444 protein-coding genes, 2 tRNA genes, 1 other RNA gene, 3 pseudogenes and 1 riboswitch (1 of these 451 only partly in view) are annotated in these 449,757 nt (G+C 69.2%); of the genes and pseudogenes, 196 read left to right on the forward strand and 254 right to left on the reverse strand.

Features of this window, described 5'->3' with window-relative positions:
- Positions 1-73: 73 nt before the first annotated feature.
- From AWB89_RS11965 to ctaD, 8 genes and pseudogenes are all read right to left on the reverse strand, one after another.
- Complete coding sequence (locus AWB89_RS11965) at positions 74-769, reverse strand: esterase (protein WP_085093778.1); 696 nt, start codon at positions 767-769, stop codon at positions 74-76.
- Between the two features lie 69 nt (positions 770-838).
- Entirely contained in the window at positions 839-2,020 is a 1,182-nt protein-coding gene (locus AWB89_RS11970) for a THUMP-like domain-containing protein (RefSeq protein WP_085174489.1), read from the reverse strand.
- A gap of 8 nt (positions 2,021-2,028) precedes the next feature.
- Positions 2,029-3,003 carry a class I SAM-dependent methyltransferase gene (locus AWB89_RS11975; RefSeq protein WP_085093776.1) on the reverse strand — a complete coding sequence of 325 codons (975 nt, stop codon included), beginning with the start codon at positions 3,001-3,003 and terminating at the stop codon, positions 2,029-2,031.
- 22 nt (positions 3,004-3,025) lie between these two features.
- Positions 3,026-3,697, reverse strand: a pseudogene (locus tag AWB89_RS11980) (enoyl-CoA hydratase); the annotation flags it as partial.
- Positions 3,694-4,527, reverse strand: coding sequence for an NUDIX hydrolase (locus AWB89_RS11985; RefSeq protein ID WP_085173820.1), 834 nt, complete (start codon positions 4,525-4,527; stop codon positions 3,694-3,696). The pseudogene AWB89_RS11980 and the gene AWB89_RS11985, both read right to left, overlap by 4 nt.
- Positions 4,524-5,390 (reverse strand): ABC transporter ATP-binding protein, encoded by an 867-nt coding sequence (locus AWB89_RS11990; RefSeq protein WP_172405552.1) that lies wholly within the window; start codon positions 5,388-5,390, stop codon positions 4,524-4,526. The genes AWB89_RS11985 and AWB89_RS11990 overlap by 4 nt, the downstream gene beginning before the upstream one ends.
- A 5-nt stretch (positions 5,391-5,395) precedes the next feature.
- On the reverse strand, positions 5,396-6,631 hold the full coding sequence (gene serB / locus AWB89_RS11995; RefSeq protein WP_085173822.1) for a phosphoserine phosphatase SerB: 1,236 nt from the start codon (positions 6,629-6,631) through the stop codon (positions 5,396-5,398).
- A 15-nt stretch (positions 6,632-6,646) separates the two neighbouring features.
- Positions 6,647-8,407, reverse strand: coding sequence for an aa3-type cytochrome oxidase subunit I (gene ctaD / locus AWB89_RS12000; RefSeq protein WP_085173824.1), 1,761 nt, complete (start codon positions 8,405-8,407; stop codon positions 6,647-6,649).
- 104 nt (positions 8,408-8,511) lie between these two features.
- Here ctaD and AWB89_RS12010 point away from each other — a divergent pair, with 104 nt between their 5' ends.
- Together AWB89_RS12010 and AWB89_RS12015 are read left to right on the forward strand one after the other, a co-directional pair.
- Positions 8,512-9,633: an iron-siderophore ABC transporter substrate-binding protein gene (locus AWB89_RS12010; RefSeq protein ID WP_142280268.1), complete on the forward strand. Its 1,122-nt coding sequence runs from the start codon at positions 8,512-8,514 to the stop codon at positions 9,631-9,633.
- Positions 9,634-9,726: 93 nt separating this feature from the next.
- Complete coding sequence (locus AWB89_RS12015; RefSeq protein WP_085093764.1) at positions 9,727-10,767, forward strand: NAD(P)-dependent alcohol dehydrogenase; 1,041 nt, start codon at positions 9,727-9,729, stop codon at positions 10,765-10,767.
- Between the two features lie 7 nt (positions 10,768-10,774).
- Here AWB89_RS12015 and AWB89_RS12020 read toward each other — a convergent pair whose 3' ends face one another.
- From AWB89_RS12020 to AWB89_RS12040, 5 genes are all read right to left on the reverse strand, one after another.
- Positions 10,775-11,170, reverse strand: coding sequence for a DUF3349 domain-containing protein (locus AWB89_RS12020; protein ID WP_170929047.1), 396 nt, complete (start codon positions 11,168-11,170; stop codon positions 10,775-10,777).
- A 99-nt stretch (positions 11,171-11,269) separates the two neighbouring features.
- Entirely contained in the window at positions 11,270-11,821 is a 552-nt protein-coding gene (locus tag AWB89_RS12025) for a PE family protein (protein WP_085093760.1), read from the reverse strand.
- Positions 11,822-12,031: 210 nt separating this feature from the next.
- Entirely contained in the window at positions 12,032-13,144 is a 1,113-nt protein-coding gene (locus AWB89_RS12030; RefSeq protein ID WP_158089821.1) for a GGDEF domain-containing protein, read from the reverse strand.
- A gap of 211 nt (positions 13,145-13,355) precedes the next feature.
- Positions 13,356-14,330, reverse strand: a complete 975-nt coding sequence (gene nrdF / locus AWB89_RS12035; protein WP_170929045.1) for a class 1b ribonucleoside-diphosphate reductase subunit beta — start codon at positions 14,328-14,330, stop codon at positions 13,356-13,358.
- 112 nt (positions 14,331-14,442) lie between these two features.
- Positions 14,443-15,045, reverse strand: a complete 603-nt coding sequence (locus AWB89_RS12040) for a TetR/AcrR family transcriptional regulator (RefSeq protein ID WP_139830476.1) — start codon at positions 15,043-15,045, stop codon at positions 14,443-14,445.
- Between the two features lie 93 nt (positions 15,046-15,138).
- Between AWB89_RS12040 and AWB89_RS12045 the strand changes: the two genes are divergently transcribed.
- The 3 genes from AWB89_RS12045 to AWB89_RS12055 are packed head-to-tail and all read left to right on the forward strand — an operon-like array spanning position 15,139 to position 17,733.
- Complete coding sequence (locus tag AWB89_RS12045) at positions 15,139-16,713, forward strand: phytoene desaturase family protein (RefSeq protein ID WP_158089822.1); 1,575 nt, start codon at positions 15,139-15,141, stop codon at positions 16,711-16,713.
- A 41-nt stretch (positions 16,714-16,754) separates the two neighbouring features.
- The gene (locus AWB89_RS12050; RefSeq protein WP_085173832.1) at positions 16,755-17,201 is read left to right on the forward strand and encodes an SRPBCC family protein; all 447 of its coding nucleotides are present in this window, start codon (positions 16,755-16,757) and stop codon (positions 17,199-17,201) included.
- On the forward strand, positions 17,185-17,733 hold the full coding sequence (locus tag AWB89_RS12055; protein ID WP_085173834.1) for a TetR/AcrR family transcriptional regulator: 549 nt from the start codon (positions 17,185-17,187) through the stop codon (positions 17,731-17,733). Before AWB89_RS12050 ends, AWB89_RS12055 begins: the two co-directional genes overlap by 17 nt.
- Positions 17,734-17,746: 13 nt before the next feature.
- On the opposite strand, the gene AWB89_RS12060 is transcribed toward AWB89_RS12055, so the two are convergent.
- The 8 genes from AWB89_RS12060 to AWB89_RS12100 form a co-directional block, all read right to left on the reverse strand.
- Positions 17,747-18,205: a universal stress protein gene (locus AWB89_RS12060; RefSeq protein WP_085093748.1), complete on the reverse strand. Its 459-nt coding sequence runs from the start codon at positions 18,203-18,205 to the stop codon at positions 17,747-17,749.
- A 58-nt stretch (positions 18,206-18,263) separates the two neighbouring features.
- The gene (locus AWB89_RS12065; RefSeq protein WP_085174493.1) at positions 18,264-19,805 is read right to left on the reverse strand and encodes a flavin-containing monooxygenase; all 1,542 of its coding nucleotides are present in this window, start codon (positions 19,803-19,805) and stop codon (positions 18,264-18,266) included.
- 126 nt (positions 19,806-19,931) lie between these two features.
- A complete protein-coding gene (locus tag AWB89_RS12070; protein ID WP_139830475.1) occupies positions 19,932-20,663 on the reverse strand; it encodes a TetR/AcrR family transcriptional regulator in 732 nt (243 codons plus the stop codon).
- 49 nt (positions 20,664-20,712) lie between these two features.
- Complete coding sequence (locus AWB89_RS12075) at positions 20,713-21,234, reverse strand: hypothetical protein (RefSeq protein ID WP_085093742.1); 522 nt, start codon at positions 21,232-21,234, stop codon at positions 20,713-20,715.
- Positions 21,235-21,256: 22 nt separating this feature from the next.
- Entirely contained in the window at positions 21,257-23,422 is a 2,166-nt protein-coding gene (nrdE, locus tag AWB89_RS12080) for a class 1b ribonucleoside-diphosphate reductase subunit alpha (protein WP_085173836.1), read from the reverse strand.
- A complete protein-coding gene (gene nrdI / locus AWB89_RS12085) occupies positions 23,392-23,838 on the reverse strand; it encodes a class Ib ribonucleoside-diphosphate reductase assembly flavoprotein NrdI (RefSeq protein ID WP_085093738.1) in 447 nt (148 codons plus the stop codon). The genes nrdE and nrdI overlap by 31 nt, the downstream gene beginning before the upstream one ends.
- Positions 23,839-23,865: 27 nt before the next feature.
- Complete coding sequence (locus tag AWB89_RS12090; RefSeq protein WP_085093736.1) at positions 23,866-24,105, reverse strand: redoxin NrdH; 240 nt, start codon at positions 24,103-24,105, stop codon at positions 23,866-23,868.
- A 519-nt stretch (positions 24,106-24,624) separates the two neighbouring features.
- Complete coding sequence (locus AWB89_RS12100; protein ID WP_193791362.1) at positions 24,625-25,182, reverse strand: NAD(P)H-dependent oxidoreductase; 558 nt, start codon at positions 25,180-25,182, stop codon at positions 24,625-24,627.
- 88 nt (positions 25,183-25,270) lie between these two features.
- Between AWB89_RS12100 and AWB89_RS12105 the strand changes: the two genes are divergently transcribed.
- The gene (locus AWB89_RS12105) at positions 25,271-25,873 is read left to right on the forward strand and encodes a TetR/AcrR family transcriptional regulator (protein WP_085093732.1); all 603 of its coding nucleotides are present in this window, start codon (positions 25,271-25,273) and stop codon (positions 25,871-25,873) included.
- Entirely contained in the window at positions 25,861-26,901 is a 1,041-nt protein-coding gene (locus AWB89_RS12110) for a DNA polymerase IV (protein WP_174627828.1), read from the forward strand. The genes AWB89_RS12105 and AWB89_RS12110 overlap by 13 nt, the downstream gene beginning before the upstream one ends.
- On the opposite strand, the gene AWB89_RS12115 is transcribed toward AWB89_RS12110, so the two are convergent.
- Positions 26,863-27,777: an SDR family oxidoreductase gene (locus AWB89_RS12115; protein ID WP_085173840.1), complete on the reverse strand. Its 915-nt coding sequence runs from the start codon at positions 27,775-27,777 to the stop codon at positions 26,863-26,865. The two genes, AWB89_RS12110 and AWB89_RS12115, sit on opposite strands and share 39 nt — an antisense overlap.
- Before the next feature lie 18 nt (positions 27,778-27,795).
- Positions 27,796-28,365, reverse strand: a complete 570-nt coding sequence (locus AWB89_RS12120; RefSeq protein ID WP_085093875.1) for a TetR/AcrR family transcriptional regulator — start codon at positions 28,363-28,365, stop codon at positions 27,796-27,798.
- A gap of 200 nt (positions 28,366-28,565) precedes the next feature.
- On the opposite strand from AWB89_RS12120, the gene AWB89_RS12125 reads away from it, so the two are divergent.
- Positions 28,566-30,047 carry a cytochrome P450 gene (locus AWB89_RS12125; protein ID WP_085093728.1) on the forward strand — a complete coding sequence of 494 codons (1,482 nt, stop codon included), beginning with the start codon at positions 28,566-28,568 and terminating at the stop codon, positions 30,045-30,047.
- A gap of 6 nt (positions 30,048-30,053) precedes the next feature.
- Here the strand turns inward: AWB89_RS12125 and AWB89_RS12130 are convergent, their stop codons facing one another.
- A complete protein-coding gene (locus AWB89_RS12130; protein WP_085173842.1) occupies positions 30,054-30,557 on the reverse strand; it encodes a 2-isopropylmalate synthase in 504 nt (167 codons plus the stop codon).
- 346 nt (positions 30,558-30,903) lie between these two features.
- On the opposite strand from AWB89_RS12130, the gene AWB89_RS27520 reads away from it, so the two are divergent.
- The gene (locus AWB89_RS27520) at positions 30,904-31,059 is read left to right on the forward strand and encodes a hypothetical protein (protein ID WP_169716594.1); all 156 of its coding nucleotides are present in this window, start codon (positions 30,904-30,906) and stop codon (positions 31,057-31,059) included.
- Between the two features lie 105 nt (positions 31,060-31,164).
- Positions 31,165-31,308: a hypothetical protein gene (locus AWB89_RS27275; protein WP_158089823.1), complete on the forward strand. Its 144-nt coding sequence runs from the start codon at positions 31,165-31,167 to the stop codon at positions 31,306-31,308.
- Between the two features lie 5 nt (positions 31,309-31,313).
- Here the strand turns inward: AWB89_RS27275 and AWB89_RS12135 are convergent, their stop codons facing one another.
- The 3 genes from AWB89_RS12135 to AWB89_RS12145 all read right to left on the reverse strand — a co-directional run bounded on the left by AWB89_RS12135 (position 31,314) and on the right by AWB89_RS12145 (position 35,070).
- Complete coding sequence (locus tag AWB89_RS12135; RefSeq protein WP_085173844.1) at positions 31,314-32,318, reverse strand: anti-sigma factor RsbA family regulatory protein; 1,005 nt, start codon at positions 32,316-32,318, stop codon at positions 31,314-31,316.
- Positions 32,319-32,425: 107 nt separating this feature from the next.
- Entirely contained in the window at positions 32,426-33,871 is a 1,446-nt protein-coding gene (locus tag AWB89_RS12140) for a FadR/GntR family transcriptional regulator (protein ID WP_085173846.1), read from the reverse strand.
- A 5-nt stretch (positions 33,872-33,876) separates the two neighbouring features.
- A complete protein-coding gene (locus AWB89_RS12145; protein ID WP_085093720.1) occupies positions 33,877-35,070 on the reverse strand; it encodes a thiolase family protein in 1,194 nt (397 codons plus the stop codon).
- 57 nt (positions 35,071-35,127) lie between these two features.
- Here AWB89_RS12145 and AWB89_RS12150 point away from each other — a divergent pair, with 57 nt between their 5' ends.
- On the forward strand, positions 35,128-35,460 hold the full coding sequence (locus AWB89_RS12150) for a Zn-ribbon domain-containing OB-fold protein (RefSeq protein WP_139830472.1): 333 nt from the start codon (positions 35,128-35,130) through the stop codon (positions 35,458-35,460).
- An 8-nt stretch (positions 35,461-35,468) separates the two neighbouring features.
- On the opposite strand, the gene AWB89_RS12155 is transcribed toward AWB89_RS12150, so the two are convergent.
- The gene (locus tag AWB89_RS12155) at positions 35,469-37,646 is read right to left on the reverse strand and encodes an acyl-CoA dehydrogenase family protein (protein ID WP_085173848.1); all 2,178 of its coding nucleotides are present in this window, start codon (positions 37,644-37,646) and stop codon (positions 35,469-35,471) included.
- 112 nt (positions 37,647-37,758) lie between these two features.
- Complete coding sequence (locus AWB89_RS12160) at positions 37,759-38,517, reverse strand: SDR family NAD(P)-dependent oxidoreductase (RefSeq protein WP_085093714.1); 759 nt, start codon at positions 38,515-38,517, stop codon at positions 37,759-37,761.
- A 122-nt stretch (positions 38,518-38,639) separates the two neighbouring features.
- On the opposite strand from AWB89_RS12160, the gene AWB89_RS12165 reads away from it, so the two are divergent.
- From AWB89_RS12165 to AWB89_RS12185, 5 genes are all read left to right on the forward strand, one after another.
- Positions 38,640-40,172 (forward strand): ATP-dependent DNA ligase, encoded by a 1,533-nt coding sequence (locus tag AWB89_RS12165; RefSeq protein ID WP_085174497.1) that lies wholly within the window; start codon positions 38,640-38,642, stop codon positions 40,170-40,172.
- 49 nt (positions 40,173-40,221) lie between these two features.
- Positions 40,222-42,465: a carbon starvation CstA family protein gene (locus AWB89_RS12170; RefSeq protein WP_085173850.1), complete on the forward strand. Its 2,244-nt coding sequence runs from the start codon at positions 40,222-40,224 to the stop codon at positions 42,463-42,465.
- 123 nt (positions 42,466-42,588) lie between these two features.
- On the forward strand, positions 42,589-42,819 hold the full coding sequence (locus AWB89_RS12175) for a hypothetical protein (RefSeq protein WP_085093710.1): 231 nt from the start codon (positions 42,589-42,591) through the stop codon (positions 42,817-42,819).
- Between the two features lie 189 nt (positions 42,820-43,008).
- Complete coding sequence (locus tag AWB89_RS12180) at positions 43,009-44,526, forward strand: Hsp70 family protein (RefSeq protein WP_085173852.1); 1,518 nt, start codon at positions 43,009-43,011, stop codon at positions 44,524-44,526.
- A gap of 24 nt (positions 44,527-44,550) precedes the next feature.
- Positions 44,551-45,378 carry an oxidoreductase gene (locus AWB89_RS12185; protein WP_085173854.1) on the forward strand — a complete coding sequence of 276 codons (828 nt, stop codon included), beginning with the start codon at positions 44,551-44,553 and terminating at the stop codon, positions 45,376-45,378.
- Positions 45,379-45,381: 3 nt separating this feature from the next.
- Here AWB89_RS12185 and AWB89_RS12190 read toward each other — a convergent pair whose 3' ends face one another.
- Complete coding sequence (locus AWB89_RS12190; protein WP_085093704.1) at positions 45,382-46,338, reverse strand: LLM class F420-dependent oxidoreductase; 957 nt, start codon at positions 46,336-46,338, stop codon at positions 45,382-45,384.
- Positions 46,339-46,597: 259 nt separating this feature from the next.
- Between AWB89_RS12190 and AWB89_RS12195 the strand changes: the two genes are divergently transcribed.
- Genes AWB89_RS12195 through AWB89_RS12205 form a run of 3 tightly spaced genes read left to right on the forward strand, consistent with a single transcriptional unit; the run spans position 46,598 to position 49,812 of the window.
- Positions 46,598-47,374, forward strand: coding sequence for an enoyl-CoA hydratase/isomerase family protein (locus tag AWB89_RS12195; RefSeq protein WP_085173856.1), 777 nt, complete (start codon positions 46,598-46,600; stop codon positions 47,372-47,374).
- The gene (locus AWB89_RS12200) at positions 47,371-48,516 is read left to right on the forward strand and encodes a CaiB/BaiF CoA transferase family protein (protein WP_085174499.1); all 1,146 of its coding nucleotides are present in this window, start codon (positions 47,371-47,373) and stop codon (positions 48,514-48,516) included. Before AWB89_RS12195 ends, AWB89_RS12200 begins: the two co-directional genes overlap by 4 nt.
- Positions 48,517-49,812, forward strand: coding sequence for an acyl-CoA dehydrogenase family protein (locus AWB89_RS12205; RefSeq protein WP_085173858.1), 1,296 nt, complete (start codon positions 48,517-48,519; stop codon positions 49,810-49,812). It begins immediately after the preceding gene.
- A 9-nt stretch (positions 49,813-49,821) separates the two neighbouring features.
- Here AWB89_RS12205 and AWB89_RS12210 read toward each other — a convergent pair whose 3' ends face one another.
- Entirely contained in the window at positions 49,822-50,508 is a 687-nt protein-coding gene (locus tag AWB89_RS12210) for an MspA family porin (protein ID WP_241520493.1), read from the reverse strand.
- A gap of 147 nt (positions 50,509-50,655) precedes the next feature.
- Here AWB89_RS12210 and AWB89_RS12215 point away from each other — a divergent pair, with 147 nt between their 5' ends.
- Positions 50,656-50,892, forward strand: a complete 237-nt coding sequence (locus AWB89_RS12215; protein ID WP_085173862.1) for a hypothetical protein — start codon at positions 50,656-50,658, stop codon at positions 50,890-50,892.
- A 7-nt stretch (positions 50,893-50,899) separates the two neighbouring features.
- Here AWB89_RS12215 and AWB89_RS12220 read toward each other — a convergent pair whose 3' ends face one another.
- On the reverse strand, positions 50,900-51,859 hold the full coding sequence (locus AWB89_RS12220; RefSeq protein WP_085173864.1) for a phosphotransferase family protein: 960 nt from the start codon (positions 51,857-51,859) through the stop codon (positions 50,900-50,902).
- On the reverse strand, positions 51,860-52,651 hold the full coding sequence (locus AWB89_RS12225; protein WP_085173866.1) for an SDR family NAD(P)-dependent oxidoreductase: 792 nt from the start codon (positions 52,649-52,651) through the stop codon (positions 51,860-51,862). It lies immediately after the preceding gene.
- Positions 52,652-52,774: 123 nt separating this feature from the next.
- On the opposite strand from AWB89_RS12225, the gene AWB89_RS12230 reads away from it, so the two are divergent.
- Positions 52,775-53,020, forward strand: coding sequence for a hypothetical protein (locus AWB89_RS12230; protein ID WP_085093690.1), 246 nt, complete (start codon positions 52,775-52,777; stop codon positions 53,018-53,020).
- A 2-nt stretch (positions 53,021-53,022) separates the two neighbouring features.
- Here AWB89_RS12230 and AWB89_RS12235 read toward each other — a convergent pair whose 3' ends face one another.
- Positions 53,023-53,451, reverse strand: coding sequence for a DoxX family protein (locus AWB89_RS12235; RefSeq protein ID WP_085173868.1), 429 nt, complete (start codon positions 53,449-53,451; stop codon positions 53,023-53,025).
- A complete protein-coding gene (locus tag AWB89_RS12240; protein WP_085173870.1) occupies positions 53,448-54,365 on the reverse strand; it encodes an alpha/beta hydrolase in 918 nt (305 codons plus the stop codon). Before AWB89_RS12240 ends, AWB89_RS12235 begins: the two co-directional genes overlap by 4 nt.
- Positions 54,366-54,434: 69 nt before the next feature.
- Here AWB89_RS12240 and AWB89_RS12245 point away from each other — a divergent pair, with 69 nt between their 5' ends.
- The 3 genes from AWB89_RS12245 to AWB89_RS12255 are packed head-to-tail and all read left to right on the forward strand — an operon-like array spanning position 54,435 to position 55,889.
- Positions 54,435-54,830, forward strand: coding sequence for a hypothetical protein (locus AWB89_RS12245; protein WP_085173872.1), 396 nt, complete (start codon positions 54,435-54,437; stop codon positions 54,828-54,830).
- A 4-nt stretch (positions 54,831-54,834) separates the two neighbouring features.
- Entirely contained in the window at positions 54,835-55,158 is a 324-nt protein-coding gene (locus AWB89_RS12250) for a DMT family transporter (RefSeq protein ID WP_085173874.1), read from the forward strand.
- Positions 55,159-55,193: 35 nt separating this feature from the next.
- Entirely contained in the window at positions 55,194-55,889 is a 696-nt protein-coding gene (locus AWB89_RS12255; RefSeq protein ID WP_085173875.1) for a cysteine peptidase family C39 domain-containing protein, read from the forward strand.
- Position 55,890: 1 nt separating this feature from the next.
- Here AWB89_RS12255 and AWB89_RS12260 read toward each other — a convergent pair whose 3' ends face one another.
- Entirely contained in the window at positions 55,891-57,366 is a 1,476-nt protein-coding gene (locus AWB89_RS12260; RefSeq protein ID WP_085173876.1) for an MFS transporter, read from the reverse strand.
- A 30-nt stretch (positions 57,367-57,396) separates the two neighbouring features.
- Here AWB89_RS12260 and AWB89_RS12265 point away from each other — a divergent pair, with 30 nt between their 5' ends.
- A complete protein-coding gene (locus tag AWB89_RS12265) occupies positions 57,397-58,002 on the forward strand; it encodes a hypothetical protein (RefSeq protein WP_142282520.1) in 606 nt (201 codons plus the stop codon).
- Positions 58,003-58,176: 174 nt separating this feature from the next.
- The gene (locus AWB89_RS12270) at positions 58,177-60,675 is read left to right on the forward strand and encodes a glycogen/starch/alpha-glucan phosphorylase (RefSeq protein ID WP_085173878.1); all 2,499 of its coding nucleotides are present in this window, start codon (positions 58,177-58,179) and stop codon (positions 60,673-60,675) included.
- Here the strand turns inward: AWB89_RS12270 and AWB89_RS12275 are convergent.
- Together AWB89_RS12275 and AWB89_RS12280 are read right to left on the reverse strand one after the other, a co-directional pair.
- Positions 60,672-61,478, reverse strand: a complete 807-nt coding sequence (locus tag AWB89_RS12275) for an SDR family oxidoreductase (protein WP_085174501.1) — start codon at positions 61,476-61,478, stop codon at positions 60,672-60,674. The genes AWB89_RS12270 and AWB89_RS12275 overlap by 4 nt on opposite strands.
- Positions 61,478-62,974, reverse strand: a complete 1,497-nt coding sequence (locus tag AWB89_RS12280) for a PE family protein (RefSeq protein ID WP_085174503.1) — start codon at positions 62,972-62,974, stop codon at positions 61,478-61,480. Before AWB89_RS12280 ends, AWB89_RS12275 begins: the two co-directional genes overlap by 1 nt.
- A gap of 122 nt (positions 62,975-63,096) precedes the next feature.
- Between AWB89_RS12280 and AWB89_RS12285 the strand changes: the two genes are divergently transcribed.
- The 4 genes from AWB89_RS12285 (at position 63,097) to AWB89_RS12300 (ending at position 67,252) form a co-directional block, all read left to right on the forward strand.
- The gene (locus AWB89_RS12285; protein ID WP_085093674.1) at positions 63,097-63,381 is read left to right on the forward strand and encodes a hypothetical protein; all 285 of its coding nucleotides are present in this window, start codon (positions 63,097-63,099) and stop codon (positions 63,379-63,381) included.
- 12 nt (positions 63,382-63,393) lie between these two features.
- Complete coding sequence (locus tag AWB89_RS12290; protein ID WP_085173879.1) at positions 63,394-63,819, forward strand: hypothetical protein; 426 nt, start codon at positions 63,394-63,396, stop codon at positions 63,817-63,819.
- A gap of 167 nt (positions 63,820-63,986) precedes the next feature.
- Complete coding sequence (locus AWB89_RS12295) at positions 63,987-64,430, forward strand: MmpS family transport accessory protein (RefSeq protein WP_085093670.1); 444 nt, start codon at positions 63,987-63,989, stop codon at positions 64,428-64,430.
- Complete coding sequence (locus AWB89_RS12300) at positions 64,427-67,252, forward strand: MMPL/RND family transporter (RefSeq protein WP_085173881.1); 2,826 nt, start codon at positions 64,427-64,429, stop codon at positions 67,250-67,252. Before AWB89_RS12295 ends, AWB89_RS12300 begins: the two co-directional genes overlap by 4 nt.
- On the opposite strand, the gene AWB89_RS12305 is transcribed toward AWB89_RS12300, so the two are convergent.
- Complete coding sequence (locus AWB89_RS12305; RefSeq protein ID WP_139830485.1) at positions 67,249-67,401, reverse strand: long chain fatty acid-CoA synthetase Faa4p; 153 nt, start codon at positions 67,399-67,401, stop codon at positions 67,249-67,251. The genes AWB89_RS12300 and AWB89_RS12305 overlap by 4 nt on opposite strands.
- Before the next feature lie 274 nt (positions 67,402-67,675).
- Between AWB89_RS12305 and AWB89_RS12310 the strand changes: the two genes are divergently transcribed.
- Positions 67,676-68,425 carry an alpha/beta fold hydrolase gene (locus tag AWB89_RS12310; protein WP_085173883.1) on the forward strand — a complete coding sequence of 250 codons (750 nt, stop codon included), beginning with the start codon at positions 67,676-67,678 and terminating at the stop codon, positions 68,423-68,425.
- 6 nt (positions 68,426-68,431) lie between these two features.
- Here the strand turns inward: AWB89_RS12310 and AWB89_RS12315 are convergent, their stop codons facing one another.
- The gene (locus tag AWB89_RS12315) at positions 68,432-69,172 is read right to left on the reverse strand and encodes an SDR family NAD(P)-dependent oxidoreductase (RefSeq protein WP_085173885.1); all 741 of its coding nucleotides are present in this window, start codon (positions 69,170-69,172) and stop codon (positions 68,432-68,434) included.
- A gap of 41 nt (positions 69,173-69,213) precedes the next feature.
- On the opposite strand from AWB89_RS12315, the gene AWB89_RS27525 reads away from it, so the two are divergent.
- Positions 69,214-69,372 carry a hypothetical protein gene (locus AWB89_RS27525; protein ID WP_169716595.1) on the forward strand — a complete coding sequence of 53 codons (159 nt, stop codon included), beginning with the start codon at positions 69,214-69,216 and terminating at the stop codon, positions 69,370-69,372.
- A 1-nt stretch (position 69,373) separates the two neighbouring features.
- On the opposite strand, the gene AWB89_RS12320 is transcribed toward AWB89_RS27525, so the two are convergent.
- From AWB89_RS12320 to AWB89_RS12340, 5 genes are all read right to left on the reverse strand, one after another.
- Positions 69,374-70,660 carry an MFS transporter gene (locus tag AWB89_RS12320; protein WP_085093660.1) on the reverse strand — a complete coding sequence of 429 codons (1,287 nt, stop codon included), beginning with the start codon at positions 70,658-70,660 and terminating at the stop codon, positions 69,374-69,376.
- A gap of 77 nt (positions 70,661-70,737) precedes the next feature.
- Positions 70,738-72,006: an amidohydrolase family protein gene (locus AWB89_RS12325; RefSeq protein ID WP_085173887.1), complete on the reverse strand. Its 1,269-nt coding sequence runs from the start codon at positions 72,004-72,006 to the stop codon at positions 70,738-70,740.
- 14 nt (positions 72,007-72,020) lie between these two features.
- Positions 72,021-73,235, reverse strand: coding sequence for an amidohydrolase family protein (locus tag AWB89_RS12330; RefSeq protein WP_085173889.1), 1,215 nt, complete (start codon positions 73,233-73,235; stop codon positions 72,021-72,023).
- Between the two features lie 4 nt (positions 73,236-73,239).
- On the reverse strand, positions 73,240-74,043 hold the full coding sequence (locus tag AWB89_RS12335; RefSeq protein ID WP_085173891.1) for an acetoacetate decarboxylase family protein: 804 nt from the start codon (positions 74,041-74,043) through the stop codon (positions 73,240-73,242).
- Positions 74,040-74,969, reverse strand: coding sequence for an SDR family oxidoreductase (locus AWB89_RS12340; RefSeq protein ID WP_085174506.1), 930 nt, complete (start codon positions 74,967-74,969; stop codon positions 74,040-74,042). Before AWB89_RS12340 ends, AWB89_RS12335 begins: the two co-directional genes overlap by 4 nt.
- 65 nt (positions 74,970-75,034) lie before the next feature.
- Here AWB89_RS12340 and AWB89_RS12345 point away from each other — a divergent pair, with 65 nt between their 5' ends.
- Positions 75,035-75,919 carry an IclR family transcriptional regulator gene (locus tag AWB89_RS12345; RefSeq protein ID WP_085173893.1) on the forward strand — a complete coding sequence of 295 codons (885 nt, stop codon included), beginning with the start codon at positions 75,035-75,037 and terminating at the stop codon, positions 75,917-75,919.
- On the opposite strand, the gene AWB89_RS12350 is transcribed toward AWB89_RS12345, so the two are convergent.
- Positions 75,916-77,190: an amidohydrolase family protein gene (locus tag AWB89_RS12350; protein ID WP_085173895.1), complete on the reverse strand. Its 1,275-nt coding sequence runs from the start codon at positions 77,188-77,190 to the stop codon at positions 75,916-75,918. The two genes, AWB89_RS12345 and AWB89_RS12350, sit on opposite strands and share 4 nt — an antisense overlap.
- A gap of 139 nt (positions 77,191-77,329) precedes the next feature.
- Between AWB89_RS12350 and AWB89_RS12355 the strand changes: the two genes are divergently transcribed.
- Positions 77,330-78,220, forward strand: a complete 891-nt coding sequence (locus AWB89_RS12355; protein WP_085173897.1) for a TauD/TfdA dioxygenase family protein — start codon at positions 77,330-77,332, stop codon at positions 78,218-78,220.
- 75 nt (positions 78,221-78,295) lie between these two features.
- Positions 78,296-79,123, forward strand: coding sequence for a DUF1906 domain-containing protein (locus AWB89_RS12360; protein WP_085093646.1), 828 nt, complete (start codon positions 78,296-78,298; stop codon positions 79,121-79,123).
- 21 nt (positions 79,124-79,144) lie between these two features.
- Here AWB89_RS12360 and AWB89_RS27005 read toward each other — a convergent pair whose 3' ends face one another.
- Positions 79,145-79,651, reverse strand: a complete 507-nt coding sequence (locus tag AWB89_RS27005; protein WP_142282521.1) for a hypothetical protein — start codon at positions 79,649-79,651, stop codon at positions 79,145-79,147.
- 118 nt (positions 79,652-79,769) lie between these two features.
- Between AWB89_RS27005 and AWB89_RS12365 the strand changes: the two genes are divergently transcribed.
- Positions 79,770-81,311 carry a GMC family oxidoreductase gene (locus AWB89_RS12365; RefSeq protein ID WP_085173899.1) on the forward strand — a complete coding sequence of 514 codons (1,542 nt, stop codon included), beginning with the start codon at positions 79,770-79,772 and terminating at the stop codon, positions 81,309-81,311.
- Positions 81,312-81,438: 127 nt separating this feature from the next.
- Here the strand turns inward: AWB89_RS12365 and AWB89_RS12370 are convergent.
- Positions 81,439-81,511, reverse strand: a tRNA-Ala gene (locus tag AWB89_RS12370).
- Between the two features lie 61 nt (positions 81,512-81,572).
- A complete protein-coding gene (gene pgm, locus AWB89_RS12375; RefSeq protein ID WP_085173901.1) occupies positions 81,573-83,201 on the reverse strand; it encodes a phosphoglucomutase (alpha-D-glucose-1,6-bisphosphate-dependent) in 1,629 nt (542 codons plus the stop codon).
- A gap of 105 nt (positions 83,202-83,306) precedes the next feature.
- On the opposite strand from pgm, the gene crcB (AWB89_RS12380) reads away from it, so the two are divergent.
- Positions 83,307-83,702 carry a fluoride efflux transporter CrcB gene (gene crcB / locus AWB89_RS12380; protein ID WP_085173903.1) on the forward strand — a complete coding sequence of 132 codons (396 nt, stop codon included), beginning with the start codon at positions 83,307-83,309 and terminating at the stop codon, positions 83,700-83,702.
- Positions 83,699-84,064: a fluoride efflux transporter CrcB gene (gene crcB / locus AWB89_RS12385; protein ID WP_085173905.1), complete on the forward strand. Its 366-nt coding sequence runs from the start codon at positions 83,699-83,701 to the stop codon at positions 84,062-84,064. The genes crcB (AWB89_RS12380) and crcB (AWB89_RS12385) overlap by 4 nt, the downstream gene beginning before the upstream one ends.
- Here the strand turns inward: crcB (AWB89_RS12385) and AWB89_RS12390 are convergent, their stop codons facing one another.
- Genes AWB89_RS12390 through AWB89_RS12405 form a run of 4 tightly spaced genes read right to left on the reverse strand, consistent with a single transcriptional unit; the run spans position 84,065 to position 87,242 of the window.
- Entirely contained in the window at positions 84,065-84,694 is a 630-nt protein-coding gene (locus tag AWB89_RS12390) for a GNAT family N-acetyltransferase (RefSeq protein ID WP_085093500.1), read from the reverse strand.
- 14 nt (positions 84,695-84,708) lie between these two features.
- Positions 84,709-85,581 carry an LLM class F420-dependent oxidoreductase gene (locus AWB89_RS12395; protein WP_085173907.1) on the reverse strand — a complete coding sequence of 291 codons (873 nt, stop codon included), beginning with the start codon at positions 85,579-85,581 and terminating at the stop codon, positions 84,709-84,711.
- A gap of 21 nt (positions 85,582-85,602) precedes the next feature.
- Positions 85,603-85,956: a DUF488 domain-containing protein gene (locus AWB89_RS12400; RefSeq protein ID WP_085174508.1), complete on the reverse strand. Its 354-nt coding sequence runs from the start codon at positions 85,954-85,956 to the stop codon at positions 85,603-85,605.
- A 32-nt stretch (positions 85,957-85,988) separates the two neighbouring features.
- On the reverse strand, positions 85,989-87,242 hold the full coding sequence (locus tag AWB89_RS12405) for a DDE-type integrase/transposase/recombinase (RefSeq protein WP_085173909.1): 1,254 nt from the start codon (positions 87,240-87,242) through the stop codon (positions 85,989-85,991).
- 82 nt (positions 87,243-87,324) lie between these two features.
- Between AWB89_RS12405 and AWB89_RS12410 the strand changes: the two genes are divergently transcribed.
- A complete protein-coding gene (locus AWB89_RS12410) occupies positions 87,325-88,575 on the forward strand; it encodes an HNH endonuclease signature motif containing protein (RefSeq protein WP_085173911.1) in 1,251 nt (416 codons plus the stop codon).
- Here the strand turns inward: AWB89_RS12410 and AWB89_RS12415 are convergent.
- From AWB89_RS12415 to AWB89_RS12425, 3 genes are read right to left on the reverse strand one after another with little or no spacing between them, the layout of a single operon-like run.
- Positions 88,537-89,253, reverse strand: a complete 717-nt coding sequence (locus AWB89_RS12415) for a mycothiol-dependent nitroreductase Rv2466c family protein (RefSeq protein WP_085173913.1) — start codon at positions 89,251-89,253, stop codon at positions 88,537-88,539. The genes AWB89_RS12410 and AWB89_RS12415 overlap by 39 nt on opposite strands.
- A 16-nt stretch (positions 89,254-89,269) precedes the next feature.
- Positions 89,270-90,205: an HpcH/HpaI aldolase/citrate lyase family protein gene (locus AWB89_RS12420; protein ID WP_085173915.1), complete on the reverse strand. Its 936-nt coding sequence runs from the start codon at positions 90,203-90,205 to the stop codon at positions 89,270-89,272.
- Between the two features lie 33 nt (positions 90,206-90,238).
- On the reverse strand, positions 90,239-91,030 hold the full coding sequence (locus AWB89_RS12425) for a hypothetical protein (protein ID WP_085173917.1): 792 nt from the start codon (positions 91,028-91,030) through the stop codon (positions 90,239-90,241).
- A gap of 209 nt (positions 91,031-91,239) precedes the next feature.
- On the opposite strand from AWB89_RS12425, the gene AWB89_RS12430 reads away from it, so the two are divergent.
- From AWB89_RS12430 to AWB89_RS12440, 3 genes are all read left to right on the forward strand, one after another.
- Positions 91,240-91,524 carry a WGxxGxxG family protein gene (locus AWB89_RS12430; protein WP_085103465.1) on the forward strand — a complete coding sequence of 95 codons (285 nt, stop codon included), beginning with the start codon at positions 91,240-91,242 and terminating at the stop codon, positions 91,522-91,524.
- Between the two features lie 111 nt (positions 91,525-91,635).
- A complete protein-coding gene (locus tag AWB89_RS12435; RefSeq protein ID WP_085103467.1) occupies positions 91,636-92,202 on the forward strand; it encodes a hemerythrin domain-containing protein in 567 nt (188 codons plus the stop codon).
- Positions 92,203-92,229: 27 nt separating this feature from the next.
- A complete protein-coding gene (locus tag AWB89_RS12440) occupies positions 92,230-93,693 on the forward strand; it encodes a protein adenylyltransferase SelO (protein ID WP_085173919.1) in 1,464 nt (487 codons plus the stop codon).
- A gap of 7 nt (positions 93,694-93,700) precedes the next feature.
- Here AWB89_RS12440 and AWB89_RS12445 read toward each other — a convergent pair whose 3' ends face one another.
- Positions 93,701-94,300, reverse strand: a complete 600-nt coding sequence (locus AWB89_RS12445; RefSeq protein WP_085173921.1) for a TetR/AcrR family transcriptional regulator — start codon at positions 94,298-94,300, stop codon at positions 93,701-93,703.
- 73 nt (positions 94,301-94,373) lie between these two features.
- On the opposite strand from AWB89_RS12445, the gene AWB89_RS12450 reads away from it, so the two are divergent.
- Positions 94,374-95,207: a mycofactocin-coupled SDR family oxidoreductase gene (locus AWB89_RS12450; RefSeq protein WP_085173923.1), complete on the forward strand. Its 834-nt coding sequence runs from the start codon at positions 94,374-94,376 to the stop codon at positions 95,205-95,207.
- Between the two features lie 46 nt (positions 95,208-95,253).
- Here the strand turns inward: AWB89_RS12450 and AWB89_RS12455 are convergent, their stop codons facing one another.
- The gene (locus tag AWB89_RS12455) at positions 95,254-96,438 is read right to left on the reverse strand and encodes an RNA-guided endonuclease InsQ/TnpB family protein (RefSeq protein ID WP_085173925.1); all 1,185 of its coding nucleotides are present in this window, start codon (positions 96,436-96,438) and stop codon (positions 95,254-95,256) included.
- A gap of 98 nt (positions 96,439-96,536) precedes the next feature.
- Between AWB89_RS12455 and AWB89_RS12460 the strand changes: the two genes are divergently transcribed.
- From AWB89_RS12460 to AWB89_RS12475, 4 genes are read left to right on the forward strand one after another with little or no spacing between them, the layout of a single operon-like run.
- Positions 96,537-97,349 (forward strand): mycofactocin-coupled SDR family oxidoreductase, encoded by an 813-nt coding sequence (locus AWB89_RS12460; protein ID WP_085173927.1) that lies wholly within the window; start codon positions 96,537-96,539, stop codon positions 97,347-97,349.
- 32 nt (positions 97,350-97,381) lie between these two features.
- A complete protein-coding gene (locus tag AWB89_RS12465) occupies positions 97,382-98,182 on the forward strand; it encodes a carboxymuconolactone decarboxylase family protein (RefSeq protein ID WP_085173929.1) in 801 nt (266 codons plus the stop codon).
- Positions 98,179-99,621: an aldehyde dehydrogenase family protein gene (locus tag AWB89_RS12470; protein ID WP_085174510.1), complete on the forward strand. Its 1,443-nt coding sequence runs from the start codon at positions 98,179-98,181 to the stop codon at positions 99,619-99,621. Before AWB89_RS12465 ends, AWB89_RS12470 begins: the two co-directional genes overlap by 4 nt.
- Positions 99,622-99,638: 17 nt before the next feature.
- Complete coding sequence (locus AWB89_RS12475) at positions 99,639-101,126, forward strand: flavin-containing monooxygenase (protein ID WP_085173930.1); 1,488 nt, start codon at positions 99,639-99,641, stop codon at positions 101,124-101,126.
- Positions 101,127-101,136: 10 nt separating this feature from the next.
- On the opposite strand, the gene AWB89_RS12480 is transcribed toward AWB89_RS12475, so the two are convergent.
- Together AWB89_RS12480 and AWB89_RS12485 are read right to left on the reverse strand one after the other, a co-directional pair.
- The gene (locus tag AWB89_RS12480; protein ID WP_085103483.1) at positions 101,137-101,964 is read right to left on the reverse strand and encodes an LLM class F420-dependent oxidoreductase; all 828 of its coding nucleotides are present in this window, start codon (positions 101,962-101,964) and stop codon (positions 101,137-101,139) included.
- 14 nt (positions 101,965-101,978) lie between these two features.
- Complete coding sequence (locus AWB89_RS12485) at positions 101,979-102,368, reverse strand: DUF4267 domain-containing protein (RefSeq protein ID WP_085103485.1); 390 nt, start codon at positions 102,366-102,368, stop codon at positions 101,979-101,981.
- Between the two features lie 365 nt (positions 102,369-102,733).
- Here AWB89_RS12485 and AWB89_RS12490 point away from each other — a divergent pair, with 365 nt between their 5' ends.
- Both AWB89_RS12490 and AWB89_RS12495 read left to right on the forward strand, forming a co-directional pair.
- Entirely contained in the window at positions 102,734-103,438 is a 705-nt protein-coding gene (locus AWB89_RS12490) for a TetR/AcrR family transcriptional regulator (protein ID WP_139830864.1), read from the forward strand.
- A 131-nt stretch (positions 103,439-103,569) separates the two neighbouring features.
- Positions 103,570-104,232, forward strand: a complete 663-nt coding sequence (locus AWB89_RS12495; RefSeq protein ID WP_085103487.1) for a TetR/AcrR family transcriptional regulator — start codon at positions 103,570-103,572, stop codon at positions 104,230-104,232.
- A 3-nt stretch (positions 104,233-104,235) separates the two neighbouring features.
- Here the strand turns inward: AWB89_RS12495 and AWB89_RS12500 are convergent, their stop codons facing one another.
- Positions 104,236-104,487, reverse strand: coding sequence for a hypothetical protein (locus AWB89_RS12500; protein ID WP_085173932.1), 252 nt, complete (start codon positions 104,485-104,487; stop codon positions 104,236-104,238).
- Between the two features lie 50 nt (positions 104,488-104,537).
- Between AWB89_RS12500 and AWB89_RS12505 the strand changes: the two genes are divergently transcribed.
- Both AWB89_RS12505 and AWB89_RS12510 read left to right on the forward strand, forming a co-directional pair.
- A complete protein-coding gene (locus tag AWB89_RS12505) occupies positions 104,538-105,131 on the forward strand; it encodes a DUF732 domain-containing protein (protein WP_085173934.1) in 594 nt (197 codons plus the stop codon).
- A gap of 202 nt (positions 105,132-105,333) precedes the next feature.
- Positions 105,334-105,852 carry a DUF732 domain-containing protein gene (locus AWB89_RS12510; RefSeq protein WP_085103493.1) on the forward strand — a complete coding sequence of 173 codons (519 nt, stop codon included), beginning with the start codon at positions 105,334-105,336 and terminating at the stop codon, positions 105,850-105,852.
- 13 nt (positions 105,853-105,865) lie between these two features.
- On the opposite strand, the gene AWB89_RS12515 is transcribed toward AWB89_RS12510, so the two are convergent.
- A complete protein-coding gene (locus tag AWB89_RS12515) occupies positions 105,866-107,392 on the reverse strand; it encodes a serine hydrolase domain-containing protein (RefSeq protein WP_085173936.1) in 1,527 nt (508 codons plus the stop codon).
- Between the two features lie 105 nt (positions 107,393-107,497).
- Here AWB89_RS12515 and AWB89_RS12520 point away from each other — a divergent pair, with 105 nt between their 5' ends.
- Complete coding sequence (locus AWB89_RS12520; protein ID WP_085173938.1) at positions 107,498-108,169, forward strand: M15 family metallopeptidase; 672 nt, start codon at positions 107,498-107,500, stop codon at positions 108,167-108,169.
- Positions 108,170-108,178: 9 nt separating this feature from the next.
- On the opposite strand, the gene glnA is transcribed toward AWB89_RS12520, so the two are convergent.
- Positions 108,179-109,615 carry a type I glutamate--ammonia ligase gene (glnA, locus tag AWB89_RS12525; RefSeq protein WP_085103499.1) on the reverse strand — a complete coding sequence of 479 codons (1,437 nt, stop codon included), beginning with the start codon at positions 109,613-109,615 and terminating at the stop codon, positions 108,179-108,181.
- A gap of 229 nt (positions 109,616-109,844) precedes the next feature.
- Between glnA and AWB89_RS12530 the strand changes: the two genes are divergently transcribed.
- Positions 109,845-111,623: an NAD-binding protein gene (locus AWB89_RS12530; RefSeq protein WP_085173940.1), complete on the forward strand. Its 1,779-nt coding sequence runs from the start codon at positions 109,845-109,847 to the stop codon at positions 111,621-111,623.
- 60 nt (positions 111,624-111,683) lie between these two features.
- On the forward strand, positions 111,684-112,061 hold the full coding sequence (locus AWB89_RS12535) for a hypothetical protein (protein ID WP_085103503.1): 378 nt from the start codon (positions 111,684-111,686) through the stop codon (positions 112,059-112,061).
- On the opposite strand, the gene AWB89_RS12540 is transcribed toward AWB89_RS12535, so the two are convergent.
- The 11 genes from AWB89_RS12540 to AWB89_RS12590 all read right to left on the reverse strand — a co-directional run bounded on the left by AWB89_RS12540 (position 112,062) and on the right by AWB89_RS12590 (position 123,399).
- Positions 112,062-112,802 carry a hypothetical protein gene (locus AWB89_RS12540; RefSeq protein ID WP_276074537.1) on the reverse strand — a complete coding sequence of 247 codons (741 nt, stop codon included), beginning with the start codon at positions 112,800-112,802 and terminating at the stop codon, positions 112,062-112,064.
- A 43-nt stretch (positions 112,803-112,845) separates the two neighbouring features.
- Positions 112,846-113,583, reverse strand: a complete 738-nt coding sequence (locus tag AWB89_RS12545) for a hypothetical protein (protein WP_085173944.1) — start codon at positions 113,581-113,583, stop codon at positions 112,846-112,848.
- 35 nt (positions 113,584-113,618) lie between these two features.
- A complete protein-coding gene (locus tag AWB89_RS12550) occupies positions 113,619-114,584 on the reverse strand; it encodes an MlaD family protein (RefSeq protein WP_085173946.1) in 966 nt (321 codons plus the stop codon).
- A complete protein-coding gene (locus AWB89_RS12555) occupies positions 114,581-115,624 on the reverse strand; it encodes an MlaD family protein (protein WP_085173948.1) in 1,044 nt (347 codons plus the stop codon). Before AWB89_RS12555 ends, AWB89_RS12550 begins: the two co-directional genes overlap by 4 nt.
- The gene (locus AWB89_RS12560; protein WP_085173950.1) at positions 115,621-116,778 is read right to left on the reverse strand and encodes an MlaD family protein; all 1,158 of its coding nucleotides are present in this window, start codon (positions 116,776-116,778) and stop codon (positions 115,621-115,623) included. The genes AWB89_RS12555 and AWB89_RS12560 overlap by 4 nt, the downstream gene beginning before the upstream one ends.
- Position 116,779: 1 nt before the next feature.
- Positions 116,780-117,802 (reverse strand): MlaD family protein, encoded by a 1,023-nt coding sequence (locus tag AWB89_RS12565; RefSeq protein WP_085173952.1) that lies wholly within the window; start codon positions 117,800-117,802, stop codon positions 116,780-116,782.
- A complete protein-coding gene (locus tag AWB89_RS12570) occupies positions 117,802-118,812 on the reverse strand; it encodes an MlaD family protein (RefSeq protein ID WP_085173954.1) in 1,011 nt (336 codons plus the stop codon). Before AWB89_RS12570 ends, AWB89_RS12565 begins: the two co-directional genes overlap by 1 nt.
- Entirely contained in the window at positions 118,809-119,873 is a 1,065-nt protein-coding gene (locus AWB89_RS12575) for an MlaD family protein (RefSeq protein WP_241520481.1), read from the reverse strand. The genes AWB89_RS12570 and AWB89_RS12575 overlap by 4 nt, the downstream gene beginning before the upstream one ends.
- A gap of 2 nt (positions 119,874-119,875) precedes the next feature.
- On the reverse strand, positions 119,876-120,736 hold the full coding sequence (locus AWB89_RS12580) for an MlaE family ABC transporter permease (protein ID WP_085173956.1): 861 nt from the start codon (positions 120,734-120,736) through the stop codon (positions 119,876-119,878).
- Positions 120,736-121,734, reverse strand: a complete 999-nt coding sequence (locus AWB89_RS12585; RefSeq protein WP_372515297.1) for an MlaE family ABC transporter permease — start codon at positions 121,732-121,734, stop codon at positions 120,736-120,738. The genes AWB89_RS12580 and AWB89_RS12585 overlap by 1 nt, the downstream gene beginning before the upstream one ends.
- A 141-nt stretch (positions 121,735-121,875) precedes the next feature.
- Positions 121,876-123,399: an adenylate/guanylate cyclase domain-containing protein gene (locus tag AWB89_RS12590; RefSeq protein ID WP_085173958.1), complete on the reverse strand. Its 1,524-nt coding sequence runs from the start codon at positions 123,397-123,399 to the stop codon at positions 121,876-121,878.
- Between the two features lie 95 nt (positions 123,400-123,494).
- Between AWB89_RS12590 and AWB89_RS12595 the strand changes: the two genes are divergently transcribed.
- Positions 123,495-124,211: an N-acetylmuramoyl-L-alanine amidase gene (locus tag AWB89_RS12595; protein WP_241520482.1), complete on the forward strand. Its 717-nt coding sequence runs from the start codon at positions 123,495-123,497 to the stop codon at positions 124,209-124,211.
- Between the two features lie 50 nt (positions 124,212-124,261).
- On the opposite strand, the gene AWB89_RS12600 is transcribed toward AWB89_RS12595, so the two are convergent.
- The 16 genes from AWB89_RS12600 to prfB all read right to left on the reverse strand — a co-directional run bounded on the left by AWB89_RS12600 (position 124,262) and on the right by prfB (position 138,148).
- Positions 124,262-124,558, reverse strand: a complete 297-nt coding sequence (locus tag AWB89_RS12600; RefSeq protein WP_085103878.1) for an Imm63 family immunity protein — start codon at positions 124,556-124,558, stop codon at positions 124,262-124,264.
- Positions 124,559-124,723: 165 nt separating this feature from the next.
- Positions 124,724-125,482: a hypothetical protein gene (locus AWB89_RS27960; protein WP_241519480.1), complete on the reverse strand. Its 759-nt coding sequence runs from the start codon at positions 125,480-125,482 to the stop codon at positions 124,724-124,726.
- A 17-nt stretch (positions 125,483-125,499) separates the two neighbouring features.
- Positions 125,500-125,910 (reverse strand): hypothetical protein, encoded by a 411-nt coding sequence (locus AWB89_RS27010; RefSeq protein ID WP_139830866.1) that lies wholly within the window; start codon positions 125,908-125,910, stop codon positions 125,500-125,502.
- Positions 125,907-127,778, reverse strand: coding sequence for a WXG100 family type VII secretion target (locus AWB89_RS27280; RefSeq protein WP_158089824.1), 1,872 nt, complete (start codon positions 127,776-127,778; stop codon positions 125,907-125,909). Before AWB89_RS27280 ends, AWB89_RS27010 begins: the two co-directional genes overlap by 4 nt.
- Before the next feature lie 9 nt (positions 127,779-127,787).
- Positions 127,788-128,090, reverse strand: coding sequence for an RNA 2'-phosphotransferase (locus AWB89_RS12620; protein ID WP_241519481.1), 303 nt, complete (start codon positions 128,088-128,090; stop codon positions 127,788-127,790).
- An 86-nt stretch (positions 128,091-128,176) separates the two neighbouring features.
- Positions 128,177-129,367, reverse strand: a complete 1,191-nt coding sequence (lipY, locus tag AWB89_RS12625) for a triacylglycerol lipase LipY (RefSeq protein ID WP_085173960.1) — start codon at positions 129,365-129,367, stop codon at positions 128,177-128,179.
- 736 nt (positions 129,368-130,103) lie between these two features.
- Positions 130,104-130,471, reverse strand: a transfer-messenger RNA (tmRNA) gene (ssrA, locus tag AWB89_RS12635).
- Between the two features lie 154 nt (positions 130,472-130,625).
- On the reverse strand, positions 130,626-131,588 hold the full coding sequence (locus AWB89_RS12640) for a hypothetical protein (RefSeq protein ID WP_085173964.1): 963 nt from the start codon (positions 131,586-131,588) through the stop codon (positions 130,626-130,628).
- A 133-nt stretch (positions 131,589-131,721) separates the two neighbouring features.
- On the reverse strand, positions 131,722-132,567 hold the full coding sequence (locus AWB89_RS12645; protein ID WP_085173966.1) for a maleylpyruvate isomerase family mycothiol-dependent enzyme: 846 nt from the start codon (positions 132,565-132,567) through the stop codon (positions 131,722-131,724).
- Positions 132,568-132,599: 32 nt separating this feature from the next.
- Positions 132,600-133,349, reverse strand: a complete 750-nt coding sequence (locus AWB89_RS12650) for an EamA family transporter (RefSeq protein WP_170929223.1) — start codon at positions 133,347-133,349, stop codon at positions 132,600-132,602.
- A gap of 92 nt (positions 133,350-133,441) precedes the next feature.
- Entirely contained in the window at positions 133,442-133,951 is a 510-nt protein-coding gene (gene smpB / locus AWB89_RS12655; RefSeq protein ID WP_085173968.1) for an SsrA-binding protein SmpB, read from the reverse strand.
- Between the two features lie 2 nt (positions 133,952-133,953).
- The gene (gene ftsX / locus AWB89_RS12660; RefSeq protein ID WP_085103533.1) at positions 133,954-134,847 is read right to left on the reverse strand and encodes a permease-like cell division protein FtsX; all 894 of its coding nucleotides are present in this window, start codon (positions 134,845-134,847) and stop codon (positions 133,954-133,956) included.
- Complete coding sequence (gene ftsE, locus AWB89_RS12665) at positions 134,848-135,537, reverse strand: cell division ATP-binding protein FtsE (RefSeq protein WP_085103887.1); 690 nt, start codon at positions 135,535-135,537, stop codon at positions 134,848-134,850. It lies immediately after the preceding gene.
- Between the two features lie 43 nt (positions 135,538-135,580).
- Positions 135,581-136,069 carry an Rv3103c family proline-rich protein gene (locus tag AWB89_RS12670; protein WP_085173970.1) on the reverse strand — a complete coding sequence of 163 codons (489 nt, stop codon included), beginning with the start codon at positions 136,067-136,069 and terminating at the stop codon, positions 135,581-135,583.
- The gene (locus AWB89_RS12675) at positions 136,066-137,049 is read right to left on the reverse strand and encodes a mechanosensitive ion channel family protein (protein WP_085173972.1); all 984 of its coding nucleotides are present in this window, start codon (positions 137,047-137,049) and stop codon (positions 136,066-136,068) included. Before AWB89_RS12675 ends, AWB89_RS12670 begins: the two co-directional genes overlap by 4 nt.
- Positions 137,039-138,148 (reverse strand): peptide chain release factor 2, encoded by a 1,110-nt coding sequence (gene prfB / locus AWB89_RS12680; RefSeq protein WP_085103539.1) that lies wholly within the window; start codon positions 138,146-138,148, stop codon positions 137,039-137,041. Before prfB ends, AWB89_RS12675 begins: the two co-directional genes overlap by 11 nt.
- A gap of 90 nt (positions 138,149-138,238) precedes the next feature.
- Between prfB and AWB89_RS12685 the strand changes: the two genes are divergently transcribed.
- On the forward strand, positions 138,239-139,600 hold the full coding sequence (locus tag AWB89_RS12685; protein ID WP_085173974.1) for an FAD-dependent oxidoreductase: 1,362 nt from the start codon (positions 138,239-138,241) through the stop codon (positions 139,598-139,600).
- Positions 139,601-139,610: 10 nt separating this feature from the next.
- Here AWB89_RS12685 and AWB89_RS12690 read toward each other — a convergent pair whose 3' ends face one another.
- Both AWB89_RS12690 and AWB89_RS12695 read right to left on the reverse strand, forming a co-directional pair.
- Entirely contained in the window at positions 139,611-140,228 is a 618-nt protein-coding gene (locus AWB89_RS12690; RefSeq protein ID WP_085103889.1) for a response regulator transcription factor, read from the reverse strand.
- Positions 140,229-140,256: 28 nt separating this feature from the next.
- Positions 140,257-141,054, reverse strand: a complete 798-nt coding sequence (locus tag AWB89_RS12695; RefSeq protein WP_085173976.1) for a universal stress protein — start codon at positions 141,052-141,054, stop codon at positions 140,257-140,259.
- Positions 141,055-141,539: 485 nt separating this feature from the next.
- On the opposite strand from AWB89_RS12695, the gene AWB89_RS12700 reads away from it, so the two are divergent.
- Complete coding sequence (locus tag AWB89_RS12700) at positions 141,540-142,718, forward strand: PPE family protein (protein WP_085173978.1); 1,179 nt, start codon at positions 141,540-141,542, stop codon at positions 142,716-142,718.
- Between the two features lie 76 nt (positions 142,719-142,794).
- Here the strand turns inward: AWB89_RS12700 and AWB89_RS12705 are convergent, their stop codons facing one another.
- Positions 142,795-143,124 (reverse strand): hypothetical protein, encoded by a 330-nt coding sequence (locus tag AWB89_RS12705; protein ID WP_085173980.1) that lies wholly within the window; start codon positions 143,122-143,124, stop codon positions 142,795-142,797.
- Between the two features lie 23 nt (positions 143,125-143,147).
- Between AWB89_RS12705 and hisN the strand changes: the two genes are divergently transcribed.
- The 3 genes from hisN to AWB89_RS12720 all read left to right on the forward strand — a co-directional run bounded on the left by hisN (position 143,148) and on the right by AWB89_RS12720 (position 146,664).
- Complete coding sequence (hisN, locus tag AWB89_RS12710) at positions 143,148-143,927, forward strand: histidinol-phosphatase (RefSeq protein ID WP_085173982.1); 780 nt, start codon at positions 143,148-143,150, stop codon at positions 143,925-143,927.
- A 92-nt stretch (positions 143,928-144,019) separates the two neighbouring features.
- On the forward strand, positions 144,020-145,426 hold the full coding sequence (locus AWB89_RS12715) for an acyl-CoA dehydrogenase family protein (RefSeq protein ID WP_085173984.1): 1,407 nt from the start codon (positions 144,020-144,022) through the stop codon (positions 145,424-145,426).
- 32 nt (positions 145,427-145,458) lie between these two features.
- A complete protein-coding gene (locus AWB89_RS12720) occupies positions 145,459-146,664 on the forward strand; it encodes an acyl-CoA dehydrogenase family protein (RefSeq protein WP_085103553.1) in 1,206 nt (401 codons plus the stop codon).
- 1 nt (position 146,665) lies between these two features.
- Here AWB89_RS12720 and AWB89_RS12725 read toward each other — a convergent pair whose 3' ends face one another.
- Positions 146,666-147,523, reverse strand: a complete 858-nt coding sequence (locus tag AWB89_RS12725; RefSeq protein ID WP_085173986.1) for an oxidoreductase — start codon at positions 147,521-147,523, stop codon at positions 146,666-146,668.
- Between the two features lie 22 nt (positions 147,524-147,545).
- Here AWB89_RS12725 and AWB89_RS12730 point away from each other — a divergent pair, with 22 nt between their 5' ends.
- The 27 genes from AWB89_RS12730 to nuoN all read left to right on the forward strand — a co-directional run bounded on the left by AWB89_RS12730 (position 147,546) and on the right by nuoN (position 174,450).
- Complete coding sequence (locus AWB89_RS12730; RefSeq protein WP_085173988.1) at positions 147,546-148,544, forward strand: acrylyl-CoA reductase family protein; 999 nt, start codon at positions 147,546-147,548, stop codon at positions 148,542-148,544.
- A 22-nt stretch (positions 148,545-148,566) separates the two neighbouring features.
- On the forward strand, positions 148,567-149,538 hold the full coding sequence (locus AWB89_RS12735; RefSeq protein WP_085173990.1) for an NADPH:quinone oxidoreductase family protein: 972 nt from the start codon (positions 148,567-148,569) through the stop codon (positions 149,536-149,538).
- A 176-nt stretch (positions 149,539-149,714) separates the two neighbouring features.
- The gene (locus AWB89_RS12740; RefSeq protein ID WP_085173992.1) at positions 149,715-150,821 is read left to right on the forward strand and encodes a homogentisate 1,2-dioxygenase; all 1,107 of its coding nucleotides are present in this window, start codon (positions 149,715-149,717) and stop codon (positions 150,819-150,821) included.
- Positions 150,818-152,002 (forward strand): alpha/beta hydrolase, encoded by a 1,185-nt coding sequence (locus AWB89_RS12745; protein WP_085173994.1) that lies wholly within the window; start codon positions 150,818-150,820, stop codon positions 152,000-152,002. The genes AWB89_RS12740 and AWB89_RS12745 overlap by 4 nt, the downstream gene beginning before the upstream one ends.
- On the forward strand, positions 151,999-153,204 hold the full coding sequence (locus AWB89_RS12750) for a CaiB/BaiF CoA transferase family protein (protein ID WP_085173996.1): 1,206 nt from the start codon (positions 151,999-152,001) through the stop codon (positions 153,202-153,204). The genes AWB89_RS12745 and AWB89_RS12750 overlap by 4 nt, the downstream gene beginning before the upstream one ends.
- The gene (locus AWB89_RS12755; RefSeq protein WP_085173998.1) at positions 153,201-154,112 is read left to right on the forward strand and encodes a hydroxymethylglutaryl-CoA lyase; all 912 of its coding nucleotides are present in this window, start codon (positions 153,201-153,203) and stop codon (positions 154,110-154,112) included. Before AWB89_RS12750 ends, AWB89_RS12755 begins: the two co-directional genes overlap by 4 nt.
- Positions 154,112-154,723, forward strand: a complete 612-nt coding sequence (locus AWB89_RS12760; protein ID WP_085174001.1) for a TetR/AcrR family transcriptional regulator — start codon at positions 154,112-154,114, stop codon at positions 154,721-154,723. The genes AWB89_RS12755 and AWB89_RS12760 overlap by 1 nt, the downstream gene beginning before the upstream one ends.
- Positions 154,724-154,732: 9 nt before the next feature.
- Positions 154,733-155,971, forward strand: coding sequence for an acyl-CoA dehydrogenase family protein (locus AWB89_RS12765; RefSeq protein ID WP_085174003.1), 1,239 nt, complete (start codon positions 154,733-154,735; stop codon positions 155,969-155,971).
- Entirely contained in the window at positions 155,968-156,966 is a 999-nt protein-coding gene (locus AWB89_RS12770; RefSeq protein WP_085174005.1) for a phosphotransferase family protein, read from the forward strand. The genes AWB89_RS12765 and AWB89_RS12770 overlap by 4 nt, the downstream gene beginning before the upstream one ends.
- Positions 156,963-157,304 (forward strand): DUF6285 domain-containing protein, encoded by a 342-nt coding sequence (locus tag AWB89_RS12775; protein ID WP_085174007.1) that lies wholly within the window; start codon positions 156,963-156,965, stop codon positions 157,302-157,304. The genes AWB89_RS12770 and AWB89_RS12775 overlap by 4 nt, the downstream gene beginning before the upstream one ends.
- Before the next feature lie 8 nt (positions 157,305-157,312).
- A complete protein-coding gene (locus tag AWB89_RS12780) occupies positions 157,313-157,711 on the forward strand; it encodes a nuclear transport factor 2 family protein (protein WP_085174009.1) in 399 nt (132 codons plus the stop codon).
- 35 nt (positions 157,712-157,746) lie between these two features.
- Positions 157,747-158,295, forward strand: coding sequence for a YceI family protein (locus AWB89_RS12785; protein WP_174627829.1), 549 nt, complete (start codon positions 157,747-157,749; stop codon positions 158,293-158,295).
- 29 nt (positions 158,296-158,324) lie between these two features.
- Entirely contained in the window at positions 158,325-158,723 is a 399-nt protein-coding gene (locus AWB89_RS12790) for an Rv3143 family two-component system response regulator (protein WP_085174013.1), read from the forward strand.
- Positions 158,724-158,988: 265 nt separating this feature from the next.
- The gene (locus AWB89_RS12795) at positions 158,989-159,366 is read left to right on the forward strand and encodes an NADH-quinone oxidoreductase subunit A (RefSeq protein WP_085103583.1); all 378 of its coding nucleotides are present in this window, start codon (positions 158,989-158,991) and stop codon (positions 159,364-159,366) included.
- 7 nt (positions 159,367-159,373) lie between these two features.
- Positions 159,374-159,928: a NuoB/complex I 20 kDa subunit family protein gene (locus tag AWB89_RS12800; protein ID WP_068229049.1), complete on the forward strand. Its 555-nt coding sequence runs from the start codon at positions 159,374-159,376 to the stop codon at positions 159,926-159,928.
- Complete coding sequence (locus AWB89_RS12805) at positions 159,925-160,653, forward strand: NADH-quinone oxidoreductase subunit C (RefSeq protein WP_085174015.1); 729 nt, start codon at positions 159,925-159,927, stop codon at positions 160,651-160,653. The genes AWB89_RS12800 and AWB89_RS12805 overlap by 4 nt, the downstream gene beginning before the upstream one ends.
- Positions 160,653-161,957, forward strand: coding sequence for an NADH dehydrogenase (quinone) subunit D (gene nuoD, locus AWB89_RS12810; protein WP_085174017.1), 1,305 nt, complete (start codon positions 160,653-160,655; stop codon positions 161,955-161,957). The genes AWB89_RS12805 and nuoD overlap by 1 nt, the downstream gene beginning before the upstream one ends.
- Positions 161,954-162,718: an NADH-quinone oxidoreductase subunit NuoE gene (nuoE, locus tag AWB89_RS12815; protein WP_085103589.1), complete on the forward strand. Its 765-nt coding sequence runs from the start codon at positions 161,954-161,956 to the stop codon at positions 162,716-162,718. The genes nuoD and nuoE overlap by 4 nt, the downstream gene beginning before the upstream one ends.
- A complete protein-coding gene (gene nuoF / locus AWB89_RS12820) occupies positions 162,718-164,049 on the forward strand; it encodes an NADH-quinone oxidoreductase subunit NuoF (protein WP_085174019.1) in 1,332 nt (443 codons plus the stop codon). The genes nuoE and nuoF overlap by 1 nt, the downstream gene beginning before the upstream one ends.
- A complete protein-coding gene (locus AWB89_RS12825) occupies positions 164,046-166,457 on the forward strand; it encodes an NADH-quinone oxidoreductase subunit G (protein ID WP_085174021.1) in 2,412 nt (803 codons plus the stop codon). The genes nuoF and AWB89_RS12825 overlap by 4 nt, the downstream gene beginning before the upstream one ends.
- Positions 166,458-166,462: 5 nt before the next feature.
- Positions 166,463-167,719, forward strand: coding sequence for an NADH-quinone oxidoreductase subunit NuoH (gene nuoH / locus AWB89_RS12830; protein ID WP_142282538.1), 1,257 nt, complete (start codon positions 166,463-166,465; stop codon positions 167,717-167,719).
- Positions 167,712-168,257, forward strand: a complete 546-nt coding sequence (nuoI, locus tag AWB89_RS12835) for an NADH-quinone oxidoreductase subunit NuoI (protein ID WP_085174025.1) — start codon at positions 167,712-167,714, stop codon at positions 168,255-168,257. The genes nuoH and nuoI overlap by 8 nt, the downstream gene beginning before the upstream one ends.
- Complete coding sequence (locus AWB89_RS12840; protein ID WP_085174026.1) at positions 168,254-169,036, forward strand: NADH-quinone oxidoreductase subunit J; 783 nt, start codon at positions 168,254-168,256, stop codon at positions 169,034-169,036. Before nuoI ends, AWB89_RS12840 begins: the two co-directional genes overlap by 4 nt.
- Positions 169,033-169,332: an NADH-quinone oxidoreductase subunit NuoK gene (gene nuoK / locus AWB89_RS12845; RefSeq protein WP_047313174.1), complete on the forward strand. Its 300-nt coding sequence runs from the start codon at positions 169,033-169,035 to the stop codon at positions 169,330-169,332. Before AWB89_RS12840 ends, nuoK begins: the two co-directional genes overlap by 4 nt.
- An 11-nt stretch (positions 169,333-169,343) precedes the next feature.
- Positions 169,344-171,230 (forward strand): NADH-quinone oxidoreductase subunit L, encoded by a 1,887-nt coding sequence (gene nuoL / locus AWB89_RS12850; protein ID WP_085103601.1) that lies wholly within the window; start codon positions 169,344-169,346, stop codon positions 171,228-171,230.
- On the forward strand, positions 171,224-172,870 hold the full coding sequence (locus AWB89_RS12855; protein ID WP_085174028.1) for an NADH-quinone oxidoreductase subunit M: 1,647 nt from the start codon (positions 171,224-171,226) through the stop codon (positions 172,868-172,870). The genes nuoL and AWB89_RS12855 overlap by 7 nt, the downstream gene beginning before the upstream one ends.
- Positions 172,867-174,450, forward strand: coding sequence for an NADH-quinone oxidoreductase subunit NuoN (gene nuoN / locus AWB89_RS12860; protein WP_085174030.1), 1,584 nt, complete (start codon positions 172,867-172,869; stop codon positions 174,448-174,450). Before AWB89_RS12855 ends, nuoN begins: the two co-directional genes overlap by 4 nt.
- Before the next feature lie 21 nt (positions 174,451-174,471).
- On the opposite strand, the gene AWB89_RS12865 is transcribed toward nuoN, so the two are convergent.
- The 6 genes from AWB89_RS12865 to AWB89_RS12890 all read right to left on the reverse strand — a co-directional run bounded on the left by AWB89_RS12865 (position 174,472) and on the right by AWB89_RS12890 (position 180,745).
- Positions 174,472-176,364, reverse strand: a complete 1,893-nt coding sequence (locus AWB89_RS12865) for a PPE family protein (protein ID WP_085174032.1) — start codon at positions 176,362-176,364, stop codon at positions 174,472-174,474.
- A gap of 247 nt (positions 176,365-176,611) precedes the next feature.
- A complete protein-coding gene (locus AWB89_RS12870) occupies positions 176,612-177,058 on the reverse strand; it encodes a hypothetical protein (protein WP_085174034.1) in 447 nt (148 codons plus the stop codon).
- 7 nt (positions 177,059-177,065) lie between these two features.
- The gene (locus AWB89_RS12875) at positions 177,066-178,334 is read right to left on the reverse strand and encodes a DUF58 domain-containing protein (RefSeq protein ID WP_085174036.1); all 1,269 of its coding nucleotides are present in this window, start codon (positions 178,332-178,334) and stop codon (positions 177,066-177,068) included.
- Between the two features lie 7 nt (positions 178,335-178,341).
- Positions 178,342-179,319: an AAA family ATPase gene (locus tag AWB89_RS12880; protein WP_085174038.1), complete on the reverse strand. Its 978-nt coding sequence runs from the start codon at positions 179,317-179,319 to the stop codon at positions 178,342-178,344.
- The gene (locus AWB89_RS12885) at positions 179,316-179,798 is read right to left on the reverse strand and encodes a hypothetical protein (protein ID WP_085174040.1); all 483 of its coding nucleotides are present in this window, start codon (positions 179,796-179,798) and stop codon (positions 179,316-179,318) included. The genes AWB89_RS12880 and AWB89_RS12885 overlap by 4 nt, the downstream gene beginning before the upstream one ends.
- Positions 179,795-180,745: a DUF4129 domain-containing protein gene (locus AWB89_RS12890; protein ID WP_169716596.1), complete on the reverse strand. Its 951-nt coding sequence runs from the start codon at positions 180,743-180,745 to the stop codon at positions 179,795-179,797. The genes AWB89_RS12885 and AWB89_RS12890 overlap by 4 nt, the downstream gene beginning before the upstream one ends.
- 166 nt (positions 180,746-180,911) lie before the next feature.
- On the opposite strand from AWB89_RS12890, the gene AWB89_RS12895 reads away from it, so the two are divergent.
- Positions 180,912-182,300, forward strand: a complete 1,389-nt coding sequence (locus tag AWB89_RS12895; RefSeq protein WP_085174042.1) for a 13E12 repeat family protein — start codon at positions 180,912-180,914, stop codon at positions 182,298-182,300.
- Between the two features lie 31 nt (positions 182,301-182,331).
- On the forward strand, positions 182,332-182,937 hold the full coding sequence (locus AWB89_RS12900) for a class I SAM-dependent methyltransferase (protein WP_085174044.1): 606 nt from the start codon (positions 182,332-182,334) through the stop codon (positions 182,935-182,937).
- Here AWB89_RS12900 and AWB89_RS12905 read toward each other — a convergent pair.
- The gene (locus AWB89_RS12905) at positions 182,934-183,803 is read right to left on the reverse strand and encodes an SDR family NAD(P)-dependent oxidoreductase (protein WP_085174046.1); all 870 of its coding nucleotides are present in this window, start codon (positions 183,801-183,803) and stop codon (positions 182,934-182,936) included. The two genes, AWB89_RS12900 and AWB89_RS12905, sit on opposite strands and share 4 nt — an antisense overlap.
- The gene (locus tag AWB89_RS12910; protein WP_085174048.1) at positions 183,800-184,402 is read right to left on the reverse strand and encodes a TetR/AcrR family transcriptional regulator; all 603 of its coding nucleotides are present in this window, start codon (positions 184,400-184,402) and stop codon (positions 183,800-183,802) included. The genes AWB89_RS12905 and AWB89_RS12910 overlap by 4 nt, the downstream gene beginning before the upstream one ends.
- 57 nt (positions 184,403-184,459) lie before the next feature.
- On the opposite strand from AWB89_RS12910, the gene AWB89_RS12915 reads away from it, so the two are divergent.
- Positions 184,460-185,602 carry a phosphotransferase family protein gene (locus AWB89_RS12915; protein ID WP_085174050.1) on the forward strand — a complete coding sequence of 381 codons (1,143 nt, stop codon included), beginning with the start codon at positions 184,460-184,462 and terminating at the stop codon, positions 185,600-185,602.
- Positions 185,602-186,717, forward strand: a complete 1,116-nt coding sequence (locus AWB89_RS12920) for an Rv3169 family protein (protein WP_085174052.1) — start codon at positions 185,602-185,604, stop codon at positions 186,715-186,717. Before AWB89_RS12915 ends, AWB89_RS12920 begins: the two co-directional genes overlap by 1 nt.
- A 12-nt stretch (positions 186,718-186,729) precedes the next feature.
- Here the strand turns inward: AWB89_RS12920 and AWB89_RS12925 are convergent, their stop codons facing one another.
- Complete coding sequence (locus AWB89_RS12925) at positions 186,730-187,719, reverse strand: TIGR03617 family F420-dependent LLM class oxidoreductase (protein WP_085174054.1); 990 nt, start codon at positions 187,717-187,719, stop codon at positions 186,730-186,732.
- 79 nt (positions 187,720-187,798) lie between these two features.
- Here AWB89_RS12925 and AWB89_RS12930 point away from each other — a divergent pair, with 79 nt between their 5' ends.
- Positions 187,799-189,145 carry a flavin monoamine oxidase family protein gene (locus tag AWB89_RS12930; protein ID WP_085174056.1) on the forward strand — a complete coding sequence of 449 codons (1,347 nt, stop codon included), beginning with the start codon at positions 187,799-187,801 and terminating at the stop codon, positions 189,143-189,145.
- Here AWB89_RS12930 and AWB89_RS12935 read toward each other — a convergent pair.
- Positions 189,140-190,105 (reverse strand): alpha/beta fold hydrolase, encoded by a 966-nt coding sequence (locus tag AWB89_RS12935; protein WP_085174059.1) that lies wholly within the window; start codon positions 190,103-190,105, stop codon positions 189,140-189,142. The two genes, AWB89_RS12930 and AWB89_RS12935, sit on opposite strands and share 6 nt — an antisense overlap.
- Positions 190,106-190,264: 159 nt before the next feature.
- Here AWB89_RS12935 and AWB89_RS12940 point away from each other — a divergent pair, with 159 nt between their 5' ends.
- On the forward strand, positions 190,265-191,623 hold the full coding sequence (locus AWB89_RS12940) for a flavin monoamine oxidase family protein (RefSeq protein ID WP_085174522.1): 1,359 nt from the start codon (positions 190,265-190,267) through the stop codon (positions 191,621-191,623).
- 10 nt (positions 191,624-191,633) lie between these two features.
- Here AWB89_RS12940 and AWB89_RS12945 read toward each other — a convergent pair whose 3' ends face one another.
- Positions 191,634-192,071: an SRPBCC family protein gene (locus AWB89_RS12945; RefSeq protein ID WP_085174061.1), complete on the reverse strand. Its 438-nt coding sequence runs from the start codon at positions 192,069-192,071 to the stop codon at positions 191,634-191,636.
- Between the two features lie 61 nt (positions 192,072-192,132).
- Here AWB89_RS12945 and AWB89_RS12950 point away from each other — a divergent pair, with 61 nt between their 5' ends.
- Positions 192,133-193,083 (forward strand): helix-turn-helix transcriptional regulator, encoded by a 951-nt coding sequence (locus tag AWB89_RS12950; protein ID WP_158089825.1) that lies wholly within the window; start codon positions 192,133-192,135, stop codon positions 193,081-193,083.
- 15 nt (positions 193,084-193,098) lie between these two features.
- On the opposite strand, the gene AWB89_RS12955 is transcribed toward AWB89_RS12950, so the two are convergent.
- Together AWB89_RS12955 and AWB89_RS12960 are read right to left on the reverse strand one after the other, a co-directional pair.
- Positions 193,099-194,181: a helix-turn-helix transcriptional regulator gene (locus tag AWB89_RS12955; RefSeq protein WP_241520485.1), complete on the reverse strand. Its 1,083-nt coding sequence runs from the start codon at positions 194,179-194,181 to the stop codon at positions 193,099-193,101.
- Between the two features lie 28 nt (positions 194,182-194,209).
- Positions 194,210-195,358, reverse strand: coding sequence for a glycosyltransferase (locus AWB89_RS12960; protein WP_085174068.1), 1,149 nt, complete (start codon positions 195,356-195,358; stop codon positions 194,210-194,212).
- 162 nt (positions 195,359-195,520) lie between these two features.
- On the opposite strand from AWB89_RS12960, the gene AWB89_RS12965 reads away from it, so the two are divergent.
- Positions 195,521-196,390: a chemotaxis protein CheB gene (locus AWB89_RS12965; RefSeq protein ID WP_085174070.1), complete on the forward strand. Its 870-nt coding sequence runs from the start codon at positions 195,521-195,523 to the stop codon at positions 196,388-196,390.
- 54 nt (positions 196,391-196,444) lie between these two features.
- On the opposite strand, the gene AWB89_RS12970 is transcribed toward AWB89_RS12965, so the two are convergent.
- From AWB89_RS12970 to AWB89_RS12980, 3 genes are read right to left on the reverse strand one after another with little or no spacing between them, the layout of a single operon-like run.
- Positions 196,445-198,286, reverse strand: coding sequence for a CheR family methyltransferase (locus AWB89_RS12970; protein ID WP_085174524.1), 1,842 nt, complete (start codon positions 198,284-198,286; stop codon positions 196,445-196,447).
- A 53-nt stretch (positions 198,287-198,339) separates the two neighbouring features.
- Positions 198,340-199,101 carry an STAS domain-containing protein gene (locus AWB89_RS12975; RefSeq protein WP_085174072.1) on the reverse strand — a complete coding sequence of 254 codons (762 nt, stop codon included), beginning with the start codon at positions 199,099-199,101 and terminating at the stop codon, positions 198,340-198,342.
- Positions 199,094-200,113: a chemotaxis protein CheB gene (locus tag AWB89_RS12980; protein WP_085103648.1), complete on the reverse strand. Its 1,020-nt coding sequence runs from the start codon at positions 200,111-200,113 to the stop codon at positions 199,094-199,096. The genes AWB89_RS12975 and AWB89_RS12980 overlap by 8 nt, the downstream gene beginning before the upstream one ends.
- A 98-nt stretch (positions 200,114-200,211) precedes the next feature.
- On the opposite strand from AWB89_RS12980, the pseudogene AWB89_RS12985 reads away from it, so the two are divergent.
- Positions 200,212-202,331 (forward strand): annotated as a pseudogene (locus AWB89_RS12985) (catalase).
- A 29-nt stretch (positions 202,332-202,360) separates the two neighbouring features.
- A complete protein-coding gene (locus tag AWB89_RS12990) occupies positions 202,361-202,618 on the forward strand; it encodes a DUF7218 family protein (protein WP_085174074.1) in 258 nt (85 codons plus the stop codon).
- A gap of 7 nt (positions 202,619-202,625) precedes the next feature.
- Here the strand turns inward: AWB89_RS12990 and AWB89_RS12995 are convergent, their stop codons facing one another.
- A complete protein-coding gene (locus tag AWB89_RS12995) occupies positions 202,626-203,201 on the reverse strand; it encodes a nucleotidyltransferase (RefSeq protein WP_085174076.1) in 576 nt (191 codons plus the stop codon).
- A gap of 179 nt (positions 203,202-203,380) precedes the next feature.
- Between AWB89_RS12995 and AWB89_RS13000 the strand changes: the two genes are divergently transcribed.
- The 3 genes from AWB89_RS13000 to AWB89_RS13010 are packed head-to-tail and all read left to right on the forward strand — an operon-like array spanning position 203,381 to position 205,884.
- Positions 203,381-204,325: an acyl-CoA dehydrogenase family protein gene (locus AWB89_RS13000; protein ID WP_085174078.1), complete on the forward strand. Its 945-nt coding sequence runs from the start codon at positions 203,381-203,383 to the stop codon at positions 204,323-204,325.
- Positions 204,322-205,116, forward strand: coding sequence for a PIG-L deacetylase family protein (locus tag AWB89_RS13005; RefSeq protein ID WP_085174080.1), 795 nt, complete (start codon positions 204,322-204,324; stop codon positions 205,114-205,116). Before AWB89_RS13000 ends, AWB89_RS13005 begins: the two co-directional genes overlap by 4 nt.
- A gap of 3 nt (positions 205,117-205,119) precedes the next feature.
- Positions 205,120-205,884, forward strand: a complete 765-nt coding sequence (locus AWB89_RS13010) for an endonuclease/exonuclease/phosphatase family protein (RefSeq protein ID WP_085174082.1) — start codon at positions 205,120-205,122, stop codon at positions 205,882-205,884.
- Between the two features lie 9 nt (positions 205,885-205,893).
- Here AWB89_RS13010 and AWB89_RS13015 read toward each other — a convergent pair whose 3' ends face one another.
- Positions 205,894-206,181, reverse strand: coding sequence for a DUF3349 domain-containing protein (locus AWB89_RS13015; RefSeq protein WP_085174085.1), 288 nt, complete (start codon positions 206,179-206,181; stop codon positions 205,894-205,896).
- Positions 206,182-206,297: 116 nt separating this feature from the next.
- Positions 206,298-206,534 (reverse strand): microaggregate-binding protein 1, encoded by a 237-nt coding sequence (gene mbp1 / locus AWB89_RS13020; RefSeq protein WP_085103666.1) that lies wholly within the window; start codon positions 206,532-206,534, stop codon positions 206,298-206,300.
- Between the two features lie 180 nt (positions 206,535-206,714).
- Between mbp1 and AWB89_RS13025 the strand changes: the two genes are divergently transcribed.
- The 6 genes from AWB89_RS13025 to AWB89_RS13050 all read left to right on the forward strand — a co-directional run bounded on the left by AWB89_RS13025 (position 206,715) and on the right by AWB89_RS13050 (position 212,548).
- Positions 206,715-207,536, forward strand: a complete 822-nt coding sequence (locus AWB89_RS13025) for an SDR family oxidoreductase (RefSeq protein WP_085174087.1) — start codon at positions 206,715-206,717, stop codon at positions 207,534-207,536.
- 191 nt (positions 207,537-207,727) lie between these two features.
- On the forward strand, positions 207,728-208,201 hold the full coding sequence (locus AWB89_RS13030; RefSeq protein ID WP_085174090.1) for an STAS domain-containing protein: 474 nt from the start codon (positions 207,728-207,730) through the stop codon (positions 208,199-208,201).
- 280 nt (positions 208,202-208,481) lie between these two features.
- On the forward strand, positions 208,482-208,880 hold the full coding sequence (locus AWB89_RS13035; protein WP_085103672.1) for a heme-binding protein: 399 nt from the start codon (positions 208,482-208,484) through the stop codon (positions 208,878-208,880).
- 108 nt (positions 208,881-208,988) lie between these two features.
- Positions 208,989-210,044 (forward strand): DNA topoisomerase IB, encoded by a 1,056-nt coding sequence (locus AWB89_RS13040; RefSeq protein ID WP_085174092.1) that lies wholly within the window; start codon positions 208,989-208,991, stop codon positions 210,042-210,044.
- A gap of 298 nt (positions 210,045-210,342) precedes the next feature.
- Positions 210,343-211,311 (forward strand): glycosyltransferase, encoded by a 969-nt coding sequence (locus AWB89_RS13045; protein WP_174627830.1) that lies wholly within the window; start codon positions 210,343-210,345, stop codon positions 211,309-211,311.
- A 16-nt stretch (positions 211,312-211,327) separates the two neighbouring features.
- Positions 211,328-212,548: a glycosyltransferase gene (locus AWB89_RS13050; RefSeq protein WP_085174095.1), complete on the forward strand. Its 1,221-nt coding sequence runs from the start codon at positions 211,328-211,330 to the stop codon at positions 212,546-212,548.
- Positions 212,549-212,557: 9 nt separating this feature from the next.
- Here AWB89_RS13050 and AWB89_RS13055 read toward each other — a convergent pair whose 3' ends face one another.
- The gene (locus tag AWB89_RS13055; RefSeq protein WP_085174097.1) at positions 212,558-213,448 is read right to left on the reverse strand and encodes a glycosyltransferase family 2 protein; all 891 of its coding nucleotides are present in this window, start codon (positions 213,446-213,448) and stop codon (positions 212,558-212,560) included.
- Between AWB89_RS13055 and AWB89_RS13060 the strand changes: the two genes are divergently transcribed.
- The 11 genes from AWB89_RS13060 to AWB89_RS13110 all read left to right on the forward strand — a co-directional run bounded on the left by AWB89_RS13060 (position 213,405) and on the right by AWB89_RS13110 (position 228,585).
- Positions 213,405-214,520, forward strand: coding sequence for a UDP-glucuronic acid decarboxylase family protein (locus tag AWB89_RS13060; protein ID WP_085174528.1), 1,116 nt, complete (start codon positions 213,405-213,407; stop codon positions 214,518-214,520). The two genes, AWB89_RS13055 and AWB89_RS13060, sit on opposite strands and share 44 nt — an antisense overlap.
- A gap of 8 nt (positions 214,521-214,528) precedes the next feature.
- Complete coding sequence (locus AWB89_RS13065) at positions 214,529-216,169, forward strand: carbamoyltransferase family protein (protein WP_085174100.1); 1,641 nt, start codon at positions 214,529-214,531, stop codon at positions 216,167-216,169.
- Complete coding sequence (locus AWB89_RS13070; protein ID WP_085174102.1) at positions 216,166-217,656, forward strand: HAD-IIIA family hydrolase; 1,491 nt, start codon at positions 216,166-216,168, stop codon at positions 217,654-217,656. The genes AWB89_RS13065 and AWB89_RS13070 overlap by 4 nt, the downstream gene beginning before the upstream one ends.
- Entirely contained in the window at positions 217,647-218,696 is a 1,050-nt protein-coding gene (locus tag AWB89_RS13075) for a glycosyltransferase family 9 protein (RefSeq protein WP_241520486.1), read from the forward strand. Before AWB89_RS13070 ends, AWB89_RS13075 begins: the two co-directional genes overlap by 10 nt.
- A gap of 4 nt (positions 218,697-218,700) precedes the next feature.
- Positions 218,701-219,270: a D-sedoheptulose-7-phosphate isomerase gene (locus AWB89_RS13080; RefSeq protein WP_085174107.1), complete on the forward strand. Its 570-nt coding sequence runs from the start codon at positions 218,701-218,703 to the stop codon at positions 219,268-219,270.
- Positions 219,267-220,682, forward strand: a complete 1,416-nt coding sequence (locus AWB89_RS13085; protein WP_085174109.1) for a PfkB family carbohydrate kinase — start codon at positions 219,267-219,269, stop codon at positions 220,680-220,682. Before AWB89_RS13080 ends, AWB89_RS13085 begins: the two co-directional genes overlap by 4 nt.
- A gap of 1 nt (position 220,683) precedes the next feature.
- Positions 220,684-221,379 carry an SDR family oxidoreductase gene (locus tag AWB89_RS13090; RefSeq protein ID WP_085174110.1) on the forward strand — a complete coding sequence of 232 codons (696 nt, stop codon included), beginning with the start codon at positions 220,684-220,686 and terminating at the stop codon, positions 221,377-221,379.
- Complete coding sequence (locus tag AWB89_RS13095) at positions 221,370-222,329, forward strand: glycosyltransferase family 9 protein (protein ID WP_241520487.1); 960 nt, start codon at positions 221,370-221,372, stop codon at positions 222,327-222,329. Before AWB89_RS13090 ends, AWB89_RS13095 begins: the two co-directional genes overlap by 10 nt.
- Positions 222,326-223,630 (forward strand): UDP-glucose dehydrogenase family protein, encoded by a 1,305-nt coding sequence (locus AWB89_RS13100; RefSeq protein ID WP_085174112.1) that lies wholly within the window; start codon positions 222,326-222,328, stop codon positions 223,628-223,630. The genes AWB89_RS13095 and AWB89_RS13100 overlap by 4 nt, the downstream gene beginning before the upstream one ends.
- 204 nt (positions 223,631-223,834) lie before the next feature.
- Positions 223,835-225,628, forward strand: a complete 1,794-nt coding sequence (locus AWB89_RS13105) for a thiamine pyrophosphate-requiring protein (RefSeq protein WP_085174114.1) — start codon at positions 223,835-223,837, stop codon at positions 225,626-225,628.
- Positions 225,629-225,645: 17 nt separating this feature from the next.
- The gene (locus AWB89_RS13110) at positions 225,646-228,585 is read left to right on the forward strand and encodes an FAD-binding and (Fe-S)-binding domain-containing protein (RefSeq protein ID WP_085174116.1); all 2,940 of its coding nucleotides are present in this window, start codon (positions 225,646-225,648) and stop codon (positions 228,583-228,585) included.
- On the opposite strand, the gene AWB89_RS13115 is transcribed toward AWB89_RS13110, so the two are convergent.
- Positions 228,538-229,194: a UdgX family uracil-DNA binding protein gene (locus AWB89_RS13115; RefSeq protein WP_085174118.1), complete on the reverse strand. Its 657-nt coding sequence runs from the start codon at positions 229,192-229,194 to the stop codon at positions 228,538-228,540. The genes AWB89_RS13110 and AWB89_RS13115 overlap by 48 nt on opposite strands.
- A gap of 80 nt (positions 229,195-229,274) precedes the next feature.
- Complete coding sequence (locus AWB89_RS13120) at positions 229,275-229,835, reverse strand: hemerythrin domain-containing protein (protein ID WP_085174120.1); 561 nt, start codon at positions 229,833-229,835, stop codon at positions 229,275-229,277.
- A gap of 181 nt (positions 229,836-230,016) precedes the next feature.
- Between AWB89_RS13120 and AWB89_RS13125 the strand changes: the two genes are divergently transcribed.
- A complete protein-coding gene (locus AWB89_RS13125; RefSeq protein WP_085174122.1) occupies positions 230,017-231,051 on the forward strand; it encodes a hypothetical protein in 1,035 nt (344 codons plus the stop codon).
- A gap of 26 nt (positions 231,052-231,077) precedes the next feature.
- Positions 231,078-231,437, forward strand: coding sequence for a hypothetical protein (locus AWB89_RS13130; protein WP_085174124.1), 360 nt, complete (start codon positions 231,078-231,080; stop codon positions 231,435-231,437).
- Here the strand turns inward: AWB89_RS13130 and AWB89_RS13135 are convergent.
- From AWB89_RS13135 to AWB89_RS13145, 3 genes are read right to left on the reverse strand one after another with little or no spacing between them, the layout of a single operon-like run.
- Positions 231,388-231,699, reverse strand: a complete 312-nt coding sequence (locus AWB89_RS13135) for a hypothetical protein (protein WP_085174126.1) — start codon at positions 231,697-231,699, stop codon at positions 231,388-231,390. The genes AWB89_RS13130 and AWB89_RS13135 overlap by 50 nt on opposite strands.
- Position 231,700: 1 nt before the next feature.
- Positions 231,701-233,197 (reverse strand): molybdopterin-dependent oxidoreductase, encoded by a 1,497-nt coding sequence (locus AWB89_RS13140; RefSeq protein WP_085174128.1) that lies wholly within the window; start codon positions 233,195-233,197, stop codon positions 231,701-231,703.
- 15 nt (positions 233,198-233,212) lie between these two features.
- Positions 233,213-233,671 (reverse strand): oxidoreductase, encoded by a 459-nt coding sequence (locus AWB89_RS13145; protein WP_085103898.1) that lies wholly within the window; start codon positions 233,669-233,671, stop codon positions 233,213-233,215.
- Between the two features lie 163 nt (positions 233,672-233,834).
- On the opposite strand from AWB89_RS13145, the gene AWB89_RS13150 reads away from it, so the two are divergent.
- Complete coding sequence (locus AWB89_RS13150) at positions 233,835-234,839, forward strand: sensor domain-containing protein (protein WP_085174130.1); 1,005 nt, start codon at positions 233,835-233,837, stop codon at positions 234,837-234,839.
- A 23-nt stretch (positions 234,840-234,862) separates the two neighbouring features.
- A complete protein-coding gene (locus AWB89_RS13155; RefSeq protein WP_085174132.1) occupies positions 234,863-235,834 on the forward strand; it encodes an aldo/keto reductase in 972 nt (323 codons plus the stop codon).
- A gap of 46 nt (positions 235,835-235,880) precedes the next feature.
- On the opposite strand, the gene AWB89_RS13160 is transcribed toward AWB89_RS13155, so the two are convergent.
- The 4 genes from AWB89_RS13160 to AWB89_RS13175 form a co-directional block, all read right to left on the reverse strand.
- Positions 235,881-236,648, reverse strand: a complete 768-nt coding sequence (locus AWB89_RS13160) for an SDR family oxidoreductase (RefSeq protein ID WP_085174134.1) — start codon at positions 236,646-236,648, stop codon at positions 235,881-235,883.
- A gap of 104 nt (positions 236,649-236,752) precedes the next feature.
- Positions 236,753-238,903 carry a glycogen debranching protein GlgX gene (gene glgX, locus AWB89_RS13165; RefSeq protein ID WP_085174136.1) on the reverse strand — a complete coding sequence of 717 codons (2,151 nt, stop codon included), beginning with the start codon at positions 238,901-238,903 and terminating at the stop codon, positions 236,753-236,755.
- A 70-nt stretch (positions 238,904-238,973) separates the two neighbouring features.
- On the reverse strand, positions 238,974-240,155 hold the full coding sequence (locus tag AWB89_RS13170; RefSeq protein WP_085174138.1) for a zinc-dependent alcohol dehydrogenase: 1,182 nt from the start codon (positions 240,153-240,155) through the stop codon (positions 238,974-238,976).
- A 62-nt stretch (positions 240,156-240,217) separates the two neighbouring features.
- On the reverse strand, positions 240,218-240,940 hold the full coding sequence (locus AWB89_RS13175; protein ID WP_142282525.1) for a GAF and ANTAR domain-containing protein: 723 nt from the start codon (positions 240,938-240,940) through the stop codon (positions 240,218-240,220).
- Between the two features lie 330 nt (positions 240,941-241,270).
- On the opposite strand from AWB89_RS13175, the gene AWB89_RS13180 reads away from it, so the two are divergent.
- Complete coding sequence (locus AWB89_RS13180; protein WP_085174532.1) at positions 241,271-242,587, forward strand: NAD(P)/FAD-dependent oxidoreductase; 1,317 nt, start codon at positions 241,271-241,273, stop codon at positions 242,585-242,587.
- On the opposite strand, the gene AWB89_RS13185 is transcribed toward AWB89_RS13180, so the two are convergent.
- Entirely contained in the window at positions 242,584-242,946 is a 363-nt protein-coding gene (locus tag AWB89_RS13185; RefSeq protein ID WP_085103703.1) for a MerR family transcriptional regulator, read from the reverse strand. The two genes, AWB89_RS13180 and AWB89_RS13185, sit on opposite strands and share 4 nt — an antisense overlap.
- A gap of 144 nt (positions 242,947-243,090) precedes the next feature.
- Here AWB89_RS13185 and AWB89_RS13190 point away from each other — a divergent pair, with 144 nt between their 5' ends.
- Complete coding sequence (locus AWB89_RS13190; protein WP_085103705.1) at positions 243,091-243,540, forward strand: Hsp20/alpha crystallin family protein; 450 nt, start codon at positions 243,091-243,093, stop codon at positions 243,538-243,540.
- Between the two features lie 64 nt (positions 243,541-243,604).
- Positions 243,605-244,297: a PAS and ANTAR domain-containing protein gene (locus tag AWB89_RS13195; protein ID WP_085174143.1), complete on the forward strand. Its 693-nt coding sequence runs from the start codon at positions 243,605-243,607 to the stop codon at positions 244,295-244,297.
- Here AWB89_RS13195 and AWB89_RS13200 read toward each other — a convergent pair.
- A complete protein-coding gene (locus AWB89_RS13200; protein WP_085174145.1) occupies positions 244,287-245,696 on the reverse strand; it encodes a WS/DGAT/MGAT family O-acyltransferase in 1,410 nt (469 codons plus the stop codon). The two genes, AWB89_RS13195 and AWB89_RS13200, sit on opposite strands and share 11 nt — an antisense overlap.
- A gap of 109 nt (positions 245,697-245,805) precedes the next feature.
- On the opposite strand from AWB89_RS13200, the gene ppsA reads away from it, so the two are divergent.
- Positions 245,806-248,214 carry a phosphoenolpyruvate synthase gene (gene ppsA, locus AWB89_RS13205; RefSeq protein WP_085174147.1) on the forward strand — a complete coding sequence of 803 codons (2,409 nt, stop codon included), beginning with the start codon at positions 245,806-245,808 and terminating at the stop codon, positions 248,212-248,214.
- 157 nt (positions 248,215-248,371) lie between these two features.
- On the opposite strand, the gene AWB89_RS13210 is transcribed toward ppsA, so the two are convergent.
- From AWB89_RS13210 to AWB89_RS13230, 5 genes are all read right to left on the reverse strand, one after another.
- Entirely contained in the window at positions 248,372-249,241 is an 870-nt protein-coding gene (locus AWB89_RS13210; RefSeq protein WP_085103713.1) for a 3-oxoacyl-[acyl-carrier-protein] synthase III C-terminal domain-containing protein, read from the reverse strand.
- A complete protein-coding gene (locus AWB89_RS13215; RefSeq protein ID WP_085174149.1) occupies positions 249,225-250,328 on the reverse strand; it encodes a 3-oxoacyl-ACP synthase III family protein in 1,104 nt (367 codons plus the stop codon). Before AWB89_RS13215 ends, AWB89_RS13210 begins: the two co-directional genes overlap by 17 nt.
- 34 nt (positions 250,329-250,362) lie before the next feature.
- A complete protein-coding gene (locus tag AWB89_RS13220; RefSeq protein WP_085174534.1) occupies positions 250,363-251,352 on the reverse strand; it encodes an Acg family FMN-binding oxidoreductase in 990 nt (329 codons plus the stop codon).
- Positions 251,353-251,468: 116 nt separating this feature from the next.
- Positions 251,469-252,881: a bifunctional aminoglycoside phosphotransferase/ATP-binding protein gene (locus tag AWB89_RS13225; protein WP_085174151.1), complete on the reverse strand. Its 1,413-nt coding sequence runs from the start codon at positions 252,879-252,881 to the stop codon at positions 251,469-251,471.
- Between the two features lie 90 nt (positions 252,882-252,971).
- Complete coding sequence (locus AWB89_RS13230; RefSeq protein WP_085103719.1) at positions 252,972-253,859, reverse strand: universal stress protein; 888 nt, start codon at positions 253,857-253,859, stop codon at positions 252,972-252,974.
- Positions 253,860-254,034: 175 nt separating this feature from the next.
- Between AWB89_RS13230 and otsB the strand changes: the two genes are divergently transcribed.
- Entirely contained in the window at positions 254,035-257,643 is a 3,609-nt protein-coding gene (gene otsB / locus AWB89_RS13235; protein WP_372515361.1) for a trehalose-phosphatase, read from the forward strand.
- A 101-nt stretch (positions 257,644-257,744) separates the two neighbouring features.
- Positions 257,745-258,554, forward strand: a complete 810-nt coding sequence (locus AWB89_RS13240) for a universal stress protein (RefSeq protein WP_085174155.1) — start codon at positions 257,745-257,747, stop codon at positions 258,552-258,554.
- 17 nt (positions 258,555-258,571) lie between these two features.
- Here the strand turns inward: AWB89_RS13240 and AWB89_RS13245 are convergent, their stop codons facing one another.
- The 10 genes from AWB89_RS13245 to AWB89_RS13290 all read right to left on the reverse strand — a co-directional run bounded on the left by AWB89_RS13245 (position 258,572) and on the right by AWB89_RS13290 (position 267,262).
- On the reverse strand, positions 258,572-258,940 hold the full coding sequence (locus AWB89_RS13245; protein WP_085174157.1) for a SpoIIAA family protein: 369 nt from the start codon (positions 258,938-258,940) through the stop codon (positions 258,572-258,574).
- A complete protein-coding gene (locus AWB89_RS13250; protein WP_085174159.1) occupies positions 258,937-259,827 on the reverse strand; it encodes a universal stress protein in 891 nt (296 codons plus the stop codon). Before AWB89_RS13250 ends, AWB89_RS13245 begins: the two co-directional genes overlap by 4 nt.
- A complete protein-coding gene (locus AWB89_RS13255; protein WP_085174161.1) occupies positions 259,815-260,363 on the reverse strand; it encodes a GNAT family N-acetyltransferase in 549 nt (182 codons plus the stop codon). The genes AWB89_RS13250 and AWB89_RS13255 overlap by 13 nt, the downstream gene beginning before the upstream one ends.
- An 84-nt stretch (positions 260,364-260,447) precedes the next feature.
- Complete coding sequence (locus tag AWB89_RS13260; protein WP_085174536.1) at positions 260,448-262,100, reverse strand: sensor histidine kinase; 1,653 nt, start codon at positions 262,098-262,100, stop codon at positions 260,448-260,450.
- A 248-nt stretch (positions 262,101-262,348) separates the two neighbouring features.
- A complete protein-coding gene (dosR, locus tag AWB89_RS13265; RefSeq protein WP_085174538.1) occupies positions 262,349-263,011 on the reverse strand; it encodes a hypoxia response regulator transcription factor DosR/DevR in 663 nt (220 codons plus the stop codon).
- Positions 263,012-263,095: 84 nt separating this feature from the next.
- Complete coding sequence (locus tag AWB89_RS13270) at positions 263,096-263,935, reverse strand: universal stress protein (protein WP_085174163.1); 840 nt, start codon at positions 263,933-263,935, stop codon at positions 263,096-263,098.
- 19 nt (positions 263,936-263,954) lie between these two features.
- On the reverse strand, positions 263,955-264,725 hold the full coding sequence (locus AWB89_RS13275; protein ID WP_085174164.1) for a universal stress protein: 771 nt from the start codon (positions 264,723-264,725) through the stop codon (positions 263,955-263,957).
- Positions 264,726-264,797: 72 nt separating this feature from the next.
- A complete protein-coding gene (locus AWB89_RS13280; RefSeq protein ID WP_085174540.1) occupies positions 264,798-265,787 on the reverse strand; it encodes a 1-phosphofructokinase family hexose kinase in 990 nt (329 codons plus the stop codon).
- 219 nt (positions 265,788-266,006) lie between these two features.
- Positions 266,007-266,276 (reverse strand): DUF1918 domain-containing protein, encoded by a 270-nt coding sequence (locus AWB89_RS13285; protein WP_085103737.1) that lies wholly within the window; start codon positions 266,274-266,276, stop codon positions 266,007-266,009.
- Entirely contained in the window at positions 266,273-267,262 is a 990-nt protein-coding gene (locus tag AWB89_RS13290) for an Acg family FMN-binding oxidoreductase (RefSeq protein ID WP_085174166.1), read from the reverse strand. The genes AWB89_RS13285 and AWB89_RS13290 overlap by 4 nt, the downstream gene beginning before the upstream one ends.
- 225 nt (positions 267,263-267,487) lie before the next feature.
- Here AWB89_RS13290 and AWB89_RS13295 point away from each other — a divergent pair, with 225 nt between their 5' ends.
- The gene (locus AWB89_RS13295; RefSeq protein WP_085174168.1) at positions 267,488-268,465 is read left to right on the forward strand and encodes an Acg family FMN-binding oxidoreductase; all 978 of its coding nucleotides are present in this window, start codon (positions 267,488-267,490) and stop codon (positions 268,463-268,465) included.
- 61 nt (positions 268,466-268,526) lie between these two features.
- Positions 268,527-268,961 (forward strand): pyridoxamine 5'-phosphate oxidase family protein, encoded by a 435-nt coding sequence (locus tag AWB89_RS13300; RefSeq protein ID WP_085103756.1) that lies wholly within the window; start codon positions 268,527-268,529, stop codon positions 268,959-268,961.
- Position 268,962: 1 nt separating this feature from the next.
- Here AWB89_RS13300 and AWB89_RS13305 read toward each other — a convergent pair whose 3' ends face one another.
- The 10 genes and pseudogenes from AWB89_RS13305 to phoU all read right to left on the reverse strand — a co-directional run.
- A complete protein-coding gene (locus AWB89_RS13305) occupies positions 268,963-270,372 on the reverse strand; it encodes a bifunctional lysylphosphatidylglycerol flippase/synthetase MprF (protein ID WP_085174170.1) in 1,410 nt (469 codons plus the stop codon).
- A gap of 3 nt (positions 270,373-270,375) precedes the next feature.
- Entirely contained in the window at positions 270,376-270,864 is a 489-nt protein-coding gene (locus tag AWB89_RS13310; RefSeq protein WP_085174172.1) for a hydrogenase maturation protease, read from the reverse strand.
- A complete protein-coding gene (locus AWB89_RS13315) occupies positions 270,861-272,153 on the reverse strand; it encodes a Ni/Fe hydrogenase subunit alpha (protein ID WP_085174174.1) in 1,293 nt (430 codons plus the stop codon). The genes AWB89_RS13310 and AWB89_RS13315 overlap by 4 nt, the downstream gene beginning before the upstream one ends.
- Positions 272,150-272,908 carry an NADH-quinone oxidoreductase subunit B family protein gene (locus AWB89_RS13320; protein WP_085103763.1) on the reverse strand — a complete coding sequence of 253 codons (759 nt, stop codon included), beginning with the start codon at positions 272,906-272,908 and terminating at the stop codon, positions 272,150-272,152. Before AWB89_RS13320 ends, AWB89_RS13315 begins: the two co-directional genes overlap by 4 nt.
- Entirely contained in the window at positions 272,909-273,745 is an 837-nt protein-coding gene (locus tag AWB89_RS13325) for an FAD/NAD(P)-binding protein (protein WP_085174176.1), read from the reverse strand.
- Positions 273,738-274,862: a 4Fe-4S dicluster domain-containing protein gene (locus AWB89_RS13330; protein ID WP_142282526.1), complete on the reverse strand. Its 1,125-nt coding sequence runs from the start codon at positions 274,860-274,862 to the stop codon at positions 273,738-273,740. The genes AWB89_RS13325 and AWB89_RS13330 overlap by 8 nt, the downstream gene beginning before the upstream one ends.
- A 42-nt stretch (positions 274,863-274,904) precedes the next feature.
- Complete coding sequence (locus AWB89_RS13335) at positions 274,905-275,882, reverse strand: Acg family FMN-binding oxidoreductase (protein ID WP_085174180.1); 978 nt, start codon at positions 275,880-275,882, stop codon at positions 274,905-274,907.
- Positions 275,883-275,988: 106 nt separating this feature from the next.
- A complete protein-coding gene (locus tag AWB89_RS13340; protein WP_085174182.1) occupies positions 275,989-277,140 on the reverse strand; it encodes a cation:proton antiporter in 1,152 nt (383 codons plus the stop codon).
- A 105-nt stretch (positions 277,141-277,245) separates the two neighbouring features.
- Positions 277,246-277,548, reverse strand: a complete 303-nt coding sequence (locus AWB89_RS27965) for a DUF3349 domain-containing protein (protein ID WP_169716600.1) — start codon at positions 277,546-277,548, stop codon at positions 277,246-277,248.
- Between the two features lie 3 nt (positions 277,549-277,551).
- Positions 277,552-278,184, reverse strand: a pseudogene (gene phoU, locus AWB89_RS13345) (phosphate signaling complex protein PhoU); the annotation flags it as partial.
- 249 nt (positions 278,185-278,433) lie between these two features.
- On the opposite strand from phoU, the gene AWB89_RS13350 reads away from it, so the two are divergent.
- Positions 278,434-278,814 (forward strand): heme-binding protein, encoded by a 381-nt coding sequence (locus tag AWB89_RS13350; RefSeq protein WP_085174542.1) that lies wholly within the window; start codon positions 278,434-278,436, stop codon positions 278,812-278,814.
- A 39-nt stretch (positions 278,815-278,853) separates the two neighbouring features.
- Positions 278,854-279,141: a hypothetical protein gene (locus AWB89_RS13355; protein WP_372515363.1), complete on the forward strand. Its 288-nt coding sequence runs from the start codon at positions 278,854-278,856 to the stop codon at positions 279,139-279,141.
- A gap of 15 nt (positions 279,142-279,156) precedes the next feature.
- On the opposite strand, the gene AWB89_RS13360 is transcribed toward AWB89_RS13355, so the two are convergent.
- The 8 genes from AWB89_RS13360 to AWB89_RS13395 form a co-directional block, all read right to left on the reverse strand.
- On the reverse strand, positions 279,157-279,471 hold the full coding sequence (locus tag AWB89_RS13360) for a hypothetical protein (RefSeq protein ID WP_085174188.1): 315 nt from the start codon (positions 279,469-279,471) through the stop codon (positions 279,157-279,159).
- 106 nt (positions 279,472-279,577) lie between these two features.
- Positions 279,578-280,072, reverse strand: coding sequence for a MarR family winged helix-turn-helix transcriptional regulator (locus AWB89_RS13365; protein ID WP_085103778.1), 495 nt, complete (start codon positions 280,070-280,072; stop codon positions 279,578-279,580).
- A 32-nt stretch (positions 280,073-280,104) separates the two neighbouring features.
- Complete coding sequence (locus AWB89_RS13370) at positions 280,105-280,878, reverse strand: SDR family NAD(P)-dependent oxidoreductase (RefSeq protein WP_085174190.1); 774 nt, start codon at positions 280,876-280,878, stop codon at positions 280,105-280,107.
- Positions 280,879-280,951: 73 nt separating this feature from the next.
- Positions 280,952-281,896: an NADP-dependent oxidoreductase gene (locus AWB89_RS13375; RefSeq protein WP_085174192.1), complete on the reverse strand. Its 945-nt coding sequence runs from the start codon at positions 281,894-281,896 to the stop codon at positions 280,952-280,954.
- A gap of 85 nt (positions 281,897-281,981) precedes the next feature.
- Entirely contained in the window at positions 281,982-283,322 is a 1,341-nt protein-coding gene (locus tag AWB89_RS13380) for an FAD-binding oxidoreductase (protein ID WP_085174194.1), read from the reverse strand.
- Positions 283,319-283,705: a DUF4267 domain-containing protein gene (locus AWB89_RS13385; RefSeq protein WP_085103786.1), complete on the reverse strand. Its 387-nt coding sequence runs from the start codon at positions 283,703-283,705 to the stop codon at positions 283,319-283,321. The genes AWB89_RS13380 and AWB89_RS13385 overlap by 4 nt, the downstream gene beginning before the upstream one ends.
- A gap of 22 nt (positions 283,706-283,727) precedes the next feature.
- Positions 283,728-284,045 (reverse strand): NIPSNAP family protein, encoded by a 318-nt coding sequence (locus AWB89_RS13390; RefSeq protein ID WP_085174196.1) that lies wholly within the window; start codon positions 284,043-284,045, stop codon positions 283,728-283,730.
- A 48-nt stretch (positions 284,046-284,093) separates the two neighbouring features.
- Positions 284,094-284,570: a DUF1772 domain-containing protein gene (locus AWB89_RS13395; protein ID WP_085174197.1), complete on the reverse strand. Its 477-nt coding sequence runs from the start codon at positions 284,568-284,570 to the stop codon at positions 284,094-284,096.
- A 99-nt stretch (positions 284,571-284,669) separates the two neighbouring features.
- On the opposite strand from AWB89_RS13395, the gene AWB89_RS13400 reads away from it, so the two are divergent.
- Positions 284,670-285,260 (forward strand): TetR/AcrR family transcriptional regulator, encoded by a 591-nt coding sequence (locus AWB89_RS13400; protein WP_085174199.1) that lies wholly within the window; start codon positions 284,670-284,672, stop codon positions 285,258-285,260.
- Positions 285,261-285,320: 60 nt separating this feature from the next.
- Here the strand turns inward: AWB89_RS13400 and AWB89_RS13405 are convergent.
- The 5 genes from AWB89_RS13405 to AWB89_RS13425 all read right to left on the reverse strand — a co-directional run bounded on the left by AWB89_RS13405 (position 285,321) and on the right by AWB89_RS13425 (position 290,266).
- Positions 285,321-285,397: transfer RNA gene (locus tag AWB89_RS13405), tRNA-Met, on the reverse strand.
- 66 nt (positions 285,398-285,463) lie between these two features.
- Positions 285,464-286,075, reverse strand: a complete 612-nt coding sequence (locus AWB89_RS13410; RefSeq protein WP_085174200.1) for a DsbA family oxidoreductase — start codon at positions 286,073-286,075, stop codon at positions 285,464-285,466.
- Entirely contained in the window at positions 286,068-287,213 is a 1,146-nt protein-coding gene (locus AWB89_RS13415; RefSeq protein ID WP_085174201.1) for a glycerate kinase, read from the reverse strand. Before AWB89_RS13415 ends, AWB89_RS13410 begins: the two co-directional genes overlap by 8 nt.
- Positions 287,213-288,901 (reverse strand): L-lactate permease, encoded by a 1,689-nt coding sequence (locus AWB89_RS13420; RefSeq protein WP_085174203.1) that lies wholly within the window; start codon positions 288,899-288,901, stop codon positions 287,213-287,215. The genes AWB89_RS13415 and AWB89_RS13420 overlap by 1 nt, the downstream gene beginning before the upstream one ends.
- Complete coding sequence (locus AWB89_RS13425; protein WP_085174205.1) at positions 288,902-290,266, reverse strand: FAD-binding oxidoreductase; 1,365 nt, start codon at positions 290,264-290,266, stop codon at positions 288,902-288,904.
- Positions 290,267-290,501: 235 nt separating this feature from the next.
- Between AWB89_RS13425 and AWB89_RS13430 the strand changes: the two genes are divergently transcribed.
- The 4 genes from AWB89_RS13430 to AWB89_RS13445 all read left to right on the forward strand — a co-directional run bounded on the left by AWB89_RS13430 (position 290,502) and on the right by AWB89_RS13445 (position 294,883).
- Positions 290,502-291,362, forward strand: coding sequence for a hydroxypyruvate isomerase family protein (locus tag AWB89_RS13430; protein ID WP_142282528.1), 861 nt, complete (start codon positions 290,502-290,504; stop codon positions 291,360-291,362).
- Positions 291,359-292,243 carry a 2-hydroxy-3-oxopropionate reductase gene (locus AWB89_RS13435; RefSeq protein WP_085174207.1) on the forward strand — a complete coding sequence of 295 codons (885 nt, stop codon included), beginning with the start codon at positions 291,359-291,361 and terminating at the stop codon, positions 292,241-292,243. Before AWB89_RS13430 ends, AWB89_RS13435 begins: the two co-directional genes overlap by 4 nt.
- 4 nt (positions 292,244-292,247) lie before the next feature.
- Positions 292,248-294,014, forward strand: coding sequence for a glyoxylate carboligase (gene gcl / locus AWB89_RS13440; RefSeq protein ID WP_085174209.1), 1,767 nt, complete (start codon positions 292,248-292,250; stop codon positions 294,012-294,014).
- 89 nt (positions 294,015-294,103) lie between these two features.
- Complete coding sequence (locus AWB89_RS13445; protein ID WP_085174211.1) at positions 294,104-294,883, forward strand: IclR family transcriptional regulator; 780 nt, start codon at positions 294,104-294,106, stop codon at positions 294,881-294,883.
- On the opposite strand, the gene AWB89_RS13450 is transcribed toward AWB89_RS13445, so the two are convergent.
- On the reverse strand, positions 294,880-295,194 hold the full coding sequence (locus tag AWB89_RS13450) for a winged helix-turn-helix transcriptional regulator (RefSeq protein ID WP_241520489.1): 315 nt from the start codon (positions 295,192-295,194) through the stop codon (positions 294,880-294,882). The two genes, AWB89_RS13445 and AWB89_RS13450, sit on opposite strands and share 4 nt — an antisense overlap.
- Positions 295,195-295,283: 89 nt before the next feature.
- Here AWB89_RS13450 and AWB89_RS13455 point away from each other — a divergent pair, with 89 nt between their 5' ends.
- Positions 295,284-295,868 (forward strand): carboxymuconolactone decarboxylase family protein, encoded by a 585-nt coding sequence (locus tag AWB89_RS13455; protein WP_085174213.1) that lies wholly within the window; start codon positions 295,284-295,286, stop codon positions 295,866-295,868.
- A 240-nt stretch (positions 295,869-296,108) separates the two neighbouring features.
- On the opposite strand, the gene AWB89_RS13460 is transcribed toward AWB89_RS13455, so the two are convergent.
- From AWB89_RS13460 to AWB89_RS13510, 11 genes are all read right to left on the reverse strand, one after another.
- The gene (locus AWB89_RS13460; protein WP_085174215.1) at positions 296,109-296,774 is read right to left on the reverse strand and encodes a class I SAM-dependent methyltransferase; all 666 of its coding nucleotides are present in this window, start codon (positions 296,772-296,774) and stop codon (positions 296,109-296,111) included.
- 226 nt (positions 296,775-297,000) lie between these two features.
- Positions 297,001-297,828, reverse strand: coding sequence for a helix-turn-helix transcriptional regulator (locus tag AWB89_RS13465; RefSeq protein ID WP_085174217.1), 828 nt, complete (start codon positions 297,826-297,828; stop codon positions 297,001-297,003).
- Between the two features lie 92 nt (positions 297,829-297,920).
- Positions 297,921-299,465 carry a flavin-containing monooxygenase gene (locus AWB89_RS13470; RefSeq protein WP_241520490.1) on the reverse strand — a complete coding sequence of 515 codons (1,545 nt, stop codon included), beginning with the start codon at positions 299,463-299,465 and terminating at the stop codon, positions 297,921-297,923.
- 36 nt (positions 299,466-299,501) lie between these two features.
- Complete coding sequence (locus tag AWB89_RS13475; protein WP_142282529.1) at positions 299,502-300,263, reverse strand: SDR family NAD(P)-dependent oxidoreductase; 762 nt, start codon at positions 300,261-300,263, stop codon at positions 299,502-299,504.
- A 395-nt stretch (positions 300,264-300,658) separates the two neighbouring features.
- The gene (locus AWB89_RS13480) at positions 300,659-301,663 is read right to left on the reverse strand and encodes an LLM class flavin-dependent oxidoreductase (RefSeq protein ID WP_085174221.1); all 1,005 of its coding nucleotides are present in this window, start codon (positions 301,661-301,663) and stop codon (positions 300,659-300,661) included.
- Positions 301,660-302,295 (reverse strand): DsbA family oxidoreductase, encoded by a 636-nt coding sequence (locus tag AWB89_RS13485; protein WP_085174223.1) that lies wholly within the window; start codon positions 302,293-302,295, stop codon positions 301,660-301,662. Before AWB89_RS13485 ends, AWB89_RS13480 begins: the two co-directional genes overlap by 4 nt.
- Complete coding sequence (locus AWB89_RS13490; protein WP_085174225.1) at positions 302,292-303,260, reverse strand: alpha/beta hydrolase; 969 nt, start codon at positions 303,258-303,260, stop codon at positions 302,292-302,294. The genes AWB89_RS13485 and AWB89_RS13490 overlap by 4 nt, the downstream gene beginning before the upstream one ends.
- A gap of 27 nt (positions 303,261-303,287) precedes the next feature.
- On the reverse strand, positions 303,288-304,886 hold the full coding sequence (locus AWB89_RS13495) for a UbiD family decarboxylase (RefSeq protein ID WP_085174227.1): 1,599 nt from the start codon (positions 304,884-304,886) through the stop codon (positions 303,288-303,290).
- A 36-nt stretch (positions 304,887-304,922) separates the two neighbouring features.
- The gene (locus AWB89_RS13500) at positions 304,923-305,546 is read right to left on the reverse strand and encodes a UbiX family flavin prenyltransferase (RefSeq protein ID WP_085174229.1); all 624 of its coding nucleotides are present in this window, start codon (positions 305,544-305,546) and stop codon (positions 304,923-304,925) included.
- 128 nt (positions 305,547-305,674) lie between these two features.
- A complete protein-coding gene (locus AWB89_RS13505) occupies positions 305,675-306,517 on the reverse strand; it encodes an SDR family NAD(P)-dependent oxidoreductase (protein ID WP_158089826.1) in 843 nt (280 codons plus the stop codon).
- Between the two features lie 129 nt (positions 306,518-306,646).
- Positions 306,647-307,363, reverse strand: a complete 717-nt coding sequence (locus AWB89_RS13510; RefSeq protein ID WP_085174233.1) for a nitroreductase family protein — start codon at positions 307,361-307,363, stop codon at positions 306,647-306,649.
- 712 nt (positions 307,364-308,075) lie between these two features.
- Between AWB89_RS13510 and AWB89_RS13515 the strand changes: the two genes are divergently transcribed.
- Complete coding sequence (locus AWB89_RS13515; protein ID WP_142282530.1) at positions 308,076-308,762, forward strand: helix-turn-helix domain-containing protein; 687 nt, start codon at positions 308,076-308,078, stop codon at positions 308,760-308,762.
- 30 nt (positions 308,763-308,792) lie between these two features.
- Here AWB89_RS13515 and AWB89_RS13520 read toward each other — a convergent pair whose 3' ends face one another.
- Both AWB89_RS13520 and AWB89_RS13525 read right to left on the reverse strand, forming a co-directional pair.
- A complete protein-coding gene (locus AWB89_RS13520) occupies positions 308,793-310,415 on the reverse strand; it encodes a GMC family oxidoreductase (RefSeq protein ID WP_085174237.1) in 1,623 nt (540 codons plus the stop codon).
- Complete coding sequence (locus AWB89_RS13525) at positions 310,415-311,170, reverse strand: alpha/beta fold hydrolase (RefSeq protein WP_085174239.1); 756 nt, start codon at positions 311,168-311,170, stop codon at positions 310,415-310,417. The genes AWB89_RS13520 and AWB89_RS13525 overlap by 1 nt, the downstream gene beginning before the upstream one ends.
- A gap of 429 nt (positions 311,171-311,599) precedes the next feature.
- On the opposite strand from AWB89_RS13525, the gene AWB89_RS13530 reads away from it, so the two are divergent.
- The gene (locus tag AWB89_RS13530; RefSeq protein ID WP_085174550.1) at positions 311,600-312,544 is read left to right on the forward strand and encodes a GlxA family transcriptional regulator; all 945 of its coding nucleotides are present in this window, start codon (positions 311,600-311,602) and stop codon (positions 312,542-312,544) included.
- On the opposite strand, the gene AWB89_RS13535 is transcribed toward AWB89_RS13530, so the two are convergent.
- From AWB89_RS13535 to AWB89_RS13545, 3 genes are read right to left on the reverse strand one after another with little or no spacing between them, the layout of a single operon-like run.
- Positions 312,511-313,077, reverse strand: coding sequence for a sigma-70 family RNA polymerase sigma factor (locus AWB89_RS13535; protein ID WP_085174241.1), 567 nt, complete (start codon positions 313,075-313,077; stop codon positions 312,511-312,513). The two genes, AWB89_RS13530 and AWB89_RS13535, sit on opposite strands and share 34 nt — an antisense overlap.
- Positions 313,078-313,079: 2 nt before the next feature.
- Positions 313,080-314,018 (reverse strand): SDR family NAD(P)-dependent oxidoreductase, encoded by a 939-nt coding sequence (locus AWB89_RS13540; RefSeq protein WP_308206663.1) that lies wholly within the window; start codon positions 314,016-314,018, stop codon positions 313,080-313,082.
- A gap of 14 nt (positions 314,019-314,032) precedes the next feature.
- Positions 314,033-316,777, reverse strand: coding sequence for a helix-turn-helix transcriptional regulator (locus AWB89_RS13545; RefSeq protein WP_241520491.1), 2,745 nt, complete (start codon positions 316,775-316,777; stop codon positions 314,033-314,035).
- 83 nt (positions 316,778-316,860) lie between these two features.
- Between AWB89_RS13545 and AWB89_RS13550 the strand changes: the two genes are divergently transcribed.
- Complete coding sequence (locus AWB89_RS13550) at positions 316,861-317,508, forward strand: TetR/AcrR family transcriptional regulator (RefSeq protein WP_085174245.1); 648 nt, start codon at positions 316,861-316,863, stop codon at positions 317,506-317,508.
- 180 nt (positions 317,509-317,688) lie between these two features.
- Here AWB89_RS13550 and AWB89_RS13555 read toward each other — a convergent pair whose 3' ends face one another.
- From AWB89_RS13555 to AWB89_RS13575, 5 genes are all read right to left on the reverse strand, one after another.
- Positions 317,689-318,339 (reverse strand): HD domain-containing protein, encoded by a 651-nt coding sequence (locus AWB89_RS13555; RefSeq protein WP_085174554.1) that lies wholly within the window; start codon positions 318,337-318,339, stop codon positions 317,689-317,691.
- A gap of 14 nt (positions 318,340-318,353) precedes the next feature.
- Positions 318,354-319,058, reverse strand: a complete 705-nt coding sequence (locus AWB89_RS13560) for a nitroreductase family protein (protein ID WP_085174247.1) — start codon at positions 319,056-319,058, stop codon at positions 318,354-318,356.
- 17 nt (positions 319,059-319,075) lie between these two features.
- Positions 319,076-319,711: an HD domain-containing protein gene (locus tag AWB89_RS13565; protein WP_174627835.1), complete on the reverse strand. Its 636-nt coding sequence runs from the start codon at positions 319,709-319,711 to the stop codon at positions 319,076-319,078.
- Between the two features lie 132 nt (positions 319,712-319,843).
- Positions 319,844-320,749 carry an SAM-dependent methyltransferase gene (locus tag AWB89_RS13570; protein ID WP_085174251.1) on the reverse strand — a complete coding sequence of 302 codons (906 nt, stop codon included), beginning with the start codon at positions 320,747-320,749 and terminating at the stop codon, positions 319,844-319,846.
- On the reverse strand, positions 320,736-322,121 hold the full coding sequence (locus tag AWB89_RS13575) for an FAD-dependent oxidoreductase (protein WP_085174253.1): 1,386 nt from the start codon (positions 322,119-322,121) through the stop codon (positions 320,736-320,738). The genes AWB89_RS13570 and AWB89_RS13575 overlap by 14 nt, the downstream gene beginning before the upstream one ends.
- Positions 322,122-322,443: 322 nt before the next feature.
- Between AWB89_RS13575 and AWB89_RS13580 the strand changes: the two genes are divergently transcribed.
- On the forward strand, positions 322,444-323,388 hold the full coding sequence (locus AWB89_RS13580) for a GlxA family transcriptional regulator (RefSeq protein WP_085174255.1): 945 nt from the start codon (positions 322,444-322,446) through the stop codon (positions 323,386-323,388).
- 24 nt (positions 323,389-323,412) lie between these two features.
- Positions 323,413-324,426 (forward strand): TIGR03617 family F420-dependent LLM class oxidoreductase, encoded by a 1,014-nt coding sequence (locus tag AWB89_RS13585; RefSeq protein WP_085174257.1) that lies wholly within the window; start codon positions 323,413-323,415, stop codon positions 324,424-324,426.
- A gap of 26 nt (positions 324,427-324,452) precedes the next feature.
- On the opposite strand, the gene AWB89_RS13590 is transcribed toward AWB89_RS13585, so the two are convergent.
- Both AWB89_RS13590 and AWB89_RS13595 read right to left on the reverse strand, forming a co-directional pair.
- A complete protein-coding gene (locus AWB89_RS13590; protein WP_085174259.1) occupies positions 324,453-327,449 on the reverse strand; it encodes a UPF0182 family protein in 2,997 nt (998 codons plus the stop codon).
- A 92-nt stretch (positions 327,450-327,541) separates the two neighbouring features.
- Positions 327,542-328,573, reverse strand: a complete 1,032-nt coding sequence (locus tag AWB89_RS13595) for a YlbL family protein (protein WP_085174261.1) — start codon at positions 328,571-328,573, stop codon at positions 327,542-327,544.
- Positions 328,574-328,651: 78 nt separating this feature from the next.
- On the opposite strand from AWB89_RS13595, the gene AWB89_RS13600 reads away from it, so the two are divergent.
- The 6 genes from AWB89_RS13600 to AWB89_RS13625 all read left to right on the forward strand — a co-directional run bounded on the left by AWB89_RS13600 (position 328,652) and on the right by AWB89_RS13625 (position 334,575).
- Entirely contained in the window at positions 328,652-330,031 is a 1,380-nt protein-coding gene (locus tag AWB89_RS13600; protein WP_142280291.1) for a zinc-dependent metalloprotease, read from the forward strand.
- A gap of 76 nt (positions 330,032-330,107) precedes the next feature.
- Positions 330,108-330,833, forward strand: coding sequence for a C39 family peptidase (locus tag AWB89_RS13605; RefSeq protein WP_085174263.1), 726 nt, complete (start codon positions 330,108-330,110; stop codon positions 330,831-330,833).
- Positions 330,834-331,088: 255 nt separating this feature from the next.
- Positions 331,089-331,940 (forward strand): hypothetical protein, encoded by an 852-nt coding sequence (locus tag AWB89_RS13610; protein ID WP_174627831.1) that lies wholly within the window; start codon positions 331,089-331,091, stop codon positions 331,938-331,940.
- A 56-nt stretch (positions 331,941-331,996) separates the two neighbouring features.
- Positions 331,997-332,218, forward strand: a complete 222-nt coding sequence (locus tag AWB89_RS13615) for a hypothetical protein (protein ID WP_085174265.1) — start codon at positions 331,997-331,999, stop codon at positions 332,216-332,218.
- Between the two features lie 89 nt (positions 332,219-332,307).
- Positions 332,308-333,147, forward strand: a complete 840-nt coding sequence (locus tag AWB89_RS13620) for a cyclodehydratase (RefSeq protein ID WP_085103830.1) — start codon at positions 332,308-332,310, stop codon at positions 333,145-333,147.
- A gap of 84 nt (positions 333,148-333,231) precedes the next feature.
- Entirely contained in the window at positions 333,232-334,575 is a 1,344-nt protein-coding gene (locus AWB89_RS13625; RefSeq protein ID WP_085103832.1) for a macrolide-binding ATPase MABP-1, read from the forward strand.
- 82 nt (positions 334,576-334,657) lie between these two features.
- On the opposite strand, the gene AWB89_RS13630 is transcribed toward AWB89_RS13625, so the two are convergent.
- The 3 genes from AWB89_RS13630 to AWB89_RS13635 all read right to left on the reverse strand — a co-directional run bounded on the left by AWB89_RS13630 (position 334,658) and on the right by AWB89_RS13635 (position 337,416).
- Positions 334,658-334,927, reverse strand: coding sequence for a WhiB family transcriptional regulator (locus tag AWB89_RS13630; RefSeq protein WP_085103834.1), 270 nt, complete (start codon positions 334,925-334,927; stop codon positions 334,658-334,660).
- A 128-nt stretch (positions 334,928-335,055) separates the two neighbouring features.
- Entirely contained in the window at positions 335,056-335,217 is a 162-nt protein-coding gene (locus tag AWB89_RS27535; RefSeq protein ID WP_169716598.1) for a hypothetical protein, read from the reverse strand.
- 99 nt (positions 335,218-335,316) lie between these two features.
- On the reverse strand, positions 335,317-337,416 hold the full coding sequence (locus AWB89_RS13635) for an ATP-dependent DNA helicase UvrD2 (protein WP_142282542.1): 2,100 nt from the start codon (positions 337,414-337,416) through the stop codon (positions 335,317-335,319).
- A 119-nt stretch (positions 337,417-337,535) separates the two neighbouring features.
- Here AWB89_RS13635 and mrx1 point away from each other — a divergent pair, with 119 nt between their 5' ends.
- Positions 337,536-337,787, forward strand: coding sequence for a mycoredoxin Mrx1 (gene mrx1, locus AWB89_RS13640; protein WP_085103836.1), 252 nt, complete (start codon positions 337,536-337,538; stop codon positions 337,785-337,787).
- 5 nt (positions 337,788-337,792) lie between these two features.
- On the opposite strand, the gene nudC is transcribed toward mrx1, so the two are convergent.
- The 4 genes from nudC to AWB89_RS13660 form a co-directional block, all read right to left on the reverse strand.
- Complete coding sequence (nudC, locus tag AWB89_RS13645) at positions 337,793-338,716, reverse strand: NAD(+) diphosphatase (protein ID WP_085174267.1); 924 nt, start codon at positions 338,714-338,716, stop codon at positions 337,793-337,795.
- A 3-nt stretch (positions 338,717-338,719) separates the two neighbouring features.
- Positions 338,720-339,790, reverse strand: a complete 1,071-nt coding sequence (locus tag AWB89_RS13650) for a potassium channel family protein (RefSeq protein WP_085103840.1) — start codon at positions 339,788-339,790, stop codon at positions 338,720-338,722.
- A gap of 94 nt (positions 339,791-339,884) precedes the next feature.
- A complete protein-coding gene (locus AWB89_RS13655; protein ID WP_276074593.1) occupies positions 339,885-343,172 on the reverse strand; it encodes an ATP-dependent helicase in 3,288 nt (1,095 codons plus the stop codon).
- Positions 343,139-346,273, reverse strand: coding sequence for an ATP-dependent helicase (locus AWB89_RS13660; RefSeq protein WP_085174271.1), 3,135 nt, complete (start codon positions 346,271-346,273; stop codon positions 343,139-343,141). Before AWB89_RS13660 ends, AWB89_RS13655 begins: the two co-directional genes overlap by 34 nt.
- 87 nt (positions 346,274-346,360) lie before the next feature.
- Between AWB89_RS13660 and AWB89_RS13665 the strand changes: the two genes are divergently transcribed.
- The 3 genes from AWB89_RS13665 to AWB89_RS13675 are packed head-to-tail and all read left to right on the forward strand — an operon-like array spanning position 346,361 to position 347,663.
- On the forward strand, positions 346,361-346,570 hold the full coding sequence (locus AWB89_RS13665; RefSeq protein WP_085174273.1) for a hypothetical protein: 210 nt from the start codon (positions 346,361-346,363) through the stop codon (positions 346,568-346,570).
- Positions 346,567-347,352 (forward strand): alpha/beta fold hydrolase, encoded by a 786-nt coding sequence (locus AWB89_RS13670; RefSeq protein ID WP_085174275.1) that lies wholly within the window; start codon positions 346,567-346,569, stop codon positions 347,350-347,352. Before AWB89_RS13665 ends, AWB89_RS13670 begins: the two co-directional genes overlap by 4 nt.
- A 2-nt stretch (positions 347,353-347,354) precedes the next feature.
- Positions 347,355-347,663: an MGMT family protein gene (locus AWB89_RS13675; RefSeq protein ID WP_085103850.1), complete on the forward strand. Its 309-nt coding sequence runs from the start codon at positions 347,355-347,357 to the stop codon at positions 347,661-347,663.
- On the opposite strand, the gene AWB89_RS13680 is transcribed toward AWB89_RS13675, so the two are convergent.
- The 3 genes from AWB89_RS13680 to AWB89_RS13690 all read right to left on the reverse strand — a co-directional run bounded on the left by AWB89_RS13680 (position 347,660) and on the right by AWB89_RS13690 (position 350,984).
- Positions 347,660-348,514 carry a TIGR02569 family protein gene (locus AWB89_RS13680; RefSeq protein ID WP_085174278.1) on the reverse strand — a complete coding sequence of 285 codons (855 nt, stop codon included), beginning with the start codon at positions 348,512-348,514 and terminating at the stop codon, positions 347,660-347,662. The two genes, AWB89_RS13675 and AWB89_RS13680, sit on opposite strands and share 4 nt — an antisense overlap.
- A 92-nt stretch (positions 348,515-348,606) precedes the next feature.
- On the reverse strand, positions 348,607-349,794 hold the full coding sequence (gene moeZ / locus AWB89_RS13685; RefSeq protein ID WP_372515303.1) for an adenylyltransferase/sulfurtransferase MoeZ: 1,188 nt from the start codon (positions 349,792-349,794) through the stop codon (positions 348,607-348,609).
- A 164-nt stretch (positions 349,795-349,958) separates the two neighbouring features.
- Positions 349,959-350,984 carry a DUF3152 domain-containing protein gene (locus tag AWB89_RS13690; RefSeq protein WP_085174280.1) on the reverse strand — a complete coding sequence of 342 codons (1,026 nt, stop codon included), beginning with the start codon at positions 350,982-350,984 and terminating at the stop codon, positions 349,959-349,961.
- Positions 350,985-351,181: 197 nt separating this feature from the next.
- Here AWB89_RS13690 and AWB89_RS13695 point away from each other — a divergent pair, with 197 nt between their 5' ends.
- Complete coding sequence (locus AWB89_RS13695; protein ID WP_085174282.1) at positions 351,182-351,862, forward strand: HTH-type transcriptional activator FasR; 681 nt, start codon at positions 351,182-351,184, stop codon at positions 351,860-351,862.
- Here AWB89_RS13695 and AWB89_RS13700 read toward each other — a convergent pair.
- The gene (locus AWB89_RS13700; protein WP_085174284.1) at positions 351,849-352,121 is read right to left on the reverse strand and encodes a DUF3107 domain-containing protein; all 273 of its coding nucleotides are present in this window, start codon (positions 352,119-352,121) and stop codon (positions 351,849-351,851) included. The genes AWB89_RS13695 and AWB89_RS13700 overlap by 14 nt on opposite strands.
- Positions 352,122-352,330: 209 nt before the next feature.
- Between AWB89_RS13700 and AWB89_RS13705 the strand changes: the two genes are divergently transcribed.
- A complete protein-coding gene (locus AWB89_RS13705; RefSeq protein ID WP_085174286.1) occupies positions 352,331-353,038 on the forward strand; it encodes an MmpS family transport accessory protein in 708 nt (235 codons plus the stop codon).
- Between the two features lie 3 nt (positions 353,039-353,041).
- On the opposite strand, the gene AWB89_RS13710 is transcribed toward AWB89_RS13705, so the two are convergent.
- Positions 353,042-353,749 carry a ferritin-like fold-containing protein gene (locus tag AWB89_RS13710; RefSeq protein WP_085174288.1) on the reverse strand — a complete coding sequence of 236 codons (708 nt, stop codon included), beginning with the start codon at positions 353,747-353,749 and terminating at the stop codon, positions 353,042-353,044.
- A 253-nt stretch (positions 353,750-354,002) separates the two neighbouring features.
- Here AWB89_RS13710 and AWB89_RS13715 point away from each other — a divergent pair, with 253 nt between their 5' ends.
- Positions 354,003-355,529: a DEAD/DEAH box helicase gene (locus tag AWB89_RS13715; protein WP_085174290.1), complete on the forward strand. Its 1,527-nt coding sequence runs from the start codon at positions 354,003-354,005 to the stop codon at positions 355,527-355,529.
- 15 nt (positions 355,530-355,544) lie between these two features.
- Positions 355,545-356,759: an Rv3212 family protein gene (locus AWB89_RS13720; RefSeq protein WP_085174292.1), complete on the forward strand. Its 1,215-nt coding sequence runs from the start codon at positions 355,545-355,547 to the stop codon at positions 356,757-356,759.
- A gap of 134 nt (positions 356,760-356,893) precedes the next feature.
- On the opposite strand, the gene AWB89_RS13725 is transcribed toward AWB89_RS13720, so the two are convergent.
- A complete protein-coding gene (locus AWB89_RS13725) occupies positions 356,894-357,694 on the reverse strand; it encodes a ParA family protein (protein ID WP_085095936.1) in 801 nt (266 codons plus the stop codon).
- 99 nt (positions 357,695-357,793) lie between these two features.
- Here AWB89_RS13725 and AWB89_RS13730 point away from each other — a divergent pair, with 99 nt between their 5' ends.
- Genes AWB89_RS13730 through AWB89_RS13740 form a run of 3 tightly spaced genes read left to right on the forward strand, consistent with a single transcriptional unit; the run spans position 357,794 to position 359,981 of the window.
- A complete protein-coding gene (locus AWB89_RS13730; RefSeq protein ID WP_085174294.1) occupies positions 357,794-358,405 on the forward strand; it encodes an acid phosphatase in 612 nt (203 codons plus the stop codon).
- Positions 358,402-359,502, forward strand: a complete 1,101-nt coding sequence (locus AWB89_RS13735) for an isochorismate synthase (RefSeq protein ID WP_085174296.1) — start codon at positions 358,402-358,404, stop codon at positions 359,500-359,502. The genes AWB89_RS13730 and AWB89_RS13735 overlap by 4 nt, the downstream gene beginning before the upstream one ends.
- Positions 359,499-359,981: a GNAT family N-acetyltransferase gene (locus AWB89_RS13740; protein ID WP_085174298.1), complete on the forward strand. Its 483-nt coding sequence runs from the start codon at positions 359,499-359,501 to the stop codon at positions 359,979-359,981. The genes AWB89_RS13735 and AWB89_RS13740 overlap by 4 nt, the downstream gene beginning before the upstream one ends.
- On the opposite strand, the gene AWB89_RS13745 is transcribed toward AWB89_RS13740, so the two are convergent.
- Positions 359,933-360,367 (reverse strand): hypothetical protein, encoded by a 435-nt coding sequence (locus tag AWB89_RS13745; RefSeq protein WP_085174300.1) that lies wholly within the window; start codon positions 360,365-360,367, stop codon positions 359,933-359,935. The two genes, AWB89_RS13740 and AWB89_RS13745, sit on opposite strands and share 49 nt — an antisense overlap.
- Positions 360,368-360,436: 69 nt before the next feature.
- On the opposite strand from AWB89_RS13745, the gene AWB89_RS13750 reads away from it, so the two are divergent.
- Together AWB89_RS13750 and whiB1 are read left to right on the forward strand one after the other, a co-directional pair.
- Positions 360,437-361,402, forward strand: a complete 966-nt coding sequence (locus tag AWB89_RS13750; RefSeq protein ID WP_085174302.1) for a diacylglycerol/lipid kinase family protein — start codon at positions 360,437-360,439, stop codon at positions 361,400-361,402.
- Between the two features lie 269 nt (positions 361,403-361,671).
- Positions 361,672-361,926 carry a transcriptional regulator WhiB1 gene (whiB1, locus tag AWB89_RS13755; protein WP_066962223.1) on the forward strand — a complete coding sequence of 85 codons (255 nt, stop codon included), beginning with the start codon at positions 361,672-361,674 and terminating at the stop codon, positions 361,924-361,926.
- Between the two features lie 105 nt (positions 361,927-362,031).
- Here whiB1 and AWB89_RS13760 read toward each other — a convergent pair whose 3' ends face one another.
- Positions 362,032-363,534: a sensor histidine kinase gene (locus tag AWB89_RS13760; protein WP_085095946.1), complete on the reverse strand. Its 1,503-nt coding sequence runs from the start codon at positions 363,532-363,534 to the stop codon at positions 362,032-362,034.
- A 7-nt stretch (positions 363,535-363,541) separates the two neighbouring features.
- Positions 363,542-363,757 carry a biotin/lipoyl-binding carrier protein gene (locus AWB89_RS13765; RefSeq protein ID WP_068233869.1) on the reverse strand — a complete coding sequence of 72 codons (216 nt, stop codon included), beginning with the start codon at positions 363,755-363,757 and terminating at the stop codon, positions 363,542-363,544.
- A gap of 198 nt (positions 363,758-363,955) precedes the next feature.
- Here AWB89_RS13765 and AWB89_RS28445 point away from each other — a divergent pair, with 198 nt between their 5' ends.
- A complete protein-coding gene (locus tag AWB89_RS28445) occupies positions 363,956-364,030 on the forward strand; it encodes a 50S ribosomal protein bL37 (RefSeq protein WP_003416889.1) in 75 nt (24 codons plus the stop codon).
- A 19-nt stretch (positions 364,031-364,049) separates the two neighbouring features.
- On the opposite strand, the gene rsrA is transcribed toward AWB89_RS28445, so the two are convergent.
- Together rsrA and AWB89_RS13775 are read right to left on the reverse strand one after the other, a co-directional pair.
- The gene (rsrA, locus tag AWB89_RS13770; RefSeq protein ID WP_085095948.1) at positions 364,050-364,352 is read right to left on the reverse strand and encodes a mycothiol system anti-sigma-R factor; all 303 of its coding nucleotides are present in this window, start codon (positions 364,350-364,352) and stop codon (positions 364,050-364,052) included.
- A complete protein-coding gene (locus tag AWB89_RS13775; RefSeq protein ID WP_162293312.1) occupies positions 364,349-364,999 on the reverse strand; it encodes a sigma-70 family RNA polymerase sigma factor in 651 nt (216 codons plus the stop codon). The genes rsrA and AWB89_RS13775 overlap by 4 nt, the downstream gene beginning before the upstream one ends.
- A 242-nt stretch (positions 365,000-365,241) precedes the next feature.
- Between AWB89_RS13775 and AWB89_RS13780 the strand changes: the two genes are divergently transcribed.
- Together AWB89_RS13780 and AWB89_RS13785 are read left to right on the forward strand one after the other, a co-directional pair.
- On the forward strand, positions 365,242-366,090 hold the full coding sequence (locus AWB89_RS13780; protein ID WP_085095952.1) for an SDR family oxidoreductase: 849 nt from the start codon (positions 365,242-365,244) through the stop codon (positions 366,088-366,090).
- Position 366,091: 1 nt separating this feature from the next.
- Positions 366,092-366,571 carry an aminoacyl-tRNA deacylase gene (locus tag AWB89_RS13785; RefSeq protein ID WP_085174304.1) on the forward strand — a complete coding sequence of 160 codons (480 nt, stop codon included), beginning with the start codon at positions 366,092-366,094 and terminating at the stop codon, positions 366,569-366,571.
- A gap of 46 nt (positions 366,572-366,617) precedes the next feature.
- Here the strand turns inward: AWB89_RS13785 and AWB89_RS13790 are convergent, their stop codons facing one another.
- From AWB89_RS13790 to AWB89_RS13800, 3 genes are all read right to left on the reverse strand, one after another.
- On the reverse strand, positions 366,618-367,109 hold the full coding sequence (locus tag AWB89_RS13790; protein WP_142282531.1) for a DUF6632 domain-containing protein: 492 nt from the start codon (positions 367,107-367,109) through the stop codon (positions 366,618-366,620).
- Between the two features lie 140 nt (positions 367,110-367,249).
- Entirely contained in the window at positions 367,250-367,561 is a 312-nt protein-coding gene (locus tag AWB89_RS28395) for an NmrA family NAD(P)-binding protein (protein ID WP_308206664.1), read from the reverse strand.
- 192 nt (positions 367,562-367,753) lie between these two features.
- Positions 367,754-368,368, reverse strand: coding sequence for an HdeD family acid-resistance protein (locus tag AWB89_RS13800; protein ID WP_085095958.1), 615 nt, complete (start codon positions 368,366-368,368; stop codon positions 367,754-367,756).
- 113 nt (positions 368,369-368,481) lie between these two features.
- Here AWB89_RS13800 and AWB89_RS13805 point away from each other — a divergent pair, with 113 nt between their 5' ends.
- Both AWB89_RS13805 and AWB89_RS13810 read left to right on the forward strand, forming a co-directional pair.
- Complete coding sequence (locus tag AWB89_RS13805) at positions 368,482-369,903, forward strand: phytoene desaturase family protein (RefSeq protein ID WP_174627832.1); 1,422 nt, start codon at positions 368,482-368,484, stop codon at positions 369,901-369,903.
- Between the two features lie 85 nt (positions 369,904-369,988).
- Entirely contained in the window at positions 369,989-370,219 is a 231-nt protein-coding gene (locus AWB89_RS13810; protein WP_085095962.1) for a hypothetical protein, read from the forward strand.
- An 8-nt stretch (positions 370,220-370,227) separates the two neighbouring features.
- Here the strand turns inward: AWB89_RS13810 and AWB89_RS13815 are convergent, their stop codons facing one another.
- Positions 370,228-371,094, reverse strand: coding sequence for a 3-hydroxyacyl-CoA dehydrogenase family protein (locus AWB89_RS13815; protein WP_085174313.1), 867 nt, complete (start codon positions 371,092-371,094; stop codon positions 370,228-370,230).
- Between the two features lie 177 nt (positions 371,095-371,271).
- Here AWB89_RS13815 and AWB89_RS13820 point away from each other — a divergent pair, with 177 nt between their 5' ends.
- Entirely contained in the window at positions 371,272-372,660 is a 1,389-nt protein-coding gene (locus tag AWB89_RS13820; RefSeq protein ID WP_085174315.1) for an HNH endonuclease signature motif containing protein, read from the forward strand.
- Positions 372,661-373,259: 599 nt separating this feature from the next.
- A complete protein-coding gene (locus tag AWB89_RS27970) occupies positions 373,260-373,487 on the forward strand; it encodes a hypothetical protein (protein WP_241520492.1) in 228 nt (75 codons plus the stop codon).
- 20 nt (positions 373,488-373,507) lie between these two features.
- Here the strand turns inward: AWB89_RS27970 and AWB89_RS13830 are convergent, their stop codons facing one another.
- Positions 373,508-374,275, reverse strand: a complete 768-nt coding sequence (locus tag AWB89_RS13830; protein ID WP_085174317.1) for an SOS response-associated peptidase — start codon at positions 374,273-374,275, stop codon at positions 373,508-373,510.
- A gap of 43 nt (positions 374,276-374,318) precedes the next feature.
- Here AWB89_RS13830 and aroA point away from each other — a divergent pair, with 43 nt between their 5' ends.
- Together aroA and rsgA are read left to right on the forward strand one after the other, a co-directional pair.
- Positions 374,319-375,611 (forward strand): 3-phosphoshikimate 1-carboxyvinyltransferase, encoded by a 1,293-nt coding sequence (aroA, locus tag AWB89_RS13835; protein WP_085174319.1) that lies wholly within the window; start codon positions 374,319-374,321, stop codon positions 375,609-375,611.
- Positions 375,608-376,588 carry a ribosome small subunit-dependent GTPase A gene (rsgA, locus tag AWB89_RS13840; protein ID WP_085174321.1) on the forward strand — a complete coding sequence of 327 codons (981 nt, stop codon included), beginning with the start codon at positions 375,608-375,610 and terminating at the stop codon, positions 376,586-376,588. Before aroA ends, rsgA begins: the two co-directional genes overlap by 4 nt.
- Before the next feature lies 1 nt (position 376,589).
- Here the strand turns inward: rsgA and AWB89_RS13845 are convergent, their stop codons facing one another.
- Positions 376,590-377,063: a winged helix-turn-helix transcriptional regulator gene (locus tag AWB89_RS13845; RefSeq protein WP_085096448.1), complete on the reverse strand. Its 474-nt coding sequence runs from the start codon at positions 377,061-377,063 to the stop codon at positions 376,590-376,592.
- A gap of 94 nt (positions 377,064-377,157) precedes the next feature.
- Here AWB89_RS13845 and AWB89_RS13850 point away from each other — a divergent pair, with 94 nt between their 5' ends.
- Complete coding sequence (locus AWB89_RS13850; RefSeq protein ID WP_085174323.1) at positions 377,158-378,339, forward strand: thiolase family protein; 1,182 nt, start codon at positions 377,158-377,160, stop codon at positions 378,337-378,339.
- Positions 378,340-378,345: 6 nt separating this feature from the next.
- On the opposite strand, the gene AWB89_RS13855 is transcribed toward AWB89_RS13850, so the two are convergent.
- The 7 genes from AWB89_RS13855 to AWB89_RS27715 all read right to left on the reverse strand — a co-directional run bounded on the left by AWB89_RS13855 (position 378,346) and on the right by AWB89_RS27715 (position 384,801).
- Positions 378,346-378,732, reverse strand: coding sequence for a hypothetical protein (locus AWB89_RS13855; protein ID WP_085095975.1), 387 nt, complete (start codon positions 378,730-378,732; stop codon positions 378,346-378,348).
- Positions 378,733-378,768: 36 nt separating this feature from the next.
- The gene (locus AWB89_RS13860) at positions 378,769-379,101 is read right to left on the reverse strand and encodes a DUF732 domain-containing protein (protein ID WP_085174325.1); all 333 of its coding nucleotides are present in this window, start codon (positions 379,099-379,101) and stop codon (positions 378,769-378,771) included.
- A 208-nt stretch (positions 379,102-379,309) separates the two neighbouring features.
- A complete protein-coding gene (locus AWB89_RS13865) occupies positions 379,310-380,599 on the reverse strand; it encodes a fatty acid desaturase family protein (protein WP_085095979.1) in 1,290 nt (429 codons plus the stop codon).
- 85 nt (positions 380,600-380,684) lie between these two features.
- Positions 380,685-381,830, reverse strand: coding sequence for a ferredoxin reductase (locus AWB89_RS13870; RefSeq protein WP_085174327.1), 1,146 nt, complete (start codon positions 381,828-381,830; stop codon positions 380,685-380,687).
- 102 nt (positions 381,831-381,932) lie between these two features.
- On the reverse strand, positions 381,933-382,472 hold the full coding sequence (locus tag AWB89_RS13875; protein ID WP_085174329.1) for a DUF6912 family protein: 540 nt from the start codon (positions 382,470-382,472) through the stop codon (positions 381,933-381,935).
- A complete protein-coding gene (ppk2, locus tag AWB89_RS13880) occupies positions 382,472-383,338 on the reverse strand; it encodes a polyphosphate kinase 2 (protein WP_085174331.1) in 867 nt (288 codons plus the stop codon). The genes AWB89_RS13875 and ppk2 overlap by 1 nt, the downstream gene beginning before the upstream one ends.
- A gap of 44 nt (positions 383,339-383,382) precedes the next feature.
- Positions 383,383-384,801 (reverse strand): WS/DGAT/MGAT family O-acyltransferase, encoded by a 1,419-nt coding sequence (locus AWB89_RS27715; protein WP_085095990.1) that lies wholly within the window; start codon positions 384,799-384,801, stop codon positions 383,383-383,385.
- A 150-nt stretch (positions 384,802-384,951) separates the two neighbouring features.
- On the opposite strand from AWB89_RS27715, the gene AWB89_RS13890 reads away from it, so the two are divergent.
- Positions 384,952-385,518, forward strand: a complete 567-nt coding sequence (locus tag AWB89_RS13890) for an Rv3235 family protein (RefSeq protein ID WP_372515304.1) — start codon at positions 384,952-384,954, stop codon at positions 385,516-385,518.
- A 22-nt stretch (positions 385,519-385,540) separates the two neighbouring features.
- On the opposite strand, the gene AWB89_RS13895 is transcribed toward AWB89_RS13890, so the two are convergent.
- The 18 genes from AWB89_RS13895 to AWB89_RS13980 form a co-directional block, all read right to left on the reverse strand.
- Complete coding sequence (locus AWB89_RS13895) at positions 385,541-386,680, reverse strand: cation:proton antiporter (RefSeq protein WP_085174333.1); 1,140 nt, start codon at positions 386,678-386,680, stop codon at positions 385,541-385,543.
- A gap of 4 nt (positions 386,681-386,684) precedes the next feature.
- Entirely contained in the window at positions 386,685-387,167 is a 483-nt protein-coding gene (locus AWB89_RS13900) for a cation:proton antiporter regulatory subunit (protein WP_085096450.1), read from the reverse strand.
- An 89-nt stretch (positions 387,168-387,256) separates the two neighbouring features.
- A complete protein-coding gene (gene mddA / locus AWB89_RS13905) occupies positions 387,257-388,021 on the reverse strand; it encodes a methanethiol S-methyltransferase (RefSeq protein WP_085174335.1) in 765 nt (254 codons plus the stop codon).
- 68 nt (positions 388,022-388,089) lie between these two features.
- Positions 388,090-389,640 (reverse strand): HD domain-containing phosphohydrolase, encoded by a 1,551-nt coding sequence (locus AWB89_RS13910; protein ID WP_085174338.1) that lies wholly within the window; start codon positions 389,638-389,640, stop codon positions 388,090-388,092.
- Positions 389,641-389,673: 33 nt separating this feature from the next.
- Entirely contained in the window at positions 389,674-390,414 is a 741-nt protein-coding gene (locus AWB89_RS13915; protein ID WP_085174560.1) for a hypothetical protein, read from the reverse strand.
- Positions 390,415-390,483: 69 nt separating this feature from the next.
- Positions 390,484-393,324, reverse strand: a complete 2,841-nt coding sequence (secA, locus tag AWB89_RS13920; protein ID WP_085095999.1) for a preprotein translocase subunit SecA — start codon at positions 393,322-393,324, stop codon at positions 390,484-390,486.
- Between the two features lie 197 nt (positions 393,325-393,521).
- Complete coding sequence (gene hpf, locus AWB89_RS13925) at positions 393,522-394,214, reverse strand: ribosome hibernation-promoting factor, HPF/YfiA family (protein WP_085174340.1); 693 nt, start codon at positions 394,212-394,214, stop codon at positions 393,522-393,524.
- A gap of 313 nt (positions 394,215-394,527) precedes the next feature.
- Positions 394,528-395,160 carry a ComF family protein gene (locus tag AWB89_RS13930; protein ID WP_085174342.1) on the reverse strand — a complete coding sequence of 211 codons (633 nt, stop codon included), beginning with the start codon at positions 395,158-395,160 and terminating at the stop codon, positions 394,528-394,530.
- Positions 395,161-395,198: 38 nt separating this feature from the next.
- Positions 395,199-396,965 carry an MtrAB system accessory lipoprotein LpqB gene (gene lpqB / locus AWB89_RS13935; RefSeq protein WP_085174344.1) on the reverse strand — a complete coding sequence of 589 codons (1,767 nt, stop codon included), beginning with the start codon at positions 396,963-396,965 and terminating at the stop codon, positions 395,199-395,201.
- Positions 396,965-398,638, reverse strand: coding sequence for an MtrAB system histidine kinase MtrB (gene mtrB / locus AWB89_RS13940; RefSeq protein ID WP_085096023.1), 1,674 nt, complete (start codon positions 398,636-398,638; stop codon positions 396,965-396,967). Before mtrB ends, lpqB begins: the two co-directional genes overlap by 1 nt.
- Positions 398,635-399,321 (reverse strand): two-component system response regulator MtrA, encoded by a 687-nt coding sequence (mtrA, locus tag AWB89_RS13945; protein WP_055576516.1) that lies wholly within the window; start codon positions 399,319-399,321, stop codon positions 398,635-398,637. Before mtrA ends, mtrB begins: the two co-directional genes overlap by 4 nt.
- Positions 399,322-399,401: 80 nt before the next feature.
- The gene (locus tag AWB89_RS13950; protein ID WP_085174346.1) at positions 399,402-400,034 is read right to left on the reverse strand and encodes a dTMP kinase; all 633 of its coding nucleotides are present in this window, start codon (positions 400,032-400,034) and stop codon (positions 399,402-399,404) included.
- Between the two features lie 92 nt (positions 400,035-400,126).
- The gene (gene ahcY, locus AWB89_RS13955; RefSeq protein ID WP_085174348.1) at positions 400,127-401,599 is read right to left on the reverse strand and encodes an adenosylhomocysteinase; all 1,473 of its coding nucleotides are present in this window, start codon (positions 401,597-401,599) and stop codon (positions 400,127-400,129) included.
- 86 nt (positions 401,600-401,685) lie between these two features.
- Positions 401,686-402,282 carry a TetR family transcriptional regulator AlkX gene (alkX, locus tag AWB89_RS13960; protein ID WP_085174350.1) on the reverse strand — a complete coding sequence of 199 codons (597 nt, stop codon included), beginning with the start codon at positions 402,280-402,282 and terminating at the stop codon, positions 401,686-401,688.
- A 26-nt stretch (positions 402,283-402,308) separates the two neighbouring features.
- Entirely contained in the window at positions 402,309-402,491 is a 183-nt protein-coding gene (locus AWB89_RS13965) for a rubredoxin (protein WP_066908204.1), read from the reverse strand.
- Positions 402,488-402,661, reverse strand: coding sequence for a rubredoxin (locus AWB89_RS13970; protein WP_085096031.1), 174 nt, complete (start codon positions 402,659-402,661; stop codon positions 402,488-402,490). The genes AWB89_RS13965 and AWB89_RS13970 overlap by 4 nt, the downstream gene beginning before the upstream one ends.
- On the reverse strand, positions 402,658-403,896 hold the full coding sequence (locus AWB89_RS13975; protein WP_085174352.1) for an alkane 1-monooxygenase: 1,239 nt from the start codon (positions 403,894-403,896) through the stop codon (positions 402,658-402,660). The genes AWB89_RS13970 and AWB89_RS13975 overlap by 4 nt, the downstream gene beginning before the upstream one ends.
- 159 nt (positions 403,897-404,055) lie before the next feature.
- On the reverse strand, positions 404,056-405,555 hold the full coding sequence (locus AWB89_RS13980; RefSeq protein WP_085096035.1) for an amino acid permease: 1,500 nt from the start codon (positions 405,553-405,555) through the stop codon (positions 404,056-404,058).
- A 59-nt stretch (positions 405,556-405,614) separates the two neighbouring features.
- Here AWB89_RS13980 and AWB89_RS13985 point away from each other — a divergent pair, with 59 nt between their 5' ends.
- Positions 405,615-407,024: an FAD-dependent oxidoreductase gene (locus AWB89_RS13985; protein ID WP_085174354.1), complete on the forward strand. Its 1,410-nt coding sequence runs from the start codon at positions 405,615-405,617 to the stop codon at positions 407,022-407,024.
- On the opposite strand, the gene manA is transcribed toward AWB89_RS13985, so the two are convergent.
- The 4 genes from manA to AWB89_RS14005 all read right to left on the reverse strand — a co-directional run bounded on the left by manA (position 407,002) and on the right by AWB89_RS14005 (position 411,279).
- Entirely contained in the window at positions 407,002-408,228 is a 1,227-nt protein-coding gene (gene manA / locus AWB89_RS13990; RefSeq protein WP_085096038.1) for a mannose-6-phosphate isomerase, class I, read from the reverse strand. The two genes, AWB89_RS13985 and manA, sit on opposite strands and share 23 nt — an antisense overlap.
- Before the next feature lie 8 nt (positions 408,229-408,236).
- Positions 408,237-409,337, reverse strand: a complete 1,101-nt coding sequence (locus tag AWB89_RS13995) for a TobH protein (RefSeq protein WP_085096040.1) — start codon at positions 409,335-409,337, stop codon at positions 408,237-408,239.
- Complete coding sequence (locus AWB89_RS14000) at positions 409,334-410,713, reverse strand: phosphomannomutase/phosphoglucomutase (RefSeq protein ID WP_085174356.1); 1,380 nt, start codon at positions 410,711-410,713, stop codon at positions 409,334-409,336. Before AWB89_RS14000 ends, AWB89_RS13995 begins: the two co-directional genes overlap by 4 nt.
- 113 nt (positions 410,714-410,826) lie before the next feature.
- Complete coding sequence (locus AWB89_RS14005; RefSeq protein WP_085174358.1) at positions 410,827-411,279, reverse strand: DUF3499 domain-containing protein; 453 nt, start codon at positions 411,277-411,279, stop codon at positions 410,827-410,829.
- Positions 411,280-411,451: 172 nt separating this feature from the next.
- On the opposite strand from AWB89_RS14005, the gene AWB89_RS14010 reads away from it, so the two are divergent.
- Positions 411,452-411,874, forward strand: a complete 423-nt coding sequence (locus tag AWB89_RS14010) for a metallopeptidase family protein (protein WP_085096047.1) — start codon at positions 411,452-411,454, stop codon at positions 411,872-411,874.
- Between the two features lie 9 nt (positions 411,875-411,883).
- Here the strand turns inward: AWB89_RS14010 and AWB89_RS14015 are convergent, their stop codons facing one another.
- Positions 411,884-412,222 (reverse strand): WhiB family transcriptional regulator, encoded by a 339-nt coding sequence (locus tag AWB89_RS14015; RefSeq protein ID WP_085096049.1) that lies wholly within the window; start codon positions 412,220-412,222, stop codon positions 411,884-411,886.
- Between the two features lie 319 nt (positions 412,223-412,541).
- On the opposite strand from AWB89_RS14015, the gene cofD reads away from it, so the two are divergent.
- From cofD to AWB89_RS14040, 4 genes are read left to right on the forward strand one after another with little or no spacing between them, the layout of a single operon-like run.
- The gene (gene cofD / locus AWB89_RS14025) at positions 412,542-413,537 is read left to right on the forward strand and encodes a 2-phospho-L-lactate transferase (RefSeq protein ID WP_085174360.1); all 996 of its coding nucleotides are present in this window, start codon (positions 412,542-412,544) and stop codon (positions 413,535-413,537) included.
- Positions 413,534-414,886, forward strand: coding sequence for a coenzyme F420-0:L-glutamate ligase (locus AWB89_RS14030; protein WP_085174362.1), 1,353 nt, complete (start codon positions 413,534-413,536; stop codon positions 414,884-414,886). The genes cofD and AWB89_RS14030 overlap by 4 nt, the downstream gene beginning before the upstream one ends.
- A 10-nt stretch (positions 414,887-414,896) precedes the next feature.
- Positions 414,897-416,480: an Eco57I restriction-modification methylase domain-containing protein gene (locus AWB89_RS14035; RefSeq protein ID WP_085174364.1), complete on the forward strand. Its 1,584-nt coding sequence runs from the start codon at positions 414,897-414,899 to the stop codon at positions 416,478-416,480.
- Positions 416,477-417,037 (forward strand): NUDIX hydrolase, encoded by a 561-nt coding sequence (locus AWB89_RS14040; RefSeq protein ID WP_085174562.1) that lies wholly within the window; start codon positions 416,477-416,479, stop codon positions 417,035-417,037. The genes AWB89_RS14035 and AWB89_RS14040 overlap by 4 nt, the downstream gene beginning before the upstream one ends.
- An 8-nt stretch (positions 417,038-417,045) precedes the next feature.
- Here AWB89_RS14040 and AWB89_RS14045 read toward each other — a convergent pair whose 3' ends face one another.
- The 4 genes from AWB89_RS14045 to rfbD all read right to left on the reverse strand — a co-directional run bounded on the left by AWB89_RS14045 (position 417,046) and on the right by rfbD (position 420,869).
- Positions 417,046-417,900, reverse strand: coding sequence for a hypothetical protein (locus tag AWB89_RS14045; protein WP_085174366.1), 855 nt, complete (start codon positions 417,898-417,900; stop codon positions 417,046-417,048).
- 111 nt (positions 417,901-418,011) lie between these two features.
- Positions 418,012-419,091 (reverse strand): mannose-1-phosphate guanylyltransferase, encoded by a 1,080-nt coding sequence (manB, locus tag AWB89_RS14050; protein WP_085174368.1) that lies wholly within the window; start codon positions 419,089-419,091, stop codon positions 418,012-418,014.
- A gap of 1 nt (position 419,092) precedes the next feature.
- Positions 419,093-419,974, reverse strand: a complete 882-nt coding sequence (locus tag AWB89_RS14055; protein ID WP_085096063.1) for a glycosyltransferase family 2 protein — start codon at positions 419,972-419,974, stop codon at positions 419,093-419,095.
- Positions 419,967-420,869, reverse strand: coding sequence for a dTDP-4-dehydrorhamnose reductase (rfbD, locus tag AWB89_RS14060; RefSeq protein WP_085174370.1), 903 nt, complete (start codon positions 420,867-420,869; stop codon positions 419,967-419,969). The genes AWB89_RS14055 and rfbD overlap by 8 nt, the downstream gene beginning before the upstream one ends.
- Before the next feature lie 75 nt (positions 420,870-420,944).
- Between rfbD and AWB89_RS14065 the strand changes: the two genes are divergently transcribed.
- The 8 genes from AWB89_RS14065 to AWB89_RS14100 all read left to right on the forward strand — a co-directional run bounded on the left by AWB89_RS14065 (position 420,945) and on the right by AWB89_RS14100 (position 432,072).
- Entirely contained in the window at positions 420,945-422,417 is a 1,473-nt protein-coding gene (locus tag AWB89_RS14065; RefSeq protein WP_372515306.1) for an LCP family protein, read from the forward strand.
- Entirely contained in the window at positions 422,405-423,142 is a 738-nt protein-coding gene (locus tag AWB89_RS14070; protein ID WP_206601248.1) for a TIGR03089 family protein, read from the forward strand. The genes AWB89_RS14065 and AWB89_RS14070 overlap by 13 nt, the downstream gene beginning before the upstream one ends.
- A 145-nt stretch (positions 423,143-423,287) precedes the next feature.
- Entirely contained in the window at positions 423,288-424,913 is a 1,626-nt protein-coding gene (locus AWB89_RS14075) for a PPE family protein (RefSeq protein ID WP_085174372.1), read from the forward strand.
- Between the two features lie 70 nt (positions 424,914-424,983).
- Positions 424,984-425,265: a DUF1490 family protein gene (locus tag AWB89_RS14080; RefSeq protein ID WP_085096072.1), complete on the forward strand. Its 282-nt coding sequence runs from the start codon at positions 424,984-424,986 to the stop codon at positions 425,263-425,265.
- A 44-nt stretch (positions 425,266-425,309) separates the two neighbouring features.
- A complete protein-coding gene (gene ctpC, locus AWB89_RS14085; protein ID WP_142282543.1) occupies positions 425,310-427,406 on the forward strand; it encodes a manganese-exporting P-type ATPase CtpC in 2,097 nt (698 codons plus the stop codon).
- Positions 427,392-427,591, forward strand: a riboswitch (cobalamin riboswitch). Its footprint overlaps the gene before it by 15 nt.
- Before the next feature lie 107 nt (positions 427,592-427,698).
- Positions 427,699-429,351: a PPE family protein gene (locus tag AWB89_RS14090; protein WP_085174376.1), complete on the forward strand. Its 1,653-nt coding sequence runs from the start codon at positions 427,699-427,701 to the stop codon at positions 429,349-429,351.
- Between the two features lie 138 nt (positions 429,352-429,489).
- Positions 429,490-430,197 (forward strand): hypothetical protein, encoded by a 708-nt coding sequence (locus AWB89_RS14095; RefSeq protein ID WP_142282533.1) that lies wholly within the window; start codon positions 429,490-429,492, stop codon positions 430,195-430,197.
- Positions 430,198-430,209: 12 nt separating this feature from the next.
- Positions 430,210-432,072, forward strand: coding sequence for an ABC transporter ATP-binding protein (locus tag AWB89_RS14100; protein WP_085174380.1), 1,863 nt, complete (start codon positions 430,210-430,212; stop codon positions 432,070-432,072).
- Between the two features lies 1 nt (position 432,073).
- Here the strand turns inward: AWB89_RS14100 and AWB89_RS14105 are convergent, their stop codons facing one another.
- Complete coding sequence (locus AWB89_RS14105) at positions 432,074-432,730, reverse strand: cation efflux transmembrane domain-containing protein (protein WP_085174382.1); 657 nt, start codon at positions 432,728-432,730, stop codon at positions 432,074-432,076.
- Positions 432,731-432,882: 152 nt separating this feature from the next.
- On the opposite strand from AWB89_RS14105, the gene AWB89_RS14110 reads away from it, so the two are divergent.
- Together AWB89_RS14110 and AWB89_RS14115 are read left to right on the forward strand one after the other, a co-directional pair.
- A complete protein-coding gene (locus tag AWB89_RS14110; RefSeq protein WP_085174384.1) occupies positions 432,883-433,797 on the forward strand; it encodes a class I SAM-dependent methyltransferase in 915 nt (304 codons plus the stop codon).
- A 12-nt stretch (positions 433,798-433,809) separates the two neighbouring features.
- Positions 433,810-435,021 (forward strand): CoA transferase, encoded by a 1,212-nt coding sequence (locus tag AWB89_RS14115; RefSeq protein ID WP_085174386.1) that lies wholly within the window; start codon positions 433,810-433,812, stop codon positions 435,019-435,021.
- Between the two features lie 7 nt (positions 435,022-435,028).
- Here AWB89_RS14115 and AWB89_RS14120 read toward each other — a convergent pair whose 3' ends face one another.
- The 6 genes from AWB89_RS14120 to AWB89_RS14145 form a co-directional block, all read right to left on the reverse strand.
- A complete protein-coding gene (locus AWB89_RS14120) occupies positions 435,029-435,469 on the reverse strand; it encodes a response regulator (RefSeq protein ID WP_085174388.1) in 441 nt (146 codons plus the stop codon).
- Positions 435,453-437,000 carry a sensor histidine kinase gene (locus AWB89_RS14125; protein WP_085174566.1) on the reverse strand — a complete coding sequence of 516 codons (1,548 nt, stop codon included), beginning with the start codon at positions 436,998-437,000 and terminating at the stop codon, positions 435,453-435,455. Before AWB89_RS14125 ends, AWB89_RS14120 begins: the two co-directional genes overlap by 17 nt.
- Before the next feature lie 71 nt (positions 437,001-437,071).
- Positions 437,072-438,217 carry a PP2C family protein-serine/threonine phosphatase gene (locus AWB89_RS14130; RefSeq protein WP_085096091.1) on the reverse strand — a complete coding sequence of 382 codons (1,146 nt, stop codon included), beginning with the start codon at positions 438,215-438,217 and terminating at the stop codon, positions 437,072-437,074.
- A gap of 293 nt (positions 438,218-438,510) precedes the next feature.
- The gene (locus AWB89_RS14135; protein ID WP_085174391.1) at positions 438,511-439,677 is read right to left on the reverse strand and encodes an acyl-CoA dehydrogenase; all 1,167 of its coding nucleotides are present in this window, start codon (positions 439,675-439,677) and stop codon (positions 438,511-438,513) included.
- Between the two features lie 14 nt (positions 439,678-439,691).
- Positions 439,692-440,204 carry a 5-(carboxyamino)imidazole ribonucleotide mutase gene (gene purE, locus AWB89_RS14140; RefSeq protein ID WP_085174394.1) on the reverse strand — a complete coding sequence of 171 codons (513 nt, stop codon included), beginning with the start codon at positions 440,202-440,204 and terminating at the stop codon, positions 439,692-439,694.
- A complete protein-coding gene (locus tag AWB89_RS14145; protein ID WP_085174568.1) occupies positions 440,197-441,414 on the reverse strand; it encodes a 5-(carboxyamino)imidazole ribonucleotide synthase in 1,218 nt (405 codons plus the stop codon). Before AWB89_RS14145 ends, purE begins: the two co-directional genes overlap by 8 nt.
- A 98-nt stretch (positions 441,415-441,512) precedes the next feature.
- Between AWB89_RS14145 and AWB89_RS14150 the strand changes: the two genes are divergently transcribed.
- Positions 441,513-442,181, forward strand: coding sequence for a GtrA family protein (locus AWB89_RS14150; protein ID WP_085096097.1), 669 nt, complete (start codon positions 441,513-441,515; stop codon positions 442,179-442,181).
- Here the strand turns inward: AWB89_RS14150 and AWB89_RS14155 are convergent.
- Both AWB89_RS14155 and AWB89_RS14160 read right to left on the reverse strand, forming a co-directional pair.
- Positions 442,127-442,654 (reverse strand): PH domain-containing protein, encoded by a 528-nt coding sequence (locus tag AWB89_RS14155; protein ID WP_085096099.1) that lies wholly within the window; start codon positions 442,652-442,654, stop codon positions 442,127-442,129. The two genes, AWB89_RS14150 and AWB89_RS14155, sit on opposite strands and share 55 nt — an antisense overlap.
- A gap of 9 nt (positions 442,655-442,663) precedes the next feature.
- Positions 442,664-443,488, reverse strand: coding sequence for a biotin--[acetyl-CoA-carboxylase] ligase (locus tag AWB89_RS14160; protein ID WP_085174396.1), 825 nt, complete (start codon positions 443,486-443,488; stop codon positions 442,664-442,666).
- A gap of 51 nt (positions 443,489-443,539) precedes the next feature.
- Here AWB89_RS14160 and AWB89_RS14165 point away from each other — a divergent pair, with 51 nt between their 5' ends.
- The 7 genes from AWB89_RS14165 to AWB89_RS14195 form a co-directional block, all read left to right on the forward strand.
- On the forward strand, positions 443,540-445,180 hold the full coding sequence (locus AWB89_RS14165) for an acyl-CoA carboxylase subunit beta (RefSeq protein ID WP_085096103.1): 1,641 nt from the start codon (positions 443,540-443,542) through the stop codon (positions 445,178-445,180).
- A complete protein-coding gene (locus AWB89_RS14170) occupies positions 445,177-445,416 on the forward strand; it encodes an acyl-CoA carboxylase subunit epsilon (RefSeq protein WP_085096105.1) in 240 nt (79 codons plus the stop codon). The genes AWB89_RS14165 and AWB89_RS14170 overlap by 4 nt, the downstream gene beginning before the upstream one ends.
- A complete protein-coding gene (locus AWB89_RS14175) occupies positions 445,413-446,045 on the forward strand; it encodes a Maf family protein (protein WP_085174398.1) in 633 nt (210 codons plus the stop codon). Before AWB89_RS14170 ends, AWB89_RS14175 begins: the two co-directional genes overlap by 4 nt.
- A 92-nt stretch (positions 446,046-446,137) precedes the next feature.
- On the forward strand, positions 446,138-447,031 hold the full coding sequence (locus AWB89_RS14180; protein WP_085174400.1) for a sulfurtransferase: 894 nt from the start codon (positions 446,138-446,140) through the stop codon (positions 447,029-447,031).
- Entirely contained in the window at positions 447,028-447,447 is a 420-nt protein-coding gene (locus AWB89_RS14185) for a SufE family protein (protein ID WP_085096111.1), read from the forward strand. The genes AWB89_RS14180 and AWB89_RS14185 overlap by 4 nt, the downstream gene beginning before the upstream one ends.
- 116 nt (positions 447,448-447,563) lie before the next feature.
- The gene (locus AWB89_RS14190) at positions 447,564-449,357 is read left to right on the forward strand and encodes an acetyl/propionyl/methylcrotonyl-CoA carboxylase subunit alpha (protein ID WP_085174402.1); all 1,794 of its coding nucleotides are present in this window, start codon (positions 447,564-447,566) and stop codon (positions 449,355-449,357) included.
- A 177-nt stretch (positions 449,358-449,534) separates the two neighbouring features.
- Positions 449,535-449,757: the 5' portion of an STAS domain-containing protein gene (locus AWB89_RS14195; protein WP_085096459.1), read on the forward strand. The gene runs 197 nt beyond the window's last position; only the first 223 of its 420 coding nucleotides appear in the window; its start codon is at positions 449,535-449,537; its stop codon lies off the right edge, out of view.

A 449,757-nucleotide genomic window follows, 5' to 3' on the forward strand; every position in this document is an offset into this window, starting at 1 on the left:
CGACGACGCCACAGCGCACTCGCAGGACGACCCCCGATCAGCCGACTGCGACCAACCTGATGACCGAGTACAGCTAGATCGCCAGCGGCGGAATGGCGTTGCGCGGCACCTGGGCCTGGGCCGGGCCGGCGAACGCCGGGAGCATCTCGCCCGGGGCGAAGTAGAAGATCAGCTGGTCGTCGGTGATGGCGAAGTTCTGATAGTGCGACGGGTCAAGCCCGTTGGACGGCAGGATGGCCGCCCCGAACGGGTTCTGCCGGTTCAGGTCGCGCTGCACGATCGGGAAGATGGCGTCCAGCGGCGGCGCGCCCGGCGCGAACAGGTTGTCGAAGGTGATGGGCTGCTTGCTGCCCAGGTTGTAGTTGAACGCCTTGTACCAGGTGGACGTGCGCGACCCGCCGACGTCCTGGAAGAACTTCAGCACGACGCTGCGGGTGTTGTGCGGCGGCTGGCCCGCGGTGTGCTGCTCGGTGGTGGCTTCCATCTGGTAGGGCTGATCGCGCGCCCCGGAGCCCTGGGCGACGTTGATGAACCCGTCGCGGTTCTGCGTGACGTAGTCGATCAGCGCCTGCTCGTCGGGATAGTCGGCCGGGAACGTCATGTTGAGCATGTAGGTGGGCCCGGCGGCGTGGACGCGACACATCTGCCCGGCCTCGACGGTGCCACCCACGCCGGCGCACGACGGCGGCTCGGCGGCCGCGCGGGGGGCCTGCGGCCAGGCCAGCATGACCGCGGCCAACAGCGCCGCGGCCGCTATCGGGTAACGCATCGTCGAATTGTCCTCGCAGATTTAGGGCGGGGCGCCTACCAAAGTGACCGCAGCCAGCCTACCCGCGGGCTATCGCGAGGCCCGGCAGACGAAGGCCGTCGCGTGACCGTCCGCGCCGGAGCCGATGCGGGTGATGACCACCGACAGCGGGCGGTCGCCGCGCGGCCGCAGCCGTCGGCGCAGCGCGTCGGGGTCGACACGAACCCCGCGGACCAGGATCTCCAGCGCCCCGCAGTCCAGCGCCGCCAGCGACCGTCGCAGCCTGCGCTCGTCGAACGCCACCTGCTCGAGCACCTCGAAGCCGCGCACACCAGGCGGCAGCCGGTCCCCGGACAGGTAGGCGATGTCGGGGTCGAGTTGCCACAGCCCGTGGCGGGCGCCGTAGTGGCGCACCAGCCCGGCCCGGACCACCGCGCCGTCGGGGTCGACGATCCATTGCCCGGCCGGCCGCACACCGCACTCGTCCGGTTCGGTGTCGGTGATCTGCTCGCCGCGATCCAGCACGCTCGCCCGCCGGCGCACACCGGGCCCCGACAGCCCGGCCGACCACAGGCAAGCCTCCCGGACCGACCCGCGATACGACGTCACCTCGATCTCGCCGCCGAAACCGAGGCGGCGCACCCGATCGAAATCGATTCCGGGGGAACACTTTACGGCGAAGTCACGGTCCCGGTAGGTGTCGAGCAACGCACCGAGGCCCGGCTGGTAGTCCTCGACATGAAAGCGCCGTCGCCCGCCGTGACGGCGCCCCGGGTCGGCGACGACGACCGCGTCACGGGTGATCGGCCGCAGCGCGTCGGCGCGGCAGAGGTGGGCGGCCGGCCCCAGGTTGTGGCGGGCCATCGCGAGGCGCACCGCGTCGATGTCGCTGCCCACGGCCCGGATCCCCGCGCCGCGCAGTGCGGCCATCTCGGTGCCGATCGAACAGGTCGCGTCGTGCACCGGCGCGCCCGCCCGCGCGAGCCGGCCGGCCCGGTGCAGGGCCACCGGCGCGGCGGTGGCCTGCTGCAGCGCCTCGTCGGTGAACAGCCAGTTCGATACGTCGCCGAGCTCCCCGAGCTTGTCCGGGGCGCGACGGCGCAGCAGCGCCGTCTCCACCAGCACCGGCGCCCGCTCACCGAACCGGGCGCGCGCCGCCGCGACGTCGGCGATCCGGGTGGCTTCCGTCAGCTCGAGTTCGCCGACGACGGCCAGCGCCGCGGTCCCCGATTCCGACCGCAGGTAGCTGACGTCGTCGCTGCGCCATCGCAGCCCGGCACTCAGGAGGGTTTGACCCCGGTGACCATCACGTTGTAGAACCAGCCCTTCGGCACCAGGTGCCGGGACACGTTGGCATCCAGCCAGCTCAGCGCCTTCCAGCTGTTGAACGCGAAGTGCGCCCAGCCCCAGCCCAGGCGCCCGGGCGGGACCGCGCATTCGAACGTGCGCAGCGGCCAGCCCAGCATCGCGGCGGTGAACTCCACGGTGGCGGTCCGCACCTCGACCGCGCCGGCGTTGCCGGCCATCCGCTCCAGGTCCTGCGGCGCGAAGGTGTGCAGGTCCACCAGCGCCTCCAGCGCCGCGGCGCGCGAGGATTCGTCCAGCTCGGCCTGCGGGCGCCGCCAGCCGCCCAGGCCCGGCAGCTTGGTCGCATTCGTGACGACCCGCCAGGTCAGCGTCGACAGGGCGCGCGCGTAGACCTCGCCGGCGTTGCTCGGCTCGCCGGCGAACACGAACCGGCCGCCGGGGCGCAGCACCCGGACCACCTCGCGCAGCGACAGCTCGACGTCGGGGATGTGGTGCAGCACCGCGTGGCCGACCACCAGATCGAAGGTGTTGTCGTCGTACGGGATGCCCTCGGCGTCGGCCACGCGGCCGTCGATGTCCAGCCCCAACGACTGCCCGTTGCGGGTGGCGACCTTGACCATGCCCGGCGACAGGTCGGTGACCGACCCGCGCCGCGCCACCCCGGACTGGATCAGGTTGAGCAGGAAAAACCCGGTCCCGCAACCCAATTCGAGCGCGCGGTCATACGGCAGCTCCCTGTGCACCTCGTCGGGAACGACGCCGTCGAAGCAGTCCCGCGCGTAGTCGACGCAGCGCTGGTCATACGAGATCGACCACTTCTCGTCGTAGGTCTCGGCCTCCCAGTCGTGGTAGAGCACCTGGGCGAGCTTGCTGTCGTGCCGCGCGGCCTCCACCTGCTCGGCGGTGGCGTGCGGGTTGGGAACGGCGTCGGTCGAACTCGTCGTCATGCAGGGCAGCCTAATCGGCGCGGGGCGGCGGACCGAAAACGGCATTGATTCCGGCCTTGGCTTCGGCCAGCGCGTGCCGCGGCCCCTCCAGGAAGCGGCGCGCCCACCCCGCCGCGGCGTCGTAGACGTCGTCGGGGGCCACCATCTCGTCGATGAGGCCCAGCGCCAGGGCCTCCTCGGCGTCGAAGAACCGCCCGCTGAACACCAGCTCCTTGGCCCTGCTCGCCCCGGCGGCGCGGGCCAGGCGCGCCATTCCCCCGCCGCCCGGGACCCGGCACGCCAGGATCTCGGTGGCGCCGAACTTGACGTTGTCGCCGCTGACCCGCCAGTCGGCGGCCAGCGCCAGCGTCAGGCCGGCGCCCAGCGCGTAGCCGGTGATCGCGGCGACCGTCGGCTTGGGGATCGCGGCCACGGCGTCGACGGCCTGCCGGCGCACCCGGTCCGCGGCGGCGGCCTCCGGGGCGGTCAGCGTCTCCAGCTCGGGCAGGTCGTCGCCCGCCGAGAAGATCTCGTGGCCGCCGAACAGGATCACGGCGGCGACGTCGTCGCGGCGGCCCAGCTCGTCGGCCGCGGAGACGATCTCGCGGTAGACCTGCCGGGTCATCGCGTTCGTGGGCGGTCGCGACACGAGCAGCATGGCCAGGCCGGCGTCCCGCGTCCCGTCGCTGACCACGACGCTGACGAACTCCCTCAATGCCGCCACCCCATGCCGCCCGCCTCGCGGGCCTGGTGATAGCGGTCGGAGTCGAAGAACTCGAAAACCCAGTTCTCGCCCTGGATTTCGAGGTGCGGCTGCACCGTGACGATCTGGCGCTCGACGGCCAGCACGTCGGCGACGGTGCGCCCGGCCAGGGAGTCCAGCTGCGTCCAGGTCGGCGGCAGCAGAAAGCAGCGGCCGGCCGCGAAGTCGTCGATGGCGGCTTGCGGCGTGGTCCAGCCGGCGCGGTCGGACTCGGTGTTCTGCCCGTCGGCCCGCTGCCCCTGCGGCAGGGCCCCCACAAAGAAATAGGTGTCGTAGCGGCGGGTGCGCTCGGCCTCCGGGGTGACCCAGTTGGCCCAGGGCCGCAGCAGGTCGGAGCGCAGCTCCAGGTTCTCGCGGCGCAGGAAGTCCGCGAACGACAGCGTCCCGTCGGCCAGCGCTCGGCGGGCGTCGGCGTACACCGAGGCGTCCCCGACGATACTGTCCGGTGCCGTCAGGCCCTGGCCCGCCGGCCCCGCGAACAGCACCCCCGATTCCTCGAACGTCTCCCGGGCGGCCGCACAGACCAGGGCCTCGGCCAGGTCGGGTTCGATGCCGAACCGCTGCGCCCACCACGCCGGCGGCGGCCCGGCCCACGCGATGTCGGCGTTGCGGTCCCGGTCGTCGACGCCGCCGCCGGGAAACACCATCGTCCCCGCCGCGAACTCCATCCGGGCGTGCCGGCGCATCAGGAACACCGCGATGCCGTCCGGGTCCTCGCGGATCAGCATCACGGTCGCGGCGGGCCGGGGCACCAGCGGCGGCGGGTCCTGCGGTGAACTCATAGTTGCCTCCGGTGGGCTGCGCGGGTGCGGACGCGGCGGGCGAAATAACGCCCGTCGGCGACGTCGAGGGCGATGGACTGGCCGAACGCGGCCGACAGGTTCTCGGCGGTCAGCACGTCGGGCAGCAGGCCGGCGGCGACCACCTTGGCCTCCGACAGCAGCATGCAGTGGCTGAAGCCGGGCGGAACCTCCTCCACGTGATGAGTGACCAGCACCAGCGCGGGCGCATCGGGGTCGGCCGCCAGATCGGCCAGCCGGGCCACCAGCTCCTCCCGGCCGCCCAGGTCCAGGCCGGCCGCGGGCTCGTCGAGCAGCAGCAGTTCGGGATCGGTCATCAACGCGCGCGCGATCAGCACCCGCTTGCGCTCCCCCTCCGACAGGGTGCCGTAGGTGCGGTCCGCGAGGTGTTCGGCGCCAAGGCTTTCCAGCATGTCGATCGCCCGCTGGTAGTCGACGTCCTCGTAGCGCTCCCGCCAACGGCCCAGCACCGAGTAGCCCGCCGACACGACGAGGTCGCGCACCAGCTCGTCGGTGGGGATCCGCTGCGCCAGGGCCGAGGAACTCAGCCCGATCCGCGAACGCAACTCGGAAACGTCGACCCGGCCCAGCCGCTCGCCGAGGACGAACGCCACGCCCGACGAGGGGTGCTCGCTGGCCGCGGCGATGCGCAGCAACGACGTCTTGCCGGCGCCGTTGGGCCCGATGATCACCCAGCGCTCGTCGAGTTCCACCGCCCAATCCAGCGGCCCGACCAGGACGCGGCCGCCGCGCTTCAGCGACACGTTCCTGAAGTCGATCAGCAGATCGGGGTCGGCTGCCTCACTTCCGCTTTCGGGCACCCGACCATCGTGCCGTACCGCGATCGCCACTAATCCGGCGGGATCTCGACCCGGCGCAGCTGGCCGTCCACCGCGTCGGCGGCCTCGATCTCCCCGCGCGTCACGCCCAGCAGGAACAGCACGGTGTCCAGGTAGGGATGGCTCAGCGACGCGTCGGCGACCTCCCGCAACGCCGGCTTGGCGTTGAACGCCACGCCCAGGCCGGCCGCGGCCAGCATGTCGATGTCGTTGGCGCCGTCGCCGACCGCCACGGTCTGCGCCATCGGCACCCCGGCCTGCTGCGCGAAGTCCCGCAGCGCCGCCGCCTTGCCGGCCCGATCGATGATCGGCCCGACGACCCGGCCGGTCAGCGTCCCGTCGACGATCTCCAGCTCGTTGGCGGCGACATAGTCGAGCGCCAGCTCCTTCGCCAGCGGCTCGATGATCCGGCGAAAGCCGCCGGACACCACGCCGCAGTGAAAACCCAAGCGCCGCAACGTCCGTATCGTCGTCCGGGCGCCGGGCATCAGCTCCAGCTGCTCGGCGACCTCGTCGATCACGGTGGCCGGCAGGCCCTTGAGCGTCGCCACCCGCTGCAGCAGCGACTGCGCGAAATCCAGCTCGCCGCGCATCGCGGCCTCGGTGATCGCGGCGACGGCTCCCTGCGCGCCGGCCCGGGCCGCCAGCATCTCGATGACCTCGCCCTGCACCAGCGTGGAATCGACGTCGAACACCACGAGCCGTTTGGCGCGCCGCTCCAGGCTGTACTCCTCGACCGCGACGTCCACCCCCTCGTCGGCGGCCACCCGGGTCAGCGCGTTGCGCAGCGCGCCGTCGGCCAGCGGCGGCGCCGACACCCGCAGCTCGAGGCCGGTGACCGGGTAGTCGGAGACGCCGCGGATGAGGTCGATGTTGACGCCCAGCGCCGCCAGTTCCCGGGCCACCGCGCCGAACGCCCGCGCCGTGATCGGGCGCCCGAGCACGAACACGGTGTGGGTCGACGGGTCCCGGATGACCGGCACGTCGTCGCTGCGCTCGATGCTGACGTCCAGGCCCATCCCGCGGACGGCGGACTCGACGTCACCGCGCAACACGCCGCCGTCGGCGACCTCCGGCGGGCAACACAGCAGCACGCCCAGCGTCAGGCGCCCGCGGATCACCACCTGTTCGACGTTGAGCAGCTCGACCCCGTGCCGCGACAGCACCTCGAAGAGCGCCGACGTGACGCCCGGCTGATCCACGCCGGTGACGGTGATCAGCACCGACACCTTGGCTGGAGAGTTCACTCCCGGCTGCCGCCGCTACTGCTCAGCAGTGGAGCGGTCCGCTTCGGTTCGCGGCCCGAATCCCTTCGGCGACTCGAGCGCCGTGGCGTGCCGCCCGACGTGCGCCTCCGCGCGCAGCCGTTCCACCATGTGCGGGTAGTGCAATTCGAAAGCCGGTCGCTCCGAACGGATCCGGGGCAGCTCGGTGAAGTTGTGCCGCGGCGGCGGGCAGCTGGTCGCCCACTCGAGCGAGTTGCCGTAGCCCCAGGGGTCGTCGACGGTCACCACCTCGCCGTAGCGCCAGCTCTTGAAGACGTTCCACACGAACGGGAACATCGACGCGCCGAGGATGAAGGCGCCGATCGTCGAGACGATGTTCAGCCCCTGGAACCCGTCGGTGGGCAGGTAGTCCGCGTAGCGCCGCGGCATCCCCATATCGCCCAGCCAGTGCTGCACCAAGAATGTGGTGTGGAAGCCGATGAAGGTCAGCCAGAAGTGCAGCTTGCCCAGTCGCTCGTCCAGCAGCCGCCCGGTCATCTTCGGGAACCAGAAGTAGATGCCCGCGAACGTGGAGAACACGATGGTGCCGAACAGCACGTAGTGGAAGTGCGCGACGACGAAGTAGGTGTCGGTCACGTGGAAGTCCAGCGGCGGGCTGGCCAGCAGCACACCGGTCAGGCCGCCGAGCAGGAAGGTGACCGCGAAGCCCACCGAGAACAGCATGGGCGTCTCAAACGTCAACTGGCCCTTCCACATCGTGCCGATCCAGTTGAAGAACTTGATCCCGGTGGGCACCGCGATCAGATACGTCATGAACGAAAAGAACGGCAGCAGAACGGCTCCGGTGGCGAACATGTGGTGCGCCCACACCGCGACCGACAGCGCCGCGATCGACAGCGTCGCGTACACCAGCGTGGTGTAGCCGAAGATCGGCTTGCGCGCGAACACCGGGAAGATCTCGGTGACGATGCCGAAGAATGGCAGCGCGATGATGTAGACCTCGGGGTGGCCGAAGAACCAGAACAGGTGCTGCCACAACAGGACTCCGCCGTTGGCGGCGTCGTAGACGTGCGCCCCCAGGTGCCGGTCGGCGGCCAGGCCGAACAGCGCCGCCGTGAGCAACGGGAACGCGATCAGCACCAGGATGGACGTCACCAGGATGTTCCAGGTGAAGATGGGCATCCGGAACATCGTCATGCCGGGCGCGCGCATGCAGACCACCGTGGTGATCATGTTGACCGCGCCCAGAATGGTGCCCAGACCGGCGACGATCAGGCCCATGATCCACAGGTCCCCGCCGGGGCCGGGCGAGTGGATGGCGTCGGTCAGCGGCGTGTAGGCGGTCCAGCCGAAGTCGGCGGCGCCCCCCGGGGTGATGAAGCCGGCCGCGCCCATCGTCGCGCCGAACAAGAACAGCCAGAACGAGAAGGCGTTCAGCCGCGGGAAGGCGACGTCGGGCGCGCCGATCTGCAGCGGCAGCACCAGGTTGGCGAAGCCGAACACGATCGGGGTGGCATAGAACAGCAGCATGATCGTGCCGTGCATGGTGAACAGCTGGTTGAACTGTTCGTTCGACAGGAACTGCAGTCCCGGCGCCGCCAGCTCGGTGCGCATCAGCAGCGCCAGCAGCCCACCCAGGAAGAAGAAGATGAAGCAGGCGACGCAGTACATGATGCCGATCAGCTTGTGATCGGTCGTGGTGATCAGCTTGTAGACAAGGTTCCCTTTGGGACCGGTCCGGGCCGGGTACGGACGGACGGCCTCGAGTTCTCCCAGCGGGGGGGCTTCGGCTGTCAACAGCTCCTCCAAACATCGTCGGACAGGGCCCGAACCCAGTATTGACTCCGAATCTTAGCCCCCGACGAACTCGGCGTCAGGGGCAGTCCTACAAACTGTCGTAAATGGCCCCGAAGTCGCCGAATGTTAGCGTGAAACGCGTGCTGGGGAGGCGATCGATCATGGCGGCGGCCGCTCTGGCGGCCGTCGTCGCGGCGTGCGCCGGATGCGGTTCGGAAGGCTCCAAGCCGTCGTCCCGGTCGCTGATCACGCCGACCACCCAGATCGCGGGCGCCGGCGTGCTGGGCAACGATCGCCGGCCCGACGAGTCGTGCGCGCGCGACGCCGCGCCGGACGATCCGGGGCCGCCGACGCGCCAGGCCCGCAACGCGGCCGGCATCACCCCCGACACCGTCGCGGTGCCCGCCGAACCGCGCCGCATCGTGGTGCTGTCCGGGGACCAGCTCGACACCCTGTGCGCCCTGGGACTGCAATCGCGGGTGGTCGCCGCCGCGTTGCCGGACGGCGCCTCGAGCCAGCCCGCCTACCTGGGCAGCGCGGTGCACGGCCTGCCCGGCGTCGGCACCCGCAGCAACCCCGACCTCGGCGGCATCGCCGCGGCCCACCCCGACCTGATCCTGGGGTCGGAGGGGCTGACCCCCAAGCTCTACCCGCAGCTCGCGGCGATCGCGCCCACGGTGTTCACGGCGGCGCCGGGCGCGGCCTGGCAGGACAACGTGCGCGGCGTGGGCGCGGCCACGGCGCGCACCGCCGCGACGGACGCGCTGATCAACGGCTTCACCCAGCGGGCCACCCAGATCGGTGGCAGCCACGACGCTTCCCACTTCCAGGCGTCGATCGTGCAGCTGACCACCAGCGCCATCCGGGTCTACGGGGCCAGGAACTTCCCGGCGAGCGTGCTCGGCGCGGTCGGGGTGGACCGCCCGGCCGCCCAGCGGTTCACCGACAAGCCGTACCTCGAGATTCCCGCCACCGACGCCGATCTCGCCAAGAACCCGGATCTCTCGGCCGCCGACGCCGACGTGGTCTACATGTCCTGCGCCACCCCGGCCGCCGCCGACCGCGCGGCCACCGTGCTGGACAGCAACCCGTGGCGCAAGCTGTCCGCCAATCGCGACAATCGGGTGTACATCGTCAACGACGAGGTGTGGCAAACCGGCGAGGGCGTGATCGCGGCCCGCGGCATCGTCGACGACCTGCGCCTGGTCAACGCCCCGATAAACTAGCCGCCGGGGCGGGCCGCCACCCCGCCGAGTGGCCCGAGAACATTACCTTAGCTAAACTTCTTGAGGACGCATCGACATCAAAGAGGGATATTCATGAGCACAGTTTCGGCGTACGCCGCCACTTCGCCGACGGCACCGCTGACCAAGACCACCATCGACCGTCGCGACCCCGGCCCGCGCGACGTCGCGATCGACATCAAGTTCGCCGGGATCTGCCACTCGGACATCCACACCGCCAAGGGCGAATGGGGCACGCCGAACTACCCCGTGGTCGTCGGCCACGAGATCGCCGGCGTGGTGTCCGCCGTCGGCTCCGAGGTCACCAAGTACAAGGTGGGCGACCACGTCGGCGTGGGCTGCATGGTCAACTCCTGCGGCGAGTGCAGCAGCTGCAAGGCCGGGCTCGAGCAGTACTGCAAGCCGGGCGCGACCTTCACCTACAACTCCATCGACAAGGACGGCACGCCGACGCAGGGCGGTTACAGCCAGGCGATCGTCGTCGACGAGAACTTCGTCCTGCGCATCCCCGACTCCCTGCCGCTGGACAAGGCGGCGCCGCTGCTGTGCGCCGGCATCACGCTGTTCTCCCCGCTGCGGCACTGGAAGGCGGGGCCCGACACGCGGCTGGCGATCATCGGCCTGGGCGGCCTGGGGCACATGGGCGTGAAGCTGGGCGCGGCGATGGGCGCGCCGGTGACGGTGCTGTCGCAGTCGCTGAAGAAGATGGAGGACGGGCTGCGCCTGGGCGCCAGCAACTACTACGCGACGGCGGACCCGGACACCTTCAAGAAGTTGCGGGGCAGCTTCGACCTGATCCTCAACACCGTTTCGGCGAACCTGCCGCTCGACGACTACATGGGCCTGCTCGACGTCGACGGCACGCTCGTCGAGCTCGGCATCCCCGAGCACCCCATGCAGCTGCACGCGTTCCCGCTGGCCCTGGCCCGGCGCAGCCTGTCCGGGTCGAACATCGGCGGGATCGCCGAGACGCAGGAGATGCTGGACTTCTGCGCCGAGCACGACGTGACGCCGGAGATCGAGCTCATCGAGCCCGACTACATCAACGAGGCCTACGAGCGGGTGCTCGCCAGCGACGTGCGCTACCGCTTCGTGATCGACATCTCGAAGCTGTAGCGGCCTTTCAGGCGCGCTCCGAGGCCGGTTCCGGTTCGCCGTTCGCCGCGCCCTGCTCGGCGACCGTTTCCGGTCCCTTGGAGATGCCGACCAGAGGCCAGCCGGCGGCGGCCAGCTTGGCGGCCACCCGCGCGATGTTCTCGGGACCGGCGTCGTGGTGGGTCACACCGGCGATGAAATCGGCGATCACGTCGCGGTCGATCGCGTCGCCCGCCTCGACCTCCTCGTCGATCTCGTCGACGACGTCCTTGATCTCATCCTCGGTCAAGGGCGTGCTGCGCAGCAGTTCGAGCAGCGGAACGCGGTCGGGTCCGGGAACGCCGTCGGGGTAGCCGCACTGCAGCCACCGGATCACTGAACGGAAAAAAGCGGCCGTAGAAGATGGGGTTATCGCCACGCCCATAAGTGTCACGGGTGCGCGGTCAGCGGCGCCACCGTAGGGCCTGACCGCCCCGACAATTCATGCGCCGTTCACGATCCGATCAGCAGTCCCGCGCGTCGGTTACGCGGTCAGGCCATTGATGACGGCGTCCAGTACGGCCTCGATGGCGAACACGCTGATGGCGGTCAGCGGATATGTGATCGGAAAGAAGAGGATGAGCACCACATCGTCGGCGACGCGGCCCAACTGATCCCACGCGAGGTTCGGAAAGGCACCGAACGAGTGCACGAAATTGCCCGCGGAGGCGGCTAAATCGCTCGTGACGGCCTGGAAGAATTGGGGCAGCGTGAGGAATGTCGGCGTGAGCGTCGCGGCGATCCCGGACTCGGCGCCGGAATAGGACGCCGAGGCGGCGGTGAGGTTGTGTGCGAATTGCTGATGGAAGCTCGACGCGCTCTGCGCGATCGCCTGAAAGGCGGCGGCGTGGGTCGACATGACGCTGGCGATGCCCGCCGATACCTCGTCGGCGGCGGCCGGCAGCAGGGAAACGGTCGGCTCGGCGGCCGTCAGGCGGGCGATGTCGAGTGTCGAACCCAGGTGAGTCAATTCATTTGCGGCCGTTGAAATCACATCCGGAACGGCGATAACACCAGGCATCTTCGGTCCTTTCATCGCACCGCCCCCTGGCCGGAATAAACATAGTTCTTCGCCAATTCTTCGTCAATTGCTCACCTGACCGGCGCCGCGGCGCCTGGAATTGCCGCAGCCGACCGAACAACAGGACCAAAGTGGATGGTTTCGCCTTGGTTTGTATTCCAAATGCGCGGCGGTAAGGCGGATTTCGTCACATTTGCCGATAAACACCCGGATGGTGCCGAGCTGTTAAATAGTGGCCGTTCTCGTCGGACGGTCCATAATCGGCCCGGCCACCTGGCTCGCGTGGCGAGCCCGATTTCCGCCGCTGCGCTTGGCGGCGTACATCGCGTCGTCAGCGATCGCGATCAGCTGCTCGATGCGGGCGGTAATATCGCGACCGCTCACGAAATTCACCTCGGCGCTGGCGGTGCCGATACTCGCCGTCATCTTGGGGGAAAGGCTCGTCACGGCGGCGCAAATCCGCGCGGCCAGCGGCTCTATCTCGGAAGTCGCACAGGTTAGCGCGATGAGAAACTCCTCGCCGCCGGCGCGGCAGATGATGGCGTCGGGGGGCGTGTGCTCGATCAGCAACCTACTGACCGCCCGAAGCGCATCATCGCCCACGCAATGACCATGGGTGTCGTTGATGCGTTTGAAGTTGTCCAGGTCGATCATCACCACCGCCAGACGGCTATGCGCATGGGACGGATTCGCAAGGCGATGGCCGACCACCTCCACGAACGCGCGCCGGTTCAACAGGCCGGTGAGCGCATCCTCTTCGGAGCGCTGCGCGTACCCCCGCATGGCCTGCGACATACCCCAAGCACCAAGCAGCACAGACACATTGACGAAATTGATCAACCAGAACGCCCCTATCGCCGCGGCGATGCTGACGTCGCCGGCCAGGCGCGCCACCGCCGCGAGCGCGATCGCGACAGCCACTGCGGAGTGGAACAGCACGAGTTTTCGTCGGTGGAATACCGCGGTGTAGGCACCCGTAACCGTCGTGGCGGTACAGACCAGGGCGGAGAGAGCCGCGGTGGGCTGGACCACGCTCCACCCACCGACACACAGCAAGCCGATCATGGCGGTGGCCTCTGACTGCCGTCGCGTGGGCCAGCGCGTCAGCCAGAAGGCGGTCATGCCGATGCTGAACGCGATGATGAGCCCGCCCACGACCACCGCGCCCACGCTCGGGTGGTGTTGGCTGAACAACGCGCTCAACGGCGCCATCGCCGCCGACGCGCAGACGACAGCCATGATCCGCTGTGCGGCACGCAACCGTCCGCGCTGGCAGAGAAACGCCTTGATCCACTCGTACTTGTCGGGCCTATTGCGCCAAGGAATCGGCCGGGACATCCGTCGGCAACCTCCGAAAGAAGCATCGCGCGCGCAGCAGCGCGAGAAGGTCGTAGAAAGGAACAGTAGGCCCGACATCATGAGTAGACCAGAGAAACGAGGGTGAAAGTTTGGTTTTACCGCGATTTACTGAACTTTAACCCTGTGGACGGCTGAGGCGGCTCTGGCCGCGCAGTTGGATTGCTCGGTCGCCGATTCGCCGACGACCGCTTTAGAAGTCCCAGTCCTCGTCCTCGGTGACCACGGCCTTGCCGATGACGTAGCTCGACCCCGACCCGGAGAAGAAGTCGTGGTTCTCGTCGGCGTTGGGCGACAGCGCCGACAGGATCGCCGGGTTGACGTCGGTCTCGTCGCGCGGGAACAGCGCCTCGTAGCCGAGGTTCATCAGCGCCTTGTTGGCGTTGTAGCGCAGGAACTTCTTGACGTCCTCGGTCAGCCCGACCTCGTCGTAGAGGTCCTGGGTGTACTCCACCTCGTTGTCGTAGAGCTCGAAGAGCAGCTCGTAGGTGTAGTCCTTCAGCTCGGCGCGCTTGGCCTCGTCGACCAGCGCCAGGCCGCGCTGGAACTTGTAGCCGATGTAGTAGCCGTGCACGGCCTCGTCGCGGATGATCAGCCGGATCATGTCGGCGGTGTTGGTCAGCTTGGCCCGGCTCGACCAGTACATCGGCAGGTAGAACCCGGAGTAGAACAGGAAGCTCTCCAGCAGCGTGGAGGCCACCTTGCGCTTCAGCGGCTCGTCGCCGCGGTAGTACTGCATGACGATCTCGGCCTTGCGCTGCAGGTTGGGGTTCTCCTCCGACCAGCGGAAGGCGTCGTCGATCTCGGCCGTCGAGCACAGCGTGGAGAAGATCGAGCTGTAGCTCTTGGCGTGCACCGACTCCATGAACGCGATGTTGGTGTAGACGGCCTGCTCGTGCGGGGTCAGCGCGTCGGGGATCAGGCTGACCGCCCCGACCGTGCCCTGGATGGTGTCCAGCAGCGTCAGACCGGTGAACACCCGCATCGTCAGCTGCTTCTCGCCGGCGGTCAGCGTTCCCCAGGACGGGAGGTCGTTGGACACCGGGACCTTTTCGGGCAGCCAGAAATTTCCCGTCAGCCGGTCCCAGACCTCGGCGTCCTTGTCGTCTTGCAGCCGGTTCCAGTTGATCGCCGAGGTCCGGTCGATCAGCTTCATGTTTTCGGTCACCAGAACCCCACTTCACCAGGCTGTTTTGCTCGGATGTCTAGGCCACAAACACTACCCCTGGGGTACGACAACCCGCGGCAACACAACACGTTGTGTTTGCCGTGTCGCAGCGTCAATCCAGCCCGGCCCTGCGCAACGTGTCGGTGAGGCCGTCCTCCAGGGCGCTCAGCGCGATGTCGGTCAGGCGACCCAGGTCGTCGATGTCGTGCTCGCCTTTGGCCATCCACGCTTCCAATGCCACGAACACCGCGGTCGCCAGGCTGTGGGCCGCGACGTCGGCGATCATCGCGCCTTCGGCGGTGGGCGCGGAACGTTCATGGATGAAGCGGGCGATCTCGTCGGCGACCTGATCGCGCATGCGCCGGACGTGGCTGGCGATGATCTCCTGGTCGAGATCGCGCGACCGGATGGTGGCCGCTTCGCGGACCATCGCGAAGTCAAAGGGGAAGGCGTCCATGGCTTTTCGCACCGACGCCGTGATGGGCTCCCCGTGCGGGCGCAGCGCCAACGCGCGGGCGAACCATTCGAAGCCGATGTCGTAGTCGGCGAAGATCACCGCGTGCTTCGAGGGGAAGTGCCGATAGAACGTTCGCTCGGTCACCCCGACGTCGGCGGCGATATCGGAAACGCTGGTTTGGTGCACGCCGTCGGCGACGAAGCGCTTCATCGCCGCCTGCAGTAGCGCCTGACGCGTGCGCTGTCTACGAGATTCCACCGTGCCAGCATGCCACGAAATGTCAGCATTGACGTAGATATGTCAGATGTGACATTGTGCCTTCTGTCCGGGACCCACACCGAAGGAGTCGCCATGGCGGACTACGACGCGATCATCATCGGCGCGGGCCACAACGGCCTGGTCGCCGCGAACGTCCTGGCCAAGGGCGGCGCGAAAGTCCTTGTCCTGGAACGGGCTAACTTCCTCGGCGGAATGGCCGCCACCCGCGAGCTCTTCGACGGGTACAAGCACAGCGTCGGCGCCTGGGCGGTACTGATCTGGCGCCAGGAGATGACCGAACGCCTCGAGCTCACCAAGTGGGGCTTCGAGCTGATGGATCAGTGGACGTCCACCTGCACGTTCGGCGACGCCGCCGACACGCCGTTCGTGATGTACAACGACCTGGAACGCATGGCTCGCCACCTGCTCGACGACCACGGCGCCGACACCGCGGCGGCCCTCGGCGGCCTCTTCGCCCACATCGGGCGATTCGCACCGTATTTCGTCGAGTCGGCCTTTGGCCCGCCGCTGGACATCATCGAGGTGATCGCCGCCCAGCCCACCCCGGGGGACCGCCACGATTTCGCCCAGATGTGGTACGGCAGCACGATGGACACGGTCCGGCGCTTCCTGGCGCCCGACCAGGCCCGCTGCATCCAGGGCTCGCTGGCGGCGATGTCGATCGACGCCTTCGACGGCGGGCCCTGGACCCCGGGCTCGAATGCCTCGACGCTGTACCACTACCTGATCGGCGGCGGCAACGTCGAATACATCATGCCGCGCGGCGGCATCGGCGCCCTGAGCGCCGCGCTGTGCCGGCGCGCCCAGGCGTTGGGCGCCGAGGTGCAGCTGAAGCAGCACGTGAAGCAGGTCCTGGTCGCCGACGGGCGAGCCACCGGCGTCCAACTGCGCGACGGCACCACGATTTCGGCCGACGCGGTGCTCTCGTCGCTCGACCCCTACACCACGTTCGTGAATCTGGCCGGCGCGCAGAACTTTCCGCCCGACTACATCCGCAAGGTCAAGGAAATCAACTTCAACCTCGGCTACATCCAGGCCCACCTGACGATTGACCAAGCGCCGCAATGGATCGAGCGGCTGCAGCCCTTCATGCACGACAACGGCCAATGGTGTCCCACCGTCGCCTACGCGCCGTCGCCGGAGTACATCAGCGACGCCTGGGAGCAATACCGCAAGGGCCAGCTGCCCGATGCGCCGCCCACGTATCTGTACATCCCCAGCATGGTCGATTCGTCGCTGGCGCCCGAGGGCAAGCACAGCGCAACGATTTTCACGCCCTACTTCCCCACCGGCCTGGACGCCGACGAAAACCGAAGCTGGAAGGAGCAATACGCGGACACCTGCGTGAACATCTTCGACACGTTCGCGCCCGGGTTCGCCGACTCCGTCACCAACCGCGTGGTGTTCTCCAACCGCTACTTCGGCAGCACCTTCAGCGCGCACGCCGGCGACTACTCGCACGGCCTGCTGCAGCCCAACCAGCTGTGGACGGGCCGCGTCGTCGAGGGCGCCGACAAGTTCGCCACGCCGGTCGACGGGCTCTTCCTGTGCGGGCAGTGCACCCACCCGGGCCCCGGGGTCACCGGCATCCCCGGGTGGAACGGGGCCGAGGCGGCCCTCAAGCACCTCAACGCCCGCGTCGCCTAGACCCCTAGGCAGCGCCCGGCGTTCTATGTACCATTTGGTACATGTTTAACGAGGACAGTATCGAGATCGACGCGCCGCCCCAGCTCGTGTGGGACGTCTTCAGCGACGTCGAACGCTGGCCCGAGTGGACGGCGTCGGTGACGTCGCTGACCGGGCAGGACGGATCCACCCTGGCCGCCGGCAAGCGGTTCGCGATCAAGCAACCCGGCCTGCAGAAGCTGGTGTGGCGGGTCTCCGAGATCGAACCCGGCACCTCCTGGACGTGGGTGCACCGCTCCCCCGGCGTGCGGGTGACCGCCCGCCACTACGTCACCGCCCTGCCGGGCGGCCGGACCCTGGTGCGCCAGGAACTCGATCAACGGGGCGTCCTCGGCGCGCTCGTCGCGCAGCTGATGGTCAAGCGGACCAAGCGCTTCCTCGCCATGGAGGCCCAAGGCCTCAAGGCCCGGTCGGAGCAGCTCAGCCGCGCCAATGGCCCGCACGCCTGACACCGAACGCCGCCGCCAACTACTGGATGCGCTGTTCGATGAGTTCGCCGCGAACGGCATCGGCAACCGTTCGCTGCGCGACGTCGCCGAAGCCGTCGGCACCAGCCACCGGATGCTGTTGCACCACTTCGGTTCTCGCGAAGACCTGCTGATCGCGATCGTCGAGGAGGCCGAGCGCCGCCAGATGGCCCTCGTTCCCGGCCTGCCGGCGGATCCGGCCGACGGCTTCGCCGCGATGTGGGCCGACTTGCGTCGCCCCGAACTGCGCCGGCTGGAACGGCTGTTCTTCGAGTGCTATTCGCGCGCGGCCCAGGGCGAAAAGCCGTTCACGCGGATGGTTCCCGGCGCCGTCGACGGCTGGCTGCGCGAGGTGGAGTCGGCCGCCGCCGGCGTCCCCTACGACGGCGCGATGGCCAGGCTCGGGCTCGCCGTCACCCGCGGCCTGCTGCTGGACCTGGTGGCCACCGAGGACGAGGCCGGCGTGGACGCGGCCGCGGCCGCCTTCGTGGAGCTGCTCCGCGGGCACGTCTGACTTCGTCGGGGCCTCAGCCGGTGGTGTAGACGATCAGCACGTCGGTCTTGGCCCGGCGGGAGACTTCGGAGGGGACCGATCCCAGCAGCCGCCCGGCGACGCTGCTGAGCCCGACGTTGCCGACGACGAGCAGGTCGGCACGGATCTCCTCGGCGAGCTGCACCAGCGCATTGATGGGTGGGCCGACGATCGGCTTCTCCTCCACGTCCCTGGCCCCGGCCTGGTGCGCCCGCTCCCTGGCGTTCTGCAGGATCGCGTAGAACGGGGCCTCGCCCACCGTCCGGTAGTCCTGACCGTGATCGCTCCCCGGCGGGATGGCGTAGCGGCCCTTTTCCACCGGGACGGGGAGATGCGCGGTCGCCACGATCAATTTCGCGCCGTGCTCCGCGGCGATCGCGGCTGCGCGCTCCACCGCGCGCAGCGACGAATCCGAGCCATCGGTGCCGACCACCACGGTCTGATAGGCGCTCATTGCCCTCCCAGTGTAAAACCCGACGCGACGGCTTAGGGAGCCCGAACTCGGGAAATGCCTACCCGGCGGGGCTCAGCTCCTTCTGACCGCGTCGACCGCGTACCCCGAAGAACTGGTACTCCTCGGGCTTGACCGCGCGGGTCGCCCGCCAGTACTGCCAGGTGTAGCCGCCCCACAGCACGGTGTTCTTGCCGTGCTCGTCGAGGTACCAGCTGGCGCAGCCGCCGGTGTTCCACACCGACTGCGAAAGCCTTTGTTGCAGTTGGTCATTGAACCGGTCCTGCGCCTCCCGGGTGGGCGCCAGCGCCTGCGCGCCCATCTTGTCGCACGTCTTGATCGCGTCGGCGACGTAGCGGATCTGCGATTCGATCATGAACACCACGGAGTTGTGCCCGAGCCCGGTGTTGGGACCCAGCAGGAAGAACAGGTTGGGCACGTCGGCGATGGTGATGCCGCGATGCGCGCCGATGCCCTCGCGGTTCCAGCGGTCGACCAGGTCCTCCCCGTGCCGCCCCTTGATCTGGACGTAGGTGTAGGAGTCGGTGACGTGGAAGCCGGTGGCGTAGACGATCACATCGGCCTTGTGTTCCCGGCCGTCGGCGGTGACGATCCCGTCGGACGTGATGCGGCTGATGCCCTCGGTGATCAGCTGGGTCTTGGGGTCCGCGACCGCGCCGTAATAGGTGGAGGAGTTCAGGATTCGCTTGCACCCGATGCGGTAGTGCGGCGTCAGCTTGCGGCGCAGCTCGCGGTCCTTCACCGAGCGGCGGATGTTGTATTTGCAGTAGGCCTCGATGAACTTCAGCGCGTTCGGCCGCTTGGTCATGCCGAAGGCCAGCGCCTCCTGGGCCCAGTAGATCCCCAGCCGCGTCAGCGCGCGCAGCCCCGGCACGTTCTCCATGGCCCGGCGCAGCGCCAGCGGAAGGTCCGGGTTGGAGCGCGGCACCACCCACGGCGGGGTGCGCTGGTAGAGCTGCAGCTCGGCGACCTGCCCGACGATCTCGGGCACGATCTGGATCGCGCTGGCGCCGGTGCCGATGATCGCCACGCGCTTGCCGGTCAGGTCGACGCTGTGGTCCCACTCCGCGGAATGGAAAGCGGGGCCGGCGAATTCGTCGCGGCCCTCGATGTCGGGGAACGACGGGATGTGCAGCGCGCCCGCGCCGGAGATGAGGAACTGGGCGACGTATTCGCGGCCGTCGGCGGTGAACACGTGCCAGCGGTTCTCGTCGTCGTCCCAGTGGCCGCGATCGACCAGGGAGTTGAACACGATGTAGCGGCGCAGCCCGTATTTGTCGGTGACGCCCTTGAGGTAGTCCCAGATCTCGGGCTGATACGAGAACGGGTTCTTCCAGTCCGGCTTGGGTTCGAACGAAAACGAGTACAGGTGCGACGGGATGTCGCAGGCGCAGCCGGGGTAGCTGTTGTCTCGCCAGGTGCCCCCGATGTCGTCGGCCTTCTCCAGGATGACGAAGTCTTGCCCACTGAAGCCCTGCTTTTGCAGCGCGATCGCCATGCCGAGACCGGAAAAGCCGGTCCCGATGATCAGGGCGCGGGTGTGCACCGGTTCGCGCGACTGGGTGGCTTCGGCGTACGTCATGGCATCGGTCACGGTGGATCGGTCTTCCTGTTAGCTCCGCAAATACCCAGTACCCAGGGTATCGGATGGCACGAGTGTTGACGATCGCCGCGGCGATGTCAACGTGGCAGAGGTCTCCAGCGGGCCTTAGCTCGCGGCGGGGTTGCTGGGCACCACGCTGTGAATCGGCTGATCCGGGTCCAACGAGATGCCGAGCGCCTCGGCCGTGCCGACCAGGACGCCCATCATGATCGTCGTCAGGTGGGCGACGAATTGCTCGCGCGGCATGCGCCGCGGGCTGTCGGCGTCGGGGCCCAGCCACCATTCGGTGGCCGAGGCGGCCGAGCCGAAGGCCGCGTGCCCGGCCAGCTCGATCGCCGCGTGGTCCAGCTCCATCTCGCGCAGTTCGTTGTCGAACATGTCGGCCACGGCCAGGGTGATGCCGCGGCCCTCCTCGAGGATCTGCGGGCTCGCCGCCGACCGGCCCTGAATGAAGACCCGCAGCACGTTCGGGTGCTTGTCGACCAGCACGACGTACTCCTCGACCGCGCGGTGGATCACCTCGCGCGCCGAGTCGGTCTTCAGGTCGATCGACGGAAAGATCGCGCCCCACAGCATGTCGCGCAGGCGCTCCCCGATCGCCTGGAACAGGTCGGACTTGTCGTGGAAGTGCCGGTAGATCTTCGGCTTGGCGGTGCCGGCCTCCTCGGCGATCTCCCGCACGCTCAAATCGGGCCCCAGGCGGTCGATGGCGCGGAACGCCGCCTCGACGATTTCGCCGCGCACCTTCTTGCGGTGTTCGCGCCACCGTTCGCTGCGCGCGTCGACCTTGACCCCGGGCTTCACGCTGGGGTGCGGCGGTCGGGGAATTCTCACCACATCAAGCACCATACCGCGTAGGAGCCGCTGACCTGGGCAGACTTGGCCCTCACCAGCGCAGCATCGGAAACGGCCGGCGCGGGTGGGTGGCCGCGTAGCCAAGCAGGCCCCGCGCCAGGAACGCGTGAAATCCCAGGTACGGCAGCTCGGCCACCACCGCCTGGACGACGGAGCGCCGCAGGGGCCCGCTGAGCAGGCCGCGGCTGACGTCGATCCGGTCCGCGATGCGGAACGCCTCGACCATCGGGTCGCCGACGGCGCGCAGCCTGTGATGTTCGGCGATCATCGTTCGCGCGTCACCGATTTCGGCGATGCCGAACTCGCCGGCCAGGCTGGACGCGAGGTCGGCCGAGGGCTCCAGGTAGTCGAAGGTGCCCGCGGTCCAGATGCCCAGGTCGTGCACCGCCCACGCGAGCGCGGCCCAGTCGGGCAGGGGGGCACCGAACAGCGCCTGGTGATAGCTCAGTCCCCGATAGACGTGATTGCGGTAGACGGGAAGGTCCGGCCCCAGCGCGTCCTCGTAGCGCGCCAGCACGGCATCGACGATCGGATGGGCGGTAACCGCGGTCACCGGACGCTCCCGTCGTGGGCGCCTACAGCATGCAGGAGACGCAGCCCTCGACCTCGGTGCCCTCCAGCGCCATCTGCCGCAAGCGGATGTAGTACAGCGTCTTGATTCCCTTGCGCCAGGCGTAGATCTGCGCCTTGTTCACGTCGCGGGTGGTGGCGGTGTCCTTGAAGAACAGCGTCAGGCTCAGCCCCTGGTCCACGTGCTGGGTGGCCGCGGCGTAGGTGTCGATGATCTTCTCGTAACCGATCTCGTAGGCGTCCTGGTAGTACTCCAGGTTGTCGTTGGTCATGTAGGGCGCCGGGTAGTAGACCCGCCCGATCTTGCCCTCCTTGCGGATCTCGACCTTCGACACGATGGGGTGGATCGAGCTCGTCGAGTGGTTGATGTAGGAGATCGACCCCGTCGGCGGCACCGCCTGCAGGTTCTGGTTGTAGATGCCGTTCGCCTGGACCGACTCCTTGAGCCGCTTCCAATCGTCCTGCGTGGGGATGCGAATGTCCGCGTCGGCGAACAGCTGACGCACCTTGTCGGTCGCCGGCTCCCAGACCTGCTCGGTGTACTTGTCGAAGAACTCCCCCGAGGCGTACTTGGAGCGCTCGAAACCCTTGAAGTGGGTCCCGCGTTCGATCGCGATGCGGTTCGAGGCCCGCAGCGCGTGATAGAGCACCGTGTAGAAGTAGATGTTGGTGAAGTCGACGCCTTCCTCGGACCCGTAGAAGATGCCCTCCCGCGCCAGATAGCCGTGCAGGTTCATCTGTCCCAGCCCGATCGCGTGGGAATCGTTGTTGCCCTGCTCGATTGACGGCACCGACGTGATGTGGGTCTGGTCGCTCACCGCGGTCAGCGCGCGGATGGCCACCTCGATCGTCTGGGCGAAGTCCGGCGAGTCCATCGTCTTGGCGATGTTCAGCGAACCGAGGTTGCACGAAATGTCCTTGCCCACCTTGGCATACGACAGGTCCTCGTTGAACAGCGACGGCGTGGACACCTGCAGGATCTCCGAGCACAGGTTCGAGTGCGTGATCTTGCCGTCGATGGGGTTGGCCCGGTTCACCGTGTCCTCGAACATGATGTACGGGTAGCCGGACTCGAACTGCAGCTCGGCCAGCGTCTGGAAGAACTCGCGCGCCTTGATCTTCGTCTTGCGGATGCGCGCGTCGTCGACCATCTCGTAGTACTTCTCGGTGACCGAGATGTCGGCGAACGGCAGTCCGTAGACCCGCTCGACGTCGTACGGCGAGAACAGGTACATGTCCTCGTTCTTCTTGGCCAGCTCGAAGGTGATGTCCGGGATCACCACGCCCAGGCTCAGCGTCTTGATCCGGATCTTCTCGTCGGCGTTCTCCCGCTTGGTGTCCAGGAAGCGGTAGATGTCGGGGTGGTGGGCGTGCAGGTAGACCGCGCCGGCACCCTGGCGCGCGCCCAGCTGATTGGCGTAGGAGAAGGAATCCTCGAGCAGCTTCATGATCGGGATGACGCCAGAGGACTGGTTCTCGATGTTCTTGATCGGCGCCCCGTGCTCGCGAATGTTGGAGAGCAGCAACGCAACTCCCCCGCCGCGCTTGGACAGCTGCAGCGCGGAGTTGATCGATCGCCCGATCGATTCCATGTTGTCCTCGATGCGCAGCAGAAAGCAGCTCACCGGCTCGCCGCGCTGCTTCTTGCCCGAGTTCAAGAACGTCGGGGTGGCAGGCTGGAACCGCCCGTCGATGATCTCGTCGACCAGCTTCTCGGCCAGGCCGGTGTCGCCGGACGCCAGCGTCAGGGCGACCATGACGACCCGGTCCTCGAAGCGCTCCAGGTAGCGCTTCCCGTCGAACGTCTTCAGCGTGTAGGAGGTGTAGTACTTGAACGCGCCGAGAAACGTCGGGAACCGGAACTTCTTGGCGTATGCGCGGTCCAGCAGCTCCTTGACGAAGTTGCGCGAATACTGGTCGAGAACCTCACGCTCGTAATAGTTCTCGCGAATCAGGTAGTCGAGCTTCTCGTCCTGATTGTGGAAGAAGACGGTGTTCTGGTTGACGTGCTCCAGGAAGTACTGCCGCGCCGCGAGAACGTCCTTGTCGAACTGAATCCTGCCGTCCGCGTCGTACAGGTTCAGCATCGCGTTCAGCGCGTGGTAGTCCGTCTCCTCGGGCGACGCATGCGTGCCGGCGGCTACAGGCTCTGCAGTGACGGTTGGTGGCACGTCTGTTCCTTCCAGAATTCGGCGAGACCGGCGCGGACGGCATCCACGTCGTCCGGGGTCCCCATCAGTTCGAAGCGGTACAGGTAGGGAACGTCGCACTTGCGGGAAATGACGTTGCCCGCGTAGGCGAATTCGGCCCCGAAGTTGTTGTTGCCCGCGGCGATGACGCCGCGGATCAACGACCGGTTGTGCTCGTTGTTCAAAAACGCGATGACCTGCTTGGGGACGTAGCCCCCGGCGTTGACATCCGGGGTGGCCCGGCCGCCGCCGTAGGTCGGCAGGATCAGGACGTACGGCTCATCGACCTCGATGTGCCCGTGCAGCGGTATCCGCGTGGCGGGAACACCCAGCTTCTGCACGAAGCGGTGGGTGTTCTCCGACACGGAGGAGAAATAGACCAGGTTGCGCGACTGCACCGCAACCTCCTTACCTGAACGCCTTGCCTACGCGCTGAGCGCCGACTCCGCGAGCGCCTTGATCCGGTCGGGCCGGAAGCCCGACCAGTGGTCGTTGCCCGCCACCACGACGGGGGCCTGCAGGTAACCCAGCGCCATCACGTAGTCCCGCGACTCCGCGTCCAGCGTGATGTCAACCTTCTGGTAGGCGATGCCCTGCTTGTCGAGGGCCTTGAAGGTGGCGCTGCACTGCACGCATGCCGGCTTGGTGTAGACGGTGATGGTCATGGATGCCGCTCCTTTGCGGAAGGTGGGGACGTGTTACGGACTGGCAACTACCGGGGTGTTACGTCTTCGCTGTGTTCAGCGGCCCGTCAGGGCCCCGAATTCCCGTCCTGCGGCCGTCTGAGTCGGAGCAGCGTGCTTCGACGTCTTCGAGCCGATTCGGGGAGGTCCCCCAAGCCCGGCCAGCCTGGGGATCCTGGGATCTGCCGGTGCTCGAAACACTACACCTAGTGGCCGACAAGTTGTCCAGATACAAGATGTTCTGAATAACAATTTTGAAATTCGCTGGTCGTAAGCCCTCCGCCCGACACACGCCCGGCGTGTCGCAGGTCACATCGCGGTCGAGGAGCTCCACGCGAACCGGTATAGCACCGGCCACCGACAACGCCGGCCCGGTCGGCTTTCCGCGGCCGCCCCCACCGGCCCGCCAGCAAAGCCGTCGGCGTCAGCTGGCGGCTTCGGCCATCCGGTGATCGAAACGGCGCTGGTGGCCGGCGGGCGGCTTGTGCGTTATCGCTAAATTCAGCCCACTTCGGCGGCGAGCTTGCCGACGGCGTCGCGCACGCTGGCGGTCAGCTCGGCGTCTTCGGCCGGCGCCCTGCCCTCCAGCTTGGTGAACTGCAGCGAGAGTTTGATCGAGTCGACCACCCGGGCGCCGGCGATCCCGAACGACTTGCGGGTCTCGTCGTGCGCCCACACCCCGCCGTAGCGTCCGAAGCCGCCTCCGATGACGGCCAGCGGCTTGCCCTTCAGGGCGCCGTCGCCGAACGGGCGGGACAGCCAGTCGATCGCGTTCTTGATGACCGCCGGGATGCTGCCGTTGTACTCCGGCGTGACCACCAGGGCGGCGTCGGCGTCGGACGCGGCGGCGCGCAGCGCGGCCACCGGGGCCAGCGGCGGGGCGTCGGCGTTCATCGCCTCATCGATCTCCTCGTTGTAGAACGGCAGCTCGTGCAGCCCTTCGAAGATCGTGACGGTGACGTCGTCCGGGGCGACGGATCCGGCGAGCTCCGCGATCTGACGGTTGATCGACGCCGCACGCAGGCTGCCCACTAACGCCAAGACTTTGATCCCTGCCACTGTTTCGTTCCCTTCGGTCGTTGGTCCATCCTCGCATGCCCAAACCGGACTCTAGTCCGGTTTATTCCGGCGGCGTTAAAGTGCAGGGGTGAGCGCCGTCGAGCCGCTGGGCGAGTTGGGAGTGTCCGTGCCCCAGGAGCGGGGCGACGCGGCGCGCAACCGCGCGTTGTTACTGCGGGCCGCCCGGGAGCTGGTCGCCGAGCGCGGCGCCGACGCCGTCACCATGGACGACGTCGCCGCGGCCGCGGGCGTGGGCAAAGGGACCCTGTTCCGCCGGTTCGGCAGCCGCGCCGGCCTGATGATGGTGCTGCTCGACGAGGACGAACGCGCCAGCCAGCAGGCCTTCCTGTTCGGCCCCCCGCCGCTGGGGCCCGATGCCCCGCCGCTGGACCGCCTGGTGGCGTTCGGCCGCGAGCGGATCCGCTTCGTGCACACCCACCACGCGCTGCTGTCGGAGGCCAACCGCGATCCGCAGAACCGCTACAACGCCCCCGCCACGGTGCTGCGCACCCACGTGCGGCTGCTGCTGGCCGCGGCGCACACCACCGGCAACCTGGGCGTCCAGACCGACGCGCTGCTGGCCCTGCTCGATCCGGATTACGTCGAGCATCGCCTCAACGAAGGCGGCCACACCCTGGACACTTTGGGGGACGCGTGGGAAAGCCTGGCGCGCAAGCTGTGCGGACGGTGACGACCTGGGTCCTGCACGTCGACCTCGACCAGTTTCTGGCGTCGGTCGAGCTGCGCCGCCACCCGGAACTGGCCGGGCTGCCCGTCATCGTCGGCGGCAGCGGCGATCCGGCCGAACCCCGCAAGGTGGTCACCTGCGCCTCCTATGAGGCCCGCGAATTCGGGGTGCACGCGGGCATGCCGTTGCGCACGGCCGCCCGCCGCTGCCCGGACGCCACCTTCCTGCCGTCGGATCCGCCCGCCTACGACGCCGCGTCCGACGAGGTGATGGGGCTGCTGCGCGACCTGGGGCACCCGGTCGAGGTATGGGGCTGGGACGAGGCGTATGTCGGCGTGACAGGCGCCGACCCCGTCGAGGTCGCCGAGCAGATCCGCACGGTCATCTCGTCGGAAACCGGGCTGTCCTGCTCGGTCGGCATCAGCGACAACAAGCAGCGGGCCAAGGTCGCCACCGGCTTCGGCAAACCGGCCGGCGTCTTCGCGCTCACCGACGCCAACTGGATGACGGTGATGGCCGAGCGCCCGGTCGACGCGCTGTGGGGCGTCGGCCCGAAGACGGCGAAAAAGCTTGCGGCCCTGGGCATCACCACGGTGCGGGAGCTCGCCCACAGCGACGCGGAGCTGCTGACCTCGACGTTCGGCCCGCGCACCGGCCTGTGGCTGCTGCTGCTGGCCAAGGGCGGCGGCGACACCGAGGTCAGCGCCGAGCCGTGGGTCCCGCGCTCCCGCAGCCACGTCGTTACCTTTCCGCGCGACCTGACCGATCGCGCCGAAATGGACACGGCGGTAACGGCTTTGGCGCGCCAGGCGCTGGACGACGTGCTGGCCGGCGGGCGCATCGTCACCCGCGTCGCCGTCACGGTGCGGACCGCCACCTTCTACACGCGCACGAAAATCCGCAAGCTGGCCGCGCCCACCACCGACGCGCAGACCATCACCGACGCCGCCCTGCGCGTCCTGGACCTCTTCGAGCTGGACCGCCCGGTTCGGCTACTCGGGGTGCGACTCGAGCTGGCGATGCCCGGCTAGCGGAGCCGGGGCGGGCTTCAGCGCGCGCGTGAAGATCACGTTGACCTGGCGCATCGCCACGCTGTAGGGCCACCACGCCAGCCGCTTGAACGCGTACAACGCGCGGATGTCCGGCGACGTGTAGATGAGGTACCGGTTCTTGGCGAGGCCGGCCAGGATCTTCTCGGCCGCCCGCTCGGGCGACACGGCATGACCGCTGAAGCGGTCCACCCAGCGGGCGACGCCGGGGTCCTCGCGGTCGACGCCGGCGATCTCGACCGTGTCCACCAACGGCGTCTTCACCGCGCCCGGCACCACGACCGACACCCCGATGCGCTGGCGCGCCAGGTCGAAACGCAGCACCTCCGACAGCCCACGCAGCCCGAACTTGCTCGCGCTGTAGGCGGCGTGCCACGGCAACGCGACCAGCCCGGCCGCCGACGACACGTTGACCAGATGGCCGCCGCGCCCGGCCGCCACCATCGGCGGGACGAACGTCTCGATGACGTGGATCGGACCCATCAGGTTGATCGCGATCATCTTGCTCCACTGCTCGTGGGTGAGGCGGTCGACGGTGCCCCACGCCGACACGCCGGCGATGTTCAGCACCACGTCCATGCTCGGGTGGTCCGCGTGGATGTCGGCGGCGAACGCCGCCACCTGGCCGTAGTCGGAGATGTCGAGGGCGCGGTGGACGGGCACCCGCGCGCCGAGCGCCTGGGCGTCGGCCACCGTCGACTCGAGGCCCGCGGCGTTGCGGTCGGTCAGATACAGTTCGGCGCCACCGGCCGCCAGCCGCAGGGCGGTCGCGCGCCCGATGCCGCTGGCCGCGCCCGTGACCAGACACCGCTTGCCGCTGAAATATCCCCCGGAAGGCCTCGAAAACCCCAGTGCCATGGCCGTGACCCTACCGGGTCAGTTCTGGGCGCCGCCCCACAGCGAATGCAGCCACAGCTGCTCGAGCACGCGCACCCGGCGCTCCACGTCGTCCTCGGGCCCGACCAGGATCGAGTCGCCCGTCAGCACCAGTGAGGTGGTGCCCGCGAGGGTGCGCACCAGGGTGGGGATGTCGTCGCTGATCGGGTTGGCGGTGCCGGCCTTCATCTCGGCGTCGACGACGTCCGCGATCTGGCGGAGCACCACCTCGAACTGCCGCTCGAGGATGTCGCGAATCTCGATGTCGGTGTAGCGGGCCACGTTGCAGGCCGTCATCACCGGGTCGTTGTGCGCGTACACCGCGGCGGCGCTGCGGACCATCCGCTTGGCGAACTGCTCGGGCGACTCGCCGGGCTGGCGGGGGGCGAAATACTGGGTGAGCTCCTCGAGTTCCTCGGTCGCGTCGGCCACGATCTGGGCCAGCACCGAGTACTTGGAATCGAAGTAGAAGTAGAAGCCGGACCGGGCCACGCCGGCCCGCTCGCTGATGGTGCTGACCGACAGCTCCGCGAACGGCTTTTCCTCGAGCAGGTCGCGCACCGCCTGCATGATCGCCTGCCGGTGCTTGTCCCCCCGCCGGCGCGCGCCCGGTTCGCCCGGCTGCGAATTGGCGGCACTGCTCACCCCCCGACCTTGCACCACGCCGTCGGAAAAGCAAACTTGACAGCCGTCAAGTTTTTCCCGAAGGTATGAATCAGTGACCGCTGTCACCCGTCCCCGGGCCTGCACAGGAGCGCAAAGGAGCCTCAATGGCCGCCACCATCAGCACCCCGCACTACCTGCTCGATCAGGCGCGGCGCCGATTCACTCCGTCGATCAACAACTTTCCCGGCATGGGGCTGGTCGAGCGCAGGCTGCTGAACACGCAATTCCCGGAGCGGAAACTCGCCGAGCCGCCGCCGGGCAGCGGGCTCAAGGCCGCCGTCGGCGACGCCGGCCTGCCGGTCATCGGCCACATCATCGAGATGCTGCGCGGCGGGCCGGACTACTTGCTGCACATGTACCAGACCAAGGGGCCCGTGATCTTCGGCGACTCGCCGGTCCTTCCGGGCATCGCCGCCCTGGGCCCCGACGCCGCCCAGGTCATCTACTCCAACCGCAACAAGGACTATTCGCAGCAGGGCTGGGTGCCGGTGATCGGACCGTTCTTCCACCGCGGCCTGATGCTGCTGGACTTCGAGGAGCACCTGTTTCACCGGCGGATCATGCAGGAGGCGTTCGTCCGCTCGCGGCTGGCCAGCTACGTCGAGCAGATGGACACCGTGGTCTCCCAGACGATCTCGAACGACTGGGTGGCCAATGACGCCCGGTTTCTGCTCTACCCGGCGATGAAGGAGCTGACGCTCGACATCGCGTCCATGGTGTTCATGGGCCACGAGCCGGGCACCGACCACGAGCTGGTGACCAAGGTCAACAAGGCGTTCGCGATCACCACGCGGGCGGGCAACGCGATCATCCGCACTTCCGTGCCGCCGTTCACCTGGTGGCGCGGCCTCAAGGCGCGCGAGCTGCTGGAGAACTACTTCCGCGAGCGGGTCAAGGAACAGCGCGCGAACCCGGGCACCGACCTGTTGTCCGTGTTGTGCGAGACCGAGGACGAGGACGGCAACAAGTTCTCCGACGAGGACATCGTCAACCACATGATCTTCCTGATGATGGCCGCGCACGACACGTCGACGTCGACGGTCACCACGATGGCCTACCAGCTGGCCGCGCACCCGGAGTGGCAGCAGCGCTGCCGCGAGGAATCGGACCGGCTCGGCGACGGGCCGCTCGACATCGATTCGCTGGAGAAGCTGGAGTCGCTCGACCTGGTGATGAACGAGTCGATCCGGCTGGTCACGCCGGTGCAGTGGGCCATGCGCCAGACCGTGCGCGACACCGACCTGCTGGGCTACTACATCCCGAAGGGCACCAACGTCATCGCCTACCCCGGCATGAATCACCGGCTGCCCGAATTGTGGACGGAACCAATGAAATTCGACCCGGAGCGGTTCACCGAGCCGCGCAACGAGCACAAGCGGCACCGCTACGCGTTCACACCCTTCGGCGGCGGCGCCCACAAGTGCATCGGAATGGTGTTCGGCCAGTTGGAGATCAAGACGATCCTGCACCGCCTGCTGCGCAAGTATCGGCTCGAGTTGCCGCGCCCGGGATACCAGGCCGAGTGGGACTACGGCGGCATGCCGGTGCCGAAGGACGGCATGCCGATCATGCTGCGCCCGCTCTGACGGCCCTCAGGTCACCAGCCGGTTGGAGCAGGCGATCACCGCGCGCAGCGCGGCCTGGGTCGGATCCTGTGACCAGCCCATCGCCCACTGCGCGCGAATCCCGTTGCTGCCGTGGATGAATGTCGTGGTGGCGCCGTCGGAGCGCAGCTGGTGAAACCTCAACGTCTCCACCGTGATCGCGAGGTCGTGCAGCATCGCGGTGAGCGCGGCGATCGGACCGCTGGCGGCGGCCGTACAGGTGCTGAGCTGATCGCCGACGGCGATGGTGGCCCGATAGTTGCGGGCCTGCGGGCCGAGCCGCCCGGCCGGCCGCTCGGTGTCGGTGCAGGCGAAGTGCCCCAGCCGCACCGGGCCGGCGCCTTGGCCGTAGGTGGCGACGAAGGCCTCCCAGGACAGCGCGTCGGCCTCCTCCCGAAGACCGCGCGGCAAGTCGGCGCCGAAGTGGTGGGCGAACCACGCGGCCGCCGGACGCTCGGGCGCCGGGGAGAAACGGGATTGGGATAAGGCCATGGTTTCGGTCTTCTCTGATCGAGAGGGGCGACCGACGGTAGTAGCTTCCGACCCACAGCGGGGGGTCGGTCTGGGATCAGACCCCGCTGCGGGTGCTGGCTACTACGGCACGCTGAAGAAGACGCACGAGCGCGACGATAGACGCCCGGGCGCCGGCAACGCAAATTCATTTCGCGCGACCGAGTGCGCCCTTGCCGGACAAGCGCTTTCGCGGACCATCACGACGGTGCCCGCACCGTCGTTCCACGAATAACGCGAAACGTATCGATACTGCGGTGACAGCGATAACATCTGGAGGCAGTGGTGTCCCCGAATACGGGCTTCCAGCAAACGAAAGGCGCCACGGATGAACATCAAGAAAACTGGCAGACGAATTCACCCGGCCCGGCTGCTCGCCGCGGCACTGGCCGCGCTATTCGCCGTGTTGGCCGCGGGCTGCGCGACCCACAACCCCGGCACGTTCCTGACGCCACCGGCGACCCTGCCGGCCCCCGGTCGATAAACCGCGGCAGCGAACACCAATTACACGATTATTGGACCGCCACAATTTCGTCCGAACACGCGAATCGGTGCGGCGGCATACGGCGTCTCAATGAAAGGCACGGTCGTGAGCGAGAAAAGCAAAAACAGGGCGCGGATAGCGGTGGCGGGCGCGCTGATCGCCACGTTCGCCATCACGGCGACGGGCTGCGCGGCGTCACTGCACCCGGTGCAACTCCCCCGCGGCGGCGGGACGGTCACCACTCAATAGCTCGGTCAGCCGTTGGGTCCCGCCGACTGGTCGAACCGAAGGTAGGCCTGGATCGTCGTCCCGGCCGACGTGGTGTGCGTGCGCACCAGATCGGATAGGGCGTTGACCAGGTACAGGCCGCGACTGGCGGGGGCGGTGGGGCCCGGGTCCAGGCGTCCCACCAGCGGGTCGTCGAACCGTCCGGTGTCGCGGGCCTCGCACACCATATGCTCGTCTTGGCGCCAGAAGGCCAGCCGACAGGCCCCGTCGGTATACATCAGGCTGTTGCTGGCCAGCTCCGTCGCGATCAGCTGCAGATCGTCGATGCCGTCCTGCGACATGCCCACCCAGCCGGCGTAGTTGACGGCGAACGACCGGGCCGGGCTCAAATCTGCGGACTTTCTGACCGTGTACGTGACGGCCCCCGGGTTCGCCTGCAGCGGCCGGTTGCAGCGCGCCAGGGCGTCGCCGGGCGCGTACTCGGCGCTGCGCTGCAGCGCGCCGCGGTTCCACAGAAAGGGGTGGGTGGCGCGGGCCTCGGCCAGCAGCTCGTCGTCGAGCCGGCTCGCGTCGTACAGGCACAACTTCGCCACCGGGTAGCCGTCGAGCGCCTCGTTGACCAGCGCCTCGTGCTCCACGCACGCGACGAACTCGGCGTCGCGACGGCCCGGCCAGGCGAGCTGGCTCAAGATCCGCACCCGCCGGTCGGGGTGCTCGTCGACGAAGGAACCCTCCATGGCCATGAACCGGCTCGGGTTGCGGCCGACCTCGGCGATGTCGGCCATGCGCAATTCGGCCGTGAATCCGCCCACCGACCCGGACAGGGCGTCGTGCAAGGGCCCCAGCTGATCGCCGGGCATCGCCACCAGAACCGCCTCATCGGCCGCCAGGCCGTCGAGCACGAAGCGCACCGCCGAGTCCAAATAGTCCCGCTGCGAACGGTAAAGAAGCGCGGAATGGACGAAACCCGCGTGGCCGGCTTGCGTCCCCCTCAGGCCTTCCCGCATTCCAGCGCTGTCGCTGTCGATCACTACTGCCAACCCCCTGCTGGACCGGCCCCCAAAACGTTCCCCCTCCCCATACCCGATAAGGACCTTCGATATGCAAACGAACGGATCGCAACCGCGCGCGTCGGGTCCTACAACCACCAGGAGGCGGCGGCGTCCAGATGACGACGGATGCGGTAACGGGCGAGGCTGTCGTCACCGGCCTTGATCGCCTGCAGGATTCGCACATGGGCGTGCTCGACGGCCGCCACGTCCTCCCACGTGGGCTGGGCCTGCCCGGTGCTGGACCAGTGCCGGCGAAACAGCTCGATGATGATCCGCAGGAACAGGTCGAGCAGCGCGTTGCCGGCCAGCCGCGCCAGGCCGAGGTGGAACCGGACCTCGTCGCCCATGGCCTCGGTCGCCTCGCGCGCGCTGCCCTCGGGAACGCCCCGGTGCGCGTCCAGGAAGGCGGCCACCCCGGATTCGGTGCGCCGCTTGACGACCCTGGCGACGTTGTCGATCTCGATCGCATCGCGGACGCTGCGCAGGTCCTCGCCGGTGGGCTTGCGGTACTGCAGGTACAGCGCGATGGTTTCGATGCTCGCCTCGGCCCGGGGGCGGGTGACGATCAGCCCGCCGCCGGGTCCGCGGCGCATCTGGGCGACGGAGTGATATTCGAGTAGCCGCACCGCTTCCCGGAACACCGCGCGGCTCACCCGGTAGCGCTCCACCAGGGCGGTCTCGGTTCCGAAAACCGAACCGGGCTGCCAGCCGCCGTCGACGATCTCGTCGCCGATGGTGGCCGCCAGCATCTCGGCGAGCTTGCCCCGCGGCGCATCGCCGTCGAGCCGCCGGCGCCGCGCGCGCGGGCGGCCCTTGCCGCCGGGGTGATGCCGCTGCAGCCAGGCGGTCACCGCTTCGACGTGCCGCTCGGACAGCGACCTGGCCCGCGCCGCGTCGCCGGCGGTGACGGCGGCGACGATCTCTGCGTGGTGCTTGTGCATGTGGTCGACCGCCTCGATGGCCTCGGTTTCCGAGTCGGTCCGCGACGCAAGGGCGTAGCGGGTGGTGAGCCTGATCAGGATGTCGATGAACAGTTGCAGCACCGGGCTCTTGGACTGCTCCGCCAGCGCGATGTGGAACTCATCGCGCGGCGCCGGCTGTCCCGGGCGCCAGTGCTGCTCCGCGCGCAACACCGCGCGCAGGCGGTCGATGCCCACTTCGTCGATGCGCTCCGCGGCCAGCGAGGCCGCCAACGGCTCGAGCACCAGGCGCGCGTTGAGCAGGTCGACGAGCGTGGTGCCCACGTACTCGAGATAGATGACGACGGCGCGGGTCGCGGGGCCGGCGTCCGGCTCGCAGATCAGCAGCCCGCCGCCCGGGCCGCGGCGCATCCGGGCCACCTGATGGTGTTCGACGAGGCGAACGGCCTCCCGCAGCACCGATCGGCTGACGCCATAGCGCCGTTGCAGGGCCTGCTCGGAGCCCAGCGATTCACCGACGGGCCAGCCGCGACGAACGACGTCCGCCTCGATGTGGCGGGCGATCTGAGCGGCGAGCTTGTCCGTCGAACCGGAATCGCGCTGTGCCACAATCTATCTCAGCAAGTCAGCAACATGCAGCCGGCGACGGGCCCGCCGCCCACCGACACCACGCCGACCTCGGGGCGTTTCGACACCTGGCGCTCGCCCGCCTCGCCCCGCAGCTGCAGGCATCCTTCGTGCAGGGCCCAGTAGCCGTGCATGCGCCCGGCCGACAGCTGGCCGCCGTAGGTGTTGAGCGGCAGCCGGCCGTCGCGGGCGATCCGCGTGCCGCCCTCGACGAACGGCCCACCCTCCCCGTCGCCGCACACCCCGAGGGCTTCCAGCCAGGCCAGGGTGAGATACGTGAAGCCGTCGTACAACTCGGCGACCTCGAGGTCGGCCGGCGTCAACTGCGTCCGCGACCACATCTGGGCGGTCGCGTCCGACATCGCCATCTTGGGGTAGTCGGCGCGATGAAACCAGCCGCCGGCACCGTCGGATCCGCCGATCGCCTCCACCGCCACCGCGCGGTGCGGGCAGTCGCGGGCGTATTGGGCGTGTGATACCACCACCGCGATCGAGCCGTCGATCGGGACATCGCAATCCAAGAGGCCGAACGGCGTGGACACCAGGCGCGCGCCCAGGTAGTCGGCCATGGTCATCGGTTCGCGGTAGACGGCGAGCGGATTCAGCGCGGCGTTGCGCCTGCCGTTGAGCGCCAGCCAGCCCAGCTGTTCCTTGGTGGTCCCGTACAGCTCCATGTGCCGGCGGCAGTTCAGCGCCAGCCAGTTCGCCGCCGAATAGGCATGCGCCGCAACCAGATCGTTGACGTCATCCATGGCGCCGACGGCCGGGCGCGGCGCGCCCTCGGGTGTTTCGAACATCCGCGCCAGCGGCTGGGCGGGCGCGTTCTCCTCCCGCTTGACCGGCACCGTGCCGCCGAGCATCTGGATCGTCCGGTACACGACCACATGGCGGGCCCGCCGCTCGGCGACCGCGCGGCACGCCGACATCACCGGGCTCAGCAGCCCGCCGGTGCCGAAGCCGGAACCGCAGTCGGCGGCCTCGATGCGCAGTTCGGTGTTGACGTCCGCGGCCGGCGTGTCACCGAGGGTGGCGATCCCGTCGACGTCCGCGGGCGCCAGGCCGGCGTCCTCGATGGCCGCCCGCACCGCCTCCATAGTCAGCTCCAGGCCGGGAATGCCGGTGCGACGGCCTATTCGCGAGATGCCGATGCCGGACAAGATCGCGTCCTTTTCGAAATACGTCATACGCACCGCCCGTCAACCGCCACCCGCACCGAATCAATAGAGTGTACTGTATTGGGCGTGTCAGGCCAGCTGCTCATCGAACACTGCGACACGTGCGCGCGCTGGGTCCACCCGGCGGCCGGCGAATGCCGCGACTGCGGCGCCCCGCTGGTGTCGCGACCGGTATCGGGCCGCGGCACGGTGTTCACCTACACGGTCAATCACCACCCGTACAACCCCGACATCCCAACCCCGTATGTGATCGCGATCGTGGAGCTCGCCGAACAGAGCGGGCTGCGGGTGGCGGCCAATATCGTTGGCTGTGACCCCGATTCGGTGACCTGCGGGATGCCCGTCGAGATCCAGCCCGAGAAGGGCGGCGCCGGCGCGCCCCAATTCGCGCCGGCCTGACAACCGGCCTAGTTGATCAGCGGGTCGCGCGGCATGCCGAGGATCCGCTCGGCGATCTGATTGCGGGTGACCTCCGAGGTGCCGCCGGCGATCGACATGCCGCGCGCCCCCATGATCATCCGACTGGCCAGCGCGCCCTGCCCGTCGCCGAGCGCGACCTCGGGCCCCAGCAGCGCCGCCGAGATCGCGGCGCCGTCCACCATGTGTTCGGCCAGCTTCAGTTTGGTGACGTTGCCTTCCGGTCCCGGGCCCGCCCCTTCGACGCTGCGGGCGACGCGGCGCAGGTTCAGCAGCCGCAGCGCGTGGTCGTCGGCCAGGTAGTTACCCACGCGAATCTTGGCCCCCGCCAATTGATCCGGGCGCTGGCCGACCAGTTCGATCAGCATGTCCGCCAGGCCCTCGTAGAACGAGCCGCTGCCGCCGATGCTGACGCGCTCGTTGCCGAGCGTGGCGCGAGCGACCGTCCACCCGGTGTTCGGCTCGCCGACGACGTCCTCGTCGGGAACGAACAGGTCGTTGAAGAACACCTCGTTGAAATCCGAGCCGCCGGTGATCTGCCGCAGCGGCCGCACCTCGACCTCGGGCGCCTTCATGTCGACGATCACCGTGGTGATGCCGGCGTGCTTCGGCGCCTCCGGGTCGGTGCGCACGGTGGCCAGCCCCCGCGCGCAGTAGTGCGCCCCACTGGTCCACACCTTCTGCCCGTTGATCTTCCAGCCGCCGTCGACGCGGGTGGCGCGGGTCTTGATGGACGCCGCGTCGGATCCCGCGTCCGGCTCGGAGAACAGCTGGCACCAGATCTCGTCCTTGCGCAGCGCCTTCTCCACGAATCTTTCGATCTGCCAAGGCGTTCCGTGCTGGATCAGGGTCAGGATCACCCATCCGGTGATGCCGTAGTCGGGCCGCTTGATGCCCGCGGCGCGGAACTCCTCCTCGATCACCAGCTGCTCCACCGCGTCGGCGCCGCGGCCCCAGGGCTTGGGCCAGTGCGGCATCACGTAGCCGGTTTCGATGAGCTTGTCGCGCTGCGCCTGCTTGTCCAGGGCGGCGATTTCGGCGGCGTCGGCGTGGATCTGGGTGCGCAGCTCTTCGGCCTCGGGCGGCAGGTCCAGGCTGTTCTCGCGCACGGCGCCGGCCGCGGTGCGTTCGAAGACGTCGGCGGCCGGGCCGTCGCCGCCGAACAGTGCCGTGGTCACCAGCGCCCGGCGCAGGTGCAGATGGGCGTCGTGCTCCCAGGTGAAGCCGATGCCGCCGTGCACCTGAATGTTCATCTCGGCGTTGCGCGCATACGCCGGGAAGGCCAGCGCCGCGGCCACGGCGGCGATGAGGCGAAACTGGGCTTCGTCCTCTGAGGAGTCCTCCGCCGCCGCGCGCGAGGCGTCCCACACCGCGGCGGTCGCCGACTCCGACGCCACCAGCATGTTGGCGCAATGATGCTTGACGGCTTGGAAAGTCGCGATGGTGCGGCCGAACTGCTGGCGCACCTTGGCGTAGTCGACGGCGGCCTCCACACAGTCGGAGGCCCCGCCCACCGCCTCGGCGGCCAGCAGCGTGCGGGCGCGGGCCAGCGCCGACTCCCGCGCCCCCGGCACGATGTCGCCGGAACCGATGCCGACGTCGTCCAGGCGGACGCGTCCCGACCGCCGGGTCGGGTCGAGGTTGTCGGGCACGTCCACCGAGACACCGGACCGGCCGCGTTCCACCAGCAGCAGGTCGTCACCGGCGGCGATCACCAGCAGGTCGGCCAGCCCGGCGCCCAGCACGATGCCGGCGCTGCCGTTCGCCACGCCGTCGGAGACCCGGACATCGCCTGCCAGGCCGATCCCCGCGGTGACGGTGCCGTCGATCAGCCCGGGCAGCAGCCGCGACTTCTGCTCGGGCGTGCCGTCTTTCGCGACCACGGCCGAGGCGATCACGGTCGGCACGAACGGCCCCGGCGCCACCGCGCGGCCGAGTTCCTCGACGACCACGACGAGTTCGGGCAGCCCGTAGCCCGAGCCGCCGTGTTCCTCGTCGATGTGCAACCCCAGCCAGCCCAGCTCCACCAGGTTGTGCCAGAACGGGGGCCGGGGTTCGTCGGTCGCGTCGAGCAGCGACCGGGCGGCCCAGCGCGCCTTCTGCGCGGTCAGGAACGCGCGGGCTACCTCGGCGAGTTCGCGATGGTCGTCGGTCAGTGCGATACCCATGAGGGCCTCCTCGCGCCGCTGCCGGGGGTGACTGCCTGCCCCGCTCCGAGGGGGAGCGGGGCGGCTGCCTAAAGAGTGTACTTATTCCCCGCGCGGGCCTCGGCGGGGGTGCCTACTTCGGCGCGAAGCGCTGCCCGGCGTCCAGCCGCAGGCACTGGCCGTTGAGCATCGGGTTGTCCACGATGGCCGCCACCAGCTTCGCGTACTCCTCGGGCCGGCCCAGGCGTTTCGGGAAGGCCGCGTCCTTGGTCAGCGCCGCCGCGAATTCATCCGGAATGCCCTGGGTCAATCCCGTGGCGAACAGGCTCGGCGCGATCGCCAGCACGCGGATGCCCAGCGAACCCAGGTCACGCGCCATGGTCAGGCACATCCCGGCGATGCCCGCCTTGGCGGCGGTGTAGGCGACCTGGCCGATCTGGCCCTCGAACGCCGCGATCGACGCGGTGTTGATGATGACGCCGCGCTCTTCGTCCTCGGGCTCGTTCTGGGCCATGTGGGCGGCCGCCAGCCGGCTGATGTTGAAGGTGGCGATGAGGTTGAGGTCGATGACGGACTGGAAGGACTCCAGGTCGTGCGGACCGGACTTGGTCATGGTCCGCTTGGCGATCCCGCCGCCGGCCGTGGTGATGACGACGTGCAGGCCGCCGAGCTTGTCGACCGCGGTCTGCAGCGTCTCCTCGGTTCCCGTGAAGTCGGTGACGTCGACCGGGTAGAACGAGCCGCTGACGGCCTCGGCGACGGTCTTGCCGTCGGAGCCCTCGCGGTCGAGTATGGCGACGTCCGCGCCGCGTTCGTGCAACAGTTCGGCGCTGGCGCGACCCATCCCCGACGCGCCGCCGATGACGACGACCTTCTTGCCGTTGATCTCCATCCGGACCTCCTCGTTAGGCTTGTCAGAATCCCTGAAATTTGTAACGTTTCCTAGGCACGCTAGCGTGTCCGCCCAACGGGGTTGACCCCGCCTTGTTCAAGGGCCATGCCAAGCTGAGTTGCGTGCTCCTCCTCGACGTCGCAAGCACGTCGCTTAATGTCGGCGGGACGTCGTCGCGGCTGACGAAGATCGGCCACATCGCCGAGCTACTGCGCCGCGCCGCCCCCGACCCCGAGACCGTCGCGATCATCGTCTCGTGGCTCTCGGGCGAGCTGCGCCAACGCCAGATCGGCGTCGGCTGGGCGTCGTTGCGCTCCCGGCCGCCGCCGGCGCCCGAGCCCGCGACGCTGACCGTGGCGGGAGTCGACGCCGCGTTCGCCGAGATCGGGGCGGTGTCGGGCAAGGGGTCGCAGGCGCGGCGGGCCGAGCTCCTCGACGCCTTGTTCGCCGCGGCGACCGAAACCGAGCAGGCCTTTTTGGTGCGCCTGCTCGGCGGCGAGCTGCGCCAGGGGGCGCTGGCCGGGATCATGGCCGACGCCGTCGCCAAGGCCGCCGGAATACCCCTCGCGGCGGTGCAGCGTGCCGCGATGCTGGGCGGGGATCTGCCGGCGGTGGCGGCGGCCGCCCTGTCCGGCTCGGCCGCGGCGCTCGACGCGTTCACCCTGCGGGTGGGCCGGCCGGTCAGCCCGATGCTGGCCCAGACCGCGACCGGCGTGGCCGACGCGATCGAACGCCACGACGGCACAACGATTTTCGAGGCGAAGCTGGACGGCGCGCGCGTGCAGATCCACCGGGCCGGCGAGGACGTCACCGTCTACACCCGCAGCCTCGACGACGTCACGGCGCGGCTGCCCGAGGTGGTCGAGGCGACGCTGGCGCTGCCGGTCACCGACCTGATCGCCGACGCCGAGGCGATCGCGCTGCGGCCCGACAACCGGCCACACCGCTTCCAGGTCACCGCCTCGCGATTCGGCCGGTCCGTCGACGTGGCTCAGGCCGTTGCGGCCCAACGGCTTTCGGTGTTCTTCTTCGACGTCCTGCACCGCGACGGCGCCGACCTGCTGGACGCGCCGACCACCGACCGGCTGGCCGCCCTGGACGCGCTGGTGCCGCCCGCGCAGCGGGTCGACCGGCTGACGACGTCGGACCCCGCGGAGGCCGCCCGCTTCCTGGACGCGACGCTGGCCGCCGGCCACGAGGGGGTGATGGCCAAGGCGCCCGACGCGCCGTATCTCGCGGGCCGGCGCGGGGCGGGCTGGCTCAAGGTCAAGCCGGTGCACACCCTGGACCTGGTGGTGCTCGCCGTGGAGTGGGGCTCGGGGCGCCGTCGCGGCAAGCTCTCCAACATCCACCTCGGCGCGAGGGATCCCGCCACCGGCGAATTCGTCATGGTGGGAAAGACTTTCAAGGGAATGACCGACGCCATGCTGGACTGGCAGACCGCCCGATTCGGCGAGCTCGCGGTCGGCGGCACGGACGAGTACGTGGTCCGGGTCCGTCCCGAGCAGGTGGTCGAGATCGCCCTGGACGGCGTGCAGAAGTCGTCGCGGTATCCGGGCGGGCTGGCGCTGCGGTTCGCCCGCGTGGTGCGCTACCGCGACGACAAGGGCCCGGCCGACGCCGACACCATCGACGCCGTCCGCGCGCTGTACTAAAACACGCTGCAACACGCATTGTCATGGTTGCGCGCGTAGGGTTTCCGCCGTGACAGTCGAAGAGCGTGACAAAGACGTCAGCTTCATCCGCACCCTCGAACACCTGCCGCCGGTCGCCATCATCGACCGCTCCCCCATCACCACCCGGCACAAGATCGCCTTCGCCGTGATCGCGGTCGTCGGCGCGGTCGCCTGGGCGATCATCGCGCTCGTTCGCGGCGAGACGGTCAACGCGGTCTGGTTCGTGGTCGCGGCGATCTGCACGTACATCATCGGCTACCGGTTCTACGCCCGGTTGGTCGAGATGAAGATCGTGCGGCCGCGCGACGAGCACGCCACGCCCGCCGAGGTTCTCGACGACGGCAGCGACTACGTGCCGACCGACCGGCGCGTGCTGTTCGGCCATCATTTCGCCGCCATCGCCGGGGCCGGGCCGCTGGTGGGCCCCGTGCTGGCGACCCAGATGGGCTACCTGCCGGGCGCGATCTGGATCGTCATCGGCGCGGTGTTCGGCGGCTGCGTCCAGGACTACCTGGTGCTGTGGATCTCCACCCGGCGCCGGGGCCGTTCCCTGGGCCAGATGGCCCGCGACGAGCTGGGCCTGGTGGGCGGGGCCGCCGCCCTGCTCGGCGTGCTCGTCATCATGGTGATCCTGATCGCGGTGCTGGCAATGATCGTGGTGCAGGCGCTGGCCAAGAGCCCGTGGGGGGTGTTCTCGATCGCCATGACCATCCCCATCGCCCTGTTCATGGGCGCTTACCTGCGGTTCCTGCGGCCCGGGCGGGTATCGGAAGTGTCCGTCATCGGCTTCGCGCTGCTGCTGCTCGCCGTGGTGTCGGGCAACTGGGTCGCCGAAACGTCCTGGGGCGCATCCTGGTTCACGCTGTCGCCGGTGGCGCTGTGCTGGTGCCTGATCGTCTACGGCCTCGCCGCGTCGGTGCTGCCGGTGTGGCTGCTGCTCGCGCCGCGCGACTACCTGTCGACGTTCATGAAGGTCGGCGCCATCGGGCTGATCGCGCTGGGCATCGTCATCGCGCGGCCGGAAATGCAGGCACCCGCGATCTCGCACTTCGCCACCCGGGGCAACGGCCCGGTGTTCGCCGGCTCGCTGTTCCCGTTCCTGTTCATCACCATCGCGTGCGGCGCGCTGTCGGGATTTCACTCGCTGATCTCGTCGGGAACGACGCCGAAGATGCTGGAGAAGGAAGGCCAGATGCGGGTGATCGGCTACGGCGGCATGATCACCGAGTCGTTCGTCGCCGTCATGGCGCTGATCACCGCGTCGATCATCAACCAGCACCTGTACTTCACCCTCAACGCGCCGGCGGCGCAGACCGGCGGCACCGCGGCCAGCGCCGCGGACTACGTCAACTCACTCGGCCTGTCCGGCGCGCCGGCCACCGCCGACCAGATCAGCCGGGCCGCCGCTGACGTCGGCGAGAAGTCGATCGTGTCGCGCACCGGCGGGGCGCCGACGCTGGCGCTCGGCATGGCCGAGGTGCTGCAGCGGGTGTTCGGCGGCGCCGGGTTCAAGGCGTTCTGGTATCACTTCGCGATCATGTTCGAGGCGCTGTTCATCCTGACCACCGTCGACGCCGGGACCCGGGTCAACCGCTTCATGCTCTCCGACACGCTGGGCAACTTCGGTGGCCCGCTGGCCAAGCTGCGAAACCCGAGCTGGCGCCCCGGCGTATGGATCTGCAGCCTGGCCGTGGTCGCCGCGTGGGGCAGCACACTGCTGATGGGTGTGACCGACCCGCTGGGCGGCATCAACACGCTGTTCCCGCTGTTCGGTATCGCCAACCAGCTGCTGGCGGCCATCGCGCTGACCGTCGTCACCGTGGTCGTCATCAAGAAGGGCCTGCTGAGGTGGGCGTGGATCCCGGGAGCGCCGCTGCTGTGGGACCTGGCCGTCACGCTGACCGCGTCGTGGCAGAAGATCTTCTCCGGGGATCCCGCGGTCGGCTACTGGACCCAGCACGCGCGCTACCTGGCGGCACGAAACGCGGGCAAGACGGCATACGGTGCGGCCAAGAACGCCCACCAGCTCGACGAGGTCATCCGCAACACCTTCATCCAGGGCACCCTGTCGATCCTCTTCGCGTTGGTCGTCGTGATCGTGTTCGCGGCCGGGGTTGTGGTCGCCGTCAAGGCAATTCGCGGCGGCGGCCGGCCGCTGACCGAAGACGAGCCGGTGCCCTCGAAACGGTTCGCGCCGTCCGGCCTGATCCCCACGCCGGCCGAGCGGGAGTTGCAAAAGCAATGGGACGCGGTCCCGGCCCCGGGCGGTTAATCGCGCGCCCCGCGCAACACAGGTAGTCAACTACGCATCCCACGGGGCGTTCGTCGACCTTACGGTTGGTGCGCCAACCACCGCTTGCCCGGTCAAGGCGCCACAGCGGAGAAGAGGTAGACGATGTTGGGATCACCCACGGGCCTCGACGAGCCCATCAACCGGCAGCCGCCGGCCGCGCCGCCGGTGGAGGCGACATCCACCGAGGTACTGATCAGCACGCAGCAGGTGTTGTTCGGCACCGCCGCCGCCCTGGGGGCGCACCGCAAGACGGACCCGCAGCGGCGGCACTACCCGAAGCGTTACGGATTCCTCGAGAACGCCCTCATGGCACGCGAAATGGAAAGATTATGAACGTTGTCGTCGCACTTGCGTCCGCGATGTTGATGGTGATGATCGCGAAGGGGATCTACAGCCTGCAGTGGTGGCTGGAGCGCAGCGACTACATCCGTCATTTCGAGGACTGACCGCCCCCGCCCGGGCGGCGCGCCCGAGGAAAAAGTTCGTGCCGAAATCCCGTGCAGCCTCCTAGAATTGTGCGGAATGAGGGTCGGCATCGACTTTGGCACCACCCACACCGTCGTTGCGGCCGTCGATCGGGGTAATTATCCGGTCATCTCGTTCGACGGACTGGACGCCTGGCCCTCGCTCATCGCCGCGAACGCCGACGGGGAGCTGCGATACGGGGTGGAGGCGGCCGCCGTGCGCCACGAGCCGGGCTGGTCGGTGCTGCGGTCGTTCAAACGCCTCCTCAACGAGGCCGGACCGCAGACCGAGCTGAACCTCGCCGGCCGCGACCATCGGCTGGCCGACCTCCTCACCGGCTTTCTGGCCCAGCTGAGACGCGACCTGCAGCATCGCTCCAATGCCACCCTGGCGCCGGGCGAGACCATCGAGGCGGCCATCAGCGTGCCCGCCAACGCCTCCAGCGCCCAGCGGCTGCTGACGCTCGACGCGTTCGTCGCGGCGGGTTTTCACGTCGTCGCGCTGCTGAACGAGCCGTCGGCCGCCAGCCTGGAGTACGCCCACCGGTACCGCTCCACCATCACCGCCAAACGCGAGTACGTCCTCGTCTACGACCTCGGCGGCGGCACGTTCGACGCGTCGCTGCTGCGGATGACCGGGCACGAGAACGAGGTCGTGATCAGCGAAGGCATTCAACGCCTCGGCGGCGACGACTTCGACGAGGCGATCGCGGACCTCGTCCTGGCCCGGCTGAACCTGCGGACGGTCGATCCGGCCACCCGCGAGCTGCTGCGGGAGGAGTGCGCCGCCCGCAAGGAGGCCGTGGGGCCGCAGACGCGCCGATTCCTGGTGGACCTCACCGGCGTCGACGCGGTCGACCGGCCCCCGTTCTCCTGCGGCATCGACGACGTCTACTCCGTCTGCGCGCCGCTCGTCGACCACACGACCGAGCTGCTGCACCGCGTCCTGCGCGCCCCCGCTCCCGGCAGGGGCGTGGCGTGGTCGGAGGTGGCGGGCATCTACGTGGTGGGCGGGGCCGGCGGCTTCCCGCTGGTTTCGCGGATGCTGCGCACCGCATTCGGCGAGAAGCGGGTGAAGCGCTCGCCGCACCCGTTCGCCGCGACGGCCATCGGCCTGGCGGTCTTCCTGGACAAGGAGGCGGGTTTCGCGTTGTCCGAACGCTTTTCGCGGCACTTCGGGGTGTTCCGGGAGGCGCAGGCCGGCTCCGACGTGGTGTTCGACCCGATCGTGCCGAAGGACGCCTCGCTGCCCGGGGACTCCCCGCTGGTCGTGCGGCGGACCTACCGGGCGGCGCACAACATCGGGCACTTCCGCTTCGTCGAGTGCAGCCGCCTGGTCGACGGGCGCCCCGACGGCGACGTGACGCCCTACGACCCGGTCCTGTTTCCCTTCGACCCGGCCCTCTACGACCGGGACGACCTGGGCCGGCAACCGGTCGGCCGCTGGAGCGACGGCCCCGACGTCGAGGAACGCTACGTGGTCGCCCCCAGCGGCGCCGTCGAGGTGACGCTGACGACGCACCCCGCCGGTTTCAAGCGCACCTTCCGGCTGGAGCGCTGCGCGGCGGCGTCGTAGGCCGAACCACGAACGGAGACAACGATGTCCACCTGGCTGATCACCGGCTGCTCGACGGGCCTGGGCCGCGCGCTCGCCGAGGCCGTCATCGCCGCCGGCCACAACGCCGTCGTCACCGCGCGCGACGTCGCGAAGGTCACCGACCTGGCCGAGGCCACTCCCGATCGGGTGCTGGCGGTCGCCCTCGACGTCACCAAGCCCGCGCAGGTCACCTCCGCCGTGCGGCGGGGCCACGAGCGGTTCGGCGGCCTCGACGTCCTGGTCAACAACGCCGGCTACGGCTACCGCGCCGCCGTCGAAGAGGGCGACGACGCCGAGGTCCGCGAGTTGTTCGAGACGCACTTCTTCGGCACGGTCGCGATGATCAAGGCGGTGCTGCCCGGCATGCGGGCGCGCCGCAGCGGCGCGATCGTCAACATCTCCTCGATCGGCGCGACGGTGACGCCGGTGGGATCCGGGTACTACGCGGCGGCCAAGGCGGCGATCGAGGGCATCAGCGGCGCCCTGCGCGGCGAGCTCGCGCCGCTGGGCATCTCGGTGACGGTCGTCGAGCCCGGCGCCTTTCGCACCGACTTCGCCGGTCGCTCGCTTGCGCAGTCGGCCGAGGTCATCGACGACTACGCCGCCACCGCCGGGCAGCGGCGCAAGGAAAACGACACCATGCACGGCAACCAGGCCGGCGACCCCGCCAAGGCCGCCGCGGCGATCATCGCGGCCGTCGAGTCAAGCGAGCCGCCCGGGTTCCTGTTGCTGGGCCCCGACGCCCTGGCCCTGTACCGCCATGTCGCTGACGCGCGCGCCGGCGAGATCGCGAAATGGGAAGCGGTGACCAGCGGCACCAATTTCGACTAGGGCTCAGCCGCGCACCGCGGGCAGCACGTCGCGTTCCCACGCCGCGAAGAACCCGTCCATGTCCGGGCCGATCTGCTGCACGTAGACCTCGTCGATGTCGGCGTCGAGGTACTGGCGCACCTGCGCGATGTGCTTGTCCGGGTCCGGCCCGCACGCGACGCTCTCGGCGACCTTCTCCGGTGGCACCAGCGACATGAGCGCGGCAAAGTCCTTGGGCCGCGGCAAGATCTGCGAGGTCTGCCCGGGCAGCCCCTCGTTGCCCCACAACCGGTGCGCCACCTTCAGCGCGGCGTCGGCGTCGGCGTCCCAACTCACCTTGGTGCCGGCCTGCACCGGCTTGTCGCCCCCGCCGGATTCCCGGAACGCCTTGACCAGGTCCGCCTCGGGCATCGCCAGCACGTAGCCGTCGCCGATGCGCCCGGCCAGCTCCGCGCCCTGCGGTCCGAACCCGGAAACGTAGATCGGCACCGGCCGTTCGGGCCGCGTGTAGATGCGCGCTTCTTGGACCTCGTAGTGCTTGCCGTGGTGGCTCACCTCGTCGCCGCGGTGCAGCAACCGGATGACGTCGACCGCCTCCTCCAGCATTTCCTGGCGCACCGCCACCGACGGCCAGCTGTCGCCGAGGATGTGCTCGTTGAGCGCCTCGCCGCTGCCCACCCCGAGGACGAAGCGGCCGTCGAGCTGCACGGCGGCGGTGGCCGACGCGTGCGCGATGATCGCCGGATGCGTGCGCACGGTCGGGCAGGTGACGGCCGTGCTCACCGGCAGCGAGGTGGCCTCCGACAGCGCGCCGATCACGCCCCACACGAACGGGCTCTGGCCCTGCTCGTCGTTCCACGGGTGAAAGTGATCGGAGATCCACAGCGCGTCGAATCCGGCCGCCTCCGCCCGTTTGGCCTGGTCCACCAGTTCCTTGGGGCCGAACTGCTCGCAGGAAAGGAAGTATCCGAACTTGGTCATGGCGACGGGCTACCCGGTACGCGGTGGCTTATGCGCCGCGACACTCCTGCCACACCAGTCACGAAATCGCAGGGACCATCCGTTGTGCCCGCCTCAGAGCGACAACGAGCCGCGTTTGTCGCTGTGAGGCGGGCACAAAGCCCATATCTTCCCGCGGCGGGGCCAATGTGGCGCATGTGAAAGCCAGCATCGCGAGAACCCCTTCGCCATTTAGGAGAAGATTATTCTTCGGAACCGAGAGACGCTTTACGATCGGTGGGTGCCCCACACGCTGGAACTCGAGCGCCCCCGCGACGGCGTCGTCGTCGTGCGGCTGAGCCGCCCGGAGCGGCTCAACGCCATCAACGAGGCCATGCAAGCCGAATTGGCCGGAGCCCTCGGCGATTTGGCGGACGACTCGTCGGTGCGCGCCGTCGTGCTCACCGGCGCCGGCCGCGGCTTTTGCGCCGGGATCGACGTGCGCGACTTCGGGCCCAGCGTCCCCGAGGCGACCGCCCCGGCCCTGGATCGGATGCGCTTCCAGGAGGGCATGGCCGCGCTCGCCGCACGCATCCGGGAAGTGCCGCAGCCCGTCATCGCCGCGGTCAACGGCCCGTGCGTCGGTGCCGGGTTCGCGCTGTGCCTGGCCGCCGACATCCGAATCTGTTCGGCGGGCGCCTCGTTCGGCAACGGGGCCATCCTGCTGGGGCTGTCGGGCGCCGAGATGGGCATGAGCTACCACCTCCCCCGCATCGTCGGCACCAGCGTCGCGGCCGACTGGATGCTCACCGGACGCACGGTGTCGGCCGGCGAAGCCGATCGGCGAGGGCTGGTCAGTGAGGTCGTCGAACCCGATCGGTTGGTCGACCGGGCCCTCGAGTTGGCGTCGCTGATCGCCGGCCTCGCCCCGCTCGGCGTGCAACTCACCAAGCGCGCGCTGCAGGTTAACACCGACGCGGCGAGCCTGCCCGCGGCGCTCGAGCTGGAGAACCGCAACCAGGTGATCGCGCACGCGACCAAGGAAGCGGCCGAGCGCCGCGAGAAGTGGTCACGGTGACCGGCCCGCTGAACGGCGTGCGCATCGTGATGATGGGCGGCCTGGGTCCGGCACCCTTTTGCGGAATGTTGTTGGGGGACTTGGGCGCCGACGTGGTTCGCGTCGATGCCCTCGCGGGGGTGGACGGTGCGCTGCCGATCGACTACACGGTTCGGCGCAGCCAGCGGTCGCTGGCCGCCGACGTCAAAGACCCCCGGGGCACCGAGCTGGTGCACCGGTTGGTCGCCGACGCCGACGCCTTCGTCGACGTGTTTCGCCCCGGCGTCGCCGAACGGCTGGGTATCGGGCCGAATGCCTTGCGGGAGCGCAATCCTCGCCTGGTCTACGCCCGGATGACGGGCTACGGGCAGGACGGACCCCTGGCGGGGAACGCCGGCCACGACATCAACTACATCGCCCTGGCCGGAGCCCTGCACGGCATCGGCACCGCCGAATCACCCGTTCCCCCATTGAATCTGGTCGGGGATTACGGCGGCGGCGGGATGCTCCTGGCGGTGGGGCTGCTCAGCGCGATCCTCGAAGCCCGCCAGTCCGGCGTGGGCCAGGTCCTCGACGTGGCGATGGTCGACGGCGCGGCGACGCTGATGGCGCCGTACTTCGGGATGGTCGCCGCGGGCACCTGGCGCGACCATCGGCAGGACAATCTGCTCGACGGCGCGGCCCACTTCTACGGCGTCTACGCCACGGCCGACGGCGGCCACGTGGCCGTCGGCGCGATGGAACGAAAGTTCTACGCCGAGCTGTGCGACCGCCTGGGCGTCGACGTGCCCCAGGATGACGACCGGCCGGCGACCTGGGCCGCCCACCGCGCCGAGCTGGCCGCCCGCTTCGCCGAGCGGACCCGCGACGAGTGGGAGCGGATCCTCGATTCGCCGGGATGCTGTGCGACGCCGGTGCTTTCGCTGAACGAGGCGCCCCGGCATCCCCACGCCGCCGCGCGCCGGGCCTTCATCGAGGTCGACGGCGTCACGCAGCCCGCACCCGCCCCACGCTTCTCGCGCAGCCGGCCCGCCGCGCCGTCGGGTCCCGCGCTGCCGGGCGACCACACGCGCGCGTTGCTGCGCGAGCTGGGACTGGACACCGAGGCCATCACCGAACTCGTCGACTCCGGCGTGGTGGCACAGAGCAAGAGGGGACGTTAAATGGCCTGGGACTTCTCCACCGACCCGCAGTGGGCGCAGCAACTGGACTGGGTCGAGGATTTCGTCCGCAACGAGTGCGAACCGATCGACCTGATCGTCAAGGAATCTCACGACCTGGGCGACCCGGTGCGCCAGGCCCTCATCCCACCGCTACAGGAGATCGTCAAGGAGCGCGGCCTGTGGGCCACCCACCTCGGGCCGCACCTCGGCGGGCCGGGCTATGGGCAGGTGAAGCTGGCCCTGCTCAACGAGATCCTGGGCCGCTCGGAGTGCGCGCCGATCGTGTTCGGCTCGCAGGCCCCCGATTCGGGCAACAGCGAAATCCTCGCGCACTACGGCACGCCCGAACTCAAGGCCCGCTACCTCGAGCCGCTGCTGGACAACCGCATCGTCTCCTGCTTCTCGATGACCGAGCCGCAGGGCGGCGCGGACCCCAAGGTGTTCCGCACCACCGCCGTGCCCGATGGCGATCACTGGATCATCAACGGGGAGAAGTGGTTTTCCTCGTTCGCGTCGATGGCGTCGTTCATCATCGTGATGGCGATGACCGACCCCGAAGCGCCGCCGTACCAGCGATACTCGATGTTCGTCGTGCCGGGCGACACCCCCGGCATCAACGTGCTGCGCGACGTCGGGCTGGGGTATCAGCCGGCGGGCGGCGGCCGGGAAGGGTACGTCCGTTACGAGAACGTCCGGGTGCCCGCGGACCACATGCTGGGCCCGCGCGGCGGGGCCTTCGTCGTGGCCCAAACCCGACTGGGCGGTGGGCGGATTCACCACGCCATGCGCACGGTCGGGTTGGTGCGGCGCATCTTCGACATGATCTGCGAGCGGGCGGTGTCGCGCTACACCCAGGGCGAGGTGCTGGCCAACAAGCAACTGGTCCAGGAGATGGTCGCCGACTCGTGGATGGAGATCGAGGCCTTCCGGCTGCTGACCCTGCAAACCGCTTGGAAGATCGACCAATTCAACGACTACAAGGCGGTGCGCGCCGACATCTCGGCGGTGAAGGCGATGATGCAGAAGGTGTTGCACGACGTGTCGTCGCGGGCGCTGCAGCTGCACGGGTCGCTGGGCACGACCCATGAGATGCCGTTCGTGCAGTACCTGGTGGAGTCGTTCGTGCTCGGCCTTGCCGACGGTCCCACCGAGGTGCACAAGGTGACGCTGGCCCGGCTATTGCTGAAGTACCGCCCGCCGGCGCCGGACCTGTTCCCCTCCGAGCACCTGCTGCGGTTGCGCGCGGCAGCCGAGGCGAAGTTCGCCGACCGGCTGGCGGGCATCCCCCGCGGGTAGTACCCGTGGCTAGACGGCCTTGGTGACGCCGACGTAGGACAGCACCACGTCGGATTGGTCGGTCACCCGCGTCAACGTGGCATAGGAGCGGATGAACGACTGGCCCACACAGCCGTCGATCTTGACGTGGAAGTTGCTGATCATCACCCACGGGCTCGAGCCCTTGAACTCCTTCTTGACCACCGGCACCACGATCACCAGGCCGGGCTTGAGCCCCACGCTCATCACGCCGTTGACCGGCGTGGAAACGATCGGCAACAGGCCCGTCACCGTCCCCGGCAACAGCGCCGTCGTCCCGATGCCCGGGGTGATGCCCGCGCTGCCCGCCATCGTGACGCCGTTGGACGTGCTCATGTCGATGCCGCAGCCGATCTCGTATCCGACCTCGAGCTCGCCTCTGGGCTGTTCCGGTCCGATCAGCGAGCCGACGAAGATCCCGCTGGACAGGTATTCGCGGGACGAGAGCGCGGTGGTCAACGGCGCCACGGGAACTTGCGACTCGTCCTTCGCGCCCAGGCCCAGCGTCCAGCCATCGGGGGTGTTGAGGGTTGCTGGCGGGTTCGAGGGGATGCGTCCGTCGGGCGCGGCTGCCGTGGCCGCGGCGGGGTCGACTTCGGGGTCGGCGCTGGTCGACGGCGCCGTGGCCAGCTGCATGGCAAGGCAAGCCGCGACGACCGCGGCGCGGCGGACGACCACGGCTATGGGCCTCACGGACGACACCGTAAGCGGCGCCGGATTCACCGTGCGACATTTGCTGGGCGCACCGCCACAGTCGTTGTGCGTTCGTAACGCGAACGCAACTTCGGCGACCGTTTCGGCCGCCGAAGGCTAGAATCGCCTGCTATGAAGCGTCGCATCCTCGCGCTCGGCCTGTTGGCCGGTGGCGTCACGCTGGCGAGCGGCGCAGGCATCGCGCACGCCGACCCGGATCCGTTTACCCCGCCGGCGCCCGGCTTGATCGATCAGATGCTCACCGAGACACCCGACCTCTTCGTCGACCCACGCGACGAGGGCGGGCCGTCAACGAATTCGGGCCGGATCGGAATGTATTGCGAAAACTTGTTCGTGCGATGCCGGTGACCCACCGCTAGTCCAGCATTGACCGCGCTCGCTCGAGCAACCTAGGCAGCGTCGGGGCCATGGCCTCCCATTCGGCGCGCGGGTTGGGCCTTCGGCGGTTGTGCTTGACGATCAGCGACCACGTCGCCGCCGACTTGAAGCACGCCAGCGCGCCGAACCAACCCAAATCGGCTACCCCACAACCCAACTCGCGTTGGTAGAGCTCGGCGAGCTCAACAGTCGGAGGCGCCACACCCGCCGAGGCCGGAACCCGCCGATACGTCTCCGGGTCGCAGTTGATCAAAAACCAGCCGACGTCGATGCGCGGATCGCCGATCGACCAGATTTCCCAATCGATCACGGCGGTGATCCGCGCGCCGACGGCCATCAGGTTGCCCAGCCGGAAGTCGCCGTGCACGACGGCGGGCCCCATAGCCGTTGGCGCGCAAGCCAGTAGCGCGTCACGCACGCCGGGCCAGCCCGGCACCAGCGCCGGGTCGACGGTCCGCAGCGTGTCGCACCAGCGCTGGACCTCGGCGACCGGGTCACACACGGGTTCGCCGGCCAGGCCCAGGGCGCGCGGCGACAGGCCGTGCAGGGCGGCCATGGCCCGGCACGCGCCGCGGTAGCGCTCGGCCAGGTCCGCACCGGGCGGGCAGCCGTCGAAAAGCGGCTCCACGCAGTCGCCTTCGGCACGCGACATCACGAACAGCGGCGGGACATCGGGCGGGCTGCCGGGGTCCTCCCACACCACCTCGGGCACCGGAACCCGCGTCGCGGCAAGCGCTTTCATGATCCGGGCCTGACGGAGCACGTCGCGGTGCGCCACCGGCGCGACGCCGGGCGGGGCCACCTTGATCACCACCGCCCGGCCGTCGCGCTGACCGCAGAACGTGAGGCTGGAGGCGCCCCCGGCCAGCGGCGCCAGGCCGACGACGTCCGCGGCCGCGAGCCGCCTGCGCAGCTCCTCGAGATCGAGCTCGGGCATTCAGCCGGCCCAGCCGGCCTCGGCGAGGAAGGGCTGCGTGTGCGCGATGCGCCCGGTCATGGACTTCGGATCGCAGGTGCACAGCCGCAGGGCGGTCTCCGTGATCAGTTCGATGTCCTCGGTGTCGGTCTTGGCCAGGTCCAGGGCGCCGGCCCCCGGTGTCGCGACGGGGTTGGACGGAGCGGCGGCGTTGACCGCGATGCCGTCGTCGTAGAGTTCGGCGGCCAGGCTTTTGGTGAGCCGGTTGAGCGCGGCCTTGGCCGTTCCGTAGACGCCGAAGCCCGCCGTCCGGTCGAATTCGGAGAACGGCGGCCCGGGCGGCAGGTCGCCGCCCACCGACGTCAGGTTGAGGATCCACCCCCGCCCGCGGTCGCGCATCGCGGGAATCGCCAACTGGCACAGGTGCAACGGCCCCAGCACGTGCATCTCCAACATCAGCCGGGCCCGCCGCTGCGGGAACCCGTCGAGCGGCCGCAGGAAGGTGACCGCCGCGTTGTTGACCAGAATGTCGGGGGCCCCGACGGCGCTCACCACCTCCGCGAAAAGCCGTTCGCGTTCCTCGGAGTGGGCGAGGTCCGCGGCAATCGCGACGGCGCGCCCGCCGGCGGCGACGATCTCGTCGCGGGTCTGGTTCAGCGATCCCTGGTATTTGGGGTCGGGTTCCATGGTGCGCGCGGTCAGCGCCACCGTCGCGCCGCGCGCGGCGAGCCGAGCCGCGATCGCCTTGCCCAGCCCCCGGCTGCTGCCGGTCACGAGGGCAACCATCCCGTCGCACCGTGGGTCTGCGCCCATCGTCTACCTCCTCGGGACCCGCGGAACGGAAACAGCTTCTCGAAAACAGAGAATGCCATTATCGTCGCCCGAGCGGAAGGGCGGCCAGGATTCCCTCGTCAACCGAACGGGAATCCCCCGCTCATGAGCACACCGCGCGAGGTCGTCGAGCTGATCGACGCGCTCGCCTTCGACATCTACGACGCCTACGACCGCCCGCGCCTCTACCCGGCGCCGGAGAAGGCGAAGGCGATCACGGCGGCGCGCTACCTGGCACGGCAACTGCTCAGGAAGGGCTGGCGCAACGACGGCCGGATCGACCTGCCCTGCTGCCCGTACGGGACCGTGACGTGCTTCGACCCGGCGCCGCACGCCCACTGCGAAATGTAGTGTCAGCCCCCGCCTTCGGCCCGCAGGGCGTCGAGGGCATATCTCCCGCCGCCCGTGAAGACCAGCAGCAGGAAAGCGAAGCAAAACAGGATCGCCAAAGCGCCGCCGTTGCCCGCGGGCGGGTCGCCGATGGGCCAGAGCGCTCGCGGCTGATGCATCCAGAAATAGGCGACCGCCATTTCCCCCGAGGCGATGAAAGCGGCAGCGCGGGTGAACAATCCGGTCGCGATCAGCAGCCCCGCGACCAGCTCGAGCAGGCCGGCGTACCACCCGGGCCAGACCCCGAACTCGACGCGCCATCCGAGACGCACGGGCCAGTGAAAGGCGCTCGTCGAGCCGTACGCCGCGAAGAGCAGCCCGTAGACCAACCGGAACAGACTCAGCACGGCCGGCGCAAACCGCTCGAGGCGGCGGTCGAGAGCTTTCGTCACCCCTCAGAGGTTACGGTCGCGACCCAGTCGAGCAAGCGACGCCACAGCCGGTGCCGGCTCGACGCCATGTTGTGGCAGTGCGCGCTGCCGGCCAGCACGACGGTGGTGATGTCGGGGCTGCTGCGAAACAGGGCGGCTTCCGCGCGTGGATCCGGCGAGACGTCGACGGCGCCGTAGCCGAGGAGCACCGGAACGCCGATCCGCGCGGCGTGGTCGGCGACGACGCCGGGCACCATCGCGGTGCCGAACACGCGCGGCACCACCGACTTTGCCGTGACGCAGTCGGCCGCGACCACATCGGCGGGGACGTCGTCGAGGTGAAACCAGCTCTGCAGATACTCGCGCGGGGCATCGGCATAGGGCTCGGGCAGGGCGGCGAGGATCTGCCCGGCCAGCTCCTCGCGGCCCTGCGGCGTCGCCGCCCGGGCGATGAATCCCGGATCGAGGTTCAGCGGCGCCACGTGCTGGTTGGTGCAGCCGAGCGCCGCCAGGCCCGCGTAGCTGGAAAACACCGATTGCTGGACGATCGCGAGATAGGCACCCAGCGAATGCGCCACCGCCACCACGGGTACGCGGCCGCCGGTGACGTCGGGCAGCGCGGAGACGGCCCGCGCGAGCGCGGCGGCGATGTCGGTGAAGCCGAAATCGCGCGCCGGCTTGGAACTCTCACCGGTGCCCAGCGGGTCGATCGTGACGACGCTGTAGCCCTTCTCGGTGGCGAACTCGGCGAAGCTGTAGCCGCTGCGGCCGGCGATGTTGAGGTCCCAGTATTCGCGGCTGTAGGTGCCGCCCGGGAGGCAGAGGAGTACGGCGCCCGGGGCGCCGGGCGGCGGGTAATACGTCGCCGCCAACGACGCCCGCTCCCCGACCACGTCGCCGACGTCGAAGCGCACCGGTCGTGGGGAAACGGTCATGGCGCGCCTTCCGTCGTAGCGTCATAGTTGAGTTCAGATTGAACCGCGCGATGAAGTGGGGAGTGGCAAATGGCCGAAGAGCCCGTGGCCGGGCACCCGAGCCCGGCGGAACGCGCCGCCCGGGTCGAGCAGCGGGTGAAGGAGCTTCGCAACCGAAGGGCCGAGTTGGCCGCCGGCGAGCGGCCCTCCAAGGAGTCGGTCAGCTTCGCGCGCCACCGGGCCGAGGAATCCCTGCACTTCGCCACCGCGGCCCACCACGCCGCCGCCCAGCGGCACGAGGAGTTGGCGCACGTGCACGAGCGCACGGCGAACACCTACCAACGCGCCGCCATGGACGGACGGGGCTCCTCGGCCCGGCTGCAGCAGGCCGCCGACCAGCACTGGCAGGCCGCGCACGACAGCCACCTGGACGCCGCAGCGGACGAGGCGCAGGCCGAAAACCCCCAGAAGTCCACGTCGGGCTGACGCGTTGACCTACCTGCTCCTGCTCGGCGCGATCTTCGCCGAGGTCGTCGCGACCAGCCTGCTCAAGAGCACCGAGGGATTCACCCGGCTGTGGCCGACGGTCACCTGTCTGGTCGGCTACGCCGCGTCCTTCGCGCTGCTTTCGTTGTCGATCTCGCGCGGCATGCGCACCGATGTCGCCTACGCGCTGTGGTCGGCGATCGGGACGGCCGCCATCGTGCTGATCGCCGTGCTGTTCCTCGGCTCCCCGGTGTCGGCGGCGAAGGTCGTCGGCGTCGGGTTGATCATCGCCGGCGTGGTCACGCTGAACCTGGCCGGCGCGCATTAGGTAACGAACGGGGCCGCCGCGCAGACATTCACTGCATGAGTGTCAGCCGCCCCGCCGGCGTCGCCGCGCTGGCCGGCGCCGCCGCGCTGGTCCTCGCGGTGGGCACCGCGCACGCCGCGCCGGACCCGCCGCGCGGCGAGGGCACGCTGTACGGCAATCCCGCGGCGGCCGCGGCGTTCTGGCGCTACCAGGGATACGACGACGACTGCGTGGAAATGGCGGTCGCCGACGTGGTGGGCGAGCTGACCGGGCGGCAGCCCTCCGAGCAGGCCATCGTCAGGCTGGCCCAATCGACCCCCAGCACCGTCCACGCCGGGCCGGTCTACACCAAGCCGAAGAAACGCAAGCCCGGCAGCGGCACCTCGTTCGACGACGAGCCGGCGCTGCTCGCGCACTACGGCATCCGCGCCGCGTCCACCGACAAGGCGAGCGCCGCGAAGGCGGGCGCGCCCGAGGGACTGACCGCACTGGAGCAGGACCTGGCCAAGGGCCGCAAGGTGATCGTCGGCGTCAACTCCGAGCTCATCTGGCGCGAGCCCGTCGAGGACAAGACCCCCGACGGCCGGCCGGAGGCCAACCACGCCGTCGTCGTGACCGGCATCGACACCGCGGCCGGCGTCGTGCACCTCAACGACAGCGGAAGCGAGCAGGGCCGCGACGAACAGGTGCCGATCGACGTCTTCGCGCAGTCGTGGGCCACCAGCGACGACCAGATGACGGTCACCGCGTAGCCTAATTGCGTTGCGGCCGTTGCGAGGTCAGCCGGGTGCACGGGTCCTGGCAGGCGTGGTTGATTCCGGGCAGCATCTGGTGGGCGAAGTCGCCGCCGGTGCGAATGGTCGCGAACGCGATGACTCCGCCGACCACGCACAGCGCCGCGGTGATGAGCATCGCGATCGGAAAGCCGTGACCGAGCGGCTGATCCGGGCCGGCATGGATGCCCGCGGCAACCGGCAGCACCGCGACGGCCAGTAACCCGGCGACACGCGCCACGGCGTTGTTGACGCCGGAGGCGGTGCCGGCGTAGGCGTCGGGGACGGCGGAAAGGACCGCCGCGGTCAGCGGCGCCACGGTGACCGCCAGGCCGACGCCGAACACCACCACGGCGGGCAGCACCGCGCCGAGATAGGTCGCCCCGGGCACGATGCGCGCCATCAGCGCCAGGCCCGCCGCGGCGATCAGCGGGCCGACCGTCATGGGCAGCCGCGGCCCGCGCCGCTGCCCGAGGGCGCCCGCCCACGGCGAGCCGATCAGCATGATGATCGTCGTGGGCAGCATCGCCAGCCCCGCCGCCAGGGCGGAGTAGCGCAGGCTTTGCTGCAGCTGCAGGGCCAACAGGAAGAACGCGCCGCCAAGGGCGGTGTACACGGCCAGGGTCGCGAGGTTGGCGCCGGTGAATTGCCGCGACCGCAACAGGGTCAGCGGCAACAGCGGTGATTCCGCACGGCGTTCGATCGCGGGGAACGCGACCAGCGCGGCCGCGCCGACGACGGCCGCGGACACCGTGATCCATGTCCAACCACGGGACGGCGCCTCGATCAGCGCGTAGATCGCCCCGGACAGCCCGACCGTGACGGCGACCGTCCCCAGCACGTCCGGACGGCCCTCCGCGGTGGGACCGTGTGATTCGGGGATGTGCCGAGCCGCGATCCACACCACCGCCACCGCAAGCGGAAGGTTCAAGAAGAACACCCAGCGCCACGACGCCGCGTCGACGAGCCAGCCGCCGATGAACGGCCCCAGCGCCGTCGTCACGCCGGACATGCCGGCCCAGATTCCCACCGCCCGGCCCCGGTCGTCGTCCGTGATGCCGGCATCGACCAACGCGAGGCTGCCCGGAACCAGCGCCGCCGCGCCGATGCCCTGCACCAGCCGCGCCCCGACCAGCCAGCCAATGCTCGGCGCCAACCAGCACACCATCGAGGCCCCGGTGAAAACGACCAGGCCGGCGAGGAAGACGCGGCGGCGGCCGTAGCGGTCACCCGCGGCGCCCCCGGAGAGCAGCAACGCACTCAGCGTCAACAGGTAGCCGTCCAGCACCCATTGCTGCCCGGTCAAACCGCCGCCCAGCTCGCGCCCGATGGTCGGCAGCGCGACATTGACGACGGTGCCGTCCAGCAGCGCCATGCCCGAACCGAGGACGGCCGCCGCGATCAGCCAGCGGGCGCCGGGCGACCCCAACGGCAGCGGGGTTGCGGAGGGTCCCATGGTTGAGCATTCTGCGCCTAGGATTTCGCCATGCCGATTCTTGGAGAGCAAACCTTCGTCGCCGCGCGAGTGACGAGGGCGACGTCCAACGCGTTGCGGATCGGGCTCACCGGCCCCGACGGGACCGAATTGGCGCGCGCTCAACAAAAGGGCGGCGTCGGCGTCCTGCTCGGATTCAAGAACGGCGGGAAAAGCGACTACACGCTGTCCGGGGCGGCGGGCGACGAACTCCGGCTGGCGGTGGCGGGGACGACGACTGTGACGAACCGGGACGGCACCGTCGGAAAGATCGTCCCCGCCGACGGCGCGGCGCGGCTGGAGGACGGTGGCGGCACCGTCCTGGCGGTGCTGCGGCCGCACACCGGATCCAAGGCCGACGGCGCGTGGCATCACCCGATCCTGTCCCCCGCGGGCGACGAACTGGGCGTCCTCACGCTGATGACGGTCCACACCGGGTGGCGCGACATCGAAACCGAGGCAATCCAATTGCTGTCCAACCAGAACATCGCCACGCTGAAGGCGCCGTCCGCCGGTGCGATGCTCAAGCTCCGCGCCCCGGCCTTCCCCCAGCTGGGCGACATGCTCGCCGCGGCGTGCGTCGACTTCTCCGTGCTGCCCCGCGGCTACCTCGCCTGACCGGCTCGCCGTTTCGTCGCCGGCGCGTGGGCTCTCGTTCACGTGGCGGACGCCAATTGCGCGCCTGGCGTGCAAACACCGCTGCCACACTGATTCGCCTGCGCGCCGCCGGGCATCGCTCTCAGGGAGTAGGACTCACCAATGACCGACCTAGATCAGACGCCCTCCGATGGAATGTCCCCCAGCCCCACGCGGGCCGACCTGGTCGAGCACTCCCGCACCGGGATGAGCGCGGCCGCGCTGCAGCGGGCGATCAACGATCACCTGCGCTACTCGATCGGCCGCCCGGCCGCGGCCCGGCGGCCCGAGCACTACTACCGCGCGCTCGCGCTGGCCGTGCGGGACCGCATGCAGGACCGCCGGGTGGCGTCGACGCAGACCTCGCTGGACCTCGGCCGCAAGGTGACCTGCTACCTGTCGGCCGAATTCCTGATGGGCCCGCAACTGGGCAACAACCTGCTGAACCTCAACATGGAACGCGCGGCGCGGGAAGCGTTGGCGGCCATGGGCCAGAATCTCGACACGGTCCTGGCGTGTGAGGAGGAACCGGGCCTGGGCAACGGCGGGCTCGGCCGGCTCGCCGCGTGCTACCTGGACTCGCTGGCCACCCTGGAGCGGCCGGCGATCGGCTACGGAATCCGCTACGAATTCGGCATCTTCGACCAGGAGATCCGCGACGGCTGGCAGGTCGAGCAGACCGACAACTGGCTGGACCACGGAAACCCTTGGGAGATCCCCAAACCCGACGTCACCTACCTGGTCAAGTGGGGCGGCTACGTCGCGCACAACACCGACGACTCCGGCCGCGACCGCGTCCGCTGGGTGCCCGGGCGGCTGCTCAAGGGCGTCGCCTACGACACGCCCATCCAGGGTTACGGGGTCAACACCTGCAACGTGCTGACGCTGTGGAGCGCGCGGGCCGTCAAGTCGTTCGCGTTGGAGGCCTTCAACACCGGCGACTACTACGGGGCCGTCGAGGACGAGGTCATGTCCGAGACGGTCACCAAGGTGCTCTACCCCAACGACGAGCCGGAGGCGGGCAAACAGCTGCGACTGCTGCAGCAGTACTTCTTCGTGTCGTGCTCGCTGCAGCACGTGCTGCACATCATGGACGACCTCGCCGACGCCGGCGTGCGCGAACTGCCCCAGCGATTCGCCTTGCAGCTCAACGATACTCATCCCTCGATCGGCGTGGCCGAACTGATGCGGTTGCTGGTCGACGAGCGTGAGCTGGCGTGGGAGGAGGCCTGGGACATCACGGTCGCGACGTTCGGCTACACCAACCACACCCTGCTGCCCGAGGCGCTGGAGACCTGGCCGCTGGAACTGTTCGCCGAGTCGCTGCCCCGCCACCTCGAGATCATCTACGAGATCAACCGTCGCTTCCTCGACGAGGTGCGCGCCCGCTTCCCCGGCGACGAGGATCGGGTCCGCCGGATGTCGCTGATCGGCGAGGACAACGGCAAGAACGTCCGGATGGCGCACCTCGCCACCGTGGGCAGCCACGCCGTCAACGGGGTCGCCGCGCTGCACTCGGAGCTGCTGAAGACCAGTGTGCTCAAAGACTTTTACGAAATGTGGCCGGAGCGGTTCAGCAACAAGACCAACGGCGTGACGCCGCGGCGCTTCCTCGCGCTGGCCAACCCGGGGCTGCGGGAACTGCTGGACCGCACCGTCGGGGACGGCTGGCTGACCGACCTGGGACGGCTGCGCGGCCTGGAGCCGTTCGTCGACGACGCGTCCTTCCGCCAGGAATGGCGCGACATCAAGCGCACCAACAAGGCGCGCCTCGCCAAGTACATCCGCTCGGTGGCGGACGTCGAGCTCAACCCCGACTGGATGTTCGACATCCAGGTCAAGCGCATCCACGAATACAAGCGCCAGCACCTCAACGTCCTGCACATGGTCGCGCTGTACCACCGGCTCAAGCAGGACCCGGGACTGTCGATACCGCCGCGCGCCTTCATCTTCGGCGGCAAGGCCGCGCCGGGCTACTTCATGGCGAAGCGGATCATCAAGCTGATCAACGCCGTCGGCGAGACCGTCAACGCCGACCCGGACGTCAACCGCTTCATGAAAGTGGCGTTCGTGCCGAACTTCAACGTGCAAAACGCGCACATGATCTACCCCGCCGCCGACCTGTCCGAGCAGATCTCCACCGCGGGCAAGGAGGCCTCGGGAACCGGCAACATGAAGTTCATGATCAACGGCGCTCTGACCATCGGCACGCTCGACGGGGCCAACGTCGAGATGCGCGAGGAGGTCGGCGCCGAGAACTTCTTTTTGTTCGGCCTCACCGAACAACAGGTCGAGGACCTCAAGGCGGGCGGCTACCGCCCGGCCGATTACATCGATGGCCCCCACGCTGGAAATGACGAGCTGCGCGCCGTGCTGGATCTCATTGCGGGCGGGACGTTCTCGCGCGGCGACACCGAGGTGTTCCGGCCGCTGGTGGACAACCTCCGCTACGACGACCCCTTCCTGGTCTGCGCCGACTACGCGTCGTACGTCGAGTGCCAGGAGCGGGTGAGCGCGGCGTGGCAGGACCGGGACTCGTGGACGAAGATGTCCATCCTGAACACCGCGCGCAGCGGCAAGTTCTCGTCGGATCGCGCCATCGCCGAGTACTGCGACGACATCTGGAATGTCTGGCCGCTGGCCGTCAAGATCTAGCGGTAGCCCGGCAGATCCGGCACGCCGCTGGCCGTCAGCCAGCCGCCGCCGTCGACGACCAGCGTCGCGCCCGTGACGTAGGAGGCCGCGTCGCTGGCCAGAAACAGCACGGCTTCGGCGACCTCGGTGGTCGAGCCGGGGCGCCGCAGCGGGTTCTGGGTGGTGCGGTGCTGGTTGTCGCCGGTGACCCGGCGCACGCCCTCCGTGCCCGAAATCGCGCCGGGCGCAACGATGTTCACGCGCACCCCGTCGGGCCCCCATTCGATGGCGCAGCTGCGGGTCAGCGCGTCGATGCCGGCCTTGGCGGACACCACGTGCGCCTGCAGCGCCATGCCGCGGTACTGGGTCGCCGCGCTGATGTTCACCACGGCGCCGCCGTGCTCACGCAGCCAGCATTCGTAGGCCGCCTTCGACACGTTGAAGGTGCCCAGCAGGTCGATGTCGACCACGGCCTTGAATCCGTTGGGGCTCAAGTCGCTGATCGGCACGGGGAAGTTTCCGGCGGCGTTGTTGACGACGACGTCGAGCCGGCCGAAGGCGCGCACCACCTCCTCGACGACGGCGGTGACCTCGTCGTAGCGGCGCACGTCGCACACGCCGTAGATCGCCTCGATCCCCCCGCCCCGCAACTGCGTAACCGCCGCCTGCAGGTTGACCTCCTTGCGGCTGCAGATCGCGACGCGGGCGCCGTGACCGCCCAGCACCCGGGCGACCTCCAGGCCCAGCCCGGTGGCACCGCCGGTCACCAACGCCACCCGCCCGTCCAGCAGGTCGGCCCGAAACGGGCTGCGGCCGTCGGCCATCAGCCGTCCCAACTCGGGACCAGGCCGAGCGCGCGCATCAACTGGCCCTCGAACCCGGTCAGCAGCGAGACCCCGGTGACCGACGACTGCGGCAGCGGGAAATTCAGGCCGGGGTCGAGCGCCGGGTTGAACGGATAGCCGGTCGGCATCATCGACGGCGGCAGCAGCCCGAGGTCCACCAGCGCCGCCTGCGGCCCCTGCACCGCGCCGTGCACCAGGTCGGGCACGATGGTGAACGGGTTCGGCAGCTCGAACAGGCTGGCCGGGGTGGGGATGTCGGCGTACTCCCCCGACCCGTAGCCCGTGTCGACGATCACCCGCAGATCCGGCTGCAGCAGGTCGGCCAGGGCGTTGCCGTAGGGCGCCGGCACGTACAGGCGCAGCGGCGAGACGAGCGGCAGGTTCTGTGTCAGCAGCTCGTAATAGCGGGTGGAACCGGTGTAGCCGGGCGACGTCGGCAGCTGGATCGCGGCCCCGATCTGTCCCGGGGTCAGGTCGACGTAGTCGTGCGTCCCGTGGTAGAGCGCGAACCCCATGAACGCGTTGAGGTCGCTGACCGGGTTGAGCACGTACTGCGGCAGGTTGGTCACCATGTCGTACTGGTTGGTGAAGATCACCGTGGGGTACGGCGAGTTGGGGGGCGTCGCGCCGTTCATCAGGACGTCGAACAGCGGGATGTACAGGCCGGGGAAGCGTTCGAAGAACCCGCCGTTGGGGTTGCCGGGGTCACCGGTCAAAAAGAACGAAAGCTTGCTCGGGTCGGGCGGATTGGCCATCGCCATCAGGTTGCGGATCTCGTCGGTGGCCACAAGCGCACCTTGTGAGGTGCCGTAGACGATCACCTTGTTGCCCGCCGCGAGTTCGGTGTTGATGGCGCCGTTGAGCAGCTGCACGCCCTGGGCCACCGACTGACCCAGCGTCAGGTTTCCCAGTTGCGGGGTGAACGGCCAGAACTGCTCGGGGGTGTAGAGCGCCTGCCCCAGCGCCCCGGTGAGCGGCGACAGCGTCGGGTTGTTCAGGAAGTTGGCCATGATGTTGCCGACGTACTTGGCGTCCGGCAGCGGGAACGTGGTGCCGCCGACGACCAGCGCCACCGAGCTGTTCGACGGCACGATCAGCGGCGGGATGCTCGCCGGAGCGGGGTTCTCGGCCTGTGTGGCGAACGAGACCAGCGGCGCTTGCAACTCCCCGACCGCGTTCCGCAAGGTCTGCTCGGCGGCCTGCTCGGTCGCGACGTAGACGGCGTCCGCCTCGCCCAGCAGTTGCATGAACCGCTGCTCGAACGCCTGACCCTGTTCGGCCAGTTCCCGGTAGACCCTCGACTGATTGATGAACAGCGGGGTGATCGCCGCGCTGACCTCGTCGCCCCCGGCGGGCAGGACGCTGCCGGTCCGCAGCGCGGCGAGGGCGTTGGCCTCTTCGAGCGCGGCACCGATCCTGCCGACGTCCTGCGCGGCCGACGCCAGCTGCCCAGGAATGACCTGCATGACCGCCATCTGGACCATTCTCGACAATGACGGGCGGGGCCGCGACCGGTTTGACGAAGCCGGCATCGCCGCGCGGCCGGCGCCGAGCTTTACACTGGGCCGGCAAGGCGTGCGAGTGAAGGTGAACACCAGTGAGGATCACAAAAATCGCCGCGGGCGGGCTGGTTGCACTGGCCTCGCTGTTCGGCTCGGGCATCGGCCTGGGCACAGCGCGAGCCGACAGCGGCCAGGAGAAGGAGGCCTGCCAGCTGATGGACGATCCGGCCGGGCCCGAATCGGGTTACCTGCCAGCCGAATACGCCTTCATGCGGCTGCGCGCCACGATGTCGGCCGAGGCCGCGCGCACTGTCATGTCCGAGGCCGCCCAGGACTTCTGCCCCAACCACATCACCGACCTGCCCGCGGGCTGGCGGTAAGGAGGACGGGAAATGGATACCGCCTTGTTTGGTTTCCTGACCGTGGTCGCCCTCGCGGCGGCGCTGGTGTTCGCCGCGATCGCCGGCGTCTACGTCAGACGGCTGGGAGATCGAACGACCCTGCCGATCAGCGAGGAAATCGGGGCCGCCAAGAAGGTGGTCACCAAAGTCCGCAAACGCCAACCAATGTCGGCCGAAGAGTTGGCTTACGCCAGGGAGATCGTCGCCATTCGCAGCTCCGTGATGGCGCTCTGCATTCCCGGCGCCTTGTTCTCGGTGGGCTGCTTTTACGTGTTCGGCAGTCTTTACCATCTGCACGGGGCCACGCCCTCCGAGCGAACATTCCTCGGCGTCTTCCCCATGCTGGCCTCCATCAACTTCACGACCCAGATTCTTCGCAGCGCACGGTTGAAGCGGCGACTGCGGAAGATGCCTTGACGCAATCGCGGCATCCCCACACAGCCCCCGGGTCGCGCTCCCGGACCAGTACCGATACTCTTTGCACGATGTCCATTGGGCACATGAGCGTCTACTATTTGCATGCGCCTGCGGGCGGCAGCTGGGGGGAGAAGACGATGTCCGGACCGAGCTTCGAGAGGTGACGAATGAGCCCTCGTTCGGTCGGCAGGACCGTCCTGGCGCGAATCTGGATGCCGTTGGTGGCCGTCGTCGCGCTCGCCGTGGGGGCGGTGGGCATGTGGAAGGTGCACCAGTTCTCCGCCCCGCCGCCCGTCGTCACGGTCAACGGCCCGGCCGCGCCCCCGGAGTTCAACCTCAAGCGGCTCACGTTTGAGGTGTCCGGCTCCGTCGGGCAGGGCGGGATGCTGGTCTACGTCGACGTCGACGGCCATCCGCATCAGGTCGACCTCACCACCCTGCCGTGGTCGCACACGGAAACGACCACGCTCACCGTGGTGTCGGGCAGCATCTCGGCGCAGGTTCACGGTGGTCAGGTCGGCTGCCGGATGCTGGTGAACGGCGTCGTTCGCGATGAACACTCCGATAACCATCAGGACGCGCACGTCTTCTGCCTGGTGAAATCCGCATGAGCGAGCACCCGGCGGAGCAGCGGCCGCGACGACCCTTCGTCCCCCGAATGGTTCGCATCTTCGCGATCCCGATCATCGCCTTCTGGGCCCTGCTCGCCGTGTCGACGAACACCTTCATGCCGCAGGTGGAGAGGGTCGCCGAAGAACTCGCCGGGCCGGTCGTCCCGCACTATGCGCCGTCACAGCGGGCCCTGCTGTCCATCGGTGCGAAGTTCCACGAGTCCAACTCGACGAGCCTGGCCATGCTCGTGTTCGAGGGCGACCGGCCGCTGGACGACGCCGACCACCACTACTACGACGACTTGGTGCGCCGCCTCAAGCAAGACCCCAAGCACGTGCAGTACGTCATGGATCTGTGGGGGAAGCCGATCACCGCGGCCGGGGCGCAGAGCCTCGACGGCAAGGCCTCGTACGTGCTGCTGCGGCTCGCGGGCGACATCGGCCAGATGCAGGCGAACGAGTCCGTCGCCGCCGTCCGGGACGTCGTCGCGAAGGACACGCCGCCGCCCGGGCTCAAGGTCTACGTCAGCGGGGCGGCCCCGCTCGCGTCGGACACGGTCTCCATCGCGAACTCGAGCCTGAACGACATCACGATCGTGACGATCTTCCTGATCATCGGCATGTTGCTGCTGGTGTACCGCTCGATCGTCACGCTGTTCGTGCCCCTGGCCGGGGTGCTGTTCGAGATGCTGGTCGCGAAGGGTGTCATCTCATTCCTCGGGCATTTCGGCTACATCGAGCTGTCGTCGTTCGCGGTGAACATCGTCGTCGCGCTGACCCTGGGGGCGGGGACGGACTACGGCATCTTCTTGATGGGCCGCTATCACGAGGCGCGACAGGCCGGCGAGAGCAGGGAAGACGCGTTCTACACCGCGTACAAGAGTGTCACGCCGGTCATCCTCGGCTCGGGGCTGACGATCGCGGGCGCGTGCTACTGCCTGACGTTCGCGCGACTCAACTACTTCCACACCATGGGGCCGGCGGTCGCCATCTCCATGCTGTTCACCATCGCGGCGGCGCTGACGCTCGGCCCGGCTTTCTTGACCGTGGGCAGCCTGTTCGGGCTTTTCGACCCGAGGCGGGCGGCCAAGGCGCACCTGTATCGCCGGATCGGCACGAGCGTGGTCCGGTGGCCGGTGCCGATCCTGGTGGCCAGCGCCGCCGCCGTCCTGTTCGGCGCCGTCTTCGTGCCGACGTACCGGCAGAACTACGACGACCGCCAATATCAGCCGCACAACTCCCCCGCCAACCTGGGTTTCGCGGCGGCCGATCGGCACTTCCCGAAGAGCAAGCTGTTCTCCGAGATGCTGATGATCGAGACCGATCACGACATGCGGAACTCCGGCGACTTCATCTCGCTGGACCGGGCGGCCAAGGCCCTCATTCGCCTTCCCGGCGTCGCGATGGTGCAAAGCATCACCCGGCCGCTGGGCCGGCCCCTGGAACATGCCACCCTGCCGTACCTGTTCACGACGCAGGGCAGCGGTAGCGGTCAACAGCTGCCGTTCACCAAGCAGCAGAACGCCAACACCAGCCAGCAGGCGCAGATCACGCAGCATTCCGTCGACGTGCTGCGGCAGGAGATCGTCTATTTCCAGAACATGTCGGACGAGCTGCACAAGACGGTTCTCACCGTCGAGGATCTGCAACGGCTCACCGCCGAAATGAACCAGGAGATCTCCAACGTCGACGATTTCTTCCGCCCCATCAAGAGCTACTTCTATTGGGAGCGGCACTGTTTCGACATCCCGATCTGCTGGACGTTCAGATCGCTGTTCGACGCGCTCGACAACATCGACAAGCTGGCCGACGACATCACCGACGCCAAAACCTCCCTCGAGACCCTGGACAAAATCCTGCCGCAGGTGATCACCCAGCTGAAACTCACGGCCGACGACTCGGAGGCGCTGGCCGGGCTGCTGGTCAGCAGCTACGGGCAGTCGTCGCTGCAGTCCACCCAGACCGCCCAGACGTTCGACGACCAGGTCAACGTGGGACTGGACTTCGACCAGTCCCGCAGCGACGACTTCTTCTACATCCCGCACGAAGGGTTCGACAACGACGACGTCAAGACGGGCATGCAGTTGCTGATGTCGCCGGACGGCAAGGCCGCCCGCATCATCGTCACGCACGAGGGCGACGCCAACGGCCCAGAAGGCGTGCAGCACGTCGAACAGTTCCCGTCGGCGATCACCATCGCGCTCAAGGAAACCTCGCTGGCCGGCGCCCGCGTCTACATCGGTGGCTCGGGATCGACGAACAAGGACATCAAGCAGTACGCCGCGTCCGACCTGCTGATCGTGGCGATCGCCGCCTTCGTGCTGATCTTCTTGATCATGTTGGTCCTGACGCGAAGTCTGATGGCCGCGTTGGTCATTCCCGGCACCGTGGCGTTCTCATACGCGGGGGCGTTCGGGCTCTCCATACTCGTCTGGCAGCATCTGATCGGCCTGCCGCTGCACTGGCTGATCCTGCCGCTGACGTTCATCATCCTGGTGGCGGTGGGTTCGGACTACAACCTGCTGCTGATCATCCGCGTCAAGGAGGAGCTGCACGCCGGCATCCACACCGGGCTGATCCGCGCGCTGGGCAGCACCGGTGGCGTGGTGACGTCCGCGGGTCTGGTGTTCGCCTTCACCATGCTGGCGATGCTCACCAGCGACCTGCGGACCATCGGTCAGGTGGGTTCGACGGTGTGCATCGGCCTGCTGCTCGACACCCTGATCGTGCGTTCGTTCGTGGTGCCGTGCATCCTGCGGATCCTCGGGCCGTGGTTCTGGTGGCCCACGCTGGTGCGTTCGCGCCCGCTACCGCAGCGTTAAGTGGCGCTGGCGGTCTCGCGCGCGACGAAGACCGAGACGTAGCCGATCGGGATGCCGGTGCGGGTGGCGATGCACTGTCGCGCGGCCACGTCCACCTCGGCCCGGCGGCTGACGCGGACCAGGCCACCGATTTCGGGAATCCGGACCATCCACCCGGCGGCGTCTCGGGCGACTTCGATGTCGAAGCACTGACCGACCGTTGGGCAGTTCACACGAGGAGCCGCACGTCGCGTGCGGCTGCGGCGCAATGCGTTTGGGTGCCGCAGACTGGGCTGAATGGGCATGTCTGCTTTCCTGGGTCAGAAACGGGCCGCGCGCAAGAGTAGTCCGATTCGCGCCCAGAACCTAATCCGCCTGTGCATCTGCCCCCGGTTGCTGGCAGAGTCGAGCTGCGCCGACGTGACCCACTGAAGGGAGGGCGCCGTGACTGTCGTTTTGGTGCATGGCAATCCGGAGGCCGACGCGATCTGGGGGCCGCTGGTCGACGCGCTCGGGCGAACCGACGTGGTGCGGCTGTCTCCCCCGGGTTTCGGGGCGCCGTTGCCCGACGATTTCCCGGCCACCTACCTCGCCTACCGCGACTGGCTCGAGGGCGAGCTGGAAAGCGCCGGCGAGCCCGTCGACCTGGTGGGCCACGACTGGGGCGGCGGCCACGTGATGAACGTGGTGATGCATCGACCCGAGCTGGTGCGCAGCTGGGTCAGCGACATCCTCGGTTGTTTCGACGCCGACTACGTCTGGCACGACATGGCGCAGGTATGGCAGACCCCGGACGAGGGCGAGCAGCTGGTGGACGCGCTGGTGGGTGGGACGCTCGAGGAGCGCACCGCCCGGATGATCGAAATCGGGGGGATGCCCGCCGATATCGCGGCCTCGGTCGCGGCGGCGCAGGGCCCGGAGATGGGCCGGGCGATCCTGCTGCTCTACCGTTCGGCCCGCCAGCCGGCGATGGCCGAGGCCGGTCGCGAACTCGACCGGGCCGCGGCGCGACCCGGCCTGTCCATCCTGGCCACCGAGGACGGCTACGTCGGCTCGGAAGCCATGCGGCGCCGGGCGGCGCAGCGAGCCGGGGCGCACACCGAGGTGTTCGACGGGCTCGGGCATTGGTGGATGCTGCAGGATCCGGCCCGAGCCGCCGCGGCCCTCACCGGGTTCTGGGCAACCCTCGACTGAGCGCCGCTAGCCGGCGCCCTTGCCGTTGTCCACGCGATAGACGGCGCCGTGCACGGCGGCCGCGGCATCGCTGGCGAGGAAGGCGATCACGTTGGCAACGTCCAGGGGCTGCATCATGCCGCGTGGCGAGGCCGTCCGCATGATCAGGTCGTAGTTCGGATTGTCCGGCGCACTGAACTGTTCGATCTGCGGGGTCAGCATGCCGCCCGGGCACACCGCGTTGACCCGCAGGCGATCCGCGGTGTACTCCACGGCCAGCGCGCGAGTGAGACCGATCAGCCCGTGCTTGGCCGCGCAGTAGCCCGCCGAGTAGGCCTGGCCCTCCACCCCGGCGATGGAGCTGACGTTGACGATGTTGCCGCCGCGTTCCAGCAGATGGGGCAGCGCGGCCCTGCACAGGTAGAACGGCCCGTTCAGGTTGACCGCGAGGTCTTGGGCCCAGTCGTCGTCGGTCATGGACTCGGTGCGGCGCATCTGGTGCCGCCCGGCGATGTTGATCAGGACGTCCAGCCCGCCGAACTCGCCGACGCACCGCTCCACCGCGTCCCGGCAGGCCTGCGCCGAACCGACGTCCACCGACGCGTAGGAGCCCCGCTCCACGTCGGCGAACACCTCGCCCAGGCGCCCGGTATCCCGGCCGATGCCGAAAACCGTTGCGCCCTGCCGGGAAAGCAGCCGGGCCGTCTCGGCGCCGAGGCCCGACGACGCTCCGGTCACGAACGCGACCTTGCCCTGAAGTGGTGACATGTCGCGCAACGCTACCGGGCGGCGTGCGAGACAATGACCGGATGTCCGACGAACCCGCACCGCCACCGCGCCCGGCGCCGAAACCGCCGCGGGCGCCGCTCACCCCCGAGGACTTGGAGAGGTTCGGCGACGAGGAGCAGGCACGCGCGGCGTCGGACGAGCGCCGGCTCCGCGACGAGCAACCCCCGCACCACGGCTAGCCTATTTGCTCACCAGGTCCTCGGTGAGGGCCTCGTCGGCCAGGTCTTCGAGCTCTTTGCCTTTCGTTTCCGGTCCCAGCAGGTAGCCGGCCACGGTCAACACCCACAGGCCGGCGAGTGCCAGGTAGGGCGTCTGCAGCCCGTAATGCGTTATGCCCCAGCCGACCACGGCCGGGGCCGCGATGGAGACGACGCGGCCGCCGCCGACCGCGATTCCGAAACCCGTGCCGCGCAACACCGTTGGGAACAACTCCGAGACGTAGGTGTCGCCGACGCCCCAAAGCCAGCCGAGGGTGGCGATGGCGATCGCCCCGAACACCAGGTAGCGGTCCAGCGAGTGCGAGGTGGCGGCCAGGATCGTCGAGAAGAACTCGATGACCGCGGCGAGGATCGCCGAGGGCCGTCGGCCCACCCAATCGGCGAGCGCGGTCCCCAGGTAGACGAAGACGACCTGCAGCAGGAAGAACACCAGGGCGTAGCGGATCGCGTCGATCGGGGATGCGTGAAACCTCTTCACGATGTAGGTCGTCAAAAACACTGTCAGGCCCCAATAGCCGACCGCGTTGGCGGTGTAGATGAGCCAGCCCGCGACGAGCCGCCGCCGCACGCCGGGAAGCTTCCACAGCCGGGGCTTCGCGACCCCGCGCTCGACCTTGGTCTGCACGTCGGTGTAGCGGTGGGATTCCTTGATGCCGCGGCGGGCGAGGAACAGGATGATGGCCGGGACGATCGAAACGATGAACGCCGACTGCCAGCCGAAGTGCGGCACCAGGGCCAGCGCGACGGCCGCGGCAAGGACGTAGCCGAGTGAGAAGAAGGAGAAGATCACGCCGCCGACGCCGAGGGCGCGGGTCTTGGCGGGCCACACCTCGGCGGTGTACGGCGCGCCGACCGCGAGTTCCCCGGCGCCGCCCACACCGGTGAGGAAACGCAGTCCCGTGAAGGCGGCGACGTTCGCCGTGAGTCCGGCCACCGACGTGGTGATGCCGTAGAGCAGGATTGACGCCCCGAGCGTGGTCTTACGCCCCCACCGGTCCGCCGCGTAGCCGAACCCGATGGTGCCGATCGTGTAGCCCAGCAAGAAGATCGAACCGATGTAGCCGGCCTCGGCGTCGGTGATGTGCAACGTCCTCTTGATGTCCGGCAGCACCAGGCCGTAGATGTTGACCGCGTAGGAATCGAAGCCGTAGCCCAGCCCCGCCGTCACCGCGACGAAGAGGGCCTGCTTGAAAGTTGCGGGGGTGGCCCGGGCCAGCTGGGCCGGGATGCTGCCGACGCTCGAGGTCATCCCGGAAAGGTATGCGGCCCCGCTCCTGACGCGGAAGGATCACAATCCGCCTGATCGGAACGGAATTTTTCTCGTACTCAGTTCTCCACGAGGTCGGGGATGGGCTCCGCGTCCGTCAGCCAGTGGCGTCCGGTCCGCCGGGCGGCCTCCCACTTGGGGACGCTCACGGCGTCGTCCTGGCCCAGGTCCTCGGGAGTCGGGCCGATGCGCTCGGCCAGCCCGGCCAGGGCATCCAGGTCGAAGTTGTACACCTCGGCCGCGGCCAGCCCCAGCATCTGCCGCGTCTCCTCGACGGGGATGTCCCAGAAGGACCGCTGCAGCCAGTCGCGGGTGTGCGGCCACGTCCCCTCCGGGTGGGGAAAGTCGTTGCCCCACAGCATGTTCGACACGCCGATTTCGTAGCGCCGCGCCAGCTCCCTGCGCTCGGTGGTGGTCGCCCCGATGAAGCAGTTCCGGTCGAAGTAGGCCGACGGCGGCATGGTCAGGTCGCCCTCCATCTGATGGCTCATTTTCTTGGCCGAGTGCTCACGCAGGTACCGGGTGTCCATCAGCCAGAGCAGGTCGTTGGCCCAGAACGCGCCGCACTCCGTGACCCCCCAGCGCAGCCGGGGGAAGCGCTCGAACACGCCCGACCACAACGCGAACCACAGGGGTCGGGCCCCCCACCAGCGCACCTCGGTCACGTAGATGCCCAGGTGCCCGCCGTACTCCTCCTGCGGCGCCGGGCCGGAGTGGGTGTGCACCGGCATCTGCAGGTCCTGGCAGGCCGCCCACACCTTGTCGTAGCGACGGTCGTGATACGGCGGATAGCCGACCCAACGCGCCGGGATCAGGATCCCGCCCCGCAGTCCGGACTCCGCCGCCCGGGTGATCTCGGCCACCGCCGCGTCGACGTCCGCCAGTATCGGCACGACCGCGACCCCCGCCCGCCGCTCCGGGCTGTGCGTGCACAGTTCGGCCAGCCAGCGGTTGTGGGCTCGCGCGCCGGCCATGGCGCGCCCCGGGTCGAGGTCGCCCGACTGGCCCAGGCCGGCCCCGAACGGGGCCCCGGCCACCCCGGTCACGGCGTCGGCGTCGGGGAAGATGACCTCGCCCACGACGCCGTCACCGTCTAATTCCTTGTCGCGCAGGCCCACATCCCAGCCGCCGGCGATGCCGTCGCCGTGCTCGGAGAACCACTGCTCGGCGAATTCCTCGTCGATGAACCCCCCGGCCTGGGCCGCCGCGGTCTTCTCGGCGAGGTACACCTCGAAGTCCTCCCGGTATTCCGGGTCGACGTATTCGCGGTACCGCTCGGTCGGCAGCTCGGCGTGGCAGTCCGCCGAGATGATGACGTAGGGCTTCATCAAGAGTCCTTTCGCTACCAGGTACGGATGGGGTCGGGCTCGAAGACGGTGCTGCTGGCATCGGCCGGCACGACGGCCAGCGGCTCGGCAATCTCGGCGACGGTCGGGCCGATCCGGCTCACCAGCGGCGCCAGGGCGTCGACGTCGAAGCCGTAGACGCCCGCCGCGTTGAGGCCGATCATGTCCGCCACCTCTTCGGCCGGCACGCGGGAGAAGGTGTGGCGCAACGCCTCTCGGGTGTAGGGGGCGGTGCCCTCCAGGTGCGGGTAGTCGCTGCCCCACATGATCTTCTCGACGCCGATCCGGTGGCGCTCGGCGCATTCGACCGGTCGCATGAAGCTGGCGCCGACGTAACACTGGCGCGTCCAGTACTCGCTGGGCTTGAGGCTCAGCGAGCCGGCGGTGGGCCCGGCGAAGCGGGCGATCGCGGAGTTCGCCCGCCCGTAGCGGGCCGCCGCCACGTCGAGCGAGTCGAGCGTCGCCGGTATCCACCCGGCGCCCTGCTCGGTGAAGACGACGGTGAGGTCGGGGTGGCGATCCAGCGCGCCGCTGAAGATCAGGTGCCACAGCGCGCGGTGCGCAAACCAGTGGGTCTCGTACACCCACACCGCGAAGGAGCTGCCCCACCCGTCCGTGGGGTTGGGTCCGGCGTTGCCGCCGTGGTGGTTGACCACCACGCCCGCGTCGTCGCACGCCGCCCACAGCGGCTCCCAGTGCTCGGCGTAGAGCTGGGGAAGGCCGGCGCCCGGAGGAATCCCGGGCAGCAGGACACCGCCGCGCAGGCCCAGCTTGGCGATCTGCGCGACCTCGGCGACGGCCTCGTCGACGTCGCCGAGCAGGATCTGGCCGACCCCGGCGCGCCGCTCGGGCGACAACGAACAGAAGTCGGCCAGCCAGCGATTGTGCGCACGCAGCCCGGCCCAGCGCAGCTCGAGCTCGCGGCCGCCCTCCGGCTGCGGGGCGGCCAGACTCGCCTGCGGGAAGAACGGCGGCACGGTATTGGGATAGATGACCTCCCCCGCGATGCCTTCGGCATCGAGCTCGGCGTTGCGCCGAGCGCTGTTCCAGTTGCGCTCGGCGTCGGCCTCGGTGAGGTCACCGAACGGGTTGACGTATGTCTTTGCCCAGCCGTCGAATTCGTCCCGGTACTGCGGATCGAGGTACTCGCGGTAGTCGAGCAGATCGGCGCCGGCGTGGCAGTCGGCCGAGATGACCGGGTACCGGTCCATGGCGCTAGGCCCGTGCCGGCTCGGGCCTGGGCGCGGCGAGAAGGGCCACGTCGTCGTAGCGCTGGTGCACGTACGGCAGCAGCCACTCCTGCGGCACCCGCTCCGCGATCCGCCCCACCTGGATGGTGCGCCGGCGGCACCAGGTGATCGAGTGGATCTCGCGAATCACGATGTCGGCCACCGGGTCCAGCGGCGACTCGCCCAATTCGACGGTGCCGTCGATGTTTTCCAGCAGCTCGTAGTGCCGGTGGTATTCGCCGTAGACCAGGTGCGGGTCGGTGATGCCGCCGCCGTCGGGAGCGCGCAGGAACTTGAAGTAGAACTCGGTGTTCGCCTGGTCCGGCGGCAACTCGGCCGGGCCGATGATCCGCCCGTCGACCCGGATGAGCTGATAGCCCAGCCGGTCGATGGCGGCGGTGACGCGATCGCCGTCGCGTTCCACCTCGATGTGGGCCAGTTTCTTTGGCTCGCCGAATGTTTCGCGCCCGCCCGTGACCGACTGTTCGGTGGACTGGGGCATGAATAGCGGGTAGTCGCCGTCGAGCCGACCGTGCCGGGCGGTCACCGAGAACACCGCCGACCCGAACGGCGGCCGGCCCTCGATCCGAACGCGCTGCAGCTGAATTCGCACCAGCGGTTCGGCCGCGGGCTGCAGTGGCTTGGGCAGCACGGCCGCGACGATCTCCGGATCGGTGCGGTACGTGATGGTGATCGCCTCGGTGGCGATGGGCGCCTTGGTGGCGTCGATCTCGTGGTCGACCTGCGCCTCGGGTGGACGGGGGCCGTAGCGAACTCCGTTGGTGCTCAAGGCTTTCCTCCTTCGGTTTTCTCGGCATGCCGGCCGAGGACGTCGACCAGGTAGTCCGGCTCGCCGCGGGCGAGGATCGATGCCGCCTTGCTGCTGACGACCTGATCGGTCGGGGTGGGCGGCCCCATCATCCAAAACCGGTCCGCCCGAATGCCGTCCACCACCAGGTCGGCGACAGTCTCGAGCGGGGTGAACTCGACACGCGCGCCGGCGGACTCGAAGCGGGCCACCACCCTTGCCAGGGTTTGGTCGGGTGTGCGGCGTTCCTGCGTCGCGGCGTAGCGCTCCGGGCGGTGCCGCCACGACTCCCAGATCCCGGTGTTCAGAAAGCCGCCGGGGAAAAGCACGTGCGCGCGCACCCGCGTCCCGGTCATCTGCAGGTGGGTGTAGAGGCTTTCGGTCAGGCAGAGCACCGCGGCCTTGGTCATCGGGTAGACCGCCGTGGCCGGTCCGCCCATGGCCCCGCGGGCGATCGGTGCGAACCCGCCGTTGCCCGAACAGGTGTTGACGACGTGTCCCTCGCCCTGCTCGAGCAGGAGGGGCACGAAAGCCTTGATGCCGTGGATGACGCCGAGCACGTTGACGTCGATGCCCCAGCGCCAGTCGGCCAGGTCGTGTTCCCACATGAATCCCTCGGAGACCCCGCCGGTGCCGGCGTTGTTGCACACCAGGTGCACCGCGCCGAACCGGTCGAGCGTTTCCTTGGCGAGCGACTCGACCGAGGAATAGTCGGTGACGTCGGTGACCACCCCGACGGCGTCGATGCCCTCGTCCGCGAGCGTGCGGGTCGCCTCGTCGAGGGGTTCGGCGAGGACGTCGGCCAGCACCACCTTCATGCCTTCGCGGCCGAAGCGCCGGCCCATGGCTTGGCCGATGCCGCCGGCTCCCCCGGTCACGACCGCCACCTTGCCCTGAAGGTCCGTCATCGTGGCCATCGTCACATGGTCGCGCATGGCACCGCAAGCGGTCGCATTATGCGACCATTAGCACCGTGCCGCCGCGTCCCTCCCCGCAGACCGAACGGGTCGTGCAGCTGTTCGAGCAGCTGGCGGGCGATGGGAGCCAAGGCCTGACATTGGCCGAGGTGTCGCGCCGGTTGAGCGTGCACAAGGCCAGCTGCCACTCGATGCTGTCCGAACTGCTCCGGGCCGGCTGGGTGCTGCGCGACCCGGTTCGCAAGACCTATCACCTCGGTCCCGCCCTGGTCCGGCTCGGCCGGGAGGCGGCGGGCCGCTATCCGGCGCTGGTGTTGGCGCGCTCGGCGATGGCCGAGCTGTCGGCCGCGACCGGCGCGCACTGCGTCGCCTTCTCGGTGAGCGACGACTTCTCGACCGTCGTCGATCAGGTCCGGAGCCGGCGCGGGGGCGGTCACCCGATGCCCGTCGGCACCCAGTTCCCCCACCGCCCGCCGTACGGGGCGTCGATCGTCGCCTGGGCCGGGACGGCGGCCCGGGAGCGCTGGCTGGCCGCCCTGCCCGAGGACGTGCGCGATCGCTATCGCGAGGCGCTGGCCGCCGCCAAGCGGCGTGGCTATGCGGTCGGCCTGCACATCCTGCCCGATCTGCGCCTGCGGGAACTGGCGCAGATCGTCCGGAGCGCCGAGGTGCGGTCGACCCGGCTCAGTCAGCTGGCGCAGGAATTGACCGACGAGCTCATCCACCAGGAGGAGTGGTTCCCGATCAGCCTGGACCCGGACCGCACCTACGAGGTGAGCCACATCGACTCCCCCATCCTGGAGGGCGGTTCACGCATCGCCTTGATGCTCAGCATGGTTCCCAGCGCCGAGCCGATGAGCGGCGCGGCGGTCACCGCGCTGGGAAGGCAGCTCGCCGCCGCGACCCGCCGGCTGAGCGCCGCCTTGGCCGAAGAGCCCTAGCTTCGTTCGGGAGCCAGGCGCTTGAGGGCCAGGCCCCCTTCGAACGGCCGGAAGCCGAACGCGGCCGGGGCCCGATAGCCGGTGTCCTCCAAGGGAGTACGCACCTCGTCGACGGTGGGGCCGATCTTGGCGGCGACGGGCGCCAGCGCCTCGAGGTCGAAACGATACAGGCGACCGGCGTTGCCGCCCAAGATCTTTCGACACACGTCCTCCGGCCGGTCGTGCAGCGCCCAGCGAATCGCCAACTTCGAGTGGGGCGCAAAGCCCTCCTCGTGGGGATAATCGCTGCCCCACATGATGTGCTCCGGGCCCATGAAATCGATCATCCCCGAGTCGATCGGGCTGAGCTCGGTGGCCAGGTAGCAGTTCCGCTTGACGTATTCGCTCGGCGCCATGGTCAGCTCGTCGACCGACGAGCCGCCGAACATCCCGTAGGTGCGGTTGTGCGCCTCGGACTTCATGGTGGGCACCATGGCGTCGAGCATGCCGATCTGGCCGGGCACCCAATACGTGCCCTGTTCGGTCGGCGCGAATCGCAGCGTCGGGTACCGCTCGAAGACCCCGGCCAGGATCAGGTGGCCCAGGGTGCGCTGGGCCCACAGCGCCATCTCGGTGATCAGCACCGCGTTCGACGCCGGCTGGTCCATCGGCATCTCCGGGCTGCCGGCGCCCGCGTGCTGCACCACCGTCAGGTCCAGCTCGGCGCAGAGCGCCCAGATGGGTTCGTAGCGGGTGTGAAATAGCGGGGCCACCAGCGGGTCACCGGGCGAGACCGCGGGAATGAGGACGCCACCGAAGCAGTCCTGCTCGGCTCCCCAGCGGATTTCGTCCAGCGCCAGGTCGATGTCGTTGGGGAAGATCTGAATCAGCCCCCGGCGCCGGGCCGGGGCCAACGAGCAGAAGTCGATCTGCCACCGGTTGTGGGCCTGCACGCCGGCCCAACGCTTCTCGAATTCGTCGCGGGTGCGGGGCAGGCTGATGGTGATGTTCGGGGTGGTCGGGAAGAACGGCGGAATGGTGTTGGGCAGCAGCACCTCCGCGGCCACCCCGTCGGCGTCCATCTCGGCGATCCGAAGCTCGTGGTCCCAGTTCCGGTTGGCGGTGGCGATGACCAGGTCGTCGAACGGGCTGGCGTAGGCCTTGGCCCACTCGTCGAACTCGTCGTGCAGCCGCGCCGGCAGATACGGTTTGTAATCGAGCAGATCCGCCCCGGCGTGGGTGTCCGTCGAAATGACGACGTAGCGATCCAGTGTGTCCCAGGTTGTAGCCATCGCACCTCCAAGCGGTATGTGGAGTATAGGAGAAACGGATCGGCCGCCGTAGGGGCAAACCCATTGAGCGGGACGGCTTGTCACCGGCCCGCTTTGGGTGAAAAGTCGTGCTCACACGCGTGATGTATGGAGTGCGTCGATGGAAATCCTGCCGTTGGGTCCGGGCTTTGCCGCCGAACTGCGCGGCGTGAGCATCCAGGACGTCGCGGCCGGCGAGTCCGCCTACGCGGCGGTGCGCGCCGCGTTCGAGGAGCACTCGGTCATTGTCCTGCGCGACCAGGACGTCACCGATGACGCGCAGCTCGCTTTCTCCCGCCGCTTCGGCCCGCTCGAGGCCACCAAGGTGGGTTCGGCGGGCTACGGCAGCAACCTGGTGATCCTCAAGACCCTCGACGAGGACGGCAAGGTGGTGCCGGGCGATCACCGGATCGCCTTGGAAAACAAGGCGAACCAGCTCTGGCATACCGACAGCCCGTTCAAGAAAGTGCCGGCGCTCGCCTCGGTGCTGTCGTCGCGCGTCATTCCGGGGCGGGGCGGCGAGACCGAGTATGTCTCTACGCGGCTCGCGTTCGAACGCCTCGATCCGGCGCTGCAGTCGCGGCTGGAGAACGCCTTCGCCTGGCACGAATACGCCTATTCGCGCGGCAAGATCGCGCCCGACCTCGCCAGCCCGGCGGAGCGCGCGGCGCTGCCACCGCAATGCTGGCGCCTGGTGTGGAAGAACCCCGTCAACGGCCGCAAGGCGCTCTATATCGCCTCGCACGCCTACGCGATCGAAGGCATGGACCAAAAGGCGGCGCAGGAGCTGCTCGCCCAGCTGATCGAGGCGGCGACGGCCCCCGGTGGCAGCTACACGCACTCGTGGCACGAGGGCGACGTGCTGATGTGGGACAACCGGGCGACCATGCATCGAGGCCGGCCCTGGCCGGCGTCGGAGCCGCGCTACATGGTGCGCACCACGATTTCGGCGACGGAAGCCGACGGGCTGGAGGCGATGCGTCCGCTGAATGCCATTGACTCAGGCCGGTGAACCGCAAAGACCGATTTGATATCGACTGCCGCCCGCTACTTCTGTTGACAAAAGTCAAATATTTACCATCACGCGATGCAGGACTTGTCGGTAGACGTGTGCCTCGGGCGATCACGCGCCATTCCCCGGCGCGACATTTTGCGCTGCGCCGTCGCCGTATCGGCGCTGCCGGGGCTCGTTGCGGGATTGGCAAGTGTCGCCCTCCCCACGGCCGCCGCCGTCCCGACGGTGGCGACCACCGCTCCCAAACTGATCGATTTCGCCATGCGCCAAGTTCCGGCGGAGGCCATTCGGGCGGCCGGCTACGCCGGGGTCATCAACTACGTGTCGCTGTCGCGTCCCGGCTCCTCCATGGGGGCCAAGCCGATCACCCGGCCGTACGCCGAGCAGCTGACCGCCGCCGGGCTCATGATCGTCAGCAATTACCAGTACGGCAAGCCGGGCGGGACGGCGCCATCGGATTTCCGGCGCGGGTTCGAGGGCGGCGTCGCCGATGCCCGCACCGCCTGGCAGCTGCACACCGCGGCGGGTGGCGGTCAGAGTGCCCCGATCTTCTTCAGCGTCGACGAGGACATCAACCACGACACGTGGAACAATCTGGCGCTCAAGTGGTTTCGCGGGATCAACTCGGTGCTGGGTGTGCAGCGCACCGGCGTCTACGGCGGCATCGATGTGTGCCGATGGGCCGCCGCCGACGGCGTCATCGGAAGTTCGCGCACCCCCGGCCGCCGGTGGGCCTGGCAGACCCGGTCCTGGTCCCACGGCCAGATCGAGCCCGCCGCGGTCCTCTACCAACGGGTGGTGAGTACGGCGTCGAGTCCCGGCCCGGTGGTCGGGGGTCTGGAAGTCGACGTCAACGACGTCCTCGCCGAGGATTGCGGACAGTGGAACCTGCACCCCTGAGCCGGTGCCAGAATTAGGGTTTCAATGCGCGGTCGTTGGCCTGTTTGGTAGGCCGCCTGTCCACCTACGCATCGGGCCTGACTTGTCGGGAGTTTGATACCAGGTCACCGTCATCTGCACATTCCACGCGGGATTTACGTTGACCGAGAAGCCATGTTCGCTGTTCGCCTCAATCGCTTCAATCGGTTCCGGGACGTGAGCCTCGCCTCCCTCGATCGTCACGTGAAACGCAGTGTTGGCGCTTGTGTTCCGCAACCTGAAGTCAGTGAGCGATGCCCCTGGCCGTATTTCCCATGTCACGAGTTCAGCAGCGGCCTCGGCCCTGTCCGCCTGCTCCTGTGCTTTGATCCGCTCCGCTTTGGATTTACGCGAGGAGAACCACGCTAAGCCGCCGAAAACGGCCGACACGGCTGCCGATATCGCCGATACCCAGGACGCCGCATCGCCCGTCATGAACGGAGGGTACGCCCACGCACGCCCGGCCACGGCATCATCCGATTGCAATGCCAGGCGGATGACCTCCGCCATCCCGACGGTCACACGTTGGGCCGGGTCACACGCTCGCCCAGTAGGACGGTGCTGTCTAACTTGACACGTGTCAAGTTAGACAGCACAATCTGTGTCCATCGTGGGCAGGAGGCGTCCGGTGGCTGCATATGACTTCATCGTGGTCGGAGCCGGTTCAGCCGGATGTGCGGTGGCGGGACGATTGGCCGCTGAATCCTCATCGACGGTGCTGTTAATCGAAGCCGGTGGTTCGGATCGACGATTGGCAGTACGAGCGCCGCTGGCTAGCATCCGACAGTTCGGGACGAAGCTGGACTGGGGTTATGAAACCGATCCAGAGCCCGGCTGCGCCGATCGCAGGATTCCATTGCACGCCGGTCGCGTGCTCGGCGGTACCAGCGCGATGAACATGATGGTGTGGGTCAAGGGCAGCGATCTCGACTACGACGGCTGGCAGCTGCCCGGCTGGTCGTGGCAGGACGTGGCGCCGGTGTTCGACCGGATCGAAAAAGGTCCGATGCGAGTTGGTCGAACGCCCTACCCCGACGACCTGTCTGTGCGATTCGTCGCCGCTGCGCGTGCGGCAGGTGTCCGCGCCGACAACGACGTCAGCGGGCCGGACCTCGAGGGCGCGACGATCGCACCCCTCACGATTCACAACGGTCAGCGCTGGAGCACACCGCGCGGCTATCTCCGGCCCCGCAGCAATTTGACGATCCTCACCAAGGCCGAGGTCCGCCGGGTGATCGTCCGCAGCGGCCGTGCTGTCGGCATCGAGTACCTTCGCCGTGGGCGTATCGAGCATGCTTCCGCCGACCAACAGGTCATCGTCAGCGCGGGTGCGTACCGCACGCCGCATCTGTTGCAGCTGTCGGGCATCGGGCCGGCCGACCACCTGCGCAGCGTCGGGATCACCCCGATCGTCGACAGCCCGCGCGTCGGCCAAGGCCTGACCGACCACCCGCATGCGTATGCGGTCTGGTCTCTCGCGCCAGGCTATGTCGGGCTGTCGGACGTCACGAACCCGAAGTGGTTGCTGCAGTGGCTATTTGGCCGACGAGGCAAGTTCGCCAACAGCGTGGTCGAGGCGGTAGCCCATGTCCGGTCGACGGCCGACCTGCCAGCGTGCGATTTTCAGCTGGTCTTTGCGCTCGCGGATGCCACGGCCGATCCAAGCGCTGGGAAGCTCGCGCCTGCGTTGTCGATTGGGCACTCGTACTGGACACCCAAGAGCCGTGGCAGTGTCCTCATCCGCTCATCGGATCCCGCGACTCCGCCGGCCATCCGAATGAACCTGCTCGCCGATCACGAGGATGTCGAAGCACTCACTTGGGCGGTGCGGCGGAGCCGCGAAATCATGGCCACCGAACCGATCGCCTCCGCCATCGAGCGCGAACTTCTGCCGGGCCCGGGTGCGGACATCGAGACGTCGATCAGACAGACCGCAATGACGACATGGCATCCCTCCTGCACGGTCGCCATGGGCAATCAATCTGACAGTCCCCTCGACGAGAACCTGCGGGTCCGCGGCGTGGACAATCTCCGCGTCGCCGACGCCTCGGCGCTGCCTCGCATTCCCCGTGCCAACACCAACGCTGCCTCGATCATGATCGGTGAACGCTGCGCAGACTTCCTGCTCGCACAAGCTCCCGCCGGCAAATCATCAGTGGCACACAACTAACCGTCGCGAGCGGTAGATACCCCCACCCCGAACTACGCTTGTCGCGAATGCTGACCCAGACTGATACGACGACAAACCCGCGTCGAGCGTCGCAGATTTGAAAGTGACACTCTAGGTGTCCGAAAAGTGGAGCTAAGGGGACTCGAACCCCTGACCCCCACACTGCCAGTGTGGTGCGCTACCAGCTGCGCCATAGCCCCAAGTCGTGCCAATCGAAGCTACACCACTGGCAACAGGCGTTCAAAGCCGCTGGTCAGCCGGTTACCCGATGACCGAATTCACCACCTCGCGCGCGGCCTTCTGCACCTCGGCCAGGTGCTCGGGGCCGTTGAACGACTCCGCGTAGATCTTGTACACGTCCTCGGTGCCCGAGGGCCGGGCGGCGAACCACGCGTTGGCCGTCGTCACCTTCAGCCCGCCCAGCGGTGCGCCGTTGCCGGGCGCGGCGGTCAGTTTCGCGGTGATTGGCTCCCCGGCCACCTCGGTGGCGGTCACCTGCTCGGCCGACAGCTTGGCCAGCCGCGCCTTCTGCTCGCGGTCGGCCGGCGCGTCGACCCGCGCGTAGAACGGCGTGCCGTACCGGGAGGTCAGCTCCTGATAGCGCTGCGACGGGCTCAGACCGGTGACGGCCAGGATCTCGGAAGCCAGCAGCGCCAGGATGATGCCGTCCTTGTCGGTGGTCCACACCGACCCGTCGCGCCGCAGGAACGACGCCCCGGCTGACTCCTCGCCGCCGAAGCCGATCGTGCCGCCGATCAGGCCGTCGACGAACCACTTGAACCCGACCGGCACCTCGACCAGCTTGCGCCCGATGCCGGCGACCACGCGGTCGATGATCGACGAGCTGACCGCCGTCTTGCCCACGGCGATCCCGTCCGGCCAGGACGGGCGGTGGGTGTAGAGGTAGTCGATGGCCACCGCCAGATAGTGGTTCGGATTCAGCAGCCCCGCATCGGGGGTGACGATGCCGTGCCGGTCGGAGTCGGCGTCGTTGCCGGTGGCGATCTGGTAGCGGTCGCGGTTGGCAATGAGCCCAGCCATCGCGTCCGGTGAGCTGCAGTCCATCCGGATCTTGCCGTCGTGGTCGAGCGTCATGAACCGCCACGTCGCGTCGACCAGCGGGTTGACCACGGTCAGGTCCAACCCGTGCCGCTGCGCGATCTCGCCCCAGTAGTCCACGCTGGCGCCCCCGAGCGGGTCGGCGCCGATGCGCACCCCCGCCGCGCGGATCGCGTCGACGTCGACCACGTTGGGCAGATCGTCGACGTAGGTGCCGAGGTAGTCGTAGCGCTGGACGGCGTCCAGCGCGCGGGCCAGCGGCACCCGCTTAACGCCCGACCCACCGCCCAGAATCTCGTTGGCGCGCTTGGCGATTGCGTTGGTCGCGTCGGTGTCCGCGGGGCCGCCGTTGGGCGGGTTGTACTTGAAGCCGCCGTCGGACGGCGGGTTGTGCGACGGCGTGACGACGATCCCATCGGCCAGCGCCTCGGTGCGGCCGCGGTTGTAGGTCAGGATGGCGTGGCTGACCGCCGGCGTCGGGGTGTAGCGGTCGCGCGAGTCGATCATCGTCACAACGTCGTTGGCGGCCAGCACCTCCAGCGCCGACACCCACGCCGGCTCGGAAAGGCCATGGGTGTCCCGGCCGATGAACAGCGGCCCGGTGGTGCCGTGGGCGGCGCGGTACTCGACGATCGCCTGGGTGATCGCCAGGATGTGCGCCTCGTTGAACGCTCCGTTCAGCGCCGACCCGCGGTGACCCGACGTGCCGAACGCGACCTGCTGGGCGACGTCCTCCGGATCGGGCTCGATCGAGTAATACGCGGTGACCAGGTGGGGCAGATCGACCAGGTCTTCGGGCTGGGCCGGCTGACCGGCGCGCGGGTGGGCCATGGTTATCAATTCTGCCCGTGCCCCAGCTCGCTGACTTGTCAGGTACTTTTCTGACGTCCCGGGTTCACCCAGCTGTAAGTCCCGGCGAAGGGGAAGGGAACAGGCGTGGCACACGACTATCGCGAGCTGGCCGCGGTTTTCGTCGGCGGGGCGCTCGGCACCCTGGCCCGCGCGGCATTGAGCAGCGTCGTCATGCGCGAACCGGCGGGCTGGCCGTGGGCGACGTTCATCGTCAACATCGTCGGCGCGTTTTTGGTCGGCTACTTCACCACGCGTCTGCTGGAGCGGCTGCCGCTGTCGAGCTACCGGCGCCCGCTGCTCGGCACCGGGCTCTGCGGCGGGTTGACCACCTTCTCCACGATGCAGGTCGAAACCGTGACCATGATCCGGCACGGCCAGTGGGCCACGGCCGTGGGCTACACCACCAGCAGCATCGTGCTGGGCTTGCTGGCCGTGCACCTGGCCACCGCCCTGGTTCGCCGAGTGCGAGTGCGCCGATGACGGCGATCCTGCTGTGGGCCGGCGTGGCCGTGATCGGCGGCTTCGGGTCGGTGATGCGCTTCGTGATCGACGGTGCGGTGGCCCGCCGGGCGGCGCGGGCCTTCCCGTTCGGAACGCTCGCGGTGAACATCAGCGGCGCCGTGCTGCTGGGTTTCCTCGGCGGCCTGGTGTTGAGCAGGGACGCGGCGCTGCTGGCGGGGACGGCGTTCGTCGGCGCCTACACCACCTTCTCCACCTGGATGCTGGAAACCCAGCGCCTCGGCGAGGAGCGCCAGACGTGGACGGCGCTGGCCAACATCGTCGTCAGCGTCGCGCTCGGCATAGCCGCCGCGACGCTCGGACAATGGCTCGCGCAGCGGTGATCAGGCCTCGCGGAGCTTCGGCACGTCGCCGGGCGTACGCGGCAGCGCGTACAACGCCATCCGCCGGTTCGACATGTCGTGCTCGCCGAGAAACGCGCAGCCGGCGCGCTCGCAGAATCGCCGCGCCGTCTTGTTGCGGTAGTCGGGATCGAACATGATCCGGCGGCAGTGCGGTTCCTGACCCAGCACGCTTGCCACGAAGTGTGGCAACACGTAGCCGGCGATTCCCTGGTTGACTAAACCTTCGTTGGCGATGGCGGCGTGGATGCCCAAGTCGTACGGGTCAGCCTCGTATCGGGTGGCGATGGAATCCTTTGCGGCCCTGTACAATTCGATGTAGGCGTGGTCTTCGCCGTTCAGGCTGGCGAAGAACGGTCGCGAATAGTCGCCGTCGAGTTGCGCGCGCAGGTGCCGACGCCAGCGCTCGGCCGGCCAGACCGACTCCCACGCCTCGGCGAGGGCGGGCCGGCTCATCCACTCGGCGACCATTTCCGCGTCCGCGTCCGGGTCTGCGAGCCGGAAGGCGTACGGGGCGGGGACCTCGGCGACGCCGGGCGGCGGCGGCACACTGCGCACCTCGTCACTGATGTCGGTCAGTTCCCGCGGCAGGATCACTTCGGCTTCGCTCATATCAAACCGGCAGCCTACCGAGCCGCCCCCATCCACTTGTCGGCCAGCGCGGACACCCAGTCTTCGGCGGCCCGGGGGCGGTCCGGTGGGGCCGCCACCAGGACCAGTTCATCGACACCGCACTCGGCCAGGGCTCTGATATCGGCGATACCGGGATTGCGCAGCGCCACGGACACCCGCAGCCCAGCCCGGTCACGCCCGGACTCGGCACACAGCTGGTCGAGCCTGCCTAACCTGTCGCGCACGGCGGCCGGCCCGTTCAGGTTGAACCCGTACCAGCCGTCGCCCCATGCCACCACCCGCCGCAGCGCGGCGTCGCTGTTGCCCCCGAGCACGATGGGGATGCGACGATCGCGCAGCGGCTTGGGGTTGACGCGGATCGCATCGAAGGCGACGAAATGCCCGTCGAAGGAGGCAACGTCGTCGCGCCACAACGCGCGTATCGCCGCCACGTATTCGGCGGTGCGTGCCCCCCGTCGCTCGAACGGCACCCCGAGCGCGGCGAATTCCTCCCTAGACCACCCGACGCCCACGCCGAGCGTCAGGCGCCCGCCGCTCAACCGATCCAGGCTCGCAGCCTGCTTGGCCACCACCACCGGGTTGTGCTCGGGGAGCAGAAGCACGCCCGTCGCGACGCCGATCCGGGACGACGCGGCGGCGGCGAAGCTGAGCGCGATCATCGGGTCGAGCCAATCCGCTTGCGCCGGAACGGCTATGACGCCGTCGTCCGAATACGGGTAGCGCGACGCGGGTCGATCCACCATGACCACGTGCTCACCCGCCCAGAGGGTGGCGAAGCCGCAGGCATCTGCGCTCGATGCGACGGCGTCGATCACGGCCCGGTCAGCACCGGCCCCAATTCCCAACGCGTGCAATCCGAGGCGCACGGCAGAATAGTCTCACGGCGATCAGCGGTTTTTAAGAAGCTTCGCCAGCACGGCCGCGTGACTCCCGTCTACTTCGCGGGTGGCCGTCACCAGGGTGACGACACCGCGCCGGGCCAGCTTGCGCAGCTCCGCGAGCGCCGGGCTGTCGTGCAGCTCCTCGGCGTAGCGCGCCGCGAACTGATCGAACTTTTCCGGGTCGTGTTGATACCACTCGCGGAGCTCCTTCGACGGCGCGACGTCCTTGCACCACGTGCCCACCCGCGGGTCGTCCTTGCGGAATCCCCGCGGCCAGATGCGGTCCACCAGCACGCGCTGACCGTCGTCGGGGCCGACGTCGTCGTACACGCGCGCCACCCGGATGCTCACATTGGCCAGCGTAACCACGGCTGTCGGCCTGTTGCCTCACGTCAAGATGCGCGCGAAGGGTGGCTTGTTGCCTCACGTGCGCGTGCGCGCTTGGTGATGGGAGCCGGGGTGCCGGCTGGGGCTTTGCTGGTGGCCAGGGCGAAGAGCTGGGCGGTCAACGCCTGGATCTGGCGTTGGGTGGCGGCCGGGTTGATCAGCGAGTGGGTCCGCTTGAGCGCAACGATGCGTTCCACGGCCATGCTCGGGTGATTGATCGCGCGGTGAAACGGGGTCCTGGCCTGGTCGTGTTTGCGGGACACCTTGGCTCCTGTGCGGAGTTTGGAGATCAGTTTCTGCTGGGGGTGGAAGTAGTTGGTCAGCTTCGACTGCAGGTGCCAGATTTCGTTGAGTAGCAACAGCTCTGATGCGGTGTCGTAGCGGTGGTAGCCGACCACTGTGCGTACCACGGCCCAGTTTTTCTGCTCGACGTGGCAGCCGTCATTCTTGTTGCCCGGCCGTGACCGGGTGAAAGTGATGCGGCGGTTTTGACACCATGCCAGCAGGTCATCGTTGATGAATTCCGAGCCGTTGTCGCAGTCCACGCCGACGATCGGGAACGGTATCGCGGCGGCGATGTGATTGAGGTTGGCCAGTACGTGTTTGGCCGCCCTGTCGGGCAGTGAGCGGCTCTCGGTCCAGCCGGTGGCGATGTCGGTGACCGTCAGGGTGAAGGCATGGCCTCCACCGCGGATGCCGCTGTCGTGAAAGACCGTGTCGATCTCGACGAAGCCGGGCACAGCGTCGTCCCATTCGGCCCAGGTACGCACCGGGATCTGGCTTTTGAGCAGCGAGCCCGGCTTTGTCCCGACACGTCCCCGAAGCTGGTATTTGGCGCGCTCACCGGCCAGGCGGCGATCAATGGTGGCTGCCGACATCGACACCAACAGCGCCGCGGTGCCCTCATCGATGGCCAGTTCTCCGAAACGACGCAGCACGGCCACCAGCTCACCCAGCATCGGCGCGAGCCGTTTGCCGGCAGGCATGCCCAGCACGGTCCAGCAGATCGTCAGTGCCGCGATGACCTCAGGCCCGTACGTCACGGGCCGGGCACTGCGCGGGGTGACGATCCTGGGCTGCAGCGCCGCTTTGAGCGCCTTACGAGCATGGTTTCGGTGCCAGCCGGTGTTGGCGCACAACTCATCGAGGATCCGACTCTTTCCGCGCTTACTCGCCAGCTGGTAGCGGGTCGCGGCCGTCTCGGTGATTGCCCTGCGCTCTGCCAACGTCAACCCCATCCACTGGGCGTACGCGCGCATTTTCAATGAGGCAACGAATCACCCTTTCGCGCGCATTTCTGACGAGTCAACGCGGTCGGAGGGACCGGCTATACTCGAACACATGTTCGATGATGAGCAATCAGCGCTGGTAGAGCGCATTGCCGAGCTGGAAAGGGTCAAGTCGGCGGCGGCGGCGGACCAGGCCCGGCTGGCGGTCGCGCTGGACGAGGCGCGGCGCACCGCCGAGGCTGCCGCCGGCGTCCCGGCGGCGCAACGCGGACGGGGCGTGGCGAGCGAGGTCGCGCTGGCGCGGCGGGATTCGCCGGCCCGGGGTGGGCGGCACCTGGGCTTCGCCAAGGCGCTGGTGTACGAGATGCCGCACACGCTGGCCGCGCTGGACTGTGGGGCGCTCTCGGAGTGGCGCGCCACGTTGATCGTGCGCGAGAGCGCATGCCTGGACGTCGAGGACCGCCGGAAACTGGACGCTGAGATGTGCGCCGACCCCGCCGGCCTGGACGGGATGGGCGACAGGCGGGTGGCCGCGGCGGCCAAGGCGATCGCCTACCGGCTGGACCCGCAGGCCGTGGTCGACCGGGCGGCCAAGGCCGAAAACGAGCGCACGGTCACCATCCGGCCCGCGCCCGACACGATGACGTATGTGACCGCGTTGTTGCCTGTCGCCCAAGGGGTTTCGGTGTATGCGGCGCTACGCCGCGAGGCCGACACCCGTGGTGACGGTCGCTCCCGCGGGCAGGTCATGGCCGACACCCTCGTCGAACGGGTCACCGGCCGAGACGCGGCCGTGCCGACACCCATCGCGGTCAACCTGGTGCTCACCGACGAAACGCTGCTGGGCGGTGCCGACGCGCCGGCCGACATCGCCGGCTATGGGCCGATTCCGGCGGCCGTCGCGCGCGGGCTGGTGGCCGGCGCGGTCGGCGACCGGCGGTCCCGGGCGACGCTGCGCAGGCTCTACGCCCACCCGGCGGCCGGGGCGCTGGTGGCCATGGAGTCGCGGGCGCGGCTGTTCCCGCGCGGGCTGGCCCGCTTCATCGAGCTGCGCGATCAACGGTGCCGAACCCCCTACTGCGACGCGCCGATCCGGCACAACGACCACGCGCAGCCGTGGGCCGGCGGCGGGCCCACCACGGCGGACAACGGCCTGGGCTGCTGCGAGCTCTGCAACTACGCGAAGGAAGCCGCGGGCTGGCGGGTCCGCACGCAGAACGACGAAAACCACACGCACACAGCGGAATTCACCACGCCGACCGGACACACGTACCGGTCGGCGGCCCCGCCCCGCGCGCCCGCCATCACGGTCAGCGAGGTCGCATTACGAATCGGCGTCACGCTGGCTCGACACGCCGCTTAGCCGCTCGACGTCGACGACCTCACCGCGGTTGATGCTGACCCAGTCGCGCCCGTCGAGGTAGGGGCGCAGGCTTCGGCCGATGAGCTCCAGATCGGCCTGCGCCTTGGGTCGCTGCAATTCGTAGACGTGCGGCAACTCGGCCATGCCGGTCACGACGCTCCACAGCGTCAGGGCGGGCTGGCCGGTCGGCGGGTCCACCAACACCGGACCGAACAGGCACTGGCCCGACAGGAACAGCGTCGGCACACCGAATCCCCCGGCGTCGGTGACGCGCTGATGCTCCTCGCGAATTTCGTCGTGGGTGCTGGGGTCGGCGAGCGCCGCGTCGAGCAGCTCCGCGCCGACGCCGATGTCGCCCAGCAGCTTTCGCGCAACGGCGGGGTCGTGCGGCTTCCCGCCCAGGGTGTGCAGCTCGCGCCCGATCGCGGCGTACCACCGGTCCAGCAACGCCATGTCCGTGCGGCGCAGCAGCGCCCCGATCCTCATGAGCGACCAGCCGTAGGACCACTCCCGTTCCCAGGGGTGCTTCCGGCCCTCCGACCGGTTGACCTCCTCGAGGCTGAAGAACCGCCAGTTGACGGTGATGCCGAGCTGGTCACGCACGTCGCGGATCCACAGCGAGGTCTGATAGGCGAACGGGCACATCGGGTCGAAGTGGAAGTCCACCGCGTCGCTCATCGGACCTGCTCCCGGCCTAGTAGTGATAGGTGTCCGACGGCGCCGGCGAGTGAACCCGTTCTTCGTCGTCGAACTCGGACACCTCGATGCCGTACGCGCGGGCCAGCTCGAGTATCTTCGTCGCCCGCGCGATGCGCGGCAGGTCGGAGCCGTTGCGGATCTCTCCGCCGTCCCGCTCGAATTCGGCGAAAAACTCCTTGGCCCAAGAGATCTCGTCCTGCGACGGCGACAGCCCCTCGTTGACCACCGCGCACTGGTCCGGGGTCAGGCAGATCTTGCCCGTCATGCCGAACTCGACGGAAACCGCCGTGGCCTCGATGAGCTTCAACGCGTTGGAGCCGATCGTCGGCCCATCGATGGCGCTCGGCAGGTTGGCCGCCTTCGCGGCGATCGTGAACCGGGACCGGGCGTACGCCAAAGTCGAGGGGTCTTCTCCGAAACCGGTGTCGCGGCGGAAATCGCCGATGCCGAAGGCGAGCCGGAAGGTGCCCTTGGCGGCGGCGATCTCGGTGATGCGCTCGAGCCCGCGGGCGGTTTCGACCAGCGCCACGATCGGCACGTTGGGCAGCCGCTGGGCGGTCTCGGTGACGTGGTCCACCGACTCGACCATCGCCAGCATTACCCCGCCGACCGGGGTGCCGGCCAGCGCCGCCAGGTCGTCGGCCCACCACGGGGTGCCGAACCCGTTGATCCGGACCCAGTCGGTGTTGTCGGCGCTGAGCCACCGCACGACGTTCTCGCGGGCCGCCTGCTTGTCCTTGGGCGCGACGGCGTCCTCGATGTCGAGGACGACGATGTCGGCTCGGGAATGCGCCGCGGACTGGAACCGGTCGGCGTGCGCGCCGTTGACCAGCAGCCAGCTCCGGGCGAGAACGGGATCGATGCGCCAGCCGATGTCGGAGGGATCGGGCGTCTGCTCGCCGACCTGTTCATACGTCTGATCTGTCGCCATCTGTTAAACCGTAGCCGCATGTCAAACGGCCGGTCAGGCGGGCTTGTGCGACCGGCGCCATAGCACGCGACCGACGGCCAGGGCGACGAAGAGCACGACCGCGAAGAGCAGGGACTGCAGCACAAACACCGCGAAGTCGTTGACGTCGTAGTAGTCGCCGTCGCCAACGCATTGGAAGCTCACGCTGGTGCCCGACTGGCCCGGCTTGTAGCTGTAGTGCGACGTGTTGTACGCCATCTGGTACCCGCCGCGGCACACGATCGGGCTCATCCACAGCGCGGTCGACGGGATGACCGCGGTCACCGCCGCCGCGCCGCCGACGCAGAGGCCGATCACGCCGCCCAGCATCGCAATGACCGGCCCGATCCAACCCGCCCGACCGCGCTTGCGGGCCGGCGCCGCGGACGCCGTGCGCACGCCGGGCTCCAGGAAAACGGGATCGGACGGGTCGCACCGCGAAAAGACGACTTGGCTCCCGACCTTGATGGTGCCGCCGGCCCGCAGACCGGCGCGGGCCAGCACGTCCCGGTACTGCTGCTGCGACAAGCCGGCGTCGACGACCGCGCGGGAGAGCGCCTCGCGAACCGGCGTCAGGCCCGGCGCGAAAGGGTTGCCCCGCTCCGCCTGCAGGGCCTGCGCCAACCGGCGGGCGTGCTCGTCGATGGCCTCCAGCTGCGCGGCGGAGACCGGCGCCGGCTGCTCGACGGCCTGTTGTGGCCCCGCCGCCGCCTTCGCCTCGGCCAGCTGCCGCTCCAGCTCGGCGATGCGCTTTTGCTGTGCCAGCTGCTGCTCCAGCTCGGCGATGCGCTGCTGGGGGTCGTCCATCAGCAAATGATCGCATTTCGCAAACGGCGTCGCAGGCATTGCGCCAGGCAGCCCCGCGCGAGGTTTTATCGCCGCTGCGCGGGGTAGCCCATGGCTTGCGACGTTAGGGACCTTCGTCTCTCGTCGCGTGTCGCAAGGGCTAGAGGCGACTGGTCCCGACTTCCTTCTCGGTCACCCCTCGGTCGAGAGAAATCAATCAAGGAGCAAACATGCGTAAGACCATTGCAGTCATTTCGGCCACCGGCGCCCTGCTGTTCGGAGGTGCGGGCGTCGCCAACGCCACCGTCGACAGCGCCCCGGCGCAGTCGTCGACCACAACGACGTTGGCGGACAACAACAACACCACATCCACTGACCAACACAGCGACAACAACGGCTTGTGGGGGCTGCTTGGCCTGCTCGGCCTCGGCGGGCTCCTTGGGCTGAAGCGCCGCAAGGACACCGACGCCGTCACCGGCATCGGCACCACCACGAACCCCGGGCGCGGCGTCTAGTCGCCTGAGCCCAAGCCCCCGTCAGGCGCCGCCGCGTCTGGCGGGGGCTCGCGTTTATGCGTTCTCCCACCGGGTATTTCTTCAATTCCCCTATCACTGGAGGTATCGGCGATGGCCGAGATGCTTGTTCAATCACCCGAGGAAGTCGTCGCGTTCCTCAAAGCGCAGCACAACCTCATCGAGGACATGTTCGAGGAAGTGCTGCACGCTTCGGATCCCAAAGCGCGCGAAAAGCCTTTCATCGAGTTGCGTCAGCTGCTGGCCGTGCACGAGACGGCCGAGGAGATGGTGGTGCACCCGCGCGTGCGGCGCGAGACCGATTCGGGCGACCGCATCGTCGACGCCCGGCTGAAGGAAGAGCACGAGGCCAAGGAACTGCTCTCGCAGATCGAGAAACTCGACATCACCTCGCAGCAGTTCATCGACGAAGTCACCAAGCTGCGCGACGCCGTCCTCGACCACGCCCGCCACGAGGAAGACGAGGAATTCCCTGTGCTGCAGCGGGAAGTCGACGACAACGACCTGAAGCGGATGGGGTCGGCGGTGCGAGCGGCCGAGGCCATCGCGCCGACGCGCCCGCACCCGGGCGTGGAGTCGGCGAAGCTGAACTTCGCGGTCGGGCCGTTTGCCTCGATGCTCGACCGCGCCCGCGACCTGATCCAGCAAGCTATCGGCTAGCGCCGAGCTTTCCGTAGTGTCGGTGGAGTGAGCGTCACACCCCAGACGACCGTCGCCCTGGCCGACCGGTTCTTCCGCGAGTTGCCCGAACTGGCCATCCGCTGGCAGGCCGACGCGGCCCCCGAGGTGCGGCCGCTCGTGGTCAACGACGCGCTGGCCGCCGAGCTCGGCCTCGACGGTGCCTGGCTGCGCAGCCCCGACGGGCTGCGCTTCCTGGTGGGCAACCAGGTCCCCGACGGGGCCGTTCCGGTGGCGCAGGCCTACGCCGGACACCAATTCGGCGGGTACGTGCCGCGCCTGGGCGACGGGCGCGCCTTGCTGCTGGGCGAACTCGTCGACGACCAGGGGCGCCTGCGCGACATCCACCTGAAGGGCTCGGGCCCTACGCCTTTCGCACGCGGCGGTGACGGGCTGGCCGCGGTGGGGCCGATGCTGCGTGAGTACATCATCAGCGAGGCCATGCATGCCCTGGGGGTGCGGACCACGCGGTCCCTGGCCGTGGTGGCCACCGGGCGGCAGGTGCAGCGCGACACGCTGCTGCCGGGCGCCGTGCTCACCCGCGTCGCCAGCAGCCACCTGCGCGTCGGGAGCTTCCAATATGCGGCGTCCACCGCCGATCTTGACCTGCTGCGGCGCCTGGCCGACCATGCGATCGCGCGCCACCATCCCGACGCGGCGACGGCCGCGCGGCCCTACCTGGCGCTGTTCGAAGCCGTGGTGGCCGCCCAGGCGGCGCTGATCGCCCGATGGATGCTGATCGGGTTCGTGCACGGCGTGATGAACACCGACAACATGACGATCTCCGGGGAGACCATCGACTACGGCCCGTGCGCGTTCATGGAGGCCTACGACCCGGACACGGTCTTCAGCTCGATCGATTTCTGGGGCCGCTACGCCTATGGCAACCAGCCCGTCGTCGCCGGGTGGAACCTCGCCCGGTTCGCGGAGGCGCTGCTGCCGTTGCTCTCCGAGGACGCCGAGCAGGCCGTGACGCTGGCGGAGCAGGCGTTCGGCGTGTTCCGGCCGACGTACGACGCCGTGTGGTCGTCCGGCATGCGCGCCAAGCTCGGTCTGCCCGAAGACGTTGCGGCGCAACACCTCACGCCCTTGGCCGATGAGCTGCTCACCCTGCTCAAGGAGAGCCGCGTCGACTTCACCTCCTTCTTCCGCCACCTCGCCCACGCTGCCCGCGGGGACGCCGAGCCCGCGCGCGGCCTCTTCCTCGATCTGGCCGGCTTCGACGACTGGCTGTCGCGCTGGCGCGCCCTGGGCCCGGACGCCGACGCGATGGACCGCGCCAACCCGATCTACATCCCGCGCAACCACCTCGTCGAGGAGGCCCTGGCCGCGGCGACGGCCGGCGACCTCGATCCGCTGATGCGGCTCCTGGACGCCGTCACCGCGCCGTATGACGAACGACCGGGCCTGCAGCGCTACGCCGGCCCCGCGCCGGAGGATTTCGGCGCGTACCAAACGTTCTGCGGCACTTAGTTTTCCGTTATTGCGCGACTGCGCGGCTCTCGTAGGCGGCGGTCAGCCAGAACACGGCGCGCTCGAGGCCCGGCACGATCTCGGTGACCTCGATCTCGCCCTGGGTAAAGCGCGCCAGGAAGCCGAAGATCACGCCCGTCAAGATCAGCTCCAGGTCTTGGGCGTATCCCGAATCAACCTGGGCCAGAATCGATTTGGCGACCGGGACGACGGCATCGACACCGCGCTGGATCAACCTGTCGCCGCCGGGTCCCGAGCGGGCGCGAAAGTACGAGCGCAGCATCATGGGATGCCGCTCCCAGGGTTCGAAAATCGTGCGCAGCACCTGCATCAGGCCTTCGTACAGCGATTCCCCGGACACCCCGTGGGCCGGCGACGGCAGGTTCGCGTAGCGATTGGCGTCCATCCACCAGTCGAGGGCCGCGACGATCAGCTCGTCGCGAGTGGCGTACCGCTTGTAGATGGTCGCGAGCGACACCCGCGCGCGCCTGGCCACTTCGCGAAGCTGCACGGCCTCGTAGCCCTGCGTGTCCAACAGCTCGACCACGATCGCGATGATCGGGTCCGGTGCGTCGCCGGAACCCCCTTCTGCAACCACGGTAACCATGTTACTGTATCGCTCAGTAACGACGTTACCGCCGCTCTGGCTGCGGCGATACCCCAAAAGCGAGGATGACGAAATGGTCGGCCAACTCGACGGCAAGGTCGCCTTCATCACCGGCGTCGCGCGCGGTCAGGGGCGCAGTCACGCGATCCGCCTGGCACGCGACGGAGCGAACATCGTCGGCATCGACATCTGCGCCGACATCCCCGCGAACGGCTATCCGATGGCGAGCCGCGACGAGTTGGACGAGACCGTGGCCCTGGTCGAGGCCGAGGGCGCGAAGATGCTCGGCGTGGTCGCCGACGTCCGCGACTTCCATCAGGTCAAGTCGGCCGTGGACGGCGGCGTCGAGCAGTTCGGCCGGCTCGACATCGTGCTGGCCAACGCGGGCATCGCCCCGGTGGCGTTTCGCGCGCTGACCATCGAGGAGGAACTCGAGCAGTGGAGGGCGGCGACCGCCGTCAACCTCGACGGCGCGTATCACACCGCCTGGGCGGCGATCCCGCATCTGCTCGCGGGTAACCGCGGCGGGGCGATCGTCTTCACCAGCTCGACGGCGGGGCTGCGCGGTTTCGGCGGCCTGCAGGGCGGCGGCCTCGGCTACGCGGCGTCCAAGCACGGCATCGTCGGGCTGATGCGCACGCTCGCCAATGCCCTTGCGCCGATGAACATCCGGGTCAACACCGTGCACCCGACGGCGGTCAACACCATGATGGCGGTCAATCCCGCCATGACCGAATTCCTGGAGAACTACCCCGAGGGCGGCCCGCACCTGCAGAACCCCATGCCCGTCGGCCTGCTCGAGCCCGAAGACATCAGCGCCGCGATCGCCTACCTAGTCTCGGACGCGGCCAAGTACGTCACCGGGGTGACGTTTCCGGTCGACGCCGGCTTCTGTAACAAGCTTTGACGTCCTCCTCTGGCCGAGCCAGAGGATTCCAACCCCATCCCACTACCTATGCGGCAGGAGAGCAGAGTTGAGGTTCACGGTTCGTAGACCGGCTAATGCCGAGGTCTCCCCGTGCTGTCACCGCCCGTCCGGCGGCGATATTGCGTGCGGCATTGATGTCGGCGTTGCACGGACCGGCAGTGCAGGCTTCGCACTCGAAAACCGCTTGGCTCTTACGGTTTCCGCGAGCGACATACCCGCACGCCGAGCATCGTTGCGACGTGTACGCGGCCGGAACCTGCTCGACTCGACCGACGGCTTTGGCCTGCAAGCGCGCAGCGAGCAGGCCCCAACCGCTGCGGAGGATCCCCCAGTTCAGAGCTCGTTTGGCACCGATACCCATACCGGGCTGCTCCACGGTTCCCCGCGCCGAGCGGGTCATCGCGCGCACATCGAGGGCTTCGATGCGGATCGTTTCGAACCGGCGCGCGACATCCGTGGTGGCCTTTTCGACCCAGTCCTTGCGTCGGTCGGTATCGCGGGCCTTGAGTTTCGCGATCGCGCGTTTCGTGCGAGCGCGCCGGTGAGAGCCACGCTTGGCGCGCGCAAGGCGCTTCTGCAGCACCCTCAGGCGCTTGGCCTCACCGTGGCTCAGGCCAGGGGCATGCAGCAGCTCACCGGTCGACAGGGCTGCCGCCACCGTCACGCCGCGGTCGATACCCACCACCGAGCCATCAGCAGGCCCGGGAATGGGTTCCGGGACGTGGGCGAACGCGATGTGCCAGCGCCCGGCCCGATCGCAGGTGACGCGGTAGGACTTGACACCTGCGGGGACCGGCCGCGACAGGCGCAACCGGATCCAGCCGACCTTGGGTACCCACACCCGAGCGAACCGGCCGTTCAGACGCTCGACATGGTGGGCTTTCAACCCGACCTGCCGAAAGCCCTCATGCACACCGGCTTTGCGCCATGTCGGGCGACGATGGGTGCCATTGAAAAAGTTGCGCATCGCCTGGGCGAAATCCCGCAACGCTTGCTGCTGCACCGTCTGCGAGCCGGCTGCCAGCCACTCGTATTCGGCACGGGCCACGGTCAACTGTGCGCACTGCTCGTTGTAGCGGGGCGCGCGCCGACCCCGTTGCCAGTACTGCTGCTGCTCGACCGCCAGGTTCCACACATACCGGGCGTGGCGACAGTGCTCGACCAACATCGCCGCCTGCTCGACAGTCGGAAGCAACCGATAACGCGACACCCCCGCAACCTAACCGCCACCACCGACAACGCACGGAAAGGAGACGCGGCGCTGCCTCCCCCCACTAAAGCCATCGGTTTCCACGCCGCAAGGACCCTATGAGCGCAACCAGTGGCCGCGTCGCCGGCAAGCGGGTGCTCGTGACCGGCGCCGCGCGGGGCATGGGCCGCAGCCACGCCGTGCGCCTGGCGGAAGAGGGCGCCGACCTCATCCTGGTCGACATCTGCGCCTCGTTGCCGGAGATCGAGTATCCCCTCTCGTCGCGCGCGGATCTCGACGAGACGGCGCGACTGGTCGAAAAGCATCACCGCCGTGCGATCACGCATGTCGTCGACGTCCGCGACGCCGCGGCGCTGGCATCGGCCGTCGCCGAGGGCGTTGCCGAACTGGGCGGCCTCGACGCGGCCGTGGCCAACGCCGGCGTGCTGACCGTCGGGACCTGGGACACCACCACAGCGGAGCAGTGGCGCACCGTGGTGGACGTCAACCTGATCGGCACGTGGAACACCTGCGCCGCCGCGCTCCCCCATCTGGTGGACGAGGGCGGCAGCCTGGTCCTCATCAGCTCCTCCGCGGGCCTGAAGGGCACCCCGCTGCACCTTCCTTACACGGCATCCAAACACGGCGTCGTCGGGCTCAGCCGGGCGCTGGCGAATGAGCTTGCGGCGCAGAACGTTCGGGTCAACACCGTGCACCCCACGGGCGTGGAGACGGGAATGCGCCCGGAGTCGCTGCAGGGCCTGCTGGCCGAGGGGCGGCCCGACCTGATCCCGATATTTCTCAACGCCCTGCCGACACTCATGGCCGAAGCGATCGACATCAGCAACGCGGTGTTGTTCCTGGTGTCCGACGAGTCCCGATTCGTCACCGGCCTGGAGTTCAAGGTGGACGCCGGCGTCACCCTGCGCTAGGCATCCAAGGTTCAACGCAGAGAGCGGATTTGATGACAGAACGCACCGAACGCGGCAGGCGCCTGTTCACCGAGGTGATGACGGCGCCGCCGCCCGATGATCCCAGTCCCACGACGGCCACCGGCCTGATCGAGTTCGTCTTCGCCGAAATCTGGTCGCGGCCGGTCCTGCGCCGGCGGGACCGGCGCTTCGTCACGCTGCCCTGCGTCGCGGCCGCCGACGCCGAGGGGCCGCTGCAGGATCACGTGTACGCGGCGCTGAACAGCGGCGACCTGACCATCACCGAGATGCGGGAAACCGTGCTGCATTTCGCGGTGTACGCCGGGTGGCCCAAGGCCTCTCGCTTCAACATGGCGGTCGACGCGCAGTGGGAGCGCATCCACCGCGAGCGCGGCCACGACGTGCCGCCGCCCGAGCCGCTGTTGCCCCTGGCCACGCCGAGCGATCCCGAGAGCAGGCTGGCCACCGGCGAGGAGTGCTTCAAGGCGGTCAACTGCATCCCGTTCGCGCCGATCCGGGACAACCCGTACTCGGGCGCGGGGATCTTGAACTTCGTGTTCGGCGAGATGTGGCTGCGGCCCGGGCTGGGGATGAAGGAGCGGCGGCTGGTGACGGTGGCGTGCGTGGCCATCCAGGACGCACCCATCCCGATCCTGAGCCACGTCTACGCCGCACTCAAGAGCCGCGACGTCTCCTTCGACGAGATGGACGAGGTGGCATTGCATTTCGCCGCGTACTACGGCTGGCCGAAGGCGACCCACCTCAGCCAGGTGATCGGCGAACAGAAGCAGCGGGTCTCGGCGGAATGGCGCACGGAGGCCACCACCGCATGAACCTGTCCGGAGGGCTGCTGATCGCCGGCGACCGCATCACCCGGTCGTCCGGGGGGACCCACGAACACATCTATCCCGCCACCGGCCAACCGAATGCGAGCGTGCCGCTGGCCGGCGCCGCCGAGATCAACGAGGCGGTCGCCGCCGCGTGGGGCGCCCACCGGGAATGGATGTCGCTCACCGCCGATCGCCGCCGCGACCTGTTGATCGATCTCGCCGACGCGGTCCATGACAACCTCGACGAGCTGGCGCGGCTCAACGTGCACGACTACGCCGTCCCGATCTCGTTCGCCCACAACGGGATTCTCCTCGAGCGATTTCTGCGTCACTTCGCCGGCTACGTCGACAAGCCGCACGGCATCAGCACGCCGGTGGCCGAATCGTTCGATGTCAACCTCGTGGAGCGCGAGCCCTACGGCGTCGTCGGCGTCATCACGCCGTGGAACGGCGCGCTGGTGGTGATCGGATCCTGCGTCGCCCCGGCGCTGGCCGCCGGCAACGCCGTCGTGCTCAAACCCTCGGAGGTGGCGCCGTTCGCCGCCCTGCGCTTCGGCGAGCTGTGCGTCGCGGCCGGGCTGCCGGCCGGCCTGGTCAACGTGGTGCCGGCGGGCCCGGAGGGCGGCAACGCCCTCGTCCGCCACCCGGATGTCCGCAAGATCCACTTCACCGGCGGCGGGGCGACGGCCCGCAACGTCCTCAAGGCCGCGGCGACGAACCTGACGCCGGTGGTCACCGAGCTCGGCGGCAAGTCGGCCTGCGTCGTCTTCGACGACGCCGACCTCGACGCCGCGGCGGTGCTGGCGGCCCATCAGGGCCCCCTGATCCAATCGGGGCAAAGCTGCGCCTGCGCGAGCCGGATCCTGGTGCAGGAATCCGTCTACGACGCGTTCGCGGAGCGGTTCGTCGCGGTGGTCAAGGCCGCAACGGTCGGTGACCCACTCGACCCCGGCGTCGTGTTCGGGCCGGTGATCAGCCAGGCCGCCGCGGACCGCATCGTCGCCGAAATCGAGGAGGCGGCCGGCAGCAAGGTGGGCGAATTACTCACGGGCGGAACCAGATTGGGCGGCGCGCTGGCCGCGGGTTACTACATCGAGCCGACGGTGTTCGGCGGGGTGGACAACAATTCCACGCTGGCCCAGACGGAGACCTTCGGGCCGGTCGTGTCCCTGATGAAGTTCGGCAGCGAAGACGAGGCGGCGCGCATCGCCAACGACACGCCCTACGGCCTGAACGCCTTCGTCCAGACCCGCGACCTCGCCCGGGCCCACCGGATGGCGCGCCGGCTCGAGGCGGGATCGGTGTGGATCAACACGTTCAGCGACATCTCGCCGCAGGGCCCGTACGGCGGCTTCAAGCAGAGCGGCTTCGGGCGCACCGGCGGTGTCGAGGGCCTCTACGAATTCCTGCAAGTCAAGAACATTCGTATCGGCATGGGCTGAGCGTTTACAGTTCCAAGGTGACGACAAGCGTCGCCGTGATCGGGGCGGGCCCCGGCGGACTGGCCGCGGCGCGCTGGCTCCTGGCGCAGGGCTTCGAACCGACCATCTTCGATAAGGCGCCGATGCTGGGCGGGCAGTGGACGGGCCTGCCCGGCCTGAGCGGCGTATGGCCGGCCATGCATACCAACAGCAGTCGCACCCTCACGGCCTTCGGCGACCTCGAGCACGACACCGAACTCGTCTACCCGCCCAACCGCGAGATCCTCGCCTACCTGCATCGCTACGCCGAGAAGTTCGGCCTTACCCCGCGCCTTCTGCTCGGCACGCGCGTCGACCTGATCGGACGTCACAGCCACGGGTGGCTCGTCCGCCACGACGGCGTCGACGACGTCTTCGCGCGAGTGGTGGTGGCAACCGGCAGGTTCCACACCCCCGCCATCCCCGCGGTGCCGGGGCTCGAGACGTTCGCCGGGGCGGCCGGGGCTATCCCGAGCTACCAATACCGGGACCCCGCGCCGTATCGCGACAAGCGCGTTCTGGTCGCCGGCTGCGCGATCAGCGCCCTCGAGATCGCCGCCGACCTGGCCCACCTGGGCGCGGCGCGGGTGGTGGTGACCCAACGGCGGCAAAGGTACGTCCTGCCGAAGTTCGCCGCCGGAGTGCCCTCCGATAGCCGGATCTACACGCGGTACGGCGCCCTGGCGAGCGAGAGCCTCCCGGCGGCCGAGATCGACCGGCAACTGAAGGAGATCGTCGTCGAAGCGGCGGGAAGCCCCGAGCAATACGGCGCGCCCGCGCCCGACCCGTCCCTCTTCGCGGCCGGGGTGACGCTCAATCAGCATTACCTGCCACTCGTCGCCGAGGGCCGGATCACGGTGCGGCCCTGGATAAAGGCCGTCGCGGGCACCCGCGTGACCTTCGCCGACGGGAATGCCGAGGACTTCGACGGGATCGTGTTCGGCACCGGCTTCACGTTGTCCCTACCGTTCCTGAGCGAGGACATCCGCGCCACCCTCGACCTCGACGCGGTGCATATGGACGCCGACCGCTACACGTTCCACCCGGACCTGCCGGGCATGGCCTTCGTCGGCATGTGGGACCAGTCGGGCGGATACTTTGTGCCGCTTGAGCTTCAGGCCAGGTGGATCGCGCACGCGTGGGGCGGCGCGGTGCCAGCCCCGGCCGAGGACGAGCAACGCAAGTCGATCGATGCATACCGGTCGCGGCGCGGGTCACCGCAGAAGACCCAAATGCACCTGGCGGCAATGACATTCGCCCGAGCCGCCGGGGTGGAGCCACATCTGGAGAACTGGCCACAGCTGCGCCGCGCCCTGCTGTTCGGCCCGCTGGCACCGAGTTGTTTTCGCCTCGAAGGGCCCGATGCCCTCGACCGGGCACCGGCGCAGTTGGTGCGCGACGCCGCAGCCTTCGGCGCGATCACGTCGAACGAGCTGACCGAGCGCGAAGCGAAGTACTGGTCGCTGGTCGAGAATGCGGTGAACTAGCCGCGCGGCCCTACGCCAGTTTCGCGAACTCGGCCTGCAGCTCATCGAGGCGGCGAAGCGTCTCGTCGCGAGGTTCGGTGGGCAGTTCCACCAACACCTGTTCCAGCCCGAGGGCACGGTAGCCCTCGAGTTCCTTCGCGGAGTGATTCCCCATATGGGTTGCGATCACGGGCACGTCGTGGCCGGCGGTGGCGCGCAGTTCCTCGAGCTGACCCGCAAGGGCACCCGACGACGGGCTCATGGCAAGCCAGCCGGCCTTGAGCCGGGCGATGCGCTCAAAGCTCGCCGGCCCGCCGCCCAGGTACAGCGGCGGATACGGCCGGGTGATCGGCTTCGGCCAGCTGTAGATCGGGTCGAAATCGACGAAGTCGCCATGGAATTCGGCCTCCTCCCGCGTCCAGATCTCGATCATCGCCCGCAGCCGTTCCTCGACCACCCGCCCCCGCACCTTGGGGTCGACGCCGTGGTTCGCGATCTCTTCGCGCAGCCAGCCCACCCCGACGCCGAAGCGAAACCGCCCCTGGGAGACCAGATCAAGCGACACGACCTCCTTGGCCGTCATGATCGGATCGCGCTGCGGGACCAGCGCGATGCCCGTTCCCAGCAGAAGGTTCTCGGTCGCGACCGCCGCCGCCGTCAACGCGATGAACGGATCGAACGTGCGGTAGTACTTCCGCGGGATGGGGCCGCCCATGGGATACGGGGTCTTGGCGTTGACCGGGATGTGCGAATGCTCCGCCAGGAACAGCGAGGCGAACCCGCGCTCCTCGAGCGCCCGGCCCAGCTCGACCGGCCCGATCCCTTCGTCGGTAATGAAAGTCAGGACACCGAACGGCATGTTCGCTCCCGTCGTCATTGCGTCTCCTCCCCTCGCGGCGTCCGGCGGGTCGCGCCCCAGAGGCCGACCCCGATGCCGACCGCGGCGCCGCCCAGACCGATCAGCCGTTGCGAGGGCTTCAATTCATCGTGCACGCTCACACCGCCGAGCAGGTCGGCCGCGTCGGCGCCGCCGGAGGCCAAAAACCAGCCGCGGGTGCCCTTGCCGCGCAGCGCCGCCGCCGCGAGCAATCCGCCGATCAACGCGTCGCGATAACCCATCGAACGCAGCAGCAGTCGCGCCGTCGGCGTCGGCTCGTCAGGATCGCCCCACCACCGGTTCGCCCGGAGCGGATCGACGAGGAAAGAGATGCCCGAGGCGAGACGGATGCCGCCGGCCAAGAGCGCTGCGCGATCAATCGACATGGCCGCAGCCTAGAGCCAATCGCCCCGGTGAACTACGGTTCACTGAAATTACTGTTTTCAGTTACCAACAATTTGCCCGTGCGAGCGGAAAAAGTTTGCGACGCCTTCAGAGAGCTCGGCAAACACGTTCCCGCGCCAGACATTTGCCGCACGGCACCCGATGACCTGAACGCGCCCCCGCCGAAACCTCCAAGACCAGCACCGAACGCTCGCCGACGACTCGGAGCGAAACAATTGTGCATCAGTCCAATAGCGTGTCCGCGAACATCGCGATGGCTCAGGGGCGTTGCGGCGCCGAGGCCGACCCGACACGGGCTTTACGAAAGCGGTGTGGACAAACGATCAGCGGATTATTTTGGTTAACTATGACGGGACAGGGGGATCCGGCAGCACGTCCGCAGCAGTACGTCGGCCACACGGTCACGCCTCGACGCAAGAAGCTCGCACCCGATCCGGACGTGCGCCGCGCCATCGTGGACGCCGCCTCGAAATCGGTTCGCGAGCAGGGGGTTCGGGGGCTCAGCGTTGCCACGGTGCTGGAACGCGCACGGCTGAGTACCCGTGCGTTCTATCGGCACTTTGATTCCAAGGACCAGTTGGTGGCCGCGGTCTTTCTCGAGATGACCCGCAGCGAGGTGCAGCGGCTGAAGACGCGGATGTCGGAAGCCACCGACCCCGTCGAGGCGGTGGCCGCCTGGATCGACGGCAGGCTCGACCTCGCCTTCGACGAGGAGATCAAAGCGGAACTGCGCCAGGTGTCCCTGGAGGCGCAGTCGAAATCGTTCTCGGTTCCGGACACGGTGGCGCCCGCCTACGGTGCGATTCTCGAACCGCTCGTCGAGCAGCTGCAACGCGGCCTGGAGCTCGGCGTGTTCAAGGACATCATTCCGGCGACCGCCGCGAAATCGATCCACGGCGTGGTGTGGGCCGGCACGCAGCGGCAGTGGGCCACCAATCACTGGGACCGCAACGAAGTCCGCGAACGAGCGGTGCGGTTCTGTCTGCGCGGCCTTGGGGTGGCGCCCCACACCATCGAAGAACTCATCGCGGGGGATGAAGCGGCGAGCTAGTGCAACGCCGGTTTCCGCTTGCCGTACACGCCGCCCGTTTTTGTCTGAAATTGATGTTTCCGTTAACCGGCACACGGGGTACCTACGCGTTATGACACGTCTGTACAACCGGGCTTCCCTCGGCTGACGCCATGACCGGCACGCTCACCCGACGACGGAACAAGCTCGATCCCGACCCCAACGTGCGCTGCGCCATCGTCGCCGCCGCATCGAGATCCATGCACGAGCACGGAGTCCGCGGACTCAGCGTCGCGACCGTGTTGGAACACGCGCAGCTGAGCACCCGCGCGTTCTACCGGCACTTCGACTCCAAGGACCAGTTGGTCGCGGCGGTCTTTCTGGAATTGGCCCGGCACGAAACGCAGCGGCTGAGAGGAAAGATGGCGAACGCGGCCGACCCGGTCGAGGCCGTCGTCGCGTGGGTCGACGGGCGACTCGAACTCGCATTCGGCGAAGCCGGCGAGAACGGTGTGCGGCGTCTGACCCTGGACGCCCACTCCAAGGGGGTCTCCTCTCCCGAGATGGTCGCGCCCGCCTACAGCGCGATACTCGAGCCGCTCGTCGAACAGCTCGAGCGCGGTTTGGAACTCGGCGTGTTCGAGGACATCATCCCGACAACCGCCGCGAAATCGATCCACGGCGTGGTGTGGGCCGGCACGCAACGGCAGTGGGCCACCCATCAATGGGACCGCTCGGTGGTTCGCGAGCGGGCGCTGCGGTTCTGCCTGCGGGGGCTGGGCGTTTCTTCGCACCGGATCGAGCAGGTCACCGGGCGGCGCAGCGCCGCGGGCTGAGTCTTACTTGGCCGGGCACGCGGCGGCGATTTGCGGCGACGCCGGCCACAGCGCCACCGTCAGCCCGAAGGCCGCGACGTCGGATCCCGCGGGCACGACGCTTTCCAGCCGCGCCTGCATTCGCTGCGTTTCCTCGGTGTGCAAGACGGCCCAGACGAAGCCGATGGACAGGTAGGGAATCGCCAGCCACAGCGCCACCTCGATCAGCGCCCCGACGCTGACCTCGTATTGCAGCACGCGCCGCAGCAGGTCCATCGAGATGTGAGGGTCTCACAGCGGGCCGCCAATTCGCTACCATTGCCGTCATGGCCGAGCCGTCCCCGGCTGGCGACGAAACGTTCGCGCTCAACCGAGCCGAGACGGTTGCCGTACCCAATAACGCAGCAGCGGATGCCGCAGATCGGACGTCCGCGCGCGACTACGACGACGACGCCGGGGCCGAACCCGCGAGCGACCGCCAATCCTGGAGCGCGACCTGGCGCAAGGCCGGCGCGCTGCTCGTCGGTGGTCTCGCGCTTGCGGGAGCGATCATCCTCGCCTTTTGGCTCATGAGCCCGGATTCCAAGGGTCCTCAGGCGGCCGCGCCCAAGGGCGGCACGACTCCCGCGCCCGCGAGCCCGTCGGCCTCGGCCGCGCCGTCGTCCATCGTCTCCACGCCGGACCAGGACAACAAGTACGTACAGAACCTGAACGACCACGGCATCTCGTTCGCCAATCCCGATGCCGCCATCTCCAACGGGAAGATGGTGTGCAACGACATCGGCCGTGGGGTGTCGGTGCCGCAGATCGTCAGCGCGTTTCGCGCGAGCAACCCGGGGCTCGACGCCGACACGTACGTCAGCATCTCCGTTCACGCCTACTGCCCGCAAAACTCCAACCTCGTCGGCGGAGGGCCGTAGCGCGGCGCCGATACCCTGTACGGACCGCCGCAGAAGTGACAAACTTCGACATCGACTACCGAGTGTCGATGAAACCGAGGAATGCAAACGGTGCGATATTGATTGGACGTGGCGTTACCCGGGGAAGCCCGGCAGGGGGTAGACGTGGTCCGCGAAGTGGCAGCACCCTTGCCGCGCATCCGGGAGTCGTAGGAGGCGGCGCATGACTGTCGAGGGCCGCGATGTCCCGACCGGATCGGCGCCTCATCACGTGCCACGGCCGGTGCGCCGGAGGCAGACGCCCGCCGGAGTCCTCGTTGCGGCCGCCGCCTTCGCCGCTGCCGCCCTCGCCGGTCTCATCTCCGTGGGCGTGTACCTGTCGCGCGACAAGACGGCGACATCGCCCGGCCCGCAGACGGTGACGATCAGCGCCTCGTCGGCGGCGATATCCCCGGCCGACGGGGCGGACGCCCAGTTCCTGTCCATGCTGGACGGCTACGGCATCAAGGACAACGGCAAGGCCGCGATCCGGCAGCGGTTCATGGAGCTGGGCCACCACACCTGTTTCCTGCTGCTGCCGCCGCGGCCCCAGTCACTCGAGTTGACGGTGAACAACATCTTGTCCGCACAGGACCAGGACACCGCCGCAGGCAATCGGTGGCCGCAGCGCCTCACGCGTGACGACGCGGAGCATTTGGCGCAGTCCGCTATCACCGCATACTGCCCGAGCGCGCAGAAGTAGCGCCGCGGTTCTCCTACTTCCGCGGCCGCGGGGCACTGCCGTACAGGCGCAAGGCCTGAGCGGCGGCGGTGGCCACTTCACCACGCAGGTCCGAGATCGGTGGACTGCCGCGCAGGTGGATCGAGTTGGAGAGCAGGACGACATAGGTGTCCGAGCCGGGGTCCATCCACAGCGTGGTTCCGGTGAAGCCGGTGTTGCCGAAGCTGCCGACGGGAAAGACGGTGCCACGAGGCCTGGAGAAACCAGTGTCGATGTCCCAGCCGAAGCCGAACAGGTTCTGCCCCCAGATCGCCGGGTAGTTGGTGGTCCGGGCGGCTTGGTTGGCCGCTTCGAGTTGGTGCGCCGTATGCCCGGGCTGCTGGGGAGTCGTCATCAGCCCCAGAGTCGCCGGCTGCAGCGGAAACGCGCTCGGCCGGCCCGCGAGCCGATCGAGCAGGGCCTGCGCAAAGCCGCCGACATCGTGCGCCGTCGCGAACACGCCCGCATTGCCGGCGACTCCTCCCATCCGGCGCGCCGTCGGGTCGTGCACGGTGCCACGCAACAGGTGGCCGTAATCCGGGTTCTTGCTCGGGTCGGCCCGGCTTTCCTCGTCAATCGCGGTCGGCGCGATGCGCGGTAAGAGGCCGGCGTTCCACGCGTCGGCGGCACAAGTTTCGGGCTCGCGCCCCGGCGGCACGGGGGCCCAGGCGATCGCGGACCCCCGAATCCCATGCGGCCCACAGGCTTTGGTCGCGGGAAGATAGCGGGTCTCGTTCATGCCAAGCGGCGCAAAGACGTTGCGCTGAACGTACGCGTCCTCTGCCTCGCCGGTGACTTTTTCGAGGAGCGCGCCAAGCAGGATGTAGTTGATGTCGGAGTAGCGGAAGACCGCGCCGGGGCCCGACTGCAGCGGCGTGCTGAGCGCGCGATGGATGCCCTCTGGTTTATCGGCGCCGGCCAGTCCCCACGGGTCGCCCAGGCTCACGTCGATGCCCTCGCCCGAGGTGTTCGTGAGCAGCATCCGGACCGTCACTTCGGCGCGCTGCGGATCGTTCGCCGGGTTGAAGTCCGGGAGGTACTTCTGCACGGGATCGTCGAACGCAACCTTGCCTTGTTCGTACAGCTGCATGACGGCGGTCGCCGTCGCGAGACACTTTGTCAGCGAAGCCAAATCGAAGATGGTGTCCTCGGTCATCGGCTCCGCGGGCGCGGGCGACCCGTCCAGCCCCTGCTCGCCGTCAAGCTTGCGCTCACCGTAAGCCTGGTGAAAGACGACCTTGCCGCCGTGCCCGACGACCACCACCGCACCCGGCAGCCGCCGCGCCGCGATCGCGTCGTTCATCAGCTTGGAGACGGTGGCGAATTCGGGTGCCGAGGGTTCGGGCGGCGCCTGCGCCACCGGCGGCGCCGGGGCTGCCTGCGGCGCCTGCACCACCTGCGGTTCCTGCGGCGCCTCGCCTACCCCCGTGCGCGCCGCATCGCCCGCCGAGGAAGCCGCGGCGAGGACAATCAGAATGGCGCCGACGGCAACGACCCTTCGCACCGATTGCTTACCGGGCATGCCGCAAGCGTAAGTCGACGGCCGGGCCGGGCGCAGTCCTATAGTTGATGCCCCGTGGAATCCCCAGTCACGTCCCGGTGCCGGAGGCTTTTCGGGCCGGCCCTCATGGCGGTGGCCACCGTCGTGCTGGTGCAGTGCGCCGCCACGCCGCCGCCGCGGGTGGCCACACCGCCACCGCCGGCCGCCCCGCCGTCGGCGCCCGGCGCCACGTCCGCGGCCGCCGCCGCAACCGTTGCGCCGGTGAGCCCCGCGGAACTCGGCGCGAGCTGGCGCCCGGGCTGCCCGGTCGAACCCGCCCAGCTCCGGCGCGTCGACGTCGACCACATCGGGTTCGACGGCCAGACCCACCGCGGCGAATTGATCGTGCACCAAGACCTGGTGCCGGAGGTCATCGCGATCTTCGAGCAGCTGTACCGGCTGGGCTTTCCCATCGAGAAGATCCGTACCGTCGACCACTACCCGGGCGCCGATGACGAGCTGTCCATGGCGGACAACAACACTTCGGCATTCAATTGCCGGGGCATCCCGGGATCCGATCAATGGTCTCCCCACGCGTACGGCCGGGCGATCGACCTGAACCCGCTTCTCAACCCGTGCGTCTACTCGGGCGGTGCCTTCGCGCCGCAGAACGCCGCGGCCTACCTCGACCGCGGCCGCACCGACCCGGGACTCCTCCACGACGGCGACCCTGCCGTTCGCGTCTTCACCGACCGCGGCTGGCGATGGGGTGGCGCGTGGACGACCCCCCTCGACTACCAGCATTTCGAGCGGCCGTGAGGCGGCGCCCTAGACGTCGTAGTACAGGGCGAACTCGTACGGGGTCGGCCGCAGGTTGACGGGCGCGATCTCGTAATCGCGCTTGTAGCTGATCCACGTCTCGATCAGGTCGGGGGTGAAAACGCCTCCCTCGGTGAGGTAGTCGCTGTCTTCCTCCAGCCGGTCGATCACCGCGGACAGCTGGGTGGGCGCCTGCGGGATTTCCGCGGCCTCTTCCGGCGGCAGCTCGTAGAGGTCCTTGTCGACCGGCGGCGGCGGTTCGATCTTGTTCTTGATGCCGTCCAGCCCGGCCATCAGCTGGGCCGCGAAGGATAGGTAGGGGTTGCCCGACGCGTCGGGACAACGGAACTCCAGCCGCTTGGTCTTCGGGTTGTTGCCGGTGATCGGGATCCGCACGCACGCCGAGCGGTTGCGCTGGCTGTACACCAGGTTGATGGGAGCCTCGTACCCGGGAACCAGGCGCTTGTAGGAATTGACCGTCGGGTTGGTGAAGGCCAACAAGGACGGCGCGTGGTAGAGCAGCCCGCCGATGTAGTGGCGCGCGGTGTCGGACAGGCCGGCGTAGCCGGTGTCGTCGTACATCAGCGGCACCCCGTCCTTCCACAGCGACTGGTGGCAGTGCATGCCGGAGCCGTTGTCGCCGAACAGCGGCTTGGGCATGAACGTCACGGTCTTGCCGGCCTGCCACGCGGTCTGCTTGACGACGTACTTGTACATCTGGTGGTCGTCGGCCGCGTGCAGCAGCGTGTTGAACTGGTAGTTAATCTCGGCCTGGCCCCCACTGCCCACCTCGTGGTGGCCCTTCTCCAGGGAGAAGCCGGCGTTGGTCAGGTGGGTGAGCATCTCGTCGCGCAGGTCGACGTAGTGGTCGGTGGGGGCCACCGGGAAGTACCCGCCCTTGGGACGGACCTTGTAGCCGCGGTTGGGGCCGCCGTCGGACTCGGCCTGCGCGCCGGTGTTCCACCATCCCGACGTCGCGTCCACCTTGTAGAACGAGGTGTCCGTGCGCGAGTCGAAGCTGACCGAGTCGAAGATGTAGAACTCGGCTTCCGGGCCGAAGTACGCGGTGTCCGCGACACCGGAGGCGATCAGGTAGTTCTCCGCCTTGCGGGCCACGTTGCGCGGATCGCGCGAGTACACCTCGAGGGTGAACGGGTCGTGCACAAAGAAGTTCAGGTTCAGCGTCTTGGCGGCGCGGAACGGGTCGATCGTCGCGGTTTCCGGATCGGGAAGCAGCAGCATGTCCGACTCGTGGATCGATTGGAACCCGCGAATCGACGAGCCGTCGAAGGCCAGGCCGTCCTCGAACACGTTCTCGTCGAAGGCGTAGATCGGAATCGTGAAGTGCTGCATGGTGCCCGGCAGGTCACAGAATCGGACGTCGACGTACTCGATGTTCTCGTCGCTGGCCAGTTTGAAGATGTCGTCGGGCGTCTTTTCGGACACAGAAAGCTCCTTTGCGCAAGACTTTTCACGTGCGACGGCAGTGGTGCGATGGCTCTCTCTACGCCACAACTATTTCGTCCGCGTGACGGGCCCAAGTCGAACCTGTTGCGTCACAGTAAGACCCGGCTTTCTCCGGTGGCACATTCGGGCCCGGTGGCCGATAGTCGTAGGAATGAAGACCGTTGCCGCGAGCGCCCCCGGCGACACACGAGTGAAACCATCCCGCGACATGGGAGAGGTTTTCCAATTTCATCGCGAAATCATCGTCTTCGGAGACGACCCGCTGTCGAAGACGATCGCCGAGGAGCTCCGGGGCGCCGGCGCGCGGATCATCAAGATCAACACCGCCGCCGATCTCCTCGGCGCCGGGGTCCATCGCGCGCGCGCCGTCGTGTGCGCCGGGCCCAACGATGCGGTCAACCTCGAAATCGCATTACTGGCAAGGGAATACAGCCCGAACGTCCGGGTGGTGGCGCGCCTGGCCAACGACGTGCTGCGCGAGGCGGTGACCGCCGTCAGCGGACCCGGCGCGATCTTGGACGTCGCCGACCTGGCGACGCCCTCCCTCGTCGAGGCCGTGCTGTCGCGCAACGCGCACCAGTTCGAGACGGCCGGCATCGAGTTCGTCGTCTGGGGAGCCGAGGCGCCGTACGACGCGACGCTGCGCGAGATCTACGCCGACCTGGCCCCGGTCGCGGTGGTCCACGGCAGGAACTCACCCAACCCGGGCGAGGTGGTGCCGTGCCCGGGGCGGGATCTGCGGGTCTATGCCGGGGACTGGACGTCGATGATCGGCGTCCGAGACGAGTTGGAGGCCCGGGGCATCACCGTGCCTCCCCCGCCCGCGGCGCGCTCCCGCCACTCCCGGGTGCGACGCGCGATCGATGCCGCGCGCGCCATGCGCGACGACGTGAACCCCATGCTGGTGCCGTCGTTGGCGTTCGCGCTGTTCCTCACGCTCGGCTCGACGGCCGTGGTGCACTTCACCTACCGGAACCCGCGCATGTCGTGGATCGACGCCCTCTACTTCGCGTCCGAGACGATCACGACCGTGGGCTACGGCGATTTCAGCTTCGCCCAGCAATCCACCGCCCTGCGACTGTTCGGGGTCGCGCTGATGTTCGGCGGCGCGATCGTGACCGCCATCCTGGTCGCGTTCCTCGCCGACCTGCTGCTGTCGCGCCGCTTTGTGCAGACGGCCGGGCTCCGCCGCGCACGCCACATGCGCGACCACGTCGTCGTGGTGGGGCTGGGTTCCATCGGCGTCCGGGTGGTCAGCGATCTGAGCGCCGCCGGATACGACGTCCTCGTCATCGAGCCGGACGAGAACAACCGCTTCCTGCCAACGGTGGCCGAACTCGATGTGCCGGTGATCTTCGGGGATTCGACGATGCGCCAGACGCTGGAATCGGCGCGCGTCGATCGCGCCCGCGGCGTCGCGGTGGTGACCCAGGACGACATGGAGAACATCGAAACCGGCATCGTCCTGCTGGAGATCCTGGGTTCGGACACCAAGGTGCCGATCGTGATGCGCGTCCAGGGCCGCGCGTTGGGCGCGGCGGTGAATCGGCGGTTCGGCTTCGAAAACGTGCGGTCGATCGTCGACCTCGCGGCCCCCTGGTTCATCGGCGCGGCGATGGGTTTGCAAGTGCTCGGGACGTTTTGGGTCGGGCAGCGCTCCTTCATGGTCGGCGGAATGCTGGTGGCGCCGGGCAGCGAGCTGGACGGCCTGCGGATGGTGGAGCTGTCCACCCAGACCCGCGTCATCGCGATCACCCGACCGGAAGGACCGGTCAGGTTGCGTCCCCGCCGCGACGCCCGGCTGAAAGCCGGCGACACCGTCTACATCATCGGCCCCTACCGGGAGCTGATCACCACGCTGCGCAAGGGCCAGCCGCCACCGCAGACCGCGGTCAACGGGGAGCGCGCGGCGACACTGGCGGCGGCGCGTGCGGCGCACCGGCCCGACGCGCGGCCGCCGCGGTGGGCACCCGAGCCCGAGTCCTGACGGCCACCGGATCGGGCGAAGTTCGCCACAGAACGGCCCGGCGGTGCGAGAGTAGGGCCAATGCATCGACGAATTCTCTGCGTGCCGCTCTCGGTCGCCGCGGTCATCATGTGCCCGACCGCCGGGCCGGCGGCGGCCGCCGGTGATGCGGAGTGCAGCGTCATCCTCCCGGCGGCCGACCGCCTGGAGAACGCGTTCGACCTCGTTTCCCCCTCCGGCACACCGGCTTACGTGGCAGGCCAGGTTCGGAACGCGCTGGCTCCGCTGCACGGCTTGAAGAGCGCCGCCGCGGTCGACCTTCGCATTCGCTCGGACATGCTGGCGTCGCAGATCGACGCGAGCGACCCCTATCGACCGGCAAGCCCGGAACAAATCGGCAGCGATCTCGCCAAGGCGAGGCAACAGCTGGCGACGGCTCGCGCCTACTGCGCGGCCTAGTTATTGCTGCCCTCGGCGCCACTGCCGAATCTGGATGCGCTCGGCGTCGGGCCAGATGGCTTTGGCGGCCGGTGACGCGCAGAACGTTTCCTCGGCCTGGCGAAGGCTCATGTCCACCGCGTGCAGGCCGTCTTCCTGGTGGGCGCGGCACACGACGGTCAGTACCCGGTGCGTGTTGGGGTCCACCTCTTCGGCCTCGATGGTCAACACCACGACGAGCGTGTAGCCGGCGCCGGTCGGCAGATAGAAGGTGAGGTCCCGGCTGTCCAGCGCGCCGCCGTTGGTTACCAGGTAGCCGTCGCCGCTGGGATAAACGGCCTGCCCGACCATCTGGGTGCGTTCGTAATGGTTGCGGTCACCCGGCGCGCGCCACACCGCGAACCGGGTATTCGGGCTGCCGTTGAACGGATGTCGCGCGATCGGCACGATCAGCTCGTCGCGGCCGTCGCCGTCGACATCCTGTAGGACGACGCCCCCGGGGCTCGAGGGCTCCAGCAGCTCGTCGATCGTTTGCACCACCTCACCCGACGGATCGGTGACCACAACCTTCACCGCGCCGGGTCCGGACAACTCGGGCGCGGACCAGTACGTGACGGCGAAATCGAGGGCGCCGGAATGCATTCGGCAGTCCGTATGCGCCGACGTGGCCTGGGGGCTGATCGGTGCGGCGCTCTGCGGGCACGGCGGCAGCGCGGTGTCGGCGGCCCCGGTGGGGCACACCGTGTTCGCGGTGACCGTCATCAGGACCGCGACCAGCAACGGCAGCCGCTTCACAGCCGCGCACCTACCGTTTCGGCGCCGGCTGGGTCGGAGCGGGAGCGGGCGGGGCCTCGGCCGGCGGGAGCTGCTGCTCGACCGGCGGGTGGGACCCGGTCTTGGGGCCGATATCGGAAACCTGCCAGGTATTGCCGACCTTGTTGACGGTCACCTGCAACAGGATGATCGAGACCTTCGGCGTCGGGTTTTGCAGATTGCGGGTGGTTTGGTGGGCCGACACCACTACCTGGTAGACCCCGCCGGGCTGGGCGACCGGGTCGATGGCCAGCACCTCACCGGTGGAGGTGACCTGGGCCTGCAGCATCACGCTTCTGAGCAAATCGCTGGCGTTCACGTATTTGTCTTTAAGCTGCTGCGACACACCGTCTTCGACGGAGCGGAAGAAGGCGTCGGGGTCTTCGAAGGTGTAGGTCAGCGACTTCAGCGCGTAGTCCTTGGCCAGCTGCGCCACGGTGTCGCGATCGGCTTGCTGTCGGCGGAGCTCCGCGAGCTGGCCGGTCACCTGGCGATACTTCATGAAGCCGAACACGCCGCCGGCGAGCAGCGCCGCCAGGAGTAGGGCCGCGGCCCAGCGCTTCGGGCTGTTGGGCCGCAGCAGCAACTTCGGCGACCGCGTGGGCCGCGCGTCGTCGGCGACCGGCTTGGTGTCGGCCTCGTCGGCGGTCACCGCCGTGACGTCGGCGCCGTCCGGCTCGCGCTGGCTGTCGGCTGTCTTTTCGTCTTCGCTGATAGCTGAGTTTGTCATGCCCGTTCTTTCTTTGCCGTAACTTCGCTCGCCGATCACCGGTGCCATTCGGGCACGTTGAGTTGCACCCGCATGCCGCCGGTGTCGTTGAACGTCGATTCCCAGAAGTCGAGCCAGTGCCCGGCGTCCACCTTGATGTCGTGGAGCGGTGCGACCGCGGGTTCCAGGACGGTGGTGAAGGTGCTGAGCGGTCCGGCCAGGGCGTCGAGCCATTGGCTCAGCTTGGCTACCAGGACCCCCGCCGGATCGTCGGGGCCGACCACGCCCACGCCGGTGTGCGAAAGGGTTTCGATTTCGTGGATCATCCGCAAGAACGCGGGCACCGAGCGCGGCAGCAGCTTGCCGGTCTCGCTGATCACTTCGCCGGCGTTGATGTCGCCCAGGTTGGTGGTCATCGTGGCGAAGTTGCTGAACAGCGTGGCCAGCAATTGCTTGTCGTCGTGGATCACCTTGGCGGTCAGCCCGGCGGTGGTGGCCAGCGAATCGACGGTGTCGTCGTTGCCGGCGAGCGCCGCGGAGACGTTGTCGATGATGGTGTGTACCTGGTCGAGGTTCAGCGCCGACATCAAGGCATTGGCCTTGGTGAGCAGGTCGGCGCCGGTTACCAGCGGCGCCACCCGATCCGCGGGGATCACCGTCCCGTCGCTGAAGTACGGCGGCGCAATCAGTCTCGGCTTGAAGTCGATGTATTGCTCGCCGGCGGCGGAGAGGTTTTCCACGCTGATCGCGCTGTCCGCGGGCACCGGGTGCGCGCGGTCCAGGTCGATCGAGACCGCCAGCCCACTCGTCGTGGTCTCGATACCCGTCACGCGGCCGACCTTGATGCCGCGCATCGTCACCTCCGACGTGGGCATCAGGCCGCCGGAAGCGTTGAGCATCAACGTGAGTCGGGTGACCTGTTTGGTCGGGCTGATGTCGAGCACGCCGATCGACATGTAAGCCGCGCCGGCCAGCGTCATGACCGCGAGGATGGCCAGCGTGGCGCGGGCACCGAACTTCATGGCAACATCCCCATGCTCTGCATCGCCTTCACCGCCGCGTCGGCCTTGTCGGCGGGATCGACGCCCTCGTGCCCGGTCGGTGGGTGAAGTTCCGAGACAATGTATTTCGGGCCCCCGTTGCGGAAGAACCCGAGGAGCTTGTAGTGCAGGAATGCGATCAGCTTGTCGGCGAGCACCGGAATGGTGGTGTCGAGGGTCGCCACCGTTCCGACCATCGGCGTGAGGTAGGACAACATCTGCATGATGTCGCCGGTGATGGGGTTGGTGAGTTCTCCGCCGAGCTTGCTGACGTCTCGGGAGTCGCCGACGACGGTGAGGATCGCCATGGTGATCGCCGACAGCCCTTGAAGTTTCGGCGGGCCCTCGGTCACCAGCCGGTTGAACACCGCGGTATTGGCCGCCATGTTGGTGGTGATGTTCTCCATGCTGGACAGGATCCCGTCGATCGTGTCCTGATTGGCCGCCAGGTCATTGAGGACGCCTGCGAGGGTCTGCTGCATCCGGGTCAATTCGGCGGGGTTTTGCGGGAACGCCTTGTTGGCGTTGACGACGGTGCTTTGCAGCGTGCCGATCGCGCCGCCGGCCACCAGGTTCGACACCGACCGCAAGAGGTCTTCGACGTTGTCGGCCGGGGCGGTGTTGCGCAGCGGGATGGTGCCGCCGTCGCGCAGCACCGGCACGTCCCCGGCCCGATCCGCCGGCGGCACCAGCGCGATGTAGATATCGCCGAGGGGCGTGGCCTGGCGCAGTTCGGCGCGAGTGTTGCCGGGAAGCCTTGTGTCGCCGGCGATATCGACGTAGGCGACCGCCGTGGTGCCGTCGAGCTGGACGTGGTCGAGCACGCCGACCTGCACTCCGCCGGAGTCCACCTTGGCCCGGGCGGGCAGGTTGAGCACGCTGGAGAACTGGATCTTGATCCGGTATGCCTGGTCGGGGCTGTAGGCGCCCGGAACCGGCAGCCGGGTCGGATCCAGCGAGCACGCGGCCGTCAGGCAGATCGCCAGTGTCGCCAGCAGCACGCGCGTCGGTCGTCGGGTCATGACAGCGCGGCCCCCAGGATGAGGTCGGTGAGCCCGAGGGTGACCGGATCCGACGCGGTGCCCGACGCGCACGCCGACGCGGCGCCGGGGACATTGCGCTGCCGCAGGCCCTCGCAGATGGCGCCGGCCTGTGACGGCGAAATCGCCACCTGCGGCGGGATATAGGTGACGTTGTGGGTGCCCCACGCCGGTTCGTAGATGTCACTCAGCCAGTGGCTGAACTGCGGCCATGAGTTGATCATGGCCATGATGGCCGGGGTGTGTCTGTTCAGCATGTCCCGCAGCCAGGTGGTCCAGTGGTCGAGTCTCTGATAGACCCGCGGCCCCCACCGGTTGATCGCCTCGACCAAGATCGGCAGCAGGTGCGACAGCCGGCTCATGGCCGCTCCGAAATTGTCCGACAGACCCTCGACCAATTGGGTCGTGGCCGGAAGCGTTTGGACAAACCCCGCGAAGCTGTCCCAGTTCTTGAGGAAGTCCGAGGTGAGGATTTCGCTGTTTTCGAACAGTTGCCGGTAGTCGGCGTCGGCCTTGTAGGGGTCGGCCAGCATGGTGACCAGATTGCGCAGGGTCTGGTTGAGGCCGGCGCCGGTTCCGTCCAGCGAGCGGCTGGCCGCGTGCAAGCTGTCGTTGATGGCTTGCACGCCCGGCGACCGGGACGGGTCCTGACCGTGTTGTGGTTCCAAGATCGTGTCGGCGAGCTTGCCTATGGCGGTGAAGGTTTCGCTGATGCTGATCGGGGTCTTGGTGGACTTCAGCCCGATGCACCCCGGCCCGGTGAATTTCGGGCCCGAGGTGTAGGGCTTGGTCAGTTCGATGTGGCGGTCGGTGACAATCGATTGGGAGTAGGTGACCGCCCCGATGTCGGCCGGCAGGTCGAGGTCGGTGGGCACGGTGAAGTCGACCTCGACGTGGTCGGGCTTGTTGACGATCGCGGTCGTCGTGCCGACCTCGATACCCAGCAGCGCCACCTTGTTGCCCGGATACAGCCCCACCGCGTCGGTGAATTCGGCGCACATCGCTCGGGTGTGGTTGGGCATCACCATCCTGGCGCCGAAGACCACCGCCGCCGCGACCGCCGCAACGACGACCACCACGGCGGCGATGCCCCACGGGGAACGCAGCCGCGAGCCGACAGCCGAAAACCTGCTCATCTCAACAGTTCCTCATGATGTTGGGCAGGCACAGGTCCTGTCCGGGCACCAGCCGGCTGTGTTTGTCGAAGACGACCCCATTGCCACTGAGCATCGGCAGCACGATGTTGAGGGTCTGCCCCAGACCCTCGAGCGCCTCGCCCCACCGCTCGGGATGGGCGTTCAGCGTGTCGGTGATGTCTTCGAGTCCGTTGACGACCGGCCCGACCTCCCGGCCGTAAAACACCACGATGCGGTCGAGGATGCGGGCCAATTCGCTGAACAGGCCGAAGAACTCGACGATGTCGACCGACTTGGAGGTGTACGACTGGCCGATGATGTCGAGCTGCTCGAACAGCGTGATGAGCTGCTTACGCGCGGCGACGGTGGCGCGCAGGCCGTTGTTGGTGAAGTCCAGGCTGCGATGGAAGTCCCCGGTGGACTTGCTCATCGACGCCGTCAGGGCATTGGCCGACCGGAGCAGGTCGCGCACCGCGTCGGGGAACTTGTTGGCGGCGTTGGCGACCTCGGTGAACGTGTCGTGGATGACTTGGCCGTTGACTTCCTTGATCAGCGGGGTTGCCGCCTGGATGATGTCGTTGACCTCGAACGGCAGGCTGACCCGTTGCGGCGGAATCACGTTGCGGCCCAGCGGCAGAGCACCCTTCGGGTCGAGCGCTACGTAATGGCCGCCCAGCGGGGTGAGCAGCTTGATGTCCAGGGTGGATTCCGAACCGACCGCCACCGATCGGTCGACGTCGAACTTCATCTCGACGACGGCGCCGTCGAGCCGGACGCCGGTGACCTTGCCGACCGGGATGCCGGCGATACGAACCTGGTCGCCGGCGCGCACACCGCCCGAGTTGGACAGGCGGGCGACATAACCGGTCTGGCCGGTGGGATTCAGGTAGGCCATCGCGGTGGCGGCCAACGCCGCGACGATGACGACGACGCCGACGATGCCGTGCCGGCGACTGCGGACGGCGGCGGCGCGCTCGTCGAGCACCGGCCGCCGCCGTCGTACGCCCTTGTCCCCGAACAGCATTACCGGCACACCACCAGGTTCTGCTGCGCGAACGACACCTGCCCGATCCCGGGCAAAGTGACTTCGCCGTGCGAGCACGAAAACGACGGCCGGGCGGGTTGGTCGTCGGCCAGCCAGTCCCGCATTCCCTGGATCAGCGACGGCGCGAGCGACAGGCCCGCGATGATCGTCGGAGTCTGCGGCCACATGCGGCTGGTCAGGTCGTAGAGCGGAACGGTCGTCCCGTCGAACGTGTGCTCGGTGTATTGCAAGATGTGGGTGGTGTTCCGCAGGACGGGCAGCCCTTCGTCCATCGCCGTGCGGAACTCCTCGGCCTTGGAGCCGAACTTCGTCACCACGTCGTTGAGCGTGGCGATCAGGTGAAACAGTTGCTGCGACTTGCCGCCCAGATCCTGGGAGATCGCGCTCAGGTTGCGGAGCACGGCGGTGATGACCGCCTGGCGGTTGACGGCCAACTTGGAAATGACGTCGAGGTCGTGCAGGAACGGGCCGATGCCGTTTTCGTCACCTTGGATCAACCGCAGCAGGTTCTCCCCCAGCAGGTTGAACTGGGCCGGGTCCAGCGTTTGAAATATCGGCCGAAACCCGTTGAACAGCTTGGCCACATCGAAGGAGGGAATCGTCTGCCCCAGGCCGAGCGTTCCCCCGGCCGGCAGCCGTCGGTCCGGCTTGACCGGCTGGACGAGTTCCACGTAGCGCTGGCCGACCAGGGTTTGATAACGCACCGCGGCAACGGTGTTGGCGAACACCGGGTGATCGTCTTGCGCGGTGAAATCCACCTTGGCGATCCGGCCGTCGAGCCGGATGGTTTGCACCTTGCCCACCTGTACGCCGGAGATGCGGACGTCGTCGCCGGCGTAGAGGCCCGACACGTCGGAGAACGCCGCGGTGTAGTGGGAGACCGCGCCGGTGACGGGGCTGCGCAAGGCGGTCAGCACGATGAGCGTGCAGACCACCGATATCGCGGTGAAGATGGTCAGCCAAATCACCGATTTGGTAACGCTTCTCATCGGCCACCCGCCGGCGGTGCGGGCGCGGGTGCCGCTGTTTGTGGCGGCGCCGGAGGCAGCGCCGCCGCCAGCCCCGGCATCGTGTCCAGGGTGACTTCGATTTGCATGCGGACTTTGCCGTTGATGATCGGAAACGCGGCGCTGGTGCGGTCCAGCAGGCCCGAGAGGCGGTCATAAACCGGCGCCTGGCTGCCCTGCAGATATGAGAGTGGCAGCAGCACGTCCATCATCGATTTCATGAACGGCGCGAGCCACGCGATGTTCTTCGCGAAGATCCGGTCGGTATTGAAGAGCAGCTTCGCGGTCTGGTCCAGGATCACGTTCATGCGCTCGACCCCGTCGGGATGGGCCAGGAATTCCATCCCGTTGAGTAGGTCGTACGCCAAACCGATGAGCGGGATGGCGTCGCTGGCGCCGTTGACCACCGAAGCGAACACCGAGAGTGAGTGCGAGAACGGCACCTTCTGGGCGTCGACGAGCATCTTGATCAGGTCGAAGTACGACCGGGTGACCGGCTCGGTGAGTTCGGCGTGCCGTCGCACGATGTCGATGATGTGGTCGACGTCGGGCGAGTCCACCATCTTGCCGATTTTTTGGCCCTGCCGCAGCAGCCCGGTGATGGAAGTCGACCGGGCGCTGGCGCCGATCAGCAGCGTCTGGTTCGGCCTCAGCCGGGCGCCGGTTCCGCTGCTGACCAGTTCGACCGCCGCGAGGCCAAAAGTGTTCGACGACATGAAGTTTGCCGTCGTGTCGGCGGCCAGGGCCCTCGCCTGGCGCGGCTCGAGTTCCACAGTGATCTTCTGACGGTTGTATCCGGCCGACTGCAGGGTTTTCACCGATCCGATCGTCAGCCCGCGGAACTTCACCTCCGCGCCCGGCGTCAGACCCTCACCGATCGAATCGGCCACCACGGTCAGCTTGAACGTGTCGTCGTAGCTGCCGTTGCCCAGCTGATACAGCGCGATGCCGGCGACAGTCAGCACCAGCACGGCGATCAGTCCGCGGATCCGCAACGAGCGCGAACTGGGCGCCCGCACTCCTTGGTCGGGAAACGTCGGCACGCTTACCCCGATATCCGGATGCCGGGGTTGTTGCCCCAGAACAACAGCGTCAGCACCATGTCGGCGGCGACGACGGTGACGATGCTGGCGCGGATCGCGCGACCCGAGGCCCGCCCCACTCCCTCGGGACCGCCGCTGGCGAAGTAACCCTGGTAGCAGTGGATGGCAATGATCAGCGTGACGAATATCGCCGCCTTGAGCACCGAGAACAGCACGTCGGACGGGTGGATGAACGAGTCGAAGTAGTGGTAGTAGGTGCCCGACGACTGCCCGTGCAGCACGTTGACCACCAACGCGCACGACACATAGCTCAACGCGAGCGTGACCACGTACAGCGGAACGATGGTGATCAGCCCGGCGATGACACGCGTCGTGACCACGAACGGAATCGACTGAATGCCAAGGGCTTCCAGCGCGTCGATCTCCTCCGAGATGCGCATCGCGCCGATCTCGGCGGTCATGCGGCACCCCGCCTGCGCCGCGAAGCCGATCCCCGCGATCATCGGCGCCATCTCCCGGGTGTTCGCGTACGCCGAGACGAAACCGGTCAACGGGCCCATGCCGACCATGTCGAGGGCGCCGTACCCTTCGATCCCCACCGAACCGCCGACCGCCGCGCCCATGAAGATGAGCACGCCGATGGTGCCGCCACCGACGATGAGCGACCCGTTCCCCCAGATCATGTCGACCAGCAGAACGCCGGTCTGGTGCCGGTATCGCTTCAGCGTGTGCGGGATCGCGCCGAGCACCTGGAACAGGAAGGTGACCTGGTGGCCGAGCCGCTGGATCACCGAGTCACCCCGTCCGGCGACCCAGGACGGGGCCCGCAGGGGTAGCGGCAGGTACCGTGCCGGCGTTGCCATCAGCCCACTCTCAGCGGCATGGACATCGAGAGTCCCTGGGTGATCAGCAGATTGAGAAGGAACACCGCCACGATGCCGATGACCACGGAGGCGTTGACCGCGTCGGCCACGCCGCGCGCGCCGCCCTTGGCCTCCAGCCCACGCTGGCAGGCCACGAGGATCACGACCACACCGAACAGCCACGTCTTGAGGACGGCGACGATGACGTCGTTGACGCTGGCGAAGGACGCGAACGACGCGATATAGCTACCCGGGGTGCCGGACTGGAAGCCCACGTTGATGGCGTAGCCCGCCGCCAACCCCATAAAGATGATGAAGGAGCACAGCACCGGCGCCACGATCACGATCGCCGCCAGCCGCGGGGTGACCAGCCGCTGCACCGGGTCGATGCCCATGACGCGCAGCGCGTCGACCTCTTCGCGAATGGTGCGCGCGCCGAGGTCGGTGGCGACCGCCGAACCGGCCGCACCGCCCAGCAACAGCGCGGCGACGACCGGTGCGCCCTGCCGGATCACCCCGAGGCCGCCGGCCGCTCCGGAGACCGAGGAGGCGCCGACCTGCTGGATGAAGTTACCCACCTGCACCGCGACGATGACCCCGAACGGGATGGACACCAGCAACGCCGGTATCGCCGTCACGCTGATGATGAACCAGGCCTGGTTGAGGGTGTCGCGCCAGGGGTGCCGCAACCTGATCAAGTCCCGGAGCAGGTAGGCGAAGGACTGAGCGGTCAGCTCGAAGAAGCGGCCCAACGTCTGCAGCGAAGAATCGAACTGGTTGAGGCCATACCGCAGCGGTTTGCCCAGCAGCGTCAGAAAGTGCTGGCCGGCCGGTGGCTCCGCGGGGGCCGGGCGATCTTCCGGTTCGCCGGCCTCCAGCAGGTGGGAGAGGTATTCGCCGTTGGTGGTGGTGCTCGCATCGACATCGACAGAGACTTTCTCGTCTACTGCCTCAGTGGTTGGTTCGGCCGCTGTCGCGTCGTGGACACCTGCGGTCAACGGCAAATTCCTTCCTGATCGCTGTCAGGACTTCGCCCCCAGCAAAGATTACGCGTGTTTGACGTGTGTTTATCAGCGGTACGTGCGTTCTACCAGCGGCAGCGAGCGTCTGTTAGTGGAAGCAGATGAGTGTGACGTACGTCACATTTCGGGCGCAGCCGACCGGAGCGCGAAGACCTGCACCGGGGCCGACTTGCCCTTCACGGCGTGCGAACCGCGATCGATAAGCCCGGGCGGTCTGGACCGCAGCGCGTCGACGCACGAACCGGTGAGAAGGAGCGTGTCACCCGTGGTCTTGGTGAGCTGCTCGACGCGCGACGCGACGTTGACGGTGTCGCCGATCAGAGTGAACTCCAGCTTGCCTCCGCCGCCGATGGTGCCGGCGATGACGACACCGGTGTTGATGCCGATTCCGATCCGAAGCGCGCCCCCGAATCGCTCTCCGACGAGCCGCTGAATCGAGGCGGCGACACCCATCGCCGCGTCGGCGTGATGCGCAAGATCGTTCGGTGCGCCGAAGACGGCCAACGCTCCGTCGCCGAGGAACTTGTTGACGTGGCCCCCGGCGGCGACGACGGCAGGCACGACGATCTCGAACAGGGCATTGAGCCGGGCGACGGTGTCCTCGGCGGTGTTCGCCTCGGCGAACGGGGTGAAGTCGCGGATGTCGACGAACATGACGGTCACCTCGCGGCGCTCGCCGGTGAACACGTCATCGCCCTGCTGGAGCAGCCGCGCGGCCAGCGCAGGGTCGACGTAGGTCCCGAACGCGCCCTGCAGCCGCTGCCGCTCGGCCAAACCCGCCTGCATGCGGTTGAACGACGCGGCCAGTGCGCCCAGGTCGTCGTCCTGGACGACCGGCAGGCGTTGGCCGTAGTCGCCCGCCGCGACGCGTTCGGCGCCTTCGGCGAGGTCGCGAATGGGTCGCAGCGAATGTGAAAACCCGATTCCGACCGTGATCGGCACCGCGAACACGACCGCCAACGCGCATCCGACGGCGAGGGACAGGATCGGGGCATGACGGACCGGATCCAGCACCGTTGCCAGCCAAGCGCCGGCGACGGCGTACGTAAACGCTGCCGCAATCACGGATACGTTCGACCGCGCGGCAAAAGTCGGGCGGGAGCGCGGCAGCGAATCGCCGATGCCCGTGTCACCGGCAAGGGCGATTCGCACCGGCCGCAATGTTGCCTCCACGATGCTGTGGAAAGCGACCAACTGGATCGCGATGCCGACCGCGGCGCCGAGGACCGCGTATTGGATCAGCCGCGTCCACGTCGCTCCGGCGATTGCACCGACAACGACCGACAACACAGCGGCCCAGACCCCGGTGGCCCACACCATCTGGGATGACGACATACGGGTGTAGCGGTAGGTCGCCTCGAGGGCGGTCGCTCGATCGATGTCGTGGCCCGCGGCCCCCCGCTCCCAAAGGCGTGCCCATCGGCGATACGGAAGCGACATGATGCAGACGAGCCCCAGCACCGCGACAACGGTGATGACCGTTGCATCGAGGTAACGACCGGACTGTTCAAAAGCGACGATCGGCATGGACAAAAGTGCGAAGTAGATCGGAAACGAGACGATGTACGCGGCCACGCAAAGCGCCCACCAGTAATACCTTGCCCCGCAGCAATCCCATATCCACTGCCAGATGCGGTCCATGGCAGGAGATTAAAGGCCCATAGGGGGCGATGGGCGGGGAAGCGTCCGTTCTCGGGTCTTGACGCGATCAGGCGCCCGGGGAAGGTTCAACTGGTATGCCTGCGCCCGAACCACCCGGTCTCCTGGACCGCCGCCAGCTCCTCACGTTAGGCGGCGGTGTCGGCTTGGCGTCGATGCTCGGTGCGTGCTCGACGTCAACGACCGGTTTGCGGCTGACCGCTGCGACTTCGGCGCAATTGCTGTGCCGAGACGCCTGGGGCGCGCGGGCCGCCCGACCCGGCGGCAAGCCCCACACCATCACCCGCATGACGCTGCACCACGAGGCCGTCGTCCTGGGCGACAACCGCAACGCCCCCGAGCGCCTGCGTCAGGATCAGCGGTACCACCAGGACCAGAAGGGCTGGATCGACATCGCGTATCACGTCGGCGTCGACCGCAACGGCAACATCTATGAACTGCGGAGCACCGAGATCGCCGGCGACACCGCGACGGACTACAACACGACGGGTCATTTCCTGGTCCTCTGCGAAGGAGACTTCGATCAGGAGGCCGTGTCGGAGGCGCAGCTGCACGGGGCGGCTCTCGCGTTCGCGTGGGCCGTGCAGAATTTCCGCATCGCGACCGACACGCTGGCCGGCCATCGCGACCTGGCCCAGACATCGTGCCCCGGCGCGAATTTGTACGCCCACCTCACCTCAGGTGACCTGAAGCGGCGCATCAACGATTTGGTGTCCGCCGGCCCGGTGGATCTTCAGCGCTTCTGCGGACCCGACGCTGCTGCGAGAGTCGCAGCTATCGAGGCGGGGAGCTGACTAGCGACTGCGGCGCCATGACACGGCGGCAGACACCGCGCGAGCCGCCGTCATAGTGCTTCGCCGATGTCGGGAAGTAGGGCAATGTCCTCGGGCTGATGATTACGGAAAACGGCGGCAAGTTCGCGGACGTTTCTCTTGGCCCACTCGCCATTCAGATGAGTTAGCACCTGGTACTCGTACTTGAAGCGTTCCGCTCGGTCTCCCACCCGTTTGGCCGCTCTACTGCTAACCACACCCTGGCTGTACCAATAGAGAACATCATCGAGACTGCCAACCCGATCGAAGCCCAGCTTTCCTCGCTCGTAGAAAGTGAAATGATACGAGCCGTCGTCGGCAACGTAGATATTGAGACCATCTTTTGTTCGGAATCCGACAGGCGTAGGACGAACGCCGAGCTTTTGCGAGAGCCGATCGAGCGCGGCTTGTAGTTCGGCAGATCTTTCATCTAAGAAGTGATCGGTGTTCGTCAACGATATCCTCGTCTACCTGTTTCTATCGCGCGAGTCGACTTAACGCATCTGAAAAGTGTAATAGTTGCCGATGGCTTCGAGGGCCTGTGGCGAGAGGCCCGGATGCCGTTCCCGCATCACCGTTTGGACATAATCTCCTGCCTCGTTGAGGGTCATGTCATCCCAATCCGGCTCTACCCGCATTGCTTCGTCGAGGATTACACGCACTCGTTCCGTCACAGCCGCGGCCGCTGGTCCAAAGCGCGACTCGAACTCCGCGCGATTGCTCGCGGGGTACCCGCGCAGGTATAACACAAGCGCTTCGCTCAGGTCGACATCATCATTCGTCGTCTTGACAATGCCCTCGTGCGCGACGGGAAAGTGCTTCTCGATCCGACGGCGCACTGATTCAAGGAACTGAGTAGTCGTCGGAAACCTTGGCAAACCATCGTCGATTATCTCTTCAAGAGGGACACCCTGCCGAATGGCGAACATGGGAAGGTACTGCCACTTGCCCGACTTATCGTATAGACCAAAGACATTCGCGGCATCCAGTGGCGCGATCATGCAATTGATTTCCCCTTCTCGCGGTGCGTCGTAGACCTGGATCTTGCAATCCTTCGCACGGAAGAAGACGACGTAGGCCTTCCGATCGTAGTAGACCGCATCGCCGAACTCATCTAGTTGGAATCCAAGCTGGATCAGTAGCGGCTCGACGATTGAACGGACTCCGGCGAGGAACTCCTGTGCCGTCGCCGCCCACGCCGAATCGATGGCGGGTTGCTTACTTTTCCTTCGAAAGATCTTTCTCTCCCGCATATCGGCACCGGGGCCACTTATTGCCTTGTGGAGAGGACGCCGGCGTGTGCCGCCTCATAGTGCTTAGCAATGCGATCTCGCACCCATTCCAGCGGATTGGCGTAAGACTTTGCCTCAGCTATTGCAAGCCTCAGGCGTTCGTCAGGTGGAATATCCGATCGTCTCGAGAACTTGCTAATGTAATGCCACTGCTTGCTTGTCAAACCAAACTCGTTCGGCGCGTCCAGCGTAGCAATCATACAATTCACCTCGCCCTCACGAGATGATTCGTAGATTTGTATCTTGCAGTCGTTTGACCGGTAGTAGACGATGTGTCGTTCGATGCCACCCTGATCAGGACTGTCGTCTACCTCATCCAAAGCGAAACCGAGCTCCGCCAGCAGCGGCCCAACGGTCGCTTGAACTTGTGCCGAAAAGTCCGACGTCATTTTGAACCGCCCCCCACATAGACCCAAGAGTCTCCAACGCGTTCATATCCATATGCGGCTGCGTTCTGGTTAAGGAAGTTTACCTCCATCGCGGAGAATGATGTCGCGCGATCCTCTGCCATGTCCTCGAGGGAAGAGTATTCATCGTGGTCGAGGAGGTAATCGATACGACCGACATGGCTTTCCATCTGGCCGCGGAGGAACTGTTCATTGACTGGCCACGCGAGGTCGTCGACTACAGGCTTGGGAAGCCCAAACGTCATCGCGTCCCAGACGGGTTTGCCTGTATCGAAGTAGATCCCGCCGTTGGCTCGAGCTTCCCCGATATATCCACCGTCCAGGCCGTCCCACTTACCGAGCACGACTCGGTCCGGGTTGTCACCAACGTAGTGGGTCGACATGTCAGCGAGTTGCTGGCTGAGTCCTGTGGTGGGTTCGCCGTGTACGAACGCGGAATAGAGATCTAGCGCCGCGTCGCCTGCAAAGGGCTGGTAACTGACGGGGTGATCCAACCCGACCGGTATATGCGGCAAATGCGTTGGGCCGTAATCGACGGCGGCGGCGGCATCGATATCAGCCAAGCGGCCTATGCCCGCCCCTTCACCGCCGAAGAGCAGGCCGGGCAGGGCGAAGGCGCCGTCGGAGGCTTTGCCGCCCAGGTAGTAGGCCGGGCTGGGTGAATCGACCGCGTTTTTGATCTCGCCGAACGCCGCACCTATCGGGTTTTGGACTGTCTCCATGGTGCCCTTGAGCATCTGCTGCCATGACTCGAGCACGCCGGGCGCTCCGGGACCCCCGACCCCGAGGAGGTTGTGGATGCCTTGTTCGGTGGCGAACCAGCGGTCGGCGAATCCCTCGCCGAATCCCGGCGGTGGCGGGGCCTTCGGCTCGGGGGGCACGTAGTTCGGCATCCCGTTGTCGATCCACTGCTGGGTGCGGCCGACGATGTCGTTGAGGCGGGCCTCGATCTGCTCCGGCGGCACGCCATCGCGGATCATGGATGGGCGGACCATCGCCTTGAAACTCTCGATGTCTGCGGGCTTGAGCTGCGGCGGCGGGCCGGGAACCACGGGTTGATGCAGCCGGTTCAGGAGGTCCGGGAGGCTGCCGGGCTGCGGCTGGTCGCCCTGGCCGGCGGCCGGCTGCTTGTCGCTGGGCAGCAGCATGTCCTGCAGCGACGGGTGCTTGCCGGTAGTGCCGGCGGGCGCATTGGGAGCGTCGGACGGCGGCCCGTTAGCGGCCGCCGGGTCCGCGGGACCGTCCGGCAACAGCATGTCTTCCAGCGATCGCGGGTGGCGTACCCCTGGGGGCTTGGGCCGAGCTTGCTGCGGCGGCGGGCCGCCTGCGGGGGGACGTCCGCCGGCATCCAACGGGACCTCACTGACGGCGGCGCGGATGGCGGCGGCAAGCTCGTGGTCGGCGCTCTCGGCGTGCGCCTTCAACAGAATCAGCCGGTCCTGCAACACCTGCTGCTGCGCGGCGAACTCCAAGGTGTCGCGCCCAATCCAGGTGTCGCCCACGTCTATTCGCCAGTCCGGCGTGATCTTCCAGCCCTTGGCATCAGCGGCCCGCTCGATGTCGGCCAGCTCGTTCTTGCACGCGCGCACGTCCGCCTCGGCGCGGGACACCGCGGCCGCTACCTGCCTGGACTCCTGGCCGTCCGCCTCGATGTCGTGGCGGGCCTTGCCCAGGTCGGCGCGAAACGCCTCGCCGGCTTCCCCATCCCAGCCGCCGAGAACGTTGTGCACCTGCTGCAGGTTGTCCCCCAACCGCTGCAAGGTGCTGGCGCGCCCGTTGGCCGTCTCGAACACCTGCTGGATTGCGCCGAGATCCCACCGCTTGACGTCATTTGGGGTCAACGGCCCCACGCGCTACCCCTAGTCCCGCAACGACCTGAAAGCTCGCGCCGAGTCGTCCTCGTTGGTGGCATAGCTGAACATCGCCTCGGCGACGTGCGACCCCAACCCGTCCACCCGCAGCTGGTGTTGGTCGTGGCGGATCTCCCACCGCGCCGCCAGCTCAGCCAGCGCCAGCTGCGAGGATCCGACCCAACCCGGGGCGGCCCCGGCGAGCCCTTCCTCATGGCTGACGAATTCCACCGCGGCCTGACCGATCGCGTTGAACATGTCGTTGCTGCCGACGTGCAATGCGACGGGATCGACCTTGAACCCATCGGTCACGATGACCTCCCCCTTTGTTCGCCGGCATGGCGCTCCGAATTTTAGACCGCTCCAGGAGGCCGCGCCCTTCACCTTGCAGCGATCGGCTAGGCGATGCCGAGTTCCTGATCGATCTGCGCCCAGAACCGAGGACCGGTCGGGGTGAGCAGAATCCAGTCGTGAACTTGGCCGTTGGCCAGGATGAAGCCCATCGGGGCGTGTTGGGCGATCGCTTCTTGCTGCAGAGCCAGCGCCTCGGGAAAGAGCGAATCGAACGAGCCCGAATAGACGTACGTCGGCGGAAGGCCGCTGAGCGATCCATGCAGCGGACTCACCTCGGGGTTGGTCAGGGAAAGACCGCCCGCCCACACGGGGCCGATCGGCCCCCCGGATCGGGCCAAGTCCAGCCAGGGGGACAGCAGAACCATTGCGCCCGGTACGCCTGAAGGGTTATTCGCCGCCAGGTATTCGGCGGCCGCCAGGGCGAGGTTGCCGCCCGCGGAGTCACCGATCACGCTGACGTGGGCGGGCCCGTACAGGCCGACTTCGTGGGAAATGAACCCGGACATCAGGGGCACCACCGTGCCGGCGGTGCCGCCCTGCTGCAGCAACGGGTAGATCGGCACCTCGATGGTGGCGCCGGTCTGATACGCCATCACCGCGTAATTGAGCCAGTGGAAGATCGACGGGGCGAAGATGAACGCGCCGCCGTGAATGGCGACGACGTAGTCGCCGGATGGATGAGCCGGCGTGATCTGCACGACGGGCATCCCGTTATACGTGGTGTGCTGCACCGTCTCCCCGAACAGCAACGGCAACAACCGCGGCGGCGTGTTGCCCGTGAACACCCCCAGCAGCGGATTGTCGCCGTTCAGCGCCGTTAAGAGCGGCGAACTCGGGTTCGCGAAGAGGAAATCGAATTCCTGGCTGAGTCCGGTCGCCAGTGTCGTGGGGATCTGCTGGACCTGATGTTGGACACCGAGCAGCGCCTGCTCGATGGCGGCCAACGGCGAGGCATTGGCCGCCTCGGCGGCGACGTACGCACCGGCCGCGCCGGTCAGTGCCCGCGCAAACGCCGCATGGAAAGCGGCCGCCTGCGAGAACAGGGCTTGATGGCCTTGGCCATAGGCGGAGAACACTGCGGCGATCGCGACGGACACCTCGTCCTCGGCGGCTGCCAATACCCCTGTGGTTGCGCCCGCAACGCCCTGGTTTGCCGTCGCCACGACCGAACCGATCGAGGCCACGTCCGTGGCCGCGGCGGACATCATCTCTGGCAACGCAAGAACATACGACATCGCGCCACTCCCGGTACCGATCGCCGAATATGCAGAGCCTATGCGCGCCCCGCGCAGTCACGTGGCGGTTTGCAAGAGCCAGGGCCCCGAAGGGCCATTGCAGAACGTCGCTACTGTGCGTTGCCCGGAGCCGCCGGGCTCGCGGAACTCGTTGGGATCGCAGAACTGGTTGGAGCCGCCGGGGTCGTGGGACTCGTTGGAGTCGCAGAACTCGTGGGACTCACGGAGCTCGTGGGTCGCACAGGGCTCGTTGGAGTCGTCGGGCTCGTTGGACTCGTCGGGCTGACAGGAGTCGTGGTCGTGGGAGTCGCAAGGCCGGGGCCTACGCCACACCAGTCCGCCACATCTTTCGGATACTGCTCGAGCGGCGGAGGACAACGCTGCCCCGGCGGGAAATTAGCGCCGGCGTTGAGCAGATCGCAGGGCACATACACCTGCTTGCCCGTTTGGGTGTTGGTCAGACACTTCGTCGGCGGCTGGGCATGCGCCTCGACGGGAATGATGACCGCCGCCACCATCGCCGCGAAAGCACAAGCAAGACGGCCATAGGCCATGAGAGCTCCTCGTTCCAGCTGCGAAAGTTCACACACGTTCTCGTGATGTGGTGTCGGGCGTGCACAACGTGACATCGCCGTCTTATGACGATTAAAGCCGCTTACCCCGGGCGCAATCCAACCCGCAGGTCGATCGACGGAGTCGCGCGCGTCCCTGCATATCGCTTCTACCAGCACATTCTTGGTGGAGCTGCCGGGAATCGAACCCGGGTCCTACGGCATTCCCTCAAGGCTTCTCCGTGCGCAGTTCGCTATGCCTCTACTCGGATCTCCTGGTCACACGAACCAGCCAGGATGACGATCCCAGTCGCTGTGCATGTCCCGATGAGTCCCGCGACCGGACTCACCGGTGGATCCCTCTAGCTGACGCCAGGCTCCGGGTCGAGGGCGTTCCCGGTCTGACGGACTAGCTGTCGCTTAGGCAGCGAGAGCGTAGTCGCGCTGATGTGAATCGGCGCTTATATGGTTGCAACGACGCTTACGGTGGTCTCTTGCCTGCACCGGCACGCTTCCCTTGATTCGATGCGCGAAGTCGAAGCCGTTCAGCCCCTCGCATCCCCGCCGACTTTCGGCAGGACTATCAATGGTACGCGGTAAGCAACACCCGGCGACGGAATTAACTTCCCCAGCGGGCCGCCAAAGCCGAGTACCCCCCGGTCTCACGACTCCAGGGGGTACTCGGTGCCTCGGCGGCCGGCGGGCCGTTACTTGATGCCCACCACGTCCTGAGCGATGGCTGCGACGCGGGTCTGCGCTGCCGAGACGATGCCCTGCCGGTTCTTGTGCGCCTCCTCGTAGGCGAGGATCGCGCGAACGTCGCTGGGTGACGTCAGGTCCTTGATCGCGGCCACGGCGTCGCTGACGTTCAGCTCGTCGTACTTGCGGATCGGCAGCTCCTTGGCGTCCAGGACGCCGGCCGCCGCGCGGCCCGAGTGCAGCGCATCGGCGGCGTCGTCGGCCCCCTCGGAACGGGTGACCCGCTCCGCGGCCTTCAACGCTGCGCTCTGCGACGCGGACAGCGCCCTCGCGGCGATCTCGCCCGCGTTGCCGCCTCGCTTGACCAGGTCGTTGAAAGCCGGACCCGCAGAGCGCAGCGCATCGACGGTCCGATCGACTCCACGCGCCGACCACTCAACCGGCAGGTTGACCAGCTTCACCGCGGTGCCGGCGGCGGCCTGTAGGGGCGTGCGGCGAAGCGCGGCGGGCCCGCCGAGCGCGTCTTCGGCCAGCACGGTGGTCAGCCAGTCCACCGTGGCCGAGTGCGCGGTGATCAGGCGCTCGGCCAGGTTCTCGATGTCCTGGCGCTTGGCCGCGACGGCCAGCGCCTTGAGGTAGCGGGCGCGGTCCAGCAGCTGGTCCTCCAGCGCAAGGTCGCCCAGCAGCGCCTCGTCGAACGGTTGCGCTTGCTCGGTCAGCGCCTTGACGGCCGCCGCGGCGCGGCCCAGGAACGGGCCGATGACGTCGGGGTAGCCCCCCAGCTTGCGGATCGCGGACTCGAGGGATCCGGCCCGCTTGCGGCCGTTCGCGGCGTTCTGCGACAGTTCGCGGCGCACCGCCTCGGTGCGCGCCTGGGCGACGCGGGTTTCCGCGATCTGGATCTCGGTGTTGGTCAAGTCGAGCAGCGTGCGGAGCTGCGCGAGCAAACGGGTGGTGTCGGGTGCAGTCATTACTATCGGCCCTCCTGGCGTAGACGATTCGGTGTCGGCGCGAGGCGCGCCTGTACGCTTTCGGCTACCCAATGAGGCGGCATGGCTACACATGCGCCGCGCGGTGTGATTTATCTCGCGGCGAAAACGGCTGTCAGATCACGAAATTGAGATTTTCGGCGACCTGGCCGGCGACATCTTTGTCGCCGCCGAGTTCGACGTCCTGGGGGCGCGCCGGGCTCATCGGGCGCCCCCCGGAAAGCCGGGTGAACTGCAGCCCGTCCAGCCGGATCGTCGCCGTCGGCTCTTGGCCGCCGAAGTCGTCGACCAGCTGAGCGCGCCCCTCCACGTTGACGCGGATCTCGCGGGCCACCGGCCCGGTCAGCTCGAAGAGGATGCGCGAACCGTCCGGCGCCTTGGCGCGCTTGCCCACCACGTAGCCCATCGTCGCGGCGACCTCATCGAGGGAAAGTTCCGAAGCAGGCCCGCGCAGCGCGTCGTCGGACGACGGCCGCGACAGCGCCTCCCGGATGTCCTGCTCGTGCATCCAGCAGTCGAACACCCGGACCCGCATGAACCGGCCGTAACTTTCCATGCCCACCGGCGTCGGCGCCACCGCATCCCAGTCCTCGGCGGACATGTTCGTCAGGGCCTTGCGCCGGTCGCCGGTGATGTCCCTGAACCGTGCCAGCACGTCGGCGCCGGCTTCCGAGCTGAGGTGGCGGACCCAGCACTCGTTCATGACGCCGATGTCGTTGCGGACATGCTCGAGCGCCGAGACGTCGATGTCGGGCTGGGGAGCCGGGACACCGGCGAGGAAGGACTCGGTGCCGATCATGTGCGCCACCAGGGCCTTGACGTCCCATCCCGGCAGCGGACTGGGCGCCTGCCATTCCGCCTCGGAGAGCCCGTCCAGCAGGGCGTCGATGTCGTCCCACACCGCGAAGAGGCCAGCGAGCACCTCGGATTTGTCGAGCTTGGTCACCGGTCGATCGGCCATGGTCGGATAGTAGGCCGATCACCGGCCAATCGTTAGCTTGCGGCGATCATCGCCACGGAGCCCATGGCCATCACCATGCCGACCCCCTGCAGGCGGCTGACCCGCTCGCGCAGCACCACCATCGCCAGCACGACGGTCGCGGCCGGATACAGCGAGATCAAGATGCTGGCCAGCGAGAGCAGCCAGGTGTGCAGCGCCAGCAGCATCGTCACGTTGGCGCAGATGTCCAGCAGGGCGACCGTCAGCGCCATCTTCATCGGCTTGCCGCGCGGCAGCCGCAAGTTGTTGCTCATCGCGGACATGCCGACCACCACCGCAGTCGCGGCCAGGCGGGCGAACACCAGCGGCCAGAGCTTCGTCGCATGTGGGGCCTGATGCAGGAACACCATGTTGAGCCCCATCGCCGACCCGGCCAGCACTGTGAGCCAGGCCACCTTCGGGGTGAATCGGTAGGGCGTCACGCCGTCGGCGGTGGCCTCGCGGCTGACCAGCATCACCGCGATCAGCGCCAGCACGACGCCCACCGAGGCCGCCTGTCCCGGCCGCTCCCCCAGCGCCACCCCGACCGCGACGGGCACGGCCGCATTCAAGACGGCGGCCAGCGGTGAGACCACCGAGATCGGTCCGGAGCCCAGCGCCGCGAAGAACGCCCACATCCCGAACGCCATGCCAATGCCGTACAGGCTGCCCCAGATGATCGCGCCGGATTGGATCGGGCCGCCCACGCCAATGGCCAGCACACCGAGAATCAGCGCCTCGAGCGGGTAGGCCACCAGCATCACCCGCAATGCGGCCACCCGTCGAGCAGCTACACCGCCCACGAAATCGCTGACCCCGTACGTGACGGCAGACAGCTGGGCGTAAGCCGCCCCGATCAGTTCATGCCCTTGGCTCGCCGGCCCAACTCTCGATGCAGTTCGCGATTGGCGTCGCGACGGGCCATGTCCTGGCGCTTGTCGTAGGCTCGCTTGCCGCGCGCGAGCGCGAGCTCGACCTTGACCTTTCCTTCGGAGAAATACAGAGACATTGGCACGAGCGCGAGGTTACCATCTCGTATCTTGCCGACCAGTCTGTCGATTTGTTGCCTATGTAACAACAACTTTCGATTGCGACGAGGGTCATGGTTGGTCCAGCTACCGTGCTGGTACTCGGGGATGTAGAGGTTGCGCAACCACACTTCGCCGTCGTCAACCGTTGCGAAAGCGTCGGCCAACGACGCGTGGCCCTCGCGCAGGCTCTTGACTTCGGTACCCTGCAAGGCCACGCCGGCCTCGTAAAGCTCCTCGATCGAATAGTTGTGGCGCGCTTTGCGATTGGTGGCCACGATCTGTTTGCTGCCGCGCTTGTCGCCCGCCGCCTTGCCCCGGCTCGAGTCTTTGGCCACAGCTACCGCCGTACGTACAGGCGCAACGTCACGTAGGCGGTCAGTCCGGCCATCGACACGCCGAGCAGGAACAGGATCGGCGAGATGTAAATGATGTCGGCGTAGTCGACCCGGGCGATCAGGTTCGCTTGATAGAACTGGTTGAGCGCGTTGTCCAAAAACGTTGCCCGGACCAGAATTAGGCCGGCGACCGCGATGGCCACACCCAGCGCCGCGGCGACCATCGCCTCCACCAGGAACGGCAGCTGGGTATACAAGCGGCTGGCGCCGACCAGGCGCATGATTCCGATCTCGGTGCGGCGGGTGAACGCCGCGACCTGGACCATGTTGGCAATCAACAGGATCGCGCCGACGGCCTGTACCAGGGCGACGGCGAACGCGACATTGCTCAACCCGTCCAGCACCGCGAACAACCGGTCGATCAGGTCCTTCTGGTTGAGCACGGACAGCACCCCGGGCTGACCCTGCATCGCGGTGTCAAAGTCCTTGTGCTGCTCGGGGTTATTTAGCTTGACGATGAAAGATGCCGGAAACGAGTCCTTTCCGGCCACGTCCTTGTACTGCGGGAACTTGCGGATGGCGTCGTTATAGGCGTCCTCGCGGTTGAGGAACCGCACCGATTTGACGTCCTCACGCTTGTCGATCTTCTCCCGCAGCGCCTTACACGGGTTGCCGGTGCAGGAGGGGTCGTTGGCGGAGACGTCCTCGGTGAGGAAGACCTGCGTCTCGACGCGGTCGAGGTAGATGGCCCGGGAGTGTTCGGCCAGCCGAACCACCAGCAGGCCGCCGCCGAACAGGCCGATCGAAATCGCGGTCGTCAGGATCATCGCGGCCGTCATGGTGACGTTGCGACGAAGGCCGGTCAGGACCTCATTGAGTAGAAAGCCGAAGCGCACTTAGCGGTCCATCCCGTAGACGCCGCGCTGCTCGTCGCGCACCAGCCGGCCCAGAGACAGCTCGACGACCCGCTGCCGCATCGAGTCCACGATGTGGTGGTCGTGCGTGGCCATCAGCACCGTCGTGCCGGTGCGGTTGATGCGCTCCAACAAATCCATGATGTCCTTACTGGTATCCGGGTCGAGGTTGCCGGTCGGCTCGTCGGCCAGCAGCACCAGGGGCCGGTTGACGAACGCGCGGGCTATCGCCACCCGCTGCTGCTCGCCACCCGACAATTCGTGCGGCAGCCGGTTGGCCTTGCCGGACAGGCCGACCGTCTCGAGCACGTCGGGCACCACCCGGTTGATCGCATCTCGGCGCTTGCCGATGACCTCCAGCGCGAAAGCGACGTTTTCGTAGACGGTCTTTTGCTGCAGCAACCGGAAATCCTGGAACACGCAACCGATCACCTGGCGCAGCTTCGGGATGTGCCGTCCGGGCAGCTTGTTGACGTGGAACTTCGAGACCCGGACGTCGCCGGTGTTGGGCGACTCCTCACCCAGCAGCAGCCGCATGAACGTCGATTTGCCCGAGCCCGAGGGGCCGATCAGGAAGACGAATTCACCCTTGTCGATTTTGACGTTGATGTCGTCCAGCGCCGGGCGGGCCGACGCTTTGTACTTCTTGCTGACATTGTCAAGGGTGATCATCACGGCACGCCAGTGTAGCGGTGAATTTCGCTGGCAAGCGAAGTCAGCTGGCCGGCGCCGGCGAACTCGGCACCGGGCCGGGCCCCGGCTGGGGCAGCTGCGGCGGGGTCGGCGTGGGGCTCGTGCTCGGCGGACAGAAGGGCGCCGGCAGCAGGCACGGCAGCTGTGGCGGCGCGAATGGCGGGGGCGTCGTGGTGGTGGTCGTCGTGGTGGTCGGCGGCGTGGTGGTGGTCGGCGGCACGGTCGTCGTCGGGGTGGGCGTGAACGTGACGGTGGCCGGCGGCTGCTGCACCCGGCTGCGCGGCACCCAGGTGTAGTTCGGGTCGGGCACGAAGCCCGGCGGCACCACCTGCGGGGCCGGTGGCTTGGCAGCCGGTTCGGGGCGGTAGGTGTCGTACACCCACCAGGTGGCCAGGAATATCACGATCAGGATCAGCGTCGAGGTGCGCATCCGGCCGCCGAACAGGTGGCTCCAGCGCCGTTGCTGCTTATCCTCGGCGCGCCGCTCGAGGATGCTCACGGTGAACTTCACCGGCCCTGCACCGCCGCATCGGCTTGTCGTTCGGCGGCCTCGGCGGCCGGCACCGAGGGGTCGTCGACGAGGCCGACCTTCGCGTCGGCCGCGGTCATGATCCCGACGCGGGCCAGCGCCCGAATGACGAGCACGCGCAACTGCCGGCCGACCTCGAACTGCTTGCCGGGCAGGGTGCGGGCCACCACGCGCAGGGTGACGGTGTCGACCTCGATGCTTTCCACGCCCATCACGGTCGGCGGGTCCAGCAACAGTTCCCCGAGCACCGGATTGTCCATCGCGCGGTCGCATTCCTGGTGCAAAACGTCATTGACCCGGTTCAGGTCGGCGCTGGTAGACACCGGGATGTCCACGACGGCGCGGGCCCAGTCCTTGGACAGGTTGACCACCTTGACGATCTGCCCGTTGGGGATGGTCAACACCTCGCCGTCCGGCGAGCGCAGCCTGGTCACCCGCAGCGTCACGTTCTCGACCGTGCCGCTGGCCTCCGTCGACGCAACGACGGTGAGGTTGACCAGGTCTCCGAACCCATACTGCTTTTCCACCAGGATGAAGAACCCGGAAAGCAGGTCTCGCACCAGCTGCTGCGCCCCGAAACCGAGCGCCGCGCCCACCACCGTCGCCGGCGCGACCAGGCCGCTCACCGAAAACCGCAGGATGTCGGCGATCTGCAGCATGACCCAGATGCCGATGATGACGACCGAAACCCAGGAGATCACGGACGCCACGGCCTGGCGGTGCTTGGTGGCCTCCGAGCGCACCAGCGCGTCGCTTTCGGCGAAGCCCAGGTCGAGCTGGCGGGTGACCTGCTGCGCCACCCAGTTGACGAAGCGGGCCGCGAGCACCGCCGCGATCAACACCATGACGATCCGCAGGCCGCGGGTGATGATCCATTGGCCGGCGTCGCCGCGCCAGAATTCGTGCCAGCCCATCGCCTGTATCGAGGCAGTTGCGGCAGTAAGTGTCGTGTTAGTCAGCATCTTTTCGATTGCGCCACCGGATCCCCGCTTCCAGGAATCCGTCGATGTCCCCGTCCAGAACGGCGGTCGGATTGCCCACCTCGTACTCGGTTCGCAGATCCTTGACCATCTGATACGGGTGCAGTACGTACGAGCGCATCTGGTTACCCCAGGAGCTGCCGCCTTCGCCCTTCAAGGCGTCCAGCTCAGCGCGCTCTTCGGATCGCTTGCGCTCCAACAACTTTGCCTGAAGCACTCGCATCGCCGAAATCTTGTTCTGCAGTTGCGATTTTTCGTTCTGGCAAGTGACGACGATACCCGTCGGGATGTGGGTTAAACGAACCGCGGAGTCAGTGGTGTTCACCGACTGGCCGCCGGGGCCGCTGGAACGGTAGACGTCCACCCGCACGTCGCCTTCCGGAATCTCGATGTGATCGGTCGTCTCCACCACCGGGAGCACCTCGACTTCGGCGAACGAAGTCTGCCGCCGGCTCTGGTTGTCGAACGGGCTGATGCGGACCAGCCGGTGGGTGCCCTGCTCGACGGACAACGTGCCGTAGGCGAAGGGAGCGTGCACCGCGAACGTCGCGCTCTTGATGCCCGCTTCTTCCGCGTAGGAGGTGTCGAACACCTCGACCGGGTACTTGTGCTGCTCGGCCCAGCGGATGTACATCCGCATCAGCATCTCGGCCCAGTCGGCCGCGTCCACCCCACCGGCGCCCGAACGGATGGTGACCAGGGCCTCGCGCTCGTCGTACTCCCCCGAGAGCAGCGTGCGCACCTCGGTGGCCTCTATATCGGCGCGCAGCGCCTTGAGCTCCGCGTCGGCCTCGGCGAGGGTGTCACCGCCCTCACCCTCTTCGGCCGCCAGCTCGTAGAGCACCGGCAGGTCGTCCAGGCGCTGCCGCAGCTCCTCGATCCGGCGCAACTCGCCCTGCGTATGGGAAAGCTCGCTGGTCACGCGCTGGGCGTTGGTCTGGTCGTCCCACAGTTTGGGGTCCGACGCCTCGTGCTCCAGCTTCTCGATGCGGCTGCGCAGACCGTCCACATCGAGCACCCGCTCCACCGTGGTCAGGGTGGAGTCAAGAGCTGCGATGTCGGCTTGACGGTCGGGTTCCACAGGCGCCCACGTTACCAATGCTCAGGTCGTGGCCCGGGCGCCAGCGTTTAGCATCAAGTGACCAGCCCCACACGAACAGAAGGCTCGAGGATGCGCCCATATCACGTCGCGATCGTCGGCTCCGGACCGTCGGGATTCTTCGCCGCGGCATCGTTGCTGAAGGCCGCCGACGCGTCGGAGAACATCGACGTGGCCGTCGACATGCTGGAGATGCTGCCGACGCCCTGGGGGCTGGTCCGCTCCGGCGTGGCCCCCGACCACCCGAAGATCAAGTCGATCAGCAAGCAATTCGAGAAGACCGCGGAAGACGATCGCTTCCGCTTCTTCGGCAACGTGGTGGTGGGCGAGCACGTCGAGGCGGCCGAACTTGCCGAGCGCTATGACGCCGTGATCTATGCCGTCGGGGCGCAGTCCGACCGCGCGCTCAACATTCCCGGTGAGGACCTGCCGGGCAGCGTCGCCGCGGTCGACTTCGTGGGCTGGTACAACGCGCACCCGAGCTTCGAGCGCAGCACGCCGGACCTGTCGGGCACCCGGGCCGTCGTCGTGGGCAACGGCAACGTGGCGCTCGACGTGGCGCGCATCCTGGTCACCGACCCGGACGTGCTCGGACAGACCGATATCGCCGACCATGCCCTGGAGTCGCTGCGCCCCTGCGGTGTCGATGAGGTGGTCATCATCGGCCGGCGCGGGCCGCTGCAGACGGCGTTCACGACGCTCGAGCTGCGCGAGCTCGCGGACCTCGAGGGCGTCGACGTGATCGTCGACCCGGCCCAGCTGGAGGGCATCAGCGACGAGGACGCGGCCGCGGTGGGCAAGACGACGAAGCAGAACATCAAGGTGCTGCGCGACTACGCCCAGCGCGCCCCGCGGCCCGGCCATCGCCGAATCGTCTTCCGGTTCCTCACTTCGCCGATCGAGATCAAGGGCGACGGCAAGGTGGAGAGCATCGTGCTCGGGCGCAACGAGCTGGTCACCGACGAGAGCGGGCGGGTGTCGGCGAAGGACACCGGCGAGCGCGAGGAGCTGCCGGCCCAATTGGTGGTGCGGTCGGTCGGTTACCGAGGCGTGCCCACCCCGGGGCTGCCGTTCGATGACAGGAGCGCGACCATCCCCAACACCGACGGCCGGGTGGAGGGCAGCCGCAACGAGTACGTCGTCGGGTGGATCAAGCGCGGGCCGACCGGTGTGATCGGTACCAATAAGAAGGACTCCCAGGACACCGTCGACACCTTGCTGAGCGACCTGGCCGCCGCCGAGAAACTCGCGGACTTCGGCGACGACCACGCCGAGGAGCTGGTCGACTGGCTGGCATCGCGCCAGCCGAAGCTGGTCACCTCCGAGCACTGGGAGGTCATCGACCGCCACGAGCGAGCCGCCGGCGAGCCCCACGGGCGTCCGCGCGTCAAGCTACCCAGCCTGGCGGAGCTGCTGCGCATCGGGCACGGCTGATCCTGCGCCGTTAAAACCATTGGCGATCGAGCGAGTACGGGTAGCGGGTCACCCCCAACTTGACCAGCACCCGCGACACCCGTTTGCGCACGACGTCTTCCGCCAACGTCGTCCGCTCGGCGATCTGGCTGTCGGTCAGGCCGTCACCGAGCAAGCTCAACAACGCGCGGTCCCGCTCGTCGAGGCCCCAGCGCCCGGCGTTTCCCTCGGCGATCCGCCACAGCCGCTCCATCAGCGCGGCCGTGGCGCGCGGATCGAGTAGGGATCGCCCCGCCCCGACATGCTTGATGGCGGAAGCCAATTCCATACCCTTGATGTCTTTGACGACGTATCCGCTGCCGCCGGCCAAGATCGCATACAGCATCGCCTCTTCAGAGCCCTGCGACGTGAGGATCAGGCAGCGCAGATCCGGCATGGACGACCGGAGATCGCGGCACAACTGGACGCCGTTCCCGTCGGGCAGCCAGTCGTCGAGTACCGCGACGTCGGGAGTGGCCGCGGGGATCTTGGTCATCGCCTCGGCGACCGACCCGGCCTCCCCGACGCAGTCGAGTTCCGGGTCCGCACAAAGCAAGTCGATCAGGCCGCGCCGTACCTCCGCGTGATCGTCGACCAAAAAGAAAGTCATGCTCATCCGAGTCGCCGCCCGCACGCCTCTACAGATTGCTCGAACGCGTGGCGAGAATCGAGTTTCCGGCGTTGTGCGCGCCGCACAGGTCGTAGCACGCGCGGGCGTCGGTGACGAAGAGCTGATCCGGCTCCTGGTTGGCGGCCAGATAGTCATCGACGGTCCCCCGCACCACGGCGGAATCGACGGGGACGTCGGGGTACTGCCGCGTCCACCGGGCGATCCGCCGTCTCAGCAGCGCGTGCGCGGCACGTTTCGCCTCGACGTCATCCGGCCCCGCGGACCGGGCTACCGCTATCGCGCGCAGCGGGGCGTGTCGCAGCCTCGCCTCCTCGAAGGCTTGCCGCAGCACGCCGGCGTTGTCGGCTTGCACCGTGACTCGACCAACCCTGGCGGCTGCCCGCCTGCCCGACGGGCGCCGGATGACGGCGACCGGGCACAGCGCCGACGCGGCCAAGCTCGCAGAAAGGGAGCCGACGCCGTGGGCTGCGTGGTTGAGTCCAATGGACCCGACACACATCATCACCGCCGACCTGGACTCTTCCATCGTGCTGGCAAGCGGCTTGCCCCAAAGGATTTCGGCTTCGACCTTCGCCGGCTGCCCGGTGGCCTCGACGGCCCGCCGGGCGTCTTGCAACGCCGACCGGGCGGTGGCCAACCGGCCCTCGCGATCCCCTGCCGCCTGACGTTCTGACGGCTCGATCACGTAAATCAATCGCAGCGGTATGTCGCGGCTCACCGCCTCGTCGACCGCCCAGCGCGCGGCCGCAACGGCCGCTTTCGATCCGTCGACGCCAACGACGACGCTCGGGGCTGAATCACCCATCCGGGTCTCCTGCGCTGCTCGGAATTGCCAATACGGTTACGGCCCACCCGTACCGTATTGGCGGCAGGCCCGGACACCCAGGGGCGTTCGGTTCACATTTGGGGGCCATTGGTCCCTATCAATGGGGCGAAACACCGGTGCCACCCGCGCGCGAAGCGGGTCGTCGAGGGGGCAGCGGGAATCCGCCGAGACGCTGCCGAAGGACCGGCCTGGTTGCGGTTGCGCCATTTGCACGGTTGTTTTCCCGTTGCCCGTCAACGTCATTACGCCGTTCCTGCGACAGCCAGCCGTCGCTGAAATCAGCGATTTTCAGTCCGGCGGGCCACGGATCCGCCTGACACGCTTGACCTTTGGTCCTAAATCTCCAGTACGGACGGACGACGGCGCCTACATTCTTATCACCACTGCCAGCGCGGCGGCGGCGGACAGGGTGCCGAATCGGGATCGGCACGGTCCATCACGTACACCAACAGGGAGACCTGACAATGGATTACGCCTTTTTTCCGCCCGAAATCAATTCCGCCCGGATCTACAGCGGTCCGGGATCGGGATCGCTGATGGCCGCGGCGGGCAGCTGGGATTCGCTGTCCGCCGAATTGGGCACCACGGCCGAGACCTACGAATCCGTGCTCTCGGCCCTGACCACCTTGCACTGGCACGGCCCGGCGTCGGCGGCGATGACCGCCGCGGCAACCCCCTATGTGGAGTGGCTGACCACGACCGCCCAGCAGACCAAACAGACCGCCATGCAAGCGAGGGCGGCGGCGGCGGCGTTCGACCAGGCCTTCGCCATGACGGTGCCCCCGCCGGTCATAGCGGTCAACCGCGCGCAGCTGCAGGCGCTGATCGCGACCAACTTCTTCGGCCAGAACACCGCGGCGATCGCCGCCACCGAGGCCCAGTACGCCGAGATGTGGGCCCAGGACGCCACCGCGATGAACGGCTACGCCGTCAGCTCGGCCGCCGCTTCGCGGTTGACGTCGTTCGCGTCGCCGCAGCAGAACACGAACGCGGACGGGGTGAACCAGCAGACCGCCGCGGCGAACCAGGCGGCCAGCGACCCGTTGTCGCAGTTGTACGACGCGCTGCTCGGCTTGAGCACACAGTTCTCCAACGGTCTGCAGAACTTGCTGAACCTGAGCCCCATACCAATCAGCCCCGGCAGCTGGAACAACCTCAGCGTGCTGGACTCCATACAGCTCGTGAACACGGCGATCTCGGGGACCGGAACCATGGCGGGGATCCCCGCGTCGCTCAGCGGCAACACAGCCAATCTCTTCGGCATCCAAGCGAACATGGCGTACCTGGCCGGCCTCGCGGGGCCTTCCCCGGCCCTCGGGCCGATAGGCCTCGGGCAATTACAGGGTGCCGCCGGCGCGACGGGGGTCGGCGGACTGCCCAACGCGATCACGGTGAGCATGGGCCGGGCCAACACGATCGGTCCGATGGCGGTGCCGGCCAGCTGGTCGGCGCCGTCGGCGACGCGCGTCGCGGCGCTGCAGCCCGCCGGCCTCACCACAATCCCCGGCACCGACGAGTTGGCCGGCTCCGGGTACCCGGGCGTCCCGGGGATGCCGGCCGGCACGATGGCGCGGGCCTCGGGCGTCCTGCCGCGCTACGGGACCCGGCTCACGGTGATGACGCGCCCGCCCGCGGGAGGCTAGTGGCGATCGCAAGCGCGGCGCAGCCGGGCGCTGGGGGTACCCCCGCGGAGCTGGGGGACGGGTCGCCACCATCGGGCTAGGCGGGGGGCGGTTCGGCCGGTGCGAACCGCCAATTGTCGGGATTCTTGGGCGAATACACCACGGGAAGCAGCTGGCCCATCGTCGGCCAGTGGTCGACGTCGACGGCCATGCGCTGATAGACGGCGTACTCACTGACCGTCGGCCCGTTGATGACGCCGGCGATGGTGACGAATTGCTCGCCGGTGGCGTCGGGCCGCGGGCTGACCCCGGTCACCAGCAGCGTGCCGCTCGCCAGCTCGCCGCGCGGCCCGCGCGGGATGAACCGCTGGGCCAGGAACACCCCCAGAACCGCGACCAGCAGGATCAGCACACCGAATTCCCACACCCGGCCATGGTAGGACTGCTCCCATGAGTCGCGACGACCTGACGCTGGCGCTGGCCCTGGCCGACCGCGCCGACGCGCTGACCGCCGCTCGGTTCGGGGCGCTCGACCTGCGCATCGACACCAAGCCGGATCTCACGCCGGTGACCGACGCCGATCGGGGGGTCGAGACCGAGCTGCGCGACATCCTCGGACAACAACGGCCGGACGACGGCGTCGTCGGCGAGGAGTTCGGCGGCACCGCGACTTTCAGCGGGCGGCAGTGGATCATCGACCCGATCGACGGCACCAAGAACTTCGTGCGCGGCGTGCCGGTGTGGGCCAGTCTGATCGCGTTACTGGCCGACGGCGTCCCCTCGGTCGGCGTCGTGAGCGCCCCGGCGCTGCACCGGCGTTGGTGGGCGGCGCAGGGACGCGGCGCGTTCGCCGCCGTCGACGGCGGCCTGCCGCGGCGGCTCACGGTTTCCTCTGTGGCGCAACTGGATTCGGCCAGCCTGTCGTTCTCCAGCCTGTCGGGCTGGGCGGAGCGCGGCCTGCGTGACCGCTTCATCGGGCTGACGGACGAGGTGTGGCGGGTGCGGGCCTACGGCGACTTCCTGTCCTATTGCCTGGTCGCCGAGGGCGCGGTGGACATCGCGGCCGAACCGGAGGTGTCGGTGTGGGATCTGGCGCCGCTCGACATCTTGGTGCGCGAGGCGGGCGGGAAGTTCACCGGCCTGGACGGGGCCGCGGGCCCGCACGGCGGCAGCGCCGTGGCCACCAACGGCCTCTTGCATGAGCAGGTACTTTCCCGCCTGCGGGCCTAGTCTTTGTGAATTAGTTAACACGCAGTCCCATCTATCTTACTCCGGAGTAAGATAGAAGCATCCGCATTGCCCCAACGACAGAGGCTGCTGAAATGACCGAGACTTCCGGTGCACAACAGACTTCCCAGAACACCCGCCCACGCGTGAAGCGGCGCGGCCGCAAGACCGGCGTCGGCCTGCAACCGCACAAGCGGACCGGCATCGACCTCACCCTGGCGCTGCTGACCCCGCTCGTCGGCCAGGAGTTCCTGGACAAATATCACCTGCGCGACCCGCTCAACCGGGGCCTGCGCTACGGCACCAAGACGATCTTCTCCACCGCCGGGGCAGCGTCGCGCCAGTTCAAGCGGGTGCAGAACCTCCGGGGCGGACCGACCCGGCTCAAGTCCAGCGGCAAGGACTACTTCGACCTGACGCCCGACGACGAGCAGAAGATGATCGTCGAAACCCTCGACGAGTTCGCCGGGGAGGTGCTGCGTCCCGCGGCGCACGACGCCGACGAGGCCGCGACCTACCCGCCCGATTTGATCGCCAAGGCCGCCGAGCTGGGCATCACCGCGATCAACATCCCCGAGGACTTCGAGGGCATCGCCGCCCACCGCTCCAGCGTCACCAACGTGCTGGTGGCCGAGGCGCTCGCCTACGGCGACATGGGCCTGGCGCTGCCGATCCTCGCGCCCGGTGGCGTGGCGGCGGCGCTCACCCATTGGGGCAGCGCCGATCAGCAGGCGACCTACCTGCACGAGTTCGCCGGCGAGAACGTCCCGCAGGCCTGCGTGGCCATCGCCGAACCGCAACCGCTGTTCGACCCGACCCGGTTGAAGACCACCGCGGTGCGCACGCCGAGCGGCTACCGGCTCGACGGCGTGAAGTCGCTGGTGCCCGCGGCGGCCGACGCCGAGCTGTTCATCGTCGCCGCCCAGTTGAACGGCAAGCCCGCGCTGTTCATCGTCGAGTCGTCCACCAAGGGCCTGACCGTGAAGGCCGACCCGAGCATGGGCATCCGCGCGGCGGCCCTGGGCCGGGTCGAGCTGTCCGGGGTGTCGGTGCCGGCGAGCGCCCGGCTCGGCGAGGACGAGGCCTCCGATGAGGATTACTCGGAGGCGATCGCGCTGTCCCGCCTCGGTTGGGCCGCGTTGGCGGTCGGCACCTCGCACGCGGTGCTCGACTACGTTGTGCCCTACGTCAAGGAGCGCGAGGCCTTCGGCGAGCCGATCGCGCGGCGCCAGACCGTGGCCTTCATGTGCGCGAACATCGCCATCGAGCTGGACGGCCTGCGCCTGATCACCTGGCGCGGCGCCGCCCGCGCCGAACAGGGCCTGCCGTTCGCCCGTGAAGCGGCGCTGGCCAAGCGGCTCGGCGCCGACAAGGGCATGCAGATCGGCCTGGACGGCGTGCAACTGCTCGGCGGCCACGGCTACACCAAGGAACACCCGGTCGAGCGCTGGTACCGCGACCTGCGGGCCATCGGCGTGGCCGAGGGCGTCGTCGTCATCTGAGTCGTTATCCCACCCGACCCGAAAGACCAATCATGGCAATCAATCTGGAACTGCCCCGCAAGCTGCAAGCGGTGAGCGTCAAGACCCACCAGGGCGCCGCGGAGATGATGCGCCCGATCGCGCGCAAGTACGACCTCAAGGAGCACGCGTACCCGGTCGAGCTGGACACGCTGATCAACCTGTTCGAGGGCGCGTCCGAATCGGTCGCCTTCGCCGGGGCCGACGCGCTGCGCGACGAGGACGAGGAGCGGGACCGAAACCACAACGGCGCCAACATGGCCGCGCTGCTGCAGACGCTGGAGGCCAGCTGGGGCGACGTCGCGATGATGCTGTCGGTGCCCTACCAGGGGCTGGGTAACGCGGCCATCTCCGCGGTGGCCACAGACGAGCAGCTCGAGCGCCTCGGCAAGGTGTGGGCGGCGATGGCCATCACCGAGCCCGGCTTCGGTTCCGACTCGGCGGCGGTGTCCACCACCGCCAAACTGGACGGCGACGAGTACGTCATCAACGGCGAGAAGATCTTCGTCACCGCCGGCTCGCGCGCCACCCACATCGTGGTGTGGGCGACGCTGGACAAGTCTCAGGGCCGCGCGGCAATCAAGTCGTTCATCGTGCCGCGCGAGCATCCGGGCGTCACGGTCGAGCGGCTCGAGCACAAGCTCGGCATCAAGGGTTCCGACACCGCCGCGATCCGCTTCGACAACGTGCGCATCCCGAAGGACAACCTGCTGGGCAACCCGGAAATCGAGGTCGGCAAGGGCTTTTCGGGCGTGATGGAGACCTTCGACAACACCCGGCCGATCGTCGCCGCCATGGCCATCGGGGTCGGCCGCGCCGCGCTGGAGGAGATCCGCAAGATCCTCACCGAGGCCGGCGTCGAGATCTCCTACGACCGGCCGTCACACGCCCAGAGCGCCGCCGCCGCAGAGTTTTTGCGGATGGAGGCCGACTGGGAGGCCGCCTACCTGCTGTCGCTGCGGGCGGCGTGGCAGGCCGACAACAAGATTCCCAACTCCAAAGAGGCGTCGATGAGCAAGGCCAAGGCCGGCCGGATGGCCAGCGACGTCACCCTGAAGTCCGTCGAATTGGCCGGCACCGCAGGGTATTCCGAGCAATCGCTGCTGGAAAAGTGGGCGCGCGACTCCAAGATCCTGGACATCTTCGAGGGCACCCAGCAGATCCAGCAGCTGGTGGTCGCCCGTCGCCTGCTGGGGTTGTCGTCGGCGGAGCTCAAGTAGCTCAAGCGGCGACGGCGTTCAGCCGCTCGCGGGTGTCCTCGTCCAGCTCGATGGACGCGACGCCCATGTTCTCCTCCAGATGCCGCACGGACGAGGTGCCCGGGATCAGCAGCACGTTGGGCGCCACGCTCAGCGTCCACGCCAGGGCGACCTGCGCGGGCGTGCGGCCGAGCCGCTCGGCGGCCTCGGTCACCAGCGGGTGACTCAGCACCGGGTTCGGCCGCGCGAACGCCGCCCCCAGCGGGAAGAAGGGGACAAACGCAATCCCTTGCCTCGTGCACTCCTCGAGCACCGGCGCGGAGTGTCGGTCGACGAGGTTGAAAGCGTTTTGCACACAGACGATTTCGGTGCGGCCCAGCGCGTGCAGCAGGTGCTCACGGTTGATATTGCTGAGCCCGATCCCGGCGATCAGCCCCTCGTCGCGCGCCTCGATCATCGCCGAGAGCTGATCGTCGAACAGCTGATCCGGCCCGTCGCTGTCGAACAACCGCAGATTGACCGCGGCCAGCCGATCGACCCCCAGGGCCCGCAGGTTCGTCTCGATGTCGCGCCGCAACGCGCCCGGCTCGCCGGCCGGCAGCCAGGCGCCGGCGTCGTCGCGGCGACCGCCGACCTTGCTGACCAGAGCCAGGTTCTCCGGGTAGGGGTGCAGCGCGGCGCGGATCAGCTCGTTGGCGACGTCCGGGCCGTAGATCTGAGCGGTGTCGATGTGGTCGACGCCGAGTTCGACCGCCCGCCGCAGCACCGCCAGCGCCTCGGCGCGGTCCCGCGGCGGGCCGAACGCGTTCGGGCCGGGCAGCTGCATCGCGCCGAAGCCGATGCGCGCGACGGAAAAGCCACCGAGTGGAAAGGAATCCATGGGGTGAGGTTAGCGTCGTCGTATGGACACGTTTCACGCGCTCGTCGCGCGCCAGGATGGTGACCGGATAACCGCGTCGGTCGAGACGCTGAGCGAGCAGGACCTGCCGCCCGGCGAGGTGACGATCAAGGTGGAGTACTCGAGCGTCAATTACAAAGACGCGCTGGCACTCACGCCGGGCGGCGGCGTGGTCCGCAACTACCCGGTGGTGCCGGGCATCGACCTGACCGGCGAGGTCGTCGAGTCGCAGTCCCCCGACTTCGCCGTCGGCGAGAAGGTGCTGGCCCACGGCTACGCGATCGGCACCGGCCACCACGGCGGCTACGCCGAATACGCGCGGCTGCCGGCCGACCAGGTGGTGGCGCTCGGCGAGCTGACGCCGCGCGAGGGCGCCGCGATCGGGACCGCCGGCTTCACCGCCGCGATGAGCGTGCAGGCGTTGATCGACTGGGGCATCGAACCCGGCGCGGGGTCGGTCGTCGTCACCGGCGCCTCCGGCGGTGTCGGCTCCGTCAGCGTCGACCTGCTGGCCGCCGCCGGCTACCGGGTGGTCGCCTCGAGCGGCAAGGAGCAGGCGGCCGGGCTGCTGAAAGAGCTTGGCGCCGCGGAGGTTATCGGGCGATTGCCCGAGGACCCCGACGCCAAACCGCGGCCGCTGGCCAAGGCGCGCTGGGCCGGCGCCGTGGATTGCGTGGGCGGGGCGACGCTGGCCGATGTGCTCAGCGCCGTCGACTACGGCGTGGCGGTGGCCTGCAGCGGGCTGACGGGTGGGCCGGCGCTGCACACCACGGTGATGCCGTTCATCCTGCGCGGCGTCGCGCTGCTCGGGATGGACTCGGTGCTGATGCCGATCGCCCGGCGCCGCAAATTGTGGGCGCTGCTGGGTGATTCGTTGCGGCCGCGTCACCTGGAGGCGCTGATCAGCGACGTCGACGTCAAGGACGTCGTCGGGGTGTTGGATCAGCTGCGCGACAGCGCCTTCTCCGGTCGCGCGGTGGTGCGGGTCGCGGGCGGGTTTTGAGTCGGCAGTAGGCTGTCCGACCATGCGGGCTGCACGGGTGACTCGACTGGATGGTCCGGACGCGATCGAGGTGGCGGAGGTCGACGAACCCTCGGGTGACGGTGTGGTCGTCGACGTGCACGCCGCCGGCGCGGCCTTTCCCGACGCGCTGCTGACCCGCGGCCTCTACCAGTACCGGCCGGAGCCGCCGTTCGTGCTCGGGGCCGAGATCGCCGGCGTGGTGCGCTCCGCGCCGGAGGGCGCGCACGTGCGACCCGGCGACCGGGTCGTCGGGCTGACGATGCTGTCCGGGGGCATGGCCGAGGTCGCGATCCTGCAGCCCGACCGGGCGTTCAAGCTGCCGGACAACGTGAGCTTCGAGGCCGGGGCCGGGCTGCTGTTCAACGACCTGACGGTGTACTTCGCGCTGACCGTGCGCGGCCGGCTGGCCCAGGGCGAGACGGTGCTGGTGCACGGCGCCGCCGGCGGGATCGGGACGTCGACGCTGCGGCTGGCGCCGCTGCTCGGGGCGTCCCGCAGCATCGCGGTCGTCAGCACCGAAGACAAGGCGGACGTCGCGACCGCGGCCGGCGCCACCGACGTGGTGCTGGCCGAGGGGTTCAAGGACGCGGTCAAGGAGCTCACCGGGGGCCGCGGCGTCGACGTGGTGGTCGACCCGGTCGGCGGCGACCGGTTCACCGATTCGCTGCGTTCGCTCGCCCCGGGCGGCCGGCTGCTGGTCATCGGGTTCACCGGCGGGGAGATCCCGACCGTGAAGGTGAACCGGCTGCTGCTCAACAACATTGACGTCGTCGGCGTGGGCTGGGGAGCCTGGGCGGGGACGCATCCGAACGCCCTCGCCGAGCAGTGGGCGGGGCTGGAGGCCCTGCTCAGCTCGGGCCGGCTGGCCGCCCCGACGCCCGAGGTCTACCCGCTGGAGCAGGCCGGCGCGGCCGTCGCGTCGCTCGAGAATCGCACGGCCAAAGGGAAAGTCGTGGTGCGCGTCCGCGACTGAGGCCGTTGCGCCGCAATGCCTCATGAGCCCCAGCGGAGAAGGAATCGACCTTGTGCCCGCCTCACAGCGACAAACGGGGCGAGCCGGGTGGCACTCCTCGAACGCACCTTGTGCGGCGGATAAACAAAAAGTAATGTCACTTTCAGTTTCGTAGCCCCGCCGATCCTGGAGTCTCCATGGAATCCTTCGTCCACCTGCGAAAAGGGAAAACCCCGCGGCGGCTGCACGCCGACCTCGACGGGCTCAAGGACGACGAACTGGGCCGGGGCGGATTCACCGGCCGCACCGCCAACATGTACCGGCGCAACGACCCCACGGCCTATCGGGCCGTCGGTCCCCTGCGCCCCGTCGACGTGCTCGCCGACCAGCTCAAGCCCAGCGACGCCACCGACGCCGACGGCGGGCCGCTGCTGATGTTCAGCAACGACGACTGCCGGATCTCGTTGAGCCGCCGTCACGAGGCGATGCCGTTCTACGCCCGGCACGTCGACGGCGACCTGCTGTGCTTCGTGCATCGCGGGGCGGGCCTGCTTCAGACCGAGTTCGGGCCGCTGCCCTACCGGGAAGGCGACTGGGTCTACATCCCCAAGGCGTGCACCTGGCGTCAGCTGCCCGACAGCGAGACCACGCTGTTGATGATCGAGGCCAGCGACGAATTCCGGGTGCCACCGCCCGGCGCGCTGGGCCGCCACTTCCCGTTCGACCCGTCGCAGGCCACCATTCCGGACCCCGCCCCGATCGACGACGACGAACGCGACGAGTACGAGGTGCGGCTCCTGCACCGGGATGTTTTGGAAGGCGGCCCGACAACGCTGTTCTATCAACACAATCCGCTGGACGTCGAGGGCTGGCGCGGCGACAACTTCGCGTTCACCTTCAACATCGCCGACTACAACGTGATCACCTCCGACAGCGTCCACCTACCGCCCACGGTCCACCTCTTCATGCAGGCCACCGGCGTGTACGTGATGAACTTCCTGCCCAAGCCCGCCGAGGGCGTCGCCGGCACCGAGCGCACGCCCTGGTACCACCGCAACGTCGACTACGACGAGATCGCCTTCTTCCACGGCGGTTCGCTCTACGGCATCCCGATGCCACCGGGGCTGATCACCCATGCGCCGCAAGGGGTTCACCACGGCGCACCGGAGAAGGCGCGCGAACGAGCCCGCCGCAAGTTCGACGAACATTCGCGGGTGGACTGGCAGGTGATCGCCGTCGACACGCGCCGCCGGCTGACGCCGTCCGCCGAGGTGCTCGCCCACGACCTGGGGCAGCACTCGTGAAGCACGACTACGAGCGAATCCCGTATCTGGTTGCCTTCCAGAACAATTCCGCGGTGCGCGACGTCTACGGCGGGCTGGCCGAGATCACCGTGCTGGAAAGCTACCTGCTCAAGCCCAAGGACAAGCCGTCGGACACCGTGCTGGTCTTCATGCACCCGATCGGCGGCGGCGCATACCTGCCGATGATCAACGCCCTCGCCCGGGCGGGGCACCACGTCATCTACTGCAACAGCCGGTTCCGCGGCACGGATTCGGCGCTGCTGATGGAGAAGGTCGTCGAGGACCTCGGCGAGTGCATCAAGGACGCCAAGAACCGGCTGGGCTATCGCAAGGTCGTGCTGGCCGGGTGGAGCGGCGGCGGCTCGCTGTCGGTGTTCTACCAGCAGCAGGCCCAGAAACCGACGATCACGGCGAGCCCGTCCGGCGACGGCCCCGACCTCACCAAGCTGGACCTGCCCGAGGCCGACGGGATCATGCTGCTGGCCGCACACGTCAGCCGGCACGGCACGCTGACCGAATGGCTGGACGCGTCCATCCTCGACGAATCCGATCCCACCAAGCGCGATCCCGAGCTGGACCTGTACGACCCGGCCAATCCCAACCAACCGCCCTACAGCCAGGAATTCCTGGACCGCTACCGGCAGGCGCAGATCGACCGCAACCGGCGCATCACGGCGTGGGTCAAGGAAAAGCTCGCCGAACTCAAAGCAAGCGGCCGCCCGGACGCTGATGTTGCAGAATTCTGCTTCGTCGTGCACGGCACCATGGCCGACCCGCGCTGGCTGGATCCGGCCGTCGATCCCAACGAACGCACGCCGGGAACGTGCTACCTGGGCGATCCCCGGGTGGTGAACATGAGCCCGGTTGGCCTGGCCCGGTTTTCGACGCTGCGCGGCTGGCTGTCGCAATGGAGTTACGACGACGCCCGCGGCGACGGGGTGGCGTGCGGGCGCGACCTTGCGGTTCCGGCGCTGGTGATCGGTAACCTGGCCGATGACGCCTGCACGCCCAGCCACACCCGACGGCTCTTCGAGGCGATCGGGCACCCCGACAAGGAGATACACGAGATTCCCGGTGCCACACACTATTACGCGGGGCCCGACCAGCGGGACAAGCTGCGGCACGCGGTCGACGTCGTCACCGACTGGCTGATCCGGCACGACTTCGCGAGCACGCAGTGACGGTCACCGGCCCGCTGGACGGCATTCGGGTGCTCGAGCTCGGCACCCTGATCGCCGGTCCGTTCGCCGGCCGGCTGCTCGGCGACATGGGTGCCGACGTCATCAAGGTGGAACCCCCCGGAGCCCCGGACCCGTTGCGCACCTGGGGCCAGGCCGAACTGGACGGGCACCACGTCTTTTGGACCGTGCACGCGCGCAACAAGCGCGCGATCACCCTCGACCTGCGCAAGACCCGCGGCCGCGAGCTGTTCCTGGACCTCGTCGCGAAATCCGACATCGTGGTGGAGAACTTCCGCCCCGGCACGCTGGAGAAGTGGGACCTCGGCTACGACGCGCTGTCCGAGCGCAACCCGGGCATCATCCTGGTCCGGGTGTCCGGTTACGGGCAGACGGGGCCGGACGCGCACAAGGCGGGCTACGCCTCGGTGGCCGAGGCCGCCAGCGGCCTGCGGCACCTCAACGGCTTCCCGGGCGGCCCCCCGCCCCGGCTGGCGCTCTCGCTCGGCGACAGCCTCGCCGGCATGTTCGGCGCCCAGGGCGCCCTGGCCGCGTTGTACCGCCGCAGCGTCACCGGGCGCGGACAGGTCGTCGACGTCGCGCTCACCGAATCATGCTTGGCCGTGCAGGAATCCACGATCCCCGACTACGACGTCGGCGGCGTGGTGCGCGGGCCTTCGGGCACCCGGCTGGAGGGCATCGCGCCGTCGAACATCTACCGCAGCGCCGACGGCTCGTGGGTGGTGATCGCCGCCAACCAGGACACCGTGTTCGCCCGGCTGTGCAAGGCCATGGGGCGCCCGGAGCTGGCCACCGACGAGCGGTTCGCCACGCACGGCGCCCGCGGCCGCAACCAGGACGAACTCGACGCGATCATTGGCGCGTGGGCCGCCGAGCGGCAGCCCGGTGACATCATCGAAACCCTGTCCGCCGCAGGCGTAATCGCCGGTCCGATCAACACGGTCGCCGAGGTGGTCAACGACCCCCAGCTGCGGGCCCGCGGCATGCTGGTCGAGCACTACGACGAGCGGGTGCACCGCAGCGTGCTGGGCCCGGGCGTCGTGCCGGTGCTCTCGGAATCCCCGGGCGGCGTCCGCGCCGCCGGGCCCGCGCGCCCGGGCCAGCACAACGACGACGTCTATCTGGGGCTGCTGGGCAAGACCGCTGGGGAACTCGAAGAGTTGAGGGCCGAGGAGGTGCTATGACGCACCCGGAATTTCCGACGAGGGTTGACATCCGCGAGGTGTCGCTGCGCGACGGCCTGCAGATCGAAAAGCCAATCCCGTTGGCCGCCAAGCTGGAACTGCTGGCCGCGGTGGCCGCCACCGGGGTGCGGGAGGTGGAAGCGACGGCGTTCGTGTCCCCGTCCAAGGTGCCCTCGATGGCCGACGCCGCCGAACTCGCCGCGCACCTGCGCGACTACCCCGACATCGAATTCTCCGCCCTGGTGGCCAGCCCCAACGGCGCCAAGCGTGCCGTCGCCGCGGGCCTGCGGTCGATCGAGTACGTGGTGGCCGCCAGCGACGCGTTCAGCGAGGCCAACGTCGGGCGGTCCACCGCCGAGGCCACCGGGCAGATCGAGGAGATCGTCGCCATCGCCCACGACGCCGGCGTGACGGTCGAGGTGATCGTCGCCACCGCATGGGACTGCCCGTTCGAGGGGCCGACCGCGCCGCAGCGGGTGCTGGAGATCGGCGCGGCCGCCCGCGAGCGGGACGTCGACCGTTTCTCGATCGCCGACACCATCGGCACCACCACCCCGAGGAGGGTGCGTTCGCTGATCGCGCAACTGCGCCCGGTGCTCGGCGGCATGCCGCTGGGCGGGCATTTCCACAACACCCGCGGCACCGGGCTGGCCAGCGCCTATGCGGCCGTCGAATGCGGGGTCACCCGGCTGGACGCCTCGGTCGGCGGGCTGGGCGGCTGCCCGTTCGCGCCCGGCGCCACCGGCAACATCGCCACCGAGGACCTGGTCTATCTGCTGCGCGACAGCGACATCGACGTCGACGTCGACCTGCCGGCCGCCATCGCCGCCGCCGAAGTCGCCAAATCCGTTGTGGGCCATGATTTGCCGAGTGCGCTGCTGCGCGCCGGCGACCGGATCCGGAACTGATGCCGACCGAGACCCTGACCGCCAAGGGCCGCCAGACCAGGCAGGCCATCGAGCAGGCCGCCCGAAAACTGTTCGCCGAACGCGGCTTTCACGGCACCACCCTGGCCGACATCACGTCGGCGGCCGGCAAGTCGTCGGCCGTGTTCTACCGGTATTTCGCCGACAAGGAAGACCTGCTGGCCGCGCTGGCGGAATCGTTTCTGCACGAGGTCGTCAGGCCGTCCGGGCTGAGCGTCGAGCTGCCGGAATCCCCGGAGGACGACGCGTTCTTCACCGGGGTGGTCACCGGCTACTGGAGCATGTTCAAGCAGAACATCGGCATCATGATCGCCGTGGCCCAGCTGGCCGCCACGCAGCGGCGCTTCGCCACCGTCCAGAACGAATTCCGGCGCTTCGGCATGGACATCGTGGCCGCGTCGGTGCGGCGTGCGCAGGAGCAGGGTTACGGCGCCGAGCTCAACGCCGAACACACCGCGGCGGCCATCGCGCTGCTGTTCGAGAACTTCACCACGGTGTTCGTCGGGCCGTCGGGCCTGGGCCTGGCGATCAACGACGAGGACGCCATCGCCACCCTGTCCACCATTTGGAAGAAAACGCTTTACGGCGCGTAAGGAGTCGACATGGATTTCACACTGCCGGAACATCTTCCGGGGGTGCTCGCGGAGATGGACGCGTTCATCGAGCGCGAGATCGCCCCGCTGCAGGCCGAGAACATGCAGTACTTCGACCAGCGCCGGGAGCACGCCCGGACCGATTGGGACAACGACGGCATCCCGACGCGTGAGTGGGAGGACCTGCTGGCCGAGATGCGCAGGCGGGCCGACAAGGCGGGCTGGCTGCGCTACGGGCTGCCCGCGTCGCTGGGCGGCCGCGACGGCACCAACGTCGACATGGCCGTCATCCGGGAACACCTGGCGCACAAAGGCCTTGGCCTGCACAACGACCTGCAGAACGAGTCGTCGATCGTCGGGAACTTCCCGCAGGTGATCATGATGGAGCGGTTTGGCACCGACGAGCAACGCCGCCTCTGGTCGGAGGCGCTGATCACCGGGGAGCGGTCGATGGCGTTCGGCCTCACCGAGCCGCGGCACGGCTCCGACGCGACGTGGCTGGAGACGCGGGCCGAACCCGACGGCGACGGCTGGGTGATCAACGGCTCCAAGCGATTCAACACCGGCGTCCACCGCGCGACCCACGACCTGGTCTTCGCCCGCACCTCCGGTGAGCCGGGCGCCGCGCTGGGCATCACCGCGTTCCTGGTCCCGACCGACGCGCCGGGATTCAACGTCCCGTACTACTGGTGGACGTTCAACATGCCCACCGACCACGGCGAGGTCGAGCTGACCGATGTGCGGGTGCCGGCCGACGCCGTGCTCGGCGAGGTGGACCGCGGGCTGGAGGTCGCGCAAACATTCCTGCACGAGAACAGGATTCGGCAGGCGGCCAGCAGCCTGGGCGCCGCGCAATACTGCATCGACCGCGCCGCCGAATACGCCGGCAAGCGCACGGTGTTCGGCAAGCCGCTGTCGGTCAACCAGGCCGTGCAATGGCCGCTGGCCGAGCTGCAGACCGAGGCCCAGATGGTGCGACTGCTCGTGCACTACGCGGCCTGGCACCTGGACCGCGACCACCACATGGAGGTCTCGGACAAGGTGTCGATGGCCAACTACCGGGCCAACCGCCTGGTCTGCGACGCCGCCGACCGCGCCATGCAGATCTTCGGCGGCCTCGGCTACAGCCGCCACGAGCCGTTCGAGCACATCTACCGCCACCACCGCCGCTACCGGATCACCGAGGGCGCCGAGGAGATCCAGATCCGCCGGGTGGCCCAGCGGCTGTTCAAGTTTGGCCACAGGTGACCGACACCGAGGAGCTGGCCGGCAAGCTGGCGCGGGTCCTGGAGCCCGCGCTCAGCGCGGACTCTGACGGTTTGGCGATCGAACGGCTGCGCGCGTTGACCGGCGGTGCCAGCCGCACCACCTGGGCCTTCGACGCCGTCACCGGCGGCGGGCGCCGTGCGTTGATCCTGCGCACCGGCCCGCCCGACGACGTGCACGCGGGCATGGAGCTCGAAGCCCGCGCCCAGGCCGCGGCCGCCGCGGCCGGCGCACCGGTCCCCCACGTCCTGGTCGCCGACGATTCGGTTGCCGCCCTGGGCAACCCGTTTCTCATCTGCGACGAGATCAACGGCGAGACCATCGTCCGGCGCATCCAGCGCCGCCTGGAGGCCGACGGCGGGCACGCGGCTCGCACCGAGCTGCTGCGGCAGTGCGCGCGGGCGCTGGCCGCCATCCACCGGGCCGACCCGGGCATCCCCGGCCTGGCCCACGAGGACCAACTCGTGCAGTGGCGCGAGCGGCTCGACGGCATGGGCGACACCACCGCCACCTTCGAATGGGCGTTCCGCTGGCTCGCCGCCCACCGCCCCCAGCCGTCGGCGCCGGTCCTGGTGCACGGGGACTACCGGATGGGCAACCTGATCGTCGACGGGTCGCGCCTGGCCGCCGTCCTCGACTGGGAGCTGGTGCACGTCGGCGAGGCGTGCGAAGACCTGGCCTGGTTCTGCATCCGGGCGTGGCGATTCGGCGCGCCGGCCGGCCTGGGGGCCGGGGGCCTCGGCAGCGTCGAAAGCTTCGTGCGGGCCTACGAGGAGGCCAGCGCGACTACCGTCGACCGGGTGGCGTTGCACTGGTGGCTGGTGCTGGCGACGCTGCGCTGGGGCGTCATCTGCCGCTACCAGGCCGAGCGCCATCTCAGCGGCGAGTTCCGCTCGGTGGAGCTGGCGACGATCGGCCGCCGCGTCTGCGAGACGGAGTGGGACCTGCTCGACCTGCTGGAGGGAGCGACAGCATGATCGGCTCCTATGGCCGGCCGCTCGCGGCCGAACTCGTCGCGGCGGTCGCCGAGTTCCTGGAAACCGACGTCCGGGAGGCGACCGGGGGCCAGGTCAACTTTCACGCGAGGGTGGCCGCCAACGCGTTGCGCATCGTGGAGCGCGAGCTGCTCGACGAGAGCGCGGCGGAAACCGCCGCCGCGTTGGCCGGCTTGGGTTTCGCCGACGAGGAGCAACTCGCCGCCGCGATCCGCGCCGGCGAGCTGGACGGGCGCGCCGACGAGCTCACCGCCTGCCTGCGCACGCTGGTACGAAACCGGCTGGCGGTCGCCCACCCCGGATACGACCGATCAGATTAGGAGCCACCATGCCGACCACCGCGGAAACCATCGTCGACGTGGCCGACCGCCTGTTCGCGGCGATCGAGCGGGGCGACGTCGCGGGCGTCGATCGCCTGTGGAGCAACGACATTGCGGTGTGGCGCGTCGGCGCGCGCCGCGATAACGACAAGGCCCGCGCGATGCGGGTCATCGACTGGTTCATCACGGCGACCACCCGGCGTCGCTACGAGATCCTCGACCGCCAGCTCTTCGGTGACGAATCGGTAGGCGGCTTTGTGCAGCAGCACATCCTGCACGCCACCGGCCATGCCGGCCAATCGATCTCCATGCGGGTCTGCATCGTGATCAGGGTGGGCGCGGGCGGCCTGATCGACCGGATCGACGAGTACTTCGACCCCGCCGAGATCGCGCCGCTGCTCGGCTAACGGTTAGATTCGCCACGAGTCAGATGGGGGTGACGATGACGACTCTAGAAACACTGCTGCACGATCCCGACGTGGCCGGCGTCTGGAACCTCGTTCCGGAACGCTCGGCCATCACGTTCAAGGTCAAAAACTTCTGGGGCCTGCTGAACGTCAAGGGCCGCTTCACCGAGTTCACCGGCGACGGCCAGCTGACCGGCAACGGCGCCGTTTTCGGCCGCCTCGACATCCGGGCCGCGTCGCTGAACACCGGCATCGGCCGTCGCGACAAGCACCTGCGCTCGGCCGACTTCTTCGACGTCGACCGCTTCGGCGAGATCAGCGTCGTCGTCACCGCGGTGCACCCGACCCAGGGCCCCCCGAGAGGCAGGGCCGCGGACCTGCGCGCCAACTTCACGATCAAGGGCATCACGGCGCCGCTGCCCCTGCCCGTCACGGTCACCGAACTCGAGGACGGCTCGATCCAGATCTCCGGCGAGACCAAGGTGGACCGGTCCCAATTCGACCTGGGCTGGAACAGGTTCGGCATGGTCGGCGCGACGGCGACGGCGGCCGCGCGGGCGGTTTTCGTTCGGGCGGCCCGGTAGGGCGGCCGGCCCACCGCTACCATCTGAGCGTGGCCGACTCCAACGCCCTGCGGATCCTCGTCTACAGCGACAACGCCGAAACCCGCGAGGAAGTGATGCGGGCGCTGGGCAAGCAGCTGCACCCGGACCTCCCCGAGCTCAGCTACGTCGAGGTGGCGACGGGCCCCATGGTGGTACGCACGATGGACGAGGGCGGCATCGACTTGGCCATCCTCGATGGGGAAGCCACCCCGACCGGCGGCATGGGCATCGCCAAACAGCTCAAGGACGAACTGCCGACCTGCCCACCCATCGTGGTGCTCACCGGCCGCCGCGACGACGCGTGGCTGGCCAGCTGGTCGCGCGCCGAGGGCGCGGTGCCGCACCCGCTCGACCCCATCGTCCTGGGCCGCACGGTCCTGGGGCTGCTCCGCGCTCCCGCTCGCTAAGCGTTTAGCGCTTTCACCTGCGCCGACACGGAAACACAGGCCGTGTGGGCGGTCGCTCAGCATCCGCGCCGCGACGCGCCCGGATGCGGGCACGTTAAAACCGGGCAAATAGCACCACCCCGGGCACGTGTGCCAGCCGCAACGACGCTATGTTGAAGGTCACTGTGACGGGCTACAGACCCGGTTCGTCACAGCAGCCCGGTTACCGCCTGGCCGCCCGCTCAGCTTGGGAAGGCGGCCACATTACGACGGATCATGGAGCGAGTTGAACGTCTACATACCCATCCTGGTGCTAGGCGCGATCGCCACTGCCTTTGCCGTGGGCTCGGTTGCGATCGCGAGTTTGGCGGGCCCGACCCGTTACAACAAGTCGAAGCTGGCGGCCTACGAGTGCGGCATCGAGCCCACCGAAACCCCCGTGAGCGGCCCGCATGCGACGGCCGGGCAGCGGTTCCCGGTGAAGTACTACCTCACCGCGATGCTGTTCATCGTCTTCGACATCGAAATCGTGTTCTTGTATCCCTGGGCGGTCAGCTACGACGCGCTGGGGACGTTCGCGCTGGTCGAGATGGTGGTGTTCATGCTCACGGTCTTCGTGGCCTACGCCTATGTGTGGCGCCGCGGCGGCCTGACGTGGGATTGAGGTAGACGTGGGCCTGGAAGAACAGCTGCCCGGTGGCATCCTGCTGTCGACGGTTGAGAAGGTGGCGGGCTACGTCCGCAAGAACTCGTTGTGGCCGGCGACCTTCGGGCTGGCCTGCTGCGCGATCGAGATGATGGCGACCGCCGGGCCGAGGTTCGACATCGCGCGGTTCGGCATGGAGCGATTCTCGGCCACGCCGCGCCAAGCCGACCTGATGATCGTGGCCGGGCGGGTGAGCCAGAAGATGGCGCCGGTGCTGCGCCAGATCTACGACCAGATGGGCGAGCCCAAATGGGTGCTGGCCATGGGCGTGTGCGCGTCGTCGGGCGGGATGTTCAACAACTACTCGATCGTGCAGGGCGTGGACCACGTGGTCCCGGTCGACATCTACCTTCCCGGCTGCCCGCCGCGCCCGGAGATGCTGCTGCACGCAATCCTCAAGCTGCACGAGAAGATTCAGCAGATGCCGCTGGGCGTCAACCGCGAGGAGGCCATCGCCGAGGCGGAGCAGGCGGCGCTGGCCGCCCGGCCCACCATCGAGATGCGCGGGCTGCTGCGATGAGTTCGCCGGACCACGACCCGAAGGTGGCGGCCAGCGAGGTCGGCGGATCGGTCCCCACCGCCGACGAAGAGGTGATCGACGTTCGCCGCGGCATGTTCGGGGTCAGGGGCACCGGCGACACCTCCGGATACGGGCGGCTGGTGCGCGAGGTCACGCTGCCCGGCAGCAGCCCCCGGCCCTACGGCGGCTACTTCGACGACATCGCCGACCGGCTGGCCGAGGCGCTGGGCCGCGACGGTGTCGAATTCGAGGACGCGATAGAGAAAGTCGTGGTCTACCGCGACGAGCTGACGCTGCACGTCCGCCGCGAGCTGCTGCCGCAGGTCGCCCAGCGGCTGCGCGACGAACCGGACCTGCGCTTCGAGATGTGCCTGGGCGTCAGCGGCGTGCACTACCCGCACGAGACCGGCCGGGAACTGCACGCCGTCTACCCGCTGCAGTCGATCACGCACAACCGCCGGCTGCGGCTGGAAGTGGCTGCGCCGGACAGCGATCCGCACATCCCCTCGCTGTACGGGGTCTACCCCACCAACGACTGGCACGAGCGGGAAACCTACGACTTCTTCGGGATCATCTTCGACGGCCACCCGTCGCTCACCCGCATCGAGATGCCCGACGACTGGCACGGGCATCCGCAGCGCAAGGACTACCCGCTGGGTGGCATCCCGGTCGAATACAAGGGCGCGAAGATACCCCCACCCGACGAACGCAGGGGCTACAACTGATGAGCGACACCGACATTGACACTGTCCTGGTCGCGGGCGGTCAGGACTGGGACCAGGTCGTGGAGGCCGCCCGCAACGCGGACCCGGGTGAACGCATCGTCGTCAACATGGGGCCGCAGCACCCGTCCACCCACGGGGTGTTGCGGCTGATCCTCGAGATCGAGGGCGAGACCGTCACCCAGGCCCGCTGCGGAATCGGCTACCTGCACACCGGGATCGAGAAAAACCTCGAATACCGGTACTGGACCCAGGGCGTCACCTTCGTGACCCGAATGGACTACCTGTCACCGTTTTTCAACGAGACGGCGTACTGCCTGGGCGTGGAGAAGCTGCTGGGCATCACCAACGAGATTCCGGAGCGCGTCAACGTCATCCGGGTGATGATGATGGAGCTCAACCGGATCTCCTCGCATCTGGTCGCGCTGGCCACCGGTGGCATGGAACTGGGCGCGATGACCCCGATGTTCGTCGGCTTCCGCGGGCGCGAGATCGTCCTGAACCTGTTCGAATCCATCACCGGCCTGCGGATGAACAGCGCCTACATCCGGCCCGGCGGCCTCGCGCAGGACCTGCCGCCCAATGCCGAGACCGAGATCGCCGAGGCCCTCGAGCAGCTGAAGCAACCGCTGCGCGAAATGGGCGACCTGCTCAACGAAAACGCCATCTGGAAGGCGCGCACCGAGGGCGTGGGATACCTCGACCTGACCGGCTGCATGGCGCTGGGCATCACCGGTCCGATCCTGCGTGCCACCGGGCTGCCGCACGACCTGCGCAAGAGCGAGCCCTACTGCGGCTACGAGAACTACGAGTTCGACGTGATCACCGACGACGGTTGTGATGCGTACGGGCGCTACATCATTCGCGTCAAGGAAATGTGGGAGTCGATCAAGATCGTGGAGCAGTGTCTGGACAAGTTGCGGCCGGGCCCGACGATGATCTCCGATCGCAAGATCGCCTGGCCGGCCGACCTGAAGGTCGGGCCGGACGGCATGGGGAACTCGCCCGAGCACATCGCGAAGATCATGGGCAGCTCGATGGAGGCGCTGATCCACCACTTCAAGCTGGTCACCGAGGGCATTCGCGTTCCCGCCGGCCAGGTTTACACCGCGGTGGAATCGCCCCGCGGCGAGCTCGGCGTGCACATGGTCAGCGACGGCGGCACCCGGCCCTACCGCGTGCACTACCGCGACCCGTCCTTCACCAACCTGCAGTCGGTCGCCGCGATGTGCGAGGGCGGGATGGTCGCCGACCTGATCGCCGCCGTCGCCAGCATCGACCCGGTGATGGGCGGGGTGGACCGATGACGGGACCACAGGGCCAGCCGGTGTTCATCCGGCTCGGGCCGCCGCCCGAGGAGCCCAACGCGTTCGTGACCGAGGGTGCGCCGCAGTCGTATTCGCCGGAGGTGCGGGCCCGGCTGGAGGTCGACGCCAAAGAGATCATGGGCCGCTACCCCAACAAGCGCTCCGCCCTGCTGCCGCTGCTGCACCTGGTCCAATCCGAGGACTCGTATTTGACCCCGGCGGGCCTGGAGTTCTGCGGCGAGCAGCTTGGGCTGACCGGCGCCGAAGTGTCCGCGGTGGCAAGCTTTTACACGATGTACCGCCGCGGACCCACCGGCGACTACCTGGTCGGTGTCTGCACCAACACGCTGTGCGCGGTGATGGGCGGCGACGCCATCTTCGATGACCTCAAGGAACACCTAGGCATCGGCAACGACGAAACCACCGAGGACGGATCCATCACCCTGCAACACATCGAGTGCAACGCCGCGTGCGACTTCGCACCGGTCGTGATGGTCAACTGGGAGTTCTTCGACAACCAAACCCCAGAGTCGGCGCGCGAACTGGTCGACTCGCTGCGCTCCGGCGAGCCCAAGGCGCCGACCCGCGGGGCCCCGCTGTGCGCCTTCCGCGAGACGTCGCGCATCCTAGCCGGCCTGCCCGACGAGCGTCCGGACCAGGGTCAGGGCGGCGCGGGCGCGGCGACCCTGGCCGGGCTGCAGGTGGCGAGGGAACTCGGCATGGAGGCGCCGGAAGCCCCCTCGTCCGGGAAGGATCAGTGATGGCCACTCCCACCGTGCAGGCGACGCCGTTGACGCCGGTGATCAGCCGCTTCTGGGACGATCCCGAGTCGTGGACGCTGGAGACCTACCGTCGCAACGACGGCTACCAGGCCATGCAGAAGGCGCTGGGCATGACCCCCGACGAGGTGATGGGCGTCGTCAAGGACTCCGGCCTGCGCGGCCGCGGCGGCGCCGGTTTCTCGACGGGCACGAAGTGGTCGTTCATCCCGCAGGGCGACACCGGCGCGGCCGCCAAGCCGCACTACCTGGTGGTCAACGCCGACGAGTCGGAACCCGGTACGTGCAAAGACATTCCGCTGATGCTGGCGACCCCGCACGTGCTCGTCGAGGGCGTCATCATCGCCGCGTACGCGATCCGGGCCAGCCACGCGTTCATCTACGTGCGCGGTGAGGTGCTGCCCGTGCTGCGCCGGTTGCAGAACGCGGTGGCCGAGGCCTACGCCGCCGGGTACCTGGGCCGCGACATCAACGGTTCCGGCTTCGACCTGGAGCTGGTGGTGCACGCCGGCGCGGGCGCCTACATCTGCGGCGAGGAGACCGCGCTGCTCGACTCGCTGGAGGGCCGGCGCGGGCAGCCGCGGCTGCGGCCGCCGTTCCCCGCGGTGGCCGGCCTCTACGGCTGCCCGACCGTGATCAACAACGTCGAGACGATCGCCAGCGTCCCGCCGATCATCCTCAACGGCGCCGAATGGTTCCGCTCGATGGGCAGCGAGAAATCGCCTGGCTTCACGCTCTATTCGCTGTCCGGCCACGTCACCCGGCCGGGCCAGTACGAGGCGCCGCTCGGCATCACGCTGCGCGAATTGCTCGCCTACGCCGGCGGCGTACGGGCCGGGCACCGGCTCAAGTTCTGGACGCCCGGCGGGTCGTCGACCCCGCTGCTCACCGACGAGCACCTCGACGTGCCGCTGGACTACGAGGGCGTGGGCGGCGCCGGCTCGATGCTGGGCACCAAGGCACTGGAGATCTTCGACGAGACAACCTGTGTCGTGCGCGCGGTGCGCCGCTGGACCGAGTTCTACAAGCACGAGTCGTGCGGCAAGTGCACGCCGTGCCGCGAGGGCACCTTCTGGCTGGACAAGATCTACGAGCGGCTGGAAACCGGTGGGGGCACCAGCGAGGACATCGACAAGTTGATGGACATCTCCGACACCATCCTCGGAAAGTCGTTCTGCGCCTTGGGCGATGGCGCCGCCAGCCCGGTGATGTCGTCGATCAAGTACTTCCGCGACGAATACGTCGCCCACGTCGAGGGGGGCGGCTGCCCCTTCGACCCCCGGGATTCCATGCTCAACGGAGGTAACGCGTGACGCAGGCGGCCGACACCGAAAACCAGGTGGCCAAACCGGAGATGGTGACGTTGACCATCGACGGCGCCGAGATCACCGTTCCCAAGGGGACTCTGGTGATCCGCGCGGCCGAGCTGATGGGCATCCAGATCCCGCGGTTCTGCGACCACCCGCTGCTGGACCCGGTGGGCGCGTGCCGCCAGTGCCTGGTCGAGGTCGAGGGGCAGCGCAAGCCGATGGCGTCGTGCACGACGGTCGCCACCGACGACATGGTGGTGCGCACTCAGCTCACCTCCGAGGCCGCCGACAAGGCCCAGCACGGCGTCATGGAGCTGCTGCTGATCAACCACCCGCTGGACTGCCCGATGTGCGACAAGGGCGGCGAATGCCCGCTGCAGAACCAGGCAATGTCCAACGGCCGCACCGACTCCCGCTTCACCGACGTCAAGCGCACCTTCGCCAAGCCGATCAACATCTCCGCGCAGGTGCTGCTGGATCGCGAGCGCTGCATCCTGTGCGCGCGCTGCACGCGGTTCTCCGAGCAGATCGCCGGCGACCCGTTCATCGACATGCAGGAGCGCGGCGCCCTGCAACAGGTGGGCATCTACGCCAATGAGCCGTTCGATTCGTACTTTTCGGGCAACACGGTGCAGATCTGCCCGGTGGGCGCGCTGACCGGGACCGCGTACCGCTTCCGGGCCCGCCCCTTCGACCTCGTCTCCAGCCCGAGCGTGTGCGAGCACTGCGCCTCGGGGTGCGCGCAGCGCACCGACCACCGCCGCGGCAAGGTGCTGCGCCGGCTGGCCGGCGACGACCCCGAAGTCAACGAGGAATGGAACTGCGACAAGGGCCGGTGGGCGTTCACCTACGCGACCCAGCAGGACGTGATCACCACGCCCCTGATCCGGGACGCGAACGGCGAACTGCAGCCGGCGTCGTGGTCGCACGCGATCGTCGCGGCGGTGCAGGGGCTCGAGGCGGCCCGCGGACGCACCGGCGTGCTGGTCGGCGGCCGGGCGACCTGGGAAGACGCCTACGCATACAGCAAGTTCGCGCGAATCACGTTGGACACCAACGACATCGACTTCCGCGCCCGGCCGCACTCGGCCGAGGAGACCGACTTCCTGGCGGCCCGGGTGGCCGGCCGGCCGGTGTCGGTCAGCTACGCCGACCTGGAGACCGCCCCGGTGGTGCTGTTGGTCGGCTTCGAGCCGGAGGACGAGTCGCCGATCGTGTTTTTGCGGCTGCGCAAGGCCGCCCGCAAGCACGGGGTGCCGGTATACGCGGTCGCGCCGTTCGCCACCCGCGCGCTGACGAAGCTGTCGGGCCGGCTGATCAAGACCGTTCCCGGCACCGAAGCCGCCGCGCTGGACGGGCTGGCCGGCGGCGAGCTCGGCGAGCTGCTGTCCAAGCCGGGCGCCGTCATCATGGTCGGCGAACGCCTGGCGACGGCCCCCGGCGGGCTGTCCGCCGCGGCCCGGCTCGCCGACGCCACCGGCGCCCGGCTGGCGTGGGTGCCGCGCCGGGCCGGCGAGCGAGGCGCCCTGGAGGCCGGCGCGCTGCCCACGCTGCTGCCCGGCGGCCGCCCGGTCGCCGACGACGCCGCCCGCGCGCAGGTCGCGGCGGCCTGGAACGTCGACGAATTGCCTTCCGCCCCAGGGCGCGACGCGCAGGCCATCCTGGCCGGGGCCACCGACGGCTCCCTGGCGGCGCTGCTGGTCGGCGGCATCGAGCCGAACGACTTCCCCGATCCCGACGCGGTGCTGGCCGCGCTGGACGCCGCCGGTTTCGTCGTCAGCCTGGAGCTGCGGCACAGCCCGGTGACCGAACGCGCCGACGTCGTGTTCCCGGTCGCGCCGACGACGCAGAAGTCCGGTGCGTTCGTCAACTGGGAGGGCCGCTACCGCGGGTTCGCGCCCGCGCTGCAGGGCAGCACCCAGCAAGCCCGCCAGTCCGATCACAAGGTGCTCGACACGCTGGCCGACGAGATGGGCGTCTACCTCGGCACGACCACCGTCGAGGCGGCCCGCGAGGAACTGGCCGCGCTGGGGACCTGGGACGGCGAACACGCCGCCGCGCCGCAGGTCGCCGCTGCGGAGCCGGCCGAGCCGGGGCAGGGTGAGGCCGTGCTGACCGGGTGGCGGTTGCTGCTCGACGAGGGCCGGATGCAGGACGGCGAACCGCATTTGGCCGGCACCGCCCGCAAGCCCGTCGTCCGGCTGTCGGCCGACACCGCCGCCGAGATCGGCGCCGCCGAGGGCGACAACGTCACGGTCAGCACGCCGCGCGGGTCGATCAGCCTGCCGCTGAACATCACCGACATGCCCGACCGGGTGGTGTGGCTGCCGCTCAACTCGCCGGGTTCGGCGGTGCACCGGAAATTGGGCGTAACCATCGGCAGCACAGTGAAAATCGGAGTGGGCGTATGACCGGATTGGCCGCCTTCGGACACGACACCTGGTGGCTGGTGCTGGGCAAGGCGCTGGCCATCTTCGTGTTCCTCATGCTCAACGTGCTGGTCGCGATCCTGCTCGAGCGCAAGATTCTCGGCTGGATGCAGCTGCGGCCCGGCCCCAACCGGGTGGGGCCGTGGGGCGCCCTGCAGAGCCTCGCCGACGGGATCAAGCTGGCGCTCAAGGAGAGCATCACCCCGGGCGGCATCGACAAGTTCGTTTACTTTGCGGCGCCGGTCTTTTCGGTCATCCCCGCGTTCACCGCGTTCGCGTTCATCCCGTTCGGCCCGGTGGTGTCGGTGTTCGGCCACCGCACGCCGCTGCAGCTGACCGACCTGCCGGTCGCGGTGCTGTTCATCCTGGGGCTCTCGGCGATCGGCGTCTACGGCATCGTGCTCGGCGGCTGGGCGTCCGGCTCGACCTACCCCCTGCTGGGCGGGGTGCGCTCCACGGCCCAGGTCATCTCCTATGAGGTCGCGATGGGGCTGTCCTTCGCCGCGGTGTTCCTCTACGCGGGCTCCATGTCGACGTCGCAGATCGTGGCCGCCCAGGACCGGGTCTGGTACGTCTTCCTGCTCCTGCCGTCGTTCGTGATCTACCTGATCTCCATGGTCGGCGAGACCAACCGGGCGCCCTTCGACCTGCCCGAGGCCGAGGGCGAACTCGTGGCGGGATTCCACACCGAGTACTCGTCGCTGAAGTTCGCCATGTTCATGCTCGCCGAATACGTCAACATGATGACGGTGTCGTCGCTGGCGACGGCCATGTTCTTCGGTGGCTGGCACGCGCCGTGGCCGCTGAACATGTGGGCGGGCGCCAACACCGGATGGTGGCCGGTGCTGTGGTTCACGCTCAAGATGTGGACCTTCCTGTTCATCTACTTCTGGCTGCGCGCCAGCCTGCCCCGGCTGCGCTACGACCAGTTCATGGCGCTGGGCTGGAAGCTGCTCATCCCGGCCTCGCTGGTGTGGGTGCTGATCGCGGCGGTGATCCGCACCGCGCGCAACCAGGGATACGCGCATTGGACGCCGGTGCTGGTGATCAGCAGCCTCGTGGTGGCCGGCGCGCTGGTGCTGATGTTGCGAAAACCGTTCACAGCGCCGAGCATTCGGGCGATGGAGCGGCAGCTGCGCCGGCCACGCGACGACACCCCCTCCCCCGCACTGACCGAGCCGGCCTTCCCGACGCCGCCGCTGCCGGCGCGCAAGGTCGCGAGCAAGGAGGAAGCACGTGCCTAAATTTCTCGACGCCGTAGCCGGGTTCGGCGTGACGCTCGGCTCGATGTTCAAAAAGCGCGTCACCGAGGAATATCCGGAGAAGCCGGGCCCGGTCGCGCCGCGCTATCACGGCCGTCATCAACTCAACCGGTACCCCGACGGGCTGGAAAAGTGCATCGGCTGCGAGCTGTGCGCGTGGGCCTGCCCCGCCGACGCGATCTACGTCGAGGGCGCCGACAACACCGAGGAGTTGCGGTACTCACCGGGTGAACGCTACGGCCGCGTCTACCAGATCAACTACCTGCGCTGCATCGGCTGCGGCCTGTGCATCGAGGCCTGCCCCACCAGGGCGCTGACGATGACCAACGACTACGAAATGGCCGACGACAACCGCGCCGACCTCATCTACGAGAAGGACCGGCTGCTCGCGCCCCTGCTGCAGGACATGCTCGCGCCGCCGCACCCGAGGGCGCCCGGCGCCACCGACAAGGACTACTACCTGGGCAACGTGACCCCGCACGGGCTGCGCGAGCACGAAAACGCCGGAGACACCCGATGACCGCGACGCTCGCCGCCGACGCCATCGTCCGCACCTCCACCGGCGAGGCCGTCACCTTCTGGGTGCTGGGCGCGGTGGCGCTGATCGGCGCGCTGGGCGTCGTGCTGGCGGTCAACGCCGTCTACTCGGCGATGTTCCTGGCGATGACGATGATCATCCTGGCCGTGTTCTACATGATCCAGGACGCGCTGTTTCTGGGCGTCGTCCAGGTCGTGGTCTATACCGGCGCGGTGATGATGCTGTTTTTGTTCGTGCTGATGCTGATCGGCGTGGACTCCGCGGAGTCACTGAAGGAGACGCTGCGCGGCCAGCGCGTCGCCGCGGTGCTGACGGGCGTCGGGTTCGGCATCCTGCTGCTCGCCGGCATCGGCAACGTGGCGACGGCCGGCAACCCGGGTTTCGTGGGCCTGACCGCCGCCAACGCCAACGGCAACGTGGAAGGCCTGGCCGCACTGATCTTTTCGCGCTACCTCTGGGCGTTCGAGCTCACCAGCGCGTTGCTGATCACCGCGGCCGTCGGCGCGATGGTGCTGGCGCACCGCGAGCGCTTCGAACGCCGCAAGACCCAGCGCGAACTGTCCGAGGAGCGGTTCCGCCCCGGCGGGCGCGCCACCCCGCTGCCCAACCCGGGCGTCTACGCACGGCACAACGCGGTCGACGTGGCCGCGATGCTGCCCGACGGCTCCTACTCGGAACTGTCGGTGTCCCCGATCCTGCGCATCCGGGGCGCGGACGGCAAGGAAACCCCCGCCGAGGCCGTGAAGGGCGGTGCGTCGTGAATCCGGCCAATTACCTGTACCTTTCGGCGCTGCTCTTCACCATCGGCGCCGCGGGCGTGCTGTTGCGCCGCAACGCCATCGTGATGTTCATGTGCGTCGAGCTCATGCTCAACGCCGTCAACCTGGCGTTCGTCACTTTCGCGCGGATGCACGGCCATCTCGACGGCCAGATGATCGCCTTCTTCACGATGGTGGTGGCCGCGTGCGAGGTCGTCGTCGGCCTGGCCATCATCATGACGATTTTCCGTGCCCGCAAATCCGCGTCGGTCGACGACGCGAACCTACTCAAAGGCTGAACAACGCCACGATGACTGACTACACCTGGCTGCTGGTGGCACTGCCATTGGCGGGTGCCGCGATCTTGTTGTTCGGGGGCAGGCGCACCGACGGGTGGGGCCACCTGCTGGGCTGCGCCACCGCGCTGGCGGCGTTCGGCGTGGGGCTCAGCCTGCTGACCGAGCTGCTCGGCCGCGGCGCCGACGATCGGGTCATCCACCAGAAGGTGTTCAGCTGGATCCCCGTCGGCCAGCTGCAGGTGGACCTCGGCCTGCAAATCGACCAGCTGTCGGTGTGTTTCGTGCTGCTGATCTCCGGGGTGGGGTCGCTGATCCACATCTATTCGGTCGGCTACATGGCCGAAGACCCGGACCGCCGAAGGTTTTTCGGCTACCTCAACCTGTTCCTGGCCTCGATGCTGCTGCTGGTCGTCGCCGACAACTACGTGGTGCTTTACGTCGGCTGGGAGGGCGTCGGCCTGGCCTCCTACCTGCTCATCGGCTTCTGGTATCACAAGCCCACGGCGGCCACCGCGGCCAAGAAGGCGTTCGTGATGAACCGCGTCGGCGACGCCGGCCTCGCTCTCGGAATGTTCTTGATGTTCAGCACCTTCGGCACGCTGTCCTACGCCGGGGTGTTCGCGGGCGCGCCCGCCGCCGGCCGGGGCGCGCTGACCGCGATGGGATTGCTGCTGCTGCTCGGCGCCTGCGCCAAATCCGCGCAGGTTCCCCTGCAGGCCTGGCTCGGCGACGCCATGGAGGGCCCGACGCCGGTGTCCGCGCTGATCCACGCCGCCACCATGGTGACCGCCGGCGTGTACCTGATCGTGCGGTCCAATCCGCTGTACAACCTGTCGCCCGACGCGCAACTCGGCGTGGTCATCGTCGGCGCCGTCACCCTGCTGTTCGGGGCGTTCATCGGCTGCGCCAAGGACGACATCAAGCGCGCGCTGGCGGCCTCGACGATGAGCCAGATCGGCTACATGGTGCTGGCCGCCGGCCTCGGCCCGGCCGGCTACGCCTTCGCGATCATGCACCTGCTCACGCACGGCTTCTTCAAGGCCGGCCTGTTCCTCGGCTCCGGCGCGGTGATCCACGCCATGCACGAGGAGCAGGACATGCGCCGCTACGGCGGCCTGCGCAAGGCCCTGCCGATCACCTTCGCCACGTTCGGCCTGGGATACCTGGCGATCATCGGCGTGCCGCCGTTCGCCGGCTTCTTCTCCAAGGACAAGATCATCGAGGCCGCGCTGTCCTCCGGGGACACCCGCGGCTACGTGCTCGGCGGGGCGGCGCTGCTGGGCGCCGGCGTCACCGCCTTCTACATGACCCGCGTCATGCTGATGACCTTCTTCGGTGACAAGCGTTGGGCCCCGGGCAGCCATCCGCACGAGGCGCCCGCAGTGATGGCGTGGCCGATGATCCTGCTGGCCGTCGGCTCGGCGTTCTCCGGCCTGCTGCTGTGGTGGGGAGGCGCCCTGCAGCACTGGCTCGAACCCGTCGTCGGGATCCGCGAAGAGGCCGCGCATGCCCTGCCGGCCTGGGTCACCACCGTCGTGGCTCTGGGTGTCGTCGCGATCGGCATCGCGGTGGCCTACCGGATGTACGCCACCGCGCCCATCCCCAGGGTCGCCCCGGTCCGCGTCTCGGTGCTCACCACCGCCGCGCGCGCCGACCTCTACGGCGACGCCTTCAACGAGGAGGTGTTCATGCGCCCCGGTGCACAACTGACCGAAGCGCTGGTCGAGATCGACAACGCGGGCGTCGACGGCTCGGTCAACGCCCTGGCGGCGCTGGTGAGCCGGACGTCAAACGGCCTGCGGCGCTTCCAAACCGGCTTCGCGCGCAACTACGCCCTGTCCATGCTGGCCGGCGCGGTGCTGGTGGTCGCGCTGATCCTGGCGGTGCGGGGATGGTGAACTCGCACGTCCCGTGGCTGAGCGTCCTGTGGCTGCTGCCGCTGGCCGGCTCGGTGCTGATCATCCTGCTGCCCCCCGGGCTGCGGCAGGTCGCCAAGTGGACCGGCCTGGTCTTCGGCGTCCTGACGCTGGCGGTCGCGGTCGTCGTCACGGTCGGGTTCAAAACCGGCGGGCCCACCTACCAATTCGTGGAGAGCCACAAGTGGATCCCGGCGTTCGGCGCGGGTTACTCCCTCGGCGTGGACGGCATCGCCGTCGTGCTGGTGCTGCTGACCGCGGTGCTGATCCCGCTGCTGCAGGTGGCCGGCTGGAACGACGGCAGGCAGGGCACCCAGGACAATTCCCGTGCCAATGGTGACGACCCGCTTCGCCCGGCTTCGCCGCCCTCGCGATCGTCACGGAACGTGCACGCCTACGTCGCGCTGACGCTGGCCATCGAGTCGATGGTGCTGGTCTCGGTGGTCGCGCTGGACGTCCTGCTGTTCTACGTGTTCTTCGAGGCCATGCTGGTGCCGATGTACTTCCTGATCGGCGGCTTCGGCGGCGGCCCCGGCCGGTCGCGCGCCGCGGTGAAGTTCTTGCTGTACAACCTGTTCGGCGGCCTGATCATGCTGGCGGCCGTCATCGGGCTCTACGTGGTGACCGCGCAGCACGGTTCCGGCACGTTCGACTTCCGCGACATCGTCGCCGGCGTCGCGTCGGGCCGCTACGGCGCCGACCCCGCGGTGTTCAAGGCGCTGTTCCTCGGCTTCATGTTCGCCTTCGCGATCAAGGCGCCGCTGTGGCCGTTCCACCGCTGGCTGCCCGACGCCGCCGTCGAGGCCACGCCGGCGACCGCGGTGCTGATGATGGCGGTGATGGACAAGGTCGGCACCTTCGGCATGCTGCGCTACTGCCTGCAGCTGTTCCCCAGCGCCTCAACGTATTTCCGTCCGCTGATCATCGTGCTGGCCGTGATCGGGGTGGTCTACGGCGCGGTCGTGGCGATCGGTCAGGCCGACATCATGCGGCTGATCGCCTACACCTCCATTTCCCACTTCGGGTTCATCATCCTGGGCATCTTCGTGATGACCTCGCAGGGACAGAGCGGGTCGACGCTGTACATGCTCAACCACGGCCTGTCCACCGCGGCGGTGTTCCTGATCGCGGGCTTCCTGATCTCGCGGCACGGCAGCCGGGCGATCGCCGACTACGGCGGCGTGCAGAAGGTGGCTCCCATCCTGGCGGGGACGTTCCTCGTCTCGGCGATGGCAACCCTGTCGCTCCCGGGCCTGGCGCCGTTCATCAGCGAATTCCTGGTCCTGCTGGGCACTTTCAACCGGTACTGGCTGGCGGCGGCGTTCGGCGTCACCGCGCTGGTGCTGTCCGCGATCTACATGCTGTGGCTCTACCAGCGGGTGATGACCGGGCCGGTGGCCGCCGGCAACGAACGCATCGGCGACCTGAAGGCGCGCGAGCTGCTCGTCGTGGCCCCGCTCATCGCGCTGTTGCTCGTGCTCGGCGTCTACCCCAAGCCCGTGCTCGATTTGATCAACCCCGCCGTCGCGAACACGATGACCACCATCGGCCAGCATGACCCCGCACCGAGCGTGCCACCGGGCACTGGCGTGCCCCGGACAGCCGAAGGACCGCACCGATGACCCTGCCCACCCCCAGCGTCGAGTACTTCCTGCTCTGCCCCATGCTCATCGTCTTCGGCGTCGCCATCGCCGGGGTCCTCGTGGAAGCGTTTGCGCCCCGGCGGATTCGCTACGCCACCCAGGTGACGCTGGCCCTCGCCGGCCTGGCCGCCGCGTTCTTCGCGGACGTGGAGGTCGCGGAGTCGATCCCGGCGTCGGGCCGCGCCACCGTGCTGGGCGCGGTGGCCGTCGACCGGCCGACGCTGTTCCTGCAGGGCACCATCCTACTGGTCGCCGTCCTGGCGGTGATCTTCATCGCCGAACGGACGCAGGCCAGGGCCGACAGCAAGGTCCTGTCAAAGGCGGGCGTCGCGGCCGGGCTGGATTCCTTTACGCCGCAGGCCTCCGCGGTTCCCGGCAGCGATGCCGAACGCGAGGCGCAGCGGGCCGGGGCCGCGCAGACCGAGCTCTTCCCGCTGCTGATGCTCTCGGTCGGCGGCATGATGGTGTTCCCGGCGTCCAACGACCTGCTGACGATGTTCGTCGCGCTGGAAGTCCTGTCGCTGCCGCTGTACCTGATGTGCGGGCTGTCCCGTCATCGCCGCCTGGTCTCGCAGGAAGCGGCGATGAAGTACTTCCTGCTGGGCGCCTTCTCCTCGGCGTTCTTCCTCTACGGCGTGGCGTTGCTCTACGGCGCGACCGGCACGCTGCTGCTGTCCGGAATCCGCGATGCCCTTGCCGCGCATGGCGATACGTCGATGGCGTTGATCGGCGTCGCGCTGCTGTCGGTCGGGCTGCTGTTCAAGGTGGGCGCGGTGCCGTTCCACTCCTGGATTCCCGACGTCTACCAGGGCGCGCCCACCCCGATCACCGGGTTCATGGCGGCGGCCACCAAGGTGGCGGCGTTCGGCGCGCTGCTCCGGGTGATCTACGTGGCGCTGCCCCCGCTGCACGACCAGTGGCGCCCGGTGCTGTGGACGATTTCGATCCTGACGATGGCGGTGGGCACCATCACGGCCGTCAACCAGACCGACGTCAAGCGGATGCTGGCCTACTCGTCGGTCGCGCATGTGGGTTTCATCCTCACCGGCGTCATCGCGGACAACGCGGCGGGGCTTTCCGCCACGTTGTTCTATCTGGTCGCCTACAGCTTCAGCACCATCGGCGCGTTCGCCATCGTGAGCCTGATCCGCAACGCCGACGGTGTCGAGGACGCCACGCTGGCGAACTGGGCCGGGCTCGGGCAGCGCTCCCCCATTGTGGGCGTGATGTTTTCGATGTTTCTGCTGGCGTTCGCCGGCATCCCGCTGACGAGTGGCTTCGTCAGCAAGCTCGCGGTGTTCCGGGCCGCCGCCCAGGGCGGCGCGGTGCCGCTGGTCATCGTCGGTGTCGTCGCCAGCGGCGTCGCCGCGTACTTCTACGTGCGTGTCATCGTCTCGATGTTCTTCACCGAGGCAACCGACGACACCCCGCACGTGGTGGCACCGGGCATCCTGAGCAAGGCGGCGATCGCCGTATGCGCCTTGGTCACAGTGCTTTTGGGGATCTTCCCGCAGCCGCTGCTCGACCTGGCCGATCAGGCCGCCCAGCTGCTGCACTGATCTCAGGGCTGCATCCCAGGACTACAGCTGGCCGAAGACCCCACCCAGGATGCCGACCAGGTTGTCGCCCGCGTTGAACAGCCCCACGCTGTTGCTGCCCGAGTTTCCGACGCCCACGGAGGTGGTGAAGGTCGGGTTGGGGGCCGAGTTCGCGATGCCGGAGTTGTTCATGCCCGAGTTCGCGATGCCGACGTTGAAGCTGCCCCCGTTGAGGACGCCGATCACCTGAGAGCCCAGATTGTCGATGCCGGCGTCCCCTTGGCCCATGTTGAGGTAGCCGGACGTCGGCAGGCCCAGGACGCCGGTGGCCGTGTTCTGGAAGCCGGAGACGCCGACGCCCGAGTTGAAGAAGCCCGAGACGTCCGTGCCGCTGTTGCCGATGCCGGAGTTGGCGACGATCCCGGTGAGGTCGGCCGAGCTGCCGATCCCCGTGTTCAGCGTGCCCGCGTCGAACAGCCCGGTGTTGATGTCACCGGAGTTGAAGAAGCCCGTGTTCAGGCTGCCCGAGTTGAACCAGCCCGTGTTTGCGCCCATGCCGGAGAACGAGCCGCCCGAGTTGAAGCTGCCGGTGTTGAAGCTGCCCGAGTTGGCGATTCCGACATTGTCGATGCCCGAGTTCCCGAAGCCCATGTTGTGCGGACCCGCGTTGACGAACCCGACGTTTTGCATTCCGGCGTTGCCGAAGCCCATGTTGCTGCTGCCCGAGTTCCAGAAGCCGAAGTTGTTGCTGCCCGAGTTCAAGAAGCCGAAGTTGCCATTCCCCGAGTTGAAGAAGCCGACGTTTCCGCTGCCCGAGTTGAAGAGGCCGATGTTGCCGTTGCCCGAGTTCCCGAAGCCGACGTTGTTCAGGCCGCCGTTCAGCCCGCCGATGCCGACCATGTTGTCGCCCGGCAGGTTGAACCCGATGTCGTTGCTGCCGGCGTTGCCGAAGCCGAAGTCGAAGCTGCCGAGGTTGCCGAAGCCGATGTCGGAGGAACCCTGATTGCCGAAGCCGAAGTTGAAGGAGCCGAAGTTGCCGCCGCCGAGGTTGAACCTGCCCGAGTTTCCGCTGCCGATATTTCCGTTCCCGATACCGAGCGCGCCGCCACCGTTGCCGAAACCGAGGTTCGCGGAGCCGTTGTTCCCGCTGCCCAGGTTGGAGTTGCCGAAGTTGCCCAGGCCGAGGTTGGTGTTGCCGACGTTGCCGCTGCCGAGGTTGGCGAAGCCGAAGTTCCCGCTGCCCAGGTTCAGGTTGCCCAGGTTGCCGCTGCCCAGGTTGACGTTGCCGTTGTTGCCGCCGCCGAGGTTGAAGTTGCCGGTGTTGCCCCCGCCCAGGTTCCAGCTGCCGATGTTGCCGAGCCCGGTGTTGACCGCCGGGATGCCGACCAGCGTGCTCGCCGCCGCCGAGCCGAGGCCCTGCAGTGCGCCCGGCCACGACGCCAGCTGCGCGGCCGCCGCCGACGCCCCGCCGTGGTACCCCACCATCGCCGCCACGTCGGCCGCCCACATCAGCTCGTAGTCAGACTCCGCCGCCGCGATCGCCGGCGCGTTCTGCCCGAACACGTTCGACATCACCAGCCGCACCAGGTCGGACCGATTGGCGCTCACCAGCATGGGATGCACCGTCGCGGCGAACGCGGATTCGAAGGCGCTCACCACGGCCTTGGCCTGCGCGGCCACCCCGGCCGCCTCGGCCGCGGCCCCCTGCAGCCAGCCCGCGTACGGCGCCGCGGCCGCCATCATCGCCGCCGACGCCGGGCCCTGCCAGGCCTGCCCGGCCAACCCCGACGTCACCGACGAGAACGAATCCGCAGCCGACCCCAATTCGGCGGCCAGTCCCTCCCACGCCGCGGCGGCCGAGAGCAGCGGCGCCGATCCGGCACCGGAAAACATCAGCAAGGAATTGATCTCCGGAGGCATCGTCAGGAAACTCATTAGCCCGCCCTCCCGTTGGCCGCGCCGTAAAATTCAGCCCCGGAGCATCTGACCGGTGAAGAAACTGTAAGAAGCCGCGGTCTGAAAATCCCTGCTTTTGACAAAAATCGATTTCGATCTCGATCCCGGTCGGTGCCGCGAGTTGCCATTTTGGGCTGCGCGGACAATGGCCTTTAGGGAAATTGCCCTCAAATGATCCGAAAAAGATGAATTGCGGCGACGTGGGGATATTTAGGTCTTTTGGCGCTCAGTTCACGAACGGGCGCGTCGCCAGGACGTAGATCGCCAGCACCGCGAGCGGCGCGGCCAGCGGGAACCACGGCAACTGCAGCGGGAACGCGGCCGCCACCAGCCCCGCGCACGTAAAGCCAACGGCGGCAACCGCCGTCGGCCAGCTCCACATTTCGACCCCGGCAGTGGCCGCCGCGTGGCGGCAGACCAGGTAGGCGGTGGCGCACAGCCCGGACCAGGCCGCGAAGACGAGCGACGGATCCGACGCCACGATCGCTGCGACCGAAAGCAACACCGCGACCGTCGCCGCGGGGCGCGAGGCCACCCCGGCGCCCACCGCCACCAGGGCCGCCACCGCCGCGACGAGCGCCGGTCCGTGGGAGCCGACGGCGGCCAGTCCGACCATCAGCACGCCGAAAACCGTGGAGACCGCGAGGGCGGCCGAACCCGGGATCGATTTCATGCCACCGCTATCCCCTCAGCCGTCCCCGCACGCGGTGGCGGCGATCCGGCAGCACACCCATCGACTGGTCCAGCGTGCTGTCCCCCCGCCAACCGACGATGTCCACGCCGACGGTCGCCATGTCGCGATACATGGCCGAACGTTGCAGCGCCCACATCCGATCGATCAGCGGATCCTGCTGCGCCTCGAAAGGTGAGCTGTCGAGGACGTCCACCGCGATCACCACGTGGCCGCGCTTGCGGAGGTCGATCAGCGCCAGCGCGAATTCCGTGTCCAGCAGCGTAGAGAACGCGATCACGATGGCGCCGACCGGAACGGCCGCGCGCGGCGCCAGTGTGCCCGTGGTGTTTTCGAATTGGTCGCCGGCGGTGAGCACCGTGTCGAGCACCCGGTAGAACTGGCGCTGCCCGATGTCGGCGCCGAGCCACCGCGGGCGGTTGCCACCCAGCGCGACGATGCCGGCGCGGTCACCGTGCCGCAGCGCGGTCTGCACCACCTGCGCCGCGCCGCGTACGACCCGTTCGGTGGCCTCGGTCGCCGGACCCGCCGGTTGGCGGTACGTGTCGATCAGCACCACCACGTCGGCGGCGCGGTCGGTCAGGCGCTGCGTCACGTGCAGTTGGCGGCGGCGCGCGCTCACCGGCCAGTTCACCGCCCGCAGCTGGTCGCCGGGCACGTAGGGGCGAATGTCCGCGTACTCGACGCCCGGCCCGATGTGCCGGGTGAGGTGGGCGCCCAGGCGGTCGAGCAATTCCGTCTGCGGGATCGGCGTCGACTGCGGCGGCGTCAGCGGGAACACGAGGACGTCGGCCGCGTCGACGGTGGCCGTCCCCGTCAGCAACCCGCCGCGGGCGACCACCTCGACGCGGGCGCGGACCGGGTAACGGCCCCAGCGTTGTGCGGTCGCCGCAACGGTTTTCGCGTGGCGGGCATCCGGCGCGAGCGCCTCGAGCTCCATGCCGCCGACCGGACAAACCGTCAGTTCGACGGCCGAGGGGCCGGAAGCCGCGCGTTCTTCGGTCACCCAGACCTTGAGCCGCGCCCGCTCGTTTTCGAAGCACCGCTGCGAGTCGGGCTCGCCGTGCACCCGGATCTTCGGTGCCGGGCGTTGCCAGCTGATCGAACACAGCACGCCCAGGAGGGGGGCCGCGAAGGCGATCAGCTGCCAGCGCGCCGCGATGACGGCGGCGGCCAGCGCGACGCCGGCGGACGTCGCGATCGCCCGCGCCAACGGCGATGCGCGCCAGCGGAACTCGAGTTCCCGGCTGCGGATCACGCCGGGCTCATCCGGTGCCCCCGTGGCCGGCGCCGGTGCGGGGCACCGGCAAGCGCCGCAGCAACTCCCCGACGACGTCGGCGCCCTGGATCTTGCGCACCCACATCTCGGGGCGCAACGTGATCCGGTGCGCCACGGCCGCGACGGCGAGCGCCTTGACATCCTCGGGGATCACGTAGTCGCGACCGAGCAACAGCGCGCGGGCGCGCGCGAGTTGGACCAGGTCGAGTTCCGCCCGGGGGCTGGCGCCCACCGCGACCTGGGGGTGGTGGCGGGTGGCGGTGGCCAGGGACACCACATAGTGCAAGACGTCCTCGTGCACGGTCACCTGCTCGACCGACTCGCGCATCGCCAGCAGGTCGTGAGCGTCCACCACCTGATTGACCGTGGGCTCGGCCGAGCCCCGCTCGAGCCGGCGGCGCAGCATCGACGTCTCGTCGCGCTCCGAGAGGTACCGAAGTTCCAGCCGGATCGCGAACCGGTCCAGCTGCGCCTCGGGCAGCGGATAGGTGCCCTCGTACTCGATCGGGTTGTCGGTCGCCAGGACGATGAATGGCGTTGGCAGCTTGTGGGTTTCGCCGTCGATGCTCACCTGGCCCTCGGCCATCGCCTCCAGCAGCGCCGCCTGTGTCTTCGGCGGCGTGCGGTTGATCTCGTCGGCGAGCAGAAGGTTGGTGAAGATGGGGCCGGCCCGGAACGCGAAATGACCCGACTGCATGTCGTAGATCGTCGAGCCGAGCAGGTCCGCGGGCAGCAGGTCGGGCGTGAACTGCACCCGGGTGAAGCGCAGCCCCAGCGCGGCCGCGAAGGATCGGGCGATGAGCGTCTTGCCGAGGCCCGGCAGGTCTTCGATCAGCACGTGGCCGCGCGCCAGGACGGCGGTCAGGATCAGCGTCAGCGCCGAGCGCTTCCCCACCACCACTCGTTCGATTTCGTCGAGCACCGCCTCGCACTGTGCGGTGGTTGTCGCGGCCGGCAGTGTCATATTTGCTCCAACTTTCGCAGGATCTCTTCCAGCACCGCGCGACCCGGGCCGGGGTGCTGGTCACCGGTGCGCGTGACGTTGTTGGGATTGACCCATTCCCACAATTCGACGCCGAAGAGCATCCGGCCGCTCGCGTGATAGGCCATGGGGTCCTTGGATTGCCTTTGGCCCGTTGTCATTTCGTAACGCCGCGCGAGCATGGGACGCAGGTGGCGGTCCCAGTCGGCGCGCGTGGAGTCCGACCACCGGATCGTCGTCTCCGTGGTCGCAAGCCAGCGGCGCAACGAATCCCCGAGGTCGTCGTAGTCCGGCTCGGCCGCCGGCTCGTTGCCGCGGCCCAGGTAACGGCGCACATTGAGCAGCACCAGGGCCAGGGCGATGCCCGCGCCCGCCAGCAGGAACCTGCGACCGTGCAGGATCAACGCCAACAACTCGATGCCCACCACCAGGCAAACACCCAGGGCCAACAGTTTTTTCATACCGGGCTCCGCAGTTCCGCGAGGACCAGCCGCAGCACGTCCACCGCCACCTCACGGTGTTCCTCGTTCATCACGTGCGGGCTGAACCGTGCCTCTTCGAACAGGTTCACCAGCCGCTCGGCGTTATCGGCCCGCAGCGCATGGTGTTCGACGGCGCGGACCAGGACCTCGGTGGGCGTATCGAATTCCTGCGGGGCGGCGGCCGGCACGTTGGCCAGCTCCCGCTCCATCGCGGCGTAGCAGGCGATGATCGCCTCGCGCGGTTCCCGGCTGAGGTCGCCGATCTCGGCCAGCCCCACCTCGGCGGCGCGGGCCAGCGACTCCGCGCGGGGCGCGGGCGCCGGGGGCTCGGGGTGATCGTCGGCCCGAACGGCCGGCGGGGCCGCGCGCCACCGCCGCCGCGCCATGATCACCGAGCCGGCGACGATCACGAGCATCATCGGGATCGCGCCGGCAAGCAGGACCCCGAACAGGTCCCCGGAGTTGTTGGCCGGGTGCTGGTGTTCCGGTGGCGGCGGGCCCCCGGGGCGTCCCGACGGCTGCGCGGCCGGGGCCGGGCCGGAGACGGACGGGTCGACGCGGTGCGGCACCAGGTAGTGGACCAGCAGCGTCGCGATCAGCAGCCACACGGCGATCAGCAACAGCCCGATCAGGATCACGCGCCAGCTCGGGCGGCCCTTGCCCGTACCGAGCATGTCGGACAGGTCTGCCTGCTTGGGTGCCGCCGCACGCGGATCCCGCAACCGCGCGACAACGGCGATCGTCAGCAGCGCGAGGGAGGCGGTGAGGGTGACGATGACGAACAGCAGCGCCGCGCGGCCGCCGCCGGGCTCCGTGCGCACCGCGTGGCCCTGAGCCGGGAGGTATCCGCGGAGGGCGGCGGCGGCAAGGATCATCAGGACGATCAGCGCGACGACGCGCCCCGTCGGCTTGTCAATACCGGGCATGCCACACCACTCGACCGGTTGCCTGCCGCCGTTGCGGCACGAGCTTTCTTCATACTTGCACACGGGGTTGGGTGGTTTATCCACAGTTGGGGTTCTATCCCCAGGCCGGGGGCGGCGCGGTTCGCGTGTCGGCGGTTTTGACGGCGCCGGTTTCTAGCTTGGCGGCATGGGGTCGTGCGTGGGTGCCGAGGAGGCGCGGCAGCGCATCGATGCCGCGCTGGCGGCGATCGATGCCGCGCACGACGCGCTGCGCGAGACCAGCTCGGATGTGGTGGGCAACGACTTTCGGGTCTCGGTTGCCGAGCGCCTGGAGACGCAGGAGCGGGTCAACCGGGGTCTGATGTATCGGTTCTTCGCCGAGATCGCCGAACCTCCGGACGGCAGCGCGGGTACGCCGGCGGTGCGCGCGTTGTTGTCCGCGCGGCTGCGCATCACTCCCCAAGAGATCGCGCGCCGGTTCAGGCTGGCGGCCCGGATTCGGCCGCGGCGCTCGCTGACCGGCCCACCGATGGCGGCGGAGCTTGGGGCGCTGGCCGCGGCGGTGGAGGCGGGAGCGGTCGGTGAGGACCACATCCGCGCGGTGTGTCACGCCGTCGACGTCCTGCCCGCGTGCGTCTCGCCGCCCGATGTCGCCGAAGCCGAACGCCGGCTGGTGGGCCACGCGTCCAAGCTGGATGCCGGGCTGGTCACCAAGCTGGGTCAGCGGATCGCGGATTACCTCAACCCCGACGGCCTGTTCACCGACGAGGACCGGGCGCGGCGGCGCTGGCTGCGGCTCGGCCCGCAGGGACCCGACGGCATGTCGCGGCTCTCGGGCCTGCTCGATCCCGAGGCCCGCGCCTACTTCGAGGCCGTCGAGGCCGCCGTGCGCCCCGGCCGCCACCAACCCGACGACGCCGAGTCGCAGGAGCGCGATCAGCGCACGGTCGGCCAGCGCTGTCACGACGCGCTGAAGCTCGGCTTCAAGACGGCGATCGACTCCGGCGACCTAGGGACCCACCGCGGTCACCCGGTCACCGTGATCGTCACCACCACCCTGGCCGAACTCGACCGCGCCGCCCACGCCGTGGCCGACCCGTCGGCGCCCATGCCGGCGCCGGCGCTGACGGGCGGGGGTTCGCGGCTGCCGATGCGTGACCTGATCCGCATGGCCGCCGAGGGAATTCACTATCTGGCGGTGTTCGACGACCACACCGGGCGGCCGCTGTATCTGGGCCGCCAAAAGCGGATCGCGACCGCCGACCAACGGCTCATCTGCTATGCCCGCGACCGCGGCTGCACCCGCCCCAACTGCCTGGTACCGGGCTACCGCTCCGAGGTCCACCACTCACCGGACTGGGCCGCCGGCGGCCGCACCGACGCCGACAAACTGCACTTCGCCTGCGACGCCGACCACGACGACGCCAGCAAGGGCCATTGGCGCACCAGCGTCACCGGCAACGGCCGGCTCGGCTGGACCGACGGCACCGGCCCGCCGGAAATCAACCGCGCCCACCACCCCGAAGAACTCCTGCGCGGAGACTCCGACCCACCCGAGGAGGAGAACGAAGGGTGACCCGGTGCGCGCCTCGTGACAGACTGACCGGGTGCCCCCGCACCGGGATCTGGCCGCGTTCAACGATCGGGCGCCCGAGTATGACCACGGGTGGCGGGGCCGGCTGCACCATGAGATCAGCGACCGCACCGCCGATCTGGCGGTGGCGGCCATCGCCTCCCCCACCGGCGTGCTGGACGTGGGATGCGGAACGGGCCATCTGCTGCGCACGCTGGCCCGCCGCTACCCGGACGCCCGACAGCTCTGCGGCGTCGACGCCGCGCCCCAAATGGTCGCGACGGCAAGCGCTTTCGGCGGCGACGACCGGCTGAGCTTCGCCGTCGGGGTGGCCGAAGACCTGCGCTACCCCGACGACACCTTCGACCTGATCGTCAGCACGACGTCATTCGACCACTGGGCCGATCAACAGGCCGGGCTCGTCGAATGCGCCCGGGTGTTGCGCCCCGGCGGCCACCTCGTGCTCGTCGACCAGTTCTCGTGGTGGCTGCTGCCCACGCTGGCCACCAGCCGGCGGGGCAAGGCCCGCACCCGTGGGCGCGCCACCGGCCTGCTGCGGCGGGCGGGGCTCACCGACCCGCGCTGGCACCGGCTGTACGCAGTAATCATCAACGCCGTCACGGCGACCAAGCCGGACTAGCCGAGCGTGAACGGGGAGAAGCTGCCGTCGAGCACCTGCAGGTGGCCGACCGTGCGACCGGTGACCACCGCGGGGTCGACCAGGGCCAATTCGACTGCTGCCCGGGCGAATTCGTCGGCCGGGGCGGTGTCCACGAAGTCGCGGGCGTAGTAGGCCAGGCCCGGCGTCAGGATCGGCTTCGACGGCGACAGCGCGTTCACCGCGATGTTGTGGCCGGCCATGTCGTAGGCCGCGCACTGGGTGAGGTGCTCGAGCGCCGCCTTGGACCCACCGTAACCCGGCAGCACCCCGCCGCTGCGATCGGCATAGGGCCCGTCGCCGGGCATCCGCGACGCGACCGAGGTGATGTTGATGATCGATCCGCCGCCCGCCTCGATCATGTCGGGGCACACCAGTTGCATCAGCTCGTAGGCGGCGAACACCCCGATGTCGAAATGGCGGCGAAAGGCCTGCAGCGGCGTGCTGACGAAGCCGGGCCACCCGGGTTTCGCCCCGCCGGCGGGCGGCTTGGCGGCCTTGGCGCGCGGCTCGGCGCCCGGCACCGGGGGCCGGCCCGGCGCGGTGAACGCCGCGTTGTTGACCAGGATCGTGATGGGCCCCAACGTGTCTCGGGCCTCACCCACCAGCCGGGCGACGTCGTCGCGGTCGGTGAGGTCGGCACGGATCGCCACGGCGCGTCCGCCCGCCGACTCGATGTCGGCGACGGTCTCGCCGATGGTTCCGGGCAGCCGGTCGTCCCACACCTGTTCGGTGCGCCCGGCGACCGCCACCGCCGCGCCCTCCGCGGCGAGCGCCAGCGCGATCGCCCGACCCAGGCCGCGGCTGCCGCCCGTGACGATCGCGGACCGGCCCGCCAGCCGGGTCATCCGGTCACCCCGTGCACGACGATGGCCGTCGTCTGCTCGACCCAGGTGTCGTCCAGCTTCTCGTCCGGGCGCAGCAGCATCCGCAGCATCGTCGCTCCCCCAATCAACTCGATCAGCCGATCCGGGTCCACGCCGCGATGCGCCTCTCCCCGGTCGATGGCCTCGCCCAGCCGCACCCGCACGGCGGTGAACACCTCGGCGAAGCGCGACATCACGCGGGCGTTCAGGGCGGGATCGGCCGTCATGTCGGCCACCAGCCCGGGCAGCGCGGCGCGCACCACCGGGGTGGTGAACACGTCGCGGGTGGCCTCGATCATCATCCGGACGTCGGCGGCGATGTCGCCGGCCGGTGCCTCCAGCGCGGTGGGCGCGGTCGGGAACGCCGCCTCGTGCACCAGTTCGGCCTTGCTCGACCATCGGCGGTACAGCGCCGATTTCGTGGTGCCGGCCCGCTCGGCCACCGCGGCCAGGCTCAGGTTCGAATAGCCGAACTCCACAAGCAGTTCCGCGGTCGCCGACAGGATGGCCGAGTCGATCCGCGGATCCCGGGGGCGCCCGGCCCCCGGGGCCTTGTCAAGGTAGGACGGGTCTGCTTTCATAACGCTACCTACCGTATCGTAATTGCCTCACCGACGTCTCTAGGAACGGAGGCACCCGTGTCCAACGAACCTGTGCTGGACAAAGTCGACCGACTGCAGCGGTCCAGCCGGGACGTCACCACGCTGCCCGCGGTGATGTCGCAATGGCTGTCGACCGTCCTGCCGGGCGGCGTCAGCCCCGCTGAGCCTCAAGTCACGGTGGAAAGCGGCGTCGATTCGACGGGGATGTCGTCGGAGACCATCATCCTGACCGCGCGCTGGGAGCAGGACGGCCGGCCGGTCGAGCAGAAGCTGGTGGCCCGGGTGGCGCCGACCGCCGAGGACGTGCAGGTCTTCCCGACGTACCGGCTCGACCACCAATTCGAAGTGATCCGCAAGGTCGGCGAGCTCACCGACGTCCCCGTCCCGCGGGTGCGCTGGCTGGAGCCCACCGGCGACGTCCTGGGCACGCCGTTCTTCGTGATGGACTACGTCGACGGCGAGGTGCCGCCGGACGTCATGCCCTACACCTTCGGCGGCAACTGGTTCGCCGACGCGCCCGCCGAACGCCAGCGCGAACTGCAGGACGCCACGGTGGGGGTGCTGGCGAAGCTGCACTCAATCCCGAATGCCCAGAACACATTCGGGTTCCTCTCCACGCACGACGGCGACACCGCCCTGCGCCGGCACTTCAACTGGGTGCGGTCCTGGTACGACTTCGCGGTGCCCGACATCGGGCGATCCCCCTTGCTGGAGCGGACTTTCGGGTGGCTGGAGGACAACTGGCCCGACGAGGCGGCCGCCCGTGAGCCCGTGCTGCTCTGGGGCGACGCGCGGGTCGGCAACGTGTTGTACCGCGACTTCCAGCCGGTCGCCGTGTTGGACTGGGAGATGGTGACGCTGGGGCCACGCGAGCTCGACGTGGCATGGATGATCTACGCGCACATGGTGTTCCAGGAACTCGCCGGCCTGGCGACGCTGCCGGGCCTGCCCGACGTGATGCGCGAGGACGACGTGCGGGCCACCTACCGGCAACTCACCGGCGTCGACATCGGCGACCTGCGCTGGTTTTACGCCTACTCCGGCGTGATGTGGGCCTGCGTGTTCATGCGCACCGGCGCGCGGCGGGTGCACTTCGGGGAGACCGAAAAGCCCGATAACGTCGAATCGCTGTTCTACCACGCCGGATTGATGCGCCGTTTGATTGGAGAGGATCAGTAATGCTCGGACCGCTGGACGAGTTTCCGGTACATCAGGTTCCCCGGCCGATCGCGTGGGCCGGATCCTCGGACCGCAACTTCTACGACCGCTCCTACTTCAACGCCCACGACCGTACCGGCGACATCTTCGTGATCAGCGGCATCGGCTACTACCCCAACCTCGGCGTCAAGGACGCCTTCTTCCTCGTGCGGCGCGGGGACACCCAGACCGCGGTGCACCTGTCGGACGCCATCGACCAGGACCGGCTCAACCAGAACGTCAACGGCTATCGCATCGAGGTCAGCGAGCCGCTGCGCAAGCTGCGCCTGATTCTCGACGAAACCGAAGGCATCGCGGCCGATCTCACCTGGGAGGGCCTCTTCGACGTCGTCCAGGAACAGCCGCACGTGCTGCGGTCCGGCAACCGGGTGACGCTGGACGCCCAACGGTTCGCCCAGCTCGGCAGCTGGAGCGGCCGCATCGCCATCGACGGCGAGGAGATCCCGGTCGACCCCGCGACCTGGCTCGGCAGCCGCGACCGGTCCTGGGGCATCCGGCCCATCGGCGAGCCCGAGCCGGCGGGCCGGCCCGCCGATCCGCCCTTCGAGGGGATGTGGTGGCTCTACGTGCCGATGGCGTTCGAGGAGTTCGCGATCGTGCTGATCATCCAGGAGGAGCCCAACGGGTTCCGCTCGCTCAACGACTGCACCCGGGTGTGGCGCGACGGCCGCGTCGAACAGCTGGGCTGGCCGCGGGTCAAGATCCACTACCGGTCCGGCACCCGCATCCCGACCGGGGCGACGATCGACGCGACCGCCCCCGACGGGACCCCGGTCCACTTCGACGTCGAGTCCAAGTTGCCGGTGCCCATCCACGTCGGCGGCGGCTACGGCGGCGACTCGGACTGGCTGCACGGCATGTGGAAGGGCGAAAAGTTCGTCGAGCGGCTGACTTACGACATGACCGACCCGGCCATCGTCGCGCGGTCGGGCTTCGGCGTGATCGACCACGTGGGCCGTGCGGTGTGCCGCGACGGCGACGGCGATCCGGTGGAGGGGTGGGGCCTCTACGAGCACGGCGCGCTGGGCCGCCACGACCCGTCGGGCTTCTCCGACTGGCTGACCGTCGCGCCGTAGCGGGACTTAGGCCTACTCGCGCAGTTCGTCGACGATCTCGGACAGCGTCTGCAGGTCGATCGGCGTCGGCTGATAGAGGCACACGGTGTCCGAGACGCCGTCGACGCGCTCGCGGATCCGGGCGGCGATCTCCTTCGGCGTTCCGCAGGCCGCGATGGTGTGCAGCACCTCGTCGTCGATCAGGCCGCCCATCTCCTGCCAGCGGCCCTGCTTGGACATCGCGTTGAGCTCGGGCTGCAGGTCCCCCCAGCCGTGCGCGGCCAGCACCGGCCGGTACGCCGGGGTGGACCCGTAGAACGCCAGCAGCCGGCGGGTGGCCTCGTGATCGCCATGGTCCGAGCCCGCCGACACGATGATCTCGGGAATGACGACGAAGTCCTCGGGCCGACGGCCGGCGGCCCGCAGGCCGTCGCGCACCGCCGGCATGGTCGCGTCGTGCAGGAACCGCGTGGTGCCGAACGGCATCACCAGCAGGCCGTCGGCGTGCCCGGCCACCGCCCGGGTCAGCCGCGGGCCGAGGGCCCCGACGTAGATCGGCGGCGGGCCATACGGATTGGGGCCGGGGCAAAACGTCGGCGTCATCAGCGTGTGCCGGTAGTAGTCGCCGCGAAAATCCAAGCGGCCGCCCGTCTCCCACGCCTCGAAGATCGCGCGGAGGGCCGCGATCAATTCGGTCATGCGGGCCACCGGGTGCTCGAACTGGGCGCCGAATCGCTTCTCGATCTGCGGGCGGATCTGGGTGCCCAGGCCGAGGAAGAACCGTCCCTCGCTCAGCAGCTGGTGATCGTTGGCCTGGTGCGCCAGGTGGATCGGGTTGCGCGGAAACGCGATCGCCACGTTGGTCATCAGATCCAGGCCGCCCACCGTGGCGGACAGCGTCAGCGGAGCGAACACGTCGTGCTGGCCCTCGAAGGTGGCCACACCGGTGGCCCCCGCGTCGCGCAGCGCCCGCGCCCGCTCGACCGCGCCCACCGGCCCGTACAACGCGGTGAAGACCTTCATCTGGCCACCTGAGCACCTACTTAGACGAGCAATGGAAATTTATCGTACGAAATCGTCGAAATGCGGTTGACTAGGGGACGTGACGAAGCCGCCGCCGGTTGTCGACGTGGTCGTGGTCGGCGCCGGCTTTGCCGGGCTGTCCGCGGCGCGCGAGCTGACGCGACAGGGCCACGACGTGCTGGTGTTCGAGGGGCGTGACCGGGTCGGCGGCCGCTCGTTCACCGGCAGCGTCGCCGGGTTGCCCGCCGACCTGGGCGGCACTTTCGTGGGCCCGACCCAGGACGCCGTCCTGGCGCTGGCCGCCGAGCTCGAGGTCCCGACGACCCCGACCCACCACGACGGCAAGAACGTCATCCACTGGCGCGGCTGGGCGCGTCCGTACCACGGCACCATTCCCAAGCTCTCGCTGACCGGGCTGCTCGACATCGGCCGACTCCGTTGGCAATTCGAGCGGATCGCCCGCAGCGTCCCGGTGGCGGAGCCGTGGGATGCGCGCCGCGCGCGCGAGCTGGACGGCATGTCGCTCGGCGGGTGGCTGCGCTCGGTGCGCGCCAGCGCCTCCTCGCACGACCTGATGGCCATCGTGGCCCGGGTGACGTGGGGCTGCGAACCCGACGAGGTGTCGATGCTGCACGCCGCCCGCTACGTGCACGCCGCCGGGGGTCTGGACCCGCTGCTCGACGTCGAAAACGGCGCCCAGCAGGACCGCTTCCCCGGCGGCACCCAGCAGATCGCCGAGGCGGCGGCCGCCGAGCTGGGTGAGCGCGTGGTGCTGAACGCGCCGGTGCGGCGCATCGAGCGGCACGGCTCGGGGGTCACGGTGACCACCGACGCCGGTTCGGCCGAGGCCGGCTTCGTCATCGTCGCCGTCCCGCCGGCCCACCGGGCGTCGATCGAGTTCGCTCCCCCGCTGCCCGACGAGTACGAGCAACTCGCCCGCAATTGGCCGCAGGGCCGGCTCAGCAAGGCCTACGCCGCCTACGAGACACCGTTCTGGCGGGCCGACGGGTTCTCCGGGCAGGCGCTTTCCGACCAGGGCCCGGTGTTCATCACCTTCGACGTCAGCCCGCACGCCGACGGGCCGGGCATCCTGATGGGCTTCGTCGACGCCCGCGCCTTCGACTCGCTGCCCTCCGAGCAGCGCCGCCGCGACGCGCTGCGCTGCTTCGCGTCGCTGTTCGGCGACGAAGCGCTCAAACCCCTCGACTACGTCGACCAGCGTTGGGGCGCAGAGCATTTCGCGCCGGGCGGCCCGACCGCGGCGGTGCCGCCGGGGTCGTGGACCCGGTTCGGGCCGTGGCTGCGCGAGCCGGTCGGGCCGATCCACTGGGCCGGCACCGAGACCGCCGACGAGTGGACCGGCTTCCTCGACGGGGCTGTCAGATCGGGCCAGCGGGCGGCCGCCGAGATCACCGCCCGGCTATGAGCTGATCCGGCTCACCCGCACGTCGCGGGCCACCGATTCGACCAGGGCCCGCAGGTGCCGGTTGACCTCCCGCGGCTGTTCCAGCATCGAGCAGTGCCCGCCGGGCAGTTCGACCAGGCCGACGACGTTGGGCGCCGTGCGCGCGATCCGGCGGGACTGCGCGATCGGCGTCAGCCGGTCGCGCTGGCTGCCGATGACCAGCGTCGGCACCGTCAGCCCGTCGAGGTCGAGATGCCGCGACCCCAGCGCGCCGACGAGCATCTTCGCGCAGCCGCCGCGCCCGGCCGGCGAGGTCTGGGCGAACAGGTCGTAGACCACGCGCGCGGCACCCGGGTCGGCGTCCTGGCCGACCGCCAGCATCGCGACGACGTAGCGGCTGGGGATGCGGGCCCCGGGCGGCAGCGGAAACCCGCCGAACGCCGTGATCAGGCCGCGGGCGGCCAGCACTCGCGCCTCGGAAAGCCCGCGCGGCACCGACAGCAGTTTCACCTGGCGCACCAGATCGCCGGTGGTGGTGTTGATCAGCGCGACGGCGTCGGCGCGCCGGCTGACCTGCCGGCGATACCGCGCGGACCAGGCGGCGATGGCGATGCCGCCCATCGAGTGACCGGCCAGCACAGCGCGCTCGTGCGGCGCCAATGTCGCCTCCAGCACCGAATCCAGGTCGGCGGCAAGGAGTTTGAGGCTGTAGCCGCCGCGGCGCGGGACGCCGCTGCGCCCGTGCCCGCGGTGGTCGAACGCGATGACCCGGTAATCGGTGGCCAGGTCGCGGATCTGGTGCCCCCAGGCGCGGATGGCGCAGGTGATCCCGTGCGTGAGCACGATCGGATAGCCCTCCGGCGGGCCGAAAACCTCTGCGTGCAAACGGGTTCCGTCGACGGCGCGCACGGTCACGACGCGGCTTGGCGGCAGGTCGTCGGGGAGCCGCTCAGCTGTTCGATTCGATGACACAGCACTCATCGCCGCTCCCCCTTCGAACGCGGCCCCGTCGCCGCACTCCGGATGTAGCCGAAGTGTAGCCCGCACTCAACGACGAACTGGTGAAAACGGCCCATTACACGCCGCCAATTTGGGCACGATCGTCCAACAACCTGTGAGACGCTGACAGCCGTGTACCCGATGTCCCGTCGGGAGTTCCTCGCGGCCACGACGAGCCTGGCCGGCGGCGGGCTGGCGGCCGCCTGCGCGTCGGGTCCCCCGCCCGCTCCGGACACGCTGTCGGACAATAAGGCCGTGCTCGTCGTGGGCGCCGGCATGGCGGGCCTGGCGGCCGCGCGCATCCTCGCCGACGCGGGATGGCCGGTGCGCGTCATCGAGGCCCGCGACCGCATCGGCGGGCGGGTGCACACCGACCGCGACTGGGGCGTGCCGCTGGAGATGGGCGCGTCCTGGATCCACGGCACGACGGACAATCCGCTGATGGAGCTCGCCCGGCAGGCGCGGGCCCAGCTCGCCCCCACCGACTATTACGGGTGGGCGAAGCTCGCGGTCGATCCGCGACTCCCGCGGCTGGACTACGACCCGGACACCTGGCGCACCTTCGTCAAGCGGGCCCGGGGTCACGTCGACGGCGGCAGCCTCGGCGCCGCGGTGGACGCCGCGGCCGCCCGCGCGGGGCTTTCCGATGCCGACCGGGCGCAGCTGGGTTTCTACGTCACCACCGAGATCGAGGACGAATACGCCGCGGGCGCGGATCACCTGTCGGCCAACACCTTTGACCACGGCGACTACGCCGGCGGCGACCAGGACGTCGTCACGAGCGGCTACGACGCGCTGCCGCGGCTGCTCGCCGAGGGCCTGCAGATCCAGCTCAAGACGCCGGTCACCGCGATCGCGCGGCGCGAGGACTCCGTCGTCGTGCGCGCCAAGAACCGCTCCTTCGAGGGGCCCGCGGCGATCGTCACGGTGCCGTTGGGCGTCCTGAAATCCGGTGCGATCGCTTTCGATCCGCCGCTTCCCGACCCCCAGTTGCGAGCGGTGAACGCGCTCGGCTTCGGCGTGCTGTCCAAGAGCTTCTTCCGTTTCAGCCGGCGCAGCTGGGACGTCGAGAACGCCTTCTACCAGTACATCGGCGCCGAGCCCGGCGCCTGGTCGCAATGGTTCAGCCTGCCCAGCGCCGCGGGGCCAATCGTGTTGGCCTTCAACGCCGGTGAGCGCGGCCGGTGGGCGGAGTCGGCGTCGCCGACGGAGCTGATGTCCAGCGCGCTGCCCGTCGCGCGCCGGCTGTTCGGCGACGACGTCTCGGCGGTCGAGGTCCGGAGCTCGAACTGGGCCGCGGACCCGTACGCGCTCGGCTCGTATTCGTTCCATGCCCCCGGTTCCGGGCTGAGCGATCGTCGCCGGCTGGCCGAACCGATCGGCGACCGGCTTTACCTCGCCGGTGAGGCCGTGGGCGTCAACAACCCGGCCACCGTGACCGGCGCCGTGGTCAGCGGCCGTACCGCCGCCGCCCAGTTGATGCGCCGCTGGAGCGGCTGAGGGTGGGTGGCTACGCGCCTTCCAGCGCGTGGGCGCAGGCGTCGAGGATGGCGCCAAAGCTGTTGCACAGCAGCCGATAGCTGAGGGCCTCCAACAGCTTTCCCCCGGCCCATGCCGGGTGGGTGTAGTTGCTCAGCCAGTCGACGTGGGTGCCGTCACCGGAGGCGCTGAACGTCAGCGTGCCGCCCTCGTGGTTGAACGGTGGGAAAGACCGGAGGATGAGGTAGGAGTAGCTCTGCGGCCGGTCGTAGGCCGTGAACTCCTCGCGGAACCAGGTGCCGATCCCGACCACCTCGCGCAGCGCGCCCGCCTGGTGCCCCGGCGAATCCTTGGCGTACCCGGCCCTCAGGACCAGCGGAGCGGCGGCCAGGTTCACCGGGTCGGCCAGCCAGTCGAATACCCGTTCCGGCGGCGCGGCGATCGTTCGTTCCAAGTGGATCTGGACCATCCCACACATGCTAGCCGCCGTGTCTGACTCATCATTGTGTAGCGTCAACGGACGGTGGCCGATGAGAACGCTGTTGTTGGACACGCAGGACCTGGGTGAGGCCGAGCAGATCCTTGGCCGGACCTACGCCGCCGTGCGCATCAGCGGCACGGCAGCCGATGCCACCCGGATGAAAATTTCGAGGACCTCGGTGGGCCCGCTGACCATCGACGACGCCGAGGTGGGCTACGAGTTCAGTTACGACGCCGAGCCGCCCGAAAAGATTTTTTTGTGCCGGGTGCGTTCCGGCCTTATCGAGGAGCGCCTGCCGGCGGGGGCGACGAATTCCGTTGGCGCCGGGGAGATCCTGCCCATCGGCGCGCTCGACGTGCCATTCGGCGGTCGCGTGAGCCGCGCGCGCTGCGACATTGTCACGGTCGACAGGGGGCTGTTCGACCGGGTGGCGGCGGGCGAAGACGGCCGGCCGGGCCGGATTCGATTGACCGACTCGCGACCGATATCGGCGGCCGCCGGCCGGCAGGTGGCGCGGGCCGTGGACTATCTGCGCGACGGGCTGCCGATCGACCCGGCGGCCGGGGGCGCGACGCTGATCGCCGCCACCGCGATGCAGCACCTGGCGGCCACCATGCTCGCCGCTTTCCCGAACAACGCTTTGCTGGATCCGACGATCGAGGATCGGCGCGACACCACGCCCGCACTGCTGCGGCGCGCCATCGCCTTCATCGAGGAACACGCCGACACCGACATCGCCGTCGCCGACATCGCCCGCGCCACCTACGTCACCCCGCGCGCGATCCAGCTGATGTTCCGTCGCCACCGCGATTGCACGCCAATGGAATACCTGCGCCGGATCCGGCTGCACCACGCGCACCAGGATCTGCTGGCCGCCAGCCGGGCGCACAGCACGGTCGCGCAGATCGCGGCCAAATGGGGGTTCGCGCACACCGGCCGGTTCGCCGTCTACTACCGACAGGTCTACGGGCAAAGCCCGCATACCACGCTGCGCGACTGACGCCGCGATCGACAGCTACGTCACCTGTTTGAGCGTGGTGTGCGGGCTCTGGCCGTAGGTCTGCCGATACAGCACCGCGAAGCGGCCGGTGTGCGCGAAGCCCCAACGCTGCGCGATCTCGGTGACGGTGCTGTTGGACGGCGCCGCGGCGATCAGCTCGTCGTGCGCGCGGTGCAGCCGAACACGGCGAACGTATTCGGTGGGCGTGGTATCGAGCTGGCGCCGGAAGAGGTACTGCACCGCCCTGGGGGTGAGGTGGACCGCGCCGGCGATGTCGTTGATGCTCACGTCGCCGGCGGCATGACGGTGGATGAAGGCCACCGCCTCCTTGAGGGCGTCCGGGAGCGCGGGGTCGCCGGCCAGGTCCTGCTCGGTTGCGTTGGACGGGTAGCACTCGAGCAGCGCGCCGGCCAACAACGGGGCCAGCGCGGCCACGATCAGCGGCTGCTGGGCGGTGTCCGGCGCGGCCAGCGTCGCGGTCACGTAGTCCAGCGCCCGATGCCAGGCGCGCACGGCGCCGCGCGAGCGCGGGCGCCAGTTCAGGAACCGGACCTGGTGCGACGGCGGGGCGTGCCCGTCCGCGGCGACCCGGTGCAGCGCGTCCGGCGCGATGCTCACGACGTCGAACCGCGCGCCGCTCACCCGGAGCGCGCACGACATGCCGTGGGCGACCAGGATGGGGCAATCGACGCTGGGGAAGGGCCCACCCGTCACGGACAACGCCCCCGCACGGGGCTGGATCACGACAACGGTGTCGGCGGGCGGGATTTCCAAGATCAGCTGATCGTGGATCGTCACCTCGTCGATCGCCATCGAAGCCGTCGAACAACGCCGGTGGGTGACCGTCGAGCGGCTCGTCATCCCGCCGACGCGCCAGCCGGGCGTGTAAGCGCCGGCGTAGAACCGGCGGATGGCCTCCGGTTCGAGGATGCGGAATTGCTCGTACCGAACCGCAGACGGACTCGCGGCCGGCACGTCGGGCGCGAGGGTGTCATCACGGGTGGGACGCAGATCGACCTGGATCGCATTGGGCTCCCCGGCCGCGCCGACGACGAAGCCGTCCGCTGCGTCGGCGATGGCGGTCACCGGGGGGGGCACAGCGAATAGGGGGTCGTCAACGATGCCATCACCGGGCGCCCGTCTGCTCGAACTCCGCGAGCACGCGATGTTGCGGTACGAACTGCCGATAGATGTTCAGCGCGTCGAGCGCGATCCGGTCCCAGGTGAAGCGCGACACCGCGCGGCTTCGACCGGCCGCTCCCATGCTCTCGCAGTGGAAGCTTTGCGCGAGAAGGCTTCTCAGGGCCGCGGCCAGCGCCGCGGGGCTGCGCTGCGTCAGCACCTGCCCGGTGACCCCGTCGACCACGGCGTCGGCCAGGACGCCGACGGGCAGCGTCACCACCGCCACGCCGCAGGCCATGGCCTGCAGCGCCGGGGTGGCCCGCGGCGGCCGCCGTGGCGTGCACGCGACGACGTCGGCGGACCGCAACAGCGAGGGCAAATCGTCGCCGCCCACCGGGCCCGCGAATCGGACGCGGTCGGAGACGCCCAGCTCGGCGGCCAGGCCTTCGAGCTCGGCCCGCGCCTCGTCCCGGCCGGGGCCGTCGTCGGCGGTCTCGGCGATGACCAGCTCCGCACCCAGCACCCTGGGGAGCGCCCGGATCGCGACGTCAATCCCGTTGTGTTCCAAGGGGTCAGGCGCCATGCAGAGCACTCGATGGAGGCCGTTTCGCGGGGCGGCGGGGCCGACGGGACTGTACCGCTCGACGTCCACGCCGCCGCACAGGCTCGACACCCGGGCCCGGCCGTGCCGCAACCGGGCCAGCACGTCGACGTCGGCACCGCATTCGCCGGTCACCCACGCCGCGCCGCGCGCCAACAGCGGCTCGATGCGTTCTCGTTCGCTCTCGAGGGGCTGCCCCGCCGCCGCTCGTGACGTCACGGCGAGCCCCAGGAAACTCTGCACGGTCGGTAGCCCCTGGCGGCGCGCCGCCAGTTGGGCGGCCAGCCCGCCCAGCCAGCCGTAGGCGTGGACGACGTCGGGTGCGTCCGACGCCCATAGGCGCTCGAGGGCGGCCGCCCATTCGCCGACATACGGCAGCACGTCCGGGGCGGGGGAAGCCGCCCGGGGACCGACGCGGATCACCTTCGCGGGGCGCCGGGCGGGTTGGCGGACGTAGGTGGTGGCCTGGTGTCCCCGGGACGCGAGCGCGGCACACAGCAGTTGCGGGTCGTCGGCGGCGAGGTCATCACCGGTGACGATCGCGATCTTCACCAGGACCCCCTCCCGAGCCGACGAAACCAGTACAGAATGTGCTACCCGGTCGGACCGAAACGAAACCGCACGTTCGCCCGCTTCGCCGGGCGGCTCCGTCGTTTCGCCTGCCGGACCTCACGGCGGTTGGGATGCGGCCACCCACCGGAGGACACTGAGAAGATGACGTCCGACCCCGCGCGCCCGCCGGTCGAGCTGGTGGTCCTGCTGGCCTCGGCCGGCGGCCTGGACGCGCTGTCCATCGTTCTGCACGATTTGCCGACCGAGTTCCGGGCGGGCGTGGTCGTGCAGCAGCACCTCGGCGGCCTGAGCAGCGTGCTGCCGACGATCCTGGCCAGGCAGACGCCCCATCCGGTCAGTTGGGTGCGGGACGGCCAGGCCGTCGCGGCGGGAGAGGTGGTGGTCTGCCCGCCGGGCGTGCACCTGGAGCTGACGCCCCACGGCCGCTGTCGCCTGCATGAGCTGGCGACCCTCGGCGAGCGGCGCTTCGACGTGCTGCTGACATCGCTGGCCAAGTCGTACGGCGCGCGCAGCGTGACGGTCATGCTGTCGGGCTCCGGACAGGACGGCGCCGTCGGTGCGGTCGCGATGAAGCGGGCCGGCGGCATGGTCATCGCCCAGAGCCCGGACACCGCCCAATACGCGTCGCTCCCGCTCGCGGCCATCCGGGCCGGCGCCGACGAGGTGTTGCCGATCCACGAGATCGGGCACGCCCTGGCCGAGATCGTCGCGGGTGGGGTGCGCGTGCCCTCGCCGCCGCGCCCGATCGAGGGCGATGGCGACACACCGAGCCTCGCGGAAGCGGAATCGCAAATCCTGCCGAACCGCATACCCAACAACGCGGCCGCCCGCGCCGAGATCGCCCGGCAACGCGCGGCCGAGCTGGCGCGCCGGCGGCGCGACCTGTCCGAGGGCTTCGGTGCCACCCCGCGGACCGTGGCGCTCGCGCGGCGCAGGGCCCAAGAGTCGTTGCGCCGAGCGCAACTCGCCCATCAGGCGGCGTCGGAGGCGGCCGCGCGGTGGGGGCACTGAAGTGGCGATCGCGAGCCCGGTGTAGCCGGGCGCTGCGGGTCGCCACCATCAGGATCAGCCCACGACCTCCATGAGCAACAGTGCGCCGCCGACCGTCCCGTCGGTCGACCGAAACGAGGTGCACACGACCCGCACCCGGGCCTGCCGCCCGCGCCGATTGACGGCGTCCACCACCGTTTCGCCGGAGCTGTCCGGGTCGACGAAGGCGTTACCGATCAACGGGCGCACGCTGTCCAGCGGCAGCCCGATGTCCAGCCCGGTCAGGCGGGTCCCCGTCGTCTCGTCGGACCGCAAGCCCCAGAGGTCCTCGCAGCCGCGGTTCCACACCACCACCCGCATCTCGCGGTCCACCACGACCATCCCCAGCTGAACCGAGTTGATCAGCGAATCCAGGAAGTTCGTGGCATCGTCCAGTTCCACGCTGCGTTCCCGCAGCGCGTCGTTGATGGTGTGCAGCTCGTCGTTGGTGGACTGCAGCTCCTCGTTCATCGTCTCGAGCTCTTCGTTGGTGGACTGCAGCTCCTCGTTGGTGGTCTCGAGCTCCTCCACCGTGGACTGCAGCTCCTCGTTGGTGGTCTCGAGTTCCTCGTTGGTGGACTGCAGCTCCTCGTACGCGGCCTCCAGCTGGCGGTTGGTCTGGACGACCTTGTCCAGCAGCGCGCGCGTCGCGGTCACGTCGAAGAACACGATCGACACGCCGAGCAGCCCGTTTTCGGCGTCGACGAGCGGATTGACGTGGATCTCGAACCACACCGTCTCCGCGCCCGGCCGCTGCCATTTGACGTCCGGAATCCGCGTCGAGCGCCGCTCCACCTTGGCCTGCTCCAGGTAGGCGCGCAGCTCGACCGGCCGGTAGGACACCTCGAGGTCGCGTAGCAGCCGGCCGATGTCCCGGGCCGACAACCCGAAGATGTTCTCCGCCTGCTGGTTGATCATCGCGACGGTGTCCTCGCCGGTGATCACGATCTGGGCCACGGGGCTGGCGCGAAAAGCCAAGTCCCGCACCGTCGTCAATCCCGGCAGGTCGCCGTGGCGTTCGTAGAACGCGGCGGCCGGGTCGTAGCGTTCTACCGCGCCCTGCCCGCCGGGGACCTTGCGGAAGATGCGGTTCTTGAGGTTCAGCGGCGAGAAGCGGTCGCTGTGGCTCAGCAGCATCTCGGCGTGCCCGAGGAACAGTGTGCCCTGGGGCGCGAGCGCGAAATGCAAGCGCCCCACCACGTTTCGCTGCGTCTCGGCGTTGAGGTACATCAGGGTGTTGCGGCAGACCAGCAGATCGACGCGCGAAATGGGGGCGTCCTTGACCAGGTCGTTGCGGCCGAAGATGACCGCGCGGCGCAAATCCTTGTGGAAGACGTAGCGGCTGTTGGCCTGTTCGAAGTAGCGCGCCAACAAGTCCGCCGGCACCGACTCGATGGCCTTGGCGTCGTAGGACGCCGCGCGCGCCTCGGAGAGCGCCTCCTCGTCGATATCCGTGGCGTAGATCTTGACCCGCTGACGGAAGGCGTCGGGGCCCAGCGCCTCGGCCAGCAGCATGGCCAGCGTGTACGCCTCCTGCCCCGACGCGCATCCCGCGCTCCACACCCGGATGGGGTCGTCGGGCCCGCGCTCGGCCAGCATCCGCGGGATGACCTCGGCGGCGATGAAATCCCACGCATCGGGGTCTCGGAAGAACGCGGTGACGTTGATGAGGATGGTGTTGAACAGCGCCGCGAATTCATCCGAGCTGGCCTGCAGCACGTCGAGGTACTCCTCGAAGGTGCTGTAGCCCGCCTGATCCATGCGGTGCCGCACCCGGCGCATCAGCGACGTGCGCTTGTAGCCGGTGAAGTCGAACCCGCGGGAATCCCGCATGTAGCGCAACAAGGCCTCGAAGGCCTCGTCAGTCGTAGCGTCCATCAACGTCCGTTCGAAAGCGCGTTCGTTGTCGGATTCGAACACTACTCGCTGTGTTACAGCTGATTCTCGCGACCGACCAGTGCCCACACCGTCTTGCCCGACGACGTCGGGGTGGCGCCCCAGGCTCGGCACAGCGCGGACACGATGGCCAGGCCGGAGACGATTTCGGCGCCGCGATGGGCGTCTTCGTGCCGCCCCGGCAGGTGCTCGCTGCCATCCTCGACCGCGACGGTGACGGTCTCCCGATAGCTCTCGACGATCAGCACCGGGGCGCTCTCCGTGTGGTCGAGGACGTTCTCGACAAAGACGGTGCCCACCGTGGACGCTACGGGAGCGAGGTCGGCTATATCCCACTCGGTGAGCCAATCGGTGATCATCGCGCGGGCCAGGCCGACGCCGACCCGGGTGGGGGGAAGCTCGCTGCGCGCGCGCCGGCGGACGGGTAGTGGCTGGTTGCGGAGGGCTTCCAGCGCCAAATCGAGGTTGGGATGCACCGGCACGTACCGGGTCACACCGGACGCGGCGATCGCTCGGCGCACCCGGCGTTCCCCGCACACCAGCAGGATGGGAATGTCCGGCCAGACGCTCACGTGCCAGCGGGCGCTGGTGAACACGGTCCAGGCCGACGAGGACGGGACGGACAGGCGGTTGACGTCAACGATGACCGCGCGCGGCTCGTCGAGCGCGGCCTTGATCACCGTGTCGCGCACGCTCCGATACGTGGAGCTGTCCAGCACACCGTCCAGCACCAGGATGGGTACATCCTGCCGAGGCGCCGCCGCGTCGATGCGGATCGTCGACCCGGAGTCAGGCACTTGCATCACCTCGTTCGGGGGCGTTGGCCGCAAGCCGCTCACTGAGCACGCTCAACGCCCGTTCACTTTCGTCCGCCAGGTTGTTGTAGTGCCGGGACAGCGGACCGTCGCCCACCCTGCCGGCCATGCGCCGGGCCAGCCTGACCTTTTCCTGCAGGCTGCGTAGCGCGATCCAGAGCGCGCCGTCGACCTCGTCGTCCCGCGCTGCCAGCAGGGCATCGGCCGTCCAGGCGTGACCAACCTGGCAGCGGAAGTGACCCTCGGTGATCGATATCAGCGAGCCGTTGCAGTCCGGGCACGTGTAGCCCGAGGGCGCCCCCAGCTCCTGTGTGTCAAAGTCGGTGGCGAACCGGGACGCCATGGCAATACGGTTCTCCAGCTCCAGCGCCGCGTCGGGTTCCATGGTCGTTTCCTTGATTTCTTTCTGGGACAGCTCCTTGAGCACGGCACCGATCTCGGCCGCGGTGGCCTGCCGATCCAGCACGCCGGCGTCGCGAGCGTTGGTCGGCAGCGCCGCGAACAGCGCGTCCTCCGGTGCCTGCCCTATGGTGGTGCCGCCGCGCGAACGGATCGCCCCCAGCCCCAGCACGCCGTCGTCGAGCACGCCCGAGAGCAGGACACCGACCGCGCGGGGACCGAACGTCACGGCGACCGAGCGGAACAGCGCGTTGATCGCGGGTCGATGCCCGTTCTCGGTCGGGCCCTGCGACAACATCAGCCGATGGTCGGCGACCAGCAGGTGGCGGTCCGGCCTGCCCACGTAGATGTGGCCCGGCTCCAAGGGCTCACCGTCTTTCGCCGCCATCGCCGGCAGCGGCCCACTGCGATCGACGATGCGCGCCAGGACGCTCGGCGCGCCGGCGGGGACGTGCAGCACCATCAGGTAGGCGTACGGCAGATCCGCCGACAGGCCGGCGGCCAAACGCGAGAGCGCTTCGACGCCGCCCGCCGAGGCGCCTATCGCGACCACGCCGCGCAGGCCGTTCTCTTCGTTGGTCGCGTCAATCACCACCCTCGACTACCCCTGTCAAGGGTACGTAACCGCGTGGCAGGTGGATAGGGACCGATCGGGCCGGGTTTACCGCGGATGCGCGGTGGTAACCGAGCGCTATGGACACCAACAACACGTCCGATCAAAAGCAGCGCGATCTGGAGCCGTCGCGGGTCCGCCGCGACACCGGCTACCTGACGACCCAGCAGGGCGTCCGGGTCGATCACACCGACGATTCGCTGACCGCCGGCGAGCGGGGCCCCACGCTGCTGGAGGACTTCCACGCCCGCGAGAAGATCACCCACTTCGACCACGAGCGCATTCCCGAGCGCGTGGTGCACGCGCGGGGCGCCGGCGCGTACGGGTTCTTCGAACCGTACGACGACTGGCTGGCCGAGTACACGGCGGCGAAGTTCCTCACCTCGCCGGGCACCCGGACCCCGGTGTTCGTGCGGTTCTCCACGGTGGCCGGCTCGCGCGGTTCGGCCGACACCGTCCGCGACGTGCGCGGGTTTGCCACCAAGTTCTACACCGAGCAGGGCAATTACGACCTGGTGGGCAACAACTTTCCGGTCTTCTTCATTCAGGACGGCATCAAGTTCCCCGACTTCGTGCACGCGGTGAAACCCGAGCCGCACAACGAGATTCCGCAGGCGGCCTCGGCCCACGACACGCTGTGGGACTTCGTGGCGCTGCAGCCCGAGACCCTGCACACCATCATGTGGCTGATGTCAGACCGCGCGCTGCCGCGCAGCTACCGCATGATGCAGGGTTTCGGCGTGCACACCTTCCGCCTGGTAAACGACCGCGGCGAGGGCACTTTCGTGAAGTTCCACTGGAAGCCGCGCCTGGGCGTGCACTCGCTGGTCTGGGACGAATGCCAAAAGATCGCCGGCAAGGACCCGACTACAACCGGCGCGACCTGTGGGAGGCCATCGAGTCCGGCCAGTATCCCGAGTGGGAACTCGGGGTGCAGCTGGTGGCCGAGGCCGACGAGTTCAACTTCGACTTCGACCTGCTCGATGCCACCAAACTCATTCCCGAGGAACAGGTTCCGGTGCGGCCGGTGGGCAAGATGGTGCTGAACCGCAACCCGGACAACTTCTTCGCCGAGACCGAGCAGGTGGCCTTCCACACCGCGAACGTGGTGCCCGGCATCGACTTCACCAACGACCCGCTGCTGCAGTTCCGCAACTTCTCCTACCTCGACACCCAGCTGATCCGCCTGGGCGGCCCGAACTTCGCGCAGCTGCCGGTGAACCGGCCGGTGGCCGACGTCCGCAACAATCAGCAGGACGGCTACTCCCAGCACGCGATCCCGCAGGGCCGCTCCAGCTACTACAAAAACACTGTCGGCGGCGGTTGCCCGGCGCTGGCCGATGACGGCGTCTTCCGCCATTACACGCAGCGGATCGACGGCGAGGCAATGCGCAAGCGCGCCAAGTCCTTTGAGAACCACTACAGCCAGGCGCGGATGTTCTGGAAGAGCATGTCGCCGGTCGAGGCCGAACACATCGTCGCCGCGTTCGCGTTCGAACTCGGCAAGGTGGAGGTGCCCGACATCCGCTCGGCGGTGGTGGCCCAGCTCGCCCGCGTCGACCATGACCTCGCCACCCGGGTGGCGGCGAAACTCGGGCTGCCGGAGCCGCCCGACGAGGCACCCGATGGCGAGGTGACCGCGTCGCCGGCCCTGTCCCAGATCGGCGAGAGCGACAGCATCGCCACGCGCAAGATCGCCGTCCTGGCCGCCGACGGCGTGGATGTCGTTGGAACGCAACGCCTCAGGGAGCTGATGGACGAGCGCGGTGCGACGGTCGAGGTGCTGGCCCCGGTGGCCGGCGGCACCCTGCGGGGTGGGTCCGGCGGCGAGCTGCCCGTCGACCGGGCGTTCACGACGATGGCGTCGGTCCTCTACGACGCGGTGGTGGTGGCGTGCGGCCCGGACTCGGTGGAAACGCTTTCCCAGGACGGTTACGCCGTGCACTTCGTGGTCGAGGCCTACAAACACCTCAAGCCGATCGGCGCGTACGGCGCCGGGATCAAGCTGTTGCGCGCGGCCAATATCGACGCCCGCATCGCCTCGGAAGGCGACCAGGACACCGACGTCGTCAGCGACCGGTCCGTCGTGACCACCAAGGCCGCCGCCAACGAGCTTCCCGACGAGTTCGCCGCGGAATTGGCCGCCGCGCTGGCCCGGCACCGTTGCTGGGAACGCCAAACCGACCCGGTGCCGGCCTAGCACCGGGGTTTTGCAAAGGAGGATGAACCATGCCACGTTCCTCGATCAAGAACGAAAAGATGTATCAGGATCTGCGCAAAAAGGGCGAATCCAAGGAAAAGGCGGCGCGGATCTCCAATGCGGCCGCCGGCCGGGGCAAGTCGTCGGTCAGCCGCAAGGGCGGCAAATCCGGCTCGTACGCGGACTGGACGGTCCCGCAGCTGAAGAAGAAGGCCAAAGAGCTTGGCATGTCCGGCTATTCGAGCCTGACCAAGGACAAACTGGTCGCCAAACTGCGCAACCACTGACCGGCGCTCAACCGGTGAGGCCGAGCCGGTCGGCCAGCACCAAAAACGCGACCGCGTAATCGTTGTCGGCGGTTTCGGCCCTGATCTGCGCCCAGTCCAGCCGTTCGCGCACCGCCCGCACCACCGGCAGCAGCTTCGCGAAGTCGCAGTGATGTTCGCCCAGGGAACGCAGTTTCTGGACGACCACCATGGTGGGCGGGAGCACCGGCATGGCGATCGCCAACACGTCGCGCTGCTCGGCGCGGTCCAGCGTCGCCGGCTCCACGCGTTCGCCGTTGATGCGATGCAAGACGTCCACCACCGTGTCGCCATCGCGCGCCTTGAACAGCCAATCCTCCGGCGGGTGCTCGATGGTGAATCCGGCTTTGGCCAGCGTGGCCTCGGCGCTGGCCACGTCGGACTCGGCCACCACCAGATCGACGTCGTGGCTGGGTTCGGGCGCGCCGAACGCCCACAGCGCATAGGTACCGGCCAAGGCGAAACGCGGCCCGTTCTCCTTGAGCGCCGACGCCGCGTGGCGCAACGCCTCTCGCAGGCGCGCGCAGGAACCCGGCAGATCGGTGGGCGTTTCGATCGGTGTCATGGTGCCTAGGTGATACCCGGCCGCCGGGGTGTGCAACCTGGCCGAGGAGCGGGGGAACATCGGTTGTCGACAGTTTAAGCGGGCGCCAGACTGGCAAGTCTTTGTGTTATGTCAGCCGCCCTGTCCCCCGCTCACTGCGCCCGCGCGGCCCTGGAGAGATCGGCGGCGGGTGATAACGCGTGACGGCGGGGTTGGTGAAGCACTGGCTGGAGTCGGGACGACTCGAGCTGCCGCTGCCCGCGTCGGGCCGCACCGCCGAACGCTGGCAGCGCCTGGCGCGGTTAGCTGAAGACGACATCGTCGCGGCGCGGATCGCCGAGTCCCACATTGACGCCGTCGCGATTCTGCACGAGTTGGGCGGCAAGCCGCCCGATTCCGATCAGCTGTGGGGCGTGTGGGCGGCGGAGTCGCCCGACACCGCGCTGATCGCCACCAGCCTCAGCGGCGGCGCCGTCGTCCTCAACGGCACCAAGGTGTGGTGTGCGGGCGCCGGCTTCTGCACCCACGCGCTGGTGACCGCCCGGCTCGACGACGGGAGGCGCGGCCTGTTCGCGGTGTCGATCACCGAACCCGCCGTCAAGGCGCTGCCCACCACGTGGTGGAACGTCGGGATGGCCGGCAGCGACACCAGGGCGGTGCAGTTCACCAACGCCCAGGCCGTCGCCGTGGGTGATCCCGACGGGTACTTCAATCGGCCGGGATTCTGGCACGGCGCGATCGGGGTGGCCGCATGCTGGCTGGGCGGCGCGCGCCGGGTCGCCGAGCCGCTGTATCGCTGCGCCACAAGCAAATCGGCCGACGCCTATTCGCTGGCGCACCTGGGCGCCGTGGACGCCGCGCTCGCCGCGGGCGACGCGATCCTGGCCGCGGCGGCGATGCAGATCGACTCGGACCCCTTCGACCGGTCCAACACCGCGCAACTCCTGGCTCGCCGCGCCCGCACGGTGGTGGAACACGCCGCCGACGAGGCCATCACGCGCACCGGCCGCGCCCTGGGGCCCGGCCCGCTGTGCCAGGACGGCCGGCACGCTCAGCGCGTCGCCGACCTGACCATCTACATCCGGCAAAGCCACGCCGAGCGCGATCTGGCCGAGCTCGGCAGGCTCGTCGGGCGGCCGCAATGACCACCATCGAGCGCCCCCACGCCGTCCTTCCCGCGAGCAACCGCGCCAAGTTCGCGGCCAAGCCGCTGACCCGCGGCGGCACCCCGGTTCCGGTGTGGCTGGCCGCGCTCGACGGCCAGGCGCCGCCGCCACTGGATTTGAGCGCCTGCCCCGGGCTGGTCGTCGTGGCGGCCCACCCCGACGACGAGACGCTGGGCCTCGGCGCGACGATCGCGCAACTGGTCGGCGCGGGCGTCGACGTCCGGGTGGTCACGGTCAGCGACGGGGGTGAGGCCCGGCCCGGCGCGACGCCGCAGGAGCGGGCGCGCGCGGAAATCACCGGCCGGTACGAATTACGCAAGGCGGCAGCGGTTTTGGGTGTTCCCGCGCCGGTGTCGCTGGGCCTGCCCGACGGTGAGCTGGCCGACCACGAGGGCAGCGTCGCCGATTCGCTCACGGACATCCTCGCGGACGCGGCGCCCGGGACCTGGTGCGCCGCCACCTGGCGGGGCGACGGGCACCCGGACCACGAAGCGGTGGGGCGCGCGGCCGCGGCGGCCTGCGAGCGCACCGGCGTGCGGCTGCTCGAATACCCGGTGTGGATGTGGCACTGGGCCAGCCCGGCCGATCCCGCGGTGCCATGGGACCGGGCCAGGTCCGTGCGGGTTCCCGGTCGGGCGCTCGAGCGCAAACGCCTTGCGGCCCACTGTTTCCGCAGCCAGCTCGAGCCCGGCGGCGTAGGCGTCGCGCCCGTGTTGCCGGCCTTCGTGCTGCAGCGCCTGCTCGCCGTCGGCGAAGTGGTGTTCAGCTAGCCGATGCGCGTCGCGACCTTCAACATCCTGCACGGCCGCACCCTTGGAAACGGAGTGCACCCCGAGCGGCTTGCGGACTGCGTGCGCCGCCTGGATGCCGACGTGCTATCCCTGCAGGAGGTCGACTGCGACCAGCCGCGGTCCTCGCTCGCCGACCTCACCGCGGTGGCCGCGGAGGCGATGGGAGCGGTGGAGCACCGGTTCGTGGCCGCGATCTCGGGCACCCCGGGAGCGACGTGGATGGCCGCCACCGGCCAGGAACAACCCGGGACGGCCGCCTATGGGATCGCGCTGCTGTCCCGGTTTCCGGCGGCCAGCTGGCAGGTGGTGCGGCTGCCGCGGATTCCGATGCGGTTTCCCATGTACCTGCCGGGGCCGAACCGGGTGATGGTCGTCGACGAGGAACCGCGGGCGGCGGTGATCGCGCAACTGCACACCCCGGCGGGCGGGCTGACGGTGGCCAACACGCACCTGTCCTTCGTGCCCGGGTGGAATCGGCGCCAGCTGCGCCGGCTGATCCACGACCTGCGCGGCTTCCCCGGTCCCCGGCTGCTGACCGGCGACCTCAACATGACGCCCGACGCGGTGCGCCGCTGGTCGGGCATGCGACCGCTGGCCGTGGCCGCCACGTTTCCCGCCCAGACCCCGCACCGCCAGCTGGACCACATCCTGACCGACGACGCCGGCCTGCGCGGCGGCGCGGTCCAGTCCGAGGTGATGCCGATCTCCGATCACCGGCCGCTGGTCGTCGACCTGGAACGCGCTTGAGCGCTGCGCTTACCCGCCGGCCCGGCGCATCGCATCCAGCCGGCGTTGCACGCGGTCGATGTCCTCGAGCGAGGGCATCTCGTCGGTGACGCGGGTGATCTCCACGCCGACGTCCGCGTTGTCGATGGGTCGGCGCCGGCGGCCGATCAAAGTGGTCGCGATCATCGAGACCTCGTCATGGCAGACCCGCCGCGGCATCAGCGCCAACAACGGCGCATACCCGACGGCGGGCGCGTGGCTCGGGTAACCGGCGCGCAGGAACGCCACGATGCTCGACACGCCGCCGCGCAAGCCCATCGTCCACCCCTCCCACCACCGGCTCGGTTCTTGCGGAATAACCCGGCGAGCCGAGTTGAAACCAAAAAATAAGGGGCCCGGCCCGACGTGCGGACCGGACCCCCTGGTGAATCGAGCTACTGGTTGTCCTTCTGGCGCTCCTCGGCGGCCTTCGCGCCGGCGCGCGCCGACTCCGCCTCGGCCTCCTTCTTGCCCGCGTCGCGCTGGGCGTCGGCCTTGTCCTGCTGCGCCTGGCCCTCCTGGACGAGGTCGTCGCGGCCGGTGACGGTTCCGCCAACCTCCTTGACCTTGCCCTTGACGCCTTCGACGGCGCCCTTGACGGCTTCCTGCGGTCCGCTCTTGTCATCCCCCATGGGTCGACCTCCCTTTCGGTGGTTACGTCTTGATTCGCAACTACCGGCTTCCCGTACGGCACGCGGCCAAACACCCCCGCGCCGATCCTGTGCGCATGATCACCCGGCGCTTCGTCGCGCGACGATCTTGTTTGAGAACCCGGTTTCCGGGTAGTACCAGCCGTCGACCAGGGAAGGGGGGTGGCGTCACTGAGCACCATCGCTGTCATCGGGGCGACCGGCACGGCCGGCTCCCGCGTTGTGGCCAGGTTGAAGGCACGCGACATCGCGGTCGTCGAGGTTTCGCGCGGCCACGGAGTCGATGTGGTGTCCGGGCGGGGGCTGTTCGAGGCGCTGGACGGGGTGGACGTCGTGATCGACGTCTCCAACCCGATGCCGGCGGATAAAGGGTCCAGCATCATGCAGACGGTGGCCACCGCCACCCGCAACGTCGTGGGCGCGTGCGCCGCCCGGGACATCCAGCGGCTGGTCGTCCTGACCGTCGCCGGCGTGGAGGACCCGGTGTTCGACGGGTTTGAGTACTACGAGGCCAAGCGGGCGGCAAAGGCCATTGTGCTCGACGGCCCGGTCCCGGTGACGATCGTGAAATCGACGCAGTGGTATGAGTTCGCCACCAACCCCGCCGCGGTGAGTTTGCGCGACGGCGAGGTGGTCGTCCAGGACTGGCTGATCCAGCCCATCGCCGCCGACACCGTCGCCGATGTGCTCGTCGAGGCGGCGCTGGCTCAGACGCATGCGCCGCGCACCGTCACCGGCCCCGAAGCCGTCCACCTGCCGGATCTCACGTCGAAAGTGCTTGCCCGACAAGGCGACAACCGTCCCGTCCGCGCCGTGCAGCCCGCCCTCGACGCACTCGGGTCCGGGGCGCTGCTGGCTTCCGACGACGCGGTGGTCGTCGGCCCCGACGTCGACACTTGGCTGCACACCCTGGCCCCGGCCGCCACCGACGGCGATTCCGCCGCGCAGGCGAGGCCGCGACTGCGGGATTTGTCCAAGACCTGAAAAGCCTGAACCCTGGCCGGGAAACGAACGTTTCGCGGCGGGGTCGTCGCGGTTATCGACGTTCGCGCTGCCGGCCGCCGCCGGGCCAGCTAGGCTCGTGTCTAGTTGAATCCACAGCTGCCGTATTTACGAGCGGCGTGTAGGACACCGCGATCGCTCGCCCTACTCACTGCATTGAGGGGCGTACACACATGACTTCTTCACCCGACTTCAGACCCGACGGCTGCGGGGAACCGCGCAATCGCTACGTGATCGATTGCGCCGGGGCGCAGGTGCACGTTCACGCGCGCAGCCTGGCCACGGTCCTGCGCATCGACGGGGAGATCGACGCCGCCAACGCCGAGCTCGTCGCCCAGGTGGTTCGCCGCTTCGCGCGGCTCAAGGCCCCACTGGTGCTCGACATCAGCCAGCTGGAGTTCCTGGGCAGCGCCGGGCTGCGGGTGCTGCTGATGCTCGACGAGGAGCACCGCGAGGCCCAATTGCACAACAACGTCGTCAGCGGGGCGGCCCTGCGCAGGCTGACCCGCGTCGTCAGCGACCACGGCCTGCCGGTGGTCGATTCGGTGCCCGAGGCGCTGCAAAACACCCACGAGTTCATCCATGCGCGCCGCCGGCTCCTCACCGGGCTGGCCCGCCAGGGCGAGCCCCAGCGCGAGGCGCGCTAACCGGCCGTTACGCCCGCCGACGAGGTCACGGTTTCGTCACGATCCGGATCACGATTGCTTAAGATCCGGTGCCGTTCTCTAAGAATTCTCAGCATTGGCGGGCAAATTTGCTTGCCCGCTTAGCAAAAACGCGCTCGCCGGCGGCGTCGGGCGGCGCGCGGCGCTGATCGCCCGATTCGGGCCGACGGTGCCACTGTTCGCTTCCGCTACTTTGGTTTTCGAGGGCTCGGGAACCTCCATCGCAAGTCATGCACATGTATTTCGAAGGACAACACCAATCATGAAAAACAGCAGTATCGTCGCGCGCCGGCGAGTCGCCGGCATCAGCGCGGGCTTCCTGCTCGGGGGATTGACCATGGGCATCATCGGTGCCCCTTCGGCGGCGGCAGCACCCGACTGCAGCCCGGGCGGTGTGAACGCGACCGTCACCTCGGCGCAGGGCGCGGCCCAGCAGTACCTGGCCGCTCACCCGGACGCCAACGAGGCGGTCACCGCCGCCTTCGGCCAGCCGCGGCCCGAGGCCGCGTCCAGCCTGCGCGGCTACTTCACCTCCCACCCGCAGCAGTACTACGACCTGCGGGGCATCCTGGCGCCGATCGGCGACACCGAGCGGCAGTGCAACGTCAAGGCGCTGCCGCCGACCCTGGAGTCGGCCTACCAGGAGTTCATGGCCGGCTGATCCCCGCTGACGATGGGACGAACGACCCGCCACGGCGCCGTGGCGGGTCGTTTCGCGTCGCGGGCCCGCGGGTAATTGTCCAGTCAACCAACGGGACTGGAGGGCACGGTGCGGCTGCGACGCAGCGATCTCGGCAAGCCGGGGATCGCACGCAAACGCCGGGGCAAGGGCTTCGCCTACTACGACCCCGACGGCAACCGGCTGTCCGACCCGGAAACCCTGGCGCGCATCAAGGATCTCGTCATTCCGCCGGCGTGGAAGAAGGTGTGGATCTCGCCGCACCCGAACGGTCACATCCAGGCGGTCGGCACAGATGCGGCCGGCCGCCGCCAGTACCTCTACCACACGGCTTGGCAGCAGGAGCGCGCCGAGGAGAAGTTCGACCGGGTGCTGGAGCTCTCGGTGCAGCTGCCGATGTGGCGCGCGCGCATCGCAAAAGACCTGTCGCGCCGCGGCTTAACCCGAGAGCGCGTGCTCGCCGTCGCGCTGCGCCTGCTCGACCGCGGTTACTTTCGCGCCGGCGGTGAGCAGTACGCCGAGGAAAACGAGTCCTATGGTCTGGCCACCCTGTTGTGCAGCCACGTGACGGTGCGCCGCCACGCGGTGGCCTTCGACTTCCCGGCCAAAAGCGGGGTGCGGCGGACCGTGGAAATCGAGGACGCCGAAATCGTCCGGGCGGTGCGGGCCCTGATGCGCCGCCCGGAACGCACCGACCGATTGCTGGTGTGTCGCAGCGAATCCGGCTGGGTCGACATCCGCTCCGACGACCTCAACGCCCGGTTCAAGGAGATGGTCGGCGACGAGTACACCGTCAAGGATCTGCGGACCTGGCACGGCACGGTACTGGCCGCCGCGGCGTTCGCCGACGCGGACCCGCCCGTCTCGCAGCGGGTGGTCAAGCGCGTCGAGTCCGCCGTCATGAAGGAGGTCGCCGAGGAGCTCGGCAACACCCCGGCGGTGGCGCGCGGATCCTACGTGGACCCGCGCGTCGTCACCGGTTACGAGCAGGGCCTGACGATCGAAGCGGCGGTACGCCGCGCGGAGCGCGCGCGGCGGCCGGATGCGGCGCAGGAAATCCTGGAGAAGGCGACCCGCATGCTGATACGCCGAGTTGCCAAGGGCCACAGCGCATCCGGTTCCTCCGCGCTGCCCAGGACCGCCTGACCCGACGCGGCGGCGGGACACCGGCCGCATATCCACATAGCGAAGTGTTTCTCTCGGGACCGCGCGGCGAACCGGGGCGTGCTCCCAGGATGCGCCGCATCACGGGCGGGCCTCGCGCCCGCCGCCAGCAGTTCGCAGAATGGATGGCCCGGCCGCGCGAGCCGTCGGCCGACTCAGCCAAAGAAGTTGCGGTGCAATCCAATTGGCGCGCCGAGATGTCGAATAAGCCATTTTCAGCACCGCGCCAGGGCCGCGGAGGCGGCGTTTATGTAATGACCTATAGGGTATTTCGCTCGCCATGCTGGAATCAGGCTCCCAGAAAAATGTGCTCATCTGGCACGTCCATGGGTCCTGGACGCAGGCGTTCGTCGCGGGACGGCACAGGTATTTGATCCCGGTCGCCGCCGACGGCGGCGCCGATGGCGTGGGGCTGGCCGGGCGGTCATGGCCGAACGCGCGGGAGATCGCCCTGCAGGGGCTGGGCCAACAGGACATCGACCTCGTCGTGTTGCAGCGTCCCCACGAGGCCGCGCTGGTGGCCCGGTGGGCGGGCCGGCGACCCGGCGCCGACCTGCCCGCGGTCTACGTCGAGCACAACGCCCCCCGGCCGCACGCCGAACGCAGCCGGCACCCGCTCGCCGACCGCGGCGACATCCCCCTGGTGCACGTCACCGACTTCAACCGGCTGATGTGGGACAACGGCAGGGCCCCCACCCGAGTGATCGACCACGGCATGGCCGACCCGGGGCCGCGCTACACCGGCGAGGTGCTGAGGGCCGCCACCATGATCAACGAACCGCTGCGCCGCGGCCGCACCGTCGGTGCCGACCTGTTGGAACCGCTGTCGGCCTACGCGCAGATCGACGTCTGGGGCATCGGCACGGAGTCGCTGCACGCCAACCGCGGCGCGGTGAGCGGGCGCGGTGACGTCGCGGCGCCGCAGTTGTGGGATCAGATCGCCCGGCGGCGTGTGTACCTGCACACCGCCCGTTGGACCTCGCTGGGCCTGTCGCTCATCGAGGCGATGTTCCTCGGGATGCCGGTGGTCGCCGTCGGCACCACGATGGCCCCGCTGGTGGTGCCGGGCGAGGCGGGCGTCGTCAGCGCCGATCTCGTGGCCCTGGGCCGTGGCTTGCGGGACTTCCTGAACGACCACGCGACCGCGGTGGCCGCGGGCAAGGCGGCACGCGAATTCGCCACCGCCCGCTTCGGACTGGAGCGCTTTCTGTCCGAGTGGGACCAAGTGATCTCCGAGCAGTGCAGTTGACCAGAAGGGAGCCCGCATGAGAATCGCGATGATCTCCGAACACGCCAGCCCGCTGGCGCACCTCGGCGGCGTGGACGCGGGCGGGCAGAACGTGCATGTCGCCGAGCTGTCGGCGGCCCTGGCCCGGCGCGGCCACGACGTGGTGGTCTACACCCGCCGCGACGACCCCGGCCTACCCGACTGCGTCGAGACGGAGCACGGCTATTCCGTGGTGCACGTGCCCGCCGGCCCGGCCCGCGTGTTGCCCAAAGACCAGCTGCTCCAATACATGTTCGCGTTCGGCCGTTTCCTGGACGGGCAGTGGGCGGCCGAACCGCCCGACGTGGCCCATGCCCACTTCTGGATGTCGGGCCTGGCCACCCAGCGGGCCGCGCGGCCGCACCGCATACCGACGGTGCAGACGTTCCACGCGCTGGGCATGGTCAAGCGGCTGCACCAGGGCGTCGACGACACCAGCCCGGACTGCCGCATCGAGCTGGAGACCCTGGTCGCGCGTAGGGCCGACTGGGTGGCGGCCACCAGCACCGACGAGGTCTTCGAGCTCGTGCGCATGGGTCGCGCCCGGTCGCGCACGTCGGTGGTGCCCTGCGGGGTCGACATCGACGCGTTCAGCCCCGACGGCCCCGCGGCGGCGCGTGGCGTCCGCGGCCGGATCGTGTCGGTGGGAAGGCTGGTGCCGCGCAAGGGGTTCGAGACGCTGATCCGCGCCCTGCCGCGCATCCCCGGCGCCGAGCTCGTGATCGTCGGCGGCCCGGCCCGCGAAGACCTGGCCCGCGACCGGGAGGCACAGCAGTTGCGGCGGTTGGCCGATCGGCTGGCGGTCGCCGACCGGGTGCGGCTGCTCGGCGGTATCACGCGCGACGAGATGCCCGCCGTGCTGCGGTCGGCCGACCTGGTGGCCTGCACCCCGTGGTACGAGCCGTTCGGGATCGTGCCGCTGGAAGCCATGGCGTGCGGGGTGCCGGTGGTCGCGGCGGCCGTCGGCGGGATCCGCGACACCGTCGTCGACGACATGACGGGGCGGCTGGTGCCGCCGCGGGACCCCGACGCGCTGGCCGAGGCGATCACCCCGCTGCTGCGCGACGGGGACCGGCGCCGGGCGCTGGGCCGGGCGGGCCGCGAGCGCGCCGGTGCGCGTTACACCTGGGACCGGGTGGCGGCCGACACCGAACGCGTCTACGAGCGCGTGGTGCCGGCCCGGCGCGAGGTCAGCACGCCGAGCAGCCGCTCCGGGTGATCTTGTGGCTCAGCGCTTTTCGAGTAACCGCACCGACCGCTCCACCGACTCGGGCAGCCGCCGCCGGGCGCGCAGCACCGCCGGCATCGCGGCCACGGCCTCGAGCAGCGCTCTGGCATGGGCGGTGTCGTGGCTGGCGGCCCACGCCAGGCTCGCCGCGGCCCTGGCCCACCGGTCGGGGGGCCGGCGCAGGCACGCGGTCAGCAGCGCGTTGCGCCGCACCCGCGCGCGCTGTACCCGGCTTCCAGACCGGCTCGGCGACGGTTGGTGGTATGCCACCAACGCGGGGCAGAAGCACAGATCCCAGCCGTGGGCGGCGAGATCCCATGCGAGCAAACCTTCCTCGCCCCGAAAGTGCAGGATCGGGCTGAACCCGCCGGCCGCCTCGAACGCCGCCTTGCGCACCACCGCCGAGCACGACTGGAAGCCGAGGATCGACGGACCCGGCAAGGCCGGGTCACGGCCGAGCGGGCTGGCGGCGAATTCGGCCACCAGCGGGTCGTCACGGCGCTGCGGCCAAACGACGGTTCGGGCGGCCAACAGCGCGACCGTCGGGTGCCTGTCGAAGATCGCCTCGGCGAGCGCGGGGGCCTCTGGCGCCCACCACGAATCGTCGTCGCAGAACGCGACATACGGCGTGGTGCAGTGCGCCACCCCGATGTTGCGCGCCACCGCGCCCTCGTTGCGCTCCAGCGCGATCACGGTCACCCGGCCACCGGAACGCGCCGCGATGCCGCCGGCCATCGAGACGGTGTCGTCACGGGAGGCGTTGTCCACCACGATGATCGGGCACTCTCCCGCTTCGAGCAGTCGGTGCAGCACGGCGCGCAGCTCCTGCGAGCGGTCACGCGTCGCGATGACGAACGAGGTTCGGGACGGGATCTCCGGCGAGGCGGCCATCACCGGTGCGGCTACCCGGGAATCGGTGCACCAAACGCCGTTTGGTCACCAAACCGCCGGGTATGAGCACTCGATGCTTTCACTCTCGCGTGTCCTGGTCACCGGCGGCGCCGGCTTCCTGGGGGCCCATTTATGCGACCGGCTGCTCGGCGCCGGCGTCGAGGTGGTCAGCGTCGACGACCTGTCCACCAGCCCACCCGGCGCGACGGTCCGGCTGACCGGGCGGCCCGGATATCACTTTGTGCGGCAGGACATTTGCGACCGCGAGGCGGCCGCCGGCCTGGGCACCTCCTTCGACACCGTGTTCCACCTGGCGTCGCCGGCATCGCCGGCCGACTACCAGCGGTCGCCGATCGCCACGCTGCGCGCCGGATCGGCGGGCACCGCGGTGGCGCTGGACATCGCCGAACGCTCCGGCGCCCGGTTCGTGCTGGCGTCCACCAGCGAGGTCTATGGCGATCCCGAGTCGCATCCGCAGCGCGAAAGCTATTGGGGCAACGTGAATCCGGTGGGGCCGCGCAGCATGTACGACGAAGCCAAACGCTACGCCGAGGCGCTGACGTTCACCTATCACCGCCTGGGCCGGGCCGACGTCGGCGTGGCCCGCATCTTCAACACCTACGGGCCGGGGATGCGGCCCGACGACGGCCGGATGGTCCCGACATTCTGCCGCCAGGCGCTGCGCGGTGAACCGCTGACCGTGACCGGCACCGGCCTGCAGACCCGATCGCTGTGCTACGTCGACGACACCGTCTCGGGGCTCATCGCGCTGGCGCACAGCGATTTCAGCGGGCCGGTCAACATCGGCAACCCCACCGAGCTGACGGTGCGCGCGGTCGCCGAGCTGATCCGGGAGCTGGCCGGCAGCAGCTCCACGATCCAGCTCACCCCGCCGGCCGTCGACGACCCGCAGCGCCGCTGCCCCGACATCACGCTGGCCCGCCGGGAGCTGGGCTGGGAGCCGCGGGTCGATTACCGCAGCGGGCTGAGCACGACCGTGGCGTGGTTCCGCAGCACGGCCCACGACCCGCACTCAAGTTTCGCCTCGGCCCCCGAGCGACTGGCGCAGTAGGAGGCGCGATGCGAATTCTCGGAGTCAACGCGGTATTCCACGACTCGGCCGCCGCCCTCGTGGTCGACGGCGAGGTGGTGGCGGCCGCCGAGGAGGAGCGGTTCTCCCGGCGCAAGCACGGCAAGCAGGCGGTCCCGTTCTCCACGTGGGAGCTGCCCGTCGCCGCCATCCGCTGGTGCCTGGACCACGCCGGCCTGGCCGCCGAGGACATCGATGCCGTCGGGTACTCCTACGACCCGACCCTGATGCGCGAGGAGCCGCTCGACCCGGCCGGCCTCGACCGGGACTGGGAGCACCTGCGCACGATGTACGCCGAGCGGGCCCCGCGGTTCCTGGCGTCGGCCGTCCCCGGCCTCAACCCCGCCGTGGTGCGCCACGTCCGCCACCACGTCGCGCACGCGGCGTCGACGGCGCTGGCCTCGCCGCACCCGGACGCCGCGGTGCTGGTGGTCGACGGGCGCGGCGAGCGCACGTCGATGCTCGCCGGCGCCTACCGCGACCACAAGCTCGACGTGCTCGCCTCCCAGGCCCTGCCGCACTCGCTGGGGTTGCTGTACGAAAGCCTCACGGAGCATTTGGGTTTCGCGCGCTCCAGCGACGAATACAAGGTGATGGCGATGGCGTCCTACGGCAGCCCGCGCTTCGCCGACCGGCTGGCCGAGCGGGTGTACGCCCGCGGCGACGGCGGTTTCCGCACCGAGCCCATCGAGTGGGAGGAGCTGGCGCCGCCGCGCCGGCCCCACGAGGGCCGCCTCGATCCCGCGCACGCCGACCTCGCCTGCAGCGTGCAGCGCGTCGTCGAGGACGTGCTGCTCGACCTGGTGGGGTGGCTGCGCGAGCGCACCGACGGCGACGCGCTGTGCCTGGCCGGCGGCGTGGCGCTGAATTGCGTTGCCAACAGCCGCATCTACGCCGAGTCCGGCTTCGACCGGGTGTGGGTCCAGCCGGCCGCCGGCGACTCCGGCACGGCGCTGGGGGCGGCGCTGAGCCTGGCCGCCTCGTTCGGCGAGCCGATCGCCCCGATGCCGACGGCGCAGCTGGGCCGCGGCTGGTCGGACGAGCAGATCCGGGCGACGCTCGATGAGGCCGCCGTCGGCTACGAACGGCCGCCCGATCTGGCCGCCGCGATCGGCGACGCGCTGGCCGACAACTGCTTGGTGGGATGGTTCCAGGGCCGGGCGGAATTCGGGCCCCGGGCGCTCGGCGGCCGCTCGCTGCTGGCCGATCCGCGCCGGGCCGCCAACCTGGAACGCCTGAACGCGGTCAAGGGCCGCGAGCAGTTCCGCCCCGTCGCGCCGATGGTGCTGGCCGAGCGGGCCGCCGAAATCTTCTCGCGCGGGCCGCTTCCCAGCCCGTACATGCTGTTCGTGCACGACGTCGCCGAGCAGTGGCGAGACCGCATCCCCGCGGTCACCCACGTCGACGGCACGGCGCGGATCCAGACCGTCGACGCCGCCGACGACCCGCGCCTGCACGCGACGATCAGCCGCTTCGCCGAGCGCACCGGGGTCCCGGTCGTCGTCAACACCAGCTTCAACACCGCGGGGCGGCCGATGGTGGACAGCCCCCGCGACGCCCTGGAGGTGTTCGGCAGTTCCCCGATCGACGTGCTGGCGGTCGGCCCCTACGTGGTCAGGCGCCGCCGATGACCGCCGAATACGCCATCGTGGTGCCGACCATCGGCCGGGACTCCTTGCGCCGCTTGCTGGTTGCGCTGCAACAGGCGTCCGGTCCGGCCGCCGAGGTGATCGTGGTGGACGACCGGCCCGAGCCGTCCGGAGGTCTTCCGGTCCCCGCCGGCCTGCCCGTTCGGGTGCTGCGCAGCGGCGGGCGCGGCCCCGCCGCCGCGCGCAACGTCGGGTGGCGGGCCGCCACCGCCCGCTGGGTGTGCTTCCTCGACGACGACGTGCTCGTCGACGGCAACTGGAAAACGGCCCTGGCGGCCGATTTGCAGGCCGCGGACGCGGCCGGGGCGGTCGGCTCGCAGGCGGTGATCGAGGTGCCGGTCTCGGCGTCGCGGCCGCCGACCGACGACGAGCGCCGCACCTTGCGGCTGGCCGAGGCGCGGTGGATCACCGCCGACATGGCGTATCGCCGCGACGCGCTGGTGGCCGTCGGCGGGTTCGACGAGCGGTTTCCGCGCGCCTACCGCGAGGACTCCGACCTGGCGCTGCGCATCACCGAGGCCGGCGGGCGGATCGTGCGCGGCGCCCGTCGCTGCACCCATCCCGTCGCCCCCGCGACCTGGCGGTCCAGCGTGCGCGCCCAGGTCGGCAACCGTGACAACGCGCTGATGCGTCGCAAGCACGGCCGGTCCTGGCGGGCCAAGATCGGCGAGGGGCCGGGCCGGATGCCGGCGCACGTGGCCACCACGGCGGCCGGCGGCGTTGCCCTCGTCGCCGCGCTGGTCCGCCGCGGCCCGGTCGCTCGCGTGGCGGCCGCCGCCTGGCTCGCGCTCACCGCGGAGTTCGCGGTCCGGCGCTGGCGCGGCGGCCCGCGGTCGGGCGCCCAGGCGCTTCGACTTTCGTTGAGCAGCGCCCTGATCCCGCCGGTCGCGGTGGCGCACCGGCTGGCCGGCGAGTGGGCGTTCCGCCGGGCCCGGCGCGACCCGCCGCTGGCGGTCCTGCTCGACCGCGACGACACCCTGATCGTCGACGAGCCCTACCTCAACGACCCGGCCGGCGTGCGGCCCACCCACGGCGCCAGGCGGGCGCTGAACCGCCTGCGCCGGCGCGGCCTGCTGCTGGCGGTGGTGACCAACCAGTCGGGGGTGGCGCGGGGGCTGATCAGCCCCGAGGAGCTCACCGCCGTCAACGCCCGGGTCGATCAGGTCCTCGGGCCGTTCGACTCGTGGCAGGTGTGCGTGCACGGCGAGGCGGACGGCTGCGGCTGCCGCAAACCGCAACCCGGGATGGTGCTGGCGGCGGCGCGGGCTCTGGCGGTGCCCCCCGCGCGGTGCGTGCTGATCGGCGACACCGGGGGCGACGTGGCGGCGGCCCTGGCCGCCGACGCCAGGGCCGTGCTGGTGCCGACCCCGCGCACGCTGCCCGGCGAAGTCCGGCACGCGCGCGCCCACGCGCGGGTGGCCCAAAACCTCGGTGACGCCGTGTCTTTGGTGCTGCGGGAGTGCCAGTGAGCGCCGCAGCCCGCACGGCATTGAACACCGCTGTGGTGGCCCGCCTCGACAGCGCCGGGGACGTGGTGATCACCGGCCCGGCGGTGCGCGCGGTGGCCGCGGCCCACGACCGGGTGGTGATGCTCGTCGGACCGCGCGGCCGCGACGCCGCCGAATTGCTCGTCGGCGTCGACGAGATCGTCGAATGGCAGGCGCCCTGGGTCGATTTCGACTCGCCCGAGCTGACCGCCGCCCACGCCGAGGCGCTCATCAAGCAGCTGCGCGACATCGCGCCCTCGCGGGTCTACATCTTCACGTCGTTTCACCAGTCCCCGCTTCCGCTGGCGTTGTTGTGCCGCATGGCGTCGGTCGGCTGGGTGGGCGCGATCTGCACCGACTACCCCGGCACCCTGCTCGACCTGCGGCACCGGGTGCCGCCCGGGATCCCCGAGCCCCGGCGCGCGCTGTCGCTGGCCGAGGCGGCCGGCTGCTCGCTGCCCGCCGCGGACGACGGGGCGCTGCGGATCCGCGCGGTCGGCCCGCCGCCGCCGCGGCTGACGCGCCGGATCGGGGCCGAACGGTTCGTGGTGTTCCACCCGGGGGCGGCGGTGCCGGCCCGCCGGCCGAGCGCGGAACGCGGCGCGGCCATGGTGGCGGCGCTGGCCGGGGCGGGTCATCGCGTCGTGGTCACCGGCGGACCCGACGAGGCGGCGCTCACAGCCGTCGTCGCCGGCGACCGCGCGATCGACCTTGGCGGCCACACCGATTGGGCCGAACTGGCGGCGGTGTTCGCCGCGGCCGAGGTCGTGGTGGTTCCCAACACCGGCCCCGCGCACCTGGCCGCCGCCGTCGGGGCCGCGGTGGTGTCGTTGTTCGCACCCGTGGTGCCGGCCGAGCAGTGGAGCCCCTTCGGGCGCCGGGTGACGGTGCTCGGCGACCAGCAGGCACCCTGTCGGGCCACCCGCGCCCGGGTCTGCCCGGTGCCGGGCCACCCCTGCCTGGACCACATCACCGACGCCGAGCTGCTCGCCGCGGTAGGGCGGGCAGGGCGAGAGGAGTAAAGCAATGATCGAAACGCATTTCGACCAGCTGCGAGAGGCGGTGGGCCGCACCAGCTCCGAGGCGGACCGGCTGCGCGGCTGGGGCCGGCAGCTGGCGTGGGTGCTGATGACCGGGGGCCGCCTGCTCGCATGCGGCAACGGCGGCAGCGCCGCGGAGGCGCAGCACCTCACCGCCGAAATCGTCGGCCGCTTCCGCGAGGAGCGAATACCGCTGTCCGCCATCGCCTTACACGCCGACACGTCGGCGCTGACCGCGATCGCCAACGACTACGGCGAGGACGAGATGTTCGCGCGCGGCGTGCGGGCGCACGGTCGGCCCGGGGACGTGCTGGTGTCGCTGTCCACCAGCGGCAGCAGCCGAAACGTGCTGGCCGCGGTCAAGGCCGCCCACGACGTGGGCATGGTGACTTGGGCGCTGACCGGCCCGGAGCCCAACGTGCTTGCCGCCATGTGCGACGAGGCCATCTGCGTGGACGCCGCGACCACGGCTACCGTGCAGGAGATCCACCTGATGCTGATTCACGGCCTGTGCATGGCCCTCGACGACGTGCTGCTCAGCGAGCAACCGTCATGACGGCCAAACCTCTTGTCATCGTTGGGGATTCGATCCTCGACGTCGATGTCCTGGGCTCGGCCACGAGGCTGAGCCCCGAGGCTCCGGTGCCGGTGGTCGACGCCGAACGGCTCGTACAACGGCCGGGCGGGGCCGGGCTGGCGGCCCTGCTCGCGGCCAGGACCGAGACCGCCGTGGTGTTGATCACCGGCATCGCCTCCGACGACGCGGGCCGGCAGCTGCGCGCCCTGCTCGCGGCCGCGGGGGTCACGGTGCTGGCGCTGCCGATGTCCGGAACGACGGTGACCAAGACCAGGATCCGGGCGCGCGGCCAGTCGATGCTGCGGCTCGACCGGGGCGACGGCGCCCCGGTGAATCGTCCGCTCCCGGCGCAGGCCAAGGCGGCCCTGGCCGGCGCCGGCGCGATCTGCGTCGCCGACTACGGCGCGGGCGTGACCGCGCTGCCCGTCATCCGGGAGGCGCTCGGCGGCGTGGCATCCCGGGTGCCGCTGGTCTGGGACCCGCACCCGCGGGGCGCCCCGCCGGTGGCGGGTTGCGCGCTGGTGACCCCGAACGCCGAAGAGGCGCGCCACTTTTGCGACCAGCCCGGGTGTGACCCCGCCGAGGTGCTGCTGCGCAAGTGGGCCGCCCACGCAGTGTGCATCACCCGCGGGGTCCACGGCGCACGCGTGCACGCGCACGGGCTGGCGGCGTGCCACGTCGGAATCCCGGAGGGAACCCCGCAGGACGCCGCCGATGTGTGCGGCGCCGGGGACCGCTTCGCCGTCGCCGCGGCCGTCGCACTGGCGAGCGGCGCCGACCCGGTGGCGGCGGTCAAAACCGCCGTCGCCGACGCCGCCCGGTTCGTCGCCGCCGGCGGCGCCGCCGCGGTGTCGACGCCCGTCCCCGGCGGCGACGCCGGCATCGTCTCGGCGGCAACGCAACTCGAGGACACCACCGCGGTCGACGCGATCGCGCTGGCCGAACGGCTGCGGCGCGCCGGCCGCACCGTGGTGGCGACCGGCGGGTGCTTCGACCTGTTGCACACCGGGCACGTGCGGCTGCTTCGGCAGGCCCGCGAGCTCGGCGACGCGCTGATCGTCCTGGTCAACTCCGACGAGTCGGTGCGCGCGCTCAAGGGCGACGGGCGACCGGTGATGCGCGACGTCGACCGGGCGCGCGTGCTGGCCGCACTCGGCTGCGTCGATGCGGTGGCGATCTTCGACGGGCCCACGCCCGAGCGCTTGCTGGACACCCTGCGCCCCGACATCTGGGTGAAGGGCGGCGACTACGCGGCCGCCGAACTCCCCGAGAGCGACACCGTGCGGCGCCACGGCGGCACCGTGATCATCCTGCCCACCGTGGCCGGCTACTCCTCCTCCCGTTTGATCGCCGCGGCGACCTCCGCCCGCGAACTCACCGAAAGGTCTTGATGTGACAGCACAATCGCTCGAAGGCGTCCTGATCACCGGCGGCTCCTCCGGACTGGGCGCGGCCACCGTCGCGGCCGTGGCCCGGCGCGGCGGCGTGCCGCTGGTCATCGACAAGAACCCGCCGGCGGCGGACATCCCGTACGCGGCCGCCGACCTCGCCGACACCGGCGCGGTGGCCAGCGCCGTCGACTCGTTGGCCGAGCGGGTCGGCGGCCGGATCACCGGCGTGTTCACCGCGGCGGGCATCGACTCCTGCGGCGCGCTCGATCAGGTGCCGGCCAAGGAATGGGAACAGGTCATCGCCGTCAACCTGATCGGCACCGCCTCGGTCGTTCGTGCCGCCCTGCCGTATCTGAGGGCCAGCGGTGGGCGGATCGTCACCTGCGCCTCGACGCTGGGCATCAAGGCGGTCGGGGACGCCACCGCGTACTGCGCCTCCAAATTCGGGGTCGTCGGCTTCACCCGCGCGCTGGCGGCAGAACTCGCCGGGGAGGTCGGCGTGACGCTGCTGATTCCCGGCGGCATGCACACCCCGTTCTTCGACGGGCGGCCCGACCAGTACAAGCCGCCGCCGGACGCCAAGCTCAACGCGCCGGGCGACGTCGCCGAGACCGTGCTGTTCGCCCTCTGTCAGCCCGCCGGCTGCGAGCTGCGCGAAATGGTCGTCTGCGCCTCGACGGAGTCGTCGTGGCCATAGGCCTGAAGGCCGATCCCCACGCCGACACCATCGTCGTGCTGCGCGCGTTGGGGCTCGGCGACCTGCTGACGGCCGTGCCCGCCCTGCGTGGGCTGCGCCGCCACTACCCCGCGGCCCGGGTGACGCTGGCCGCCCCCTCCCGGTATCGCGAGCTCGCCCTGCTGACCGGGGCGATCGACGACGTGCTGCCCACCGCGTGCCTGGGCGATTTGCACGAGCTGCCGCAGCCGCCGGGCCTGGCGATCAACCTGCACGGGTGCGGGCCGCAAAGCATCGACCACCTGCTCACCTGGCGGCCGCAGGCCGTGCTCACCCATTGCCATCACCGCCATCCGGCCCTGGCGGGGCCGCCATGGCGCACCGACGTGCACGAGGTGCAGCGCTGGTGCGCCCTGCTGGAGTGGGCCGGAATCCCTTGCGAGGCAGACGATGTGCGGCTGCCGCGACCGTCGGTGCACCCCGACCGCATCGGCGCGGTGGTGATCCATCCCGGGGCCTCGGCGCCGGCGCGGCAATGGCCGCCGGACCGGTTCGCGGCGGTGGCCGCGGCGCTGCGCGACGAGGGACACGAGATCGTGATCACGGGATCGGCCGCCGAATTCGGCCTCGCCCACGAGGTCGCCCGCGCCGCCCGGTTGCCGCGGACGGCGGTGGTGGCCGGCCTGCTGGACGTGACTGCGATGGCCGCCCTGATCAGCGACAGCCGCCTGGTCATCTGCGGGGACACCGGGGTGGCGCACCTGGCCGCCTCGACCGGCACCGCGTCGGTGGTGCTGTTCGGCCCCACCGCCCCGGCCCGCTGGGGGCCGCGCGGGCCGGCCCCGCACGCCGCGCTGTGGGCCGGCGGCGTCGGCGACCCGCACGCCGACACACCGCACGAGGGGCTGCTGTTGATCACGGTGGGCCGGGTGCTGGCGGCCAGCCGCCAAATCCTCGAGGAGACGGCATGATTGACGGGCCGCGCGTCGGTGTGGTGGGCGCCGGCTACGTCGGATTGACCACCGCGGTCTGCGTGGCCGCGGCGGGCCTGGACACGGTGGCCGTGGACATCGACCCCGAACGGGTGCGCAGCCTGGCCGCCGGCATCCCGGTCATCGACGAACCGGAACTGCCAAAGCTGCTGCGCGACGGGCTCGCCCGCGGCACGCTGCGCTTCACCGCCGACTTCGGCGAACTCGCCGGCCGCGACGTCGTGTTCGTCTGCGTTCCCACGCCCAGCGCCGACGACGGGCGCGCGGATCTCGGCGCCGTGCGCTCGGTGGTCGACCGGCTCGGGGAGGTCCTGGCGCCCGGCGCCATCGTGGCGCTGAAGTCCACCGTGCCCGTCGGCACCACGTCGGCCATGGCGGAGCGCCTGAGCGACAAGGGCATTCGCGTCGTCTCCACCCCCGAGTTCCTGCGTGAGGGCCGGGCCGTGCACGACTTCCGGCACCCCGACCGGCTTGTCATCGGCACCCACGACGAGGCGGCGGCGCGGGCGGTGCGACGCTCCTACGGCCTGGGCGCCGAGCCCGTGCTGCGGATGAGCCCGGAGAGCGCCGAGCTGGCCAAGTACGCCTGCAACGCCTTCCTCGCCGTCAAGCTCTCCTATGCGAACTCGCTGGCCGCGCTGTGCGCCCGGGTGGGCGCCGACATCGACGACGTCACCGGGTGCATGGGCGCAGACCGGCGGATCGGTCCGGATTTCCTGCGCCCCGGGCCCGGCTGGGGCGGCTCCTGCCTGCCGAAGGACACCGCCGCGCTGCTGCACACGGCGCGCCGGCACGGGATCGCGTTCGTCGAGGTGGACGCGGCGCGGCGCACCAACACCGCGCAGGCGGGGCGGATCGCCGCGGCGCTGCGGCAGCGGCTGGGCCGGCCGTTGGCCGGCTGCCGGATCACCGCGCTGGGGTTGACGTTCAAGGCGGCCACCAGCGACACCCGCGACTCCCCCGCGCTGGCCGCCTGCCGGCAACTCGCCGAGGACGGCGCCCAGGTGATGGGATACGACCCGCAACTGCCCCACCTCGATCCCACCGCGCTGCACCACTCCCGGGTGACCGCCGTCGACGACCCGTATCGCGCCGCCAAGGCCGCCGAGGCGATCGTGGTGCTGACCGAGTGGCCGCAGTTTCGCGGCCTCGATTGGCACGCCATCGCGCGGGACGCGCCGTCGGCGCTCGTCCTGGACACCCGCAACACGCTCGACCCGGCCACCGTGCGGGCCGCGGGGCTGGGGTACCTGGGAAACGGCGCGCCCCGCGGGTTCTGATGCCGGCCGACGGAGGCAGGAATAACGATCCCGAATTCGGGTATGCGGGAATTTGTGCGCCGACGCACGCGCGACAGCGCTGCTCGGAAAGCTGCCCGGAAAGTCGAACCCATGGCGATCCGGGGTCTGGTTCGGTTCGGCGCGGCGAACACGCCGATGCGCGGCCAAACGACACCCCATCTTTTCTGACTAGGAGGGCAATCAATGTCTAAGCAAGAGGTCTCGGACTACCTGCTGGAGCGGCTGAGGACTTGGGGCGTCGAGCACGTATTCGGGTATCCCGGCGACGGCATCAACGGCATCCTCGCCGCGTTCGGGCGCGCCGAGAACAAGCCCATGTTCATCCAGTCGCGGCACGAGGAGATGAGCGCGTTCGAGGCGGTGGGCTACGCCAAGTTCACCGATCGGGTCGGGATCTGCATGGCCACGTCGGGCCCCGGCGCGATCCACCTGCTCAACGGTCTTTATGACGCCAAGCTCGACCACGTCCCGGTGGTGGCGATCGTCGGGCAAACCAACCGCAGCGCGATGGGCGGGTCGTATCAGCAGGAAGTCGACCTGATGAGCCTGTATAAGGACGTTGCCAGCGACTACGTCCAAATGGTCACTGTCCCAGAGCAATTGCCCAACGTGCTGGACCGGGCCATCCGCGTGGCTCTGGCCCAGCGCGCACCGACGGCGCTAATCATCCCGTCCGACGTGCAGGAGCTGCCGTACTCGCCACCCACCCACGCGTTCAAGATGGTGCCCTCCAGCCTGGGCATCGAGTGGCCGGCGGTTTCCCCCGACGACGCGGCGATCCAGCGCGCGGCCGAGGTGCTCAACGCCGGGAAGAAGGTCGCGATGCTCGTCGGCAACGGCGCCGCCGGGGCCCGCGACGAACTGATCGAGGTCGCCGACCTGCTCGGCGCCGGGGCCGCCAAGGCGCTGTTGGGCAAGGACGTGTTGAGCGACGAATTGCCCTGGGTCACCGGCTCGATCGGGTTGCTGGGCACCCGGCCCAGCTACGAGCTGATGCGCGACTGCGACACTCTGCTCACGGTGGGGTCGAGCTTCCCCTACACGCAGTTCCTGCCGGAGTTCGGGCAGTGCCGCGCCGTGCAGATCGACGTCGACGGCCGGTTCATCGGGATGCGCTACCCCTATGAGGTCAACCTGGTTTCCGACGCGAAGGCCGCGCTGCGGGCCCTCATTCCGCACCTGCGGCGCAAGGACGACCGGAGCTGGCGCGACACCATCGAGTCCAACGTGTCGCGCTGGTGGGAAACCATGGAGATGGAGGCGAAGGTCAGCGCCGACCCGATCAACCCCATGCGGTTGTTCTCCGAGCTGTCCCCCCTGCTGCCCGAAAACGCGATCGTCACGGCGGATTCCGGTTCGGCGGCCAACTGGTATGCGCGAAACCTGCGGTTCCGCGGCAACATTCGCGGGTCGCTGTCGGGCACCCTGGCGACGATGGGCCCCGGCGTCCCGTACGGCATCGGCGCGAAGTTCGGCCACCCGGAGCGCCCCGTCATCGTGTTCGCCGGTGACGGCGCCATGCAGATGAACGGCATGGCCGAGCTCATCACGATCAAGCGGTACTGGCAGGAGTGGGCCGACCCCAGGCTGATCGTGGCGATCCTGCACAACAACGACCTCAACCAGGTCACCTGGGAGATGCGCGCGATGGCGGGCTCCCCGAAATTCGCGGAGTCCCAGAACCTTCCGGACATCGACTTCGCCGGATTCGCGGCCAGCCTGGGCCTGAACGCGATGGCCATCAAGGACGGCGACGAACTCGCGGACGCCTGGCGCAGCGCGCTGGCCGCGGACCGTCCCACGGTGCTGGACGTCTACACCGACCCGGACATGCCACCGATTCCGCCGCACGCCACCTGGGATCAGTTCAAGGCGGCCACCGCGGCGGTGCTGTCCGGCGACGAGGACCGGGTCGGCTTCGTCAAGGTGGGTCTGAAAACCAAGGCGCAGGAGTTCTTGCCGCACAAGAAGAGCTGACGGGGTGACCCGGGGAAATGACGGGAAATCACACACCTACGTTGTTCGAGGCGCTGGCCGCCGATCTGCGTGCCGGCGTCGACGGTGAGGTTCGGTTCGATCCGGGCTCGCGCGCGACCTACTCCACCGACGCCTCGAACTATCGGCAGGTGCCCATCGGGGTCGTCGTGCCGCGCACGCCGGAAGCCGCGGTCGACGCGGTCGCCGCGTGTCGCCGGCACGACGTCCCGGTCCTGTCCCGCGGCGGGGGCACCAGCCTGGCGGGGCAGTCCTGCAACGCGGCGGTGGTCATCGACTGGACCAAGTACTGCACCCGGATTCAGTCCGTCGACACCGAAGCCGGTGTCGCCGTGGTGGAGCCGGGCATCAAGCTCGACGTGCTCAACGACCACCTGCAGTCGTCGGGCTGGATGGTCGGACCCAAGCCGTCCACCCACGTCAGTTGCGCGATCGGCGGGATGATCGGCAACAATTCCTGCGGCTCGAGCGCCCAGGCATACGGCAAGATGGTCGATTCGGTGCGCCGGATGGAGGTGCTGACCTACGACGGGCTGCGGATGTGGGTGGGCCCGACCGACGACGACGAGTACGCGCGAATCATGGGCCAGGGCGGCCGGCGGGCCGAGATCTATCGCGGCCTGAAGGACATCGCCGACGAATATGCCGACGACATCCGGCGGAAGTACCCCCGGATTCCCAGACGGGTGTCGGGCTACAACCTCGATTCGCTGTTGGGAGAGAACGGCTTTGACGTCGGCAAGGCGCTGGTCGGTTCGGAGAGCACGCTTGTCACGGTGCTGCGCGCGGAGCTGTCGCTGGTGCGGATCCCCGGGGCCACCGCGCTGGCGGTCCTGGGCTTCGGCGACGTCTTCTGCGCCGCCGACGCGGTTCCGGCGGTGCTCGAGCACAACCCCTCGGCCCTGGAGGGCCTCGACCACCGCCTGGTGGAGCTGGAGCACTCGCGGCGGCTGGCCGAGAAGGCGTTGCGCCAGCTGCCGGACGGCAAGGCCTGGCTGATGGTTCAGTTCGACGGCGACGACCAGGACGAGGCCGATCGCAAGGCCAAGTCGATGATCGACGCTCTGCAAGGGGAATATACGGACGCCACGGTGATCGATGACCCCAAACGCAAGAAGGAGGTCTGGGCCGCCCGCGAAGCCGGGCTGGGCGCGACCGCGTATCCGCCCAACGAGCCCGAGACCCATGAGGGCTGGGAGGACGCCGCGGTGCCGCCGGATCGGCTGGGCGATTACCTGCGTGACTTCCGCCGGCTGCTCGACCGCTACGACTACGGAAGTGCCTCGCTCTACGGGCATTTCGGCCAGGCCTGCGTGCACACCCGGATCCCGTTCGTCTTGCGAACCGCCGAAGGCATCGCCAAATACCGTTCGTTCGCCGAAGAATCGGCCCGGTTGGTTGTGTCCTACGGCGGCTCGCTGTCCGGCGAGCACGGCGACGGCCAGTCCCGCGGTGAGTTGCTTTCCATCATGTTCGGCGAGCGCATCGTGGGCGCCTTCGAGCGGACCAAGGCGCTGTTCGATCCCGACAACCGGATGAACCCCGGCAAGGTCGTCCACCCGTACAAGCTCGACGAGAACCTGCGCTACGGCGCGGGTTATCGGCCGGCCGAGCCGAAGGTCCTGTTCGCCTACCCCGACGACGACCACCGTTTCTCGCGCGCCGCGGCGCGCTGCGTGGGCGTCGGCAAGTGCCGCGGGCACGAGTCGGGCGTGATGTGCCCCAGCTACCGCGCCACCGGCGAGGAGGAACACTCCACCCGGGGCCGGGCGCGGCTGCTGTTCGAGATGGTGCAGGGTGACGTCATCACCGACGGCTGGCGTTCGACCGAGGTGCACGACGCGCTGGATCTGTGCCTGGCCTGCAAGGGTTGTCGCAGCGACTGCCCGGTGAACGTCGACATGGCGACCTACAAGGCCGAGTTCCTGTTCCACCACTATCGGGGCCGCTTCCGGCCGATGGCGCACTACTCGATGGGCTGGATCCCGTTGTGGGCCCGCCTGGCCGCGGTGGCGCCGCGCACGCTCAACGCCGTCGCGCACGCGCCCGCGTTGTCGACGCTGCTCAAGAAGGCCGGCGGCATCGACACCCAACGCGAGCTGCCGCGCTTCGCCGACGAACGGTTCACCGCGTGGTTTCGGCAGCGGCCCGCGGCCGCCGCGGCGGCACCGCGGGGGCGGGTGGTGCTGTGGCCGGACACCTTCGTCAACAACTTCGAACCCGACGTCGGCAAGGCCGCCGTCGCCGTGCTGGAGGCGGCCGGCTTCGAGGTCGAGGTGCCGAACCGGACCGTGTGCTGCGGGCTGACGTGGATCTCCACCGGCCAACTCCCCACCGCCAAACGCGTTCTGCGGCGCACCCTTGCGACGCTGAAACCGGCGCTGCGGACCAGCACCCCGGTGGTGGTGCTGGAACCCAGCTGCGCCGCGGTGTTCCGCTCGGACCTGCCCGAACTGCTGTACGGCGACGAGGACGCGCACCGACTGGCCGACCAGACCTACACCCTCGGCGACCTGCTGGCGGCCAAGGCGCCGGACTGGAAGCCGGCCGCGCTGCGGGGCAGCGCCGTCGTCCAGCAACACTGCCATCAACACGCGGTGCTGGGCTACACCCACGAGCGCGAACTGCTCGGCGATGCGGGGCTGGACGTCGACGTCCTCGACGCCGGATGTTGCGGCCTGGCGGGCAATTTCGGCTTCGAGAAGGGGCACTACGACATCTCGGTGGCGTGCGCGCAGGACAAGCTGATCCCGGCGTTGAGCGGCGCCGACGACGACGCGTTGGTGCTGGCCGACGGGTTCAGCTGCCGCACCCAGATCCGCGGCCTCGCCCCCGACCGCCGCCCGATGCACGTCGCGCAGGTCCTGGCCCAAACGGTCCGGGCGCCCGGCTCACTGCGCGGAGGCGGTCCGGGCGCTGCGCAGATCGTCGACGAATGACTTGTACGCCTCGTCGTGGGAATCGCTGCGATCGCGCAGCACCGACGACGGGTGCACCGTCGCGACGACGACCGGCTCCGGCTCCAGGTCGACCTCGACCGTGCCGGGCAGTCCGAGGACCTCGCCGCGCTGGGCGGACACCCGAAACGCCGCTCCCAGAAGCGATTGCGCGGCGGTCGCACCGAGGCACAGGATCACCTGCGGCCGCACCGCCTCGATCTCGGCGATCAGCCACGGCCGGCACGCGACCACCTCGGTGCGGCTCGGTTTCTGGTGGATCCGCCGTTTGCCGCCCTTGCGGGTGAACTTGAAATGCTTGACGGCGTTGGTCTGATACGTCAGCGCCGGGTCAATGCCGGCGTCTTCGAGCGCCCGCGCGAGCAAGCGGCCCGCGGGCCCGACGAACGGCAGGCCGGCACGGTCCTCCTGGTCCCCCGGCTGCTCACCCACCAGCATGAGCGGCGCCCCCGGGTGCCCGTGGCCGAAAACCGTTTGGGTGGCATCGGCGTACAGGGGGCAGCCGTGGCAACGGTCGGCCGCGGCTTGCAGCGCCTCGAGCCCGCGATCCTCGGGCACATACCGCGCGGCGCTGAGCTTGGTGGTCGCCATGAGTCAAGCCTTAAGACGGGCGCAGCCCGGGGACGTCATGTCCCCGGGCATACCCCTGGACCTCGGCGTGAAACGCCGCGTCAGCCCTTTCCCATGATGGCGTCGCGGGCCCGATCGAGCATCGCCGCGAAGGGTCCGGCGGTCAGGTTGGCCATCTGCGACTCGACGCCGGCGTGCGGCCGGGTGGGCGCGATCGCCTCGGCGAGCTTGGCGGCGCGGCCCATCCGCTGCAGCTCGTCGTCGCTCAATTGCTCGCCCAGCTTGGCGAACTCGTCGGATTCCTCGTGCTGGGCGTGATCGAGAACGGCATCCCGCAGCTCGGTGAGATGCCGGGTGAACTCCTCGCTGTCGACGTCGAGCTTCTCCAGCTTCTGCAGGACCGTCTTGGCCTCGTGCTCTTCGGCCAGTCGCTTGTCGACCACCGCGCCGCCGTCGGCGATCTTCCGCTTGGCCCGCGGGTGAACGACCTCCTCCTCGGCGGTCTCGTGCACGGCCAGCATCCGGCGAAGTTCGAGGAACGACTTCTCCCGCTCTTTGCCCGAGGCCGACAGCGTGTCGGCGAACAACGACTTGATCTGCTCGTGCTGACTGACAAGGAAGTCGACCACATCGGTGGGCGACTTGATGGCGTGCTGCGCCATGATGTCCCTCCCAAAGCCATTTGGTTTCAATTGAGCGCGCGGGCTGTTGCGCGCTCTCCAGCGGCTACCCGGGGGCCCCGGCCACCAAACGGGCCACGCGCTGTGGCCGGAAAAACACGTGTGAGGTGGGCCGATTCGGGTAATCATCCGGAAAACGCCCAGGTTTGAAAGGACGACAGCGATGGGGTGGCGGGTGGCGATGGCCGGCGCTCTGGGCGCCGTCACCGTGGCGGCCGGTTGCGCGACGCCGGGATCGACGCTGGAGAGCGCGCCGGCGGTGGTGTTGTGGTCGGTCGGGGCGGCCCTGCGCCAGCCCGTGTGGTCCTATCGCACCAACGCCCTGGTCGCCATCACCGACGATCACCGGCTGGCCGAGGTCAGCCAGGGGGCGCGCCCCGACGACGCGACGACGCGCCTGTCCGCGCCCATGGCGGTGGGCCGCAACCTGCAGATCAGCCAGAAGGACGACCGGGTCGTGTTCGTGCCGCAGCCCGAGCGTGGCCGCGTCGCCTCCGTCGACCTCCAAAGCCTGCGCCAGGTCAACGATTTCGACGCCGGCCCGGCCCCGGCCTACCTGGCCGAAGACGCCGGGATGCGGATATTGCTCGCCCTGTCGGCGGACGGGACGGCGGTCACGCCGGTCGACCAGTACGGCTTCCCTAAGTTGCCGACGGCGCCCATTCCCGACGATCCCGCGGAGGCCATCGACGGCGCCAACCGCGGGCGAAAGATCGACTACCACGTGTACGCGGCGTCGGGAATCCGCTATTACGAAGGCTTTACGTCGCCTCCGCAGCAGCGCGGCACGCTGGGCATGGACGTCGCGGTCTCGGCGGGCGACGGCGCCGCGGACACCCGCAACTACATCGCCGGACACGACAGCAGCACGCTGTACGCCGTCGACTCGCGCCGCGGCGGCAGGGGGATGGAGGTGCTGGCCAGCGCCCAATTGCCCGCGCCGATCCGCGAACTCGGCACCGACGACACCCGGATCTACGCCGCCACCGACCGCGAGGTGGTGGTGCTCGAGACGGCAAGCTTCACCGGCTTTGCGGACCGCAAGATCCCGGTGATCCGCGTCATCGACTACCGGTCCGCGCTGCCCGGCGACGCCGCGGGAGCCCACCCGTCGGGCATGGCCATCGGGCCGCACCGCGTCTATCTCACGCTGGCCGGCGCGCCCTACGTGATCAGCGTCGCCAAGCCGCATCTGTGAGCGTCTGCGAGGGTTAGGAGAAACCGATGAGCGCAACACAAAACCCCACCCGCGCGGCGATCGACATCGACAACGACGTCGAACTGATCACCCAACAGATCAAGGCGCTCAAGGAACTTGCCCAACAGGACGACGCCGAGGCGATCAGCGAAGGACAACGCTACGACTTCAGCATCAGGTGGGGCACGGTGCTGGCGGGTCGGCTGCGCCGGCTGGTGCACTACAGCTCGCTGGGCCGGCTCAACGAGGCGGACGAGCGCCGGTTTCACGCGTTGCGCGACGAATTGCGCACGCTGTCGCACCTGATCGATCGATTCCGGCTCGCCCAGCCCGATTTCACCGACCGCCCGCCCGCCAGGGCGAAACGCTTCCGTCCCCGTCGCTGAGGAAATCCCTCTCCGCCAACACGATTCCGGCCCGCGGCTTCGCGCAGTCCGGGTTGCGACAGGTCAGCCCGACCATGTAGGCGTCGGAATCCTCGTCGAGGAACAAAAAGCCGAGATACAGGGCGTCGCCGACGTCGAAGTCCGTCGCCCCGCAGCATTCGCAGTGCCCACCCTTGGCCGCGATCTGCGCCGACACCCGGTCGCGGGCCGCCGGGTACAGGGCGATCAGCTCCGGGCGCACCAGGGTGTCGTCGTCACTCATGTCAGATCTCCACGTCCTTGTCGTAGTGGACGTTGTCCTCCCGCCAGCCGCCCAGGCCGTACCCGATGCCGCGGTGGTCGTCGATGAACTCGATCTGGTTGATCCACTTGGCCATCTTGAAGCCGACCTGCGTCTCGACCCGCAGCCGCAGCGGCGCACCGTGCTTGATCGGCAACGGTTTTCCGTTCATCTCGTACGCCAGGATGGTCTGCGGCTTGTAGGCCAGTTCGAGATCCATCACCTCGTAGAACTGCCCCTCCCCCTCGGCGCTGGGTTCGTCGCGCCCGGTGTCCTGCATCGTCAGGAAGCACACGTAGCGCGCCTGCGGCAGCGGGCGCACCAGGTCCGCCAGCGCGGCCAGCGGCAGCCCCGTCCATTCGCCGATGCTCGACCAGCCCTGGACGCAGTTGTGCAGCACCCGCTGGCTTTGGGCGTCGGCCAGCGCGCGCAGCGCGGCGAGGTCCAGCGTCACCGGCTCTTCGACGAGCCCACCGACGCGCAGCCGCCAGTCGACGAAGTTGTGCACCGCCATCACCTTGTACTCGGCCGAGCACGGCGGCTTGCCGTTGACGCGGTGTTCTTCCGACAGCATCCGTTCCGGATAGTCCTGTCGCGAGTCCAGGGGGCGCAGCAGGAGCAGCCGGGCCCGCGTGATGACGGCGCCGAGGATGCGGCGGACCTGGACCGGCCGGCGCAGGCTCCACACCGTGGCGGCGACGTGAATGGCGACGATCGCGCCGATGATCACGAACGACAACACGGTGCCCAGGGTGACGTTGCGGACCGAGCCCAGGATCATCGAGGAGTTGAGCTGGCCCCAGCCCCAGAAGAAGACCATCGACACGTGGATCGCGATGAAGACCAAGAACGCGACCAGCCCGAGAAAGTGCAGGCTGCGCGCGGATTGCCGCCCGCCGAAGGCCCGCACGAACCAGGGGAAGCGGGCCTCGATCGCCGGGGACTGCGCCGCGCCGGTGAGGATTTGGAACGGCGCCAGCAGGAAGATGACGCCCGCGTAGGTCAGCTTCTGGATGGCGTCCAGCGGTTCGTTGGGCAGCAGCGGGGGCAGGTTGAACGTCATGTAGGTCAGGACGTCGTTGCCGGCCTCCACGAACGTCGCCCACGACTGGGGCCAGTACCGGTGCCACTGGCCCGTAGCGAACAGCAGGATGTAGTACGACAGCCCGACCAGGACCCAGCCGATCACCGAGATGAAGTGCCAGTGCCGCCCCATGCCGAGCTTCTTGTGACCGGGCAGCGCCACCAGCGGGCTGTAGTCCTCCTCCTCGTCGAGGGTGTCGAAGAGCTTGTCGGTCGGCATCGTCTTGGTGGTGAAGCGCGCCCACTCGGTGCCGGGCTTGCTGTCCTCACGCCAATACAGCTTGGGGTGGGTGGACAGGATCTCGATGCCGCTGCGCAGCAACAACGTCAGAAACAGGACGTTGAGCCAGTGGTCGATGCGCAGCCATGCCGGGTAGTCGAGCACGATCTCGGTCATTTAATGCCCCCCCGCTCAATCCTCCCAGTGCTGCCGCCGCGGGTGGGCGACGTTGATGCCCAGCAGCACCGACCCGTGCAGTCCGATGAAGGCGCCCGCGAACGCGAGCGCGAACGTCGCCGGCGCGACGTCCCACCGCCCGGTGACGGTGGTCATGCCGGGCAGGCTGGCGATCCGCGTGGCGACGTCAACGCAGAGAATGATCACCGAGAGCAGGCTGCCGAGAAACCAACCCGCTTGTGTCACAGCGGGATTGCGACCGAAGCCCATGCTGGCGGCGGCCAGCAGGCACGCCGCCATCACCACGACGGCGTACACCACGAAGGCCGCCGGCAGGCCGTCCTGCTCGGCCACCACGTACATCAGGTAGCCGTGCAGGCCGGCGATGCCGGCGAGCAGGACGGCGCCCAAACCCGTTACGAGCCTGGGTAAGTCGAAGGCGACGTAGCCGCCGAGGGACAATATTCGAAACATCCTGCTGCGGTGCCAGTTTTCTGGCCACGACTCGACGAGAAAACCCACATCGCGCGCGTACCCGATGCCCAATTCTTCAAACGTCGCCTTGTAGGAACTGCCGTTTTCGTTTCCGACGGACTACATTCGCGGCAGGGTCGCAGGCTAAGGAGGAGGCCGCCGCGTGAATCCTCAGGATCCGCTCGGGTATGGCCCGTACGGCCCGTTCAGTTACGACCCGCTCGGCCGCGTGCCGCCGGCGCCGCCGCCGGTGGAGCTGCCACCCGTCCCCGCGCCACCGCCGCCGTCGTCCCGCCCGCCCGTCAACACGCTGGCGACGCAATCGCTGGTGTTCGCGTTCCTCTCCCCGCCCGTCGGCGCGGTCCTGGGACACCTGGCGCTGGCACGCATCCGCCGCACCGGCGAGCCCGGCCGAAGCCGCGCGCTGGCGGGGGTGGTGCTGTCGTATGCGTTCGTCACCCTGGTGGTGCTCGCGCTGCTCGGCTGGGCCGCCCTGGCCGCGTTTCGGTCCGGCCCGGCCCCGACGGCGGCACCGGCCACCACGGCCGCGGCGCCGCCGGGTCCCACGGTCGCCCCGGGCGGCGTGGCCACGCTGTTGCCCAGCGTCGGCGACCTGAAGACCATCACCGATGACCAGAACCTCGAGGCCGGCCAGACGTGGGACCATCCGGCCCGCTCCGACCGGGAGGGCACCATCGACCGTCCGGAGTGCTGGGGCGCCATCGCCCCGGGGACCCCGGACGCGTACAGCGTCGACGCCCTGTTCGGCTACCACGCCGCCGAATTCTCCGACACCCGCAGCCTGCTGAAGTCGGTCCAGGTGATCGACGCCGCGGCGGCGTTTCGCGACGGGCCGGCGGCCCAGTCGCAACTGCAGAAGCTGCAGGACGGGTGGCGGCAGTGCGGCGGGACGACCGTGAGCGTGACGATCCCCGAGGCCGGCGCCATTCCGTTCGCGGTGAGCCCGCCGGCCGATGCCGGCAACGGGATCACCACGCTGGGGCTGACCCCCAAGGGGCTGCAGGTGCGCTCCGCCCGCGCGATCGCGGCCAAGGCCAACGTCGTCGTCGACCTCTACGTGTCCTACAGCGGCACCACCGACGCCGACCGCCCCCGCACCACGGCCGTGAGCATCGCCAACTTCGTGCTCAACAAGATCCCCGGCTGAGGCGCCCCAGTAGGGTGGGCCCCATGAAATATCTGGACGTCGACGGGGTCGGCCGGGTCAGCCGAATCGGCCTGGGCACCTGGCAGTTCGGGTCGCGGGAGTGGGGCTACGGGGAGGGTTACGCCTCCGGCGCCGCGCGCGACATCGTCCGCCGGGCCCGCGCCCTGGGGGTCACGCTGTTCGACACCGCCGAGGTGTACGGCCTGGGCAAGAGCGAGCGGATCCTCGGCGAGGCGCTCGGCGACGAGCGCGCCGAGGTCGCGGTGGCCAGCAAGGTCTTCCCGGTGGCCCCGTTCCCCGCGGTGGTCAAGCAGCGCGAGCGCGCCAGCGCGCGCCGGCTGGGTCTGGACCGCATCCCGCTCTACCAGATCCATCAACCCAACCCCGTGGTGCCGGACTCGGTGATCATGCCGGGGATGCGCGAGTTGCTCGACGGCGGAAAGATCGGCGCGGCCGGCGTCTCGAACTACTCGCTGGCGCGCTGGCGCAAGGCCGACGCGGCGCTGGGGCGGCCGGTGATCAGCAACCAGGTGCATTTCTCGCTCGCCCATGCCGGCGCGGTCGAGGACCTGGTGCCCTTCGCCGAGCGCGAGAACCGCATCGTGATCGCCTACAGCCCGCTGGCCCAGGGGCTGCTGGGCGGCAAGTACGGCCTGGACAACCGCCCCGGTGGGGTGCGGGCGGTGAACCCGCTGTTCGGGACCGAGAATCTGCGCCGCATCGAGCCGCTGCTGCAGACGCTGCGCGACGTCGCCGCCACGGTCGGGGCCAAGCCGGCGCAGGTGGCGCTGGCCTGGCTGATCCACCTTCCGGGCGTCGTCGCCATTCCCGGCGCGTCGAGCGTCGAGCAACTCGAGTTCAACGTCGCGGCCGCCGACATCGAGCTGCCCGCGGATTCCCGCGACGCGCTCACCGACGCCGCGCGCGCCTTCCGGCCCGCGTCGGCCGGCCGCTTCCTGACCGACCTGGTCCGGGAGAAGTTAGGCCTGCGCTGACGGCGGCGACCCGCCACGCCCGGCTAAGCCGCGCTTGCGATCGCCGCTAGGACTGGGCGGCGTCCGCGAACGCCGCGGGGGCGGCGGGCGCGCCCCGGGCGACCACGACCGGCATCGACGTCGAGGAGTTGGTGCGCAGGATGGTGTGGACCACGTCGATGAGGTCCTCGACGGGCATCAGCTTGCCGGGCATGCAGCCGCGGGAGGCCCAAAGCGGGGCGGCCTGCATGGCGAGGTCCATGTCCCAGCCGATGTTCATGCCCGTCTGGCCGTCGCCCTCGCCGCCCGCGCATTCGCCCACGATCAGGTTGGTGAAGCCGACGTCGGGGTGTTCGGCCCGCCATGCCTCGACGAGCCGCTCGAGGGCCGCCTTGCTGACGCCGTACGCGCCGAGCCCCGGCCAGGGCGGCCCGAAGGTGCCGGCGTCGGAGGCCAGGTAGACCACCTTCCCCGCCGACTCGGTTAGGTGCGGCATCGCCGCCGCCGTCACCAGCGCGGCGCCGATCACGTTGGTGTCGAAGACGCGCCGCCAGGTGTCGGCGTCGGTGTCGACCATGCGCACGAGCGGGCCGATGGCCGGCGTGTACACCAGGTTGTCGATCCCGCCGAGCGCCGCCGCGGCGGCGGCGATCGCCGATCGGCACGACGCCTCGTCGGTGACGTCGCATTCGATGGCGACCGCGCCCGATCCCGCCTCCTGAGCGGCGGCCTCGATGCGCTCGCGGCGCCGCGCGAGCAGGGCGACCTGATCGCCGCGCTGCGCCAGCCCGACGCTTATGCATCGCCCGAGTCCGCTCGAGGCGCCGACCACCACTGTCCTTGACATATTTGCCCTCTCCTGTAACGAGCCCGCTGCAGGCACAGCGTATCGACCGGGGGCCGGCTACGTAACGTTCGGGCGGAATTCTGTCAACCGGCTCAGCCGCCGTCGGCGGCCTGCAGCACCACGGCGGTGTGCGCGTCCACGGTGAGCATGCCGCCCCCGGGCACCTCCTCCGCCGGCGTCTCCTCGTCGGGTCCGGTGAACACCACGAGCTGCCACGCGGCACCGAATTCCTTTGGCGGCAGCGTGAATTCGATGGGCTCATAGTGAGCGTTGAAGCACAGCAGGAAGGAGTCGTCGAGGACGCGCTGCCCCCGCGCGTCGCGGTCGGGGATGCCGTGGCCGTTGAGGAACACCGCGACCGACTTGGCGAACCCGGCGCCCCAGTCCTCCTCGGTCATCTCGGTGCCCTCGGGGGTGAACCAGGCGATGTCGGGCAGCCCGTCCTGGCCGCGGCGGCCCAGCGGCTTGCCGGAAAAGAACCGGCGCCGGCGGAACACCGGGTGGTTGGCGCGCAGCTCCGACACGACGCGGGTGAACTCCAGCAGGCCGTTATCGGCCTTCGCCCAGTCGATCCAGGTGATCTCGTTGTCCTGGCAGTAGCCGTTGTTGTTGCCGTTCTGCGTGCGGCCCAGCTCGTCGCCGTGGCAGATCATCGGCACGCCCTGCGAAAGCAGCAGCGTGGTGAGGAAGTTGCGCTGCTGGCGGGCCCGCAGCGCGTTGACGTCCGGGTCGTCGGTCGGCCCCTCCACGCCGCAGTTCCACGACCGGTTGTGACTCTCCCCGTCGTTGTTGTCCTCGCCGTTGGCCTCGTTGTGTTTCTCGTTGTAGGACACCAGGTCCCGCAGCGTGAACCCGTCGTGGGCGATGACGAAGTTGATCGACGCGACGGGGCGGCGCGCCGTGTGCTCGTAGAGGTCGGCCGACCCGGTCAGCCGGTAGGCGAACTCGTCGAGGGTCGACGGCTCGCCGCGCCAGAAGTCCCGCACCGCGTCGCGGTACTTGCCGTTCCACTCCGTCCACTGCGGCGGGAAGTTGCCCACCTGGTAGCCGCCCGGCCCGACGTCCCACGGTTCGGCGATCAGCTTGACCTGGCTGATCGTCGGATCCTGTTGCACCAGTTCGAAAAACGTCGCCAGCCGGTCGACGTCGTAGAACTCGCGGGCCAGCGTGGCGGCCAGGTCGAAGCGGAAGCCGTCGACGTGCATCTCGAGCACCCAGTAGCGCAGCGAGTCCATGATCAGCTGCAGCGCGTGCGGATGCCCGACGTTGAGGCTGTTGCCCGTGCCGGTGTAGTCCATGTAGTAGCGCTTGTCGTCGTCGACCAGCCGGTAGTAGGCGGCGTTGTCGATGCCGCGCATCGACAGCGTGGGGCCCATGTGGTTGCCCTCGGCCGTGTGGTTGTAGACGACGTCGAGGATCACCTCGATGCCCGCCTCGTGCAGGGCCCGCACCATCGCCTTGAACTCCTGCACCTGCCCGCCCGGGGAGGCCGCGCTGGAGTACTTGAAGTCGGGGGCGAAGAACCCGATCGTGTTGTAGCCCCAGTAATTCGACAGGCCCTTGTCCACCAGGGTCGAGTCGTTGGCGAAGTGGTGCACCGGCATCAGCTCGATGGCGGTGACGCCGAGGCTCTTGAGGTGCTCGATGATCACCGGGTGCGCCACGGCCGAGTAGGTGCCGCGCAGCTGTTCGGGGATGTCGGGATGGGTCTGGGTCAGGCCCTTGACGTGCGCCTCGTAGATGACGGTGTCGGCGTACTGGTGGTCCGGCGGCCGGTCGTTGCCCCAGTCAAAGTAGGGGCTGATCACCACCGACTTGGGCATGCTGGGCGCCGAGTCGTCGTCGTTGCGGCTGTCGGGGTCGCCGAAGTTGTAGCTGAACAGCGACTGGTTCCACTCGAAGGTGCCGTCGATGGCCTTCGAGTAGGGATCCACCAGCAGCTTGTTCGGGTTGCACCGCAGCCCGTTCTCCGGCTCGTACGGGCCGTGCACGCGGTAGCCGTAGCGCTGGCCGGGTTCGATGCCGGGGATGTAGGCGTGCCAGACGAACCCGTCGACCTCGGGCAACCGGACCCGGCTCTCCGTTCCGTCGGCGTCGAACAGGCACAGCTCCACCCGCTCGGCCACCTCGCTGAACACCGCGAAGTTGGTCCCCGCGCCGTCGTACGTCGCGCCCAGCGGGTAGGCCCTGCCCGGCCACACCTCGCCGGTGGGCGTGGGCGCGGGGGTTTCTGCGGATGTCATGGCGCTTTCAATACCCTACCGTGACCTTCCCCAAACTGGGGTTCGGAAAGGCCTTGCAGCAGAGCGGTTTTCAGGGTTTTAACATGACCTTTACCGCCCCGTCCTGCTTCTTCTGGAAGATCTCATACGCGTGCGGCGCCTCGTCGAGGGGCAGCACGTGAGTGGCGAAGGTGTCGACGCCGAGCGGGTCGTCGTCGGTCAGCAACGGCATGATGTCGTCGACCCACCTCTTCACGTTGGCCTGCCCCATCCGCAGAGTCACCTGCTTGTCGAAGAGCGTCAGCATGGGCAACGGATCGGCCATCCCGCCGTAGACGCCGATCAGGGAGATGGTGCCGCCGCGCCGCACGATGTCGATGGCGGAGTACAGGGCGGTGAGCCGGTCCACGCCGGCGGTCTGCATGACCCGCTTTCCGATGAAATCCGGCAACATCCCGCTGGCCTGCTGCGCCAGCCGCGCGGCCGGCGACCCGTGCGACTCCATCCCCACCGCGTCGATCACCGAATCGGTGCCGCGGCCGTCGGTCAGGTCGCGGATCGCGTCGCCGAGCGGCGCGTCGAGCCGACTGAGATCGATCGTGTGAATGCCGCGCTCGGCGGCGCGGGCCAGGCGTTCGGGCACCAGGTCGACGGCGATGACCCGGTAGCCGAGGTGATCGGCGATGCGCGCGGCCATGTCCCCGATGGGACCCAGGCCCAGCACGGTGACCGATCCGCCGTCCGGGATGTCGGCGTAATCGACCGCCTGCCACGCGGTCGGCAGCACGTCGGAGAGGTAGACAAAACGCGAATCCGGCGGGCCCTCAGGGACTTTGATGTGCGTGAACTGCGCCTGCGGGACGCGCAGCAGTTCGGCCTGGCCGCCGGCGACTTCGCCGTACAGCTCGGAGTAGCCGAACAGCGCGGCACCCATGCCCTGGTCGCGCACCTGGGTGGTCTCGCACTGGGTGTAGAGCCGCTTGTCGCACATGTAGCAACGGCCGCAGGAGATCTGGAACGGGATGACGACCCGGTCGCCGACGCGCAGGTCGCCCGTCTCGGGGCCGACCTCGCGCACGATTCCCATCGGTTCGTGGCCCAGGATGTCCCCGGCATTCATGAACGCGCCCAGGATTTCGTACAGGTGCAGGTCGGACCCGCAGATGTTGGTCGAGGTGACCTCGACGATCGCGTCGGTGGGGCGTTCGATCTTCGGGTCGGGCACCGATTCCACGCGAACGTTGCGCTTGCCCTGCCACGTGACAGCCTTCATGTGCGTGGCACATACCCGCGTCGCGCCGGACGAAACGGCGCGCGTGGCCGCCCGCCGGAGGTTTACCTGCCGCGCTCGGTCTGGTGGCGGCGCTTGAGCGGGTGCTCGCTGTCGATCAGCGACCTGGCGATCTCGATCAGCTTGGTGTTGGACTGCTGCGAGAGCCGGGAGAGCAGTTCGAACGCCTCGACGGCATCGAGGTTGAAGCGCTCCATGATCACGCCCTTGGCCTGGCCGATGACGTCCCGTGACGCCAGCGCGCTGCGGAACTGGTCCTGGCGGCGCATCATCGACCACGCCAGGGCGACATGGGTGGCGAAAATGCCTCCGATTTCCAGTGATTCGTCGGTGAACGCGTGCGGATGCTCGGCATAGAAGTTGAGGGCGGCCATGCTGCCGTTGTCGGTGAACAGCTCGTAGGACAGGATCGAGCGGATCGGGGTCTGCTCGAGCGCCTGGCGCTGATAGTTCGGCCAGCGCTGGTCCACGTTGAGGTCCTCGACGTGCATCACGTGGTGCTGCCACACGGCCTCGAGGCAGGGTCCCTCCCCGTACCGGTTCTGGATAGCGTCCAGGACCATCGGGTAGCGATGCGTGGCGGCTACGTTGCTGACCGTCTTGGTCTTGTCGGCCAGGGTGATGCCCGCGTACTGGCAGCCCGCCACCTGCCGGGCGCCGCTGCCGACGAGTTCGCGCAGTCCGACGGTGGTTTCCGTCCCGTGGCGGTCGAGGTCGGCGATCATGTCCGTCAGCTGGGCTACCACGGTGCTTGCATCGTTCGGCACAGCATCACCCCCTTCCGGGTTTCCGGTGCGCCCGTTTCCGGATCACGCGCCGTCACCAGGCACCGTCTGCCCTTGCACCGTGGTGGCGACGACGGATAGGACGCTATCGACGCACTAAACGAAGTCTATGAGCCGCGCAACGAAGTGCAAAACGCGTAACGAACCGAGCCGGGCGCGCGGAACGAACTCGGTTACCGAAAGCGAAAGGGCCCCACCGGGATCAACCCCCCCCCGTCACGAAAATCTTTGCGGCTCAATAGGTTACGATATGACGTTTCGCCGCACCGGCGGCGCCCAGCTAACTCGTTGCCGCCGATTACACTCGCGTTGGTGACCTCGATCGTGATTGTCGGCAGCGGATTCACCGGATTCACCTGCGCACGCCACCTGACCCGAACCCTCGGCAGACGGCGCGCGCCCGTCGACATCACGATGATTTCCCCGGTCGATTACATGCTGTACACGCCGCTGCTGCCGGACGTGGCCGGCGGGGTCGTCGACGCCCGGTTCGTGGCGGTGCCCCTGGCCAACACGCTCAAGGGGGTCCGCGCGGTGCGCGGCCGCGTCGACGGCGTGGACTTCGCGCGCCGGACGCTGACCTATTGCGATCCGGAGGAACGCAGCCATGACATGCCCTGGGATCGGCTGGTGCTCACGCCCGGTTCGGTGACACGGCTGTTCGACGTGCCCGGGCTCGCGATCCACGCGCGCGGCCTGAAGACCACCGCCGAGGCCCTCTACCTGCGCGACCACTTCGTCGAGCAGCTCGAGTTGGCCAACATCGAGGACGACCCCGCGGGCCGCAAGGCGCAGGCGCGGCGCACCGTCGTCGTGGTGGGCGCGTCGTACTCGGGCACCGAACTGGTCGCCCAGCTGCGCGCGCTGGCCGACGCGGCGGCCAAGCAGATGGGCTTTCCCGCCGGCGATGTCCGGTTCTTGTTGCTGGACACGGCCGAGCAGGTCATGCCCGAGGTGGGGCGCAAGCTCGGCGACGCGGCCCTCAAGGTGCTGCGCCGCCGCGGCATCGACGTCCGGCTGGGCACCACCCTCAAGGAGGCGCACGCGGATCACGTTGTGCTCAGCGATGGTTCGCGGGTCGACACCCACACCATCGCCTGGGTGACGGGGGTGACCGGGGCGCCGCTCATCCAGCAGCTGGGGCTGCCGACGGAGCGGGGACGGCTCAAGGTCCAACCCGATCTGCAGGTGCCCGACCACCCCGCCGTCTTCGCGGCCGGTGACGCGGCGGCGGTCCCCGATTTGACCCAACCGGGAGCGATCACGCCGCCGACGGCCCAGCACGCGACCCGCCAGGGCAAGGCGCTGGCCCGCAACGTGGCCGCCAGCCTCGGGTACGGCACACCCAAGCAGTACAAACACCGCAACCTGGGTCTCGTCGTCGACCTCGGGCCCCGGTATGCCGTCGCGAACCCGCTGGGGGTGCACCTGTCGGGGCTGCCGGCGAAGGCCGTGACGCGGGCCTACCACCTCTATGCGGTGCCGCGGGCGGTCAACCGGTGGGCCGTGGCGCTGGCGTGGCTGACCGACGCGCTGTTCGACCGCTCGGTGGTCTCGATCGGGCTGTCCTCGGAAGAGGACGCGCAATTCGCGGCCAGCGAGGGCATCCCGATGCCCAAGACCAGCTAGCCGCGGGTCGTCTTCTTGGCTCGAGCGGCCTTCGCCGACCGCAGGCCGCGGTTGTTGGAGCGCAGATCGGAGTTGGCCGCCGACAGCGCGGCGTTGTCGTCTTCCAGGTGCAGGATGCGTGCGATGCCGGCCAGGTTGACCCCCGAGTCCACCAGCGCGCTGATCCGCCGCAGGCGCGCCAGGTCGTCGGCGCTGTAGCGCCGCGTTCCGCCGTCGCTGCGGGCGGGCGTCAACAGCCCGTAGCGCTCGTACAGGCGCAGCGACTGCACCGGTACGCCGGAAAGTTCGGCGGCAACAGAGATTCCGTACACCCCCTGATCGGGCGCCGGTGCGCCCGTGTCGCCGGTGTTCTCGGTCATCGGCCATCCCCTCAACGAACTCTCGCAGAAAATCTGTTTATCACACTTGCGGAGAGCTGTCGACAGTGTTATATCAAATCTATGTCATTGGACATAGGAAATAGCCCACTTCAGAGTTAGAGATTGGAGTGAGAGGTGACTGCCATGCTGATGCGTACCGACCCGTTCCGTGACCTTGACCGCTTCACCCAGCAGGTGTTCGGCACCGCCGCCCGGCCCGCCGTCATGCCCATGGACGCGTGGCGCGAAGGCGAGCAATTCGTCGTCGAGTTCGATCTGCCGGGCATCGACGCCGACTCGCTGGACATCGACATCGAGCGCAACGTCGTGACCGTCCGCGCCGAGCGCCCGCCCGTCGACCCCAACCGCGAGATGCTGGCCACCGAGCGGCCCCGCGGCGTGTTCAGCCGCCAGCTCGTGCTGGGCGAAAACCTCGACACCGACAGGATCGAGGCGAACTACGCCGAGGGCGTCCTGCGGCTGCACATCCCGGTGGCCGAGAAGGCCAAGCCCCGCAAGATCTCCGTCGCCCGGGGCAACGGCCACGCGGCCATCAACGAGAACGCGGCGAAGCGCGAAGTCATAGACGCCTGATCAACCGACGGGCAAAGGGCGGCCACTGGCGCCGCCCTTTGCCCGGAAAGGCGGGAGAACCGAGATGAGTTGGCACCTGGACGGCCAGACGCCGTACGTCGAGCAGGCGTTGGCCGGCGGCGTGCCGCAACGGGTGGGTTGGTTCCGGTTTTACTTCGCCGACCAGCGGTGGGAATGGTCCGAGGAGGTGCAGCGGATCCACGGCTACGAACCCGGCACCGTCACTCCGACCACCGACCTGGTCCTCACGCACAAACACCCCGACGACCGCGGACAGGTCGCGGCGACGATCGATCAGATTCTCAACACCCACGAGGCGTTCAGCACCCGCCACCGCATCATCGACACCGGCGGGCACGTGCGCCACATCGTCGTCGTCGGCGACAAGCTCTTCGACGAGCAGGGCGAGGTGATCGGGACGCACGGGTTCTACATCGACGTCTCCCCCAGCGTCGAGCGCACGCAGGACGAACTCGTCACCGCGCGGCTGGCCGAGATCAGCGAGCACCGCGCCGGCATCGAGCAGGCCAAGGGCATGCTGATGCTGATCTACAACATCGACGAGGACGCCGCGTTCAACCTGCTGAGGTGGTTGTCCCAGGAGGCGAACATCAAGCTGCGGCGGCTGGCCGAGCAGATCGTCGACGACTTCCGCAACGCCGGCCTGACCGCCAACTCACATTCGGAGTTCGACCACCTGCTGCTGACCGCCCACCGTCGCATCCACCGCCCGGACGGCCAAGCGGTCAACGGGTGACGGCTTCGTGGTGGGCGGCCGCCTTCTTGCGGCCGCGGCCGGCCTTCACCAACTGGGCGACGCCGTTCTCGATTCCCGCGGCGAGCGCCTCGATGTCGGGCGCGGTGTCGTAGTCGGCGGTGATGCCGAAGACGAAGGAGTCGGCGTAGCTGAGCATCGCGATGCCGGTGCGCAGCTGCAGCGCGATCGGGGGGACCGGCAGGATCTCCAGCACCCGGCGGCCCAGCAGCGTCTGCCGCTTGCGCGGACCCGGCACGTTGGTCGCCAGTGCCACCACCGCGCGTTGGGGCAGGCGCGCCAGCAGGCGAATCCCCCACGCGGTCAATGCAAATGGAACGTTCCTGGCCGCCGAAACCAGCGCGCTGCCGCCCTCGCGCTGACCGCTGGCCTTGGCCCGGGTGAGCCGGCCGTGCACCAGGCGCAACTGCTCCACCGGGTCGGCCTCGTCGACCGGGAGCAGCGGCAGCATCGCCGAGACCTGGTTGTCCGCCACGCCGAAATGGTTGGTCGGGCGGACCGAAACCGGGACGAGCGTGCGCAGCGAGTTGCGGGCCGGCCGTTCCCCGCGCTCCAGCAGCATTTTGCGGTAACTGTCGGTGATGGCGGCCAGCGCCACGTCGTTGAGGGTCACGTCGAAGGCGCGGGCGACCCGCTGCAGGTCGGCCAGCCGGACCCGGGCCGCGCTGAAGCGCCGCATCGTGGTGACGGGCCCGTTCAGTGACGATTCCGGCGCGACGCTGAACAGGCTTGCCGTCAGCTCGGCCGCGCCGAGCGCGACGTGTTCGGCCGCCGACGCGGCGGCGAGCGCGCTTCGCCCGATCCCGCTCACCCACGTCAGCGGATTGAAGCCGAGCCTGGGCGGGCTCGGTCCGGGGTCGTCCGGTTGTTTGGCCGCGCGGATGTCGGCGGCAAAGGTGCCGCCGCGATGATCCGCGTCGTCGCTGAACCTGGCCAGCATCTGCGTCGTCGCGATGCCGTCGGCGATGCAGTGGTGGATCTTGGTCAACACGGCCCACCGCCCGCCGCTGAGCCCCTCGATCAGGTAGCACTCCCACAGCGGGCGCTCGCGGTCGAGCCGCCGCTCCATGACGCCCGCGATGGTCTCGAACAGTTCGGCGTCGCCACCGGGGTGCGGCAGCGCGAGGCGGTGCAGGTGCCGCGCGACGTCGAAGTGCGGGTCGTCCACCCACTCGGGCGCCCCGAGATCCAGGGGGTGGGTGCGCAACACCTGCCTGCACCGCGGAACGGTCGGCGCGCGGTCGGCGAAGGCCGCGACGAACTCGGCGTAGTCGGGAGCCGGCCCCTCCATGATCGAGACGCCGCCGACCGCCAGGCTCACGTGCGGATCGGAGTCCTCGACTTCGAGGAAGGTGGCATCGAGCGCGGTTAATTGCTCCATCCCGCTACTTTCCGCCCCAGCGCGGCCCGCGGTGAGAGCCAGAAGTCCTCAACTTTCGGGGCCTAATGACGGCAGCGCAGCGGCGTCGGCCGGCCATATCGTGAGGTTCATGAGCGGGTTCAACTACATTCGGTTCTTCGAAGAGATCGGCATCGGCGACGTGCCCGTGGTCGGCGGCAAGAACGCCTCGCTCGGCGAGATGTACCAGAAGCTGTCCGGGCAGGGCATCCGCGTCCCGCACGGGTTCGCCACCACCGCGCAGGCGTACCGGCACCTCCTGAACCGGGCCGGCGCCTGGGATGCGCTGCACGCCGAGCTCGACGACCTCGACCCCGACGACGTCACCGCGTTGGCGCGCAAGGGCAAACGCGCCCGTGAGATCGTCTACGGCGCGGGGCTTCCCGACGACCTGGCCGCCGAGATCGTGTCCGCCTACCGGATGCTGCAGGCCGAGTACGGCGAGGGGGTGAGCCTCGCGGTGCGCAGCTCGGCGACCGCCGAGGACCTGCCGACGGCCAGCTTCGCCGGCCAGCAGGAAACCTTCCTCAACATCACGGGCGCCGAGAGCCTGCTGGACGCGTGCCGCCGTTGTTACGCCAGCCTGTTCACCGACCGGGCCATCCACTACCGCATCGACCAGGGCTTCGACCATTTCAAGGTTTCGCTGTCGATCGGCATCATGAAGATGGTGCGCTCCGACCTCGCCTCGTCCGGGGTGATGTTCACCCTCGACACCGAATCCGGTTTCAACGACGTCGTTTTCATCACCGGCGCCTACGGCCTGGGCGAGAACGTGGTGCAGGGCGCCGTCGACCCCGACGAGTTCTACGTGCACAAGCCGACCTATCTCGCCGGCCACCGCGCCGTGCTGCGCCGGCTCGTCGGCGACAAGGCGGTGAAGATGGTCTTCGTCGAGGGCGGGACCAAGCACACGACGCGCAACATCCCGACGCCCAAGGCCGACCGCGCCCGCTTCTGCGTCACCGACGCCGACGTCCTGGAGCTGGCCGGGTACGCGTGCACCATCGAGCGGCACTACGGGCGGCCGATGGACATCGAGTGGGCCAAGGACGGCCTGGACGGGCGGCTGTACATCGTGCAGGCCCGCCCCGAAACGGCGGCGTCCCAGCGCAGCATGACGACGGTGGAGAGCTACGTCTTGGAGGGCGGGGGGCCTGACACAAGAGAGGTCCTCACCGAAGGCCGTTCCGTCGGCGAGAAAGTCGCGTCCGGGGTGGCCAAACGCATCGATCACCTCGAGCACCTGTCGGACTTCCAGCCCGGCCAGGTGCTGGTCGCCGACACCACCACGCCGGACTGGGAGCCGGTCATGAAGATCGCCGCCGCCATCGTCACCAACCGCGGCGGGCGCACCTGCCACGCGGCGATCATCGCACGCGAACTCGGCATCCCCGCCGTGGTCGGCGCCGGCGACGCCACCACGAGCGTCCCGGACGGCGAGGTCGTCACCGTGTCCTGTGTCGAGGGTGACACCGGGCGCGTCTACCGGGGCGAGGTCGGCTTCCACGTCGACCGCACCGAAGTGGCCGGCCTGCCGCGGCCCCGGACCCAGATCATGGTCAACCTCGGCAACCCGGACCTCGCGTTCAAGACGTCGTTCCTGCCCAACGACGGCGTGGGGCTGGCCCGGATGGAATTCATCGTCAGCGAGTACATCAAGGTCCACCCGATGGCCCTGCTGCACCCCGAAAAGGTCGGCGACGCCGAGGCTCTGCGCACGATCGAACGGCTCACCCGCGGTTACCCCGACGGTGCCGCGTTCTTCGTGGAGCGCCTTTCCGAGGGGATCGGCACGATCGCGGCCGCCTTCTGGCCCAAGCCCGTCGTGGTGCGGATGTCGGACTTCAAAACGAACGAATACGCCAGCCTGGTCGGGGGCAACGCGTTTGAGCCCACGGAAAGCAACCCGATGATCGGCTTCCGCGGCGCCTCGCGCTACGCGCATCCGGCCTACGCCGAGGGCTTCGCGCTGGAATGCCGCGCCATGCAACGGGTTCGCGACGAGATGGGCCTGACCAACGTCATCATCATGCTGCCGTTCGTGCGGCGGGTGGCCGAGGCCGACCTGGTGCTGCGGACGATGGCCGACCTGGGCCTGCGGCGCGGCCAGGACGGGCTGCAGGTCTACGCGATGTGCGAGATCCCGAACAACGTGATCCTGCTGGATCAGTTCGCCCGGCGATTCGACGGCTTCTCCATCGGTTCCAACGACCTGACGCAGCTGACCCTCGGCGTCGACCGCGACAGCGAGATCGTCGCGTTCGACTACGACGAACGCGACGAGGGCGTCAAGGAGATGATCCGCCTGGCGGTGGAAGGCTGCCGCCGCAACGGAATCCACTCGGGGCTGTGCGGGCAGGCGCCCTCGGATTACCCGGACATGGCCGAGTTCCTGGTCCGCGCCGGCATCGACTCGATCAGCCTGAACCCCGACGTGGTGGTGAAGACGACCCGCCAGATCCTCGAGCTGGAGCGCCAGGCGGTGCCGCTGCAGTGAATGCGCTTCGGGCGTTGCGTGTGAATGCTGGACGTTGCGTGTGAATGCTGGGCGTTGCGTGTGCGCTCACGGCGGCGACACGCCGAGGGGAACCGCCCTGTGCGCACACGCGAATCCCTGAGCGCACACGCACAGCCGGAAAACCATGTCCCGGCGGCTACGGCTGGCGATACAGCGCCGCGCCGGCGGTGACGCCCGCGCCGGCGGCGACGAACAGGACCCGCGCGCCGGCCGGGAGTTTGCCGGCCCACGGCTCGAACGCCGCCGCCAGCGCGGCAGTGTGCGTGCGCTGATCGTCTGCGACACAGACCTTTTCGATCGGCACCCCCAGCGCCTCGCTCAGCGCGGCGCGGTACCCCGGCCGCGCCGGCGCCGCGACGATCAGGTGGATGTCGGCCAGCTGCAGGGATTGCGCGGCCAGACAGGCCTTCGCCGCGGACGCGGCCGCCGCGGCGAAGCGCTCGTCGGCCGTGTCCGACTGATGGAACCGCAGCACGTTGCGTGCGTCGGCGAATCCCACCGTGGCGGAGAAGGCCTCGGGTTCGTCGGTGTTCACCCAGGACACCCGGCTCAGGCCGCAGTCGTCGTCGGTCCAGCGGCACAGCAGCGCCGCACCGGCGGCCGAGAACGGAAAATGTTCGCTCATCCCGTGACCCGGATCGGCGTCGCTGGCCACCACCAGCGCGCGCCGCACGCTGTGCGTGCGCAGGAACCCGTCGACGATGTGCAGCGCGGTCAGGACCCCGCAGGAGCCGTTGGCGATGTCGAACGAGAAGGTGCCGTGCGCGCCGGCGTGCGGGTCCTCGGGATTGGCGCCGATGTCGTCCTGGATCAGCGCGGCCAGCGCCGGCTCCCCCAGGTTGCGGTCGCGGTAGATCCCGGCGTTGACAACCAGATCCAGCTCGCCCGGGTCGCATCCGGCCCGATGCAGGCAGTCCTTGGCGGCGCTCACCGCGAGGTGCAGCGCGCTGTGCCGGCCCCGCAGCCGCGGGTGCGCGAGGTCGACGCGATCAATCACCGTGCCCATAGCGGTTCACCAAATCCTCGTCCAGGGTCAGCAAGACCACGCCGATTTCCAATCCCGAGGCCAGCGCCAGCAGCGCGACCGTTTCTCCCGGCTCGATGCGCCCCGCCTCGAGTTCCTCGACCAGGGCCACCGTGTGGGTCGTGGAGGCGGTGTTGCCGTAGCGGTCGACGGTGATCACGGCGTCGTGGCGGGGGCTGTCGCCGAATGCCTCCGACATGCGGACCATTCCCTTGCGGATGGCGCGCGCCGAGGTCTGGTGGGTGATCACGTGGTCGATGTCGTGGATCGAAATCCCCACGGCGTCAAGGACTTCGCTCAGCAGCAGCGGCGTGTTGGCGATCGCGGCCTTCTGGATGGCGCGGGAGTTGGTGAACATCCGCGCGCCCGGATCGTGGCCCTCCGGGTAGGCCAGGCACAGCCGGCTGTAGTCGGCCACCGTGGTGAACCCGGCGAGGCTGATCCCCGCGGAGCCCGCGGGCGCGCGCTCCAGCAGCAGCGCCGCGCCGGCGTCACCCAGGGTCAGGCACGCGAGCTCCTTGCTCATGATGTTGCGGATGTGGCGGGCCGCGTTGTGGCTCAGCTGGGAGATGTACTCACCGCTGACGACCAGCCCCCGCTCGACGATTCCCTGCCGGATCCAGTTGTTCAAAATGGTTACCCCGGTGAGCATCCCGGCGCACGCGTTGGACACGTCGAAGGTCATCGCCTGCGGCGCCCCGATCGCGTGGGCCACGGCGGCGCTCATCGTCGGCTCCAGCCATTGGGTGAGCCCGCCGCGGAACTTGGTGATGCTGCAGCTGATCACCACGTCGAGGGCGGCCGGATCCTGCCGCGCCTTGGCCAGACAGTTCAGCGCCGCCGAGGTGGCCAGGCTGTAGGAATCCTCGTCGCCCACCGACACACGGCGCTCGTGGATCCCGGTCAGCCGTTCCAGATCGATGTGGGTGCGGTGGCGGGTGGTCGCCATCAATTCGTCAGTGGTGAGCCGGGTCTCGGGCAGCTGCCGGCCGGCGCCGGCGAGCCGCGCGACGAACGGGGCGGGGGCGCCCTCTCCGGCGGTCTCCATCACCAGCCAGTGCCGAGTCATCAACCCCACCTCCGTGTTCGTTGCGGGCCGCCGGTCATGCGCGAAACTCGAGGACCTCGGTGACCAGGCGCCGGGCGGTGGATTCGACGTGGTGGCCGTTATGCGTCGACGCGCCGATCCGGATCAGCAGCTGCGGCGTTCCGGCGGTCCCGGTGAGCTGCCTGATGGTGTCGCGGCTCATGGCCATCTCGGTCATGTGGGTCAGCGTGCAGGTGGCCATGCCGGCCACGGTGCATTCGAGAAGCACCGCCGACAAGGCCTCGCCGCAGCGCAGCACGTCCAGCCGCGAGTCGCCGTCAAGGGTGGAAAGCACCACGATCTGGGAGCGGTCGTGGTCGACGCCGGAGCGGTGCGGGTTCCCGCCGGCAGGAGGAAAGGCCCGCGCGACGTCGACCGCGGCGGCCTCCGAGCTGGAGACCAGCGCGCTACCGGGCACATGGGGGGCGTCCGACTCGAACGGCGATGTCCACCAGCGCAACTCGGACAGATAGGACGTGTCGTAGCGGTGCAACTGCTCGGTGAGCTGGGACGCCTCCGCCAGGGCCGGTCGGGCGTCGTCGGCCACGACGTCCAGCAGCACCTGATGCGGAAGGACCGCGCGGCGCAGCGCCGTTTCCAGCGACGCCCACGCCGGCGGAGCGGCGAACGGCAACCGGTCGGTGCGCCGCCGGCGGATCGCGGCGGCCCGTTGCCGCTGCGCCTCCGTCACGCCGTCACTCGGCCGGAACGCGACGGTGGCGAGCAGATCCGGTTGGGACGGATCGGGCAGGCGGCTGGTCGCGGACTCCCAGCCGGCGGCGGCCATGGCGACCCGCAGGTGGTCCAGCACCGCGCCGCAACTCAGGATCAGTTCGCGGCCCGTGCGGTCGGTCGCGTGCATCAACCGGCGGGGGTCCGCCCACAGCTGCAGCCGCGCGCCCCCGACCACCCAGCGCCAGGGCTGGCTGTTGTGCAGCGACGGCGCCCGGCTCGCCAACATGACCGCGTCCCGGACGACCTCCGAGTCCGGCACCTTCACCGGCATGTCCACCACCCCGCTTCGGATTTCAGTGGCTTTCGGTTCGACACTAAGAATTCGGCGCGCCGCGCTGACAGGGCCGTTGGTCCCGAACGGCCGGGGCGTTCGACTCCAAGCGGAAACTAGACCGCCGCGCCCCAGGCGACGAGGGCCTGACGCGCCGAATCCTCGGGGGATCCCGAGGTGTCGATTCGGTGCGCGGTGTCCCACTCGGCTTGCCGGGCGGCCATCGCGGCGGCGATCTCCGGGGTCACCTCGGAGTTGCCCGGCGCCCGAGTGGTGATCCGGCCGGCCGCCGTGTCGGCCGCCGCGGCGCACCGCAGTTCCACCGCGGCCGAGTGGGTTTCCGAGGCGAGGCGGCGGGCCTGGGCCCGCAGCTGCGGATCCCGCCAGGTGCCGTCGAGGATCACCGATCGCCCGTCGTCCAGGTGCGGGCGCGCGCGCCGCAGCGCCGCCTCGTAGACGGTCGCGACGTTGCCGGGCTCATACAGCCCCTCGTTCAGCACGCCGGCCTCGCCGCTGATCGCGCCCGAATCCCGCAACTCCCGCCGCACGTCATCGGTGGAGATCACCTGCGCCCCAGTCTGTTCGGCGAGCGCCCGGGCGACGGTGGACTTGCCGGTGCCCGGGTTGCCACCCACCAGCGCCAGGCGCACGCGACCGGTCTGCAGGTGCTCGACGGCGATGGCGAGGTGCCGGGCGGCGTCGTCGGCGGCCTCCGGCTTGCCCTGAGACAGCCGCACGCAGTCGACCTTCGCCCGCACGCCGGCGCGGTAGGCGATGTAGAAGTGCGCCAGCGCCGACGGCACGGCATGCGCCGAGTGCGCGGCGTAGCGCTCGAAGAAATGAGCGCCAAGGTCCTTGCGGCCCAAGAACTCCAGATCCATCGCGAGGAAGGCGGCGTCGTCGACGCAGTCGACGTAGCGGAGTTTGTCGTCGAACTCCAGGCAGTCCAGCAGCGCGGGTTTGCCCTGCACGCAGAAGATGTCGTCGGCGAGCAGATCGCCGTGACCGTCGACGATCAGCCCCTCCGCGACCCGCCGCCCGAACAGGGGTCCGCGGCCCGCGACGAATTCGGCGGCGAGGTGCCGCACGCGCGCCAAGGACTCGGGCGGCAGCGTGCCCGCGTAGCGGTCGAGCTCGGCCAGGTTGTCCCGCCAGCGCCGGTCGACGGCGCCGGCCTCGCCCGCGGCGCCGATCGCCGGGCCGCGTTCGGCGCCCTGGTGAAACCGCGCCAACACGGCCGCGATGGCGTCGAGCAGGTCCCGGACCGGCCCGTCGGCGCCGCGGCGCACGATCGACGCCAGCCGATCCTCGTCGCGGTAGCGACGCATGACGACGACCGGTTCGGCCGGTCCCCCGGCCGGGTCGCTGAGGTGCGCGAGCCCCAGGTAGCTGTCCGGAGAAAGCCGGCTGTTCAGCTCGAGTTCCCGCCGGCACGCGCGCTCGCGCTGCTCCGCCGTGCGAAAGTCGAGAAAGTCGGTCAGCACCGGTTTTTTGGCCTTCAGCGCCCGGTCGCCCACCAGCACGACCATGCCCGTGTGAGTTTCATGCACGTCGATGTATGGCACCCCGGTGTTGGTCACCAACCCAGCGTCCGTCGCCGCGGCCGTCCGTGCCAAGTCCTAGAGCGGCCGCGCCACGATCACCGGCATCCGGACCGAGTGCACGACGGCGTTGCTGACCGAACCGAGCAGGGTGCGCGCGATGCCGCCCCGGCCGTGGCTGCCGACGACCACCAACTGCGCGGACTCCGATTTCTCGATCAGCTGGCGCGCCGGCCGGTCGCACACCAGCAGCCGCTGCACCGTGACGTCGGGGTAGCGTTCCTGCCAGCCGGCCAGGCTTTCGGCCAGGCTGCGCTCGGCCTCGGCTTTCACGACGGCCCAGTCGAATCCGGGGAGTTCGAGCACCTGTACGTCGCTCCACGCGTGCAGCGCCTGCAGCTCGACGCCGCGGCGGGATGCCTCGTCGAAGGCGATGGCCGTCGCGAGCTCGGAGGCCGGCGATCCGTCCAACCCCAGAAGCACGGGCGCTTGCTGGGGGTGCGGCATCAACGGATCCTCGTCCCGGATGACCGCCACGGGACACTTCGCGTGCTGGACCACCCCCGTGCTGACCGAACCCAGCAGCACCCGGCCGACCGCTCCTCGGCCGTTGCTGCCGACCACGACCATCTCGGCGTCCTCGGACAATTCGACCAGCGTCGCCACCGGGGGCGAACACTTCAGTTCGCTGTCGACGGCAAGCCGTTGGTGCCCCGGGACGGCATCCTCGGCGATCTTGACCGCCTGCTCGAGGGCCTGCCGCCCGTCCTGTTCCTGCCACACCGTGACGCCGGCCGGAAGCGGTATCTGCGGGAAGGTCGGCACGTAGGTGCTGTATGTGTGGACGAGGGTCAGCGGCACGTTCCGCATCGCCGCGTCCCGGGCCGCCCAGCAGACGGCGGCGTTCGACGCCGGTGATCCGTCGACGCCGACGACGATGCCGTGGCGGTTCATGGGTGTGGACATGGTGTTCCTCCCTCGGTCTGATGAAAACGCTATGGGCCGGGCGGTCGCCGAGCATGAGGCTTTAGTCCCCAAACCCGTGGACATCAGGCCCCGTTGGCCGGGCCCGCAACCTGGCATCGTCACAGGCGTGAGCGAATGGGCCGCCACCATCGACCGGCGCTACCACGACGCGGTGATCCTCAGCCTGGACAGTCTCGTGGCCGAAACGGCCCCGGGTGCCGCCGAGGCGCGGGATTCGACCGTCCCGCTGCTGCGCCGGCTGCGCGACGTCGGCGTGCGCGCCGCCGTGAACTCGCCCGGCCGGGACTGCGCACAGGCGTTGCGTGCCGCGGGGATTGACGATCTCGTGGGCGCCGTGGCCGACGGCCCGACCGAGACGGCGAACCTGCTGGGGGTGCGCCCGGTGCGTTGCGTGATCATCGACCGCCACCCGGCCGGCGTCAAGGCCGGCAGGGAGTGCGGCTTCGGCCTCGTCATCGGGTTCGAGCGAGACGGAGGGGCCGACGAGCTGCTGGCCTCCGGCGCCGACACCGTGGTCGCCGACCTGGCGGAGATCACGGTGCGGCGCGGTGGCGCGGCCCTGTCGAACATCGCGGACGCGGTGCAGGCGTACGGCCAGGTGAAGGAACTCGCGGCGAACCGGCGGCCGGTGGTCTTCCTCGCCTTCGACGGCACGCTGTCCGACAGCCTCGGGCACCCCGACTCGGCGACGCTCGTCGAGGGGGCCGAAGACGCGTTGCGCGCCTTGGCCGCTCAGTGTCCGGTCGTGGTGGTCAGCGGACGCGACGTTGCCGACGTCCGCGAACGCGTCAAAGTCGACGACGTATGGTACGCGGGCAGCCACGGCTTCGAATTGCTGGCGCCGGACGGCACCAGCCACGAGTATCCGGCCGCCGGTGCCGCCGGGGCCCTGACCCGCGCCGCGGAGCGCCTGAGCCGGGCGCTCGATGACATCCCGGGAATCACCGTGGAGCGCAAGCGCTTTGCCGTCGCGGTGCACTATCGCGACGCCGACGCCGACGACGTCGACCGGGTGATCCTGGCGGCCCGCGAGTTCGTCCGCTCCGAGGGCCTGCGGGTCACCGCCGGCCGCCAGGTCATCGAGCTCCGTCCGAACATCGACGGCGACGAGGGCACGACCCTCGGCTGGCTGCTGCGGCGCATAGTGGGCGGCGACGACGCCGGCCCCACCGCCGTGCTGCCGATTTACGTCGGCGACGACATCACCGACGAGGACGCCTTCGACGCCGTCCAATTCCACGGCCTGGGCATCGTCGTGCGGCACGACGAGGACGGCGATCGCTCATCGGCCGCGCAGTTCAGCCTCGAAAGCCCGTCCGCCGTCGCCGGGTTCGCTCGCCGGCTGGCCGAAGACCTGCGGTCCGCCGCGTCGACGACCGACGACGCGTGGGAGCTGGTGTACGAGGGCTACGACCCGCAGTATGAGCGGCTGCGCGAGGCGCTGTGCACCGTCGGCAACGGCTACGTCGCCACCCGGGGTTGCGCGCCCGAGGCGGCCGCGTCCGAGGCCCATTACCCGGGCACCTATGCCACCGGCGTGTACAACATCCTGGCCGATCGGGTCGCGGGCCGGACCATCGAGAACGAGAGCCTCGTCAACCTGCCCAACTGGCTGTCGCTGACGTTCCGGATCAACGGCGGGCCGTGGTTTCACGTCGACGACACCGAAATCCTGTTCTACCGACGGACATTCGATCTGCGGCACGCGACGCTGACCCGCAGCCTGCGCTTCAGGGACGGGGCGGGCCGGATCACCACGCTGACGCAGCAGCGCTTCGCGTCCATGCACCAGCCCCACCTGCTGGCGATCCGGACCACGCTGGGAGCCGAGAACTGGTCGGGCACAGTGGAGTTCAGGTCCCTGCTGGATGGAAGCGTGCAAAATACGATGGTCGAGCGCTATCGGTCCCTGTCCAGCGCTCACCTGAGTCCGTCGGTGATCGGCGAAACGACGTCCGGCTCGGTGATATTGCGGACGGAAACGTCGCAATCGCGGATCTCGATCGCGGTCGCCGCCCGCACCACCTTATGGCTCGACGACGCCCTGGCCGACGCCGAATACGTTTTCGTGCGCGAGGGCGACCGCGGCGGCCACGAGATCCGGATCGCACTGCGCGCCGGGCAGTCGGTCGCCTGCGAAAAGGTCGCGACGATCTTCACCGGCCGGGACGCCGCGATATCCGAACCGGTAAGCGCGGCACAGCAATATCTGGACGCGGCCGGCCGGTACGACGAGCTGCACCAGCAGCACGCCCGGGCGTGGGCCCGCCTGTGGGAACAATGCAACGTCGGCCTTGCCGACGGCACGCCGGCGCTGCGGGTCCTGCGGCTGCATCTGGTGCACCTGCTGCAGACGATCTCCCCGCACACCGCCGAACTGGACGCCGGCGTCCCGGCGCGCGGACTGCACGGTGAGGCATACCGCGGCCACGTCTTCTGGGATTCGCTGTTCGTGTCCCCGGTCTTGAGCCTGCGCATGCCGAACGTGTCCCGGTCGCTGCTGCTCTATCGGTACCGGCGCCTCGCCGAGGCGCGCCGCGCCGCCGCCAGGGCCGGTTACCTCGGCGCGATGTATCCCTGGCAGTCGGGCAGCGACGGGCGTGAGGTGAGCCAGGAGGTGCACCTCAATCCGCAGTCGGGCCGGTGGAACCCGGACGCCAGCGCGCGGGCCCATCACGTCGGACTCGCGGTCGCGTACAACGCGTGGCAGCACTATCAGGTCACCGGCGACCGGCAGTATCTCATCGACTACGGCGCCGAAATGCTGGTCGAGATCGCACGTTTCTGGGTGGGCCTGGCCACCTTTGACGACAGCCGCGGCCGCTACACGATCCGGGGAGTCATCGGTCCCGACGAGTTCCATTCGGGCTACCCGGGCAAGGAATACGACGGGATCGACAACAACGCCTACACCAACGTCATGGCCGTCTGGGTGATATTGCGGGCGATGGACGCGCTGGACCGGCTGCCGCTGCGCGACCGGCTCGACCTCGTCGCCAAGATCGACCTGACGGCCGAGGAGCTCGACCGGTGGGATCACGTGACGCGCCGGATGTTCGTGCCGTTCCACGACGGGGTGATCAGCCAGTTCGAGGGCTATTCCGAACTGGCCGAACTGGATTGGGACGGCTACCGGCGGCGCTACGGCAACATTCAGCGGCTGGATCGCATCCTGGACGCCGAGAACGACAGCGTGAACAACTACAAGGCGTCCAAGCAGGCCGACGTGCTGATGCTGTTCTTCCTGCTGTCATCGGAGGAACTGCTGGGGCTGTTCGGGCGGCTCGGCTACCGCTTTTCGCCCGAGCACATTCCCACGACGATCGAGTACTACCTGTCGCGGACGTCGGGCGGTTCGACGCTGTCCGCGATCGTTCATGCCTGGGTGCTCACCCGCGCCAACCGGCACCACGCCATGCGGTACTTCGTCGAGGTGCTCGGCTCCGACGTGGTGGACATCCAGGGCGGCACCACCTCGGAGGGCATCCACCTGGCGGCGATGGCGGGCAGCGTCGACCTGCTGCAGCGGTGTTTCACCGGGCTGGAAACGCGCGACGACCGGCTGGTGCTCGGCCCGCACTGGCCCGAAGCCCTGGGGCCCATCGAGTTTCCCTTCGTCTACCGCGGTCACCGCGTTCACCTGCGGATCAGCGGCCGCACCGGCGTTCTGACGTCCGAGGCCGGCAACGCCGGAGAAATCACGGTCGAATGCCGCGGCCGGGTGCAGCTCCTCCTGCCCGGACGCAGCATCGAGGTCGCCTGACGGCGCGATGGACCAATGCGCCCAAATGGGGGTCCAACGGCCCTGCTGAGGGGCCATCGTCGGCCAATATCGTTTCTGAATAAGGCTTCTCGGGAGGAATCATGAACCATTCGCAAGCAACGCCGCGGATCGTCGTGGGCATCGACGGCTCGCAGGCGGCGATCAACGCCGCGAAGTGGGCCGTCAGCGAGGCCGTGAGCCGCGACGTCCCGCTGCGGCTGATCCACGCGGTCCCCGAGGCGCCCGCCGGCGAAACGGGCGACGAGGGAATGGAGGTCGGGTACGCCCAGGCGTGCCTGCGCGACGCCGACGCCGCGCTGCAGGCGACGGGCAAGCCCGTCAAGGCCGAATGCGACATCGTGCGCGGGTCGCCGGAGGGCGTCCTGCTCGACGAATCGCGAAGTGCGGCAATGGTTTGCGTGGGATCCGTCGGGATCGGCCGCATCGCCCGCAAGCTCTTGGGCTCCACGGCCGACGCCGTCGCCCGCAAGGCGCTGTGCCCGGCGGCGATCGTTCGCAGCGACGGCCACCAGGCCGATCCCGGGTGGGTCGCCGTCGCCGTCGACGATTCGCCGGCCAACGACGCGGTACTCGAGCACGGCTTCCGCGAGGCGCGGTTGCGTCGGGCACCGATCCTGGCGCTGGGCGTGTGGCGGTGGGGTCTGGGCGAGATCCCCTATCGCCAGCTCGAGCATCGGCTGGGCCGGTGGGTGTCGGACTATCCGGAGGTGCACGTGATGCCGGCCGCCGCGCGGCGCGGCCCGGCCGAATTCCTTTCCCACACACAGGAATCCGTGCAACTGACGGTGGTGGGTGGCGAGGACGCCGACAAGGTGGCCCGGATGGTCGGCTCGGCCGGTCCGCACCTGTCCGGCCGCGCGGGATGTTCGGTGCTCGTGGTGTGCGGCTGACGGGCTTGGCTGGGGTCCTAGCCGGCGGCCCATTCCTTGGCGCGGTCGAGCTCGTCGAGCCCGAACACGGCGAGCTCGCCGGGGATCATCCACGCCACGGCGTGCAGGACATGGCCGACCCAGTCCTTGTCGGACACGATCGCGATCCGCTTGAAGGCCGAATGGTGCGAGAAGACCACGCCGAGGCCCAGCTTGATGTCCTCGGCGAAGCCGCCGGGCCCGAAGCCCTCGTAGTCGGGGGCGATGACCTCCACGATCCTGGCCTCGCCGGCATTCAGCATCCCTTCGATCTCGGGCTTGAAGTGGCGCAGCTCGTCTCCGCGCAGCCGGCCCGACACGCGGACGCCGGTCACCCCGTCGGGCATGTCCTGCAGCAGCTCGATCATCGTTTCTCCTCACGGACAACAATCACGGGAACTTTCGCCGATTGCGCCACGGCCGAACTCACCGACCCGAGCAGCATGCCGGGGAATCCCCCGCGGCCGCGGCTGCCGACCACGACGAGTTGGGAGCGTTCGGACTCCTGGAGCAGCCACCGGGACGGCTTGTCGCAGAACAACAATCGCTCGACCTGCACGTCGGGATAGCGTTCCTGCCAGCCGGCCAGGCGTTCGGCGAGGATCTCGCGCCCCTCGCGTTCGCGGTCGCGCCAGTCCATCCCGAGGATGGGGAACACCCCGACGTCGCTCCACACGTGCAGCGCGCGCAGCCCGACCCCGCGGCGCGAGGCTTCGTCGAAGGCCAGGGCGGTCGCCGCTTCGGACGCGGGCGATCCGTCGACGCCCAGCAGGACGGGCGCGTCGGGGCCGGGGGCCGCCGTTTCGCCGGAGTGGATGACGGCGACCGGACAGTGCGCGTAGTGGACCAGCCCGGCGGTGACCGAGCCCAGCAGCAGGCGGCCCACGGCACCCATGCCCTGGCTGCCGGCGACGATCACAAAGGCGTCCCGGGATGCCTCGATCAGCGCCGGGACGACACCGGAATAGACCACCTCCGTGCCGATTTCGGGTGGCTCGGCTGCGCCCAGGCCGGCGATCAACGCCTTGCGCGCCTGATCGATGACGTGCTGCGCGTCGTCGAGTTGCCATTCGGGCATGTTGTCGTAGAGTCGGCCCTCCGGCCAGCCGACGACGACCGGCGCCACGGCGTGCATCAACGTGATGGGCAGCTTGCGCATAATGGCCTCGCGCGCGCCCCAGGCGACGGCGGCGTCGGACGCGGGCGATCCGTCCACGCACACCAGAACGCCGAATTCCTTTGTCATATCGGACATTTCGCATCCTCGTCGCTCAACTCGGGCAGCTCGATCTCCAGGTGACGCACCGATCCGTGATCCGCCGGCTCACAGCGCCAGCCCAGATCGAAGACGACCGTCAGCATGAGGTGGTTCTCGCCGAGCACGTCGGCGACGAAGCGCCCGATCCCGTGGATTCGGGCGACGCGGGCCAGATGCTTGAGCAGGGCCGTTCCCACGCCGACCGAATGATCTTCGTGGGCGACCACGATGGCGAACTCCGCGGCTTTGGGCGCCTCGCGCACGACGACGTAGTGGGCCACCCCGATCAGCCGGCCGGCGTCGAAAGCGCCCAGGGCGCACAATCCGTCGGGGGGCTCGGTCAGCTTGCCGACGAGTTCGGCCAGCCCCACCGGCTGCAGGGTGAAAAAGCGAAAGTAGCGGTCGTGGTCGGACAGGTGCTGGTGCAGCGCCAGGACGTCGGCGGCGTCGCCGGGGCCGAGCCGGCGCAACGACACCGCCCGCCCGTCGAGCAGTCGAGCCGTCGCCGCGAACTCCACCGCGTGATCGCTCATGATGAACGACGTTATTCGCCGGCGGGGCGGCGCGGCAGGGGCCGTTGGACCCCATCCCGGCGGATTTGGTCCCGCACCGCCCGGCTAGTGATCGGTGAGCGGGGCGACCCAGTGGACCCGGGTGCCGCCCTCCGGCGGGTTGCTGATTTCGCAGCTGCCGCCGAGCCGCTCGGCCCGGTGCTTCATGTTGGCCAGGCCGCTGTGGCGAGTGTTGTCGGCCGGGATGCCGCAGCCGTTGTCGCTCACGTCGAGGACGAACATGTCGGCGACGTCCACCTCGACGGTCAGTCGCGACGCACCCGAGTGGCGCAGCGCGTTGCTGACGGCCTCCGCGGTGACCGCCTCGGCCTGCTCGGCGAGGCCACCGCCCACGGCCGTCATCGGCCCGTGCAGGCGCATCGTCGTGACGATCTCGCGGTTTTCGGTCAGGTCGGCGACCACCTGCTGGATCCGCTGCCGGAAGTCGCCGGCGCTACCCAACGGCGTTTTCAGCTGGAAGATCGTCGAACGGATCTCCTCGATGATGGTCTGCAGGTCGTCCAGGGTGCGGTTGAGCCGCTCGGCCACCTCGGGCGACCGCGCCCGGGCGAGCGTGCCCTGCAGGTCCATGCCGGCGGCGAACAGCCGCTGGATGACGTGGTCGTGCAGATCGTGGGCGATGCGCTCGCGCTCGGCGAGGATCGTCAGCTGGCGCGAATCGTCCCGCGCCGCCGCCAGCAACAGCGCCATCGCGGCGTGGGTGGCGAAATCGCTCACCAGGTCGAGGTAGCTCTCGTCGAAGGGCGGCTGATCGGCGGAGCGGGCGATCGCGATCACCCCCGCGACCCGATCGTCGGCCCGCAGCGGCATCAGGATGGCGGGGCGCTGACCGACGTCGGTGAACGCCTGGATCGGGTACCGCAGCGTCTCGGTGATCAGCGGTTCGCCGGAACGGAAGACCTCGCCGCTGCTGGAGCCGTCGACCGGGACCTGCCGGCCCAGCACCTCGTCGGCGTACACGCCCACCGCGGCGGACACCACCAGCGTGTCGGTCTCGTCGTCCGGGAGGTCCGCGTCGGCCGGGACGAGCACGATCGCCTGCTCGGCGTCGGTCAGGATCCGCGCGCTCTCGGCGATCAGCTGCATCGGGCGCCGGTGCGGCTCGGCGCTGGACAGCAGGGCGGTGGTGATCTCCCGGCTGGCCTCCATCCACTTCACCGACAACCGCTCGCGCTCGAAGAGCTGCGCGTTGTCGATGGTGGCCGCGGCCGCGAACGCCAGCGCGCGGGCCGCGACCTCGTCGGACTCGGAGAACACCCGGTCGGGGTCGACGTGGGTCAGATAGATGTTGCCGAACACGTTCCCGCGGATGGTGATCGGCACCGCCAGGAAGGCCCGCATGGGCGGGTGGTGGTCGGGAAACCCGACGGCGGCGGGGTGCGCGGTCATGTCGTCGACGCGCAGGGCCGGCGTGTCGAGCAGCGACAGGCTCAACAGCCCCTTGCCGACCGGCAGGTGTCCGATGCGTTTGACGGTCGCGGCGTCCATGCCCTCGTGGATGAACCTGAGCAGGTTGCCGTCGGGATCCCGGATGGCCATCGCGCCGTATTGAGCCGACGTCAGCTCCCTGGCGGCGGCGATGATCCGGTGCAGCGTGCCGTCCAGGTCGCCGACGTCCGCGCCGATATCGACGAACACCCGGAGCAGGTGCTCCATCTGGTCGCGGGCCGCCAGCAACTCGTCGAGCTGGGCATGCATCCTGCTGACCAGCCCACGTTGCCCGAGCCCGGCAAAGGCCGAGCTGCGTTCGTCGCCGGCCACCCGACCTGTACCTCCACGACGCCTTCAGCGATGGGACAGCTGGCGTCGGGCAAACCGATGCGTAGGAAATGAGCGACGCGAGATGCCTCCGGTCAGCTTAACCCCTGGGGGTACCGCACCCAAGGTGGACGGCCGGGCGCCGCGCGGAAGCCAGCGACAGTGCCGCCGGGCACAGCAAACGCCGACTAGCTTTGCGGCGCGTCGGTGGGCCGGCCGGACCGCTGGTCCAGTTTGGAGGCAAACACCGCCGCCTGCGTCCGCCGCTCCATGCCCAATTTGGCCAGCAAACGCGAGACGTAGTTCTTCACGGTCTTCTCGGCAAGAAACATCCGGGCGGCGATCTGCCTGTTGGTCAAACCTTCACTGAGCAGCCCGAGCAGCGTCCGCTCCTGTTCGGTCAGCCCGGACAGCGGGTCTTCGCGTTCCGCCGTGCCGCGCAGCTTTGCCATCAGCGCCGCGGCAGCGCGGTTGTCGAGCAAAGATTTGCCGGCGCCCACCTCTTTGATCGCATGGGCCAGCTCCATGCCCTTGATGTCCTTGACGACATAGCCGCTGGCGCCGGCCAGGATCGCCTCCAGCATCGCCTCGTCGGAGGTGAAGGACGTCAGCATCAGGCAGCGCAGATCGGGGATGTCGGACACCAGGTCGCGGCACAATTCGATGCCGTTCCCGTCGGGAAGGCGCACGTCGAGGACGGCGACGTCGGGCCGCAGGGCCGGAATTCTCGCCTTGGCCTCCGACACGGAACCCGCTTCGCCGACGATCTCCAGCTCGGGGTCCGATGCGAGGAGGTCCGCGAGGCCGCGCCGCACCACTTCGTGATCATCGACGAGGAAGACCTTGACCATGACGAATTCCTCCTGCCGGGTGTGCGAGGCGACGGTCATGCAGCCACCGACTCAATATCCCACAGATTGATCGTCCGCCCGGACTTACAGATGTTGCTGGTTGACGATGAGCACCGAGCAGCCGCTGTCCTGCAGTGCGGCGCTGCCGGCCGGGCCGACGAGCTCCCGCACCTGCTGGCCGTTCCGGGCGCCGACGACGACCAGCCCGACGGACCGTCGGTGGTAGGTCAGGTACTCCAGCAGGCCGCCGTGCACGGCCACCGACTCCATCCGCACGTCCGGATGGCGCCGCTTCCACCGGGCGAGCCGGCGGTCCAGGTCGGCGAGCGCCCGGCGATCGCCCTCGGCCTGCCTGATGGAGGTGGGCCACTGTTCGTCCCTCGCGGCGGGGCGCCCGATGATCGCGCGGATGGCGGCGTTGCGCAGCCCGGCCTCCATGACGGCGGCGCCCAGCAGGACGCCGTTGTCGGGTGAGCCGTCCAGTTCGACGACGATCTCGGCGCCGGGCAGGCGCACCCGGTCGTCGTGGGTTCGAACGATCCCGACGGGGCACCGCGCCGACACCGCCAACGCCGCGGCGACGGAACCCACCCGGCCGGGCCGGAAGTGGCGCAACCCGACCGCGCCGACGCACACCATGGCCGCCGACGCCGACGCGCCGAGCAAGGATCCGATGGCCGGACCCTCGACGACCTGGGTTTCGATGGTGACGGGCTTGCTGGTGGCTTCAATTGCCTTGATGGCGCGGCGTATTCCCATCTCCGCGGCGACCTCCTCCGCGTCGGCCCGCTCGGCCGCGTAGAACAAGCGCAGCGGCGCGCCACGGATCACCGCCTCGTCGACCGCCCAGAGCGCCGCCCGTATCGCCGCCTTCGAGCCGTCGATGCCGACCACGATCGGCCGCGGTGTGGCGAACTCGTTCATCAGAGTGCCTACCGCTGCTTTAGTGGCGGACCACGAGCACCGAACAGTCGGGGTAACCCACGATCGGGTGGCAGTTCGGGGTGGCCAGGCCGGCGATCTCGGCGGCGTCGGCGCTGCCCACTACCGCCAATTCGATGGCGTTGCTGTGCTTCTCGCCGGTTTTCACCCCGGTGCCCGCGGCGACGGTCTGGACGTGCACGTCCGGGTAGCGCCGGACCCAGCTGTTGAGTCGCCGATCGATCTGGCGCACGGTGGCGTGGCGGCGCCGGCCCTGTTCCATGGCCTGGTGCACGACCTCGTCGTTGTCCGGGTCGTCGTTGAGGACCACCGCGATCACGCCGAGCTCGGTCGGCGACCCGTCGGGATTGGTCCGGATGATCGCGACCGGGCACTGCGCATCGGCCACCAGCGCGGTGGCCGTCGGGCCCAGCAGCCCGTCGGACGCCCACCCCCGCCTCGAGGTGCCCACGCAGATCAGCGCCGCGTCGTGTGATTCGTCGATCAGCACCTGGCCCGGATCGCCCGAGAGGACGGCCGTGTCGACCTCGACCGGCTTCTTCTCCCTTTGCACGGCGCACTCCGCCTGGGACAGCGCCGTTTCGGCGCGCTCGAGTTCCCACTCGGAGATGGGCGCGGGCCCGAGCTCCCCGTCTCGGCGGGGGATGACGTAGACGAGGCGCAGCGGCAGCTGCCGGCTCAGCGCCTCCTCGATCGTCCACTTGGCGGCGTTGACCGCGGCCGGTGAACCGTTGATCCCCACGACCACCGACTTCGCGTCCAGCTGGTTCATGTCGGCTCCTGACTCGTTCCTGTCAATGTCAGGCTATTGCGCCGCCGCTCGCCGGACAGGAGTCGTTAGGCCTTATCTGGGAAGCCGTTCGTCAGCAGCGATGTCGCACGGTTCGGGGGTGGCCGCGAACAGCCTCTCCACATCGGCCCGACCGCAGGCGGCCGTCCCCGGCGTCATCAGCATGGCCGCGCCCGCAGCGATGCCCAGCCGAACGGATTTGATCAGCGGCCAGCCGCGACAGAGCCCCACCGCGATCGCGGCGACCATCGCGTCGCCGGCCCCGACGCCGCTGCCGCCCGGCATCGGAACCGCCGAAAAGCGCTGGCTGCCATGCCGAGTGGCGAGCAGCGCGCCGTGCGAGCCCAAGGACACCAGCACCACTTCGGCGCGGCCGCTGTCGACGAGTTCATGGGCGGCGCCGAGTTGCTCGGCCTCGGTTTCCAGCGGGCGCCCAACGCATTCCCGCAGTTCTCGCACGCTCGCTTTGAGCAGGAACACCCCGGAGGAGACGTGCTGCAGCCCGCCGCCCGAGGTGTCCAGGATGAGGCGGACGTCGAGCTGCCGGCACATGTCGGCGACCCGCTGGTAGAAGTCGGCGGTGACGCCCGGCGGCAGGCTGCCGCTGGCCACCACGAATTCGGCCGACTTCGCTGCGGTCCGCAGCTGCTCGAGGCAGTGCGCCTGTTCACGCAGGGTCAGCTGCGGCCCGGGCAGGACGAACCGGTACTGCTGGCCGCTGCTGCTCTCGTTGACCGTGAAGCTCTCCCGCGTGGCCGCGGCGATCGGGACCTGCCAGAACGGCACGCCCTCGTCGCCGAGCAGCTTCGCGATCAGGCCGCCGGTCGATCCGCCCGCCGGGAAGACCGCCAACACCGAGCCGCCGAGCACGTAGGCGACGTGTGCGACGTTGATGCCGCCGCCCCCCGCGTCGTATCGGGTGGCGGCACAACGCAATTTGTCCGTCGGGCGCACGACGTCGATGCTCGTCGTGATGTCGAGCGCCGGATTCATCGTCAACGTGACGATCTGCGGTCGGCTCACAGGCTGGGCTGGCGTCTGCATGATCACTCCGCTATCCGACCAGTAGGACGCTCACGGTGGTAGGGACGGAAGTCCCGCCGTCGCGGGCCGTTCGTCGCCGCGCGGTGGCTCGTCGGGCGGCGGCCGGGGCGGCGAGTGCTTGTCGAGATCGACGCCAGTGCGGAAAAGTTCGAGAGAGATGCACGCTAACGTCGATTTCGCTGCCCAAGACCGGCCGATCCGCTTGGCAGCGAGGTCATTTCAGTGACCATGGGACTGTTCGGCGATGGCCGCCTGCATCGCGGTAAACCGTGACCGCGCCCGCTCGTCGGCCGCCTGCTGCTCGGCCGCGGTGACGACGATCGCGTCCGGGCCCGGGTAGACCGTCGCCCACTCGTCCGTGTCCAGCCACCGAACCCGGTACGGCGGCCCGCCTTCCGGCGAATGCACCTCGGTGATCAGCCCGCGCAGGTCCCGGCGGCCGATCGTGGCGCTCTTGATCACCAGCCAGTCCCCGACTTTCGCTTTCATGGCCGGCGAATCTCCAGCACGTCGGACAACGGCCGCCGCGGGGTCGGCTTGGGCTGCAGCTCGCCCTCGGGTTCGATGCCGACGCGGATCAGAACCTGAGGCACCGCCGCGCGACGGCCGGTGAGGTCGGAGATGATGTCGCGGCTGCACACCAGCTCCGTCAGGTGCGTGACCGGGCACGTCGCGAGGCCGGCCATCGTGCACTCCAGCAGGATCGCCGACAGCGCCGCGCCGCAATTGAGGGCATCGACGCGGGTGTCGCGCGGGGTGGACAGCACGAGGACCTTGGCCTGGTCGTAGGTGCCCGCGGAGCTGCGCTCGTCCGACGGATCGACGGGGAACCGGCGGTTGACGTCGACGCGTCGCGCGTCCGACTGCGAGATAAGCGCACTGTCGGGTATGCCCTCCGCCTCGCGCAACGGCGATGTCCACCAATGCAATTCAAGCTGATACGAATCGTCGTAACGACGCAACGAATCGGTGAGCCGGGACGCGTCGGCCAGCTGCGGTCGGGCGTTGTCCGTCAGCACGTCGAGGAAGACCGCGTCCTTGTCGAACGCGCTTCGCAATACGGGTTCGACCGATCCCCAGTGCTTGGGGGCGCCGAACGGCAGCCGGTTGGTCCGGCGACGCGGGATCGCATCGGCGCGCTCCCGCCGGGCCTGCGTCACGTAGTCGACCGGCGCGAAGTCGGCCGAAGCGAGGTGGTCGAGGTTGTTCGGGTTGGGAAACTGATCGATGTTGGTGTCCCACCCCGAGGCGGCCATCGCGACCCGAAAGTGATCGAGCGCGGCGCCGCAGCTGATGATCGCCTCCCGGCCGGAACGGTCGGTCGCGGTGACCGCGCGATCCGGGTCGACGAACAGATCGACGCTCGTGTTGCCCACCACCCAGCGCCAGGGCTGGATGTTGTGCAGCGAGGGAGCCCGGCACGCCAGCTGCACCGCGCCGGTGATCACGCCGATGTCCACCATCGTTTGGGTCATTCGCTCACTCACTTCCTGTCCCACTTCGACCTTCGGGCATGTGAGCACCGCGCGACAGGGTCCTTGGTCCCCTGCGCCAGGTCATCGGGCCCGCTTTGGCCGACCATCGGGACGCGGCGGGCGTTGTCGCTGAGAGTCATCAGGGCATTGGGCATCCAAACGGCCCCTGGCGGCGGGGACGAACGACCCTGGCCGCGGGCCCCCATGGCGCCTACCTTCGATGGTATGAACGCGACGCTGGACGCCCAGACCCTGAAGAAGGCGGTGCAGCTCGCGTGCCGGGCCCCTTCGGTGCACAACAGCCAGCCGTGGCGGTGGGTGGCCGAGGACGGGGCCCTGCAACTGTTCGTCGACCCCGACCGGGCGGTGCCGGGCACCGACCGTTCCGGCCGGGAGGCGATCCTCAGCTGCGGCGCCGCGCTCGATCACGTTCGGGTCGCCATGCTCGCCGCGGGTTGGGCCGCGGAGACCGAACGGTTTCCCAACCCCGACGACCCGAACCATCTGGCGACGGTCGAATTCCGCCCGGTCGAGCTTGTCACGCGCGCGCAGCGGGACCGCGCCAGCGCGATCCTGCATCGCCGCACCGACCGGCTCCCGATGGGCGAGCCGACCTATTGGAGCCTCTTCGAGCCGGTCCTGCGCAGCACGCTGAACGGCGGCGGGGTGACGCTCGACGTGCTAGCCGACGACGCGCGGCCCGCGCTGGTGCAGGCATCCCGGCTCACCGAAGCGCTGCGGCGCGACGACGCGTCCTATCACGCCGAACTCGAATGGTGGACTTCGCCGTTCGCGTCACACGCGGGCGTGCCGCCGCGCGCGCTGTTGTCCGACAAGGAAAGCGGCCGGGTGGACGTGGCGCGCGAATTCCCGGTCAGAAGCCACGCGGATCGGCGTCCCGAGGTCGCGGTGGACTGGTCGAAAATCCTGGTGCTGTCCACCCCGAAAGACACCCGGGCCGACGTGTTGCGCTGCGGCGAGGTGTTGTCGAATGTGTTGCTGGAGTGCACGATGGCCTTCCTGGCCACCTGCACGCTGACCCACCTGATCGAGCTGGACGAAAGCCGCGATCTCGTGCGCGACATGCTCGCCGACGGCGGCCAGCCCCAGGTGCTGATCCGCGCCGGGATAGCGCCGCCGATGGAGGCCGTTCCCCCGCCCACCCCCAGGCGCACGCCGGACGACGTGCTGCGGATCCGCTAGCTACACTTGCACGAACCGCCAAGTGGTTGAAGAACTTTGACCCGTCGAAGAAGGGTGGCCGATGTCCGGGACCGATGATGTGGTGACCATCCTGCCGGTGCATGAATGCTGGGACCTGATGGCCGGGGTCACGCTGGGCCGATTGGTCACCAGCGTGGACGGCCAGCCCGAGATCTTCCCGGTCAACTACGCCGTCCAGAACCGCACCGTGCTGTTTCGCACCGCGGAGGGCACCAAGCTGGTCAGCACCGCGATCAACAACCGCGTGCTGTTCGAAGTCGACGACCACAATGTCGCCGAGGGCTGGAGCGTCATCGTCAAGGGCAGGGCACGCTCGCTGCGCACCAGCGAGCAGATCGAGGAGGCCGAACGCGCCCAGCTGCTGCCGTGGACGTCGACCGAGAAGACCCACTACGTGCGGGTGATCCCCGAGATGGTCACCGGCCGCCGGTTCCGCTTCGGCCCGCCGCTGCTGGGCAGCCGCGATCGCGCCTGAATCATCGCACCAGCCGGTGGCGGCGCGGGCGCGGCAGGAACTCCAGCGACAGCAACACCACCAGCGCCGCCGGGATGTGGTGAGCGCAGAGCACCACGTAACGCCGCTCGGCCAGCGCGTGGAACTTGCGGAGGTAGCGGTACAGCGACTCGAGCCGGATCAGCGGGTCCAGCAGGTGGATCAACCGATACGCGACCCGCTGCGCGGCGGTGGGCCGGGTCGCATCGAAGATCTCCGGGAACGCGGCGAACGCCAGCGAAAAGCGTTCCGCTCCTTCAGCTTTGGCCTCGGCGATCATGTCGACGCTGAGCCGCTCGTCGACGCCGTTGGGGGCGTCCGGGCGGCGGAACGGCGCGTCGAGGCTGACTTCCCGTCCCGCATCGGCGGTCGCGTAGCGGTGAAACGCCACCACCCGCCCGCCCCGATCGCGCGCGACGGCCAGCTTGACTCCCGGGTACCGGCCCCGCAGCGCCCCGTCGAGGTTCATGCAGAACCCGCGTTCGGTGCGCGCCGCGCGGTGCGCGGCGTACAGCACCTCGGTCAGCTCGGCGGTCAGCGCGTCGTCGAGTTCCCGCTCGTCGACGATCTGGGTGGTGACACCGCCGTTGCGGGTGCGCTGCACCGCCTGGCGCAGGTTGCGAAAGCGCCGCCCGCGCAACGCGAAATGGCCGACGTCGACGACGACGTCGCGGCCGATCGGCACCGCGAGCATCTTTTGCCCGACCACGTCGTCGCACCACAGCCCCACGTGCCGCTCCCCTGCGGCCAGCACGATGATCTGCCACCCCTTGCTTCGGCACATGCGGACGAAATCGTCGACCAGTGCTTCGAATCGGGTGGCGTCGCCGACCGGGTCGCCGCTGACGACCGCGAACCCGAGCCGGGTGCGGTAGGCGATCGCCGCGGAGTTCTCCGCGTCGAAGTGGTAACTCTTGCTCGAGTGCAGGGCGAAGGGCGCGAGCGCATCCCCGGCGGTGGCGTCGACGAGCGGCCACACCCGCTCCAGCAGCTCCGGTTGCGGTTTGGCCGTCGTCGGCGCCATCAGCGCGAGCCCGCTGCCCGCGATGAGGATGTTCCCGAGCACGCCGAAAGACAGGAAGTGCGCGAACAGCCCCGCGCCCGCCGCGGCTGCGGCGAGCGTCGCGTGCCCGGCAGTGACCGGCCGGCCCAGGAAGACGCCGCGTGCGATCAGGGCGGCCGCGGCGAGCAGCGCGACCGACCAGCCGAACCGGCCGGGGGCCGAGGCCTCCAGGCCGAGGCGCTCGCGCGCGGCCAGCAGCGCCAACCAGGCCAGGGCGCAGAGCAGGATCGCGACGCTGCCGAAGCGGGCCGCCGGCACGCCCGCGCCGACCAGGACGCGTTGGCGACCGCGCGCCGCGACCGCGCCGGTAATCACGGGCTGGTCAGGCACGGGTCAGGCCCTTTCTCGACGCTTCTCGGTGTCAATTCCCGCGATCACGTCCACCGCCATGCCGACCACCTCCGGGACAGCCCGCTCAACGGCCGGGGTCAAACCGGCCCCGTGACCGGTGTCGGCGACGTCGACGGTGAGCAGCACCAGCTGCCCGGGAAGCCGGCCCAGCGCCTCGCCCAGCGCGTGGGTGCGGACGAGATCGACGCTGTGCGAACTCAAGCCGTCGCCGGCGGTCACGTCGCTCAGCGAGCAGCGCCGGACGCGTCCCGGCGCCGGGGAAGACCCGACCGCGCCGTCGATCACCACGGCGAGCCGCGCGTCCGACCACGCTTCCAGCAGGCTCATCGGCTCCACGATGTCGGTGACGATCCGAACCCCGGTGAGTCCCAGGCGGTTCAGCTCGTCGGCCACCGCGACGCCGACGCCGTCGTCTCGGCGGTAACGATTGCCGAGGCCTATCACGACCGCGTCGACGATTCCGCCCGTCATTGCCGGTCGACCGTCAGCTTCAGGAAGTGCGCCGAACACGAGATGCACGGGTCGTAGCTGCGAATCAACTGCTCGCACAACGCCGTCAGCGCGGCGTCGTCGAGGGACAGGTTGCCGGACACCAGCCGGGCGAGGTCGGCTTCGATGGCCGCCTGGTTCTGGGAGGTCGGCGGGATGAGGGTCGCCGCGGCGACCAGCCCGTCCTCGCCGATCCGGTAGCGGTGATACAGCAGGCCGCGGGGCGCCTCGCTGACGCCGTGGCCGACGCCGGCCCGCGCCGGGACGTCGACGAACGGGCGCGACGGCCGCTGGTATTCGTCGATGATGCGCAGCGCCTCCTCGATCGCGTAGACGACCTCGACGGCGCGGACGACGATGCTGCGGAACGGATTTCGGCATTCGGCCGACAGCCCGGCCCCGGCGGCGGCCTGTGCCGCGACGGGCGACAGCGCCGCCGAGTTCAGCGAGAACCGCGCCAGCGGCCCCGTCAGATAGCGGCCGCCGTCGAGCGTCGCGTGCAGCGCCGTGGAGTAGGGCACCTGCGACTCGGCGACGTGGGCGGTGAAGTCGGCCACCGGAAACGGCGGTCCCGCGCTGCGCGCGATGGCGCCGTCCTCGATCGGGTACCGGCCGGGCGCCGCGAGCGCCAGGAACTCGTGGTCGAGCTCGAGGTCGGGGAACTCGAACCCCGACACCCATTCGACGGTCGCGAGCGCGTTGTCCAGCGCGCGGCGCAGCAGCTCGGCGATCGGCTTGAAGTCCGATCGAGTTGGCACCGAATAGAATCCGCCCAGCCGCACGTTGATCGGGTGTATGGCGCGGCCGCCGACGAACTCCATCAGCTGGTTGCCCGCCTTCTTCAGCGCCAGCCCGCGCTCGACGTCCTGAGCGTGGTCCCGGGACATGCCGATGATGTCGGGATAGCCCAGGAAGTCCGGCGCGTGCAGCAGGTAGATGTGCAGCACATGACTGTGGATCCATTCCCCGCAGTACAGCAGGCGCCGCAGCGCGACGAGTTCGTCGTCCACCCGGACGCCGCAGGCGTCTTCGATCGCGTTGCAGGCGCTGATTTGATAGGCGACCGGGCAGATGCCGCAGACCCGCGCGGTCAGGTCGGGCGGCTCGGTATGGGCTCGCCCGCGCAGGAACGCCTCAAAAAATCGCGGCGGCTCATAGATGTTGAGCTGCACGCTTTGCAGCGCCCCGTCCTTCAGCGTGACGTGCAGCGCGCCCTCGCCTTCGACGCGCGTCAGCGTGCCGACGCTCAGGGTGCGGGTGGACTCGGTCACGGGCGGCTCCGTTCGGCGGCGAAGGCGGTGACGTTGAACGTCGAGAACACCCGGTCGACGTCGCCGTCGGACATGCCGTCGCGGCGCAGCAGTGGAATCAGCGTCGCGGTCCGGGGCACCGCGGACGGCCCGAAACAGCCGAAGCAGCCGCGATGGTGCCGCGGACACAGCGCCCCACAGCCGGCGTGCGTGACCGGGCCTAGACATGGGATGCCTTCGGAGACAACGACACACGTAACGCCCCGCAGCTTGCACTCAGTGCATACCGTCTTGGCGGGCAGCCGCGGTTTGCGTCCGATCAGCAGCGCCGCGAGGGTGTCGAGCAGCTGACCGCGGTCGATCGGGCAGCCCGGCAGCTGGTAGTCGACCTTGACATGCGCCGAGGCGGGCGTCGAGGTGGCCAGCGTGTCGACGTACTCGGGCTTGGCGTAGACCACGGACGCGAACTCCGCGACGTCGGCGAAGTTGCGCAGCGCCTGCACTCCCCCGGCCGTCGCGCACGCGCCGATGGTGACCAGAACCTTGGACTGCTCACGGATCTCACGGATGCGTTGCTCGTCGTGGCGGGTGGTGACCGAGCCCTCGACCAGGGAAACGTCGTAGGGGCCGCCGACCATCGCGCTGGAGGCCTCGGCGAACGTGGCGATCTGCACCTGGTCGGCGAGGGTGAGCAACTCGTCCTCGCAGTCCAGCAGCGTCAGCTGGCAGCCGTCGCAGGAGGCGAACTTCCACACGGCCAAGGTGGTCGGGCTCATCTACAGCTCCTTCACTGCCAACAGCGGGCCGGCGACGTCGTAACCGACGACGGGGCCGTCGCGACACAGCAACAGCGGGCCCAGCTGGCAGTGGCCGCACCAGCCGACCCCGCACTGCATGTTGCGTTCCAGCGATACCCGAATATCTTGTGCCGCAATGCCTTTGGCGAGCAGGGCCTCGGCGCCGAAGCGCAGCATCGGCTCCGGGCCGCACAGGAAGGCGGTGGTGCGATCCGGGTCGAGGGTGAGCCGGCGCAGCGGCTCGGTGACCAGGCCCACCTCGCCGCTCCAACCCTGGACGGGGACGTCGACCGTGACGTGCAGCTCGATTTGCGGGTCCTGGGCCCACTTTTCGAGCTGGTCGACGAACACGAAATCGGCCCGGGAGCGGGCGCCCACGACGAGCGTCACCTTGCCGTAGCGGGCCCGGCCCGCCAGCGCGCCCAGCACCGCGGGACGCAACGGGCACAGGCCCACCCCGCCGGCGACCATGACCAGGTCCCGGCCGGCGGCTTCGTCGAGCCCCCAGGTGGTGCCGAACGGTCCCCGGACCCCGACGACGCTGCCCGGTTGGGCGTTGTGCAGCGCGCGGCTCACCGCCCCCACCGCGCGGATCGTGTGCGTGATCGAGCCGTCGGTCACCGACGGGTCGCCGCTGATCGAGATCGCGGCCTCGCCCACCCCGAACGCGTAGAGCATCATGAACTCCCCGGGTTGCGGGGCGCGCAGGGCCTCGCCGACGGGCTCCAGACACAGCGTCGCCGAATCCGGGCTCTCCACAACGCGACTGCGCACCCGGTACGGCACGGGCGCCATGGCCGGCGTCGGCTCACTCATCCCCGGCCATCCTGTTCATCTCGGCGGTGATGTCGATGCCGGTGGGACACCACGCGATGCAACGGCCGCAGCCCACGCAGCCCGACATGCCGAACTGGTCGTGCCAGGTGCCCAGCTTGTGGGTCAGCCAATGCCGGTAGCGCGAGGCGCCGGACTGCCGGACGCTGCCGCCGCCGTGCACGTAGGTGAAGTCGAATTCGAAGCACGACGACCAGTGGCGCCAGCGCTCGGCGTGCTCGCCGGTGAGGTCGCTGACGTCCTCGGTGGTGGTGCAAAAGCAGGTCGGGCACACCATCGTGCAGTTGCCGCAGGTCAGGCAGCGGCTGGCGACCTCGTCCCACTGCGGGGATTCGCGGTTTCGGATCAACAGTTCGCGCAGATCGGTATCGGGCATCTGGCGGCCCATCCGATGCGACGCGGCCTCGACATCGTCGCGCGCAGAAGCGATTTCGTCATCGTCGGCGTCGCGGTGCGAAACCGAAGCCAGCACGTCGGCGCCCTCGGGACTGCCGACGTCGACGAGGTACGACGGGGCCTGCCCCGCGAGGCGCTCCGTGAGGGCCAGGTCGTAACCGGGCCCGGCGGCGGGGCCGGTGCCCATCGATGCGCAGAAGCACAAGCCGCCCGGCTCGGTGCAGTTCACCGCGACGACGAAGGCCCGCCGGCGGCGGCCGACGAAGGAGCCGTCCGGATAGTCCGGGCGGCCGAGCACCCCGTCGAGCGTGGCGATCGCGGCGAGGTCGCACCCGCGGACCCCCAGGAAGGCGTAGCGCGGGACCGCCTCGTCCGATTCGGGCTCGGCGGCCCCGTCCCGGGTGCCGGCCCACATCCGCTGCCGCGGCGGGTGCAGGAACTGTTTCCACGACTGCGGGCCGGCCGAGTGCCCGAACGCCGCGTCGTCGTCGCGGCGGCGCACGCGGTACTGGCCGGGGGCGACGTCGACACCCCATCCGCGCGGCAGGTCGTCGGCCGACTCGAGCTCCGCGAGGACGATCGCGTTGTCCCGCAACGTCGGACCGACCACGCGATAGCCGCGCTCGATCAGCACCTCGACGAGCCGGTGCAGCCCGGCCGTGTCGAACCACGCGGCCCGGTGGTGTTCGCCGTCTCCGCTCACCGACACATCATCCGCCTCAATGGCTTGCGCCGCTTGCCCTCGTTACTCGTTGACCCACTCGACGAAATCGGACAGTTCGCGCCGCGGCGTCGCCGGCAACGGATCGGCGTTGATCGGCGCCCAGCCCACCCGCAACAGCATCTGCGGGTAATCGCCGCCGCCGAAGATGTCGGAGCGAACTGACTCGCGTGTTTCGGGGATCTCCAGCGGCTCGGTGACCGGGCAGCTGGCCAGCCCCATTGACGTCGCCGTCAGGAGTACGACGCTGGTTGCCTCACCGGCGCGCAGCCGCGCCAGCCGGTCGTCGGTCCGCGTTCCCAGCGCGAGGACGACCGCATTGTCGTCGGCGGGCGCCGAGTCCGGCGCCATCGGCAGCGTGGGCCCGGCGAAGAATCGGCCCGGAATTTTCGCGGCCGGGTCGGACGCCGGTGTGCTGTGGGCCGGAACCCCCGCGACCGACGCGTAGCGTCCGCTCCAGGCGGTGAGCTCGGCGAGGTAATCGCGGTTGAGGTGTTCCGCAACGGATTCGGCGACGATGCTGTGCAGCTTGCCGAGGTCCTCGACTTGGCACAGCGTCACACCGTTTCGGGCCGCCCGCGCCGCCATCAGTGCGATGTCGCCGACCGGCACCGGCCAGGAACTGTAGTGGCGACGGTCCGTTCGGCGCCGCGGTATCGCCGCCGCGATCGCGATGTCGGACGCGTCGGCGGGGTATGGCGACAATTCGATCGAGGCGAGGTGGTTGGGGTCGTCCGGGTTCGGCAGCCGGGTCACCCTGGCCAGCCAGCCGACGGCCGCGAAGGCGGCGACGCAGTGATGCAGCGCCGTGCCGCAGCTCAGGATCAGGTCCCGGCCGTCCGGGTCGGTGTTGGGCAGTTGCCGTTCGGCGTCGGCGTAGAGATGCAGGCTCGCGTCGTCGACGCGCCACCGCCATGGCTGCGTGTTGTGCACCGAGGGTGCCCGCGACGCCAATGTCAGGACGGTCCGGACCGTGCCGGCGTCCGGAAAGCGTGCGTTCATGGGGTCGTTCCCTTCGGGTCAAGCTTCTTGGTCTCCACCATCGCCCAGGCGCCGCCGGTGAGACGAGAGCACGACGGCACTAGGCAAAGGGACTTTGTGCCAATCCCTAGGCCGTGGTCGCGTGCGGCTGGCGTCGCGCCGCCAGCGCGCCCGCGATCGACGTGCAGGCGATCGTCAGCAGGGCGCCGAACATCAGCGCCGACGCTTCGCCTCTCACCAGCAGGTGCTCTTGGGTCCCGATCGTGGCCGCGGCCACCGGCACCCCGAGCTGGGCCGCCGACAGCGCCGCCAGCGTCAGCGGCTGGCCGAGCAGCCGTCCCGCGCAGTGCGCCAGCACGGCGCCCAGTCCCAGCCCGATGCCCAGCAGGATCAGCATCGGATGCGAACCCAATTCGCGCACTTGCAGCGAGGCGCCCAGCCAGACGAAGAACAGCGGGCTGAAGAACCCCTCGGTGATGCCGAACAGCTGGCGGGCCAGCCGGTGCGGTTCGCCGACCAGCGCGATCACCAGCCCGAACGCGAAGCCCGCCAGCATGATCGACACGTGCGTGTCGGTGGCCAGCGCCGCCAGGGTGAACAGCACGACCAGGTTCGTCCGCAGTTCCAGCGCGAAGCGGCGGTCCTCGGAGTACCGGTGCAGGCGCCGGCGCAGCCCCCTGCGGTCGGCCACCCGCAGCAGCAGATACAGCACCACCGCGCAGCCCGCGATCGCGAGCCCGCCGAGCGCGGCGATCGGCGCGCGCTTCAGGTCAATCACCAACGGCAGCAACACGATACACGCGGCGTCGGCGATGGCGATCTGCACGGTCACCGACAGCACATCCGGTCCCTGCAGCCGCAGCGAATCGATCACCGGCAGGGCCAGCGCCGCCGACGACGAGGCCATCAGGACCGCGTACAGCGCCGCGTGGCCGGTGTGGAACGCCGCCGCCAGTCCCACACCCAGGGCCGCGGCCACGGCGCCGACGACGACCGCCCGCACCAGCGCCCGCGGCGCCGCCGAGCGCAGCTTGGGATCGCGCACCGGAACGTGGGTGCCGACCACGAACATGACCAGTGCGAAACCGATGTTCGCCAACAACTGAAAGGTGGGGTTGGCGTCGTCGACGACGCCGAAACCGGTCTTGCCGATGACGAGGCCCACGGCCAGCTCGCCGATGATGACCGGGATCTGCAGGCGCGGCAGCGACGCCAGCAGCGGACCGGCGAATCCCACCGCGGTCAGCAGCGCCAGCGTGTGGAAGCCGAACCCGTGCACGTCAGCGGCCCTTCAGCGCGGTCAGCACCAGGTCATTCTGCATCCCGGTTCGTCGCCGGCACGCACATGGCGCCCGGAGAGTCTCGCTACGGCGTTTTCACCGCCCTAGGCCGGAAACTCGTCGCTGACCGGCCATCCGCACATCTCGAGATGTCGCTTGACGCGTTCGACCTCATCGGGTGCGGGCATCTGGTCCGTGATTTTGCTGATCATGACCCGGATGGTCGTTGCGTCCACGGGCACGTCGCCATGCTCGACGAGCTCGGCCGCGATCTGCATGACCTCCCGGTCGGACAGGCGCCGCCGCAGCAGCGCCAGCAACGGGAAGGTGTCGGTCGCCGGTATCCCGCCGGGGTAGCCGGCGCGTAGGAACCCCACAATCCGTGCGATGACGCCGGAAACGGACATCGGCTCTCCTCGGGCCTGGAAGATGACTCGACGTCCGATCTCGACGGCGTGGTCGGCGAAGCGTTCGTAGTACCGGCCGAGCAGGGTGACGTCGATGGTGGCGGCCACGCCGTGGTTCCACGGTCGGTCCATCATCAAGGTGAAGAGCTGGCGGTGCAGCTCGTCCATCGCGTCGTCGTCGCGCCGCATGCGGGCGGCCGCGACCGGGTCGCGGGCGCGCACGACGCGTCCGGCGACGTTGCTGAGATCGACGGCGATGCGACCCATTTCGGAGAAGTGGCCGACCGCCTCCTCGGGCAGGGCGCGGGCGGGGTAACGGCGGCGGGCGATTTCGGCCACGTGCGACGCCAAGGCACCCATGCGCTGGGCGTCGGCGATGTTCTTGAGGTCGCCTACGACGACCCGGAGGTCCCCGGCCACGGGGGCTTGAAGCGCCAACAGCGCCAAAGCCTTCCGCTGGGCGTGGGCACCCTGGCGCACGATCTTGTGGTGGTCGTTGACCACGCCTCCGGCGAGCGACCCATCGGCGTGCAACAGCGCGTGCGTCGCGCGCTGCATCGCACCACCGGCGCGCGCGCACATGTCGGCGACGGAGGCGGTCAGAGCCTCCAGTTGCCGATGGAACGCGGTACGCATGTGCGCCCACACTAAGGCGGCCGTTGCTGCGCGACAACGACTTTGGCCGGTGACAGCACTCGTTGCCACCCTCTCCGCAGTCGGGACGCACGCGGGCATCGCGGCAGCCGCGGTCACCGCCCGAATGTCCCCCGGAGGCCATTTCCGCTGGTAGACCCCTACCGGAATCGGCGCCGTTGGCAGAAGATGGTGTATGCGCACGGCGGTGACCGCCGCCGTCGGGTCGATGACCGGATGAAGGGGCCCGCCATGTTCCTCCCACTCTCCTTCCCAGGCCGGCTGATTGTCGGCGCCATTTCAGCGGGCGCGCTGTTGTGTGCGGGCGCGGCGACCGCCGCGGCCGACCCGCCGCCGCGGCCGGCCAATTGCACGGCCGGCGACGTCGCCGGGGTGGCTGCGAGCGTCGCGGCGTCGCTGTCGACCTACCTGTTCACCCACCCGGACGTGAACGGGTTCTATACCGGTCTGCAGGATCGCCCGAAAGATCAGATCCGCGACGATGTCCAGAATTACTTCGCCGCCAACCCGCAAGAGCAAGCCGACCTGGAGAACATCCGCCAGCCGCTGGTCGACGTCCGGCAGCGCTGCCAGTGGACCCCGCTGGTCGGGGAACCCGGCGTCACGCCCTAGGGGCGGTGTAGGGGAAAGGAGATGACCATGAATCTGTCGGTGCGTTCGTGGGCCGCCGCGGGGATCACCACGTTGGCTCTCACGGCGATCCCCGAGATGTACGCCGTCCTGCAGCCCCCCGGTGTGGCCAATGCCGACGTCTGTGCGAGCGTCGGCCGGCGCGTTTCGGTGAGCGGGTGCACCAACGTGGCCGACACGGTCGACACCTACGCGCCGCCGCCGGGCGATTATGCGCCGCTGCCGCAGGACTTTCCGCCGCCGCCACCGCCGAACGTGAGCGTCTGCGCCGGAGTGGGCCGGCGAATCCATGTGAGCGGCTGCACGTAGCAGCGCCGGCCGGGACTAGCCGTCCGACTCGTCGGATTCCTTCTCGTCCGAATCCTTATCGTCCGAATCCTTCTCGTCGGAATCCTTCTCGTCCGAATCCTTCTCGGTGTTTTCGGACTTGTCGGAGTCCTGGGACTCGTCGGATTTCTCGGACTTGGCGGACTCGTCGACCTTGTCGGCGAACTTCGTCAGCAGCCCGGCCAGTGCGCGGGCCTCCCGGGGCGCCAACAGATCCTCGAATACCCTTTTGTCACTGTCCGAGATGCGCTCGACGCAAACCGCGTTGCTCTTGACACTGACGTCCCACCGGCCCTCCTCTTGACGAACCATGCGATCCCACCTTCCGACGCTGACTGGCGTTTAGCAGCCCGACTACTGCGTTAGTTACCCATTTCTGCTGCACGCGCAACCGGCGCGATTTTCGGGGCCGGTGCCGTCAGTCGGCGGCGGCGCGGCGACTGCGCGGCGCGGCGGAGCGGGGCGGCCGGGAACGCATGTGGTCGCGGGCGCGGCCCATCACGTCACCGAGCGTGCGTACGTCGCGATCGGACAGCGAGTCGAACAGCAGGTCGCGCACCACTTCGATGTGGCCGGGCAACACCTTGGCGACCCGTGCACGGCCCTTCTTGGTGATGCTGACGACCGTGGCGCGCTGGTCGTCGCGCGATGCCGCGCGCGTGATGAGGCCTTCCTTTTCCAGTAGGCCGGCCTGATGGGTCAGGCCCGAGCGGCTGTACACCACGCCGTCGGCCAGCTCGGTCATGGTGAGTGGGCGCTGCGCGTCGGCAAGTTTGGCCAAAATCTCGAATTGCACGTAACTCAGATTGCCGTCGGCCTGCAGTTGCTGTCGCACCTCGTACTGCAGCAGGCTGACGGCCTCCATCAAGGCGAAGTAGGTCCGCAGCTGCACGGGGTTGAGAGCCTTGGCCACTCCTCGACCCTAGTGCTTCGACATCGAAGTGTTCAGCGGTAGCGCGTGGCGAGTTCGGGGCTTTGCGCGCCGAAGGCGGCGAGGTCGGCCCGGAACACCGCGTCCAACAGGCTCGCGTCCTCGACGCCGGGGGCGCAGACCGTCTCGCCCAACTGCAGGCCCCGCAAGCTGGCGGTGACGACGTCCTCGGCGCTCATCCGAGGCACCGCGCTGAGGTCCATGTTCTGACGTTCGTGGAACTCGGTCGCCACCACCCCGGGGCAGACCACCTGCACGACGACTCCGGTCCCGTCGAGCTCGGCGCCGAGGGTCTGCGACATCGCGACGAGGTACGCCAGGGTTCCCCCGTAGACGGCGCGGCGGGGCAGCTGGGAGTGCGGGGCGGGACCGCTGAAGGCGATCATGCCCGCCATGTTGATGATCGCGCCCGCACCGCGCTCCAGCATCCCGGGGACCGCGGCGCGGGTAAGCATCGTGGGGGCAAGGACTTTCACGTTCACAAGTTCGACGGCCTTGGCCGCGGGCAGCTCGGCCAACGGCATGTAGTGGGCGACGCCGGCGTTGTTGACCAGCATCGTCAACGGCTCGGCGGCGCAGATCTCGGCGACCCGGGCGACGTCGTCGCCGTTCGCAAGGTCCGCGACCACGGTTCGGACCATCACTTCGGGGTGGGCGGCCGCGAACTCCGCCAACCGCTCCGCGCGCCTGCCCACGATGATCAGGTCGTAGCCGTCGGCGGCGAGGCGTTCGGCGTACGCCCGGCCGATTCCCGAGGTGGCGCCGGTGACGAGTGCGAGCTTTCCCATGATGCTGTTCCCTTCCGAGTGGGGCCGCCGCGAGCGACGGCCCCACCTCGCTGAATGTGGTTGTGGGAGTCGGTTACTGGTCGGCGGGGACGAGGATGGTCTTGCCGTGCAGGCGGCCGGCATCGGAGGCGGCGTGCACGGCCGCGGCCTGCTCGAGCGGGCGGCGGTCGGCGACCTCGATGCGCAATTGCCCCTCGTCGACGCGACGGACCAGCCCGGCGAGCTGGGCGGCGTCGCTGCGGACGAAGATCCGCTGCGTGCGGACCCCCCGCGGCGGGTTGTCCGGCCCGAAAACCATGGTGCCGACGTGGACGCCGCCGTCGGCCACCACGCCGATGAGGGCGTCGGTTTGCTCGTCGGTGGTGCTGACCAGGTTGAGCACGACGTCGAACGGCGCACCCTCGACGTGGATCGGCGAGTGGGTGTAGTCGATGTAGTCGACGATGCGGGCGGCGCCCAAGCCGCGCAGCCGCTCGGCGTCACGCTCCTTGGCGGTCGCGGTGACCACGGCGCCGGCCCGCTTGGCCAACTGAACGGCGTACCCGCCGACCGCGCCCGAAGCGCCGTTGATCAAAACCGACTGGCCCTCGGCCAGCCCGGCGATCTCGAACAGCGCCTGCCACGCGGTCAGCGCGGCCTCCGGCAACGCTGCCGCGTCGGCCAGCGGCACCGATGTCGGCGCGGCGGCCAGCAAGTCGGCCGGCACCAGCGCGTATTGGGCGGCGGCACCGTCGGCGTCGAGCGCCAGAAACGCCACGACCGCGTCGCCGACGTTCCAGCCCGCCACGCCCTCGCCGATCTCGGCGACGGTCCCCGCCACGTCGACGCCGGGAATGTGCGGGAAGCTGATCGTGTACACCTCGGCCAGGTAGCCGCCGCGGATGCCGGCATCCACCGGGTTGAACGAGGTGGCGGCCACCTTGACCAGCACCTGCCCACGGCCCGGCACCGGTCGCGGGGCCTCCTCGTACCGCAGAACGTCGCTGTCGCCGTACTCGTGATACCGCACTGCCTTCATGGTGTCCCTCCTCAGTCATTTGCTTCGATCTCGAAGCAGTTACAGTGCGTGCAACTCGCTTCGATGTCGAAGCAATTCCCGGGCGCTAGGTGATCGTCGCCACAAGCCGCGATGGGGCGAGCCGCTGGTCCGGATCGAGGGCGGCCCTGATGCGGCCGAGACGCTGCAACCCGGGTTGGTCCAGCCCGTCCGCCACCGCGGCACGGCCGTCGGCGAACGACGCGGCGGAGCGCCCGATGTCGGCCGGTGTCGTGGCGGTGCGCACTTTCGACAGCCCGTCCTCGGTGCGTGAGCGCGACGCGTCGTCGGTGGCCAGACCCACCGCGTGCAGCAGGAAGGGGCCGGGCACGGCGGTCATCGCCCCGTCGCGGGCGGGCGCGTCGTTGCCCACGTTGCGCAGCTCGACCACCGCCACCGGCGAATCGACCGCGGCGGCGACGTCCAACGCGTCCGCCGCGACGTCCGGCGCTCCGGGCCCCAGCCATCGCCCCACGCCCAGCGCGGGAACCGGATTGGGCGGGTCGAGGTGGATCTGGGCCAGCCGGGCCGCGTCCGCGGGCGCCCAGCTGCTGTCCACGGCGGGCGGCGGCGCCATCCGCAGGGCGCGCAGCAGCGGGCCGGCCGCGTCGGCGCCCTGCGGTGAGGCGAACGCCAGATGCACGACCGGGACGCCTTGCAGCGCGGGCGGAAACGCCGGGGAGCCCGCCGGCGGGTGCAGCACGCTGAGGCTGGTCGAGAGCGCGGCACCGATCTCGTCCATGGCCGTTGCCCAGGCGTCGACAACCGGCCCGAGCGCGTCGACGCTCCACAATCGATAGCCGGCCCAGAGTTGCTGGGGCGCAATGAGTTCGACGGTCAACGCGGTGGCCACGCCGACGCCGCCCCCGCCGCGAAAGGCCCACAGCGCCTCGCGATCGATCGCGTTGGCGGCGTCCTCCGGCGCCCGTCGTATCCGCCCGTCGCCGTCGACGTAGTCGACGGCCAGCAGCGCCGAACTGGCCATCCCGTGCGGGCGGGTCAAAAACCCGACTCCGCCCCCGAACGTGTAGCCGGCGACGGCCACCGTGGGCGAGGTGCCGGCCAGCCCGAGCAGTCCGTGGCGTTCGGCCAGTGCGTTGACCGCCGCCCAGGTCGCGCCCGCGCCGACGCGGGCCACGCGGGCGTTCGCGTCGATGTGCACCGCGTTCAAGCCCGACGTGTCGACGAGCAACCGGTCGGATTCGATCGGCGCACCCGCGCCGTGCCCGCTTGCCTGCACGGCGACTGTGAGGTTGCGTTGCGCGGCCCACCGCACGGCGTGGGCGACCTCGTCGGCGGTGCGCGGGTGGGCCACCATCGCCGGGCGCTGCGCCACCGTGGCGTTGTGCGGATTGGTCGCGGCCCGGTATCCCGCGCTGCCCGCTGGGGAAAACAGATCGGGTCTCATCGGGACACCAGCAAGAGCGCGGTCGTGACGAGCATGACGGCGGCGGTGGCGCCGTGGACGCCCCAGGCCACGGACTTGGAGCCGCCGTTGCGCAGCACGATGGCGGCGTCGGCGATCGGAATGATGGTGGCGGCCAACATCACCCACCCGACCAGGTGGGTGGCGCCCGCGATCATCAGGATGATGACGAACAGCCCCGTGGCGATGTCGCGTATGCCCTTGACGCTCAGGTAGGCGCCCGCGCCCGGCTGGTCGAGGTCGGGTAGCACGCCGTAGCCGGCGGCGGCGACGCGCGGCGCGACCAGGAACCGCGCACCGATGAAGATGATTGCCGCGGCGAGGATGCCGGCGAGGACGTAGCCGATGGTGGTGGTGATGGTCATGTCGAGCGCTCCTCAGGTGTCGTTACCGAATCGGTGAAGACGCGGTCGGGTCAAGCAGTGTCGTCCGCACGTCGACGATGTCGCCGACGTCGAAGCCGGCCATGTCGGCGGCGAATTCCGGGCTGGCCATGATGCGCCGCGTGAGTTGGTCGGGGTCGGCGTCCGGCGGGTAGCCGATCAGCGCGACGAGCCGGTTCGCGTCGCCGCCACGTTCGGTCCACACACCGTGGGTGGTGACCCCGAAGGCCTCGAAGGTGGCCAGGTGCCGCGCCCAGTGCACGGTCGCGTACCGCCGCAGAGCTTCCGGCGATCGCAGGGTGTAGGTTCTGAGCTGAAACATCGTAATCGGTTCCCTTTCAGTGGAATTCGACGGCGGATGTCGGGTCGGTCAGACCATCAGCACAGCGCAGAGGGCGGCCACGGCCAGGCCCTGCAGTATCGCGCGAGCATCGATGATCGAATCCCACTTCGCTTGCAGCGCGCGCCCGCTCGGCAGCGGTCGTCCGGCTTCGGCGGCCGCGGTCAGTTGCCGGTTGATGGGCGCGCTCACCCGGGTGTAGAGCACCAGCCAGATCAGCAGCAGAACCAGGGCGGCGCCCGCCGCGATGGCCTGTGCCCGGTGCGCGCCGACCGCGGCCAGCACTGTCGTCGCCGCGGTGGCGACGACCCCGAGGACGCCGGGCACCGGCATGCGCCGGTCACCGTACCGATGCACGTGCCCCGTCACCGCGACCAGGGCATCGTCGTTCACCAACGCCAGCGCCGGCCGCAGCACCATCGCGCAGAACACGTCGGTGCCGTAGACCACGGCGGTGCCCAGCACCGCGATCAGCGCGGCGGCCCGGGTGATGTCGTCCAAAGCCATGTCCCAACTCCCCTCACTGGTAAGTGCTAGCAACGCTAACCCTGTTGCGGGCTCGCGTCAATAGCGTTGCTAGATTTTCTAGCTGTGATACCCTTAGGCATGGCCATCGAGGACCGCCGCGAGCGCGAACGCGCCGCCCGCCGACAGCTGATCGTCGGAACCGCGCGCAAGCTGGCCGAGGCCGAAGGGTGGGACGCCGTCACCACCCGTCGGTTGTCCACGGAGATCGAGTACAGCCAGCCGGTGCTGTACAAGCACTTCGCCGGCATGGAGCAGATCGCCGACGCCGTCGCCCTCGACGGGTTCGCCGAACTCGCCGAGGTGATCCGGGCCGCCCACTCCGACACCGACGCGGGCGCTGACACCCTGACCCGGGTCGCAAAGGCGTATCTGGATTTCGCCCGCGACAACCCGGCGGTCTACGACGCCATGTTCACCCGCACGACCGGCCTGCAATTCGCCGCCGACGACACGCCGCCCCAGCTCATCGAGGCCTTCGCCGCGTTGCATCAAGCGGTCGGCATGGTCACCCGGGACGAGGACGCCGACACGCTCACCGAGGTTTTCTGGGCCGCGCTGCACGGGCTGGTCACGCTCGGCCGCACCGGACGGCTGCGCCCCGAGTACGAATCGGACCGTCTCCAACTGCTCGTCCGCGAGTTCAGCGGCAGGCGGGAGAAGGCCCGCTAGGCGAAGCCTCAGCCGACACGAAAAATGGCTCCCGGAGTTACCTCCGGGAGCCATTTCACCTGGTAGCGGGGACAGGATTCGAACCTGCGACCTCTGGGTTATGAGCCCAGCGAGCTACCGAGCTGCTCCACCCCGCGTTGGTAAATGACAGGTTACCGAACGCGCGTCGCGGCGGCCAAATCGCGCCCTGACCAGGGCGTTGTTCAGCGGCGGACGCGCGCGGTCAGCTCGCCGAGGCGCACGAAGTCGCCCACGGGCTGCAGCCCCACCATCAACCGGCCGTCGACCAGCCAGGCCGGGGTGCCGTCGACGCCGCGGTGGCGCGCCACCCACTCGGCCTGCCCGACGCCCATCACCGCGCTGCCGTCGGCCAGGGCGGCGTGCAGGCGGCCCACGTCGACGCCCGCCAGCACGGCGTGCCGGTCGATGACCGCCTGATCGTCGAGGTCCTCGCCCAAAACGAAATGCGCGTCGAACAGCCGGCGGTGCAACTCGGGGAAAGCGTCGGGCTCGTTGAGCCTCGCCCACTCCGCGGCCGCCAAGGCCCTTCGGCTGTGCGGTATCCGCCTGGGCCAGCGCAGCGGCATCGCCACGGCCCGGGCCTGCCGCTCGATCATGGCGTGCCGCGGCCCGTGGCCGAACCTCATCGGCAGGCCACCGCGCGGCATGCCCGGGTGCGCCTGAAACGGCAACCGGACGACGTCGAACCCGGCGTCGACGAGAAGCGCGGTCCGATGCTGCCCGACATAGGAGAACGGGCACACGAAGTCGTACCAGTGCAGCACCGTGCGGTCGTCGTAGTAGTACTCAGTCATGGTTTCCTCCCTGGCGCGGCATCGATTCCCGGATCAGCGCTTCGGTGACCTGGGTGAGCAGGTGGGCGGCGTCCTGGGTGCAGCGCCGCGGGTCCGGCTCGAGCTCGGTCAGGGTGCGCACGGCGGCGAAGCCCGCCGCGCGGGCCTGGGCGCTGGTCAGGGTGGACACCCCGGCGATGGCGAAGGTCGGCACGCCCTGTTTGTGGGCGCACCGGGACACGCCCACGGGCGCCTTGCCGCGCAGCGACTGCACGTCGAGCGATCCCTCGCCGGTCACCACCACCTTGGCGCCGGCCAGGTTTCGGTCGAGCTCGACGAGTTCGAGGATCATGTCGATGCCGGGCCGCATGCGCGCGCCCAGGACGGACAGCGCCGCGAACCCCACGCCCCCCGCGGCCCCGGCGCCGGGCTGGTTGCGGCAGTCGGTGTGGGTCGCCCGGTCGACGAGCTCCGCCCACCGGGTCAGGCCGCGTTCGAGGGCCGCCACCTGCTCGCCGTGGGCGCCCTTCTGGGGCCCGTAGACGATCGCCGCGCCGTGCGGTCCGCACAGCGGGCTGTCCACGTCGGCGGCGAGCGTGAAGGCGCTCTCCCCGGCGGCGGGATGCAACCCGCTCAGGTCGAGGCGCGCGGCGTGCGCCAGGCCGCAACCGCCGGGCGGGATCGGATTGCCGTGGCGGTCAAGGATTTTCGCGCCGAGCGCGACGAGCATGCCGGCGCCGCCGTCGGTGCTCGCGCTACCGCCGACGGTGATGACGAGGTCGCGGCAGCCGTCGTCGAGCGCGAGGCCGATCACGCTGCCCAGGCCGTGGGTGGTGGCCGTCATCGGCGCGAGCGCCCCGGCGGGTAGCCGCTGGGAACCGCAGACGTCGGCCATCTCGATGACCGCGCGCGTGCCCTTCCGCGCGTAGGCGGTGTGCACCCGCGCACCGGTGGGACCCGTGACGTAGGCGGGCATGCGCTGAAACCCGGCAGACAGCACGGCATCCAGGGTCCCCTCCCCGCCGTCGGCGACGGGGCAGGCGACGGTCGTCGCACCCGGATCGGCGCGCCACACGCCCTGCGCCATCGCCCGGGCGGCCTCGTCCGCGCGCAACGATCCCTTGAACTTGTCGGGCGCCAGGACGATGTGGCCACCCATCACACGACCATCCAGCCGAGCCACGAGGTGCTCTGCAGGTACACCAGCACACACATCAGGGCCAGCAGGAACAGGCTCCACTTGAACACCTTGCGGAACAGGTCCCCCTCTTTGCCCTTCATCTCCACCGCGGCGGTGGCGATGACCAGGCTCTGCGGCGAGAGCATCTTCCCGATCACGCCTCCCGACGAGTTCGCCGCCGCCAGCAGGGTCGGGCTCAGGCCGGCCGCATGCGCGGCGCTGACCTGCAGCACCCCGAAGAGCGAGTTCGAGGAGGTGTCCGAACCGGTGACGGTGACCCCGAGCCAGCCGATGATCGGGGCGACGACCCCGAGCAGGCCGCCGGCGCCGGCGATCCACAGGCCCAGCGTGGTGGTCTCGCCGGACAGGTTCAGCAGGTAGGCGAGCGCCAGCACCAGCCCGACGGTGATTGCGGCGCTGCGCAATTGGATCGCGGCCCGCGCGTAGGCCCGTACCGCCTGGCCCACGGACGTGCGCAGCACGAGCATGGTGAGCAGCCCGCTGACGAAGAGCAATGTGCCCGCGGCGGAAAGGAAGTCGAGCTTGTAGATGGTCAGCGGGGAGGCCTTGTGCGCCGCATTGGCGACATGCAGGCCGGGCCAGGCGAAGCTGGTGCCGCCGTGCTTGAGCAGCGCGGTGAACGGCTTCCACATCGACAGCGAGAAGATCGCGGTGACCATCACGTAGGGCGCATAGGCCAGCAGGACGTCCCTGCGGGAGTCGGCCACCTCGTCGCGCACCCCACTCGCCGCGTGGGCGGTCAGCACGGCGCCATCGGGGCGGACCATCGGCGCTGTGGCGCTTGGTGTTTGGTGGGCGAGTTCGGCCTGCTGCGTCGCGCCCAGCAGTGGCGCCTTCGGGCGCCACACCCGAAGCAGCAACACGATGGACCCGGCGCTGATGATCGATCCGGCGATGTCGGTGAGCTCGACGGAAAAGAAGTTCGAGCACAGGAATTGCACGACCGCGTAGACGCCGCCGCCCATCGCGGCCGCCGGCCACGCGTGTTTGAGGCCGGCGCGGCCGTCGACCATGAAGATCAGGATGAACGGCACGATGCAGGCCAGGATCGGCGTTTGCCGGCCGACCATGGCGCCCAGCGTGTCCAGGGGCAGCCCGGTGACCCCCGACAGCGCGACGATCGGGATGCCCAGTGAGGCGAACGCCACCGGGGCGGTGTTGGCCACCAGCGCCACGGCGGCGGCCTTCAGCGGCGGGAACCGCAGCGCGACCAGCATCAGCGACGTGATGGCCACCGGGGTGCCGAAGCCGGCCAGCCCCTCGATGAGCGCGCCGAAGCAGAACGCGACGATGACGGCCTGGATCCGCTGGTCCGGGGAGATCGAGGCCATCGACCGGCACAGCACGTCGCGATGGCCGGTCTGCACGGTCAGGTTGTAGATCCAGATCGCGTTGAGCACCAACCACATAATCGGAAACATCCCGTAGGCGAAGCCGAGCACCGCCGAGTCGGCGACCTGCACCACCGGCATGTGATAGACCCCCCAGGCGATCAGCGCCGCCGTGCCGACGCCGACGGCGGCGGCGATGGGCGCGCGCACCCGAAGCCCGCCGAGCAGGACGAACATGATGACCAACGGCACCGCCGCGACGGCGGCGCTCCAGCCGAGGGAATGGGCGACGGGGGTGTAGTCGGGCTGGAACATCTAGAGCACCGCCCCCGGGTTGAGGATGTGCTGCGGATCGAGGGCCCCCTTGATGCGGCGGGTCAGTTCCATCACGTCGGGTCCCACCTGATCCGGCAGCCAGGCCTTCTTGAGCCGCCCCACGCCGTGCTCGCCGGTGATGGTGCCGCCGAGTTCGATTGCCAGATGCATGATTTCGCCGAACGCGAGGTGCGCTCGCCGGGACTGGTCGGGATCGGTGGGGTCGTGCACGATCAGCGGGTGGGTGTTGCCGTCGCCGGCGTGCGCGATGACCGCACAGACGATGTCGCGCTCCTTGGCGATGGCCTCGATCCCTTCGACGAGCGCGGGCAGCGCCGGCAGCGGCACGCCGACGTCCTCGAGCAGCAAATCGCCCAGGCGCTCGACGGCCGGGATGGCGAACCGCCGCGCCGCGGTGAACGCCTCGCCCTCCTTCGGGTCATCGGTGGCGAACACGTCGGTGGCGTTGGCGTGCGTGAAAACTTGTGCGATGAACGCCATTTCGTTCTCCCGATCGCCGGGCGCGTCGGACTGGGCGATGAGCATCGCGCGGGCGCCGAGATCCAGGCCCATCTTGAGGTGGCTCTCGACCGCGGCGATCGCGGTGTGGTCCATGAACTCGAGCATCGCGGGCCGCATGACCCGGGTGATGTTGCAGACCGCCTCGGTGGCGTCGCGCACCGAGGAGAACGAGGCCACGACGGTGCTGGCGGGTGGCTGCGGCGGCAGCAGCCGCAGGGTCAGCTCGGTGATGACGCCGAGGGTTCCCTCGCTGCCCACGAACAGCTTGGTCAGCGACAACCCGGCCGAGTCCTTCAGGCGAGGGCCGCCGAGGCGCAGCACGGTCCCGTCGGCCAGGACCACTTCCAGCCCGAGAATGTAATCGGTGGTGACGCCGTACTTTACGCAGCACAGGCCACCCGCGTTGGTGGCGGCGTTGCCGCCGATGGAACAGAATTCGAACGACGACGGGTCGGGGGGATACCACAGGCCATGCTCGGCGACCGCCCGCTTCACCTCGGCGTTGGTCAGCCCCGGCTGCACCACCGCGGTGCGCGTCACCGGGTCGACCTCGATGCCGCGCATCAGCTCGGTGGTCAGCACGATGCCGCCGTCGACCGCCGTGGCGCCGCCCGACAAACCGGAGCCCGCACCGCGCGGCACCACCGGGACCCCGGCCGCGCTGGCCCACCGCAGCACCGCCCGAACATCCTCGGTGCTCCTGGCCCGCACCACCGCCAACGGGTGCCCGGCGTCCGGATCCTTGGCGCGGTCCTGTCGGTAACCCTCGGTCACGTCGGGGTCGGTGAGCACGAGCAGGTTCGGGATGCTGGTGACGAGGTCGCGTTCGTGAAGTGCCGTCATGGGCGAGATCCATTTCGTATGTTGGAATTTTGATTTCGCTTGAGTCACGGTGGCATGGCTCACGTTTGGCTGTCAAAGGAAACCCCCGTTGTCAGTAGAGCTTTCGGCGAACTATGCCGTCCCTGAGCAGCCTTCACGCAAAATTTGCACTCGCAGCGGTTGACAACCCGCGCCGGGGGCGCCTTCACTTATTCCATATTTTGATTCATTTATTTCGTATTGCGGAAGGAATGTCGTGGCCCCTGCTACCTACTCGGTGAACTGCTCGATCCTGTTCACCGACCTGCCCCTGCTGAAGCGGCCGGCCGCGGCCCGGGCGGCAGGCTTCGAGGCCGTCGAGTTTTGGTGGCCGTTCGCCGAGGCGGCGCCGCCGGACTCCGACGTCGATGCGTTCGTCCGCGCCATCCGGAACGCCGGAATTCGGCTGAGCGGGTTGAACTTCGCGGCCGGTGACATGCCCGCCGGCGACCGCGGCATCCTGTCCGACCCGGGGTCGGTCACCGCGTTCCGGGACAGCGTGGACGTTGCCGTGGAGATCGCGAGCACGCTGGGCACCCGGGCATTCAACGCGCTCTACGGCAACCGCATCGAAGGACTGGCGCCGGCCGCCCAGGACGACGTGGCCGCGGAGAATCTCGCGTATGCGGCTCAGGCCGCCCAACGCATCGGAGCCACGGTGCTCATCGAGCCGGTCAGCGGCGCACCGCGTTATCCCGTCCGGACCGCGGCCGATGCCGTCCGGGTTGTCGACCGGGTGCGCAGCCGCTCAGGGTACGAAAACCTGCGCGTGCTGGCCGATCTCTACCACCTGTACGTCAACGGCGACGACGTGGCGGTCGCGCTGCGGGCGCATGCCGACCGGGTCGGCCACGTCCAGATCGCGGACTCGCCGGGCCGCGGCGAGCCGGGGACCGGCGAGATCGCGCTCGCCAGTTATCTCGGGATCCTGCTCGACCGCGGGTACGACGGGTACATCGGCCTGGAATACAAGCCCAGCCGCCCCGACACCTTCGACTGGTTACCCGAAGCGGACCGGGGTCGCGGCGGCGTGAACATCGAATCCCTTGCGGCACTTGTGGAAACGAGGAGTCAATGAGCACCATCGCTTTCATCGGGTTGGGCATCATGGGCAGCCCCATGGCATGCCACCTGGCCCGGGCCGGCCACAGCGTGGTCGGCTACAACCGTTCGCCCGGGCGCACCGCCGCGCTGGTCGAGGCGGGCGGGGTCGCGGCGGAATCGATCGAGGAGGCGGTCAAGGACGCCGACGTGGTGGCCGTCATGGTGCCGGACTCCCCCGATGTGCAGGCCGTGTTGGCCTCGGACGGTGGGGTTTTCGCGCACGCCCAGCCCGACACCCTGGTGATCGATTTCTCGTCGATCCGCCCCGACGTCACCAGGGAGCTGGCGGAGGAGGCCCAGCGTCGGGGGTTTCGCATGATCGACGCCCCGGTTTCCGGCGGTGAGGCCGGCGCCAAGAACGCGTCGCTGTCGATCATGGTCGGGGGCATCGGGCGTGACTTCGCCGAAGCCAAGCCGATTTTGGAGGTGGTCGGCAAGACCATCGTCCACGTCGGCCCCAACGGGGCGGGTCAGACCGTCAAGGCCGCCAATCAACTGATCGTCGCGGGCAACATCGAGCTGCTCGCCGAGGCGATCACATTCCTGCGCGCCTACGGCGTCGATCTCGACGCGGCGATCAAGGTGCTGGGCGGCGGCCTGGCCGGCTCGGCGGTGCTGGATCAGAAGGCCCCGAAGATGTTGTCCCGCAACTTCTCCCCGGGATTCCGGATCGAGTTGCACCACAAGGACATGGGCATCGTGACCAGCGCGGCCCGCGAGGCCGACGTCGTCATCCCGTTGGGCGCGGTCGTGGCCCAACTGATGGCTTCCGCGCTCGCCAACGGCGACGGGGCCCTGGATCACTCGGGCCTGCTGCTGGGCGTCGAGCGGTTGTCGGGACGCGGGGAAAGCTAGCCCGATGACGCGGATGCGCACGGTCGACGCGGCCGTCAGGATTCTTCAGATCGAGGGCGCCACCCAGGCGTTCGGCCTGCCGGGTGCCGCGATCAACCCGTTCTACGCGGCGATGCGGGCCCACGGCGGGATCCGGCACGTGCTGGCCCGCCACGTCGAGGCCGCCAGCCACATGGCCGAGGGATACACCCGGGCCGCGCCCGGCAACATCGGCGTGTGCGTCGGCACCTCCGGGCCGGCGGGCACCGACATGATCACCGGGTTGTATTCGGCCAGCGCGGATTCCATTCCCATCCTGGCGATCACCGGGCAGGCGCCGGTGAGCAGGCTGCACAAGGAGGACTTCCAGGCCGTCGACATTGCGGCGATCGCGGCCCCGGTGACGAAGATGGCGATGACGGTGCTGGAGCCGGGCCAGGTGCCCGGCGCGTTCGCTCAGGCGTTTCACCTGATGCGCTCGGGACGCCCGGGGCCGGTGCTGATCGACCTGCCCATCGACGTTCAGCTGGCCGAGATCGACTTCGACCCAACGGCTTACGCACCGCTGCCCGTCTACAAACCCTGCGCCGGCCCGGCGCAGATCAACAAGGCCCTCGACATGCTGCAAACGGCGCGGCGTCCGCTCATCGTCGCCGGTGGGGGCATCATCAACGCCGACGCGTGCGACCTGCTCGTCGAGCTGGCGGAGCTGCTCAACGTCCCCGTGGTGCCCACGCTGATGGGCTGGGGCGCCATTCCCGACGACCATCCGCTGGCGGCCGGGATGGTCGGGCTGCAGACCGCGCATCGTTACGGCAATGCCACCATGCTCGAATCCGATTTCGTGCTCGGGATCGGTAACCGTTGGGCCAACCGCCACACCGGCGGGCTCGACACCTACCGCCGCGGCCGTCGTTTCGTGCACATCGACATCGAGCCCACCCAGATCGGCCGGGTGTTCGCGCCCGACCTCGGCATCGTGTCCGACGCCAAGGCCGCGCTGGAGCTGATGGTGGCGCTCGCAACCGCGCGGGCCGCCGCGGGCACGATGCCGGACTGGAGCGACTGGGTCCGCGCCTGCCAGCACCGCAAGCAAACCCTGCACCGCAGGACCCACTTCGACGACGTGCCGATCAAGCCGCAGCGCGTCTACGAGGAGATGAACCGCGCCTTCGGCCGCAATGTCCGCTACGTCACCGCGATTGGGCTCTCACAGATCGCCGGGGGCCAGTTCCTGAACGTGTTCAAGCCGCGCCACTGGATCAACTGCGGCCAGGCGGGGCCGCTGGGATGGACGGTGCCCGCCGCCCTGGGCGTGGTCACCGCCGATCCCACCGCCGCGGTGGTCGGCCTGTCGGGCGACTACGACTTCCAATTCCTCATCGAAGAACTCGCCGTCGGCGCGCAGTTCAACCTGCCCTACGTCCACGTCGTGGTGAACAACTCCTACCTCGGGCTGATCCGCCAGGCCCAGCTTAACTTCGACATGGACTACTGCGTCTCCCTCGCCTTCGACAACATCAACGCCCAGGAATCCGGCGACACCGACCTGCCCAAGGGATACGGCGTCGACCACCGCAGCGTCGTGGAAGGGCTGGGCTGCAAGGCCATTCAGGTCACCGAGCCGTCCGAGATCGGCCCGGCGCTGGGCCGGGCGCAGCAACTGGCGCGCGAGCACAAGGTCCCCGTCGTCGTCGAGGTCTTCCTGGAACGGGTCACCAACATCGCGATGGGCACCGAGATCGACAACGTCACCGAGTACAACGAGCTCGCGACGGCGCCCGTCGACTGATCGGCGCCTGCTTGCTGCCAACCGCAATTTCGTGATACGAAAAAGCGCAGGCGGGATGACGGGCCCTCGGGGCTGGATCGGAAGCGGTGATGGCTCGCGAGACCCACAAAAGCCGGGGTACGGGCGGCGTTCAGTCGGTGGAGCGGGCGTTCGAGCTGCTGGAGATCCTGGCGACCATGGGCGGAACGGGCGCGCTCGGCGACCTCGCGGCGCGCGCCGACCTGCCGGCGCCGACGATCCACCGCCTCGCGCGCACCCTGCTGGGCATGGGCTACCTGCGGCAGCTGCCGAACCGCCATTACTCGTTGGGGCCCAAGCTGATCCGCCTCGGCGAGAGCGCTGCGCACCTCGTCGGGACGTGGTCGCGGCCCCACCTGCTCGAACTGGTCGAGCGCACCGGTGAGACGGCGAACATGGCGCTGATGGACAACGACATGGCCGTCTACGTCGCGCAGGTGCCCTCGCCGCACTCGATGCGGATGTTCACCGAGGTCGGCCGCCGCGTGTACCCGCATTGCACCGGCGTCGGCAAGGCGCTGCTGATGCAGCTACCCAACGACGCGGTGCGCGCCCTGGTGTCGCGGACGGGGATGCCCGCCTCGACCGAGAACTCGCACACGACCCCCGAGGAGCTGCTGTCCGACATCGAGCTGTGCCGGTCTCGGGGCTACGCCGTCGACGAGGGCGAGCAGGAGGTGGGCGTGCGCTGCTTCGCCGTGCCGGTGCCCGACGCGCCGTCGCTGACCGCGATCTCGATCTCGGGTCCCGCGGCCCGGGTCACGCTGAAATCCGCGACGGAGGTCACCCCGCTGCTCAAGCGGGTCGCCCGCGACATCGCCTCGGAGTTCGACAAGGAGGCGGCCGGCTAGCTGCCGCGCGACGCACCGGCCTGGCGCCGGGCCCACCGCCTGGCCCACCGGCCCAGCGGTTCATAGGCCGCCAACAAGCTGCGGCCCTCCTCCGAGAGCCGATAGCCGTTGGTTCCCTTGCCGACGATGCCCGCCTCGCGCAGCTCGTGCAGCCGGCTGTTGAGCGCGCTGGCCGACACGCCGCCACAACGCTGCTGCAGTTGGCGAAACGTCAGCTCCTCCGAGCGCAATTCCCAGATGACCCGCATCGCCCACCGGCGCCCGAGCAGGTCCAGCAGGGCCATGATCGGTTCCTTCGAGCTTTCGGGCACAGCAGCAGCCTAACTCCCCCGACCCCCTTGCGCTCTGATTTCCAGAGCGCTATCGTGGTGCTTCGATAATCAGAGCACGGAGGTGGGTCGTGTCGAGTCGAGTCCGCATCGCTCCGCTGGAGCCGCCCTACCCACCCGACACCGAGCGGCTGCTCGCCAAGTGGATGCCGCCCGGATCCGAAGTGCCGCCGTTGGCGTTGTTTCGGACGCTGGCGGTGCACGACGAGCTCGCGGCGCGCATGCGCCCGCTGGGCGCCGGCATCCTGGGCAGCCGCCTGGTGGCGCCGCGGACGCGCGAGGTGCTGATCGCCCGCACCTGTGCCCTGTGTGGCGCCGAGTACGAATGGGGCGTGCACGCGGCCGCCTTCGGTAGGCCGCTCGGCCTGACCGACGAGCAGCTGTTTTCCACCGTGCACGGCGGACCCGACGACCCCTGCTGGGATCCCCAGCAGCGCAACGTCATCCGGCTCGCCGACGATCTGGACCACACCAGCGCCATCTCCGAGCAGCTGTTCGACGACCTGCGCGCCGACTTCGACGACCGACAAATCCTCGAGCTGACCGCCACGGCCGGGTGGTATCACACCATCGCCTACCTCATCGGCGTCGCCGGCGTCGCGGCAGAGCCGTGGGCGCCGCGGTTCCCGGCTGCCGACGAGCGGCAGCACGCTTAGCAGTTACCGCGCTGCTCACGCGGGGCTGGAGAGGGTGGTGACCGCACGCGGTGATTCAGGTTCTGGTCCGACTCTCAGGGGTGCATCGGACGGGGAACCTACGCGAGGCAGTGCTTCGGCGCTCAGGCCGAACCTGCTCGATGCACCGGTGACCACCATGACGCCGTCATCCATATACCAAGCCATAGAACGCTGTCGAGCGGGCTGCGTGAAGTGGTATCGAGCTCGGTAACACCAGCATTATCGCGGCGTGTGGGCGGTCAGCAGAAACGCCGGTAGCTTCTCGAGCCCGTCGGCGTCCAGATCGAACTTGTAGCCTGAACGGGCTCGCGGCGCATGCGCGTGAATGAACGCCGGACGGATGTCGTCGACTCTCCAATGCCTGGAAACCGCTTCTCCCAGTTCGTTTCTGGTAACCAGATTAGGAATGGGATATCCGGGGTCTTCTGGAAACGCGTCCTGCGTAAACGTCAGAATGTAAAGCGACGCGCCCGGTGCCGCCGCTCGGCGAATCGAATCCAGGTAATCGTCGCGCCGCGTTACCGGAAGCGCATGGAAAAGCGCGCTGTCAACGATGGTCGAAAACCGGCTGTCGTAACCGCTCAGGGTTGTGATGTCGGCAGACTGGAACGTTGCGTTGCACAGACGCCGTCTGCGGCCTTCCTCTGCGGCCTGGGCTATGGCGACCGCACTGCGGTCGATTCCGACGACGGTATAGCCCAAGGCCGCCAAGACGAGCGAAGTGTCACCGTATCCGCAGCCGGCGTCGAGCACATCGCCGCGGAAACCACCGTGCCTGACGAAGTCGGCGATTTGCGGCTGCGGCCGACCGATGCCCCAGGGCGGCAGGCCACCAAAGATGCCATCTTGCATGTAGGCATCGTCCCAATCCATAAGTTCTGTCATGGTTCTCCTTGGTCTAAACGGACACTCGCCACCCATGTTTCCGTTGCGGCCGGCCGGTATCCAGGCCGCAGTCATCCTCGGATTGGCCCTCACAGGTTCATACAGCGCAATGTCATTGAGACCGCGCTGCGTCGATTCCTGCACCAGCCGCCGAATCGCGAGAGGAGCGGAAATGTGAGCCCCGACTAAAGCCGCCCGAAATCTTCTGCGGCGCAACCCTGGTCAACTAGGAGCGGCGTGCGAGGGTGGATAGCAAACGGAGGCCCTCCGCCGAGGATGTACCGGGCTCGGCGTAGTAGGCAATCATCGCCTGTTTCGAGTCCGGCAGCGCGAACACTCGGTAGCGCAACTCGAGCGGGCCCACCCGGGGGTGGTCGAACGGAGCCGTCCCGCTCGTCTTTTGCTTGACGTCCTGGCGCCCCCACAATGCGCGGAATCGTCGGCTGCCAAGGCTGAGTTCGTCGATCAGCGACTGCAGTTCGGGATCGGTGGAGCGTGGATCGGCGATGTTGAAGCGAAGCCACGACACAAGCATTGCGGTGACCTCTTCCCAGTTACGCACCCACGCAGGAAAGTTGGGTTCCATGAACGCGGTTCGCAGCTGGTTGAATCCCGGTGCGAAGTATGGCAGGAGCGCGCGCGCCATCGGGTTGGCGGCCAGAATGTCCATGCGCTGGCCCTGCACGTACGCGGGGGTCAGGGGCCAATCGTCAATCAACGTCTGCAAGCCCGGTTCGGCTTTCTCGGCCGAAGCCACGAACCCCGGACGACGTCGTGCAGCAGATCGAGCCAAGTTGCGCATGTACTCGACGGCATCATCGCTGAGTTGTAGTGCGTTAGCGAGGCCCTCGAGCACCCGATCGGAAGGTTGGCGCTCCCGGCCTTGCTCGAGTCGCAGGTAGTAATCGGTGCTGATACCGGCCAGCATCGCGACTTCCTCACGGCGCAAGCCGGCCACCCGCCGGCGTCCACCGTGGGGAAGCCCCACATCGGCGGGTTTCAACTGATCACGCCGGGCCCGAAGAAACGCGGCCAGCGGTTGGTGATCAATCATCGTCGAAAAGCGCGGACCGATCCGATGTCACCACAGGTGAGCCATGCATCAGTTGGTTTGTCACCTCGAGTTGGGGCGGCACCGCGGTAACCTCACCGCGTGCTCCGGACGAACCCGCCAGGTTCGCCGGCATTATCGGCCCCGAGAGTAAGGAGCCGGTTGCGAGGCACCCGATGAACATCGGCTCGCCGAACCCGGCGTGTGCGCAGCCAAAATTCCAAGACGGGCTTGGGCCACAACAATGTATTTCGCCCCGTTGCGGCGTCCTGGTACCAGCTGCGGCATCCTCCGGCTTGCCAGACCGTTGCGACCAGTTCGCGTTGGAGCTCTTCGTTGTAGCGGTCCTCGGCGGCGCGATCCACCTCCATCACGGCCGTGCCGCGTGCGTGTCGAAGACAGCGCGCCACATAGTTGGCCTGGGCCTCGATCATGAAGAGCTGCGAGTTGTGTCCGAGCCCCGTGTTCGGTCCACACATGAGGAACAAATTCGGGAAGCCGCTCACCAGCGTTCCAAGATAAGCTCGTGGCCCCGCGGACCAAGCCTGGTCCAGGAGCGTGCCGTCGCGGCCCCTGATCGGGATGAGGGTCATTGACCGTTGCGCGTCAAAGCCGGTTCCGTAGATCACCACGTCGGCTTCGACGAGCCGCCCGCTCGATGTGACCAACCCTTGGGGGGTTGCTCGTTCGATGGCGTCGGTGACCACCTCAACGTGCGGCTTACAGATGGCGGGATAGTAGTCACTGGAGATCAGCAGACGCTTGCAACCGATCTTGTAATCCGGTGTCAGCTTCGCCCGGAAGGCGGGATCGTGCACCTGTCGTTCGAGGTGCTTGAGCGCCATCTGATGCGTGGGCCGCATCGCCGACTCGTCGCCGAGGAAGCCTCTCGCCCGCTTCTCGTGCACCCAGAAGAGTTTTTGCCGTCGCCTCCAGCGGGCCAGCGCATTGCGCCGCATGCGCGCACGTTCCGCCTCGCTGAATCGACGATTACTTTTCGGCAGAATCCACGGCGGCGTACGTTGGAACACCGTCAGCTTCGCAACGTCGTCAACGATGGCGGGGATGAACTGTATTGCGCTGGCACCGGTTCCGACGACAACGACGTTCTTGCCCCTGAGATCGACTCGATGGTCCCAGTGCGCGGAATGAAACGCCGAACCGGCGAATTGGCCGATGCCGGGCACGTCCGGGATCAGCGGATGATGAAGAAGCCCAACGGCGCTGACAAGATAGCGCGCCAAGAACTGCCTCCCGTCCTGGGTGGCGACGCGCCACCTGCAGGCCACATCGTCCCACTCTGCGGACGACACCAGACTGTGGAATCGAATGTGTTCGGCCAGCCCGAGGCGCCTGCTCGCGGCGCGCATGTAGTCCAGAATCTCGGGCTGGGGGGCGAACAACTGGTGCCAATTCGGGTTTTGCAGGAATGAGAATGAGTACAGTGGCGCCGGTATGTCGCACGCGCAGCCGGGATAGGTGTTGTCCCGCCAAGTACCGCCGATCTCACCGGCTTGCTCGAGGATGACATACGAGCACCGCGTGAGTCGCGCGATCTTTGCTGCCGCGGCCATGCCCGAGAAGCCGGCACCGATGACGACTACATCATAGGCGATTTTGGAGTGCGAGGCGTCACCCACTGAGGCCTTCTTCCCTTGCACCGGCCTGATTTGGATTCATCGGTGCAGCCCGATGGCGTTCAGCCCCGCACCGGCGTCGACGCGAAGGCTCTGGCCGGTGATCGCACCGGCGGCCGGCGACAGCAGAAACGCGATGCTGGCCACGATTTCGTCTACCGAAACCAACCGCCGCAAGGCCGTGTTGGCTATCAGAGGGCGCCGAATATCATCGGGCATCGCCAGCACTTTGGGGGTCGCAATCAGCCCGGGGACGATGGCGTTGACCCGGATCCGTGCCTCGGCCCACTCGATGGCCAACGTGCGAACAAGCCCTAGAATGCCGGCTTTTGACGCCGCGTACGAGGCCTGGCCGGACAGCCCGTCGAGCGCCCCAATCGAGGAGACCATCACCAAGCTGGGGGCTTCGCTTTCTGCCAGGGCGCGGTACGCCGCCTGGGCCGTCCAGAATTGGCTGAGCAAATTCGTCGATACATCGTCGCGAAAGGCTTCGGCGGGAAAGCTGTGGGCTCGGTAGATGGTGGCAACGGCAGCGGCCGCGCCAACCAGGCAATCGAGCCCACCGAGTCGATCCACGGCCGCGTTGACGGCGCAATGGGCGGATCCCGCGTCAGACAAATCGGCTGCGACCAGCCGGTCACCGTCCGGTGCCGACCGGACCGCTTCAGGCCGGTCGATCCCGATCGCGGGACAACCAAGATCGCGGAACGCAGCCATGAGGGCTGCGCCCACTCCGCCCACCGCCCCGGTGACAATGACCTTCCGATCGCGGGTAGGTACCGGCGAAAGCAGTCCGTTCACGGTCTTAACTCCATAGCCTTGCTGTTGCAGATGCGCAGCACGACGGGTTGGTCGTGCCGAAGGTGTTTAACCCGATGCTTTATCCCGTCGCTGCGGACAGCTAAGGACGCGGGCGGCGGTGACCGCGACAAAGCCTTCGGGTAAGGCCGACCTACCGGCTCCCGTCAGACTTTCGTTCTGCCGGATGGCAGCGTATGCACTGCAGGGCCATCCGAACAGGGGGATTTGTGCCGTCCATCCTTCAAAATCCGACATCGCCCAGCTCCGATGGCGGAAAGGTCGCCCGACGGCTGAAACGCCGACATGCCTTGGCGTGGAACCAGAGGGCGTGCGCGGCGGCCTGGAAGGTCGAGCAGGCGCCGCACGCGGTTTGGTCATACCCGTGCTCATAATGATCAGCCCCCGCGGACAGCCGCGATGAATCTGTCGAGTTCGCGGACAATCGCGGGGCCGGAGGGTTCGATGATGACTTCGGTGGCACCGGCTTGGGCCATGGCGGCCACGGCGTTTGCGACCGCGTCGGCCGATCCCGTCAGGGTGACCGAGGGAACCGAGGCGTAGCCGCCGGCATGCCAGGCGGCCAGGTCGGCGTCGTTCATCTCGACCATGGTGCCTTGGTGAATGTGGAGGTGGCGCAGGCGTTGCGGCACGTGTTCGATCACCTCGAGCCAGGCGGAACCGCCGGGCATCTGGCGCAGCGCGTCGGCGCCCTGCGTGGTGTAGACGTAGTGATATGCCGCGGCCCACGAGGCGCCGACCGAGAGGCGGACCTCTTCGCCGGCCAGGTCCTGTCCGTCGTCGAGGACGGTGCCCATTGTGGCTACCACCGCGCGCGCAAAGTCGCGCTGCCCGGGCACCACGTTGAACATCGAGATCACCCCGTCGGCGCCGAGCCGCTTGGCCACCCCGGCTCCCTTGGGCCCGGTTGCCGCCACCAACAACGGGATTCGCAGCGGCAGAACCTCGGACTGCGCCGAGGTGAGCATCAACTTGATGGCCGCACCCTCCCAGTCGACGACCTCTCCGGCCAACAGCGCCTGGTAGGCGCGGATGTAGGCCTCCATGTAGGACCATCGGATCGGCGGCTGGCCGATGGCCGCGCGGCTGGAGAACCCGGTGCCGAAAGAGGTCACCACGCGCCCGGGCGCCCGTCGATGCAGTGAGACGGTCTCTGCGGCGTTGACCAAGGGGTGGCGCTGTGTCGGAATCAGCACCGCGGGGCCAAGTTCGATCGTCGTGGTCCGCTCCGCGGCCCGGTGCAAGCCCAGCCAGACGTCACCACCGGCGAACGGAGTGTCGTAGAGATAGGCCCGGCGGTAGCCAAGCTTCTCTGCCGCGACAATGTTCTGGGCGGACTCGAACGACGGTGGTAGCGCGACGCTTACATCAATATCGGTCATCGATGGGTCCTCTCTACCAGGGCTCTGGTGCCCACTGCGTCTCGGGCAACGAGCTCAAATTCCGACATCGGCAGGAGCCCGGCCACCATGCGGCCCCCGAGCAACCATGCGGGTGTGCCGTACACGCCGCACCGATGGCCTGCCCTTTCGGCCTGGTCGACTTCGGCATAGGCCCCGCCATCGGCGAGAGCGGTGTGCAGCGTGGGGAGGTTAACGCCCGCGTCTGCGGCATGCCGGTCGATGACGGCCAGCTCGCCGATATCCTCACCCAGAGCGAAGTGCGCCTCGAACAGCTTGCGCTGGAGCTCGGCGAAGGCGTCGGGTTGATTGCGTCGCACCCATTCGGCGGCGGCTAAGGCATTCCTGCTGTTAGGAATTCGCGTCGGCCAGTGCAGCACGAGTCCCTCCGCGGCCGCCTCCCGCTCGAGCATCTTGGACCGCGGCCCGCGACGGGGGCCGACAGCAAGGCCGGCGGCTGGAATGTCGGGGTGCGCCTGGAAAGGCAACGAGATGACCTCAAAGCCAGCCTCCACCAGGAGCGCGGTCCTGGACTGCCCGATATAGCAGAACGGGCATATCAAGTCGTACCAATGCAGCACCGGGCCCGGCGCGTCGTCGCTGATGTCACTCATGATTCCTCCCTTGGCGGAGACGATTTCAGAGCCTGCCGGAGCACATCGATCGCCTGGGTGATCGCTGCGGTCGCCGCGGCGGTTTCGCGCAGGGCGTTGAGCAGCATGAAGTCATGGATGGTGGCGTTGTAGCGGACGCTGGTGCAGCGCACGCCGGCAGCGGTCAGCTTGCGGGCGTAGGCCTCGCCTTCGTCACGCAGGACGTCGTGTTCGTCCACGACGACGAACGCCTCGGGTAGCCCGGCGAGCTCCGCTACGCCGGCCCTGATCGGCGACGCGAATATTTCCTCGCGTCGGGCCCTGTCGGGCAGGTAGGCGTCCCAGAACCAGGCCATGGCCTTGGCCGTCAGGTGCGGACCGTCGGCGAATTCGCGGTAGCTCGCGGTGTTTTGCGAGGCGTCGGTCACCGGGTAGTACAGCGACTGGTGAACAAACGTGACATCGCCACGGCGCTGGGCCAGCAGGGCCAGCGCGGCGGCCAGGTTGCCGCCGGCGGAGTCGCCGGCGACGGCCAGTCGGGTGGCGTCGAGGCCCGCGGTAGCGCCGTGCCGGTGGATCCAGCGCGCGGCGGCGTACGCCTGCTCGAGCGCGACCGGGTAGCGGGCCTCCGGCGCGCGGTCGAACTCGACGAATACGACCGCTGCCTGCACTCCCACCGACAGCTCGCACACCAGTCGGTCGTGGGTCGCGGCGCTGCCGAGCACCCATCCGCCGCCGTGCAAATACAGCACGATCGGCAAAAGGCCGTCCGCCCCATAGGGTTTGACGATGCGAACGCGCGCCTGCACGCCGTCGGCTTCGACGATCACCCACGCACTGTCCACCGTCGGCTTGGAGATCGGACCCGCCTGGATGTCCTCGAAGCCGGCGCGCGCCGCAGCGGGGGTCAGTTCATATACCGGCGGCGCGTGCGCCGCGGCGGTGGCGAATGCTGCCGCGGCCGGTTCGAGGACATACTCGCTCACGACTAATTCCTTTGACGGGGAGGCGAATCACACCTCGGGGAATCGTTTGCTCAGTTTCTGCAAGGTGAGCATTTCGCGGCCGTCGTCGTCGAGGTAAGGGATGCCGATGCCGTACTCGGCCCAGCGGGCGGCGACTTTGGCCTCCAGCTCGGGTTCGAGCCGGTCGGTGGGCGGGAAGCGGCGCCCGCCCCACTCCGCCCGGGGCGCGATCTCCCAGTTGCGGGTCGCGTCGATGAGGACCCGCGTCCATTGGCCGGTGCCGTATGTGTTGGTGTCGTTCATTTCTGGCGGAGTGGACGGATCGAGCGACGAGCCGATGCCCGGGCCGAAGAACGCGATATCGCCGAGCCCGGCGTTGACGCGATACGACATGGCCCAGTCCAGCGCGACCGGATCGTGGATATCGATGTCCTGCTCAACGACCATGACGTTCTTGTGAAACCACACCGACCCACCGGTACCCCACAGCGCCGAGGCGATCTGTTGCGCGTGCCCGCGGTAGCGCTTCTGGATCTGCACCAGGGTGTTCTGTCCGTTAGTCACCTCGGTCATCCACACGTCGGTGATGCCCCCGATCCCGAGGTCGTCCAGCACATTCCAGGTGATCGCCGACCGGGCGAAGTTGGTGATGCTGTCTTCGTTGAACATCCCCGGCCGAATTCCCTCGAGCGTGCCGCGCAGCACCGGGTCGTTGCGGTGGGTGATGCGGGTGACACGAAGGACCGGCGCCGGCGCCGCCCCACCCAAAAAGCCCGGGTACTCCGCGAACGGTCCCTCGACGACGAACGTCGAGGGGTCGGGGTCGATGAAGCCCTCGACGACGATCTCGGCGCTCGCCGGGACGTGCAGCGGCACGGTTTCACAAGCCACCAGATCGACCGGACGGCCCAGCAGGGCGCCCATCATGTCCCATTCGCAGATGTTCTTCGGAAATGGGCTGCCGGCGCAAAACGGCATGACGTCGTGCCACCCGTAGACCACCGCGACCGGCATGGGCTCGGGTTTGTATTCCTCCATGTGGACGCCCCAACCCTGAGTGGGCACCAACAGCTTCGCGATCTTGTCGTTGTCGACGATCTGGCCGCGATACAGGCCGATGTTGTCTCTGCCGGTCACCTTGTCCTCGGTGACCACGCCGCAGAACGTGTCGATGTAACGGCCGCCGTCGCCCCCGTGCCACTTCGGGACCGGAAACTCCCACAAATTGATGTCGTCGCCTTCGACGATGTTGTCCTTGACCGCACCGGTCTCGACGATGCGCGGTGGGACGGGTTTCTTGAAGGCCTCGCGGAGGTGGCGCACGATGGCCGAATCGCTGGTGCCTTCGGGCAGTCCCAGCATCAACTGAACCTGGCGCCGGCTGCCCAGCGCGGACGTCAAAAGCTTTGTGCACCGGGTATTCTCGTGGCCGACGATATTCTCAAACAGCAACCCAGGCCCGCCCAGGGACAGGTTCGCGCGGGTGATCGCACCGATTTCCTGATCCCAGTCGACGGAAGCGGTGACGCGGCGCAGCTGCCCGGCGGCCTCGAGCGTGGCCAACCAACTGCGCAGGTCGGGCCCGGGGTCCCCGTTTCGCGACTCGATGATGTTGGTGGTTTCGGGCAGGCTTGTCCCAGTGGTCATCTCGTACTCCTCAGAATTTGGGGCCTGTGCTCATCGTCAGTTGCTGACCATCCAGCCTTCGGGCTCCGGGAGGTGTCGATGGCCGTTCACACGTACCGGAGGCTGATCGTCCTTCCAGCGCTGGATCAGGTTGTGCTCGATCCCCAGTTGATCGATGACGCGCCCAACCACCTGGTTCGTCACCTCGTCGACCGAGGCGGGCCGCGTGTAGTAGGCCACCATCGGCGGGAAGATCACGGCACCGGCGCGCGCCAGGTAATGCATGTTGTCCAGATGAATCTCGCTCAAAGGGGCCTCCCGCGCGACCAGCACGAGCCTGCGGCGTTCCTTCAGCGTGACGTCGGCGGCGCGGGTGATCAGGTTGTCGCTGAAGCCGATCCGGATGGCGGCCAGGGTCTTCATGCTGCACGGGCAGACGACCATGCCGTCGGTCCGAAAAGATCCGCTGGAGATGCCCGCGGCAAGATCGCGGGCGCTGTACGCGTGCGAGGCCAGCGCGCGGACCTCCTCGACGCTGGTATCAGTCTCCATCTTGATCGTCGCCCGTGCCCAATCACTGAGAATCAGGTGCGTCTCGACCCCCAGCCGGCCAAGCGCCTCCAGCAGGCGGACGCCCAGAGCGGCACCAGTCGCTCCGGTCATTGCCACGACTAAACGCATCGTCGTCCTCCTTTTAGCGGGCCGTCTGCCCCAAGGGTGCAATCACAGAAGTTTCCAGCGAACCGGCCCACGGTCGCATCCGCCGGTGGCTAGCCACCACCGCGACAAAAATCATCGGTGGGCGTCATCTACACCCGTGACCCGGCCTGCCGCGGCATGGCGGCCGCCGCCGTGCGCATACGCTGCATCACTTTGCCGAGCAGACGCACGCGCAGCCGTCCCGGCAGAAGCGCCAGCGAGGTCACGAGGAACCGCGCGCGAACCCCCGGAATGACGTTGGTGTGCTTGCCCAGCGCGGCCACCGCGGCCTTGGCGACCACCTCCGGCGTAGTGGCTGACCCGTATTGCAGGCCAGCCCGCGCCTCAAACCCGGTATGTACGGGCCCCGCCTCGACCGCCAGCACGTCGATTCCCCGCGGCTTCAACTCGTGATGCAGACCTTCGGCGAGGACGTGGACGTACGCCTTCGTCGCCGCGTAGCAGCTGACCCATGGGACGCCTTGGCGGCCGAGGATCGAGCCGAACAACATGACGCCGCCGCCGCCCCTCTGCCCCATTCGCCGGGCGAACGTATGAGCCAGGCGGGCAACCGCCGTGACGTTGAGGGAGACCATCTCCAGCTGGGACGCCAGCGGCGCATCGGCGAACGGCCCGCTGGTGGCAAACCCGGCGGAAAGGATGACCAGGCCGATGTCGAGGTGGCGGGTCTCCTGCTCCAGTTGATCGACACCCTCTGGTCGCGCGAGGTCCGCCGCGATGGCGAGCGTCTCTACACCATGTGCCGCCGATACGTCCCACGCGATGGTCTGGAGCCGGTCGCGGCGTCGCGCGCACAAAACGACGTTGACGCCCCGAGCGGCGATCTCGGCAGCCAGCGCACGGCCGATGCCGTCGCTCGCTCCCGTGACGAGCGCCCACGGCCCGTACCGGCTGTGAAACCGTTGGTGGCGGCTAATATCTGCGTTCCTCATCGCGAATCGGGCGATCTCTGTGGTTCGACTGCACAGTCTGTGCCATATCGGGCTACGCCAACCCGGGCTTTTCGGCCGTCCATCACACAAAATGCGACAGGGCATGATCGCCCCCAGCGGGAGCACAATTCACTCGGTGTCGCGCCGCAGCTGCCGCAGTTCGGCCTTGACGGGCTTCCCATCGCGCCCGGGCCACAGTGGTTGCGGGACTTCTGCACCGAAAGGCGCGTCCCAATGGTTGCGGGAAGAAACCTCGTGCACCGGATAGCGGTTGGCCGCAACGCCCCATCGGCCGAGCGGGTAGCCGAAGGCCACCATCGCCGACATCGTCCAGCCCTGGTCGGCCGGCACCCCCAAAATCTCGTTGACCTCGTCCCGGAAGTAGCGCAGCAGCGTTGTCATGGCGCCGCCCACGCCTTCGGCGCGCGCGGCCAGCAACGCGCTCCAGATGGCCGGGAAAATGTTGGCGCCGCCATGGTCGTCGATTGCGAAAACGAAGAGCAGCAAGGGGACTTCGTCGAAGTGATCGGCCAGGTAGTTTCCGGACCGGATGATTCGCCGCAGAGTGTCGCTGTGGACGGCGCGGTCTCGGCCCGGTGCCCGCACAGCCATTCTGCCGGTCCTGATCTCTTCCTGTTCAATCTCGCTGGCGCGCCGATACAACTGGCCCAACGCGTGTTTGAGTGGCGGGTCATCGACGACGAGGAAATGCCAACGCTGGGTGTTGCCGCCGCTGGGCGCGCGGATCGCCGCATCAAGGATGCGTGCCTGGGTATCCAGGGGAATCGGATCCGGCCGCATCCGCCGCATCGATCTGGTGGTGTAGAGCGCTTCGTAGACGTCCATTAACAGTCTCCTCTGTGACGGGCCGCAGCGAGTTCGGATCGAGAACGTAGGGGCCCGCCTTGCGCCGCTTTGGGTGCGCTTCCGCGGAATTCATGCGCGACCATGATTGTGTGGTCTCCTCGCAACCGTGAGTCGACGACTGATATCCGCCGATAGGAAACGAATGATCGCTTTCGGCGTCCAGCGGTGCGGAAACCTGAACGTGACCGTAATACCAACGACGGCGCACTCGACCAGCGTTGGTAGCTGCTCAGCATTGCGCCGGCGAGGAATAGCCGTCATAGCCCGCAGTCGGGTTGGAGAACCTCGCTTGCTGTCACGATGTTCTCACTCAAGGTGTGGCGGCGTCGGCAATCGTGGCGTCGCGGGCAACGGTCATAGCCGGCTCAGTGCCCAATGTTCGCTCTCCCTCGTTGACGAATCGTTATGCAACCGAGAACGTCCTGAGAAGTCCTTTTGTGCCGTCTTTCCCACAAAATGCGACATGGCCGGGCTCTGCCGGACGGTCCGAAGATGATCCTGGTGCCTCCGCGCCCAATCGAGCGAATGGCCGTTCCGATGGCCGGAACGACGCGGGTGCAACGCGAGATTTGCGCCAATAGCGCTGTACGAAGGCATATCTGGAAGATCGCGTGCAGGTCTCGGCAGCGAGCTATCGACGGCGTTGTCGATTGGGTCGGCGCTCGAATCGCGGAGTAGATATCATCGCCACGTGGGCTCAGAGCGCTTTGATGAGTTATCGGCCGCTAAGTCGACCGGATCGGCCGAACGGGAATCTTCGCCGAGCAGTGCGTTGCACAGCGCCTTTGTGCTACTCCGGGCGCTCGGCCGGATTCAAAGCCACCCGGTCGGGGTCACACGACTTGCCTCGGAGACGGGTATTCCCAAAACCACCGTGCACAGGCTTCTCGAGCAGCTTGCACAAGAGAACATCGTGCAGCGCGAGGACCGAAAGTGGACCTTCGCGGCGGGGCTTTATGAATTGGACCGCCGACGCCACGATCTGGCCGGCGTGGCCGCACCCCGGGTGCGATCCATGTCGCTGGCCACCAAGGCGTCAATATTCCTGTACGACGCATCGGGAGATCGATTGAGCCCCATGTGCCGCGCGTACGGGTCGGGATTTACCGGCATCTTGAGCCCTGCCCAGCAGGCGCTGGGCGCCGAGAGCCCGGGGTCCGCTGTCTCTCAAGCGCTTTACAGCGGGCACATGGCATCCGAGTATGGGGAAGTGCACCCGGAGTGCTCATGCATCGCGACACCGTTTGCGCTCCCATCGGGAGAGCCCGGGATCGTCGCTTTCGCTCTGCCCATGCGAAAGGACCTCGAATCATTCAAGCGGCCGCTGGACCGAGTCGCCAAACTCATCCAGTCCGACATGCATCGCATGGCGTCGTGACACCGCCGGCTGCGTCCCGGCGCCCGGACGTCATAGGGAGTGCCGGTCTCGGATGCATTCCGCGGCACGTTCACCGATAACGACGCAAGGGGCCATCGTGTTGCCAGAGGTGATGCGCGGCATGACGGAAGCGTCTGCGACCCGCAGGTTTTCCAAGCCGTGCACCCGAAGATCGCTGTCCACCACCGAAAGTGGGTCGTCGCCCATTTTGGCTGTTCCTGAGGAATGCCAGTAAGGAATCACCCCATTTCTGACGAAGGTTCGAAGCTCATCATCCTTTAGGTTCCCAGGCATCACCTCACTCTTGATGAACGGCCGAAGCGCGGCCGAATTCCCCAGCTCCCGGAGGAACTCCACGCACGAGACCGCGAGCTCTAAATCGTCGGGGTGCGATAGGGAGTTGAGGTGCACGCGGACTGGGTCATCGGGCGCCGGGCCGCTCAGGCGGACGGAGCCACGACTACGAGGATGGGTGAGTGAGCCGCACAGCGACCAACACGAAGCGGGCAGTTCGCCGAATCGGGCGGTATTCTCCGGGCTGGCCAGTGGCGCCGCCGCCTGACAGCAGAACAGATCCGGAGCGTCCAAGCCCGGATCGCTCGTCCAGAACAGCTGCGCTTCGCCCTGGTTCGTCGCTTCGAACGGTTGCGGAAACTCGTAGTTCAGCGGCAAACATGAATGATCTTGGAGGTTCTTGCCGACGCCGGGCAGGTGTTGGCGAACCTCGATAGCGAACTCGCGCATCTCGGATGCATCCCCGATACCGGACTGCATCAACACCTTTGGCGTGTTGATCGCCCCCAGCGACAGCACGACTTCCGCACGTGCCGCGACATGTTGCAGTTTGCCATCGCGGCGTACCTCGACGCCGTTGATTCGGTTGCCCTCGATGGAAAGCCGCGCAACCGGGGTTTTGGTAAGGACGGTCAGATTCGGGTTATCCAAGATGGGATAGACATAGGAGCGGAAGATCGACTGGCGTCGCCCATTGACAACGATCACATCGCAAAGGGCCCCGCCGCCGTTGTGCTCCATCATCATGCCGTTGGGATGCGCGAAGGTGGGCAGGCCCATGGCCCGGGCGGCCTCCAATGTCGTCGGGCCGAGACCATCGGGGCTCGTTGCCGGTTGCACTCCCACAGGTCCCCCGCTCCCCCGATACCGGGGATCGGGGCACCCCGCCCAATCCTCGATGCGCCGATAGATTTCGACTACCGAGTCGTAGCTCCAAGCGGAGTCGTTGGCCTCGGTGGCGAAGAAATCCCAGTCCGCCCGGTGGCCACGCGACCACGCCATCACGTTGATGCTCGACCCTCCACCGAGGACCTTGCCCATTGACATCAGCAGCGAGCGGTTGTTGATGTGGGGGTTGGGTTCGCTTCGAAATCCCCAGTCGCGTTCGGTTCCCAGATTCGTCGCCCATAGGGCGGGCACCATCACGGACGCAGTCGCGTCGTGAGTACCCGCTTCGAGGAGAAGCACTGAGACGTCGGGATTTTCGGCGAGTCTTCTGGCGATCACCGATCCCGACGACCCAGACCCGCATACGATGAAGTCGTACTCGGGCTCCAGCGTCGAATATGCGAGTCGCCGCACGTCTTCGCCGACCACCGCTTCGGCATCAGATACGCCACACCGCAACCGTTGTGTCATTACTGATCGCCCTTTGGCACAAGCCTTCGGCTCCTGGGATGACCTATCCGCCGCCAACCGTTGTGGTTAGCCGCCTCCACGATGAGGTCGGTCAGGGCCAACGGCATCGACAGCAGAGGCATGTGATCCGCCGGCAGATGTCGCACGTGTGTGGCACGCGCCGCGATCGCGTTCTGATCGGTGACCGCCCTGTCTTTGTCGCACACGATGTACGTCGAGGGCACGCTGTGCCAGGCAGCGGCGGTCAGGACCTCAGTGACGGCGACGTAGCTGAACGGCCTCATCCGCGCTATTGCGCGATCGGCGTCTTCTCGCGGCACATTGGTGAAGAGAATCTCTTCAGCGTCGTGGGCCGTCATAGTGTCGCCGTCGACGTTCCACCACCAGAGTCTGCCGCTGAGCTGTATCAAGGATTCCCCGATGTCCAATTGAAAGGCGCAGATGTAGATAATGTGGCGGACGTTCGCCAGACCGGCGGCGGCCTGCGACACGACGGCGCCGCCGTACGAATGCGCAACGACGATCACCGGGCGGCCAATTTCCTTGATGCGCTTCCTGACCACGGCAGCGTCGTCGTGCAGCCCGAACCGCGGTCCGCCCAGATCGGCGACGCTCGGCAGATCGACAGTCTGGACCTCCCAGCCGCGCGCGGCGAGCTGAGGCTGCACCTTCTCCCAGCTCCATGCGCCAAGCCAGGCGCCGTGCACCAGCAGGAGCACCGGCGGCGCGGTTTCCTCCGGCAATGTTCTAGTCATTGCGAAAGTCCTTTGGTAACTGCGTATACGGCCGCCACCACGTTCCGTTCTTCTTGTCTACGAGCTCACGCAAGCAGGGACACAGCTATGGATACGCAGCGGTCTGGGTGAAGACCAACTAGGTGTTCCGACTGCCGGAACAAACGGCGGTGGGCGCCAAACACGCGTCGTGACGTGTTATTCAGCGCGGACCGACCAAATTTCTTCTGTTGCAACGCATCGATTCACACGTGTCGACCTCGCGCACCAGTACGACATCGGGCAGCGCGATGTCGGCGATGGTAGCGGCCGACGGATGACCATGGTGTTTTTCCTCCATTCCGGTAGGCAGTGTGTTGCTTGCTTGGGACCCAGACCGTTACGATTTCGCCATCCTTCCCACAACGGCGACACGATGGGCAGGTGGTCGGCGTCAAAACAACACCGCGCGTGGTGGTCATCGTCGTCTTCGACGGGGTGAAGCTGTTGGATGCGGCGGGGCCCGCCGAGGTCTTCGTCGAAGCCAACCGGTTCGGCGCGAACTATTCGCTGGAGATCGCCTCGGTCGATGGAAATGACGTAATCACCTCGATAGGAACGCGGTTCGCAGTCACCCGGAGCATCTCGTCCGTCGAGTCCGCCGATACCGTCGTGGTCGCGGGCGGAGACACGCTGGTCGGCAACCCGATCGATCCCGCGCTCATCGAGGCGGTGAAGACGGTGCCTGCCCGGACCCGGCGGCTGGCGTCGGTGTGCACGGGATCGTTCATCCTGGCGCAGGCGGGGCTGCTCGACGGCCGGCGGGCCACCACGCACTGGCGGCATACCGGACGCCTGGCCCGCGCGTTTCCCGACGTCGGAGTCGAGCCGGATGCAATCTTTGTCCGCGACGGCGACGTGTTCACCTCCGCGGGTGTGTCGTCGGGCATCGACCTCGCGTTGGCGTTGGTCGAATTGGATTACGGCCCCGACTTGGTTCGCGAGGTCGCGCGCGCGTTGGTGGTGTACCTCAAACGCGCAGGCGGGCAATCGCAATTCTCGGTATTGGTTGAGGCCGATCCGCCGCCGGGTTCTCCGCTGAGGGCGGCCACCGACGCGATCGCCGCCGATCCCGCGGCCGACCACAGTGTTAAGAAGCTCGCGAACCGGACGTCTCTGAGTACGCGTCAGCTGACCCGACTGTTTCAGTCCGAACTTGGCACGACTCCGGCACGCTACGTCGAATCGGTCCGGATCGACTTCGCGCGTGCCGCACTCGAAGCGGGCCGGACCGTGACGGATGCCGCGCGTCTTGCCGGTTTCGGCAGCACGGAGACGCTCAGGCGAGCGTTTGTCAATCACCTGGGAATCACCCCCAAGTCCTACCGGGAGAGATTTCGCACGGCTTGTGCTTGAACCATCAGGTGGGCCCGCATTCTTTGCCGACCCCGATGCAGCCGCGACGTTACCGTGCCGACAGGAACGTTCAGAATGGTGGCAATTTCCTTGTACGAGAATCCTTCCACGTCGGCGTAATAGACCGCCAACCGCGAGTCCTCCGGCAGTGCCATGAGGGCTGCTCTAACGGCCTCGCCCGGTAAGGATTCCAACGCGGCAACCTCCGCCGAGTCGCTCGAGGGCCAGTCCCAAGCCAGCACTTCGGTCGGCCGACGCGATTTCTTCCGACACTGATCAATCCAGGTGTTCTGCAGGATTCGGTACAGCCACGCCTTGGTGTTCGTGCCGTCCTGAAACGTATCGAAACGTGCATACGCACGCAGCATCGTTTCCTGCACAAGGTCTTCGGCGTCATGTCTATTCCGCGTCAAATGCAGCGCGCCGGTAAAGAGCGGGTCCAGTAGCGGAATCGCGTCGCGCTCGAACCGCGCGGCGGCCTCCGGCGAGGGGCATGTCGCCTCGATTGAACTCCCGATCGTCGCGGACAACATCGCTAGAGCAGCCCTGCTGGTCTCAACAAATCCGACAGTCCGAGACGATGCAGCATCTCGGCCCTGAGCCGGTCGAGGACCGCGAAGCCGACATCGGCCCCATCTTGCGCCGGATCGACGTGAACGCGAAAGGGGCGCCGCCCGAACGGAGTATCGACGACCGCGACGATGGCATCGGCAACCGCAGAGACGTCGGCGTCCGGAGGCACGATTACCTCGAAGGCTTCCCGAACCCGGAGTCCAAAACCCCCATACGGTCCCGCCTCATACTCGTCGACCACCGCTCGGTCGGCGGGTGCGCCGGCCCATGCGAAGTGATTGGTGCCGCTGGTGAATGCGCCGGGAACGACGATGGAAGTCTCGATGCCCCAACGGCTTAGCTCGCGGGCGTACGCCACGGCCAGCGCGTCCATCGCGGCCTTGGCGGCGAAATACGGCGCCAGATAGGGCGGCGTGCCCCCGGCGGAACTGCTGCTGGACACCCACACCAGCAATCCTCGGCGCTGTCGCCGCATGTGGGGCAACACCGCCCGATTGACTCGTTGCGTGCTCACCACGTTGACGTCGTACAGGTCGGCCAGTTGTTGCGGGCTGAACGCCTCGGCCGGCCCGAAAGCCATGTGCCCCGCGTTGTGCACCACCACGTCGATACGGCCGTTGGCGTTGAAAACCTTGTCGATCGCGGCATCGACCGAGGGCTGCGACTGCACGTCCATTTCCACAGCCCGCAGCTCGACACCGTTGTCCTTGGCGAAGTATTCGACCGCCTCCACCTGGAGCGCGTTGCGCCCGGCGGTATCGCGCATCGACGCATAGACCGTGTGGCCCGCCAGCGCCAGCGCCTCGGCGCTCAGCCGGCCGAACCCGCTCGACGCGCCGGTGAGAACTACGACGTCTCGACCCATGAACAAAGCTTGCGGTAGGCGAGACGCTTGTCGCATCCGCCGGTGGCCAGTCAGAGAACCCGGTCGAGCTGGCTGCGCGAGACGATGTCCATCTTGGCGAACACTTTTCGCAGGTGATATTGGACGGTTCGCGCGCTGATGAACAGCCGCGCCCCGATCTCGGGGTTCGACAGCCCGTCGCGGGCCAACCGCGCGATCTGGGCCTCCTGCGCGGTCAGCTGCTCTCCGCTCGTTTCGGCGGTGCGCTTGCGGGCTGTCTCGCCGGTCGCCCGAAGCTCGCGCGCGGCCCGCTCGGCGAAGGCGGCCATCCCCATCGCCTCGAACATGCCGTGCGCCTGGCGCAGCTGAGCCCGGGCGTCGGTACGACGGCGCTGACGGCGCAGCCACTCGCCGTACAGCAGGTAGGTGCGCGCGAGCTCGGACCGCATACGGGTGCGACGGAGCCGCTCGATCGCGTCGCAGTAGAGCACCTCGGCCTCGGCTCCGCCGAAGAGCAACGCCCGCGAACGCGCTTCCACACCCAGCGCCCAATCGGTCCCGCTGGCGCGGGTCGTCTCGGCGAGCCGGTTCAGGGTCTCAGCGGCCAAGTCGTTCCTTCCGCAGCGCACGGCCGCCTCGACGAGTTCAACCCAGGCAAATAACGCTCCGCCGAGGTCCGTCACGCGCCCGGCGGCGCTCCGTGCCGCGGCCATCGCGGCCTTGTAATCACCAATTCCGTTGTTCAGCACCGCATCCGCACGCTCCGCGATGGTCAGCCCGATACCTTCGCCGCGGCGTGTGACGTCTTTGGTGGTCGCATCGATCAGCGCCGATACTTCCGCGGTCTGACCGCGATACGCGGCAAGGAGCAGTGCGCCGTAGGGGGCCAGGCCGGCGCCGGTTGCGTCCGTCACCTCACGCACTTCCTGAACGAGAGTCTCCGCGGCGGTGAGATCGCCGGCGAATTGAAGCATCACCGCGCGCGTGCTCAAGGCGAGGGGCAGTTCGGTTAGCGCGCCGGTAGCTCGGGCCACCTCGACGTGGTGTGCGGAAACCAAATCCCAGCCTCGGTCATCCCAGATGTCCAGCGCGGCGATGCTCGCCAGCCACAGACAGAGCAAGTCCTCGCCGGGTGACGCCAGGGCAGCGTCGACTGCACGACGGAATTTCGGCACGCTTTCTGCGTAGCCGTCGGCGAAGCGCGCGACGAATCCGTCCAAGAGCAGATCGGGTAGGCAGTCATCCCGTAGCCGCGGTGATACCCGAGCGGCGCGCGCTACCTCCGTGACCCCGCAATCGCCCGCCAGTCGCCCGGCGAACATCGCCGCCGACATCGCCTCGAGATACGTTGCGCGGGAAAGCGCTACATCGGTCGTCTCCAGCCGCTCGGCGGCCCTCAACAGCAGCGGCGGAGCGTCGCTGCCGCGGTTGGTGACAAACGCCAATTGGGCGCGGATGAGATCGACCCTGGCGCGCTGGGAGTCGCTCATCTGCCCGGTCTCTGCCCGGGCGATCAGGTCCAACGCCGCGTCGAAGGCGCCGGCTTCCGCCTTGGCCGCCGCGGCGTCGAGCGCCCGCTGCACACGCCCGGCGGGGTCGACCGTCAAAAACGTTGCGCGCTCGAGAAATGCGGCCGACGCGGCTATTCCCCCACGCGCACGGGCCCGTCCGGCCGACCGTTCCAGCTCGTCGGCGACGTCGTCGTTCGGCTTGGCGGTGGCCTGCGCCAGGTGCCAGGCGCGCCGGTCGCGGTCCGACGGTGCGTCCGTGACCTCCGCGAGGGCCTGATGCGCCCGCTGTCGTTGCTGCACTGGCGTCGAATGGTAGGCCGCCGAACGGGCCAGCGGGTGCCGGAACGACACGCGATCGCCGAACTCGGCCACGCCCGCGTCGACCGCCGGCTCCGCGGCGTCGGCGTCGATCCCGAGCCACTCCGCCGCTTGCCAGATCAGCGCCGAATCGCCGGTTGGCTCGGCCGCCGCCAGCACCAACAGTTGGCGCGTCGAGTCAGGCAAAGCCGTGATGCGGCGCCGAAAGCTTTCCTCGACGGTTCCTGAAACCCGCGCGGCGCCGGGCAACCCGAATCCGCCCGCCAGCTGTTGGGCAGTGAGTCCGCGCGGTAGTTCCATTAGCGCCAGTGGGTTCCCGTGCGTCTCGGCGACGATCTGATCGCGCACCTGCGGGTCAAGCGGTCCGGTCAGCGCCGAATCGAGCAGCGCGCGCGCCTCCGCATCCTGCAGCCCACCGATCGCGAGGTGCGGCAGGGCGGTCAGATCCCGGCCGGGCACGCGCGCGGCAAAAATCAGGCCGACGGATTCGGCCACCAGGCGCCGCGCGACCAGCGCGAGCACCTGGGCCGAAGCGTGGTCGAGCCACTGTTCGTCGTCCACCAGGCAAATGAGCGGCCGCTGGTCGGCCCCCTCGGACAGCAAACCCAACACGGCCAGCCCGATGAGAAACCGGTCCGGCGGCGGGCCGGTAACCATGCCGAACGCCGTCCGAAGCGCATCGCGCTGCGGCTCGGGTAATCGATCCAAGAGATGGAGCATCGGCCCACACAATTGATGCAGCGCCGCGAAGGCCAGCTCCATCTCGGACTGCACACCAGCGGCACGAACCACGTTGCAGCCCAACGCCCGCGCACTAACGTAGTCCAGCAACGCCGATTTTCCGATGCCCGCCTGGCCGTGCAGGACGAGCGCACGGCTCTGCCCGGCGAATATCGCCTCGACGAGCTGGTCGAGGACCGCACATTCCGCCTGCCGGCCGATCAACCGCACCGTTACACCGCACTCCGCCTCTGTCAGCGTCCGCAAATTTGTGCGTGTCACTGAAGCCGGGGTCGTATTGGTCAGAGATATCCTATAGCGAAATTTGAAGCTGTCCAGCCGAGGGAGCTATGACAGGCGGGAACGAGTGGGCACCGGCCAAGCCGACTCGCCGCTATCAATCGGCGGTCCGGACGAAGGCCGCGCTCGGTACCCGCCGAAAAATTCTCGACACCGCGATGCGCTTGTTCCTCGAGTATGGCTACGGCAAGGTGACCGTGGGGGACATCGCGACCGGCGCATCGCTGGCGCTGCCTACCGTGTATGCCAGCACGGGCGGCAAGGCCGCCATCCTGGGCACGCTGATCGACGAGGCGATGCGCGACCCGATCGTGGAGGAGACGCTTTCGGCCGTTCGTAAGAGCGAGTCCGGCGCAGAGGTTCTTAAAATCGCCGCTCACGGAATCCGCGTGGACAACGAGCGTTATCACGACATCGTGCAAGTGATGAAAAAAGCTGCGGCCGTTGACGAGCCGGCAACCCACGTCCTTCGCCAGTCCGATGCGGGGTATCGGCAAGCCTTCGGTCAGATCGCGGGGCGGCTGCGAAAGCTCAAAGCGCTTCCGAGAGAGATGACCGAAGCGCGGGCGACCGACGTCCTGTGGTTTTGCTTCGGGCACGAGGCATGGCATTTCCTGGTCGCTGACCGCGACTGGTCCTGGGACGAAGCCGAGCACTGGTTGTTATCCCAGGCCGCCGGGGCATTGAACCGCCGCTAACCTGACTCGCCGGAGAAGCCCGGCATGACGATTCCGTACGCGGCGTTTTGTTCGGGCGTGTGGGAGTCCTTCACCGGCGTTATTCCGGCCGTCTCTCCCGATGGATCTGACGTTTGGCCCCCGCATGAAGGCGATTGGTAACCGGTGCCCGGGGAGTCGTGGACCACCCAGCCGGTTTCGCTACTCGGGCCAGGTGTTATCGAGGATGATCTCGACGAAATCAGCGCGGACGAACGTCGGGTCGAAGTGTTGCAGCACATCCGCGTTGACCGTGCCGAAGGTGCTGTCTGGGCGGTGCTTCATCCCGTCGTTGAACGCCGCCAGGATCCGCCTCTTGAAATCCGGCCGCGGGTGGGCGGCGGTCACCGCGGCGAGCGCCTCGGGGGAAAGGTCTTCCCGGCCGATGCCCAGCACGTCGGTCTCCACACCCGCGGTGACGCAGGCGATCTCGGGCGCGAGGAACTCGGGCACGCCGGGCGTGGTGTGCAGGGCGATGCTCAGCCACACCTTCTCGGCGTCGGCCTTGTCGACGCCATGCTGAAGCAGGAATTCACGCGCCGCGTTGGCGCCGTCGACCTCGAAGCGCAGGGTGGAGCCGCGGTAGCGCTCGGTGAGACCCAGGTCGTGGAACATCGCCCCGGCGTAGAGCAGTTCCAGGTCCGGCTGCAGTCCGCGGCGCCGGGCCTGGAGCGCGCCGAACAAAAAGACCCGTCGGGAATGGTCGAACAGCAGGTCGTTTTCGGCGTCGCGGATGTATTCGGTGATCTCGCGCACCAGCTCGGTGTCGGGTATCGCGATGTCGGCGATGGTCTGCGGAGTCTGGATGGGCATGATCTCGTCTCCTTTCATCCCACGGCGGCCAGGCCGGCCGTCGTCTCGGCTTGGGGCGACCACAGCGGCTGCGGCACCTCGACACCGAATGGCGAATCCCAGCGGTTGCGCGACGAAACCTCGTGCACGGGGCGGCGATTGGCTGCCACGCCCCACTTTCCCCGCGGGTAGCCGAGGGTCAGCATGGCCGACATCTTCCAGCCCTCCTCGACGGGCACGCCCAGCAACTCGTTCACCTTGTCGCGGAAGTTGTTGAGCACCATCGTCATGACGCCGCCGACGCCCTCGGCCCGGGCGGCGAGCAAGGCGCTCCAGATCGCCGGGTAGATGTTGGCGCCGCCGAGGTCGTCGATGGCGAAGACGAAGAGCAGCAGGGGAACATCTTCGAAATGGTCGGCCAGGTAGTCCCCCGAGCCCTTGATTCGGCGCATGGTTTCGGCGTGGGCGGCTGCGTCGGCACCGGGCGCCGGCGCCGCCATCGGTCCCTGACCCGCCTGGAACTTTTCGTATTCCAGGGCGCGGGCCTGGCGGAACAGCCGGGCGAACTCGTGGATCAGTTCCCGATCGTCGACGGCCACGAAGTGCCAGCGCTGGGTGTTGCCGCCGTTGGGCGCGCGAACGGCCGCATCGAGGATGCGCGCCTGCACGTCCAGCGGGACCGGGTCCGGGCGTAGCCGCCGCATCATCCTGGTGGTGTACAGCGCCTCGTGGATCTCCATTTGTCTGCTCCTTTCCGCTATTCCGGCCAGCTGCTGCTGAGGACGGAGTCGACCATGTTCGCCGGCGTGAAGGTGGGGTCGAAGTGCGCGAGCACGTCGGCGTTCATGGTGCCGAAGGTGGAGGCCGGGCGGTGCTTCATGCCGTCGTAAAAGGCCGTCAGAATGCGGTTTTTGAAGTCGGGACGCGGGTGGGCGGCGATCACCGCGTCAATATCCGCTGGAGCCAGGGCCTCCCGGCCGACGCCGACCACGTCCGTCTTGACCCCGTCCGCCAACAGGGCGATCTCCGGGTCCAGGCGGCCGGGAACCTCGGGGGTCGAGTGCAGCGCGATGCCGAGCCAGACCTTGTCGGCCCCGGACTGCCCGAGGCCGTGTTCGAGCAGGAACTCGCGCGCCGCGTCGGCGCCGTCGGTCTCGAAGCGCTGGGTCGACGCCCCGTAACGGGCGGTGAGGCCGAGGTCGTGGAACATCGCGCCGACGTACAGCAGCTCGAGGTCCGGCTGCAGGCCACGGCGGCGACCGTGCAGCGCCCCGAACAGGAACACCCGCCGCGAGTGGTGGAAGAGCACATCGTCTTCTGCGCTGCGAATGTAGTCGGTGGCGTCCCGGACGAGCTCGGTGTCGGGTATGGCGATGCCGGCGATGGTGTCCATTGCTTGAGTGGACATGCCCGCTCCTCCCTCATTGGCTTGGGCCCAGTTTGCGCCGCCGCAAGGGGCATCCACCACAGGGTTGCGGCCGCTTTTCCCACAGAATCCGACACGCATCGAGGGCTGCCGCGCAGGTCAGGCGCCTCCGAGAATGGCGGTCAGGTAGCTGATCGCCCCCTGCCCGCCGGGACCGGTGTCCATGTCGCCCGCCAGCACCCCGGCGGCGCTGAGGAGGTCGGTCAGGCTGCGGGAGCTCGTGGTCCAGCCGCGACTTTGCAGGTGCTTTTCGGCGTCGTTGCGGTCATGCGAATAGGTCAGGCCGGCGAAGTCCGCCTCGACGCCGTGCTGCCGCCAGGTCGCCGCGAGATTCTGCATCAACGATCCGACCGACACCGAATCGCGCGGCAGGTGGTCGGCGGCCAGTTGACTGCCCGGCGCACTGAGACCGGTGATGTGGTCGAGCATCCGATCCTGCGCCTCGCCGGGAAGATATCCGATCATCAGCCCCTCGAGCAGCCACGCGGCGGGCATCGCGACATCAAAACCCGCCTTCTGCAGAGCCGTTGGCCAGTCGTGGCGCAAGTCGATTCCCACCGGGCGCAGTTCGGCGGCAGGCGCCGCCCCGAGCTCGGACAGCGTCGAGTTCTTGAACGCGAGCACGGCGGGCTGATCGATCTCGTAGACGACGGCGCCGGCTGGCCACGCCAAGCGGTAGGCGCGCGAGTCCAATCCCGAACCGACGATCACGGCCTGACGGATGCCGGCCGCCGTCGCCTGCGGGAAGAAGCCGTCGAAGAACCGAGCGCGCACGGCGAAAAAGTCTGCCACCCAACCGCTTCCGATATCGGAGAACTCGAGGTCTCCGCTGGCCAGCCCCGCGAACAGATCGACGCCGGTGGCGCGCACCAGCGGTTCGGCGAGCGGGTCACTGATGATCGGATTCACCCGGCGGCTTGCCGCAGCCCTGGCCGAGGCGACCATCGTGGCGGTCACGCCCACACTCGTGGCCAGATCCCACGTGTCGTTGTCACTTCGTTGCATGGTGGCCTTTGCTCGTGGGGTACAGGCGCTTTCGCGGTTTGGCGATCATGTGCAGCATCGTCGACGGGTGGTACAACTCGGCGCGGGGGCTGACCATGTTCATCATCCGCAGGAATTTCTGCACGATCACCGGCTCGGTCTCCGCGGCGGACAGCATGCGGTCGATGAATGCGTTGGTGAACCGCACCGGCATGGTTCGATGTCCGGCTATCTGCGGCAGGGCCAGGTCCGAGCTCACGGCGGCCCGCCATGCCACGCCGATCTCCTTGGCGGCGAGGCCGAAGAACCGCCCCGGTAGGTCTTGCCCGTCTACTTCAAGACAGCCACGCAGAATCAGCGCCTCGATGGCTGCAACCGACATTCCCTGGCCGTAAAGAGGATTGAACTTGCACATGGCGTCGCCCATCACGATCAGACCGTCGGGCGTGCGCGCCAGCCTGTCGTAGCGTCGCCACCGGTTGGAAGGAAACTTGTACTGCGCGACGTCGGTGAGTGGCTCCGCGGACCGCGCGGCTGCCAGGGCTTGTGGGGGCGCGATGTCGGTCAGGCTGTTGAGCAGAGCGGCGCGATCGGTGGGCGTCGGCCGCCCGGCCAGCGTTTGGACCGCAAGCACGTAGGTGTCGTTTTCACCCCCGAACATCGCGAATGCCATGGGGCGGCCGGGCTCGGCCGCGTTGATGATGAAGTTCTCCCGCAATGTTCCCGGCGCTACATAGACCCGCATGCTGGCGTACGTGACGTGCACCATCAATTTGTCTTCGCGCGGACGGCGATAGCCGAGTTGCTCGAGAAACAGTGGTGCCCGCGAGCCACGCCCAGTGGCGTCCACCACGAGATCCGCCGCGAGGGTCTGCTCGGCCCCGGAGTCGCGCGGAGCCAACACCACGCCGGTCACGCGCTGACCCTGTGGCGTCGACGTCAGCCGCACCGCGTCGTGGGCATCCAGGAACGTCACGTTGGGAATGGAACGGACGCGGCGACGCAGATGCCACTCGAGAAATGGCCGGTGCGCATGGTGAATAACGATGGACTCGGGCTCGGGGACCCTGCCGGAACGAAGCAGCGGGTGCCCGGCGAAGGTCAAGCAGAGCCGCGATAGGTCGCCGTCGTTCCAGACGCGTGCGCCGCCGGCGACCAGCTCGTCCAGGAAGCCGGGAAACAGCCCGTCCATGATCCCGGCCGCCCTGGTCGGCAGGGTGTGAGGTTGAGCGCCCTGCGGCACTCCGCGACGCATGACTGGCCCCTCCGGGAGGGCGTCGCGCTCGACCACGGTGACGTTTTCGTAGAAGTCGGAAAGTATCCGCGCGGCCAGCAATCCACTGATGCTGGCCCCGAGAACCACTGCGGTGTCCCGGTATTCAGACGAGTTCATACCCACGCTTTCGGTTTGGTTTCGCCACCGATCCGATGTCGGTGCTGCGCTGAGGTGGCGGCATGCGAAGTCGAGGCCGGCCAACCGGCCTCGATACCTGTTTCGCCGCACCCCGTCGAGCGGCCCTTGAAAAGTGTGCGGTGGCGGCCGCTCGCGCACCGATGCGATTTCGGACGGCTATCACTTGATTCGCGACATCACAGGGCCGGGCCGCCGGCGTTTACCGAGGCCGGGTGCGGTCGTTGGTCGGCGCCGTGGCGGCTGCGACATTTTCCCCACGGATTGGGACAATGGGCCGGTGACGCAGGCCGGGTCGCGAGTAATGGTGATCGTCGTCTTCGACGACGTGACCATGCTGGACGTCGCGGGAGCGGGTGAGGTCTTCGCCGAAGCCAACCGGTTCGGCGCCGACTATCGGCTCAAGATCGCGTCGGTGGACGGGCGCGACGTGACCACCTCGATCGGCACCCGGCTGGGCGTCACCGACGCCATCTCGTCGATCGAGGCCGCCGACACCGTCATGGTCGCCGGCAGCGACAACCTGCCCAGGCGGGCGATCGATCCCGAGCTCGTCGACGCGGTCAAATCGGTCGCCGGCCGCACCCGGCGGCTCGCGTCGATCTGCACCGGGTCGTTCATCCTGGCTCAGGCCGGGCTGCTCGACGGCCGGCGCGCCACCACGCACTGGCACGACGCCCGGTTGTTCGCCCGGGCCTTCCCCGGCATCACCGTCGAGCCGGACGCGATTTTCGTCCGCGACGGCGACGTGTTCACCTCGGCCGGGGTGTCGTCCGGCATCGACCTGGCGCTGGCGTTGGTCGAGATGGATCACGGCACGGAGTTGGTCCGCGAGGTGGCCCGGTGGCTGGTCGTCTACCTCAAGCGCGCGGGCGGCCAATCGCAGTTCTCGGTGCTGGTGGAGGCCGACCCGCCGCCGCAGTCGCCGCTGCGCAAGGTCACCGACGCCATCTCGGCCGACCCCGCGGCCAACCACGACGTGAAAACCCTTGCCGCGCGGGCGTCGTTGAGCACCCGGCAGCTGACCCGGCTCTTCCAATCCGAACTCGGCACGACACCGGCGCGCTACGTCGAGATGGTGCGCATCGACGCCGCCCGGGCGGCGCTCGACGCCGGCCGCAGCGTCACCGAGACCGCGCGCCTGGCGGGGTTCGGCAGCACCGAAAGCCTCCGCCGGGTCTTCGTCGATCAACTCGGCGTCTCACCGAAGGCCTACCGGGAGAGATTCCGCACGGCGTCGCGCGGCTGAAGCCGTCCGGCATACTGTTCCGCCATGCACATCGACGTGATGACGGTCCCGCAACCGCTGGACAAGATCGGCGACCTGGCCCGTCGAACCCAGGCCGCCGGTTTTTCCGGGATGCTGTTGACCGAGACCGGACGCACGCCCTACCTCAACGCCGCCGTCGCCTCCCAGGCCGCGCCCGGCCTGGAGCTGTCCACCGGCGTCGCGGTGGCCTTCCCCCGCAGCCCCTTCGTCACGGCCGCCACCGCCTGGGAACTGCAGGAGTCGACCGGCGGAAAATTCCGGCTCGGCCTCGGCACCCAGGTGCGCACGCACGTGGTGCGGCGCTACGGAATGGCCTTCGAGCGGCCCGGTCCGCGGCTGCGCGACTACGTGCGCGCCGTCAAGGCGTGCTTTTCCGCGTTCCGAACGGGCAAGCTCGACCACCACGGCGAGTTCTACGACCTGGACTTCATCACCCCGCAGTGGAGCGCCGGACCGATCGACGCGCCCGACCCGAAAGTCGATGTGGCCGCGGTGAATCCGTGGATGCTGCGGATGGCCGGCGAAGTCGCCGACGGGGTCCACGTCCACCCGCTCGGCGAGCCGGGCTATCTGACCCGTCACGTCGTGCCCAACGTCGCGGCGGGAGCGGCCAGGGCCGGACGCTCCCCGGCCGACATCGCCATGATCGTGCCGGTGATGACGATCGTCGGCGACACCGACGAGGAGCGCGACAGCGAACGCGAGTCGGTGCGGGCCAGTATGTCGTTCTACGGCAGCACACCCAACTACGCGTTCATTTGGGACGAGGCGGGATTCGAGGGCACGACGGCCCGCATCCGCGAGAAGCAGAAGGCCGGGGACTTCGCCGGCATGGCGGCCCAGATCACCGACGAGCACATCGCCGCGTTCGCCACCGAGTCGACGTGGGACGGGCTGGGCGACGCGCTGGCCGAAAAGTACGCGGCCGTCGCGACGCGGCTGGTGCTCTACAACGCGCTGGGCAACCACGAACGCTTCGAGCGCTACGGCGAGGTGGCGCGGCGGCTGAGGGCCTGAAAGGCCTGAAACGCCTGGCGCCCAAGCTACTTGGCGGCGTTGTACTTGTTGATCGCGTCGTCGAGGCGCTGCAGCGCCGCGCCGTAGGCGGCGAAGTCGCCCTTCTTCTGCGCGTCTTTCGCCGCGCCGATCGCGGCCTGGATGTCCTGCAGGGCCGCGGCCTTGGCCGCCGACAGCGTCACCGAGCCGTCCGGCGACGGCGGCACCGCGCTGGGCGGCGGCGGTCCCGGCGCCGCGGCGGGAGCCGGTGGGGCGCCGGGGCTGGGTGGGCTGGCCGCTGGGATCGGGGCCGCGCCGGGTTCGGTGGGTTGGATTCCGGTCGCGGTCGCGCCGGCGCCCGGCCCGAACAGCCCGTTGAGGGCGTCGCTGACGGTGGGGCCGTAGCCGATCTTGTCGTTGTACATCATCGCCACCCGGATCAGCCGCGGGTATGACGAGGCGGCGTCGCTGGCCCCCGGCGAGGCGTAGACGGGCTCGACATAGAGCAGGCCGCCCTGGCCCACCGGCAGGGTCAGCAGGTTGCCCCAGCGGATCCGGTTCTGGTTGTCGCGCCCGATCACGCCGAGGTCCTGGGACACCGCCGGGTCGGTGGTGATCGCGTTGTTGGCCAGCTTCGGGCCGTTGACCTGGCCCGGGATGGTCAGCACGGTGATCCTGCCGTACGTCGCCGGGTCCGAGCTGGCGCTGATGTAGGCGGCCAGGTAGTCGCGCTTGAACCGGTTCATCGCGCTGATCAACTGGTAGGACGCCGAATTGTCGTTCTTCGCAATGTTTTTCGCGACGATGTAATAGGGCGGCTGGTAGCTGCTGGCGGTGGGGTTGGGATCCAGCGGGACGTCCCAGAAATCCGACGTGGAGAAGAACGTCACCGGGTCGTTGACGTGGTATTTGGCCAGCAGCATCCGCTGCACCTTGAACAGGTCCTCGGGGTAGCGCAGGTGCTCGGCGAGCTCCGGGGTGATGTCGCTCTTCGGCTTCACGGTGCCGGGGAACACCTGCATCCACGCCTTGAGCACCGGGTCCTGCTCGTCCTGCTGGTACAGCGTGACGGTGCCGTCGTAGGCATCGACGGTGGCCTTCACCGAGTTTCGGATGTAGGACACCTTCTTGTCGGGCGCCAGCCGGTTGAACGCCACCTCGGTGGAGTCGGCGGTGGCCGATTCCAGGGACGTCAACTCCGAGTAAGGGTAGTTGTCCAGCGTGGTGTAGCCGTCGATGATCCACACCAGCCGCTTGTTGACGATCGCCGGGTAGACGGCGCTGTCGGTCGTCAGCCACGGCGCCACCGCCTCGACCCGCCGCGCGGGATCGCGGTTGAACAGGATCTTGCTGTTGGAGCCGATCACGTTGGAGAACAAGAAGTTTCGCTCGGCGAACTTGGCCGCGAACACGCTGCGGGACAGCCAGTCGCCGACCGGCACTCCCCCGAGCCCGGTGTAGGTGTAGTTCTTGGTTTCGGTGCTGGTCTCGTAGTCGTACTCGCGGTCGTTGCCGTTGCGGCCCACGATGGCGTAGTCGGCGGACGTGTTGGAGATGACCGGTCCGAAGTAGATGCGCGGCTGGTCCAGCGGCGCCGGGCCGTCGGACACGATGCTGCCGTTGGCGCCGACGACGTTGGCCAGGAATTCGGGATAGCCGCCATTTTGGTTGGGGTCGTTGGCGATTCCGCGCACCGTGTTGGCCGGCGACGCGATGAACCCGTTGCCGTGCGTGTAGACGGTGTGCCGGTTGATCCAGTCCCGCTGGTTGTCGATCAGCCGGTCGGGGTTGAGCTCGCGGGCGGCGACGACATAGTCGCGCAGCGCCCCGTTGCGGTCGAGGTACCGGTCGATCGACAGCTGATCCGGGAAGTAGTAGAAGTTCTTGCCCTGCTGGAACTGGGTGAACGCCGGGCTGACGATCGTGGGGTCCAGCAGCCGGATGTTCGAGGTGGTCGCGCGGTCGGCCGCGACCTGCTGCGCCGTGGCCTGCCCGTCGCCGGTGTAGTTGCGGTAGCTGACCTGGTCGGACGTCAGGCCGTAGGCCTGCCGGGTCGCGGCGATGCTGCGGCTGATGTATTCGCTTTCCTTTTGCGCCGCATTGGGTCTGACGCTGATCTGCTCGACGATCAGCGGCCACCCGGCACCCACGATCAACGACGACAGCAGCAACAGCACCAGGCCGATGGCCGGGATCCGCAAGTCGCGCAGGGTGATTGCGGAGAAGACCGCGGCCGCGCAGATCACCGCGATCGCCATCAGGATCAGCTTCGCCGGCAGCACGGCGTTGATGTCGGTGTAACCCGCACCGGTGAACGGCTTGCCGCCGCGGGTGTGCGACAGCAGCTCGTAACGATCCAGCCAATAGGCGACGGCTTTGAGCAGCACCAGCAGCCCGATCAGGGTCACCAGCTGGATGCGCGCCGAGCGGCTCAGCGCCCCCGTTCGCCCGGACAGCCGGATGCCGCCAAAGATGTAGTGCGACAGCACGTTCGCCAGAAAGGCCAAAAACACCGCCACGAACATGTAGCTGAGCAGGAGCCGGTAGAACGGCAGGTCGAACGCGTAGAAGCCGAGGTCCTTGCCGAACTGCGGATCCCTGATACCGAAGCTTCCGCCGTGCAGGAAAAGCTGGACCCGCACCCAATAGCTCTGCGCGACGATGCCGGCCAGCAGGCCTACGGCCACCGGGATGCCGATGCCCACCACCCGCAGCCGCGACACCACGACCGCCCGGTAGCGCGCCACGGGGTCGTTGTTGTTGCTCGGCACGAACACCGGCCGGGTGCGATAGGCCAGGGCGAGCCCGGCGAACACGATGCCGCCGACCAGCAGGCCGGCGACCAGAAAGACGACGATGCGGGTGACCAGCACGGTGGTGAACACCGAGCGGTAGCCCAGTTCACCGAACCACAGCCAGTCGACGTAGGCGTCGATCAGCCTCGGGCCGGCGAGCAGCAAAACGATCACACCCAGTGCGATCAGGATCAGAATCCGGCTGCGCCGAGTCAGCTTCGGCATCCGTGCGGTGGGCCGCATCCCCACTGGCTACGCTCCCTGATCGATTGGCTGGGCTGGTGAAATTCTGGGATTTCTAGATCACAACTGTACGCATCGCGCGCGGCCGCCCGGCCGGGCTAGCAACTGGGCGGCTGGCCCCCCGACGCGATCGTGTGCAGCGCGTCCACCGCCTGGCCGAGGGTCTCCACCTTCACCAAGCGCAGGCCGGACGGATTGTCCGACGATGCCTCGTAGCAGTTCTTGGCGGGCACCAGAAACACGGTGGCCCCGGCCGCGTGCGCCGCGGCCATCTTGTGCGTGATGCCGCCGATCTGGCCGACCTTGCCGTCGACGGAGATGGTGCCGGTCCCCGCGATGAACTTCGAGCCGGCCAAGTCACCGGTGGTGAGCTTGTCGACGACCGCGAGGCTGAACATCAGCCCGGCCGACGGCCCGCCCACGTTGGCCAGGTTGAAATCGACGGTGAACGGCGCCCACGGCGCGTCGAGCACCGCCACGCCCATGAAGCCGTAGTCGCGATCCTTGTTCGTTCCCAGCGTAATTTGCGTGGTGCCGATCGGGCCGGCCGCGTCGTTCTTGCGGCGATAGTCGATCGTCAGGACCTGACCGGGCTTGGTGTTCTTCAGGTACCCGGTGAACTGCTCGACGGTGGTCACCGGCGTGCCGTTGACCGCGTCGATGGCGTCGCCGGCCTTCAGCTTGCCCGCCGACGGCCCGGGGTCGGTGACCGTCGCGACGGTGACCGCGGCCGGGTACTTCAGATACCCCAGGGCGGCGTATTCGGCGCTGTCCTCCGACTGCTTGAAGTCGGCGTTGTTGGCCTTGTCGACCTCGTCGCGCGACTTCCCCGGCGGGTAGACGAGATCGCGCGGCACCAGCTGTTCCTGACCCGACAGCCACAGCGTCAGCGCCTCGCCCAGGCTCAGCTCGTCCCGCTGCGACACCGTCGTCATGTTCAGGTGTCCGGTGGTCGGGTGCGTCACGGTGCCCTCGATCGCGACCACCTGCTTGCCGTCGACCTCGCCGAGCGTGTCGAACGTCGGACCCGGCCCCAGCGACACAAACGGCACCGTCACCACCGCGAGCAGCACGCCGAAAACGACGATCGGCAGCAGTGCGACGAGCAAGGTCAGGATCCGCCTGTTCACGCCGCTTACCCTAACCGGCTCCCGGCTGGCCCCGTTCAGCTACGAGCGTGACCCGAGACCGCACGCCCCGTTGTTGCGGTGAGTACCGTTAGCGATATGCCTGACCTGCCTTTCGGCTTCTCCTCCGGCGAGGACCCGGAGCACGAGAAGCACGGCAAGAAAGACCCCGACTCTCACTCGGGGGCGTCCGACCCATCGGGCGCCTTCGGCCTGGGCGGGGATTTCGGCATGGGCGACCTGGGCCAGATCTTCACCCAGCTGGGCCAGATGTTTTCCAGCGCGGGATCCGTTGCGACCGGGGGCAAGGCGTCCGGACCGGTCAACTATGAGCTGGCGCGACGGGTCGCGTCCAGCTCGATCGGGTTCGTCGCACCCATCCCCGCCTCGACGACCAAGGCGATCGCCGACGCGGTCCACCTCGCCGAGACCTGGCTGGACGGCGCGACGGCGCTGCCCGCGGGCACGTCGAAAGCGGTGGGCTGGAGCCCCACCGACTGGGTCGACAACACGCTGGCGACCTGGAAGCGGCTCTGCGATCCGATGGCCGAGCAGATCGCGACGGTGTGGGCGTCGTCGCTGCCGGACGAGGCCAAGACCATGGCGGGTCCGCTGCTCGCGATGATGTCGCAGATGGGCGGCATGGCCTTCGGCTCACAGCTGGGCCAGGCGCTGGGCCGGCTGTCGCGTGAGGTGCTGACCTCGACCGACATCGGGTTGCCGCTCGGCCCCAAGGGGATCGCCGCGATACTGCCCGACGCGCTGGAATCGTTCGCCGCCGGGCTCGAGCAGCCGCGCAGCGAGATCCTGACCTTCCTGGCCGCCCGCGAGGCGGCGCACCACCGGCTGTTCAGCCACGTGCCGTGGCTGTCCAGCCAGCTGCTGGGTGCGGTCGAGGCCTACGCCCGGGGCATGAAGATCGACATGAGCGGGATCGAGGAGCTCGCGCGCGACTTCAATCCGGCGTCGCTGGCGGACCCGGCGGCCATCGAGAGCCTGCTCGGCCAGGGCGTCTTCGAGCCGAAGGCGACCCCGGAGCAGCAGCAGGCGCTCGAGCGGCTCGAAACCCTGCTGGCATTGATCGACGGCTGGGTGCAGGTGGTGGTCACCGCGGCCCTGGGCGATCGGATCCCCGGCACGGCCGCACTCAGCGAGACGCTGCGCCGGCGCCGGGCCAGCGGCGGCCCGGCCGAGCAGACGTTCGCGACGCTCGTCGGCCTCGAGCTGCGGCCCCGCAAGTTACGGGAGGCCGCCGCGCTGTGGGAGCGCCTGACCGAGGCCGCCGGCGCCGACGCCCGCGACGCCGTCTGGCAGCACCCGGACCTGCTGCCCGGCGCGGAGGACCTCGACGAGCCGGCCGGTTTCATCGACCGCGTCATCGGCGGCGACACCAGCGGCATCGACGAGGCGATCGCCAAACTCGAGGACCCTGACTCCGGCGGCGGCTCCGGCGACAACTGATTAGGTCGCGCCCGTTTGCTGACGGTGCTACGTTGCAGGTCCAGTCGATTATCGGGCCGACTCTTTGCGAGCGAACATGGTCGGGATTGCCACCGCGCTGCGCGCCGCCCTGGCGGCCACCTGCATCGGTTTGGCCGGCGTTGCGTCGGTGTCGGGGTGCGGCCTGGCGCCGCCCTCGGCGCACGTCACCGCCGGCACCTACGACAACGCGACGGCGCGGGCGCGGACGGCCGCCGACGGCGTCTACGGCGACCCCGACGCGGCGGCCAAATACTGGGTGCAGCAGTCGCTGGAGGACACCTGCGGGCTGGCGTCCGTGGCCGACGTGGTCGGTGAGGTCACCGGCAACGCCCCGACCGAGAAGCAGATCATCAAGCTGGCGCAGAGCACGCCCTCGGTGATCCGCGACGGCCCGATCTACCTGCCCACCGGCGACCCGGGCCACGAGACCGACGCCGGTGGCATCGACATGGCCGACACGGTCGTGCTGCTCGAGCACTACGGCATCAAGTCGCGGATGATCTACGACACCGAGCCCGACAAGACCGGGCTGCCGGCGCTGGAGCAGTACCTCGGCGCCGGGCGCAAGGTCATCGCGTGGGTCAACGGCGGAACCATCCTGAACAGCGACGACCAGCGCACCTCGCCCGACCACCTGCTCGTGGTCACCGGCGTCGACACCAACAACGACACCGTTCACCTCAACGACCCCTACGCCGACCACGCCAACACGAAGGTCAGCATCAAACGCTTCATGACCGCCTGGAAAGTCGGGCAGAAGTCGATCGTCGTGACCTCGTGACGGTGCCCCCGGGGCGCTTTCAATAGCTGGGCCCGGCGCCAGGCCGTCGTACGCGGAGCCAACCACGGTGTCAGGCCCTGAGCGGGTATGACTTTCCCCGAGTCCGCGAAGTCTGCAGCGACCTCGCACTGCTGGCCCGCCCGCGTCTGCAAACCGAGATCACTGCTTCTGTGCTCGGAATCAGCCAGTTCCGCCGAATTATTGCGCGACGGCTCGCCTAACCGTATGGTAATGACACGTATAGATACTTACGGTATGAACTCAATCGAATCCCAAGACTTAAAGTTTGGGCAGACTGAGAGGAACCGCGTGAACGCGCTTTCACTATGCACCGCAATCTGCGACGAGTCGTCTCTCGGGCAAGGCCTTGGCTGGCGAGACCCGGACATAGGCTGCACGCTGGTTGTTTCGCGGCCGTCGGCCGACCCTGACCTGTGGTCCGAGTATGCGGCGGGCGCCCAGCGAAGCTATCGCAAGCATGGTGTCGAGTGCGCCCTCGACGTCGAGGCGTTGCGAAGCGGAGCCGACACCACCCTGTTCTTCGCCATCGTCGATGACGACGGACGGGTCGTGGCTGGGGTGCGCGCAAAGGGACCACTGCGGTCGGCCGACGATTCGCATGCGGTCCTTGAATGGGCGGGGCAACCCGGCCAGCAGGCCGTCCGGAACATGATCACCGACCGCATCCCGTTCGGGATTCTGGAAATGAAGTCGGCCTGGGCGGCCGACGACTCGGGCCAGAGTCGTGGTCTCACCCGCGCTTTGGCGCGCTGCGGTTTCCATATGATGGTCCTGCTCGATTTGCAATTTTGCATGGCCACAGCCGCGACGTCCATTTTGAATCGATGGCGTTCTTCGGGGGGAGTGGTGGCAGCCATTCCGGCGACGACCTATCCGGACGAACGCTACCGAACGAAGATGATCTGGTGGAACCGGCGTGATTTCTTTTCCCACGCGGACCCAGATCAGGTTGCCAAGACCATCACCGAGACAAAGCAGCTGATCCACGAGCTGTACCGCCGCGGTCGGGTCGACGCCGCTGTGCCCAACTGGGTTACCACTAATCACGCCCAACTCATCCACCAAAACCATTTCGAGGTCGCATGACATCCGCATCTTTGGCGCCGTCAATATCCAAATCCGAAAATCTCGAGGGTCTTACAATGCCTGACAGCCAGGATCACGTCTGGATCATGTTCATCACGGATATCGAATCCCGCGACAGATTGCTCAGCTATAGCAACGGGTCGCAATGGGAGGTGGATCCCAATACCGCCGCGGCGCTGATCTTGGTGGGCGCGGCGGTGCGGTCCCCCGCCCCACCGACAGCGGCATCCTTCAACGAGATTGTCGGGACGCCCGCGGCCTCTGTCGAGAACCCCTGACCTTTATTGGCAGGCCGCCAGCTGTGCGCCGGCGCCCCTGTGGATGACCGAGCGCGGCGCCCGTCGTCGTCGTGCCACAGTCCCAAGCGATGACCTATGCGCTCGACCCGGCGATGCCGGTGCTGCTGCGGCCCGACGGCGCCGTGCAGGTCGGCTGGGATCCGCGCCGGGCCGTGCTGGTCCGTCCGCCGCGCGGCCTCGCCGCGGCCGAGTTGGCCACGCTGTTGCGGTCCATGCGATCGCCCACTCCCCTCGCCGAGTTGCGGCGGCATGCCGTCGACCGCGGCTTGCGCGACGCCGAAGGCCTGGCGAGCCTGGTCGCCCAGCTGGTCGGCGCGGGCGTCGCGACCGAATGCCGGCAGCCGCGAGGGCGGGCCGCCTCGATCCGCATCCACGGCCGCGGGCCGCTGTCCGAGTTGCTCGCGGAGGCGTTGCGCTGCTCGGGGGCCCGCATCGCCACCAGCAGCCAGCCGCACGCCGCCGTCTCTCCCGACGCGGTGGATCTGGTGGTGCTGTCGGATTATCTGGTCGCCGACCCGCGCATGGTCCGCGACCTGCACGGCCGCGGCGTGGCGCACCTGCCGGTTCGGGTGCGCGACGGCACGGGTCTGGTCGGCCCGCTGGTCATCCCCGGCGTGACGAGTTGCCTGGGCTGCGCCGACCTGCACCGCAGCGACCGCGACGCCTCCTGGCCGGCCATCGCCGCCCAGCTGCGCGACACGGTCGGGGTGGCCGACCGGGCGACCCTGCTCGCGACGGCGGCGCTGGCGCTCAGCCAGGTGAACCGGGTGATCGCGGCGGTGCGCGGGCAGCAGGCGGTGCCCGATCCCGCGCCGCCCGCGGCGCTGAACGCGACGCTCGAGTTCGACCTCAACGCCGGCTCGATCGTCGCGCGGCAGTGGAGCAAGCACCCGCTGTGCCCGTGCTAGGCCGGCCGCGGGATTGCTGCGGCCAGGGTCCCAAGTGCAAAGACAACCTATGGTCCGGATCACGGGTCCCGCGCGCCGACCGTCGTGGATGATGGAGACGTGGCAGACATCAAACGCGGCCGCGCTGCGCGCAACGCGAAGCTGGCCAGCATCCCCGTCGGCTTCGCCGGCCGGGCGGCCCTCGGCTTCGGCAAGCGGCTGACGGGCAAGTCCAAGGACGAAGTCCAGGCCGAGATGCTGGAGAAGGCGGCCAACCAGTTGTTCACCGTCCTGGGTGAGCTCAAGGGCGGGGCGATGAAGGTCGGCCAGGCCCTCTCGGTGATGGAGGCCGCCATCCCCGAGGAGTACGGCGAGCCCTACCGCGAGGCGCTGACCAAGCTGCAAAAGGACGCCCCGCCGCTGCCGGCCGCGAAGGTGCACCGGGTGCTGGACGCCCAGCTGGGCACCAAGTGGCGCGACCGGTTCAGCTCGTTCGACGACACCCCGATCGCCTCGGCCAGCATCGGCCAGGTGCACAAGGCGGTGTGGTCGGACGGCCGCGAGGTGGCCGTGAAGATCCAGTACCCCGGCGCCGACGAGGCGCTGCGCGCCGACCTCAAGACCATGCAGCGGATGGTCGGCGTGCTCAAGCAGCTCTCGCCGGGCGCGGACGTCCAGGGCGTGGTCGACGAACTGGTCCAGCGCACCGAGATGGAGCTCGACTACCGGCTGGAGGCCGACAACCAGCGCAAGTTCGCCAAGGCGTATCACGACAGCCCGCACTTCCTGGTGCCGCACGTCGTGGCCAGCGCGCCCAAGGTGGTGGTCCAGGAGTGGATCGAGGGGATCCACATGGCGGAGATCATCCGCAACGGGACCACCGAGCAGCGCGACCTGATCGGCACGCGCCTGCTCGAGCTCACCTTCGACGCGCCCCGCAGGCTGGAGATGCTGCACGGCGACGCCCACCCCGGGAACTTCATGCTGATGCCGGACGGCCGGATGGGCGTCATCGACTTCGGTGCCGTCGCGCCCCTGCCCGGCGGCTACCCCGTCGAGCTGGGTATGACGATCCGGCTGGCCCGCGACAAGAACTACGACCTGCTGCTGCCGACGATGGAGAAGGTCGGCTTCATCCAAAAGGGCCAGCAGGTCTCGGTGCGCGACATCGACGAGATGCTGCGCCAGTACGTCGAGCCCATCGAGGTCGACGTCTTCCACTACACCCGCAAGTGGCTGCAGAAGATGACCGTGGTGCAGATCGACCGGTCGGTGTCGCAGATCAAGACGGCCCGGCAGATGGACCTGCCCCCCAAGCTGGCGATACCGATGCGCGTCATCGCGTCGGTGGCCGCGATCCTGTGCCAGCTCGACGCGCACGTGCCGATCAAGGCGCTGTCGGAGCAACTGATCCCCGGCTTCGCCGAGCCCGACTCCGCCGTCGTCTAGGCGGCTCTGGCACCGCGAGAGTGCAACTACCGACGGCCCCTCTCGGACAACGCGTCGGCAGTTGCACTTTCGCGGATGAGGCCTAGGCCGCCACGTCCTCTTTGCGGGGGCGTCCGCGCGGGCGCTTGCGGCTCACGATCGAGCCGCGTTCGAAAATCTCGCCGCCCCACACACCCCACGGCTCGGCCCGCTCCAGCGCAGCGGCCAGGCACTGCCGCCGCACCGGGCAGGCCGCGCACAGCGTCTTGGCGCGCTCGAGGTCGGCTGGGGCCTCGGCGAACCACAGGTCGGGATCGTCGACGTGACAAGGCAACTCCGGCAGCGTCGGTCTTCCGACTGGCAATGCCGACATGTCCTGCTCACCTGCTTCCTGGTCGGGTGGTTGTCCTTCGTGATCCGGACCAGGGAGGCTGTCGACCCAAAAAAACTGTGGCCACGGATCCTGCTGACTTCGGGTCCGTGGCCATCAAGGGGGGCTAGTTAGGTATGGCCCCAATCCACGGACGCGTCGGTCGCGGCGGCGACACGGTGCTTAGCCGCTGCCGCCGACACGGCGGCGTGGGCGGCATGCGAGGTGGTCTTGGACCAAACAGGAGCCAGCACCGAGGCCGCCACGCCTACACCGAACGCGGTGGTGATCATCGTGGCGACCCTCCTCTCAGCTGGCAGCAATGTGCGGTTTCGAGGGTAAAGCTTAGCGGTCCGTCCCCACAACCGATTTTCTGACCTGCGGCTTTTGCCTCAGCGGGCCGCGCGGACCAACTCGAGCACGTCGGGCCCGTACTGTTCGAGCTTGCGCGCACCGATGCCCGGGATCGCGATCAGCGCCGACTCGTCGCCGGGCAGCAGCTCGGCGATCGCGATCAGGGTGTTGTCGCTGAACACGACGTACGCGGGCACCTTCTGTTCCTTGGCCACGTCCAGCCGCCAGGCCTTGAGCCGCAGCAACAACTCCTCGTCGATGTCGGCCGCGCACGTCTCGCACCGCCGCAGCATGATGGCCGCCGGGGTGGTCAGGTTGTTGTTGCAGATCCGGCAGCGGGTGGCGACGCCCTTGTTGCGCCGGGACTTGGCCGGCGCGGTGTCGGCACGGGCCTGCGGCGCGATGCCGTTGAGGAACCGCGACGGCTTGCGGCTCTGGCGGCCGCCCGGGCTGCGGGCCAGCGCCCAGCTGAGCGCCAAATGGATTCGCGCCCGGGTGATTCCGACGTAGAGAAGCCGGCGCTCCTCCTCGACGGCCTCGCTTTCGGGGCCGTGGGCCAGCGCGTGCGAGATGGGCAGCGTGCCGTCGGCCAACCCGACCAGGAACACCGCGTCCCACTCGAGTCCCTTGGCGGCGTGCAGCGAGGCCAGCGTGACGCCCTGCACCACCGGCGGGTGGCGGGCGTCGGCGCGCAGGCGCAGCTCGGCCACCAGGCCCGGCAGGTCGAGCTGCGGCCGCTGCGCCACTTCGTCGTCGACGAGCTCGGCCAGCCCGGCCAGCGCTTCCCAGCGATCCCGGGCCCGGGTGCCGGTCGGTTCCTCGGCCGTCAGCCCCAGGGGCTCCAGCGCCGCGCGGACGACCTCGGGCAGGGGGCCCTCGGCCCCCCGGTCGGCCGCGCGCTGCAGCGCCAGCAGCGCCTGCTTGATCTCCTGGCGGTTGAAAAATCCCTCCCCGCCGCGGATCTGGTAGGTGATGCCGGCCTCGGTCAGGGCCTCCTCGTAGACCTCCGATTGGGCGTTGACCCGGTACAGCACCGCGATCTGCGACGGCGGCGTGCCGGATTCGATCAGCCGGCCGATCGCCTTCGCGACGGCGGCGGCCTCGGCGGTTTCGTCGGGGTGCTCGTGAAACGACGGCGCCGGGCCGGGCGGGCGCTGCCCGGACAGTTGCAGCTTGCTGCCGGCGACGCGGCCGCGGGCCGCGGCGATCACTTGGTTGGCCAGCGACACCACCTGGGGGGTCGACCGGTAGTCGCGTTCCAGGCGCACCACCGTCGCGTCCGGGAACCGCCGGGAGAAGTCGAGCAGGAACCGCGGCGTGGCGCCGGTGAACGAGTAGATGGTCTGGTTGGCGTCGCCGACGACGGTGAGGTCGTCGCGATCGCCGAGCCACGCCGCGAGCACCCGCTGCTGCAACGGGGTGACGTCCTGGTACTCGTCGACGACAAAGCAGCGGTACCGGTCCCGGAACTCCTCGGCCACGGCGGCGTCGTTCTCGATCGCGGCCGCGGTGTGCAGCAGCAGGTCGTCGAAGTCCAGCAACGCCATCGACTCGTCGCGCACCTTGAGCGCCTCGTAGGCGGAGTAGACGGCCGCGATCTGCTTGGCGTCCATCGGGACGTCGCGGCCGGCGTCGGCCACCGCGGACGGGTACTCCTCGGGGCCGATGAGCGACGCCTTGGCCCACTCGATCTCCCCCGCCAGGTCGCGCACGTCGTCGGTGCTGACGTTGAGCCGGCAGCGGCTGGCGGCCCTGGCCACGACGGGAAACTTGCTGTCCAGCAGCTGCCAGCCGGTGTCGCCGACCACGCGCGGCCAAAAGTAGCGCAGCTGGCGGTGCGCGGCCGCGTGGAAGGTCAGCGCCTGCACGGCGCCCACGCCGGAGCCGTCGCTGGCCAGCGCGCGCAGCCTGGAGCGCATCTCCCCCGCGGCCCGCTGGGTGAAGGTGACCGCCAGGACCTGACCGGCGGCCACGTGACCGCCCGCGACCAGCTGGGCGATCCGGTGCGTGATGGTCCGGGTCTTCCCCGTCCCCGCGCCCGCGAGCACGCACACCGGCCCCCGGGGAGCCAACACGGCCTCGCGCTGCTCGTCGTCCAGCTCGGCGGTCAGTGCTCCGGCCTGTGCTCCGGCGACCATCGGCATGGGCTTCATCTTGGCTTCCATGAAAGCAGGAGTGGCCGACAAACACGCCGCGGCGCGGGAGTGACTTGCGTTGCTCGCGGAATGCGTCGCCGCTGCGCTACGTTGAGCGGGCTATGGCCAACGCTCCGCTCACCGTTTACACGACGTCTTGGTGTGGCTACTGCCACCGGCTCAAGACGGTGCTCAACTCCGATGGGATCTCCTACGACGAGGTCGACATCGAGGCCGATCCGGCCGCGGCGGAGTTCGTCGGCTCGGTGAACGGCGGCAACCGGACGGTCCCGACGGTGAAGTTCGCCGACGGTTCGACGCTGACCAACCCGAGCGTGGCCCAGGTCAAGGCGAAGCTGGCCGAGGTCGGCTAGGCCGCTCAGTCCAGCCCGGCCCAGGACTCGATGATCACCCGGGCGATCGAAATGGACCCGGGCAGTAGAAGTTTCGAGTCGGACGCGCTGCTCCAGTCGCCGGCCGCGAGCGCCGCGCGCACCTCGTCGCGGGTGAACCACTGCGCCTCGGCGATTTCGCCGTCGTTGAACGAGAACTCTTCGCCCGGGTCGGCCACCGCGTGGAAGCCAACCATCAGCGAGCGCGGGAACGGCCAGGGCTGGCTGCCCAGGTAGCGCACGTCGCGCACGGTCAGGCCGATTTCCTCGCGGATCTCCCGCGCCACGCACACCTCGAAGGACTCGCCGGCCTCCACGAACCCGGCCAGCAGGGAGAACATCCGCTCCGGCCACACCGCCTGGCGGGCCAGCACCGCACGGTCGCCGCCGTCGTGGACGAGGCAGATCACCGCCGGGTCGATGCGCGGGAACTCCTCCTGCCCGGTGACCGGGTTGACCCGCGCCCAGCCCCCACGGGCCGGCCTCGTCGGCGAGCCGTCCACCGCGCTGAATCGGGCGCTGTCATGCCAATTGAGCAGCGCGAGGGCCGAGGACACCAGTTGGCTGCTGGTGTCGTCGAAGATCCGGCCGAGGCTGCGCAGGTTCACCACCTCGGCCTGCGCGTCGGGATCCTCGGGCGCCTGCAGCGCGCCGCGGATGGCCCAGACGTGGCGGCCGCCCTCGATGCGGCCCAAGAACACCGCCTCCGGCGGCGGCTTGTCGCCCAGCGCGGCCGCATCGCCGAGCAGCACCCGGCCGTCGACGACCAACACCTGGTTGCGCGAATCCACCCGCAGCAGCGCCGCATCCGCCCAGCCCGCGGCCGCCGCGTCGACGTCGGTGCGCAGTTGGTCGGCGCGGTCGGCGCCCACGCGGGAGAGCAGCGGAACGCTCTGCAGCTGAAAATCCACGGGTTAGTGTCCCGCGTGGCGGATGTAGAGCAGCCGGTCGCTGGCCTCGATGGCGTCCACCTCGGGCGCGCCTATGCGCAGCAGATGGCCATCGCGCACCACGCCCAGCACGATGTCGCGCAAATGCCTTGGGGAGCCGCCGATCTCGGTCTGTTCGACCTCGCGTTCGGCGATCGCCAGCCCGGCGTCGGGCGTCAGCAGGTCCTCGATCATCTCCACGACGCTCGGCGTGGTGGTGGCCAGCCCGAGCAGCCGGCCCGCGGTTTCCGAGGAGACCACCACCGAGTCGGCGCCCGACTGCTGCAGCAGGTGCTGGTTCTCTGCCTCCCGGATCGACGCCACGATCTTGGCCTTCGCCGCGATCTCCCGCGCCGTCAGCGTGACGAGCACCGCGGTGTCGTCGCGGCTGGTGGCGACGACGATCGAGGCCGCGTGCTGCGCCCCGGCGAGCCGCAGCACATCGGATTTCGTGGCGTCGCCGTGGACGGTGACCAGCCCGGCCGACGCGGCGTGCTCCAGGGCCGACCGATCGGTGTCGACGACGACGACCTCGCCCTGGGCCTCCTCGTCGCCGAGGATGGCGGCGACCGCCGTTTTGCCCTTGGTGCCGTAGCCGATCACGACGGTGTGGTTGCGCACTTTGCTCCTCCAACGCTGGATCTTCCACGCCTGCCGCGACCGCTCCGAGAGGACCTCGAGCGTCGTGCCGACGAGCACGGCCAGGAACGCGATCCGCAGCGGCGTGAAGATGACGGTGTGGACCAGCCGGGCCGTCTCGGTGTACGGGGTGATGTCGCCGTAGCCGGTCGTCGACAGCGACACCGCGGAGAAATACAGGCAATCCAGGAATGTCAGCGGTTGGCCGCGCAGGTCGCGGTAGCCGCCGGCGTCCAGGTAGACGATGACGGCGGCGCCGAACAGCACCAGCAACGCGATCGCCACCCGGCGCGTGATGACCCGGCCGGGGCTGGCGTGGTCCTCGGGGATGCGCAGCACGCCGACGAGCTGATGACCCGGTTGGGCGGTCAGCGTCTCGTCCAGACCGCTCAGCTTGCGCGCCCTACCGTTGCCCACGGGGCTCCGTCATCGGCTGAAACCCAGCGCACGAGACACGCACGACTCCTATGTAACCACGCTGGCGGGCCGCCCATGACGCCAGCGGCCCACCTCACACCGCCACGGCGGCCCCGCCGCCGGGCTCGGTGAGCAACGCGGCAAGTTCGGCGGGTTCGGGCAGCTCATCGGGCGTGACCGTGGCGCCGGTGCGCACGTAATAGAAGGCGGTGCGCACCGCGGAGGCCGGAACTCCGGACAGCGCGGCCCACGCCAGCCGGTAGACGGCGAGCTGGACGGCGGCCTGACGCAACGCTTCCGCCCCGCGCGGCGGCTCGCCGGTCTTCCAGTCCACGACGGTGGCGCCGCCGTCGGGGTCGGCGAAGACGGCGTCGATGCGCCCGCGCACGACGGTGTCGCCGATCGGCATGTCGAACGGCACCTCGACGGCCACCGGCGTGCGGGCCGCCCACCGCGACTCGGCGAACGTCGCCTGCAACGCGGCCAATTCCTCGCTGTCGCCGGCGTCGGAGTCCGCCGCGCCGGGCAGGTCGCCGAGGTCGAACAGCGAGTCGGCCCCGTAGAACCGCTGCACCCAGGCGTGGAAGGCGGTGCCGAGCGAGGCATGCGGGTCCGGGCGGGTGGGCAGCCGGTGCACCAGCCGCTGCGCCGCGGCCGCCGGGTCGCGCGCCAGGTCGACCAGCCCGCTGACCGACACCTGGCTGGGCAGCGCGGGGATGGGCCGGCGCTCCGAGCGCGCCCGCTCGGCCAGCAACGCGTCGACGTCGGCGGCCCAGCCCTCGGCGTCGGCGCCCGCCTCCCCGAGGTCGGCGGACATGGCCCGGGCCACCAGCGCGGCGCCGGCCTCGACATCGCCGCGGCGGGAGTCCAACGGGTCGGCGGGCCACATCGCCTCGACGACGTTGTCGCGCATGGGGTTTCGCTCGCCGTCGGCGGGTGTGGGCGCCCACTCGTCAACGACGCCGCACGCGTCCCCGCCGGCGGCCGAGCCGTCGATGACGTCCTTGAGCTCGCAAAGGAATTCCGACGGCCCCCGGGGTTTGACGCCGGTGGACCCCCACTGGTGGCCCGAGACCAGCAGGGTGTCCTCGGCGCGGGTGATGGCCACGTACAGCAGCCGGCGTTCCTCGTCGACGCGCCGCTGCTCGAGCTGGCGTCGATGCTCGAAGATCTTGTCGGACAGCTGCTTTCGATTGGTGACGTCGGAGGTGTCGAGCACCGGGATGCCCAGCGAGCCCGCCGCGGCGCGATCGCCGCGCAGCAGCGGCGGCAACTCGGCGGCGTCGGTGAGCCAGGTGCTGCGCGACGCGGTCGAGGGGAAGATGCCGCCCGACAGGTGCGCGACCGCGACCACCTGCCATTCCAGGCCCTTCGCCGAGTGCACGGTGAGGACCTGCACCCGGTCGCGCGCGACGGTCGGCGGCGCGGCGGGCGGCAGGCCGTTCTCGACGTCCTCGGCGACGTCCAGGTAGGCCAGCAGGCCGGCCACCGACGCGTCGGCCGTCCGTTCGGCGTACGCGGCCACGACGTCGGCGAACGCGTCGAGGTGTTCGGCCCCGGTCCACGGCTGCGCCGCCGCGGCCGCGCGGACCTCGCAGTCGACGCCCAGCACGCGGCGCACCTCGGCGACCAGGTCGGGCAGGCAGTGGCCGAGGTGGGCGCGCAGAGCGGCGAGTTCGGCGGCCAGCGCGGTGACGCGCCGATATCCCGCCGCCGAGTAGGCGGCCGCGGGGCCGGGGTCGCTGATCGCCTCGGCCAGGCACGCGCCGTCGGAGTCGGGCCCGGCCGCCCGCGCGATCGCCTCGGGCGACGGCGTCGCGCCCGCGCGCCCTCCGGCCAGCGTCAGCGCCCGCTGCCACAGCGCGGCGAGGTCCCGCCCGCCGAGGCGCCAGCGCGGGCCCGTCAGCACCCGCATCGCCGCCGCGCCGGCCATCGGGTCGGCCACCACCCGCAGCATGGCCACCACGTCGGCGATCTCCGGGACGGCCAGCAGGCCCGCCAACCCCACCACCTCGACCGGGATTCCGCGCGCCCGCAGCGCGTCGGCGATGGGCGCGGCGTCGGCGTTGCGGCGCACCAGCACCGCGGCGGTCGGCGGGCTGACGCCGTCGGCATGCGCCCGCCCGTAGCGCGCCTGCAGCTGGTCGGCGATCCACTCGCGCTCGGCGGCCACGTCGGCCAGCAGCGCGCAGCGCACGGTGCCGGGCGGCGCGTCCGGCCGGGAACGCAACGCGTGCACCGCAACCGAGCGCCGCCGTGCCTCCGCCGAGACGGCGTTGGCCACCCGCAGGGTGGACGGAGGGTTGCGCCAGCTGGTCCGCAGCTCCAAAACCGGCGCGGGCGTGCCGTCGGCGCGGGGGAAGTCGGTGGTGAACCGCGGCAGGTTGGTCGCCGAGGCGCCGCGCCAGCCGTAGATCGACTGGATCGGGTCCCCGACGGCCGTCAGCGCCAGCCCGTCGTCGACCCCGCCGCCGAACAGCGCCGACAGCGCGATGCGCTGGGCGTGCCCGGTGTCCTGATACTCGTCGAGCAGCACCACCCGGAAGCGGCTCCGCAGCTCCTCCCCGACCTGTGGGAAGGCCACCGCCAGCTGCGCGGCCGAGGCCATCTGCATGCCGAAGTCCATCGCCTTGACCGCGCGCATGCGCTCGTGCAGCGCATCCAGCAGCGGCACCAGCTCGGTGCGCTCGGTCTGGGCGGCCAGCAGCCGCAGCAGCCATTGGCTGGGTCCGCGGTCGCGCTGGTAGGGGCCCGCGGGCAGGGCGTGGATCAGCCGCTCCAGTTCGAGGTGGGTGTCGCGCAGCTGGCCGGTGTCCACCAGGTGCTCGGCCAGTTGGCCCCACAGCCGCAGCACCATCGAGGTGACCGCGGCTGGGGTCTTGTCGGTGCGCAGCTCGCCGCGGTAGCCGTTGACCACGTCGAAGGCGAGCTGCCACAGCTCGGTTTCGCCCAGCAGCCGGGTGTCCGGCTCGACGGGCAACAGCAGGCCGTGGTCGCGCAGCAGCGAACCGGCGAAGGCGTGGTAGGTGCTGACCACCGGGGCGCCCTCCGCCTCGGCGGCCGCGCCAAGACCGATGCCGGCCAGCCGGGCCAGCCGGGAGCGCACCCGGCGCAGCAGCTGGCCGGCCGCCTTGCGGGTGAACGTCAAACCCAGCACCTGGCCGGGTTCGGCGTAGCCGTTGGCGACGAGCCACACCACCCGCGCGGCCATCGTCTCGGTCTTGCCGGCGCCGGCGCCGGCGATGACGACCAGCGGCCCCGGCGGCGCGGAGATGACGGCGGCCTGCTCGTCGGTCGGCGGGAAAAGCCCAAGCGCGCAGGCCAATTCGTCGGGGGTGTAGCGCGGGCTCACAGCGCCGGCCCCCCGGTGTGGGCGGGACAGGACGGGCGGACCGGGCAGTGCGCGCAGCCGTCGTTGCGCCGCGCGACGAACTGCGGCCCGGCCGTCGCGTCGGCGGCCAGCCGAACGAGGTCGCGCCATTCGTCGCGGGCGGCCGTCGTCAGCGGATCCTGTTCGCGCACGGTGGCCCCCGCGGCCCCCGCCTTGCCGACGTACACCAGCCGGGCGCCGCCGGGCTCGTCGCCGCCCGCCAACATGCCCTCGGCCACCGCCAGCTGATACAGCGCCAGCTGCGCGTGCTGTTGGGCGTCGTCCTTGCTCACCGGCGTCTTGCCGGTCTTGATGTCGACGATGACGAGCCGGCCGGCCGCGTCGCGTTCCAGCCGGTCGACCCGCCCGCGCACCCGGATCTCGCCGCCGTCGTCGCGCGGGGCGCGCAGCGTCCCGTCGACCTCGACCTCGACGCCGACCTCGGTGAGTTCGCCCCGGGTCTGGGCGCGCCACTCGAGGAATGCCTGGACCATGGCCCGGTGGCGGGCCAGCTCGTTGGCCGAATGCCACTGCGCGTCGAAGGGCAGATGCTCCCAGGCCCGGTCCAGCTCGGCCAGCAACTCGGACTCCGTTCTGCCCTGTTCGGCGATCAGCGCGTGCAGCACCGAGCCGAGGGTGGAGCGCAGATCCCGCGCGTTGGTGCCGCCGTGGCGTTCGGCCAGCCAGCGCAGCGGGCAGTCGTTGAGCGCCTGCAGGGTCGACGGCGTCAGCGTGACGGGATCGGCGCCGGCCCGCAGCGGTTCGCCGCTGCTGACGGGCAGCAGGCCGTGCCAGCCGGCCGGGTCGGCGCCGGGGATCCCCGCCCTGGCCAGCCGGGCCAATTGCCTTGCGGCGCAACGGCGGTCGGCGTCCCCGACGGCGCCGTCCGGCGCGCACACGACGCCCCGCAGCCGGCCCACGAGCGCGGCGGTGGACAACACCCGCGGTGCGCAGACCGGTTGTGCCACCAGCGGATCGCCGTCAGCGTCGGCCCCCTGCGCAATCTCGGAAAAGAACGCCGACGGCAGCGCGGCCTCGCCGTCGGCCCCGCCCGTGTCGGCGTCGACGGCCGTCACCAGCACCCGCCGCCTGGCCCGGCCCAGCGCCGCCACCAGCAGCCGGCGCTCCTCGGCCAGCAGCGGAGCGCGCACCGAGGCCTCCCCGCCGACGCCGTCGAGCACGTCGAGCAGCCGCTGGGTGTTCAGCACGCCCCCCCGCGGAACGGTGTTGGGCCACAACCCCTCCTGCAGGCCGGCGATGACCACGAAGTCCCATTCGTGGCCCAGTGCGGCGTGCGCGCTGAGCACCCGCACCTGCTCGACCTGCGACGCCGGCTCGGCGCCGGCGCCGGGCAGCTGCAGCGCCGCGACGTGCTCGATGAGCCCGCGCAGCGACGCGCCGGGCGTGCGCGACACATAGTGATCGGTGATCTCGAACAGGGCCGTCACCGCGTCCAGGTCCCTGATGGCCTGGGCGCCGGCGGGGCCGCCGCGCTCGCCGGCGGACAGCCAGCGGCGCTGCAGACCGGACCGGTGCCAGGCGGCCCACAGGGTGTAGCGCGGGTCTTGCCCGTCGCGATCGCAGCGCGCGGCCGCCTCCAGCACGGCGCGCACGCGGCGCAGCGCGCGCGACTGCGGTCCGGGGCATGGCGCGTCGGACTGCAGGGCCTCGACGAGCAGGCCGGGGAAATCGCCCGGTGCGCGATCGGGATTGGCGCGCTGCAGGGTTCGGCGCAGCTGGCGCAGCGAGACCGGATCGACGCGGCCGATGGGACCGGTCAGCAGCGCCAGGGCCCGTTCGCCGTCCAGCCCGTCGGCGACGGCGGCCAGCACGGTGAGCAGCGCCCGGACCGCGGGCTCGGCGGACAGCGGCCCGCTCGCCGGGGGCGCGGCCACCGGGACGCCGGCGGCGGCCAGCGCGCGCGGCAGCCGCGCGCCGGCCCGTGGCACCGACCGGACGATCACGGCCATCTGAGACCACGGCACCCCGTCGACCAGGTGGGCGCGCCGCAACGCGTCGGCGATCATGGCCGCCTCCGCGTGCGCCGAGCCGGCCAGGCGCGCCGTGACGGATCCGTCCTCGGGCCCCGTGCCGTCGATGCGCCGGCCGGCGCTGCCGCCGGGCAGCCGGCCCGCGATGCCGCTGACGGCGCGCGCCACGGCCGGCGCGCAGCGATGCGACACCGTCAGCGTCACCCACGGCGAATCGTCTGCGAGCAAACCGGACGCCTCGCCGCCGCGGAAGCCGAACACCGCCTGGTTCGGGTCACCGGCGACCAGGGTCGCCTCCGTGCCCGCGGCCACCGCACGGACCAGGGCGGCCGCCTGCGGGTCGAGCTGCTGCGCGTCGTCGACCAGCAGGAGCCGGATGCGGGCGCGTTCGGCCGCCAGCAATTCCGGATCGACCGCGAAGGCCTCCAGCGCGGCGCCCACCAGCTCGGCCGCACCCAGCGCCGGGGTGGTCGCCTGCGGCGCCGCCGTCCCGACCGCCGCCCGCAGCAACATCACCTGCTCGCATTGCCGCGCGAACTGGCCGGCGGCGACCCATTCCGGACGCCGGCACCGCCGGCCCAGCCGCTCCAATTCCTGCGGGTCGACGCCGCGTTCGGCACAGCGCGCCAACAGGTTTCGCAGCTCGGTGGCGAAACCGGCGGTGGCCAGCGCGGGCCGCAGCTGGGCCGGCCACGCGCTGGCCGCGCGCGGACCGTCGGCGAGGTCACCGGCCAGCAGTTCGCGGATGATCGCGTCCTGTTCGGCGCTGGTGACCAGCCGCGGGGGCGCGTCACCCGCACGCTCGGCGGCCCGCCGCAACACCGCGTAGGCGTAGCCGTGCACGGTCCGCACCAGCGGCTCGCGCACGGCGGCCCGGCAGGGGCCGCTGGTCCGCGACCCCAGCAGCGCCGTCGTCAACGCGCTGCGGGCGCGCACCCCGATCCGGCCGGAACCGGTCAGCAGCAGAACCGATTCCGGCTCCATGCCCGTGCCGATCCGGGCGACCGCGGCGTCGACCAGCAGGCTGCTCTTGCCGGTGCCCGGTCCGCCCAGGACACGCATCCGCCCGCGCAGCCCGGGCGCGAGAACGGCACCGGCTTCGTCGTCCCAGGTGAATGACATGGCTGCATGCAATCACGAGGGTCTGACAACATCTGGATACTGGACTGAAGGGAAACCGAAACGCCCCCTAGGCAAGGAGGGAATTGGATGGGCTCCGATTTTCGCGGCCCCGACGACTTAGTGCCCGAAGCGGACGCGGCGGAACAGCGCCAGGCTCTCGACCCCGAGGACGAGGATGCCGGCCTGGACACCGCCTACCTGGGCGCCGCCGCCGATCGCGAGGCCAACGAGGCCGACGTGATCGAGCAGGCCTTCATCGTCCCCACCGACGACGAATGGGACGACACCGCCGGGTGAGCGCCGACCTGCACGTGCACCGCTACGGCCCGGGCGGCCCCGTGCGGATGCTCGCCGTTCACGGGCTGACAGGTTACGGGGGCCGCTGGCGGCACCTGGCCGGCTGCCTGCCCGAGATCGCCATCGCCGCACCGGATTTGCTCGGCCACGGCAGGTCGTCGTGGGCGGCGCCGTGGACGATCGACGCGAACGTCGCGGCGCTGGCCCGGCTGCTCGACGACGAGGCCGACGCACCGGTGCTGGTGGTCGGCCACTCGTTCGGCGGCGGCCTGGCGCTGCACCTGGCCGCGGCCCGCCCGGACCGGGTGGCGGCGCTGCTGCTGCTCGATCCGGCGGTCGGCCTGGACGGCGGCTGGATGGCCCAGATCGCCGAGGCGATGTTGTCCTCCCCCGACTACCCCGACCCCGAGGAAGCCCGCCTGGAAAAGGCGACCGGCTCCTGGGCGGACGTCGACCCGGCGCTGCTGGCGTCCGAGATCGACGAGCATCTGATCGAGCTGCCCAACGGGCGCTACGGCTGGCGGGTCAGCCTGCCGGCGATGATGTCGTACTGGAGCGAGCTGGCCCGCGACGTCGTGCTGCCGCCGGCCGGGACGGCCACGATCCTGGTGCGCGCCAAGCAGACCTCGCCGCCATACGTGAGCGATCGACTGATCGAGGCGCTGCAGCAACGGCTCGGCCCCGATTTCGAGCTGCTGGATTTCGACTGCAACCACATGGTCCCCCACGCCAAGCCCACCGAAACCGCCGAGCTGATCCGCGGGCTGCTGGAAGGCCGCTGACCGTGGCGCCGGTGACCGACGAGCAGGTCGAGCGGGTGCGTTCGCTGGTCGCGGCCATACCGTCCGGCCGGGTCGCCACCTACGGCGACATCGCTTCCGTCGCAGGGCTTTCCAGCCCGCGCATCGTCGGGTGGATCATGCGGACCGACTCCTCGGACCTGCCCTGGCACCGGGTGATCACCGCGTCCGGGCGCCCCGCGCGCCACCTGACGTCCCGGCAGCTGGAATTGCTGCGCGCCGAAGGGGTGCTGGCCGTCGACGGCCGGATCGCGCTGGACGAAGTGCGCTACGAGTTTCCGGCCGGCCGCTAAAGCACCAGCCGGACCAGGGCCGCCGTGCGGGCCAGGCCGGGAAACGCCTCGGCGGTCGAGCGCGGGTGCAGCGCGTGGACCGCAAGGCGAAACATCAACGCCCGCAACAGCATCTGGGGCCATTCCGGCAGCGCGTTCCACCGTTCGATGAGCCCGTCGTCGGCCTCGCCCCAGGACAGGGCGTCGACGACGACGACGCCCGCGGCCCACGACGCCGGCCGCCAGTAGGGCGTGATGTCGGTGATCCCCGGCGCCGCGGTGCCGATGAAAAGCACTGTGCCGTAAAGGTCCCCGTGCACCAGCTGGTTGGGGCTCTTGGTCGGCCTGCGCAGGGTGGCGAGCTGATTGATCAGCTCGACGGATCGCTCGGCGTCCGCGGAAGGCGGCGCGGTGCGCGCGCCCGGCGGCACCGACGCCAGCGGCCGCTCCTCCCAGGCGGCGCGGTCGGCGGCGATGAAGACGTCGACGTCCGACCAGGGCGCGGTGGGCCCCTGGGTCAGGAATCGGGGGCGCTCCAATTTGCCGGTCGCCTCGTGCAGGCGGACCGCCGCCGAGACGACTTCGTCATGCCTGGGCTCCGGTGTGCCGGCGACGAACGTGTCGGCCCGCCATCCGGACACCACGTACCGCCCGTCGGTGGAGCGGACCGGCCGGGCCAGCCGGACGCCGTCGACGAACAACGTCTCCCGCACCCGGGCCGACCAGGCCGCGCGGGCGTGGTCGGCCACGATCGACAGCACGACCTCGCCGCATCGCCAGCCGCCCTCCCAGCTGGCGCCCAACGGGACGGGCTTCACGCCGGTCAAACCAAACGCCGCCAGCACATGCTCCGGCGGTGGCTCGACTGTCACGGGGGTCAGCCTATAAGAGCTGACCCGCGGCGATCGCGAGCGCGGCAAAGCCGGGCGCGGCGGGTCGCCGCCAGACAGGCACAGCTGTTGGGTTAGTACATGACCATGTCGGGCTGCATCTGCTGCGCCCACGCCACGATGCCGCCCTGCAAATGGACGGCGTCGGAGAAACCGGCCTTCTTCAAAGCGGCCAGCGCCTCCGCCGAGCGCACGCCGGTCTTGCAGTAGAGCACCGCCCTGCGGTCGTGGGGCAGCTGCGCCAGCCCCGCGCCGGAGCTGAGCACCGACAGCGGGATCAGCTGGGCGCCTTCGATGTGGTTGATGTCCCACTCGACCTGCTCTCGCACGTCGATCAGGGCGAGCTTTTTGCCCGAATCCAGCCACTCGCGCAGCTCCTGCGGGGTGATGGTGGAATCGGCGGCGGCGGCAGCGCCTTCCGCGGACACCACGCCGCAGAAGTCGTCGTAATCGATCAGCCCGGTGATCGGCGGCGTGGCCGGGTCCTTGCGGATCTCGATGGTGCGGTAGCTCATGTGCAGGGCGTCGTAGATCATCAGCCGGCCCAGCAGCGATTCCCCGATCCCGGTGATCAGCTTGATCGCCTCGGTGCACATCACCGACCCGACGGAGGCGCAGATGATGCCCAGCACCCCGCCCTCGGCGCAGGACGGCGCCGTGCCGGGCGGCGGCGGCTCGGGGTAGAGGTCGCGGTAGTTCAGGCCCCGCCCGCCGGGGGCGTGCTCCCAGAACACCGACACCTGGCCCTCGAATCGGTAGATCGAGCCCCACACGTAGGGCTTGCCGGCCAGCGCGGCGGCGTCGTTGACCAGATAGCGGGTGGCGAAGTTGTCGGTGCCGTCGACGATCAGGTCGTACTGGCCGAACAGCTCGACGGCGTTGTCCGGCGCCAGCCGGAACTCGTGCAGTCGCACGTCGACCAGGGGGTTGATGGCCGCGATCGAGTCGCGCGCGGACCGGGCCTTGGGCCGCCCGACGTCGGCGGTGCCGTGGATGACCTGGCGCTGCAGGTTGGACTCGTCGACCACGTCGAAGTCGACGATGCCGAGGGTGCCGACGCCGGCCGCGGCCAGGTACAGCAGCGTCGGCGCGCCGAGACCGCCGGCGCCGATCACCAGCACCCGGGCGTTTTTCAGCCGCTTCTGGCCGTCGAGACCCAGGTCGGGAATGATCAGGTGGCGGCTGTAGCGGGCCACCTCATCGCGACTCAGCTCGGCCGCGGGCTCGACCAGCGGCGGCAGTGGCGTCTGCGATGTCGACACCGAACATCTCCTCGATAACTTCAGCTCTATCCATCACAACAGTTGCCCGAAGCAACGGCAAACGACCGGCTTCCCGCGGTGCGGCGCCGAGACTGCGTACAGATCGCGATTGACGCGCTGCCCGACGCGCTGGGCGCAGTCTCGGCGGATCCAATCGCGCCGAGTCAGGCGATCGGGTACGGCCAGGGGTTGAATCGGCAGGTCTTGCCGTCGGCCTTGACGACGTCGGGGTCGAACTTGGCGGCGTCGTCGTTCGACGTGGAGAACGTCTGCTGCATCATCACCGGAGCCAGGCCGCCCTGCTGCTCGCACGGCTCGTGCCGGACGTATCCGATGGCGTGGCCGACCTCGTGGTTGATCACGTACTGCCGATACGAGCCGACGTCGCCCTCGAACGGCACGGCCCCGCGCACCCAGCGCGCCTCGTTGATGAACACCCGCGCCTCCCGGTTGGGCCCGTAAACCGGGTTGTAGCAGGACGTCTCCAGGCGGAATTCGTAGCCGCACCCGCCGCGCACCGTGACCGGCGACACGAGCGAGATGCGGAAGTCGGGCTTGCCGTTATCGATGCGCACGAAGGCGAATTGCGGGTTGTGCGTCCAGCCCTTGGGGTTGCCCAGCGTCTGGTCGACCATCTGCGCGAAGGCCTCGTCGCCGCCGAACATCGTGGCGTCGATGCCGTTTTCGACCTCGACGGTGTACCGGAACACCTTGGCCGTGCCCTGGCCGATCTGCGGCGTCCCGCCCGGCACGACGTGCCAGGTCTTGTCGCCCGCCTCGGTGAACGGGCCGCCGTCGGGCAGCGTCCCGGCGGGCAGGTTCGCGTCGAATGCGGCCAGCCCGCGCGGCGGTGCGTCGATGATCGACGTGCCCACGGCGCCGATGTCCGGGGTGCCCTGAATGGATTGCGTCGCTGTCGGTTTCGGCGCGCTGGTGCCGGTGACGGTCTGATAGATCACCAACCCGGTGAGCACCACCAGCGCGGGCAACGCGTACGCACGCCAGCCGTAGGTGGAGACGAAGCGCCCCAGCCACGTCTGCTTGCGCCACTGGCGCGGGCGGTCGCGGTCGGCCCGGGTCCGTCCGGCGTCCCGGGCGATCGGATCGCGCAGGGCCCGCAGCGGTTCGCGCCACTCGTCGCGCAGCACCGGGGCTCGACCGGTGCCGCGCACTGGCCGCTGGGACGTCATTTCCCCAGGATTGCACAGCCTGCACCGCGACCCCTCTTGGCGCGCCCGAATCCGTCCCACGACACCGCTTCTGCCAGCGGCGACGGCCGCGATGGCAATCACAAAGGCGTTACGGGTAGTAATGTCGTTGCGACTAGCCGCGTGCGGCTGGCCCCGGCGGGCCGGCGGTCAGTTGCCAACGATCAGATGAGGACTCGATGAGCGATCTCGCCAAGGCGGCACGGCGCGCCGTGCAGCCGGCCGACCGTCGGCCGGGAGACGGCGCGCTGCCCGCCAACCGGCGCGGCAACCGGCTGCCGCGCGACGAGCGCCGTGGGCAATTGCTGATCGTGGCCAGCGACGTCTTCGTCAACCGCGGCTACCACGCCGCCGGCATGGACGAGATCGCCGACCGCGCGGGGGTCAGCAAACCCGTTTTGTACCAACACTTTTCAAGCAAGCTGGAGCTATACCTGGCGGTGCTCGCGCGGCACGTCGAAAACCTGGTCTCGGGCGTGCAACTGGCCCTGCGCACCACCACCGACAACCGGCGGCGGCTGCACGCGGCGGTGCAGGCGTTCTTCGACTTCATCGAGCACGACAGCCAGGGTTACCGGCTCATCTTCGAGAACGACTACGTCACCGAGCCCGAGGTGGCGGCGCAGGTGCGGGTGGCCACCGAATCGTGCATCGACGCCGTGTTCGACCTCATCAGCGCCGATTCCGGCCTGGATCCGCACCGCGCCCGCATGATCGCGGTCGGCCTGGTGGGCATCAGCGTCGACTGCGCCAGGTACTGGCTGGACTCGGACCGCCCCATCTCGAAGGCGGACGCCGTCGACGGCACCGTCCAGTTCGCCTGGGGCGGGCTGTCCCACGTGCCCCTTACTCGCCCTTAGCGGTCTTACTGGCGTGCTTGGCGGCCGATTCGGCCCCGATCCCGAACCCCACCCGGCGGGCGTCGGCGACCCCGATTTCGACGTAGGCGATCTTCGCGCTCTGAACCAGGAAGCGGCGGCCCCGCTCGTCGTTCAGCCTGAGCAGACCCGAGTCGTCGCGCAGCGCGGCCGCGACGAGCTCTTCGACCTCGGATTGCGTCTGCGTACTGGACAGGACCAGCTCGCGTGGACTGTCCGTGATACCGATCTTGACCTCCACGGTGGCCCCTTCCCGTTGGCGTTGAAGTTCGCAGACGCGTCAGCAGCAGGCTAATGGACGCCCCCGCGCGCCATGTCCCCCCGGGGCCCGGTTCGCGGTAAGCGAAACGCGGCAGCCAGAAGATAACGATTCCCTCCCAGCTCGGTCACCGCGCCGCGCACCGCCCCGGCCCGCCAAATCACATCGGTAACATCGGCACCATCAGACACATGGTCACCGATCGTCTCGGCCCGGTCTCCGACCGCATCGAGGACTACCCCGACGACGACTACGACGGAGCCGACACCGACGTGCTGGACGGCTACGGCGATCTCGCCTGGCCGACCGACACCCGCTGGCGCCCGGCCGCCGCGATCCTCGGCGCCGTGGTGGCCGTCGGCGCCATCGCCACCGCCGTCATCATCAACAGCGGGGACAGCGCGTCCACCAAGGCGACCGTCGGGCCGCCCGTCCCGCCGCCGCTGACCTCCGCGGCCCCCACACCCAAAACCACCGCGCCGCCCAGCGCGTCGCCGACCCCGCTGCCGCCCGAGACGGTGACCACCGTGACGCCGCCGCCGCCCAGCGCGTCACCCAGCCCGGTGCCGTCGCAGACGCCCACCGCGGCGCCCGTGCCGCCGGGCACCCCGCCCCCGGTCGCGCTGAACCCGCGCACCGTCGTCTACAGCGTGACGGGGTCCAAACAGCTGCTGGACCTGGTCAACGTCGTCTACACCGATGCCCGGGGCTACCCGCACTCCGAGTTCAACGTGTCGCTGCCCTGGTCGAAGGTGATCGTCCTCAACCCGGGCGTGACGACGGTGTCGGTGGTCGCGACCAGCTTCTACGGCCAGCTCAACTGCTCGGTCGTCAATGCCGCCGGCCAACCGGTGGCGCTGTCGGCCAACAACGGCCCCGTGGCGACCTGCGCCCGCTAGGCGTCAGCTCAGGCCGAGTTCGCGCATCCGCCGGTCGTGCGTCTGCTGCAGGCGGTCGAAGAACGCGGTGAGCTGGCCAAGGCCCCCGGGGCCGGACACCACCAGGTCGACCAGCTCGTCGTGCTCGGCCAGCACGTACTGCGCCTGGGTGATCGCCTCGCCGAACAGGCGACGGGACCACAGCGCCAGCCGGCTGCGCTGCTTGCCGCTGGCGGTCACCGCGGCGCGCACCTCGGCGACCACGAACTGCGAGTGCCCGGTCTCCGACAGCGCCTCGCGCACCACGTCGGCGACCTCGTCGGGCAGCCCGTCGGCGATCTCGAGGTACAGGTCGGCGGCCAGCGCGTCACCCACGTAGGTCTTCACCAGCGCTTCCAGCCACGTGCTCGGCATCGTCAGCCGGTGGTAGTTCTCCAGCGCCGAGACGTACTTCGACATCGCCGCCACCACGTCCACGCCGCGGCTTTCCAGCGCGTCGCGCAGCAGCTCGTAGTGCTGCATCTCGGCGGCGGCCATGCTGGCCATCGAGATCCGTCCGCGCAGATCGGGCGCCATCCGCGCCTCGTCGGTGAGCCGGTAGAAGGCGGCGACCTCGCCGTAGGCCAACACGGCGAACAACTCGTTGACGCCCGGGTGATCTGCCGACAGCCGAGAAGCGGGCGGATCGTCCACCTGATCGGCGTGCGAGGGCCCGGAGAGGGGCGGGGTCATGGCAACACTGTAGTCGGCGGGATTAGGACGAAATGGGTGCCGGCTTTCGACCAGCTATCATGGACACAGGTATTGGCTGAATTCTTCAATCTCCAATCGCCAGTACCGGCGAAATGTGCGTGCACAGCTGGCCCAGACCGTTCCAGGGCCGCGACTCGGCGACGTATTCGGAGTCAGAACTCGTGCGCGCGTGACCGCGACAGAGAAACACCGACAGCACCGATACCGTCACCGAAAGGCTTGTCCCCCCCGTATGACCGCACTTAACAGCACAACTGAACTGACTTTTGCCAACCTCGGCGTCCGCGACGAAATCGTCCGCGCACTGGCCGAAAAGGGGATCGAACGCCCCTTTGCCATCCAAGAACTGACCCTGCCCATGGCGCTGGCCGGCGACGACGTGATCGGCCAGGCCCGCACCGGCATGGGCAAGACCCTGGCCTTCGGCGTGCCGCTGCTGCAGCGCATCACCGACGGCGCCGCGCACCGGCCGCTCAACGGCGCCCCGCGGGCGCTGGTGGTGGTGCCCACCCGCGAGCTGTGCCTGCAGGTGACCGAGGACCTGGCGGCGGCCGCCAAGTACCTGACCGCCGAGGACGGCCGGGCCCTGTCGGTGGTCTCCATCTACGGCGGACGGGCCTACGAGCCGCAGATCGACGCGCTGCGCGCCGGCGCCGACGTCGTGGTCGGCACCCCCGGCCGGCTGCTCGACCTGTGCCAGCAGGGCCACCTGCAGCTGGGCGGGCTGTCGGCGCTGGTGCTCGACGAGGCCGACGAGATGCTCGACCTGGGCTTTTTGCCCGACATCGAGCGGATCCTGCGCCAGATCCCCGCAGAGCGGCAGTCGATGCTGTTCTCGGCGACCATGCCGGACCCGATCATCACGCTGGCCCGCACCTTCATGAACCAGCCCACCCACATCCGTGCGGAGGCGCCGCACTCGGCCGCCACGCACGACACCACGGAGCAGTTCGTCTACCGCGCGCACGCCCTGGACAAGGTCGAGCTGGTGAGCCGCGTGCTGCAGGCCGAGGGCCGCGGCGCGACGATGATCTTCACCCGCACCAAGCGCACCGCGCAGAAGGTCGCCGACGAACTGGCCGAGCGGGGCTTCAAGGTGGGAGCCGTGCACGGCGACCTGGGTCAGATCGCTCGCGAGAAGGCGCTGAAGGCCTTCCGCACCGGCGACATCGACGTGCTGGTCGCGACCGACGTCGCCGCCCGCGGCATCGACATCGACGACGTCACCCACGTGATCAACTACCAGATCCCCGAGGACGAGCAGGCCTACGTGCACCGCATCGGCCGCACCGGCCGGGCCGGCAAGACCGGCGTCGCGGTCACCCTGGTGGACTGGGACGAGCTGCCCCGCTGGACGATGATCGACAAGGCCCTGAGCCTGCAAAGCCCCGACCCGGCCGAGACCTACTCGAGCTCGCCGCACCTGTACTCCGAGCTGGGCATCCCCGCCGAAGCCGGCGGCACGATCGGCGAGCCGCGCAAGTCGCAGGGCAAGCGCCGGGACACCGACCGCAGGGGTTCGACCGAAGGCCCGGCCGAACGCCGCGGCGACGAGAAGCCCGCCCGCGCCCGCAACCGGCCGCCACGGCGGCGCACCCGCGGCGGCCAGCCCGCCACCGGGCACCCGGCAAGCACCAACGGTGACACGCCGTCCGAGACGACCTCCGGTGCGCCCACGGCCAACGCCGGGACCCCCCGGCGCCGCCGCCGTCGCCGCAAGCCGGCCTCGCAACCGACCACAGCCACCGCCACGAACTGAGCCACGCGCCGCCGCATGGTCAAACCGGAACGCCGGACCAAGGGCGACGCCCTGGCCGCCGCGGCGATCGCCATCGTCATCGCCCTGGCGGCTGCGCTGATCTGGTGGACCAGCGACGCCCGGGCCACGGTCAGCCGCCCCGCCCTGATTCCGGTGCCCGCCCCGACCCCCGCCCGGGACGTCCCCGCCGCGCTGAAGCAACTGTGGACCGCACGAAGCTCCGGCACCACCGCGCCCGTGGTGGTCAGCGGGGCCGTCGTGACGGGGGACGGCCGCCGCGTCGACGGGCGTGACCCCGGCACCGGCCAGTCGCGCTGGAGTTACGCGCGCGACAGCGCGCTGTGCGGCGTGTCGTGGGTGTACCACTACGCCGTCGCCGTCTTCAAGGACGACCGCGGCTGCGGGCAGGTCAGCACCGTCGACGGGTCCACGGGCCGGCGGGGGGCCGCCCGCAGCGGCTACGCCGATCCCAGCGTGCGCCTGTCCTCCGACGGCACGACGGTGTTGTCGACGGGCGACACGCGGCTCGAGCTGTGGCGCTCCGACATGGTCCGGATGCTGGCCTACGGCGAGACCGACGCCCGGGTGAAACCGTCGGCGCGGGGGCTGCACTCCGGGTGCCGGCTGATCTCGGCGGCAGCCAGCTCGTCGGCGGTTTCGGTGCTGGAGAGCTGCGCGCAGCAGGCCGACCTGCGGCTGGTCCTGTTGCGCCCCGGCAAGGAAGACGACGAACCGCAGCAACACGTCGTCGCCGAACCCGGGATCGCGGCCGGTTCGGGGGCCCGGGTGCTCGCCGTGTGGGAGAACACCACCGCGGTGTACCTGCCGTCGCCGCAGCCCCGGGTCGAGGTGGTCGACGACACCGGCACCACCGTGGCGAGCACGCTGCTGCCCCGGCCGCCGTCAAGCTCGGCGGCGGTGTCGCAGACGGGCAACCTGGTGACCTGGTGGACCGGCGACTCCCTGATGGTCTTCGACGCGACCAACATGACCCTGCGCTACACGATCGCCAAGGGCGAGACCGCCGCGCCGCTGGGGCCGGGCGCGATGATGGCCGGCCGGCTGCTGGTGCCGGTCACCGGCGCCATCGGCGTCTACGACCCGCTCACCGGCGCGAACGAGCGCTACATCCCGGTGGACCGGGCGCCCGGCGATGCCGCCGTGGTCCCGACCGTTTCGGGATCGCGGGTATTCGAGCAGCGCGGCGACACCGTGGTGGCGCTGGGCTGACGCACGCGCCCGGTTGTGTGCGCTCAGGGCGTTGCGTGTGCGCTCAGGGCGTTGCGTGTGCGCTCAGGGCGGCGACACGCCGAGGGACAGCGCCGTCAGCGCACACGCAAAGGCCGTCAGCGCACACTCGCGAGTTAGACCTCGACGGCGAAGGTCGGCAACGGCTTGCCGGTCTTCCAGTGCTTGAGCAGCGCCTTCGCCAGCTCGCCATAGGCCACGGCGCCCTTGTTCTTGCGCCCGGCCATCACCGACGAGCCCGAGGCGCTGGCCTCGGCGAAGCGCACCGTGCGCGGGATCGGCGGGGCCAACACCGGCATTTCGTAGCGGTCGGCGACGTCGAGCAACACGTCGCGGGTGTGGGTGGTGCGGGCGTCGTACAGCGTCGGCAGCGCACCCAGCAGCCGCAGCTGCGGGTTGGTGATCTGCTGGACGTCGGCGACCGTGCGCAGGAACTGGCCGACGCCGCGGTGCGCCAGCGTCTCGCACTGCAGCGGCACGATGACCTCGTCGGCGGCGGTCAGCCCGTTGAGGGTGAGCACGCCCAGCGACGGCGGGCAGTCGATGACGACCACGTCGAACTGGTCGGCCAGCTTGGCCAGCGCGCGCTTCAGGGCGTATTCGCGGCCGGCGCGCATCAGCAGCATCGCCTCGGCCCCCGCGAGGTCAATGTTGGCCGGCAGCAGCGTCATTCCCTCCATCGTGGCGACCAGCGCGGCGTTGGGCTCGACCTCACCGAGCAGGACCTCGTGCACCGACACCGGCAGCTTGTCGGGGTCCTGGCCGAGCGAGAAGGTCAAACACCCCTGCGGGTCCAGGTCGACGAGCAGCACCCGCAGGCCCTCGTCCGCCATCGCCGCCCCCAGCGAGGCAACCGTCGTCGTCTTGGCTACGCCGCCCTTCTGATTGGCCACCGCCAGTACCCGGGTCTTACTCACAAGCGCCCGCCCCTCCTTGTTGCCGCGGTCACAGTGCCCATCCTGGCATGTTCGAACGCCGAGCGCTTCGGCCACGCCCGTCCGGCAGAATCGGTCGGCATGGGCATCTACAACCACCGGCTGGTCCTGCTGCGCCACGGCGAGACGCCGTGGTCCAAGTCCGGCCAGCACACGGGTCGGACGGACCTCGAGCTCACCGATCACGGCCGGGTCCAGGCCGAGCTCGCCGGCCGCGTCCTACGGGAACTGAACCTCGTCGACCCGCTGGTGATCAGCAGCCCCCGGATCCGGGCCCTGACCACCGCCAAGCTGGCCGGGCTGGCCATCGACGAGGTGTCCCCCCTGCTCGCCGAGTGGGATTACGGCTCCTACGAGGGGCTGACCACCCCGCAGATCCGCGAAACGGACCCCGACTGGCTGGTGTGGACCCACGGCTGCCCCGGCGGCGAGAGCGTGCAACAGGTCAGCGACCGCGCGGATGCGGCCGTCGAATTCGCGTTGGGGCACATGGGCTCGCGCGACGTCGTTTTCGTCGGCCACAGCCATTTTTCGCGCTCGGTGATCACCCGCTGGGTCGAGTTGCCGCTCGTCGAGGGCAGCCGCTTCTGGATGCTGGCCGGCTCGATCGCGGTGTGCGGGTTCGAGCACGGCGTGCGCCAGCTCGCCGCGCTCGGACTGACGGGCAACCCGCAGGCGATCGCGCCCGGGTGAGCGCCATCCAGCCGCCGTTCGCGCTGTGCGGGCCGAGCGGGACCCTGGTCGCCGACGGCGTGCGCGCGGGCTATCACGACATCGGCGCGGCCCAGGCCGCGCTGCGCTCGGGTGCGGCACCAATAGTGTTGGGCGCGTTGCCTTTCGACGTCGGCGGGCCCACGGCCTTGATGGTGCCGGACGCCGTGCGGTCCCTCGCCGGCCCACCCGACTGGCCCACGGGTCCGCTGCCGCCGGTGCGCGTCGCCGCCGCGCTGCCGCCGCCGGCCGACTACCGCGACCGGATCGCCCGCGCGCGAGACGAACTCGCCGCGCCGGGCAACCCGCTGCACAAGGTGGTGCTGGCGCGCGCATTGCGGCTGGTCGCCGACGCGCCCCTGGACGCCCGGGTGATCCTGCGCCGGCTCATCGCGGCCGACCCGGCCGCCTACGGCTACCTCGTCGACCTCACCGCCGCCGGCGACGGCTACGCGGGCGTGACACTGGTGGGCGCCAGCCCCGAGCTCCTGGTCGCGCGCACCGGCGATCGCGTCGTGTGCCAACCGTTCGCCGGTTCGGCCCCGCGCGCCGCCGACCCCGAAACCGATGCCGCCAACGGCGCCAGACTGGCAGCGTCGGCCAAGGACCGCCACGAGCATCGGCTGGTGATCGACGCGATGCGCGCCGCGCTGGAACCCCTGTGCGACGAGCTGGTGATCGCCCCCGAACCGCAACTGAGCCGCACCGCGGCGGTCTGGCACCTGTGCACGCCGATCAGCGGCCGGCTGCGCGAGGCATCAACCACCGCAATCGATTTGGCCTTGGCGCTACACCCCACGCCGGCGGTCGGCGGCGTCCCGACCAAGGCCGCCACCGAGCTCATCGCCGAGCTGGAGGGCGACCGCGGTTTCTACGCCGGCGCGGTGGGCTGGTGCGACGCCCGCGGCAACGGGCACTGGGTGGTGTCGATCCGGTGCGCGCAGCTGTCGGCGGACGGCCGCACCACCCTGGCGCGCGCCGGCGGGGGGATCGTCGCCGAATCCGATCCCGACGCCGAAGTCGCGGAAACCACAACGAAATTCGCGACCATCCTGAACGCGCTGGAAGTCGGGCAATGACGGAAAACATCCGGCGCGCCACACCGGCGGACGCCGCCGCTATTACCGGCATGATTCACGCGCTTGCGGAATTCGAGCGCGCCGCGGAGCAATGCACGGTCACCGAAACACAAATTTCCGCAGCGCTTTTCGGTAATTCACCGACCGTGCACGGCCACGTCGCCGAAGTCGACGGCGAGATCGCCGCCGTGGCGCTGTGGTTCCCCAACTTCTCCACCTGGGACGGTGTCGCGGGCATCTACCTCGAAGACCTGTTCGTGCGGCCCGAGTTTCGCCGCCGCGGCCTGGCCCGCGCGCTGCTGGCGGCGCTCGCCAAACAATGCCTCGACAACGGCTACACGCGGTTGTCGTGGGCGGTGCTGAACTGGAACGCCGACGCGATCGCGCTGTACGACGGCGTCGGCGCCGCGCCGCAGCGCGAGTGGACCACCTATCGGCTGTCCGGCCCGCGGCTGGCCGAGCTGGCCGAACCGCCCTGATCCCGGCCGGCGGCCCAGTGCACCGCCGCCGGGCTGAACAGCAGGACCAACACCGTGGCCGCCAGGACGCCCAGCGGGATGCCGAAGGCCGGCCGGTGCGACCCGACCGCGAGATACCAGGCCACCGGTGCCAGCAGCAGCTGGGTGAACACCGCCAGCCCACGGCCCCACCGCTTGCCGATCACCAGCGCGCGCCCGGCCGCGAGCACCACGCCGCCGACCAGGACGAACCACAGCGCCGTGCCGAGCCCGTTGACCACGCGCTGGTCGGCGCCGGCGATGCCCCGGACCACCAGCACCGCGGCGACGACCAGGGCCGCCGCGCCCTGCAGCGCGACGAGGAGCCCGGCGCCGCGCACGACCGACGGGGCGGGGGCGGGATTCACAGCGTCAGCGTAGCCAGGCGCGCTTGCCCCAAAGCGGGGCCTTAACCGCCCCGCATAAGCTCGTGCATCATGCGCGCCGTGCTGATCGTGAACCCAACAGCCACTTCCACCACTCCAGCCGGTCGCGACCTGCTCGCCCACGCGCTCAAAAGCCGCCTGCAGCTCAACGTGGAGCACACCACCCACCGCGGGCACGGGGCCGAACTCGCCGCGCGGGCGGTAGAGGACGGGATCGACCTGGTCGTCGTGCACGGCGGCGACGGCACGGTCAGCGGCGTGGTCAACGGGATGCTGGGCCGCCCCGGGGCAACGCCGGCGCGCGAAGTGCCCGCGCTCGCGGTGGTCCCCGGCGGCTCGGCGAACGTGCTGGCGCGGTCGCTCGGCATTTCGCCGGATCCCGTCGCCGCCACCAACCAGCTCATCCAGCTGATCGACGACTACCGCCGCCACCCGACCTGGCGCCGCATCAGCCTGATCGACTGCGGCGAGCGGTGGGCCGTGATCAACGCCGGGATGGGCGTCGACGCCGAGGTGGTCGCCGCGGTGGAAGCCCAGCGCAACAAAGGGATCAAGGTCAACGCGTTGCGGTATTGGCGCGTGGCGATCCCGGTGACGGTGGCCTTCAGGCGCCGCGAGCCCACCCTGACGGTCGAACTGGCCGGCCGCGATCCGGTCCCCGGCGTGCACTTCGCCTGGGTCTCCAACACCAGCCCGTGGACCTACAGCAACAGCCGGCCGCTGGTGACCAACCCGGACTGCAGCTTCGAATCGGGCCTGGGTGTGTTCGCGCTCACCGAGATGAAGGTGATGCCCACCCTGCGGCTGGTCAGCCAACTCCTCGGCAAGGGGCCCAAAGGCAGCCCCAAACAGCTCATCCGCGACGACGACGCCGCCTGCGTGCGCGTGAGCGCCACCGGGCAGCCGGTCGCCAGCCAGTTCGACGGCGACTACCTCGGCCTGCGCGAATCGATGACGTTCAGGTCCGTTCCCGACGCGTTGCCGGTCGTCGCGCCCCCCGGCAAAAAATACCGCTGACCTGGGCAAACGAAACCGCCCGGAAAATCGTTCGCGAGAAGCGGCCCGTCAGTGTAGTACAACGGTGTAAGGGCCTGACTAAGAAATCATTGAAGTGAGATAGCCCACGAGCTTACTCACACTATTGACATCTGTTGAGCCTGTGAAACGATCGAAAGGTTGCATGCAGAAATTTATGTAGGGGTGCGGACCCTTTTCTTGTGCACGCGTTAACAGCGAAGAAAATTGGCCGTGCGCCTTGCTGCGCACTCAGTGAGGAGTAACTACTTATGGATTGGCGCCACAAGGCGGTCTGTCGCGACGAGGACCCGGAGCTGTTCTTCCCGGTTGGGAACAGCGGCCCCGCGCTCGCGCAGATCGCTGACGCGAAACTGGTTTGCAATCGGTGCTCGGTGACCACGGAATGCCTTTCCTGGGCGCTGAACACCGGCCAGGACTCGGGCGTCTGGGGGGGCATGAGCGAAGACGAGCGGCGCGCTCTCAAGCGTCGCAACGCCCGGACGAAGGCCCGCAGCGGAGTCTGACCCCAGATCGCTAACAGTGCGGCCCCGACGATCGTCGGGGCCGCACTGTTGCGTACGGGCGCGGCCGCGACGGTCGTCGAGCCGCACGGGTGCGTCAGCACTTAGCTACAACAGCAACCGGGTCCGGCGGCCGATCGGCACCCGCAGCACCACGTCGGTGCCCCGGGCGGCGGCGTGCCGCATCCCGAGCGTGCCGTCCAGCTCGGCCGACACCAGCGTCCGCACGATCTGCAGGCCCAGGCTGTCGGAGTTCTCCAGGCTGAAGCCGTCCGGCAGTCCCCGCCCGTCGTCGTGCACGACGACGTCGAGCCAGCGCGCCGAGCGCTCGGCGCGAATCGTCACCGAGCCCTCCTGGGCCGCCGGATCGAAGGCGTGCTCGATCGCGTTCTGCACGAGTTCGGTGATCACCATGATCAGGGCCGTGGCGCGGTCGGAGTCCAGCACGCCCAGGTCGCCGACGCGGTTGATGCGGATCGGCCGGTCGACCGAGGCGACGTCGTTCATGATCGGCAAGATCCGGTCGATGACCTCGTCGAGGTTCACCTGCTCGTCCACCGACATCGACAGCGCGTCGTGCACCAGGGCGATCGACGACACGCGGCGCACCGACTCGATCAGCGCTTCCCGCCCTTCGGCGTTGGCGGTGCGGCGGGCCTGCAGGCGCAGCAGCGCCGCCACCGTTTGCAGGTTGTTCTTCACCCGGTGGTGGATCTCGCGGATGGTGGCGTCCTTGGAGATCAGGGCCCGGTCGCGGCGCTTGACCTCGGTGATGTCGCGGATCAGCACCGCGGCGCCGGCGCTGGCGCCGTGCACCACCAGCGGCAGCGTCCGCAGCAACACGGTGGCGCCGCCGGCGTCGACCTCCATCCGCATGCTCCGGCCGCCGGCCAGCAGGTCACGGACGTGCTCGGCCACCTCCTGCGCCTCGAACGGGTCGGAGATCAGCGGGCGGGTCACGTCGACCAGGTGGTGTCCCTCCAGCTCCGACGTCAGGCCCATCCGGTGGTAGGCCGACAACGCGTTGGGGCTGGCGTAGGCGACGACGCCGTCGACGTCGAGGCGGATGAAGCCGTCGCCGGCCCGCGGCGTGGAGCGCGACATGACGACGTCGCCGGAGTCGGGGAAGGTGCCCTCCGCGAGCATGTGCACCAGATCGGTGGCGCAGTCGCGGTAAGCGGTCTCCAGCTGGCCGGGCGTGCGGTCGGCGGCTTCCGCGGTCTGATGCCGCGTCACCACCGCCACGACGTGGCCGCCGTAGCGCACCGGCGACGACTCGACGTGCTGGCCGGGCAGTTGCCATGAATGTTGTTGGGCGCCATTGCTTTCCCGCGGGGTGGCGCCCGGGTTGAACGTCTCGTCGACGAGCGGCAGCCGATCGGCGGCGACGACGGTGCCCACGGCGTCGGTCTGCAGGACCGTGGGCGCGGTGTTCGGGCGGCACTGAGCGACGCACACCAGCACGCCGTCGTCGCGGCGAACCCACATCAGGTAGTCGGCGAAGGACAGGTCGGCCAGCAGCTGCCACTCCCCCACCACGGCATGCAGATGGTCCACCGCATTGCCCGGCAGCATCGTGTGCTCGGCAAGCAGGTCACCGAGAGTGGACATCCAATCCTTAGCTGATCACGGCGATGAGGTCACCCGCCTGGATGACATCTCCCACCGCCACACTCACCTTGCTGACGGTGCCGTCGACCTCGGCGAGAACGGGGATCTCCATCTTCATGGACTCCAGCAGCACCACGGTGTCGCCCTTGCCGATCTGGTCACCCTCGCTGACAACAACCTCGAGCACGCTGGCCACGATCTCGGCGCGAACATCCTCCGCCATCTTCACCCCACTCGTCCGCATGCTGGCTGCTGGTGCATCAAGGTCATGTATATCGAACCACAGGACCGGTCCGGACCGCGGGACGCGGGGCGTTACACCGCAGGCGGCCGGCCGTGAGACACTGTGAGGCAAGCTAACGGGCGCCCGGCGCCCGTTTTTGACGGACAACGAGTCACGAAGCAATCACGGAGGATGACGATGGCCAAGCGTGGCCGGAAGAAGCGCGACCGCAAGTACAGCAAGGCCAATCACGGCAAGCGGCCCAATTCCTAGCCCGAGTTCCGGCTAGGCGCTACTCGCCTCCGCGGATGATGGTGGTCCGGCGGATCTCCAGCCGGAGGCGTTCCTTGAGGCCCTCGGGGGCCTTCTCACCTGTGCATTTCGTCGCGATGAGGGCCTTGAGCCGCTCCTCGATCCCGTAGTGCTGGAAGCAGCCGGGGCACGCCTCGAGGTGCTGGCGCAGCCGCTCCTTGGCCTCGGGCGTGCACTCGCCGTCGAGCAGGGTCCATACCTCGGCGATCACCTCGGCGCAGCCAAGGCCGTGGGAGTGGCTGTCGTCTGCGCGCGGCTCGGTGGGACCGGCGAACTCGCTCATGACGACACCTCCTCGTGCGCTTGCTGACCGCGGGCAAAACCACGCTCCTTGGCCACGTCGGCGAGCAGGCCACGCAGTTGACGTCTGCCACGGTGCAGCCGTGACATTACCGTCCCGATCGGCGTATCCATGATCTCTGCGATTTCCTTGTACGGAAATCCCTCGACGTCGGCGTAGTAGACGGCCATCCGGAACTCCTCCGGCAAGGCCTGCAGCGCCTCTTTGATCTCGTTGTCGGGCAGCGACTCCAGCGCCTCGACCTCCGCCGAACGCAACCCGGTCGAGGAGTGCTCGGCGTTGGACGCCAGCTGCCAGTCGGTGATCTCCTCGGTCGGATACTCGGCCGGTTGCCGCTGCCTCTTGCGGTAGCTGTTGATGTAGGTGTTGGTCAGGATCCGGTACAGCCACGCCTTGAGGTTGGTGCCGGCCCGAAACGAGCGGAATCCCGCGTAGGCCTTGACCATCGTCTCCTGCAGCAGGTCCTCGGCGTCGGCGGGGTTGCGCGTCATGCGCAGCGCGCCGCCGTAGAGCTGGTCGAGCAGCGGAATCGCGTCGCGCTCGAAGCGCGCGGTCAGTTCCTCGTCGGTTTCCTCGGGCGGTGCCGGCTCCGGTGTGTCCACGTCGGTCGCGCCGTCAATATCGGCCATTTCGATTAACACGGTCCCTTCTGCAGCGGTGTCGCCGGGCGGCACCGGAGGCGCCGCCGGACGCTCAAGCAGGCACGTCGCCGTTGGCACCAGGCTGCTCCTCCCAATCTAAAGGCTGCCCCCGACAGTGTCTGTCCGGGCTGCGCATCTGCATCAGAAACCGACTTCTTTAACAGCGCCAGGCGGCCCGCTATTTCCCGGGCCGAATCCGACCCGTTCGGCCGTGACGTTAATGTGACGCCATGTCCCTGAATGGCAAGACCATGTTCATCTCTGGCGCCAGCCGCGGTATCGGCCTGGCGATCGCCAAGCGCGCCGCGCAGGACGGCGCCAACATCGCGCTGATCGCCAAGACCGCCGAGCCGCACCCGAAGCTGCCGGGGACGGTGTTCACGGCCGCGAAGGAGCTCGAAGAGGCGGGCGGACAGGCCCTGCCGATCGTCGGGGACGTCCGTGACCCGGACTCGGTCGAGTCCGCGGTGGCCAAGACCGTCGAGCAATTCGGCGGCATCGACATCTGCGTCAACAACGCGTCGGCGATCAACCTGGGCTCCATCACCGAGGTGCCGATGAAGCGGTTCGACCTGATGAACGGCATCCAGGTGCGCGGCACCTACGCGGTGTCGCAGGCCTGCATCCCCCACCTGAAGGGCCGGGAGAACCCGCACATCCTGACGCTGTCGCCGCCGGTGCTGCTCGGCAAGGAGTGGCTGAAGCCGACCGCCTACATGATGGCCAAGTTCGGAATGACGTTGTGCGCGTTGGGAATTGCCGAGGAAATGCGCGAGGCGGGCATCGCGTCGAACACGTTGTGGCCCCGCACGCTGGTGGCGACGGCCGCGGTGCAGAACCTGCTCGGCGGCGACGAGGCGATGGGCCGCGCCCGCAAGCCCGAGGTCTACTCCGACGCGGCCTACGTCATCCTCAACAAGCCCGCCCGCGAGTACACCGGCAACATGCTGCTGTGCGAGGACGTGCTGGTGGAATCCGGCGTCACCGACCTGTCGGTGTACGACTGCATTCCCGGCTCCAAGCTGGGCGTCGACTTCTGGGTGGACGGCGTCAACCCGCCGGGGTACACCGGGCCGTAGCTTGGCGACGCCGGGCATCGCGGCGCTGGTCAGGGCCGGCGTGCCGCACGAGGTCGTCAAGTTCTCGCACGATCCGCGCGAATCGTCGTTCGGCCTCGAGGCGGTGCACGCGCTGACCGAAGCCGGCGGCATCGCGCCGGCGCAGATCTACAAGACGCTCGTCATCGCGGTGCCCGACGGCCTGGCTGTCGCGGTGCTGCCGGCCGGGTCCCGACTGTCGCTGAAGGCGGCCGCCGCCGCGCTGGGGGTCGCCAAAGCGTCCATGGCCGAACCGGCGGCCGCCCAGCGGGCCACCGGTTACGTCGTCGGCGCCATTTCGCCGTTCGGGCAGCGCCGGCCGCTGCCCACGGTCGTCGACGCCGGCGCGCTCGCCTGGGAGCGGGTGTACTGCAGCGCGGGCCGGCGCGGCTGGGACGTCGCAGTGTCACCCCGGGACCTGATCCGGCTGACGGGCGCGGTGACCGCCGACATCCAGGCCTAGCGGACACGACTCGACGCGCATGACAGCGCTGCCCGCGCAGAATTCCTCACGCCCCGATGTTGTCGGTTGCCCGCGACGATTGCCGCTTGTCCGCGCGACGCCACAGGTAAATGCCCAGCGAAAGGATCAGCACAAACGGTATGTCGGTGAGAAACTTGCTCCAATAATGATCGAGCTCCGTCCCCGCCTGCGCGACCATCAACAGCCCATGCGCGAGGTTGGCCCACATCGTGAAGTTCAGAAACGACCCGTAGCAGCGCGGGTCGCGGGCGGCAAGCAGCAGGAAGACCCCCCACACGATGTAAATCACCATCAGCATCGGCGGAACGTGCAGATGCTCACTGCCGCAACGCACGTCGTTCCAGATCGTCCAGTTGAACGCCCCGCCGTGCTCCGCGAGCAGCGGTGACTGCGATATGAAGCCCACGAACAGCGCCACAAATATCGCCAGCGTCAAGACGCCATAGGCACGCAGGAAAATCCGGAATCCCGCCTGCCCTCGAGACGGATCCCGCTGGGTCTCTGGAATTGCGCTCATTGCTGTAGTCCCTTCGGTAGCCGTAGACGACATCCGGCGCCGGCGAACGACCGACGTCGTGAACCCGACCGGATGTCCGTCCTGTCGCCCAATACCGAGGAGCCGGCGCGGCGAAACTCATCGCCACGAGTCCACCCGTTTCAGCCGCGCCGACAAGTCCTCGACGCGGCCAACCGGCTCGCGGGTGCGCATGCCTTGTCGCCGTTGGGGTTTCGGGCGACCGCGCGAACCATATGCCGCTGCTCGAGAAGGGTGTCGACGACGGCGCCGCCTTGCCGGCCGGCCGCGCCGGTCACGGTGATCGGGGCGAACCCAACAGGTTCGCTACCCATTTCGGCGGGCCTCCCGCCGGGCGCCGAACGCGATTTCATGCTCGCGAACGAACTCCTCCACCGACTGGGGCGGCGCCTCGCCGATCGTTTCGCCTCGAGGTAAGCACTCGCTTTACCCATACGGAGGCGGCGCGGTTCACAAACTCATCGGTTACCCGATGACGTACCACCGGCAGGTCGGCCGATCGCTTGCGCGGCGGAGAATGTTGCCGGGGCTGTCTTGCGGTCCAGGCCTAGCACGTTCGCGAGCGTAACGCCACTACGAAAATCTGGGGGAAATTTCGCAGTGGCGTTCCGCTCGCGGCCAAGAAATTACGCCACGGTGCCCGAACCGGCGGCCCCGACGGTTTCCGCGACGCGCTTGCCCCGGCTGCGGACCTGGAACGCCGAGACCACGTCCATGACGCCGATGACGATCAGCCACCAGCCCGCCACGAGGGCCAGGATCGCGATCGAGCGCAGCGGCGAGATGATCATGACGGCGCCGCCGATCACGATGATCAGCCCGGACAGCGCCTGCCAGCCGCGGCCGGGCATGTGGTCGAACGACAACGCCGCGGCCAGCAGCGTCATCCCACGGAACAGCCAGCCGATGCCGATCCAGATGGCCAACAGCCAGACCGCCTCGAATTCTTCGCGGAAGCAGAAGAAGCCCAGCACCAGCGACACCACGCCGGTGATGAACGACAGCACCCGCATTGCGACACCGGCATGCGTGCCGAACGCGGCAAACATGTATCCGACCCCGGAAACCACCAGGTAGATGCCGAACAGGACACCCGCAACGAACAGCGTCTTGCCTGGCCAGACCAGGACAATGACACCCAGCGCCACCGCGGCGACGCCAATGAGCAGAAGCAGCTGCCACGCGCTGCGAGCAAGCTGCTGCAGTGGACCTTCAAACACGGTCTGTTCGCGATTCGTCATGCAAATATGATTCGCCATCGCAATCGCGAAGAAACTGTCCCTAGCGACACGATTCGGTATCGCGCGCGGGTACCGCGGACAAAGCCAAGGGAAAACTCCTGTTGGATGGTGCCATGAGTACCGCGGTGGTGGTGGGTGGCGGGCCCAATGGGCTTGCCGCCGCCATCTGCCTGGCCGCCGAGGGCGTGCAAGTCACGGTGCTCGAGTCCGCCGACGACGTCGGCGGCGGCGCGCGCAGCTCCGAGGCGATCCTGCCCGGCCTGCTGCACGACCACTGCTCGGCGATCCACCCGATGGCCGTCGGATCGCCGTTCCTGGGCCGCTTCGATTTGCAGCGGTACGGCCTGACCTGGCGCTGGCCGGAGGTCGATTGCGTGCACCCCCTCGACGGCGGCGGCGCCGGCGTGCTGCACCGCTCGGTGGAGGAGACCGCGACCGGCCTCGGGCGCGACGGATCGCGCTGGCGGCTGGCGTTCGGCTACGCGGCCCGCCGGTTCGACGCCCTGAGCGACGACATCATGGGTCCGCTGCTGCGGGTGCCGCGTCATCCCCTGATGCTGGCCCGATTTGGCGTGCCCACCCTGCTTCCCGGGTCGACGTTCGCGCGGCTGTTCTGCACCGACGAGGGCCAGGCGTTGTTCGGAGGAGTTGCAGCCCATGCCTTCCGGCCGCTGCACTACCCGATGACGTCGGCGATCGGGATGGGCATCATCGCCGCGGGCCACCGGCACGGCTGGGCCGTGGCCGAAGGCGGATCGCAGGCGATCACCAACGCGATGGTGGCGCTGCTGACTGACCTGGGCGGCAAGATCGAGACCGGCGTCCGGGTCAAGGCGGCGGCACAGCTGCCGCCCGCGGATGTCACGATGTTCGATCTGGCGCCGGGCGCGGTCGCCGGGATCCTCGGAGATCGCCTGCCGGGCCGCGTCTCCCGCCCGTTCGCGAGTTTTCGCCGGGGCCCCGGCGCCTTCAAGGTCGACTTCGCCGTCGAGGGCGGCGTGCCGTGGACGAACCCGGATGCGCGCCGGGCCGGCACCGTGCACCTGGCCGGGACGTACGCCGAACTGGCCGCGACCGAGCGGGAGATCCATGCCGGGCGCATGCCCGAGCGGCCGTTCGTGCTGGTTGGTCAGCAGTATCTGGCCGATCCGCAACGCTCCGTGGGCGATACGCACCCGGTGTGGACCTACGCGCACGTCCCCAACGGTTACGCCGGGGATGCCACCGCGGCGATCATCGCGCAGATCGAGCGATTCGCCCCGGGTTTCGCCGAACGCGTTGTCGGGCAAGCGGTTCGCTCGACGACGCAGATGGCCGCCTACAACCCCAACTATGTCGGCGGCGACATCATGACCGGCGCCAAGGACATTCGCCAGCTGACCTTCGGGCCACGAATCACACTGTCGCCGTACTCCCTTGGGGTGCCCGGCATGTACATCTGCTCGGCGGCCACCCCGCCCGGTCCGGGCGCGCACGGCATGTGCGGCGCCAACGCCGCGCGGCTCGCGCTGGCCGACCTGACCCGGCGGGCATAGCGCCGGGTCTTGCGCGAGTGTAGTCAAGTGACTACACTCGCGCTATCGCGTGGCTACACGCAGCAGCACAGGAGGATTGGGTCAGATGAAACGATTCGTCGCCGCCGGCGCACTGGCATTCGCGGGGTTGATGACCGTCGGCGTGGGCGTCAGCCACGCGGACACCATTCAGACCGAGGGCAGCTATCCCACTCGGGAAGCCTGCCAGGACGCCGGCCCGGGCGTGAAGTCGTCAACCCCGGGGGACTGGAACAACTTTTGGTGTGTCCGGGACCGTACGGCCGCCGGCCAGTGGCGCTTGGTCCTGAGCAACTGAGCGTTGCATCAATACGTGTAGAAGCCCTCGCCGGTCTTGACGCCGAGCTTGCCGGCGTCGACGTAGCTTTGCAGCAGTTCGCGCACGCTCTCGGGTAGGTGCGGGAACTCGGCGGCGTAATGGTTTTCGATGTCCAGCACGACGTCGAGGCCGACGAGGTCCATCATCTGGAACGGCCCGGCCGGCACACCCCAGTTGACCCTGAACATGCCGTCGACGTCCTCCGGGCGGCCCACGCCCTCGGCGACGACGGCCAGCGACTCGCGTTTGATGGCCGCCCAGATGCGGTTGAAGATGAAACCGGTCGATTCCTTGCGCGCCTCGAAGGGATGGACGCCGAATTCGGGCAGCACCGTCAGCAAGGTGTCGAGCAGCCCGCGGTCGGTCTGCCCGTCGGACATCAGGTCGACGGCGTTGACCTCCGGCGGCATGTAGAAGTGCATGTTGCACAAACGTGCTTTGTCCCTGACGTTTTCGGCCATCAGGCGCGACGGGTACGACGACGAGTTGGTCGCGAAGATGGTGCCCGCCGGCGCCGCCCGGTCGATCTGGCCCCACAGGGGAACCTTGATCTCCAGCTTCTCCGGCACCGATTCCACGGCGAGCCAGGTGCCGTCCAGCGCCTCTTCCAGCGACGCCGCCGCCGTCGCGACGCCCACGTCGCCAAAGCCCCTGTGCTGCACCACCCTTGGCAGGGTCTCCGCGACGTACTGCGTTGCGGCCGCAAGCTGCTCGGCGCGGCGCGCGTGGATTCGCACGGTGCCGCCACGGCTGGCGAACATCACCGCGATGCGGCGGCCCAGCGTTCCCGCCCCGATCACCGCCACCGGGCGGTCGCGGATGTCCTCGAACGTGTAGGTGTAGGAGGCAGACACCCTCGCATCATAAGGTCGCCGCGTGGCGCACCGATCTCTTGGGCCACTGTGGTTTCACTGGCCCCAGTGATTCGTGAGTGTTGCACCATGGCGGCGCGTCCAAATCACTTGCGCCACTGTGGTTTCAGTGGCCCCAAGGGGGGCGTTTTTGTCGGTGGGTGTTCGTAGGTTGGGGGCATGCGTGCAAGCAGTCGTGAGGAGATCGTCGAAGTCTTCGACGCGCTCGATCACGCTGTGGACCGCTTGTGCGCGTTGTCCTTTGACGTGTTCACCACCCCGGAGCGATTACGCGCCCTGGAGCGCCTGGAAAACGTGGCGCGCCGCCTGCGCGCACCCCAGCACGGGTTGATCAACCAACTCGAGGCCCAAGCCAGCAAGGCCGAGCTGGGCGGCACGCTGCGCTCGGCGCTGGCCGACCGGTTACACATCACCAAAACCGAGGCCGCCCGGCGCATCGAGGAGGCCCAGGACCTCGGTGAGCGCCGCGCACTGACCGGTGAGCCGCTGGCCCCCACACTGGCCGCGACCGCCGCCGGCCAACGCCAGGGGTTGATCGGCGACGGACATATCAAGATCATCCGCAGCTTCTTCACCCACCTACCCCCCGAGGTGGACGTGTTCACCCGCGCGCACGCCGAAGCCGACCTGGCCGCCAAAGCCCGCGACTACCGCCCCGACGAGTTAGCCCAATACGCCCAACGCCTCATGGCCCTGCTGCACCCCGACGGAGACTTCAGCGACGCCGAACGCGCCCGCCAACGCGGCATCACCCTGGGCGCGCAGCAATGCGACGGCATGTCACGCCTCAGCGGACTGATCACCCCGGAGCTGCGGGCCGCCATCGAAGCCCTGCTCGCCAAACTCGCCGCCCCCGGAGCCTGCAACCCCGACGACGACATCCCGGTCGTCGATGCCACCCCCGAGCAGGAGGCGGTGCGGCGCGATCAGCGCTCCCCAGGCCAGCGCAACCACGACGCATTTTTGGCCGGGCTGCGCGGCCTGTTCGCCTCCGGGAAACTCGGCCAGCACAACGGGCTACCGGTGTCGATCATCGTGACCACCACGCTCCAAGATCTAGAGGCGGCCGCCGGCAAAGCGCTCACCGCCGGCGGCACCCTGGTCCCCATCTCCGATGTGATCCACTGGGCCGGCCACGCCCACCACTACCTGGCGATCTTCCACAACGCCAAAACCCTGGCGCTGCACCACACCAAACGGATCGCCTCACCCGCCCAGCGCATCATGCTCTACGGCCGCGACCGCGGCTGCACCAAACCCGGCTGCGACGCCCCCGCCTACCACAGCCAGGTCCACCACATCAAAGGCTGGACCACCACCCACCGCACCGACATCGACGACCTCACCCTGGCCTGCGGCCCCGACAACCGCCTCGCCGAACAAGGCTGGACCACCCGCACCAACACCAAAGGCCAAACCGAATGGATCCCCCCACCACACCTCGACCGCGGCCAACCCCGCACCAACACCTACCACCACCCCGAAAAACTCCTCCACCCCGACAACAACGACGACGAGGACGAGGACGACAGCCCGGGTGCGGCGTAACCCGGATGGCTCACCCGGCGCGGCTTGCCCGCTGCCAGGCATGTCGTCGCCCGCGGGACGGTTGGCCGCGCGGATAATGCGGCAGGCGGACCAAACGCATAGGAACTGTCGCATGGGCAAGACGAGCCGTCGGGAGGACGCGTGAACGACAACAGCGCGGCGAATGTGGTTGCCAGACCTGGCGGTTCGGCGCGCGTGGCGCGGTGGGCTGGCACGTTGGGATTCGTCGTCCCCGCGATCACGCTTGCGGTTTATCCGATTTGGTCATTCCCGACAACTCAGACGTCGGGTACGGAAGTGGCGCTGTGGGCCACGACTCACCACGATCGGTTGGTGGTGACGATGCTGCTCAATACCGTCGGCGTCACGCTCTGGCTTGTATTCGGCGCTGCGGTATGGACCTACCTGCGTGACCGACTTCCCCCGAGATCGACTCTTTCGGCGTGCTTCGCAGCCGGCGCCATCGCGTTCGTGACCCTATTGCTCAGCGGATTCACCGCGTTCGACGTCTTGCTCTACCGACACCACAGTGCTGAGACGTCAACACTGCTCTACGACCTCACCTTCGGATTGCTGGCAATGTCGGGAAGCCCACCACCGTGGCGCTGGGGTCGTTCGCGTGTGCCGTGTACGTCCACCGGGTGCTGCCGCGATTTACCGCTCACCTCGCGAGCGCCGGCGCCGCAATCCACCCCCTGCTTCTCGCCGCGTTCGTCATCCATGACGGGCCGCTTTCGCTCGAGGGTTTCTCGATTACGGCAATGCCGGCTTTCCTGTTCGTCTGGATTCTCGGAACCGCACTCGCGATGCCACGCGAGGCGGAGTAATCCAGGAGCCCTTATCCCCGCTACAGCAGCTTCATCTGCTCCGATTGCTCCTCGACCGGTGCGAGCAGCTCCGGGCCGTTGTTGCGCACGCTGTTGACCAGGGTCGACACCTCGCGCATCCGGATCCCGCTGACGTCGGGCGCGCGGGCCAGCAGCTCCTCGTCGACCGGGGCGTCGGGGTTGAGCCAGCGGTCCCAGTCCCGCTCCGGCACCACCAACGGCATCCGGTCGTGGATCTCGGCGAGCTCCCCCGGGGCGTCGGTGGTGATGATCGTGCAACTCAGCAGCGGTTGAGCGTCCTTGTCGTCTTTGGGCTTCCACACCGACCACAGTCCGGCCATGAACAGCGGCTCGCCATCCTCGCGGTACATGAAGAACGGCGTCTTGCGCGACTTGTTGCCGTCGCGGTCGGGGTTGACCCGCCATTCGTAGTAGCCGTCCATCGGGATCAGGCAACGCTTGGACTTGGCGCTCGCGCGGAAGGCGGGCGAGCTGGTGACTTTGTCGGCGCGGGCGTTGATCAGCATCGGGCCCTTACCCTCCGGCCCCCCGTCGGGGCCGGCCTTGGCCCACGGCGGGATCAGGCCCCAGCGCATCAGCCGGACGCGGCGGGTGGGATCGTCCTCGGGCTCGGCATGCCGGGTCACCACGGTCGCGATCGTCGTGGTCGGCGCCACGTTGAAGTTCGGGGCTGCGGCGTTGGGCGCGGCTCCGGTGGCCTCATCGATCGCCTTGATCTTCTCCGCCAGCTTCGCCGGATCCGTCGTGACTGCAAACCGCCCACACATAGCTCCCATGGTTGCAGAACGCGGGACAGGCGATGATGTACCCGTGACCACGTGGACCGCTCCGCACGCCGCCGCACCGGTGCACGCGACCGTGACCGTCCCCGGCTCGAAGTCGCAGACCAACCGGGCGCTGGTGCTGGCCGGGCTGGCCGCCGCCCAGGGACACGGCGCGTCCACGATCAGCGGAGCGCTGCGCAGCCGCGACACCGACCTGATGATCGGCGCCCTGCGCACCCTGGGCCTGCGCGTCGACGGGGAGGATTCCGAACTGACGGTCAGCGGCCGGATCGCCCCCGGGCCCGACGCCACGGTGGACTGCGGCCTGGCCGGAACCGTCCTGCGGTTCGTCCCGCCGCTGGCGGCCCTGGCCGACGCCGCGGTGGAGTTCGACGGCGACGAGCAAGCCCGGGCCCGGCCCATCGCGCCGCTGCTGGACGCGCTGCGCGGCCTGGGCGTCAAGATCGACGGCGCCGGTCTGCCGTTCCGGGTCCACGGCAACGGATCGGTCGCCGGCGGGACCGTCGCCATCGACGCCTCCGCGTCGTCGCAATTCGTGTCGGGCCTGCTGCTGTGCGCGGCCTCGTTCACCGAAGGCCTGACCGTCCAGCACACCGGAGCGCAGCTGCCGTCGGCGCCGCACATCGCGATGACGACGGTGATGCTGCGACAGGCCGGCGTCGACGTCGACGACTCCGTCCCGAACCGCTGGCGGGTGCGCCCCGGCGCGGTCGCGGCCCGGCACTGGGAGGTCGAACCCGACCTGACCAACGCCGTCCCGTTCCTGGCGGCAGCCGTGGTGACGGACGGGTCGGTGCGCGTCACCGGCTGGCCGGCCAGCAGCGTGCAGCCCGCGGACAACATCCTGGGCGTCCTGGGCAAGTTGAATGCCGTTGTGACGCAGTCTGCTTCGTCCCTGGAGGTGCGCGGCTCGGCCGACTACCCCGGCTACCCCGGATTCAATGTCGACCTGCGCGCCGTCGGCGAGCTGACGCCGTCGGTGGCGGCCCTGGCCGCGCTGGCCACGCCCGGCTCGGTGTCGCGGCTGACCGGCATCGCCCACCTGCGGGGGCACGAGACCGATCGGCTCGCCGCGCTGAGTGCCGAGATCAACCGCCTGGGCGGCGACTGCGCCGAAACGCCCGACGGCCTGGTGATCACCGCGACGCCGCTGCGGCCCGGCGTTTGGCGCGCCTACGCCGACCACCGGATGGCGATGGCCGGCGCGATCGTCGGGCTGCGGGTCGCCGGGGTCGAGGTGGACGACATCGGCGCGACCAGCAAGACGCTGCCGGAGTTTCCGCAGCTGTGGGCCCGCATGCTGGAGCCCGGCATGTGAGGCCGGGCGACTACGACGAGTCCGACGTCAAGGTCCGTTCGGGCCGGGGCTCGCGACCGCGCACCAAGACCCGACCCGAGCACGCCGACGCCGAGGCGGCGATGGTCGTCAGCGTCGACCGGGGCCGCTGGGGGTGCGTGCTGGGCGGCCGGCCCGATCGCCGGGTCACGGCCATGCGCGCCCGCGAACTGGGCCGCACGCCGATCGTCGTCGGCGACGAGGTCGACCTGGTCGGCGACCTGTCCGGGCGGACGGACACGCTGGCCCGCATCGTGCGCCGCGGCGAGCGGCGAACGGTGTTGCGGCGCACCGCCGATGACACCGACCCGACCGAACGGGTGGTGGTCGCCAACGCCGACCAGCTGTTGATCGTGGTGGCGCTGGCCGACCCGCCGCCACGCACCGGGCTGGTCGACCGGACGCTGATCGCCGCCTATGCCGGTGGCCTGGCCCCGATTCTGTGCCTGACCAAGACCGACCTCGCGCCGCCGGAGCCGTTCGCCAAGCAGTTCGTGGACCTCGACCTGACGGTGGTCGCCGCCGGCGTCGACGATCCGCTGCTCGCCGTGGCCGATCTGCTGGCCGGCAAGATCACCGTGCTGCTGGGCCATTCCGGCGTCGGGAAGTCGACGCTGGTGAATCGCCTTGTGCCCGAGGCGGATCGGGCCGTCGGTGAGGTGACCGAGATCGGCAGGGGCCGGCACACCTCGACCCAGTCGGTGGCGCTGCCTCTGGAGGGATCGGGCTGGGTGATCGACACCCCTGGGATCCGCTCGTTCGGACTGGCCCACATCGCGCCCGACGACGTGCTGATGGCCTTCTCGGACCTGGCCGAGGCGATCAGCGACTGCCCGCGCGGCTGCGGGCACATGGGGCCGCCCGCCGATCCGGAATGCGCGCTCGACACGCTGTCCGGGCCGGCCGTCCGCCGCGTCGCCGCGGCCCGGCGGCTGCTCGCGGTACTCAATCAGACTTAGCTCAACCAGACTTAGCCAGCCGCATGCCGAGCTCGCCGGGCGGCACCAGATGCCCCTCGGTGCAACGTATTTCGACGCTGGCCTCGGCGCCACAGCCCAGGTGGGTGAGCCGCAGGCGATTGCGGCCGGGCAGATGGCGCCGGCCCCACTCGAACATCGACCAGACCACCGGCATGAAATCGACACCGGCCTCGGTGAGCACGTACTCCTCGCGGCCGCGCTGCCCGGGCTCGCGGTAGGGCCGCCGCTCCAACAGGCCGAGCTCGACGAGTTCGGCCAGCCGCGCCGAGGTGGCCGCCTTGGTGATGCCGACCCGGCGCGCGAAGTCGTCGAACCGGGTGGTGCCGTAGTAGGCCTCGCGCATGATCAGCATCGCGGACTTGGTGCCGACCACCGCCATGGTCTTTTCGATCGCGCACTCACCGACCGCCGACCACTTCTCCCGGTCCGCCAGGGCGCCCTGCAGAAATGTCATGTACATCACCTCCCGGTCTGGGTTGATTTTAGTGTACCTAGATGTTTACCTGGGTACAGCTAGTAATACCTAGCATCGGACTCAAGGAGGAGCCATGGTTCAAGGTCGCGACGCCGTCATCGTCGGTGCCGTCCGCACCCCGATCGGCAAGGGCAAGGCCACCGGCGCGCTGCACGACGTGCTGCCCGCCGACCTGCTGGCCCACAGCCTGCGCGAACTGGTGGCCCGCACCGGCGTCGACCCCGCGCAGCTCGACGACGTGATCGCCGGCGCCGTCACGCAGGTCGGCGACCAGGCCGTCAACATCGCGCGCAACGCGCTGCTCGGCGCCGGATTCCCCGAGTCGGTCCCCGGCGTCACCATCGACCGGCAGTGCGGCAGCAGCCAGCAGGCCATCAGCTTCGCCGCGCAGGGTGTCCTCGCGGGCGCCTACGACCTGGTCGTCGCGGGCGGCGTGGAGTCGATGGGCCGCGTGCCGATGGGCAGCCAGGTGTTGCCGGGCAGCAACCCGTTCGGCGGGGACATGACGCGCCGCTACCCCGACGGCCTGGTGCCGCAGGGCATCAGCGCCGAACTGATCGCCGCGAAGTGGGGCTTCTCGCGCACCCAGCTCGACGAGTTCTCCGCCGGCAGCCACGACAAGGCCGCCCGCGCCACCAAGGACGGCCTGTTCGACAACGAGCTGATCCCGATCGCCGGGCTGACCACCGACGAATTCATCCGCCCCGGCACGACGGTCGAAACGCTGGCCGGTCTGCAGCCCGCTTTCTACAGCGAGGCGATGAAAGCCCGTTTCCCGCAGATCAATTGGGAGATCACGGCCGGCAACTCATCGCCGCTGTCCGACGGCAGCGCCGCGGTGCTGATCACCACGAGCGAAACCGCGAAGAAGCTGGGCCTGCGCCCGCTGGCGCGGATCCACACCACCACCGTGGTGGGCTCGGACCCGCTCTACATGCTGACCGGTGTCATCCCGGCCACCGAGAAGGTGCTCAAGCGCGCCGGGCTGACGCTGGCCGACATCGACCTGTTCGAGGTCAACGAGGCGTTCGCGCCCGTGGTGCTGGCCTGGGCGCACGACACCGGTGCCGACCTGGCCAAGACCAACGTCAACGGCGGCGCCATCGCTATCGGACATCCGTTGGGCGCCAGCGGCGCTCGCATCATGACCACGCTGGTCAACGCTTTGGAGCAGCGCGGCGGCCGGTACGGGCTGCAGACCATGTGCGAGGGCGGCGGCATGGCCAACGCGACGATCATCGAACGCCTCGGGTAGGCGCCGCTACGTGATCGGCTGGTCGAAATCGACCCACACGTATTTCAGGTTGGTGGAATCAACCTGAACCGCGACGGTGCCACCATGGGGGTCGATCCGATACAACGCTGGCACCGGGATCTCCTGGGTTGCGGTGGCGTCATACGGTTTGTGGCCGGGGATTGTCACGCTCAGCCGAATCGAGCGAATCGGCGGAACTTTGGAATCCAGCGGCGGGTGGGCGCGCCCCTGGCGAGTCACAAACAGAATCCGCCCCGTTCCAAAGAGCGGCGGCCCCGCGAATCTGGGAGGGCCTCCGTATTTCTTGCGACGTCTCAGGTAGAGGAACACGAAGAACGCGATCCAGCCCAGCACGATCAGCAACGTCAGGGGCAGCCCGATCGTGTTCCCCACCTCCGTCTTTAGCCCAGCCGAGGCGGCAGTGGGTGCTCAGTCAAACTTGCTGGAGTACTGCGGGCAGTACACGCCCGTCGACGCACCCATGATCTTCGCGAGCGAGGTGTCGGCTAACTGCGGCATCCCCGACTTCGCGTCGGCGAGCGTTTGCTCGAACGTCATCCCCTTGGACCAGTCGGTGCAGACCGCGTGCCCGATCTGAACCATCGTCTGGTCCCCGCCGCTCGGCCAGGTGATGCCCTTGTCCTTGAGCGTCTGCAGGTAGGCGTCATCAGCCGAATCGGCGTTCGCGAGCGGGGCGGCGGCGACGGCGAGGCCCCCCAGGACGGCAGCGAGCGAACAGGTCAGTCGTGCGGGCTTCTTCATCGTTGACTCCTCGGTGTGGACTACGGATCTCCAAGCCCCCCCGCCGCTCACGCGACTGCAGTTAGATTAGCTGGATCCTGCCAGCTAGCAAATCGGGATCATGGCACCGTGGCCGGCACGCCGGCGGTGTCACCCAACGCCGAACGTGCACTCATGGCGAGAAATCATCCGAAATTTCGCCGTGAGTGCACGCTCGGTGCGGAAAATGTCAGGCGGCCAGGTCGCCGGAGCGCCCCTGTGCCCCTTGCTTTTTGGCGCGCCTGGTGCGCCGCCACACCCGCACGGTGGCGATGGCGGTCTTGAGGCCGCGCCGGCGGCCGGTCGCCGGATCGGTGCCCGCGAAACCGGGCTCCAACTCGGCGAACATCCGCTCGCTGCGGGTCTCGGGCGCGTTGTCGGCGTCGTCGCGCAGGTACTTGTTCGGCAACGACAGCTTGGCCAGCGTGCGCCACGTCTTGGCGTACTGCAGCAGGAAAGACCCGGTGGTGTAGGGCAAGTCGTACTTGTCGCAGAGCGCGCGCACCCGCACCGAGATCTCGTGCAGCCGGTTGCTCGGCAGATCGGGGTAGAGGTGGTGCTCGATCTGGTGGCACAGGTTGCCGCTCATGAACCGCAGCGCGGGGCCGGCCTCGAAGTTGGCGCTGCCCAGCATCTGGCGCAGATACCACTGACCCTTGGTCTCACCGATCATGTCGGTCTTGGTGAATTTCTCTGCGCCGTCGGGGAAATGGCCGCAGAAGATGACGGCGTTGGCCCACACGTTGCGGATCACGTTGGCGGTCGCGTTCGCCGTCAGCGTGGAGCGGTAGGTCGCGCCGGGCGACAGGGCCGTCAGCGCCGGGAACGCGACGTAGTCCTTGACCACCTGACGGCCCGCCTTGGCCAGGAACTCGTCGACGCGCTGGCGGGCTTCCTCGTTGTCCATCCGCTTCTTGGCGATCTTGCCGAGTTCCACATGCTGCAGGCCCACGCCCCACTCGAAGAGCAGCGCGAGCATCGTGTTGTAGAAGAGGTTGAGGATGTTGAAGCGCTTCCAGCGCTGGTCACGGGTGACGCGCAGCAGGCCGTAGCCGACGTCGTCGTCCATCCCCAGGATGTTGGTGTACTTGTGGTGCACGAAGTTGTGGGTGTAGCGCCAGTGCTTGGACGACCCGCTCATGTCCCACTCCCACGTCGAGGAGTGAATCTCGGGGTCGTTCATCCAGTCCCACTGGCCGTGCATGACGTTGTGGCCGATCTCCATGTTCTCGACGATCTTGGCCACGGCCAACGTGACGGTCCCCGCCCACCAGGCCGAGCGGCGCGAACTGGCGGTCAGCAGCAGCCGGCCGGCCACCTCGAGCGCGCGCTGTGCGGCGATGGTGCGGCGGATGTAGCGGGCGTCTTTCGCCCCGCGTGAGTCCTCGATGTCCTGGCGGATGGCGTCCAGCTCAACGGCCAGGCTCTCGATGTCGGCGTCCGTCAGATGGGCGAATACGTCGACGTCGGTGATCGCCATCGTCTTCTTCTCCCTGCTGTCGTTGTCCGGTTACTTACCTACGTTATCGTAACCTACGAATGCGTAGGTTACCTGTGAGTAGCCTTTAGATGTCGAGCGTGCAATCGCCCGAGGCGGCCGACACGCAGGTCTGAATCCGCGTCCCGGGATCGTGCTCGGCGCCGGTTCTCAGGTCGCGGACGTGGCCGTCCACGAGGCTGACGACGCAGGACTGGCAGATGCCCATCCGGCACCCGAAAGGCATCTGCACACCGGCGCCTTCCCCGGCGTCCATCAACGAGGTCGCCGCGTCCGCCTCGACCGTGCGTCCGCTGCGGGCGAAGGTGACCGCCCCGCCCGCCCCGGCGGGCGCCGCCTTGGACACCGCGAACCGTTCCAAGTGCAGCCGATCGCCGACGCCCGCCGCCGACCACACCTTCTGGGCCTGGGCGAGCATGCCCTCCGGCCCGCACGCCCACGTCTGACGTTCCTGCCAGTCCGGCACCTCGTGGTCCAGCGTAGCGAGGTCGAGCCGACCCTGCCTGCGGGTCTCGCGCACAGCCAGGCGATAGCCCGGCTGGTTGGCGGCCAGCGCCGCCAGCTCGGCGCGGAACATCACGTCGGCCTCGGTGGGCGCGGAATGCAGGTGCGTGATGTCACCAATCTGGTTGCGGCGCACCAAGGTTCGCAGCATCGACATCACCGGGGTGATCCCCGACCCGGCGGTCAGAAACAGGATCGACGGGGGCGCCGGATCGGGCAGGACGAAGTTGCCCTGCGGCGCGGCCAGCCGCACGATGGTTCCCGGCTCGACGCCGGCCACCAGGTGGCTGGACAGGAACCCTTCGGGCATCGCCTTCACGGTGATCGTCACGGTGCGCGGCGCGCCGGAGGTTTCGGCCGGGCTCGACGTCAGCGAGTAGGACCGCCAGCGCCAGCGCCCGTCCACCAGCAGCCCGATGCCGATGTACTGGCCCGGCTGGTAATCGAAGCTGAACCCCCAGCCCGGTTTGATCACCAGGGTCGCCGAATCCTCGGTCTCCCGGCGCACCTCGAGGATGCGGCCCCGCAGTTCGCGCGCGGACCACAGCGGGTTGGCCAGGTGGAGGTAGTCGTCGGGCAGCAGCGGCGTGGTGATGCGCGCGGCCAGTTTGCGCAGCGCGTGCCAGCCGGGATGCCGGTCGGCGCCGGCGACTACCGGGCGCTTCGTGTCGACGACATTGGCGCTGACCGGTGCGTACCGTTTGCTCATACAAAACTCCTGCTCACGACGCCCCTGACAAACCCTACGGTACCGTAACTTACGGTGGCGTATCCAGGGCCGCTGGCGGCGACTGCGTCACAGTCGACGGCTTCACAGCAGCTCGAGCAGGAACGGCAGCTCCTGGTTCGCGTACCAGGCGAGGTCGTGGTCCTGGGCGTCACCGACGACCAATTCGGCGTCCTCGTCGCCCAGATCGGCGGCGTCGATCACCTCGATCGCCTTGGTCACGTCCGGCTCCGCCTCGGCATTGTCGACGTAAGCCGCCACCACCTGATCGATCGTGACGGGGGCGCCCAGCCTGACGACGGCGTCGTCGAGGTCGGGGCGGTACTTGGCCCCGGACTCGCCCACCTCGACCTCGGCGGCCAGCACCGCGCGCCGCGGCGGCAGACCGGCCTGCCCTTCGGACCCCTCCGACGCGCGGTCCGCGTGGGATGCCAGCAGCCGCAGCGACGCCAGCGCCGCCTCGCGCAGCGCCACGTCGGCGAGCTCGTCGTCGTCGCCCTCCGCGTAGGCCTCGCGCAACGTCGGCGTGACCGCGAACGCGGTGCCGTTGACCGGCCACAGCGAGCCGTCGGTGACCAGCTGCTGCAACATCGCGAGGGTGGCCGGTATGTAGACCTGGATCATCACGTTCCGATCAGGGTGGCCGCGTAGTCGTCGACGTACCTCGACAGCTCACGCGGCGGGCGCTGGTAGGTCCCGCTCACCACCGGATGTTTGGGCAGTTTCACCTTGGGCCGCTCCACGTCGTGATACTCGATCGTGGACAGCAGGTGGGCCATCATGTTCAACCGCGCATGCTTCTTGATGTCGGATTCCACGACGTACCAAGGGCTTACCGGGGTGTCGGTGTGAACCATCATCTCGTCCTTGGCGCGCGAATAGTCCTCCCACCGGTACAGCGATTCCATGTCCATCGGGCTGAGTTTCCATTGGCGGACAGGGTCGTTCAGCCGCGCCCGGAACCGGCGCAGCTGCTCGGCCTCGGACACGGAGAACCAGTACTTGCGCAACAGGATCCCGTCGTCGATGAGCATCTGCTCGAAGATCGGCGTCTGCCGCAGGAACAACACATACTCCTGCGCCGTGCAGAACCCCATCACCCGTTCCACGCCGGCCCGGTTGTACCACGACCGATCGAAGAGCACGATCTCGCCCTTGGCGGGAAGGTGGGCGATGTAGCGCTGGTAGTACCACTGGCCGCGTTCGCGATCGCTCGGCGCGGGCAACGCCACGATGCGGGCGACCCGCGGATTGAGGTATTCGGTGATCCGTTTGATCGTTCCGCCCTTGCCCGCCCCGTCGCGGCCCTCGAAGATGACCACCAGACGCCCGCCGGTATACCGCAGCCATTCTTGCAGCTTCACGAATTCCGTTTGCAGTCTGAACAATTCGTCTTCGTAGACGGCATTGGAGAGTTTATGCGCGTGCGGCGCGGGCGAGTTTTCTTCGCTCGCCTTGCCCGACGCGCCGTCATTTGTCGCGGTGCTCACAATAACGAATCATAGATCCGGCCAGCGATTTTCACCCCTGCTAACTAGCGGGAAGCTTCCAGAAGTTCGTCGAGGGATTGCTTCAACAGGCCGGGCAGCAGATCGACATCGCTCATCGCATCGCGGTCGGCGTTGATTCCGAAATACAGCATGCCGTTGTAGGACGTCACACTGATCGCCAGGGCCTGATTTTGCAGCAGCGGCGGCACGGCGTAGGTCTCCAGCAGTTTCGTGCCGGCGATGTACATCTGCGACTGGGCGCCCGGCGCATTGGTGATCAGCAGGTTGAACGTGAGCTTGGAAAAGCTCGGGAAGTTGGTGGCGACCCGGATCCCCATGGCGTGCAGGGTGGGCGGCGCGAAGCCCGAGAGGGTGACGATGGTGCGCGCGTCCACCAGGCTGGCCGAGTTCGCGTTCGATTCGGTGGCGTGGGCGATCTGCGACAGCCGCACCACGGGATTCGCCTCCCCCACCGGCAGATCGACGAGAAAGGGCGTGACCTGACTGATCGTTTGGCCGGGCCCCGTCGAGTCGAGGTGGTCGTCGGCATACACGGAGAGCGGCGCCATCGCGCGGATGGTCGCCGTGGGTGACACCGCCATGCCGCGCGACAGCATCCAGTTGCCCAGCGCGCCGGCGATGACGGCGAGCACCACGTCGTTGATGTCGCAGTCGTAGCGCGCGCGGACGACGCGGTAGTCCTCGAGGCTGCCCCGAGCGACCGTGAACCGGCGATTCCGCGAGACGGTCGCGTTGAGGGGGCTGCTGGGTGGGTTGCCCCGCGCCACCGCGCGGGCGATGTCGGCGACGCGGCGGCCGGCGTCGAGCAGCTCGCCGTAGTTCGTCACCAGACCGGCCACCGCCGAGCTGACGGCCTGCAGCTGCGTGCTCGGCCCGGCGAGCCAGTCGCCGATGGCGCCCAGGACCAAGCGGGTGTTGCCGGGGTCGCGTTCCGGTATCCAGATGTCTTCGGGAAAGGGCGGGGGCCGTCGCGTCCGGTCGGCGATGACGTGGCCGATTTCCAGCGCGCTCATGCCGTTGATCAGGGCCTGGTGGGACTTGGTGTAGAGCGCGACCCGGTTTTTCGCCAGGCCCTCGACCAGGTACATCTCCCACAGCGGCCGCGACTTGTCCAGCGGCCGGGCGGCCAGCCGTCCGACCAGCTCGTGCAGCTGCTCGTCGCTGCCCGGCGACGGCAGCGCCGAGCGCCGCACGTGGTAGGTGATGTCGAAGTCGTTGTCGTCGAGCCACACCGGACGGGCCCCGGCGACACCCACCTCCCGAACCTTCTGCCGGTAGCGCGGTATCTGGGGCAGGCGCTGCTCCACGGTGGCCAACAGCGTCTCGTAGCTCAACCCGGCCCGGGGGCGCTGCAGGATGGACAGCGATCCCACGTACATCGGGGTGGCCGTGTTCTCCAGCCGGTAAAAGGATGCGTCCGCCGGGGACAACCGGGCCACCATTACGGCCCTGTCCTACTTGTCAATTCGTCCTCGGTTCGCTGGGTGAACGGGTGTACCCGCCCACGGTAATCGTCCGGCCCGCCGGAAGCTCGGCGCGGGTGCTCGTTGGCCGGATCGGCGCGAAAACGCGCCGGCGCGACCTGTGCCATGATGACCACTGACCAACGTGTCTGCCACTCTCCAGCAGGCGCTCGTGCGACCTTTCGGCTTGGAGAGTGCCCGTTGACCGTTTTCGCCGTGACCCCCGTCGTGGACTACGAGCCGCCGCGCCGGGACGTGCCCCAGTGCCGGCCGTCATCCCACGCACCGCCGCGCCGCCGTGCGGCCGCGCCCCGCCGGGCGTGCACCGGACCGGCGGCGCCGATCGCACCCGTCGCGTCCGCGCCGATGCGCCAGGCGGCCGCCTTCGCCGACGCCGCCCTGCGCCGGGTGCTCGAAGTCATCGACCGCCGCCGCCCCGCCGCCCAGCTGCGGCCCATGCTGGCGCCCGGCCTGGTGGACTCCGTCCTGTCGATCGGCCGCGGGCGCGGCGGCGCGGCGGTGCTGCGCCGGACCCGGCTGCAGCCCGCCGGGCACCGCAGCTTGGAGTCCGCGGCGGAGGTGTTCGGGACCTACAGCCGCGGGCAGAGGATCCACGCCATCGCCTGCCGGGTGGAGCAGCTGCCCACCGGCGCCGGCAGCGCCCGATGGCTGGTGGTGGCGCTGCACATCGGCTAGGCACATCGGCTAGGCACATCGGCTAGGCCGGGCGCGGGCCTCCCGCGTAGCGGGCCAGCACCGGGCCCGCGATCGCCATGACGAACACGTACGACGTCGCCAGCGCCGCGACCCCGGGGATCGAGGTGCCGACCAACCCGATGATGATCAACGAAAACTCGCCCCTGGCGATCAGAGCGGCGCCCGCGCGCAGCTGACCGCGCCGGGCCACCCCGTCGCGCCGGGCGGCGAGCATCCCGGTGGCCACCTTCGTCGCGGCGGTGACGACGGCCAGCGCCAGCGCCACCGGCAGCATCGGAAGCAGCTCGTGCGGGTCGACCGAGAGGCCGATCGCCAGGAAGAAGATGGCGGCGAACAGGTCGCGCAGCGGGCCCAGCACCTGACGCGCCCGGTCCGCCGTCGCACCGGTCAACGTCAGTCCCACCAGGAACGCGCCGACGGCGGCCGAGGCGTGCAGGACCTCCGCCACCGCCGCCACCATCAGCGTGATCCCCAGGACCCGCAGCAGCAGTTGCTCGGAATCGGGGTGCTCGACCAGCCGCCCGAAGTGGTGGCCCCAGCGGTAGGACGCGGCGAACGCGACCAGCAGCGCGCCGACGGCGGCCGCCATCCCCGCGACGGCGTGCAGCCAGCCGCCGCCCGAGGCCAGGACCGCGAACAGCGGCAGGTAGGCCGCCATCGCGAAGTCCTCGAGCACCAGCACCGACAGCACGGCCGGCGTTTCCCGGTTGCCCAGCCGGCCCAGGTCCTGCACCAGGCGCGCGATGACGCCCGACGAGGAGATGTAGGTGACCCCGGCCAGGGCCAGGATGGCCACCCCGTCCAGACCCAACAGCCAGCCGGCCACCGCGCCGGGGGTCGCGTTGAGGACGAGGTCGACACCGGCCGACGGCAGGTGGTGGCGCAGGCTGGCGGCGAATTCGGTCGCCGAGAATTCCAGGCCGAGGGTCAGCAGCAGCAGGACGATGCCGATCGGCGCCGCCGTCTCGATGAACTCGCCCGCCGCGGCGACCGGCAGCAGCCCGCCCTTGCCCAGCGAGAGGCCCGCCAGCAGGTACACCGGTATCGGGGACAACGCGAAACGCCTTGCGGCGGCGCCCAATACGGCCAACGTGGCCAGGAGGGCGCCGAGTTGGAACAGCAGCGCCCCCGAAACCTGCATCGGCTCAGCCCTTATCGATGATCTGCTCGACACCGGCGATGCCGTCTTCGGTGCCGATCACGATCAGAACGTCTCGCGCGTGCAGCATTTCGGCCGGGCCGGGCGAGGCGAGCACTTCCTCGTCGCGCACGATCGCGACGATCGACGCGCCGGTGCGGGTGCGGGCCCGGGTGTCGCCGAGCGGGTGGCCCACGAAGGGGCTGCCGGCGACGATGTGAACCTGGCCCGTCTCGAGCCCGGTCACCTCCCGGGAAAGCTCGGTGAACCGCTCGGCGATGCGCGGGGCGCCCAGGATCTGGGCCACCGCCTCGGCCTCGTCGTCGGTCAGGTGGAAGACCGGCCGGGCCTGGTCGGGATCCTCCGGCCCGTACAGGACGACGTCGAAGTCGCCGCCGCGGCGTGCGACGATCCCGATGCGCTCACCGTTGTGGCTGGTGAATTCATAGCGGAGACCGACGCCCGGCAGCAACACCTCCTTGACATCCATACCGTCCATGCTTACCAGGCGGCCGGCGCGAGTGTGTCAGGTCGTCGCGCTGCCGGCCGGTGCCGCCGAGCACCGGCCGTCCTCGAGGGTCAGTGCTGGCCCACCGCCTCAGCCGATTTCCGTTGCGGCAGGCGCGTTTTCGGCACCAGCATCGGCACATTGCGCTGATAATCGCGGTACTGATCGCCGAGCGCCGCGACCAGACTGCGTTCCTCGATCTGCAGCGCGATCAGGATGTAGGCCGTGATGGCGATCGAGAAGAGCAGGTGCCCGGCCGTCATCGTGGGTGCCGCCCAGAACGCGATCAGAAATCCCAGCATCAGCGGATGGCGCACCAGGCGGTAGAACAGGTGGGTGCGGAAACCGAGCTCGGTGTAGGGCTTTCCGCGCCACGCCAGAAAGACGTGCCGCAACCCGAACAGGTCGAAGTGGTTGATCATGAAGGTCGCCGCGAACGCGATCGCCCACCCCAGCCAGAACAAGGCCCATATCGCCACCCGCCCCACCGGCTGCCGGACATCCCAGATGACGGCCGGCATGTCTCGCCATTGCCAGTAGAGCAGCACCAGCACGGCGCTGGACAGCACCACGTAGGTGCTGCGCTCTATCGACGGCGGCACGACCCGTGTCCACCACGCCTTGAACGACTTCCGCGCCATGACGCTGTGCTGGACGCCGAACGCCCCGACCAACAACACGTTGACGAGCACCGCCTGCCAAATGGGCGCGGGGAGCCCGTGATCGACGGTCCGTGGGACCAGCAAGTTGCCCACGAAACCGACGAGATACAAGAAGGCGGCGACGAACAGCAGGTACGCGGCCGCGCCGTAACCAATGATCAAGTAGCGCTTCATGACCCAAGTGTCGACCGCGTGGGTGGGCCGGCACATGAGTCGTTTGCCTCATCTTTCGCCCGGGGCCCCTAGTTATTTTTGACTAGCCCGTGCCGAAGCGCGTACATGCTGGCGCCGATGCGATTGGACACGCCGATTTTGGCGTAGGTGCGTTCCACGTGGTTGCGGGCGGTCTTTTCGCTGATCACCAGCGACGCCGCGATCTCCCTGTTGGAGGCGCCACGGGCGACCAGGCACAGCACCTCGATCTCGCGCGGGGTCAGTCCGCCGGGCCGCAGCTTCGGCCGCTCGGCCGGCTGGCCCGCGGCGTGCAGCACCGCCTCGACCGCGACGGGATCGAGCTCGCCGGCGCTCACCCGCTCGCGCAGCCGCCGCGCCGCGCCCCCGGCCCCGAGCTCGTCGCGGTATGGCCTTGGCTCGCAAGCGGATTGGTAGTCGACGGCGGCGGCCAAAATTCGGTCCGGCAGGCCCAACCCGGGCCCGGCGAGGCCCCGGGGGTATCCCGACCCGTCCAGGCATTCGTGGTGATTGCCGGCGACTTCCGCCAGCCGCGCCAAGCTACGGACCTGGTTGAGGATTCGCACGGTGAGGTAGGGATGCAGCCGGACCCGCTCGAACTCGGCCGCCGTCAGCGCTGCCTGCTTGGACCAGACTCGGTTCGACACACCGATGCGGCCCAAGTCGTGAACGTGACCGGCCCGCCGCGCGAGTGCCGCGTCGTCGGCGTCGACACCGGCGGCCCGGGCGGCGTCACCGGCGAGCCGCGCCACCGCGCGGGAGTGCCCGAGCGTGAAGGGGCACTTGAGGTCCACGAAGTCGCCCAACGCGACCAGGAGCGCGTCCAGCGCCGGCTCATCGAGCCGCTGATCGCGGTCGGGCGCCTCGCGCAACGCCGCCGCCCAGGCGTCGCCGGCCGGCGGGCCGGCCAGGATCTCCTCCGCGTGCCGGGTAAAAGCGTCGACCACCTGCGGGTCGAACTGGCCGCCGCGGCGGCTGTGGGCCATGGCCACCGCGCCGTCGGCGCCGTACGCGCGGTGGTGGACCTCGACCATGTCCGCGAGCTGGGCCACCCGCATCTGTACCGGGATCTCGTCCCCCCGCGCGCCGGACGGCAGCCCGCCGCCGTCGTAGCGCTCGAAGGCGAACGCGAGCGAGGCCTGCACGTCGGGGCCGAGGCCGATGCGGTCGGCCAGCAGCGCCGCGGAGGTGCAATGCGAGTGGATCAACCGGGACAGCTGGCCGCGCGCGTTGACGAACAGCGTCGCCATCATCGTCAGTCGCTGGGCGAGGGGCTGACCGCGCCCGACGTTGCCGGCGAGGAACCTCAGGTACGGCAGCCCCGACCAGTCGACGAGGTAGGAGTCGTGGCGCACGGCGATGTCGTCGCCGAACCACCGCGCGTATTCGTGCGAGTCGGCGTGACAGCCGATCCACATGATCAACGTCGTGTAATAGACGCAATCGCGTTGCGCCGTGGACAGTCCCAGCCGATCGGCCAGCCGGGTCGCGATCATCGCGGACCGGAGCATGTGCTCGGCGGGCTGCCCCAGGCCGAGGTCGATCGCCACCGACAGCGCCGCGAGCAGCTCCGCCCGGGTCGGCGGTTCGGGCTCCGACATGGGCCTCATTGTGCCCAGCTCACCGGCCCGCAGTCACCCGATTGGGACGGTGCGCCCCACGGCGAGATGCCGGCCGGCGTCGAACGTTTCGAAACGCCCAGCGCCCACCACGAACAAGCCGCGTTGCGGCGGCCGGAAGCCCGCCAGCCGGGGTTGCCGCGGCAACGGCACGACCGGTCCGAGGTCCGCGTCGCGCAGGACGGCGCGAGAGTGCGTCACCGCCCACAACTGCGCGGGGGCGATCATGAACCGCTGGCCGTTGGGCGCCGTTCCCGATAGCCGCACCCGACCGGCGCGCAGCGTCGGACCGGCGGCCCGGCCCAGGACGGCCAGCACGGTCGGGTTTCGCCATGCGCGCCCCGGCAGTCGCGTCCCGACGGCGGTCATCAGCCGCGTTGCGGGCGTGGCGCCGAGGTCGACGCGCCAGGCCAGCAACCCGGGGATCTCGATCGACACCGACCACGGGGTGACCCAGGCGACGTCGATGTCGCACTGGACCGCGTCGTTGGCGCTCGCCGAGCTGAAGAAGCGGGCGCAGCTCTGCGGGCCCGGCGTGGTCGCGTAGAAGGTCCACGCCCCGTCCGGGTCGCGGTGCCACACCGACCGGTAACCGGGCGAGAACGAGGTGGCCGGAAAGTCGCGCAACGCCAGGTAATGCCCGCTGGCGAACGGGAGGCCCATGACGCCGAAACCGACGAATCGTTCGTCGTCGCCGGCGGGCAGGGTGGGATCTCGCAGGACGGCAGTCGCCGCGTCCAAGGGAGTTTTGCTCATCCCGGAATGCTGCGCGCCCGCGCCGGGCGGGCGCATGGGGCGTCTGCCTCAAATCGGGGTGGGAAGGCCTTACCGCCGCTTGACCGACTTCGGCGGCTTGGCGCCGCGACCCTGCCGCCGCGCCGCCTCGCGACGCTCGCGGCGGCTGGCACCCCCGGGCACGCCGGCCGGCGTCTTCTGCGCGCCGCCGCCGTTGCGTTGCACCTGCGCCGAACCGTCCTCCGCCGGGCCCGAATACGTCAGCGCGGGCGCGTCGTTGTCAATGCCCTTGGCGCGCAACGTGCTTGGGGCTTCCTCGCGCGGCGCGGCGGCCGGTTCGGCTTCGCCGTCCGGCTGCCCGCCGGCGGCGGTTCCCAGCTCCGCGAGCCCCTCCGGCGTCGCCTGTGGGGCGACCTGCGGGGCGGGCACCGCCTCCACGGTGACGTTGAACAAAAAGCCGACCGACTCCTCCTTCATGCCGTCGAGCATGGCCATGAACATGTCGTAGCCCTCGCGCTGGTACTCGACCAGCGGGTCGCGCTGCGCCATCGCGCGCAGCCCGATGCCCTCCTTGAGGTAGTCCATCTCGTAGAGGTGCTCGCGCCACTTGCGGTCGATGACGTTGAGCAGCACGTTGCGTTCCAGCTGGCGCATCGCGCCCTCGCCGGCGATCTCCTCGAGCTCGGCTTCCCTCACGCCATAGGCGCGTTCGGCGTCCTTGAGCAACGCGTCGAGCAGCTCTTCGCGGGTGAGGTCGTCACGGTCGGAGTCCGCCCCCGGATGCAGCAGGCTTTCGTGGCTGATCCCCACCGGGTACAGCGTCTTGAGCGCCGCCCACAGCGCCTCCAAGTCCCAGTCCTCGGCGTAGCCCTCGACCGTCGCGCCGTCGACGTAGGCGGTGACCACGTCGCGGACCATGTCGAGGGCCTGCTCCTTGAGGTTCTCGCCCTCGAGGATGCGGCGGCGCTCGGCGTAGATCACCTTGCGCTGCTGGTTCATCACCTCGTCGTACTTGAGGACGTTCTTTCTGACCTCGAAGTTCTGCTGCTCGACCTGGGTCTGGGCGCTCTTGATGGCGCGGGTCACCATCTTGTTCTCGATCGGCACGTCGTCGGGCAGGTTCAGCCGGTTGAGCATCGCCTCCAGCGCGGCGCCGTTGAAGCGGCGCATCAGCTCGTCGCTCAGCGACAGGTAGAAGCGCGACTCGCCCGGGTCGCCCTGCCGGCCGGAGCGGCCGCGCAGCTGGTTGTCGATGCGCCGCGACTCGTGGCGTTCGGTGCCCAGCACGTACAGGCCGCCGGCCTCGATCACCTCGGCGGCCTCCTTGCCGGCCTCCTCCTTGACCAGGGCCAGCTCCTCGTGCCAGGCCGTCTCGTACTCCTCGGGCGTCTCCACCGGGTCCAGGCCGCGTTCGCGCAGCCGCTGGTCGGTGAGGAAGTCGACGTTGCCGCCCAGCACGATGTCGGTGCCGCGGCCGGCCATGTTGGTGGCGACGGTGATGCCGCCGCGGCGGCCCGCCACCGCGATGATGCCCGCCTCCTGCTCGTGGTACTTGGCGTTGAGCACGTTGTGCGGGATGCGGCGCTTCTGGAACTGCCGCGACAGGTACTCCGAGCGCTCCACGCTGGTGGTGCCGATCAGGACCGGCTGGCCCTTCTCGTAGCGCTCGGAGACGTCGTCGACCACCGCGATGTACTTGGCTTCCTCGGTCTTGTAGATGAGGTCGGACTGATCGGTGCGGACCATCGGCTTGTTCGTGGGGATGGACACCACGCCCAGCTTGTAGATCTCGTGCAGCTCGGCCGCCTCGGTCTGGGCGGTGCCGGTCATGCCGGCGAGCTTGTCGTAGAGCCGGAAGTAGTTCTGCAGCGTGATGGTGGCCAGCGTCTGGTTCTCGGCCTTGATCTCGACGTGCTCCTTGGCCTCGATGGCCTGGTGCATGCCCTCGTTGTAGCGGCGGCCGATCAGCACGCGGCCGGTGAACTCGTCGACGATGAGCACTTCGCCGTCGCGGACGATGTAGTCCTTGTCGCGGGTGAACAGCTCCTTGGCCTTCAGCGCGTTGTTGAGGTAGCTGACCAGCGGCGAGTTGGCGGCCTCGTAGAGGTTGTCGATGCCGAGCTGGTCCTCGACGAACTCCACGCCCTTTTCGTGCACGCCGACGGTGCGCTTGCGCAGGTCGACCTCGTAGTGGATGTCCTTTTGCATCAGCGGCGCCAGCCGGGCGAACTCCAGGTACCAGTTCGACGCGCCGTCGGCGGGGCCGGAGATGATCAGCGGGGTGCGGGCCTCGTCGATCAGGATCGAGTCGACCTCGTCGACGATGGCGTAGGTGTGCCCGCGCTGCACCAGGTCGTCGAGCGAGTGGGCCATGTTGTCGCGCAGGTAGTCGAAGCCGAACTCGTTGTTGGTCCCGTAGGTGATGTCGGCGTTGTAGGCGACGCGCCGCTCGTCGGGCGTCATCTGCGCCAGGATGACCCCGACCTGCAGGCCCAGGAAGCGGTGCACGCGGCCCATCCACTCGCTGTCGCGCTTGGCCAGGTAGTCGTTGACGGTGACGATGTGCACGCCCTTGCCGGCCAGCGCGTTGAGGTAGGCCGGCAGCACGCAGGTCAGGGTCTTGCCCTCACCGGTCTTCATCTCGGCGACGTTGCCCAGGTGCAACGCGGCCGCGCCCATCACCTGGACGTCGAACGGGCGCTGGTCCAGCACCCGCCACGCGGCCTCGCGGGCCACGGCGAACGCCTCGGGCAGCAGGTCGTCGAGGGTTTCGCCCTCGTCGAGGCGCTTGCGGAACTCGTCGGTCTTGGCCCTCAGCTCCGCGTCGGTGAGCTTCTCGACGTCGTCGGACAACGTGTTGACGTAGTCGGCGACCCGCTTGAGGCGCTTGACCATGCGACCTTCACCCAGGCGCAGCAACTTATCCAGCACGGTGTTGTCCCCTTTGGGGTAATCCCCTATTGATAGGAGTCTTCTTCTTCGATAAACCGACCCCCATCGTAGGTGACGCGCCGCCGATGGCCGCCGTAGCGGCGATCGCAAGCGCGGCGCTGCCGCGCGCCGCGGGTCGCCGCCAGTGGACCCCGCGGCGATCGCAAGCGCGGCGCTGCCGCGCGCTGCGGGGCCCGTCAGGACAGGCTGATCAGCCCGTAGTCGTAGGCGTGGCGACGGTAGACGACGGACGGCCGCTCGGTCTGCTTGTCGAAGAACAAGAAGAAGTCGTGCCCCACGCGCTCCATCTCGTAGAGCGCGTCGTCGACCGTCATCGGCTTGGCCTCGTGCTCCTTGGTGCGCACCACACGGCCCGGCTCGCGTTCGGCGGCGCCGTGCCCGTCGGCGCCGACGCCGTCGTGCTCGTGCGGCCGGACCGGCTCGTTGTTGAACGCCTTGGCCGGTGGCGGGGCGACCGCGGTGGCCGCGGCCAGCGACACCGGCGTCTTGTCGCCGTAGTGCACCTTGCGGCGGTCCTTGACGCGGCGCAGCCGGTTCTCCAGCTTGTCGACCGCCGACTCGAAGGCGGCGTAGAAGCTGTCGGCGCAGGCCTCCGCGCGGCTGACCGGCCCGCGCCCGCGAGCGGTGATCTCCACGCGCTGACAGGACTTGCGCTGGCGCCGGTTGGGCGCGTGCTTGAGCTCGACGTCGAAAAGGTAGATGGAGCGATCGAATCGTTCGAGGCGGGCGAGTTTTTGCGAGACGTAAATGCGGTAGTGATCGGGGATTTCGACGTTGCGGCCCTTGAACACGACTTCGGCGCTAAGTGTCGGTTCGGCCGGCCCGGTGGTGTCTGCCGGCGGTTGGTCGAGAATTTGACCGGAATCCACGGTAAGCCTTGACATACGTGTCAACTCGTTTCCTTTTCCACGTCGCACGCGGTGCGTGCCGGCTTTTATGAAACGCGCCGACGGGGTGGGAGCGGTTTTGGCCGCAGGCTGCCCGCCGGTGCAAGGTGTCGAATACTCACCCCCTCCACGTATGGCGTTTCAACCTGGGGAATCGCGACGAGTGGGTCATTACCAGGAAGCCCAGGATGTTCCTGAAGGTTGTTCTCGACGTTAGCTCGTGTTCGCCTTGGGATGCCACTGCTTTCGTACAGCTGTTGCGAGTTCTTCACATACTCTTGGCGGCCGCACAGCATCACGCGGCCGCGATCGCCAGCACCGCCGCCACGCGTACCCCCGCGGCGCGCAGGGTCCGCACCGACTCGCGCGCCGTCGCCCCCGTCGTGACGATGTCGTCGACGACGACGACCTCCGTGCCGGGCGGGCGACCGCACAACACCACCCGGCCCGCGATGTTGCGTTCGCGCGCCGACGTGCCGAGCCCCACGGAGTCGCGGACCAGCGCCCGCATCCGCAAGGCCTGCGCGACGGCGATGTCCGGGTGTCCGGTCACGGCGGCGCGGGCCAGCCGGGCGACCGGGTCCCCGCCGCGACGGCGCGCCGCCGTGCGCCGCGTCGGCGCGGGCACCAGCGTCAGCGGCGTCTCGACCATCCCCCACGCCAGCAGCCGGTGTACCCCGAGGGCCAGCGCCCGGGCCAGCGGCACCACCAGGTCGGCGCGCCCGTGCTCCTTGCACGCGAGGATCGCCCGGCGCCTCGCGCCGGCGTAGCGGCCCAGCGCGAACACCGGCGCCGCCGGGTCGACCCGCGGGGTGACGACGTGCGGCTCGTCGGGCCTGACGGCGAGCTCGGCCGCGCAGGCGTCGCACCAGCGGGTCGACGGCGCCCCGCAGCCGCCGCATTCCAGCGGCAGGATGAGGTCGAGCACGCTGCCAGTGTGTCGGGCGGGACCGACATCGGGCCGTGCTAGCCCGGCAGCACCGGCGCCGCGCCCGGGACGCTCAACCCGGACACCTCCGACCAGCTCTGCTGGCTTTCGGGCGCCGACGCCGAATACTGCAGCACCCCCTGCGGGGAGGCGACGTACACGGCCGACGGGTTGGCCGCGACCGTCGTCACCGGGATCTGCAGGCCGCGGGACGGCGCGTCGGAGTTCACCCCGTCGAGGTTGACGTAGGACACCGGGTGGCTGGCGTCGGTGCGGGTCACCACGATGTCGTCACCGGTGCGCCAGGACAGCGAGACCACCGAGTTGCCCAGCCCGAAACCCAGCCGGCGCGGGTACGTCAGCGCGTACTGCCCCGCCTGCGTCTGCTCCACGCCGGCGAGGATCACCTGGCCGTTGATTACCATCGCGGCGCGCGTCGAATCGCGGGACAGCTGCAGGTCGGTGATCGGCCCGGGGAAGCTGGCCGCCACCAGCGCGGAATCCACCGGGATCCGCGCGGGCTGGCCGGACGCCGGCTCCTGAATCGCGCGCAGCACGTTGTTGTTGTCCACCACCACCCAGACGGCGTCGTCGAGCGACCAGCTGGGCCGGGTCAGGCTGTGCCCGTCGGCGGACTGGACGGCCTCGCCGCCCAGGTCCCCGATCCACAGCGACGCCGCCTGGTCCGGGGCGCCGCGGCGCAGCGTCACCACCGACGCCACCTGCCGCCCGCTGCGCGACAGCGCGGCGCCGGTCTGATCGCCCATCCGCCCGAAGGCCCCCGCCACGGTGTTGATGTGCTGCCCGTCCAGCCCGGCCAGAGACCCGTTGACCAGCGCGTGCAGCCCCGCCCCCGCGCCGTCGGCCACGCCCGGGTCGGTGGCCGCGACGTCGGAGGTGGTCCACCCCTCGGCGAACCGGTCGTCCAGCGGCGCGCCGTCGGCGTTGATCACGTACGGGCCGCGGATGTCCGCCCGGGCCAGCGTCCAAATGATCTGTGCGGCAAGCAATTGCCGGCTGTGCGGATCGGTGGTGGACAGTTTCTCCAGGTCGACGCGGGCGCCGCCGTAGCCGAGCCCGATGCCGTTCTTGCCGCCGTCGGCCCGGGTCACCGGCCCGCGCAACCGCAGCGGCGGGGCGAGCAGGTTGCGCACCGTGTGGGCCATCTCGGGCCGCGGGCCGGCCAGCATCTTGGACACCAGCTCGGTGGCCAGCTGGTCATGGTCGGCCACCGCGACGTAGCGGGGATCGGGAACCACGGTCTTGCCGGTCGGGTCGGCGAAGTACAGCGTGTTGCGTTTGTAGGTCTCCTGGAACTGCTGCCAGTCCAGGAACACCCCGTTGGGCAGGCGGTCGATCCGCCAGCCGCCGGACGTCTTGACCAACTCGATCGGACCCGGGTCCGGCAGCACGCCCTCGGCGGTTTCGAACACCCCCACATCGGACAGCGAGCCAAGGATGTCCGCGCGCATGGTGGCCGAAACCCGTTCGGCGCCACGGGTTTCCACGAACACCACGTGGTCGATCAGCAGGGCGCTACCGGCGTCGTCCCACGCGTTGGACGCCGACTGGGTGAGGAATTGCCGCGCCGCCAGGTGCCGGTTCGCCGGATCGGCTGTGGCCTTGAGGAATTCGCGCAGCAACACGTCGGGATCCATGCCCGGGGTGGGCTTGGGCAGGTTCGACGGGGCGGGCCGTTCGACGGTGCCGATGGCCTGCGGGGCCGACGCGCTGGGCACCCCGGCGCACCCGCCGAGCAGCACCGCGAAGAACAAGAGCGCAACGACTTTGCGCCACGGCCGCATCAGGCGCCCCTCTCGGCCGGTTCGCGTTGGCGCGCCTTGCGGTCGGGGGCGGTCGGCTCCGGGGCGGGCTGCGGGATGGGCTTGAGCGGCAGCGGGCTGGTGGTGACCTTGTGCCCGCGGACCAGGGGCAGCGTCAGTCGGAAGCAGGCCCCCTGGCCGGGCTCGCCCCACGCCTCCAGCCGGCCTTGGTGCAGCCGCGCGTCCTCGACGCTGATCGCGAGGCCGAGCCCGGTGCCGCCGGATCGGCGCACCCGCGACGGGTCCGAGCGCCAGAACCGGCTGAACACCAGCTTCTCCTCGCCCGGTCGCAGCCCGACTCCGTAGTCGCGAACGGTCACCGCGACGGTGTCCTCGTCGGCGCCCATCCGGATGTCGACCGGCTTGTGCTCGGCGTGGTCGATGGCGTTGGCGATCAGGTTGCGCAGGATGCGCTCCACCCGGCGCGGGTCGACCTCGGCGATCACCTCTTCGGACGGCATGTCCACCCGCAACTCGATGCCGGCCTCCTCGGCCAGGTGGCCCACGTTGCCGAGCGCGCTTTGCACGGTGGTGCGCAGGTCCACCGCCTCGACGGACAGCTCGGCCACACCGGCGTCGTGCCGGGAGATCTCCAGCAGGTCGTTGAGCAGCGTCTCGAACCGGTCCAGCTCGTTGACCATCAGCTCGGTGGACCGGGCCAGCGTCGGGTCGAGGTCGGCGCTGTGGTCGTAGATCAGGTCGGCGGCCATCCGCACGGTGGTGAGCGGCGTGCGCAGCTCGTGGCTGACGTCGGAGGTGAACCGGCGCTGCAGGTTGCCGAACTCCTCCAGCTGGGTGATCTGCCGGGACAGGCTCTCGGCCATGTCGTTGAACGACACGGCGAGCCGCGCCATGTCGTCCTCGCCGCGCACCGGCATCCGCTCGGACAGGTGGCCCTCGGCGAACCGCTCGGCGATCCGCGACGCCGAGCGGACCGGCACCACCACCTGGCGCGAGACCAGCAGCGCGATCCCGGCGAGCAGCACCAGCAGCACGGCGCCGCCGGTGATCATCGTGCCGCGCACCAGCTGGATGGTGGCCTGCTCGTTCTTCAGCGGGAAGATCAGATACAGCTCAACGTTGGCCACCTGCGAGGACGTCGGGGTCCCGACGATCAGCGCCGGCCCCGAGAAGCCGTCGGTATGCACGGTCGCGTACTGGTAGGCCGCCTGCCCGGCCTTGATGAAGCCGCGCAACGAGCTGGGCACCTGGTCGACGGGCCCCGCCGTGCTGGCGGCGCGGGGGCCGTCGCCCGGCACCATCAGCACCGCGTCGAAGGCCCCGGCCAGCCCGGCGCCCGAGGCGGTGTCGGTCTTCGAGGTCAAGGTGTTGCGGGCCAGCTGCAGGCTGCTGTCCAGCGACCGGGTCTCCTCGCCGTTGACGATCCCGCCGACGGTGGTGCGCGCCCGCTCGATCTGCTCGATGGCGGCCCTGACCTTGACGTCCAGCACCCGGTTGGTGACCTGGCTGGTCAGTACGAAGCCGAGCGCGAGGATCACGGCCAGTGACAGCCCAAGCGTCAGCGCCACGACTCGCAGCTGTAGCGATCGACGCCAGGCAACCCCCACGGCTCGACTCAACGCACCCATGCCGCGGGTCATGGGGCCAGAGCGCCCCCAACGGCTCCTCGTGCGTCGCGGCGAGCGCCAGATCACGGAGGTCCGGCCTTGTATCCCACTCCTCGAACGGTCAACACCACAGTCGGGTTCTCAGGGTCTTTCTCGACCTTGGCCCGCAGACGCTGGACGTGCACGTTCACCAGGCGGGTGTCCGCCGGGTGCCGATAGCCCCACACCTGTTCGAGCAGCACATCACGAGTAAACACCTGGCGCGGTTTGCGTGCCAGCGCGACCAACAGGTCGAACTCCAGTGGTGTGAGGGAGATCTGCTCGCCGTTGCGGGTGACCTTGTGCGCCGGCACGTCGATGTCGACGTCGGCGATCGACAGCATCTCGGCGGGCTCGTCGTCGTTGCGGCGCAGCCGCGCGCGCACCCGGGCGACCAGCTCCTTGGGCTTGAACGGCTTCATGATGTAGTCGTCGGCGCCCGACTCCAGGCCGAGCACCACGTCCACGGTGTCGGTCTTGGCGGTGAGCATGACGATCGGGACGCCGGAGTCGGCACGGAGCACGCGGCACACGTCGATGCCGTTCATGCCCGGCAGCATCAGGTCCAGCAGCACCAGATCGGGGCGCAACTCGCGCACCGCGGTCAGCGCCTGAGTGCCGTCGCCGATAACCGCTGTGTCGAAGCCCTCCCCACGCAGCACGATAGTGAGCATCTCGGCCAGCGAAGCGTCGTCGTCGACGACCAGAATCCTTTGCCTCATGGAGTCCATGGTGTCACCAGATCGGGACAAATTCGGCGCACCACACGGGCGTTTCGTGCCCGATACCGCCAAATCGTGACAAATCTGTGCTACTCGGCGGTCAAAGTCGTGGCCAGCGCGCCCGGATCGACGTCGGCGTCGACGACGAGCCAACGCCCGCACCAGCCCGCGGCGGCCAGCTCAGCGTAGACCGCGCCGGTGCGCCGCTGCAGTTCGTCGTCGCGTTCGTAGCTGTCGCGCGGCCGGCCCGGCTCGTGCTCGGCGCGGTGCCGGGCCCGCCGCCCCGCGAGCTCGGCGGGGACCGCGAGCAGCACCTGCCAGTCGGGCGCGGGCAGCGCCAGCCGCTGGTATTCGAGGCGATGGACCCAGGCGACCGCCTCCCCCGCCGCGCCCTCGCGCAGCCGCGCCGCGCTGTAGGCCGCGTTGGAGGCCACGTAGCGATCCATGATCACCACGTCGTAATCGCGGCGCAGGCCCTCGATCTCGCCGATGGCCCCGGCACGGTCGAGCGCGAAGAGCATCGCCATCGCATACACCGACGACGCGAGGTCACCGTGCTCGCCGTGCAGCGCCTCGGCCGCGACGTCGGCGGTCACCGATCGGCCGTAGCGCGGGAAGGCCAGCGTGGCCACCGACATCCCGGCGGACTCGAAGGCCTTCTGCAATCCCGCCGACAAGGTCCGCTTGCCCGCGCCGTCGACGCCCTCGATCGCGATCAGCACGGCGCGAGCCTAGCGGCCGCGCGTCGAGCGTGAAACTGCTGCGAATTTCTTGCCAAATTCTCGCAACAGCTTCACGCTCGGCGATCGAAGGCTCAGTAGCGGTAGTGGTCGGCCTTGTACGGGCCGTCGACGTCGACGCCGATGTACTCGGCCTGCTCCTTGGTCAGCTTGGTCAGCTGGCCGCCGAGCGCCTCGACGTGGATGCGGGCCACCTTCTCGTCGAGGTGCTTGGGCAGCCGGTACACCTCGTTGTCGTACTCGTCGTTCTTGGTCCACAGCTCGATCTGGGCGATCACCTGGTTGGAGAAGCTGTTGCTCATCACGAACGACGGGTGGCCGGTGGCGTTGCCCAGGTTCAGCAGCCGGCCCTCGGAGAGCAGGATGATCGACTTGCCGCTGTCGGGGAACGTCCACACGTCGACCTGCGGGCGGATGTTGACCTTGGTGGCGCCGGACTTCTCGAGCTGGGCGACCTGGATCTCGTTGTCGAAGTGCCCGATGTTGCCCAGCACCGCGTGGTCCTTCATCGCCTTCATGTGCTCGAGGGTGATGATGTCCTTGTTGCCGGTCGCGGTGATGACGATGTCCGCCTCGCCGATCGCGTCCTCGACCGTCTTGACGTCGTAGCCCTCCATCAGCGCCTGCAGCGCGTTGATCGGGTCGATCTCGGTGACGACGACGCGCGCGCCCTGGCCCTTGACCGAGTCCGCGCAGCCCTTGCCGACGTCGCCGTAGCCGCAGATCAGCACCTTCTTGCCGCCGATCAGCACGTCGGTGCCGCGGTTGATGCCGTCGATCAGCGAGTGGCGGCAGCCGTACTTGTTGTCGAACTTGGACTTGGTGACCGAGTCGTTGACGTTGATCGCCGGGAACGCCAGATCACCGGCCGCGGCGAACTGGTAGAGCCGCAGCACGCCGGTGGTGGTCTCCTCGGTGACGCCCTTGACCGACTCGGAGATCTTCGTCCACTTGTCCTTGTCGGTCTCGAACCGGTTGCGCAGCAGCTCGAGGAAGACCTTCCACTCGGTGGGGTCGTCTTCTTCCGCCGGGGGCACCACGCCGGCCTTCTCGTACTGCGCGCCGCGCAGCACCAGCATGGTCGCGTCGCCGCCGTCGTCGAGGATCATGTTGGCCGGCTCGTCGGGCCAGGTCAGCATCTGCTCGGCGGCCCACCAGTACTCCTCGAGCGTCTCGCCCTTCCAGGCGAACACCGGCACACCCTTGGGCTCCTCGGGCGTGCCGTGCGGGCCGACGACGACCGCGGCGGCGGCGTGGTCCTGGGTGGAGAAGATGTTGCAGGACGCCCACCGCACCTGCGCGCCGAGCGAGACGAGCGTCTCGATGAGCACGGCGGTCTGCACGGTCATGTGCAGCGAGCCCGAGATGCGCGCGCCCTTGAGCGGTTGCACCTCGGCGTACTCGCGGCGCAGCGACATCAGACCCGGCATCTCCTGCTCGGAGAGCTCGATGTCCCGGCGACCGTAATCCGCCAGCGACAGGTCGGCGACCTTGAAATCGATGCCGTTGCGGACGTCGGCGGTTAACGAACTTTCGGTCGTCGTCATGGCGTTGCGCTTCCTTCTTATGGCTTGAGTGTTCCCAGCAGTACTTAGCTTAGGTATGTTCTTGCGCCACTGTAGTCGCCGAGCGCTCAGGGGATATCGATGACCCCGTGCCGCTCCGCGAACGGCGTCATGAGCCTGGCGAGGTCCGCCGCGACGTCGTGATCGGCCTCCGGCGGCATCGACACGTAGCTCAGCGCGAGCCGCACGATGGCGCGCGCCAGCACGCCGGCGTCCTCGTCGCTGGCGGCCACCCAGCTCTGGGTCAACGACGTGGTCAGGCGGGTCGACGCCCGGGTGATGATGGGCGCGCTGTCGGTGGTGATGAGCTGCAGCAGGTCGGGCTTGGCGACGCCGGTCAGCAGGGAGATCACCAGCGGGTCGGCCGCGGACTCGGCGAAGAACGACCGGAAGCCCTGCAGGAACGCCTCGTAGAGGTGGCCGACGTTGGCGTCGATCGCGCCGCCGACCGCGTCGACCAGGCGGTCGGCCAGGCGCAGGGCGTAGCCCTGGGCCAGGCCCTGGCGCGAGCCGAACTCGTTGTAGATGGTCTGCCGGCTGATGCCCGCGGCGCGGGCCACGTCCGCCAGCGTGATGGCAGACCAGTCCCGGGCCAGCAGCAGGTCCCGCATCGCGTCGAGCACCGAGTCGCGCAGCAGGACGCGCGACGCCTCCGCGTACGGCATCCGCTTCACAGGCGCGACTGTAACGCTCACGGTCGCGCCACCTCCACCATCTCGAAGTCGGACTTCGCCGCGCCGCAGTCCGGGCAGCTCCAGTCCTCGGGGATGTCGTCCCAGCGGGTGCCAGGCGCGATGCCGTCCTCCGGCCAGCCCAGCGCCTCGTCGTACTCGAACCCGCACTGGATGCAGCGGAACAGCCTGTAGTCACTCATGCGTTGGCTCCTTGTCTCTCGAAGTCGACCTTCTCGCGCACCGCGCAATCGGGGCAGCACCAGTCGTCGGGGATGTCGCCGAAGGGCGTGCCCGCGGGAAACCCTTCCCGCGGAGCGCCTTTCGCTTCGTCGTACACGTAGTCGCAGCCCGGGCAGCGGTAGGCGCTCATGCGCTCACCGCGTAGCGCGCCAGCACCCGGTCGCGGACCCGCGGGTGGATGTTGACCTTGGTGATGTCGCCGTCGTAATGGGACAGCACCCGATGGTCCATCACCTTGCGCCACAGCGGCGGGAAGTAGGTCAGCGAGATCATCGACGCGTACCCGCTGGGCAGGTTGGGCGAGCCCTCGATGCTGCGCAGCGTCTGGTAGCGCCGGGTCGGGTTGGCATGGTGATCGCTGTGCCGCTGCAGGTGGTAGAGGAACAGGTTCGTCACGATGTGGTCGGAGTTCCAGCTGTGCACCGGGGCGCACCGCTCGTAGCGGGCTTTCCCGGAAGGCGAGTCGAGCTTCTGCCGCAGCAGGCCGTAGTGCTCGAGGTAGTTGACCGCCTCCAGCAGGCTGAACCCGAACACCGCCTGGATGATCACGAATCCGATGAGCGCCGGGCCGAAGAAGGCGATCAGCGCGCCCCACAGCACCACCGACATCGCCCAGGCGTTGAGCACGTCGTTGCCCGGGTAGGTCCGGGGATCCCAGGGGTTCTTGTTCAGCCGGCGCAGCCGCTGGGCCTCCAGCCGCAACGCCGAACGCAGGCTCCCGAAGACGCTGCGCGGCAGGAATTCCCAGAACGTCTCGCCGAAGCGCGCCGACGCCGGGTCTTCGGGAGTGGACACCCGCACGTGGTGACCGCGGTTGTGCTCGATGTAGAAGTGGCCGTAGCAGGACTGCGCCAGGGTGAGCTTGGACAGCCACCGCTCCAGCGACTCCTTCTTGTGCCCCATCTCGTGGGCCGTGTTGATCCCGACCCCGCCGAGGACCCCGACCGACAGCGCCACGCCCAGCTTGCCGGCCCAGCCCAGTCCCCCTTCAGAACCAGCCGGGAAGCCGAGCCAGCTCAGGTCGGACGCGGTGAACAGGTAGGCGCCCAGGAGCACGCTGAGGTATTGGAACGGGAGGTAGACGTAGGTGCAGCGGCGGTAGTACTTGTCGTTCTCCAGGCGCTCCATCACCTCGTCGGGCGGGTTCTGACCGTCGGGGCCGAACCGCACGTCGAGGAGCGGCAGCAGGATGTAGAGCAGGATCGGCCCGATCCACAGCGGCACCTGCGCGGCGGCGTGCCAGCCGAACCGGTTCAGCGCCCAGACGATCGGCAGCATCACGAAGAGCGCGGTCGGGGCGATCAGTCCCATGAGCCACAGATGGCGCTTGCGGTCCCGCCAGGTCGCCGCTTCGAGTGTCGTCATAGGACCAAACCTCCGTGTGGGTCGTGGAGCTTCGCCGAGCCGGTAAATCCGCAGACAAAGTGCGAGTAAGGGCCTGCGGATTTACAGGCTCGGCAAAACAAAGCGCATCTCGAGGTTGGACATTACTGCCGTTTGCGTCTCCTGTCTAGACACAGAACGCTATTTTGTAAACGAAACCGCCTCCGCGGGCTCCCGCCCGGCGTCCCGGCGGCCCTGCACGGAGTGCCGGTACCCGTAGCCGGCGTAGATCGCGGTTCCCACCACCAGCCACACGCCGAACCGAACCCAGGTCAACGCGGTGAGGTTGAGCATCAGCCACACGCAGGCGCAGATCGACGCGATGGGCAGCACCGGCACCCATGGGGCTCGGAACCCCCGCTCCAGGTCCGGCCGGGTGCGGCGCAGGACCATGACGCCGGCAGACACCAGGACGAACGCGAACAGCGTCCCGACGTTGACCATCTCCTCGAGCTTGGCGATCGGAAACACCGACGCCGTCGCCGCCACCACCACCGCGACCAGCACCGTGATCCGGACCGGGGTGCCGCGCGACCCGGTCTTGGCCAGCGGCCGCGGCAGCAGCCCGTCGCGCGCCATCGCGAACAGCACCCGGCACTGCCCGAGCATCAGCACCATCACGACGGTCGTCAGCCCCGCCAGCGCGCCGATGGCGATGATTTTGCTGGCCCACTGAATCCCGTTAGCCGCGAACGCCGTGGCCAGGTTGGCCGGCTTGTGGCCGGGCATTGTCTTGAGCTGGGTGTAGGACACCATGCCGGACAGCACGACCGCGACGGCGACGTACAGCAGGGTGACGATGCCCAGCGAGACCAGGATTCCCCGCGGAACGTCGCGCTGGGGCCGCTTGGTCTCCTCGGCCATGGTGGCGACGATGTCGAACCCGATGAACGCGAAGAACACGATGGACGCGCCCGCCAGGACGCCGTACAGGCCGTAGTGACTGCTGTGGGCCCCGGTCAGCAGCGACAGCACCGACTGGTTGATGCCCGAGGCCGCCGGCCCGGCCTCCGGCTTCGGGATGAACGGCGAGTAGTTGGAGCCCTTGATGTAGAAGGCGCCGACGATCACGACGAGCAGCACCACCGACACTTTGATGCCGGTGATCACCGCGGAGAACCGGGACGACAGCTTGGTTCCCAGGGCGATCAGCGTCGCGACCGTCGCGACGATCAGCAGCGCGCCCCAGTCCAGCTGGATCGACCCGAGTTGGATTGTGCCGCCGGCGAATCCGAACACGTTGCCGAGGTAGCTCGACCAGCCCTTGGACACGACGGCGGCGCCGACCGCCAACTCCAGCAGCAGGTTCCAGCCGATGGTCCAGGCGAGGAACTCCCCGAAGGTGGCGTAGGAGAACGTGTAGGCGCTGCCCGCCACGGGCAGCGTCGAGGCGAATTCGGCGTAACACAGGGCGGCCAGCGCGCAGGTGATGGCCGCGATGATGAACGAGATCCAGATGGCGGGCCCGGTGATGTCGCCGGTGGTGGACGCGGTCACGGTGAAGATCCCGGCGCCGATCACCACCGCGACGCCGAACACGGTCAGGTCCCACCACGTCAGCTCCCGGCGCAGCCGGGTCTCGGGCTCGTCGGTGTCGGCGATCGATTGCTCGACCGATTTGGTGCGCCATCGATTCGCCATTCGGCCGCCCCCTTCCGGATGTGCCCGTTGGACCGCACAGTACTGGGTAGTCTGCGAGCATGGCGGGAAGCGGGGGGAACGCACGGGGTCACGCGGCGGTCATCGGGGGAAGCATCGCCGGCTTGTGTGCGGCGCGGGTGCTTTCGGATTGCTACTCGCGGGTGACGGTGTACGAGCGCGACGAGTTGCCGAGGGCGCCGGCGAACCGCGCGGCCGTCCCGCAGGACCGGCATCTGCACATGCTGATGGCGCGCGGGGCGGCGGAGTTCGAGAGCCTCTTCCCCGGCCTGCTGGCCGACATGGTGGCCGCGGGCGTGCCCATGCTGGAGAACCGGCCGGACTGCATCCACCTCGGCGCCGCGGGCCATGTCCTCGGGACCGGGCACACGCTGCGCGACGAGTTCACCGCCTATGTGCCCAGCCGGCCGCACCTGGAGTGGCAGCTGCGCCGGCGGGTGCGCGACATCGACAACGTCGAGATCGTGCGGCGGTCGGTTTTCGAGCCGCGCTACGACCGCGGGCGCCAGCGCGTCACCGGTGTGCTGCTGGACCCCCAGGGCCAGGGCGAGCCGGAGTTCGTGCCCACCGACCTCGTCGTCGACGCCGCGGGCCGGGGTACCCGGCTGCCGGTGTGGTTGGAGCAGTGGGGATTTCAGCGCCCGGTCGAGGCCACCATCGACATCGGCATCCACTACGCGTCCCACCAGTTCCGGATGCCGGAGGGCGTGATCGCCGAGAAGGTGGTGGTCGCCGGCGCCTCCCACGACGAGTCGCTCGGGCTGGGCATGCTGCATTACGAGGACCGCGTGTGGGTGCTGACCACGTTCGGCGTGGCCGACGCCAAACCGCCCCGGACCTTCCCGGAGATGCTCGCGCTGGCCGACAAGCTGCTGCCCGCGCATCTCAATGCCGCGCTGGCGCAGGCGGAACCGTTCGGCGAGCCGGCGTTTCACGCGTTTCCGGCCAGCCGGTGGCGCCGCTACCACAAACTGGACCGCTTCCCCGCCTGCATCGTACCGTTCGGCGACGCCGTCGCCAGCTTCAACCCCACCTTCGGGCAGGGCATGACGATGACGTCGCTGCAGGCCGGTCACCTGCGGCGGGCGCTGCAATCCGACGACCTCGCCCGCGAGCTGAATCGGGCCACCGCCAAGACCACCTACCCCGTGTGGATGATGAACGCCATCGGCGACATCACGTTCCACCACGCCACCACGAAGGGATCGATCCCCTGGTGGTGGCGGCCCTCCGGCGCGCTGTTCGACCAGTTCCTCGGGGCCGCCGAAACCGATCCCGTTCTGGCCGAGTGGTTTTTGCGCCGGTTCTCCCTGTTGGACAGCCTGTACATGGTCCCGCCGCCGCGGATCGTCGGGCGGGCCATGGCGCACAACATGCGGCTGTGGCTGCGCGAGCGCCGGGAAGCCCGTAACGACAGGACTAGCGCCCTTACAGCCCCTCGGTCACCCTGAACAGCTTGGCGGGCTCGCGCGCGACCAGCCGGATGGGCCCGTCGTCGGCCGCCACCCAGGCGGCCATGCCCCGCTCCAGCGTGAGCGATCCCGACTTGGCGTGCACCGTGGCGCAGCCCTCGCTGCACAACAGGATTTGCGGGCCCTCGTGGCTGCACGTCGCGTCGACCTCGTGGCCGAGGTACTCGCCGTCGAGCGCCAGGACCGCGACGGCGAACTCGGCGGTCGGCGTCTCGTAGATCCGGCCGAACCCCTCGCAGCGGACGTGCGGGCGCAGTTGCGCCTCGGTGGTGGGGGTGAAGTCCAGCACCCGCAGCAGCTCGGGCACGTCGACGTGCTTGGGGGTGAGCCCGCCGCGTAACACGTTGTCGGAGTTGGCCATCACCTCGACCGCGAAGCCGCGCAGGTAGGTGTGCAGGTTGCCGGCCGACACGAAGATGGCTTCGCCCGGGGCCAGCGTGATGCGGTTGAGCAGCAGCGCGGCCAGCACGCCGGCGTCACCGGGATAGCGTTCGCCGAGCTCCAGCACGGTCTTGGCCTCGGCCGCGAATTCCGTTGCCCCGGAGCTGACGTAGGCGATCGCGCCGTCCAGTACGGCGGGGACCAGCACGTCGATGTCGGGCTGCGGCGCGGTGATCCAGGTGGTGAACAGCGCGCGCAGGCCGTCGGCGTCGGATTGGTCGTTCAGCAGGTCGATGTAGGGGTCGAGGTCGGAGACGGCCAGCGCGCGCAGCAACTCGATGGTCGCCGACGCCTGGCGAAAGCCGGCCAGCGCCTCGAAGGACTGCAGCGCCACCAACAACTCCGGCTTGTGGGAGGTGTCGCGGTAGTTGCGCAACGGCGAGGACACCGGGATGCCCAGCCGCTCCTCGCGCAGGTAGCCCTCGACCGCCTGCTCGGCGCTGGGGTGGGCCTGCAGCGACAGCGGCTCGTCGGCGGCGAGCACCTTGACCAAAAACGGCAGCACGTCCCCGAACCGGGCGCGCGACCCCGCCCCGAGCTGCCCCTCCGGGTCGGCGACCAGGGCCTCGAGCAACGAGACCTCGCCCTTGTCCGTTTCCAGCCAGGCCGGGTCGCCGGGGTGGGCGCCGAACCAGAGCTCGGCCTCGGGATGGGCGGCCGGAATCGTGCGCCCGGTGAATTCCGCAATGGCGGTGCGCGATCCCCAGGCGTACGTCCGCAAGGCCCCGCGAAGCAGTTCCACTTGTTTATCTATCCCCGCACCAGTCGCATGTAAACCGCGGCCATCTCGAGCCGGACGGCCAATACTGCCAGTTGCTGCTCGGCGCTGATGGCGCCCCCCAACGCCGGCGCAACCGTCGAACCGGCCGACCCGCCGGGCCCGTCGGGAACGTCCTCGGCGGCAAGCAAGTACACGTCGTCGAACCCCGCCGTCCGCGCGGCGACGACCGTCTGTTCGGCCGACAGGGTCAGGGCCAGCACCCGCAGCCGCTCGGGCCGCGGGCCGTCGATCTCCTCGTCGTGGAAAAGGTCGTCCACCGACCCGCCGCTCGCGCCGGGGGCCGCCCGCAGCGCCAGCACGGCATCCGCCAGCCCGGCGGCCGCGACCACCTCGTGGGCGAGCCGCAGCAGCACCGAGCTGCCGTGCCGGGCCAGCGCCAGCGTGGCGGCGCAGTCGCCCGCCAGCGCCACCCGGCGGCCGGCGATCCGCGCGGCAATCGTCTTGGCGGGGTTGGTGAACAGCTCGCGGCCGGCGCTGTTGCGCAGCGCCTCGGCATCGAGCTCGTCGGCGAGCACGCCCAGGTCCTGCCCCCCGGGCCGCGGGTCGACGGTGCCCAGGACGGCCAGGCCCGCGGCGAGGTAGCGGCACAGCCCCAACTCGTCGGGCACCCAGACCCGCGGCTCCAGCACGGCGGCGCGCCCGGCCGTGGAATCGCGCAGCGGGCCCTCGTACGGGGCGGCGACGACCACCCGCGCGCCCCGGCGCACCGCGGTCGCCGCGGCGGTGACCAGCGCGGGATCGCCGGGGTCGTCGCCGGCGACCACCAGCACGTCCAGCGGACCGACCCAGGGCGGCGCCTCGCCGGTGACCACGATCGGCTGGGAGGCCACCCCGCCCAGCGTGGCGGCCAGGATCGCGCCGGCGGTTCCGGCCGTCCCGCGGCCGGCCACCCAGATCACGCTGCGCGCGCGGTCGTCGGTCCGCAGCGAGTCCAGCGCGCCCTCGTCGGTGGCCGCGGCGATCGCGCGCACCTGCGCGCCCGCCGACGACGCCGCCCGCAACAGGCCCTCGGTGTCGGCAGCGAGCAGGCCGTCGGCGTCTTCGAGGTCGATCGCCGCGGTGGCGTTCACGGTGCGGCCCCGGCGATCTCGGCGCGGACCTGGGCGACGACGGCGTCGACGTCCTCGGTGGTGCGGCCCTCCACGTTGAGCCGCAGCAGCGGCTCGGTGTTCGAGCTGCGCAGGTTGAACCAGCTGCCGTCGCCCAAATCGACCGTCACCCCGTCCAGGTGATCGATGGACTGAATCCGGGTGCCGAACGATTTCAGCACCGTGTCCACACAATACGACGCGTCGGCCACGGTGAAGTTGATCTCGCCGGACGACTCGTAGCGCTGGTAGTCGGCCGTCAGTTCCGACAGCGGCCGGTCGTGCTCGCCGAGGGCGGCCAGCACGTACAGCGCCGCCAGCATCCCGGAGTCGGCGCCCCAGAAATCCCGGAAGTAATAGTGCGCGGAATGCTCGCCGCCGAAGATCGCACCGGTGTCGGCCATCAGCGCCTTGATATAGGAGTGGCCGACCCGCGAGCGCAGCGGGGTGCCGCCGCGCTCGGTGACCAGTTCGGGCACCGCGCGGGAGGTGATCACGTTGTGGATGATCGTGGCGCCGATCTCCCGGCCCAGCTCCCGGGCCGCCACCAGGCTGGTCACCGTCGACGGCGACACCAGCCGCCCCCGCTCGTCGACGACGAAGCACCGGTCGGCGTCCCCGTCGAAGGCCAGACCGATGTCGGCGCCGCTGTCGCGCACGAACTTCTGCAGGTCCACCAGGTTGGCCGGGTCGAGCGGGTTGGCCTCGTGATTGGGGAACGACCCGTCGAGTTCGAAGTACAACGGCAGCAAGGTGATCGAGTCGATCGCGCCCAGCACGGCCGGGGCGGTGTGGCCGGCCATGCCGTTGCCGGCGTCCACGGCCACCCGCAGCGGCCGCAGCCCGGAGGTGTCGACCAGCGAACGCAGGAACGCCCCGTAGTCGGCCAGCACGTCGCGATCGGTCGCGGTCCCCGGCGGGCCGTCATACGCCGCAACCCCGGCGATTACGTCGTCGCTGATGGTGCTCAGCCCGGTGTCCGCGCCGACCGGCTTCGCGCCGGCCCGGCACAACTTGATGCCGTTGTAGGCCGCCGGGTTGTGGCTCGCGGTGAACATCGCGCCCGGGCAATCCAGCTGTCCCGAGGCGAAATAAAGCTGATCGGTGGAGGCCAAACCGATCCGCACCACGTCCAGGCCCTGGCCCATCACCCCGCGCGCAAACGCCGCGGCCAGCCCCGGCGAGCTGTCCCGCATGTCGTGGCCGAGCACCACCTGCCCGGCGCCCTCGGCGCGCATCAACGCGGCGAACGCGGCGCCCAGTTCGGCGACCAGCGACTCGTCGAGTTCCTCGCCGACCAGCCCGCGCACGTCGTATGCCTTGACGACGCGGCGAACGGTCGCGGCGGACCCTGACATGCGAAACTCCTGACGCTCCTGACGGTGGGGCTCTTGGCGTCAGCCTATCGGCCCGGGAAAAGCGTGCGGCCCGTTAGACCCGGCCAGTCAGAGCTAGATCCGGCTGGATCCGGCTAGTCCGAGGGGTCGGGCAACACCCGCAGATGTCCGCGACGGCGACCGGAGCGGCGCTCAGGCGGCGCGAGCAGCCCGCTGCTCGGCGCGGTGGCCTGGGCTCCGGCGTGAATGTGGGGATCGGAAAAGCCGTTGAGTGGCGTGCCCGCAACCGGGTGGCCCAGGGCCCCGTCGCCCGGGCGCCCCTCGCGCACCGCGTCGGCCAGGGCGACCAGGTCGTCCTCGTCGGGGTGGGTGGGCTCGGCAAGCAGCGGGCCGGCGTGGCGCACCAGGTCCCAGCCGCGGGGGGCGGTGATCCGGCCGGCGTGACCGACGCACAGGTCCCAGGAGTGCGGCTCGCGGGCGGTGGCGAGCGGGCCCACCACTGCCGTCGAGTCCGAGTAGACGAACGTCAAGGTCGCCACGGCGTAGTGCGGACACCCGGGCCGGCAACAGCGACGGGGAACGTTCACGCCGAAAGGCTATCGTGCGCAAACGCCACGGAAGCGACGGACACGCGCATCCGCTCGACCCGCGATGTCGAACCGTTACCATCGGCGCGTGGGCGATTCCCGCGGCTCCCCGCACAGCGATCGGACGGGGCGCCGGTCGGCTTCCTACCGAGGGTCGCGCCGCGGCCGCGACATGCGCGGTCCGCTGCTGCCCCCGACCGTGCCCGGCTGGCGCAGCCGTGCCGAGCGGTTCGACATGGCGGTGCTGGAGGCCTACGAGCCGATCGAGCGGCGCTGGCAGGACCGGGTGTCCGAACTCGACGTGGCCGTTGACGAGATCCCGCGGATCGCCGCCAAGGACCCCGACAGTGTGCAGTGGCCGCCGGAGGTCATCGCCGACGGGCCGATCGCGCTGGCCCGGTTGATCCCGGCCGGCGTCGACGTCCGGGGCAATTCCACGCGGGCACGAATTGTGTTGTTCCGCAAGCCGATTGAGCGACGGGCCAAGGACACCGACGAACTCGGCGAGTTGTTGCACGAAATCCTGGTGGCCCAGGTGGCCATCTACCTGGACGTCGAGCCCTCCGTCATCGACCCCACGATCGACGACGAATAGCGCCGGGCGTCAGATGATGCCGCGCTTGAGGCGGCGGCGCTCCCGCTCGGACAGACCGCCCCAGATGCCGAAGCGCTCGTCGTGCGCCAGGGCGTACTCCAGGCACTCGTGGCGAACCTCGCAACCCAGGCAGATCTTCTTGGCCTCGCGGGTGGAGCCGCCCTTCTCCGGGAAGAAGGCCTCGGGATCGGTCTGCGCGCACAGCGCGCGGTCCTGCCACTGATCCGGGGTCGCCGGCGGCAGCGGCTCGGGCTCGAAAGCGACTGGGGCGTCGGGAACCACAGTCAGGTGCGGACGGACCGGTGCCGCCGGCGCCGAGCCGATCATGGTGTGCGGTGTGCCTGTCATAACGCCCCGAAGGTGCTCATAAGACATGCTTCGTCCGCCTCCTCAGCTTTGATTTGAGAGAGTGAGTGTGTTCCCACTGTTCTGATGTACAGACAATTCGAACATGTGATCGAATCTCGGTCTGCGACACCGGAATCGGCCGGCCAACCGGGAAATGACACTGATGTGATTAGACACGGGTTGATCTGCCTGGTCAAGCGTTTCGGCGCATTTCCATATCATCTCGTGACCAAATTCCGGCGTTTCCGTTGTTTTGGGCCTTCGGCGTGTCCATCACAGTCGCATCACGGGCAGTACTGTCGAGCCCTGTGAAGGTCAAGTGAAGGTCACGGTTCTGGCCGGTGGGGTTGGCGGCGCCCGGTTCCTGCTGGGGGTTCAACAGCTGTTCGGGCTGGGTCAATTTGAAACGCAACAGGGTCCACGCACCGACAGCCACGAGCTGACCGCGGTCGTCAACGTCGGCGATGACGCCTGGATCCACGGATTGCGCGTCTGTCCGGATTTGGACACCTGCATGTACACCTTAGGTGGAGGCGTCGACCCGGAGCGCGGGTGGGGGCACCGCGACGAAACATGGCACGCCAAGGAGGAATTGGCGCGCTACGGCGTGCAGCCCGACTGGTTCCAGCTCGGCGACCGAGACCTGGGCACCCACCTGGTGCGCACCCAGATGCTCAACGCGGGCTACCCGCTGTCGCAGATCACCACGGCGCTGTGCGATCGCTGGCAGCCGGGCGCCCGGCTGCTGCCCGCGACCGACGACCGCTGCGAGACGCACGTGGTGATCACCGATCCGGCCGACGACAGCCGGCGGGCGATCCACTTCCAGGAATGGTGGGTGCGCTACCGGGCGCAGGTGCCCACGCACAGCTTCGCGTTCGTCGGCGCCGAAAAGGCCAGCGCCGCAGCCGAAGCGGTGGCGGCCATCGCCGACGCCGACGTCATCCTGCTGGCGCCGTCCAACCCGGTGGTCAGCGTCGGGGCCATCCTGGCGGTCCCGGGCATCCGCGGCGCGCTGCGCGCCGCCAAGGCCCCGGTCGTCGGCTACTCCCCGATCATCGGCGGAAAGCCGTTGCGCGGCATGGCCGATGCCTGCCTGTCCGTGATCGGGGTCGACTCCACCGCGGAGGCGGTCGGCCGGCATTTCGGCTCGCGGCGCGCCACCGGGATCCTGGACTGCTGGCTGATCCACGAGGGCGACGAGGCCGTCGTCGACGGGGTCGACGTGCGCGCGGTACCGCTGTTGATGAGCGACCCCAAGGCGACGGCCGAGATGGTCCGCGCGGGGCTGGAGCTGGCGGGCGTGGGCCAGTGAGCGAGCACGGCACCGCGGCCACCGTCGAGATCCTGCCCGTCACCGGGCTGCCCGAATTCCGGCCCGGGGACGACCTGGGCGCCGCCGTCGCCGCGGCCGCACCCTGGCTCCGAGACGGGGACGTCGTCGTGGTCACCAGCAAGGTGGTGTCCAAGTGCGAAGGGCGCCTGGTGCCGGCCCCCCGGGACGCCGAGGAGCGCGATCGGCTGCGCCGCAAGCTCGTCGACGACGAGGCGGTGCGCGTGCTGGCACGCAAGGGCCAGACGCTGATCACCGAGAACCGGCTCGGCCTGGTCCAGGCCGCCGCCGGCGTGGACGGGTCCAACGTCGGCCGCGACGAGCTGGCGCTGCTGCCCGTCGATCCCGACGCCAGCGCCGCGGCGCTGCGGGACGCGCTGCGCGAGCGGCTGGGCGTCGAGGTCGCCGTCGTCATCACCGACACCATGGGCCGCGCCTGGCGCAACGGCCAGACCGACGCGGCCGTCGGCGCCGCCGGGCTGCGGGTGCTGCACGGCTACGCCGGGGCCGTCGACCGGCACGGCAACGAGCTGCTCGTCACCGAGATCGCGATCGCCGACGAGGTCGCGGCCGCCGCCGATCTGGTCAAGGGCAAACTCACCGCGCTGCCGGTGGCCGTCGTGCGCGGGCTCGCCGTGACCGACGACGGCTCGACGGCGCGGCAACTGCTGCGACCCGGCGAGGAGGACCTGTTCTGGCTGGGCACCGCCGAGGCGATCGAGATGGGCCGCCGGCAGGCCCAGCTGCTGCGGCGGTCGGTGCGCCGGTTCGCCGACCAGCCGGTGCCGCCGGAGCTCATCGAGGACGCCGTCGCCGAGGCCCTCACCGCGCCGGCCCCCCACCACACCCGGCCGGTCCGGTTCGTGTGGCTGCGGACCCCGGACACGCGGGCCCGGCTGCTGGACCGGATGAAGGACAGGTGGCGCTCCGACCTCGCCGGGGACGGACGGCCCGCCGACGCGATCGAGCGGCGGGTGGCGCGCGGCCAGATCCTCTACGACGCACCCGAAGTGGTGATCCCGTTCCTCGTTCCCGAGGGCGCGCACGCCTACCCCGACGCGGCCCGCACCGACGCCGAGCACACCATGTTCACCGTCGCGGTCGGCGCGGCCGTGCAGGCGCTGCTGGTCGCGCTGGCGGTGCGGGGGGTGGGCAGCTGCTGGATCGGCTCCACGATCTTCGCCGCCGAGTTGGTCCGCGCCGAGCTCGAGCTGCCCGCCGACTGGGAGCCGTTGGGCGCCATCGCGATCGGCTACGCCTCTGAGGCCGCCGGAGTCCCGCCCGGGCCGCGCGACGCGCCGGACCCCGGGGATTTGCTGCTGCGCAAGTAATACTGAGCCCATGCATTTCGCGGGCAAGGCGGCGGCGTCGGCCGACAAGGTCCGCGGCGGCTACTACACGCCCGCCCCGGTGGCCCGCTTCCTGGCCCGCTGGGTACGCGCGGCCGGGCCGCGGATCGTCGAGCCGTCCTGCGGCGACGGGGCGATCCTGCGCGAGCTGGCCAGCCTCGGCGGCCGCGCATGCGGCGTCGAGCTGATCCCCGACGAGGCGGCCAAGGCCCGGCGATTCGCGCCCGTCGACGCCGAGAACCTCTTCGCGTGGCTGGCGCGGTCCCAGCCCGGCGGCTTCGACGGCGTCGCGGGCAACCCGCCCTACATCCGGTTCGGCAACTGGGCGCCCGAGCAGCGCGACCCCGCCCTGGAACTGATGCGCCGCGAGGGGCTGCGCCCCAGCCGGCTGACCAACGCCTGGGTCCCGTTCGTCGTCGCGAGCGCGGTCCTGGCGCGCGACGGCGGACGGGTCGGCCTGGTGCTGCCGGCCGAGCTGCTCCAGGTGGGCTACGCCGCCCAGCTGCGCGAGTATCTGCTCGGCCGGTTCCGCGAGATCACGCTGGTGACGTTCGAGCGGTTGGTGTTCGACGGCGTCCTGCAGGAGGTCGTGCTGTTCTGCGGTGTCGTCGGGCCGGGCCCCGCGCGCATGCGCACCGTCCACCTCACCGACGCCGACGCGCTGGCGGGCGCCGACCTTGACGTGGAGCATCTTCCTTTTGGGCCCGCGCTGCTGCACGAAAACGAGAAGTGGACCAAGTACTTCCTGGAGCCCGACGCGATCCGGCTGCTGCGCACGCTCAAGGGATCGCCGGCCATGACGCGGCTCGGGTCGCTCGCCGGCGTGGACGTCGGCATCGTGACGGGCCGCAACAGCTTCTTCACCTTCACCGACGCGCAGGCCGACGAGCTGGGGCTGCGGCCGCACTGTGTGCCGCTCGTGTCGCGCAGCGCGCAGCTGTGCGGGCTGGTCTACGACACCGACTGCCGCGCAACCGATGTCGCGGCGGGCCGGCGGACCTGGCTGCTCAACGCGCCGCCCGAACCCACCGACGCCGCCGTGGTCGCGCACGTGCGCGCCGGTGAGGCCGCCGGCGTGCACCGGGGCTACAAGTGCTCGATCCGCACGCCGTGGTGGACCACCCCGTCGCTGTGGGTTCCGGATCTCTTTCTGCTGCGCCAGATCCACCGGGCGCCGCGGCTGACCGTCAACGCCGCCGCGGCGACGAGCACCGACACCGTGCACCGGGTCCGGGTCGCGCCCGGCGTGGATCCGGCGGCGCTGGCCGCGGTGTTCCACAACAGCGCGACGTTCGCGTTCGCCGAGATCCTCGGCCGCAGCTACGGTGGGGGCATCTTGGAGCTCGAACCCGCCGAAGCCGAGCAGCTTCCGATCCCCGACCCGACGCACGCCGGCGCCGAACTCGCCTGCGACGTCGACCTGTTGCTGAAGGCGGGCGAGGTCGACAAGGCGCTCGACCTCGTCGACCGGCACGTGCTGATCGACGGGCTCGGGTTGTCCGGCGAGGTGGTCGCCGGGTGCCGCGCGGCCTGGGTTGCGCTTCGGGACCGCCGCGCAAGGCGCGGATCCCGTTGAGCCTCCGGGATTCCGCGATCTCGCTCCTGAGCGACTGGCGGCCGACGGATCCGGCGCAGGATTCCCTGCGGCACGCCGTGCTGGCCTTCGTGCACGCCCGACCCGACGCCTGCCGCCGCGAGTGCGCGGCGGGCCACGTCACCGCGTCGGCCCTGGTGCTCGACCACACCGGCTCGCGGGTGTTGCTGACCCTGCACCCGCGGCTGGGCCGCTGGGTGCAGCTGGGCGGGCATTGCGACGAGGACGACGCCGACGTCGTCGCGGCGGCGTTGCGGGAGGCCAGCGAGGAGTCCGGCGTCGCCGGCCTGCGCATCGATCCGGGGCTGGCGGCCGTGCACGTCCACCCGGTCACCTGCTCGCTGGGCGTGCCGACGCGGCACCTGGACCTGCAATTCGTGGCGCACGCGCCGGCCGGCGCGCAGATCGCCATCAGCGACGAGTCCGACGACCTGCGGTGGTGGCCGGCCGACGCCCTGCCCGACGGGACCGATTACGCCCTGGCGTATTTGGTGGGCCGGGCCCTCGAAATCGACGCCAGCGCGAAGAAGTGCGAGTAACTCGCGCGCTAGCGTCGATCTCGGCGATAGCCACGGTGGACGAGAGCCTCATGCGCCCGTCGGACGATCTCGTCCGATCGATGCTCGGCGACGACCCGGATCACGGTCCAGCCCAGCTCGGCAAGCTTCCTGAGCCGGTCGATGTCCTTGACGAATTGGATTCGATCCGTGCGGTGTTGGTCGCCGTCGTACTCCAGCGCGACCATGTAGTCCTCCCAGCCCATGTCCAGCAAGCCGACTAATCGCCAGCCCTCGCTGACCGGTATCTGCGTAGCCGGTTTCGGCAGTCCGGCGTCGATGAGAAGCAGCCGCAGCCAGCTTTCCCTCGGGGAGGCCGCACCGCCGTCCACCAGGGGCAGCACCTGCGCCAGCCGTCGCAGACCACGGGCGCCTTTGTACCGCTTCGTCAGGACGGAGACGTCTTCAAACGAGTACGGCTTTGCTCGCATCAGCGCGTCGAGGCGCGCCAGCGCCTGACGGCGCGGCAAATGGCGGCCAAGGTCGAAGGCGGTGCGCGCAACGGATGTCACCGGCAGCCGCTTGACGATGGTCACTTCGTCGTCGGCCAGCGTCTCGTTGCGGACGGTCAGCCCGCGCTGCGGCCGGGCGCTCTTCGAGACGAGCTCGACGGGCGTGTCAGCGTCAACCCACCGCGCACCATGTAACGCGGAGGCTGCGGCGCCCGCGATCACTGCTCGCCGTCGCGACCAGAGCCAGGCGCCGAGGATGCGGTCATCCAGCGACGGCTCGTGGCGCTTCGGGATGTAGGTGTCACGAAAGATCGGCCGATACCACCGGCGCAGCTGATACTCGGTGAAAGCGCCCGCCGCGACCGCTTCGCTGCCTGAAAACACCTCCGCCATGCAGCGATGGTGGACGAGGCCACCGACATGCTCACCCAGATCGACGCCAGCGCGAAGAAGTTCGAGTGGAAGTCACGGTTACGTCGATCTCGACGCAAGGGGGCGAGCGCCTCAGACGTCGGACGAGTAGCGGATCCCGCCGTCGGGAATGGCGACGCCGGGCCACACGCGGGCGCCGCGCAGCAACTCGCAGCGCGCGCCGATGTCGGCGCCGTCGCCGATCACCCCGTCGCGGATCAGCGCCCGCGGGCCGATGCGCGCGCCGAAGCCGATGATCGAGCGCTCGATCACGCTGCCGGCCTCGACCTTGACGCCGTCGAAGATCACCGCGCCGTCCAGTCGCACGCCCGGGCCGATCTCGGCGCCGCGCCCGACGACCGTGCCGCCGATCAGCACCGCCCCCGGCGATACGGCAGCGCCGTCGTGCACCAGCTGCTCGCCGCGATGCCCGTGCAGCGCCGGCGACGGGGCGATCCCGCGGACCAGGTCCGCCGAGCCGCGCACGAAGTCCTCGGGCGTGCCCATGTCGCGCCAGTAGGTGGCGTCGACGTAGCCGCAGACCTTGACGCCGGGGTCCGACAGCAGCGCGGGAAACACCTCGCGTTCGACCGAGACTTCGCGGCCCCGCGGGATCCGGTCGATGATCTCGCGGGCGAACACGTAGGTGCCGGCGTTGATCTGGTCGGTCGGCGGGTCCTGCGTCTTCTCGAGAAACGCGGTGACCCTGCCGTTTTCGTCGGTGGTGACGCAGCCGAACGCCCGCGGGTCGCCCACCCGCACCAGGTGCAGGGTGACGTCGGCCTGCCGCCCGCGGTGGAACTCGAGCATCTGACCCAGGTCGGCGCCGGACAGCACGTCGCCGTTGAACACCATCGCGGTGTCGTGGCGCAGGTGCCCGGCGACGTTGGCGATGCCGCCGCCGGTTCCCAGCGGCGATTCCTCGGTGACGTACTGGATCTGCAACCCCAGCTTGGAGCCGTCGCCGAACTCGGCCTCGAACACCTGCGCCCGATACGACGTGCTCAGGATGACGTGATCGATGCCCGCCGCGGCGATCCTCGACAGCAGGTGGGTCAAAAACGGCAGCCCGGCCGTGGGCAGCATCGGCTTGGGCGCCGAGAGCGTCAGCGGCCGCAGCCGGGTGCCCTTGCCCCCCACCAGGATTACGGCGTCGACTTGAGAGGTTGCCATGTCAGCGCCTCCGCGACCTGCGCAGCGAGCTGCGCACCATCAGCCGCGACCGCGCCGCCAGCGAGGCGCGCAGCGTCCAGCGCAGCGGCGCACGCGACCAACCGGCATTGCGGTCGGCCAGGAATTGATAGGTGCTCTTGTGGTGGGCCGCCAGGTGGATCGCGGGGTCGTGGCCGGTGGAGTGGCCCTTGTGGTGCAGGACTTCGGCGGACGGCACGTAGACGCTCAGCCAGCCGGCCTTGCCCAGCCGGTCGCCGAGGTCGACGTCTTCCATGTACATGAAGTAGCGCTCGTCGAAGCCGCCCACCTGGCTGAAGGCGGACCGCCGCACCAGCAGGCACGACCCCGACAGCCAGCCCACCGCGCGTTCGCTGGGCTCGACCCGCTCCTGGCGGTAGGCCGCCGTCCACGGGTTGCGCTTCCAGAACGGGCCGATCACCGCGTGCATGCCGCCGCGGATCAGGCTGGGCAGGTGGCGCGCGGACGGATACACCGACCCGTCGGGGTCCCGGATGAGCGGACCGAGGGCGCCGGCGTGCGGCCAGCGGGTCGCCGCGTCGAGCAAGGCGTCGATGCTGCCGGGGCCCCACTGCACGTCGGGGTTGGCCACGATCACCCAGTCCCCGTTCTCGTCCGGGCTGTCGTCCAGCTGCGCGACCGCGCGATTCACCGCGGTCCCGTACCCGAGGTTCGCGCCGGTGTCGAAGAGCCGCACGTTCGGGTAGCGCTCGACCGCGGCCTGCGGGGTCCCGTCGGTCGAGCCGTTGTCGGCGAGCAGCACGCTGACCGGGCGCTCGGTGGCCAGCGACAGGGAGGCCAGGAATCGCTCCAGGTGCGGGCCCGGCGAGTAGGTCACCGTCACGACCGGCAGGATGTCAGTCACGCGTAGAGGGTAACGGTCGGTCGCTGCCGGATGCGGTTAGCGCCGCGACAAGCGCAGCGCGCCAGGGCCTTAGCGGTGTCAGGCCCGCCGCCGCGGACTCCTTGCCGCCGAGCGCGGAGTAGCTCGGCCGCGGCGCGGGGCGCGGAAACTCGTCGGTTTTGACGGGCCGCACCCGGTCGGGATCGGCGCCGCACTCGGAGAACACCGCGCGGGCCTGCTCGAACCGCGACACCGCGCCCTCGTTGGCGGCGTGCAGGATCGGACCCGGAACGCGCTCGTCGGCGACCTGTAGCAGCGCGACGGCCAGGTCGGCGACGTAGGTCGGCGAACCCGCCTGGTCGTCGACGACGTTCACCGGCCCGTCCCCCGCCGCCAGCCGGCGCATGACGGCGACGAAGTCCTTGCCCGTTCCGCCGGTGTAGAGCCAGGCGGTCCGCACGACGACGGCCGACGGCAGCGCGGCCAGGACGGCCTCCTCGCCGGCGAGCTTGGACAGCGCGTACACGCCGCGCGCGTCGGTCTTGTCGCTGGGCTCGTACGGACGCGGCTCGCCGGGGCCCGGTTCGCCGGTGAACATGTAGTCGGTGGAGACGTGGATCAGCCGGGCGCCCGCTTGCGCGCAGGCGCGCGCCAGGATTTCCGGCCCGGTGGCGTTGACGGCGTAGGCGCGCGCCTCGTCGCTCTCGGCGCCGTCGACGTCGGTGTAAGCCGCGCAGTTGATGACCACGTCGCCCGGGCGGATGTTGCGTTCCGCCGCGGCCGGGTCGGTGATGTCCCACTGCGACGACGTGAGCGCGAGGACTTCGCGCCCCCGCTCGGTCGCCAGCGCGGCCAAACAGCTGCCCAGTTGCCCCCCGGCTCCAGTGATCACGATTCGCTCTGACCTGCCCGACATGCCGTCGAGTGTGGCACGGCACAGGCACGCCGCCCCCGGCTACCCGCAAAGACGCTGTGTCGCAAGTAACCTATTGTGATGCCTGTGCAACGTGTGGTTCGTGTGGTTGCCACTGTGCTGACCGTCGCGGTCGTTGTCGGCACCGGAATGGCCTGGGGCAACGTGCGCTCGTTCGAGGACGGCATCTTCCACATGTCCGCGCCCTCGCTCGGCAAGGGCGGCGACGACGGCGCCATCGACATCCTGCTGGTCGGCCTGGACAGCCGCACCGACGCGCACGGCAATCCCCTCTCCCAGGAGGAGCTGGCCACCCTGCGGGCCGGCGACGAGGAAGCGACGAACACCGACACGATCATCCTGATCCGGATACCGAACAACGGGAAGTCGGCGACGGCGATCTCGATCCCGCGGGATTCCTACGTCGCGGCCCCCGGCCTGGGCAAGACCAAGATCAACGGCGTCTACGGCCAGACCAGGGAGGCCAAGCGCGCCACCCTCGTCAAGGCCGGCGCCTCCGCGGCCGAAGCGGCCGCCCAGGGCACCGAGGCCGGCCGCGAGGCCCTGATCAAGACCGTCGCCGACCTGACCGGTGTCACCGTCGACCACTACGCCGAGATCGGCCTGCTCGGGTTCGCGTTGATCACCGACGCGCTCGGCGGCGTCGACGTCTGCCTCAAACAGCCCGTGTTCGAACCGCTTTCGGGCGCGGACTTCCCGGCCGGACAGCAAAAGCTCGACGGACCCGAGGCGCTCAGCTTCGTGCGGCAGCGCCACGACCTGCCGCGCGGCGACCTGGACCGGGTGGTGCGCCAGCAGGTGGTGATGGCGTCGCTGGCGCACCGGGTCATCTCCGGCAAGACGCTGTCCAGCCCGACCACCCTGCGGCGCCTCGAGGCGGCGGTGCAGCGCTCGGTGGTGATCTCCTCGGGTTGGGACGTCATGGATTTCGTCCAGCAGATGCAGAAGCTGGCCGGCGGCAACGTCGCCTTCGCCACCATTCCGGTGCTCGACGGCGCCGGCTGGAGCGACGACGGCATGCAGAGCGTGGTGCGGGTTGACCCGCATCAGGTGCAGGACTGGGTGGCCGGCCTGCTGCACGACCAGGCCCAGGGCAAGACCGAGGAGCTGGCCTACACCCCGGCGAAGACCACCGCCAGCGTGGCCAACGACACCGACATCAACGGCCTGGCGGCCGCGGTGTCAGAGGTGTTGAGCTCCAAGGGTTTTACCGCCGGCACGGTCGGCAACAACGACGGCGGCCACGTGAAGAGCAGCCAGGTGCGCGCCGCCAAGACCGACGACCTGGGCGCCCAGCAGGTCGCCAAGGAGCTGGGCGGGTTGCCGGTGGTCGCCGACCCGGCCGTCGCGGCCGGTACCGTGCGGGTGGTGCTGGCCAACGACTACACCGGGCCCGGCTCGGGGCTGTCCGGCGGCGGGCCCGTCGTGTCCGCGCGGGTGTCGAACGCCGCCGCCTCGGCGGATCCGAACGTGCCGCCGCCGTCGCCGATCCTGACCGCCGGGTCCGACAAGCCCGAGTGCATCAACTGAGCACGCTGGCCGGGGCCATCCTGGATCCGATGTTGCGGGCCGACCCGGTCGGCCCGCGCATCACCTACTACGACGACGCCAGCGGCGAGCGCATCGAATTGTCCGCCGCCACCCTGGCCAACTGGGCCGCCAAGACCGGCAACCTGCTGCGCGACGAGCTGGGCGCCGGGCCGGCGAGCAGGGTCGCGATCCTGCTGCCGGCGCACTGGCAGACGGCGGCGGCGCTGTTCGGGGTGTGGTGGATCGGCGCCGAGGCGGTGCTCGTTGCGGGCTCGGCCCGCCAGGACGCGGACGTGGCGCTGTGCACCGCGGAACGGCTGGACGAGGCCTTTGAAATGACAGCCACCGGCGCCGGCGAGGTGGCCGTGCTGTCGCTGGACCCGTTCGGCCGCCCGGCACCGGACCTGCCGATTGGCGTCACCGACTACGCCACCGCCGTGCGGGTGCACGGCGACCAGATCGTCGGCGAATCCCGGCCCGGTCCGGCGCTGGCCGGGCGATCCGTCGATGAGGTCCTGGCCGACTGCGAAAGTTCCGCCGCCGCAAGGGGATTGACCGCGGGCGACCGGGTGCTGTCCACCGCATCCTGGACGCGGCCCGCCGATCTGGTGGACGGGCTGCTGGCGATCCTGGCCGTCGGCGCGTCGCTCGTGCAGGTCGCCAATCCCGACCCGGGCGCGCTGCAGCGCAGGATCGAGACGGAAAAGGTCACCCGGGTCCTGTAGCGCCGCGGCCGCCCAACCTCGACAGGTTAGGTAAAGCAATGCTAACTTTGCGGGGTTAACTCAGCTCAGGTGGGGGCGAAGGCTTGGCTGACGGGGACATCGGTATGCGTGCGGCTCGGGGCGGGGCCGGCGAGGCGCGCGGCTGATGACGGCGCCCGTCTGGATCGCCGCTCCGCCCGAGGTGCACTCCGCACTGCTCAGCAGCGGGCCCGGGCCGGCATCGTTGCTTGCGGCGGCGGGCGCGTGGAACACGCTGAGCGCCGAATATGCGTCGGTGGCCCAGGAACTCACGGCGGTGCTGGCCGCCGTGCCGGGCGGGACATGGCAGGGGCCGAGCGCGGAGGCGTATCTGGCCGCACATGCGCCATACCTGGCGTGGCTGATGCAGTCCAGCGCCAAGAGCGCGGCAGCGGCCGACCGGCACGAGACCGCGGCGGCGGCCTACGCCGCCGCGCTCGCGGCCATGCCGACCCTGGCCGAGCTGGCCACCAACCACATCGTCCACGCCGTGTTGGTGGCGACCAATTTCTTCGGGCTCAACACCATCCCGATCGCGCTCAACGAAGCCGACTACGTCCGGATGTGGATTCAGGCCGCCACCACGATGAGCACCTACCAACAGGTTTCGGCCGCCGCGGTGGCGTCGACGCCACCGACCACGCCGGCCCCAACGGTGGTCAACCCCGTGTCGACGTGGCTCGACTCCGTGACGACCTCCATCGGCACCGCAGAACAGCTCGCCCGGGACGCGTCGGCGCTGAGCCTGTCGGACCTGCAGGCGGCGTTGCTGGAGCTGATCCAGAACTTCAGCATCGCGGCCTTGCTGCAGGATCCGCTGGTCTATAGCCAGCAGGTCATCGAGACCTTTGTCGGGAAGGTCCCCCTGCTGTCGGACCTGTATTTCGGGTTCGGCGGCGACCACGTCTTCGAATTCCTGGAGAACCCGGTTGGGTTCGTGGAGAACATCGTCAACAAGTTCCTCGCGGATCCGGTTGCGGCGCTGTCCAATCCGTTCTTGCTGGTCCTGAGCCCCGACGATTTCGCTTCGATCGGCTACAGCCTGTTCTCGCCGTTGATTCCCGCGGTGGCTCCCGCCGGCGCGGCGGGCGGCTTCGCCGGGCTGGCCGGCGCGGCCGGGTTGGCCGGGCCGCCGCTAGCGGCCGCACCGCCGGCGCTGGCACCCGGCACGGCGGCGCCCGCGGCCCTGCCGGCTGCCGTGCCGGCGCCGACCGCTGCCGCGTCGACCGTCGCCCCCGCCGCGGCCCCGGCCGCGTCCGCCGCGTCCGCCGCGAGCACCGTCGCCGGCACGGCGCCGACGGCGGCGACCGCGGGCGGGACGGCTTTTGCGGCGCCCTACGGGGTAGCGCCTCCCGGCATCGACGTCGGTACACGGCGACGCACCGGCGCCGCCGCCGCCTCGAGCGCCAAACGTGCGGCCCCGCAGCCGGATGCCGCCGCGGCGACGGCGCGGGAGCAGGCGCGGGCGCGCCGGCGAACCCGCGCGAAGCGGCGCGAACTCGGCGACGAGTTCGCGAACATGGACATCGAGCTCGACCCGGACTGGGCCGCGCCGCCGCCTCAGCCGCCCACGCCCACCCTGGCCTCGGACGAGGCCGCCGGGACGCTGGGGTTTGCCGGAACGGTGGCGAACGAGGGCGCCCACGCGGCGGGTATGGCCACGCTGTCCGGCGACCCGTTCGGTGGCGGGCCACGAGAACCGATGCTGCCCGCCACGTGGGACCCGGAACCGCCCGCCGACGAATCATATTGATATAGCAATATTTCAATGTTAACGTCGTGCAAGCATGGGCTGACGCGGCGGCGACAGGAGGGTTGAGGCGATGGCGGTGTACGGGCTCTTGGCGAAGGCGGCGGGCACGGTGGTCACCGGCCTGGTCGGCGTGACGGCCTACGAGGTGGTGCGCAAGGCCGTGGCCAAGGCGCCGTTGCACGAGACTGCCGTGTCGGCCGCGGAGCTGGGGCTGCGCGGCACCCGCAAAGCGGAGGAGGCCGCCGAGTCGGCGCGCCTCAAGCTCGCCGACGTCATGGCCGAGGCGCGCGAGCGCATCGGCGAGGAGGCGCCGACGCCCGCGGTCGCCGACGCCCACGACCACGAGCACTGACGTAAGGCTCTGCCTTGCAAGTGGTTTCGGACGCGGCCGGGCGCATGCGGGTGTCCGTCGACTGGGTGCGCGGCGACTCCCGTCGTGCCGTGGCGGTCGAGGAGGCCGTCGCCAAGCAGGCGGGGGTGCGGGTGGTGCACGCCTACCCGCGCACCGGCTCGGTGGTGGTCTGGTATTCGCCCCGGCGCTGCGATCGACCCGCGGTGCTGGACGCGATCGGCGGCGCCGCGCACGTCGCGGCCGAGCTGATCCCGGCGCGCGCGCCGCACTCGTCGGAGATTCGCAACACCGACGTGCTGCGCATGGTGATCGGCGGCGCGGCGCTGGCATTGCTCGGCGTGCGCCGCTACGTGTTCGCCCGGCCGCCGCTGCTCGGCCCGAGCGGCCGGCTGTTCGCCACCGGCGTCACCGTTTTCACCGGGTACCCGTTCCTGCGCGGCGCGCTGCGTTCGCTGCGCTCCGGGCGGGCCGGCACCGACGCGCTGGTCTCGGCGGCCACCGTGGCGAGCCTGGTGTTGCGGGAGAATGTCGTCGCCCTGACCGTGCTGTGGCTGCTCAACATCGGCGAGTACCTGCAGGACCTGACCCTGCGGCGCACCCGGCGGGCGATCTCGGAGTTGCTGCGCGGCACCCAGGACACCGCGTGGATCCGCCTGACCGACGGCCAGGAGATCCAGGTCCCCATCGACAGCCTGCAGATCGGCGACGAGGTGGTGGTCCACGACCACGTCGCGATACCCGTGGACGGCGACGTGGTCGACGGCGAGGCGATCGTCGACCAGTCCGCGATCACCGGCGAGAACCTGCCCGTCAGCGTCAGCGTCGACTCGCGGGTGCACGCCGGCTCGGTGCTGGTGCGCGGGCGGCTGGTGGTGCGCGCCCGCGCGGTCGGCAACCAGACCACCATCGGCCGCATCATCGCCCGGGTCGAGGAGGCCCAGCACGATCGGGCGCCGATCCAGACCGTCGGCGAAAACTTCTCCCGCCGTTTCGTTCCCACGTCGTTCATCGTTTCCGCGATCACCCTGGCCGTCACCGGCGACGTCCGCCGGGCGATGACCATGCTGCTGATCGCGTGCCCGTGCGCGGTGGGGCTGGCCACCCCGACCGCGATCAGCGCCGCGATCGGCAACGGCGCGCGCCGCGGCATCCTGATCAAGGGCGGGTCCCACCTCGAGCAGGCGGGCCAGGTCGACGCGATCGTGTTCGACAAGACCGGAACGCTGACCGTCGGGCGCCCGGTGGTCACCAACATCGTTGCGCTGCACAAGGACTGGCAGCCCGACCAGGTGCTGGCCTACGCGGCCAGCTCGGAGATCCACTCCCGCCACCCGCTGGCCGAGGCGGTGATCCGCTCGACCGAGGAGCGCCACATCAGCATCCCGCCGCACGAGGAGTGCGAGGTGCTGGTGGGGCTGGGCATGCGGACGTGGGCCGACGGCCGGACCCTGCTGCTGGGCAGCCCGTCGCTGTTGCGCGGCGAAAAGGTGAAGGTGTCGAAGAAGGCCTCGGAATGGGTGGACAAGCTGCGGCGCCGGGCCGAGACGCCGCTGCTGCTCGCGGTCGACGGCACGCTGGTGGGGCTGATCAGCCTGCGCGACGAGGTGCGCCCGGAGGCGGCCAACGTGCTGAAGGAGTTGCGGGCCAACGGGATTCGCCGCATCGTCATGCTCACCGGTGACCATCCCGACATCGCCGAGGTGGTGGCCGCCGAGCTCGGCATCGACGAGTGGCGCGCCGAGGTGATGCCCGAGGACAAGCTCACCACGGTGCGCGAGCTGCAGGAGGAGGGCTTCGTCGTCGGCATGGTCGGCGACGGCATCAACGACGCCCCCGCGCTCGCCGCCGCCGACATCGGGATCGCCATGGGCCTGGCCGGCACCGACGTGGCCGTCGAGACCGCCGACGTGGCGCTGGCCAACGACGACCTGCATCGGCTGCTCGACGTGCGGGACCTGGGTGCGCGCGCCGTCGACGTCATCCGCGAGAACTACGGCATGTCGATCGCCGTCAACGCCGCCGGGCTGATCATCGGGGCGGGCGGCGCGCTGTCCCCGGTGCTGGCCGCGATCCTGCACAACGCGTCGTCGGTGGCGGTGGTGGCCAACAGCTCCCGGCTGATCCGCTACCGCCTGGACTGACGGCCGTGCAACAATACGGTCCGTAAGGCGATGACGATGCAGGAAGCCGGTGCGAATCCGGCGCGGTCCCGCCACTGTCATCGGGGAGCGACCCTCATCAGCCACGGCTCACGACCCTAGGAGCTGGAAGGCGAGGCGAGCAGCGATCCGAGAGCCAGGACACTCGCGTCGTCGCATCCTGCGACCCGGGGCGGTGTACCCCGAGAGAGCTGGCCACCCCCATGCCACAACCGTCATGGCATCGCGCCCCCCAAAATCCGTCTGATTCGGCACCGGCACCCGGCGGTGCGCGATGACCGCTCCGATATGGATGGCCTCGCCTCCCGAGGTGCATTCGGCGCTGCTGAGCACCGGCCCGGGGCCGGGGGCATTGCTGGCCGCCGCCGCGGCGTGGGGTTCGCTCAGCGCCGAATACGCCGCCGCCGCACAGGAACTCGAGGCGCTACTGGCGGCGGCCCACGCGGGGTCGTGGGGCGGCGCGGCCGCCGAATCCCATGCGGCCGCCCACGCGCCCTATCTGGTGTGGCTGGCGCAGGCCGGCGCGAACAGCGCCGCGACGGCCGACCAACACGAAATCGCCGCCGCCGCCTACACCACCGCCCTGGCCGCGATGCCGACCCTGGCCGAGCTGGCCGCCAACCACGCGACCCATGCGGGGTTGGTGGCCACGAATTTCTTTGGCGTCAACACGATTCCGATCGCGCTGAACGAGGCCGACTACGCGCGGATGTGGATCCAGGCCGCCGCCGTGATGAGCGCCTATCAAGGCGCGACGTCGGCGGCGCTGGCGGCGGCCCCCCAGCCCGCCGTGGCGCCGCAGATCGTGCAGGCCGGCGGGATGTCTGCGGCTTCCCTGACCGCCGCCGAGTCGTTGCCCCCCGACCGGCAGGACGACATCCTGCAGTGGTTGCAGCAGAACGGGTTTACCGACTTCTACTACACCTACCTCCAGCCGTTGATCGACTCGCTGATGGTCGACCCGTTCTTCGGGTCGATGTTCTCCGGCTTCGATCCGTGGCTGCCCGTGCTGGGTAATCCGCTGAGCTTCCTCAGCCCGTTCAACATCGCGTTCGCCCTCGGCTACCCGATGGATTTCGGTTCGTACTCCGCCTTCCTGGCGGAAACCTTCGCCTTCATCGCGGCGGATGTCACCGTGGCGTTCGCCTCGGGTAATCCCACGACCATCGGGTGGACCCTGGTCTTCGTCACCGTCGAAGCGATCGGCACCGTCATCACCGACACGATCGCGCTGCTCAAGACCCTGCTGGAGCAGAACATCGCGCTGCTCGCGGTTTTTCTGCCGCTGATCACCGCGTCCCTGGCGCCGCTGGCCGCCGTCCCCGCGACGCTGGGCGGTCTGTCCGGCCTGGCCGGCATCAAGGGCCTGATCGTCGTGGTGCCGCCCGCTTTGCCCGCCACCATGCCCCCGGTGGTCGCGCTGGCGCCGGCCCTGCCGGCCCCGACGCCGCCCCCGCCCGCCCCGGCCCCGGCGCCCGCTCCGTCCGTCGTCGCCGCGGCCACACCCGCACCCGGGCCGCCGCCGCCCGCCGGCGCACCGCCGGCGGCGACCGGCGCGGGCATGGACGGCTTCTCCTATCTTGTCGGTGGCCTGAGCGCCAATGCCCGGGCGGCGGCGGGTGCCGCCGCGCGGCCCAAGGCGCCGGAGCCGGACCGCACCGACGCCCCGGCGGTCGCGGCGACGCCCGGGGACGCCGGATCGCCGCGGCGCCGGCGGCGGGACAAGGTCACCCAGCCGGGACGCGGCTACGAGTACATGGACCTCGAGCCCGCCCCCGCGGCCTCCGACCTCGGGGGGTTCGCCGGAACCGCGGCCAAGGCGGCGGCCGGCGCCGCGGCCGGGCTGACGACGGTGCCGCGCTTGCCGATGATCCCCGCGACGTGGCACCCGGCCGGCGGGGCCGTCGAGACCGGAGAAACTCAATAACAAACCCATAGGTTTTCACAGCGCCCCATAATTGTTCGGCGCGAAATCCGTCGGTAATGTCCGGTGGCAACTACGGAATTCCCTGCAGCGGAATGCCTTCCGTAATTGCGCTTTGACCGGAAAGAAACGGAGAAAACAATGCTCACCTTGCGGGACCACGATATCGATGATTATGCGGCGTTACGCGACATGGACAGCACCGATGTCGGGGTGCTGAACGAGGGCGATCGCGCCTGTCTCGACGAATTGGGCGAATATCTCGTCGCCAGCGATTCCTGGCGGCGATTATCGATCTGGCTGCTGCACAAGCATTTCGAACCGGGCGCCGGGGAGGTATTTGCGGAAACGGTCGTCAGCGCGCCGCGCGGAACACAAACCGCGCCCGTCGCCCGGCGCACCGCCACGGACCTGAGCGCAACATCCCTGCGGTTCGACCCGGAGGTCCGGGATGGCCTCGGCGTCGTCGGCATGGAATTCGCCGATGTGGCCGACTTCGGCTCCACCGCGACGATGACCGCCGACGACGAGCCCGTCCTGGCCGGGATCGCCGAACGCCTGGGGGCCCGCGGCAAAACGGAGCGATTCGGCGTGCGCCTCATTCGCGATCCGCTCGGCCTGTCCGACGACGAAGTGCTCCTGGAAACCTGCGACATCGCGCACCGCACCCTGCACTGCAGCGTCGGCGCACGGGGCGCCACCGCCAACGCCGTCGAGACGACCTGGCAATGGCGGCCCAATCCGGGTGCGTCCGGCCCCGCGGTGCACCGGTACTGCCTCAATCAGTGCACGTTGGACTCGGGCAACAACCACTTCATCACGGGCCACACCAACTACCCGGACTCTTAACCGCCGCGCGCAGTGACGGCCCCGCTGCAATCCCTCGATTTCACCGGCTCCGCGATCAGGCTGCTGAAACGCCTTGCCCCGCAGCGCGGGCGCGTCGCCGCGGTCATCGTGCTGTCGGTAATCGCCGTAGCGATCGCGGCGGCCGGCCCGCGGGTCCTGGGCCATGCCACCGACCTGATCTTCGACGGGGCCATCGGCCGGCGGCTGCCCGCCGGAATCACCAAGGAGCAGGCCGTCGCGGCCGCCCGCGCCCGCGGCGAGAGCACCTATGCCGACTTGCTGTCCGCCATGAACATCGTGCCCGGCAGGGGCGTGGACTTCGGCGCGGTCGGCCGGACGCTGGCGCTCGCGATGGCGCTGTATCTGTCTACAGCGCTGCTGGTTTGGTCGCAGGCCCGGCTGCTGAACGCGATCGTGCAGCGCAGCATGAAGGGCCTGCGCGCCGACGCCGAAGAGAAGGTGCACCGGTTGCCGCTGTCCTACTTCGACGGCCGGCAGCGCGGCGAATTGTTGAGCCGGGTCACCAACGACATCGACAACGTGCAGACCTCGCTCTCGACGATCGTCGGCCAGGTGGTCTCCGCGGTACTGACGGCGGGGGCCGCCCTGGCGATGATGGCCTCCATCTCGCCGCTGCTGGCCGGCATCGCGCTGCTGACGGTGCCGCTGTCGCTCGCGGCGACCCGGGCGATCGTGCGGCGGTCGCGGCGGCTGTTCGTCGCCCAGTGGGTGAACACCGGGCGCCTCGGCGCACACCTCGAGGAGACGTACAGCGGTTTCACCGTGGTCAAGACGTTCGGGCACCGTCCCGAGGCGCTACGACGCTTCCACGACCTCAACGACGAGCTGTACCGGAGCAGTTTCGGCGCCCAGTTCTTCTCCGGCGTGGTGGGCCCGGCAACGACGTTCGTCGGCAACCTCGGCTACGTCGCGGTGGCGGTCGTCGGCGGCGTGCAGGTGGCGACCGGCCGGATCACGCTGGGCAGCATCCAAGCCTTCGTGCAGTACGTACGGCAGTTCAACCAGCCGCTCGCCGCGGTCGCAGCCATGTACAACACGGTGCAGTCCGGGATGGCCAGCGCAGAAAGGGTTTTCGAGCTGCTCGACGAGCCCGAGGAAGCGCCGGACGGCGGGCCGGCGCTGGCGCCGCCCGATGGCCGGGGGCGGGTCGAGTTCCGGCGGGTGAGTTTCTCCTACCGCCCGGGCACCCCGGTGATCAACGACCTGTCCCTCGTCGCCGAACCGGGCAGCACGGTCGCGATCGTCGGGCCGACGGGGGCGGGCAAGACCACCCTGGTGAACCTGCTCATGCGCTTCTACGAGGTCGATTCGGGCGCAATCCTCATCGACGGTGTCGACATCGCATCGGTGAGCCGGCGCTCGCTGCGGTCACGCATCGGCATGGTGCTGCAGGACGCCTGGTTGTTCGACGGGACGATCGCGGAGAACGTCGCCTACGGCCGCCCCGGGGCGGGCCCCGACGAGGTGGTCGCCGCCGCCAGGACCGCCCACCTGGACCAGTTCGTGCGGACCCTCCCGGAGGGCTACTCCACCCAACTGCACAACAACGGCGGCAACATCAGCGCCGGCGAGCGGCAGCTCATCACCATCGCGCGGGCGGTGCTGTCCCGCCCGCAGCTGTTGGTCCTCGACGAGGCGACCAGTTCGGTCGACAGCCGCACCGAGCTGCTCATTCGGCGGGCCGTCGCCGCGCTTCGCCAGAACCGCACGAGTTTTGTCGTCACGCACCGCCTTTCGACCATCCGCGATGCCGACCGCATCCTGGTCGTGGAGGCGGGCGAGGTCGTCGAGCAGGGCACCCACACCGAACTGCTGGCTCGGCGGGGCGCCTACTACCGCATGACGCGGGCCTGACTCAGCAGCCGCAGTCCCGGCCGCGCCAGGCCCGGACACCCTGCCAGGCCGCCACGCCGGCGATGCCGAGCCCCACGGCGGGATCGACCCACCAACCGCCCGGCCAAAACCCCGTCAGTGCAAGCGTGATCAGGACCCCGGCGGCCTGCGCGCCGCAGAGGTAGTTCTGCATCCCTTCGGCCTCGGTGGCCCCGGAGTCCAACCGCGCCCCGAGCGAGCGGTTGGCCCGGCCCAGAATCGGCATGAGGAACAACCCGAACGCCGTCAACCCGATGCCGATCACCGACATCTCGGCGTGGTGCCGGGCGGTCAGGTCCTGCAGGGATTCGGCGGCGATGTACGGCGCGGTCAGCCAAAACGACACCGCGACACCGCGTTGCGCGCGCCGCTCGGCGCCCGGCGAGAACGCGCGGGCGCCGCTGAACCGCCACACCACCATCGCGCTGGCCAGCGCTTCCGACGCCCCGCCCAGCGCCCATCCGGTCAGCGCGACCGAGCCGACGGCCAGCCCCTGCCACAGCCCGACGGCGCCCTCGACGAGCACCACCGCAAGGCCGATCCAGGCGAGCCGCCGCGCCCACTCGGCGCTGCGCCGCCACCCGGCGTCGCGCGCCGCGGCGACACGGCATTCGTCGGCGATGAGGGGAAAAGTGGTCATTGCGCGAGGCTAGCGACGAGCGGGCGGCATCGCCGGCGCGCACACGCCGCCGTGACACAACCGTGCCCCGCCGCCACGGGCCGTGGTCCCCGGCAACGCGCCGGGCGACCCGTAGTTATTGTGGCTAACGAGTAGACCGGGGAAGGGATGACATGGCGCGCACCGACAACGACACCTGGGACCTGGCGACCAGCGTGGGAGCCACCGCGACCATGGTCGCCGCGGGCAGGGCGCGCGCGACCCGGGACGCGCTGATCGACGACCCGTTCGCCGAACCGCTGGTCCGGGCCGTGGGGGTCGATTTCATGACCCGGTGGGCCGCGGGCGAATTGAGCTCCGCGGACGTCGACGTTCCCGGCGCCCCGTGGGGCATGCAGCGCATGACCGACATGATGGCCGCGCGCACGCGCTACATCGACGCGTTCTTCGCCGCGGCGGGGGAAGCGGGCATCCGCCAGGTCGTCATCCTGGCGTCGGGTCTGGACGCCCGCGCCTACCGGCTGCCCTGGCCGGCCGGCACCACGGTGTTCGAGGTCGACCAACCCGAGGTCATCGCGTTCAAGCAAGCCACCATCGCCGAACTCGGCGCCACGCCGACGGCCGACCTGCGGGCCGTGCCGATCGACCTGCGCCACGACTGGCCCGCGGCGCTGCGGCAGGCCGGGTTCGACACCGGCCGCCCGGCCGCGTGGGCCGCCGAGGGGCTGCTCGGGTTCCTGCCGGCCGAGGCGCAGGACCGGCTGCTCGATCAGGTCACCGAGCTCAGCGCCGACGGCAGCCGGCTGGTGGCCGAGGTGTTCTGGAACACGGGGGTCAGCGGGGACGCGCTGAACGCCGCGAGCGGAAAGTGGCGGGAGAACGGCCTCGACATCGCGCTGGGCGACCTGGGCTTCCCCGGCGAGCGCAACGACGTGGCGACCTACCTGGCCGACCGCGGGTGGCGGCCGGCCCGCACCCCGCTCAATCAGCTGCTGGCCGACACCGGACTACCGTTGCAGCCCGAGGGCCCCGACGCGCCGTTCGCCAGGAACTACTACTGCGCCGCGGTGCTGCACAAGGCGGGTTAAAGGAAGGCCGATATGCCAAACACCCAGCCCCCCAAGCCACTTGACGGCTACCGGGTGCTCGACTTCACCCAGAACATCGCCGGGCCGCTGGCCGGGCAGGTGCTGGCGGACCTCGGCGCCGAGGTGATCAAGGTCGAGGCGCCGGGCGGCGAGGCGGCCCGGCAGATCACCGTGGTGCTGCCCGGACGCCCGCCGCTGCCCACGCTGTTCTGGCCCCACAACCGGGGCAAGAAATCGCTGGCGGTCGACTTGACCTCCGGGGACAACCGGGAGCAGATACTGCGGCTGGCCGACACCGCCGACGTCGTCCTGGAGGGCTTTCGCCCCGGCGTGATGGAGCGCCTGGGGCTGGGTCCCGACGACTTGCGGGCCCGCAATCCGCGCCTGATCTACGCCCGCCTGTCGGCCTACGGCGGCAACGGCCCGCACGGCAGCAGGCCGGGCGTCGACCTGATGGTCGCCGCCGAGTCGGGCATGACCACCGGGATGCCCACGCCGACAGGCAAACCGCAGATCATCCCGTTCCAGCTCGTTGACGCCGCCAGCGGCCACGTGCTGGCCCAGGCGGTGCTGGCCGCGCTGCTCAACCGGGAGCGCCACGGGGTGGCCGACGTCGTCCGGGTCGCGATGTACGACGTCGCGGTCGCGCTGCAGGCCAGCCAGCTCACCATTCACCTCAACAAGCCGAGCGAGGCGCCCCAGCCCAAGGGGGATTCGGAGCCAAAACCGAAGAAGCGCAAGGGGGTTGGTTTCGCCACCCAGCCGTCGGACGCCTTCAGGGCCGCGGACGGCTACCTGGTGATCAGCGCCTACGTGCCCAAGCACTGGGCGAAGCTGTGCCAGATCATCGGCCGCCCGGATCTGATCGAGGACGAGCGGTTCATCGACCAGCGTTCGCGCGCAATGAATTACCCGGAGCTGACCGAGGAACTCGAGTCGGCGCTGGCCGCCAGGACCGCCGCCGAATGGGTCGAGCTGCTGCAGGAGGGCGGCCTGATGGCGTGTTTGGCCTACACCTGGAAGCAGGTGGTCGACACCCCCCTGTTCGCCGAGAACGAGCTGGCCCTGCGGCTCGGCGGCGACGATCAGGCGATCTCCGTGGTCCGGATGCCGGCGCGCTACTCGAGCTTCGACGCCTCATCGTCCGGCTGGGTCACCGATCCGCCGCCCGCCCCGGGGCAGCACAACGAGGAATTCCTCACCGCACCGGAAACGGCGTCCTAGCCCGGCTTTACATGCCCGGCAGCCGCACCACCTGAACGAAGAACTCGTCGATCTGGCGGACGGCGCTCATGAACTGGTCGAGGTCGACCGGCTTGGTGACGTAGGCGTTGGCGTGCAGCTCGTAGCTGCGCAGGATGTCCTCCTCGGCCGAGGAGGTCGTCAGCACGACGACCGGGATCCGGGCGAGGTCCGGGTCGGACTTGATCTTCTCCAGCAGCTGGCGGCCGTCGTATTTGGGCAGGTTCAGGTCGAGCAGGATGAGGTCGGGTCGCGGCGCACCCTCGTATTGGCCGCGCCGGTAGAGGAAGTCCAGGCCCTCCTCGCCGTCGTGCGCGACGTGCAGATTGTTCTTGAGCTTGTTGTGCTCGAACGCTTCTCGCGTGATGAGCTCATCGCCCGGGTCGTCTTCGACGAGCAGGATTTCGATTGCCCTAACGGCTGACGTCAAGGTGGGTTCCTTCCGAGGTGACTGGACTGGCCGCGCCCGCACCCACCGGCGCGGGAATCGGCAGGGTGAACTGGAATCGGGTCCCGTCCGTGTAGGACGTGTCGACCCAGATGGCGCCGCCGTGGTGCTCGACGATCTTCTTGCACAGCGCAAGGCCGACGCCCGTCCCGGAGTACACCTCGCGGCCATGCAGGCGCTGGAAGATCACGAAGACCTTCTCGGTGAACTCCTCGGCGATGCCAATGCCGTTGTCCGACACGGACAGTAGCCACTCGTCGCCGTGCTCGCCGGCGCGGCGTTCGCAGTCGATGACGACGCGGGGCCGGCGGTCCTTGTGCCGGAACTTGATCGCGTTGCCGATCAGGTTCTGCCACAGCATGGTCAGCAGTGTGGGATCGCCGATGACGTGCGGCAGGGGCTGCGGCGGCCGCACGATCTCGGCGTCGGCTTCCTCGATCGCGGTGGCGAGGTTGGTCACGCCGGCCTCCAGCGCCGCGTCGAGTGCGACGTCGGTTTCCGAGGTGCCCAGCCGCCCGACGCGCGAGAAGGTGAGCAGGTCATTGATCAAGACCTGCATCCGCTTGGCCCCGTCGACGGCGAAACCGATGTATTCGATTCCACGGCCGTCGAGTTGGTCGCCGTAGCGCTTCTCGAGCAACTGGCAGAACGAGGCGACCTTGCGCAGCGGTTCCTGCAGATCGTGCGACGCGACGTAGGCGAACTGCTCGAGTTCGGCGTTGGAGCGCCGCAACTCGGCCGCCTGCTCGTCCAGAAGCGTTCGGGCCGAACGGGATACCTCGAGCTCTTCGAGGAGCCGTTCGCGCATGTTCTCCACGTCGATCGCCATGTTGCGAATGTCCCGGGGCCGCCGCGGGGGCGAAATGGTCTCGCCGAAGCTGCCCTGGGTGATCCGCCGGCACGCGGCGGCCAGAGCGGCGATCGGGCGGGTGACGGCGTTGCGCATCAAGATGCCGAGGGCGGCGGCCGTCCCGAAGAACAGCAGGACCATCGCTCCCAGCACCCTGTCCCGCCAGGCGTCGGTGTGTTGCAGGTCGGCGACCGCGCTGTTGCGCGCCGCGGTCAGGTTGGCGTTTTGTGTATCGAAAAGGGTTCGCAGATGGTCGAATTCGGCCTTGCCGCGTTCGGCCGCCGGGCGGTTCGTGACGTTGCGGCCGTTCGGGGCCACGCTCTCGATCGACGGCTCGGCATAGGTCGCCCGCCATTTGGCGGCCGCCTTCTCGATCGCGTCGAGGTCCGCGAGCAGGTCGGGGCGCTCGCTCAGCCGGCGCCGCATTTCGGCGGCGGCCGCCTGTTCCTCGTGCTGCCCGTCGTAGTAGGGGGTGAGGAACTGGCGATCGTCGGTGATCACGTAACCGCGAATGCCCGTCTCCTGGTCCCGCAGCGCAGCCTGCAGCTGGCCGGCGGCCACCCGCGCCGGCGCAATGCCGTCGATCACCGCGTGTGACATCTGGTCGGTGCGGTGCAGCAACGCCCAGCCGACGATCGCGCCGGCGAGCACCATCACGCCCATCGTGAGCAGCAGGAGGAACTGCCAGCCGCGCACGGTGAGGTGGGCCAGCCGCGGCGGGCGGCGGTCGGGGCTCACGCCGTCGTCCGCTCGACGCGCACCACGGCGATGTCGTCGGTGAGCCCGCCGCGCGGCTCGGCCAGGCGCTGGGCGCCGTCGATCAGCGCGTCGACGAACGCCGGGCCGGGCAGGTGCGCGTGCCGGCGGGCCAGCTCCAGCAGGCCGTCCTCGCCCAGCCGCGTGTTGCCCTCGCCCGAGTACCCCTCGAACAGCCCGTCCGTCAGCAGGAGCAGCCCCGGGCCCGCCGGGAGCTCCAGATCGTGCTGCGGCCAGTCGTCGCCACGCAGGCCCAGCGCCGGCCCGGCCGGGGGCTCCACCCATCCCACGCCGGCGCCGTCCTGCAGCAACATCCCCGGATGCCCGGCGCGCACCACCGTGACGCGCGGGCTGTCCGGGTGGATCGCCAGGCTGAGCACCGTCGCGAAGATGCCGGTCCCGGTCCGTTCCGAGCGCAGCACCCGTTCGAGCTGCCGCATCAGTTCCACGCCGTGCACACCGGCGAAGGTGAGCGCGCGAAACGCGATGCGCAGCGCCGCGCCCAGGGCCGCCTCGTGCGGCCCGTGGCCGGCCACGTCGCCGATCAGCACGTGCACCACCCGGTCGGGCGTCTGCACCACGTCGTAGAAGTCGCCGCACAACAACGCGTCCTCGCGGCTGGGCCGGTACCGGGTGACGATGTCGACGCCGGGTGCCTCCAGCAGCAGCGGCGAGGGCAGCAGGCCGCGTTCCAGCAGCGCGTTCTCGCGGGCGCGCAGCTGGCTGGCGTGTAGGTCGGCGGAAATGAGCTCGGCCCGTTTGCGCTCGATCGCGTAAAGCAGGGCGCGGCGCAGCATTTCGGGCTCGACGCGCCCCTTGACCAGGTAGTCCTGCGCGCCGGCCGCGACGGCGGACGCCCCGAAGTATTCGTCGTTCAACCCGGTCAGCACGACGATCGGCACGGTGGCGTCGCGCTTGGCGATGCGGTCGAGCGCGTCCATCCCGCTGGCGTCGGGCAGGTGCAGGTCCAGCAGCACGCAGTCGGGCCGGGCCGTCGCGAGCTCGCGCTCCGCGTGCGCCATCGACTGCGCCCAGACGACCCGGATGTCGGCGACCGCGTCCGCGATCAGGTCCTCGACGAGCACCGCGTCGGCGCGGTCGTCCTCGACCAACAACAGCGACATCGACTGCCAATGCGCGGCCGGGGTGACTGGAGCGCGCACAGGCATCAATTCCCGGTCATCCGACGATGCGCCTGGGTAGCCGCGATTTTCACTGAGACCCCCTGGCCGCGGTGGGACGCTTTGCTGTGTAACGAAGGTCGGCGTGGATGGTCGGTGCCTGCTCACCGACTCTGGGTTCGGTCTTACCACTGAAAATGGTTGCCGACGGTGATCCTATGCGGTGCGCCTGTGAGATCCGAAGAGGGCCTCGCTTCGTCCCGCCACGAGCGCGGATCACGGCGGCGGCGCGGTGGTCAGCGCAACAGCGCCCGCGACATCACCACGCGCTGAATCTGATTGGTGCCCTCGTAGATCTGGGTGATCTTGGCGTCGCGCATCATCCGCTCGACCGGGAAGTCGGTGGTGTAGCCCGCGCCGCCGAACAGCTGCACCGCGTCGGTGGTCACCTCCATCGCCACGTCGGAGGCGAAGCACTTGGAGGCCGCGGAGATGAAGCCGAGGTTGGGTTCGCCGCGCTCGGCGCGCGCGGCCGCCTGGTACACCATCATCCGCGCGGCCTCCACCTTCATCGCCATGTCGGCCAGCATGAACTGCACGGCCTGGAAGCTGCTGATGGACTCCCCGAACTGCTTGCGGTCCTTGGTATAGGCGATCGCGGCGTCCACCGCGCCCTGGGCGATGCCCACCGCCTGGGCGCCGATCGTGGGGCGGGTGTGGTCCAGCGTCGCCAGGGCCGTCTTGAAGCCGGTGCCCGGCTCGCCGATGATCCGGTCGCCGGGGATGCGGCAGTTCTCGAAGTACAGCTCGGTGGTCGGCGAGCCCTTGATGCCGAGCTTCTTCTCCTTGGGACCGACGGCGAAGCCCTCGTCGTCGATGTGCACCATGAACGCCGAGATGCCGTTTGCGCCCTTGTCCGGGTCGGTCACCGCCATCACGGTGTACCAGCTCGACTCGCCGCCGTTGGTGATCCAGCACTTGGCGCCGTTGAGGATCCAGTCGTCGCCGTCGGCCTTGGCCCGGGTCCGCATCGATCCCGCGTCGCTGCCCGCCTCGCGCTCGCTCAGGGCGTAGGACGCCATCGTCCCGTCGGCGATGGCCGGCAGGACCTGCTTTTTCAGCTCGTCGGAACCCCGCAGGATCAGGCCCATGGTGCCCAGCTTGTTCACCGCCGGGATCAGCGACGCCGAGGCGTCCACCCGGGCGACCTCCTCGATCACAATGCAGGCCGCTACCGAGTCCGCGCCCTGCCCGCCGTACTCCTCGGGCACGTGCACGGCGTTGAACCCGGAGGCGTTCAGCGCCTCCAGCGCCTCCCGCGGGAACCGCGCGTTCTCGTCGACGTCGGCCGCGTGCGGGGCGATCTCCTTCTCCGCCAGCGCGCGGATCGCCGCCCGCAGCTCCTGGTGTTCCTCGGGCAGTTGGAACAGATCAAACGACGGGTTTCCGGCCCATCCAGCCATCTCGAGCCTCCTAGCTACTCGCCGGTAACTTTACCCTGGCGCTCCTGCAGCGCCGCATCCTTGGCGCGCACGGTCTCGGCCAGCGCGGCCTGGAACGCCTCCACCCGCGCCAGCAGCGCGGGGTCGGAGGACGCCAGGATGCGCACGGCAAGCAGCCCCGCGTTGCGGGCGCCGCCGATGGACACCGTGGCGACCGGAACACCGGCCGGCATCTGCACGATCGACAGCAGCGAGTCGAGGCCGTCGAGGCGGGCCAGCGGCACCGGCACCCCGATCACCGGCAGCGGGGTCGCGGAGGCGACCATGCCGGGCAGGTGGGCGGCGCCGCCGGCGCCGGCGATGATCACCTCCAGGCCGCGCGCGGCGGCGGTGCGGGCGTAGTCGAACATCACCTCGGGCGTGCGATGGGCCGACACCACCCGGACCTCGGCGGGGACGTCGAACTCGGCCAGCGCGTCGGCGGCGTCGGACATCACCGACCAGTCGCTGTCGCTGCCCATGATCACGCCGACGCGTGCCTTAGCCATGTGGATCCCATCCGTCCGTCCACTGCCCGTGTGACAACCAGTGTGCCGCCAGCTCGGCGCGCTCACGCAGCCTGGGGAGCTCCGCCGGGTCGGCGCCCAGGAAGTTGATGTGCCCGATCTTGCGCCCCGGCCGTTCGGCCTTGCCGTAGAGGTGGACGCGGGCGTCGGGCATCCGGGCGAACAGGTGGTGCAGCCGCTCGTCGGTGGACATCGCGGGCTGCTGCGGGGCGCCGAGGACGTTGGCCATCACTGTCACCGGCGCGATGGCGTCGGTGTCGCCGAGCGGGTAGTCCAGCACCGCGCGCAGGTGCTGTTCGAACTGGCTGGTGCGCGCCCCGTCCATGGTCCAGTGCCCGGAGTTGTGGGGCCGCATCGCGAGCTCGTTGACCAGCAGGTCGCCGTCCGAGGTCTCGAACAGCTCGACCGCCAGCACGCCGACGACACCCAGCTCGGCGGCCAGCCGCAGCGCCAGCCGCTGGGCCGTGGCGGCCGCGTCGTCGCTGAGGTCCGGCGCCGGCGCGATCACCTGCACGCAGATCCCGTCCCGCTGCACCGTCTCCACGACCGGCCACGCGGCGCCCTGCCCGAACGGCGAGCGCGCCACCAGGGCCGACAGCTCGCGGCGCATGTTCACCTGCTCCTCGGCCATCACCGGCACGCCGTCGGCCAGGAAGCTTTCGGCGATTTCCCGGGCGTGCTCGGGGTCGCGGGCCATCCGCACCCCGCGCCCGTCGTAGCCGCCGCGGACCGCTTTGACGACCACGGGCCCGCCCATCCGCTGCGCGAAGGCGTCGAGCTCGTCGACGCTGCGGATCTCGGCATAACGCGGCACGGGTGCGCCCAGGGCCTCGAGGCGCCGGCGCATCACCAGCTTGTCCTGGGCGTGCACCAGGGCCTGCGGCGGCGGCGCGACGTAGACGCCCTCGGCGACCAGCTTCTCCAGCAGCTCGGTGGGGACGTGCTCGTGGTCGAACGTCAGCACCTCGGCGCCGGCCGCGACCCGGCGCAGGTCCTCGAGTTCGGTGTGCGAGCCGATCACCACGTCGGGGGCGACCTGGGCGGCCGATTCCCCGGGGTCGGTGGCCAGCACCCGCAGCGTCTGCCCCAGCGCGATCGCGGCCTGGTGGGTCATGCGCGCGAGCTGACCGCCGCCGACCATCGCCACTGACGGGGTTGTTGAGGATAGGCGTCTGTCCGGCACGGCCATCATGGTGTCACGGCGCCGGGCGGCGTGGTGACCGGCCGAGAAGCCCAACGGTTATGTAACATTTTGCGTCGTTTTCGAGTCCGTCCGTACACTGACGTGTTGTGTCCTTCGCCGATGCCGCAATCTCGCGCCTGCCCGAGGCCTTTCAGCCGTATTTGCTGCGCCATCACGAGCTGATCAAATTCGCGATCGTCGGCGGCACCACATTCGTCATCGACTCGGCGATTTTCTACACGCTGAAGCTGACGGTTCTCGAGCCCAAGCCGGTCACCGCGAAGGTCATCGCGGGCATCGTCGCGGTGATCGCGTCCTACGTCTTGAACCGGGAGTGGAGCTTCCGCGACCGCGGGGGCCGCGAGCGCCACCACGAGGCGCTGCTGTTCTTCGCCTTCAGCGGGGTGGGCGTGCTGCTTTCCATGGCGCCGCTGTGGATCTCGAGCTACGTCCTGCAGCTGCGGGTGCCGACGGTGTCGCTGACCGTGGAGAACATCGCGGACTTCATCTCGGCCTACATCATCGGCAACCTGCTGCAGATGGCGTTCCGCTTCTATTCGTTCCGGCGCTGGGTGTTCCCCGACGAATTCGCCCGCAACCCCGACAAGGCGCTGGAATCGGCGCTGACAGCGGGCGGTTTCGCGGAGGTGCTGGAGGACGAGCTCGAGGGCGGCAACGTCACCCTGTTGCGGTCCTGGCGGAAGAAGGCGAGCCGGTTCGGTCAGCTCGGCGACGCGTCGGGCCCGGCGGAACCCAGGGTGTCGAAAACCTCGTGATATAGCAGCGAGTGCACCTCGCGCAGCCGCGGAATGTCGTAGAACTCCAACGGATCCTGTGACGCCGACTCGATGATCAGCGTCCCGGTGCGAAACATCCGCTCGGTCAGCTTGTCCCGGAATTCCACGCTGTTGATCCGCGCCAGCGGGATGTCGATGCCGCTGCGGGTCAGCACCCCGTGCCGGAACATCACCCGCCGGCTGGTGACGACGAAATGCGTTGTCAGCCAACCCAGGAACGGCCACAGCGTCAGCCAGCCGACGATCACCAGCCAGATCCCCCAGATGACGCCGTAGATGATGTTCTTGGCGAGCTGCTCCCAGTGCGTCGAGTTGAGGTAGCCGGATGCGAAGGCGGCCAGCGCGGTCGCCAACACCAGGACCACGACGGGCCAGATCAGGCGCTTCCAGTGCGGGTGACGGTGCAGGACGACCTGTTCGCCGGCGGCCAGGGCATTGTCCGGATAGCTCACGTGGGAAAGCTACCGCTGCTGGCGTAGATGCACCACGTCACCGGCGGAAACGACGACGGTTTGGCCGCCGGCCTCGAGACAGAGCCTGCCCTGGTCGTCGACGGCGGTCGCGGTGCCGACCACCTCCTTGCCGCCGGGCAGCTGGGCGCGCACGGCCTGGCCGATGGTCAGGCTGCGGGCGCGGTAGTCGGCCGCCAGCGCCCAGTCGGCGCCGCGCGCGGCGCGCCAGCCCACGATCCGCCTGCCGAGTTCGGTCAACACCGCGCAGACCAGCCGGTGCCGGTCGGGCGCGGCCACGCCGAGGTCGTACAGCGACGTCGCCCCGGGGCCGTCGATCTCCTCGGGGGCCTGAGTCACGTTGAGCCCCAAGCCAATTACCACCACCGGGCGGGACACCTCGGCGAGGATGCCCGCCAGCTTCCCCAGGGAGTCCGGTGGGCCCGCCAACACGTCGTTGGGCCACTTGAGGCCGGCCCGCACCCCGGTCACCTGCTGAACCGCGTCGACGATCGCCACCCCGGTGGCCAGCGACAGCCAGCCCCAACCCTCGGTCGGCACGTCGACGACGCTGACGCCCACCGACATCGTGATCTGGGCCCGCGGCGTGGCCGACCAGCCGCGGCCGTGGCGCCCGCGGCCCGCCGTCTGGTGCTCGGCGATCAGCACCGCCCCGGCGACGTCGGTCCCGGCGGCGGCGCGGGCCAGCAGGTCGGCGTTGGTGGAGCCGGTCTGCTCGACGACGTCGAGCCGGCGCCAGCCCAGCCCGGCGCCGATCAGCTCGGCGCGCAGCGCGGCCTGATCCAGCGGCTGCCGAAGCGAATCGCGATCCGTCACTCCACCCAGCCTAAAACTCGCGCGCGGGGCCTGCCGATACCATCGAGTCCCATGACAAGCGTTACCGACCACACCGCCGAGCCCGCAGCCGAACACACCATCGACATCCACACCACCGCGGGCAAGCTGGCCGAGCTGCACAAGCGGCGCGAGGAGTCGCTGCACCCGGTGGGCGAAGAGGCCGTCGAGAAGGTGCACGCCAAGGGCAAGCTGACCGCCCGGGAGCGCATCCTCGCCCTGCTCGACGAGGACTCGTTCGTCGAGCTGGACGCGCTGGCGCGGCATCGCAGCAAGAACTTCGGCATGGAGAACAACCGCCCGCTGGGTGACGGCGTGATCACCGGCTACGGCACGATCGACGGCCGCGACGTCTGCATCTTCAGCCAGGACGCCACCGTGTTCGGCGGCAGCCTCGGTGAGGTGTACGGGGAGAAGATCGTCAAGGTCCAGGAGCTGGCCATCAAGACCGGCCGGCCGCTGATCGGCATCAACGACGGCGCCGGCGCGCGGATCCAGGAGGGCGTCGTCTCGCTGGGCCTGTACAGCAAGATCTTCCGCAACAACATCCTGGCCTCCGGCGTCATCCCGCAGATCTCGCTGATCATGGGCGCCGCCGCCGGCGGGCACGTGTACTCCCCCGCCCTGACCGACTTCGTGGTCATGGTCGACCAGACCAGCCAGATGTTCATCACCGGACCCGACGTCATCAAGACCGTCACCGGTGAGGACGTCACCATGGAGGAGCTCGGCGGCGCCCACACCCACATGGCCAAGTCGGGCACCCTGCACTACGTCGCGTCCGGCGAGCAGGACGCCTTCGACTGGGTGCGCGACCTGCTGAGCTACCTGCCGCCCAACAACGCCACCGACGCGCCGCGCTACGCCGAGCCCGTCCCCGAGGGCGCGATCGAGGAAAACCTCACCGAGGAGGACCTCGAGCTGGACACGCTGATCCCCGACTCGCCCAACCAGCCCTACGACATGCACGAGGTGATCACCCGCATCCTCGACGACGACGAGTTCCTCGAGATCCAGGCCGGTTACGCGCAGAACATCGTCGTCGGGTTCGGCCGCATCGAGGGCCGCCCGGTCGGGATCGTGGCCAACCAGCCGACCCAGTTCGCCGGCTGCCTGGACATCAACGCGTCGGAGAAGGCGGCCCGCTTCGTGCGGACGTGCGACTGCTTCAACATCCCGATCATCATGCTGGTGGACGTGCCGGGCTTCCTGCCGGGCACCGGCCAGGAATACAACGGCATCATCCGCCGCGGCGCCAAGCTGCTGTTCGCCTACGGCGAGGCCACCGTGCCCAAGATCACCGTCATCACCCGCAAGGCCTACGGCGGCGCGTACTGCGTCATGGGCTCCAAGGACATGGGCTGCGACGTCAACCTGGCCTGGCCGACCGCCCAGATCGCCGTCATGGGCGCCTCCGGTGCCGTGGGCTTCGTCTACCGCAAGCAGCTGAGCGAGGCGGCCAAAAACGGCGAGGACGTGGACGCGCTGCGGCTGCAGTTGCAACAGGAGTACGAGGACACCCTGGTCAACCCCTACGTCGCGGCCGAGCGGGGATACGTCGACGCGGTGATCCCGCCGTCGTACACCCGCGGCTACATCGGCACCGCGCTGCGGCTGCTGGAACGCAAGATCTCGCACCTGCCGCCCAAGAAGCACGGGAACATTCCGCTATGACAGACGAGACCGCCACTCCCCACGAGCACGAGCCGCACATTCAGGTGCTCAAGGGCAAACCGACCGACGAGGAACTGGCCGCGCTCATCGCCGTGCTGGGCGGCGTCGGCGGCGGCGTCCCCGAGCCCGCCGAGCCGGAGCGCACCCGCTGGGGGCTGCCCGTCGACCGGTTGCGCTACGCGATGTCGAACTACCAGCGCCTCACCCTGCAGCAGATGACACACATGAAGCAGTGACCCGGCTGGTGCTGGGGTCGGCGTCTTCGGGTCGCCTGAAGGTGCTGCGCCAGGCCGGCGTCGATCCGCTGGTCGTGGTCTCCGGCGTCGACGAGGACGCGATCGCCGCGAGCCTGGGACCGGGCGCCTCGCCCGCCGAGGTGGTGGGCGCGCTGGCGGCCGCCAAGGCCGAACGGGTGGCCGCCGACCTGGATGCCGACGCCGCCGCGGATTGCGTTGTGCTGGGCTGTGATTCGATGCTCTCGGTCGACGGGCGGCTGTGCGGTAAGCCCGGCTCGGCCGACGCCGCCGTGGGCCAGTGGCGCCTGATGGGCGGCCGGTCCGGCCGGCTGCACACCGGGCACTGCCTGCTGCGGCTGAGCGACGGCGCGATCACCCACCGCGAGGTCGAATCCGCTTGCACCACGGTGCATTTCGCCCAGCCGGCCGAGGAGGATCTGCGGGCCTACGTCGCGGCCGGCGAGCCGCTGGGCGTGGCGGGGGGATTCACCCTGGACGGGCTCGGCGGCTGGTTCGTCGACGGGATCGACGGCGATCCCTCGAACGTCATCGGCGTGAGCCTGCCGCTGCTGCGCTCGCTGCTGGCGCGGACGGGCCTGTCCGTGGCCGCGCTGTGGGCGGCCCACTGACGCCGAGCGTCGAGTTGTTGCGGCGAAAACCCGGATTCCTGACAACAAGTCGACGTTGGGCGGGCACCAGGCGGTTGAGTAGGCTCGGAGGCGTGCCTTTACCCCCGGATCCACACCCCTCACTGACGGAATACGCCCACCCCGAACGGCTCGTCACCGCCGACTGGCTGTCGGCCAACATGGGCGCCAACGGCCTGGCGATCGTCGAGTCCGACGAGGACGTGTTGCTCTACGACGTCGGCCACATCCCCGGCGCGGTCAAGATCGACTGGCACACCGACCTCAACGACCCGAGGGTCCGCGACTACATCAACGGCGAGCAGTTCGCCGAGCTGATGGACCGCAAGGGCATCGCCCGCGACGACACCGTGGTGATCTACGGGGACAAGAGCAACTGGTGGGCGGCCTACGCGCTGTGGGTCTTCACGCTGTTCGGCCACCCCGACGTGCGCCTGCTCAACGGCGGGCGGGACCTGTGGCTGGCCGAGCGCCGCGAGACCACCCTGGACGTCCCGACCAAGACGTCGACGGGCTACCCCGTCGTGCAGCGCAACGACGCGCCCATCCGCGCGTACAAGGACGACGTGCTGGGCATCCTCGGGACCCAGCCGCTGATCGACGTGCGCTCGCCCGACGAGTACACCGGCAAGCGCACCCACATGCCCGAATACCCCGAGGAGGGCGTGCTGCGCGGCGGGCACATCCCCACCGCCCGGTCGATCCCGTGGGCCAAGGCCGTCGACGAGAGCGGCCGGTTCCGCAGCCGCGCGGAGCTCGAAGAGCTCTACGGCTTCCTGCGGCCGGACGACAAGACCGTCGTCTATTGCCGCATCGGCGAGCGGTCCAGCCACACCTGGTTCGTGCTGACGCATCTGCTCGGCAAGCCCGGGGTCCGCAACTACGACGGGTCGTGGACCGAGTGGGGCAACACCGTGCGTGTCCCGATCGTCGGGGGACCCGAACCGGGAGCCGTGCCGGTCCCATGAGCATGCCCGCGCCCCTGGCCGAGGTGGTGTCCGACTTCGCCGAGGTGCAGGGCCAGGACAAGCTGGCGCTGCTGCTGGAATTCGCCAACGAGCTGCCGCCGCTGCCCCCCGAGCTTCAGGAGGCGGCGATGGAGCCGGTGCCCGAATGCCAGTCGCCGCTGTTCCTGCACGTCGACGCCAGCGACCCGGCCCGGGTGCGGCTGCACTTCAGCGCGCCCGCCGAGGCGCCCACGACGCGCGGATTCGCGTCGATCCTGGCCGCCGGTCTCGACGAGCAACCCGCCGCGGACATCCTGGCGGTGCCCGAGGATTTCTACACCGATCTGGGTCTGGCCGCTCTGATCAGCCCGCTGCGGCTGCGCGGCATGTCGGCGATGCTGGCCCGGATCAAGCGCCGCCTGCGCGAGGCGGCCTGATCATGGGATTGGAGACCGGGTTTCAGCGCGCTCGGCGCGCCGCATAAACTTCCCCGGACAAGACTTGTAAGAAAATCTCTTAGAGACGAAGACGTCCAGTTCCCACAGGAGGCGCAGTGGCCAGTCACGCCAGCTCGAGGATCGCCAAGGTGCTCGTCGCCAATCGCGGTGAGATCGCCGCCCGGGTGATTCGCGCGGCCCGCGATGCGGGCCTGCCCAGCGTGGCGGTGTATGCCGAGCCCGACGCCGACGCGCCGCACGTGCGCCTGGCGGACGAGGCGTTCGCCCTCGGCGGCCAGACCTCGGCGGAGTCCTACCTGGACTTCGGCAAGCTGCTCGACGCGGCGGAGAAGTCGGGCGCCAACGCCGTCCACCCCGGCTACGGCTTCCTGTCGGAGAACGCCGACTTCGCCCAGGCGGTCATCGACGCCGGCCTGATCTGGATCGGGCCGAGCCCGCAGTCGATCCGCGACCTGGGTGACAAGGTCACCGCGCGCCACATCGCCGCCCGCGCCCAGGCCCCGCTGGTGCCCGGCACCCCCGACCCGGTCAAGGACGCCGACGAGGTGGTGGCCTTCGCCGAGGAGTACGGCGTGCCGATCGCGATCAAGGCGGCGTTCGGCGGCGGCGGCAAGGGCATGAAGGTGGCCCGCACCATCGAGGAGATCCCCGAGCTGTACGAGTCGGCCGTCCGCGAGGCCGTGTCGGCGTTCGGCCGCGGCGAGTGCTTCGTGGAGCGCTACCTCGACAAGCCGCGCCACGTCGAGGCGCAGGTGATCGCCGACCAGCACGGCAACGTCGTCGTCGCCGGCACCCGCGATTGCTCGCTGCAGCGCCGCTTCCAGAAGCTGGTGGAGGAGGCGCCCGCGCCGTTCCTGACGGACGCGCAGCGCAAGGAGATCCACGAGTCGGCCAAGCGGATCTGCAAGGAGGCCCACTACTACGGCGCCGGCACCGTCGAGTACCTGGTCGGCCAGGACGGCCTGATCTCCTTCCTGGAGGTCAACACCCGGCTGCAGGTCGAGCACCCGGTCACCGAGGAGACCGCCGGCATCGACCTGGTGCTGCAGCAGTTCAAGATCGCCAACGGCGAGAAGCTGGACATCACGGAGGATCCGACGCCGCGCGGGCACGCGATCGAGTTCCGGATCAACGGCGAGGACGCCGGTCGGGGCTTCCTGCCGGCGCCCGGGCCGGTCAGCAAGTTCCACCCGCCCACCGGCCCCGGCGTGCGGCTGGACTCCGGCGTGGAGACCGGCTCGGTGATCGGCGGCCAGTTCGACTCGATGCTGGCCAAGCTGATCGTGTACGGCGCCGACCGGCACGAGGCGCTGGCGCGGGCCCGGCGGGCGCTGGACGAGTTCGAGGTCGAGGGCCTGGCCACGGTGATCCCGTTCCACCGGGCCGTGGTGAGCGACCCGGCGTTCATCGGCGACGACAACGGCTTCTCGGTGCACACCCGCTGGATCGAGACCGAGTGGAACAACACCGTCGAACCGTTCACCGGCGGCGAGCCCCTGGACGAGGAGGACACCCGGCCCCGCCAGAAGGTGGTCGTCGAGGTCGGCGGCCGCCGCCTCGAGGTGTCGCTGCCTGCTGACCTGGCCCTGTCCAACGGCGCCGCCGACCCGGCCGGCGTCATCCGCAAGAAGCCCAAGCCGCGCAAGCGCGGGTCGCACGCGGGCGCGGCGGCCTCCGGCGACGCGGTGACGGCGCCCATGCAGGGCACCGTCGTCAAGGTCGCCGTCGAGGAAGGTCAGGAGGTCGCCGCGGGCGACCTGGTGGTGGTCCTCGAGGCGATGAAGATGGAAAACCCGGTCACCGCCCACAAGGACGGCACCATCACCGGGCTCGCGGTCGAGGCGGGCGCGGCCATCACGCAGGGCACGGTCCTCGCGGAGATCAAGTAACCGTTCGGTTACCGACCGTTGTCGACTCGCCCGACCACGGGTAGGGTCGGGTCAGGTTGAGTTCACAGCCGCCCGGATAACGTCGGGGGCCGCAGGGCGTGCGAACTCCCGGTCCTGAACCAGAACCGACCACCTGACGTCATCCACAGCAGGATCCTCCAAATGACGGAGACAAGCATGTCTGTGGCCCAATCATGGCAGCAAAGCCGCACGGCCCAATTCACCGCTCGCTGGAGCGCGTTGGGCACCGTGATCACGGCGGAAGGCGAGCTCGACGCCGCCAATGCGGATCAGCTCGCGGCGTACGTGCAACGCAGCGTCAGTCGCTCCCGGCGCATAATCCTGGACCTACGCGGCCTGGAATTCATTGGCACGGCCGGTTTTTCGGCGATACACCGGA

It is taken from the genome of Mycobacterium paraense, assembly GCF_002101815.1.
Lineage (GTDB): Bacteria > Actinomycetota > Actinomycetes > Mycobacteriales > Mycobacteriaceae > Mycobacterium > Mycobacterium paraense.

Excerpts from the sequence above, each read along its gene's own strand:
- AWB89_RS11965 (WP_085093778.1), bottom strand. The coding sequence starts at position 769 with ATGCGTTACCCGATAGCGGCCGCGGCGCTGTTGGCCGCGGTCATGCTG.
- AWB89_RS11975 (WP_085093776.1), bottom strand. The coding sequence starts at position 3,003 with ATGACGACGAGTTCGACCGACGCCGTTCCCAACCCGCACGCCACCGCC.
- AWB89_RS11985 (WP_085173820.1), bottom strand. The coding sequence starts at position 4,527 with ATGAGTTCACCGCAGGACCCGCCGCCGCTGGTGCCCCGGCCCGCCGCG.
- AWB89_RS12010 (WP_142280268.1), top strand. The coding sequence starts at position 8,512 with ATGGCCCCGAAGTCGCCGAATGTTAGCGTGAAACGCGTGCTGGGGAGG.
- AWB89_RS12015 (WP_085093764.1), top strand. The coding sequence starts at position 9,727 with ATGAGCACAGTTTCGGCGTACGCCGCCACTTCGCCGACGGCACCGCTG.
- AWB89_RS12020 (WP_170929047.1), bottom strand. The coding sequence starts at position 11,170 with ATGGGCGTGGCGATAACCCCATCTTCTACGGCCGCTTTTTTCCGTTCA.
- AWB89_RS12025 (WP_085093760.1), bottom strand. The coding sequence starts at position 11,821 with ATGAAAGGACCGAAGATGCCTGGTGTTATCGCCGTTCCGGATGTGATT.
- AWB89_RS12030 (WP_158089821.1), bottom strand. The coding sequence starts at position 13,144 with ATGTCCCGGCCGATTCCTTGGCGCAATAGGCCCGACAAGTACGAGTGG.
- AWB89_RS12045 (WP_158089822.1), top strand. The coding sequence starts at position 15,139 with ATGGCGGACTACGACGCGATCATCATCGGCGCGGGCCACAACGGCCTG.
- AWB89_RS12050 (WP_085173832.1), top strand. The coding sequence starts at position 16,755 with ATGTTTAACGAGGACAGTATCGAGATCGACGCGCCGCCCCAGCTCGTG.
- AWB89_RS12055 (WP_085173834.1), top strand. The coding sequence starts at position 17,185 with ATGGCCCGCACGCCTGACACCGAACGCCGCCGCCAACTACTGGATGCG.
- AWB89_RS12060 (WP_085093748.1), bottom strand. The coding sequence starts at position 18,205 with ATGAGCGCCTATCAGACCGTGGTGGTCGGCACCGATGGCTCGGATTCG.
- AWB89_RS12065 (WP_085174493.1), bottom strand. The coding sequence starts at position 19,805 with ATGACGTACGCCGAAGCCACCCAGTCGCGCGAACCGGTGCACACCCGC.
- AWB89_RS12090 (WP_085093736.1), bottom strand. The coding sequence starts at position 24,105 with ATGACCATCACCGTCTACACCAAGCCGGCATGCGTGCAGTGCAGCGCC.
- AWB89_RS12115 (WP_085173840.1), bottom strand. The coding sequence starts at position 27,777 with ATGGCACTGGGGTTTTCGAGGCCTTCCGGGGGATATTTCAGCGGCAAG.
- AWB89_RS12120 (WP_085093875.1), bottom strand. The coding sequence starts at position 28,365 with ATGCAGGCGGTGCGCGACCTGCTCGAGGAAAAGCCGTTCGCGGAGCTG.
- AWB89_RS12125 (WP_085093728.1), top strand. The coding sequence starts at position 28,566 with ATGGCCGCCACCATCAGCACCCCGCACTACCTGCTCGATCAGGCGCGG.
- AWB89_RS12130 (WP_085173842.1), bottom strand. The coding sequence starts at position 30,557 with ATGGCCTTATCCCAATCCCGTTTCTCCCCGGCGCCCGAGCGTCCGGCG.
- AWB89_RS27520 (WP_169716594.1), top strand. The coding sequence starts at position 30,904 with ATGAACATCAAGAAAACTGGCAGACGAATTCACCCGGCCCGGCTGCTC.
- AWB89_RS12145 (WP_085093720.1), bottom strand. The coding sequence starts at position 35,070 with ATGACGTATTTCGAAAAGGACGCGATCTTGTCCGGCATCGGCATCTCG.
- AWB89_RS12155 (WP_085173848.1), bottom strand. The coding sequence starts at position 37,646 with ATGGGTATCGCACTGACCGACGACCATCGCGAACTCGCCGAGGTAGCC.
- AWB89_RS12160 (WP_085093714.1), bottom strand. The coding sequence starts at position 38,517 with ATGGAGATCAACGGCAAGAAGGTCGTCGTCATCGGCGGCGCGTCGGGG.
- AWB89_RS12175 (WP_085093710.1), top strand. The coding sequence starts at position 42,589 with ATGTTGGGATCACCCACGGGCCTCGACGAGCCCATCAACCGGCAGCCG.
- AWB89_RS12180 (WP_085173852.1), top strand. The coding sequence starts at position 43,009 with ATGAGGGTCGGCATCGACTTTGGCACCACCCACACCGTCGTTGCGGCC.
- AWB89_RS12185 (WP_085173854.1), top strand. The coding sequence starts at position 44,551 with ATGTCCACCTGGCTGATCACCGGCTGCTCGACGGGCCTGGGCCGCGCG.
- AWB89_RS12190 (WP_085093704.1), bottom strand. The coding sequence starts at position 46,338 with ATGACCAAGTTCGGATACTTCCTTTCCTGCGAGCAGTTCGGCCCCAAG.
- AWB89_RS12205 (WP_085173858.1), top strand. The coding sequence starts at position 48,517 with ATGGCCTGGGACTTCTCCACCGACCCGCAGTGGGCGCAGCAACTGGAC.
- AWB89_RS12215 (WP_085173862.1), top strand. The coding sequence starts at position 50,656 with ATGAAGCGTCGCATCCTCGCGCTCGGCCTGTTGGCCGGTGGCGTCACG.
- AWB89_RS12220 (WP_085173864.1), bottom strand. The coding sequence starts at position 51,859 with ATGCCCGAGCTCGATCTCGAGGAGCTGCGCAGGCGGCTCGCGGCCGCG.
- AWB89_RS12225 (WP_085173866.1), bottom strand. The coding sequence starts at position 52,651 with ATGGGCGCAGACCCACGGTGCGACGGGATGGTTGCCCTCGTGACCGGC.
- AWB89_RS12230 (WP_085093690.1), top strand. The coding sequence starts at position 52,775 with ATGAGCACACCGCGCGAGGTCGTCGAGCTGATCGACGCGCTCGCCTTC.
- AWB89_RS12240 (WP_085173870.1), bottom strand. The coding sequence starts at position 54,365 with ATGACCGTTTCCCCACGACCGGTGCGCTTCGACGTCGGCGACGTGGTC.
- AWB89_RS12245 (WP_085173872.1), top strand. The coding sequence starts at position 54,435 with ATGGCCGAAGAGCCCGTGGCCGGGCACCCGAGCCCGGCGGAACGCGCC.
- AWB89_RS12255 (WP_085173875.1), top strand. The coding sequence starts at position 55,194 with ATGAGTGTCAGCCGCCCCGCCGGCGTCGCCGCGCTGGCCGGCGCCGCC.
- AWB89_RS12260 (WP_085173876.1), bottom strand. The coding sequence starts at position 57,366 with ATGGGACCCTCCGCAACCCCGCTGCCGTTGGGGTCGCCCGGCGCCCGC.
- AWB89_RS12265 (WP_142282520.1), top strand. The coding sequence starts at position 57,397 with ATGCCGATTCTTGGAGAGCAAACCTTCGTCGCCGCGCGAGTGACGAGG.
- AWB89_RS12270 (WP_085173878.1), top strand. The coding sequence starts at position 58,177 with ATGTCCCCCAGCCCCACGCGGGCCGACCTGGTCGAGCACTCCCGCACC.
- AWB89_RS12275 (WP_085174501.1), bottom strand. The coding sequence starts at position 61,478 with ATGGCCGACGGCCGCAGCCCGTTTCGGGCCGACCTGCTGGACGGGCGG.
- AWB89_RS12280 (WP_085174503.1), bottom strand. The coding sequence starts at position 62,974 with ATGGCGGTCATGCAGGTCATTCCTGGGCAGCTGGCGTCGGCCGCGCAG.
- AWB89_RS12290 (WP_085173879.1), top strand. The coding sequence starts at position 63,394 with ATGGATACCGCCTTGTTTGGTTTCCTGACCGTGGTCGCCCTCGCGGCG.
- AWB89_RS12295 (WP_085093670.1), top strand. The coding sequence starts at position 63,987 with ATGAGCCCTCGTTCGGTCGGCAGGACCGTCCTGGCGCGAATCTGGATG.
- AWB89_RS12300 (WP_085173881.1), top strand. The coding sequence starts at position 64,427 with ATGAGCGAGCACCCGGCGGAGCAGCGGCCGCGACGACCCTTCGTCCCC.
- AWB89_RS12305 (WP_139830485.1), bottom strand. The coding sequence starts at position 67,401 with ATGGTCCGGATTCCCGAAATCGGTGGCCTGGTCCGCGTCAGCCGCCGG.
- AWB89_RS12315 (WP_085173885.1), bottom strand. The coding sequence starts at position 69,172 with ATGTCACCACTTCAGGGCAAGGTCGCGTTCGTGACCGGAGCGTCGTCG.
- AWB89_RS27525 (WP_169716595.1), top strand. The coding sequence starts at position 69,214 with ATGTCCGACGAACCCGCACCGCCACCGCGCCCGGCGCCGAAACCGCCG.
- AWB89_RS12320 (WP_085093660.1), bottom strand. The coding sequence starts at position 70,660 with ATGACCTCGAGCGTCGGCAGCATCCCGGCCCAGCTGGCCCGGGCCACC.
- AWB89_RS12325 (WP_085173887.1), bottom strand. The coding sequence starts at position 72,006 with ATGAAGCCCTACGTCATCATCTCGGCGGACTGCCACGCCGAGCTGCCG.
- AWB89_RS12330 (WP_085173889.1), bottom strand. The coding sequence starts at position 73,235 with ATGGACCGGTACCCGGTCATCTCGGCCGACTGCCACGCCGGCGCCGAT.
- AWB89_RS12340 (WP_085174506.1), bottom strand. The coding sequence starts at position 74,969 with ATGACGGACCTTCAGGGCAAGGTGGCGGTCGTGACCGGGGGAGCCGGC.
- AWB89_RS12350 (WP_085173895.1), bottom strand. The coding sequence starts at position 77,190 with ATGGCTACAACCTGGGACACACTGGATCGCTACGTCGTCATTTCGACG.
- AWB89_RS12355 (WP_085173897.1), top strand. The coding sequence starts at position 77,330 with ATGGAAATCCTGCCGTTGGGTCCGGGCTTTGCCGCCGAACTGCGCGGC.
- AWB89_RS12360 (WP_085093646.1), top strand. The coding sequence starts at position 78,296 with ATGCAGGACTTGTCGGTAGACGTGTGCCTCGGGCGATCACGCGCCATT.
- AWB89_RS27005 (WP_142282521.1), bottom strand. The coding sequence starts at position 79,651 with ATGGCGGAGGTCATCCGCCTGGCATTGCAATCGGATGATGCCGTGGCC.
- pgm (WP_085173901.1), bottom strand. The coding sequence starts at position 83,201 with ATGGCCCACCCGCGCGCCGGTCAGCCGGCCCAGCCCGAAGACCTGGTC.
- crcB (WP_085173905.1), top strand. The coding sequence starts at position 83,699 with ATGACGGCGATCCTGCTGTGGGCCGGCGTGGCCGTGATCGGCGGCTTC.
- AWB89_RS12390 (WP_085093500.1), bottom strand. The coding sequence starts at position 84,694 with ATGAGCGAAGCCGAAGTGATCCTGCCGCGGGAACTGACCGACATCAGT.
- AWB89_RS12405 (WP_085173909.1), bottom strand. The coding sequence starts at position 87,242 with ATGCGCGCGTACGCCCAGTGGATGGGGTTGACGTTGGCAGAGCGCAGG.
- AWB89_RS12410 (WP_085173911.1), top strand. The coding sequence starts at position 87,325 with ATGTTCGATGATGAGCAATCAGCGCTGGTAGAGCGCATTGCCGAGCTG.
- AWB89_RS12415 (WP_085173913.1), bottom strand. The coding sequence starts at position 89,253 with ATGAGCGACGCGGTGGACTTCCACTTCGACCCGATGTGCCCGTTCGCC.
- AWB89_RS12420 (WP_085173915.1), bottom strand. The coding sequence starts at position 90,205 with ATGGCGACAGATCAGACGTATGAACAGGTCGGCGAGCAGACGCCCGAT.
- AWB89_RS12425 (WP_085173917.1), bottom strand. The coding sequence starts at position 91,030 with ATGGACGACCCCCAGCAGCGCATCGCCGAGCTGGAGCAGCAGCTGGCA.
- AWB89_RS12430 (WP_085103465.1), top strand. The coding sequence starts at position 91,240 with ATGCGTAAGACCATTGCAGTCATTTCGGCCACCGGCGCCCTGCTGTTC.
- AWB89_RS12435 (WP_085103467.1), top strand. The coding sequence starts at position 91,636 with ATGGCCGAGATGCTTGTTCAATCACCCGAGGAAGTCGTCGCGTTCCTC.
- AWB89_RS12445 (WP_085173921.1), bottom strand. The coding sequence starts at position 94,300 with ATGGTTACCGTGGTTGCAGAAGGGGGTTCCGGCGACGCACCGGACCCG.
- AWB89_RS12450 (WP_085173923.1), top strand. The coding sequence starts at position 94,374 with ATGGTCGGCCAACTCGACGGCAAGGTCGCCTTCATCACCGGCGTCGCG.
- AWB89_RS12460 (WP_085173927.1), top strand. The coding sequence starts at position 96,537 with ATGAGCGCAACCAGTGGCCGCGTCGCCGGCAAGCGGGTGCTCGTGACC.
- AWB89_RS12465 (WP_085173929.1), top strand. The coding sequence starts at position 97,382 with ATGACAGAACGCACCGAACGCGGCAGGCGCCTGTTCACCGAGGTGATG.
- AWB89_RS12470 (WP_085174510.1), top strand. The coding sequence starts at position 98,179 with ATGAACCTGTCCGGAGGGCTGCTGATCGCCGGCGACCGCATCACCCGG.
- AWB89_RS12480 (WP_085103483.1), bottom strand. The coding sequence starts at position 101,964 with ATGCCGTTCGGTGTCCTGACTTTCATTACCGACGAAGGGATCGGGCCG.
- AWB89_RS12485 (WP_085103485.1), bottom strand. The coding sequence starts at position 102,368 with ATGTCGATTGATCGCGCAGCGCTCTTGGCCGGCGGCATCCGTCTCGCC.
- AWB89_RS12490 (WP_139830864.1), top strand. The coding sequence starts at position 102,734 with ATGACGGGACAGGGGGATCCGGCAGCACGTCCGCAGCAGTACGTCGGC.
- AWB89_RS12495 (WP_085103487.1), top strand. The coding sequence starts at position 103,570 with ATGACCGGCACGCTCACCCGACGACGGAACAAGCTCGATCCCGACCCC.
- AWB89_RS12500 (WP_085173932.1), bottom strand. The coding sequence starts at position 104,487 with ATGGACCTGCTGCGGCGCGTGCTGCAATACGAGGTCAGCGTCGGGGCG.
- AWB89_RS12505 (WP_085173934.1), top strand. The coding sequence starts at position 104,538 with ATGGCCGAGCCGTCCCCGGCTGGCGACGAAACGTTCGCGCTCAACCGA.
- AWB89_RS12510 (WP_085103493.1), top strand. The coding sequence starts at position 105,334 with ATGACTGTCGAGGGCCGCGATGTCCCGACCGGATCGGCGCCTCATCAC.
- AWB89_RS12515 (WP_085173936.1), bottom strand. The coding sequence starts at position 107,392 with ATGCCCGGTAAGCAATCGGTGCGAAGGGTCGTTGCCGTCGGCGCCATT.
- AWB89_RS12520 (WP_085173938.1), top strand. The coding sequence starts at position 107,498 with ATGGCGGTGGCCACCGTCGTGCTGGTGCAGTGCGCCGCCACGCCGCCG.
- AWB89_RS12530 (WP_085173940.1), top strand. The coding sequence starts at position 109,845 with ATGGGAGAGGTTTTCCAATTTCATCGCGAAATCATCGTCTTCGGAGAC.
- AWB89_RS12535 (WP_085103503.1), top strand. The coding sequence starts at position 111,684 with ATGCATCGACGAATTCTCTGCGTGCCGCTCTCGGTCGCCGCGGTCATC.
- AWB89_RS12540 (WP_276074537.1), bottom strand. The coding sequence starts at position 112,802 with ATGACGGTCACCGCGAACACGGTGTGCCCCACCGGGGCCGCCGACACC.
- AWB89_RS12545 (WP_085173944.1), bottom strand. The coding sequence starts at position 113,583 with ATGACAAACTCAGCTATCAGCGAAGACGAAAAGACAGCCGACAGCCAG.
- AWB89_RS12550 (WP_085173946.1), bottom strand. The coding sequence starts at position 114,584 with ATGAAGTTCGGTGCCCGCGCCACGCTGGCCATCCTCGCGGTCATGACG.
- AWB89_RS12555 (WP_085173948.1), bottom strand. The coding sequence starts at position 115,624 with ATGACCCGACGACCGACGCGCGTGCTGCTGGCGACACTGGCGATCTGC.
- AWB89_RS12560 (WP_085173950.1), bottom strand. The coding sequence starts at position 116,778 with ATGAGCAGGTTTTCGGCTGTCGGCTCGCGGCTGCGTTCCCCGTGGGGC.
- AWB89_RS12565 (WP_085173952.1), bottom strand. The coding sequence starts at position 117,802 with ATGCTGTTCGGGGACAAGGGCGTACGACGGCGGCGGCCGGTGCTCGAC.
- AWB89_RS12570 (WP_085173954.1), bottom strand. The coding sequence starts at position 118,812 with ATGAGAAGCGTTACCAAATCGGTGATTTGGCTGACCATCTTCACCGCG.
- AWB89_RS12580 (WP_085173956.1), bottom strand. The coding sequence starts at position 120,736 with ATGGCAACGCCGGCACGGTACCTGCCGCTACCCCTGCGGGCCCCGTCC.
- AWB89_RS12590 (WP_085173958.1), bottom strand. The coding sequence starts at position 123,399 with ATGGACCGCATCTGGCAGTGGATATGGGATTGCTGCGGGGCAAGGTAT.
- AWB89_RS12595 (WP_241520482.1), top strand. The coding sequence starts at position 123,495 with ATGCCTGCGCCCGAACCACCCGGTCTCCTGGACCGCCGCCAGCTCCTC.
- AWB89_RS27960 (WP_241519480.1), bottom strand. The coding sequence starts at position 125,482 with ATGCGGGAGAGAAAGATCTTTCGAAGGAAAAGTAAGCAACCCGCCATC.
- AWB89_RS27010 (WP_139830866.1), bottom strand. The coding sequence starts at position 125,910 with ATGACGTCGGACTTTTCGGCACAAGTTCAAGCGACCGTTGGGCCGCTG.
- lipY (WP_085173960.1), bottom strand. The coding sequence starts at position 129,367 with ATGTCGTATGTTCTTGCGTTGCCAGAGATGATGTCCGCCGCGGCCACG.
- AWB89_RS12640 (WP_085173964.1), bottom strand. The coding sequence starts at position 131,588 with ATGACTGCACCCGACACCACCCGTTTGCTCGCGCAGCTCCGCACGCTG.
- AWB89_RS12645 (WP_085173966.1), bottom strand. The coding sequence starts at position 132,567 with ATGGCCGATCGACCGGTGACCAAGCTCGACAAATCCGAGGTGCTCGCT.
- ftsE (WP_085103887.1), bottom strand. The coding sequence starts at position 135,537 with ATGATCACCCTTGACAATGTCAGCAAGAAGTACAAAGCGTCGGCCCGC.
- AWB89_RS12675 (WP_085173972.1), bottom strand. The coding sequence starts at position 137,049 with ATGCTGACTAACACGACACTTACTGCCGCAACTGCCTCGATACAGGCG.
- AWB89_RS12685 (WP_085173974.1), top strand. The coding sequence starts at position 138,239 with ATGCGCCCATATCACGTCGCGATCGTCGGCTCCGGACCGTCGGGATTC.
- AWB89_RS12690 (WP_085103889.1), bottom strand. The coding sequence starts at position 140,228 with ATGACTTTCTTTTTGGTCGACGATCACGCGGAGGTACGGCGCGGCCTG.
- AWB89_RS12695 (WP_085173976.1), bottom strand. The coding sequence starts at position 141,054 with ATGGGTGATTCAGCCCCGAGCGTCGTCGTTGGCGTCGACGGATCGAAA.
- AWB89_RS12700 (WP_085173978.1), top strand. The coding sequence starts at position 141,540 with ATGGATTACGCCTTTTTTCCGCCCGAAATCAATTCCGCCCGGATCTAC.
- hisN (WP_085173982.1), top strand. The coding sequence starts at position 143,148 with ATGAGTCGCGACGACCTGACGCTGGCGCTGGCCCTGGCCGACCGCGCC.
- AWB89_RS12715 (WP_085173984.1), top strand. The coding sequence starts at position 144,020 with ATGACCGAGACTTCCGGTGCACAACAGACTTCCCAGAACACCCGCCCA.
- AWB89_RS12720 (WP_085103553.1), top strand. The coding sequence starts at position 145,459 with ATGGCAATCAATCTGGAACTGCCCCGCAAGCTGCAAGCGGTGAGCGTC.
- AWB89_RS12725 (WP_085173986.1), bottom strand. The coding sequence starts at position 147,523 with ATGGATTCCTTTCCACTCGGTGGCTTTTCCGTCGCGCGCATCGGCTTC.
- AWB89_RS12730 (WP_085173988.1), top strand. The coding sequence starts at position 147,546 with ATGGACACGTTTCACGCGCTCGTCGCGCGCCAGGATGGTGACCGGATA.
- AWB89_RS12735 (WP_085173990.1), top strand. The coding sequence starts at position 148,567 with ATGCGGGCTGCACGGGTGACTCGACTGGATGGTCCGGACGCGATCGAG.
- AWB89_RS12740 (WP_085173992.1), top strand. The coding sequence starts at position 149,715 with ATGGAATCCTTCGTCCACCTGCGAAAAGGGAAAACCCCGCGGCGGCTG.
- AWB89_RS12755 (WP_085173998.1), top strand. The coding sequence starts at position 153,201 with ATGACGCACCCGGAATTTCCGACGAGGGTTGACATCCGCGAGGTGTCG.
- AWB89_RS12760 (WP_085174001.1), top strand. The coding sequence starts at position 154,112 with ATGCCGACCGAGACCCTGACCGCCAAGGGCCGCCAGACCAGGCAGGCC.
- AWB89_RS12765 (WP_085174003.1), top strand. The coding sequence starts at position 154,733 with ATGGATTTCACACTGCCGGAACATCTTCCGGGGGTGCTCGCGGAGATG.
- AWB89_RS12775 (WP_085174007.1), top strand. The coding sequence starts at position 156,963 with ATGATCGGCTCCTATGGCCGGCCGCTCGCGGCCGAACTCGTCGCGGCG.
- AWB89_RS12780 (WP_085174009.1), top strand. The coding sequence starts at position 157,313 with ATGCCGACCACCGCGGAAACCATCGTCGACGTGGCCGACCGCCTGTTC.
- AWB89_RS12785 (WP_174627829.1), top strand. The coding sequence starts at position 157,747 with ATGACGACTCTAGAAACACTGCTGCACGATCCCGACGTGGCCGGCGTC.
- AWB89_RS12805 (WP_085174015.1), top strand. The coding sequence starts at position 159,925 with ATGAGTTCGCCGGACCACGACCCGAAGGTGGCGGCCAGCGAGGTCGGC.
- nuoD (WP_085174017.1), top strand. The coding sequence starts at position 160,653 with ATGAGCGACACCGACATTGACACTGTCCTGGTCGCGGGCGGTCAGGAC.
- nuoE (WP_085103589.1), top strand. The coding sequence starts at position 161,954 with ATGACGGGACCACAGGGCCAGCCGGTGTTCATCCGGCTCGGGCCGCCG.
- nuoF (WP_085174019.1), top strand. The coding sequence starts at position 162,718 with ATGGCCACTCCCACCGTGCAGGCGACGCCGTTGACGCCGGTGATCAGC.
- AWB89_RS12840 (WP_085174026.1), top strand. The coding sequence starts at position 168,254 with ATGACCGCGACGCTCGCCGCCGACGCCATCGTCCGCACCTCCACCGGC.
- nuoL (WP_085103601.1), top strand. The coding sequence starts at position 169,344 with ATGACTGACTACACCTGGCTGCTGGTGGCACTGCCATTGGCGGGTGCC.
- AWB89_RS12855 (WP_085174028.1), top strand. The coding sequence starts at position 171,224 with ATGGTGAACTCGCACGTCCCGTGGCTGAGCGTCCTGTGGCTGCTGCCG.
- nuoN (WP_085174030.1), top strand. The coding sequence starts at position 172,867 with ATGACCCTGCCCACCCCCAGCGTCGAGTACTTCCTGCTCTGCCCCATG.
- AWB89_RS12865 (WP_085174032.1), bottom strand. The coding sequence starts at position 176,364 with ATGAGTTTCCTGACGATGCCTCCGGAGATCAATTCCTTGCTGATGTTT.
- AWB89_RS12870 (WP_085174034.1), bottom strand. The coding sequence starts at position 177,058 with ATGAAATCGATCCCGGGTTCGGCCGCCCTCGCGGTCTCCACGGTTTTC.
- AWB89_RS12880 (WP_085174038.1), bottom strand. The coding sequence starts at position 179,319 with ATGACACTGCCGGCCGCGACAACCACCGCACAGTGCGAGGCGGTGCTC.
- AWB89_RS12885 (WP_085174040.1), bottom strand. The coding sequence starts at position 179,798 with ATGAAAAAACTGTTGGCCCTGGGTGTTTGCCTGGTGGTGGGCATCGAG.
- AWB89_RS12890 (WP_169716596.1), bottom strand. The coding sequence starts at position 180,745 with ATGCCCGGTATTGACAAGCCGACGGGGCGCGTCGTCGCGCTGATCGTC.
- AWB89_RS12895 (WP_085174042.1), top strand. The coding sequence starts at position 180,912 with ATGGGGTCGTGCGTGGGTGCCGAGGAGGCGCGGCAGCGCATCGATGCC.
- AWB89_RS12905 (WP_085174046.1), bottom strand. The coding sequence starts at position 183,803 with ATGACCCGGCTGGCGGGCCGGTCCGCGATCGTCACGGGCGGCAGCCGC.
- AWB89_RS12910 (WP_085174048.1), bottom strand. The coding sequence starts at position 184,402 with ATGAAAGCAGACCCGTCCTACCTTGACAAGGCCCCGGGGGCCGGGCGC.
- AWB89_RS12920 (WP_085174052.1), top strand. The coding sequence starts at position 185,602 with ATGCTCGGACCGCTGGACGAGTTTCCGGTACATCAGGTTCCCCGGCCG.
- AWB89_RS12925 (WP_085174054.1), bottom strand. The coding sequence starts at position 187,719 with ATGAAGGTCTTCACCGCGTTGTACGGGCCGGTGGGCGCGGTCGAGCGG.
- AWB89_RS12935 (WP_085174059.1), bottom strand. The coding sequence starts at position 190,105 with ATGAGTGCTGTGTCATCGAATCGAACAGCTGAGCGGCTCCCCGACGAC.
- AWB89_RS12940 (WP_085174522.1), top strand. The coding sequence starts at position 190,265 with ATGTCCCGTCGGGAGTTCCTCGCGGCCACGACGAGCCTGGCCGGCGGC.
- AWB89_RS12945 (WP_085174061.1), bottom strand. The coding sequence starts at position 192,071 with ATGGTCCAGATCCACTTGGAACGAACGATCGCCGCGCCGCCGGAACGG.
- AWB89_RS12950 (WP_158089825.1), top strand. The coding sequence starts at position 192,133 with ATGAGAACGCTGTTGTTGGACACGCAGGACCTGGGTGAGGCCGAGCAG.
- AWB89_RS12965 (WP_085174070.1), top strand. The coding sequence starts at position 195,521 with ATGACGTCCGACCCCGCGCGCCCGCCGGTCGAGCTGGTGGTCCTGCTG.
- AWB89_RS12970 (WP_085174524.1), bottom strand. The coding sequence starts at position 198,286 with ATGGACGCTACGACTGACGAGGCCTTCGAGGCCTTGTTGCGCTACATG.
- AWB89_RS12990 (WP_085174074.1), top strand. The coding sequence starts at position 202,361 with ATGCCACGTTCCTCGATCAAGAACGAAAAGATGTATCAGGATCTGCGC.
- AWB89_RS12995 (WP_085174076.1), bottom strand. The coding sequence starts at position 203,201 with ATGACACCGATCGAAACGCCCACCGATCTGCCGGGTTCCTGCGCGCGC.
- AWB89_RS13005 (WP_085174080.1), top strand. The coding sequence starts at position 204,322 with ATGACCACCATCGAGCGCCCCCACGCCGTCCTTCCCGCGAGCAACCGC.
- AWB89_RS13010 (WP_085174082.1), top strand. The coding sequence starts at position 205,120 with ATGCGCGTCGCGACCTTCAACATCCTGCACGGCCGCACCCTTGGAAAC.
- AWB89_RS13015 (WP_085174085.1), bottom strand. The coding sequence starts at position 206,181 with ATGGGCTTGCGCGGCGGCGTGTCGAGCATCGTGGCGTTCCTGCGCGCC.
- mbp1 (WP_085103666.1), bottom strand. The coding sequence starts at position 206,534 with ATGGGGGATGACAAGAGCGGACCGCAGGAAGCCGTCAAGGGCGCCGTC.
- AWB89_RS13030 (WP_085174090.1), top strand. The coding sequence starts at position 207,728 with ATGACTTCTTCACCCGACTTCAGACCCGACGGCTGCGGGGAACCGCGC.
- AWB89_RS13035 (WP_085103672.1), top strand. The coding sequence starts at position 208,482 with ATGAAAAACAGCAGTATCGTCGCGCGCCGGCGAGTCGCCGGCATCAGC.
- AWB89_RS13045 (WP_174627830.1), top strand. The coding sequence starts at position 210,343 with ATGCTGGAATCAGGCTCCCAGAAAAATGTGCTCATCTGGCACGTCCAT.
- AWB89_RS13050 (WP_085174095.1), top strand. The coding sequence starts at position 211,328 with ATGAGAATCGCGATGATCTCCGAACACGCCAGCCCGCTGGCGCACCTC.
- AWB89_RS13060 (WP_085174528.1), top strand. The coding sequence starts at position 213,405 with ATGACGAACGAGGTTCGGGACGGGATCTCCGGCGAGGCGGCCATCACC.
- AWB89_RS13055 (WP_085174097.1), bottom strand. The coding sequence starts at position 213,448 with ATGGCCGCCTCGCCGGAGATCCCGTCCCGAACCTCGTTCGTCATCGCG.
- AWB89_RS13065 (WP_085174100.1), top strand. The coding sequence starts at position 214,529 with ATGCGAATTCTCGGAGTCAACGCGGTATTCCACGACTCGGCCGCCGCC.
- AWB89_RS13070 (WP_085174102.1), top strand. The coding sequence starts at position 216,166 with ATGACCGCCGAATACGCCATCGTGGTGCCGACCATCGGCCGGGACTCC.
- AWB89_RS13080 (WP_085174107.1), top strand. The coding sequence starts at position 218,701 with ATGATCGAAACGCATTTCGACCAGCTGCGAGAGGCGGTGGGCCGCACC.
- AWB89_RS13085 (WP_085174109.1), top strand. The coding sequence starts at position 219,267 with ATGACGGCCAAACCTCTTGTCATCGTTGGGGATTCGATCCTCGACGTC.
- AWB89_RS13100 (WP_085174112.1), top strand. The coding sequence starts at position 222,326 with ATGATTGACGGGCCGCGCGTCGGTGTGGTGGGCGCCGGCTACGTCGGA.
- AWB89_RS13105 (WP_085174114.1), top strand. The coding sequence starts at position 223,835 with ATGTCTAAGCAAGAGGTCTCGGACTACCTGCTGGAGCGGCTGAGGACT.
- AWB89_RS13110 (WP_085174116.1), top strand. The coding sequence starts at position 225,646 with ATGACGGGAAATCACACACCTACGTTGTTCGAGGCGCTGGCCGCCGAT.
- AWB89_RS13115 (WP_085174118.1), bottom strand. The coding sequence starts at position 229,194 with ATGGCGACCACCAAGCTCAGCGCCGCGCGGTATGTGCCCGAGGATCGC.
- AWB89_RS13120 (WP_085174120.1), bottom strand. The coding sequence starts at position 229,835 with ATGGCGCAGCACGCCATCAAGTCGCCCACCGATGTGGTCGACTTCCTT.
- AWB89_RS13125 (WP_085174122.1), top strand. The coding sequence starts at position 230,017 with ATGGGGTGGCGGGTGGCGATGGCCGGCGCTCTGGGCGCCGTCACCGTG.
- AWB89_RS13130 (WP_085174124.1), top strand. The coding sequence starts at position 231,078 with ATGAGCGCAACACAAAACCCCACCCGCGCGGCGATCGACATCGACAAC.
- AWB89_RS13135 (WP_085174126.1), bottom strand. The coding sequence starts at position 231,699 with ATGAGTGACGACGACACCCTGGTGCGCCCGGAGCTGATCGCCCTGTAC.
- AWB89_RS13140 (WP_085174128.1), bottom strand. The coding sequence starts at position 233,197 with ATGACCGAGATCGTGCTCGACTACCCGGCATGGCTGCGCATCGACCAC.
- AWB89_RS13145 (WP_085103898.1), bottom strand. The coding sequence starts at position 233,671 with ATGTTTCGAATATTGTCCCTCGGCGGCTACGTCGCCTTCGACTTACCC.
- AWB89_RS13155 (WP_085174132.1), top strand. The coding sequence starts at position 234,863 with ATGAAATATCTGGACGTCGACGGGGTCGGCCGGGTCAGCCGAATCGGC.
- glgX (WP_085174136.1), bottom strand. The coding sequence starts at position 238,903 with ATGACATCCGCAGAAACCCCCGCGCCCACGCCCACCGGCGAGGTGTGG.
- AWB89_RS13170 (WP_085174138.1), bottom strand. The coding sequence starts at position 240,155 with ATGAAGGCTGTCACGTGGCAGGGCAAGCGCAACGTTCGCGTGGAATCG.
- AWB89_RS13185 (WP_085103703.1), bottom strand. The coding sequence starts at position 242,946 with ATGACCGAGAACACCGGCGACACGGGCGCACCGGCGCCCGATCAGGGG.
- AWB89_RS13190 (WP_085103705.1), top strand. The coding sequence starts at position 243,091 with ATGCTGATGCGTACCGACCCGTTCCGTGACCTTGACCGCTTCACCCAG.
- AWB89_RS13195 (WP_085174143.1), top strand. The coding sequence starts at position 243,605 with ATGAGTTGGCACCTGGACGGCCAGACGCCGTACGTCGAGCAGGCGTTG.
- AWB89_RS13200 (WP_085174145.1), bottom strand. The coding sequence starts at position 245,696 with ATGGAGCAATTAACCGCGCTCGATGCCACCTTCCTCGAAGTCGAGGAC.
- ppsA (WP_085174147.1), top strand. The coding sequence starts at position 245,806 with ATGAGCGGGTTCAACTACATTCGGTTCTTCGAAGAGATCGGCATCGGC.
- AWB89_RS13210 (WP_085103713.1), bottom strand. The coding sequence starts at position 249,241 with ATGGGCACGGTGATTGATCGCGTCGACCTCGCGCACCCGCGGCTGCGG.
- AWB89_RS13215 (WP_085174149.1), bottom strand. The coding sequence starts at position 250,328 with ATGACTCGGCACTGGCTGGTGATGGAGACCGCCGGAGAGGGCGCCCCC.
- AWB89_RS13220 (WP_085174534.1), bottom strand. The coding sequence starts at position 251,352 with ATGCCGGTGAAGGTGCCGGACTCGGAGGTCGTCCGGGACGCGGTCATG.
- AWB89_RS13225 (WP_085174151.1), bottom strand. The coding sequence starts at position 252,881 with ATGGTCGTGCTGGTGGGCGACCGGGCGCTGAAGGCCAAAAAACCGGTG.
- AWB89_RS13230 (WP_085103719.1), bottom strand. The coding sequence starts at position 253,859 with ATGTCCACACCCATGAACCGCCACGGCATCGTCGTCGGCGTCGACGGA.
- AWB89_RS13240 (WP_085174155.1), top strand. The coding sequence starts at position 257,745 with ATGAACCATTCGCAAGCAACGCCGCGGATCGTCGTGGGCATCGACGGC.
- AWB89_RS13245 (WP_085174157.1), bottom strand. The coding sequence starts at position 258,940 with ATGATCGAGCTGCTGCAGGACATGCCCGACGGGGTGACCGGCGTCCGC.
- AWB89_RS13250 (WP_085174159.1), bottom strand. The coding sequence starts at position 259,827 with ATGTCCGATATGACAAAGGAATTCGGCGTTCTGGTGTGCGTGGACGGA.
- AWB89_RS13255 (WP_085174161.1), bottom strand. The coding sequence starts at position 260,363 with ATGAGCGATCACGCGGTGGAGTTCGCGGCGACGGCTCGACTGCTCGAC.
- AWB89_RS13260 (WP_085174536.1), bottom strand. The coding sequence starts at position 262,100 with ATGCATGCCCAGCTCGACGAGTTGCTGGCGGCCCGCGACCAGATGGAG.
- dosR (WP_085174538.1), bottom strand. The coding sequence starts at position 263,011 with ATGGTCAAGGTCTTCCTCGTCGATGATCACGAAGTGGTGCGGCGCGGC.
- AWB89_RS13270 (WP_085174163.1), bottom strand. The coding sequence starts at position 263,935 with ATGAACGAGTTCGCCACACCGCGGCCGATCGTGGTCGGCATCGACGGC.
- AWB89_RS13275 (WP_085174164.1), bottom strand. The coding sequence starts at position 264,725 with ATGAACCAGCTGGACGCGAAGTCGGTGGTCGTGGGGATCAACGGTTCA.
- AWB89_RS13280 (WP_085174540.1), bottom strand. The coding sequence starts at position 265,787 with ATGCAGACGCCAGCCCAGCCTGTGAGCCGACCGCAGATCGTCACGTTG.
- AWB89_RS13285 (WP_085103737.1), bottom strand. The coding sequence starts at position 266,276 with ATGAAAGCGAAAGTCGGGGACTGGCTGGTGATCAAGAGCGCCACGATC.
- AWB89_RS13290 (WP_085174166.1), bottom strand. The coding sequence starts at position 267,262 with ATGACCCAAACGATGGTGGACATCGGCGTGATCACCGGCGCGGTGCAG.
- AWB89_RS13295 (WP_085174168.1), top strand. The coding sequence starts at position 267,488 with ATGAACGCGACGCTGGACGCCCAGACCCTGAAGAAGGCGGTGCAGCTC.
- AWB89_RS13300 (WP_085103756.1), top strand. The coding sequence starts at position 268,527 with ATGTCCGGGACCGATGATGTGGTGACCATCCTGCCGGTGCATGAATGC.
- AWB89_RS13310 (WP_085174172.1), bottom strand. The coding sequence starts at position 270,864 with ATGACGGGCGGAATCGTCGACGCGGTCGTGATAGGCCTCGGCAATCGT.
- AWB89_RS13320 (WP_085103763.1), bottom strand. The coding sequence starts at position 272,908 with ATGAGCCCGACCACCTTGGCCGTGTGGAAGTTCGCCTCCTGCGACGGC.
- AWB89_RS13325 (WP_085174176.1), bottom strand. The coding sequence starts at position 273,745 with ATGAGTGAGCCGACGCCGGCCATGGCGCCCGTGCCGTACCGGGTGCGC.
- AWB89_RS13335 (WP_085174180.1), bottom strand. The coding sequence starts at position 275,882 with ATGAACGCACGCTTTCCGGACGCCGGCACGGTCCGGACCGTCCTGACA.
- AWB89_RS27965 (WP_169716600.1), bottom strand. The coding sequence starts at position 277,548 with ATGTCCGTTTCCGGCGTCATCGCACGGATTGTGGGGTTCCTACGCGCC.
- AWB89_RS13350 (WP_085174542.1), top strand. The coding sequence starts at position 278,434 with ATGTTCCTCCCACTCTCCTTCCCAGGCCGGCTGATTGTCGGCGCCATT.
- AWB89_RS13360 (WP_085174188.1), bottom strand. The coding sequence starts at position 279,471 with ATGGTTCGTCAAGAGGAGGGCCGGTGGGACGTCAGTGTCAAGAGCAAC.
- AWB89_RS13370 (WP_085174190.1), bottom strand. The coding sequence starts at position 280,878 with ATGGGAAAGCTCGCACTCGTCACCGGCGCCACCTCGGGAATCGGCCGG.
- AWB89_RS13375 (WP_085174192.1), bottom strand. The coding sequence starts at position 281,896 with ATGAAGGCAGTGCGGTATCACGAGTACGGCGACAGCGACGTTCTGCGG.
- AWB89_RS13380 (WP_085174194.1), bottom strand. The coding sequence starts at position 283,322 with ATGAGACCCGATCTGTTTTCCCCAGCGGGCAGCGCGGGATACCGGGCC.
- AWB89_RS13385 (WP_085103786.1), bottom strand. The coding sequence starts at position 283,705 with ATGACCATCACCACCACCATCGGCTACGTCCTCGCCGGCATCCTCGCC.
- AWB89_RS13390 (WP_085174196.1), bottom strand. The coding sequence starts at position 284,045 with ATGTTTCAGCTCAGAACCTACACCCTGCGATCGCCGGAAGCTCTGCGG.
- AWB89_RS13395 (WP_085174197.1), bottom strand. The coding sequence starts at position 284,570 with ATGGCTTTGGACGACATCACCCGGGCCGCCGCGCTGATCGCGGTGCTG.
- AWB89_RS13400 (WP_085174199.1), top strand. The coding sequence starts at position 284,670 with ATGGCCATCGAGGACCGCCGCGAGCGCGAACGCGCCGCCCGCCGACAG.
- AWB89_RS13410 (WP_085174200.1), bottom strand. The coding sequence starts at position 286,075 with ATGACTGAGTACTACTACGACGACCGCACGGTGCTGCACTGGTACGAC.
- AWB89_RS13415 (WP_085174201.1), bottom strand. The coding sequence starts at position 287,213 with ATGGGTGGCCACATCGTCCTGGCGCCCGACAAGTTCAAGGGATCGTTG.
- AWB89_RS13420 (WP_085174203.1), bottom strand. The coding sequence starts at position 288,901 with ATGTTCCAGCCCGACTACACCCCCGTCGCCCATTCCCTCGGCTGGAGC.
- AWB89_RS13425 (WP_085174205.1), bottom strand. The coding sequence starts at position 290,266 with ATGACGGCACTTCACGAACGCGACCTCGTCACCAGCATCCCGAACCTG.
- AWB89_RS13435 (WP_085174207.1), top strand. The coding sequence starts at position 291,359 with ATGAGCACCATCGCTTTCATCGGGTTGGGCATCATGGGCAGCCCCATG.
- gcl (WP_085174209.1), top strand. The coding sequence starts at position 292,248 with ATGACGCGGATGCGCACGGTCGACGCGGCCGTCAGGATTCTTCAGATC.
- AWB89_RS13445 (WP_085174211.1), top strand. The coding sequence starts at position 294,104 with ATGGCTCGCGAGACCCACAAAAGCCGGGGTACGGGCGGCGTTCAGTCG.
- AWB89_RS13460 (WP_085174215.1), bottom strand. The coding sequence starts at position 296,774 with ATGACAGAACTTATGGATTGGGACGATGCCTACATGCAAGATGGCATC.
- AWB89_RS13465 (WP_085174217.1), bottom strand. The coding sequence starts at position 297,828 with ATGATTGATCACCAACCGCTGGCCGCGTTTCTTCGGGCCCGGCGTGAT.
- AWB89_RS13480 (WP_085174221.1), bottom strand. The coding sequence starts at position 301,663 with ATGACCGATATTGATGTAAGCGTCGCGCTACCACCGTCGTTCGAGTCC.
- AWB89_RS13485 (WP_085174223.1), bottom strand. The coding sequence starts at position 302,295 with ATGAGTGACATCAGCGACGACGCGCCGGGCCCGGTGCTGCATTGGTAC.
- AWB89_RS13495 (WP_085174227.1), bottom strand. The coding sequence starts at position 304,886 with ATGACCACTGGGACAAGCCTGCCCGAAACCACCAACATCATCGAGTCG.
- AWB89_RS13500 (WP_085174229.1), bottom strand. The coding sequence starts at position 305,546 with ATGCGTTTAGTCGTGGCAATGACCGGAGCGACTGGTGCCGCTCTGGGC.
- AWB89_RS13505 (WP_158089826.1), bottom strand. The coding sequence starts at position 306,517 with ATGAGGAACGCAGATATTAGCCGCCACCAACGGTTTCACAGCCGGTAC.
- AWB89_RS13510 (WP_085174233.1), bottom strand. The coding sequence starts at position 307,363 with ATGGACGTCTACGAAGCGCTCTACACCACCAGATCGATGCGGCGGATG.
- AWB89_RS13520 (WP_085174237.1), bottom strand. The coding sequence starts at position 310,415 with ATGACACAACGGTTGCGGTGTGGCGTATCTGATGCCGAAGCGGTGGTC.
- AWB89_RS13525 (WP_085174239.1), bottom strand. The coding sequence starts at position 311,170 with ATGACTAGAACATTGCCGGAGGAAACCGCGCCGCCGGTGCTCCTGCTG.
- AWB89_RS13535 (WP_085174241.1), bottom strand. The coding sequence starts at position 313,077 with ATGTTGTCCGCGACGATCGGGAGTTCAATCGAGGCGACATGCCCCTCG.
- AWB89_RS13540 (WP_308206663.1), bottom strand. The coding sequence starts at position 314,018 with ATGCGACAAGCGTCTCGCCTACCGCAAGCTTTGTTCATGGGTCGAGAC.
- AWB89_RS13550 (WP_085174245.1), top strand. The coding sequence starts at position 316,861 with ATGACAGGCGGGAACGAGTGGGCACCGGCCAAGCCGACTCGCCGCTAT.
- AWB89_RS13555 (WP_085174554.1), bottom strand. The coding sequence starts at position 318,339 with ATGCCCATCCAGACTCCGCAGACCATCGCCGACATCGCGATACCCGAC.
- AWB89_RS13560 (WP_085174247.1), bottom strand. The coding sequence starts at position 319,058 with ATGGAGATCCACGAGGCGCTGTACACCACCAGGATGATGCGGCGGCTA.
- AWB89_RS13565 (WP_174627835.1), bottom strand. The coding sequence starts at position 319,711 with ATGGACACCATCGCCGGCATCGCCATACCCGACACCGAGCTCGTCCGG.
- AWB89_RS13570 (WP_085174251.1), bottom strand. The coding sequence starts at position 320,749 with ATGCAACGAAGTGACAACGACACGTGGGATCTGGCCACGAGTGTGGGC.
- AWB89_RS13575 (WP_085174253.1), bottom strand. The coding sequence starts at position 322,121 with ATGAACTCGTCTGAATACCGGGACACCGCAGTGGTTCTCGGGGCCAGC.
- AWB89_RS13580 (WP_085174255.1), top strand. The coding sequence starts at position 322,444 with ATGGTGATCGTCGTCTTCGACGACGTGACCATGCTGGACGTCGCGGGA.
- AWB89_RS13585 (WP_085174257.1), top strand. The coding sequence starts at position 323,413 with ATGCACATCGACGTGATGACGGTCCCGCAACCGCTGGACAAGATCGGC.
- AWB89_RS13605 (WP_085174263.1), top strand. The coding sequence starts at position 330,108 with ATGGTCGGGATTGCCACCGCGCTGCGCGCCGCCCTGGCGGCCACCTGC.
- AWB89_RS13610 (WP_174627831.1), top strand. The coding sequence starts at position 331,089 with ATGAACTCAATCGAATCCCAAGACTTAAAGTTTGGGCAGACTGAGAGG.
- AWB89_RS13615 (WP_085174265.1), top strand. The coding sequence starts at position 331,997 with ATGCCTGACAGCCAGGATCACGTCTGGATCATGTTCATCACGGATATC.
- AWB89_RS13620 (WP_085103830.1), top strand. The coding sequence starts at position 332,308 with ATGACCTATGCGCTCGACCCGGCGATGCCGGTGCTGCTGCGGCCCGAC.
- AWB89_RS13630 (WP_085103834.1), bottom strand. The coding sequence starts at position 334,927 with ATGTCGGCATTGCCAGTCGGAAGACCGACGCTGCCGGAGTTGCCTTGT.
- AWB89_RS27535 (WP_169716598.1), bottom strand. The coding sequence starts at position 335,217 with ATGATCACCACCGCGTTCGGTGTAGGCGTGGCGGCCTCGGTGCTGGCT.
- AWB89_RS13635 (WP_142282542.1), bottom strand. The coding sequence starts at position 337,416 with ATGGTCGCCGGAGCACAGGCCGGAGCACTGACCGCCGAGCTGGACGAC.
- mrx1 (WP_085103836.1), top strand. The coding sequence starts at position 337,536 with ATGGCCAACGCTCCGCTCACCGTTTACACGACGTCTTGGTGTGGCTAC.
- AWB89_RS13660 (WP_085174271.1), bottom strand. The coding sequence starts at position 346,273 with ATGTCATTCACCTGGGACGACGAAGCCGGTGCCGTTCTCGCGCCCGGG.
- AWB89_RS13665 (WP_085174273.1), top strand. The coding sequence starts at position 346,361 with ATGGGCTCCGATTTTCGCGGCCCCGACGACTTAGTGCCCGAAGCGGAC.
- AWB89_RS13690 (WP_085174280.1), bottom strand. The coding sequence starts at position 350,984 with ATGACGTCCCAGCGGCCAGTGCGCGGCACCGGTCGAGCCCCGGTGCTG.
- AWB89_RS13695 (WP_085174282.1), top strand. The coding sequence starts at position 351,182 with ATGAGCGATCTCGCCAAGGCGGCACGGCGCGCCGTGCAGCCGGCCGAC.
- AWB89_RS13705 (WP_085174286.1), top strand. The coding sequence starts at position 352,331 with ATGGTCACCGATCGTCTCGGCCCGGTCTCCGACCGCATCGAGGACTAC.
- AWB89_RS13710 (WP_085174288.1), bottom strand. The coding sequence starts at position 353,749 with ATGACCCCGCCCCTCTCCGGGCCCTCGCACGCCGATCAGGTGGACGAT.
- AWB89_RS13715 (WP_085174290.1), top strand. The coding sequence starts at position 354,003 with ATGACCGCACTTAACAGCACAACTGAACTGACTTTTGCCAACCTCGGC.
- AWB89_RS13720 (WP_085174292.1), top strand. The coding sequence starts at position 355,545 with ATGGTCAAACCGGAACGCCGGACCAAGGGCGACGCCCTGGCCGCCGCG.
- AWB89_RS13730 (WP_085174294.1), top strand. The coding sequence starts at position 357,794 with ATGGGCATCTACAACCACCGGCTGGTCCTGCTGCGCCACGGCGAGACG.
- AWB89_RS13740 (WP_085174298.1), top strand. The coding sequence starts at position 359,499 with ATGACGGAAAACATCCGGCGCGCCACACCGGCGGACGCCGCCGCTATT.
- AWB89_RS13750 (WP_085174302.1), top strand. The coding sequence starts at position 360,437 with ATGCGCGCCGTGCTGATCGTGAACCCAACAGCCACTTCCACCACTCCA.
- whiB1 (WP_066962223.1), top strand. The coding sequence starts at position 361,672 with ATGGATTGGCGCCACAAGGCGGTCTGTCGCGACGAGGACCCGGAGCTG.
- AWB89_RS13760 (WP_085095946.1), bottom strand. The coding sequence starts at position 363,534 with ATGTCCACTCTCGGTGACCTGCTTGCCGAGCACACGATGCTGCCGGGC.
- AWB89_RS13765 (WP_068233869.1), bottom strand. The coding sequence starts at position 363,757 with ATGGCGGAGGATGTTCGCGCCGAGATCGTGGCCAGCGTGCTCGAGGTT.
- rsrA (WP_085095948.1), bottom strand. The coding sequence starts at position 364,352 with ATGAGCGAGTTCGCCGGTCCCACCGAGCCGCGCGCAGACGACAGCCAC.
- AWB89_RS13775 (WP_162293312.1), bottom strand. The coding sequence starts at position 364,999 with ATGGCCGATATTGACGGCGCGACCGACGTGGACACACCGGAGCCGGCA.
- AWB89_RS13780 (WP_085095952.1), top strand. The coding sequence starts at position 365,242 with ATGTCCCTGAATGGCAAGACCATGTTCATCTCTGGCGCCAGCCGCGGT.
- AWB89_RS13790 (WP_142282531.1), bottom strand. The coding sequence starts at position 367,109 with ATGAGCGCAATTCCAGAGACCCAGCGGGATCCGTCTCGAGGGCAGGCG.
- AWB89_RS28395 (WP_308206664.1), bottom strand. The coding sequence starts at position 367,561 with ATGGGTAAAGCGAGTGCTTACCTCGAGGCGAAACGATCGGCGAGGCGC.
- AWB89_RS13800 (WP_085095958.1), bottom strand. The coding sequence starts at position 368,368 with ATGACGAATCGCGAACAGACCGTGTTTGAAGGTCCACTGCAGCAGCTT.
- AWB89_RS13805 (WP_174627832.1), top strand. The coding sequence starts at position 368,482 with ATGAGTACCGCGGTGGTGGTGGGTGGCGGGCCCAATGGGCTTGCCGCC.
- AWB89_RS13810 (WP_085095962.1), top strand. The coding sequence starts at position 369,989 with ATGAAACGATTCGTCGCCGCCGGCGCACTGGCATTCGCGGGGTTGATG.
- AWB89_RS13820 (WP_085174315.1), top strand. The coding sequence starts at position 371,272 with ATGCGTGCAAGCAGTCGTGAGGAGATCGTCGAAGTCTTCGACGCGCTC.
- AWB89_RS13830 (WP_085174317.1), bottom strand. The coding sequence starts at position 374,275 with ATGTGTGGGCGGTTTGCAGTCACGACGGATCCGGCGAAGCTGGCGGAG.
- AWB89_RS13845 (WP_085096448.1), bottom strand. The coding sequence starts at position 377,063 with ATGACATTTCTGCAGGGCGCCCTGGCGGACCGGGAGAAGTGGTCGGCG.
- AWB89_RS13850 (WP_085174323.1), top strand. The coding sequence starts at position 377,158 with ATGGTTCAAGGTCGCGACGCCGTCATCGTCGGTGCCGTCCGCACCCCG.
- AWB89_RS13860 (WP_085174325.1), bottom strand. The coding sequence starts at position 379,101 with ATGAAGAAGCCCGCACGACTGACCTGTTCGCTCGCTGCCGTCCTGGGG.
- AWB89_RS13865 (WP_085095979.1), bottom strand. The coding sequence starts at position 380,599 with ATGGCGATCACCGACGTCGACGTATTCGCCCATCTGACGGACGCCGAC.
- AWB89_RS13870 (WP_085174327.1), bottom strand. The coding sequence starts at position 381,830 with ATGAGCAAACGGTACGCACCGGTCAGCGCCAATGTCGTCGACACGAAG.
- AWB89_RS13875 (WP_085174329.1), bottom strand. The coding sequence starts at position 382,472 with ATGATCCAGGTCTACATACCGGCCACCCTCGCGATGTTGCAGCAGCTG.
- AWB89_RS27715 (WP_085095990.1), bottom strand. The coding sequence starts at position 384,801 with ATGGTGGCCCGGTTGTCCCCGGCGGACGCATCCTTTTACCGGCTGGAG.
- AWB89_RS13890 (WP_372515304.1), top strand. The coding sequence starts at position 384,952 with ATGACCACTGACCAACGTGTCTGCCACTCTCCAGCAGGCGCTCGTGCG.
- AWB89_RS13895 (WP_085174333.1), bottom strand. The coding sequence starts at position 386,680 with ATGCAGGTTTCGGGGGCGCTGCTGTTCCAACTCGGCGCCCTCCTGGCC.
- AWB89_RS13900 (WP_085096450.1), bottom strand. The coding sequence starts at position 387,167 with ATGGATGTCAAGGAGGTGTTGCTGCCGGGCGTCGGTCTCCGCTATGAA.
- mddA (WP_085174335.1), bottom strand. The coding sequence starts at position 388,021 with ATGAAGCGCTACTTGATCATTGGTTACGGCGCGGCCGCGTACCTGCTG.
- AWB89_RS13910 (WP_085174338.1), bottom strand. The coding sequence starts at position 389,640 with ATGTCGGAGCCCGAACCGCCGACCCGGGCGGAGCTGCTCGCGGCGCTG.
- AWB89_RS13915 (WP_085174560.1), bottom strand. The coding sequence starts at position 390,414 with ATGAGCAAAACTCCCTTGGACGCGGCGACTGCCGTCCTGCGAGATCCC.
- lpqB (WP_085174344.1), bottom strand. The coding sequence starts at position 396,965 with ATGCGGCCGTGGCGCAAAGTCGTTGCGCTCTTGTTCTTCGCGGTGCTG.
- mtrA (WP_055576516.1), bottom strand. The coding sequence starts at position 399,321 with ATGGACTCCATGAGGCAAAGGATTCTGGTCGTCGACGACGACGCTTCG.
- ahcY (WP_085174348.1), bottom strand. The coding sequence starts at position 401,599 with ATGACGACGACCGAAAGTTCGTTAACCGCCGACGTCCGCAACGGCATC.
- alkX (WP_085174350.1), bottom strand. The coding sequence starts at position 402,282 with ATGCCGTACGCGGAGGCGTCGCGCGTCCTGCTGCGCGACTCGGTGCTC.
- AWB89_RS13965 (WP_066908204.1), bottom strand. The coding sequence starts at position 402,491 with ATGAGTGACTACAGGCTGTTCCGCTGCATCCAGTGCGGGTTCGAGTAC.
- AWB89_RS13970 (WP_085096031.1), bottom strand. The coding sequence starts at position 402,661 with ATGAGCGCCTACCGCTGCCCGGGCTGCGACTACGTGTACGACGAAGCG.
- AWB89_RS13975 (WP_085174352.1), bottom strand. The coding sequence starts at position 403,896 with ATGACGACACTCGAAGCGGCGACCTGGCGGGACCGCAAGCGCCATCTG.
- AWB89_RS13980 (WP_085096035.1), bottom strand. The coding sequence starts at position 405,555 with ATGGCGAATCGATGGCGCACCAAATCGGTCGAGCAATCGATCGCCGAC.
- AWB89_RS13985 (WP_085174354.1), top strand. The coding sequence starts at position 405,615 with ATGGCGGGAAGCGGGGGGAACGCACGGGGTCACGCGGCGGTCATCGGG.
- AWB89_RS14000 (WP_085174356.1), bottom strand. The coding sequence starts at position 410,713 with ATGTCAGGGTCCGCCGCGACCGTTCGCCGCGTCGTCAAGGCATACGAC.
- AWB89_RS14010 (WP_085096047.1), top strand. The coding sequence starts at position 411,452 with ATGCGCGGTCCGCTGCTGCCCCCGACCGTGCCCGGCTGGCGCAGCCGT.
- AWB89_RS14015 (WP_085096049.1), bottom strand. The coding sequence starts at position 412,222 with ATGACAGGCACACCGCACACCATGATCGGCTCGGCGCCGGCGGCACCG.
- AWB89_RS14035 (WP_085174364.1), top strand. The coding sequence starts at position 414,897 with ATGCATTTCGCGGGCAAGGCGGCGGCGTCGGCCGACAAGGTCCGCGGC.
- AWB89_RS14045 (WP_085174366.1), bottom strand. The coding sequence starts at position 417,900 with ATGGCGGAGGTGTTTTCAGGCAGCGAAGCGGTCGCGGCGGGCGCTTTC.
- manB (WP_085174368.1), bottom strand. The coding sequence starts at position 419,091 with ATGGCAACCTCTCAAGTCGACGCCGTAATCCTGGTGGGGGGCAAGGGC.
- rfbD (WP_085174370.1), bottom strand. The coding sequence starts at position 420,869 with ATGTCGGGCAGGTCAGAGCGAATCGTGATCACTGGAGCCGGGGGGCAA.
- AWB89_RS14075 (WP_085174372.1), top strand. The coding sequence starts at position 423,288 with ATGACGGCGCCCGTCTGGATCGCCGCTCCGCCCGAGGTGCACTCCGCA.
- AWB89_RS14080 (WP_085096072.1), top strand. The coding sequence starts at position 424,984 with ATGGCGGTGTACGGGCTCTTGGCGAAGGCGGCGGGCACGGTGGTCACC.
- ctpC (WP_142282543.1), top strand. The coding sequence starts at position 425,310 with ATGCGGGTGTCCGTCGACTGGGTGCGCGGCGACTCCCGTCGTGCCGTG.
- AWB89_RS14090 (WP_085174376.1), top strand. The coding sequence starts at position 427,699 with ATGACCGCTCCGATATGGATGGCCTCGCCTCCCGAGGTGCATTCGGCG.
- AWB89_RS14095 (WP_142282533.1), top strand. The coding sequence starts at position 429,490 with ATGCTCACCTTGCGGGACCACGATATCGATGATTATGCGGCGTTACGC.
- AWB89_RS14105 (WP_085174382.1), bottom strand. The coding sequence starts at position 432,730 with ATGACCACTTTTCCCCTCATCGCCGACGAATGCCGTGTCGCCGCGGCG.
- AWB89_RS14110 (WP_085174384.1), top strand. The coding sequence starts at position 432,883 with ATGGCGCGCACCGACAACGACACCTGGGACCTGGCGACCAGCGTGGGA.
- AWB89_RS14115 (WP_085174386.1), top strand. The coding sequence starts at position 433,810 with ATGCCAAACACCCAGCCCCCCAAGCCACTTGACGGCTACCGGGTGCTC.
- AWB89_RS14125 (WP_085174566.1), bottom strand. The coding sequence starts at position 437,000 with ATGGGCGTGATGGTGCTCGCCGGCGCGATCGTCGGCTGGGCGTTGCTG.
- AWB89_RS14130 (WP_085096091.1), bottom strand. The coding sequence starts at position 438,217 with ATGTCGCTGTTGTTGGTCGAGGACGACCGCGCCGACGCGGTGCTCGTC.
- AWB89_RS14135 (WP_085174391.1), bottom strand. The coding sequence starts at position 439,677 with ATGGCTGGATGGGCCGGAAACCCGTCGTTTGATCTGTTCCAACTGCCC.
- purE (WP_085174394.1), bottom strand. The coding sequence starts at position 440,204 with ATGGCTAAGGCACGCGTCGGCGTGATCATGGGCAGCGACAGCGACTGG.
- AWB89_RS14145 (WP_085174568.1), bottom strand. The coding sequence starts at position 441,414 with ATGATGGCCGTGCCGGACAGACGCCTATCCTCAACAACCCCGTCAGTG.
- AWB89_RS14165 (WP_085096103.1), top strand. The coding sequence starts at position 443,540 with ATGACAAGCGTTACCGACCACACCGCCGAGCCCGCAGCCGAACACACC.
- AWB89_RS14170 (WP_085096105.1), top strand. The coding sequence starts at position 445,177 with ATGACAGACGAGACCGCCACTCCCCACGAGCACGAGCCGCACATTCAG.
- AWB89_RS14185 (WP_085096111.1), top strand. The coding sequence starts at position 447,028 with ATGAGCATGCCCGCGCCCCTGGCCGAGGTGGTGTCCGACTTCGCCGAG.